The 352,923-nt window shown below is 51.4% G+C and carries 325 protein-coding genes, 4 pseudogenes and 6 riboswitches (1 of these 335 cut by a window edge); of the genes and pseudogenes, 103 read left to right on the top strand and 226 right to left on the bottom strand.

Annotation, left to right across the window (positions count from 1 at the left end; all coding sequences use genetic code 11):
- Window positions 1–108 precede the first annotated feature (108 nt).
- From rsgA to KHA84_RS06765, 9 genes are all read right to left on the bottom strand, one after another.
- Window positions 109–1,191 carry a ribosome small subunit-dependent GTPase A gene (gene rsgA / locus KHA84_RS06805; protein ID WP_213422768.1) on the bottom strand — a complete coding sequence of 361 codons (1,083 nt, stop codon included), beginning with the start codon at window positions 1,189–1,191 and terminating at the stop codon, window positions 109–111.
- A gap of 265 nt (window positions 1,192–1,456) precedes the next feature.
- Window positions 1,457–2,659, bottom strand: a complete 1,203-nt coding sequence (locus tag KHA84_RS06800) for an NRAMP family divalent metal transporter (RefSeq protein WP_213422767.1) — start codon at window positions 2,657–2,659, stop codon at window positions 1,457–1,459.
- Between the two features lie 58 nt (window positions 2,660–2,717).
- Entirely contained in the window at window positions 2,718–3,491 is a 774-nt protein-coding gene (locus KHA84_RS06795; protein ID WP_213422766.1) for a LamB/YcsF family protein, read from the bottom strand.
- A 2-nt stretch (window positions 3,492–3,493) separates the two neighbouring features.
- A complete protein-coding gene (locus tag KHA84_RS06790; protein WP_213422765.1) occupies window positions 3,494–4,501 on the bottom strand; it encodes a 5-oxoprolinase subunit C family protein in 1,008 nt (335 codons plus the stop codon).
- Complete coding sequence (gene pxpB / locus KHA84_RS06785; RefSeq protein WP_213422764.1) at window positions 4,488–5,186, bottom strand: 5-oxoprolinase subunit PxpB; 699 nt, start codon at window positions 5,184–5,186, stop codon at window positions 4,488–4,490. Before pxpB ends, KHA84_RS06790 begins: the two co-directional genes overlap by 14 nt.
- A 149-nt stretch (window positions 5,187–5,335) precedes the next feature.
- Entirely contained in the window at window positions 5,336–5,842 is a 507-nt protein-coding gene (locus tag KHA84_RS06780) for a DUF3231 family protein (protein ID WP_213422763.1), read from the bottom strand.
- A 69-nt stretch (window positions 5,843–5,911) separates the two neighbouring features.
- A complete protein-coding gene (locus tag KHA84_RS06775; RefSeq protein WP_213422787.1) occupies window positions 5,912–6,358 on the bottom strand; it encodes a DUF4385 domain-containing protein in 447 nt (148 codons plus the stop codon).
- On the bottom strand, window positions 6,348–7,100 hold the full coding sequence (locus KHA84_RS06770; RefSeq protein WP_213422762.1) for an ABC transporter ATP-binding protein: 753 nt from the start codon (window positions 7,098–7,100) through the stop codon (window positions 6,348–6,350). The genes KHA84_RS06775 and KHA84_RS06770 overlap by 11 nt, the downstream gene beginning before the upstream one ends.
- A complete protein-coding gene (locus tag KHA84_RS06765; RefSeq protein WP_213422761.1) occupies window positions 7,097–8,236 on the bottom strand; it encodes an ABC transporter permease in 1,140 nt (379 codons plus the stop codon). The genes KHA84_RS06770 and KHA84_RS06765 overlap by 4 nt, the downstream gene beginning before the upstream one ends.
- A gap of 199 nt (window positions 8,237–8,435) precedes the next feature.
- On the opposite strand from KHA84_RS06765, the gene KHA84_RS06760 reads away from it, so the two are divergent.
- The 9 genes from KHA84_RS06760 (at window position 8,436) to KHA84_RS06720 (ending at window position 17,056) form a co-directional block, all read left to right on the top strand.
- Window positions 8,436–8,801 (top strand): PH domain-containing protein, encoded by a 366-nt coding sequence (locus tag KHA84_RS06760; RefSeq protein ID WP_157293720.1) that lies wholly within the window; start codon window positions 8,436–8,438, stop codon window positions 8,799–8,801.
- 18 nt (window positions 8,802–8,819) lie between these two features.
- Window positions 8,820–9,692 (top strand): putative RNA methyltransferase, encoded by an 873-nt coding sequence (locus KHA84_RS06755; protein WP_213422760.1) that lies wholly within the window; start codon window positions 8,820–8,822, stop codon window positions 9,690–9,692.
- Between the two features lie 220 nt (window positions 9,693–9,912).
- Window positions 9,913–10,710 (top strand): ABC transporter substrate-binding protein, encoded by a 798-nt coding sequence (locus KHA84_RS06750; RefSeq protein ID WP_213422759.1) that lies wholly within the window; start codon window positions 9,913–9,915, stop codon window positions 10,708–10,710.
- A gap of 93 nt (window positions 10,711–10,803) precedes the next feature.
- Entirely contained in the window at window positions 10,804–11,469 is a 666-nt protein-coding gene (locus KHA84_RS06745; protein WP_092094760.1) for an amino acid ABC transporter permease, read from the top strand.
- Window positions 11,456–12,178, top strand: coding sequence for an amino acid ABC transporter ATP-binding protein (locus KHA84_RS06740; RefSeq protein ID WP_213422758.1), 723 nt, complete (start codon window positions 11,456–11,458; stop codon window positions 12,176–12,178). Before KHA84_RS06745 ends, KHA84_RS06740 begins: the two co-directional genes overlap by 14 nt.
- 259 nt (window positions 12,179–12,437) lie before the next feature.
- Window positions 12,438–13,031 carry a TetR/AcrR family transcriptional regulator gene (locus tag KHA84_RS06735; protein ID WP_213422757.1) on the top strand — a complete coding sequence of 198 codons (594 nt, stop codon included), beginning with the start codon at window positions 12,438–12,440 and terminating at the stop codon, window positions 13,029–13,031.
- Window positions 13,032–13,047: 16 nt separating this feature from the next.
- Window positions 13,048–14,385, top strand: coding sequence for a cytosine permease (locus tag KHA84_RS06730; protein WP_213422756.1), 1,338 nt, complete (start codon window positions 13,048–13,050; stop codon window positions 14,383–14,385).
- Window positions 14,382–15,479 (top strand): DUF917 domain-containing protein, encoded by a 1,098-nt coding sequence (locus tag KHA84_RS06725; RefSeq protein ID WP_213422755.1) that lies wholly within the window; start codon window positions 14,382–14,384, stop codon window positions 15,477–15,479. The genes KHA84_RS06730 and KHA84_RS06725 overlap by 4 nt, the downstream gene beginning before the upstream one ends.
- Window positions 15,476–17,056 (top strand): hydantoinase/oxoprolinase N-terminal domain-containing protein, encoded by a 1,581-nt coding sequence (locus KHA84_RS06720; protein WP_213422754.1) that lies wholly within the window; start codon window positions 15,476–15,478, stop codon window positions 17,054–17,056. Before KHA84_RS06725 ends, KHA84_RS06720 begins: the two co-directional genes overlap by 4 nt.
- Window positions 17,057–17,446: 390 nt before the next feature.
- On the opposite strand, the gene KHA84_RS06715 is transcribed toward KHA84_RS06720, so the two are convergent.
- Together KHA84_RS06715 and KHA84_RS06710 are read right to left on the bottom strand one after the other, a co-directional pair.
- The gene (locus tag KHA84_RS06715; protein WP_213422753.1) at window positions 17,447–18,442 is read right to left on the bottom strand and encodes an ornithine cyclodeaminase family protein; all 996 of its coding nucleotides are present in this window, start codon (window positions 18,440–18,442) and stop codon (window positions 17,447–17,449) included.
- A gap of 48 nt (window positions 18,443–18,490) precedes the next feature.
- The gene (locus tag KHA84_RS06710; protein WP_213422752.1) at window positions 18,491–19,819 is read right to left on the bottom strand and encodes an MFS transporter; all 1,329 of its coding nucleotides are present in this window, start codon (window positions 19,817–19,819) and stop codon (window positions 18,491–18,493) included.
- Window positions 19,820–19,953: 134 nt separating this feature from the next.
- Between KHA84_RS06710 and KHA84_RS06705 the strand changes: the two genes are divergently transcribed.
- A complete protein-coding gene (locus KHA84_RS06705; RefSeq protein ID WP_213422751.1) occupies window positions 19,954–20,496 on the top strand; it encodes a helix-turn-helix domain-containing protein in 543 nt (180 codons plus the stop codon).
- A gap of 89 nt (window positions 20,497–20,585) precedes the next feature.
- On the opposite strand, the pseudogene KHA84_RS06700 reads toward KHA84_RS06705, so the two are convergent.
- The 10 genes and pseudogenes from KHA84_RS06700 to hemG all read right to left on the bottom strand — a co-directional run bounded on the left by KHA84_RS06700 (window position 20,586) and on the right by hemG (window position 32,739).
- Window positions 20,586–21,892: pseudogene (locus KHA84_RS06700) on the bottom strand (acetamidase/formamidase family protein).
- Window positions 21,893–21,996: 104 nt separating this feature from the next.
- The gene (locus KHA84_RS06695; protein WP_213422750.1) at window positions 21,997–23,574 is read right to left on the bottom strand and encodes a DUF7309 domain-containing protein; all 1,578 of its coding nucleotides are present in this window, start codon (window positions 23,572–23,574) and stop codon (window positions 21,997–21,999) included.
- 222 nt (window positions 23,575–23,796) lie between these two features.
- A complete protein-coding gene (locus tag KHA84_RS06690) occupies window positions 23,797–25,425 on the bottom strand; it encodes a glycerol-3-phosphate dehydrogenase/oxidase (protein WP_213422749.1) in 1,629 nt (542 codons plus the stop codon).
- A 169-nt stretch (window positions 25,426–25,594) separates the two neighbouring features.
- Window positions 25,595–27,085, bottom strand: coding sequence for a glycerol kinase GlpK (gene glpK / locus KHA84_RS06685; protein ID WP_213422748.1), 1,491 nt, complete (start codon window positions 27,083–27,085; stop codon window positions 25,595–25,597).
- Between the two features lie 23 nt (window positions 27,086–27,108).
- Window positions 27,109–27,942 carry an MIP/aquaporin family protein gene (locus KHA84_RS06680; protein ID WP_213422747.1) on the bottom strand — a complete coding sequence of 278 codons (834 nt, stop codon included), beginning with the start codon at window positions 27,940–27,942 and terminating at the stop codon, window positions 27,109–27,111.
- A gap of 176 nt (window positions 27,943–28,118) precedes the next feature.
- The gene (locus tag KHA84_RS06675) at window positions 28,119–28,682 is read right to left on the bottom strand and encodes a glycerol-3-phosphate responsive antiterminator (RefSeq protein WP_213422746.1); all 564 of its coding nucleotides are present in this window, start codon (window positions 28,680–28,682) and stop codon (window positions 28,119–28,121) included.
- A gap of 117 nt (window positions 28,683–28,799) precedes the next feature.
- Window positions 28,800–29,990 (bottom strand): MalY/PatB family protein, encoded by a 1,191-nt coding sequence (locus KHA84_RS06670; protein ID WP_213422745.1) that lies wholly within the window; start codon window positions 29,988–29,990, stop codon window positions 28,800–28,802.
- A 221-nt stretch (window positions 29,991–30,211) separates the two neighbouring features.
- Window positions 30,212–30,334: a hypothetical protein gene (locus KHA84_RS15510; RefSeq protein ID WP_272875258.1), complete on the bottom strand. Its 123-nt coding sequence runs from the start codon at window positions 30,332–30,334 to the stop codon at window positions 30,212–30,214.
- A 37-nt stretch (window positions 30,335–30,371) separates the two neighbouring features.
- The gene (locus KHA84_RS06665) at window positions 30,372–31,340 is read right to left on the bottom strand and encodes a carbohydrate kinase family protein (protein ID WP_213422744.1); all 969 of its coding nucleotides are present in this window, start codon (window positions 31,338–31,340) and stop codon (window positions 30,372–30,374) included.
- Window positions 31,341–31,353: 13 nt separating this feature from the next.
- Window positions 31,354–32,739 (bottom strand): protoporphyrinogen oxidase, encoded by a 1,386-nt coding sequence (gene hemG / locus KHA84_RS06660; RefSeq protein WP_213422743.1) that lies wholly within the window; start codon window positions 32,737–32,739, stop codon window positions 31,354–31,356.
- Between the two features lie 162 nt (window positions 32,740–32,901).
- Between hemG and KHA84_RS06655 the strand changes: the two genes are divergently transcribed.
- Complete coding sequence (locus KHA84_RS06655; RefSeq protein ID WP_213422742.1) at window positions 32,902–33,447, top strand: phosphoribosyltransferase family protein; 546 nt, start codon at window positions 32,902–32,904, stop codon at window positions 33,445–33,447.
- A gap of 71 nt (window positions 33,448–33,518) precedes the next feature.
- Here KHA84_RS06655 and KHA84_RS06650 read toward each other — a convergent pair whose 3' ends face one another.
- The 9 genes from KHA84_RS06650 to KHA84_RS06610 all read right to left on the bottom strand — a co-directional run bounded on the left by KHA84_RS06650 (window position 33,519) and on the right by KHA84_RS06610 (window position 44,204).
- A complete protein-coding gene (locus KHA84_RS06650) occupies window positions 33,519–34,427 on the bottom strand; it encodes a DNA-3-methyladenine glycosylase family protein (protein ID WP_213422741.1) in 909 nt (302 codons plus the stop codon).
- Window positions 34,428–34,463: 36 nt separating this feature from the next.
- Window positions 34,464–35,624 (bottom strand): N-acetylglucosamine-6-phosphate deacetylase, encoded by a 1,161-nt coding sequence (gene nagA / locus KHA84_RS06645; protein ID WP_213422740.1) that lies wholly within the window; start codon window positions 35,622–35,624, stop codon window positions 34,464–34,466.
- 220 nt (window positions 35,625–35,844) lie between these two features.
- On the bottom strand, window positions 35,845–37,212 hold the full coding sequence (locus KHA84_RS06640; protein ID WP_213422739.1) for an SLC13 family permease: 1,368 nt from the start codon (window positions 37,210–37,212) through the stop codon (window positions 35,845–35,847).
- A gap of 57 nt (window positions 37,213–37,269) precedes the next feature.
- Entirely contained in the window at window positions 37,270–38,778 is a 1,509-nt protein-coding gene (tcuA, locus tag KHA84_RS06635; RefSeq protein ID WP_213422738.1) for an FAD-dependent tricarballylate dehydrogenase TcuA, read from the bottom strand.
- Window positions 38,779–38,796: 18 nt separating this feature from the next.
- Window positions 38,797–40,290, bottom strand: a complete 1,494-nt coding sequence (locus KHA84_RS06630; protein WP_008297927.1) for a tripartite tricarboxylate transporter permease — start codon at window positions 40,288–40,290, stop codon at window positions 38,797–38,799.
- A gap of 15 nt (window positions 40,291–40,305) precedes the next feature.
- Window positions 40,306–40,755 (bottom strand): tripartite tricarboxylate transporter TctB family protein, encoded by a 450-nt coding sequence (locus KHA84_RS06625; RefSeq protein WP_008297928.1) that lies wholly within the window; start codon window positions 40,753–40,755, stop codon window positions 40,306–40,308.
- A gap of 39 nt (window positions 40,756–40,794) precedes the next feature.
- Entirely contained in the window at window positions 40,795–41,769 is a 975-nt protein-coding gene (locus tag KHA84_RS06620; protein WP_008297929.1) for a tripartite tricarboxylate transporter substrate binding protein, read from the bottom strand.
- Between the two features lie 159 nt (window positions 41,770–41,928).
- Window positions 41,929–42,597: a response regulator gene (locus KHA84_RS06615; RefSeq protein ID WP_213422737.1), complete on the bottom strand. Its 669-nt coding sequence runs from the start codon at window positions 42,595–42,597 to the stop codon at window positions 41,929–41,931.
- An 11-nt stretch (window positions 42,598–42,608) separates the two neighbouring features.
- Complete coding sequence (locus KHA84_RS06610) at window positions 42,609–44,204, bottom strand: sensor histidine kinase (protein WP_213422736.1); 1,596 nt, start codon at window positions 44,202–44,204, stop codon at window positions 42,609–42,611.
- A 372-nt stretch (window positions 44,205–44,576) separates the two neighbouring features.
- On the opposite strand from KHA84_RS06610, the gene KHA84_RS06605 reads away from it, so the two are divergent.
- Together KHA84_RS06605 and KHA84_RS06600 are read left to right on the top strand one after the other, a co-directional pair.
- Window positions 44,577–49,130, top strand: a complete 4,554-nt coding sequence (locus KHA84_RS06605; protein WP_213422735.1) for an endonuclease — start codon at window positions 44,577–44,579, stop codon at window positions 49,128–49,130.
- A 42-nt stretch (window positions 49,131–49,172) separates the two neighbouring features.
- On the top strand, window positions 49,173–51,125 hold the full coding sequence (locus KHA84_RS06600) for a 5'-nucleotidase C-terminal domain-containing protein (protein ID WP_213422734.1): 1,953 nt from the start codon (window positions 49,173–49,175) through the stop codon (window positions 51,123–51,125).
- A gap of 108 nt (window positions 51,126–51,233) precedes the next feature.
- Here the strand turns inward: KHA84_RS06600 and KHA84_RS06595 are convergent, their stop codons facing one another.
- The 5 genes from KHA84_RS06595 to KHA84_RS06575 form a co-directional block, all read right to left on the bottom strand.
- Window positions 51,234–52,307: a YkvI family membrane protein gene (locus KHA84_RS06595; protein ID WP_213422733.1), complete on the bottom strand. Its 1,074-nt coding sequence runs from the start codon at window positions 52,305–52,307 to the stop codon at window positions 51,234–51,236.
- A gap of 286 nt (window positions 52,308–52,593) precedes the next feature.
- Complete coding sequence (gene menC / locus KHA84_RS06590) at window positions 52,594–53,724, bottom strand: o-succinylbenzoate synthase (protein ID WP_213422732.1); 1,131 nt, start codon at window positions 53,722–53,724, stop codon at window positions 52,594–52,596.
- 23 nt (window positions 53,725–53,747) lie between these two features.
- Complete coding sequence (locus KHA84_RS15505) at window positions 53,748–54,548, bottom strand: GNAT family N-acetyltransferase (RefSeq protein ID WP_213422731.1); 801 nt, start codon at window positions 54,546–54,548, stop codon at window positions 53,748–53,750.
- A 20-nt stretch (window positions 54,549–54,568) separates the two neighbouring features.
- Window positions 54,569–55,417: a MurR/RpiR family transcriptional regulator gene (locus KHA84_RS06580; protein ID WP_213422730.1), complete on the bottom strand. Its 849-nt coding sequence runs from the start codon at window positions 55,415–55,417 to the stop codon at window positions 54,569–54,571.
- Window positions 55,418–55,754: 337 nt separating this feature from the next.
- On the bottom strand, window positions 55,755–56,819 hold the full coding sequence (locus KHA84_RS06575) for an NAD(P)/FAD-dependent oxidoreductase (RefSeq protein ID WP_213422729.1): 1,065 nt from the start codon (window positions 56,817–56,819) through the stop codon (window positions 55,755–55,757).
- A gap of 145 nt (window positions 56,820–56,964) precedes the next feature.
- Here KHA84_RS06575 and KHA84_RS06570 point away from each other — a divergent pair, with 145 nt between their 5' ends.
- From KHA84_RS06570 to KHA84_RS06555, 4 genes are all read left to right on the top strand, one after another.
- Complete coding sequence (locus tag KHA84_RS06570) at window positions 56,965–57,747, top strand: ABC transporter ATP-binding protein (RefSeq protein ID WP_213422728.1); 783 nt, start codon at window positions 56,965–56,967, stop codon at window positions 57,745–57,747.
- Between the two features lie 24 nt (window positions 57,748–57,771).
- Window positions 57,772–58,701: an iron-hydroxamate ABC transporter substrate-binding protein gene (locus KHA84_RS06565; RefSeq protein ID WP_213422727.1), complete on the top strand. Its 930-nt coding sequence runs from the start codon at window positions 57,772–57,774 to the stop codon at window positions 58,699–58,701.
- A 64-nt stretch (window positions 58,702–58,765) separates the two neighbouring features.
- A complete protein-coding gene (locus tag KHA84_RS06560) occupies window positions 58,766–59,764 on the top strand; it encodes a FecCD family ABC transporter permease (protein WP_213422726.1) in 999 nt (332 codons plus the stop codon).
- The gene (locus KHA84_RS06555; protein WP_213422725.1) at window positions 59,757–60,761 is read left to right on the top strand and encodes a FecCD family ABC transporter permease; all 1,005 of its coding nucleotides are present in this window, start codon (window positions 59,757–59,759) and stop codon (window positions 60,759–60,761) included. Before KHA84_RS06560 ends, KHA84_RS06555 begins: the two co-directional genes overlap by 8 nt.
- Before the next feature lie 185 nt (window positions 60,762–60,946).
- On the opposite strand, the gene KHA84_RS06550 is transcribed toward KHA84_RS06555, so the two are convergent.
- Window positions 60,947–61,210, bottom strand: a complete 264-nt coding sequence (locus tag KHA84_RS06550; protein WP_213422724.1) for a YciI family protein — start codon at window positions 61,208–61,210, stop codon at window positions 60,947–60,949.
- A gap of 73 nt (window positions 61,211–61,283) precedes the next feature.
- Window positions 61,284–62,474, bottom strand: a complete 1,191-nt coding sequence (locus KHA84_RS06545) for an NAD(P)-dependent malic enzyme (protein WP_213422723.1) — start codon at window positions 62,472–62,474, stop codon at window positions 61,284–61,286.
- Between the two features lie 267 nt (window positions 62,475–62,741).
- Between KHA84_RS06545 and KHA84_RS06540 the strand changes: the two genes are divergently transcribed.
- Entirely contained in the window at window positions 62,742–63,227 is a 486-nt protein-coding gene (locus tag KHA84_RS06540; protein ID WP_213422722.1) for an immunity protein YezG family protein, read from the top strand.
- 42 nt (window positions 63,228–63,269) lie between these two features.
- On the opposite strand, the gene KHA84_RS06535 is transcribed toward KHA84_RS06540, so the two are convergent.
- The 6 genes from KHA84_RS06535 to KHA84_RS06510 all read right to left on the bottom strand — a co-directional run bounded on the left by KHA84_RS06535 (window position 63,270) and on the right by KHA84_RS06510 (window position 68,226).
- Window positions 63,270–64,184 carry a nucleoside hydrolase gene (locus tag KHA84_RS06535; protein ID WP_213422721.1) on the bottom strand — a complete coding sequence of 305 codons (915 nt, stop codon included), beginning with the start codon at window positions 64,182–64,184 and terminating at the stop codon, window positions 63,270–63,272.
- Window positions 64,185–64,287: 103 nt separating this feature from the next.
- Window positions 64,288–64,995, bottom strand: a complete 708-nt coding sequence (locus KHA84_RS06530) for an endonuclease V (protein WP_419465583.1) — start codon at window positions 64,993–64,995, stop codon at window positions 64,288–64,290.
- An 18-nt stretch (window positions 64,996–65,013) separates the two neighbouring features.
- Complete coding sequence (locus tag KHA84_RS06525; protein WP_213422719.1) at window positions 65,014–65,478, bottom strand: toxin-antitoxin system YwqK family antitoxin; 465 nt, start codon at window positions 65,476–65,478, stop codon at window positions 65,014–65,016.
- Window positions 65,479–65,488: 10 nt separating this feature from the next.
- Window positions 65,489–65,989: a toxin-antitoxin system YwqK family antitoxin gene (locus KHA84_RS06520; RefSeq protein ID WP_213422718.1), complete on the bottom strand. Its 501-nt coding sequence runs from the start codon at window positions 65,987–65,989 to the stop codon at window positions 65,489–65,491.
- Window positions 65,976–66,467 (bottom strand): toxin-antitoxin system YwqK family antitoxin, encoded by a 492-nt coding sequence (locus KHA84_RS06515; protein WP_213422717.1) that lies wholly within the window; start codon window positions 66,465–66,467, stop codon window positions 65,976–65,978. The genes KHA84_RS06520 and KHA84_RS06515 overlap by 14 nt, the downstream gene beginning before the upstream one ends.
- A gap of 148 nt (window positions 66,468–66,615) precedes the next feature.
- Window positions 66,616–68,226 carry a long-chain-fatty-acid--CoA ligase gene (locus KHA84_RS06510; protein ID WP_213422716.1) on the bottom strand — a complete coding sequence of 537 codons (1,611 nt, stop codon included), beginning with the start codon at window positions 68,224–68,226 and terminating at the stop codon, window positions 66,616–66,618.
- Window positions 68,227–68,464: 238 nt separating this feature from the next.
- Here KHA84_RS06510 and KHA84_RS06505 point away from each other — a divergent pair, with 238 nt between their 5' ends.
- The gene (locus KHA84_RS06505) at window positions 68,465–70,507 is read left to right on the top strand and encodes a prolyl oligopeptidase family serine peptidase (protein ID WP_213422715.1); all 2,043 of its coding nucleotides are present in this window, start codon (window positions 68,465–68,467) and stop codon (window positions 70,505–70,507) included.
- Between the two features lie 70 nt (window positions 70,508–70,577).
- Here KHA84_RS06505 and KHA84_RS06500 read toward each other — a convergent pair whose 3' ends face one another.
- Window positions 70,578–71,762 (bottom strand): M24 family metallopeptidase, encoded by a 1,185-nt coding sequence (locus KHA84_RS06500; RefSeq protein WP_419465582.1) that lies wholly within the window; start codon window positions 71,760–71,762, stop codon window positions 70,578–70,580.
- Window positions 71,763–71,819: 57 nt separating this feature from the next.
- Window positions 71,820–73,025: a metal-dependent hydrolase family protein gene (locus tag KHA84_RS06495; RefSeq protein WP_213422713.1), complete on the bottom strand. Its 1,206-nt coding sequence runs from the start codon at window positions 73,023–73,025 to the stop codon at window positions 71,820–71,822.
- 427 nt (window positions 73,026–73,452) lie between these two features.
- Between KHA84_RS06495 and KHA84_RS06490 the strand changes: the two genes are divergently transcribed.
- Both KHA84_RS06490 and rpoN read left to right on the top strand, forming a co-directional pair.
- Window positions 73,453–74,562 carry a M24 family metallopeptidase gene (locus tag KHA84_RS06490; protein WP_419465587.1) on the top strand — a complete coding sequence of 370 codons (1,110 nt, stop codon included), beginning with the start codon at window positions 73,453–73,455 and terminating at the stop codon, window positions 74,560–74,562.
- Window positions 74,563–74,694: 132 nt separating this feature from the next.
- Window positions 74,695–75,978 carry an RNA polymerase factor sigma-54 gene (gene rpoN, locus KHA84_RS06485; protein WP_213422712.1) on the top strand — a complete coding sequence of 428 codons (1,284 nt, stop codon included), beginning with the start codon at window positions 74,695–74,697 and terminating at the stop codon, window positions 75,976–75,978.
- Between the two features lie 41 nt (window positions 75,979–76,019).
- Here rpoN and KHA84_RS06480 read toward each other — a convergent pair whose 3' ends face one another.
- The 7 genes from KHA84_RS06480 to KHA84_RS06450 are packed head-to-tail and all read right to left on the bottom strand — an operon-like array spanning window position 76,020 to window position 83,441.
- Window positions 76,020–76,325 carry a hypothetical protein gene (locus tag KHA84_RS06480; RefSeq protein ID WP_213422711.1) on the bottom strand — a complete coding sequence of 102 codons (306 nt, stop codon included), beginning with the start codon at window positions 76,323–76,325 and terminating at the stop codon, window positions 76,020–76,022.
- Between the two features lie 46 nt (window positions 76,326–76,371).
- Window positions 76,372–77,871: an aldehyde dehydrogenase family protein gene (locus KHA84_RS06475; RefSeq protein WP_213422710.1), complete on the bottom strand. Its 1,500-nt coding sequence runs from the start codon at window positions 77,869–77,871 to the stop codon at window positions 76,372–76,374.
- Between the two features lie 13 nt (window positions 77,872–77,884).
- Complete coding sequence (dapA, locus tag KHA84_RS06470) at window positions 77,885–78,781, bottom strand: 4-hydroxy-tetrahydrodipicolinate synthase (RefSeq protein ID WP_213422709.1); 897 nt, start codon at window positions 78,779–78,781, stop codon at window positions 77,885–77,887.
- A 36-nt stretch (window positions 78,782–78,817) separates the two neighbouring features.
- A complete protein-coding gene (nhaC, locus tag KHA84_RS06465; protein ID WP_213422708.1) occupies window positions 78,818–80,254 on the bottom strand; it encodes a Na+/H+ antiporter NhaC in 1,437 nt (478 codons plus the stop codon).
- Window positions 80,255–80,286: 32 nt separating this feature from the next.
- On the bottom strand, window positions 80,287–81,198 hold the full coding sequence (locus tag KHA84_RS06460) for a proline racemase family protein (protein ID WP_213422707.1): 912 nt from the start codon (window positions 81,196–81,198) through the stop codon (window positions 80,287–80,289).
- Window positions 81,199–82,251 carry a proline racemase family protein gene (locus KHA84_RS06455; RefSeq protein ID WP_213422706.1) on the bottom strand — a complete coding sequence of 351 codons (1,053 nt, stop codon included), beginning with the start codon at window positions 82,249–82,251 and terminating at the stop codon, window positions 81,199–81,201.
- Entirely contained in the window at window positions 82,248–83,441 is a 1,194-nt protein-coding gene (locus KHA84_RS06450) for an NAD(P)/FAD-dependent oxidoreductase (RefSeq protein ID WP_213422705.1), read from the bottom strand. The genes KHA84_RS06455 and KHA84_RS06450 overlap by 4 nt, the downstream gene beginning before the upstream one ends.
- Window positions 83,442–83,610: 169 nt before the next feature.
- On the opposite strand from KHA84_RS06450, the gene KHA84_RS06445 reads away from it, so the two are divergent.
- The 4 genes from KHA84_RS06445 (at window position 83,611) to KHA84_RS06430 (ending at window position 87,104) form a co-directional block, all read left to right on the top strand.
- Complete coding sequence (locus KHA84_RS06445; RefSeq protein ID WP_213422704.1) at window positions 83,611–85,203, top strand: sigma-54 interaction domain-containing protein; 1,593 nt, start codon at window positions 83,611–83,613, stop codon at window positions 85,201–85,203.
- An 81-nt stretch (window positions 85,204–85,284) separates the two neighbouring features.
- Window positions 85,285–85,557 (top strand): (2Fe-2S)-binding protein, encoded by a 273-nt coding sequence (locus tag KHA84_RS06440; RefSeq protein ID WP_157294401.1) that lies wholly within the window; start codon window positions 85,285–85,287, stop codon window positions 85,555–85,557.
- Window positions 85,550–85,888, top strand: coding sequence for a (2Fe-2S)-binding protein (locus KHA84_RS06435; protein WP_213422703.1), 339 nt, complete (start codon window positions 85,550–85,552; stop codon window positions 85,886–85,888). Before KHA84_RS06440 ends, KHA84_RS06435 begins: the two co-directional genes overlap by 8 nt.
- On the top strand, window positions 85,881–87,104 hold the full coding sequence (locus KHA84_RS06430) for an NAD(P)/FAD-dependent oxidoreductase (RefSeq protein WP_213422702.1): 1,224 nt from the start codon (window positions 85,881–85,883) through the stop codon (window positions 87,102–87,104). Before KHA84_RS06435 ends, KHA84_RS06430 begins: the two co-directional genes overlap by 8 nt.
- A 46-nt stretch (window positions 87,105–87,150) precedes the next feature.
- Here the strand turns inward: KHA84_RS06430 and KHA84_RS06425 are convergent, their stop codons facing one another.
- From KHA84_RS06425 to KHA84_RS06365, 13 genes are all read right to left on the bottom strand, one after another.
- Window positions 87,151–88,242 (bottom strand): M24 family metallopeptidase, encoded by a 1,092-nt coding sequence (locus tag KHA84_RS06425; protein WP_213422701.1) that lies wholly within the window; start codon window positions 88,240–88,242, stop codon window positions 87,151–87,153.
- 15 nt (window positions 88,243–88,257) lie between these two features.
- Complete coding sequence (locus KHA84_RS06420) at window positions 88,258–88,647, bottom strand: DUF3899 domain-containing protein (protein WP_336511109.1); 390 nt, start codon at window positions 88,645–88,647, stop codon at window positions 88,258–88,260.
- On the bottom strand, window positions 88,610–90,598 hold the full coding sequence (locus tag KHA84_RS15500) for an ABC transporter ATP-binding protein (RefSeq protein ID WP_213422699.1): 1,989 nt from the start codon (window positions 90,596–90,598) through the stop codon (window positions 88,610–88,612). Before KHA84_RS15500 ends, KHA84_RS06420 begins: the two co-directional genes overlap by 38 nt.
- Window positions 90,599–90,611: 13 nt before the next feature.
- Complete coding sequence (gene opp3C, locus KHA84_RS06410; RefSeq protein ID WP_213422785.1) at window positions 90,612–91,595, bottom strand: oligopeptide ABC transporter permease; 984 nt, start codon at window positions 91,593–91,595, stop codon at window positions 90,612–90,614.
- Window positions 91,596–91,614: 19 nt separating this feature from the next.
- Entirely contained in the window at window positions 91,615–92,553 is a 939-nt protein-coding gene (gene opp3b / locus KHA84_RS06405) for an oligopeptide ABC transporter permease (protein WP_213422698.1), read from the bottom strand.
- 205 nt (window positions 92,554–92,758) lie between these two features.
- The gene (locus tag KHA84_RS06400) at window positions 92,759–94,420 is read right to left on the bottom strand and encodes a peptide ABC transporter substrate-binding protein (RefSeq protein WP_213422697.1); all 1,662 of its coding nucleotides are present in this window, start codon (window positions 94,418–94,420) and stop codon (window positions 92,759–92,761) included.
- Window positions 94,421–94,502: 82 nt separating this feature from the next.
- Window positions 94,503–95,546: a proline racemase family protein gene (locus tag KHA84_RS06395; protein WP_213422696.1), complete on the bottom strand. Its 1,044-nt coding sequence runs from the start codon at window positions 95,544–95,546 to the stop codon at window positions 94,503–94,505.
- A gap of 675 nt (window positions 95,547–96,221) precedes the next feature.
- The gene (locus KHA84_RS06390) at window positions 96,222–96,932 is read right to left on the bottom strand and encodes a LutC/YkgG family protein (protein WP_213422695.1); all 711 of its coding nucleotides are present in this window, start codon (window positions 96,930–96,932) and stop codon (window positions 96,222–96,224) included.
- The gene (locus KHA84_RS06385; RefSeq protein ID WP_213422694.1) at window positions 96,929–98,356 is read right to left on the bottom strand and encodes a LutB/LldF family L-lactate oxidation iron-sulfur protein; all 1,428 of its coding nucleotides are present in this window, start codon (window positions 98,354–98,356) and stop codon (window positions 96,929–96,931) included. The genes KHA84_RS06390 and KHA84_RS06385 overlap by 4 nt, the downstream gene beginning before the upstream one ends.
- Window positions 98,357–98,387: 31 nt before the next feature.
- Window positions 98,388–99,107 (bottom strand): (Fe-S)-binding protein, encoded by a 720-nt coding sequence (locus KHA84_RS06380; RefSeq protein WP_213422693.1) that lies wholly within the window; start codon window positions 99,105–99,107, stop codon window positions 98,388–98,390.
- Between the two features lie 103 nt (window positions 99,108–99,210).
- Window positions 99,211–99,912 carry a FadR/GntR family transcriptional regulator gene (locus KHA84_RS06375; protein WP_213422692.1) on the bottom strand — a complete coding sequence of 234 codons (702 nt, stop codon included), beginning with the start codon at window positions 99,910–99,912 and terminating at the stop codon, window positions 99,211–99,213.
- A 67-nt stretch (window positions 99,913–99,979) separates the two neighbouring features.
- Window positions 99,980–101,572 carry an L-lactate permease gene (locus KHA84_RS06370; protein WP_236823143.1) on the bottom strand — a complete coding sequence of 531 codons (1,593 nt, stop codon included), beginning with the start codon at window positions 101,570–101,572 and terminating at the stop codon, window positions 99,980–99,982.
- Window positions 101,573–101,929: 357 nt separating this feature from the next.
- Window positions 101,930–102,307: a DUF5362 family protein gene (locus tag KHA84_RS06365; protein WP_213422691.1), complete on the bottom strand. Its 378-nt coding sequence runs from the start codon at window positions 102,305–102,307 to the stop codon at window positions 101,930–101,932.
- A 128-nt stretch (window positions 102,308–102,435) separates the two neighbouring features.
- Between KHA84_RS06365 and KHA84_RS06360 the strand changes: the two genes are divergently transcribed.
- Window positions 102,436–103,785, top strand: a complete 1,350-nt coding sequence (locus KHA84_RS06360) for an amidase (RefSeq protein ID WP_236823164.1) — start codon at window positions 102,436–102,438, stop codon at window positions 103,783–103,785.
- 50 nt (window positions 103,786–103,835) lie between these two features.
- Here the strand turns inward: KHA84_RS06360 and KHA84_RS06355 are convergent, their stop codons facing one another.
- From KHA84_RS06355 to KHA84_RS06315, 9 genes are all read right to left on the bottom strand, one after another.
- A complete protein-coding gene (locus tag KHA84_RS06355) occupies window positions 103,836–104,360 on the bottom strand; it encodes a divergent PAP2 family protein (RefSeq protein WP_213422783.1) in 525 nt (174 codons plus the stop codon).
- A 264-nt stretch (window positions 104,361–104,624) separates the two neighbouring features.
- Window positions 104,625–105,824 carry a M20 family metallopeptidase gene (locus tag KHA84_RS06350; RefSeq protein WP_213422689.1) on the bottom strand — a complete coding sequence of 400 codons (1,200 nt, stop codon included), beginning with the start codon at window positions 105,822–105,824 and terminating at the stop codon, window positions 104,625–104,627.
- Between the two features lie 129 nt (window positions 105,825–105,953).
- Window positions 105,954–106,367 carry a PH domain-containing protein gene (locus KHA84_RS06345; protein WP_213422688.1) on the bottom strand — a complete coding sequence of 138 codons (414 nt, stop codon included), beginning with the start codon at window positions 106,365–106,367 and terminating at the stop codon, window positions 105,954–105,956.
- Complete coding sequence (locus tag KHA84_RS06340) at window positions 106,364–106,996, bottom strand: HAD family hydrolase (protein ID WP_213422687.1); 633 nt, start codon at window positions 106,994–106,996, stop codon at window positions 106,364–106,366. Before KHA84_RS06340 ends, KHA84_RS06345 begins: the two co-directional genes overlap by 4 nt.
- 5 nt (window positions 106,997–107,001) lie before the next feature.
- On the bottom strand, window positions 107,002–108,345 hold the full coding sequence (locus KHA84_RS06335; RefSeq protein ID WP_213422686.1) for an MATE family efflux transporter: 1,344 nt from the start codon (window positions 108,343–108,345) through the stop codon (window positions 107,002–107,004).
- A 109-nt stretch (window positions 108,346–108,454) separates the two neighbouring features.
- Window positions 108,455–108,973: a hypothetical protein gene (locus KHA84_RS06330; RefSeq protein WP_213422685.1), complete on the bottom strand. Its 519-nt coding sequence runs from the start codon at window positions 108,971–108,973 to the stop codon at window positions 108,455–108,457.
- 294 nt (window positions 108,974–109,267) lie between these two features.
- Complete coding sequence (locus KHA84_RS06325) at window positions 109,268–110,050, bottom strand: putative hydro-lyase (RefSeq protein WP_213422684.1); 783 nt, start codon at window positions 110,048–110,050, stop codon at window positions 109,268–109,270.
- A complete protein-coding gene (locus tag KHA84_RS06320; protein ID WP_213422683.1) occupies window positions 110,047–110,256 on the bottom strand; it encodes a hypothetical protein in 210 nt (69 codons plus the stop codon). The genes KHA84_RS06325 and KHA84_RS06320 overlap by 4 nt, the downstream gene beginning before the upstream one ends.
- 61 nt (window positions 110,257–110,317) lie before the next feature.
- Window positions 110,318–111,610, bottom strand: coding sequence for a M20 family metallo-hydrolase (locus KHA84_RS06315; RefSeq protein ID WP_213422682.1), 1,293 nt, complete (start codon window positions 111,608–111,610; stop codon window positions 110,318–110,320).
- Window positions 111,611–111,787: 177 nt separating this feature from the next.
- Between KHA84_RS06315 and KHA84_RS06310 the strand changes: the two genes are divergently transcribed.
- The gene (locus tag KHA84_RS06310; protein ID WP_213422681.1) at window positions 111,788–112,699 is read left to right on the top strand and encodes a ketopantoate reductase family protein; all 912 of its coding nucleotides are present in this window, start codon (window positions 111,788–111,790) and stop codon (window positions 112,697–112,699) included.
- Between the two features lie 105 nt (window positions 112,700–112,804).
- On the opposite strand, the gene KHA84_RS06305 is transcribed toward KHA84_RS06310, so the two are convergent.
- Entirely contained in the window at window positions 112,805–113,437 is a 633-nt protein-coding gene (locus KHA84_RS06305; protein WP_213422680.1) for a hypothetical protein, read from the bottom strand.
- A gap of 158 nt (window positions 113,438–113,595) precedes the next feature.
- On the opposite strand from KHA84_RS06305, the gene KHA84_RS06300 reads away from it, so the two are divergent.
- Window positions 113,596–114,153 (top strand): biotin transporter BioY, encoded by a 558-nt coding sequence (locus KHA84_RS06300; protein ID WP_213422679.1) that lies wholly within the window; start codon window positions 113,596–113,598, stop codon window positions 114,151–114,153.
- A gap of 160 nt (window positions 114,154–114,313) precedes the next feature.
- On the top strand, window positions 114,314–115,309 hold the full coding sequence (locus tag KHA84_RS06295; protein ID WP_213422678.1) for a thermonuclease family protein: 996 nt from the start codon (window positions 114,314–114,316) through the stop codon (window positions 115,307–115,309).
- 303 nt (window positions 115,310–115,612) lie between these two features.
- Here KHA84_RS06295 and KHA84_RS15495 read toward each other — a convergent pair whose 3' ends face one another.
- The gene (locus KHA84_RS15495; protein WP_272875255.1) at window positions 115,613–116,974 is read right to left on the bottom strand and encodes a YecA family protein; all 1,362 of its coding nucleotides are present in this window, start codon (window positions 116,972–116,974) and stop codon (window positions 115,613–115,615) included.
- Window positions 116,975–117,101: 127 nt separating this feature from the next.
- Between KHA84_RS15495 and KHA84_RS06285 the strand changes: the two genes are divergently transcribed.
- Together KHA84_RS06285 and KHA84_RS06280 are read left to right on the top strand one after the other, a co-directional pair.
- The gene (locus tag KHA84_RS06285) at window positions 117,102–117,266 is read left to right on the top strand and encodes a hypothetical protein (protein ID WP_213422677.1); all 165 of its coding nucleotides are present in this window, start codon (window positions 117,102–117,104) and stop codon (window positions 117,264–117,266) included.
- Between the two features lie 163 nt (window positions 117,267–117,429).
- Window positions 117,430–117,600 (top strand): hypothetical protein, encoded by a 171-nt coding sequence (locus KHA84_RS06280; protein WP_213422676.1) that lies wholly within the window; start codon window positions 117,430–117,432, stop codon window positions 117,598–117,600.
- A gap of 38 nt (window positions 117,601–117,638) precedes the next feature.
- Here the strand turns inward: KHA84_RS06280 and KHA84_RS06275 are convergent, their stop codons facing one another.
- From KHA84_RS06275 to KHA84_RS06260, 4 genes are all read right to left on the bottom strand, one after another.
- Entirely contained in the window at window positions 117,639–118,829 is a 1,191-nt protein-coding gene (locus KHA84_RS06275) for a M20 metallopeptidase family protein (protein WP_213422675.1), read from the bottom strand.
- Window positions 118,830–119,088: 259 nt separating this feature from the next.
- Window positions 119,089–119,634, bottom strand: coding sequence for a competence protein ComK (locus tag KHA84_RS06270; RefSeq protein ID WP_213422674.1), 546 nt, complete (start codon window positions 119,632–119,634; stop codon window positions 119,089–119,091).
- A 464-nt stretch (window positions 119,635–120,098) separates the two neighbouring features.
- On the bottom strand, window positions 120,099–120,512 hold the full coding sequence (locus KHA84_RS06265) for a hypothetical protein (protein ID WP_213422673.1): 414 nt from the start codon (window positions 120,510–120,512) through the stop codon (window positions 120,099–120,101).
- Window positions 120,509–121,504: a YopA family protein gene (locus KHA84_RS06260; protein WP_213422672.1), complete on the bottom strand. Its 996-nt coding sequence runs from the start codon at window positions 121,502–121,504 to the stop codon at window positions 120,509–120,511. The genes KHA84_RS06265 and KHA84_RS06260 overlap by 4 nt, the downstream gene beginning before the upstream one ends.
- Window positions 121,505–122,200: 696 nt before the next feature.
- On the opposite strand from KHA84_RS06260, the gene KHA84_RS06255 reads away from it, so the two are divergent.
- The 12 genes from KHA84_RS06255 to KHA84_RS15570 all read left to right on the top strand — a co-directional run bounded on the left by KHA84_RS06255 (window position 122,201) and on the right by KHA84_RS15570 (window position 132,722).
- A complete protein-coding gene (locus KHA84_RS06255; protein WP_213422671.1) occupies window positions 122,201–123,787 on the top strand; it encodes a BCCT family transporter in 1,587 nt (528 codons plus the stop codon).
- A 1-nt stretch (window position 123,788) separates the two neighbouring features.
- On the top strand, window positions 123,789–123,935 hold the full coding sequence (locus tag KHA84_RS06250) for a hypothetical protein (RefSeq protein ID WP_213422670.1): 147 nt from the start codon (window positions 123,789–123,791) through the stop codon (window positions 123,933–123,935).
- On the top strand, window positions 123,922–124,902 hold the full coding sequence (gene aes, locus KHA84_RS06245; RefSeq protein ID WP_213422669.1) for an acetyl esterase: 981 nt from the start codon (window positions 123,922–123,924) through the stop codon (window positions 124,900–124,902). The genes KHA84_RS06250 and aes overlap by 14 nt, the downstream gene beginning before the upstream one ends.
- A gap of 91 nt (window positions 124,903–124,993) precedes the next feature.
- Window positions 124,994–125,098, top strand: a riboswitch (TPP riboswitch).
- A gap of 95 nt (window positions 125,099–125,193) precedes the next feature.
- Window positions 125,194–125,784, top strand: coding sequence for a YkoF family thiamine/hydroxymethylpyrimidine-binding protein (locus KHA84_RS06240; RefSeq protein ID WP_213422668.1), 591 nt, complete (start codon window positions 125,194–125,196; stop codon window positions 125,782–125,784).
- Between the two features lies 1 nt (window position 125,785).
- Window positions 125,786–126,367, top strand: a complete 582-nt coding sequence (locus KHA84_RS06235) for an ECF transporter S component (protein WP_213422667.1) — start codon at window positions 125,786–125,788, stop codon at window positions 126,365–126,367.
- Entirely contained in the window at window positions 126,360–127,787 is a 1,428-nt protein-coding gene (locus KHA84_RS06230; protein WP_213422666.1) for an ABC transporter ATP-binding protein, read from the top strand. Before KHA84_RS06235 ends, KHA84_RS06230 begins: the two co-directional genes overlap by 8 nt.
- Window positions 127,768–128,526 carry an energy-coupling factor transporter transmembrane component T family protein gene (locus KHA84_RS06225; protein ID WP_213422665.1) on the top strand — a complete coding sequence of 253 codons (759 nt, stop codon included), beginning with the start codon at window positions 127,768–127,770 and terminating at the stop codon, window positions 128,524–128,526. Before KHA84_RS06230 ends, KHA84_RS06225 begins: the two co-directional genes overlap by 20 nt.
- Window positions 128,527–128,625: 99 nt before the next feature.
- Window positions 128,626–128,736: riboswitch (TPP riboswitch) on the top strand.
- A 113-nt stretch (window positions 128,737–128,849) separates the two neighbouring features.
- Entirely contained in the window at window positions 128,850–129,854 is a 1,005-nt protein-coding gene (locus KHA84_RS06220; protein WP_213422664.1) for an ABC transporter substrate-binding protein, read from the top strand.
- Window positions 129,854–130,147 (top strand): thiamine-binding protein, encoded by a 294-nt coding sequence (locus KHA84_RS06215; protein ID WP_213422663.1) that lies wholly within the window; start codon window positions 129,854–129,856, stop codon window positions 130,145–130,147. Before KHA84_RS06220 ends, KHA84_RS06215 begins: the two co-directional genes overlap by 1 nt.
- A complete protein-coding gene (locus tag KHA84_RS06210) occupies window positions 130,144–130,917 on the top strand; it encodes an ABC transporter permease (protein ID WP_213422662.1) in 774 nt (257 codons plus the stop codon). Before KHA84_RS06215 ends, KHA84_RS06210 begins: the two co-directional genes overlap by 4 nt.
- On the top strand, window positions 130,910–131,650 hold the full coding sequence (locus KHA84_RS06205; protein ID WP_213422661.1) for an ABC transporter ATP-binding protein: 741 nt from the start codon (window positions 130,910–130,912) through the stop codon (window positions 131,648–131,650). The genes KHA84_RS06210 and KHA84_RS06205 overlap by 8 nt, the downstream gene beginning before the upstream one ends.
- Window positions 131,651–131,663: 13 nt before the next feature.
- Window positions 131,664–132,722: an acyl-CoA dehydrogenase family protein gene (locus KHA84_RS15570; protein ID WP_213422660.1), complete on the top strand. Its 1,059-nt coding sequence runs from the start codon at window positions 131,664–131,666 to the stop codon at window positions 132,720–132,722.
- 53 nt (window positions 132,723–132,775) lie between these two features.
- On the opposite strand, the gene KHA84_RS06195 is transcribed toward KHA84_RS15570, so the two are convergent.
- From KHA84_RS06195 to KHA84_RS06155, 9 genes are all read right to left on the bottom strand, one after another.
- Window positions 132,776–133,483 (bottom strand): DUF421 domain-containing protein, encoded by a 708-nt coding sequence (locus KHA84_RS06195; protein ID WP_213422659.1) that lies wholly within the window; start codon window positions 133,481–133,483, stop codon window positions 132,776–132,778.
- Between the two features lie 184 nt (window positions 133,484–133,667).
- Window positions 133,668–134,954: a dihydrolipoamide acetyltransferase family protein gene (locus tag KHA84_RS06190; RefSeq protein WP_213422658.1), complete on the bottom strand. Its 1,287-nt coding sequence runs from the start codon at window positions 134,952–134,954 to the stop codon at window positions 133,668–133,670.
- A 13-nt stretch (window positions 134,955–134,967) separates the two neighbouring features.
- Entirely contained in the window at window positions 134,968–136,026 is a 1,059-nt protein-coding gene (locus KHA84_RS06185; protein WP_213422657.1) for an alpha-ketoacid dehydrogenase subunit beta, read from the bottom strand.
- An 18-nt stretch (window positions 136,027–136,044) separates the two neighbouring features.
- Entirely contained in the window at window positions 136,045–136,992 is a 948-nt protein-coding gene (locus tag KHA84_RS06180) for a thiamine pyrophosphate-dependent dehydrogenase E1 component subunit alpha (RefSeq protein ID WP_213422656.1), read from the bottom strand.
- Between the two features lie 260 nt (window positions 136,993–137,252).
- Window positions 137,253–138,608 carry a dihydrolipoyl dehydrogenase gene (gene lpdA, locus KHA84_RS06175; RefSeq protein WP_213422655.1) on the bottom strand — a complete coding sequence of 452 codons (1,356 nt, stop codon included), beginning with the start codon at window positions 138,606–138,608 and terminating at the stop codon, window positions 137,253–137,255.
- A 310-nt stretch (window positions 138,609–138,918) separates the two neighbouring features.
- Window positions 138,919–140,844 carry a sigma-54-dependent Fis family transcriptional regulator gene (locus KHA84_RS06170; RefSeq protein WP_213422654.1) on the bottom strand — a complete coding sequence of 642 codons (1,926 nt, stop codon included), beginning with the start codon at window positions 140,842–140,844 and terminating at the stop codon, window positions 138,919–138,921.
- Between the two features lie 264 nt (window positions 140,845–141,108).
- Window positions 141,109–141,723, bottom strand: coding sequence for a PH domain-containing protein (locus tag KHA84_RS06165; protein ID WP_213422653.1), 615 nt, complete (start codon window positions 141,721–141,723; stop codon window positions 141,109–141,111).
- A gap of 98 nt (window positions 141,724–141,821) precedes the next feature.
- Window positions 141,822–142,946, bottom strand: coding sequence for an NAD(P)/FAD-dependent oxidoreductase (locus KHA84_RS06160; RefSeq protein ID WP_213422652.1), 1,125 nt, complete (start codon window positions 142,944–142,946; stop codon window positions 141,822–141,824).
- 250 nt (window positions 142,947–143,196) lie between these two features.
- Complete coding sequence (locus KHA84_RS06155) at window positions 143,197–143,424, bottom strand: hypothetical protein (protein ID WP_213422651.1); 228 nt, start codon at window positions 143,422–143,424, stop codon at window positions 143,197–143,199.
- A 571-nt stretch (window positions 143,425–143,995) separates the two neighbouring features.
- On the opposite strand from KHA84_RS06155, the gene KHA84_RS06150 reads away from it, so the two are divergent.
- The 4 genes from KHA84_RS06150 (at window position 143,996) to KHA84_RS06135 (ending at window position 148,222) form a co-directional block, all read left to right on the top strand.
- The gene (locus KHA84_RS06150) at window positions 143,996–145,774 is read left to right on the top strand and encodes an N-acetylmuramoyl-L-alanine amidase (protein ID WP_213422650.1); all 1,779 of its coding nucleotides are present in this window, start codon (window positions 143,996–143,998) and stop codon (window positions 145,772–145,774) included.
- 22 nt (window positions 145,775–145,796) lie between these two features.
- Window positions 145,797–146,288 carry a peptidoglycan-binding domain-containing protein gene (locus tag KHA84_RS06145; protein WP_213422649.1) on the top strand — a complete coding sequence of 164 codons (492 nt, stop codon included), beginning with the start codon at window positions 145,797–145,799 and terminating at the stop codon, window positions 146,286–146,288.
- Between the two features lie 360 nt (window positions 146,289–146,648).
- Complete coding sequence (locus tag KHA84_RS06140; protein WP_236823141.1) at window positions 146,649–147,764, top strand: C40 family peptidase; 1,116 nt, start codon at window positions 146,649–146,651, stop codon at window positions 147,762–147,764.
- Between the two features lie 212 nt (window positions 147,765–147,976).
- Entirely contained in the window at window positions 147,977–148,222 is a 246-nt protein-coding gene (locus KHA84_RS06135) for a hypothetical protein (RefSeq protein ID WP_236823140.1), read from the top strand.
- A gap of 160 nt (window positions 148,223–148,382) precedes the next feature.
- On the opposite strand, the gene KHA84_RS06130 is transcribed toward KHA84_RS06135, so the two are convergent.
- Complete coding sequence (locus KHA84_RS06130; protein ID WP_213422648.1) at window positions 148,383–150,074, bottom strand: M20/M25/M40 family metallo-hydrolase; 1,692 nt, start codon at window positions 150,072–150,074, stop codon at window positions 148,383–148,385.
- On the bottom strand, window positions 150,040–151,458 hold the full coding sequence (locus KHA84_RS06125; RefSeq protein WP_213422647.1) for an alanine/glycine:cation symporter family protein: 1,419 nt from the start codon (window positions 151,456–151,458) through the stop codon (window positions 150,040–150,042). The genes KHA84_RS06130 and KHA84_RS06125 overlap by 35 nt, the downstream gene beginning before the upstream one ends.
- Before the next feature lie 229 nt (window positions 151,459–151,687).
- Here KHA84_RS06125 and KHA84_RS06120 point away from each other — a divergent pair, with 229 nt between their 5' ends.
- Complete coding sequence (locus KHA84_RS06120) at window positions 151,688–152,425, top strand: IclR family transcriptional regulator (protein ID WP_213422646.1); 738 nt, start codon at window positions 151,688–151,690, stop codon at window positions 152,423–152,425.
- Window positions 152,426–152,489: 64 nt separating this feature from the next.
- On the opposite strand, the gene KHA84_RS06115 is transcribed toward KHA84_RS06120, so the two are convergent.
- Genes KHA84_RS06115 through KHA84_RS06105 form a run of 3 tightly spaced genes read right to left on the bottom strand, consistent with a single transcriptional unit; the run spans window position 152,490 to window position 157,522 of the window.
- Complete coding sequence (locus tag KHA84_RS06115) at window positions 152,490–153,749, bottom strand: exo-beta-N-acetylmuramidase NamZ family protein (protein ID WP_213422645.1); 1,260 nt, start codon at window positions 153,747–153,749, stop codon at window positions 152,490–152,492.
- A 13-nt stretch (window positions 153,750–153,762) separates the two neighbouring features.
- Window positions 153,763–155,862: a glycoside hydrolase family 3 protein gene (locus KHA84_RS06110; RefSeq protein WP_213422644.1), complete on the bottom strand. Its 2,100-nt coding sequence runs from the start codon at window positions 155,860–155,862 to the stop codon at window positions 153,763–153,765.
- A 16-nt stretch (window positions 155,863–155,878) separates the two neighbouring features.
- The gene (locus tag KHA84_RS06105; protein ID WP_213422643.1) at window positions 155,879–157,522 is read right to left on the bottom strand and encodes a serine hydrolase domain-containing protein; all 1,644 of its coding nucleotides are present in this window, start codon (window positions 157,520–157,522) and stop codon (window positions 155,879–155,881) included.
- A gap of 709 nt (window positions 157,523–158,231) precedes the next feature.
- Between KHA84_RS06105 and KHA84_RS06100 the strand changes: the two genes are divergently transcribed.
- Window positions 158,232–159,404 carry a hypothetical protein gene (locus KHA84_RS06100; RefSeq protein ID WP_213422642.1) on the top strand — a complete coding sequence of 391 codons (1,173 nt, stop codon included), beginning with the start codon at window positions 158,232–158,234 and terminating at the stop codon, window positions 159,402–159,404.
- 15 nt (window positions 159,405–159,419) lie between these two features.
- Complete coding sequence (locus tag KHA84_RS06095; RefSeq protein WP_213422641.1) at window positions 159,420–160,655, top strand: metal-dependent hydrolase family protein; 1,236 nt, start codon at window positions 159,420–159,422, stop codon at window positions 160,653–160,655.
- Between the two features lie 90 nt (window positions 160,656–160,745).
- Here KHA84_RS06095 and KHA84_RS06090 read toward each other — a convergent pair whose 3' ends face one another.
- The 7 genes from KHA84_RS06090 to KHA84_RS06060 all read right to left on the bottom strand — a co-directional run bounded on the left by KHA84_RS06090 (window position 160,746) and on the right by KHA84_RS06060 (window position 168,864).
- On the bottom strand, window positions 160,746–161,135 hold the full coding sequence (locus tag KHA84_RS06090; RefSeq protein ID WP_213422640.1) for a hypothetical protein: 390 nt from the start codon (window positions 161,133–161,135) through the stop codon (window positions 160,746–160,748).
- Between the two features lie 6 nt (window positions 161,136–161,141).
- Window positions 161,142–161,681 carry a DUF1643 domain-containing protein gene (locus tag KHA84_RS06085; RefSeq protein WP_213422639.1) on the bottom strand — a complete coding sequence of 180 codons (540 nt, stop codon included), beginning with the start codon at window positions 161,679–161,681 and terminating at the stop codon, window positions 161,142–161,144.
- Between the two features lie 153 nt (window positions 161,682–161,834).
- Complete coding sequence (locus KHA84_RS06080) at window positions 161,835–162,266, bottom strand: hypothetical protein (RefSeq protein WP_213422638.1); 432 nt, start codon at window positions 162,264–162,266, stop codon at window positions 161,835–161,837.
- A gap of 188 nt (window positions 162,267–162,454) precedes the next feature.
- On the bottom strand, window positions 162,455–163,450 hold the full coding sequence (locus tag KHA84_RS06075; protein ID WP_213422637.1) for a DUF1672 family protein: 996 nt from the start codon (window positions 163,448–163,450) through the stop codon (window positions 162,455–162,457).
- A 715-nt stretch (window positions 163,451–164,165) separates the two neighbouring features.
- A complete protein-coding gene (locus tag KHA84_RS06070; RefSeq protein ID WP_213422636.1) occupies window positions 164,166–165,560 on the bottom strand; it encodes an amidase in 1,395 nt (464 codons plus the stop codon).
- Complete coding sequence (locus KHA84_RS06065; protein WP_213422635.1) at window positions 165,561–166,883, bottom strand: MFS transporter; 1,323 nt, start codon at window positions 166,881–166,883, stop codon at window positions 165,561–165,563.
- A 265-nt stretch (window positions 166,884–167,148) separates the two neighbouring features.
- The gene (locus tag KHA84_RS06060; protein ID WP_236823139.1) at window positions 167,149–168,864 is read right to left on the bottom strand and encodes a sigma-54 interaction domain-containing protein; all 1,716 of its coding nucleotides are present in this window, start codon (window positions 168,862–168,864) and stop codon (window positions 167,149–167,151) included.
- 128 nt (window positions 168,865–168,992) lie between these two features.
- Here KHA84_RS06060 and KHA84_RS06055 point away from each other — a divergent pair, with 128 nt between their 5' ends.
- Together KHA84_RS06055 and KHA84_RS06050 are read left to right on the top strand one after the other, a co-directional pair.
- A complete protein-coding gene (locus tag KHA84_RS06055; RefSeq protein WP_236823138.1) occupies window positions 168,993–169,952 on the top strand; it encodes an AMP-binding enzyme in 960 nt (319 codons plus the stop codon).
- Between the two features lie 35 nt (window positions 169,953–169,987).
- The gene (locus tag KHA84_RS06050; RefSeq protein WP_213422633.1) at window positions 169,988–171,325 is read left to right on the top strand and encodes an MFS transporter; all 1,338 of its coding nucleotides are present in this window, start codon (window positions 169,988–169,990) and stop codon (window positions 171,323–171,325) included.
- A gap of 52 nt (window positions 171,326–171,377) precedes the next feature.
- On the opposite strand, the gene KHA84_RS06045 is transcribed toward KHA84_RS06050, so the two are convergent.
- The 15 genes from KHA84_RS06045 to KHA84_RS05975 form a co-directional block, all read right to left on the bottom strand.
- The gene (locus tag KHA84_RS06045; protein ID WP_213422632.1) at window positions 171,378–171,668 is read right to left on the bottom strand and encodes a hypothetical protein; all 291 of its coding nucleotides are present in this window, start codon (window positions 171,666–171,668) and stop codon (window positions 171,378–171,380) included.
- 11 nt (window positions 171,669–171,679) lie between these two features.
- On the bottom strand, window positions 171,680–172,033 hold the full coding sequence (locus KHA84_RS06040; RefSeq protein ID WP_213422631.1) for a hypothetical protein: 354 nt from the start codon (window positions 172,031–172,033) through the stop codon (window positions 171,680–171,682).
- Window positions 172,034–172,059: 26 nt separating this feature from the next.
- Entirely contained in the window at window positions 172,060–172,410 is a 351-nt protein-coding gene (locus tag KHA84_RS06035) for a hypothetical protein (protein ID WP_213422630.1), read from the bottom strand.
- A 16-nt stretch (window positions 172,411–172,426) separates the two neighbouring features.
- Window positions 172,427–172,804, bottom strand: coding sequence for a hypothetical protein (locus KHA84_RS06030; protein WP_213422629.1), 378 nt, complete (start codon window positions 172,802–172,804; stop codon window positions 172,427–172,429).
- A 592-nt stretch (window positions 172,805–173,396) separates the two neighbouring features.
- Window positions 173,397–173,795: a hypothetical protein gene (locus KHA84_RS06025; RefSeq protein ID WP_213422628.1), complete on the bottom strand. Its 399-nt coding sequence runs from the start codon at window positions 173,793–173,795 to the stop codon at window positions 173,397–173,399.
- On the bottom strand, window positions 173,795–175,564 hold the full coding sequence (locus tag KHA84_RS06020; protein WP_213422627.1) for a dynamin family protein: 1,770 nt from the start codon (window positions 175,562–175,564) through the stop codon (window positions 173,795–173,797). The genes KHA84_RS06025 and KHA84_RS06020 overlap by 1 nt, the downstream gene beginning before the upstream one ends.
- A gap of 11 nt (window positions 175,565–175,575) precedes the next feature.
- Window positions 175,576–177,432 carry a dynamin family protein gene (locus KHA84_RS06015; protein WP_213422626.1) on the bottom strand — a complete coding sequence of 619 codons (1,857 nt, stop codon included), beginning with the start codon at window positions 177,430–177,432 and terminating at the stop codon, window positions 175,576–175,578.
- A gap of 15 nt (window positions 177,433–177,447) precedes the next feature.
- On the bottom strand, window positions 177,448–179,397 hold the full coding sequence (locus tag KHA84_RS06010) for a dynamin family protein (RefSeq protein WP_213422625.1): 1,950 nt from the start codon (window positions 179,395–179,397) through the stop codon (window positions 177,448–177,450).
- Window positions 179,398–179,698: 301 nt separating this feature from the next.
- A complete protein-coding gene (locus KHA84_RS06005) occupies window positions 179,699–181,141 on the bottom strand; it encodes a TcaA NTF2-like domain-containing protein (RefSeq protein ID WP_213422624.1) in 1,443 nt (480 codons plus the stop codon).
- 245 nt (window positions 181,142–181,386) lie between these two features.
- Window positions 181,387–182,586: an iron-containing alcohol dehydrogenase gene (locus tag KHA84_RS06000; protein ID WP_213422623.1), complete on the bottom strand. Its 1,200-nt coding sequence runs from the start codon at window positions 182,584–182,586 to the stop codon at window positions 181,387–181,389.
- 142 nt (window positions 182,587–182,728) lie between these two features.
- Complete coding sequence (locus tag KHA84_RS05995; RefSeq protein WP_213422622.1) at window positions 182,729–183,265, bottom strand: DUF1643 domain-containing protein; 537 nt, start codon at window positions 183,263–183,265, stop codon at window positions 182,729–182,731.
- Window positions 183,266–183,493: 228 nt separating this feature from the next.
- Window positions 183,494–184,726 (bottom strand): CynX/NimT family MFS transporter, encoded by a 1,233-nt coding sequence (locus KHA84_RS05990; protein ID WP_419465586.1) that lies wholly within the window; start codon window positions 184,724–184,726, stop codon window positions 183,494–183,496.
- On the bottom strand, window positions 184,723–185,397 hold the full coding sequence (locus KHA84_RS05985) for a FadR/GntR family transcriptional regulator (RefSeq protein ID WP_213422779.1): 675 nt from the start codon (window positions 185,395–185,397) through the stop codon (window positions 184,723–184,725). The genes KHA84_RS05990 and KHA84_RS05985 overlap by 4 nt, the downstream gene beginning before the upstream one ends.
- Before the next feature lie 365 nt (window positions 185,398–185,762).
- Window positions 185,763–186,062, bottom strand: a complete 300-nt coding sequence (locus tag KHA84_RS05980; protein ID WP_213422620.1) for an SMI1/KNR4 family protein — start codon at window positions 186,060–186,062, stop codon at window positions 185,763–185,765.
- Window positions 186,063–186,167: 105 nt separating this feature from the next.
- The gene (locus KHA84_RS05975) at window positions 186,168–186,692 is read right to left on the bottom strand and encodes a hypothetical protein (protein ID WP_213422619.1); all 525 of its coding nucleotides are present in this window, start codon (window positions 186,690–186,692) and stop codon (window positions 186,168–186,170) included.
- 306 nt (window positions 186,693–186,998) lie between these two features.
- On the opposite strand from KHA84_RS05975, the pseudogene KHA84_RS05970 reads away from it, so the two are divergent.
- Window positions 186,999–188,182 (top strand): annotated as a pseudogene (locus KHA84_RS05970) (M20 family metallopeptidase).
- 150 nt (window positions 188,183–188,332) lie between these two features.
- On the opposite strand, the gene KHA84_RS05965 reads toward KHA84_RS05970, so the two are convergent.
- On the bottom strand, window positions 188,333–188,809 hold the full coding sequence (locus KHA84_RS05965; RefSeq protein ID WP_213422618.1) for a pyridoxamine 5'-phosphate oxidase family protein: 477 nt from the start codon (window positions 188,807–188,809) through the stop codon (window positions 188,333–188,335).
- A gap of 319 nt (window positions 188,810–189,128) precedes the next feature.
- Here KHA84_RS05965 and KHA84_RS05960 point away from each other — a divergent pair, with 319 nt between their 5' ends.
- Window positions 189,129–189,902 (top strand): DUF2935 domain-containing protein, encoded by a 774-nt coding sequence (locus KHA84_RS05960; RefSeq protein WP_213422617.1) that lies wholly within the window; start codon window positions 189,129–189,131, stop codon window positions 189,900–189,902.
- 760 nt (window positions 189,903–190,662) lie between these two features.
- Here the strand turns inward: KHA84_RS05960 and KHA84_RS05955 are convergent.
- From KHA84_RS05955 to KHA84_RS05935, 5 genes are all read right to left on the bottom strand, one after another.
- Window positions 190,663–191,340, bottom strand: coding sequence for a GntR family transcriptional regulator (locus KHA84_RS05955; RefSeq protein WP_213422616.1), 678 nt, complete (start codon window positions 191,338–191,340; stop codon window positions 190,663–190,665).
- Window positions 191,341–191,368: 28 nt separating this feature from the next.
- A complete protein-coding gene (locus KHA84_RS05950) occupies window positions 191,369–191,707 on the bottom strand; it encodes a cupin domain-containing protein (protein WP_213422615.1) in 339 nt (112 codons plus the stop codon).
- Between the two features lie 12 nt (window positions 191,708–191,719).
- Window positions 191,720–193,000, bottom strand: a complete 1,281-nt coding sequence (locus tag KHA84_RS05945) for a TRAP transporter large permease (RefSeq protein WP_213422614.1) — start codon at window positions 192,998–193,000, stop codon at window positions 191,720–191,722.
- The gene (locus KHA84_RS05940) at window positions 192,997–193,479 is read right to left on the bottom strand and encodes a TRAP transporter small permease (protein WP_336511103.1); all 483 of its coding nucleotides are present in this window, start codon (window positions 193,477–193,479) and stop codon (window positions 192,997–192,999) included. Before KHA84_RS05940 ends, KHA84_RS05945 begins: the two co-directional genes overlap by 4 nt.
- A 73-nt stretch (window positions 193,480–193,552) precedes the next feature.
- Window positions 193,553–194,566, bottom strand: a complete 1,014-nt coding sequence (locus tag KHA84_RS05935; RefSeq protein ID WP_213422612.1) for a DctP family TRAP transporter solute-binding subunit — start codon at window positions 194,564–194,566, stop codon at window positions 193,553–193,555.
- A gap of 341 nt (window positions 194,567–194,907) precedes the next feature.
- Between KHA84_RS05935 and KHA84_RS05930 the strand changes: the two genes are divergently transcribed.
- Window positions 194,908–196,098: an aminotransferase class I/II-fold pyridoxal phosphate-dependent enzyme gene (locus KHA84_RS05930; RefSeq protein WP_213422611.1), complete on the top strand. Its 1,191-nt coding sequence runs from the start codon at window positions 194,908–194,910 to the stop codon at window positions 196,096–196,098.
- A gap of 36 nt (window positions 196,099–196,134) precedes the next feature.
- On the top strand, window positions 196,135–197,835 hold the full coding sequence (locus KHA84_RS05925; protein ID WP_213422610.1) for a M20/M25/M40 family metallo-hydrolase: 1,701 nt from the start codon (window positions 196,135–196,137) through the stop codon (window positions 197,833–197,835).
- A gap of 797 nt (window positions 197,836–198,632) precedes the next feature.
- On the opposite strand, the gene KHA84_RS05920 is transcribed toward KHA84_RS05925, so the two are convergent.
- The 20 genes and pseudogenes from KHA84_RS05920 to KHA84_RS05825 form a co-directional block, all read right to left on the bottom strand.
- Complete coding sequence (locus KHA84_RS05920; protein WP_213422609.1) at window positions 198,633–200,054, bottom strand: amidase; 1,422 nt, start codon at window positions 200,052–200,054, stop codon at window positions 198,633–198,635.
- On the bottom strand, window positions 200,047–200,229 hold the full coding sequence (locus KHA84_RS05915; protein ID WP_213422608.1) for a hypothetical protein: 183 nt from the start codon (window positions 200,227–200,229) through the stop codon (window positions 200,047–200,049). The genes KHA84_RS05920 and KHA84_RS05915 overlap by 8 nt, the downstream gene beginning before the upstream one ends.
- Before the next feature lie 302 nt (window positions 200,230–200,531).
- A pseudogene (locus KHA84_RS05910) lies at window positions 200,532–200,669 on the bottom strand (hypothetical protein); the annotation flags it as partial.
- Window positions 200,670–200,752: 83 nt separating this feature from the next.
- Window positions 200,753–201,289 (bottom strand): helix-turn-helix domain-containing protein, encoded by a 537-nt coding sequence (locus KHA84_RS05905; RefSeq protein ID WP_213422606.1) that lies wholly within the window; start codon window positions 201,287–201,289, stop codon window positions 200,753–200,755.
- A 115-nt stretch (window positions 201,290–201,404) separates the two neighbouring features.
- Window positions 201,405–202,304, bottom strand: a complete 900-nt coding sequence (gene dapA, locus KHA84_RS05900) for a 4-hydroxy-tetrahydrodipicolinate synthase (RefSeq protein WP_213422605.1) — start codon at window positions 202,302–202,304, stop codon at window positions 201,405–201,407.
- A gap of 20 nt (window positions 202,305–202,324) precedes the next feature.
- Complete coding sequence (locus KHA84_RS05895) at window positions 202,325–203,644, bottom strand: TRAP transporter large permease (RefSeq protein WP_213422604.1); 1,320 nt, start codon at window positions 203,642–203,644, stop codon at window positions 202,325–202,327.
- Window positions 203,641–204,138: a TRAP transporter small permease subunit gene (locus KHA84_RS05890; RefSeq protein WP_213422603.1), complete on the bottom strand. Its 498-nt coding sequence runs from the start codon at window positions 204,136–204,138 to the stop codon at window positions 203,641–203,643. Before KHA84_RS05890 ends, KHA84_RS05895 begins: the two co-directional genes overlap by 4 nt.
- Before the next feature lie 12 nt (window positions 204,139–204,150).
- On the bottom strand, window positions 204,151–205,230 hold the full coding sequence (gene dctP, locus KHA84_RS05885; RefSeq protein ID WP_213422602.1) for a TRAP transporter substrate-binding protein DctP: 1,080 nt from the start codon (window positions 205,228–205,230) through the stop codon (window positions 204,151–204,153).
- Window positions 205,231–205,751: 521 nt separating this feature from the next.
- A complete protein-coding gene (gene fabG, locus KHA84_RS05880) occupies window positions 205,752–206,489 on the bottom strand; it encodes a 3-oxoacyl-ACP reductase FabG (RefSeq protein WP_213422778.1) in 738 nt (245 codons plus the stop codon).
- Window positions 206,473–208,101: a long-chain-fatty-acid--CoA ligase gene (locus tag KHA84_RS05875; RefSeq protein ID WP_213422601.1), complete on the bottom strand. Its 1,629-nt coding sequence runs from the start codon at window positions 208,099–208,101 to the stop codon at window positions 206,473–206,475. The genes fabG and KHA84_RS05875 overlap by 17 nt, the downstream gene beginning before the upstream one ends.
- An 11-nt stretch (window positions 208,102–208,112) precedes the next feature.
- Entirely contained in the window at window positions 208,113–209,657 is a 1,545-nt protein-coding gene (locus KHA84_RS05870) for a sodium:solute symporter family protein (protein WP_213422600.1), read from the bottom strand.
- Between the two features lie 207 nt (window positions 209,658–209,864).
- A complete protein-coding gene (locus tag KHA84_RS05865) occupies window positions 209,865–210,632 on the bottom strand; it encodes an SDR family NAD(P)-dependent oxidoreductase (RefSeq protein WP_213422599.1) in 768 nt (255 codons plus the stop codon).
- Window positions 210,633–210,645: 13 nt separating this feature from the next.
- A complete protein-coding gene (locus tag KHA84_RS05860; RefSeq protein ID WP_213422598.1) occupies window positions 210,646–211,776 on the bottom strand; it encodes an acyl-CoA dehydrogenase family protein in 1,131 nt (376 codons plus the stop codon).
- A 13-nt stretch (window positions 211,777–211,789) separates the two neighbouring features.
- A complete protein-coding gene (locus KHA84_RS05855) occupies window positions 211,790–212,641 on the bottom strand; it encodes a 3-hydroxyacyl-CoA dehydrogenase family protein (protein WP_336511102.1) in 852 nt (283 codons plus the stop codon).
- Window positions 212,613–213,791 carry a thiolase family protein gene (locus KHA84_RS05850; protein WP_213422597.1) on the bottom strand — a complete coding sequence of 393 codons (1,179 nt, stop codon included), beginning with the start codon at window positions 213,789–213,791 and terminating at the stop codon, window positions 212,613–212,615. Before KHA84_RS05850 ends, KHA84_RS05855 begins: the two co-directional genes overlap by 29 nt.
- Window positions 213,781–214,569, bottom strand: a complete 789-nt coding sequence (locus tag KHA84_RS05845) for an enoyl-CoA hydratase/isomerase family protein (RefSeq protein WP_236823159.1) — start codon at window positions 214,567–214,569, stop codon at window positions 213,781–213,783. Before KHA84_RS05845 ends, KHA84_RS05850 begins: the two co-directional genes overlap by 11 nt.
- A 216-nt stretch (window positions 214,570–214,785) precedes the next feature.
- Window positions 214,786–216,138: a sigma-54 interaction domain-containing protein gene (locus KHA84_RS05840; protein ID WP_213422595.1), complete on the bottom strand. Its 1,353-nt coding sequence runs from the start codon at window positions 216,136–216,138 to the stop codon at window positions 214,786–214,788.
- Window positions 216,139–216,399: 261 nt separating this feature from the next.
- Window positions 216,400–217,767, bottom strand: coding sequence for a YjiH family protein (locus KHA84_RS05835; RefSeq protein WP_213422594.1), 1,368 nt, complete (start codon window positions 217,765–217,767; stop codon window positions 216,400–216,402).
- A gap of 22 nt (window positions 217,768–217,789) precedes the next feature.
- The gene (locus KHA84_RS05830) at window positions 217,790–219,070 is read right to left on the bottom strand and encodes an aspartate aminotransferase family protein (protein WP_236823158.1); all 1,281 of its coding nucleotides are present in this window, start codon (window positions 219,068–219,070) and stop codon (window positions 217,790–217,792) included.
- A 259-nt stretch (window positions 219,071–219,329) separates the two neighbouring features.
- Window positions 219,330–220,679, bottom strand: a complete 1,350-nt coding sequence (locus tag KHA84_RS05825) for a sigma 54-interacting transcriptional regulator (protein ID WP_213422592.1) — start codon at window positions 220,677–220,679, stop codon at window positions 219,330–219,332.
- Window positions 220,680–221,169: 490 nt separating this feature from the next.
- Here KHA84_RS05825 and KHA84_RS05820 point away from each other — a divergent pair, with 490 nt between their 5' ends.
- Entirely contained in the window at window positions 221,170–221,718 is a 549-nt protein-coding gene (locus tag KHA84_RS05820) for a DUF6241 domain-containing protein (RefSeq protein ID WP_213422591.1), read from the top strand.
- A 219-nt stretch (window positions 221,719–221,937) separates the two neighbouring features.
- On the opposite strand, the gene KHA84_RS15565 is transcribed toward KHA84_RS05820, so the two are convergent.
- From KHA84_RS15565 to KHA84_RS05770, 10 genes are all read right to left on the bottom strand, one after another.
- On the bottom strand, window positions 221,938–223,092 hold the full coding sequence (locus KHA84_RS15565; RefSeq protein WP_213422590.1) for a WxL domain-containing protein: 1,155 nt from the start codon (window positions 223,090–223,092) through the stop codon (window positions 221,938–221,940).
- Window positions 223,093–223,094: 2 nt separating this feature from the next.
- Window positions 223,095–224,126, bottom strand: a complete 1,032-nt coding sequence (locus KHA84_RS05810) for a WxLIP family cell surface protein (RefSeq protein WP_213422589.1) — start codon at window positions 224,124–224,126, stop codon at window positions 223,095–223,097.
- An 81-nt stretch (window positions 224,127–224,207) separates the two neighbouring features.
- Entirely contained in the window at window positions 224,208–224,891 is a 684-nt protein-coding gene (locus tag KHA84_RS05805; RefSeq protein ID WP_236823156.1) for a WxL domain-containing protein, read from the bottom strand.
- 42 nt (window positions 224,892–224,933) lie between these two features.
- On the bottom strand, window positions 224,934–226,316 hold the full coding sequence (locus KHA84_RS05800; protein WP_213422587.1) for a hypothetical protein: 1,383 nt from the start codon (window positions 226,314–226,316) through the stop codon (window positions 224,934–224,936).
- A 494-nt stretch (window positions 226,317–226,810) separates the two neighbouring features.
- Window positions 226,811–227,722, bottom strand: a complete 912-nt coding sequence (locus KHA84_RS05795) for a fumarylacetoacetate hydrolase family protein (RefSeq protein WP_213422776.1) — start codon at window positions 227,720–227,722, stop codon at window positions 226,811–226,813.
- A gap of 117 nt (window positions 227,723–227,839) precedes the next feature.
- A complete protein-coding gene (locus KHA84_RS05790; RefSeq protein WP_213422586.1) occupies window positions 227,840–228,229 on the bottom strand; it encodes a hypothetical protein in 390 nt (129 codons plus the stop codon).
- Window positions 228,226–228,762 (bottom strand): DUF1643 domain-containing protein, encoded by a 537-nt coding sequence (locus tag KHA84_RS05785; RefSeq protein ID WP_213422585.1) that lies wholly within the window; start codon window positions 228,760–228,762, stop codon window positions 228,226–228,228. Before KHA84_RS05785 ends, KHA84_RS05790 begins: the two co-directional genes overlap by 4 nt.
- A 374-nt stretch (window positions 228,763–229,136) precedes the next feature.
- Window positions 229,137–229,613, bottom strand: coding sequence for a pyridoxamine 5'-phosphate oxidase family protein (locus KHA84_RS05780; protein ID WP_213422584.1), 477 nt, complete (start codon window positions 229,611–229,613; stop codon window positions 229,137–229,139).
- Window positions 229,614–229,757: 144 nt separating this feature from the next.
- A complete protein-coding gene (locus tag KHA84_RS05775) occupies window positions 229,758–230,126 on the bottom strand; it encodes a VanZ family protein (RefSeq protein WP_236823155.1) in 369 nt (122 codons plus the stop codon).
- Between the two features lie 274 nt (window positions 230,127–230,400).
- On the bottom strand, window positions 230,401–230,655 hold the full coding sequence (locus tag KHA84_RS05770) for a hypothetical protein (RefSeq protein ID WP_213422583.1): 255 nt from the start codon (window positions 230,653–230,655) through the stop codon (window positions 230,401–230,403).
- A gap of 515 nt (window positions 230,656–231,170) precedes the next feature.
- On the opposite strand from KHA84_RS05770, the gene KHA84_RS15590 reads away from it, so the two are divergent.
- From KHA84_RS15590 to KHA84_RS05755, 4 genes and pseudogenes are all read left to right on the top strand, one after another.
- Window positions 231,171–231,665 carry a DUF6431 domain-containing protein gene (locus tag KHA84_RS15590; RefSeq protein ID WP_419465585.1) on the top strand — a complete coding sequence of 165 codons (495 nt, stop codon included), beginning with the start codon at window positions 231,171–231,173 and terminating at the stop codon, window positions 231,663–231,665.
- A gap of 39 nt (window positions 231,666–231,704) precedes the next feature.
- Window positions 231,705–233,058, top strand: a pseudogene (locus KHA84_RS05765) (DDE-type integrase/transposase/recombinase).
- Complete coding sequence (locus KHA84_RS05760) at window positions 233,051–233,851, top strand: ExeA family protein (RefSeq protein ID WP_213422582.1); 801 nt, start codon at window positions 233,051–233,053, stop codon at window positions 233,849–233,851. The pseudogene KHA84_RS05765 and the gene KHA84_RS05760 overlap by 8 nt, the downstream one beginning before the upstream one ends.
- A gap of 376 nt (window positions 233,852–234,227) precedes the next feature.
- Entirely contained in the window at window positions 234,228–234,767 is a 540-nt protein-coding gene (locus tag KHA84_RS05755; RefSeq protein ID WP_213422581.1) for a DUF6241 domain-containing protein, read from the top strand.
- Between the two features lie 232 nt (window positions 234,768–234,999).
- On the opposite strand, the gene galE is transcribed toward KHA84_RS05755, so the two are convergent.
- From galE to KHA84_RS05640, 23 genes are all read right to left on the bottom strand, one after another.
- Window positions 235,000–235,989 carry a UDP-glucose 4-epimerase GalE gene (gene galE, locus KHA84_RS05750; RefSeq protein ID WP_213422580.1) on the bottom strand — a complete coding sequence of 330 codons (990 nt, stop codon included), beginning with the start codon at window positions 235,987–235,989 and terminating at the stop codon, window positions 235,000–235,002.
- Between the two features lie 14 nt (window positions 235,990–236,003).
- Entirely contained in the window at window positions 236,004–237,083 is a 1,080-nt protein-coding gene (gene wecB, locus KHA84_RS05745) for a non-hydrolyzing UDP-N-acetylglucosamine 2-epimerase (protein WP_236823153.1), read from the bottom strand.
- 65 nt (window positions 237,084–237,148) lie between these two features.
- Complete coding sequence (locus KHA84_RS05740; RefSeq protein ID WP_213422578.1) at window positions 237,149–238,351, bottom strand: polysaccharide pyruvyl transferase family protein; 1,203 nt, start codon at window positions 238,349–238,351, stop codon at window positions 237,149–237,151.
- A 12-nt stretch (window positions 238,352–238,363) separates the two neighbouring features.
- Window positions 238,364–239,812 carry an oligosaccharide flippase family protein gene (locus KHA84_RS05735; RefSeq protein WP_213422577.1) on the bottom strand — a complete coding sequence of 483 codons (1,449 nt, stop codon included), beginning with the start codon at window positions 239,810–239,812 and terminating at the stop codon, window positions 238,364–238,366.
- A complete protein-coding gene (locus KHA84_RS05730) occupies window positions 239,809–240,327 on the bottom strand; it encodes an acyltransferase (protein WP_213422576.1) in 519 nt (172 codons plus the stop codon). Before KHA84_RS05730 ends, KHA84_RS05735 begins: the two co-directional genes overlap by 4 nt.
- Before the next feature lie 13 nt (window positions 240,328–240,340).
- On the bottom strand, window positions 240,341–241,492 hold the full coding sequence (locus KHA84_RS05725; protein WP_213422575.1) for a glycosyltransferase family 4 protein: 1,152 nt from the start codon (window positions 241,490–241,492) through the stop codon (window positions 240,341–240,343).
- A gap of 18 nt (window positions 241,493–241,510) precedes the next feature.
- Window positions 241,511–242,788, bottom strand: coding sequence for an O-antigen ligase family protein (locus KHA84_RS05720; protein WP_213422574.1), 1,278 nt, complete (start codon window positions 242,786–242,788; stop codon window positions 241,511–241,513).
- Window positions 242,769–243,992 (bottom strand): glycosyltransferase, encoded by a 1,224-nt coding sequence (locus KHA84_RS05715; protein WP_213422573.1) that lies wholly within the window; start codon window positions 243,990–243,992, stop codon window positions 242,769–242,771. The genes KHA84_RS05720 and KHA84_RS05715 overlap by 20 nt, the downstream gene beginning before the upstream one ends.
- Window positions 243,993–244,032: 40 nt before the next feature.
- Entirely contained in the window at window positions 244,033–245,076 is a 1,044-nt protein-coding gene (locus KHA84_RS05710; protein ID WP_213422572.1) for a glycosyltransferase family 4 protein, read from the bottom strand.
- A 13-nt stretch (window positions 245,077–245,089) separates the two neighbouring features.
- On the bottom strand, window positions 245,090–246,409 hold the full coding sequence (locus KHA84_RS05705; protein WP_419465584.1) for a nucleotide sugar dehydrogenase: 1,320 nt from the start codon (window positions 246,407–246,409) through the stop codon (window positions 245,090–245,092).
- A 37-nt stretch (window positions 246,410–246,446) separates the two neighbouring features.
- Window positions 246,447–247,613, bottom strand: a complete 1,167-nt coding sequence (locus KHA84_RS05700; RefSeq protein ID WP_213422570.1) for a nucleotide sugar dehydrogenase — start codon at window positions 247,611–247,613, stop codon at window positions 246,447–246,449.
- Between the two features lie 34 nt (window positions 247,614–247,647).
- The gene (locus KHA84_RS05695) at window positions 247,648–248,415 is read right to left on the bottom strand and encodes a glycosyltransferase family 2 protein (RefSeq protein ID WP_213422569.1); all 768 of its coding nucleotides are present in this window, start codon (window positions 248,413–248,415) and stop codon (window positions 247,648–247,650) included.
- Between the two features lie 5 nt (window positions 248,416–248,420).
- A complete protein-coding gene (locus KHA84_RS05690) occupies window positions 248,421–249,347 on the bottom strand; it encodes a transketolase family protein (RefSeq protein WP_213422568.1) in 927 nt (308 codons plus the stop codon).
- Complete coding sequence (locus KHA84_RS05685) at window positions 249,344–250,201, bottom strand: transketolase (RefSeq protein ID WP_213422567.1); 858 nt, start codon at window positions 250,199–250,201, stop codon at window positions 249,344–249,346. Before KHA84_RS05685 ends, KHA84_RS05690 begins: the two co-directional genes overlap by 4 nt.
- Window positions 250,198–251,151, bottom strand: coding sequence for an aldo/keto reductase (locus KHA84_RS05680; RefSeq protein WP_213422566.1), 954 nt, complete (start codon window positions 251,149–251,151; stop codon window positions 250,198–250,200). Before KHA84_RS05680 ends, KHA84_RS05685 begins: the two co-directional genes overlap by 4 nt.
- Window positions 251,152–251,166: 15 nt before the next feature.
- The gene (locus KHA84_RS05675) at window positions 251,167–251,865 is read right to left on the bottom strand and encodes a sugar transferase (protein WP_213422565.1); all 699 of its coding nucleotides are present in this window, start codon (window positions 251,863–251,865) and stop codon (window positions 251,167–251,169) included.
- Window positions 251,866–252,160: 295 nt separating this feature from the next.
- On the bottom strand, window positions 252,161–253,042 hold the full coding sequence (galU, locus tag KHA84_RS05670) for a UTP--glucose-1-phosphate uridylyltransferase GalU (protein WP_213422564.1): 882 nt from the start codon (window positions 253,040–253,042) through the stop codon (window positions 252,161–252,163).
- 5 nt (window positions 253,043–253,047) lie between these two features.
- Window positions 253,048–254,772 (bottom strand): phospho-sugar mutase, encoded by a 1,725-nt coding sequence (locus KHA84_RS05665; protein ID WP_213422774.1) that lies wholly within the window; start codon window positions 254,770–254,772, stop codon window positions 253,048–253,050.
- Between the two features lie 35 nt (window positions 254,773–254,807).
- On the bottom strand, window positions 254,808–256,154 hold the full coding sequence (locus KHA84_RS05660; RefSeq protein ID WP_213422563.1) for a glucose-6-phosphate isomerase: 1,347 nt from the start codon (window positions 256,152–256,154) through the stop codon (window positions 254,808–254,810).
- Window positions 256,155–256,182: 28 nt separating this feature from the next.
- A complete protein-coding gene (locus KHA84_RS05655; protein WP_213422562.1) occupies window positions 256,183–258,015 on the bottom strand; it encodes a polysaccharide biosynthesis protein in 1,833 nt (610 codons plus the stop codon).
- A 102-nt stretch (window positions 258,016–258,117) separates the two neighbouring features.
- Window positions 258,118–258,885: a tyrosine-protein phosphatase gene (locus KHA84_RS05650; RefSeq protein WP_213422561.1), complete on the bottom strand. Its 768-nt coding sequence runs from the start codon at window positions 258,883–258,885 to the stop codon at window positions 258,118–258,120.
- 49 nt (window positions 258,886–258,934) lie between these two features.
- The gene (locus KHA84_RS05645) at window positions 258,935–259,651 is read right to left on the bottom strand and encodes a CpsD/CapB family tyrosine-protein kinase (RefSeq protein WP_213422560.1); all 717 of its coding nucleotides are present in this window, start codon (window positions 259,649–259,651) and stop codon (window positions 258,935–258,937) included.
- Between the two features lie 3 nt (window positions 259,652–259,654).
- Complete coding sequence (locus tag KHA84_RS05640; RefSeq protein WP_213422559.1) at window positions 259,655–260,380, bottom strand: YveK family protein; 726 nt, start codon at window positions 260,378–260,380, stop codon at window positions 259,655–259,657.
- 174 nt (window positions 260,381–260,554) lie between these two features.
- Here KHA84_RS05640 and KHA84_RS05635 point away from each other — a divergent pair, with 174 nt between their 5' ends.
- Window positions 260,555–261,376: an SGNH/GDSL hydrolase family protein gene (locus KHA84_RS05635; protein WP_213422558.1), complete on the top strand. Its 822-nt coding sequence runs from the start codon at window positions 260,555–260,557 to the stop codon at window positions 261,374–261,376.
- A gap of 82 nt (window positions 261,377–261,458) precedes the next feature.
- Here KHA84_RS05635 and KHA84_RS05630 read toward each other — a convergent pair whose 3' ends face one another.
- The 4 genes from KHA84_RS05630 to KHA84_RS05615 all read right to left on the bottom strand — a co-directional run bounded on the left by KHA84_RS05630 (window position 261,459) and on the right by KHA84_RS05615 (window position 265,690).
- Entirely contained in the window at window positions 261,459–262,772 is a 1,314-nt protein-coding gene (locus KHA84_RS05630; protein WP_213422557.1) for an O-antigen ligase family protein, read from the bottom strand.
- A gap of 69 nt (window positions 262,773–262,841) precedes the next feature.
- Window positions 262,842–263,783: an LCP family glycopolymer transferase gene (locus KHA84_RS05625; RefSeq protein ID WP_213422556.1), complete on the bottom strand. Its 942-nt coding sequence runs from the start codon at window positions 263,781–263,783 to the stop codon at window positions 262,842–262,844.
- 182 nt (window positions 263,784–263,965) lie between these two features.
- Entirely contained in the window at window positions 263,966–264,196 is a 231-nt protein-coding gene (locus tag KHA84_RS05620) for a hypothetical protein (RefSeq protein ID WP_213422555.1), read from the bottom strand.
- A gap of 414 nt (window positions 264,197–264,610) precedes the next feature.
- The gene (locus KHA84_RS05615; protein WP_213422554.1) at window positions 264,611–265,690 is read right to left on the bottom strand and encodes a nuclease-related domain-containing protein; all 1,080 of its coding nucleotides are present in this window, start codon (window positions 265,688–265,690) and stop codon (window positions 264,611–264,613) included.
- 222 nt (window positions 265,691–265,912) lie between these two features.
- Between KHA84_RS05615 and KHA84_RS05610 the strand changes: the two genes are divergently transcribed.
- The gene (locus KHA84_RS05610) at window positions 265,913–266,146 is read left to right on the top strand and encodes a hypothetical protein (RefSeq protein ID WP_213422553.1); all 234 of its coding nucleotides are present in this window, start codon (window positions 265,913–265,915) and stop codon (window positions 266,144–266,146) included.
- Window positions 266,147–266,175: 29 nt separating this feature from the next.
- On the opposite strand, the gene KHA84_RS05605 is transcribed toward KHA84_RS05610, so the two are convergent.
- From KHA84_RS05605 to KHA84_RS05580, 6 genes are all read right to left on the bottom strand, one after another.
- Window positions 266,176–266,388: a DUF2188 domain-containing protein gene (locus KHA84_RS05605; RefSeq protein ID WP_213422552.1), complete on the bottom strand. Its 213-nt coding sequence runs from the start codon at window positions 266,386–266,388 to the stop codon at window positions 266,176–266,178.
- Between the two features lie 326 nt (window positions 266,389–266,714).
- Window positions 266,715–267,398, bottom strand: coding sequence for a class C sortase (locus tag KHA84_RS05600; protein WP_213422551.1), 684 nt, complete (start codon window positions 267,396–267,398; stop codon window positions 266,715–266,717).
- Window positions 267,385–268,212 carry a class C sortase gene (locus tag KHA84_RS05595; RefSeq protein WP_213422550.1) on the bottom strand — a complete coding sequence of 276 codons (828 nt, stop codon included), beginning with the start codon at window positions 268,210–268,212 and terminating at the stop codon, window positions 267,385–267,387. Before KHA84_RS05595 ends, KHA84_RS05600 begins: the two co-directional genes overlap by 14 nt.
- Before the next feature lie 106 nt (window positions 268,213–268,318).
- Entirely contained in the window at window positions 268,319–270,067 is a 1,749-nt protein-coding gene (locus KHA84_RS05590) for a SpaA isopeptide-forming pilin-related protein (RefSeq protein WP_213422549.1), read from the bottom strand.
- Between the two features lie 13 nt (window positions 270,068–270,080).
- Window positions 270,081–272,801 carry a Cna B-type domain-containing protein gene (locus KHA84_RS05585; protein ID WP_213422548.1) on the bottom strand — a complete coding sequence of 907 codons (2,721 nt, stop codon included), beginning with the start codon at window positions 272,799–272,801 and terminating at the stop codon, window positions 270,081–270,083.
- A gap of 281 nt (window positions 272,802–273,082) precedes the next feature.
- Window positions 273,083–273,304, bottom strand: a complete 222-nt coding sequence (locus KHA84_RS05580) for a DUF2188 domain-containing protein (protein ID WP_213422547.1) — start codon at window positions 273,302–273,304, stop codon at window positions 273,083–273,085.
- Between the two features lie 102 nt (window positions 273,305–273,406).
- Here KHA84_RS05580 and KHA84_RS05575 point away from each other — a divergent pair, with 102 nt between their 5' ends.
- The 5 genes from KHA84_RS05575 to KHA84_RS05555 all read left to right on the top strand — a co-directional run bounded on the left by KHA84_RS05575 (window position 273,407) and on the right by KHA84_RS05555 (window position 279,660).
- Window positions 273,407–274,111, top strand: a complete 705-nt coding sequence (locus KHA84_RS05575; RefSeq protein WP_236823135.1) for a GDSL-type esterase/lipase family protein — start codon at window positions 273,407–273,409, stop codon at window positions 274,109–274,111.
- Between the two features lie 1,499 nt (window positions 274,112–275,610).
- A riboswitch (SAM riboswitch) is annotated at window positions 275,611–275,717 on the top strand.
- A gap of 98 nt (window positions 275,718–275,815) precedes the next feature.
- Complete coding sequence (locus KHA84_RS05570; protein WP_213422546.1) at window positions 275,816–276,841, top strand: methionine ABC transporter ATP-binding protein; 1,026 nt, start codon at window positions 275,816–275,818, stop codon at window positions 276,839–276,841.
- Window positions 276,831–277,493, top strand: a complete 663-nt coding sequence (locus KHA84_RS05565; RefSeq protein ID WP_213422545.1) for a methionine ABC transporter permease — start codon at window positions 276,831–276,833, stop codon at window positions 277,491–277,493. Before KHA84_RS05570 ends, KHA84_RS05565 begins: the two co-directional genes overlap by 11 nt.
- 55 nt (window positions 277,494–277,548) lie before the next feature.
- Window positions 277,549–278,415, top strand: coding sequence for a MetQ/NlpA family ABC transporter substrate-binding protein (locus KHA84_RS05560; protein ID WP_213422544.1), 867 nt, complete (start codon window positions 277,549–277,551; stop codon window positions 278,413–278,415).
- Window positions 278,416–278,457: 42 nt separating this feature from the next.
- On the top strand, window positions 278,458–279,660 hold the full coding sequence (locus KHA84_RS05555; protein WP_213422543.1) for a M20 family metallopeptidase: 1,203 nt from the start codon (window positions 278,458–278,460) through the stop codon (window positions 279,658–279,660).
- A 176-nt stretch (window positions 279,661–279,836) separates the two neighbouring features.
- Here KHA84_RS05555 and KHA84_RS05550 read toward each other — a convergent pair whose 3' ends face one another.
- Window positions 279,837–280,730, bottom strand: coding sequence for a LysR family transcriptional regulator (locus KHA84_RS05550; protein WP_213422542.1), 894 nt, complete (start codon window positions 280,728–280,730; stop codon window positions 279,837–279,839).
- Window positions 280,731–280,853: 123 nt separating this feature from the next.
- Between KHA84_RS05550 and KHA84_RS05545 the strand changes: the two genes are divergently transcribed.
- The 13 genes from KHA84_RS05545 to arr all read left to right on the top strand — a co-directional run bounded on the left by KHA84_RS05545 (window position 280,854) and on the right by arr (window position 291,316).
- Window positions 280,854–281,831, top strand: a complete 978-nt coding sequence (locus tag KHA84_RS05545) for a DMT family transporter (RefSeq protein ID WP_213422541.1) — start codon at window positions 280,854–280,856, stop codon at window positions 281,829–281,831.
- A 312-nt stretch (window positions 281,832–282,143) separates the two neighbouring features.
- Complete coding sequence (locus KHA84_RS05540; protein WP_213422540.1) at window positions 282,144–282,299, top strand: hypothetical protein; 156 nt, start codon at window positions 282,144–282,146, stop codon at window positions 282,297–282,299.
- A gap of 44 nt (window positions 282,300–282,343) precedes the next feature.
- Window positions 282,344–283,039 (top strand): PoNi-like cognate immunity protein, encoded by a 696-nt coding sequence (locus KHA84_RS05535; RefSeq protein WP_213422539.1) that lies wholly within the window; start codon window positions 282,344–282,346, stop codon window positions 283,037–283,039.
- 17 nt (window positions 283,040–283,056) lie between these two features.
- Window positions 283,057–283,782, top strand: coding sequence for a PoNe immunity protein domain-containing protein (locus tag KHA84_RS05530; RefSeq protein WP_336511108.1), 726 nt, complete (start codon window positions 283,057–283,059; stop codon window positions 283,780–283,782).
- A gap of 192 nt (window positions 283,783–283,974) precedes the next feature.
- A complete protein-coding gene (locus KHA84_RS05525; RefSeq protein WP_213422537.1) occupies window positions 283,975–285,516 on the top strand; it encodes a T7SS effector LXG polymorphic toxin in 1,542 nt (513 codons plus the stop codon).
- Between the two features lie 23 nt (window positions 285,517–285,539).
- Entirely contained in the window at window positions 285,540–286,250 is a 711-nt protein-coding gene (locus tag KHA84_RS05520) for a PoNi-like cognate immunity protein (protein ID WP_213422536.1), read from the top strand.
- A gap of 150 nt (window positions 286,251–286,400) precedes the next feature.
- A complete protein-coding gene (locus tag KHA84_RS05515) occupies window positions 286,401–287,132 on the top strand; it encodes a PoNe immunity protein domain-containing protein (RefSeq protein WP_213422535.1) in 732 nt (243 codons plus the stop codon).
- Window positions 287,129–287,851 carry a PoNe immunity protein domain-containing protein gene (locus KHA84_RS05510; protein ID WP_213422534.1) on the top strand — a complete coding sequence of 241 codons (723 nt, stop codon included), beginning with the start codon at window positions 287,129–287,131 and terminating at the stop codon, window positions 287,849–287,851. Before KHA84_RS05515 ends, KHA84_RS05510 begins: the two co-directional genes overlap by 4 nt.
- Entirely contained in the window at window positions 287,848–288,564 is a 717-nt protein-coding gene (locus KHA84_RS05505) for a PoNe immunity protein domain-containing protein (RefSeq protein WP_213422533.1), read from the top strand. The genes KHA84_RS05510 and KHA84_RS05505 overlap by 4 nt, the downstream gene beginning before the upstream one ends.
- 5 nt (window positions 288,565–288,569) lie before the next feature.
- A complete protein-coding gene (locus tag KHA84_RS05500) occupies window positions 288,570–288,908 on the top strand; it encodes a PoNe immunity protein domain-containing protein (RefSeq protein ID WP_213422532.1) in 339 nt (112 codons plus the stop codon).
- Window positions 288,824–289,471 (top strand): PoNe immunity protein domain-containing protein, encoded by a 648-nt coding sequence (locus KHA84_RS05495; RefSeq protein ID WP_213422531.1) that lies wholly within the window; start codon window positions 288,824–288,826, stop codon window positions 289,469–289,471. Before KHA84_RS05500 ends, KHA84_RS05495 begins: the two co-directional genes overlap by 85 nt.
- 277 nt (window positions 289,472–289,748) lie before the next feature.
- Window positions 289,749–290,342 carry a hypothetical protein gene (locus KHA84_RS05490; RefSeq protein WP_213422530.1) on the top strand — a complete coding sequence of 198 codons (594 nt, stop codon included), beginning with the start codon at window positions 289,749–289,751 and terminating at the stop codon, window positions 290,340–290,342.
- Between the two features lie 557 nt (window positions 290,343–290,899).
- Complete coding sequence (gene arr, locus KHA84_RS05485) at window positions 290,900–291,316, top strand: NAD(+)--rifampin ADP-ribosyltransferase (protein ID WP_213422529.1); 417 nt, start codon at window positions 290,900–290,902, stop codon at window positions 291,314–291,316.
- 81 nt (window positions 291,317–291,397) lie between these two features.
- On the opposite strand, the gene KHA84_RS05480 is transcribed toward arr, so the two are convergent.
- Window positions 291,398–292,198 carry an endonuclease I family protein gene (locus tag KHA84_RS05480; RefSeq protein WP_213422528.1) on the bottom strand — a complete coding sequence of 267 codons (801 nt, stop codon included), beginning with the start codon at window positions 292,196–292,198 and terminating at the stop codon, window positions 291,398–291,400.
- A complete protein-coding gene (locus KHA84_RS05475) occupies window positions 292,195–293,160 on the bottom strand; it encodes a S8 family peptidase (protein WP_213422527.1) in 966 nt (321 codons plus the stop codon). The genes KHA84_RS05480 and KHA84_RS05475 overlap by 4 nt, the downstream gene beginning before the upstream one ends.
- Window positions 293,161–293,628: 468 nt before the next feature.
- Between KHA84_RS05475 and nhaC (KHA84_RS05470) the strand changes: the two genes are divergently transcribed.
- The 3 genes from nhaC (KHA84_RS05470) to KHA84_RS05460 all read left to right on the top strand — a co-directional run bounded on the left by nhaC (KHA84_RS05470) (window position 293,629) and on the right by KHA84_RS05460 (window position 296,374).
- On the top strand, window positions 293,629–295,008 hold the full coding sequence (gene nhaC / locus KHA84_RS05470) for a Na+/H+ antiporter NhaC (protein WP_213422526.1): 1,380 nt from the start codon (window positions 293,629–293,631) through the stop codon (window positions 295,006–295,008).
- An 18-nt stretch (window positions 295,009–295,026) separates the two neighbouring features.
- Window positions 295,027–295,236, top strand: coding sequence for a hypothetical protein (locus tag KHA84_RS05465; RefSeq protein ID WP_213422525.1), 210 nt, complete (start codon window positions 295,027–295,029; stop codon window positions 295,234–295,236).
- Between the two features lie 700 nt (window positions 295,237–295,936).
- Window positions 295,937–296,374 carry an SMI1/KNR4 family protein gene (locus KHA84_RS05460; protein WP_213422524.1) on the top strand — a complete coding sequence of 146 codons (438 nt, stop codon included), beginning with the start codon at window positions 295,937–295,939 and terminating at the stop codon, window positions 296,372–296,374.
- 202 nt (window positions 296,375–296,576) lie between these two features.
- Here KHA84_RS05460 and KHA84_RS05455 read toward each other — a convergent pair whose 3' ends face one another.
- Complete coding sequence (locus tag KHA84_RS05455; protein WP_213422523.1) at window positions 296,577–297,704, bottom strand: 2-methylaconitate cis-trans isomerase PrpF family protein; 1,128 nt, start codon at window positions 297,702–297,704, stop codon at window positions 296,577–296,579.
- Window positions 297,705–297,851: 147 nt separating this feature from the next.
- Here KHA84_RS05455 and KHA84_RS05450 point away from each other — a divergent pair, with 147 nt between their 5' ends.
- Both KHA84_RS05450 and KHA84_RS05445 read left to right on the top strand, forming a co-directional pair.
- Window positions 297,852–298,718, top strand: coding sequence for a LysR family transcriptional regulator (locus tag KHA84_RS05450; RefSeq protein WP_213422522.1), 867 nt, complete (start codon window positions 297,852–297,854; stop codon window positions 298,716–298,718).
- A 140-nt stretch (window positions 298,719–298,858) separates the two neighbouring features.
- Entirely contained in the window at window positions 298,859–300,172 is a 1,314-nt protein-coding gene (locus KHA84_RS05445; RefSeq protein ID WP_213422521.1) for a CitMHS family transporter, read from the top strand.
- Between the two features lie 60 nt (window positions 300,173–300,232).
- On the opposite strand, the gene yyaC is transcribed toward KHA84_RS05445, so the two are convergent.
- Complete coding sequence (yyaC, locus tag KHA84_RS05440; protein ID WP_336511098.1) at window positions 300,233–300,832, bottom strand: spore protease YyaC; 600 nt, start codon at window positions 300,830–300,832, stop codon at window positions 300,233–300,235.
- Window positions 300,833–300,943: 111 nt separating this feature from the next.
- Here yyaC and KHA84_RS05435 point away from each other — a divergent pair, with 111 nt between their 5' ends.
- Entirely contained in the window at window positions 300,944–301,822 is an 879-nt protein-coding gene (locus KHA84_RS05435; protein WP_213422520.1) for a LysR family transcriptional regulator, read from the top strand.
- Between the two features lie 56 nt (window positions 301,823–301,878).
- Here KHA84_RS05435 and tcuA (KHA84_RS05430) read toward each other — a convergent pair whose 3' ends face one another.
- From tcuA (KHA84_RS05430) to KHA84_RS05420, 3 genes are all read right to left on the bottom strand, one after another.
- The gene (gene tcuA, locus KHA84_RS05430) at window positions 301,879–303,369 is read right to left on the bottom strand and encodes an FAD-dependent tricarballylate dehydrogenase TcuA (RefSeq protein ID WP_213422519.1); all 1,491 of its coding nucleotides are present in this window, start codon (window positions 303,367–303,369) and stop codon (window positions 301,879–301,881) included.
- A gap of 148 nt (window positions 303,370–303,517) precedes the next feature.
- The gene (locus KHA84_RS05425) at window positions 303,518–304,663 is read right to left on the bottom strand and encodes a glycerate kinase family protein (RefSeq protein WP_213422518.1); all 1,146 of its coding nucleotides are present in this window, start codon (window positions 304,661–304,663) and stop codon (window positions 303,518–303,520) included.
- A gap of 95 nt (window positions 304,664–304,758) precedes the next feature.
- Window positions 304,759–305,853 carry a tartrate dehydrogenase gene (locus KHA84_RS05420; protein ID WP_213422517.1) on the bottom strand — a complete coding sequence of 365 codons (1,095 nt, stop codon included), beginning with the start codon at window positions 305,851–305,853 and terminating at the stop codon, window positions 304,759–304,761.
- 227 nt (window positions 305,854–306,080) lie between these two features.
- Between KHA84_RS05420 and KHA84_RS05415 the strand changes: the two genes are divergently transcribed.
- Window positions 306,081–307,718, top strand: a complete 1,638-nt coding sequence (locus KHA84_RS05415; RefSeq protein ID WP_213422516.1) for an SLC13 family permease — start codon at window positions 306,081–306,083, stop codon at window positions 307,716–307,718.
- A 36-nt stretch (window positions 307,719–307,754) separates the two neighbouring features.
- On the opposite strand, the gene KHA84_RS05410 is transcribed toward KHA84_RS05415, so the two are convergent.
- From KHA84_RS05410 to KHA84_RS05395, 4 genes are all read right to left on the bottom strand, one after another.
- Window positions 307,755–308,453, bottom strand: a complete 699-nt coding sequence (locus KHA84_RS05410) for a GntR family transcriptional regulator (RefSeq protein WP_213422515.1) — start codon at window positions 308,451–308,453, stop codon at window positions 307,755–307,757.
- 296 nt (window positions 308,454–308,749) lie between these two features.
- The gene (locus KHA84_RS05405; protein ID WP_213422514.1) at window positions 308,750–309,268 is read right to left on the bottom strand and encodes a hypothetical protein; all 519 of its coding nucleotides are present in this window, start codon (window positions 309,266–309,268) and stop codon (window positions 308,750–308,752) included.
- 244 nt (window positions 309,269–309,512) lie between these two features.
- The gene (locus tag KHA84_RS05400) at window positions 309,513–309,671 is read right to left on the bottom strand and encodes a hypothetical protein (protein ID WP_213422513.1); all 159 of its coding nucleotides are present in this window, start codon (window positions 309,669–309,671) and stop codon (window positions 309,513–309,515) included.
- Window positions 309,672–309,765: 94 nt separating this feature from the next.
- A complete protein-coding gene (locus KHA84_RS05395; protein ID WP_213422512.1) occupies window positions 309,766–310,758 on the bottom strand; it encodes a nuclease-related domain-containing protein in 993 nt (330 codons plus the stop codon).
- Between the two features lie 518 nt (window positions 310,759–311,276).
- Between KHA84_RS05395 and KHA84_RS05390 the strand changes: the two genes are divergently transcribed.
- Window positions 311,277–311,558 carry a hypothetical protein gene (locus KHA84_RS05390; protein ID WP_213422511.1) on the top strand — a complete coding sequence of 94 codons (282 nt, stop codon included), beginning with the start codon at window positions 311,277–311,279 and terminating at the stop codon, window positions 311,556–311,558.
- A 55-nt stretch (window positions 311,559–311,613) separates the two neighbouring features.
- On the opposite strand, the gene KHA84_RS05385 is transcribed toward KHA84_RS05390, so the two are convergent.
- The 4 genes from KHA84_RS05385 to KHA84_RS05370 form a co-directional block, all read right to left on the bottom strand.
- Complete coding sequence (locus tag KHA84_RS05385; RefSeq protein WP_213422510.1) at window positions 311,614–312,132, bottom strand: YfiT family bacillithiol transferase; 519 nt, start codon at window positions 312,130–312,132, stop codon at window positions 311,614–311,616.
- Window positions 312,133–312,246: 114 nt separating this feature from the next.
- A complete protein-coding gene (locus KHA84_RS05380) occupies window positions 312,247–312,453 on the bottom strand; it encodes a hypothetical protein (protein WP_213422509.1) in 207 nt (68 codons plus the stop codon).
- Window positions 312,450–313,352, bottom strand: a complete 903-nt coding sequence (locus KHA84_RS05375) for a hypothetical protein (RefSeq protein WP_213422508.1) — start codon at window positions 313,350–313,352, stop codon at window positions 312,450–312,452. Before KHA84_RS05375 ends, KHA84_RS05380 begins: the two co-directional genes overlap by 4 nt.
- Before the next feature lie 115 nt (window positions 313,353–313,467).
- Complete coding sequence (locus KHA84_RS05370) at window positions 313,468–313,680, bottom strand: hypothetical protein (protein WP_213422507.1); 213 nt, start codon at window positions 313,678–313,680, stop codon at window positions 313,468–313,470.
- Window positions 313,681–314,099: 419 nt separating this feature from the next.
- Here KHA84_RS05370 and KHA84_RS05365 point away from each other — a divergent pair, with 419 nt between their 5' ends.
- The gene (locus KHA84_RS05365; RefSeq protein WP_213422506.1) at window positions 314,100–314,963 is read left to right on the top strand and encodes a glycerophosphodiester phosphodiesterase; all 864 of its coding nucleotides are present in this window, start codon (window positions 314,100–314,102) and stop codon (window positions 314,961–314,963) included.
- Between the two features lie 711 nt (window positions 314,964–315,674).
- Here KHA84_RS05365 and KHA84_RS05360 read toward each other — a convergent pair.
- Window positions 315,675–315,989 carry a helix-turn-helix domain-containing protein gene (locus KHA84_RS05360; protein WP_213422505.1) on the bottom strand — a complete coding sequence of 105 codons (315 nt, stop codon included), beginning with the start codon at window positions 315,987–315,989 and terminating at the stop codon, window positions 315,675–315,677.
- A gap of 284 nt (window positions 315,990–316,273) precedes the next feature.
- Here KHA84_RS05360 and KHA84_RS05350 point away from each other — a divergent pair, with 284 nt between their 5' ends.
- The 8 genes from KHA84_RS05350 to KHA84_RS05315 all read left to right on the top strand — a co-directional run bounded on the left by KHA84_RS05350 (window position 316,274) and on the right by KHA84_RS05315 (window position 324,292).
- Window positions 316,274–317,329 (top strand): LytTR family transcriptional regulator DNA-binding domain-containing protein, encoded by a 1,056-nt coding sequence (locus tag KHA84_RS05350; protein ID WP_213422503.1) that lies wholly within the window; start codon window positions 316,274–316,276, stop codon window positions 317,327–317,329.
- Between the two features lie 155 nt (window positions 317,330–317,484).
- A complete protein-coding gene (locus tag KHA84_RS05345) occupies window positions 317,485–318,330 on the top strand; it encodes an ABC transporter ATP-binding protein (RefSeq protein ID WP_213422502.1) in 846 nt (281 codons plus the stop codon).
- Window positions 318,330–319,031 carry an ABC transporter permease gene (locus KHA84_RS05340; protein WP_336511096.1) on the top strand — a complete coding sequence of 234 codons (702 nt, stop codon included), beginning with the start codon at window positions 318,330–318,332 and terminating at the stop codon, window positions 319,029–319,031. Before KHA84_RS05345 ends, KHA84_RS05340 begins: the two co-directional genes overlap by 1 nt.
- Window positions 319,032–319,398: 367 nt before the next feature.
- Window positions 319,399–319,511: riboswitch (SAM riboswitch) on the top strand.
- Between the two features lie 81 nt (window positions 319,512–319,592).
- Window positions 319,593–320,618 (top strand): methionine ABC transporter ATP-binding protein, encoded by a 1,026-nt coding sequence (locus KHA84_RS05335; RefSeq protein ID WP_213422500.1) that lies wholly within the window; start codon window positions 319,593–319,595, stop codon window positions 320,616–320,618.
- Complete coding sequence (locus tag KHA84_RS05330; protein ID WP_157294536.1) at window positions 320,608–321,270, top strand: methionine ABC transporter permease; 663 nt, start codon at window positions 320,608–320,610, stop codon at window positions 321,268–321,270. Before KHA84_RS05335 ends, KHA84_RS05330 begins: the two co-directional genes overlap by 11 nt.
- Before the next feature lie 47 nt (window positions 321,271–321,317).
- A complete protein-coding gene (locus tag KHA84_RS05325) occupies window positions 321,318–322,187 on the top strand; it encodes a MetQ/NlpA family ABC transporter substrate-binding protein (protein WP_213422499.1) in 870 nt (289 codons plus the stop codon).
- A gap of 16 nt (window positions 322,188–322,203) precedes the next feature.
- Entirely contained in the window at window positions 322,204–323,070 is an 867-nt protein-coding gene (locus tag KHA84_RS05320) for a MetQ/NlpA family ABC transporter substrate-binding protein (protein ID WP_213422498.1), read from the top strand.
- Window positions 323,071–323,089: 19 nt separating this feature from the next.
- Window positions 323,090–324,292: a M20 family metallopeptidase gene (locus KHA84_RS05315; protein WP_213422497.1), complete on the top strand. Its 1,203-nt coding sequence runs from the start codon at window positions 323,090–323,092 to the stop codon at window positions 324,290–324,292.
- A 233-nt stretch (window positions 324,293–324,525) separates the two neighbouring features.
- Here the strand turns inward: KHA84_RS05315 and KHA84_RS05310 are convergent, their stop codons facing one another.
- The 12 genes from KHA84_RS05310 to KHA84_RS05255 form a co-directional block, all read right to left on the bottom strand.
- Complete coding sequence (locus KHA84_RS05310) at window positions 324,526–325,515, bottom strand: nuclease-related domain-containing protein (RefSeq protein ID WP_213422496.1); 990 nt, start codon at window positions 325,513–325,515, stop codon at window positions 324,526–324,528.
- 408 nt (window positions 325,516–325,923) lie between these two features.
- Window positions 325,924–326,340 (bottom strand): VOC family protein, encoded by a 417-nt coding sequence (locus KHA84_RS05305; RefSeq protein WP_213422495.1) that lies wholly within the window; start codon window positions 326,338–326,340, stop codon window positions 325,924–325,926.
- 143 nt (window positions 326,341–326,483) lie between these two features.
- Window positions 326,484–327,014, bottom strand: coding sequence for a hypothetical protein (locus KHA84_RS05300; RefSeq protein WP_236823134.1), 531 nt, complete (start codon window positions 327,012–327,014; stop codon window positions 326,484–326,486).
- Window positions 327,015–327,160: 146 nt separating this feature from the next.
- Window positions 327,161–327,364, bottom strand: a complete 204-nt coding sequence (locus KHA84_RS05295) for a hypothetical protein (RefSeq protein ID WP_213422494.1) — start codon at window positions 327,362–327,364, stop codon at window positions 327,161–327,163.
- Between the two features lie 104 nt (window positions 327,365–327,468).
- Complete coding sequence (locus tag KHA84_RS05290) at window positions 327,469–328,428, bottom strand: 2-hydroxyacid dehydrogenase (protein WP_213422493.1); 960 nt, start codon at window positions 328,426–328,428, stop codon at window positions 327,469–327,471.
- 69 nt (window positions 328,429–328,497) lie between these two features.
- Complete coding sequence (locus KHA84_RS05285) at window positions 328,498–329,172, bottom strand: transposase (protein WP_213422492.1); 675 nt, start codon at window positions 329,170–329,172, stop codon at window positions 328,498–328,500.
- A gap of 162 nt (window positions 329,173–329,334) precedes the next feature.
- Entirely contained in the window at window positions 329,335–330,612 is a 1,278-nt protein-coding gene (locus tag KHA84_RS05280; RefSeq protein WP_213422491.1) for a TRAP transporter large permease, read from the bottom strand.
- Window positions 330,609–331,127: a TRAP transporter small permease gene (locus tag KHA84_RS05275; protein ID WP_213422490.1), complete on the bottom strand. Its 519-nt coding sequence runs from the start codon at window positions 331,125–331,127 to the stop codon at window positions 330,609–330,611. Before KHA84_RS05275 ends, KHA84_RS05280 begins: the two co-directional genes overlap by 4 nt.
- 18 nt (window positions 331,128–331,145) lie before the next feature.
- Window positions 331,146–332,162, bottom strand: coding sequence for a TRAP transporter substrate-binding protein (locus tag KHA84_RS05270; RefSeq protein WP_213422489.1), 1,017 nt, complete (start codon window positions 332,160–332,162; stop codon window positions 331,146–331,148).
- Window positions 332,163–332,236: 74 nt separating this feature from the next.
- Window positions 332,237–332,998, bottom strand: a complete 762-nt coding sequence (locus KHA84_RS05265) for an SDR family NAD(P)-dependent oxidoreductase (protein ID WP_213422488.1) — start codon at window positions 332,996–332,998, stop codon at window positions 332,237–332,239.
- Window positions 332,999–333,076: 78 nt separating this feature from the next.
- Entirely contained in the window at window positions 333,077–334,063 is a 987-nt protein-coding gene (locus KHA84_RS05260; RefSeq protein ID WP_213422487.1) for a transketolase family protein, read from the bottom strand.
- 1 nt (window position 334,064) lies between these two features.
- On the bottom strand, window positions 334,065–334,910 hold the full coding sequence (locus KHA84_RS05255) for a transketolase (protein ID WP_213422486.1): 846 nt from the start codon (window positions 334,908–334,910) through the stop codon (window positions 334,065–334,067).
- A 219-nt stretch (window positions 334,911–335,129) separates the two neighbouring features.
- Between KHA84_RS05255 and KHA84_RS05250 the strand changes: the two genes are divergently transcribed.
- Window positions 335,130–336,119 carry a LacI family DNA-binding transcriptional regulator gene (locus KHA84_RS05250; protein WP_236823133.1) on the top strand — a complete coding sequence of 330 codons (990 nt, stop codon included), beginning with the start codon at window positions 335,130–335,132 and terminating at the stop codon, window positions 336,117–336,119.
- A gap of 49 nt (window positions 336,120–336,168) precedes the next feature.
- Here the strand turns inward: KHA84_RS05250 and KHA84_RS05245 are convergent, their stop codons facing one another.
- From KHA84_RS05245 to KHA84_RS05230, 4 genes are all read right to left on the bottom strand, one after another.
- Window positions 336,169–337,221 carry a ribonucleotide-diphosphate reductase subunit beta gene (locus tag KHA84_RS05245; RefSeq protein ID WP_213422484.1) on the bottom strand — a complete coding sequence of 351 codons (1,053 nt, stop codon included), beginning with the start codon at window positions 337,219–337,221 and terminating at the stop codon, window positions 336,169–336,171.
- A gap of 47 nt (window positions 337,222–337,268) precedes the next feature.
- Window positions 337,269–337,715: a flavodoxin gene (locus KHA84_RS05240; RefSeq protein ID WP_213422483.1), complete on the bottom strand. Its 447-nt coding sequence runs from the start codon at window positions 337,713–337,715 to the stop codon at window positions 337,269–337,271.
- A 58-nt stretch (window positions 337,716–337,773) separates the two neighbouring features.
- Window positions 337,774–339,975, bottom strand: coding sequence for a ribonucleoside-diphosphate reductase subunit alpha (locus tag KHA84_RS05235; protein WP_213422482.1), 2,202 nt, complete (start codon window positions 339,973–339,975; stop codon window positions 337,774–337,776).
- A gap of 410 nt (window positions 339,976–340,385) precedes the next feature.
- A riboswitch (cobalamin riboswitch) is annotated at window positions 340,386–340,565 on the bottom strand.
- Between the two features lie 178 nt (window positions 340,566–340,743).
- Window positions 340,744–341,367 carry a GntR family transcriptional regulator gene (locus KHA84_RS05230; RefSeq protein WP_213422481.1) on the bottom strand — a complete coding sequence of 208 codons (624 nt, stop codon included), beginning with the start codon at window positions 341,365–341,367 and terminating at the stop codon, window positions 340,744–340,746.
- A 165-nt stretch (window positions 341,368–341,532) separates the two neighbouring features.
- Here KHA84_RS05230 and garR point away from each other — a divergent pair, with 165 nt between their 5' ends.
- From garR to KHA84_RS05215, 3 genes are read left to right on the top strand one after another with little or no spacing between them, the layout of a single operon-like run.
- The gene (gene garR / locus KHA84_RS05225) at window positions 341,533–342,426 is read left to right on the top strand and encodes a 2-hydroxy-3-oxopropionate reductase (RefSeq protein WP_213422480.1); all 894 of its coding nucleotides are present in this window, start codon (window positions 341,533–341,535) and stop codon (window positions 342,424–342,426) included.
- Window position 342,427: 1 nt separating this feature from the next.
- A complete protein-coding gene (locus KHA84_RS05220; protein ID WP_236823132.1) occupies window positions 342,428–343,846 on the top strand; it encodes a four-carbon acid sugar kinase family protein in 1,419 nt (472 codons plus the stop codon).
- An 18-nt stretch (window positions 343,847–343,864) separates the two neighbouring features.
- A complete protein-coding gene (locus KHA84_RS05215; RefSeq protein ID WP_213422478.1) occupies window positions 343,865–345,211 on the top strand; it encodes a GntP family permease in 1,347 nt (448 codons plus the stop codon).
- 85 nt (window positions 345,212–345,296) lie between these two features.
- On the opposite strand, the gene KHA84_RS05210 is transcribed toward KHA84_RS05215, so the two are convergent.
- The 6 genes from KHA84_RS05210 to KHA84_RS05185 form a co-directional block, all read right to left on the bottom strand.
- Window positions 345,297–345,800, bottom strand: coding sequence for a DUF2628 domain-containing protein (locus KHA84_RS05210; protein WP_213422477.1), 504 nt, complete (start codon window positions 345,798–345,800; stop codon window positions 345,297–345,299).
- An 80-nt stretch (window positions 345,801–345,880) separates the two neighbouring features.
- The gene (locus KHA84_RS05205; RefSeq protein ID WP_213422476.1) at window positions 345,881–346,195 is read right to left on the bottom strand and encodes a DMT family transporter; all 315 of its coding nucleotides are present in this window, start codon (window positions 346,193–346,195) and stop codon (window positions 345,881–345,883) included.
- A complete protein-coding gene (locus KHA84_RS05200; protein WP_213422475.1) occupies window positions 346,177–346,521 on the bottom strand; it encodes a DMT family transporter in 345 nt (114 codons plus the stop codon). Before KHA84_RS05200 ends, KHA84_RS05205 begins: the two co-directional genes overlap by 19 nt.
- Before the next feature lie 88 nt (window positions 346,522–346,609).
- A riboswitch (guanidine-I (ykkC/yxkD leader) is annotated at window positions 346,610–346,713 on the bottom strand.
- Window positions 346,714–346,778: 65 nt separating this feature from the next.
- Window positions 346,779–348,113, bottom strand: a complete 1,335-nt coding sequence (locus KHA84_RS05195; protein WP_213422474.1) for an LLM class flavin-dependent oxidoreductase — start codon at window positions 348,111–348,113, stop codon at window positions 346,779–346,781.
- Window positions 348,114–348,256: 143 nt separating this feature from the next.
- Window positions 348,257–350,206 carry an ABC transporter permease gene (locus KHA84_RS05190; protein WP_213422473.1) on the bottom strand — a complete coding sequence of 650 codons (1,950 nt, stop codon included), beginning with the start codon at window positions 350,204–350,206 and terminating at the stop codon, window positions 348,257–348,259.
- Window positions 350,193–350,987 carry an ABC transporter ATP-binding protein gene (locus tag KHA84_RS05185; protein ID WP_213422472.1) on the bottom strand — a complete coding sequence of 265 codons (795 nt, stop codon included), beginning with the start codon at window positions 350,985–350,987 and terminating at the stop codon, window positions 350,193–350,195. Before KHA84_RS05185 ends, KHA84_RS05190 begins: the two co-directional genes overlap by 14 nt.
- A gap of 284 nt (window positions 350,988–351,271) precedes the next feature.
- On the opposite strand from KHA84_RS05185, the gene KHA84_RS05180 reads away from it, so the two are divergent.
- Window positions 351,272–351,670, top strand: a complete 399-nt coding sequence (locus KHA84_RS05180; protein ID WP_213422471.1) for a VOC family protein — start codon at window positions 351,272–351,274, stop codon at window positions 351,668–351,670.
- A 522-nt stretch (window positions 351,671–352,192) separates the two neighbouring features.
- Here the strand turns inward: KHA84_RS05180 and yedF are convergent.
- Window positions 352,193–352,420 carry a sulfurtransferase-like selenium metabolism protein YedF gene (yedF, locus tag KHA84_RS05175; protein WP_213422470.1) on the bottom strand — a complete coding sequence of 76 codons (228 nt, stop codon included), beginning with the start codon at window positions 352,418–352,420 and terminating at the stop codon, window positions 352,193–352,195.
- Window positions 352,410–352,923: the final stretch of a selenium metabolism membrane protein YedE/FdhT gene (gene yedE / locus KHA84_RS05170; protein WP_213422469.1), read on the bottom strand. 698 nt of this gene lie beyond the right edge of the window; only the last 514 of its 1,212 coding nucleotides appear in the window; the start codon falls outside the window, past its right edge; its stop codon occupies window positions 352,410–352,412. Before yedE ends, yedF begins: the two co-directional genes overlap by 11 nt.

The raw sequence follows: 352,923 nt of genomic DNA, 5'->3' as shown, positions 1-352,923 counted from the left end.
GACCAGACACGCGTTATATCCATAAAAATGACAAAACGGACCCAGAAAGACTTCTTCTGGGTCCGCTTTGTCTACAGTCTGGGATGCCCCGGCTCGGGGGCATCCGTTTCATCGTTTCTTCTGATTTTGTGCGCGGCGCACGGCCTTGGTCAGGTCCTTGCGCTGCTTTGCGCTTGCCATCCTGGCACGGGCATCGGATTTCTGTTCAATATAGGCGATTTCCCGCTGGAGCTTAAAGTAGCTGGCTAGCCGGTCCTCCGGCAGCCGGCCTTCCTCGACCGCTTCCCGGACCGCGCAGCCCGGTTCCTTACCGTGTCCGCAGTCGCGGTAACGGCAGGATTCCGCCAGCTCGTCGATGTCCCGGAATCCGGAATCCAGCCCATCGCCCTGATCCATCAGCTGAAGTTCCCTCATGCCCGGTGTATCGATCAGGCAGGCACCGCCCGGCAGCGGGATCAGTTCGCGATGGGTCGTCGTATGTCGTCCCTTCGCGTCGTCTTCCCGGATGTCCTGCACGGCCATCGTTTCCTTGCCCGACAGCGCATTCGTAAGTGTGGACTTGCCTGCACCGGAGGAGCCGAGAAGCGCGGCCGTCACCCCTTCACCGAAAAAGGCGCGGACTTCGTCGAGCCCTTCCCCGGTCACAGCACTCACGAGCACCGTATCAATACCGAATGCGACGTCTCCGAGTTCATCCAAATAATCAGCAGGGTCGTCGCAAAGATCCTTTTTCGTCAGCACGATCACCGGCCTGGCGCCCGAATCCCAGGCCGCCACCAGATACCGCTCCAGCCTGCGGGCGTTAAAGTCGGCATTCAGGCTCATGACAAGAAAGACGACGTCCACATTCGCCGCGACGATCTGTTCCTCCACCCGCTGCCCCGCTTCCTTGCGTGTAAAGACCGAAGTCCGGTCAAGCAGCGCATGGATGATTCCTTTCTCCTCGCCGGGCATCTGCTCCACGAGCACCCAGTCCCCGACTGACGGGAAATCCATCCGTCCGGCCGAATGGAACGCAAAACTGCCCGAAACAGTCGACAGCCACTCCCCCTGCTCCGTCACAACGCGGTACATCCGTTTGTGTTCAAGGACCACCCGGCCCGGAATGCACCGGGAAAACTCAGGTGTCGCCATCAGGCTCTCCGCCTGAGCCTTGAACGGATCTTTAAAACCAAATTGGGTCATATTCAAATTCATTTCCTCCTGTTTGTCCGTGACCATAAGAAAAACCTCCGACAGCTTACCGGCAATCCGGCGGCTGTGGAGGTTCTCAGGCACGCGAAACAGGAGAACGCGTCAAAACGCGCCCCGCAGGCGTGTGAGTCCAGGCCGACCGGATTGTTGCATTGCAATCTCCACTTTAGCCATCTCACATCACCTGCTTTCCGTTGTTGGTAAAAACAGAATACCAAGACAGGGGCTGTCCCGTCAATCAGGTTCAGAAAATTTTATCCGATTACTTAAACAACTGCGGTATCCCGTTGATCAGGGAATACCCGCCCATCAAAGCCATTGCGATGACCGTGATGATCCCGAGAACGGTCAGCCAAGCCGGATGCTTGTAATCCCCGACAACGCTCGTCTTGTAGGCGGCAATCAGCATGACGCCGAGCGCAAGCGGCAGGATGAGGCCGTTCAGTGAGCCGACCAGCACAAGGATCTTAACCGGCTGTCCGACAATGACAAAGACGAGGGTCGAAATCAGAATGAACCCTATGATGAATTTCTTGGCATGCCGGTCGATCCACGGGCTGAACGAACGGATAAAGGAAACGGACGTATATGCAGCCCCGACGACGGATGTCACTGCTGCGGACCACATGACGACACCGAAGATCTTATATCCGATGTTTCCTGCCGCATGCTGGAAGACGGATGCCGGCGGATTACCCGGATCCAGTTTCAGCCCTTGCGAGACGACACCCAGGACGGCAAGAAACAGAAGGATTCGCATAAGCGAGGCGACCCCGATGGCAGTGACCGCGCTTTTGGTAACGACGGGCAGGTATTCTTTCCCCTTGATGCCGGCATCAATCAGCCGGTGGCCGCCCGCGAATGTAATGTAACCGCCGACTGTTCCTCCGACAAGCGTGACGATCGCCAAAATGTCCAACTCGAGTGGTGCAACGGTCCGCAGTGCCGCTTCCCCGTATGGGGGCTGTGCGGTGAACATCACATAAAGCGTGAGGGCGATCATGACAAAGCCCAGAATTTGCGTGAACCGGTCCATGGCGCGGCCCGCTTCCTTGACGACAAAGATGCCGACAGCGAGAACGCAGCTGATGATGGCACCTGTTTTCGGATCAATGCCAAAAAGCACATTCGCACCCAGTCCCGCACCGCCGATGTTGCCGATGTTAAAGGCGAGACCGCCCATCACGACAAGCAATGCCAGCACATAGCCGAGGCCGGGCAGTACATCGTTTGCAATGTCCTGCGCCCGCTTGCCGGAGACGGCGATGATCCGCCAGATGTTCAGCTGCGCGGCAATGTCGATTACGATTGAAATCAGGATGACGAACGCAAAGCTGGCCAACAGTTGCTCGGTAAATACCGTTGTTTGTGTGAGAAAGCCCGGTCCGATGGCCGAGGTGGCCATCAGGAACGCGGCACCGAGCATGACACTACGCAATTGTTTTTTCTCTAATGTCTGATTCATTTGTTTCCCCCTGAATGAAGCATGATTCGCTCTTTCTCTTGGATCTGCCTGTTCCTAATCATGAAAATCGGCTGCCGATTTTCTCTACCCGGACCCCTTCATCGGGCAGCAGGCCTTTGAGCCGCCGGGCGAACTCGAGTGCGGTTACCCCGTCGCCATGGATGCAGACAGTATCTGCCCTCAAGGCAAAGTCCGTCTCATCGACTGTCAGCACCTTGCCCTCTTTGACCATCCGGACCACCTGTGCTCCTGCAGTTTCCGGGTCCGTGATTAGCGCATTCGGTTCCCGTCGGTTCGTGAGTGATCCGTCCGGCTGATACGTCCGGTCCGAGAAGACTTCGCTTGCGGTCCGGAGGCCAATTTTCTCTCCGGCCCTGACCAGTTCGCTGCCCGACAGGCCGAACAGAATCAGTTCAGGATTGACCGCATACACCGCCTCCGCAATCGCCTCCGCCAGTGAAATGTCCTTTGCCGCCATGTTATAGAGCGCGCCGTGCGGCTTGACGTGCTGCATCACGCCTCCCTCTGCCCGGATGAACGCATCGAGCGCGCCGATCTGGTACATCGTGAGGTCATACGCCTCTTCCGCTGAAATCGCCATGGCTCGCCGGCCGAACCCGGCCAGGTCAGGCGTTCCGGGGTGGGCACCGATGCCGACGCCTTTTTCCAGTGCCATCCGTACCGTTTTCTTCATGACCGAAGGATCGCCCGCGTGGAAGCCGCAGGCAATGTTCGCACTTGTGATGAGATCGAGGATCTCCTCATCATTCCCCATCGTATAGGCACCGAACGATTCTCCCAAATCGCAGTTCAGGTCTACTTGATAATCCATGTTTATACCCCTTTCATTTTCAGCTCAATGGCCAATTTCAGTTCTGCGAGTTCTTTCTTTTGTTGCATCAGCAGCTGCTGGGCCTCTTCGACGGACACTTCCCTGAATCGCAGCTTTGCCCCCGGCTTCATCTGGGCGACAAGCGGAAGGTCGACCGTTGCCGCCTGGCCGATCTTCGGGTAGCCCCCGGTTGTCTGCCGATCCGCCATAAGCAGGATCGGGCTTCCGCCAGACGGCACCTGGACCGCTCCGGCCACGACGCCTTCCGAAAGAAGCTCTCGCGGCTCGGATAGACGGAGCGTCTCGCCTTTCAGCCTGTAGCCCATCCGGTCTGATTCGGAAGAGACGGTGAACGTTCCGTTAAAGAACAGTGACCTGCTTTCTCCATCAAACCAGTGATGCTGCGGCCCTTTCATCATCCGGATTTCCGCCTCATTTCCGTAACGCGGAACAAGTTCATCCGAGACGGACCAGTCCGCGGCACAGAATTTTCGGTCGCCGGCTTTGGACAAGGCTTTCTCCGCCCAATGCTTTGCGAGAATAGACGGCTTCCCGGTCTGAAGCGTGTCGCCCTTCTCGAGACAACGGCCTTCCAGACCGCCGATGCGGGCTTTTGTATAAGTCGACCGGCTGCCCATCACTTCCGGCACATCGATTCCGCCGGCGACTGCAATATAAACCCGCCAGCCCGAGACCGGCTGTCCGAATGTAAGGACCGCTCCAGCCTTTACGGCAATCGGCCTCCACATCGGGACAGGTTTCCCATCAATACCCGGCGACAGGTCCCCGCCGGCCAATGCAATCAGACTGTCCGCCTCAAAGCGGATGGTTGGCCCGGCAAGTGCCGCTTCAATCGAGGCGCATGTTTCACTGTTTCCGACCAGAAGATTCGCTACCCGGTGTGCATATGTATCCATCGCGCCGCCCGCGACCACCCCGAATTGCTGGAAACCCGGGCGACCCAAATCCTGTACGGACGTTTGGAGGCCCGGCTTTTCAATCATGAGCATGACGGTCAGCCTCCATCTGTAAGTATTCATCGGTTGAGATCGGACTGAACCTGACTTGATCCCCCGGCCGGAGGAGGCTCGGAATCTCTTCGTCAGGCAGGAACAGTTCGATCGGCGTCCTGCCGATGAGCTGCCATCCACCCGGCGTTCCGATCGGATAAACACCGGTCTGTGCACCGGCAATCCCGACTGTCCTGGCCGGTATCTCCAGCCTTGGCGACGGCCGCCTCGGGGCTGCGATCCGTTCATCCATTCCGCCCAGGAAAGGGAACCCGGGGGCGAAACCGATCATCTTTACGTCATATGTAGTGCCGGAGTGGATCCGGATGACTTCTTCCTCGGTCAGTCCGTTGTGTTCCGCGACAAATGCAAGGTCAGGCCCGAACTCGCCACCGTAACAAACGGGGATTTCGACGGTACGGCCATCTCCTTTTCCGGCCGGCCTGATATCCGACAATTGTTCACGCAACTTCCTCTCCATTGCGCTGTAAGTCATTCCTCCATCAGCCTCATAGCAGACCGTGACCGTAATGTAAGCCTGGATCACGTCGGACACACCGGGAATCTCTGCCCGGGTGATGGTTTCGGCAATCGCCCGCACCATTGCTGTGGATTCTTCACTGATCGACTCACCGGCAGTTACAACGATTGCCCCGTCCCCAAGCGGGTGATAGTTCAACTCCATAGACATCCCTTCTTTCTATCCAGACTCTTTTGACAGATTCCGTCGAAAATCCTCCCTAAGAAACGAATCTTGTCACTTTCCTTCTTTTGGAAATCCGGTGGCAGCCAGGGAATGACAAAAGCGCCCCGCATCAGCGGAGCGCTTTTTGTTCAGTTGCTTTTCTGCTGGTGGAGCGGCGGCGTCATCAGCCAGCCTTTCTGCTTCGTAAGACGGAGCAGCCTGGCTCCCGCAGTGGCGCGGTCAGCATGGAACCGGGCAAAATGCGCCGCCACATCCTCGCGGCTGCACTGGCCCATCACTTCACTGCAGGATACAAGTCCCTGTCCGGCGTTGACGCCGAGAATTGCGGCAATTTCCTGGTCCGCGAATTTTGCGCCGGGCGGAATGTCCTCGGAAGAAGCTTTCCCGCGGGACGGCAGTGCCGGCGGCGGTGTGACGCCGTTTTCCTTCAGGATCTTCTCGATTGATGTATTTTCGGACTTCATCATCTTGATTGAATCCTCGATCACACCGATCAGTTCCTTGTCGCCCGCATGATTCACAAATGCCTCGTACATACTGACCAAGCCATTGTTCGCGGCAACGTAAGCCCAGATACCGACAACTTCACCATAATGCAGCGGTTCATTTTTCGGATTGTCACTCATGACACCCATTGGCGAATCCCCCATCCTTTCAGTAATCACATTCAGTATGGGGAGAATCGGTCCATTTATGCAGATTAATTATCCGTATTTTTTCTGATGATCTTTTTTGCGCCCGAGATAGTCCTCTTCTTCACGGATCCGGTCCCAGTATTCTTTGAAGATGGCTGCGGATTCGGCCTTTACCTGATCCTCGGTCCGCTCGTGTGTCGTCCCGTCCTCCTTATACTTCCGGCCGCCCTTATAGTTGGTGTAGCGCCTTGCCCTCGTATAGCCCATCTGGATGAATTTGCGCGCCATATCCATGCCGACAAAGTCATCGTCTTTCCGGTAATCCTCAAACATTTCATAAAGCGTCTCGGCGGACTTTTTGGCAATGTCCGGCGTCCGGAACCGCCAATGAGGAAGAAGCTCGCTTTTGTACGGTTCCACGAGGAGAACGCCCTGCTCGCCCCTGCCCACCCGGTACAGATCCGGTCTTTCCCTGAAATCGATCGTAGCGAAATCCAGGTCATAGTCAAATGCCATCGTCATTCCCGCCTTTCTCCAGGAAGTCCGTCCGATTTTCCTCCAGCAGTCCCGCACCGCCTTTGTCGGATTCGAGATGCAGGACCCCATCGACCATTTTATAGACTTTATCCACATAGTCAGTGAGCCGGGTATCATGCGTGACGACAATCGTCGCTGCATGTTTCTTTACCGCCGCGCTTTTCAGTAGCTTCATCACCTCGAACGCCCGGTCCGAGTCGAGCGACGCGGTCGGCTCGTCGGCAAGCAGGAGCGACGGGTTGCTGTAGAGCGACTTGGCGATGGCGACGCGCTGCCGCTCACCGCCCGACAGATCGTTCGGATACTTATTCGTCAGTTTGGTGATGCCGAGCTCCTCCAAAAGACCATCCCGCTCCTCCTTGGACATATTCCCCTTCTTGACCTTATCCAGCAGCTTCAGCTGGTCGGAAACGGTCAGGAACGGGACGAGATTGGAGGACTGGAGGATGAACCCGACATGCTCGAGGCGCACTTTGGAGCGGTCCTTTTCCCCGAGTTCGGTGATCCGCTCGCCGGCAATCCGCACTTCTCCCTCAGTCGGGCCCTGCAGGCCGCCGCCAATCGTCAGAAGTGTCGACTTCCCTGAGCCTGATGGCCCGATGATCGCAATCACTTCGCCGCGGCTCACATTCAGAGAGGTTTTCTTTAATGCCCGGACTTCCGTTCTTCCCGAGCCGAACGTTTTCGTCACATCTTCCATCTTCAATACATGTCCCGTCATCCCGAGATCGCCTCCAGCGGATCAATTTTCACAATCGTCCAGACCGACACAAGCGCCCCGAAGATTGCCACGACAATCAGGACGGCTCCGTAAATCGCCATCATGCCGTAGTCAAATGACACCGGCACGGCCGCCGGCAAAAACTGACCTGTCAGCACCGTCAGGCCGAAGCCGAACAGCACGCCAATGACCGCCAGGATGAACGTTTGCGCGATAACTGACCGGGACAGATACGCGCTCGAGATGCCCTGCGCCTTCATGACTCCAAACATGCTGATCTTCTGTACTGTGAGCACATACAGGAAGATCGCAACAACTGCCGCCGAAATGGCGAACAGGAAGTAGATCATAAATGTCAGTGTCAAATTTTGCTCGGTGTAGCCCGGAAGGTTTTCGATGAACGTTTCAGACTCCAAATATTCAAGATCATCCGGTACTTCATCGGACTGGCTGCCTTTGACGACGATTGCATTCACCATCTCCGGCTGTTCCACTGTTTCCCCGGGTAGTCCCTGGTCGTCCTCTGCGGGCTGCCCGTCAGGATTCTCAGCGCTCCCTTCCTGCTGGGCCAGTGCCGCGGCACCCGGACGCACCTTTTCAAAATCCTCCAGATTCATATATAGTACCGGGGCTGCATTAAAACGGGCCTCGTCCGTGAATCCCGTGATGGTGAGCATCACTTCGGATCCGGAAAGGTCCAGCTCATCCCCGACGGAGAACCCTTCCTCCTTCAGGCTGTCCGACGCGATCACCTCGAACTCATCCGAGAACTCGTCGCCTTCGGTCGGCTCCGGCATGATGAATTCATCCGGGCGGATGCCGAACAGGGCGACACCGCTCTTCGCAACTCCATTATCGGCAATCAGATTCGTCTGGGCGAGCACCGCCGTTTCATCCGCCACGACCTCATCGGCGAGGTCAGCCTCCATCATTGACTGCGTCAGGCTCTTATCCGACTCATCAGTCAGATAGATGCCATCCGCCTGCCACTTATCGACCGCCTCCCGGTTCAGGCCCGCCAGACCCGATGCCAGACCTGACAGGAAGAATACGAGATATGACACTAGCAGCAGAACGGCCGTTACAAGAGCAAACCGGAGTTTACTTTGCCTGATTTCTCTCCATGCCAAAAACATGTCCCCAACTCCTCTGATTTTGAAAAAACCTTCTTCTTTGTACCTATTACTTCTACCCCAGGCTCTGAAGCGGAAACCGTTACGATAGTTTAAATATGACTGATTCTCACATCACCTAATGTGCATTCGAGTCGTTGGCCTTTTTTACCGGTTATGAGATGATAGAGGAAATATTCTGTGTATATAAGGAGGAACAAAAATGGCTGATCTGAGTGGTATGCTTGCATGGACATTTTCACAGGAAGTAGCAATTCCCGATGACGTAGAGAATTTGCTGATTGATGGAGAAGAAGCTGTTGTTGCCTATAAAACGGTCAGGGATGTCGCAGTCGTGACGAATAAGAGATTCATCATCTCCGACAAACAAGGTTTAACCGGTAAAAAAGTCGAAGTCTATACGATCCCTTTCAACTCCATTAATATGTATTCAACTGAAAATGCAGGTAAGCTTGACTTCAATGCGGAAATCGAACTTTGGACTCGTGCCGGAAAGATGAAAATCAATCTCGGACGGGGTGTAGATATCCGGAAACTTGATAAAATCATTGCTCAAGCAATTTTGTAAGCAAAAGAAGGTGTTGTCGTGTCAAAACGAATTGAGGGCGCCCGGCGTGCCGCGCGGATTGTACATGCGCTGAAATGCCCGGTCTGCGGAAAACCGGTCAGCGTCGAGGATGAAGGCAGGCTGCTGTGCCCGGAAAACCATTCATTCGACTTTGCAAAGCAGGGCTATGTAAACGTGCTGACCCGGCCGGCAGGCGGCCATTACGATAAAGAACTATTTGAGGCAAGACGAAGGATCATGATGGACAGCGGGCTGTATGCCCCGTTTCACAAAACGGCGGCGGATCTGGTCCGGGAGATGTCCCTGCCCTCAGGTGTGCCGGGCGTCATTGCCGATATCGGCTGCGGCGAAGGTACGCACCTTCACCGGATCCTGGAGGAGCTGAGCGGATTGAACGTGATCGGAGCGGGGCTCGACATCGCTAAGGAAGGCGTCCAGCTCGCGGCAAGAGATTTCCAGGATGCGGTCTGGCTTGTCGGCGACCTGGCACAGTCACCGTTTGCAGATCACTCTATCCACGTCATTCTGAATATCCTTTCGCCGTCCAATTACGAAGAATTCACGAGGATGCTTGCTCCAGGAGGCAGACTCATCAAGGCCGTGCCCGGTGCCGGCTATTTGCGGGAGCTCCGGGAAGCCCTTTATTCGGATGAGCGGCAAACGTATTCCAATGAAGAAACCATCGGACTGTTCGACCGGCATTTCCGCCGTACGGAGACGGTAACGCTTCGGTACTCCGTCCATCTCGAGCGCGAGCAACTTGAGGGTCTGGTGCGCATGACCCCGCTTTCCTGGTCACCGGATCCGGAAGCGGCCAGAAAGTTTCTCGACCGCGAGTCAGCGGAAATCACCGTAGAGCTGGAGCTTCTGGTCGGAGAGCCCAGAGACTAGGCCGCGGTATGTTAGCGTCTCAATCAGGTATGTAAATCGTCTCAATGCAGTATGTTAACGTCTCATCAGAAGTCAGTACGTTCCACCTGCCCTCTATAGGTCTGCAACCGATTTCTCTAAAGAAATCGGTTTTTTTGCATGAATTTGCACTTTACAGACTGGGTCTAACAGTCTATAATCATCTAAACTAATAAATATACAACCAATGGAGGTTTTATACATGCTCAAGAAAGCACTGTTCGCATCGGTCGCATCCGCGGCACTTTTCCTGGCAGCCTGCGGCTCGGGCGGGGATTCCACATCCGGCGACACGGCGGACAAATCGGGGGACAGCGCCGAAACAAAAGTCCTGAAGATGGGTACGTCCGCTGACTTCCCTCCTTTTGAATTCCGTGACGAAGCCGGCAAGGAAATCGGGTTTGATATTGATCTTGCCAACCACATCGCAGACGAACTCGGCTATGAGCTGGAGATTCATGACATGAAGTTCGACGGCCTGATCGGCGCCCTCAACACAGGCCGCGTCGACATGGTTCTCTCCGGCATGAGCGCCACGGATGAGCGAAAACAGAACGTTGACTTCTCGACCGAGTACAATCGCTCCGGTGAATTCTTCGTCACCACCAAGGATTCCGACATTAAAACCATCGAAGACCTCGAAGGCAAAACGGTCGGCGTCCAGTTGGGCACAATCCAGGAAGACGGGGCGAAGCGCCTGAAGGAGAATGAAGGGATCAACTTTGAACTCAAAGCGCTCGACAACTCCCTCCTGCTTATCCAGGAACTGAAAACAGGACGCATTGATGCCGCCTATATGGATAAATCCGTAGCGGTCGGACACGTCGAAGAACAGGGCCTTGGCGGATTCGACGATCCGACAACAAGCTCTCCTGGCATGGCGGTCGCCTTCCCGAAAGACAGCGAACTCGTCGAAGACGTGAACAAAGTACTTGCCGACATGGAAGAAGACGGCTCGCTTCAGGAACTCAAGGACAAGTGGCTGTCCGACCAGGAATAAGCCAACTGGCAGGGGTTGCCCGCTTTTCCGGCAGCCCCTTTTCCTATCCAACTTCCCGCATGGCCGGGACAACAGAAAAGAGTTGAATCCACCATGAATCTAGATTTTACGCAGATGACCCCCTATATCCCCTATATGCTGGAAGGCATCTGGGTAACGTTGAAGTTTGTCGCGGTCGCGCTTCTGATCGGTGCACTGATCGGAACACTGCTCGCCCTGTTTAAGATCAGCGGTCCCGCTCCTCTCCGGGCATTCGCAATCGCCTATACATCCATTTTCCGCGGTACACCGCTGATCCTTCAGCTGATGCTGATCTACTTTGCCGTCCCACAGCTGACGGGCTATGACATCACTCCGTTTTTGTCGGCCATCACGGCATTCGGGCTGAACTCCGCAGCCTATATTTCCGAGATCATCCGTGCCGGCATCCAGGCGGTCGACAAAGGCCAGGTCGAGGCGGCACAGGCGCTCGGCGTCCCGTACCGAGCAATGATGAAGGACATCATCCTGCCGCAAGCATTCAAAAACATCCTGCCTGCGCTCATGAACGAAGTCATCACCCTCACGAAGGAATCCGCACTTGTTTCGACGATCGGCTACCTGGATCTCATGCGCCGCGCGCAGGTCGTCGGGGCCAGCATGTACCGCCAGTTCGAGCCGCTGCTCTTTGTGGGACTCATCTACTGGGTGCTCGTCATGATCCTCACGCTTATCGGACGCAAAATCGAAAGGAGGCTGAAGGCAAGTGATATCCGTTAAAGGACTCATCAAATCATTCGGTGACCTGGAGGTCCTGAAGGGCATTTCGACTAATGTCGATGCGGGCCAGGTCATCGCCGTCATCGGCCCGTCCGGCTCCGGCAAATCAACGTTCCTCCGCTGCCTGAACAAGCTGGAGGAACCGACCGGCGGAACCGTCGAAATCGCCGGGTTCAACATCACCGACAAAAAAGCCGACATCCGGGCCGCGCGCCAGGAAATCGGCATGGTGTTCCAGCACTTTCACCTGTTCCCCCACCTTACCGTCCTCGGCAACCTGACGTATGCCCCGATGAAAGTGAAAGGGGAAACGAAAGCGAAGGCAGAGGAAAAAGCACGCACTCTCCTCAAGCGGGTCGGCTTGTCCGAAAAGGCAGATTCCTATCCGGCAAGCTTGTCCGGCGGTCAGAAACAGCGCGTCGCCATCGCCCGTGCACTCGCCATGGAACCGAAGCTGATGCTGTTCGACGAACCGACATCCGCCCTCGACCCGGAAATGGTCAAGGAAGTGCTCGACGTCATGAAAGACCTTGCGAAAAGCGGCATGACGATGATCGTCGTCACCCACGAGATGGGCTTTGCCCGCGAAGTCGCCGATCGCGTCCTGTTCCTCGACCAGGGCAAACTGGTCGAAGAAGGCACACCGGACGAATTCTTCGGAAATCCGAAGACCGACCGTGCGAGGGACTTTCTTGAGAAAGTGCTTTGAGGAGGAGTGCCGGCGGATGGCCACCTTCGGACATCTTCACACTCACTCCTTTATACGAAAAAGCGATGCCCGCGCGGCATCGCTTTTTTTCGTATGAAAATCGCATCTGTGCCATTCTTCAAACTCAGCCACCACATTTAAATGTAAGCGCACACAATAAGAAAGAAAATTTTATTCAATTTATTTTTTCTGAAATATTATTGCTTTCTGTAATATATCATATTATAATTTCACCTAACACTCGTTAGGCGGTGAATAAATGACTCAAGAGTTATTATTGCAGGCAGCTCTTCAGCTTTATGCAAAGCACGGTTATCAGGGGGCGTCGATGAGGAAGATCGCCGAAGAAGTGGGTATCAAGCCTGCGTCGATCTATTTCTTCTTCAAGAATAAGGAAGAATTGTTCCGGGAGGTGTTCAAGCGAACCCTGGCCCGGCACAATGATGCGATGCGCAAGACCCTTCAGCGTCATACCGATGAGCCTGTCGAGAAAATCTTTGCCGCCATGCTCCGGACGACCGTCGATCACCATGCCGGAGACAGGGACGAGATGGCGACCTATATCTCACTTGTTATTTCTCCGCCGACGCCGGACTTCCAGAAGCAGCTGGACGATTATTTCAGTAGCTTCAGTATCTGGCTGGCGGATGCACTGAACGATGCGCTGCGCAGAGACTTCCCCGACATTACCGATTCCGAGGCCACTTCGGTGATCGGTCAATATGTTCTTCTTGCCAACGGCATTTTCTGGAGCATCAACATTTTCAGTCCTAATGAATTGGCCTTCCAGCTGCGGATGGCCGAACAGATGCTGCAAGCTTCATTCACGGCACTTCAGAAAAAACACAATTAAAAAGGAGGGAATTCAGATGGAAAACCGATTCAATAATCAATTGGTGGAGGACTACGAGCGGGAACCAGTTCCGCAACACAAGAGAAAGGGCTGGATCAAACTATCCATCGTCTGGATCGGCGGCATTGTTGCGCTCTCGGCCACTGCACTTGGCGGCGCTCTGGGGGCAGGCATGGCGATGGGTGATGCCCTGATTGCTACATTCATCGGCTGCTTCATCCTCGCCGTGCTGTCCGCATTGTGCTGCACGGTCGGTGCGAAAACCGGGCTCTCCACCCCATTCGTCTCAATGTTCGCGCTCGGCCGCTATGGCTCCTTTGCCGTTTCCGCGATCGTCGCCATCTCGCTTTTCGGGTGGTTTGGTGTACAGCTTGATCTTTTTGGCTCCAGCCTGCAGAGCATCCTGTTTGACGTGTTCGGCTGGAACGTCAACCAGAAACTGCTGGTCATCCTTGGCGGTGTTCTCATGACGACCACCGCGTTTATCGGCTATAAAGCCATTGAGAAACTGAGTCTGTTCGCAGTTCCGCTCCTGGCCGCGCTGCTCATCGCCTCACTCATGAAAGTTATGAACGGCAGGGACCTTTCTGAAGTTGCCGCCGCCCCGCTTGCGAGTGATCCGCTGAGTGTCGGTGTGGCCATCTCCCTGATCATCGGTTCACTTGCAGTCGGCGCAATTATCGGCCCCGATATTTCGCGTTACGCCAAATCCGTGAAGGATGCAGTAATCTCCTCGTTCGTCGGATTCTTTGTCGGATTCAGCATCGTCCTGATCATTGCCGCGCTTCTCGCCAAAGCGACGACACAGGTAGATATCGTGGAAATCATGCTCGGACTCGGCTGGGGCACTGGTGCCTTGCTCATCCTCATCCTTGCGCAGTGGACGACGAATGACAACAACCTGTACTCCTCGGCGCTTGGTTTCTCCGTCATCTTCCAGAGCGTGCCGAAGTACATCCTGACAATCGTGGCGGGCGTCATTGGCACCGGGATGGCGGTCGGCGGAATTTACGAGAACTTCATCCCGTTCCTCATATTCCTGAGTGCGCTCATCCCGCCAATCGGAGGCATCTACGTCGTCGATTATCTGATGAATAAAAAGAAATACAGTTTCGAAAACCTTGCCGACAACGTCCCGGTCAACTGGGGCAGCGCCGCAGTGTGGGTGATGGCTGCCCTCGTTGCCTTTATGACGGCGCCCGCACCGAACGGCTTCGGCCTGTTCACCTTCACAGGCGCTTCGGGATTCGACGCATTCCTTGCTGCATGCGTGTTCCAATTCATCTTCAATAAGTTTTTGCAGGGGGCACCAGCAGTTGTCGCCCTGTCCAACCAAAGGGGGAGCATCAAATGAGACTGATCGGAAAAGAAGAAATCGAGAATATTGCAATCGGTGCGGCGCTATTGGGCACCGGAGGAGGCGGCGACCCCTATATCGGCAAACTGATGGCGATCCAGGCGGTCGAGGAGAACGGGCCGATCCGACTCCTCAGCCTGGATGAAGTACCGGACGACGCACTGATCGTCCCGTCGGCGATGATGGGCGCCCCGACGGTCATGGTCGAGAAGATTCCGAGCGGCCATGAGGCACTCGCCGCTTTCAAGTCACTGAAGGACTTCCTCGGTCAAGAGATTTACGCTACTATGCCGATCGAGGCGGGCGGGGTCAACTCCCTGCTGCCGCTTGCCCTTGCCGCGCAGATCGGTCTTCCGGTCATCGACGCGGACGGGATGGGACGTGCATTCCCGGAGCTTCAGATGGTCACGTTCTACCTGGAAGGCGCATCCGCCACACCAATGGTCCTGTCTGATGAAAAAGGCAACAGCCTCCTGCTGAACACAATCGACAGCGTATGGGCAGAACGGATCGCCAGAAGCGTAACAGTCGAGATGGGCGGCTCCGTCATGAATGCAATTTATCCCATGGAAGGCCATTTTGTGAAAAAAGCGTCCATCAAAAACATCCTGACGCTTGAAGAAGAGATCGGCAGGACCGTCCGTGAAGCAATGAAGCAGAACATCAACCCGATTAAAGACGTACTTGAACTCGTTGGCGGCACCGCCCTTTTTGAAGGTAAAGTGACCGATATCAACCGGAGAACGGAAGGCGGCTTCGCCAAAGGCACCGCCACAATCGACGGGCTGAACAAAAACAAAGGATCCGATTGCCGTCTCCACTTCCAGAACGAACATCTACTATGCGAAGTTGACGGCAAAGTCCGTTGTGTGACGCCTGACCTGATCGCCGTCGTGGATTCCGAGACCGGTATGCCGATCACGACGGAAGGACTGCGCTACGGCGCACGCTGCACCGTCATCGGCATACCATGCGATGAAAAGTGGCGCACCGAGAAGGGAATCGCCACCGCAGGCCCGCGCTATTTCGGCTACGACACAGACTTCACACCGATTGAACAACTAAACGCGAAAGCAGGAATAACAAAATGACAAATTACCGTCTTGGAATTGATGTCGGCGGAACCCATACCGATGCCGTTATCTTGGATGAAGCGTATCGGGTCATCGCGTCCGTCAAAGCAACGACGACAGTGGACGTCAGCAAAGGAATCTATTCGGCCATGCGCCAAGTCGTCGAAAAATCGGGAGTGCCGGTTTCGGACATCCGCCATGCCATGCTCGGCACAACCCACTGCACGAATGCCATCGTTGAGCGAAAGCGCTTGAACCAGGTTGCAATCATCCGAATCGGTGCCCCTGCGACACTCGCTATCAAACCGCTTGTTGGCGTGCCGGACGACCTGCGGGAGATTCTGGGCAAGCATACCCACATCGTGCGCGGGGGCCACGAATTCGACGGGCGAGAAATTGCGGAACTGGACGAAGAAAAAATCCGCGCGATTGGACGGGAACTGAACGGACAGGTCGATTCCGTCGCTATCACCTCCGTCTTTTCCCCTGTCTCCGCCGTACATGAAGAGCGCGCAGCGGAAATCATTCGCGAAGAAATGGGGCCGGATGTCGCCCTGTCCCTCTCAAGTGAAATCGGAAGCGTCGGACTCCTCGAGCGCGAAAACGCAACCATCCTGAATGCTGCCATCGTCAATGTCGCGCGCTCCACCGCTGACGGATTCGTCAAGGCGCTTGAACAGGAAGGCATTCATGCAGAAATTTTCTTCGGCCAGAATGATGGCACACTGATGTCCGTCGAGTACACCGTTAAATATCCGATTCTGACGATTGCCTGCGGTCCTACAAACAGCCTCCGGGGCGCAGCCTACCTGACTGACCGACCGGATGCACTCGTCGTCGATGTCGGCGGTACGACAACGGATGTCGGCGTCCTTGTCGACTCATTCCCCCGCCAATCTTCCCTTGCAGTGGAGATTGGCGGAGTCCGCACGAACTTTCGCATGCCGGACATTGCGGCGATCGGTCTCGGAGGAGGGACGATCATCCGCCTGGAAGGCGACGGCTCCTTCCAAATCGGTCCACAGTCCGTCGGCCATCGTCTGAATGAAAAAAGTCTCATCTTCGGTGGCGATACGCTGACGGCCACCGATGTCGCAGCCGCACTCGGAGTCATCAATCTCGGGGATCGCGACAAGGTGGCACACCTGGACCGCGGTCTCCTGGAAGCCGTCTACGCCCGCATGGTCGAAATGGTCGAAGAAACCATCGACAAAATGAAGACCAGCGCGGATCCTGTACCGGTCATGCTTGTCGGCGGCGGTGGCATCCTCTTTCCAACCCGTCTGAAAGGCGCTTCGGAAGTGATCCGACCTAAAAATGCAGGGGTGGCCAACGCCATTGGATCTGCCATCTCACAAGTCAGCGGTCAAGTCGAGAAAATCTTCCTCGTCGACGAAATCGGGCGCGAAGCCGCTCTCGAGGAAGCCAAGCGGCTCGCCTTCGAAGAAGCCGCCAAAGCCGGCGCCGACACCGAATCCCTCATCATTGTTGACTTGGAAGAAGTTCCGCTATCCTACCTGCCGGGCAATGCCACAAGGATCCGCGCAAAAGCCGCCGGAGATCTTGCGATGAACAAACAACCGGCGATCCGGTGAACGGATGAAATCTTATACTGCGGACAGGCCATTGAAGTCTGCACATGAAAAAGCGATGCCCGCGTGGCATCGCTTTTTTCATGTGACCATCTGCACCGGAGGACACTGACCATCCCAATGTCAATAATCCAACCAGGCAGGGTGCAGTTTCGTCATTCATGGGCTCAGTTTCATCGTTCACGCCGCCGGTTTCGTCATTCGCAGACAACTTCTCATTGAATGACGAAACTTCAGGAGCGAATCAAGAAACGCAGCAGGCAACCACATGCCGCGTCACTGAAATCACTAAATACATCATTGTAAAAGCCGCGGCTTTTACGACGCCAGTCTGCGGTAAGCGTACACTTCCAGTGCAGCAAAAAGCCGGCATCGCTGCCGGCCCATTCCTACTTATACCTCAACCTGTACGCCTTGCCTGCCTGCTTCCGCCTTGCGGTAGACGCCCTTGGCCACCGCCAGATCGTAATAAGCGGCGCCGACGCATTTGAAGAAAGTGATCTCTTCTTCGGTTTCTCGGCCGGATACTTGTCCGGTCACAAGGTGCACAAGCTCCCCGTGGAGTTCATCAAATGACCAGGCTCCTGAGCGGTCGGCATGAATCAGTTCTCCCGCTTCCTCTTTCACGCCATGCAGGTCATCCGCGATGATTTTCGAGCAGCGGCGAATAAATGTCTCGTCCACTTCCCGCATGTGCGGCAGATAGGATCCGACCCCGTTCACATGCGTACCCGGACGGATTGTTTCACCGTCAAATACCGGCGTCTCGGAGCGTGTTGCGCAGTTGATGACATCCGCCCTTTTTACCGCCTCATCGACATCATCGACAATCTCGATCGATACGTCAGCCGAGATCCGCCCTTCCCTTCTTAGCCGCTCGCCGAATGCTTCCGCCTTCGAACGCGTCGGATTGACCAACAGGATTTCCCGAATCTCACGGACAGCCAGCACGCCGAGCACCTGCTCGTATGCCATGCCTCCGGTTCCGATCACACAAAGGACCGATGCCTCTTTTCTGGCTAGTCGGTCTGTCGCCAGACCGCTCATCGCTCCGGTCCTGAGCCGCGTCAGGAACGATGCGTTCAGCATCGCCAGGTGACGGCCGTCTGTGGCATCGGTCACGAGCACAACGCCTTGAGTGGTCGGCAGCCCATTTGTTTTCGGGTTCTCAGGGAAGATTGTCACCGTCTTGTTCGCCGCGATTCCTTCCGACAGGTCCGCGCATGGCATGTACAGCACCGATGCGCTCCGTTCCGGGAATTCGATGACCGTGCGGATCGGATTTTCGATTTTCCCGTCCGCAAGAGAATGAAGCGTCGCCTTTACATCTGGGATGGCATCTTCCATTCCGTACATTTCCAAGATCTGCTGTTCATTCATGATAATCAAAACGCATTACCCACCTTTGTTTTTCCTGCATGCTGTTCCTTCACGAACTCAGACAAACTGCTTTTCTGTAAGCTTCCCCTTGGCGTCAAGAACCTCCGTCTCTTCATCCAGCTGCTGGTTGCTGCGGTCGCGTACTGCCCAGATGGCAACGAGCGAAACGACCGCCGTGAAAATGATGTAGAGCGCAACGGGGATGTAGGAGTTGTTGAACTGCAGTAGAAGTGTCGTTGCAATCAGCGGAGCGGTTCCCCCAGCAACCGCTGCGCCGATCTGATAACCGAGCGTGATGCCGGTGTAGCGGACTTCCGCAGAGAAGATTTCCGAGAACATCGTGCCGAGTACGGCAGTGATCGGCGCCCAGATGATGCCCAGTCCGATAATGGTGGCGAGGAACATCATGATATTGGACCCTTCGTGCAACATCCAGAAGTACGGGAAGGCGAACACGATCATGCCGACTGCGCCCCAAACATACAGCGGCTTGCGGCCGACTTTGTCGGACAGCTTGCCCATGATCGGGATGAGGATCGTCGTGATGATGGTCGCAATCATGACGGCATTCAGCACTTCATTGTTCGTGTGGCCGACATTTGTCGTCGCATAAGATACGACGAATGTCCCAAAAATGTAGAACGGAGCAGTCTCAACCACTTTCGCACCGACCGCGATCAGCACTTCACGCCAGTGATGCTTGAGGGTGTGGACAAGCGGCACTTTCGGGGCGGATCCTTCCGCCTGAACCTTTTTGAACGATGGCGTCTCTTCGATGCCTTTCCGGATCCAGAGTCCGAAAACAACGAGCAGCGCACTCAGCAGAAACGGCACACGCCAGCCCCAGCTCATGAATGCTTCTTCCGGTAGGAGTGTCATGACAGACAGCGCTAGCGTACCGAGCACCATCCCGATGGTGACGCCCATCTGCGGAACGGAACCGAAAAAGCCACGTTGCTCCTTTGGCGCATACTCCACCGCGAGCAGCATCGCGCCGCCCCATTCCCCGCCGATACCAAGACCCTGAATCAGACGGAGCGTGATGAGAAGAATCGGAGCCCAGATGCCAATCGCATAGTACGTCGGAAGAAGCCCCATTGCGAACGTAGCAACCCCCATCAGGCTTAGTGTCAAAACAAGCGTCTTTTTCCGGCCGATCCGGTCCCCGATATGGCTGAAAATCACGCCGCCGAGCGGACGGATAAAGAATGACAGCGCGAACGATGCATAGGCCAGGATCAATCCGATTGACGGATCCTCCGCAACAAAGAACATCGTATTGAAGACGAGCGCTGCGACCGTTCCGTACAGGAAGTAATCAAACCACTCGATGGAGCTCCCGACCAGGCTGGCAATCAGCACGCGCCTCATGTCCTTGTCTTTCATATGAATTCCCCCTAATCCCCTTTTCCAGATTTAAGCATGACTTCAATTGAAGTGTCACTTCAATTTATGCTACTATCTTAGGCGAGAATGAAAGCGGTGTCAATATAGTTTTTTGAAAATTAGGGGAGCGGTCAATGAACAGTTCACTGGGTCAGAAAATCAAATCAATCCGCAAGGACAAACAGAAAACCTTGAAGCAGGTTGCAGAGCAATCAGGATTCTCCATCAGCTTCCTTTCTCAGCTTGAACGCGGTAAAACCTCCGCCACGCTGGAATCTCTGAAGAAGATTTCGGTGGCACTCGGGGTCAGCCCGGGACATTTTTTCGAGGAGGAAAACGGCGGCCAAGCCGGGGACGGAAACATGATCATGGCCGAACGCATCGCAGCCTATGGTGTTCATTACCGAAATCTTGCAGCTGGCTTCAGCGCGCCAGACTTCATGCCGATGCAGGTTACATTGGAGCCCGGCCAAAACGGCGGCCAGCCCATCACCCACGCCGGACAGGAATTTGTCTACGTACTGGAAGGCACGCTCACCGTGGAAGTCGGCGGAGAACTGTCGATACTCACGATGGGCCAATCACTTTTCTATGACGCCGGTGAATCCCATTACTGGTACAACCGGAGCAGCCAACGGACCGTGTTTCTCTGCATCTCGTCAGACACGGGAAAATAGACCGTCTGCATCCGCCTCTCCGGCCTACAACACTCACGCAAAAGATGAAAAGCGATGCCCCGCGGCATCGCTTTTCCCAATTAATAGATTTATCCGTACTGTTTCCTCGTCAGTTCATAAAGTCCCGCTTCTTTCAGCTTTTCAACAGGCGCAAGGAACGTGACAGTGACGACGCCAGGATGGCGTCCGATTTCGATGGCGCCGGTGATGGTCGAGCGGTTCATCACTTCTTCAACGGTGATGCCGAGTACGTCAGCAGCGCGCTTCATCCCGTTTTCGGTCGCGTCATTCAGCGTTGGCCCGGTTCCGATAAATGAAACGGGCAGGGACTCCTCCAACTTCCTGACATTCCACTTCGCAGCCACTTTCTCGGCTGCCTCCCGTTCCTCTTCGGTGATCGGTTTTGCCGTATATGGAAGATCTTCCACATTTGGAAGAAGTATCGGGCCTTTGAGATTGGCGTTTTTCAGAACGTGCACCCGCAGATGGACCATTCCTGCGACATCTGTCGTATGTCCGGCGATTTCTCCGTCGCCTTGCATGGCGTGCATATCGCCCAGGTAAACACCGCCGCCTTCCACTTTAACCGGGCAGATAAGCACAGCGCCGGCACGCACACGGTTGATGTCCATATGGCCGTCGGTCCGGTGGGTTTCCAGTTCCTCAGCCGTACAGGAATAGTCGTGCGGTGCACCGACGAGGAACAATCCAAAGTCGCCGGCATTATGGGAATCCGGCGTAGGTCTCGACGGCGTGGTACCGAGTTGGCCAAGGAATGGGCGCGTCCTGGCTATGGTTCCGACCAGGTCTGCGGCGCGAATGTCACAATTGGATTCTGGACCGAGTTTTCGGGAGTCTGCATATAACTTCGGCCATCACGGGCGACCTGTTCCGCCGCTTCTTCCGTCAGAGTCACCCCTACTGTTCCACTCTCATCAAAAGCCATCGTATAGCCGTTCGTAAATTCAAACGGTGTAACATTCTCTCCGCACTCTGCACAGCGGATTGCTTCCTGCCCGGTGCCCTCAATGACTGTTTCCGGATACATCGTCCCGCAACCCGGACATTTGACCGCGATGAATGGATCCCCGACAAAACGCCCTTCGACCGGACGGTCATTACCCGACGCGGTCGCCCGTGAGGTCACTTCGATTGATTTGATCTCTACGACAATGGCGTCACCAGGCATCGCCCCCTCCACATAAACCGGTTTGGTCACTTCATGACCTCCCCGGATGCAAGGCGTGATCATCGGTCCCCAGCAGCCCGGTGCCGTGTGTGCAATAATATGACCGCCGTCTTTCACCGGCCCCAGCATCGGCTTTCCCGGGTCCAGCACCCCATCAATATACTCATTGACCAAAATCATCTCGCTGGCTTCTCCGGTACGCTGCATTTCCTGAACCACTCTGAATCTCCCCTTTCAAAGTTTTCAGTCTTCATACTCTATCTTACCACCTTTGTTCCGGGGATGAATGAAAAGCGTTCAATAGATATCAATCACAAGCTGATATACCCCTTCACCTTGCCCACTTCCGCCTCCCGTGCTTTTTCCACACCCGGAAGCCGGTACACGATCCGTTCTTTGATTCCCAGTATGCCCAGAAGCGGCCCCAGTCTCCTTGCCGTTCCTGCAGTCAGGTGAACTTCTGCAGGCAACATTTTAAGAAAGTGGATCAGCACGTCCGCGAACATGGCCTGTGCCAGAATGTCCGGATCGGTCGTGGACAAGAATTGTGAATGGATTGTCCTGCCCGAGTTCGCTTCGGCAGAAGCGAGCAGCAATGGGTTGAAAAGCCGCTGCATCACCGGTTCTCTGCCATAGACCTCCGCCAATGACAAATCGAATTCAATCCGCTGTTCTGAACGCGGCAGGTTCTTCAGACACTTGACGGTATAGTCCGTTACCCGGATTCCCGGCACCCGCTCCGGCGGAATATCGGGAGTCTTGACAATTCCGCCTTTCATGGCGCCACTATCCTCAGCCACGAACCCGATCATTTCTCCGCCGGACCGGAACACGGGAAGCGCGGAAAAACCGCTGGAGCTTTTCAGTAATGAACGCACAGCTCCGATGGCATGCAGGAGGAACTCCGCGTCCCGCGGTCTCGGGAGTTGCGGCATCCATCCGGGTTCGATGGCTTCCAGAAGGGGCCAGCCGGATTGTTTGAATGTATGGCCCAGCTCTTTATAGATCCGCCGGGTGATCGGGTTCAGCTGCTTCTTGTTCACAAAAGTGGCATATACCCCTCTGAATCCATGAATCCGTTCCTGGTCAGTCAACTTTCCCTCCAGCTCGTTGCACATATGACGGTAGCCGTCCCAGCCGGAATACACGACCAGTCCAAACTCATCTTCCTCGCGCCCCAGCACCCGGATGAACAGCGGTTCTTCCCCGTCTCCAAACTCCAGGAAGATCACCTGGCGGCCGTTCAGGTATTCCCACGGCCTGGCACCATAAAGCAATTTCATTGCTGCAAGCACTTCCTGAAGCAACCCTTTCCACCCGCTGCGAAGTTCATTAAATTGGTTGAGTTGTTCGTCCGTCACCGTCTCTTCTTCCCTCCGGAAGTGGTCCGAACCGCTCCACATCCCGTTTATTTCATAGAGGGTCGGGATGCCATCGAATTTAAGGAATGCCATGTTGATGTCAAATGCCAGATCACTTGGCGTCCGGACCCCAGGTTCGATAAACATAGGCGGAACGGTATACTTATGGAGCAGCTCTCCCTCAGCCTCCAGGCACCTCGGATAAGCAACATTCGGTTCGCTGTTTTCAGGCGCCTTGATCAGTACGGATTTGACCGCAAGCTGATGAATCCATTCCCCATCGGCAAAGTAGCTGTACAGTAGTTTATCCCCTTCCTTCAGCGCATCAGCGACTTTCCGTTCTTCCGGAATGGGAATCTGCTCCCCGGATGAACGTTTCCGCCTGAAATTAAACTCATGTCCCCGTTCCCATTCAAATGCGGATTGGATCACCTCATGGAGCTGCCCGAATGCCATATCCCCGTCCACCTGTATCAGCCGCCTCGCCTCTGCCCCCCGGTTGATCGTGATTTCAAGCTCGTAGATCAAAGACCTTCCTCCCATCCTGATTTGACCTCATTGTAAGCGCTGCCGCCCTCTCCCACAATGGAGCGTAAGACTGAAACCGAAAAAGGAAAATTGATGTCGAAAATTGAAAAATGGACGCCCAGGTACGGGTGAAAAACATAGGCCTTTCTTCGGGCTTTCACAAAACAAATAAACCGGAACAGACGGCAATCTCTGTTTGCCCTGTTCCGGTTCACCTCTTTCTTATGCCATTTCAGGTACAGCTTCGCATAGTGCCTGTTCCAGTTCTTCGCGGTAGAGTTGTTCCTCTTCAGCGGACCAGCCATTGACTTCTGCCATCTTACGGATGACCGGATCTTTCCAGGTCCGCACCCAATCAATATCGAAGAAAAGTGCGCCCGTCCTGCGGATAAAGAAGTCGACCGGCTTGGCGGCCATCTCATGATGCATCGAATAGTTCAGGAGCGCCTCCACTTCCTTCGGCAATGCCCCTTCTCCGGATTCATTGATATAGGAGAAGACCTTCCCGGCATTTGTGCCGTAACGCTGAAGGATGGCATCCGCAAATTCTCTTGGGAGGCCGGCCGCTACTCCTTCCGCAACCTTTTCTTCTACATAGGCAGGGAATTTTGCGGAGCCGCCGACATCCCCTCCGGAAATCGGCAAGTCTCTTGTCCTGCACGTTCCGAATCCTCCGCCGAGCCTTTCCGCAATACGGTCTACGACGCTCTCCGCCATTTTCCTGTAACCGGTGAGCTTGCCGCCCGCAATCGTAATCAGGCCGCTGTCCGACTCCCAGATTTCATCTTTCCGGGAGATTTCGGATTCTTTTTTCCCTTCTTCGTAAATGAGCGGGCGCACCCCTGCCCATCCCGACTCGACATCCGCAGGGGACACGCTGACGTCCGGGAACATAAACCGGATCGCTTTCAGCAAGTAGTCCACATCTTCCGGCAGAGGGATCGGGTTGACAGGGTTTTGGTCGAAGAATGTATCCGTTGTGCCGACGTACGTTTTGCCATCCCGCGGAATCGCAAACACCATGCGCCCATCAGGCGTGTCAAAATAAACGGCCTGCCGGAGCGGGAACCGGCTCTGGTCGAACACGACGTGGACACCTTTGGTGAGGCGGAGCTTTTTCCTTCCGGGGGCGTCTTTATCGCGCATCTTGTCACTCCACGGTCCTGTTGCATTCACGACCTTTTTCGCCCGGATCACAGTCTCTCCCCCAGCGAGCCGGTCACTCACGCGAACCGAAGTGATCTTGCCGTTTTCATAAATATAGTCCTCTGCTTTGGCATAGTTTGCCGCAAGTGCTCCCTCACTGACCGCCGCCTTCAGGACCTCGATTGTGAGCCGGGCATCGTCTGTCCTGTATTCCACATAATAGCCGCCGCCTTTCAGGCCCTCTTTTTTGATGAGCGGTTCTTTTTTGAGCGTCTCATCGGCCGACAGCATCTTGCGGCGCTCGTCCTTTTTGACGCCGGCAAGGAAATCATACACCCTGAGACCGATATTCGTTGTGAATGCCCCGAACGTTCCGCCTTTGTGGAAGGGCAACAGCATCCATTCCGGTGTCGTGACATGCGGGCCGTTTTCATAGACGATCGCCCGCTCCTTTCCGACTTCCGCCACCATCTTTACTTCAAACTGCTTCAGATAGCGCAATCCGCCATGGACCAGTTTTGTGGAGCGGCTGGATGTGCCTGCAGCAAAGTCCTGCATCTCCACGAGGGCCACGCTCATGCCGCGTGTTGCTGCATCGTGGGCGATGCCTGCGCCCGTGATGCCCCCGCCAATCACCAGAAGGTCAAATTCCCGGCTGCCCATTTCTTCAAGCAGCTGTTTTCGTTTTATCGAAGAAAATTCCATTATCGTTTCCCTCCATCGGGTAAATGAACTGAAAGCAACAAAAAAGAGACCTGAAGCAGGCATGATGGTCTCCCCATCATGCGCATCAGGTCTCTCCGAGTCTCTCGACACATTCATTAACTTTGAGTTCATTATACCAAAACGCAGCCTGCAGAATCAATGAAACCGATTATTTGAAACGGATGGTCGCCTCGACGGCCTTTTTCCAGCCGCCGTAAAGCTCATCGCGCTTTGCTTCGCTGATGGCAGGTTCGAACCGCTTTTTGACCTTCCACTGGGCGGAGATGTCGGCACAGGAATCCCAGTATCCTACAGCAAGGCCCGCCAGATAGGCTGAACCCAAGGCTGTCGTTTCGCTGACTGCCGTCCGTTCGACGGGTACGCCGAGGATGTCACTCTGGAATTGCATCAGGAAGTTGTTGTTGACCGCGCCGCCGTCCACGCGAAGTGTTTTCAGCGGCAATCCCGAGTCTTTCTCCATCACGTCGAGCACATCTTTTGCCTGGTACGCCAGCGCTTCGAGGGTGGCACGGATGAAATGCTCTTTTGTCGTGCCGCGTGTAAGTCCAAATACCGCTCCGCGCGCTTCGCTGTCCCAGTAAGGTGTCCCGAGGCCGACAAAAGCAGGGACCATGTAGACCCCGCCGGTGGAGTCCACCCGCTCTGCGTATTCTTCGCTTTGGGCGCTGTCTTTAAGCATGCGCATTCCGTCTCTGAGCCACTGGATCGCGGAGCCGGCGACGAAGATGCTGCCTTCCAGGGCATACTCCACTTTGCCATCAATGCCCCATGCAAGCGTAGTCAGCAGGCCATGCTTGGAACGGACCGCCTTTTCCCCGGTTGCCATGAGCATGAAGCAACCGGTGCCATACGTGTTTTTCGCCATTCCTTCCTCATAACAGGCTTGGCCGAAAAGCGCCGCCTGCTGGTCGCCCGCAACTCCTGCAATCGGAATCTGCTCACCGAAAAAGTGGTGGCTCGCCGTCTTTCCGAAAAGGTGTGACGACGCCTTCACTTCCGGGAGCATCGTTGCGGGAATCTCCAGCATCTCAAGCAGTTCTTCATCCCACTTCAGCTCATAGATGTTATACAAAAGGGTCCTCGAAGCATTGGAATAATCGGTCGCATGCACCTTCCCGTCCGTAAGCTTCCAGATCAGCCACGAATCAATGGTGCCGAACAGCAATTCTCCGCGTTCCGCTCGTTCCCGCGCCCCTTCCGTGTGGTCAAGCATCCACTTGATCTTCGTCCCGCTGAAGTAGGGATCGATGAGGAGTCCGGTTTTCTCCCTGACCGTCTCTTCGTACCCCTTTTCCTTCAGGTCCCTGCAAATATCGGCCGTCTGGCGGGACTGCCAGACAATTGCATGGCAGATCGGCTGGCCGGTTTTCTTATCCCAAACAACGGCCGTCTCGCGCTGGTTGGTGATTCCGATAGCGGCAATCTGTTTCGGGTTGACATCCGCCTCGGTGATCAGGGTGGTCACGACTGACAGGACGGATGCCCAGATTTCATTGGCATTCTGTTCGACCCATCCAGGATTTCGGAAATATTGGTTAAACTCCTGCTGGGCAGAATGCACGGCCTCCCCTTCCTGATTAAACAAAATTGCCCTTGAACTGGATGTGCCCTGGTCGATGGATAAAATGTATGTTTCCATTTCCTTTTCCTCCGATATCACGTTTATTTTTTAACGGGAGTGGGCGAGCTGACAGCAGGCCCCTGGCTTTGGCGGCCCTGTATCACCCTGGCCGCCGCCAGTGCCGCCGAGCATACGATTAACACCGCCCAAAAAGCGGGAGTGGGGGCTCCGGTGAATACCGCTTTATAGAATACGCCGCCCAGCGATCCGCCCAGAACCGGCCCTGCCACCGGGATCCATGAGTATTTCCAGTTGGATGGTCCCTTTCCGGCAAGCGGCAAAAGGAAATGCGCAAGCCGGGGCCCGAAATCACGGGCGGGATTGATTGCATACCCTGTTGTGCCTCCGAGGGAAATGCCGATGGCCACAATGAGCAGCCCGACAATCAGAGGGTTCAAGCCCTCCGTGAATTCGTTGGCTCCGATCGAAAGGATCCCCACCACCAGGATGAAGGTTCCGATCATCTCGCTTATCAAGTTGGAGAAATAATCAGGGATGGCCGGACCGGTTGCAAACACGCCCAACTTCACGCCCGGGTCTTGCGTCTCTTTCCAATGTGGCAGGAAGTGCAGCATAACAGCGGCCGCCCCGATAAATGCGCCTGCCACTTGCGCAACGATATACCCCGGCACGTCAGCCCAAGGGAAGTCCCCCTTAAACGCAAGGCCAAGCGTCACTGCGGGGTTCAGATGGGCACCGCTGAACATCCCGACCGCATAAACCGCCATCGTGACTCCAAGCCCCCAGCCGATTGCGATGACGAGCCATCCGCTTTGAAATGCAAAGGTTTTTTTAAGATTGACATTGGCACAGACCCCCGCACCAAAAAGGATCAATATAGCGGTTCCAATCAACTCTCCCAGAAATGGATTCATTGCGGTCTCCCCCTTCGGTATGTTGGCAAAACAAAAAACAGGGAAATTCACCATGCAACGGCAAAAAAACCGCCGCTGCATTCAAAGTGAATCTCCCTGTTCTCCGTCATCCTATTAACTTAGTGGAAATGATAACGCTTTCCGCTTTTCGCGTCAACCACCAAAATCCATCGGTCTCAGTTTTCGGAACCGGCGAATTGATGCCACAGTTCAGCATCGGATGTGGTAATGGCTTCGGCCCCTGCCTGAAGCGCGATTTCAACGTCTTCGGCAGTCCGGATCAGCCCTCCGGCAAAAATGCCGATGCCAAGCTTCTGTTTGATTTCCGTCAGCATCCACGGGACGACACCGGGCATGATCTCAATAAAGTCCGGCTTTGTCCGTTCGACGAGCTGATAGCTTTTCTCCAAGGCATGCGAATCGATCAGAAACATCCGCTGAATGGAGAGAACGCCTTTCTGCTTCGCTTTCCGGATCACATTGGACTTGGTCGAAATGAGGCCGAACGGCTTGTACTCCTGGCAAATGTACTCCGTCGCATGTTCATCGCTTTTCAGCCCTTGAATCAGGTCTACATGATAAATCATTTTCTTTCCGCGGTCTTTCGCCATCTGCGCCGCATGCTTAAGTTGAGAAACATGCAGCTCCAGGAAGATCCCGACTTCATAGTCACTTTCGAGAAATCGTTCAAATTCCCTCATGGTTGAGAACGCAGGCAGAATCTTTTGGGAACGAATCATGATTCTACTCCTCACTGTTCAATACGGACAGTTTATCATCGGCAGGAAGGACCTGCAATCCGGGGCCCTCCCGGCATCCTAACAGAAAAAGAACCGGCAGCTGCCGGTTCTCTCTGGTCAGGCGGTCGTTTCCTGATGCTTTTTGACCGCCTCTTTGATTCGGTTAAGTGCTTCCTCAAGCGTCTTTCTCGTGCAGGCCAGGTTCACACGGACGAATCCTTCTCCGCCCGGACCGAAAATATGTCCCTGATTAAGTCCGACTTTCGCTTCTTTGGCCATGAACGTCTCAAGGGCTTTGTTGTCCAGACCAAGGGCACGCGCGTCCACCCATGCAAGATAGGTCGATTCAAGCGGGTACACTTTAAGCTTCGGGATATTCGCTTCCGTAAATTCCGTTAAGAAGGCGTAGTTGTCCCTGACATAGTCGAGCAGATTTTCAAGCCATTCCTGCCCGTGGCGGTATGCCGCAATGGTCGCAGCAGCCCCAATCGGTGACGAGCCGCCGACCGCAAACTTATCAAGCTGCACATTGAACGCTTTCCGACGTCCTTCATCAGGGATAATGATGTTTGACGTATGAAGGCCTGCCAGGTTGAACGTCTTGCTCGGTGCCGTGCACGTCACGCTGATTTCGGCAAACTCGTCCGAAATGCCGGCAAACGGCGTATGCGGCTGGTCGCCGAGAATAAGATCGCCGTGAATCTCATCGGAAACGACGGTTACGCCATGACGCACACAGATGTCGCCCAACTGCTTTAGCTCGTCCGGCGTCCAGACGCGTCCGGACGGGTTCTGCGGGTTGCACAGGAACAGAAGCTTCGCACCGCTATCCTCAATTTTCGCCTCCAAGTCGTCAAAATCCATTTCATAGCGGCCACCCCGGTCGATCAGCGGGTTGTTGACCACTTGACGGCCATGATTGTTGATCGCCTTCATGAACGGATAGTAAACCGGCGGCTGGACGATGACCGAATCGCCGGGCTCCGTGTAGGCAAGAACGGCCATATTCAGCGCATTGACGACGCCGGGCGTCTGGGTGATCCACTCACCGTCAATCTCCCAGCCGTGGCGGTTCTTCATCCAGTCCTTCACCGCCTGCTTGTATTCATCGGATCGGAGCGTATATCCGAAAATTCCATGGTCCGCGGTTTCCTTGATCGCCTCGACGACCTCCTCCGGCACACGGAAATCCATATCCGCCACCCAAAGCGGCAGAACATCTTCGGAACCGAAAAGTTCCTTTACAGCGTCCCATTTCGCACTCGCTGTCCCTCGGCGCTCAATTGTTTCATCAAAATTGTAAGCCATGATTGACTCCCCCTTACGTAAATAAAGGAGCCGGCCAACGATTTCCCGGTAGCCGGCTCCGCCTACTATACACTTTACCTCTTTTTGTCCTTCAATAGCCACTCCAGCTGTTTGAATTTACAGAACCGAGAACAAAAGCACAAGCGCCCGGTCAGCAGCATACATACCGGAGCACTTCGCAATAAGATCAAGAGAAACGGACTAATGTTCGATCTTTATTTTTAGATGAATGTGTCAATACTCTTGCCAAGTGTCTCGATACCCATCATGAATGTCCCGATTCGCCCCATGAATGTCTCAATACTCTCGCTGAATGTCCCGATACTCTCGCCTCCCGACCCCAAGCGCTAGCACCCGGTCAGTAACAATAAGGCCAGCCCCTTACCGGGACTGACCGTTCTCATTTATGAAGACCTCGATCTGTCTAAGAGCCGGAAGAGCGGGGATTCCGCCTCTTTTTGTACAGGCAAGCGCACCTGCCGCACCTGCAAATTGGCAGAATTCCGTTAGCGTCGGGACTGCGAGGGATTCCTCAAACCCGCCTTCCATGAGACGGTAAAGAAAAGCGCCCCAAAAGGCGTCTCCTGCTCCTGTTGCATCTATTCGCTGAACAGGGAATCCGGGAATTTCGGCGAATTGGCCTTCCGAGTAAAGCACGCTTCCCCGGCTTCCCCTCGTGACGATGATGACGGGAATCCCGAATTGCCGGTTTAATGCCCGGCAGGCATTTTTGAGCTCAGGCTCATCCGCAATCAGCTCCAGTTCCTCTTCCGACACCTTCAGATAGCGGACAAGCGGAAGAATGCTGCGGATATCACCAAGCAGGCGGCCAAGATCTCCGATCAGTTTTTCCCGGATATTCGGGTCAAACGAAATTACCTTTCCCATTCCGGCAGCCCTCCGGATCGCAGACAATGTGGCACTCCGCGCCGATTCCATCGTCAACGAGACGGAACCGGCATGGAGCAGATCTGCCGCTTCAATTGCTTCATCGGAGATATCCGAAACCTCCAGCAGCACATCGGCCCCCGGTTTCCTGTAAAAGCTGAAAGACCGCTCCCCATCGTCATCCAGATGGACAAATGCCAGCGTCGTATTTGCCTCGTCCGTCACCGCAACTCCGGATGCGTCCACCCCTGTTTCCCCAAGTGTCCGGATCAGTACTTCTCCAAAGCTGTCACGTCCCACTTTTGCGGCAATGGATGCCTTGCCGCCGAGCTTGGCGACCATTGCCTCCACATTCGCCGGCGCCCCGCCCGGGTTCTGCTCAAACAGCGGGTCTCCCTTATCAGACAGTCCGTAAGGTGTAAAGTCGATCAGCACTTCTCCGACTGCAAGAATTCCGGGCATGGTCTTCCTCCTTTTATCGGGTCTTGATCAGCCGCTCCGCCTTTTCCCTGCCGTCCGCGATGCAAAGACCGATGCCGACGCCGTGGAACGATGCTCCGGCCACATGGATATTCGGATAATTCCCATCAAGGAACTGTTCCAGCTGCTCCACTGCTGCACGGTGTCCGAGGCCATACTTCGGCATGAGTCCGAGCCACGGCGTGATTTCAACCACCGACGGCTCCGCGTCCAGGCCCAGGCTTTCCTTCAGGTCCCGGCGTGCAAGGGCGATCAGTTCCTCTTTGTCCATCGAGGAAATCTCTTCGAACTCCGGATTAGAGTTTTTGTAGAACAGCCGGACGAGAAGACGGCCATCCGGCGATGTATGCGTCCATTTCCTGCTTGTCCACGTGCACGCATCGCACACAACCTGGCCGTTCCCGGCGTTGATGAATCCGGTACCGACCGCGGGAAGCACGGAGTCCGGCACATCGTATCCAAGGTACATCGTCAGAATCGAGGCATTCGTGAAGGTTTCGAACACTTTCTTTGGAGCCGCCTGGTCGAGCAGCCCGCGCACCTGGGAATCCGGCAGGGCCAGGATGACCCCGTCAGCCCGGAATCCCCCCTGACCTTGAACCGATACAAGATAGCCGTCCCCGTCCTTTTCAAGACGCTCCGCCTTGGCCCCTTTCAGGATCCGGACGCCTGACATCTTTTCTTCCATCCGGTCGATCAGGACGGACAATCCCCCGTCGAACGAAAGGAATTTCTTGTTCGCCTGGGACTGGAACTTTTCCCGGTTTGCTCCGAGTCCGCGGATGATGCTTCCGTACTCATTTTTGTAGTCCAAAAGATAGGGCAGTGTAGAACCGAGCGTCAGTGAATCTAGGGAACCCGAGTAGACGCCCGACAGCACGGGGGCCACCTGCCGCTCCACCACCTCGTCGCCGAGGAACGCCCGCAAGAACGCGCCGATCGGGCTATCCTTGGTGAAATCATGATCGGCCTCTTCGAAATCTTTCAGCGCGGCCTGCTTACCTTCTTCGGAAACAAGTGTGGACGCCATGAGAGACTCTTTGTCCATCGGAATGCCGAACACCGTATCCGCCGGAATCGCATGCAGTTCCCCGTCCCGGTAAAGGTACGAGATGCCGGTCGCATTATGGACAACACGGTCCCGCAGACCGAGGTCGTCCACCAGTATCCCGACCGCCTCGTGACGAGCTACGATCGAATCCGCTCCCGCTTCCATAATGAATCCTTCCTCCTGCAGCGTCCACAGCTTGCCGCCTAGCCGCTCCTCCGCTTCAATCAGCGTGATTTGGATGTCTTCTTGAGACTCCCCGGCAAGCTGATGCAGCCGGTGCGCAGCGGACAGTCCGGTGATGCCTCCGCCGACCACGATATAACGTTTCATAAGTCACCCGCTCCTTTTAACAACTCTCTACCGCAAGTGTACACCGTTTTGCTTAACTGATGCGACTTGCGCCCAGACAGTTTTGTGACAGAGACCGTCCGAAAAAGGGTAAACTGAAGATGGTACTAATCTTCGGTCCGAAACAGGAAAGGAAGGGACTTCATGCGGAATACGTACAAATTAACCATCGGAACCGTCACCCGCGAACTGCCGCTTGTCTGGGTTTCCGAAGAACTGCGGATCGCCAGCTTCGTCATCCTCGGAGACAGCGAAATCGTATCGGAAGCCGCATCCCTCATGGCAGACAAACTGCCTGAAGTAGACTTCCTTGTGACCGCCGAGGCCAAAGGCATCCCCTTTGCCCATGAAGTCGCCAAGCTCAAAGGAATGCCCCGTTACATCGTGGCCAGGAAAAGCGTGAAAGCGTATATGGAAGAGCCGTTTGTTGCGACCATGACCTCGATGACGACCCATAAGCAACAGAAACTTGTCCTGGACGGTCATGATGCTGCGGCAATCAGGGGAAAACGAGTCGCCCTGATCGATGACGTCATCAGCACCGGCGACTCCCTCCGTGCCCTGGAAGCCCTTGTCACAGAAGCAGGCGCAGAAATCGTCGCACGTGCCGCCATCCTGGCCGAAGGCGACTCGGCGGATCGTGAAGACATCATCTTCCTCGAAAAGCTGCCGCTGTTCCCAGTTGAATAACGACTTGAAAACAGGCGGTTCCGATGATGCGGAACCGCCTGCTTATGTTAAAAAGTTGATGAACTCTCAGTTTAGCCCAGCTCCGCCTCGCTGCTCAGATAGCGCCAAAGATAAAACGTCGCATAGGCGCGCCAGCCTTTCCACGGCTCGGCGAATGCCTCAACCTCCGGCAAGGTCGGCTTCCGGTCAAGCCCTGCAACGAGCTTCAGGGCATTATGAAGCCCGACATCAGCCGCCGGGTAGGCATCGGGTGACCGGAGGCAGCGCATGAGGACATAGTTTGCCGTCCACGGTCCGATGCCCCGGATGGCGGTAAGCCGGTGCTCGATCGCCCGGTCGTCGCCAAGGGCCAGGAGCCCTTCCTTCGTAAGCTCTCCCTCCGCAATTAGCCTGGCGATGCCGATGATGTATTCACTCTTCCTGGCAGTAATCTTCAGTTCACGCAGTGCCTCCGGCTCTAGTTCCGCCACTTTTTCCGTGGAAGGAAACAGATAATGGGCCACGCCGTCTGCTTCGATGGCCTGGCCGAAAGTCTCAACAAATCTGCGCTTCAGAACATAAGCGAACGCAACAGTGATCTGCTGGCCAAGAATTGCCCAGACGAACGTCTCGAACAGATCGGGGATCCCTACGACACGGAGTCCGCGGTGCCGGCGGACTGCATCCCGGAGAAGTGGGTCCCTCTCGCTCAACTCGTAGAACGGCACCAAGTCCCGGCCAAGGTCGAGCCAGTCGCGGATGAACCGCTCCGCACCGGCTTTCACTCCATCCCCTTCCCCGGCTAGGGTCACCAGAATGCCTTCCGGATGCTCTTCCATCCTAAAAAGCACCGGCTTTCCTTCTACTTCAATTGCACGCGATACCCTGCCATCTTGAATATGGAACATGCACTCATCCGCCGAGCGCGACAGGTACTCCAGGTTCTCTGAAAAGCTGAAGCCGTCCGGTGTGCGGATTAGCAGTTCTTGGTGATTCGTCATGATCATCCCCCTTTGTTCACGAAAGAGCACTCGGCATCAACCCTCGAACGCCACTTCCCCCCGGCAAAGCGTCAGCCGGACATTCAGGTCATCATCCACGAGGATCAGGTCCGCGTCTTTCCCTTCCCGGATCCCGCCTTTCCGGTCATCAACACCAAGCTGACGGGCCGGATTGGCTGATGCCACCGACACGATATCTTCCATTGTGGCACCGCCGATTTCGAGCATGCGGCTGGCCCCTTCATTCATCTTCAAGATGCTGCCGGCAAGCGTTCCGTCAGCCAGTTCCGCACGGTCTTCGGTCACCCTGACAGGCTGTCCGCCGAGTTCGTAATTTCCCGGCGGAAGGCCCTTTGCCCGCATGGAATCGGTGATGAGGATGAGCCGCTCAGGCCCGATGTTCCGCCAGATCAGACGGAGCATTTCCTTCTCCACATGGATGCCGTCCGCAATCAGTTCAGCTTTCAGCGAATCCAGAAGGAAAGCCGCCCCGACCACGCCGACGTCACGGTGATGAATGCCCGGCATGGCATTGCACAGGTGGGTCACCTGGCTGACGCCGTGCGCCGCAGCTTCCTCCATCCCGGCAAATCCGGTATCGGTATGTCCGGCCGAGACGACCACACCCGATTCTGCAAGTTCCCGGATGAACGCACCGTCGGGGTCATGCTCTGGCGCCATCGTGATGACTTTAATGAGCCCGCCCGCCATCTTCTGCCACTTCCTGAACAGCTCCGCATCGGGTTCGATGATGTAAGCCTCCGGCTGTGCACCTGCCCGTTTTTTCTCCACAAACGGACCTTCCAGATGGACGCCGAGCACCTCCGCCTGCCCCGGCCGGTTCGGATACTCCACAACATTCGTCAGCGCGTTGCCGATATTTTCATGAGATTGGGTGATGGTCGTGGCAAGGAATGATGTCGTCCCTTCCGCAGGCAAAAACCGAGCCATTGAATCCAGCGCCACTTCCGTCGCGTCCATGACATCCGCCCCGTCTGCCCCGTGGATATGGGCATCGATGAATCCCGGGAGCACGTTCAGGGAAGAGCCGTCGATTTCCTTCATCTCTTTGGGGAGCCCTTCCGGACGCTCGGCTGACGCCACGGCAATCCTGCCGTCCCGGACGAGCACATAGCCCCCTTCCAGAACACCTTCCTCGGCATAGACTCTGGCTCCACTGATCAAAATCGGTTGCATTTTGCTCATCCTTCCCATGTCACTACAGTTTTCCGCATCTATTCGGCCTCACATTTCTACTTCTATTGTTAGCTTCGTTTCTTCAGTTGTCCATTAAGAAACGAGAAAAACCTATGACTGGTGTTTCTCCTCTTCTGACTAGTTATCCGTGAAAATGCATTCCATCTGCAGATACACTTTTGGGCTTGGATGACCGCAGTGATACAGTAATGCCTGTAAATCACCACCAGGCAAGTGTGCTGAAGAGGATCAGCAATGTCCAGATCAGCATGGAAGGAAGCCCGATTTTCAGCAGGTCACGCTCGGAGAAATACTGATAGGAAAACGAAATCAGGTGTACCGGCGACTGGATGATGAACAGGAACCCCGGAATACTTGCCAGGAAAACCGCCATGGCAACCGCCATCGCCGTGTCTCCCGGTAGCGATTGCCCCACTGTGATAGCAAGGGGGAGCATAATGGTGAGCAATCCGAGTATATTGACGAAAATCAGGCGGAGCAACATCGTCAGCAACACCATCAATACGATAATGAACAGCTTGGAGTGGCCGCCCAGCATGTTGACAAGCAGATCGGACACCAATTGCAGAGTCCCCGTTTCGATCAGCATTTCAGAGACCATAATCGTCGCTGCGAAAAAAAGCATCATATCCCAATCAATTCGGGTCCGGGCTTCTTCCCAATTCCAGACCCCGATTGGCGGCAACAGGGTCAGGACGGCACCCAGCAGGCCGACAAGCGGAATGGAGACTCCATGCAAGGGCTGCGTTACCCAAAGCACTAATGTCAGGCTGATGATGATCATGATCCTCCATTCCCGAGAGGATAACCTGCCCTTTTCATCAGCCTTCCGGTCAATAATCTCCATCAATTTCCGGCGGTCAACTTTTTCCGGCGGGAATAAGACCATTGCCAAGATCCAAAGAAAGAACAGAAAAAGCAGAACAGGAAAGGAAAATGCCCACAACCATGACAAGTATTCAAAGCCTGCCCCCTGCTTCTCCATTAATCCAAAGGCGTAGATCGTTGAACTGGCACCGGTAGCCACTAGCGCACCTGAAATAGGCACGATGTAGGTGAGTCCGATAAACATGGACTTCCCGGTATTCCGCATGTCTGCAATGGGACCCATGTTTTTCAGAATACTGTCATATACCGAAGCGGCCAGACTGGCTTTTCCCACGTTTGAGGGCAGAACAACAGATAGAATCGCGGTCAGAACAAATGAAATCAGAATGAGCAGGCGGCTGGAACCCCTTGACCAGCCCAATACAAAGAGAGAGACTCTCGTCGCCAACCCTGTAGAAATGAATGCCCCGGAGAGAAAAAAGGTAGAAAACATCAGCCAGACAATAGGTGACGCAAAATACGATAAAGTTTTTTCATACGAGAAAAAGTGAAGTGACAAAATCAAGATCAGAATCAGTGCCGAAAGGGCGAGCGGAAACACCCGGCCGATCCATAGAATTTGGACAACAACCAGTACGACCAGGGCTTTGAGTTCTGCCGGAAAGGGTGTATAGCCCGGTATAAAGACCAGATAAAACAGCAATACCAAAATGAACAGACCGATTTTTCCTTTTTTCATTGAATCAGCCACTCTTCCTGAAACAGAAAAGCCGCCAACATGCTTGGCGGCTTCTGGTTAGATTGTTTGCACGGCCTGAACATGGCGGCCGGCGCTTGTTCCGGCAATTTTCCCGTATACAGCTCCTGACATCAGTCCGGATCCGCCAGGGTAATTGTGATAGAAGATGCCGCCGACCATCTCGCCTGCTGCAAACAAGCCCGGAATCGGCTGTTCATTCCGGTCCAGCACATGTCCTTCCGTATCCACGTGCACCCCGCCGAACGAGAACGTGATGCCGCATGTGACCGGATAGGCATAGAACGGTCCTTCATCAATCGTATTGGCCCAGTTCGTTTTTGGCGGTTCAATGCCCTTCGTGCCTTTACCGTCTTTCACGGACGGGTTGAATTCGCCGTCCTGCACGGCTTCGTTATACTCCCTGACGGTGGCCAGGAAGGCTTCCTTGTTCACTGGAATCTTGTCAACGAGTGCTTCAAGTGTATCAGCTTCTACGACAGTCGCTTCCTCAAGGTCATATTCCGGACGGAGAAGAGGACGAACTTTGGAATCGTAGATCTGATAAGCGATGTGGTCAGGCTGCTTCAGCACTTCCTTGCCATACTTGGCATAGGTATAGTTCCGGAAATCTGCGCCTTCATCGACAAAACGCTGTCCCTCTTTGTTCAGCATGATGCTGAGCGGATATGAGTGCTTTTTAAAAATGTCCCCAGGCTTGTTGAAGTCCCCGACTTTCGGCACATTCGCATCGGTGCCAATGGAGTGGCACCCGTCCCATTGCCCGAAACGGACCGCTCCAGCCTTAAGTGCCATGTCAATCCCGTCACCGGTGTTATATTCGGTTCCGCGGACGGCGGCCGCTTCCCACTCTTCACCGATATATTCCTTGCGCATTTCCTTATTGGCTTCAAAGCTGCCGCAGGCCAGGATGACACTTATGGCGCCAAACGTCTTCACTTCTCCGGCCACATCAGCTTTCAGGCCGGACACCCGTCCCTCTTGCCGGACAATTTCAAGCGCACGGGATTCATACAGAACATCGATTCCGAGTTCTTCCGCACGGTTGAACAGGGAGCGCATCAGCCCGATTCCCTTCTCTTTCGTCTTTAGCGGAAGGCCGCCCCAGAAGATTCGCTTTCCGTCTTCGACGAATGACTGGTTTGCTTTGTTCAGTTCGAATTCCACGCCATGACTGTTCATCCAGCGGATTGTATCAAAGGATTTCGAAACCAAAGTGCGGGCGAGATCAGGATCACTCTCATTTTTGGTGACGCGCATGAGGTCATCATAGAAATCATCCTCGGTATATTCCGGCATCACCGTATTCGCAGCTTCTTCATCTGTCAGTTCCGGCATGACTTCACGGATCTGATCCAGATTTCCGTACGCCGCGCGAATCGCGCCGTCTGTAAAGAAGGAGTTTCCGCCGCGTTTTTCTTTAGGCGCACGTTCCAATACGAGCACATGGCCGCCCTGCTCTTTCGCAGCAATTGCAGCACAGAGAGCGGCATTTCCGGCTCCGACAACAATTACATCATAATCAGTTTTCACATTTTGATTTGTCATTTGAAATCCACCCTTTGTTTACGAAATAGGATCGGCTTTGCGGCGTTGGAACGCCTTGACAATCAGTGGGTAGCAAAGCGATAGAATGATCAGCACCAACAGCGCGATGGATACTCCCGAATTGAAGAAGATTCCGAGACTGCCATTCGATGCAGAGAGAGCCATCCGGAAATTCTGTTCCATGTCGCCCCCGACAATGGCCGCGAGAATCAGCGGTGCCAGCGGGAAATCAAGAATCTTCATAACCAGACCAAAGTATCCGAAAAGGATCAGCAGGAAGAAGTCGAATGCCGTGTAGCTGAGCGTGTATGTACCGATGAATGCCAGCATGACGATGAGCGGATAAAGAATTTTCGCCGGTGTATCAAGAATTTTCACCAGCAATCCGACAAGGACAATGTTAATAATGACGAGTGCAACGTTCCCGATAAACATACTGTTGACGAGTGTCCAGACCGTTTCGGGCTGGTTTTCAAAAAGCAGAGGACCCGGCCGTATCCCGAGCATAATCAGTGCTCCAAGCATGACCGCAGTCGTACCGGAACCCGGAATGCCCATCGTAAGGAGCGGAATCATCGCGCCTACCGAAGCGGCGTTATTTGCTGACTCCGGAGCAGCAAGCCCTTCCGGGGCACCCTTCCCGAACTCTTCCGGCTTTTTGGAAAGTTGCTTTTCCGACGAGTAGCTGAGCATCGATGCGATCGTTCCGCCGGCTCCCGGCAGTACGCCGATGATGAATCCTAGCGGACCGCTGCGCAGCATCGGCATACGTGACCGTTTCCACTGATCTTTCGTAAACCAGATCTTGCCGACCTTTTTCCTCTCTTTTTTACTGTCTTCATCAATAGTCAGGAAGTTGAATAGCACTTCCCCCAAAGCGTAAATCCCGATAATGACAATAAGGAAATCGAGTCCTTCACTCAGTTCGGTAATTCCAAAAGTGAAGCGGTAAACGCCTGATTGGGTATCAATTCCGATTGTGCCGATCAGAAGCCCCAGGCTCATGGAAATGAACCCTTTGACCATTTTGCCCATCGAAAGCGAGACGATCGCGGATAATGTCAGCAGCATGAGCAGGAAATACTCGGCCGGGCCGAACCTGAGCGCAAAGTTTGCCAATGGCTGGGCCAGGAGAATGAAACCGAATACTGCCATAATGCCGCCTACGAACGAAGCCACTGCGGAAAGTGCCATCGCTTCCCCGGCCTTGCCCTGCCTGGCCATCGGATATCCGTCGAAAGTGGCCGCGATGGCCGATCCGTCACCCGGCGTGTTAAGCAGAATCGAACTTCTTGAGCCGCCGTACATGGCACCATAGTAGATGGCCGCCATCAGAATGAGGGCACTGACCGGATCCATCCCGAATGTGACAGGAATGAGGACGGCAACAGCTGTTGCGGGACCCAGTCCCGGGAGCATCCCGACAACCGTACCCAGGAAGCCGCCGATCACTATCCACAAAATATTCATTGGCTGGAGGGACGTTGTGAGTCCTTCAATAAATGCATCCATGCTGTTTCCCCCTCCTTAAGGCAAGCTGACGCCCAGCAATTCGCCGAACGCATACCAGGTCATGAATGAGAATGCGAGTGTCACAATAATATTTGAGACCCATTTCCTGGGGCCGTTGACGACGAACAGCAGTGCCCCGAGGAACAGAATCGTCGAAACGAGAAAGCCCAGCGTTTCAAATATCAGTGCATACACGACACCCAGTACAATCGTGCTGAGGATCAGCACAGGGGTCCGCCCGGTGAACAATTCCCTGATATGATCATTGGCTTCACGGGCTTTTCGGAGTTCCTGGATCAGATAAATCACAGAGAGCACAATCAGCAGGATGCTGATGCCGACCGGAAAATAAAGCGGGCCGTTCGGATTCCCCAGGTTTGCTTTCGGCAGATTAATCGCAGAGATCAGGAATGCCAGACCCACAATCATCAGGAAGACCGGCATCCCGAGCTTAAACCATTTCATACCCATTCCTCCTTATTCGAAAGGAAAAGCAGGTAAGGGTCATTGACCCATGCCTGCATCCTCTACAAGGCTTTCATACATTTCTGTCTGTTCCTTGAGAAACGCTGAGGTTTCTTCGCTGTTCATGTAATAGCTATCCCAGTCATTGTTCTCAACGATCTCCTGCCACAGCTCGGTTTCCGCCATGGCGGCCAGTTGCTCATCCCAGTAAGCAATTTCTTCTTCCGTCATATTCGGAGGGCCCATGATTCCGCGCCAGTGAGGAAAGACCATGTCGACCCCTTGCTCCTGGTACGTTGGAACATCCTCCAGATCTTCTACACGCTCCTCGGAGGAAATCCCAAGAATCTTCAGCTTTCCGGCGAGGTGCTGCTCCTTGACTTCGGACATGGAAGTGGTCACAAAATCGACGTGGCCGCCCAGCAGTGCCGTGACGACATCACCGCCGCCCTCATACACAAGGAAGTTCAAGTCTTTGGCATCAATACCGTATTCGCCCGCCAATTGAACAAGTGACAGATGGTCGTTATTGCCCAGTGCCGGTCCTACACCAATCTTGATTGACTTGGGGTCTTCCTTAATTGCATTCATCAGCTCTTCAAGGTTTGAGTATGGCGAATCCGGAGCCACTGCGATGGAAAGCCATTCCGTGGAAAGGATCGCCAGTGGAGTGAAATCTTCATGGGTTAATTCACTGGTACCCAGCAGGTTATTGGTAATCAGAAGACTGGAGTTGACGGCCAATGTGTGAGCATCTTGCTTTTCAAGATACTTCCATCCCACTTCTCCGCCGCCGCCAGGCTTATTCTGAACGTTAATATTTTCGGTGACGAGTTCATTATCCTGCAATGCTTTCTGGACCGAACGCGCAGTCAAGTCCCACCCGCCTCCCGGCGATGCGGGCGCGACAATTTCAACATTCTTGTTCGGAAAATCTGCCCCATCTTCGGCATTGCTGTTTCCGCAACCGGCCAATGCAAGCGTTGCCCCTGCGATAAGCAACCATTTCTTCATATCTATCCGTCCTCCTCATTAATCTCAGTTACTTTCTGAATTGAATAACTAAATCTTAATAGCCCGACTTATCCATGTAAACGTTTGCAAACTATTGTGTTTTATTAACGTTCTGTAAATAAAGTTCATAAAGTTCAAGGAAATAAAAGAACGGCGGAATTAACCGCCGTTTGGAAAATATCGTCTTTCGGGTCTTCCTACAATGCCATACACGCTTTCTGAACGTACCTTGCCGATTCCCGTCAGGTATTCCAAATAACGTCGGGCCGTTGTCCTGGAAGCTCCAAGCAAACTGCCGGCCTGTTCGGAAGAAACACCTTCCGGATGTCTTTCGATCAATTCGGTTACCTTTTTCAAAGTGACGGAGTCGATTCCGGACGGAAGGTCTTCAGTAGAGTTGGTTCCGGTACCGAACAACCGGTTCAAAGCATCCGGGTCAACCCGCTCCCCTTTAAGGAGAGTCCGCTTTTTCTTGACCTCATTTAGCGCTTCTCTGAATTCCTCTTTATCCACAGGCTTGACCAGATACCGGTACACGCCATAATCCAACGCTTTGCCGATAATTGCCGTTTCGTCCGCCGCAGTAATCATGATGATATCAACGCCCGGATGTTCTTCCCTTATTTCAGACAGCAAATCGGTCCCGAGCCGGTCCGGCATATAGACATCGAGCAGGACGACGTCGATTCCGCCATTTTTCAGAAACTGCAGGGACTCTGCTGCATCACGTGCTTTGCCTGCCAGCCTGAATCCGGGAACCTGTTCAAGAAAACTTTCATGAATTTGCGCAACACGGAAATCATCTTCAACGATCAGAACATTAAGCATTTCCAGTCCTCCTATCTGTTTTTCGGAAGAAATACTGAAAAAGTGGTTCCTTCGGGATTGGACTGGACTTCAATCTCTCCTCCAAGCAACCCCACTTCCTTTTTCACATTCGCCAGTCCATATCCCCTTCCCGGCCCTTTCCCGGAAATCCCGCGTTCGAATATCCTGTCGATGTTTTTTTCAGGAATGCCCGGACCATTATCAGACACTTCGAAAAGGATGTCCGTTCCCATATCGCTCACGAACAGGACAACCTCTCCATTTTTCTGTTTTCTCACTGCCTCCAACGCATTGTCGATCAGGTTCCCAAGAATAGTTACCAATCCGTTTAGGTCGATATGGTCAGGCAGACTCGCCAGGGACGAACCCGGATCTATCTTGAAGGAGACATGCTGTTCGGAAGCCTTCGCCAGTTTTCCGAGAATGATTGCCTGCAGTTTTTCATCACGAATCGACGATGAGACAAGCCTGACATAGTTCTCTTGGCTTTGTGTTTCATCGAGAATAAAAGAAATCGCCTGTTCGTTTTTGTTAAGCTGGATCAGACCCAAGATGACGTACAGCTTATTTTTAAATTCATGTGTCTGGGCACGCAAGTCTTCAGTTACGCGACGGGTTTCAGACAGGGAAGCAGACATTTTCCTCAAATCAGTTTTATCCCTAAACATGAAAATCGTGCCCGTAATCCGTCCCGCTGCCCGAATGTCCTGTCTGCTGGCGATGATGGTCTGGTCTCCAATCTCAAATTCCTCATCCCCTTGAAAATCATCTTTCAGGAAGGGGTATCCCGGATCACTGACTACATGAATGAGCGGCATCCCTCTTACACTGCCTGTAACACCAAAGAGCTTTTTCGCTACCGGATTCATCATCCGTATATGTCCACTCTCATCTGCCACAATCATCCCGTCTTTTAACGAGGAGAACACTGTCTTGCGTTCTTTGTATAGAAAGGCGATTTCTTTTGGTTCGAGTCCTAAAGTATCTTTCTTAATATCCTTGGCCAACAGGAGACTTCCGATCAAACCGACAATTAGAGCGATTGTTGAAACTGTTAGTATGGGAACGGACTCCCTGATAACGCTCTTGATGATCAGTCCCCCGTCATGAATGACCATGACTGCACCATTCACCTTTTGATAATCACCGTAAGCAATCATAAGGGGTGAGACACCCACCAAAGCCATTTTATCGGCTTTCCCTATTCTCTCGGTGTAAGAACTGCCAAAAATAAGCGCCTTCTCTATCGGAGGCTGATCGAAAACCTTCAAAATCATCTCTTCGTTCCCCATCGTGACAAAAAACCGCTCTCCCTCAGTCATCACAACTGCGGAAGCATTGGTATCACGAAGCAAATTATCCATGAGATTTCTTAATTCTGGAATCGCATCTTGGTCTTGAAGAGCTTCTTGCACCGTCGGCATATAAGACAGCGTTTTCGCAGTCTGAAAAGCCATCCGTTCTGCATCTGCCATGTCTTCTTTGTATTCAAAAAATATGTAAATACCAGTAATGGCCGCAACGATAAACAATATCAGAGCAGTTACCAACCCTAATATTTTCAGCTGAATCGTTATGATCCCCTGTGTTAGTTTCTGTTTTTTCATTAAAAATTCAACCAATTCTTTTTTCTCATCATAACATATTTGTCTGCAACAGGTTACAGGATACTGAATGAGGTTCGCCTACTTTAGACCCTCCCTGAACAAGTCCAATTACCTAATTCCCCTTCCGGCCCCTCCAATTTCTGATCCAATCCGAATAGTTTAATAGAATCAAAAATCTGAACTTCAATAAATGCTATTGTCACCTAAATTTACCGGCTCCATGATTAACGGGAAGGGAGGAAAACAACCTGAATCATAAGTCCCGTGTAAAGACTTTGTAAGCTTTACTAAGTTTCCGTTGATTCTATTGAATTGCCTATGATTCTACCCCACGATGCATAATGAACACCCATAAAAAGGAGCGAAATCTAAATGGACCAAAAGCGTTGGCGAAGGCCGCTCAATGGCCTGCTGTCCGCAAGCCTCATGCTGAGCCTGATGGTTCCCGCGATCCCGGCGACCGCAAATGCGGAAACTGCCGCGGAAGACCTGCTGATCTCGGAATACATCGAGGGCAGCAGCTTTAACAAGGCACTGGAACTCTATAACGGCACCGGAACGGAAGTGGATCTCGGGGTCTACACCCTTGAACTGTATGCAAATGGGTCAACTTCACCGAGCAGCTCCCTGAAACTGACCGGAACGCTTGCACCAGGCGAAACCTATGTCCTGGCCCATAACCAGGCGGCCTCTGACATTACCGGTAAAGCTGACCTTCTGAACCAGACCGTCATCAACTTTAACGGTGACGATGCGGTCGTCCTGAAAAAGGACGGGCAGGTCATCGATTCTTTCGGACAGGTCGGCGCCAGGGCCAATTTCGGAACGGACCTGACGCTTGTACGCAAGGCTACGGTCGCATCCGGCGACAAGATCGCTGATGATTCGTTCGACCGTACCGTTGAATGGGATGCGCTCGGAAAAGATGACTTCACGAATTTGGGCACCCACCTTCAGGATGGAAGCCCGGCCGATCCGGAACAGCCGGTTGACACCCTCTCCATCGCAGATGCCCGGGCTCTCCCTCTTGGCGAGACGGTTACCATCAAAGGTGTGGTCGCAGCCAATCTAAAGAACACCATTTCCATCCAGGACGAAACAGGCGGCATCGCGGTCCGCCCGACTTCCCTCGGTCTTGAAGTCGGCGAAGAAGTGACCCTGACCGGAACTCTCGCCGACTACCGCGGCCTTCTCCAGCTGGACGGGGCGACCGTAGTCAGCCGCGCAGATGCGGAAGCACCGGCGGGCAAATCCGTCACGGGCGACCAGATCGGCGAAGCGCTTGAGTCGCAGCTGGTCACCGTCAGCGGCGTGACGCTCGGCGACATGTCCGGCGGCGGATCATGGGCGAACTTCACAGCGACAGACGGCAACGGTGAATTCATCGTCCGCGACGAAACCAACCAGCTCGGCCTGGAAGAAGGCATGGCCTACGAGTCGGTCACAGGCATCGTCCAGCAATTCGATGATGGCTACCAGATCATCCCTCGCGGCGCCGGCGACATCGTTGCTGACAGCACGATCCTGCGTCCTGCATCGGCAACTCCCGGATCCGGCACATATGTCGGCCCTCAGGAAGTGACCCTCACGACGACTACGAAGGATGCAGATATCCTCTATACCATTGACGGATCCGATCCGGCTGAAAACGGAACGGTCATTGAAGGACCGGTCACAATCAGTGAAGATACTGTCCTGAAAGCCGTTATCCGTAACGCGGAAGGTGACTTCAGCGAAGTCTCCACATTTGAGTACACCATCACCGAAGCACTCCAGATTCATGACATCCAGGGTGCGGATCATTTCTCCTCGTTCGATGGCCAGCGTGTCGAAGGCGTGGAAGGTATCGTCACGTACCATTACGAACTGAACGGCTCCCACTATTACCACATCCAGACGCCTGATGAGCTTGCGGATGATAATCCGCACACTTCAGAAGCGATCACACTTTATGCAGGACGCAATGGCTGGCCGGTCCAGGTCGGCGATCTTGTTTCCGTCTCAGGTGAAGTGAGCGAGTATGCCATCGACGGCTACTCCGACCGCCAGGAAACCGATCTCCCGATTACACAGATCAATGTGCGTGATGATCGCGGCGGACAAGTAAGCGTGGTCGAAAGCGGCCTCGACCTTCCGGAACCGGTCGTGATCGACGAGTCGAACCTCCCGGCCGAGACCGTCGACGATGATCAGCTCACCGTCTTCGATCCGGAGTCCGATGCCATCGACTTCTGGGAAAGCCTCGAAGGAATGCGTGTGACGGTCGGTGACCTCCGTGCGGTCGGGCCTCAGGAACACGGCGACCTTGTCACCGTTCTTGAAAACTGGCCTGAGGAAACGATTCACGGCGGCATCCTTTATAAGGAAGGCGACCAGAACGCGGAGCGCATCCAGTTCCGTCTGGAGCCGAATGGGCCGGCGCGTGACTTCGAAGTCGCGACAGGCGACCGGTTCGAAGGCCCGAACACCGGCGTCGTCGGCTACTCTTACCAGAACTACAAGATCTTCGCTTCCCTTGATGAGATGAAGGCGAACCATGTGGAAGGCGATACGGAGCCGGAACAGACCACTCTCGTCAAGGATGGGGACAAGCTCACAATCGCTTCATACAACCTCGAGAACTTCTCGAACAACAAAAAGACCACGTCCGATGATAAGGCACGCAAGCTCGCCCGCGCAATTGCGGTTGACATGCAGAGCCCTGATATCGTCGGCGTGACCGAAGTCCAGGACAATAACGGTCCTGACGCCGGCGACTCCGATGCATCCGAATCTTACCAGCGCTTGATCGACGCCATTGTCGAAGCGGGCGGCGTCCGATATGAGTACGCTAACATCAACCCGGTCAACGACGAAGACGGCGGCCAGCCAGGTGCGAACATCCGCGTCGGATTCCTCTACAACCCGGAACGCGTCTCCCTCACTGACGGGATTCCTCACGGTGATGCGACAACCGCAGTCGGCTACGAAGACGGCAAGCTCACGCTGAACCCGGGACGCATCGCGCCGAACGACCCGGCATTTGAAGACAGCCGCAAGCCGCTTGCCGCCCAGTTCGACTTCCAGGGCGAAAGTGTCGTTGTGATTGCGAACCACTGGAACTCAAAAGGCGGCGACACACCGATCTTCGGCAAGATCCAGCCACCGGTCCTTGGCAGCGAAGCGCAGCGTATTGAGATCGCCAAACTCGTCAACGGTTTCGTTGAAGACGTCAAGGCAGACAATCCGGATGCGAATGTCGTTGCCGTCGGTGATTTCAACGACTACCAGTTCGCGGAACCGCTCAAGATCCTCGAAGGCGACATCATGACGAACATGATCCACCATGTCGAAGCGCCGGACCGCTACACGTATATTTATCAGGGCAACTCGCAGGTGCTCGACCACATCGTCGTCTCGAACAACCTCGTAGAAGATACAGAGATTGATATCCTGCACATCAACGCCGACTTCACCGACATGGCGGGCCGCGCGAGTGACCACGACCCGCTTATGGTGCAGATAGACCTCGCACAGGGCATGGAATTCGAGCCGATCGTGCCGGAGGACCATTATGTCTTCGACAAGCCTGACAAAAAGAAAGTGACGATCGGTAAGCAGAGCGTTTCCGTCACGATCAATGAACACGGCGTCATCCCGGACGGTCTTTACCTGAATGGCCGCTACGCCGAGCTCCACGGCGAAGGCTTCAAAAATCAGACGGTCTTTGTGAAGCCGAAAAATGACGGCACGATCATCGACGCCAAGGGCACCGAAGTAAAGGAACTGATCATCGAAAGCGCGAAGCCGCTTGAAATCCGCGGCGGCGAAAACATCCAATCCATTAAATTTGAGAAGAAAGCTTCTTCGGAGTATCTGACCCTTTATGATTCCAAAGGCCGGCTGATCGGCCTTCCTGGTGAGGAGGAGCCAGCCCCGGAAACAAATAAGGCACCTGAAGTGTCCGCTCCCCTTGAAAATAAAGCTGCAACCGAAGGCGAGACAGTCTCCGTCGATCTGTCAAAACACTTCTCAGATCCTGACGGTGACGCCCTCACCTACTCGGCGACAAAAGGGAACGTCTCCGGAAGCACACTGACGCTCGACCTGGAAACCGGCACGCATCTTATAGCGGTGACAGCAACTGACGGAAAAGCCAGCGCGACCGCCCGCTTCAGCGTGACAGTCGAACAGGCGGAACAGCCTGCCGACCCGGAAGAACCGGTTGGTCCTGAAGGCTACTACAGCGGCACGGAAGGATTGGAAGGCGAAGCCCTGAAAGCCGCCCTCCACGACATCATCTCGGAACAGGAGGTCCTCTCCTATTCCGAAGTATGGGAAGCGCTGCGCCTGACGGATGAGGACCCGAATAATCCGGACAACGTCATCCTGTTCTACTCACAGCAATCCCGCTCCAAGGACCGAAACGGCGGCATGGTCGGAGATTGGAACCGTGAGCATGTCTGGGCAAAATCCCACGGTGATTTCGGGACATCCAAAGGCCCCGGCACAGACATCCATCACCTACGGCCGACAGACGTCCAGGTGAACAGCTCCCGCGGCAACCTTGACTTTGACTACGGCGGCAACCCGGTCAACAACTGCAGCGGCTGCCTGCGCGACGGAGATTCATTTGAAGCACCTGATGAAGTGAAAGGTGACGTTGCACGGATGCTCTTCTACATGGTGACCCGCTATGAGGAAGGCGACCGTGTCGATCTCGAGTTGAATGAGCAAGTGAACAACGGCAGTGCCCCTTTCCACGGCAAACTGTCCGTGCTCCTCGAATGGCATGAGATGGACCCGGTCAGCGAATTTGAACAGCACAGGAACGAGGTCATCTTCGAAATCCAGGGCAACCGCAACCCGTTCATCGACAATCCGGAATGGGTGGAATCGATTTTCGGAAACGGCGCGGCTGACACCAAAATGGAACAGGCTTCGTGAACCGGACTCCTACATTAATCACAATGAGAAAGAGGGATTTTTATGCAGAACTCCAAATGGATCAAATCATCTGCCGCCGCAGTACTCCTGGCACTTGGTTTCTCGGGTATTCCAGGGAACATTTTCGCCGCTGAAGGCGATTTCGACCTCACCGTCATGCACACAAACGACACGCATTCGCATGTTGATACAATTCCCAAACGGGCAACGATTGTTGAACAAATCAGAAGCGAGCATCCGAACCATCTTCTGCTGGATGCAGGGGATGTCTTTACCGGCACCCTTTATTTCAATGAATTTCAGGGCGAAGCGAGCCTGAAACTGATGAATATGCTCGGATACGATGCCATGACCTTCGGCAACCATGAATTCGACCTCGGATCAAGACCGGAAGGCCACCAGAAACTCAGCGAATTCGTAGCCGGTGCGCAGTTCCCGTTTGTTTCGGCGAACGTCGACTTTTCCGGCGATGCGCTTTTTGATGGGCTCCAGCACGAAGTCTACACATCCGACTTCAGCGGCGGAGGCATCTACAAGGGCATCGTCAAAGTAATCGACGGTGAGCAGGTCGGGATCTTCGGACTGACGACGGAAGAAACACCGGACATCTCAAGCGTCGGGTCGGTCGCATTCAGCAACTACATTTCGGCGGCACAAGAAGCTGTTGATGCTTTCCGGAATCAGGGCGTCGACAAAATCATCGCCCTCACCCACATCGGCTATAATGATTCACCCATGTATGACAATGACCTGCTCCTGGCGAAAAACGTGCAAGGCATCGACGTTATCGTCGGCGGACACACCCATGTGGAACTCAGCGAACCTACCGTCTACCAGGATGAACGAAACGAGCCGACGGTCATCGTCCAGGCCTTTGAATACGGCAAATTCCTCGGGCAGCTCGATGTGACATTCGACGACAGCGGCGCTATCACGTCCTACTCAGGACAGCTTCATGACACGTCCGCTGCTGAAGCAGACGCGGACTATGCGGCAATCCTCCAGCCGTATACAGACCGGGTCGAAGAGATTAATCAAGAGTCGACCGGGGCTACCGCCCTCACTACCCTTGACGGCGAGCGGGAAAATGTACGCAAACAGGAAACGAACCTGGGCAATCTCATCACAGACGGCATGCTCGCAAAAGCCAAGACGATCGACAGCGCGACTTCGATCGCCCTGACGAACGGCGGTGGCATCCGTGCTTCCATAAAAGAAGGGGACATCACGTTCGGTGAAGTCCGTACCGTCATGCCGTTCGGAAACTCCCTTGCCATCATGGAACTGAGCGGAGCCGAAATCCTGTCCGCCCTTGAGCACAGTGTTTCCGCCTATCCGACGACTTCCGGCGGCTTTCTCCACGTAGCCGGCATGAAGTTCAAGTTCGACCCTGAACAGCCGGCCGGCGAACGGGTATTTGATGCAAGCGTAGTCGGCGAAGACGGCAACACGACTGAAATCGACCCTTCAGCGATGTACAAGGTGGCAACCAACATTTTCACCGCCAAGGGCGGAGACGGCTATGACATGTTCGCACAGGCCTATGAAGAAGGACGGGTCAGCGAGCCCGGTTTTGCAGACTGGGAAATGTTCATCGACTACATCCAATCCCTCGGCACTGTGAATCCACAGGTCGAAGGCCGGATCACTGCCGACCCGGGCGGCCTTGAACCGATCGGATGGACCACACAGAAAAACGGCAAGATGTCCTACCTGGACTACAAAGGAAATGAAGTGACCGGTTGGCTAGAAGTTGAAGGGGAAACGTACTACTTCCATAAAAACGGCGATCTCCGCACAGGCTGGACGAAAGTCGATGGAGACTGGTATTACTTTGATGTTAAAACCGGGGCCATGAAAACAGGCTGGCTGAAAGACCCGAAAAACGGAAAAACCTACTATCTCCACGATGACGGCAAGCGTCAAGCCGGAGGCACACTCGAAATCGACGGAACGGTCTACACCTTTAAAAACAATGGTGAGGTAAGGAATTAATCGCGGAATCAGACAAATCGGCTTCAGCCCTTTGGTCGGGGCTGAAGCCGATTTTATTTCAGACAAGAAGGGATGCACCGAGAAAAACGGAGCATCCCTTTTTGACAATTAAGCAGTTTCACTTCTGACTCTCGCGCCAACCGCGACTTTCCGGGCCCAGTAGATCACGACTGCACCGATCAGCGCAAACCCGAGGTAGCCGGTGATTGGATAAAGCGTACCGACCAGGCTGACAAATCCGACAAAGCTGAGTGCAAAGCCGCCGATGCCGAACAGAAACACATACGCCTTGAAACGCGTCGTGCCTGCTTCCGATACGCGCGCGGTAAAGGAATAAAGCATGCCGACAGCCGTATTGTAGATCATGCAGAGCAGCACGATTGCCATGATGTTGGCGAGAATCGGCGAGATTTCTGCAGCAAGTGCCAGTGTCGGCATGGCCGCTCCGCCGACTGCATCCAACTTGATCATCATGGCAAGGTTCACGAGCAGGATCAGGATACCAAGGAGCCCCCCGCCGATTGCGCCGCCGATTGCCGCGGTTTTGCGGTCCTTTACCGTACCGCCCATAACGGCAAGCATGGATGCGCTGCAAGCAATGTTAAACGAGACATACAGGAAAGCTGCCAGAAGCCAGTGAGGAGCCGCCGCGTCCTGTTCCTGCGCCAACCGTGCAATTTCCGCACCGGAGATATCGGCCGTCATGACCGAATAACCCGCCAGGATAATGATCATGGCCACCAAAAATGGCGTGACCGCCCCGATCACCGTGATGATCTTCTGGACATTCAGCAGAACCGTCACCATGGTCGCCACTACCATGAACAGGCTGCCGACAACCGCCGGGATCCCGAACTGTTCTTCAAAAAGCGAGCCTGCGCCGGCATACATGATGACTGCCACTCCGAAGAGAAAAAACGTGATGACAGCATCGACGAACATGCCGATCGGTTTGCCGCAGATTTTATAGATAATTTCCTTATGAGACTTCGACTTGAGTGAACTCCCGATACTGGCCAGATTCATTCCGATAAAAGCAAATACGAACATGGCGGCGATTCCGCCGGCAATCCCCCACAACCCGAAACTTGTGAAGAATTGAAGAATTTCCTGGCCAGAGGCAAAGCCTGCCCCAACCACTACCCCTGCAAATGCTGCGCCCAGCCGGATACTCTCTTTCAACTTGCATTCCCCCTCCGTTTAGGGAAGGTTGCCTGTCCGTCAAAACAGGCCATTCCCCGGTGTTTTTACTGAGATGAACATCATTTCATGACCAAGAAAGCGTTTTCCAATATGTAAACACGATACTCGGAAAACTCTCAAGATTCAAGTAGTACTGAAGAAAAGAAATAGATTAGGCCGAATAACCCATAGAATTAAAATAGATTAAATATTCAGTCTCGTTGAGGAAAAGGAGACCGGTGCCCGCAAGCACCGTTTGTTTCCCCTCTGACCTCTCCGCTCTCCCTCAACGGGCGGCCTCTTTCATTTCCGGCCGGAAGACCTCTTCCCCGACCGTGTACTTGTCCATCTTTTCAAGATCCGGTTCATATCCGATTCCATAACCGCTAGGAACAGTGATTTCTCCATCCACCGCTTCAACTGCAGGCGTGATGATATCTTCTTCCCAATACCGGTCAGACCCCGCCGTATCTCCCGGCAGCGTGAAGCCAGGTAACGTCGTCAGTGCAACGTTGTGGGCGCGCCCGATCCCCGCCTCCAGCATTCCTCCGCACCAGAGGTCAATTCCTTTTTTGACACAATAATCATGGATTTTCTTCGCCTCAGTCAGCCCGCCGACACGGCCGATCTTCACGTTGATGATCCGGCAGCTTCCAAGTTCGACGGCTTTACGCGCATCCTCCAGCGAATGGATGCTTTCGTCCAGGCAAACCGGCGTCTCGAGCTCTTCCTGCAGCTTGGCATGATCGATAATGTCATCGTGGGCCAGCGGCTGTTCAACCATCATGAGATCAAAGTCATCAAGCATCTTCAAAAGCTCGAGGTCCTTAAGGGTGTACGCGGAGTTCGCATCCGCCATGAGCGGCACATCCGGGAAGGATTCGCGGACAGCACGGATGATTTCAATGTCCGCACCCGGCTTGATTTTCATCTTGATCCGCTTGTACCCCTGTTCGATAAAGCCGCGGACCGTCTCGACCATCTGCTCTTTGCTGTCCTGGATGCCGATCGAGATGCCCACATCGATTTTTTCCTTGTCTCCGCCAAGCGCCTCCGCAAGAGTCAGCTTGTTCCGTTTTGCATACAGGTCCCATATGGCGCCCTCAACAGCGGATTTCGCCATGTTGTTCCGGCGGATCGGGGAGAAAATTTCATTGACCTCGTCCGGGTGGTTGATTTCTTTGCCGAGCAGCAGCGGAACGAGGATATCGCGGATGACATGTGCGTTCGTTTCAACCGTCTCTTCCGCATACCACGGATAGGAAAACGCGACCGACTCCCCCCAGCCGGAATTCCCTTCCTCATCAATCGCTTCGATCAGCAGGAACGGCTTATCCTGCATCGTACCAAAACTCGTTGTAAATGGATGCTTCATGCGCATTTCCATACGGCGCATGCGAATTTCTTTGATGATCAATTTTCCCATCTCCCTTTTTGTCGTTATAGCGGCACATGTTCTTTACGGTAAAGGATATATTCATTCAGGAGGCTGTCTTTTCTCCGGACATCGGCCAGCATATAGCCCGTGCGGAATGCTTCTGTGAAAATCCCTCTCGTCTTTTTCCGCCAGTCGATGGCCAGTGCCATGTCTTCTTTGCGCATCGCTTGGAAATCGGCCGGGACAGGGACCACGAAGGCATCCGCATCCGGGACGCTTCCCGCCTCATCAAGCACAGGCTGCCCGGATCCGCTGAACGACACCGTGTACGGGTGCGCCGCGGTTAATTCCGGCTGGCGGATGCCATCCGTCACGCGCGTGCTGTCGATCCACCAGTCCAGCCGGAAGCGGTCCGTCGGAAGCCCTGCGTTCAGCGGATCCTTCATCTCGCCGTAGCAGTTTTCCCAGTACGTGCTGACCACTCCGCCGAGCTTGCGGATGTTGAGATAGGCATTGCGGCTTTCCAGAGGATCGAATGTCCACTGGATCCAGTCATAGCCGATCTCTCTCGCGAGTTCCGCCTGGTGCCTCTTGATCGCCGCACCGAGCCCCGAATGCCGGTATTCAGGCAGGAGGGCCAGCATGTGCGAACACAGATAAGGCCGCTTTCCGTCAAAACCGGCAAAGCTGTACTGAAAGCCCACCGCCTGACCCCCGATAAAGGCACCGATCAGAAGGCCCCCGTTTTTCATCGCGGTCATAAACTGCTGGGGCGGCGTAGCACTTCCCCAGACCGCCCGCTCCAGTTCTGAAGCCTGAGGAACTTCTTCCTTCTCAAATGACCGGATTACCGGCTGCTCCATCTCCATCCCTCCCGCGTGTTTCAGATGCCTTCCACATAATAAAATCCATTGTCGATTTCCCGCGCTTCGACTTGCCTTTTTTGCACAGCCGCAGGATTTTTCACGCATGCGGCTGCCACAAGCGCGTTCAGGAACGAAAAGAGCGGCGCCGCCTTGTCGATTGTCGAACTTCCGGACTCGATTGAAAACAGCACGTCGCAGTACTCTGAAACCGGGGCCGTCGGCGAGTCACTGACGCCGATGATGAAGGCGCCCCGCTTTTTTGCAAGGCTCGAGATCTCAAGCGTCTCTTTCAGATAGCGGTGGAAGCTGAAAACGATTACGACGGAACGGCTGTCCGTCCGGACCATTGAAAGGGCCGGGTCTTCCGCCTGAGGATGCATGACATGGACGTCATCGCGGACGAACCTGAGCATAAGCGCCAGCCATGAGGCTGCAGGGTATGATGCCCGCAGGCCGAGCACGGATAGGTTCCCGGCAGTGAGAATCTCACGGACAGCCCGGTCAAACTGTTCCGGGTCGATGTTGCGCGCCGTCTCGGCGATGGCCCGCTGGTCCCGCTCCATGACTTTCTCGAAAATCAGGCCTTCCTCGCCAATCGTCAGCTTGTCATTCTGGTAATCCGAAAAGCTGCTTTCCGGCGTATACAGTTCTTCCCTGATCGCCTTCTGCAGTGCCGGATAACCGGTGAATCCCATGTTGTAGCTGAATCGGATCACCGTCGACTCGCTAGTCCCGGTCCGCTCCCCAAGCTCGGAGCCCGAACAGACTGCCACTTCATGAGGCCGCTCCATTACATACTCCGCAACTTTCCGCTGTCCCCTCGGCAGCTTCAGAATCTCCCTATGGACCAAACCTTTCAACATCATTCCTTCACCCCCTTCGACTCTATGTAAACCTCGCAACATCAAGAAGCCCGAAACTCAACGGAAACAAGTTCCCCGGACAACTTTGAAGCAAATCCTGCAACTTTCTTCCATTAATGAAGGAAATCCTTCAATCTGTTTTTTACACTATCATGATTAGGTAGCAACCGCAATATATTTCTGAATATTATCTTTCCTTTTGGCGGGAGAGCGTTATATAAAAACGGACAGGCCCTGCATTGTGCTGCAGGTCCTGTCCGGTTGCCGTAACGGTAAGGTAATAGTGTGATTTCCCTGTAATTCCCCAGGCAGAAAGGGAACACTCACTTAACAGCAGCCATCACTCCCCGGCTTTCACTTCATCCGCCAGTTGCCTGATCAGGGAGCGGTTCCGCTCTTTAAAGCGCTCGTTGTGAGAAGAGACCATGCCGCGGTCATGAGCTTCCGGGTCAACATATGTTTTGGCACGGTTGACAGCATTGACGGCATCCTGGAATGCACCGACCAGAAGGTTCACCTTGCCTGCGTAGGAGAGACAGTCACCTGCCGCAAAAATGCCCGGGACAGAGGTGGCAGCATCCGCCGCTCCCTCAAAGAAATGCCCGTCTTTCCGAATCGGTTCGGAGCCGGCCCCAAACTCAAGTGTCGCATCCCGTTCATAGCCATGGCTGACGACGACATCATCCACTTCTACGCGGGTGAGGGCGCCCGTATCCGTGTCCTTCAGTTCCACCATCTCGATCCGGGTTTTCGCGCCATCGGCAAGCAACCGGTGAATCGCCACATTCAGCAAGATATCCGTGCCACTCCGCCTCACCTTTTCCACCTGTGCCTCATGCGCGCAGAAATTGTCCCTGCGGTGGACGAGGATCACTTTCGCCGCGATGCCGGACAGCTCGTCCGCCCAGTCAACCGCCGCATCGCCTCCGCCCGAGATCAGCACGGTTCTGCCCGTGAAGGTCGCGAGTGAAGGCATGGTGTAATGAAGATTGTCCATCTCCGCCACGGCAGCGCCCTGAAGCCGAAGCTTCTGGGGCGTCACGATTCCGCCGCCGTTCGCCATGATGATGGCTTTGGACAGGTGGACCCGTCCAAAGTGATCCTCCGTCTCGAACAGTCCCCGGCCGTTTTTCCGTATCGACGTGATTTTCGTATTTGTGAGGACTTCCGGGCCGAACGTTTTCCCCTGTTCAATCAGTTGCCTCCGGAACGTCTCTCCCTGGAGCGGAGGCTGGCCGCCCGCATCCCAGATCATCTTTTCCCGGAACAGACAAATCTTGCCGCCGAGTTCTTCCCTTGCCTCGATCAGTCTCACGTCCATGCCGCGAAGGCCGCTGTAAAATGCCGAATACAGCCCTGCCGGCCCACCGCCGATAATCGTCACATCCCGGATTGGTTCTGTCATGCCGATTCCTCCCTCTCCTGCTCCAGAAAACAGTTGACACCAATACACTTTGGCTTTATCATCTGAAATTGAAAATCATTCTCACCGATAATCATTTTCATTGAGAATAACACGTTTCATTCCAAAAAGAAAGGAGTAATCCGATATGCAACTGCTCGCCGAACAGATCCGGGTCGGCTACGGGGACACACCGATCGTACACGGGATGGACATTTCATTCCCCGAAGGGAAAATCACGACCATCATCGGGTCGAACGGATGCGGCAAATCAACGCTCCTGAAGGCGATCACGCGCATCATCCCCCACCAGGACGGTGCTGTCCTGCTTGACGGCGCCAATATCCGGTCGATGGACACGAAAGCGCTCGCGAGGAAAATGGCGATCCTTCCCCAGACACAGGACAGCGCGAACGGCCTCCTGGTCGGAGAACTCGTCGCCTATGGCCGGTTCCCCTACCAGAAAGGATTCGGGCGGCTGAGCGCGGAAGACCGGCGCATGGTCGACTGGGCACTGGAGGCGACCCGCATGGATGAATTCCGTGACCGGCCGGTAGATGCCCTGTCCGGCGGGCAGCGGCAGCGGGCCTGGATTGCGATGGCCCTCGCCCAGGACACCGGAATCATCTTCCTGGATGAGCCGACCACCTACCTGGACATGGCCCACCAGCTTGAGGTGCTCGAGCTTCTTCAGAAACTGAACCGGGAAGAGGGCCGGACAATCGTCATGGTGCTGCATGACCTCAACCTGGCCGCGCGCTTTTCCGACCATCTGATTGCCCTTTCCGCGGGAAGGCTCGTCAAGAGCGGGCCGCCTGAAGAAGTCCTCGTCCCTGACGTGCTGAAAAAAGTGTTCCGCATCGATGCGGTCATCGGAAAAGACCCGAGAACCGGGACCCCCTTCTGCATGACGTACGATCTGATCAAATAAATGACTATCCGAAGGAGAATCTCCATGAACAAGAAACTGCTTTTGATCCTCACCCTTTTCATGACCATTGCGCTTGCTGCATGTGCGTCAGGCGCTACCGATGGCAAAAAGGACGGCGCGGAAGAAAAAACAGACTCCGACACCATCGTCTACGAATCGGAAACCGGGCCCGTTGAAGTGCCGGCCGACCCTCAGCGCGTCGTTGTCCTGTCTTCCTATGCAGGCGACCTGATCAAGCTCGGCGTGCCGATCGTCGGCGTCGACTCCTGGTCGGCAGGCAACCCGAACTTTGATGAAGCCCTGAAAGACGCAGAAGTCGTTTCCAATGAAGACATTGAGAAAATCATCGAACTGGAGCCCGACCTGATCATCGGCCTGAACAATATCCAGAACGCCGATAAACTGGAGAAGATCGCACCGACCGTCCTCTTTACCTACGGCAAAAACGACTACCTCCAGCAGCACATCGAGGTCGCCAAAGTCGTCAACAAAGAAAAGGAAGCCACTGAATGGGCTGAAGATTTCAAAAAGCGTGCAGAAGACCTTGGCACGCGCATCAAAGAGAAGATCGGCGAAGACGCTACCGTCACAGTCGCGGAAAACTTTGAGAAGCAACTGTACCTGTTCGGCGACAACTGGGGACGCGGCACCGAAATCCTCTACCAGGCTATGGGCCTGAAGATGCCGAAGAAGGTTGAAGACGTTGCGCTTGAGCCCGGTTACTTCGCGATCTCCCAGGAAGTGCTCGGGGACTATACCGGCGATTATCTGATCTTGAGCCTGACGGAAGATCAGGACACCTCGTTCACGGACGCCGAGTGGTTCAAAGAAATCCCGGCTGTGAAAAACGGAAATCTGATCATTGCCGATGCCAAAAAAGCTTATTTCAATGATGCCCTGACGCTGGATGACCAGCTGGATTTCTTTGAACAGGAATTTCTCGGAAACAAATAACAGAAGAAAAGCGGCCAATTTTACGGGCCGCTTTTCCGTTGATTGAGGAAAGTGATCAAACGATATGACCACTAAACGATTTCTTCCATTTCCAATACAGCTTGCGTTCGGCGGCCTTCTTGTGGCCGCATCCTTTGTCGCGGCGCTGACGCTTGGGGCCGCGGATACCGGCATCCGTGATGTGTGGCAGGCGGTGTTCTCATCGGCCGGCGAGCATGCGGCTATTCTCCGCGAACTGCGAATTCCGCGTGTAGTGGCGGCCATCTTCACCGGAGCGGCGCTCGGTGTCGCGGGCGCGATCATGCAGGGAGTGACCCGCAACCCGCTGGCGGACCCCGGCCTCCTCGGGCTCACTTCCGGTGCGAACGCCGCGCTAGCCCTGTCGCTGGCACTGATTCCCGGCATTCCCTACCTCGGAATCCTTGCCGCCTGCTTTGTCGGTGCCGCTGCCGGCATGATCTTGGTCTTCGGGATCGGCGCGTCCAGCCGGGGCGGCATGTCTGCGATGCGTCTGGTCGTCGCGGGCGCCGCTGTCTCGGCTTTTCTTCAGGCTGTCGCGGACGGAACGGGAATCGTCTTCCAGATTTCCAAGGATGTATCGCTCTGGACGGCGGGCGGCCTCATGGGCACAACCCCGAAAGCGCTCATCGTCGTCCCGTTTATCGCGATCGGGCTGATCGGCGCCATTGCCGTCAGCAGACAGCTGACCATCCTCAGCCTCCAGGAAGACGTCGCAGCCGGGCTGGGCCAGCGGGTATTCCTGATGAAAGCCATCATGATGGGCATCACTGCCCTTCTCGCAGGCGCTGCCGTCGCCCTTGTCGGCAATCTGGCGTTTGTCGGCCTGATCATCCCGCATATCGTGCGGACCTTCAGCGGTTCGGATTATACACGGATCATCCCGATGAGCGCCCTGCTCGGCTCTGTGTTCATGGTGCTTGCCGATCTGGCGGGCCGTACCTTGAATGCGCCATTCGAGACGCCGGTCGTCGCCATCACCGCACTGATCGGCCTCCCCTTTTTCCTCGTGATCGTCCGGAAAGGAGGGCTCCGGGATGCGTAATCTGAAAAAACGCCGGCCGCTCCGCCGGACACTTTTGCTCGCCGTACTGTTCGTCGCTGTCCTCATCGCCGCCCTCTCGGCAGGCGCTGCCGGTGTGACGATCGACCGTCTTCTCCCCGTCCTGACCGGCAACGGCACGTTCAAGGAGTCCTTCATCCTGCTGGAAGTCCGTTTGCCGAGGATTGCGGTGCTCGTGCTTGCGGGGGTAGCGCTTGCGGTATCCGGGTCGATCCTGCAGACCGTCACGCGGAATGACCTGGCGGACCCGGGCATTATCGGGATCCATTCCGGAGCGGGATTCGCCATCACCGTGTTTTATCTGTTTGCCGGTGGAGACATCCCGTATTACGCCTATCTGCTTCCGGCAGTCGGCTTTGCCGGAGCCATCGTGACGGCCGCCCTCATCTACTTGTTCTCGGTTGAGAAAGGGCGGGGGCTGCGCCCGATGCGCCTTCTTCTGGTCGGAATCGGATTTGCTTCCGCCCTGTCCGGCGGCATGATGCTCCTCATCTCCGGCGCTGAGCGCCAGGAGGCCGCATTTGTCGCACAGTGGCTCGCCGGAAGCGTATGGGGCGCCGATTGGCCGTTTGTGCTTGCCCTCCTGCCGTGGATCATTGTGCTCGTCCCTTTTGTCCTGTACCGGTCGAACACGCTCAATATCCTGGCGCTCGGCGAACCTTCGGCGATCGGTCTCGGCCTGAAGCTGACCCGGAGCCGGATGAGTTTAATCGCGATCTCCGTCGCCCTTGCCGCAGCCGCCATCTCCGTCACCGGCTATATAGCCTTTATCGGGCTGATGGCCCCGCATATCGCCAAGGCCATCGCCGGGCCGCGCCACCAGCATTACCTGCCGGCGGCGTTACTGATCGGCGCGGGTCTCCTCCTCGCAGCGGACACGATCGGCCACTCTATCCCGGCCTTCACCGTCCCGGCCGGTATCATTGCCGCCCTCATCGGCGCACCGTACTTCCTTTATCTGATGAGGAAGAGCGGATGAATCCGCAGATTACATTGAGACGTTGACATACTGAGGCGAGACGTTGCTATACTGATGTGAACCGTTGACATACTGAGGTGAAACGTTGCTATACTCTATTGAGACGTTCACATACTCAAGTGGCCGCCCCCTATACAAGCTCAAAAAAAAACCAGCAGCCGTCCGCCGGCTGCTGGTTTTCTCATTCACGCGAAAGTCGCGATCCATTCTTTGATTTCCATCCCGCGTGCGCCTTTTTCGACGTACGGGTCCTGCTTGGCGACTTCCTCCGCAGCTTCCAGTGACTCGGCCTGATAAATTACCATGCCGCCGGAGCCGTCGGCAAACCGGCCCTTTGCTTTCACATTGCCCTTCTCAATCTGCTCATCCAGAAACGCCAGATGGTCCGGACGCAGTGTTTGGCTCAGTTCCTCGTTTTTCATCGGCAGATAAACCACATAATAAGACATCCTGTTTCCCCCATTCCACTCGTTGTCCGTTCCATTATATCGCTTTACGGACACTGTGGGAATGAGGGGATGGTCAGGCTTTGACCGGTGCTTTCCGGGCGACGCCCGTCCGGACCGCGGCTTCCGCGACTGATTTCGCCACCGCGTCCGCAACCCGCACGTCAAACGGATCCGGGATGATCCGGTCATCGGTGAGTGCCGTGCGGCCGATCAGGTCCGCGATCGCGTGGGCAGCGGCACGTTTCATTTCCTCGTTCACTTCGCTCGCACGCACACTGAGCGCGCCCCGGAAGATACCAGGGAATGCGAGAATGTTATTGACTTGGTTCGGGAAGTCCGAGCGGCCCGTCCCGACGATGCGGGCACCGGCAGCTTTTGCCTCATCCGGCATGATCTCCGGAACCGGATTTGCCATCGCGAAGATGATCGGCTCCTCCGCCATCGTGCGGACCATGTCCTGAGTAAGCGCGCCTGCCGCGGATACTCCGATAAATACATCCGCGCCGACGATGACTTCAGCCAGGCTGCCGCTTTTCTTCTCAGGGTTTGTCATCTGTGCGATCGATTCCTTCATCGCATTCATCCGCTCCGCCCGGCCTTCGTAGATCGCGCCTGCCGTATCGCACATGACAATCTGTTCCACGCCGAATCCGAGCAGCAGCTTTGCAATCGCCACACCTGCCGCACCCGCGCCGTTCATGACGACCTTCATGTCGCGGAGTTCGCGCCCTGTGAGCCGAGACGCATTCAGAAGACCGGCAGCGACAACAATTGCCGTCCCGTGCTGGTCGTCGTGGAATACCGGGATATCCAATTCCTCTTTCAGCCGATCCTCGATTTCGAAACATGCGGGAGCCGCAATGTCTTCGAGGTTGATTCCGCCGAATACGCCGGACATCAGCTTGACCGCGTTCACGAACTCATCCGGATCTTCCGTGTCCAGCACGACCGGAAACGCATCCACGCCTCCGAACCGCTTGAACAGTGCCGCCTTGCCTTCCATCACGGGAATCGAGGCTGCGGCACCGATATTTCCAAGGCCAAGTACTGCCGTGCCGTTGCTGATGACGCCGACTGTATGGCCCTTGATTGTATAGTCATAGATGCTTTCCGGGTCCTGCTCGATTTCCAGGCAGGGACCGGCGACGCCAGGCGAATACACCAGGCTCAGGTCACGCTTGGATTCGATCGGGGACTTCAGCGTCACTTCCAATTTTCCTTCCAGTTCCCGATGCAGATTCAGCGCCTCTTCATACTTTTTCACCGGTCTCCACTCCTTTAGCTCATTATCAGAGCAAATTTTAAAATAATACATCTCATTGTATCGGCGATATATCAGAAAATCAACCGGATCAGAATATTTCCGGACAGGAGGCACATATTCCTGGATAAACCGCATGTTTTTGTATAAAACAAACATGACCTCTAATTCCCTTTAAACTGTGCAATCCTGAAAAAACGATTCACTGAACAAAATGACGCTTTCCTTTCATTCTGATAGCATGGAAACCAGACTTGGAGGCGGAGCAAAATGGATACAAACAACCTCGAAACAATCACTCAGCAGCTGATTGAGAAGATCATCGAATCGGTACCAGTTGATTGGGACAAGATCATGTTCTATGGTGAAAACCGCGGTGAGCGGGCCGATTACTTTTATTATTTCTTTAGGAAAAACAGCCCGGAATGCCTGCCGGATGCGGAGATGCACTACATCCTCGACCTGGAACCCACGGATTATTACCATGAACAGACGATCGAGATTAAACGCCTGATCCTTAAGCTTGCCGGAGAGTTCGAGGCACTGGGACGGGAACCGTTCAAGACGATGACACTCATGATCGATGACGCCGGTTGCCTGGATCTCAATTATGGGTATGCTCGATTGCGGTATGACCGTGCGGAAGATTACGAGCTGAAGTTCACGAATAAATATGTGGTGCCCGAATGGAAGGCCCGCGGAGGACGTCCGGAAAAAAGCACAATGAGAAGGGTACTCGAGTTCTTCTTCAAATGATCAAAAGCCCGCGATGCCTGATTGGCATCACGGGCTTTTAGGTTAACGGGTCATACTTTGGATCAGATAGCGGATAAAGCGCTCTCCCTCGACCCCGAGGCAGACGTCCATATTCGGCTCACGGCCTGTCACTTTATTGAAATCACAAACGGTCTGGCCGTCGCAGAGGGAACTGTTCGCCTCCACATCGACATAAAGCCGCTCCGTCCGGACAAACGACCGGTCGAGCGCCACCCCGACCGCCAGCGGGTCATGCATGGAACACGCACGGCTTCCGGTCATCTCCTCGTAGCGGTTCATGTACCGGACGGTCGCTTCACGGATAAATTCCCCTTCTGCATTCCCCGCCATTTCCCGGACATGGGGCTCATCAAGAAGCGTCTTTTCCGTGACGTCCAGTCCGACAAGCGTGATCGGAAGGCCGGCCTGGAAGACGATCTTTGCCGCCTCAGGGTCGACGAAGACATTGAACTCCGCCTTGGGCGTGATGTTCCCCGGCGTGTCTAGGGCACCGCCCATGATGATGACTTCCTTCAGCCAGTCTTTGAGCCGTGGTTCCTTACGTACCGCGAGCGCCATGTTCGTCAGCGGGGCAAGGAGGACGAGCGTCAGCCCACCTTGGTGTTTTTTAGCCTGCTCGATGATGAAGTCCGGGGCAAACCCTTCGGATGGCAGTCCGGGCTCCCGATCCCCAAGCGCGCCGCCGATTCCGTCATCGCCATGAACCCTCGCCTCGAAATGGGGCTCGCGCAGAAGCGGACGGTCCGCACCGCGGACGACCGGGATGTCCTCCCGACCGATCAGGCTGAGGACCTTCAGTGTGTTGGCCGTCGCGTTATCCAGCGACGTGTTGCCATTTACGGTTGTCACCCCGACCAGTTCGGATTCCTTGGCCGCGAGCAAAAGCGCAATCGCGTCATCGATTCCTGTATCGACGTCCAATAATAGTTTCTTCATATAATATTCCGCCCTTCTCCATTTCCCGTTTCGTTATAGCAATCCGCAGGCAGTCTAGGCGGATTAACCCGAGACTCCAAATACGGAATCACGGGTCAAAATGTTATTTTTCTTCCCAGTTTCGGCGCATCCTGCGCGTAGAGATATCCGCTTCCCGTACCGGTATGGGGAGTCGGCTTTCGGAGCCTGTAAGCGACAGGACGAGTTCCGTGGATGAATCCAAATCGATTCCGTTGCCTGGCGACACGAACACAGGCTTCACACCGGCTGACGTCCGGACAGCCCGACCCAGGGTCTCCCCGTCCACTATGATGTCCGTGCAGCTGCCCTTTTCCTGTTCCGGTTCCTCGTACTCCGTTTCCGCTATTTTGAAATAGGTTTTTGCGACACCGACAGCCGGTTTGTCGAGAAAAAACGATGCGTGCGCGGCAATCCCCATCCTGCGGGGATGGAGGATGCCGTTTCCGTCAAACAGGAACAGATCCGGCACCGTCTTCAGCTTTCCGGCTGCCTCCACGATCAGCGGCAATTCCCGGAACGTCAGGAACCCGGGAAGGTACGGCATCTCAATTTTCCCGACTGCCTCGGCGCGCTCCACCACCTGCATCGTGGCCGCATCAAAGACGGCAATATGGCAGAAGCCGGTCTCGGATTCGCCCTCGCCGGCATAAGCCAGATCCACCCCGGCCACCGTCCGGAGATCTTCGTGCCGGAGCGGCCGGCTTACATCAATCTGCTTGGCCAGCCGCTCCTGGATATGGATGAACGCCCCCAGATCCGGCCGGAGGAGATGGATGTCATTCACCTGCACAATTGCCACTTCCTTTGCTTAACGTTTCTCATAGTACCCGCGCTGGGACTCGATCAGCCCCAGCATATCAGGGTCCGGTTCTGCTTGTTCACTGATGAGGTTGCCTGAAGCATTCCATTGCTTGTACCGGACGAGGACCCCATAGACATACTCTCCTCGGAAGACGAGTCGCCCCTCGGAATCCCATGCGTGTTCTTCCCCGTTGATCGCTCCGCGGAAGATTCGGCAGACTCGTTCTGGTTGTCCATTCCGGTGAAAGTCCACAGAAATTCCATGCGGAAGGCCTTCTTCATACTCCCCGTAATAAAGCAGTGTTCCGTCCTCTTCATCCAAATCGTAGACCAGTCCGGTGACCGGTTTTCCTTCTCCGGAGTCATCTGACGGGACAAGCAGCCGGTCACTAGGCGGCTCTTCTATCTCCAGTTCTCCGTAATCATAGCCTGTCTCAACCAGCTCATCTTTTGATAGCAATTTCTCGTCCATCAGGAACACCTCATTCCTTCGGCCAACCTCTATTTTCAAGGAAATCGTAGGTCAACCCGGCCGCTTCTTCCGGCCACCGCTCCTGATTCTCACGGCTTCTTTGATTGATGATCGCTATTTCTATTGTATCCGGCTCCGTTTTTTCATCGATCAGCTGGCCCGATCCATCCCATTCACGGAACCGGGCGGAAATGCCATGGATGTATTCCCCGAGGAAAATCAGGTTGCCCTGTTCATCCCATCTGCGCGACCACCCATGGCCTGTGCCATGAAAGACGGTATCCTTACTTTTCAAATTGCCATTCGGATAATAGAAAATAGAGATTCCATGTAGAAGGCCCCCTTGATACTCGCCGTAAAAGAGAAGGTTCTTCTCATCCTCGCTCAGCTCGTAGGCCAGGCCGGTAAACGGTACGTCCCCATCAGGCCGCAGTACCAGGTCGCTCATATATTCCTCAACCAGATTATCCCACGGAACACCTTGCTCCAACACTTCTTCAGGCGTTAACACTCTTATTCTGCTCCATATGTTTCTGATAGAATTCACGGCTTTGCTTAATCATCGTCAATTGACTCTCATCCGGTTCCGTTTTCTCTTCAATAAGTTCACCGGACTCATCCCATCTTTTATATTTCAGCTCATGCCCATACTCATATACTCTCCAGAAAACGAGGCGGCCTTCCTTGTCCCGTTGATGTTGTTCGCCGTGGATCGGCCCGTGGAAATGGGTGTGGGTCTGCTTGACTTGGCCGTTGGGATGGAAGTCCACAGAGATTCCATGTGGCAGTCCATCCGCATACTCCCCGTAGTTCAGGACCGAGCCGTCCCGCTCGCTCAGTTCATAGACCAGCCCATTGACCGGAACGAGGTCGTCCCCGTCCTCACCGGTCCGCACAAACAGCTGGTCGCTCGGCGGCTCCATCTCCAGGTCTTCATAGTCGTAGCCTTTTTCAATCAGTTCCTCTTTTGTGACCAACTTATCGTCCATCCTACATCACCCCAGGGAAGATTTTTGGCGCGCAATCGAACTTTTTCCAATAGTTTACCACAGGTGACAATGCGGCACCTGTACATAGGAAGGGGTGTTATCCGCAAAAAACAGACCTGCCAAAGCAGGTCTGCAGAATTCCATGTGTTTAATTCACAAACCGACCCGAGGCAGCCAGACCTTTGTGGGATTCCCAGTAGTCGTTCCGGAGATGGACCTTCTGGATCTTGCCCGAGGCGGTTTTCGGCAGCTCATTGACGAAGGTCACGCCCGTGACGGCCTTGAAGTGCGCCAGCTTGGAGCGGGAGAAGTCGATGACATCCTGTTCACTCAGACCGGTGCCTTCACGGAGGACGACGTATGCATGCGGGGTCTCTCCCCATTTCTCGTGCGGGACCGCGATGACGGCAGCCTCCACGATGTCCGGGTGCTCATACAGTGCCCCTTCCACTTCAATGGAAGAAATGTTTTCGCCGCCGGAGATGATAATGTCCTTTTTCCGGTCGGTGATGTCGATGTGCCCGAATTCGTCAATGGTGCCCATGTCCCCCGTGTGGAGCCAACCATTCCGAAGTGCTTCCGCTGTTGCTTCTTCGTTTTTCCAGTAGCCTTTCATGACGCCGTGGCTCCGGACGACAACCTCGCCGATCGACTTGCCGTCATGAGGAACCTCTTCCCCGAAGTCGTTGACAACCCGGACGTCGTTGCCGACCATCGGGTAGCCCGCCTTCGCTTTCAGGCGGACTTTCTCCTCATCAGACAAATGCGCTTCCGTTGAACGGCTCGAGGACGTGAGACTGAGCGGCGATGATTCGGTCATGCCGTACACCTGGATGAATTCCCAGCCCAGCTCGTCTTCGACGCGGCGGATAAAGGCCGGCGGTGGAGCGGAGCCTGCGATGACGATGCGGAGATCGGCCGTTCCGGTCTCCGGCTTCTCGGAATCATAGTATTGCAGCAGAGAGTTGAGGACGGTCGGCGCCATATGCACCGACGTGACCCCGTGGGAATTGATCGCGTCATAAATGGTCTCCGGCCGTGCCTTGCGTAGGCAGACGTGCGTCGCCCCGTTTGCCGTATAGTAGAACGGCGCGCCCCAGCCGTTGACGTGGAACATCGGCAGGACGTGGAGATACGTATCCGTATCATACACCCGGAGATGGTGCATCAGCGACATCGCGTGCAGGTAGTTGTTCCGGTGCGTCAGCATGACGCCCTTCGGATTGCCGGTCGTCCCGCTTGTATAAAGCAGGCTCGCGACGTCGTCCTCCTCGAGCTCCGCCCGGTTAAACGGCTCTTCCGGGAACTGAGCCAGCCAATCGTCGTAAGACGTCTCTTCAGTCTCTCCGTCATGATAATGCACAATGATCCGCTCGACGGTTTTGAACTGGTCCTTTACCGGCTCAATCAGATGAAGCAGATCCTGGTCGGCAAACAGCACCTTGGATTCGCTATGGTTGAGGATGAACAGGTAATCCTCCGGCTTGAGTCGAATATTGAGGGGCACCATGACGGCGCCTGTCTGATAGATTCCGTAGAATCCTTCCAGCATCTCCAGAGTGTTCGGAGCGAGGTAAGCGACACGGTCCCCCTTCTGCACGCCGAGCGAGCGGAGGCCATGGGACAGGCGGTTTACCCGCCTGCCCAGCTCGTTATAGGTCAGCCTGCGCCCCTCATCGTGGTCAATCACGGCCGGCTTCTCCCCGTACAGACGCACTGCGCGGTCCAGGAAGTCAGTCAATATCAGCGGTACATTCATGTCTGCTCACCTCTTGTTGGAATATTGAACTTTCTGATAAATAAAATTATATCATCTGTTGTATATCAACCTTCCTTTAGTTGCCAAGAGAGCGTTTTCTTGATTAAATGACCGTCTGAACTGTATGAATACAGAATTCACTGAAAACTTGTTTATTCCCGGAGAATCGAGAAATGTTCTCTCTCATGGCATGTTACTTGCATCCACATTGATGAACAACTATAAGGGAGGAAATGACATGAGCACACCTATTGCAAAAACTGATACCGTTGATTTTTATCATGGTCGTGAAATCCGAGACCCCTATCGCTGGCTAGAGGAATCAACGCATCCCGATACGGAAGCCTGGGCAGATAATCAGAATCAGAAAACACGCACCTATTTTGATTCGCTTACCGTTCGTAATACCATCCAGAAAAAGCTTGCCGGGCGCTGGAATGCCGTAAAATTCTTTACACCCGAAAAAGTGAACGGCGAATATTTCTATCAGAAAAATAACGGTCTGCAGAACCAGCCTGTGCTCTACCGTTCACACAACCTCTCAGATTCAACGCCTGACAAGGTGATTGACCCGAACGAGATAAATCCGGAAGGCACGACTGCACTGACCGCACTTTCATTCAGCGGAAAAGGATCATGGCTCGCATATGCCCTGTCGGAAAACGGAAGCGACTGGCAGACTATCCGGATCCGCAACCTTGAAACCGGCAAAGACCTCCCGGAAATCATCCGATGGGCCAAGTTTACGGACATCGCATGGACAGAGAATGAGACTGGCTTTTACTATAGCCGTTACCCCGAACCGGGCACTGTGCCGGAAGAGGATGGAAGCAACTACAACCGGCTTTATTTCCATCGGCTGAATACCCCTCAATCTGAAGACCGCCTGATTCATGAACGGCCTGATGACAAGGAACTGTCGTTCAGTGCTACCTTCACCGATGATCATCGTCACCTTATTCTCCAATCATGGAAAGGCACTGAAAACAAGAGCCGCCTCTACTACCGGGAGGCAACTTCCGATGGGGACTTCCTCCCCCTCGCCCCTGACGGTGATGGCTACTACTCTTTCCTGGGGAATTCGGAAGGCCGGTTCATCCTCTACACCACTGCCGGCGCCCCAAATGGGAGGATCATCTCGGTTGATCCGGAACATCCGGAAAAAGAGCACTGGCAGGAAATCATTCCTGAGCAGGAAAATGTTCTCTACTTCCCGAAACTCGCCGGGAACCACCTGATTGCGGCTTATATGGAACATGCCTGGCACCGTGTTGAACTGTACAGGACGGATGGAACTCATGTCAGAAGACTCGACTTGCCCGAAATGATCTCGGTATCGAACATTCAGGTATCCAAAAAAGAAGGTGAAGTGCTGATCGGCTATACGTCCTATCTCACTCCCACGACGATTGCCCGATACACGATTGAATCGGATGAATTGGTCACCGTTCTGGTGCCGGAAGGCGGATTGGATCCTGACCTGTACACCACCCGGCAGGTTTTCTATCCTTCTACGGACGGCACACAGATCCCGATGTTCATCACCAGCCGGAAAGACCTGTCGCCCGACGGATCCCACCCGGTACTCCTGTATGGTTACGGTGGCTTCAACATCAGCATGACGCCGGCATTCAACGCCTCGAACGCCATGTTCATCGAGGACGGCGGCATCTATGCCGTGGCGAATATCAGGGGCGGCGGGGAATACGGCGAGGACTGGCACCAGGGCGGTACATTCGGCAACAAGCCACAAGTGTTCGACGACTTCATTTCGGCTGCGGAATGGCTGATTGCGGAAAAGTGGACGAAACCCGAGAAGATCGCCATCATGGGCGGAAGCAATGGCGGCCTGCTTGTGGCAGCCTGCCTGAACCGAAGACCCGAGCTGTACGGCGCGGTCATCTGCCAGGTTCCGGTGACCGATATGCTCAGGTACCATAAGTTCACGGTCGGCCGATTCTTGACCTCGGAATTCGGCCATCCGGAGGAAAATGAAGAAGATTTCCGGAATATCATTGCATATTCCCCGCTGCACAACATTAAAGAACGTGAACATCCTCCCGTTCTGATCACAACCGCGGATACCGATGACCGTGTCGTCCCGCTCCACGCGATGAAGTACGCAGCTGCGATGCAGGAAGCCCAAAAGGGGGATGCCCCCATCCTGCTACGGATCGAGAAGGATGCAGGACATGGGCTCGGCAAACCGGTGTCAAAAATCATTGACGAACATGCGGACATCTATTCATTTCTCTATATACAACTAAATATGATCCAATGAAGAATGGCGGTTCTCGAAAAGAGGACCGCCTTGCCCATTTATTCCAACTTGGAAAAATACAGTAATTAGGTCAATAGCAAATTAGTGATTCCAAATCCCTAGGATAGTAGGTTAGTAATTCCACACCTTCCTCTGTAACGAGTACCGTATCCGAATGCCGGAACCCACCCAAACCTTTTACGAATACACCAGGTTCTACGGTAAATACCATTCCAGGCTCTAATATTGTATGATCACCGAGATCAAAAAAAGGTGCTTCATGCATTAATAACCCAATAGCGTGACCAGTATGATGAGGGCAATATTGTCGTATTCCATTTTCATCTATAAATCTTTGAACCTCTTTGTCAACAGCAGATGCTGGTATCCCTGGCTTAATATTTTTAAATGCGGTTTCTTGAGCTTCGCACATTAGCTTAAAATACTTTTCCTGTTCTGAGCTAACATCTTCTACAAACATTGTTCGCTCCAATTCACTTTGATATCCCCAGACATCGGCAGCTGCCCAAGTGACTAGGTTGTCTCCTTTCTTTATTGTGGCATTTTGTGTTACTACATGTGGAAATGCTGAAAGCTCTCCTATTTGACCACGAAAAGAGGCATGGGCCGGCTGGCCGTAAGGCCTATATTCACGCCCTAATGCATTTATCATAGCTAACGAAGCTTCATGGCTTGCTGAACTGGAAACCTCCAGCTCATTTAATCCAGCTTTCACATTTTTCTGTAGTAGTTTATGAGCTAAGTTACCCCAACGACATGACTCTTTTATCAACTCAATTTCATTTTGTGATTTCACGTATCTCATCTTTTCAACCCAACCTTGAATTGACTTGAAGTTAGCGTCAATAATTTCACTAAGCTTCGGCCCTACATAACCATAGGGGGAACTGTAACCATCTCCGTCTATTCCTACATTCTTATTGACGAATCCAGTTTCCGTTAAAATGCCTTTTAAATATTCCATTGGATGGAGAATACCGGGATATTCAGGATATGAATAGATTTCATCTACATAAGCAATCTCACCAGCATAGTCTATTTCCAGCGCAGGTATAAAAAGATTCGTCTTTCCAAGTGGGTCGATAAATAGGCAGATCGGTCGTTCGGTTGAAATAAAGTTAAAGTCCGAAAGGTAGAATATATCGGTTTGATTAAACAGAATTGCCCCATCTAGCCCATTATTTTGGAGTTCTTTTACGAGTCTGCTTTGTCTCTCCAATATCTCTTCTTTTGATATATTTAGTCTCAATTCCACATCTCCCTATAAGATCTTTATTACCCGTGTATTGAAATTGCCCTATTCACAAATCCTTTATATTGCTTCGACTTTGATATTTGATAGACCATGATTTACAACAATTTCTCCGTCTTTAAAAACCTGGTTCACTTTATCCAAGTGTGATAAATCATCGATAGGATTACCGGCCAATAAAATAAGATCAGCCTTATAACCCTTCTCAATCCTGCCAACGTTCATATCTAATATCTTTCCGGCATTAACCGTTGCAGTTTTCAAAACAGCTTTCGTGTCAGGCATCAGCTCATGCATCGCGTATAATTCATCCTTTAACGCATGGTGGGAGGTACCCGGCGAACCCGCATCAGAACCCGCCCCGACCAGCACGCCGCTATTAAAGTATTTTTTGAATGCCGCAGCATGAATTTCTGTGATTTCTCTCGCTTTTTCCTTTGCATATTCCGGAATTTCTTTCATGGAAGCGAGCTGTTGGTAAACATAGAGAGTAGGAATCCATGCTGCTCCCCGCTCTTTCATCAGCGCCACTAACTCATCATCCAGGTAATGCCCATGCTCGATTGTATCGATGCCGGCAAGCAGTGAATTCCGGATGCCATCCCTGCCGATTGCATGGGATGCCACCTTAAGCCCGAAGCGGTGTGCTTCATTGGCGATGGTCTGCAGCTCCTCGGGATTCAGCTCGGAATGGCCGACCTGCTCCCCTTCGTCACGTCCGTATGCGCCACCGGTCGCACTCACCTTGATCACCTGGGCGCCCTTATAGATCTGCTCACGGACACCTTTCAGCGCCTCATCTTTCCCGTCCACAAACCGGGCCCAGAACGGATCATGCCCGCCGGTCATCGTCAGTGTCTTCCCGCTTGCAATCACATCCGGCCCCGGAACCAGCCCCCTTCGGATGCTTTTGGCCACATGCAGTGCGATATCATCAACCGAACCGATGTCGCGTACTGTGGTGATGCCATGCTCCAGGTAATGCCTGCAGTTGGCTACCGCCCGGATCAGCATCTGCTCGTAACCTTCTAACTCAAGGGTCGCCACCGGGTCGGCAGAACCGTCCCACATCATATGGATGTGAAGGTCAATCAGGCCGGGTATGAGTAGATGACCGCGACCATCGTGTACTAGAGCCCCCTCGGGAATTTCAGAATCTGAGATGACCTCATGGATGATGCCATCCTTCACCCAAACAGCCTTGTTTCGTACAAGCTCTAAGTCCTCACCTGCAAGAAGCCTGATGTTTGAAATAATATAATCCACTGCCGAACTCCTTTCATGGTTTACGTTATTCGAATTTCCTTACCACTTAGGACCTCCTTATAGTTGTTACTGCAAAATTCATGCCACTTTCGACACAGTAAATCTAATGGTAATTAAGCTTCCAAAACGCTTTTAACGAAGTGTTGCTGTCAGTTTTTTATACAACCAGCAAATACTTTGTTAAATTTTCTGAACACTTTTAAATACTAATAAGCGGTTTCTTGTGCGTTTTTGAAAATATGTCGGAATATTAGCTCTCGCAATGCGTTCGTATCCTCCCTATTTATCATTGCACCCAATAATGCCGGGAAAAGTGGGCAACAGCCTATGGCGGACGTCAATAACTTGCACGTGATAAGTAAGCTTGGCATGCTTTTTGCTTTATAAAGAAAGTACAGTAAATCATATAGAAAGGAAGTCATCGCTCTTGGTTACAGTATTAGAAAATCGTGTTCAAATATTTATGGAGAAGCTTCTTTCTCAAAGGGTTGATTATGTTTTACTTACCTCCCCCTATAGCATCTTTTATTTCACAGGCTTTCTCTCCGACCCTCATGAGCGCTTTATGGGACTTCTGTTTGACCAGAAGAACGGCAACACCTCTCTCTACGTCCCACTTTTAGATGAAGAAGCTGCCAGACAAGCAGTCCCCAATATTCAGGTCACACCCATTTCGGATGAAGAGGATCCAATGACTGTTATCAGTCAAGAAATCCCCAAGCCTTGCGGTGTACTGGGTATTGAAGCCAACACACTGAGTTATGGTAGGTTCCAAGCCCTATCCAACAATTTCTCTCCTGAGGAGGTGATTGACATCACCCCGTCAATCAACGAATTGCGCCTCCATAAATCAATAGTAGAGATCACTTCTATAAAAGAAGCCATCCGCATTATTGAGAAAGTCATGGATGAGGGGATCCGGAAAGTAAAGCCGGGCATGACGGAAGCTGAACTCACCGCCGAGCTGGAATATCTTATGAGAATGCATGGTGCAGACGGCCCATCATTCTCCACGATTGTCCTTTCGGGTGAGAAAGCCGCCCTGCCGCACGGATCTCCCGGCGACCGGAAAATCACAACGGGAGACTTCCTGCTGATTGATATGGGTGTCATCAAGAACGGTTACTGCTCGGATATCACCAGAACCTTTGTTATTGGCGAACCTACAGAAGAGCAGCAGCAAATCTATGACATCGTCCGCCGGTCTAATGAAGCAGGAATCGAAGCTTCCCGGGCCGGGGTTCCACTCTGCAGCATCGACTCGGCTGCCAGGAAAGTGATCGAAGACGATGGATATGGGGACTACTTTAACAACCGGGTCGGACACGGAGTCGGTATTGAAGTGCATGAGGCCCCTTCCGTACATGCGAAAAATGAGAGCCTGGCAGAACCGGGCAATGTGTTCACGATTGAACCCGGCATCTACATTCCCGGGTACGGCGGGGTCAGGATCGAGGATATCGTCCATATCACCGAAGACGGCCAGGCCGAGGTGCTCACCTCCTTCCCTAAAGACCTACGGATCATTGGACACTGAGAAAACTGCAAACCCGGCAGCTTATGCTGCCGGGTTTCTTTCGTAGAATAATGTCGAACTACTCTGTCATCTGTGGTAAGCTATTTCAAAGAAACCGCTTTCACATGATTGCAACAGAGGGGAGAGATTGATATGCAGCTTACGATGACACAACGCCAGGAACTGAAGCTCATCATGACGATGGAGCTCAGGCAGGCCATCGAACTTCTACAATATTCCACTTTTGAATTGGAACAGTTTATCAGGGAGCAGGAAGCGGAGAATCCGCTCATCGAGCTGAAAGACCGCAACGCATCCGTTTCCTTTGATGCTCCCACTTCGAGAACTGCAGGCGGAGAAGGCTTAAGGACCGACTGGCTAAAAGCCCCGGATGCCCTTTATCGGGACGACCTGGTTTCCATGGTCCGGCTCAACTTTTCTGATGAAGAATCAGTCCTGCTCCTTTCCTACCTGATTTTGAATCTGGACGACAACGGTTATCTCATCCTGCCCGAAAACTGCGGCATCGAAGAGGAGATCCTGACAGCCGGCATTCATATGCTTCAGGAAATCGGACCGGCAGGCATCGGAGCACGTAATCTTCAAGAATGCCTTTTGCTTCAGCTGGATGAAGAAGAGGACCAGGTGGCCCGGCAGATGGTCAGCCACTGCTTTGCCCTCCTCACTTCACGTAAATGGAAAGAGATTGCCCAGCTGCTTCAGGTTACGCTCACTGATGTGAAATCGGCGTTTGACCGCATCCGGACACTTAATCCGAAACCATGCTCACTGATCAATGACCACCAGACGGATTACACCTTCCCGGATGTCATTGTCGTTGAACGGGAAGGCAACCTGGAGTTCAGCCTGAATGACGGTCACCTGCCTGAAGTGACGCTGAACACCGATTATCTCCCCTACCTGGATTCCAAGAACGAAGTCGGAAACTATCTGACGGAACGGCACAAACAGTACCGCTGGCTTCTCAGCAGTCTCGAACAGCGCCGGGAAACCCTCATCAAGATCGTCCGGGTCCTTGCGCAAAAACAGCAAGCCTTTTTCCTTAAGGGCCCTGAGGCGCTTAACCCGCTGACGATGCGGGAAGTTGCCGAGGAGATCGGGATGCATGAATCCACGATCAGCCGGGCAACTGCCAACAAGGTCATCAGGACACCGGCGGGCACTTTTGAGATGAAGCTGCTCTTCTCCTCGAAACTGGAGTCCGACGGCGGAGTGTCCGTTTCACAAAACAAAGTGAAAACACTGCTCAGGCAATACATCGACCAGGAAAACAAGCACCGGCCCCTGTCGGATCAAAAGTTGGCGGAACACTTCAAGAAGGAGCACGGCATCACAGTCTCGCGCCGGACAATCAGTAAGTACCGGGATGAATTGAACATTCCTTCATCCTCACAGCGAAAAGACATTATCATCTGAACCGAACAAGACCGGAAGGGACAGCTCCCCTCCGGTCTTGTTTATTGCTTTTCCGAAAAGTGGCCCAGCCAATAGCGGTTCAGCAGAATGGCAATCCCTCCGATCAAGGATGCCTTAAAGATCAAAAGCTGTCCCATGCCATAAGCTGATAACCCTAAGATTAGCAAGGCTCCCCCCAAGCAGGCCGTAATTCGGACACACCGATGAAGGCGCCCTCCTGACGCCCGCTGAACAGCACGCTCCATTGCCCACATCAAAACAATGAGGAGCAATACCGCCCCGGACGCAACCCCCAAAAACTCAACTAGCGTAATCATTTCCTCATCCCCTTTTTTGAGAACATCCATCCCCCTCTACTATACATTCTTAAAATGAATAACTATTTAGTTTATTTTATTTCTTCGGATCTTTAATGTTAACAAACACACTTTTCACCTCAGTGTAATTGGCGAGTCCGTAATCACCGCCCATTTCCCGGCCGACTCCGGACTGCTTGTATCCGCCGAACGGCATCGTTTCCCATTCCAGTCCGAAATCATTGATCCAGACCGTCCCTGACTGAAGTTTGCCCGCGATAGAATGGCCGGACTTGATATTGGTCGTCCAGACGCTTGCCGCCAGGCCGTAATCACTGTCATTGGCCCGCTTGATGACTTCCTCAACCGTATCAAACGGGAAAACAGCCATGACCGGCCCGAAAATCTCTTCGCGCGCAATCGTCATATTGTCTTCGACATCCGCAAAGATGGTCGGCCGGACGAAGTACCCTTTTTCTCCGGCCTTAGTGCCACCGGAAACGAGACGGGCCCCTTCTTCCTTCCCCTTCTCGATATACTCAAGTACGGTCTTCTGCTGCTTCGCGGAAACGAGCGGTCCCATTTCGGTTTCGGGATCCAGTCCCGGGCCGACTTTCAGTGCATCTGCCCGTTCAGCCAGTTCATCAACGACCTGATCGTAGAGGCTGCGGTGCACATAGACCCGTGTGCAGGCACTGCAGTTCTGGCCGTGATTGTACATGGTCCCGTTAAAGACGCCTTCGATCGTCTCGTCCAGGTCGGCGTCCTCGAGCACAATAGCAGGTGATTTACCGCCGAGCTCGAGCGTTACCCCTTTAATTTGATCAGCAGCCTTTTTCATGACTTCCTTGCCGACCGCGGTCGATCCGGTGAAGGCCACTTTGTCCACATCCGGATGGGTGAGGATGGCTTCTCCCGCCACGCGTCCGGCTCCGGGAACGACATTCACGACTCCGTCAGGGAACCCGGCTTCTTTAAAGAGCTTGGCTGCATACAAAAGAGACAGCGGTGTCTCGCTTGCCGGCTTGATGACAACCGTGCAGCCGACTGCAAGTGCGGAACCGAGCTTCCATGCCGCCATTGCAAGCGGGAAGTTCCAAGGAATAATCTGCCCAACGACACCGACAGGCTCGTGAACCGTATACGTCACATAATCCGGTGAAACTTGCGTAGTTTTACCGAATATTTTCGTCGCCCAGCCGGAGTAATAGCGGAAATGCTGGACCGTTCCGTCGACGTCATCCGCAAGAGCCGTTGCATATGGTTTCCCATTATCCAAAGACTCAAGCTGCGCGAGTTCTTCGCGATGCTCTTCGAGAAGGTCTGCGAACTTGTAGATCAGATGCGACCGTTCCGCCGCTTCCATCTTCGTCCATTCGCCTTCGTCAAATGCCTTCCGTGCAGCGGCTACCGCTTTGTCGATATCTTCTTTCTGGGCTTCGCTGACTTCAGCGATGACGTCTTCCGTCGCGGGATCAAGCACCGGAAACGTTTTTCCGCTCTCGGACGGAACATATTCCCCATTAATATAGAGCCCCTTGACCCCATCCAGAAACTCCTGGACCCTCGGTTTCAGTTCATAATTGACTGCTTGCATGTCCTCTCCCCCTTTATGATTGTTTCACTGTTTCCAGGCTGGCCATCAGTTCCTTCAGCCGGGCATCTTCCTCGGCGGTCAGCGGCATTCTCGGCTTTCGGCAAGGCCCGCCTGCCCATCCCTTCAGCTCCATCGAACGTTTTGCAATCTGCACATACTTGCCGGAGCCCTCCAGGAATTCGCAGAGCGGCAGCAGACGATCATAAAGTTTCCATGCCTGATCCAAGTCACCTGCCTGGTACGATTCGTAAATGTCCGTCACAAGACGGGGAGCGATGTTGCCCGCGACCGAGATCCAGCCGGTCGCCCCGACAAAGAACGATTCAAGCACCAGTTCTTCGGAGCCGCAGAACACCTGAATGTCGCCTTCGCCCCGGCGCGCAATATCACGCGCTTTCCGGATGTCTCCGCTGGATTCCTTGATGTGCGTGATATTCGGGACATCCCGGCCGACTTTCAGCAAGGTTTCCGTACTGATGTCGACTCCGGAAGTAAACGGGTTGTTATAGATCATCACCGGGATCTTCACAGATTCCGCGACTGCCTTGAAATGGGCATAGATTTCTTCTTCCGTAGGATGTGCGTAATAGGAGTTGATCAGAAGCGCGGCATCAGCCCCTGTTTTTTCTGCCTGACGGGTGTATTCGATGGCATCTGCAGTCGTTTCGGCAGCCGTCCCGACGATCAGCGGCACACGTCCCTTCACCTGGGCCACTGCCGTTTCAACAGCCTGGAACCGCTCTTCTTTTGTAAGGCTGACAAACTCGCCTGTGCTGCCGTTGATGCAGAGACCAGCCACGCCTTCCTGGATGAACTTTTCGATATTTTCGGCCAATCCATTGAAATTGACTGTCTCGTCTTCGTGCATAGGGGTTACCAAAACCGGGAATGCGCCTTTGATTTCTTTCATGATTGATTCCTCCAATAATGTTTTTTTAAAGCAGTGTCAGGAAAGGTTCAGTCTCTTGCCGGATACCGTCCGCTTTTCAGCAGGGACCGCTTCGGGCGTGGTATACCAGATGAACTTGTTTCGGTAGCCATAAATCAGGCAGATGATGATGGCGATAAAGTTAAACCAGAGAAACGGTAGATAGCTTAGTGTTGAGACGCCCAGTGCGGCTGCCATGAAGACGCCTCCGTCAGACCACGGCACCATAGGGGTCGTTAGGGTCCCGCCAGCCTCGGTATTCCTGGAAAGCACACGCCGGTCAATATGCAGCCGGTCGTAGTTGTCTTCGGTGATCTTGCTTGCCGTGATCAACGATACATACGCGGCTCCGCCGAAGAAATTACCGAAGAACCCGGAGATGACGGTCGCAAGTGTTGCATTTCCTGCATTCGTCGCCCATTTGGCAAGGTAATAGCCAATCGCGCGCAAGATGCCGATCCGTTCCATCAACCCGCCCACGCCCAGGGCGAAAATGATGAGTACGATGACATCCAGCATGAATACGATACCTCCGCGATTCAGCAGGTTGTCGATAAACGGAACGCCCGACTCGATTGCATTGCCCGTGTACATGATATTCACCGAATCGAGGACAGACTTGCCCTGGAAGAGAAAGGCCCACAGCGCACCGAGAACGGCCCCGAACAAAATGACCGGAATGGATGGCTTCTTCATGGCCAGAAGTACTATGACGAGAACCGCGGGAATCAGCATGTACCAGCTGACATTAAAATACTGTTCAAGTGATGCCATGGTCTGCGTGGCGCTGCTCATGTCGCCGTCTCCCCTGTAGAAGAACCCGACTCCCAGGAATAGAAGCGCCGAGATCAGCCAGGCAGGCGCGCTCGCGGTCAGCATGGACTTGATGTGCTCAATCAGGTCTACCTTGGAAAGGGACGCCGTCATGACAGTCGTGTCGGAAAGCGGTGAAAGCTTGTCACCGACATAGCAGCCGGAAATGACGGCACCAGCGACGAGCGGAAGCGGAAATCCGAAACTTGCCCCGATTCCCATCATTGCAATGCCGGCTGTTCCGGCCGACCCGAATGACGTACCGGTCGCGATGGAGGTCACTGAACAGATGATGAACGCGGCCAGAAGGAAGATGCTCGGATTAATGACGGACAGGCCGTAGTAGATGATCGACGGCACGATTCCGCCCGCAATCCACGTCCCGATCAGCGCGCCGACGGAGATCAGGATCAGCACCGCTTCCAGTCCGTCATTGATTCCTTTTAGCAGGCCATCCTGCATCTGCTTGTAGTTGTAGCCGATCTTCAGGCCGACGACCATGATCAATCCCCAGGTGGTCAGCAGCGCAAGCTGGATGGAGATCCCGAATTGGACGATGAACAGGTACATGACGAGCGTAAACCCGATCAGGACAAACAGAATTTCCGGTAGTGTGGGAAGCCGTTTCATATCCTCTCTCATAAAACCCCTCCTTGTAGTAGGCGTCAGGGACATCAGACAATCAGGAAGCCTTGATCAAGCGGATCTTCACGGTCGAGGACAAACTGGTGGGCACCCGTCACAAACGGCTCTGCCCTGACCTTGGCCGGTCCCCCTTCACCGTCTGTTGCTTCCGCTTTGAGCGTACTGCCGAAAATGCTCGTGTTGGAAACGGATGCTGCATTCCCATTCTGTTTTTCTTTAAGGGCCAACAATGCGAAGGTCGTGTCGATTCCGGGCGAACGCAGAATATAGCCGTCTTTTTCAAACGTCACACTTCTGAATCCTCCTCCCGGAAGCTCTTCGGCCAGCACGATTCCGGTGACGCCATGGTCTTCACCTGAATATTCGGCCGCCTTTCCTGCCCCCCACTCACTGATCACGGATAAATGAGCAAGGTCAATTTTCGGGATTGCCGGCGGCAATGGGTAAGTGAGATACTTCCGCTTTCCATCAAGAACGACTGCGGATGACTGGGAAGTACGGGTCACGGACGCGGACTTGTTATGCACACGGATTTGAGTGACTTCATCACCCTCGAAATCAGCACTGAGTTCAATCACGCCTTCTGTGGTTTCCGCCGTATACCGGCCATTTTCCCGGCGATCCAGCCCCCCGGTTTCAAGCAGGGCACCGACAGCAGCCAGGACACCTTCATACTTGAATACGCTTACTTGGTGATGGGAGAAAAAGAGCAGTCCGATATCGGCGAACTCGGAGCCGGTCGGGATGACACCGTGCATCCCCCGGTGGCCCCGGGGCTCATTTAAAAGAAGTTTCTTCTCATTCGAGAAGCTCTTTGTCAGTTGTTCGGATCGGGCTTTCAGGTCCGCTCCACTAAGACGGATCGGCGATTGGGTGACGATGCGGTATGCCTCTCCGGCCACATGGGCATCCAATGAACTGAACATTTTTCCGAATTCCATTTAAACACTCTCCTTTGCCGTCTCGCATGCCGGCTCATGATCCATCGGAGGGATCAGCAAATAGCCTTCTCGTAGAGGGTCGCGTTCGTTATAGAAGAACTTGTGCATCCCCATCACCCAGGCGGAACCCGTCACTTCTGTTATGACGGCATCCAATGGCCCCGCGGTTCCCGTGTCGATCACCCGGGCTTTGAAAAGCGTACCGACGATGCTTTCGTGTACGAAGCGTTCCTTCTTACGGATCTGGCCGTGTGAGTAAAGGGTTGCAAGTTTTGCAGAGGTCCCGGTTCCGCAGGGGGAGCGGTCAATGCCGCCCGGCGGGACGACAACGGTATTTTTCACGTCAGCATCGGGATGGACCGGCTTCGTAAAAAACTCGATGTGCGTGAGACCCCGGATAAACGGAAACTCGGGATGAACAATCTCTTCGCGTTCATTGATCGTATTCCGGATCAGGATCGCTTTGCTGATAATCTCCGCAGCATGTTCCTCGGTCAGTTCAATTCCGAGCGTGTCCGCGTCGATGATCGCGTAAAAGTTCCCGCCATAGGCGATATCGGCCTGAACGTTCCCGATGCCATCCACATCAATCTCGATCGACCTCAGCAGGAACGCAGGAACATTCTCGAACGTCACTTCCTTCGCTTTCCCGTCCTCCACAAGAACCTGAACATCGATCAGCCCGGCTGGTGTATCGATCTTGAGGTTGGTAAACGGCTCCTGCACTTCGACCAGCCCGGCCTCGATCAGGGCCGTGCAAAAACCGATCGTGTCATGGCCGCACATCGGCAGATAGCCTCCGGTTTCGATATAGATCACGCCAACATCCGCTTCCGGATGGCACGGGTCCGTCAGGAGTGCACCGGACATGACGCTGTGGCCGCGCGGCTCGTTCATCAGGTGTTTGCGGATCCAGTCGTAATGCTCCTGCATATAGAGCATTTTCTCTCCCATCGTTCCTCCTTCCAATGGCGGAAGACCGCTGATCAGTGTCCTTGTCGGGTTTCCCCCCGTATGTGTATCGATCGTCGTAAACAGCCGCTCGTACCTCACTTGATTCCCACCTCCACTTTCTTTTCTTTGAACCGGCCGATCCTCAGTGGCTCAGTCGGAATGCATGTTGCCTTGCCGCTCAGCATTTCTTCCATCACTTTACCGGTGACGGCGGCAAGGCTGATTCCGTCCCCTTCATGTCCGGCAGCGACATAGAAGCCCGGCACTTCCTTCACTTCGGAAACGATCGGCAGGTGATCCTCCGTCCACGGCCTGAGCCCCGCGTACGTGCGGATCACGGTCATGTCCGCCATCTTCGGATAAAATCGGACGGCCCGCTTTGCAATATAGCGGGTCACTTCGTGGTTCACCCGTGTATCGTACCCGGCAAATTGCCGGCTGCTGCCGATCAGGAAATTCTGGCTTTCCGTCGGTTCGAACACAAGTGCCACCCCATACTTTTCCGTCATTTCATCCACCACACGCTCTCCTCCGAACTTGGAGATCAGATAACCGAACTCCATCACTTTCCTGAGACCGACCGGCTGCTGGCGCGATGCAACAATCAGCTGGCCCTTTCTCGGATAAATCGGCACGTCCACATCTAGCATCTTGCCGATATGCGGTGCCCAGACTCCGGCTGCATTGACCACTTTGTTCGCAGTGAATGTTGTTCCGCCGGTTTCAATGATGAATCGGCCGTCCGGATCCCTCCTGAGATTTTTCACTTCCGTATTCGTATGAATTTTGGCACCCTGCTTCTCCGCCGAGTGGAACATCGAGAACGTCAGCATATACGGGTTGACGGTCGAGTCCGTCTTGCACTCCAGCCCGCCGTACAGGTCATCTGCGAAATACTTCGATTCATTTCTCAGATCTTCGCGATCGAGCATCCGGAAGTCGAGGCCGGCATCGCATTGTTGCCGAACCCATTTTTCCGCGGCTTCCATCTCGGCATCGTTTTCACAAACCAGGATGCTTCCCGGGTTGCGGTATTCAAATTTCACTTCCAGTTCCTGATCCAGCTCATGGACCAGTTTCTGGCTGACCAGTGACATCTGGCTGTCGAAGCCCGGATCCTTGTCAATGGCCAAGATATTGCCGTCGCAGCGTGATGAAGTCCCGCTGGCAAGCGTACTTTTTTCAAGGACGGTAATGTCGAGCCCGGCCTTGGATCCGTAGTAGGCGATGGCCGCTCCGATGATGCCACCGCCGATGACGACGATGTCACGGTGTTCTTGGGATAACAATAAAAATCCCCCTTTCTAAAAACGTTCTCACAAATGTTGTTGCAAAAGGCATGCCAACTTTCCAAGGGGCTGATCAAACCTCTTTTTTTCTTTTTCTGTATTGAATTTTCGTATTATTGGCGTAAAATTATTTTTACACTGACTAATTATTTGGACAGGAGAGAAACCAATGCCCCGAAAACTGCAGCTCAAAGACATCATGGTGTCCGGATTGCCTGAAAGAGCAACCGATGTTCCCGCCCTCCCGAAGGACACCATATTGGACGAGGTCCTCCCGCTGCTAAAGAGATCCGAAACGGTCATTGCCCTGGACGAGAGCGGCACTCCTATCGGACATATCGACTTAAAGACAGCCTTGGATGAAATCTTGTTGGCCTATAAAAAAGAAAAGGCTTATCTGGATACCATCCTGCAGACCATCAACGATTCCTGCACAGTGATTGATTGTGAGAAAAAAGTGGTCCACTGGACAGAAGGGGCCGAAAGGATTTTCTCTGTCAGGGAAGAGGAGATTCTCGGAAAGCCGATCACTGACTTTTTTGAAGCAGAGCATCTTGAGATTCTGAACACCCTCGAGACCGGTTCTTCCGTCAGGAACCAGCAGCACCATGCCCGGGAAGACCTCGTCGTCCTCATCAACTCCAATCCGGTCCGGCTGGAAGACCGGGTGATCGGCGCGGTCGTTTCCGAGACCGACATCACGAGCCAGATCCGCCTGAACAACGAACTGCACAGCACCTCGGAAAAACTGTTCCGTCTCGAGGAGCAACTGCGGAAAGCCTCTCCGACAGACAATCCGTTCTCCTATATAAAAGGCAACAGCCGTGCTCTCAAGCGCACATTGGAACTGACCCGCAAAGCGGCACGGACAGACGCAAACATCCTGATCAACGGGGAGAGCGGCGTCGGCAAAGAGCTGTTCGCGAAAGCCGTCCATCACTTGCGTGAAACAGACACCGCCCCGTTTATCGCAATTAACTGCGGCGCCATCTCGGAAAGCCTGTTCGAGAGCGAGATTTTCGGATATGAAAAAGGCGCCTTCTCGGGCGCTGACTCAAAAGGCAAAAAAGGAAAAGTTGAGCTTGCCAAGGGCGGTACCCTCTTCCTCGACGAAATTGGAGAAATGCCCCTGGAGATGCAAGTGAAATTCCTGCGCGTGCTTCAGGAAAAACGGTTTTTCCGGGTCGGAGGCACAAAAGAACTGGATGTCGACTTCCGGATTATCGCTGCAACGAATCGTGATCTCAAAGAACTTGTCGACGAAGGAAAGTTCCGTGAAGATCTTTATTACCGGCTGAATGTCGTCAACATCAAGGTTCCTCCCCTCCGCGAACGAATCGAAGACATCATCGAACTGACCCATTACTTTCTTTATGAAATTTCGATGAAGTATAACCGGCCGATCCACGGCATCTCCCAGGAAGTGATGCAGTCGCTCATGAATCACAGCTGGCCGGGAAATGTCCGGGAACTGCACAATGTCATCGAACGGCTCGTCATCTTTTCCGACCACGGGGAAATCCGGATAGATGATCTTCCTCCTGAAATCGAGCAGATCCATATTTCCGCCCAATCCCCTCCCGGCTCGCTGAAGGAAAAGGCGAGCCGAACACTGAATGAACAACTGGGCGAGTATGAGAAAAACATTATCCTCAAAGAACTAAAAGCGGCCGGCGGCAATAAACAACAGTGCGCCGCCAACCTCGGCATCACAAGGGCCACGCTCTATAACCGGATGAATAAACTCGGTATCGAACTCTGACCCGGCCGGGCCCGAATTCACCTTGGCAAGGAACTTGCATGTAGTTTGTTAGCAGCAAAACTTCAGCAAGAGGTGATTCGGATGACTGATCGAGACATGATTGTATGCAGATGCGAAGAAGTGACATATGGGGAACTGGTGGACACCGCCGGACAGTTTGCCTGTAACTCCCGTGAGCTAAAGCTCCGCACAAGAGCCGGCATGGGGTATTGCGGCGGCAGGACCTGCCGCTCTTTAGTGGACGCCATCGCGCTGGCTGCCACCGAACGTGACGTGACGCAGATTACGCTGAAATACCAGCCGCCTGTCCGGCCGGTTCACTTCGGGGATTTGGGGGCGATTCCAAATGACTGAGCGAATCCTTGACCACCCTGTGCTTGGCGCACTGGAGCCGGATCAAACGGTCACGTTTACTTTCAACGGCATAAAGTACGAAGGCCGTGACGGCGAGCCGATCGCGGCCGCCCTCCTCGCTGCGGGTGTCCGGACTCTCCGGTATCATGAAGAAAGCGGAACGCCCAGGGGCATCTACTGCAACATCGGACACTGTTTTGAATGCCGTGTGGACGTTGACGGCCATCAGGGAGTCCGTGCCTGCCTTACCCCTGTCCGGGAAGGCATGGTGATTAACGGGGGCGGCGCACTGCCCGCCCCGGTGCGTGATTGGAGGAAGAACAATGCGTGACCTGATCATTATCGGAAGCGGCCCTGCGGGACTGGCAGCCGCCATCACCGCAGCAGAGCACGGACTGGACGTTCTCGTCATCGACGAATACCTGAAGCCGGGAGGACGGCTCCTCGGACAGCTTTATGAAGAACCCGGCGGCAACTGGTGGAACGGCATCGAGGAAAGCAGGAAACTTGCCGGAAGGGCCGGTGAACTTGGACTCGAGATCCGCCTTGGACAACCCGTCCATAACATAGAACAGGAAAACGGGATCTGGCTGGTCCATACAGACAGTGAATCATTGGAGACGAATTCCCTTCTCCTGGCAACCGGGGCCGCAGAAGCACCTGTCGCCATACCGGGCTGGACCCTCCCCGGCGTCATGTCGGTCGGTGCCGCACAGGTGATGACCAACGTCCATCGTGTAAAACCTGGCAAGAGAGGCGTCATCATCGGAGTGAATGTCCTCTCGTCTGCCATCGCAATGGAGCTGAACATCGCCGGAATCGAGGTTGCCGCCATCGCCTTGCCGAAGAACAACCGGGTCAATGGTACCGCTGCCAACCCTTCCGAAGTGATGAACGCACTCCTGCACGTGTCGCATATGGCGCCATCGGCATTCGTGAAAATGGGCAGCAAGCTGATGAAGAATGAATTCATGAAAAAGATGGGCATCACCTTCTATCCGAAAAACGGCGTCCGCATGTGGGACATCCCCGTCATGCTGCGCAAGGCGGTCATCCGGATTGAGGGAACTGACCAGGTGGAAGGGGTGACCTTGGCGACAGTGACTGCAGAAGGGAAAGTTATACCGGGAACGGAAGAAGTCATCGGCTGTGACTTTGTTTGCATTGCAGGAGGCCTTTATCCGCTTGCGGAGCTTGCCGCACTGACGGGTTGCCCGTTTTATCATATTGATGAACTCGGCGGCTCCGTCCCGCTCCACTCTGAGGACATGCGTACCCCGCTCGACGGCCTTTACGTGGCAGGCAACATCACGGGCATCGAAGGCGCCAAAGTTGCCATGAGCCAGGGGAAAACCGCTGCTTTATCAATTGCGAAAGACCTTGGGAAAGACATTGCAGAAGCTTCCCTCTCGGAAGCCGTCCAACAGATTTCTTCAATACGGTCGGAGGCACATATTCAATTCCACCCGGAAGTTGAGGCCGGGCGGAGAAAACTACAGGAATACTGGGAGCAGCATGCTGAAGGAAAGCGAAAAGTCATGGTTTAACGACAAGAGACCGGGAAGGCCAAGGCCCCCGGTCTCTTTTTATGGTTCAGGCTTCCACCACTTCAATGACTGCAAGTTCTTTCGTCGATGGAGTGAGCGTTTCGCAACCGTCCTCCGTGACCAGCAACACGTCCTCCACCCTCGCGCCCCCGACGCCGGGCAGATAGATGCCCGGCTCGATTGTAATCACCATGCCCGATTCAAGTATTTTCTCTGTATCTACGGAGAAAAGCGGCTTTTCATGAACTTCGAGGCCAATTCCGTGTCCGGTGCCCGTGCCGGAGCGATCATTATAGCCGCTCTCGATCAGGGCCTTTCTCATCAGGGCATCCACGTCGCTGTCCTTTATTCCCGGCCGGATGCCATGGAAGCAATCCATGAATGACCGGTAGACGACTTCCTGGATTTCACGCATCTGTCCATCCGGCTCTCCAATCGCGACCGTCCGGGAGATATCCGCCCAGTAGCCGTCATAATTGGCACCGAAGTCGATGGTGATCATCTCCCCCTTTTCGATGGCTTTTTCGCTTGCCCGGCCATGAGGAAGTGACGAGCGGGCACCCGAAGCAACAATTGGATAAAACCCGACGGCTTGGCCGCCGCGGCTCTCGATGAACCGCACCAGTTCATCTGCGACTTCCCGCTCTTTTTGTCCTGGCCGGATATAGCCCAGGATATGGGTGTACGCGTCATCCGTGATTTTTGAGGCTATCCGCATTTTCTCAAGTTCATCCGGGCGCTTGATCATCCGGATATTTTCGACGAAATCAAAGGTCGGAACAAGCTCCGCCGTTACTCCGCCCTTCAGCCTTTCGTAATTTCCATAGCTGAGATGCTGCTGTTCGAAGCCGACTCTCTTTAGTCCTAGTCTGGTGATCTCACGGGCAGCTTCATCAAAAATCTTCTGCTTGTGTCCGGTATGTTCAGCGTGAAGAACAACCGGCAGGCCGGTCTGCTGGGCAGCCTGCTCATGATACCTGTAATCGACAATCATTTCCGCCATTTCCTGTGTAATCAGGACAAGACCATGGCTTCCCGTGAACCCCGTCACATACCGCCGGTTCCATTCCCCGTTGATGACCAAGCCGTCCAGTCCCTGCTTCTTCAGTTCTTCTCGGATCGTTTCGATGGTTTTCATTGTTCTTCTCCCCCTTTAGTAGATGTACGCACCGATCAGCCCGGTGCCGCCGATGAGAAGCGCACCTGTCCATGCGATATACGCAAACGCAGGAAAAGGCCGCATGGCCATTTGCATTTGTTCACCGGTTTCGTTTGACACATAGTTCTCCAGCTTGTCAGTTTTCCTTTTGAAGACCGTAAATGACCGAACAAAACCGTCAAACACTCCGGCATGGATCACTTGTAGTGTCCCGCCGACCAACAGCAACAGGAGTCCCATAAAAAACAGAGGGTCGGAAAAGATCCCGCCGCTTACCAAGTCCACAGCAAGCAATCCGGTAACGGGCGCAAGACAACACAGAAAAAACCGCTTAACGCGACTCATTTTAAACGAGCACTCCTTCCCCAGCCAGGCCAGCTTCACGGTCAAGTTCCGCGGCCTCAGCCTCTGTACAAAGAAGCCAGTGACCCTCCGACACTTCCCTGAGTTTGCAATCTTCCGAAAGCCCTGCGTGGCCTGTAAACCTTTCATTCTTGCTCCTTAACCGTGTTGCGTACGGATCTGGAACCGGAATGGCCGACAACAAAGAACGAGTATAAGGATGCAGAGGATTTTCATAGAGTTCGTCTGATTCGGCAATCTCTACTAGCCTTCCTTTATACATCACACCAATCCGATCACTGATGTAGCGGACCATCGATAAATCATGCGCGATAAAGATATAAGTCAATCCCTGTTCCCTCTGCAGTTTTTTCAGCAGGTTGACAATTTGGGCTTGGATGGACACATCCAAAGCGGATATGGGCTCATCAGCAATGATCAAGTCAGGTTCGACCGCAAGCGCTCGCGCTATGCCAATCCTCTGTCTCTGACCCCCGCTGAACTCGTGGGGATAACGATTAGCATGTTCCTTCGCCAATCCGACTGTCTCTAGCAGACTATATACTTTCTCCATCCGCTCCGTCCTGCTTCTGTAGAGTTTATGGATGTCCATCCCTTCAGCTATGATATCCGCTACTGTCCACCTTGGATTTAGAGAAGAATACGGATCCTGAAAAACCATTTGAATATCTTTATTTAACTCGCCATTCTTGAAGGTTTGTATTTCTCTTCCCTTGAAATAAATCTCTCCAGAGGATACAGCATTTAAACCGACAATAGTTCTTCCGGTTGTTGATTTTCCACAGCCAGATTCACCGACCAGCCCAAAAGTTTCTCCCTTATTAACATCTAAAGTGATTCCGTCGACTGCTTTTATTATTTTCTTTCTTCCAAGCGGAAAGTACTGTTTTAGATCTTTGATTTCTAGTATCTTTTCGTTTGATACTTTTTTCACTTTTGATGAAACCATTGAATCTCTTTGATTAGATTCACTTGCTTTGATTTCGGTCGCCACTTTCTTGGCTTTCTCGTGAAGGAGCCATGTCGCTGCATAATGCGTCTCACTTACTTTAAACATTGGCGGTTCATGAATGTAATCGATTTTCAAAGCAGCAGTATTTCGTTCTGCAAACGCGTCACCCTTTGGAGGATAAAGAAGATTCGGGGGGGCTCCGGGAATTGTTTTCAGTTCCTCGTCACCTTGCTTGAGATCAGGCATAGCTTCAAGAAGCCCCTTTGTGTAAGGATGCTGAGGATTATAAAAAATCTCATCTACCTTACCGATTTCAACAATCTTTCCCGCATACATAACAGCAACTCTATCCGCTACCTCTGCTACAACGCCTAAGTCATGTGTAATAAACATAAACGTAGTACCTAAATTGCTCCTTAATTTCTTGATCAAGTCTAAAATCTGCGCTTGAACGGATACATCAAGTGCTGTTGTTGGCTCATCTGCAATAACAATTTCTGGATTACAGGCTAATGCCATTGCTATTACAACACGCTGTTGCATTCCCCCTGAAAACTGATGTGGATAAAGATTTATCCTAGCTTCAGCATCTTGAATACCTACCTCTGTAAGCAGTTCGATAACCTTCCTTTCAGCCACCCTCCTTGGTAATTTCTGATGGGTCATTAGCCCTTCCATGATTTGCTTTTTTATGGTCATTGTCGGATTCAATGAGGTCATTGGATCTTGGAAAATGATTGAGATTTCGGCTCCCCGCAAAGCCCTCAATTGTTTACTATCGAATTTCGTGACATCTCTTTCCTTATAAAGAATCTGCCCTTCCTTAATTTTACCAGCCGGCTTCGGTACAAGGCCGGCAAGACTTTTTGACATCACAGATTTCCCGGATCCAGATTCTCCTACTACAGCTAAAATCTCACCTTTGTATAAATCAAAGTTAACCCCTCGTACTGCCCGGACTTCACCGGAGTCAGTATAGAACGATACATTCAAGTTGTTTACAGAAAGGATTTTTTCCATTAGTCCTCCCTCCTTATTTCCTCATTTTAGGATCCAAGGAATCTCGTAATCCATCTCCTAATAGATTAAAGCTAATCATTATGAGACTGATTATGACCGACGAGTACATTAATAGGTGTGGATAAATTTTCATCATCTTGAAACCATCATTTACGAGTGTTCCTAGTGAAGCAATAGGTGGCTGTAGCCCTAAGCCAATAAAGCTTAGAAAAGCTTCTGTAAAAATAGCATTGGGAATGGTAAACATGGTTGTAATGATTATCGGACCTAATGTATTAGGGATTAGATGTCCTCCCATTAATCTTCCATCGCTCGCTCCAAGTGTTCTAGAGGCAAGTACAAACTCTTGACTTTTCAGCTTCAACACTTGCCCTCTTACAATCCGAGCCATGTTGACCCAACCCGTTATTACCATCGCAAGAGTAATGGAAATAATACCGGGTTGGAGAACCAAAATGAGCAGAATGATTACAATTAAGCTCGGAATCCCCATCAGCACCTCAATAATTCGTTGCATCACATTGTCAACTCTACCACCGTAATAAGCTGAAATACTCCCATATGCTACGCCGATGACTAAGTCGAGAGCAGCAGCTAGAAATGCAATATAGAGTGAAATCCGGGTTCCTTCCCAAATTCTCGTCCAGATGTCTCTGCCGAGTTCGTCTGTCCCAAACCAATAGTAATCTCCCACACCTTTAGTTTCGTATTGGTCTACGCCGCGTACATCTACCCCATCCATTCCCAACCATGAAATATTCTCCAACACTGGTACTTTTGGTGGAAGATTTGCGTGTTCCAAGTTTTGTCGATCAAATCCATGGTTGTTCATCATTGGTCCAAAAATAGCCAGGAACATAAGAATTAAAATTAAAATCAAACCTGCAAGAGCACCTTTATTCTTCTTAAATCGTATCCAAGAGTCTTTCCAGAACGAAGAATACTCAACCTTCTTTTTTAACGGCTTAACTGTGTGGTCCTTTGCAATTTCAAACATATCATCACTGACTTCTAAATCATCTACTCGCACGCTGCTCACCTCCTGTCAAACGGATTCTTGGATCGATTAACACATAAAGAATGTCTACCAAGAACACGATGAGAATGAAGAAGAAACTATAGAAAAGTGTGACTCCCATAATCACGGGGTAATCATTGGTTAAAATTGAATTGACAAACTGTTCTCCAAGTCCAGGAATACTAAATATTTGTTCAACCACAAGTGTCCCAGTCATTAAAGAAACTGCTAACGGCCCCAAGATGGTAACAATAGGTATCAGGGCATTTCTTAAGGCGTGCCGTACAATCAGGACCGACTCCCTGATTCCCTTTGCACGGGCTGTCATGATGTAGTCATTTCCCAAAACATCCAACATTTCATTTCTCATAAATCTTGCAATCGTCGCTATCACAAAAGCAGCAAGCGCAACGGTAGGTAAAATTGAATACTCAAAGCCTTCCCAAAAAGCAACAGGCAACCACTGCAACCGGACACCAATCCAGTATTGAAGTAGGCCAGCAAATACAAAGTTCGGAATTGACAAGCCAAGAACCGCAATAATCATAGAGCCGTAATCGAGAAATGTATTGTGTCTTAGCGCTGCGATAATCCCAAGAAGCAATCCAAGTAGTGTTCCAATAATTAGAGATTGTGCTCCTAAAATGGCCGAAACACCAATTCGCTCACCAATAATGCTCGTCACAGGCCTACCGTCGAACTGGAACGAAACCCCCAAATCACCGCCAACTAGATTTCCAAGATATTTGAAGTACTGAACTGCCACAGGCTGGTCAAGCCCATACCGTTGGTACATCATTGCTTTCTGAGCTTCTGATAACCTTTCGTCATTAAAAGGAGATCCAGGAAGCGTTTGCATTAGAAAGAAGGTAAAAGTCGCAATGAGTAAAAAGGTGAACAGCATATATCCCAATCTAGTGAAGATGTATCTTTTCATCTTTCCCCTCCTCCTGTCTATAAAGGGAAGTACTTTAAAAGCACAGACAAGGGAATGCTTGTGAGGGGAGTAAACTAAGTTATCCGCCCGCTTGAAGTATAGTCCCTTGTCCGAAAGGTAATTAACAAATCTAAACTATCCTTGCTTTCTTAGAATAGGGATACATTTTGCTGCTATCTCTAGCTAAGGATATTTGACTTTAATTTCATTTCTCTATTGTTGCCCACTTATAGGTGAAAGTTGAGTTTCCATGGGCTACAAACCCCTGAACGTATGGCTTTATCAACCGTGCAGATCCAGCTTGGTACAATGGTGATATGACCGCTTCCTCACCAATTAGAATTTGCTCTGCTCGCTGCAAATCTTTTGAACGTCGCTCTATATCTGAAAAGTCCGTCTTCGCTTTTTTAACTAGCGTATCATATTCGTCATTCTTAAAGTCTTGCCAATTGTAGGCCCCATCCGACTCAAAGACAGTTAGAAATTCTACTGCATCTCCTACATCATTCCGCCAACCGGAATACGACAAGTCGTAATTTTGTTTTGCTTCAAGGTCTAATTTTTGTTTGTTTGGTTGCTGGTTAATTGTGATTTTTAGGCCAGGTAGATTTTTCTCCAGTTGGTTCTTTACAAATTCAGCAACAGACTTACGTTGCTCATCGTCGTAACTAAGAAGTTCAAAGCTTAATTCATTCTTACCTATTTCCTTTAATCCTGTTTCCCATAGTTCTTGTGCCTCTTCAATAGTGCCTTTATTGAGATCTCCATATGAATCACGGAAGTCAGATCCGTCTTCCAGTTCAACAAAACCTGGGAACACTAGGAAATACGCTGGTATGGAACCGTTTTTCAAGATGTGCTCTGCAGCTTGCTCTTTATCCCAAGCCATATCAATTGCCTTTCGGATGTTTACATTGGATAAGTCTTCATTTCGCTGGTTCATTCTAATGAAGTACATTTCTGATTTCGTGGATGTGTGATATTCCTCACTTTCTTGGTAAACATCAATGAAGTCAGAAGTAAGATTTGCTACATCTATATCTCCGGTTTCATATAGATTTACTTCAGTAGCCGTGTCCTTTGTCACTCTGACCTCGACCTTATCAAGCTCCACATTCTCAGCATCCCAATAGTTTTCATTTTTCTTAAATGTCCATTTCGAATCATGATCCCACTCACTTAAAGTAAAAGGCCCGTTATAAAGCATATTTTCCACTTCAAGGGCATAACTATCTCCTTGTTCTTCCACAAACTTTTCCTGTTGAGGATAGAACACCGGGTGTGCAAGTAGTTCAGTAAAATAAGGCACAGCATGTTCAAGCTGGACTTCTAATGTAAAATCATCCACAGCTTTTATGCCAAGTTCATCTACCTTACCGTAGGAAGGAGAGTCCGGATCCATAATGGCATCAGCCCCTTTGATAGGTCCCGATAAGTATGCATGGGGAGAAATTGTGTCTGGGTGAAGCATCTTCTTCCAGGCAAATACAAAGTCATGAGCAGTTGTAGGCTCACCATTGCTCCACAGTGCATCTTCATTCAAAGTAAATGTATACAACTTACCATCTTCGCTAACTTCGTAATCTTTGACGACCCCATTTACGACATTATCATTTTGATCGAGACGGAAAAGTCCTTCCACTACATTTTGCAATACAGTTTGAGACAAGCCGTCAATTTGTCCATTTGTCTTTAAAGTTGGAATTTCACCTGCCGCGGCAAGATGAAGCACATTCTCAGTGGATGTCTTGGCAGAAGATGCATCACTCGTATTTTCCACAGCCGATTCTCCACCGCCATAGCAACCTGCAAGTAACAAAATACTCGTAATAACTGAAGCACCAAGAGATCGTTGTTTTATTCTCATTTTAACCCTCCTCGGTTTTGTCAGAATTTTTTACACCCAATACGGAATGTTCAAAATATTTTACACGTTTTCGCGCGCTAAGTTACACTGTTTCGGTTCTCATGGTCCCCACCAGTTCCTCCAGCAAGAATCCCTCCGGCATCGGGTCTTCCGGATCGAGAATAAACTCATGAATCCCGGTCAGGTGGCCTGTTCCGCTTACTTCCGGGATGATCGCTTCCCTTCCCCCGACACAATCCACCCGCAGGATAGTCCCCTTGAATTGGCCATCCGTAATGCTTTCATGGACAAAGCTTTCTCCTTCCCCCAGCTCTCCGTGGGCATAAAGGCTGGCAAGCCGGGCACAGGTTCCAGTGCCGCACGGGGAACGATCGACTTGCTCGTCCGCAAAGACAGTTACGTTGCGGAGGTCAGATGTTGCCAGATTTGGCTTGTCCGAATAAATGACGCCATAGATGCCGTTGAGGCCTGGTTCCAGCGGATGCACGACATCCACTGCTTGTTCGGCTGCCTGTTTGATTTTCGTTGCCCATTTTCTCAATTCCGCCAAGTCCTTCTTTTGTACACTGAGGTTTAATTGGGAAGCGGGGAGAATGACATAGAACGCTCCGCCAAATGAAACGTCAGCTTTGAGCTTCTTGCCGTCAACGGTTAGGGCCAGGTCTTTTTCAAGGACAAAAGACGGGACGTTTTCAAAAGAAACCTGCTTAACCTTGCCGTCTTCAACCTCTGCTTGCGCAACAACCTTTCCTGCCGGGCTGTCAATGATGAACGTCCGGCTTTCTTCTTCCACCTCAAAACGGCCGGTCTCAATGCCCATCGTCAGCACACCGACGATGCCGTGACCGCACATCGTGCTCCACCCTTCGTTGTGCATAAAGAGGACTCCAAAATCAGAATCTTTCTCTGCCGGTGGAGTAAGGATACAGCCATACATCCCATGGTGACCTCTCGGCTCCAGCATCAAGGTTTTTCGGATATGATCCAGGTTTTCCATGCAGTAAGCTCTTCGCTCCAGTTGACTGTCCCCTATAATCTCCGGTAGACCTCCAGTAATGATCCGAAGCGGTTCCCCCGCTACATGCACATCAACCGATGTAAATGTTTTGCTTTCCACTTCACCCATCCCCCTTTCGGATTTATCACTATTGCTTGCATGTTTTATGCCAATGTCGAGGTTGCTTCCGATATTCATTTCGTCAAATTTAGTTAGAAATCGATGCTGCCTGCACTATTTCCCAGGAAATATGTCGAAATAAAAAAGCGCAAGCGTCCGCTCAGTAACACACAAACAAACTGGATCACTTCGCAATGAGATTAAGGAAACCCGGCGAGGAACGATCTGATGTTGACTTATCGTAGTGGAGAAGTGTTAGGCTTGCTAGTTGCTGGGCGCTAAAGCTGGACATGACCAACAGAGGAATAATCATTATTCTTAGCGTGTAGGTTTATAGTTTCTTAAGAGAGTAAAAAAACCGTCAATCGGGTTGAGGCCACTGAAAAACTATTTAAATTTCCTATGGACTAAAAAGAGCCACCACTATCATCCGGTTTTTGGACATAGTAACGGCTCATTTTGTGTGGAAACATCAGAAGGTGGACGTTATTGTCCCTTCTTTGCGTCCCATCCCTGCAAGCACCCGCAGCGGAAATCAACCGGATGCCGTAGAAAAGAGCCACCACTCAAAAAATGAGTGATGGCCCTTTCCATAGACTTTTTCGGTGGCCTCATCGGGTTTTTTAGTCATTTTTACACGGACGAAAGAGGCATTTTCAATCTCAATCGCTCTTATGTGTGTTTTCAGCAATCCTCAACAAGAATATAAGTGGCGCGGATCGGGCCGTGGACACCCACTATCAGTTTCATCTCGATATCCGCACTGTTGCTTGGTCCGGAAATGAAACTGACGCAGGAAGGCGTAACTTCACCTCGCTCCACTGCCTCGTGGATTCGCCGGGTGGCTTGGGTCAGCCGCGGAACCAATGTGCTTTTGGGGATGATTGCGATGAATGATTCCGGCAGCAGGCTGATGGCGCGGCCATTGGCCTGATCTATAAACAAAGTCACCGTTGCCGACTCCGCCAATGTCACATCGCTGAAACAGATACCGATATCCGCACGCTCAGCAAAGGTTTTGTTTTTCTCACCCAGTTCCTGGTCCCACAGATGGATTTCCGCACCTTCCTTCTCAAGACGCGAAAATAGGGTATCCAGACCAAAGGAGTATAGCCGTTGATCACTTCCCGCAACAATCGACTTTCCATTATATTCCTTGACCGTGTCCGTCAAAGCCGATCCAAGATCAGAAAGGGTCGCCCTTTTAAAGGACGTATGGATGGCGCTGCACTGAAGCTCCAATACTTTCACGAGGTCGTCAGCAGAAAGATTGTTCAGCACTTCATCTTGGGGACGCAAGCTCCATTCCGGCCTTTTGACCCCTGATGTCCGTCGGTCCCTGCCAAGATTCGCTGCGATATTATCCAAAAAGGCTTCACGATTTTGTATCGTCATTTCTTTTCCGCCTCCTTTTCACGCTCTTTGAACCATGATCTGAATGTCTGCTTTGCAGGGGCAGGAAAATCTCTAGTAGCCGTCCAGGCCTTCAGTGGACCCGGTCCCTTCGGAATCTTGCTGTCCTTCGTCCATGGCTTTAAGGCCGTATTCGCCAGACCCGCACTGAATTTATAGGCTGCAGGATGTGATGCCCACTGCGCAAATCCTTTCATTGCCCATGTCTCTCCCAGCGGTGCAAGGTTTTCCTCTTCCACTATTTTTTGCCGATGCAAAATCAATTGTTCGTGTAATGGAATTTTCACAGGACAAACCTCCGTACAGGCGCCGCAAAGAGATGATGCATATGGCAATTCCTGATGGTCTTCATAGCCGTCAAGGAGCGGTGTCAGCACTGCTCCGATCGGTCCCGGATAAATCGAACCATATGCGTGACCGCCAATATGGCGGTACACCGGACATACGTTGATGCAGGCTGCACAGCGTATACAATGCAAGGCCGACTGGAATTCAGTACCCAATATCTTGGAGCGTCCGTTGTCGACGATGACCAGATGGAATTCTTCCGGACCGTCAGTTTCACCTTCCAAGCGCGGACCGGTCAACCCGGTTACATAGCTTGTCAGCTTTTGGCCGACTGCGGCACGTGTAAGGAGGCTGACGAGGACATCCAACTCTTCCCAAGTCGGAACGATACGTTCCATCCCCATAACGGTGATCTGAGTGTCCGGCACTGTTGTCACCATCCTGGCATTTCCCTCGTTCGTCACAAATGATATGGTTCCCGACTCAGCTACCGCAAAGTTGCAGCCCGTTATGCCGATATCGCAGGCTAAGAAGTCTTTTCTTAATTGCTCTCTTGCGAATAGGCCCAGCTCCTCCGGATTGTCCGATCCTGCGTAGCCTCTTTTTCTTGAAAACGTTTCACGGATCTGTGTTTTGTTTTTATGCAGCGCCGGGGTAACAATATGGGACGGCGGGTCTTCATCAAGCTGTAAGATCCATTCTCCAAGATCCGATTCAATCACTTCGGCTCCTGCTTCCTCGATCGCAGCATTCAATCCGATTTCTTCTGTCACCATTGACTTGGATTTTACAATTTTTTTAGCTTTTTTGCTCTTGATGATTCCTTGGACATATTCATTTGCTTCCTCGGCCGTTGAAGCAAAATACACATGTCCTCCCCTCTTCTGGACATTTTCGCTCAGCTGGTACAAGTAATAGTCCAGATTTTCCAAGGTGTGCTTCCTGATCTCTGCCCCTAGTGTCCGCCATTCTTCCCAGTTCCCCAGTTCTGCCGCTTCACGCTGCCTGCCGCCACGAAACCTTCCCTGTGCCGAGGCAACAGCTTTCCGCATAAAGTCGTTTTCCACACCGTCCTGAACCCGCTCCTCATACGGCCGGTTGTCGATTTTCACACTCATCAGATACTCTCTCCCTTTCTCCGTCGCATGGTCACTTTCGGCAGTTCAGAATTTCAGTGATATGGACAATCTTGACATCCTTCCCTTCTCGCTGCATCCTTCCCCCGATATTCAGCAGGCACGCCATATCTCCGCCCACCAGATATTCAGCACCGCTTTCCGAAACATGACTTGATTTTTCGGATGCCATCTCGGTTGATATCACCGGATTCTTCACTGAGAAGGTCCCTCCGAATCCGCAACAGTCTTCTTTTATGGACAAATTCACCAAATCCACCCCTGGGACATGTTGCAAAAGCATCAAAGGCTCTTCCTTTACACCGAGAATTCTGGTCATATGACAGGATGGATGATAGGTCACCGTCCCTCGGAATGTCGAGCCCACATCTACGATGCCCAGGACATTCACGATAAACTGAGTCACTTCAAATGTTTTATCCGCCAGCTTCTTAGCTTCTGCCTCCCAAACCGGGTCACCTTGAAACACTTTTGGGTATTCCCGGATCATTCCTACACAAGATCCGGAAGGGCCCACTACATATTCTGAGTTGCTGAAGGCCCTTATCATCTGCTTCATTGCCTCTTTCGATGAATGAAGATGACCGCTATTGTACGCCGGCTGCCCGCAGCAGGTCTGCGCGTCCGGAAAATCTACTTCGCATCCCAGATTCTCTAACAATTCAACCGTATGTATGCCTACATCCGGCGATAGCATATCGCACATACAAGTGATGAACAATGAAACTTTCATGTTGGATCCACCTCTCCATATTCAACTCTCTAAATACATCAGGTCATCCTATGAGTGGTGCGTAAAAGAAAGATGACCCTGATGAGGACACCTTCACTTTAGCTCAGCGTAGATAAGGAGACAGTACATGGTCCACTGCGGCCAGGTGATCTGCCATTGCCTTCTCCGCAGCGACTGAATCTTGCTTTTCAATGGCTTCATAAATCTTCCGGTGTTCTTCAAGCAACCAAACCAGGCGCTCTTCGGAATACAAGATCAGCCGGCGTGTCTCCCGCATGGACTCCAGCGTAATATCCGTCACACTTGATAACAGGTCAATCAGCATTCGGTTTCGGGTGCCTTTGAACAGTGCCATATGAAATGCCAGATCTGCTTTCTCCCCGACTTCCCCTGTACCTAGTGCCGTCTCCATTTCTCGCAGTGCCACTTCCATGGAACGCAAATCTTCTTCTGACCTATTCAGGGCAGATACCCCTGCTGCTCCCACTTCCAGGATTCTCCTCAGTTCCGATAGTTCCCTAATATCCTCACGCTTCTGAATTAGTGTACCCGCAGCCGAAAGTGTGAATGAAGCTGCTCGGGCGTCCCCGACAAAGGTTCCTTCTCCCTGTCTGACATCAACGATTCCCATTGCCCTCAACCCGCTAATCGCTTCCCGGACCGCTGAGCGGCTCACACCAAAGCTTTTCGCAAGCTGTTCAACGGAATCCAGGCGATCCCCAGGCTTGAGCCCGCCCGTTTTGATCATCTCTACAATCCGGTCAGCCACTTGCTCGTATATCTTCTGCACTCGAATAGATTTCATTGTTCATCCTTCTTTCAATCGGACTCTTTCCCCTAATAGTACGTGATTCACTGCTCGGGAGAAAGCATCACAGCAAGCGAAGAAGCAGAAACCCTCCAAAGCCGGCAAGCAGGCCATATAATATTGCAGGCACCAACGTCTTGCGGATGATTTCTCCCTCTTTGCCGGAGAGACCGACAACAGTGGCCGCCGCCACAACATTATGTACGCAGACCATATTGCCCGCAGCAGCTCCAATAATCTGAAGCGCCAAAATAACTTCCTGATTGACACCGATCTCATTTGCAATACTGTACTGGATTGGAGAGAAGGTCAGCGTGGAAACAGTGGCACTCCCAGTTATAAATGCACCGAGTTCTCCGAGGAATGGTGCTGCAAAAGTCCAATTTGCACCTATTGCTGAGGCAAGCGCATCGGCGATGTACTGGGGCATGCTCAAATAATCGTGTACATTCATATCGGAATGCGTGAAGACTTGGACCAAGGCAAGTGTAGGCAACAAGGTCAACCCGGCATCCTTAATTGACATTAACGAGGATTTGGAAGCCGAAGCAAAAGCGGCAATCGGTTTTCCCTGGATAAGAACCGCAAAAAAAGCGGCAATTACCAAGATGGTCCCGGGAGAGTAAAGAAGTTCCCATTTTGAAGTGATCCCCTCAACCCCCAATATATTTCTCCAAGTGAAATCGACTGCTTGCAGCGCAAACTGCTTGACCGGTACGATCACCCTCGTCGCCAAAAGAAGGATAACAACGATGAGGTAAGGAGACCATGCTGTCAAAAGCCCCATTCCGCTTTTTTCCCCATTCCTTTGAAACCCTTTCTGGAGAGCATCCGTCCATTCCTTTTTCGGTATAAGAAAACCGGATTTGGCAGTGATGGTGGCTACAAGCAATCCTGCCAGCGACGCCAAGATAGAAATGAACTCCGGGCCAAACAGTACGGCAATAAGCAATGCCGAGACGGTATAAGTCATGCCGATCAGCAGACTCCATGGCAAAAGCGGCAAGGCGTTCCTGACGCCATTTCCCTGCTTACCGAAAAATACCGTCATCAGCAGAACCAGAAGAAACGGAACAAAGGTACCTGCCATAAGATCAATCGACGCAATCCGGATTGCAATAGTCTTATAAAAATCCAGGTCCGCAACGGAAAGGTTGCTTAGCCCGATCATCACAGGCGTTCCGACTGCTCCAAACGGCACAGCCGCACTATCAGCGACCAATGCGAGCACTGCGGCCGCCAGCGGATTAAAGCCCAGTGCCACGAGCAAGGGCCCAGTCACCGCTGCCGGCGTGCCGAAGCCGGCCGCTCCCTCAATCAGCCCCCCGAACAGAAAAGCTACGATAATTGCCTGAACACGCATATCGCCGGAAATGTTGTGGAATCCCTGATTGATCCGACTCACTGCACCGGTGTTCTCCAATGTCCTCAATAAAATGATAGCGCCGAATAAAATCAGCAGGATCGTCAACGCCTTGTGAAATCCTTCAAGAACGGACGCAGCAATCGCCGTTTTATCCATCTCCCATATAAAAAGCGCACATAAAATAACAATTACTGCACTTAGGAGCATCCCTTTTTTGGCCGGCATCCGTAAAATCACCAAAAACAAAAACGGAGCCAGAATTGCGCTTAAGGCGGCAAGTAACATTTTCATCCCCCATTCAACCCCATCTATTAAAGCGGTTACATATTCCATATCAGTGAGGTAGTCAGGTCATCAGATGACCTGAAGTAAACATATACTAAATATTTTGACGGGTCAATATTAAATTACTTGTTTACGCTCATGAGGAAGTCGTAAATTTCTTCAGGAAAACTTCATTCTAAACAAACGGAATACTCCAATTCCATAAAGGGACCCATGCACATCACCTCTTGCAAGTTCGAGTGCTTTACGCAAAATTCACCCGGCACTTTCAGCAAATCCTGCTAAAAATGAAGCTTCCTGTTCTATTTATCTGGAAATATGTCGAAGTAAAAAAAGCCTCCGCGCAGAGAGGCTTTCAGGGAATCAAAATCCGTTATACATCATACCGCCGAAAAAGGCGAAGCCGAAAATGACCAGAATCAGCACGAACATCCCCACACTGATGGCCACGAGAATAAACGTGGTGAGCAAGTACAGGCCGTAATTATGGAACAGGTCACTAAGTGCGCGTGTGTCCCCGCCCTCTTGGATCACTGCTGCTGATTTGCCGGTTTTGTAAATCAGATACCCCATAAAGAGCGTGATCCCGCCCGGTATGGCACCGACGATAAAGTAAAATAGGCCAAAAAATGCATAGATCCCGCCGGTGATCATCATGGCGATGCCCGTCACCTTACCCCATAGTGCGATGCGCTGAAGCCCCTTCTGCGCCACCGCTTCTTCAAACGATTGTGCTTGCATGTTTCCATTCTCTCCTTTTCTTATACTCTTCTTCCATTCTGACCGAATGCACTCCGCGTGTCACCAGATATTTGCAAAACTCCCGAAGATTCGACTACCCTTTAGGTAAAGGGGGGATTGCCTTGAACATGATGGACGCCATTCGCTCAATCCGGGAGCGGGAGCGCTCTCCGATAGAAGTGGTCAATGCGACGCTCGACACCATCCGGAAAAAGGATCCTGAACTCAATGCCTTTATCACAGTATGCGAGGAAGAGGCTGTCCGAGAAGCGGAGCAGCTAACCCGCGAATGGAAGTCGGAAACATTGCGCGGACCGCTCCACGGAATACCGGTTGCGGTCAAAGACCTGATTTATACCGAAGGAATCCGTACGACAATGGGTTCCGTGATCCATACGGATTTCATCCCTTCTGAAGATTCGACGGTCATCAAGAAGCTGAAGGATGCAGGAGCGGTCATCATCGGGAAGACCAACACGCACGAGTTTGCCTACGGGCCGACCGGAGACGTTTCCCATTTCGGGCCCGTCCGCAATCCGTATGACCTGTCGAGGATTTCAGGCGGATCCAGCAGCGGATCGGCCGCTGCGGTGGCAAGCGGCATGGCACTTGCGGGCATCGGGACAGACACCGGCGGATCGGTGCGCATCCCGGCAAGCGCATGCAATCTGGTCGGCATGAAGCCCACATTCGGCCGCATCAGCAAACAGAATATTTTCCCTCTCTCCTATACACTGGACCATCCGGGTCCTATGACGGCAGGCGTGGAAGAAAATGCGATCCTGCTCAACATTCTGTCCGGCCCGGATCCGGCCGACCGCTATTCCCTCCTGGAGTCTCCACCCGACTTTACCGCGGAACTGAGGGACGGTGTAGAAGGAAAGGTGATCGGCCTGCCATCGCCATACTTCCGCCTGCTGGACCCGGAAGTCCGTGCCGCCGCAGAACGCGCCATCCGCAAATTCAAATCGCTCGGCGCGAAGGTGATCGACATCGACATTCCGGTCATCCCTGAAATCAATGACGCACAGATTGTAACGATCCAGTGCGAAGCGGCCGCCATCCACCGGGAGACCATGGAGAAGCGGCCGGGTGACTATGCGCCGGAAGTGCTGGCACGATTGGAAGCAAGCGTGAAGCGGGCCGGATGGGAATACGTCCAGGCGCAGCAGGCGCGGCCCCTCCTGATTGAAGCATTTAATGAGGCGTTCTCTAAGGCTGATGTCCTGCTGACTCCGACGCTTCCGATCCTGCCGACTTTGATTGGCGAGCGGAAAACGATTGTAGAAGGAACGGAGATCGACGTCATACCGGCTCTCCTTAGCCTCACATCGCCGACCAACTTCACCGGCAATCCGAGTTTGAGTGTTCCGGCCGGATTCTCCCGGGAAGGCCTTCCGATCGGTATTCAACTGATCGGAAACCACGGGGATGAAGCGAAGCTGTACCGGTTTGGCTATGCGTTCGAGCAGAATTGAAAAGCATTAAAAGGGCATTCCGGCATGCAGCCGGAATGCCCTTTCCTTGTTTAGGCCCGTTCGTCCAAATGTTGCGGATAAACTCCCCGCGCGTGTTCAATCTCCCGCTCATGATTCTCGATTTTGGCCGACACGAGGCCGAGTGCACCGCCAAAAAGGGCACCTGCAAGAACTTCGAGCGGCTGGTGACCAAGCAGCTCTTTGAGTTCTTTTTCCTGTTCTTCATACTTGAGGCTCGGGAATTCTCCCGACAGCTTGACGAAGTTGTCTTCCAGGTCGTTGACAAGCTTGGCAATCTCACCGGTGTGGCGGCGGATTCCCTGTGCGTCATACATGACGATCGTGGCGAGTACGACGGCAACCGCCGTTTCGGTATGCCGAGCGCCCCGGTTCGAAGCGACATAAGTCGCAAGCGCGGAGACACCCGCTGAGTGAGAACTCGGCATGCCGCCTGTAGTGAAAAGCGGACGCCAGTCCCACTTGCCGGTCACGGCTTTGTGAGTAAACACTTTAAGCGCCTGCGCAATTCCGATTGCGCCGAATGCCGTCACGATCCCTCTGTTCATTTTCCTCATCTGCTTCACGGCTGCCGTATCTGCTATCGGCGGCATCCGCTTTCCTGCCATTGGCCGCGTGGCCCGGACCGGCATGGCCGGGTTCATCGGATGTACAGATTGTCTGTCCATGGTCACCCTCCTATGTAACATCGTCTTTATCCATACCCAAAGAGTTGTTGAATCATGTATCCGGGCGGGCGAATGTTAAGCAAACCGTCTCGAGTGTTAAGCAAATCCCATTCCGGTCAAAAGAAGGCCCGTACTCCATTCCACTGCACAGCCTTATTCATTTCCACTGCCGCCGCAATAGGACAACACAGCCGCCGCCATCGACTTTGCGCTGATGATCAGGCTCTTTTCATCGATATTGAACTTCGGATGATGATGCGGGTACGCCTCGCCTGTCTCCGGTGACGCTCCGACATAGAAGAAGCACCCCGGTACTTGTTTCAGATAATACGCGAAGTCTTCCGAAGGGGGCTGCGGAGGGGTTTCAAGAACCGCTTCCACTTCCGTGATCTGGGCATGCTCAAGCGACTGCCGGACCCTTTCGGTGACTTCCGGGTCGTTATATAAAACCGGATAATCGTTTTTGTAATCGAGGTCGCACGTCACGTGGAATGACCTCTCCAGGCCTTCCGTAAACGCCCGCACCTCACGTTCGACAATCTCCCTCGTTTCATCGGACATCGCCCGGACGTCCCCTTCAATCGTGACGGAATCCTTGATGACATTGAACGTCCCTTTGCCGTCCAGGTTTCCGATCGTGACCGATGCCACATCAAACGGGTTAATCCGGCGGCTCACGATGGTCTGCAGGTTCATGACAAAGGAACTTGCGGCGACGATTGCATCGTTAGCCAGATGGGGCGAAGAGCCGTGTCCGCCTTTGCCCTGCAATACGAGTTTGAAATAGGATCTGCCGGTTTGGGTGTTTCCGCTCCGGTAATACACTTTCCCTGTTTCCATTTGGGCCATGACATGGATGCCGAGGATGGCGTCCACCCCTTCCAGAACCCCCGCTTTGATCATGGCGATGGCACCGCCGGGCGGCATTTCCTCGGCGGGCTGGTGAATGACACGGATGGTTCCCTTCAGCTGGTCCTTGAACTCGGCCAGCGTTTCGGCAAGCACCAGCATGTAGGCTGTATGGCCATCATGACCGCAGGCATGCATGACGCCGTCGTTCTTCGAAGCGAACGGCTGCCCCGTCTCCTCCTTGATCGGCAACGCATCAAAGTCCGCCCGGATCGCAATGGTTTTCCCCGGCTTCGCGCCGTTGATGGTGACCACGATGCCCCGTTGCCCGCCAACGTTCGTTTCAATATGGTCCACGGGCACATCCGTGTAGAAGTTGCGGATGTACTCGGCCGTTTTTTCCTCCTGGAAGGACAGCTCCGGATGCTCATGCAGATAGCGCCGGATTTCGATGATCCGTTCCTTTTTCTTATCCAGTCTTTCCAGGACTTGATCCAAAAGCATCTCATCGCCTCCGAACTATGGATGTTGGGACTCTGCCATTTATCATTCCCCTAGGCTTGTTGCGAAAAACTCCCGGGTATCTGCAGCAATTAAAAAAAGACGCCGCCTGTCCGCGTCACGTCTGTTGGTTTATTGATTCCCTAACTCTTTAATATCCGGATTCACTTTCCGGAGTGCCTTGATCAGTTCGTCCCGGTCTTCCGGGCCGACCGAGACGACACCGTGTGTGCCGAACTGGATCTCCAGCTTCCGGATGGTCAGCGACGGTGAGGAGAACGGGTTGGCCGTCTTCCGGACCGATGTGATACGGTCGATCGGGATCGACTTGTAATACGGGCCGGAAGTGATGAATAAACGCCCGTCTTTGATTTCATAGGATGTCCGGAACCAGATCGACAACAGGAGTAAAATCACTCCCCCGACAATCACTGCGCCGACCAGGTCTCCGTCAGACACCGTGTCGGCGAGACCCCAGAGGAGAAAGGCGATGCTTCCCCAGATTACACTGCCGATCCACACATCCCGTCCGGCCCTGAATCTCAAAGCCGCTCCACCAGCCCCGGCAGTTCCGAGAGTGAATCAATCCGGCAGTCCGGATTTTCCGGCTGCCCGAATCCATAGGCCGCCCAGATAAACGGCACGCCGGCAAGCATTGCCGCGTCCTCGTCGCCTTTTGTGTCCCCGACATAGACCGCATGTTCCAGTTGGTTTCGGCCGACCACCAGCTGGATGTTGCCGCTTTTCGGGAGGCCCGTCCGCCCCGGATTTTCATAGTCTTTGAAATACTTGCCGAGCCCGTGCGCTTCAAAAAACGCCTCGATGTAGCCGTCCTGGCAGTTGCTGACGATGTAAAGCGGATAGGTTTGGGACAGCTGCTCCAACACTTCTTCCAGCTTGGGATACAGCACACCGCCTTTTTCCGCGACATAATCGTTCTCATATACGCAGCATTCATCCATCAGTTTTTTCCGTTCATCCGTATCCAGGTCCGGGAACAGCCGGTCGCCGATTTCCGGCAGCTGCAGGCCCATCAGTCCCGTCAGATCCTCTGCCGTGATCTCGCGCTTTGCGTCAAGGCGATCCTGCACCACCTTCGTCCACGACTCCGCGACCGCCTTTCGGGAATCCCACAACGTCCCGTCCAAGTCGAAAATGATTCCATCCACTGCCATTACGCTCACTCCTCAGAAATTGCCTTGATTTCTCTCCATTTCCCGTAACGGTAATAAAGAAATGCGATCACACTGCTGATAATGAAGCTCGTTCCCATGCCAAAAGCGATTCCCCCCCGGCCGAACCATTCGGAAAACAGCCAGACGAGCGGATACCTGAGCACCCAGAACGATATGATGTTCAGGACCAGCACCTGGAACATCGCCCCAGCCGCCCGGACGGCCCCATTCAGAATGAAATTGATGCCAAGAAACGGATAAAAGAACGCGATCGTCCTCAGATAAGCCGTGCCGAATTCAACCGCCTCCGGCTCCCGGATAAACAGTTTGACCGCCGGCTCGGCAAGCAGGAACAGCAGCGTCGCCATAAAAAGCATGGCACCGAGGTTAAAGATAAACCCGTACTTTGTGATGCGCGAGACACGGTCCCATTTGCCAGCGCCGATATTCTGGCCGGCCATCGAGTTCACAGCCGTCCCGAGCGCCTGCGCAGGCAGCATGATCAGGCTGTCGAGCCGCCAGGCCGCCCCGTACCCGGCGACAACCCCCGGGCCGAATGATGCGACGACACTCATGATCGCCATGACACCAGCCGAGATGACGCTCATCTGAAGCCCTGCCGGAATGCCGAGCTTTAAGATATCTTTGACCTCCCGCGACTTCGGAACGGTCGGCATCGTAAACGGCACGAGACGTTTACGGAGTATGTAAATGAGCCCAGCCACAAACGACAGAACCTGCGACAGCACGGTCGCATAAGCCGCGCCTTCGATGCCCCAGTTGAACCCGGAGATGAACAGCGGATCCAACACCGCATTCAGCACGACCGCCGTCGCGACAAAATAAAGCGGCGTCTTGGAATCCCCGACCGACCTGAGAACAGTCGTGTTGAAGTTATAGCCAAATAAAAATAGGAGCCCCGTGAAGTTGATCTGCAGATACGCCGTCGCCATCGGCAGCATCACATCCGGCGTGCCAAGCAGCCGGAGCACCGGTTCGGCGATGAAAATCCCGACGATGCCGAGGGTGAGCGACATGATCGACATCAGCACGACAAACGCATTCAGATACCGCTTCAGCCCTTCTTCACTTTTGCGTCCTTTCTGCTGAGAGAGAATCGTAAGCGCCGCATTGTTCAGGCCAAGCACAAATGACAGCACCGTGAACAGCACCGTCGCAGAAATCGACACCGCCCCGAGCGCATCCGCCCCGATCAGGTTCCCCACCCACAGCGTATCGATCAGCTGATACGACACCTGGAGCAGGTTCGCCAGCAGGATCGGCCAGGCAAAGGAAAACATCTGCCGGGCAAGCGGCCCCTGTGTAAAATCCTGTTGAGTCGTCGCCATCCCGCCGCCCCCCTTTTTCTAACTTGATGATGCTATCCATTATAGCCGAGTTAGCGGGGCAGAGGCAGTTGTGCCGGCCTGGAATGCGCAACGGCCGGGCGAAATCTCCTTAGCGCCGGTCCTTCCTGACAGAACCCTCTCCGCTCTTCTTCAACAGACGGAACAAGACTTCCATCACGAGCAGCATCACCGCCAGCCCGGCCGCGACCGGCAAGGCGGTCTGCCCCTCCGCGCCGACAAGCAGGCCGATTCCGTAAAAAGCGAGCACCCGTGTAAAGAGCAGCACCCATTTCCCCGCCACCGACTTGCCCATCACAGACTTCAGAAACAGCTCGATCAGGCTATCGGCGGAAAACAGATAAACGAGCAACGCAATAGCGAAAATCCCCACTCTTCCGGGGCTCATCTCCAGATCAAACAGCCAACCGACCACCTGCACCGAACCGGCCAGCGCAAACAAAATCCCGCCCATCACCGCCGCGACCGGAAGCGCAAGCAGCACCGAAGTGATCGCGATAATTCCTGGCCCCTTCCCCTCCGGATCCTGCCGCTCGCTTCGCCGGATAAACGAGAAGATGGAAAGGGATGCGATGATCCAGATGCCGAGCGTCGCGAAGATGATGTTCATAAAAACACGTCCAATCCTGATGGGTCTTTAGTGAATGGTACGGATGGGGGCGGGAGGAGGTTTCAGGGGGATCAGGGAGGCGCGGGTCGGGCAGGTATGAAATGGAAAAGCCAATGCATTCAGCGTACTTGGATGCATTGGCTTTTTTACGGTTTTTTCGTAATGGCACGCACACTTCGGAAGCCTTCAACTTTTCGCAAGCGAACTTCTGAAATTCGCACGAACCCCCGGATGCTTCCACTTTTCCGCAAGCAATCATTCCCTTTTCGCCATCAAACTCGGGAGACCTCTCACTCAAATCACCCCGAGCTGTTCACTTTTCAGGTCTGTTACGAACATATGGCCCGGCGCATGGGTGATCATGAGCGAGGGCTTGGTATGCATCGCGACGGACTGAGGGGTGACGCCGCACGCCCAGAACACCGGCGTTTCTCCTTCGCGGACCGTGACCGCGTCGCCAAAGTCCGGTTTCGCGATGTCCCGGATTCCGATTTCCTCCGGCGTTCCAATATGTACCGGGGCGCCATGGACCGACGGGAACCGGCTTGTCACCTGGACAGCGCGGACCACGTCGCCCGCGCCCATCGGCCGCATCGAGACGACCATGGGGCCCGAGAACTTCCCGGCCGGAACGGTCTCAACCGATGTCCGATACATCGGGACATTCACACCCTCTTCATGGTGCCGCATCGGAATCCCGTTGCGGATCAGCGCTTCCTCGAATGTGAAGCTGCAGCCGATCAGGAAGGCGACCATGTCGTCCGTCCAATATTCATTCAGATCGGCCGGCTCATCGGTCAATTCCCCGTTCCGGTACACCCGGTATTTCGGAATATCCGTCCGGAGATCGGCACCCGGCGCAGATGCGGCAGGAACCGGCGAACCGATGTCGGTCACGTCGATCAGCGGGCACGACTTCGGATTGCGCTGGCAGAACAGGAGAAACTCGAATGCATCCTCCTTAGGTAAAATGGCCAGATTCGCCTGCACGAACCCGTCGCACACCCCGGCAGTCGGACCGGTATAAGCCCCGCTCCGCACCTGTTCCCTGAAGGACTCCGGTGTCAAATTCCTCATGCCCTCACTCCCTTTCGTTTCAATCCGTCAACCAGGAGATAAACGCCCGTCACGCACAGCGCCGAGATGCCGAGCCGGACCCACATGACCATTTCGATACTGCCGCCCTCCGGTTGATAGACGGCCGTCAGCATCAAGCCCTGGATCCATTCAGCCACAACCAGCGCAACCGCGGCGGCGGTCAACCACATCAGAAACCGCTTCATCCTCATCTACCTTTCCATATCGGTCATTTCAGCCAGGATATCAGCCACTTTCACCCGGATATCAACCACTTACCATTTGCTCCATCCGCTTTTCCGCAAACCGCTTCAGCAGGTGAACGCCGGTCACGCAATCGCCCAAATCCGTCCATTCCGCCGGATTGTGGCTGATGCCGCCTTGGCTGCGGACGAAAATCATCGCCATCGGGGCGAAGTTCATGGCGTCGTGCCCGGCCCCGCTCATCAGTTCCATCGGTTCGATTCCTGCTTCCGTGAACACGTCTCGGAGTTCATTGCGGATCTCGTCACTTACCGGAGCCGGATCAACCGACGATAATTGGCTGACGGTGATTTCGACATCCTGTTCCTGCGCACAGCGCTCCGCGATCTCGCGGACCTTCAGGACGAGCGCGTCCCGCTTTTCTTTAACGAGGTCCCGGATGTCGACGGTCAATTCCACCTGCCCCGGGATGACATTCGAGCCGTTCGGGGAGACAGTCAGCTTGCCGACGGTTGCGACCGCCGTGTCACTGATTTCGGACGGAAGCGCGCTCACTTCATAGACAAACCGGCCCGCAGCCACAAGCGGATCGCGGCGCCCGATCATCGGCGTGTTGCCGGCATGTCCCGCTTCTCCACGGAAAATGATATGAAGGCCGGCAAGCCCTGCAATGCCCTTGACGATCCCTGCCGGAAGGCCCGCCTGCTCCAGCAGTTTCCCCTGCTCGATATGGAGCTCCGTATAAAACCCGATCTCTTCCGGACGACGTGCGGCTGCCAGAAATTCTTCCGGGGTGCTGCCGTACGACCCGATCACCTCGCGGAACGTCCGTCCGGCAAAATCCATGAGACTATCCAGTTCGCCGTCTCCGATTTTGCCCATCATCGCCCGGCTGCCCATGACGCCGGTCCCGAACCGGGAACCCTCCTCCTCGGAAAAGACCACCACTTCCACGGGCACCGGCGGCACATATCCCGTCTCTTTCCAGGCTTCAACCACCTCAAGCGAAGACAGCACCCCGAGCGGCCCGTCAAAATTGCCGCCGCTCGGCACTGAGTCGAGATGCGACCCCGTGACAAATGCGGGGCCACCCGCCTCACCGTTCAGCCGGCCGATCACATTGCCGGCACCGTCATTCCGGACAGCCATCCCGGCACCTCGCATCCATTCCATCACCTGTTGCTTCGCCCGCTTTTCTTCCTCCGAAAAACCGGGACGGTCGACTCCGCCATCCGCCGTCTTTCCGATCGACGCAAGTGTTGCCAACCGTTCCGCCAGCCGTTCACCGCTTACCCCGTTCCGATCATACCCCCGGTCGTAACCGTCAAGCAGCCGCTCTTTTACTGATTGTTCCATCCTGAGATCCCCTTTCTATTTCCGAAGCCTACGCCCAATTCTCAAATTCGAGGCGTGCTTTTTAACACTCGCCGTATCCGGTGTCTGTCCGAAGTGACGGATAAAAACGAATTTACAGTCTATTGACTCCGTTTCTATGATAAACTTTTCACTAATAGAAAGAAAGGGGACGACACCATGACGAACATCCGGACAGCCGCCCTGATTGGGCTTGGCGCCATCGGGGCTGCCTATGCCGAACGACTGCAGAAGCATCTTAAAAATGATTTCTTCGTCTTGGCCGATGAAGGCCGGATCACCCGGTACAAGGAACTCGGCATCCGCATCAACGGCCGTGATACCCGATTCCGCTACAAGCCGCTGACCGGAACGGCGGTGCCATCCGACCTGATTTTATTCGGCGTGAAAAACGATCAGCTGGATGAAGCGATTGACTGTGTCCGCCCGTTTGTCGGACCGGAAACGATCCTTCTTCCGCTCCTGAACGGCATCTCCAGCGAAGAAGAGTTGAAGGCGGCGTTCCCGGACAATCCGGTTCTCTACGCCATGTGCGTCGGCATTGATGCGCAGCGGGACGGCCGCGACATCCGCTACTCCAAACTCGGCCGGATCACATTCGGCACTCGCGCCGGAGAATACCCGGAAGCGGAAGCCGCTGTCGAGCAACTCTTCCGCGAGTCAGACGTCCCTTACGAGATTCCGGACGACATCTGGCGCGAAATGTGGTGGAAGTTCATGATCAACGTCGGGGTCAACCAGACCTCCTCGGTGCTCCGTGCTCCATACGGCATTTTCCAGACGATTCACAGCGCAAGAAGCTGGATGGAGGAAGTCATGAATGAAGTCGTCCAAGTATCCCAGGCGGCAGGCGTCGGCCTGAATGACCGTGACATCGCCCGCTTCCGCCCTGTCCTGGACAGCCTCTCGCCGGAAGGCAAGACGAGCATGCTGCAAGATATCGAGCATGGGAGAAAGACCGAAGTCGAATACATGGCCGGCAAGATGGTCGAACTCGGGGAGAAATACGGCGTGCCCGTACCGGAAAACGAACACCTGCTCAAACTCATTCGGATCCTGGAGAAAATGTGACATGGCCAAACCGGCTGTTCTAATTATCCAGGAAGCCGTGGGTTCCTCCCTTTCCCACAACTGAAAACCACAAAGACGCGCCCCCTCCGGAGCGCGTCTTTTTTATCAGCTATCGTAATTCCATTTCACCGTGACATTGTCAATTTTGTCTGTCCCCGCTTGATATTCAAAGAACAGCTCGTAATCCTCGTCGGCATACCAGAGATATTTGAAGTCCATTCCATCTTCGACTTTTTCCGCAGATTCGATGTGGCGCAGGACTTCCTCGACTGTCGGCTTTTCTTTAAAATGATAGGTCACTGTTGTCACAGGTTCCCCGTGCGGCTCAGGTGCCATATAAGGAACCCCGTACGCGTAATTCCCGTAGACATGCCGGAGGCCGCCTTCAAAGTCGTATTCAGCTTCAGCTTCGCCGGCTTTCGCTTTTAGGTCGGACAGGTCGGAACCAATTTGCACCACAGCACCCGCAACCTTGCCCTGTTGCAAGTCCGAGTAAAACGACGCCGGCATGACCGATTCTTCTTCACTCATTACTTTTTTATCAGCCGTCATGAGCGCTAGTGCTTGGTGAGAATTGGTCACCTCTCCCTCTATAAAGGCTGGAACCTCATTTACCTTGGAAAGATGATTCGTGCCCGCATGCACGTCGGCTGCGGATGCAGCAAGGCCTGTCCCCATTCCCAGCATGGTGCCTGTGGCTGCGATGGATAGAACGAGTTTTTTGTATGGATGTTTCATCATACAGACCTCCTTTTAATTGCGATCTGCTGATTCGAATTCGCCAGATCTACTCTTCTTAAAACAGTCTTTACGGGATTCGTGTCAACCGTTAGACTATATTTAGTTAACTATATTCATCAAATAGGTTAACCCTATAGGGGAAGGGGAAATGTTTCATGCTTCAATCACGTTCAAATCTATCGATGATGATCGTCTCCGCACTGTTCGCGGCGATCATTGGCATCCTGGCACAGGTCGTTGTGCAGTTGCCGCTTGTACCGATCACGGGCCAGACGCTTGCCATCGGCCTTGCCGCCACAATTCTCGGGTCCAAGTACGGCACGCTTTCTGTTATCATCTATCTTTGCCTCGGCGCCATCGGGGTGCCGGTCTATGCCGAAATGGGGAGCGGCCTCGGCAGCCTGTTCGGCCCGACCGGAGGCTTCCTGTTCGGATTTATCCCGGCTGCGTTCATCATGGGCTATTACCTTGAAAAGACGAGTTTCACCTTCAAACAGGCACTCATTGCGAACGTCATCGGCATGTTCGTGACGCTCTTCATCGGTACGGCTTGGCTGAAAGTCGCTGCGGGACTGACTTGGCCAGCCGCATTCGCGGGAGGATTTATCCCGTTCATCCCAGTCGGCTTCATCAAAGCCGGCCTCGCTGCCTGGATTGGCATCGCCGTCCGCAACCGCCTTGCCTCAGCAAGAATTGCAGTGCCTGGAGTTTAATTAAAGGGAGTCGCAGAGAATCTGCGGCTCCCTTATTACGTGCATTCCACTTGACCAATGATATAAACGTATCCGGCAACTATTTATCCACTTTACTTTCTTCCAGGTTTAGTCTATAAATAAGTTTGGAATATTTACCAAGAAAGAAGGAACCCATCCCATGGATTTACGCATCATGAAGCTTCCGGCCCTCATCCTCACCGCCCTCATCCTCTTCCTCACCGGCTGTGGAACGGCGGTGGACGAGGCAGTTGTGGAAGAAGATACGGAAAAGGTTCAAACAGAAGAATCGTCTGAGCCTGAAAAGAAAGCTGAAGAAACCACTGCAGAAGAGCCTGCTGAGGAAAAAAACAAACCGGAAGAGCAACCAGAAGAAAAACCGGCAGAACAGCCTGCCGCCGAAGAAACCAAGCCGGCCAAAAAACCGACCGAAACCGGCGGCACGACCGCCCATATTCCTGTCGAACTCGTCAAGACGATTGACGGCGACACGATCAAGGTCCGCTACAACGGGCAGGAGGAAAATGTCCGCTACCTCCTGATCGACACACCGGAAACGAACCACCCCCGCCTCGGAAAGCAGCCGTTCGGCGACCAGGCAAAAGAGCGTAACCGCGAACTCGTCAACAGCGGCGAACTCTCGATTGAATTTGACATCGGCGACCGGACCGACAAATACGGCCGGTTGCTCGCTTACGTATATGTAAACGGCAAGAGTGTCCAGGAAACCCTGCTACGGGAAGGTCTCGCCCGCGTCGGATACGTCTACCCGCCGAATACCCGCCACCTCACGCCGTTTGAAGAAGCCGAAGCGGAAGCCAAAAAGAAGAAAATCGGCATCTGGTCAATCGAAGACTACGCGACCGACTCCGGATTCGAAGCAGCTGCCGCCGAACAGCAAAGTACTGCCGCAAGTGCACCCGCTTCAACAGGCGGTTCCTCTTCCGGCGGAGGCGCAGCGACATCCAGCGGAGGCGCAGCGTCCGGCAATTCAAACTACGACGGCGACCCGAACGCCAAAAGTGGCACGACCACGGAATGGTTCCAAAACTGTACCGAGCTGAGAAAGAAATACCCGGACGGCGTCCCTGCCGGCCATCCTGCCTACCAATCGAAGATGGACCGTGACAAAGATAATTACGCGTGTGAAAGATAAAATGAGCAATCCCCCTGCAGGCCGCAAGCCTGCAGGGGGATTTTCTGCGAATGAGGAAAGCCGAGTGACGAGATGGACAGCGCGAATAACCTGATCTGGCTTTCGCTGAGTGTTACGATTCGGTGCTTGAATGTTACGTAACGGGCTCTGAAAGTTACGATAGCCAACGCGAATGTTACGCAACCGCCCACGAATGTTACGATAGCCTCCCTGAATGTTACGAAACCGCTCCTGAGTGTTACGCAACCGCTTTCGAGTGTTATCGAACCGCCGGCCCACATACTCTCACTCTCCCACCTCCACTCACTTCCCGCAGCACTTCTTATACTTCTTCCCGCTCCCGCACGGACAGGGATCGTTCCGTCCGGCCTTCTCGGAAATAATGGGCTGTCCGCCTCCCGTTGCCGCTCCAACCGACAGCACATTCAGCGTTCCGCTTCCCCTCAGCTCATTCGGCGTGTGTCCGCGGTTTTCCCACATCCGGGTCGCATTCACCATGTCGAAGAACAGGCCGATCAGTTCGTTCGCCTGCTTGTCGTCGTCAAACACGATGCCTTCGTCGTCCAGCAAGAGGCCCATCGCCTGTGCCGGCGGCGTGTTGGATGCGGCGAGGTACTGGGCGTAGTCGACCCAGTTGATGGCGCGCGTCTCCTCCCCGCGGAACAGCTTGCGCTCGGCAAACTGCCGGAATGCGGCGAGCTCGGCTGTTTTCTCGTAATGGTCGGCATCTACATACAGCATGAGCGCTTCCTTGCCCGGCACATGATACGGCTTGCCGTTTGCCTGCTTGGAGTAGTACTCATATTGTTCCGGGTCCAGCAAGTCTTCGTGGATAAACCGGTCCCCTTTCACATGGACGAATCCGCGGTCGAGCCACTCGGCGGCCGACGGATCTTTCAGCACCGCTGCAAAATCAGAGTCCGCAAGCGCCGTTCCGTTTTGCTGGTTAAACACTTCCCGAACTTTCGTGACCGGGGCGATTCCCCACAGGTGGGTCAGCGCCAGGATGTAGTCGACTTTCTCCTGTACATCACCCTCCAGCTCAGGCCGGGGCATCCCGAGGAGAATCTCCTCCCCCATCTCATACGGCGTATGGCCGCGGTGCGACCAGCTACGGACGTGGTTGAACATATGGGCGGCGTAGCGCATCAGGTCTTCAAAGTCGTCCGGGTCCAGTTTCGCGGGATAACCCCCGGCTTGCAGATAATGAATCAGATTCTGAAACGCATCGCCTTCTGCTTGATTTGCGGCAGACCGGATCCTTCCCATCAGCTCAGAGATTTTCTCGTCATTGAATCCCAGCCGCTTCCTCGCGAACGTCTCCAACGCCTTTGCCTGCGCCGTCATTTCGATGTAATTGTCGTCCAAATACCGAAGCAGTTCCTCTGCCTGCGGCACATAAAACGCCTTTCCTTTTGTCGCCTCAAGATACAGCTCCGCTTCGCCTTCCTGCATAATCACATCGTGCGCCAGGAATTCGGCCTCCGCCCAGACGAACATCCGGTCAAGCAGTTCTTCAGACTCCCGGGCCAGCTTCCGCACCTCTTTACCGCTTACCCGGTCACCGGTCTGCTCCGTATAAATCTCGGCCACTTTTTCGTAAGGCACAACACCATATAAATTGGTTGCCGCTCCTACATAATCCACCAGTCTCTGCTTGTCCATCCGCCGCACCCCTTTCATCCATTCATTTCTCCCATTATAACGCGGATCGGCCGGACGACTTCAATCATTCCCTCTTCCCTGCTTCTATGAGAAAATGGAAGAAACCCCGTACGGAAGGAGAAGCCCCATGGACAAATTCAGGAAAACCAACGCCCCCGGAATATTTCTCGGTGCCCTGCTCGGCCTGGGAATTGGCATCGCCATGGATAGCCTCGCCGTCGGTGCAGGGATTGCCATCATCTTTTCCATGGTGTTCGGAAGCAATGGAGATGAGCAGAACGGGGATGATTAAATCGCCGCAGGTAATGACCCGGCAACACTTGGCTGGCGGGTTTAGCTGTGCCCAGCAGTAATCGGTTTACTGGTCTAAGGCCAGGTCATAGGGGCTCACCGCTTAATCACATGTGAACCCTTTTCATCTCCTATGCCGTAAAACATCAAAGGAGTGATCGGTGATGGAAGTAAAACCACATTTCCCTATCAACTGGGCCGGAATCATCATCGGCCTTGCACTCGGAATTTTAATGGGGACCGCATTTGACAGCCTGGCATTCGGAATCTTATTCGCAATCGCCTTCTCCATAATCTTCAGCGCTGCTTTCAACGCTCAAAGCAAGAATAATTGATCACCAGAAAAGCCGGCCCCCGTGGCCGGCTTTCTCATTTAATGAACCCCATTCAAATAATCCATCGCAAATCCGCTCATGGCGATCATCCCCGTCGGAATGGCCCTCTCGTCAAAGACGATGCCCGGATTGTGGAGCGACAGGTGCGTGCGGCTGTCTTTGTCGTTCCTCGTGCCGAGGCGGAACAGCATGCCCGGTATCTGTTCCAGGTAATAGGCGAAGTCCTCGCTGCCCGTCGACGGTTCTTTCAGGTAGTCGATGTTGCCCTGGCCGATTCGCTCTTTCAGCGACTGTTCGAGCAGGCCGGTCAGATGCGGATCGTTGATGACCGGCGGGCAGCCAGCACCCTTGAATTCAACTTCCGCCTCCGCATTGGAAGCCGCGGCAACGTGGTGGGCGATTTCCCTCATGCGCTTTTTGATGTAGTCGCGGGTTGTGTGGCTGAGTGTGCGCACAGTTCCCGACACTTTCACATCGGTTGCAATGACATTGTCCGCCGAACCGCCGTCAATCTGGCCCGCAGTGATGACAGCCGGGTCGAAAGGCGACAGGTTCCTGGAGATGATGCGCTGGAACAGGTCTACGACGTCACCCGCGACCGGTACAGGGTCAACGGCTTTTTCCGGGTGGGCCCCGTGTCCGCCGGTGCCCTTGACCGCCACGTGGAACGTATCATTCGCTGCCGTCATCGGGCCGGGGCGGATGCCGATTTTCCCGGCTTCGGTCGACGGCCATGTGTGGAGGCACACCGCGTGGTCGGGCTTCGGATTTTCGAGCACGCCCGCCTTGATCAGTTCGGAAGCACCGCCTGCTTTTTCTTCGGATGGCTGGAAAACGAACTTGATCGTGCCTTTCCAGTCGTCCCTCAGTCGCTCCAGCACCTTTGCCGCTCCGATCAGCACAGTCGTATGAATGTCATGGCCGCATGCGTGCATGACATTCGGCTTTTCAGACGCGAACTCGACACCGGATTCTTCCATGAGCGGCAGCGCGTCCAGGTCTGCCCGCAGCATCAGGACGGGCCCGTCTCCGGCCTTTCCGTGCATCAGCCCGACAGCGCCCGTCTCAAGCTCGAGCTCCTGCCACTCGATCGACGTGTCTTTCAATTGTTCCTTCACGAACCGGGTCGTCTCGTATTCCTCATGGCTCAGCTCCGGATGGGCATGGATATGCCTCCGGATCCGGATCATCTCGTCTTGTATCTCCAGCACCAATTGTTTCAGTTCCATCGAATCCTCCGTTCCGTAGTGGGTTGGGTCGACTTTCCCGATAGTCTTCCATTACCCGAATCAGGAAAGAGGTATGTATTTGAATACCGACTACTCTTGTATCCGCCATAAGGGGCTTCGAAGAAGAGCGACTTTGATAAGTCGGTTCGCTATAGAGTGGCGGGTTGAAGTACGTTTCAACCGCACTTTACCCCACAAGAGAAAGCATGCCCCCTTTCCCGGGTGCATGCTTCTCTTTTCTTCCTAAAACCGCCGGCAGTCAGGAGTCTTCAAAGTTTCTGCCACCGTCCCGCTTCATGAGATGATATCGTTTCTTCGGTTCCCGGACGAGGAACATCCGGACAGTCCGGCGCTCGACAAGCTGGTATTTGAACCGGAGGGCTTTCTGGAACTGGTTGTGGAAGCTGAATTTGCTGACGGGCAACGTGACGGTATGGCCGTTCGTGAGCGTCACGCAAGTTTTCCCCTTCCCAACCGCCTCGTAGCAGTCAATGTGATGCAGGGCGAACCAAGTGCAGTCTTCGCGCGACGGCGAAGTGGTCGGGAAAAGGATAATCGTTTCTTCCCCCTCGATGCGGACAGGCGTGTTATGCGTTCTCGACAGGATGTAATTGGCGCCGTCACGCGCGCCACGGAAGCTGGTCCCTTGCATCCGCAGCGTGCGGTCAATCAGTTGTGTCGGGCTTTCCCCGACCGTGATGTACTCCTCCGGCAGCAGCACTTTGGCGTGCAGGTCGCCAAAAGCGTCATACTCCGGAACAATTCCCATCGTTTCCTGTCCTATCAAGAACATTGTCGTTCTCATGCCCCCATCCCCTTTGATCTCATTTTTCCCCGCTTTCTTCTCTTGAAATGCCCAATGCCCTTTACTTGCCGCCACTCACCCGTCCCATCCCTCACCTCACACCCTTCAAATAAAAGGGAAACCAGACTGACAAGGAAGTAAATGACCCACAAAAATCCAAATGATTGGAATAAATGAGCGATAATTCCCTTTGTAACTCCATTATAAGTATAAGACGGTATAAAAGTCTATCTATTTTGACAATTTAAGTTGATTATTGCTAAATATTGTCGCCGAGGCCCAGCAAAACGTAGAATGGGAATCAGAAAATAGGTCCTAAGCCAGGTGTTCGCGTATGAGAGTTAAGAAAACCTGCGCGAGTGTTAATCAGGCCTGATCACGGCAAAAGCGAGGACGTCGGTCGCTTGTCGCGCACCGCCGTCCCCGCCGCTGTTTGCATCTCATCTCTCATTTCTCCAGAAATCTCAGCTTTGCTTTACCGTACTGTTCTCCGGCCTCTTTATCCATGGAACCGTCTCCAGTCTGCCGGAGCGTTCACCGCCGACCAACAAGTTGTTGTATTGGCCGGTGTACCCCATCAAATGAAGGAGCGCAAGTTCAAGGTACTGGATGCCGAGCTGGAGGATGGCCTCCTTGTCCCGGTCGCTCAGGGCCTGGAGATTGCGTCGGTTCGCATGGAGCGTTTCCTTATAATACGCGGCAATCAGCTGCGGACCGTCCGCGTAGCCGCCGACACGGATTGTGTGCCGCGGGAAGGCTGTCGGGATGGCGCAGAACTGGAGAAGCCGACGGATCTGCATATCAACCGGAAATCGTTCGAACTCCTGCGCGGATAGGATCTTTTTTTCCTCGACAAGCACTTTCCATGCAAGCTTCACAATGCGGCATGAACAGACACAAGCCGGTTTTCCATGAAGCCCGCCGTTTTTGCACTGAGATACCACTGCAGAAGCCGCGGCAACGTCTGTTGCCAATGTGGAATCGTGAATTTTTCCATCACGCTTTCCACCAGGCGCCCCAGTTTGTCCTCCGGGTCATTCTCAACTCCGGGACACCAGTTGGCCTCGTTTCTCCAACTGTCGACTGCCGGCATCCGGTACTGTTTGAACACGCCCCCATGTGTGTCATTGCCATGGATGCTGCAAATGCCGACGGACCGGCCCGCGTTAAAGGACAGGACCCAATTCAGCGCCTCGATCAGTTCATTGATCGTCTTCGGGTCGGCCGGCTGCCTGTCCGTCCGTTCAATCAGGCCCGCGTGTGTCACCCCGTAACCGCCCAGTTCATCCAGACTGCGATACATTTCATCGTAGTTATGGACCTGATCGAATGTGAGCCTATACGCCCCGTAACGGGCCCGAAGCCTTCCCCTGTAAATGGAATTCAGATATCGGATCGGTTCACCGGCTGTCCCGTAAAAGTTCACGACAGAGAAATGTACGCGCTCGGCCGGCCGGAATGGCTGGCTGAATGATTCCTTGACGGACCCTGCCAACTCGGCCCGTTCCATGTTAAAGCGGTTAATGAACGCTTCTCCCTGAAAACCGGTCGGTGTCTTGATCCGGAACGTGCGGAAAACAGATTCCACCAACAGATTGCCCGCTTTCTCAGCAGGAATCCCGATATCGGCCAGGTTCCCGACCCACTCAATCTTCATTTCCGGATACCATTTAAGCGTAACTTGTCCATGAAGCTGAAACACGTCCGGACCATCTTCCAGCGAAAACTCGCCCGAATACAGATTCACCGCCTGGTTGACAAAGTTCATTCTGAGCGGGGAGACCAATGCATCCTCCACACCCGCCGGATTCCATTCCTCTATTCCGGATAGCCGTATTGCTTGCCTCCGACGAGCCGATTCCACATTCATTTCCGGTAGTCCCCTCTCCATTCTTTAACTGTGATCCGTGATCTTCCGGCTGTTGCAGCACCCCTGAGCATAATCAGGCAGGCCCTGTCGAACAAACTCCAGTTCAAGCAGCTTCCTGTATTCCTTTAAACCCAAGTTGCGACCCTGTCCGACCACTTGGGACAGCCCCTCGGCCGCCGCCATTTACCCATGATAAATTTCCCATTTATTTTTTTAATCATAGCATTCGCTTTCCTATGAAAATATAGAACTAAAGACCGAATAATTCGAATAATTTCCACATGAAACGCGCCGAATCGACAGCATGCTTCCTGTCTCGCATCAGAGGACCTGGTTCTTGGAAAAATGCCGTCAGCAAAGCGGGCCCAAGGGCAACAAATATTGCCAAAATCCAGTGCTTTGACCCCACATTCCATAAACCACCACAAAGTCATCTGAGTCAAAACCGATTACTTTCACACTTATTTTGAGTCAAACGCAACTCATTCACCACCGGTAAAGCATCTAATTAGTCTGATAATTAATGAAAGATAATCAACTTGTTGTGTGGCACAATTCTTGCATTTCATAGAAGCAGGAATGCTGATTGGGGAGGTTAGCCCGCCACATACATAAACTTCAGTTGATTAATCGTGTTGAGCATTTGCCAGAACCGTGCACTTCTACTAAACCGCTACCTATTAAGGAGATGAGAGCATGTCCGGAGAGATCATTGTAAAGCAGAAAGTCATAGAGAAAGTGAAAGGCAAGCCAAAAATATTCACTGCCATGTTCATCGTTTCAGCTTCAATCACAGCGCTTTTTTCCATCTTTTCTTTGGTTAGCCCAAGTGCACTTGCCAAGATCATGACGTTTCTTCAGTCATTATTCGCAGCACAGTACGGTTGGGTTGCAATGATGATTCCTGTTTTATGTATGGGGCTGTTATTGGCACTTGGGATTTCCAAGTACGGGACCATTGTCATTGGCGGGAAGGATACAAAGCCGGAATATAGTCTTTTTTCCTGGCTGGCGATGTTGTTTACCTCTTCGATCGGCATCGGGATTATTTACTTTGGTGTCAACGAACCTCTTTATGCTTATTATCTGTCCCCGGGCAGCACTGAGGCTCCCAATACGATGGTGGCCGCCAGGGAAGCGATGGGGACGGCGCTTTACCATTGGGGCATCTCAGTATGGGCAATCTTCAGTGTTGCCGGACTGATCATGGCCTATTTTGTTTCAAAGCACAATATCCGTTACTTGCCTGGAGATGTCATTGAAACGAGTTTCGGGAAGCGCAAATGGGTGCCTGCCACCAAATATTCGATGAATGTGTTGGCTATTGTCTGCTCGGGCATGACGATTGCGGCCACGATGGGACTGGGCAGTGTCCAGATCGCCACGGGGATGAACCAGGTTGCCGATATCGGCGGGGCCTTTCAAGCGATGTTGCCTTATGCAGTCTTGGCGATTTTGCTGATTGTCTGTCTGTTCGCCGCAACAACGAAGAAAGTCGGCAAGGGCATGCAAGTATTGGGCGATTGGAACGTCTATCTGGCCATTGCCATTTTGCTGTTTGCGATCCTTTTCGGCCCGACCCGCTATATCTTAAGTCAGGTTGTCCAGCTTCTCGGGACCTATATTGACCAGCTTCTCCCGAGGAACTTTGAAATGTTCCTCTTCAGCGCTGATCCGACCTATTCGACCACATGGGATGTCTCCAATAATATGTGGTGGATTTCATGGACGCCTTTCATGGGCGTATTCATCGCCTCCATTTCAAAAGGACGAACAATCCGGCAATTCGCTTTCGCAACCATGACCATACCGGTCTTGTTCATGCTGATCTGGCACGCCGCGTTTGGCGGGATTGCCCTGCTAGACGCTATATTAGGCACTGAACAAATCGCAAAGCACGCAATGGAAAGTCCCGATATGACGTTCTTCGCGATCCTTCAGACGATGCCCTGGCCGACGCTCACCTCAATTGCAACGATTATTTTGTTGATCATGTTCATTTCCACTACGATCACAAGTGCGGCTTTGTCGTTGGCCAGGATGACAGATGCTGATGGCAAAGAGGCAGCCCCCGTCAGAAGTGCGGTGTGGGTGATCCTTATCACGGTCATCGCCCTGACTGGTATTTTTGCAACTACTTTGGGTGGAAACGATGCCCTGAATGCCGTAAAGTCACTGGCTACCACTTTGTCCTATCCATATCTGTTCTTCTTTATCCTGATGGCTACCGGGTTTATCAGGCAGATCAGAAAAGATAAACACCAAATGCAGGGAGGAATCTAACATGGATCTTTATTATTTGAGCGGATGGGAACTGATCGCAGAAAAGGTATTACAGGTCGGCATGCTTCTGTTTATCGTCTGGAACCTCAAGTTGCTGCTTGAAAAAGGCACTGCCCCAGAAGGAGACAACCATGATGGCGTTCAATAAAATCAATGTCTTTGATAAAATGACGCCCGAAATGCACCAGGCCTTGCTTAAACAAAATGAACTTGTGGAAGATGCCTTTTCGACCGGATCCTCCATCGAGGAAATGAGACGGAATTACGAGAAGGAAAGAGAGTTTTGGAACGAGGGCGGACCCGAGCCGGCCAAAACGATTGATCTGGAGGTCGAAGGCCCGCACGGTCCCCTCCCGATCCGCTTTCATTATCCGGAAAACCGGATCGGTAATGGAGCTATCGTCTTTATTCACGGCGGCGGATTTGTGGTCGGCAACCTGGACACACACAGTAAAATCATGCGGCTGCTCATGGAGGAAACGGGATCCGTCGTCATCGGGATCGACTACCGATTGGCTCCTGAGTATCCCTATCCGACGCAAATAGAAGAGTGTGCGTTCATGGTGGAATGGCTGAGGCAGCATGCGGAAGAGTATGGAATTGACGGAGAGGACATTTCCCTTGCCGGAGATTCGGGCGGAGCCAACTTATCGTTGGGTACCGCGCTTTATTTAAGGGATCAAACGAACGATGTTTCCTATTTGCGGTGCCTGCTTCTATACTACGGCGCTTTTGGGCTGACAGATTCAAAGTCGATGCGCTTACTCGGCGGAGACTATGACGGGTTAAGCCGGGATGACCTGCTGGAGTATACAAGGATGTATCTGGGTGAAAACAAAGACGCCCCGTATTTTGACTGTTTCTCGAACGATTTAACCAAGGCTGTGCCTCCTTGCTATATTGCTTACGGGGACCTGGACCCTTTGCAGGATGACAGCAAGCTGCTCTACGAAATTCTTTCCGCCAACGGTTGCAACGCGGAGCTGGAGGAATTCCGGGGCGTGATCCACGCCTTTCTGCATCACTCCCGTCTTGTCCCTGAAGCTTTAAAAGCCATTCAGGGAGGCGCCAAGTTTTACGGGTCTGCGGTTCCGTGCAAAGTTCCGGAAAACTGAGCCCGTATTTTCCGGGTGTCTTTACAATCGCATGTCCATCCCCTACACTGGATATATCGGGGCCATCCCGAAGCACGAAAAACTGCATACGTCATTGCACTGGGGGTGCCCGTTTGGGCTGAGATGAGAGCGCTGCTCCGATCCCTTTGAACTCGATCAGGTTAGGACCTGCGTGAGGAAGTGCGGCGAGTTTCATGGCGCCCTTTTTGTTTATGGGCATTTCTGAAATCACGGCTGCATCTTCACGGGTGCAGCTTTTTTGTGTTCATTTTCAGAAAGGGGATGTTAGAAATGAAGGATCTGCAATGTGGGAACAGTCCGATTGTGGGGTTCCGGTTTACGCTGAGCCCGATGACCGATGATTTCATCGATGTCATCAAAGGAGCGCTTGAGGAGGTCGATACATCTGCGTTATGGATGCATACGGATGATGTGTCGACGGTTATCCGCGGCAAGCAGGTGCATGTGTTCAACGTGGCGAAGGCGCTGGCGCTCCACGCTGCGAAAACCGGCGTGCATGTGGCGCTGAACGGGACGTTTTCCGCGGGCTGCCCGGGAGACACCGCGGGAGATGCGTACTTGGACAAGCCAGATGAGCCGCTGAACAACGACACGACCAAGCAGTATGTATCGTCGCAGTTTGCGCTGTATCCGATGAACAACCCGGATTACATGTCGGTCATCTACCGTGAAGTGGAGCGCGCAAAGGAGCGCGGCGTATTCAATGAGTCGATGCATTACGCAAGCGGAATCCACGGAGATATCCATGACGTGTTCGACTTCTATGAGGAAACGTTCACACATGCCCGCACCGAGGAACACCGCCACCTCGTCATGACGGTCTCGATGAGCATCAACAGCCCGTCCCACGAGGTGAATTGACATGAGGCAGCCTTGGAAACTCAAAGAAGTCGTGCTTGCCTCCCTGTTCGGCGTCGTCTTCGGCCTCGTTTACCTTGTCGCCGTCCACTTCGGCAACATTTGGGCGGGGCTGATCGGGCCGATCGCCTATGAGTGGATGTTCGGCATCTGGTTTATCGTCTCCATCCTTGCGATGGCGATCATTCGTAAACCCGGAGCTGCGCTGCTTCCCGAAACGCTTGCCGCAATCATCGAAGTCATGCTCGGCAATGCGGTCGGCCCGCGCCTGATTTTGTCCGGGGTCATTCAGGGCCTCGGCGCGGAAGCGGCATTTGCCGCAACCCGCTACCGCCACTTTAACCTGGCAGTCATGATGCTTGCAGGTGCCGGTGCTGCGGTGTTCAGCTTTGTGTACGGCTACTTTGTCTCGGGCTATGCCGCGCTCGATCCGTCGTTCGTGCTTCTCATGTTCACACTTCGCGTGCTGAGCGGTGCCATCATTGCCGGGATCGGCGGCAAATATCTCGCTGATGGACTGTTGGCCACAGGTGCGCTCCGCGGTTATGCCATCTCGCGGACGAAACAGGGTGGGGCCGGTGCATAAACCGGTAGTCTCACTTGCTGACGTTTCATTCCGCTTTCCGGATGACCAGGAAAACACGCTGAACGGTCTGACGTTCACTATCCGACGAGGCGAGCGGGTCGTCATCAGCGGGCCGAGCGGCTGCGGCAAAAGCACCCTGCTTTACCTGCTGAACCGGCTTTATCCGCTTAACTGCGACGGCATCGTCGAAGGAGACATCCTGCTGTTCGGGAAACGGGCGGATGACTACCGGCCGGGTGAGATCAACCGGCTGATCGCGACCGTCTTCCAGGATCCGGACTCACAGTTCTGCATGACGACCGTCGAGGAGGAACTTGCCTTCACGCTGGAAAATCTTCGGGTTCCCCGCTCCGATATGGACCGAAAAATCGGAGACGTTCTGGCAATGACCGGCCTCACAGAATTCCGCCATTCGGTCATCCAGTCGCTGTCCGGCGGCCAGAAGCAACGGGTCGCGACCGCCTGCGCATTGATCGCGGAGCCGGAAGTCCTTCTTCTGGACGAGCCGCTCGCCCACCTTGACCCGCTGACCGCCAGGAATTTTGTCCGTTGGCTGGACGGGCTCCAGAAGCGGACCGGCCTGACGGTTGTCGCGGTTGAGCACCGGCTGGATCTGTGGGAGGGATTCTTCGAACGAGAGATTGCGCTTGGGCCAGACGGACAGATGATCGGGGATCATCCCGCCGATTCAAAAACTCCGGTTGCATTCCCAAAACGCGCCTCCGGCATGACCGGCAGACCTGCCCTCTCTGTTTCGGACCTGTCGGTTGATATCGGCGGAAAACAGCTACTAGCCCCTCTTTCATTCGAAGTTAGTGAAGGAGAGATCGCTGTTATCGCGGGGCCGAACGGGAGCGGGAAATCAACGCTCGCCAAGGCGCTTTGCGGCATTTACAAACACGGAGGAACCGTCCGGTCGCCCGGCAACGGCTACGTCCCCCAGTCGCCGGAATTCCTGTTTCTCACGAATTCCGTCCGGGACGAACTGACCTTCTCGGGCCTCGCCACGACAGAAACGCTGGACGACCTCGCCAAACGGCTGAAGCTGAAGCCTATCTGGGATGCCCATCCGTTCTCGGTCAGCCACGGCCAAAAACGCCGCGTCGCAATCGGTGCCATGCTCGCCGACAACCGTCCGGTCATTATCATGGACGAGCCGACTTCCGGACAGGACGCGTCCGGCCTGCAGGAACTGTTTTCTTTGATTGACGAGCGTTCGCGGGAAGGCATCACATTCCTGATCATCACCCATGACATGGAGTTTGCAGAGGGCGTTGCCGACTCGATTCTTCTAATAAAAGAAGGCCGGCTGACCGGGCATTTCAGTGCGGAGAATGTGTGGGAGGATCCGGCACTGCTGGACGCACACCACCTTCTCCCGCCGAAAGGAGCGGACCGCCGTGAGCCGGCTTTTGCATGACATGAACCCATCGGTCAAGTTCATCATCGTGACCGTCTCGATGCTCACGATGGCCTTCTTTTTCAATCCGTGGACACCGCTCCTATTCTGGCTCGGAATCCTCGTCCTGCAGGTGACGATGAGCCGGATCAACTGGAAGCTTTGGGCGCTCATGATGCTGCCCTTTACGCTCGGCGCGGTCGGCTACCTTTGGACGACACTCGTCTTCGGGGCGGACAGCGGCGGTGAAGTGATCGGATCATTTGCCGGCATCGATGTCACCGACAAGCAGTGGGCACATGCCTGGTCACTGACTTTCCGGGTCATGGCCTTCTCGACACTTTCGCTGCTGTTCGCTTTCACGACAAACCCGGTCACCTTCGTCATGAGCCTCATGCAGCAGCTGAAAATCCCGCCGAAGATCGCCTACGGCACGATGGTCGGCTACCAGTTCCTGCCCGTCCTTAAAGACGAACTCACCCAGATCCGTCAGGCCCAGCGCCTGCGCGGCATCGGCCAGGACCGGCACTGGTGGCAGCGGCTTGCCGGCACAAGAAGGTTGCTGATCCCGATGCTCGCCGGAGCCGTCCGGAAAGCCGAACGCGCAGCCTTCGCAATGGAAGCGAGGGGCTTCACCGGGGAGCGGCGAAAGGAATTTTATCAGCCGGTCCAAGTTTGCGGACGGGACTATGTGCTGGCCGGTGTTTTCTTGACGGTGCTCGTTGCAAGCTGCGCAGGAGGCGTCCTGCTTGGGAATTAACAGCAGAAACGGCGCCTGAAGCGCAGCCTTCGTCACCTGCACGTTCAAAGCCATCTTGAACGTCCTTCGCTTTTATGACATGATAGACCAGAACTTCATACCGACATGTGGGGGGACCGGTGTGGCCGGTTGAGAGTGCGCTCATTAGGCGCTGACCCTTTGAACCTGATCTGGTTAAGACCGGCGTAGGGAAACAATCTGCGAGACACCACCACTCGTCTTTTCCAGCGTGCCCGGCTTCTGCCCGGGCATGCTTTTTTGCCTGGCGCGGCAGCACCGCTCCCCCTGTCGGCAGAAAAACAACACAAGGGGGTACCATCATCATGAGAAAATGGCTCGGCATCGCCGCTATGGCGGCCCTTGTTCTGGGCGGCTGTTCTTCCGGGACAGCGGACCAGGACAAGGACACCGGCAAGAACGAACTGAAGAAAGTCACCATGGTCCTCGACTGGACGCCGAACACGAACCATACCGGCCTCTACGTCGCGCAGGAAAAAGGTTATTTCGAGGAGCAAGGACTCGATGTGGAAATTGTCATGCCCGGAGAAGCAGGCGCCAACCAACTGGTCGCTTCAAATGAAGCCGAATTCGGCATCAGCGCGCAGGAATCGCTTACGGAAGCCCGGGTCCAAGGCATTCCGATCGTTTCGGTGGCCGCGGTCATCCAGCACAATACATCCGGCTTCGCCTCTCCTGCAGAAAAGAACATCCGCTCCCCGAAAGACTATGAAGGGAAAACCTACGGCGGATGGGGAGCTCCCGTGGAAGAGGCGGTTTTGTCCACCCTGATGGAGGGCGACGGAGCCGATATCTCGAAACTTGAGTTCCTGAACATGGGCAACACCGACTTTTTCACCGCCGTGGAACGTGACGTGGATTTCGCCTGGATTTACTACGGCTGGGACGGAATCGAAGCGGAGCTCCGCGAGATCGACTTGAACATCCAATATCTGGCCGACTTTTCGGATGAACTCGACTACTATACGCCCGTCATGATCACAAGCGAGAAGCTGATCAATCAGGATCCGGATCTTGTGTCCGCTTTTGTCGCCGCGGCATCCAAAGGCTATGAATATTCGATTGATCATCCGGAGGAAGCGGCCGACATTCTGATCGGCGAAGTTCCGGAGCTTGACGAGGAACTTGTCCGTGCCAGCCAGAAATGGCTGTCCCCGAAATACCGGGACGATGCGGACCGTTGGGGAGAACAAAAGGAGTCGGTCTGGGCCGGCTATGCAAAGTGGATGCATGAACATGGCCTGATCGAAGAAGAACTCGATGTAGAGGCAGCGTTCACGAACGAATTCCTTCCGAAGGAGGAAAAATGATGGCAAATGCATTGCTGGGCATCCAGATCATCCCGAAAGTACCCGGGGGCAGAGATGTGATTCCTTATGTAGATGAAGCCATTTCCGTGATTGGCGCATCCGGCGTCCGCTATGAAGTCGGGCCGCTTGAGACCGTCATGGAAGGCGAGCTCGGCACGCTGCTCGACATCGTCAAACAGATGAACGAGAAGATGATCGAAGCCGGCTGTCCCGGTGTCCTTTCCCAATTGAAAATCTCCTACCGGCCGGAGGGGACGTCAATGGACGCGCTGACGGAGAAATACCGAGGATGAACCAGGCACTCCGCCAAAGCTGGAAGCCTGCGGCACTGATCGTTTTGCTGATGGCAGCTTGGGAAGCGGCCGTCCGTCTGTTCGACATGCCGGTCTGGCTCCTTCCTGCCCCGTCGGCGGTCTGGATGGAGCTGCTGAACGACTGGCCGGCCTACAGCGGCCATATCGGTTCGACGATCACCCTCGCCCTCGGCGGATTCCTGATCGGGAGCGCGGTCGGGCTGCTTGCGGCGACCGTGCTCCATCTCGTGCCCGGCTTCCGGGAAGCCCTTTACCCGCTGATGATTTTGACGCAGAACATTCCCGTGATTGTGCTCGCGCCGCTCCTGGTCATCTGGTTCGGTTTCGGGGCAGCACCCAAACTGCTGATCATCGCCCTCGTGTGCTTTTTCCCGATTGCCGTGTCCGTCCTTGACGGGTTCCGTCAGACAAGCGATGACCTCATGCATTATATGAAAATGGCAGGCGCCAGCCGGGGGCAGATTTTCCGCAAGCTGGAATGGCCCCACGCCCTCCCTTCCTTTTTTTCCGGGTTGAAAATCGCCGCGACCTACAGTGTGATGGGAGCCGTCATCACAGAATGGCTTGGCGCCAAAAAAGGAATCGGCGTATACATGACGCTCGCCTCTTCCTCGTTCAGGACGACGAATGTGTTTGTGGCGATTTTCCTCGTTATGGCGCTGAGCCTGCTGTTTTTCGGGATGATCCGTCTGATCGAAGACCGCACTGTCAGCTGGAAAACAAAAGGAAGGAGGGAGCGGAATGGCTGAACTGATCGTACACGATCTCCATAAGCAACTTGGGCAGACAAACGTGCTCGGAGGATTGTCTTTCCATGTGGAAGACGGGGAATTCGTCTCGATTCTCGGTCCTTCGGGAAGCGGGAAAAGCACCCTGTTTCAGCTGATTGGAGGCTTGATCGAGCCGGATGAAGGCGAGATCCGGCTGGGTGAACAACCGATCCGGGGCCGGCGCGGCATGATCAGCTATATGCCCCAGCGTCCGTCCCTTCTTCCGTGGCGGACCGTTCTGGACAATGTGCGGCTCGGCGCCGAAATCGCCGGTGTCCCGGATCCTTCAGCTGCACGAACTATGCTGGATAAGGCAGGCCTCGGCGGCTATGCGGACGCGTATCCCCATCAATTGTCCGGCGGCATGCAGCAGCGGGCAGCGTTTATCCGGAGTCTGCTCAGTCCCCAGGACTTTATCTGCCTGGATGAACCGTTCTCCGCCCTTGATGAGTTCACCCGGGCGGAGATGCAGCAATGGCTGCTTTCCCTGTGGGAAGAAAATCCGCGGTCGATTCTGTTTGTCACCCACAATATCGAAGAAGCGATCTACCTTTCCGACAGGATCCTGATCTTGACCGACAAACCGGCGCGGCTGCTTGCGGAATACACGGTCTCCTTCAATCGCCCGAGGACACCGGACCTGATCCTGTCCGAAGAATTCCTGGACATCCGAAGGCAGATCGCCCTGCAGCTGACGGCCCCGCACCGATAAGGAGTGACTTTCCGTGACCAAAGTAAAGCAAGAAAACATCGATGTCGCCCGGATCCGCGTCCATTCAGAAGAAATGGACCGCACCCGGGAAGTCCCGCAAAGCCTGCTGGACTATCTAATAGAAGAAAAGCTGTTTAAGCTCTTTGTACCGGAACAACTGGGCGGCCGCATGCTCGGTCTCCCCGAAGCGCTGAGCGTATTTCGCCAAGTTTCCCATGCGGACGGCAACGCCGGCTGGCTCACGACGATCGGCTCCGGCGGCGGCATGTTCGTCCCGAATATGACCGAAGAAACCGGACAGGAGCTGTTCAGCCCGGCATCTGCCGTCATTGCCGGGAGCGGCTTCCCCGCCGGCACAGCGGTGCCTGTCGAAGGCGGATACCGGGTCTCCGGTAAATGGAAATACTGCAGCGGCGCGCCGTATGCTTCCATGTTCACCGCCAACTGCATCATCGAAGGCACCGAAACCATCCGAAGCATGACCCTCATGCCGAACCAAGTGGAGGTGCTCGGTGACTGGAACGCATTTGGCCTCCGCGCCACCGGCAGCCACTCTATCCGGGTCACGGATGCATTCGTCCCGGAAACTCGCACCTTCAGTATTTTCGAACAGCAAAACGCATTTGCCGGTCCGGTCCACTCGTTTCCGTTCGTCGCCTTTTCGGTCGCTTCATTCACGGCAGTCTGCCTCGGCATCGCCGACCACTTCTACGAGGAAGCGCGATCACTCGCCGAGGAAAAATGGCCCGGAGCGGATCGGCAAGCCTTTGTCTTGGATGAACTTGAAGGGCATGAAAGCGAGCACGGCAAACAGGCCGCCCGCTTCGAATCAGCCGTTCGTGATGCATGGACACGTCACCTGGCAGGCGAAGCAATGACCGCCGAAGAAGAGCAGCGCCTGATCCGGACCGCCAAAACGGCGTCCGACACGGCGCGCTCCGGCGTCCATCACGCCATCCGTCACTTCGGCATGGATGCCGTCATGGAACAGTCACCGCTCAACCGCATCTTGCGGGACCTGTCGACCGCCGCTCAGCATACGTTTTTATTGCCTGAACCGGCCGACAATTAAATACGTTAGAAAAAGCATCCGGCAATGGGCTGCCGGATGCTTTTTTGTCCTTCTCATCTTCCCCCGACAAACACCTTCACCCGCCCGCTCCGGTCCATCGTCGCAAGCAGGACGTCCTGCAACTGCACATAGTGTTCTTCTTTCAGCACAGACAGCAGCCACGCTTCATCCTTTTCCGCCTGACGGAGTGCTTGTCGATCGATCTTTCCTTCCCTGACGACGACCTCCGGCAAGTCGAATGGCTCGGGCGCCATATTGAAATCACTCCGCGTCGGCCCCTGGTACTGCGGACTTTCGAAAAATGAAATAGTGCCATCAGGTTCCCATAGCGCCAGCGAGAGCTTCTGTAGATCCTCAATCTTCGCCTTCCGCGCTTCGGAAAGCAGATAATCGATGGAAATGCGGGCTTTTTTCAAGTTCGGATAAACAAGTTGTCCCCGATCGACCAGCGGTACCGGGCGGGGCAGGACAAAATTCCTGACGCGCCCGGATTTCAGCACGGCGAACACGCTTGCGGAATAGAGGATGGTGAGCGCGACCATCGTGATCATCGACCCCTTTAGGCCGAGCCCTTCATCGGACAGCGGATGCGCGATAATGTTTCCAATGGTAATGGCGACCGCAAAATCCAGAAGACTCAGCTGCGAGATCGACCGCTGCCCCATCGCCTTGACCACAATCAGCAGGAAAATATATGAGACGACCGCCCGCAAAATCCATTGCATGGCGGTCAGCGTTTCCTGGGCATGAAAAAACTCCACCGGCTCCGCTCCTCTCGGCTGTTTGATGCCAGTGTGCCCAATGGCAACGGCGGATTACACCTCATTTGCCGAGCACGCATAGGATTCTATGCGCGGTTCCAAGGATTCTATGCGCGTTCGCGGCGATTCTATGCGCGCTCCCAACGAGAAAAAGGGAAGGCGCGAGCCACGCCTTCCTCCTCAATCATAAAACCAGCAGATACGGTGTCTCGATATATTTTACCAGTGCAGTCAGGAAGGCCGCCGCTAAGGCACCGTCGACAATCTGATGGTCGAAAGTGAGGCTCAGCGGGATCTTTTTGACCTGCTTCACGGAGCCATCTTCCGAAAGTGCAAGCTCGTCCTGGAGCGCTCCGACACCAAGGATGCCGGTTTCCGGCGGATTGAGGATTGGCGTGAAATACTCAACACCGCTCGCCCCAAGATTTGTGATGGTGAATGTGGAGCCGGCTAGCAAGGATGGGGACGCCGCGCCGCTTCTGGCCTGTTCGGTTGCTTCCCGAATGTCTTCTGCCAGCGCGCCGATTGTTCTCTGGTGCGCATCCCGTATGACCGGAACAACCAGTCCGTGATCAAGAGACGTGGCGATGCCCAGATGAACTTCGTCATGCTCCGTCAGCTTGCCATCCCGGTAGGTGGCGTTTAAGGATTTAACCTCCTGCAGGGCAAGGACGGCTGCCCTTGCCAGCAATACGGTGAGGGTGAGCTTGGTATCATATCCTGCATTGACAAGCTCCCGCTTTAGCGTCTGCTGGAACTCAATGAGCGCGTTGCCATCGGCTTTTCGGTGCAACGTAAGCTGGGCGGTTTCGGCAAGGCTTCTCCGCATGTTTTTTGCAATCGCCTTGCGCATTGGGGATAGTCCTTCGCCCACTCCAGCCTCTGCCGCCGGCTGTGGGGCTATAGCCTGCCCGGAGGCAAGCGATGCCCTTTCTTGGATTGCGGACTCCGCCTCTGCAAGGATGCCGGTCGCCTCTCTTTGCACAAGCGCCCGCTCGACATCCCTTTTAGTGATCCGTCCGTTGCCTCCGCTTCCTTCTATTGAATGCAAATCGACTCCCTCGGCCTCTGCAATTCGCCTTGCAAGCGGCGTGACGAAGATCCGGTCACTTTCCGGGCGCGTGCTCGTCTCCTTCGGTGCCTGTTCAGCAGATACAACTGAATGTTCAGGTTCGGCTGGCATGACAGCTGCCGGCTCCTTTGCAGACCGAACCTCAGGAATAGGGGCCGCTCCTTCTTCCCCAATAACGGCCAGCACTTCCCCGACCGGCAACAAGCTGTCTGTGTCACCGCGCTTTTCCAGCAGGATGCCGGATTCCGGTGCTTCGATGTCCTGTGTCAGCTTGTCGGAGCTGATCATGAGGATCGGCTCCCCCTTTTCCACAGGATCGCCCACGTCTTTATACCATTCCGTTATGGTTCCTTCGGTCATGGTCATCCCTAGTTTTGGCATAACAATCTGTCCGCTCATTCCACCCGCCTCCTCATGCCAGCGATAGTGCTTTCTTCAGATCTGCGATGATTTCGTCCGCTACACGGAGCACTTTTTCAGCGTCCGGAATATAGGCCCGTTCGAGGTTTGCCGCAAACGGAACCGGCGTATTTGGTGCACAGACGGTCTTGATCGGGCCATCCAGATAATCAAAGGCCTTGTCGGCAACGACTGCCGCGATGTCCGTTGCGGTATTATTGTGAGGGTTCGACTCGTCAATGACGATCAGGCGGCCCGTTTTCTTCACCGACTCGATTACCGTCTTCTGATCCCAAGGCGCGATTGTGCGCAGGTCGATGACTTCTACTTCCACGCCGTCCGGCTGCAGGCGATCTGCTACTTCCTGTGCGACCTGTACCATCTTGCCGATAGCGACGATCGTCAGGTCCGATCCCTCGCGAACGACATTCGCCTTGCCGATTTCGACCGTGTAATATTCTTCCGGCACATGACCCTTCAGGCCGTACAGCATTTTATCTTCAGAGAAGACGACTGTGTTGTTTTCTTCGATCGCTGCCAGCATCAGGCCTTTCGCGTCATACGGGTTGGACGGCACGACGACTTTGACACCTGGGATCGCCCCGAACATTCCGTATAATGTCTGGGAGTGCTGTGCCGCTGCCCCGGCACCCGCTCCGTGCACCGTCCGAACAGTAAGTGGGATTTTCGCCTTGCCGCCGAACATATACCGCATCTTGGCGGCCTGGTTCAGGATCGGATCAAGGGCGAAGCCGACAAAGTCGTTGAACATCAGCTCAGCAATTGGACGCAGCCCCGTTGCCGCGGCACCGACTGCCGCGCTGAAGTAACCGTGTTCCGCAATAGGGGTGTCGATGACTCGCCCCCGGCCGAACTCCGTGACAAGCCCTTTCGACAGCCCGAATACACCGCCAAAAGCATCATCATGCCTTCCGTCATCCTGGACGAGGTGGTCGACTTCCGCTCCGCCGGCCACATCCGTGCCGATCAGGATCACTGTGTCGTCCTTTTTCATCGCCTGGAACATCGCTTCGTTGATTGCCGTCATAAATGTAACTTTACGTTCTGCCATCGGTTTCTCCCCCTTTTCTTATGCGAAAATATCCGTGTACAGTTCGGACTCATCAGGAAGCGGGCTTGCTTCCCCGAAAGCGGTAGCTTCTTCGATCGTCTTCTTGGCCTGCGCCTCAATTTCATCCGCTTGATCGGCGGTCATCCAGTTGTTCTCGATCGCTTTCTGGCGGAATTCCACAATCGGGTCGCGATCCTTGTTCGGGTCCTGGTCGGTTTTGTATTTTTGCTCATCTCCTTCGAAGTGGCCGTACTGTCGGTACGTATCGCACTCGATCAGCGTCGGGCCTTCGCCGGCCTTCGCGCGCTTGATCGCTTCCTTTGTCGCCTCATATACAGCCACTGCGTCCATGCCGTCGATCCGGACGCCCGGCATATTATAAGCGGATGCCCGCTCGGCAACCGTTTCGGACGCGGACGCATAACGGAACGGCGTGCCCTCTCCGAACTGGTTGTTTTCACAGACGAAGATCACCGGAAGATCCAAGATAGACGCAAGGTTCAGGCCTTCGTGGAAGACCCCTTCGTTCGACGCCCCGTCACCGAAGAAGCAGACCGCCACCTGGTCGCGGCCGAGCGTCTTGATGGTCAGTGCGGCCCCCGCCGCAAGGCCGAATCCTCCGCCGACAATCCCGTTCGCGCCAAGCATGCCCTTGTCGACATCGGCGACGTGCATGGAGCCTCCCTTGCCGCCGCCAAGGCCGTCTTTTTTGCCCATGATTTCCGCCATCATCCGGTTGATGTCGCAGCCTTTTGCAATCGCGTGGCCGTGGCCGCGGTGAGTGCTCGTAATGTAATCCTCGTCATCAAGCTGCGCCATGACTCCCGTTGCGACGGCTTCTTCGCCTGCATAGAGGTGGACAAATCCGGGGATGAGGCCTTTGCCGAATTGTACGCGGACCTCTTCTTCGAATTGGCGGATTTCGTTCATCTTCTGGTAAATCCATAATGCAGTCTTCTGATCCATGGGTGTTTCCTCCTTTGTGGTACTTTAAAGTGTATTGATTTCCGTTACCGACGGACGCTTTCCGCGAGCTTGGGCTTGGCCTTAGCCGGCGCCAGTACGCAGACTGGCGTCTGTGTGCAAAAGCGAAGCGGAAGGTTTCCTGCGAGCAAAAGCGTTAGCGTTGCAGAGCATTGCGCGGCATCCATGGGGTCTTCGGCTCTAGCTATTCCCGCAGGAGCCGCCGCCCTCCACTCCAATCAAAAGCTTTTCCTCAAGGTGATTTATTGATGGATGGCCAGTTCAAAAAATGCTTCGGCGCTTTCTCCGATTGCTTCCGATACCGAAGGGTGGGCCCGGACAAAGCCGGCCAGTTCATGCATGGTACCTTCCAAGCCTTTGACCGCCAGCACTTCCTGGATCATTTCTGTGGCATTCGGTGCGACGATGACAGCTCCCAATATTTCTCCGTAGGCCGTGTCGGAGATCAGCTTGATGAAGCCCTCCGTCTCTCCCATGGCAAGGGCCTTCCCGTTCCCCGACAGCGGGGATACCTTCACCCTCACCTGATAACCTTTGGCTTGCGCCACCTCCTCACTCAGGCCGAACGAAGCTATCTCGGGCTGGGTGTAGACACAGCGCGGAATGGAAGCTGGATCAAGCGGCCTTGGATCTTCGCCTGCGATGGCACTGGCGGCGACCAGTCCTTCCGCACTTGCCGCGTGGGCCAATTGATAGCCGCCGATCATGTCGCCGATCGCATAGATATGTGGCCTGCTCGTCTCATAGAACTCATTGACCTTTACATAGCGCCCCGAGCGATCCATGTTCAGGTCAAGTTCCCCGGCTGCATCCAGATTGGGGACTCTTCCGGTCGCAACTAAAAGCCGGTCGAATAGATAGGTCTCATCCCCTGCAGTGACGCTCTCGTTTGTGACGTTGGAGATGATTGCCTTCGTGACCACTTGCACGCCCAGATCATCCAGCCGCTTTTTGATGATCTCCCTGGCGTCCGGATCCTCTGTAGACAGGATGTCGTCCGCCACTTCAAGGATCGTCACATCCGACCCGAGCGGAGCGACGGCGAAGGCGAGCTCGATGGCGATCACGCCGCCACCGATGATGACAAGTTTCCCGGGGAGCTTCTGCAGTTCGAAGAATGTATCAGTCGTCAGATAGTCGGCCTGGTCCAGCCCCGGAATGGGCGGAACAAACGGCCTGCTGCCGGTCGCCAGAATGATGTCCTTCGCGCGGAGTTGCTTGGCGCCGGCCGTGACGACGAGGTCGTTGCTGACCGTAGCGGTTCCCTCGAAGAGCGTGATCCGGTTCTTCTTGATGAGGTAACCGATGCCGTTCTTTAACGTGTCGACCACCCGATCCTTCCGCTTCATCAGCTTTGTAAAATCGATGGTCATTTCTCCGGTCTGGATGCCCCATTCATTCGCCTTCCGGATCTCCTGGACAAGCTCGCTGTGCCGGAGCAGGGATTTGGACGGGATACAACCGACATTCAGGCAAGTGCCCCCCAACTTCCCCTTTTCTACCAGGGCCACCTTTTTCCCAAGCTGTGCTGCGCGGATTGCCGCGACGTAACCGCCGGGCCCCGCTCCGATTACTGCTAAATCATACGTTTCCAACAAACCTGCATCACCTTGCTTTCGACGTGTGGTGATTCCGCCTGGCTGATCGATTCTGCCTGAGCGGCTCATTTTAAGAGATTTGCAAGAAGTGTGCCAAGGTGATGTTTAAAGCGGAAAAAGTTTGGGAAGGTTGGTTTGACTGTGTTTGTGAGCGAGGTAAGATTGATAGGAATAACCTTACAAGTGTCTCACTGAGACGAAAATGTGTCTCAGCGTCTCAACTATATAAACTAAAGAAGTTAACATCGGAAGTGTAAATATGGCAGTGGAGCCCGGCACGCATCAAGCGTTCCGGCACCACTGCCATTGATCATGTGAGTTGATATTTCTTCATTCTGCGGTACATCGTCGCACGCGAGATGCCTAAGCGGATCGCCGCATGCGAAACCACTCCATCTTCCGCCTGCAACGCATCCAGCAGGCGAGCTTTCTCCGACTGCGGAGCGGAAGCCGATATCTCGGCAGGCAGATGAGACGGGCAAAGCGTCTCCCCATCCATGGTGAACAGTGCCTGCTGGATGACGTTTTTCAGTTCACGGACATTGCCTGGCCAGTGATAGTCCATGAGACATTTTATCGTTTCGGGCAAGACACGGACTTGACGCTTGCCGAACTGCCCGGCATTTTCCTCGATGAACCTGCGGCTCAATTCAGGTATATCTTCTATTCGTTCACGAAGAGGGGGTAGCGTCAGTTGGATAATCTTAAGGCGATACAGAAGGTCCTCCCTGAAGGTCCCCTCTTCGACGGCCCGCTTCAGATCACGGTGTGTACCGGCGATGACCCGGACATCAACCGGAATCGCCCGCTCACCGCCGATCCGTCTCACTTCCCGTTCCTCTAAGATTCGGAGCAGATGCACCTGGGATTCCAGCGGCATGTCCCCGATTTCATCGAGGAAGATCGTACCGCCCTCCGCCATTTCAAACTTTCCCGGACTGCCTTTTGATTTTGCGCCCGTGAACGAGCCAGCTTCGTAACCCGACAGTTCACTCTCTAGCAGGCCCGGCGGAATGGCGCCGCAGTTGATGGCGACAAACGGCTTGTTCCGCCTGCTGCCTGCACGGTGAATGGCCTGTGCGAATACTTCTTTCCCCGTGCCGGTCTCGCCCGACAGGAAGAGCGTCGCGTCAATGGCCGCCGCCTTTTTCGCCTGGTTGATCACCTGCACCATCGGGGTCGATGAACCGATGACATGCGCGAAGGCAGCATCATCGGATGATGCAGTGGACCGCCGCTTCTTTTGTCCGGGCAGATCCGGCGATTGCCTAAGGAAAACAACGGCACCCAGGCCGATTTCCTGGAAAGTGAGGGGATAGATTGAACAGCGATAGATATGCGATTTATGCCGGATACTTTCATTCTGTATTTTTTGTCCTGTCAGCATGGATTGTTCAAGCAGGGAATCCAGCCCTTTGATCAAACCGGCACCGGAAATTCCCGAAAGTGAGGGATGAACAGCGGCAGCCTTATTCCGGTTGATGATCTCCTTTTGGCTGTCCACGACGAACACTGCATCTTCTGTGCCATCCAGTGCCGCAGTCAGAAAGAGGTTTTCACGGATGGCATCTTCGTAAAGCCGGGCATGGATGGAGCCCGACAGATTTTTCGCTTCCGAGACAAGCAGTTTTAATGTATGCGGATGCAGATTCAGATTGCAGCCGGCGACATTAACAATCCCGACCAATTCTTTCGTGAAAGGCGCAAGGATCGGGCTCGCCATGCAGTACCACTCATGGTTCTTCTCGCAGAAATGCTCCGAGAAAAACACCTGTGCAGGCGCCTTCGTCTTCAAGGCCACCCCAACCGCATTCGTCCCTGCCGAGCTCTCGCTCCACGTCCCGCCCTCGAAAATATTCAGCACCTCAGCCCGCTTTAACGTGGAGCGGTCGCCGAAAGAATCCAATATAGTCCCATGCCTGTCGGTGACGCATAGCATTGTCCCCGATTCATTCAATAAATCGTTTAAATCCGTAATCTGCGGAGATGCGTAAGAAAGAAGCTGTTCATTCTGCCGGATGCGATGATCCAGTTCATGCGGGGAGATGATCTCCTCGATCTTCTGCTGAAACGGATCGACACCCAGGCTCTTCGAATGCTCCCACGATTCAAGAATCTCATGGCGGATCGGCTCATCCGGAAATCGGCCCAAATCGGTATAGCGCTTCCAGACCTCTTTGATCGATAGGTTAAATTCCATAGGTTCGGCAATTGCCTTTTGCAGTAGCTGATTCATCCGACTCCTCCTGATTCCCTATGTAAGTCCCATTAGCGAATGCAGATCTCCCCGACACGAAACAACAGAATATTAAAACAAATACATTCGATTAATCAGTTTCTACATGGTCATCGTGAACACCTGCCTGTCGACCGGAGAAGGGTGCTTTGGACCCCTTCCTTTTTCGTCGATAAGTCCCCGTGTAGAGTCACTTAACCTTCTTTCTACTTTTTTCAAGACAAAAAGAAAAGAAGGCTCAATTCAGCCCTCTCCTCAGTAAGATCAGTTATTAATATACTTCTCAAACACCGCGCCGAAGTCTTTCTCATGGTACTTGGCACGGGCCTGCTGCATCCAGTTAAAGCCAAACTCGGTCAGCTTCTCGTACTGCTCGGAAAGCTGAACCTCCGCGGGACGGGTGTTGTGGAGCACCTGGACAGCCCGGTCAAGACTCTGTGTGGCCATATCCATCTGAATGCTGTTCTCGTGTGTCACTTCGGCGATGTAGACAAGCGCCTTATAAAGGTCTTTCAGCTGATCCAGCTGCTTTTTATCGACGTCGATGCTGTAGGCCTGGTTACCCAGCGTGAACTTGATCTCGACATCAAGGTCCACTTTCCCCGCGGTCTCAAGCGTGACATCCCCAAACTTGTATTGCGAGTACGGATAGCGCTTCAGCGTCCGCTTGGAAGACACGGCGGTGTCCCCGTCCACATGGATGAACGCGATATTGGTGAAGCAGTACTCGTCCGCCTTCGTCTTAATCAGGAAATAGATTTTCTCGTTGTCTTCATGGCGGATGTAATCATCAGCGTCGGTCTTGTCATAGTCCGCCGGCCCGATGATTTTCCCGATATCCGACAGCCCGAGCGCGTCGGAAGCGATTTTTTTGAGCATGGCGCAGCCCCTCTTCCTCTATTTGGATTTTCCTTAATTATAGCATTTCATGAGAGGGAAACCAGACAGTAAATGGAATTTTTCCACCGGCATGCCCATCACCCATTCACTGCCGCTCCCCGCAACGGATGGTAAGCACTCAGATCCATCCCGGCCTCCTCACCCGTCGCAAGGCAGGCGGCAAGATACCCGACATATGGCCCCATCATCAGACCAGACGGCCCGAGCCCGGTCGCGACAGTGACTTGTCCAACTTCATCAAGCTTCCCTAACAGCGGAAGAGAATCCTCACCCATCGGACGGAAGCCGATCCGGACTTCCTTGAGCGTGCCCTGCGAGAGTCCGGGGGCGATCCGGAGCGCTTCACCTGTGACTTCATGCACCCCGCCGACTGTCTGGCGGTAATCAAATCCGGAACCGGTCTCCCTTGTTGCGCCCGCCACCACGCGAGAGTCGTCAAACGCCAGCATGTAGTGGCTGCTCTGCGGCAGGACGACCGGCCAGTCCGACGTGTCTTCACCCTGCACATCAATATGAAGGATCTGGCCCCGTTGCGGCTGTACGTTCACCTGCACACCGATCGGCTCCAAGAGCTCCGGCACCCAGGCGCCTGCGGTGACAATCACTTGGTCAGCATTGATGACTTCGTCACCTACTGAAACGCCCGTCATCTTGTCACCATCTGAAATCAGACTTGCTTCTCCTTCTATAATGCGCGCCCCATTTTTCTTTGCGGCCCGCACCATCGCCTTTCGCAGCAGCCGGCCGTCTATCCTGGCCGCGCCCGATACGTAGACGGATTCGAGTTCCTCATTTAATGGAGGGAACCTGCGCCGGGTCTCCTTGGCATCCAGTCTCAGTACTTCTCCCAATTCAGGAGCATCTGGCTGCTTGGCCCGGACTGCCTCTTCAATCCGGTCCAGTTCCTCCGGCCGGTCGCTCACACAAAGCGCACCGACCTGCTTGTAACTGGTCTGGCTTTCTCCGTCCTCTTCAAGATGCCGGACCAGTTCCGGATAAAACTTCGCCCCCTCTTTCGCCAGCCGGTACCAATCCGGGTTCCCGACATGGGACACCCATGGACAGATGATTCCCGCTCCCGCAAGTGTCGCCTTCCCGTCCTGCTCCTTGTCGATCAGAATCACTTCAGTATCCGCCCGCCTGCTCAAGTGATAGGCCGCGCTTGCCCCGACGATTCCCGCTCCGATAACTGCCACTCTCATTCGCTCACTCGCCCTTCTAAACTCCTTTGTGCTCAGTATATAGATAACTGAATATTGGTTAAAGTGTTTAATTGCTTCCAAGCATTGCGAGAATGCCCGCCTCCCGGCACGAGTAATCCTTTTCGAAGCACTCGGGGAAGATTTGGACGCACTCGCCCCCAACTTGGAAGCACTCCATGAAATTTAGAAGCACTCAGCCGAGGCACAAAAATACCAGGTGAGAAAACAGTCTGTTTTCTCACCTGGTTTGCTACTCCACTTCCTCCTCATAATCCTTAGGTTCCAGGTCATCTGGGTTTGGGTCGTACGGATCGGGCGGCTTGGTGTCGTGCGGGTCCTCGACATAAGTGCTCGGGCCGCCGGTCGGGTTGGCTTCTTCGTCCGGCGTGATGCAGTCGGCACAGCGGTCAGGTTCGGAAGACATGCCGGGGTCAAATTCTTTTCCGCATTCGATGCAGACCGGGTTTGCATTCGTCATGGGCTGTTCGCCTCCACTTTAGTCATTTTGGCGTTATTATGCGAAGTTCAAGTTCATTCCATCCACATTCACAACATTATTAAAAACAAAAAAAAGATCGTCCTAAAAACGATCATTGTAAGGCACTGATGGCGCGTTCAAGCAGGTCGATGTCCTCTGCAATTTTCATTTGCAATTCTTCGTCCCGGCATTGTTCCAAATCTATATACAATCGCAAAAGCTCGTACGAAAACATCTGAAATTCGACGGAATTCTCCAATCCTCACGGTACCTCCATTGCGGTATTCATCTATTTATTCCCATTCTTATTGAAGGCGAAACAATTTTCGAGTTTTGTCAGCCTGCAATTCATAGAATGCCTCAGTATTACCTATTTATTCATAAAAACCGGCTTTCCCCATTCTGGATAACTATTACTATCAGCCTAATTTTTATCAATCCAATTTATGCTATAATATCTCGGAATCCTCCTCGCCGCAGATAATCCCCGTTTATTCGGCAAAATCAGCGGTGAAGGGAACAGGACCGTCCGTATGCAGTGGCTTCAAAATCTATACATAAGGTGGATGAAATGAAAAAAAACAAACTGACCAAGAAGATTCTCGCCGTTACCGTCGCCCTTTCCCTATCTGCCCCGTTTGCCGTATTAGCTGAATCACCTGCCAAGGTGGTTGTCGATCCGGGTCACGGAGGACATGATTCCGGAGCGCTCGGAAACGGGCTTGCGGAAAAAGATCTTAACTTGAAGCTATCCCTGATGATCAACCAGAAACTGAACGCCTCCTATGTGGTCAATACTAAAATGACCCGCGATTCGGACATTTTCCTTTCCCTGACTGAAAGAACGGATTTGGCCAATGCATGGGGTGCGGACTTGCTTGTTTCTGTCCACCACAACTCTGGAGGGGGTTCAGGATATGAAGATTATATCCACTCCAGAAATGCTACGGCAAAAGATCGTGAAGTCCAGAATGAGATCAATAAAGAAGTCCAGAAAGTACTGAACCGTTATGGGCTGAAAAACCGCGGAAAGAAAAGCGCCAACTTCCACGTGCTCCGGGAATCAGGCATGACTTCCATCCTTCTGGAAATCCTGTTTGTCGATAATCCGACTGATGCAGCCTATCTGCGCAACAACAACTTCATGAACGACATGGCTTCCGCAATCACACTTGGCATCGCCCAGGCATTGGACCTGCCGCTCAAAGCAAACGCATCTGCCCCCTCGATCGGAAGCGGAGGCGCTGAGCATGCTTCCGGAATCAGCGTCCGGGAGTTGAACGGCACGTTTGAATCTACGGTAAACAACTTGAATGTCAGAACCGGCAACACGACGCAGTACCGTTCCCTCGGCAAACTCAGCAAAGGGGACAAGGTCCAGGTTACCGGCGTGACATCCAACGGCTGGTACCGTTTCAGCTTTAATGGAACAACAGGTTATGCCAGCGGGGATTACCTGGAGCAAATTGCGTCAGCCCCTTCCGTTCCGTCAAACGGCATGATTTACGGAAAGGTTCTGTCGCTCGGGGCGACCGGCGCCGCCGTCCGGGACTGGCAGCGCGACATGAACAAGGTCGGATTCAAGCTGGATGTCGACGGCAGCTTCGGGCCGGGATCCCGCACGGCGGCGATCGCCTTCCAGAAAAAATACGGCCTTACGCCGGACGGCTACTTCGGGCCGTCTTCACAAGCGAAGATGGCGAGCCTGCTTAACGGCACATCGAAACCCGCTGAGCCTGATAAAACCGAAAAGCCGAATCAATCTGAAAAACCGGCACCGTCCAACGGCATGATCTACGGCAAGACGCTTTCACTCGGCTCGACTGGCACCGCTGTCCGAAACTGGCAGCGCGACATGAACAAAGTCGGGTTCAAGCTGGGCGTCGACGGCAGTTTTGGCCCGGGCTCCCGCTCCGCGGCAATCGCCTTCCAGAAAAAGTACGGCCTTACGCCGGACGGCTACTTCGGGCCGTCTTCACAGGCGAAGATGGCGAGTCTGCTTAACGGTTCATCAAAACCCGCTGAGCCTGATAAAACCGAAAAGCCGTCTCAACCTGAAAAGCCTGCCCCGTCCAACGGCATGATTTACGGCGAGGTCCTGTCACTTGGGGCGACCGGCACCGCTGTTCGAAACTGGCAGCGCGACATGAACAAGGTCGGGTTCAAGCTGGGCATCGACGGCAGCTTCGGACCGGGCTCCCGCTCCGCGGCAATCGCCTTCCAGAAAAAGCACGGACTCACGCCGGATGGCTACTTCGGACCGTCTTCACAAGCCAAAATGGCAAGCCTGCTTAACGGCACATCGAAACCCGCTGAGCCTGATAAAACCGAAAAGCCGAAATCAATCTGAAAAACCGGCACCGTCCAACGGCATGATCTACGGTAAAGTCCTGTCACTTGGGGCGACCGGCACCGCCGTCCGAAACTGGCAGCGCGACATGAACAAGGTCGGGTTCAAGCTGGGCATCGACGGTAGCTTCGGGCCGGGCTCCCGCTCCGCGGCGATCGCCTTCCAGAAAAAGTACGGCCTTACGCCGGACGGCTACTTCGGACCGTCTTCCCAGGCGAAGATGGCGAGCCTGCTGAACGGCTCCCCCAAGCCTGCCGAACCGGATAAAACCGAAAAGCCGGCCCCGTCAAACGGCATGATTTACGGAAAGGTTCTGTCGCTCGGGGCGACCGGCACCGCCGTCCGAAACTGGCAGCGCGACATGAACAAAGTAGGGTTCAAGCTGGATGTCGACGGAAGCTTCGGGCCGGGATCCCGCTCCGCGGCCATCGCTTTCCAGAAAAAGTACGGTCTCACGCCGGACGGCTACTTTGGACCGTCTTCACAGGCGAAAATGGCGAGCCTGCTTAAATAAAATCGCCTATTAACCTCCCTTCGTTTGAAACGGAGAATCCTGATTCTCCCTTCTTAACGAAGGGAGCTTTTTTATGTCCGGGTCTTTTGGATTTTGAGTAGTTTCTCAGAGTTGGCGGGTATTCGCGTATCGAGCTTTTTCATGTGAATGCGCCTATATATGAATTTAGTTGTAAAAACCCGTAGCAATTATTACAAACGTGAAGCAATTTGTAATCTAACTGTAATCTATTAAAGCCTATGACTCTGCTAAAATGAGCAATAGATTAATAAACTAGATAGATTTTCCTAATTCACACTGAATTTAGAGCCTATATCCGTGACATATACAAAAACCATTCCAACTCAGGGGGAAATAACGTTGAAAAAAATCGTATTCTCGGCTTTGACAACTGCAGCGCTTGCCACGTTTATCGCCACTGGAGATGCTGAAGCCTCTTCCGATACTTATCAAGTGAAATCCGGGGACACCCTCTGGAGAATTGCTGTTCAAAACAACGTAAGTGTCGCTTCCCTTAAAAGCTACAATAACCTTAGCAGCGATCTGATCTTCCCTGGCCAGGTGCTTGAGCTTGCAGGCTCGGGCAAAGCACAAACGTCCTCAAGCCAGGCGGCTTCAAAGCCGGCCAGCACATCTTCGGCCTCGAGCTACACCGTCAAGAGCGGTGATACGCTGAGCAAGATTGCGGCTGTTCACGGGACAAGCGTGCCCAACCTGAAGTCGCTCAACGGACTTCGCAGCGACCTGATCCTTGTCGGTCAAGTCCTTAAAGTCAGCGGAACAGCAAGCGCGTCTTCTTCCGCGCCTTCGAAGAACACGACGACAAACAAAAACACGTCAACCGCACAACCATCGTCCAATTCGTCTACTTACGTGGTACAAAGAGGAGACACCCTGTCGAAGATCGCCAATAGGTACGGAATGTCTTACCGCAAGCTGATGGACCTGAACGGCATGAGCTCGACAATCATTTATCCGGGACAGACATTGAAAGTAAGCGGAACGCCTGTGAAAAATAAAACGACAGCATCCAGCTCTTCATCTTCTTCCAATGTTGTACACGCATCCGCTTCGAAAAATGAAGTTGCATCTTCGTCTTCACTTTCCAGCTTTGTCTCTATTGCCCAAGGACTGAAGGGCATCCCTTACAAGTGGGGCGGCACGACAACGTCCGGATTTGACTGCAGCGGTTTCATTTATTATGTTCTGAAACAAGCAGGCGTCAGCCAATCCCGCACATCGGCTGCCGGCTACTATGACCGTTCCTTCTCGATCAGCAGCCCGCAACCGGGTGACTTCGTCTTCTTCCGCGGCACTTACGGCGGACCGAACCACGTTTCCCACATGGGCTTCTACCTCGGCAACGGCAAGTTCATCCATGCCAGCTCTTCACGGGGCATTACAGTCAGCAGCGTGAACGACAGCTACTGGGGCAAATTCAAGCGTGAGTACAAGCGTCACTACTCTGCGCTTTAATCAACCGCTCCACACCTGAACCCTTGAACGCTTCCTCCGGAAGGTTCAAGGGTTTTTATATTCTCTGCCACTCCCAACAGGACTTCCCCTGCTCTATACCGAAATGGTTCCGTAACCGGTATAGCGTGTCCGGTCTGTATCCTTACTTCATGGTCTGCCTACGCAACCCGCCGCCCCTGACGGTCACCTTGCATGAAGTAGGAGGCATCAACTTGTCAGCATATCCGATTGATGAGATCCGAAAGCAGTTTCCGGCCCTCGGGCGGACATACGACGGGAAACCCGTGGTGTTCCTGGACGGTCCAGGCGGTTCCCAAGTCGTAAAGGGCGCAATCGACGCAATGGTCGCGTATATGGCGAACGGCAATGCCAATTTGGACGGGCAGTTCCCGACGAGCCGGGAGGAGGCCATGATCCGGGAAAGCCGGGAGGCCGTGGCGTGGACAGCGAAACACTGACACTGGATCTGTCCGGTCTGGACAGCTTCCTTGAGGCGACGTGCGCCATTGTCCGCACTCCCGCCCTTCAGGCAGGTGGACGTGCGTAATAGTTGAAGACATCAATAAAAGGGATTGGAGCCGGCGCTCCAATCCCTTTTTCGTTTATATGTGTGATTCCTTAAGCCATCTCCAGCATCCGCTTTTCCGCTCCCTGCTTCAGCAGGCTGACCGTCGTTTTCCGGATCAGTTCCGGCAGGATGCCGAAGGAGTATGGCTTGTAGACGCGCTCGGTCCATTTGTGGCCGTCCTTGCCGTAAACGCCCATGTTGATGGACGGGATGTCGAGCTTTTGGATGGCGCCGAATGGGATGGAGTAGAGATTGCCCCATTCCGGCAAGTTTTCGATCAGCGGCGCCAGCTCCTCTTCGGTTTCATGAAGCGACAGGAAACTGCCGTCCGCGAGATACGGGAAGAACTTTTTCAGTGCGAACTGTTCGCCGGTGGCTTCGCCCATTTCCCGGAGCACGCCTTCGACCGAGGCCTGGATCTGCATATCGCGTTCCTGATCGGCTTTCAGATAATTGTGCGGCAGGAACGGCGGCGCGAAGAACAAGATGACACGGGCTTTCTTTTCCGGGTCAGCCGCCTGCAGCGCGCTGACGATGGAAAAGCTGAGATCCCGCAGGTCTCCCGCTTCGCCTTCCGCATCTTCAAGCGCTTTGGCGATCACGGAACGGACATCCACATCGCGTTTCTGGAGGTAGCTCACATAGTCCTCGTATGTGGTGACATCGACCGACCAGGAAAGGTTGCGCGCCGGCAGGCCGGTCACGCCCAGGTACTCGTCGAACTGTTCCTTCATATACTGTTCCGCTTCCCGGCATGCCACCCTGGCCTCGTCCATCAGCTTCTCCAAAATCCCGGCAGGTGTTTCTTCATAGATAAAGTAGTTGAAGTACAGATGGCTGCTGATGGCCGTCTGGACGGTGTACAGTTCTTTGGTATCCCGCTGCTGCAGGCACGTCGGCGGCAAAACGAGTTCATTCGGAATGTTTTCCGCAAGCCGGTACCGGTTGTGGATCCGCTCCGTCAGCTTCGCCGCAATGAAGTTCGGGTCGATGCCGGAGAGCGTGTCCCCGACATGGACCTCCCGCCCGTATATGTGGAAGCAAGGCAGAATCTTCCCGGCCGCCCCCGTATAGATGTACCGGTGCGGATCTCCGTCATAAAGCGGGGTGATAAAGTCGGTGTTGATCGCCGAGACAAAGTCAAGGTGCCGTTCATGCTTCAGCCTGTTCAATTCCGAAAGCGCACCGACAATGCCGCGGTGTTCGCTTTCCTCGTCTCCGTTGCACAGAAGAAGGACGTTTCCGTCAAGCTCTTCCCGGTGCTCGGAAAAGTAGAGGATATTGGCGATGTGCACGGCAGCCCCGCTTTTCATGTCAACCGAGCCGCGGCCGAACATCCAGTCACCGGACTGAGCTTCTTCCCGGACTTCCGGATCGGCTTCATATTCCGTGAAAAACGCCTCGAGCGCGTCAGGTGAAAACGCATGCTCTTTTAATGGGCCAAAATCTTCGACAGCGACCGTATCGATATGGGCATGATAGAGAACTGTTGAATTTGAATGTCCTGCCCCTTCCACGAAGGCGAACACATTTTGGCGCCCGAGCGGATCCCCCTCAATTTTCTGGAGATACAGGTGATCCGGGTGCTCTTGGAAATAAGGGAATGAACTGAGGATCTGATAGATCTCCCGGACAATCCTGACCTCACCGACCGTGCCATTGATGCTGTTCAGGCCGACCAGATGGCGTGTGATCCACTCTGCCTGCTCAGCGATTTCCATCTTCCGAAGCTGTTCGTACATGAACGTTTCCTCCTTTTCTCTTGGCCTGTTTCTCGATCGGATAGTGATTGGCAAAATAATCAGCTGTAAGCTCTTTGACCTTTCCGCTCAGGAACAGGACGGCAATCACGTTCGGAATGACAACCATTGCCAACAGCAGGTCCAGGAACTGCCAGATAAACTGCAGCCCGCCGACCGCGCCGACCATGATGGCCACAATATAAACGAATCGCATCCACTTGGAGAAGGAAGTGCCGAATAGGAATTCCGCCTGCTTCTCCCCGTAAAAGATGATGACAACGACTGTTGTGATGACAAACAGGAACAATGTGGCCGACACGATCATCCCCGCAATGGACGACCCGTAGAGCGGGGTGAACGCTTCTGTCACCATGGTCGACGCCGCATCCGGGCTGATCGTTTTCCACACACCGGATGTCAGGATGACCAACGCGGTAATCGTACAGACGACCAGCGTATCGACAATCACCTCAAACACACCCCAGAACCCCTGTTTGACAGGATGACTCGTGATGGCGGCGGCGTGCGCAATCGGCGCCGTTCCCATCCCCGCTTCGTTCGAGTACAGCCCCCGGGCCATCCCCCAGCGGATTGCAGCGGCCACGCCGGCTCCGGCAAACCCGCCTGCAGCCGACAGCGGACGGAACGCATATTCAAAGATCATCGCGAACGCCTGCGGCACTTCTTTGAAGTTTACGAACAGGACGGCCAGCGCCGAGAGAAGGTAAACCACGACCATGAACGGAATCAGCTTTTCCGTCACTTTTCCGATCGTTTTGATCCCGCCGTACGTGACCAAAATGACGATGAATGCGACAATCAGTCCCGTCGCAAACGGAGGCAGGCCGAACGACCCGCTCATTGTCTGGGCAATCGAATTGGACTGGACCATCGTGCTCGCGATGATTTCAATCATGAGCGCGAGCGCGAGGAACGAAGCTACCTTTTTCCAGCCAAGGCCCTTTTTGATGTAGTACATCGGACCGCCGACATACTCGCCTTTTTTGTTTTTCTCCCGGTAATGCATTCCGAGCACGACTTCCGCGAACTTCGTCCCCATCCCGATCAGCGCCACCAGCCACATCCAGAAAATTGCTCCCGGTCCTCCGAGCGCGATTGCGACCGGCACACCGACGATATTGGCTGCCCCCATCGTGGAAGCGAGCGCACTTGTCGTCGCCTGGAAAGGCGTCAGTGTCCCCTGCCCCTCACTTTTCGAAAACATCTTGCCGAACGTCTGCCCGATAATATGCGGCAAGTATCTGAACTGGAAAAACCCGAGACGCACCGTCAGAAACAGGCCTCCCCCGATCAGGATGATCATGAGCGGAATCCCCCAAATGAAATTCGAAATCTCCGCAATCCAAGCCGTAAATCGATCCATTTCCCCTCAACCCTTTCTATGTCCGTTCGCAATACGAAATCGCTTTCAATAAATCCCCTTTTCGTTATTCCGCATTGTGGAATACATTCTACATTATGAAACCGCTTGCTTACATTCTATTTCTGCATTTTTGTATTGTCAATCTCTTTTTCTTCTGAACGGTCCGACGATTCGACTCGATTCGTCATGAATTTTTGATACAATGGGAACAGACAGGGGGAGAAGTGCAATGATTCAGTCGATTGACCGCGCGATGCAGCTGATCGGGACCATGTCCGAAACGGAAAAAGACCAGTGGCTTGTTGCTGAGCTGGCTGACAAAACCGGCCTGCCCATCAGCACCGTGTATCGTCTCCTCCAGTCACTTGAGACACACGGTCTCGTCACCCAGCATCCGCAGACGAAACTCTACGAACTGGGCGACAAATGGATGGAACTCGGCTTGAAAAAATACGAAAAGCTGGATATCCGGGCCGTATCCAGGCCGATTCTTGAAGCCCTCGCGCAGGAAGTGCGGGAAACCGTTTACCTGAACGCCCCGAGAAACGGCTCATCGATCATCGTCGACCGGATCGACAGCCCCCGGAACGTCCGGATCATCGACAGCATCGGAGAACGCATCCCGATGCCGATCGGCGCTGCCAATAAAATCTTCCTCGCCTTCAGCCCGCCGGCCGACACCGGCCCGTTGCTCGATCGCCTCATTACGGACCCAGCCGAACGCAACATGCTGAAGCAGCAGCTCCAGGCCATCCGCCGCTCCGGCGCCGCCATCAGCAGAGGCGAAAAAACCGAAGGCACCATCGCCGTCTGCGCCCCCATCTTCGACTTCGAAGGCCATCTCATCGCCGCCGTCAGCATCGAAGCCCTGGAGTCCCAGACCACCGACGAACAGGTGGACCAGTTCACCGAAAGTGTCATTGCGGCAGCCGACCGGATTTCTTCGGCGATGGGGATGAGTTCATAGGAATAGGGATTAAAAAAAGGGATTGGCGCCGGCGCGCCAATCCCTTTTTCTATGTCATTTAATTTCAGTACAGCAAGTAGTTCTTCCTCACCTTCTTGAACGCCTCCAGCTCCTCTTCCCATTCCGCTTTCATTTCTTCAACGGTCATGCCGTTCTCGATGCCTTCGCGGATCCAGCCGTTTCCGATCAGGTTGTCGAAGAAGTTGGTGAGCGTGACGTCTTCCGGATATAGGTCGTGGATCGTCTTGACGATGTGGAGTCCGGTTTCGACCGGCTGGTAGTCGTTACGGTCCGTGATGTGGACCTGGATGCCGTGGGACAGTTTGCCGGAGTGCTTGGAGAACATCGGCGTGAAGGACGCCGCGCGGAAGCTGACGCCCGGGAGTTCCAGTGCGTTCAGTTCGGCAGCGAGTTCGGTGCTGTTGATAAACGGTGCGCCGATCAGTTCAAACGGTTTGGTCGTGCCCCTGCCTTCGGAGACATTCGTTCCTTCAATCAGTGCGGTGCCCGGATAGGCGATCGCCGTGTCCAGTGTCGGCATATTCGGGGACGGCAGGACGAATGGAAGTCCGGTTTCATCGAAGTACATTTTGCGTTTCCATTTCTTCATTTCCACGACGGTCAGGTCTGCATCGATGCCGAATTCCGCATTAAACAGTTTGGCGAGCTCGCCGACAGTCATGCCGTGGCGGAGCGGGATGGTATACTGTCCGACGAATGAAGCGAATTTCGGATCCAGCACCGGCCCTTCGACTTTCTCCCCGCCGAGCGGGTTCGGACGATCGAGGACGATAAACGGAATGCCCTTTTCTTCAGCCGCTTCCATCGCGAGTGCCATTGTGTAGATGTACGTGTAGAAGCGGGTGCCGACGTCCTGGATGTCGAAGACGAGGACATCGACATTCTCGAGCATCTCCGGTGTCGGCTTGCGCGTCTTGCCGTACAGGCTGTAGACCGGAAGGCCGGTCACTTCGTCGATGTAGTAATCCACATACTGGCCCGCCTGCGCGTCGCCGCGGACACCGTGCTCAGGGCCATACAGCGCAGTCAGCTCGACTTCCGGGTCATTGTGGAGCAGGTCGACAATGCTGTTCAGGTCCTTGTCAACGCCAGTCGGATTCGTAATGAGTCCGACACGCTTTCCTTCTATTAAATGCTTTTGCTCATCCAGCAACACATCTACCCCGAGGGCGATTTCATTCCCTTTCCGGTGCTTGTTGTGATCCTGGGACTTGCCGTTGCCCTTGTCATGGTCGGCGAATGCGACCGTCAGTGTAGACAAAACGAGCAGAGCCGTCAGCAGGACGATCAGTCGTTTTTTCAATGGATTTCCCTCCTCAGTAAGTCAGGCCATGGCCGAATCCGTACAAGACGCCGCCTTCAGCGCCCGGAATCGTGATCGGCAACGTCCCGCTAGGTGCCACTTCGCCGAACAGGATGGCAGCCGTTGCCTTGAAGCTCGCGGTCCGGAAGCTGTACTGTGCAAGGTAAGCATCCGTATTCGGGTAAGCCATGATGTCGTACGGATTCCGGATGCCGACACCGATCACCGGCGTTTCGGTTTCCGCGATCAGCTGGTTGACCATCCGCATCTGAGCGCTTGTCGCGGAGCGCTGGGAGACGGTGGATGTGACCGTTCCTGCGATGACTGCCTTCGCTTCCCTCACCTGATCCAGCTGTGCCTCAGTCAAAGGTGCGCTCGCCTTAATCAGCACCGTATTGGCATGCTTGGCCTTCACTGCGTTGTACAGATCATCAATATACGTATTGCCAACAACGATAATCTGGTCATCCGCGTTTGGAGCAAGCGGCAGGATGTCTTGGTTTTTCACGAGCGTTACGGACCGCTCCGCCACTTCCCGTTCAACAGCCTTATGCTCGTCGGAACCGACCACTTCAAGGGCATTCGCGATCTTTTCGTCAATCGGCTTCGGACTTTCTTCCTTGAGGATGCCGCGCTCAAGCTTCAGCGTCAGGATGCGTTTGACGGACGCTTCGATGCGTTCTTCGGAAATGTCTCCCGAACGGACCGCGCCGTACACGCCTTCCGCGACGGTTTCCAGACCGACCGGCATGAGGACGATGTCAGTTCCCGCCTGGATCGCCTTGATGACCGCATCGACCGGACCGAAATGGTCGGCGATCGCCTGCATGTTCAGGGCGTCCGTGATGATGAGCCCGTCATACCCCATTTCTTCTCTCATGAGCCCGGTCAATACTTTGTGCGAAAGGGTGGCCGGGACATGGATTTCTGAGCCGTCTTTCTTGGAGATCACTTTTGTATCATCGATTTTCGGGAAGGTGACATGCGCCGTCATGATGGCGTCGATGCCTTCATCCATCGCCCGCTGGAACGGGTACAGCTCGACTTCCATCAGCCGCTCTTTGTCATGCGGCACTTCCGGCAGGCCGAGGTGGGAGTCGACCGCTGTGTCCCCGTGTCCCGGGAAGTGCTTGGCCGTTGCCGCCGTTCCGGTATCCTGGAGCCCCTTTACATAGGCCGTGCCAAGGCTTGCGACCAGCTCCGGGTCTTCCCCGAACGAGCGGACGCCGATCACCGGGTTGTCCGGGTTATTGTTGACGTCGAGTACAGGTGCCAAGTCGAAGTTGATGCCGAGTGAAGCCAGCTCTTCACCGATTACACGGCCGGTGTCATAAGCCAGTTTCTCGGAACGGGTTGCCCCGAGCGCCATATTGCCCGGCATGTCGGTCCCCGACTGAAGGCGCGTCACGATGCCGCCCTCCTGGTCAATCGTCAGGAACATCCCATACTTTTCGGAGGCTGCCTGGTAGGCGTCCGCAAGACGGGTCGTCTGTTCGGTCGTCACGACGTTTTCACGGAACAAAATGACGCCGCCGATATGGTAGTCCTTCACGAGACGCTCGATCTCAGGAAGCATTTCCGTCACGTTTTTCCCTTTCCAATTGCGGAAGTCCGGCATGAGCATCTGCCCGACCTTTTCTTCCATCGTCATCTGGCTGATGGCGTTGTCCACGATATTGTAGCGGTCGCCTTCTTCCTTCACGACCGTCACGTTTACAGGCGGCTTGCCTTTAGACTCTCTTGCATCCGGATCGGGCTTTGCCTGGATGGCAATCCGGTCGGAATACGTTCCGTCCGTCACGCTGATCCATGTTTTCCCCGGCTTTCCGGTAACCGTCACCTTTCCTGCCGCATCTACTGCCGCAACGGTGTCATTGGAAGACGACCATGTCTGGTCAGCAGACTTCTTGAAATGTCCGTCCTGATACACATGGAGCGCCGTCAGCTGCAGCTCCCCGTTTTCGGCTTCATGGTCGATCTCCGGCACATTCTGGAGAATCACCAGATCTTTGACCTCCGGCCCTTCCGCAGCACTTGCCCCCGAAATGATCGGCGTCACAATCAGCACCGCGATCAGAAACGGCAACAGCAACACCTTCCGCATACTCGGCATTCCTCATTCCTCCCTTTTAATAGTCTCTCAAAGCCCAGCCGCCGGTATCTCCTGCAGGCTCGACAGACTCCCCATCTGCCATTACGTTTCCGACATACCAGCCCCGGCCGTTCACGGATGCGTCGGTGTCATAGCGGAAGCGGACAAACTCGGTCCCTTCCGGCAGGTCCGCCGTCACCCGTTCCAGATCCCCGCCGTTTCCGGTCAGAGCCGCGAGTTCCGTCCAGTTCACCCCGTCTGCCGAAACCTCCACCCGGCCATAGTCTGATCTGTTCTCCAGTCGGTGCCAGGAATCAAACGAAAGCGCTGTTGCCTCTCCGTTCAGCTCAAACGTCATTGTCCGGTCAAGCCGGTCCCCGTAACCCGAGAACCACATCTCTTCATGTTTCGGGACCGGCGCCGGAATGGCGTCCGCCACATGACGCGCGACCGTCCGCCGGATCGTGTTCAGGGAAATCGTGTTCCTGGAAGGATGGACCCGGTTCGTCAGCAGGATGGCGACCGTCTGGTTTTTCTTGCTGACGGCGATGCTCGTACCGGTGTAGCCGGTATGTCCTGCAGTCCCCGAATCAGCCAGTGCGTCCATGTACCAGCCTTGGTTCAGCTCCCATCCGAGCCCGTGGTCATTGCCCGGGAACCCCGGAATCTGGTTTTCCTCAAGCAGGCGGACCGTTTCTGGCTTCAGGATCCGCTTGCCGCCGTACCGGCCATCGTTCAGGAACATATGCGCGAACTTGGCGAGATCCGGCGCCGTCGAGAACACGCCCGCATGCCCTGCCACACCGTCCAGCGACCAGGCATTTTCATCATGGACACTGCCCCACACGATGCCCCGGCCGAGTGCCGGCTGGTATTCGGTCGCGGCAATCCGGTTCTTTAGGGAAGCCGGCGGATTGTACATCGTATCCTTCATGCCGAGCGGCCCTGTGATTTCATCCTGGATAAACTGGTCAAGCCGCTTGCCGGAAAGCCGCTCCACCAGGGAACCGAGGGTGATCATATTCAGGTCGCTATACGTGTACTTGGTCCCAGGAGGATTGGCGAGCGGATAACGGTGTGCGATATCTAAGCGGTCCTCCCGGCTTTTGCCTTGGCTATACAGAGGCACCCAAGCCGTGAATCCGGACGTATGCGTCATCAACTGGCGGATCGTCACATTCTCCTTGCCGTTGTCAGCAAACTCCGGGATGTAATCGGCAACCGGATCATCCAGCGAGAAAAGACCCTGCTCATACAGTTTCATTGCAGCGGTCGTCGTGAAGATCTTGCTGATGGAAGCCAGGTCAAAAATCGTCTCCTCCGTCATCGCGACAGGCTCGTCCATCTCCGTGAACTGATCATCGGTGTAAAGCGCCGAATGCCCATATGCCTCATGCTTCACGACATGGCCGTTCCTTGCCACGAAAACCACCGCTCCCGGGAAAGTCCGGTCCGCCATGCTTTGCCCGATTGCCCCATCAATCGAATCCAGCGGCGTCTGGACCATACCCGCCCCCTTCACGGAACCCGGATGCAGAACCGGCGACATCGGCCCCGGCCGGTCCCACTGCTTGTTCTCCGCTCCCCCGCCTGCCTCAACTGGCACTGCAAAGACGGTACCGAGCGCCATCGTTCCCGCCAGCACTGCCGCCACCCCGGCTTTCTTCGTTACATTCAGCATGCTCTCTCCCCTTCTCTCCTTCTAAATTATCAGTACTTTCTAACAAGTTTATCGGAGTTGCCAAAACGTGCCTATCATACGGAAGTACTTGAATGGGAAAGCGATTTCCTAAAGTCGGGGCGATGGCACCGGTTCTTTTTATTCATTTTGAGGGAATGGATTTTCAAACCACTGACCTTTACGGATCACGCAACAAGCCATGGAGCGTAGGAACATTCGTTGTCCCGGTTTCATCATTCAGGATCGTAATTTCGTCATTCATGACCGCAGTTTTGTCGTTCGGCCTCCCGGTTTCGTCATTCACCCATTGCCGGGAATTGAATGGCGTAACTTTTCCGCGGAATGACAAAATTGAATGGTCGAGTGACGAAATCAATCTCTCTTCATTTAAATCAGATAGGCGTCACCAAATACATATACAGCGCCATTCTCAAGTCTCCAAAATCGGCAGCCATTGTCACAACAAATCATTGAAAGCGCCTCCATCAAAAACGCATAAAAAATCTTTATTTCCCCACTGAAATCTTTGCCACCCTTTCAACTCCTTGGTCTGCAAAGCTTTTCACTATAAATATTTTTAATCAAAATACAAAATCCGATATATTTCTAAAAATTCCATTGACTATTCTTCCTTATTTTCTGTAGAATCAGTTCATTGCTTTAGCTAACTTGGCTGGCGCAATGAATCAGCTTGGAAGGAAGGCTTTTTATGTCAGAAATCATACATTCTCCTCTTGTTGCCACTGTGCTCGTTTTTGCACTGATCGCGTTCGGCGAATGGCTCTCAATCGTGTCACGCGCCCGTGTGCCGATGCTGCTGACCGCCATGGTTGGCTTTATGATCCTCAGCTGGACGGGCATCTTCCCTGAAAATATTCTGGAAAGCTCTCAGTTCGCAGCGCTCGGGGCCATCCTGATCGGTCCGGCCATTGTCCATATGGGGACGCTCATCCCGATGAAGGTGCTCCGGGAGCAGTACCGCGCGGTCGTCATCGCGCTGTCCGGCGTGGTTGTTGCGGGTATCCTGATTTTCGCCATCATTCCGTTTGTCTTTAATTTCGAGACGGCTGTCGCGGGCATGGGCCCGATCAGCGGAGGCATCGTGGCGATGATCATCACGACCGAAAAACTGAAGGAACTGGATCTCGGAACGGTTGCCCTGATCCCTGCACTGATCGTTGCATTCCAGGGTCTGCTCGGCATGCCACTCGCCCTTAACTTTATGCGCGCCTATGCCAAGAGGCTGCTCGGCAAGATTGACGATGGCACCTTTAAGCCGATGAACGCCGAACTTGCCGAAGAACTGACGGAAACGAGGAAACTCGGGCCGGTGCGCTCCAGCATGACGATTCGGCTGTTTCTCGTATTTGTTGTCGGTGCCCTCGGCGTCGTCCTCGGCTCCGTTACACCGATCAATTACAGCATCTGGTGCCTCGTATTCGGTATCATCGGCGCAAAGATCGGCTTCCTCGAGCAAGAGTCCCTCGTGAAGGCGAACTCGTTCACACTGACATTGGTCGGCATCATGTTCGTCGTCATCGGTTCCATGGCGGGTGTCTCCCCTCAGGAAGTCATGACGCAGCTTCCGGCAGTTGCCGCAATCATCATCCTCGGAACGGCCGGCATCGCGATCGGCGGATATGTAGGGGCGAAACTCGTCAAATGGGATCCGCTAAAAGGGATGCCGGTTGCCCTTACAGCACTGTTCGGCTTCCCGGGCGATTACCTGCTGTGTGAGGAAGTCGCACGAAGCACAGCCCGGACAAAAGATGAAGAAAAACTCATCTTCAACGAATTGCTGACCCCGATGCTGATCGGCGGATTTACGACGGTCACCGTCGCCTCGGTCTTTATCGCGGGCGTGCTCGTTTCATTCATATAATTGGAGGAATTCTTAATGACTACAACCATCATCGAAAACGGACGACTCATCGACGGTACAGGCAGCGAGCCGCGTCAGGGCATCGTCGTCGTGAAAAACAACAAAATCGACTACATCGGGGACGCTTCGGGCTTTACGAAAACCGGTGACGAAACCGTGATCGATGCGGGCGGCAACACCGTCCTGCCCGGATTCATCGACACGCATGTCCATATGATGTTTGAATACGCGCCGCTCCAACAACGGCTGACGACGCCGTTCAGCTACATGTTCTATCAGGCAATGGCGTACATGAAGAAAACACTCGATGCAGGCGTAACCTCAGTGCGCGATGCACTCGGAACCGACCTCGGCGTCAAGCGCGCCATCGAAGACGGGCTGATCCAGGGACCGCGCATCCAGGTCAGCATCAACGCCCTCACCATCACCGGCGGCCACGGCGACGGCATGCAGCTGAACGGGGACGTGTTCGACATCTCCCCTTCCGGCTACCGCGGCATGCCGAACGGAATTGCGGACGGCGTGGATGAAGTCAGGAAGAAAACCCGTGAAATGCTGCGCGCCGGTGCCGAAGTCATCAAGGTACACGCCACGGGCGGCGTCCTCAGCCCGACCGACCATCCCGAGTTCACCCAATACTCGTTCGGGGAACTCTCTGCAATCGTAGAAGAAGCCCAGTTCCGCAAAGGCATTAAAGTAATGGCCCATGCACAGGGTGCGGAAGGCATCAAGAACGCGGTCCGCGCGGGCGTCCATTCCATTGAACACGGCATTTTCCTGGATGACGAAGCCATCGAACTGATGAAAGAAAACGGCACGTATCTGGTGCCGACCCTCCTTGCGCCTGTTTCCGTCCTGGAAACCGCAGAAGAAGTCGGCATGCCGCAATCGGCTGTCGAGCAAGCGGCTGAAGTCATCGAACACCATAAAGCAAGCTTCACGAAAGCCTACGAGGCCGGCGTGAACATCGCGATGGGCACCGACGCCGGCGTATTCCGCCACGGCACCAACCTTCGCGAACTCAGCCTCATGGTCGAAAGCGGCATGACCCCGATGGATGCCATCGTCGCTTCCACAAAGACTGCTGCGGAATGCATGGGCTGGGAAGACAAAGTGGGCACGCTGGAAGAAGGAAAGCTCGCAGATGTGGTCATCGTGAAGGGCAATCCGCTCGAGGATATCCATTCTCTTTCCGACCCGGACAACATTCTGGCTGTCCTTAAAGATGGAGAATTGGTGAAAGAACAATAAAAAATCACGCACACCTCTTGGGAGATGCGCGTCCGGCTGCAGACAAGGCGAAGGAATTCGCTCTGTCTGCTTTTTATTGGGATGCCCCACTCACAACCACGCCTCCCCTTCCCACTCCTCATCTTCCACTTCCCGGATCACAGTGACTTTACCTTTGGACCTGTAATACTTCGACCAGACGGAGATGGCATGATCGACGTGCTGGTAGGTCGTTTCCTGGACATGATCGGCGGCGGCGTCCTGCTTCCAAGAGACGATCAAGTCATAGCCATCTTTTCGCCTATAGATGTTTAGATAGCAGATTCGATAGAGCCACTTCGCCTTGTCACTGTCGACCCAGACCCAGTCTTCTTCCCAGTCGTCCCCTTGGTTCACCCACTCGCCCATTTCACTGCGGGGGTGCCGGCGGTTCCTGCGGGAAAGCTGCTCCGTCACCCGTCCGATCTGCATCAGAAGCCGGAAAATCGGATTGCGCCTCATGGCCGGTCAGCGTGTGTATTCAACAGGCGGCGTATCGGATCGCAAGAAGAGCGGGTGACGGGGCATTCCGCTGATTGTCGTCCCCAGGCAGTACAGTGTTTTTCCGGCTTCACGGATCATCTTGAGGACCACCTCATCCCGGCCTTCTTTTCCGCCATGCCGCCCCCATGCCACGATCACTTGCCGGGCGTTTCCAATCGCATCAGCCAGATGGCGGTCATTTGGGGGATGATGATGGCGTTCATCCGAATCAAAGAGAACTTCAGGACTTTTCGTCCTGAACGAATAAAGGTTGACGACCTCAAGTGACCCACAACCTTGGTGCTTGGCGATATTCATACACTGATGCAGCGTCTGATCGGGCTTTCCCGCATCCCCCGTGCTCGGATTCAGCATCACAAACAGACACTCCGGCTTACCTGTCTCCCAAGTTACGCTTAACCGGTAGCGGTGCCTGTCCGTGTGATCGAACATCACCAACACATGTTCCTCATTCAACCAAAGCCCGGACTCGATCCGGACATTCTCTTCTCTCCAGATGACCATCCCCGTGCCCCCTCAGGTTTATTGATTCTCACCATTTGGTTTCTACTATTTAAAAAGAAGCAGCGTGTATAGCTGCTTCTCTAAGGTATATGATGGAGTTTCTGATCTGATGAGAACGGATATCTTTCATCCATGAACTATTGGTTAGCTTTCTTAACAGCACCCGCAATGCCCGGTGCTGCTGATTGGCATACCGCAGGCGTCACACGTACTGGCTTTCTTATAGCCGGCGGGCTGGGGAATCGGGACCTTGGGCTTTTCGGCCTTTCGCTGCATAGCAGCAATCGCTTGCTTTCTCCTTTTCCGCTCAGCCCAGCGCAGGCGGTTTACCTCATCCTCCAACTTGCTGATTTCACGCTCCAACAAAATCACTTTCATCCCCTGCATCCGCTTCTCTTTCAGATACCTGACCGCCGTTTCACGGTCTAGAAAGAACGTTTCCCCATACGTCCATGCACGGAATTCAGAAGCGTCCCTAGTCAGAATCTGCCGGCTATTCAATACCCGATACACCTTTTTCTCATGAATCTGGCCGGCTTCAAGGATATGAACAGGATCCCCGCTGTTTAATGTCACCTGCCTCACTTTAGCTCCCCCCGTCCGCAGTAAATTCAGAAAGTTCCTTCTCCCTTTATTTTACCATATGCATTTCTGGAAGGTTAAGTGTGCTACATGCTTATGCTGGGAGTGAATTCACGTCACCAATATAAAGACGTCACCGATGCCTGCATCTGGTGTCGTCTTGTCCCCTTTTCTTATAACTACTGCCCATGTCATTCTTTAATAATTTCATTCGGCCAAGTGAGATCTATACTATTTTCTTTGTTGCCGCTGGCCCTACGCTTGTCGATATAATTATCGTTAAGATTCAGCGAGTATGCACCAATAGGAATTCCGGTTAATTCATTGATCCCTGATGAAAGCGAATCGATTATATCCGGATCCGGTGCCGCTTCTTCTTCCATATACAAGGTAATACCAAATGATACGTGCTTGTCATCATAACCTGTTTCTTCTAATTCTTGCCGAATTTGCTCTCCAGACACTTGCGGATTTTTCAAATAGAGTTGCAATGCATCTTCAAAAGCCGGTCCGAAGGGGCTGACGAGATAATAAACATTTGAAAAGCCGCTCCCCTTTACCTTTGCAACGGCTTCAGCAGTCAAACCGGTCACAGGATTAGAGTTAACAAACCCTTCAAGAGATTGATTCAGTTTTGTGAATTGCTCCGGGTATGCTTTTGCATAAAGCCAACCATAGAGTGCAACTTCCACTTGACCTTCCTGGGTCCAAACGTCATCCGTTCTCATTGTCCCAGTTGAAGAGTCATAAGGAACGATGGCATATGTATAGAAATGCGGGTCCGCCACCGATTCTACATAAACAGTTGCAGCATCCCCTGCACCGACAATGTTCGTAACGGTTATTTCCGTTTTGTATTTTTTCATAAAGAGAGCGGAAACTGCGTTTTCAATTTGTTCGGATGCAGCCCTTGCCGCCTTTTCAATCTCTTGATTGGCATTCCGTAATTCGTAGCCCTCGCCCGTATAATCCTGTACCCTCACGAAGTTTTCTTTTTCATAGGCATTCTGTTTATCGTTGTTTGTATTTGAAGATGTCACGTCTTGTTCTCCTCCGCCTGCTTCCTGGCCGGACCTTAAATCCGCATCTTCAACAACTTCGTCTTTTCCAGATGCAAAGTGGCTGCACCCGCCAATAACCAAGGAGGCACCAACCAGCCCGGCCAGAAACCTTTTATTGATCCCCAAAGTTGAACCTCCTGTCGGACTAACGCGGATACTTACCTATCGAACAAGTGAAGTAGTCCTTCAACTATATCATTCCCAAAGAATGTAATCAGTCAATCTATTAACCACTCATCCAAGGTAACTACTCCTATCCCAAACGCAAAGACCGTCCGGAGAGTCTCCCCCTCCAGATGGTCTTCGATTTAGAGACAGCTTTTCCTTATCCAAACAGCGTCTCTGCACTCTTCTCCTCCAACTCCCCCGCCAACTCCATAAAGAACGGATACGAATCCGGGTTACTCATAGAGTCTGGATTGATCACCTTTTCGGGGTCAAATCCAAGCAGAAGCTTCCGGATCGGGACTTCGAGCTTCTTGCCGTTCAGCGTTTACTGAGCGCTCCTCATACTTCCTCGACCCGGACCGGCCGCTCTACGATATTTTGTTCACCCTGTGCCAGGAAGGCATTGAAAAGGGAAAATTCAAGGCCAGCTATACAGCGCATGACATCGTGACGGTATTGATACATGGAATGCGCGGGGTGCTGTACAACTGGAGCCTGAATCGCGGGAGGATTCCGCTGGTGGATGAGCAGCGGATGGTGTTCGGGGCGTTATTGGAGGGATTGAAGGCCAGATGAATGACGAAATTCCGGTGCCGAATGACGAGAATGCAGACGGCACGGACCCTGCTCGCAGTTAGCGATTGGAGGCCGTGCCGTAACTGTTTTCACTCTCTTAGGTCAATTGGTTAGATTGGCTGACCAAGTTCCTGAAATCAACTTTCTGCTCAAGTGCATAGGCGAATTGGTACAACTCCGCTTCAGTTCCGTGTTTGCCGATTAGCTGGAGGCCGATAGGAAGGCCACTCTCCGACAGGGCACATGGCAAAGATAGGGATGGGTTCCCGGTATAGTTGGTCGGTGAAGTGAGACGCAATAGCGCACTTCTCACCGTCTCTTTGAATTCTCCAATCCGCACCTCACGCTGTCCAATATCTGTCGGAAGGACAGGGAGTGTCGGAGTGACCAGCACGTCAACTTTCTCAAATACTTTGTTGTACTCACGGATGATACCCTCACGCTTGATTTGAGATTCCACATACTCAAACCCTTTTACTGTTCCGCTTGCCACGATGCGCTCATACACTTCTTCATCCACGCTTCCCTTATGCTTTAAGGTCTGCTGATGAACGGCCGCAGCTTCTGCCTGGATGGTGATCACCTGAAATTTTGAAATCTCTTGCAGAATCGGCATCTGAACGGGCTGCACGCTGGCCCCCATCTCTTCAAATAGATCCAACGACTGTTCGACGGCTTTCCGGACTTCGGCGTCCACATTTACGAAATACCAGTCCGGTACACCGATCGTTTTACCGGCGAGGCCGTCTCCGATTTTCTCCGTGTAGTCCCTGTTCTCTTGGTTTAATGAATAAGGATCAGCAGAATCGTGACCTGCAATCACGGAAAGGATCAGGGCATTGTCACTCACGCTTCCAGTCATCGGTCCTACATGGTCGAGGGTATAGGCAAGCGGGAACGAACCGGATTTACTGACCAGCCCAAATGTCGGTTTCATGCCGACCACGCCGCATGCCGATGCCGGAATCCGGATTGAGCCGCCGGTATCTGTACCTATTGCAGCGGGTACCATTCCTGCCCCCACCGCCGAACCTGATCCGCTGCTGGAGCCGCCTGCAATTTTCTCCGGATTATACGGATTTCTGCATGCACCGAAGTAAGAGCGGTCACCGATTGGCCCGTAGGCAAATTCATGGGTGTTCGTTTTCCCCAGGATGACGGCACCGGCTTCTTTCAACCGGGTTACGACAGTGGCATCAGCGTCAGGGAGATGATTTTCGTAAAGCTTGGACCCCATCGTTGTCCGGATATCTTTTGTGTTGATCAAATCTTTGACCGCGATTGGAATTCCATGAAGGGGGCCCCGAATATGTCCTAAACTCAGTTCCTTGTCCAGTTGCGCTGCAGCCTTTTTGGCGCCTTCGGCATCCACCGTAATAAAGGCATTGTAAATCGGCTGCATCTCATGGATTGTCTCTAAAGATGTACTCACAAGTTCGGCGGAAGTCACACTTCCGCTTTTCATTTTGACTGTCAATGCGGTTACTGTCATTTACACCATCGCCTTCTCTAGTTGACCTTTGCGGGGACGCTGGCCCGGCTTGACGAAGAGCATGCAGAGCATCCCGATACCCGCCGCAATGGCTGCCGCAGTGAACATCGCTGAATAGCCGTAACTTACTACGAGGAATCCGGTCAAGATAGGTGCGATTATGGTGGCCGTATTGGTGATGAAGTGTGTGATTCCGCCAAATGTCCCTGCACGGCTCGGTTCCGTGTCGATGATGACAGACCAATAAACCGAGTTAGGCAGCGAGTTGAAAGCATTACCGATACACATCAGCACCATGACGCCCACAATGGTGTCCGCCGTCGGAATCATCACGAAACAGATCGCTGTTAGCATTAGGGAGACAACCGCAAGGCCGGAGCGTGCAATCCGAAGACTGCCGGTCTTCATGCGCAGATAGTCCGAAATCTTGCCGCCCAGCAGAACCGTGAAGCAGGCACCGATCCATGGAATCATCCCAAGGTACCAAAGCGAAGACAATTGGAATCCAAATTGATCCTGCAGATACTTCGGTGTCCATGTCAGAAGCAAGAAGTTGATGTACTGGAATGCAAAGTATCCAAACGCATTAAAGATCAACGTCGGGTTTTGGAAGAAATGATACCAGCGGACCGAGTCATCTTTCGGGTTGACCACTTTCTCATTCGGCAACAAATCTTGGGTTGATCTGATTTTCTCAAGCTCTTCCTTCGAGACGTTCGGGTTCTGCTCAGGCAGGTCGGTAAACATCTTCGACCAAACGATGACCCAGATAATCCCGAGACCCCCAAGGATAATAAACATCGTCTTCCAACTTGTCACGGACAACAGGGCGACTGCCACCGGCGCCGTCAGCAAGGCCCCGAGTGGTGTTCCGAGAAGGCCCATGGAAACTGCAAAACCGCGTTCTTTTGGTGTTGCCCAGTTGGCGTTTGTTTTATTGATGGTCGAGAAGGTCGGCCCCTCGGCAAAACCAAATAGAATTCGGATCAGGGCAAATCCGGTCAGTGCCGAGCCCCCGAATAGCGCGAGACCGAGATCTCCCGCAAAGGCGGTAGCGATGACAAAAAAGGACCAACCGATCCCAATCATGATCCATACAAATTTGGGTCCCTTCCTATCGGCCAGTATTCCCCCGATCAGAGAACCGAACAAGTAACCAAATCCGAAATACCCTAATACCGCACCCCAAGAAATCGGATCAAATCCGTATTCACTGATGATATCAGCCTGGGCGTAAGAAATGGCCCCCCGGTCGATATAGTTGATAATGACCATGATCACCATCATCAGCATGATCTGATAGCGATAATTCTTTTTCAACATGAAATTCCCCCACTTTCTCCTTCTTTTTCACCCCTATACAGCAAACGCTTACAGGTTTTAGTGCCCCCCTTCATCAATTCTCATTAGTTATAACATTCATGTAAATCGCCTACAATCGGGGCCGTTTCATTCTCTTATGCAAAAATGCATCACGTGTCTGAGCGCTTTGAAGATCCAATAAAAAAGCAACCGTGGGATATGAGGTTTCCGCTCGGTTGCTTTTTGGTTATGCATAAACGCATAACCATTTTGCACTTTAGCATACTTATGAATTTCCATATCGTTTCAGCTTCCTGCTAACTGTGGATTGATCAATTTGGAGGGCGTTGGCGATTTGCGTAGTGGAGGCATACTTCTCCTTTGCCATGGTGAGCAATTCCCTCTCCACTGCCTGAACAGCCTCTTTGAGCGGCATTATTCCGTTGACTTGCACCGGCATCGCATCTTTATCCCTCTGAGACAAGTAATCGGGCAAGGCGTCATTTCCGATCCATTCCCCTTCGGAGGTGACATACATCCGCTCGATAATATTCCTCAATTCCTGGACATTCCCTGGCCATTCATAGCCCTCCAGACGCTTTAAGGCGCTTGGATGAATTTTGCGTTCCTCATGGTAGATCAAGTTCAGTTCTTTCATTGAATGAAGGACAAGCGGGATAATATCTTCTTTTCGTTCACGCAAAGGTGGGACTCTGATCGGAACGACATTGAGATAGTAGTAAAAATCCTCCCTAAAAAGACGCTGCTCCAATTTTTCCGATAACTCCTCGGTCGCTGTTGCAATGATCCGGACCTTCGCTCTGCCTTCCGCTTTATTCTCTCTCTGGAGAACTCGGACCAACTTTGCCTGGACCGAGAGCGGCATCTGATCGACCCGCTCAAGAAAAAGGGTCCCTGAGTTCGCCAGATCAATCAGACCGTGCTGATCAGCAGTGCCGAACAGTTCCTTCTCAAGAAGATCAGAGGAGACCGTTTCACAGCTGACGACCAGAAACGGCCCCTCACTCCGGTTGCTCCAATGATGGATCAACGTTGCAATCTCTTCTTTCCCGACACCCGACTCGCCCAGAAGAAGAATAGGCGAGTCAACTTTGGCTACCCGCTTGGCGAAGTTCACGACGCGATTCATTCCTGCGCTTCTCGCGACCAGGCGGCGTTCCAACCCCTCATTCTCACGGAGCTGCTCAATTTCCTGCCGGAAACCTTCCATCATCTGCTTGAGCAGATCAATCTCGTTCTCCAGTTCTTTCAGCTCCGTCACATCCCGCGAAGCATTGACCACGCGCAGAATGTTGCCGTTGTCGTCCTTAATTGGGGTTCCCACTACCAGCAGACGCCGACCGGTTTTCGTCGTCTGGACAAGCGAGACCTTTTCTTCGCGCTCTAGCACTTCGCGGGTAACCGATGGTCTGTAAACCCCTTCTGCCTCCAATTGATACACAGTCTTTCCGACCAGCTCACTCTCTTTATAGCCCCAAAGGCGTTCACAGGCCGCACTTACCCGGAGGGTCTTCCCTCGGCCATCAGCGACATAGATGACGTCATACGAATGATCAAAGATGGCCTTGAAATCCAGCATCATATTCCGGTACGCATCTACACCGTAAAGCAATTGTTCCAATTCGGATTCCGAATGGAAAAGAAAACAATGGCCGCCCCCCTGGTTGAACAACCACCCAATAACAGGCTCTTGTTCCATGCTGAATTTATACACATTTAAGGCACTTGTCGATTCCACCCTTTCCAGACGGCTCAGAAGATGATGGCCTTCCGCTAGTCCTTCTTCCGACAGCCTGGTTCGGGCATAATCATTCAAGACTTGGATCTTGCCCTGATTATCCATGATGACTACACCAATCGGTGCCGACTGATAAAGTTCGTCTACTACAGCCTCCGTTGTGTGCCGTTCCCCAACCACGTTCTCCACCCCTTTGACAATGCATGGTTCACCCCAACAACTTTGTTGTGATGAAACAGCCAATGATTCTCCTGATATATGATAGCAGATTCTGTTACAGGGCAGAGGGTAAACTGAAAGCCGGAAACCCTATCATGGAGGGACTCCGGCTTTTTTGGTTTGGTTGGGTGATTTGCCAGGTGAGGCGCTGGATGTCGATGCCCTCCACCGACGAAAACTTCTTCGCCAACTCCGAACGGAGCCTGTACAGGATTGTCAGGGGGATGATCACGGAAGCAATCGAGCGGGGAGAACTGATGGCGGGCGGAAGCATCGCGCTCACCGAGCGGTTCAGCGCTTCCCGCTACTTTAAGCAGGCCAAGGCGCTCGGCGGGACGGTCGGCTCCCTGTTCGCGGCTCCGATCCGCATGATCTTGTCCAAGGAGTATGACCCGGCAGACCGGGACAACCCGCTCCGCCTCATCTTGTTTGCCCAGTCGGTCGGACAGCAGGAGCTCGACCAGTTCGAGGATCAGTTCAACACCCTCCTGTATCAGCTGTACGGCATGACCGAAACCGTCGGGATCCCGCTGATGAATCAGCCGCACGGAACGCCCAACAACCTGAGCATCGGGCGTCCGACTCTAGGATATGAAGTGAAACTGATCGACGAGGAAGGCAACGAGGTTCCTGCTGGACAAACCGGACAGATTGCAGTGAAAGGTATCCCTGGACGGACCATCATGAAAGGCTATTTCAAGAATCCCGAAGCCACTGCCGCCACCGTCCAGAACGGCTGGTTGTTGACCGGCGACAACGCCCGGCTCGGGGAAGACGGCCGCTTCTACTTTGTCGACCGCCTGAAGGATATGATCAAGCGCTCCGGCGAGAACGTCGCGGCGGGCGAGGTGGAAAGCGTACTGACCGATCACGAAGCCGTCTATGAAGCCGTGGTCGTCGGCGTTCCGGACCCGATTAAGGATGAAGCCATCAAGGCGTTTGTCATCTTGCACGACGGTGCGACCGCCACTTCCGAAGAACTGCTGGACTACTGCCGGGAACGTCTCGCCAACTTCAAAGTGCCGGACACCATCGATGTGGTAGAAGACTTCCCGAGAACCGCCGTCGGGAAAATCCAGAAGCACCTGATCCGCCAATCCGTCCTCACTTGAGGATACACACTATTTAAAAGGAAGAAGGCGAGTATATGAAAAAAGGAAAAGTCCTGCTGGCCAGCCTCTCGGGTTCTGTCATTGAATGGTACGACTTCTATCTGTACGGGACGGCGACCGCCCTCGTGTTCTCGACCCTGTTCTTCCCCAACCATGACCCGGCCATCTCCATCCTGATCGCCTTCGCGACATTCGGTGCCGGATACGCGGCGCGACCGATCGGGAGCATCATCTTTGGACACATCGGAGACAGGATCGGGCGGAAAGCTTCCCTCATGCTGACCCTGATCGGGATGGGCGGAAGTTCCTTCTTGATCGGACTCCTCCCGACTTATGCCCAGGTCGGCGTGCTCGCCCCCGCCCTCCTAGTCATCCTGCGCCTCATCCAGGGTGTGTCCCTCGGCGGAGAATGGGGCGGCGCCGTTCTACTCGCAACAGAATCGGCGCGCAAAGGGCTCCGTGGCCTGTTCGGTTCCATCCCTCAATTAGGTGTACCGATCGGACTCGTTCTCGGAACGTTCAGCTTCACGGCCATTAGTGCGTTTACCACAGAAGCGCAATTCATGGCCTGGGGATGGCGGATTCCGTTCCTCTTTAGTGCCGTCCTGATCGTTCTCGCCATCTGGATCCGGAGCACCATCGAAGAAACACCGGAATTCCAGAAGAAAAAAGAATCCGGCCAGATCGCGAAAATTCCGGTGGCCGACCTGTTCCGCAACAACAAAAAGGACCTGTTCCGTGTGATCGGCCTAAAACTCGGCGACGGATTCTTCAATGTCTTCCTGATGTCATTCATCCTCGTCTACGCGACCACCTATGTCGGGTATTCCCGTGACCAAGCTCTAATGGCCCTGACACTCAGCTGCGCCACGATGGTCATCACGATTCCGATCGTCGGCTATGTCTCCGACTTTATCGGTCGTAAAACGATCTACATCGCAGGACTCGTCGCCATGATTGTACTGGCGTTCCCGTACTTCCTGGCAGTCCCTGCGGGCACCGGCTGGTTCTTCACGATGCAGATCCTTCTGCTCGGCGTCGTATGGGCATCGATTTTCGCTACACAGGGAACGTTCTTCTCCGAACTGTTCCCGGCCAACGTCCGCTACACCGGACTCTCGCTCGGCTACCAGGTGGCCGCCGCCATCGTCGGCTTCGGACCGATGCTCTGGGCCACCATGGGCGACCGGTTTGGCGCCGCTCCGTACCTGTTCGGCGGCTTCATGATCGGCGGACTCCTGATTTCCCTGGTCCTGTCCATCTTCTCGCCGGATACACGCACATTCACACAGTATGAGGAGCATGCGGAACTTGGGGATCTTGAGGAACCTGAATTGAAGGTCACGCCTTCCGGGAAACAGTTGAATTATTGAGGAATGAGGAAAAGCAGCCGGGGCGGCTGCTTTTCTTTTTGAGCTATTTACTTTAAACCCGCTCAATAATCACTTCACCGTCCGCCCGTTCAAGAAACTTGATTATATCCTCAACCAATTCAACCGCCACTTGTTTTAAACTTTCCATCCGATCAGATTTCTCTACGTCGAATGCCTTTAACTGCTGAATGGTTAATGGGATGTCCTCAATCGGATGGGGTTCATCATACCAGCCCTCCAGATAAAAGTAATCCTTAACAATGCCTTCCTTTTCGATTCCGATGCTAAAGAGGACGTCCATGATGGTATCAAAATAACCGTCCCAAATGTCAGTCCCCCTCAACCTTCAACAAGTCAATCGTACTCGATGAATACTTGTCCTTCTGCACTCTTGAGAAACAGGATGATGTCCTGAAGCAGCTCAGGAGCTACTTTTTTCATGTTTTCGGTTCCTTCAGCATGGTTGATATCGAATGCCTCCAACTGTTTTATGGTTAGCGGAATATCTTCAATTCTCCAAGGATCGTCATACCAGCCCTCACGATAAAAATACTCTCGTATAATCCCCTTCTTTTCAGGATTTCCTTTTAGGAGAGCATCCATGATCGTATCAAAGTAGCCATCCCAGATACTCACCCTATTTTCTCCGTCTCTTAAAACGATTTTATGCTCACCTTCGAATCCATCGTAATACTTCGTATTGATCATTCAAGTCCCCCCTGGCCCACGGCAAGTCAGTCGTACTCTATGAATACCTGTCCTTCTGCATTCTCAAGAAATTTGATTATGTCCTCGATGAGTTCAGGTAAGACTTCCATTAAAGTTTCCGTCCCTTCAGCTTTATCCAAATCAAATGCCCTAAGTTGATTAATGGTTAGCGGGATATCCTCAATAGGCCATGGTTCGTCGTACCAGCCTTCCTGTCTGGAATACACTTCGGGCATTCCTCCCTTTTCAACTTCTGTTTTTAGGATGGAATTAAGGATGGTGACGAAATAGCCATTCCAAAAAACCATTGCTCTGTGATTGTCTCTTAATACGAGTTCGGGTTCGCCCTCAAATCCGTCGTAGTAAGTTGTGCTCAATTCGCGGTCAGTCCTTTCACTCCTTCATTCCCCGATAAAGATCTGAAATGTCGTCTCCAGCCTCTATGATTGCCTGCTCAATTTCCAGTCTAATTTCTGAAGACATTTGGTCCTCATCCAACGATTTCTTGATTTTATTAAAACTGCTTTCAAGTCCTAACGTGAGGACAATAGACAAGATTGCATCAACTTGATCATAGGATTCTGTATTCCACAGTCTGGAAAGTTCGCTATCAATTTCAGTTTTAATCTCGGGTGCCAATATTTCGTAAGTCATCGCTTGTCTGTTTGCCAATTCGTATAGGATTTCCAAGAGTTCAATTTGCCCAAATGCTTCCCGGTGATATATGTCAAGAACATTCCGAAATAACTTGGTTAACTCAGCGGTAGGCATTATATCTGGTAACTTCTCATAGTCTATTCACTTTAAACGCGCGGGTGACATCAACCTTCCCCTTCTACATAAATGATTTGTACCTTCTCCTCATTTTCTCAAACTTGCAGAATTAACTCCCTTCAGGGGAAGTTGCAGGTTATCGATGGACCGGACTGGACCTGGACGTTTGATGGTTTTGATGAGCTATGGGTTGAGCGTGCTTCCTGCAATCCAATTCCACTTTTCACTAAAGTGCAGAATAAAATCTCGCTCTTCACCCGCCTCTTCATTTACAAAATTCGATCTTTTACTTACACTTTAAGGAAAGAAAACAATTGAATTAGTAACAAGCGAAAAAGCAACCTAGTTTGGCTGCTTTTTAACGCTTCTACTTAATATTGAGCGAGTTTCTCAAAAAAAACAAATAAATTCAACAACACAAGTTCTAGTATAATAAGAGTCATAACCAGAGAAGAGAAAGAGAATGTCTGGGAAAAGTTTGGTACCTCCCACCTTTTCCGGAAACAACGCTGACATAGTTCTTCTTCCGATTGGATTGGTTCTTTACAAAAGTTGCATTTAGTAGGCTTTGTGAGATCGAACACAATTATTAGAACTCCCTATTTAAGTTGTTAAATGGATTTCCGTCAGGATTACTCCGTGTATAGCCTCCGCCTTCATGTACAGACAAATTCGTTAGCGAATTTCCATCTCCATCTCGGAAATAACCATTTACGACAGTGCCATCAGCTTTTACATAACCATTTACATAGTGTGGCTTAACAAAGTGGGTTTCACTTCCAGGCGAGAAACTTTCAAACTGCACAGATGAGGCATATACTAGCGGATCTTTATACTGTAGGTGTTCGATAATATTGCCGATCGAGTCTCCATTTCCTGTGTATTCTGGTGTTAATTCAGGAAGTTTCGGCTCATACTTAGTATTGTTGGTCAGACTTTCCTGCAGTTCTTCAACATTCTCAAGCAGTTCCTGAAAGAAGTTATCCATCACAATACCTCCACTACTGGTTTTATTTTTTCCCTGACAATATGCAACTCTTCTTTTCGCTTGTCTATGTCTGCAGAATCCTCTGTTTGTTTCCATAGAGTCCTCTCAAGAATATACTCTCGCTCAGTCAGAATATCATTGAATTTATTATTCATTTCGCTAGAAATTTGAACAAGCTCTCGGTTGATGTATGCTTCTAAAGCTTCTTTTAATTGTTGATGTCCTTCATGTATCCTCGTCTCGGAGGCTTCAAAAAGATGAGGTTTTAGTTGATTCAACTGATTCTCATTCATTTTTTTTGTTAAAAACGGCATGGCAACCAACCCAAGGACTGGCATGAATAAAGGAGCCCCAACCAATAAAGCAATTGTAGATGCTCCTCCCACTAAAGCCCCTGCTCTAATTGTAGTATTAGAAGCTTTTATTTCAGTCCCACCAACTTGGGCAGCCACATTGAATTTTTCATGAACCAATGGAAGATTAACCTGTTGTTCAAAAACTAAAAGAAGACCCTTGGCGACCTCTCTTTCCACTTTTGCCAATAATTGAATAATAGAATCTTGATAGTTTCGAATCCACTCTGCAAATCGTCTTTCAATTGTTTTTGGTATTTGTTTATTTGCAAAGTTATCCAAATCGTTTCCATTATACATTTCAATCGTATGATAAATATCCGTTCGCAAGTCCTCTACAAATGTAGAAAGAGACTTATTGATTAACAGATATATTTCATTTTCCCTGTCTAAAATATATTGTTCCAAATCCTTAAGCACGATTGAGTAATTTTGTTTCCATGCCACCAATTGACTACGATTTACTTTAATGGTTTCAATGGACTCTTCCAAGGTTGCTAATTGAGCATCAATGTAATCATTTAACATAAACAGAGTCTGTTCAAAGCGTCTCCTATATACAAGCTCTCGCCTCTTACCCATTTCATTTTCCTTAATGTTTGTTTTAATCCATTCTTTTAATTCGCTGAGGCCAGAATAATCCACCAGGTCAGCCTCTCCATGCAATTGTCCATACAGAGCATCCTTGGCTGATAGAGGAATTAAGTCAAATGCATTTTCATTTCCAAACGCATTTTGTAAACGTACTCTTGTTGTTTCAAATGCCTCCTCAAATTCTTCTTCACTCTCCAACAAATCTTGGAAGTTGGCGACGACCAAAACTTTTTTATGACCTAGAGGAGCAATATTATGCTGAATAAATTCAAACTCCGTTTTTTTAATGCTATAGTTTAGCGCGACTACAAGGATTAAGATATCAGCCCGTGGAATAAAACCATGGCTGACTTCTGCTCTGTGACTGCTTAAATCATTTAAACCAGGTGTGTCTACCAATAATATATTTGATTCTAGATATGGTGTTTCTTTCTCTAAATGAATAGCTGTTATTAATTCTGTGCTTTCCTGACCCCCTACAGTAAATTCCAAAAGGCGTTTATCATTGAACACCTCACTGTCTCTCATTCCGTCTTGCCGGTGGATTATCATCTTATTTCGGGTAGAATTTTTAATAGTGGTTAACACGGCTGTTGTTGGGGTGACATCACTAGGCATAACTTCCTCACCAATAAGAGAATTGATTAAAGTCGATTTGCCGTTTTTGAACTCTCCTACAACCACAACTGAAACTTGATCTTTTTGAATATCTTCTTTTAGATCCTCAAGTTTAGATTGAACCTTTCCGGGAATTTCGAACCCATCAAGTAGCTTATAGAGATTTTCTATCCGACTCTCGACTTTTTCATCTAGTATACTCATACCTTCACCCCTTATAATTCTTCTAATGTTTCATAACAACTAAGGATTTCATTTTTTTTATTTTCTATAAATTCTTTCCGTATTTTTACTTGGTGGTGACTTAAGTTTTTAATTGATATTTGCTTTTCAACCCTAAAATTGCTTTGCTCAATTTCGTTTTCTAAAAATACTTTAACCGTATCTTCAAACTGTTTAATACTTTCTTTCAATTGCTTCTCATATTGCTTTTTCCTCGATCTATATTTCTTTTCAATTGAGTTATTGAATTCATCTATCCATGTGTATTCTTTGTATCCCACAAATGCTTTAACAATTCCCTCCCCTATCTCAGCAAAGACTCCTGCGGCAAAAGCCACTGCGCCTATCACTTTATTACTGAATTCATTCGATTTAGTCAGAGTGCTTGAGATTTCATAGAATTCATCAGCAATTGTTTTTCTCACATTGAAATCAACAGTTAGATGTTCCTTTGTATTTTGCTCAGCGCCTAAATTTAATATTGAATAGTTAATTTTAGATTTCTTGCTTAAAAAGGCAGACAATTCTTCTTCGATAATTACATTAATCTGTTGTTGAAATTTTTTTTCGTACTCTAAATGCCTATTCTTGTCCTGTTTTGCTATAATGTCTTCTGCTTGACGAATAATTTGATCTTTGGACTGTTGATAATAAAGAGACTTAAGCAAAATGTCTTGATCAGATTTAATGCCTGTTTCAAACTCATTGACCAGTTCTGAAATAAGAATTTCAATTTTTGATTTTATGTTTATAATGACTTTTTTCTTCGTAGCTTCTAATTTATTGAGTTCTTTTTTAATTTCTTTTATTTCATTTTGTATATTCACTTGGGTGTTTTCTAAAGAGTATTGCTCCATATTGATGTCGGAAAATATTTCATTTTCTATTAGTTTACTCAATCTAGATTTAAATTTATCAATTCTAGTATGTCCTGCATTCTCTTCAATAAACGCTTCAATATCTTGCTCCAAATCGTGAAAACCACTTTCTTCGAGCGTCCAGGGAGTAAGTGGTCGTCCTCTTCGGTCTTTAATGTCTACACCAGATGCCCTTCTTTTAGCCCTCAATGCCTCTAGTGCAGACACTAAATAAATCTTTGGCTCTCCGAATATATCTTTTACATTTTCATTTGTGTATTCAATAACCTTTCTTTGTTCCTCTTCTGTTTTAAGCTGGTCTTTAAAATTAATTACAAGGAATACCTTTTGAATATCATTTTCCAACAAGCGATTTTTCAAGAGGCTCATTTCGGATTCAGACAATATTTTAACGCTTGAAAGAAGCAAAATCGCAATGTCGGAAGTTGGGATTATAGAATTGGTCAGAGCTTCGCGAGCGGGATCTAAGTCGTTGGTGCCAGGAGTATCAATGATGCAAACTCCATTTTTTAGGTAATCAACTGGATAAGAGATTTGAGCGTAATCAATGCTGCTAATTTCCTTCATTTTCTCTTCGTATTGCCGCAAAGAAATCTCGTCGCCTGGAAGGGGTTCTTTTGGAGCATTGTATTTTTTGAAGTCCTCAACATCAATTATTTCTTTGGTACCGTCCTTAAAGTGGACAGTTACATTTTTATCCTCACCGAATGAAAGTAAATTTAATGTAGCAGTAGTTGGCATTGCTTTTGATGGCAATACCTTCTCCCCCATAATTGCATTTATAAAAGTTGATTTCCCCCTGCTAAATTCTCCTACAACGACTATATTGAATTTACTATGTTGTACTTCCTCTTCCATGACATTTATCTTTTTCATGGTTTGAATAAGACCCAACTCTTTTGTTGAGTGTTTGATAGATCTCAATACTTCTAATAAAGAGGATTTTCTTTTGGTGTATTCCTTCAATTCCATTGGAAGTGCACTTCCTTAAGTAGATAATTGAATAATCAAAAGGATTAGTAGTGCTACTGAAAGAGCACCGGTAGCGAAGGTGCTTTTCAATATTCTTGCTGTCTTAGGGTGGTAATCTAAAATATCATGTTTATTTTCAGTAACAGGGTATGTTAATAAGATGTCTTGATGCTTGATTTCTAATCGATTACTTAATGCCCCTTCATCAATTACATCAAATTCTGTATTGTTTAAAGCCTGCATTACCATCTTCACTCGATTAATGTAACCTTGATCCCTTAAATCTTTCCCGAAAGAAGGAACTAAGAAAGGCAATTCTAACGTGTTAATCTCATTCTTTACACAGTTGGCATACGTACTGAACTTTTCATTGTATTTCACTATCAATTCCATTGATGAAATAGTATTAACTAAATTCGATAGAGGTTCGACCCTGACTGTTTTATTAATAAACGTCATAGCTTCTTTGTTTACACTATTTTTTCTTTCCGAAATATTTTTCGCTTTTTTCATTTGGCCTTCTTTGTAAACATTGAATACAGTTATAAAATGATCCTTAATCTCTAAGTCCAACGTGTTTTGGAACTCTACTACTTCTTTTTTTCTTTTATTGAATTCAAATAGCATGTTATTAAGTCTCTTCTTCTCTAATGCCAATGGGATAGAACTTATTTGGAAGTAACCATTTAACATATTTATGGTTAATTCCCTTCCCCTCCACCTACTAATGGCTTCGCTTATACTTAAATAATCTTGATTTATTATTTCCTCGTTTTTCTTTAACATATCGACTTTCCTATTTAACCGCTTTGTATAATTTAAGTTATCACCTAGTTCTCTTATTTCAATCCAATATTTATGGTAATAAATCTCTTCCAGTAATAATGACTCTATTTTTTTAATTTTTCTTTGGTTGTATTCTTTTAATTCAATAAATTGTTGCTGCACTTCTTTATGTCTTTTCCTAAATTGATCTATTTTGTATATATAATGTTCTATTGAATTAAAAGTATAGATTCCTTTTAACTCAGTGAAATTTGAGGATAATTTTTTTTGAACTCTCTCGGAAATAGCAAAAAGCCTTTGAATCAAAATTGAATTTTTCACCTTTTGATTTTCTGTTAACTTCTTTATAATTAAATCAATTTTGTTCCATTCACTAAAATGAATTAATTCATGATCATTTATTAATTTTCCTTCGAGTGCTTCAAGAGATGAAACCCCTACCATCTCTTTGAGGTAGGAGCTGAAGCGTAAAAAATTATCATTAACAATTTGCTCTAAAGTTTCATCTTCATCGTCTAAGACGAGTCGGTCAATTGCATTTACTATACCGATAACTGGTATTTGTGTTTCTCGTAGTAAACTCAACTGATCGATTTCAGTACTTGTTCCTATATTGTTTGCATGAAAAATCCAAAAAACAATATCTGCAGAAATCAAATCTCTTTTTACCGTCTTTGTATGTTCCTCATACTGAGAATTAAAACCTGGACTATCGATTAATGTAACTTCCTTTAACCACTCAATAGGAAGCTCCACTTCAACATGACTTAGGTTTGAACGTAAAGATTTATACCGGCTATCTCCTTCAGCAGTTAAATTGTGCAGAGACTCGATTTGAAGTTCTGTAAAATCACCTAGATTACTAAACGCACATACTTTAACATTCGGACCATATTTAATCTTTGTAATGACTGCAGTTGCCGGAAGCACATCACTTTTCAACACTTTTTTTCCTAATAAAGCGTTAATAAATGTCGACTTTCCCGCTTTAAATTCTCCCGCAATCAGTATTTCCAAAGGGCAATTGAGTTGCTCCTCAATTTTCCTTAGTTCTAGAATGTCGGAATCCATTCCTGGGAGTCCTTTTAATGATTTCGAAAGTTCAGAAATAAAATCAGAAATGAAAGTATTATCTAATCGATTGTCTGTTGTGTCTCCAAGGACAGAGTTAACTAACATTGAAACTCACTCCATTCTTACTCAAACCGAAAAAGCAAAAAATAAATAAACATCGTAATGGCTGATGCAGATACCAATAGAATTAACATCTGAAGGGATACAAATGCTCCAAATACTTGATTAGTTGTTTTTTTTATTAGCAGGATGGTTTTACATGGTCTACACAGAACATTCGTTAAAGATATTGACTTTAAACATCTTGGACATATGTTGCTTGACACAGAGCGATAATCCTCCCTTCGAATCAATAAAAAGTACAATAAATCCCTATTTCCCCTAGAAATCAAGAAGGCGATATAGATTATGATTTGCTTTTACCGGTATCTAAAATATCAACTTCCCACAATTTATAAACCTTAGGTTCTACTTCTTTCATGACATACTCCTTTAAACGGTCATAAGTGATTACTTCACCGCTTTCATTTATAAAGTTGAATATTTCTCTGACAGAAAGGCGGATAGCATCGCCCTCTACAACCCCTTCACTCACAGTATTAGACACGAATTCATATTCATAGAGGTAATGAGTTTCCTCTCTTATAACCTTTTCTAATTCACTGAAGGCTGGGCTTCCCTCTGCTAGCGTGTGGTAGATTCGATTGAAATCTTGATAATTGAGTGCATCTTCATAGGAATTACGAAATTTAAAGTAACTCTCGGATGCAAGATTTATTTTCTCAGCGTCTTTCTTTTGTTGGATCTCTTTCTCGGTCTCAATTCGTTCTTTTTTTTCTTTCTTTTTTTGTTCTTCCCTCTCTCTTTTTTCTCTTTCTTTCTGATTCTCTAAGAAAGGGTATGTGAAAGAAATTTTTTTCCCAGGGTAAGCTTCAACTTGATAAGATTCTTCTATTGATCCGTCCTTCATTTTACGCAATGCTGTTAATTTAAGGCTTTCTTCAAACACCGGATTCAACTTTCCTATTTCCTGAATCGTTTTTCCTGTGGACTTGCCCGCTACACTTAGTACATCTTCTTCAAAGCCTTTAACAAAGTCAACCTCATACGATGACGAATCTATGGGTAATGTAATTTCATCATCTTCGAAGTCTTGCCAATGGATTGTAATATCTCCCTCAGATGTATGATAGGGACTAGATCCTTTGAGTCTTATCTGATATTCACCTGGAAGTGCACTGCCAATTACAAAGGGCTTTCCTAGCAATTGGAATTGTTCACCTGCAAACTCTATGGATGCGTTAGTTAAGTCAGTGTCAACTATGACTTTCTTACCAATAGGCTCCATGGAAAGTTTCGAGTATATATAATATATGCTATCACAGCTTATACGAAAGACTTCAACTCCCGTATTGTCATAGACACTTTCAGTAAGCCCGGTTTTTCTCACCCTTTTTGCTACCTCTTCTAGCGTATTATAGAATTCAATATCGGCTGATGATTGTAAACCTTCTACAAATCCTGTTTTGTTATAAATCTGATCATTGATGACTAGCTCTTCAAAAAGTGCCTCCACATCCTCCGCTACGATAGCGTTATAAATCCTATTTATCTGCCACGACTCATTAGTCAACCAATTTAGTACTAAATGAAAGCCTATAGCAGATAACACAAAAACTGATGTAAGGGAAATCAATACTTTTATTTTCAGTGATAGGGGCTGCCTATCTGCGCCTAATGTTCTCGTGTTAAGTTTCTTACCAAACTCGGGAATCGGCGTTCCACATTCTGGACATAATGCTTGAAATTCTTTTAAATTATGATGGCATTCCTCACAAACTCGCTCCATTCACCAGTTTCTTCCTTTCCAAATACAATCCATAAGTAAATAGTATATTTAGACTGATTAAATAGTCACAAATCACTCATAAGTAAAGTTTATATAACTATATTGTTCCAAGTCAATGTCATATTTCCATTATTGTTTAATTCAAAGAGAATTTTAACTGTAATTTGGTAGTAATTCCGCAAAACTTGCTGAAATGAGTAATTCCTTTTGAAAATAAAGAAAAGCAGCCGATTCGGCTGCTTTTCTTACACTCCCTGATTAACTTTTCTCTGTGCTTGGTAGTCATAGCAGACATGATAAAGCTCAATAATCTTCTCACTTGTAGGCACCTTCGGATTGTTCGCAGGGCTGCCGCTGTCCAGGGCTTCTTTGGCCATTTTTTCTCTGGCGTTCATGAATTCCTGCTCATCGATGCCCCATTCTTTCAGGTTCGGGATGTTTAGTGAGTGGCAGAGTTTCTTCACCGATTGAACCGTTCGTTCTGCTGCTTCTTCATCGGTCATTTCTTCGTCCGGCGAGAAGATCCGGCCGATGTCCGCCAGCCGCTCCACGCAGGTATCTTTGCTGTATTCCAGGACTGCCGGCAGCAACATCGCATTGGAGAAGCCGTGCGGGACGTGGAACAGTGCGCCGATCGGGCGGGACATGCCGTGGACCAGGCAGACGGAGGCGTTCGAAAAGGCCATGCCCGCCTGAAGCGCCCCGAGTGACATGGCTTCTTTTGCTTCAAGGTCTTCCGAATTGTCATAAGCCCGCTGGAGATTGGCCGCGATCAGCCGGATGGCGGAAAGGGCCAGCATGTCCGTCATCGGATGGGCTTTCCTGGAGATGTATGCCTCGACGGCGTGGCTGAGCGCATCGACGCCAGTTGCGGCAGTCACATTCGCCGGCGTGGAGAGCGTTAGCAACGGATCGACAATCGCGGCCTCCGGCATGAGCGCCGGCTGCTTGATCATCATCTTCACCTGGGTCGTGGTGTTGGTAATGACAGTCGCGTCCGTCGCTTCGGCTCCTGTTCCGGCAGTGGTCGGAATGGCGATATGCGGCACCGGCAGCTGGATGGCCATTTTCCGGCCGCCCATGTAATCCCCGATATAGCCCCCGTTCGTCGCCAGAATCGACACCGCCTTCGCCGTATCGATGCAGCTCCCGCCCCCCAGCGAGATGATCAGGTCGCAACGCTCCTCCCCCGAAATGCGCAACGCCTCGGCCACAAACTCATCAGTCGGTTCCGATGCAACCCCCAGATAGACAGCGCTTTCAATTCCGTCATCTTTAAGCAGCTTCCGGCATTCATTGACATACCCGAGCTTGTCCATGATGGCATCACTGATAATCATCGCCTTCTTCCCCTTCAAGTTCAGCGCTTGCTTGCCGACCTGCTGAAACGCCCCCTGCAAATAGACGATGGACGGCGGTGTAAGGAATTCCTTGCTTGCCTTCATCTCAATTCCCCCTTTTGTGTTAACGGTGTTCTAGTAAAAGCGTAGCCCGCGAAATCCCGATTAGTCGATTGATTGTTTATTTTCTATACTTTATTAACACAAAAAAGCAGCCGGCAACTGCTTTTAAGAGAATTAAAACCTATTAGTAGATGTATTCAATAAGCTGTGTCGCATAAGCGAGCATCAGCGGATGCCTTGGCATTCCACATTTGGTTTTCCCTAAGCAATAGGGTACTTTACCGGCTTCTTGGATGTATTCAAGGATGTCTTGGTACCTGCGGTTTCGTCTGCCATGAATTCCCCACGAGACGATAATTTTGTCTGCACCGGAGATTGCTTCTTTCAGATGGATGTCGTTATCGGGATGCCTCAATTCACCTGACTTCCAAAGGTCGGCGGGCTTGGTTGCCCTGTATGAATAGAGGTTCAGGACTTCCAGTGACCCAAATCCATTCCGCTCAGCAAATCCCACGCACTTTCTAAGCGTCGGATCAGGTTTTATTGCATCTGCCGTACTCGGATTTAGCATGATATACAGGCACGACGGCAGGTTCTCTTCCCAACTGACACTCAGGCGGTAGCGGTGTTTTTCGGATGGGTCAAAGATCGCCTGGGTGGTTCTTTTTCCGTTATCCCACTGGCCATGTACGACCATCAGATTTTGTTCCTGAACGGCCATTTCACATCTCCCCTTTTTCGTTTCTTTCTATAGTAAGTCAATCGTACATCATTATTACCTTGGACCCCAAATTGATTATCCGGTGGTAATCACTCGCATCCATTTGGTAACCACTCACCCCTGCACAATAAAACCGCACCGAAGGAGAGATCCCGCAATGGCAGTGCACCACCCTGCAACTTCCCTCTACCAAAAAGATCCGCACTCTCCCTCGAGAGTACGGATCATTTATTTCACCTGAGTGTCCCTTCCTGAAACGATGCCTGTCAATAGAATAATCACCGAGACCGCCAGAAGCATCCAGAGCGGCAGTGTCCAGCTGTGGGTGGCGTCGTGCAGGATGCCGAACAGGGCGGGTCCGGTGGCTGCAAGCAGGTAGCCGAAGGACTGGGCCATGCCGGAGAGTTCCGCTGCTTCTTGCGGGTTTTTCGTGCGGAGGCTGAAGAACATCATGGCGAGGCTGAAGGCGGTTCCGCCGCCGATGCCGATCATGATGACCCAAAGCAGCGTCAGTGACGATGTGCCCATGAGGATGCCGAGTATCCCGCCGATAAACAGCGCGCCGGTGGCGATCACGAGCGGGATCTGGTTTTTCATTCTGCCGGCGATGATCGGAATGATGAAGGTGAACGGAATGAGGGCAAATTGCATGAGCGACAGCAGCCACCCGGCAGCTCCGGCCTCCACGCCACGCTCTGCCAGGATTTCAGGAAGCCACGCGACGATTGTATAGAAAATCAGGGATTGCAGCCCCATGAAGACGGTGATGTTCCAGGCAAGGCCGGATTTCCACAGGTTCACCGCTTTCTGGCCGCTTTCCTTTCCGGCCGGCTTGTTTCCGCTCCGCCTCACTTGGGGAAGCAGTACGAAAATCGCGACAAGCGAGATGAATCCCCAGTAGCCGAGCGACCCGCTCCAGCCGAGTTTCTCGGACACGGGGACACTGAGGCCGGACGCGATCGCGGCACACAGGTTCATGGATACCGCGTAGATGCCGGTCATGACGCCGAGGTGCATCGGGAATCTTGATTTGATCAGCCCCGGGATGAGGACGTTGCCGAATGCAATGCCGAAACCGATCAACAGCGTGCCGGCAAACAGCAGCCGGACGCTGCCCGTCATCCGGAGGAAAATCCCAGCCGTGATCAGGACGGACGCAAAGAAAAGAACCGATTCCATGCCGAACCGGCGGGACAGCTTTGGTACAAATGGAGACAGCAGCGCGAACGCCAGGAGCGGCAGCGTCGTCAGGAAACCGGCGGCAAAGCCGGATATTCCGAGGCTCGACCGGATTTCCCCGACGAGCGGACCGACCGACGTCAGCGGCGCCCGCAGGTTTGCCCCGACACTAATGATGGCCAGGAAGACCAATAGAAGCTCCAGGCTCCCGATCATTTTCACTTTCGATTCATCTTGTTGTAAAAGCTCTTGTTGTTGGAATCGCATGTTTTTCACCTTTATTCATTCAATAATGTGTCTTTAAATTCGGCAATGTACGTATGGACAGCTTCCATTGCCCGCTCCGGATCCTGACCGGCGATCGCCTCCACCAGCGCCTCGTGGCTATGGATCGCGTCGCTTCCTCCGGCGGACGCATCAAGGATCTTCCGCATCGACGACTCGAGCGGATCGGTCAGATGGCCATACAGGTCAATCAGCACCGCATTATGCGATGCCCGGACGACCGCGCGGTGAAGTGCGAGGTCCGCGGTCAGGTACGCCTGCCCGTCCCCCGCTTTTATCGCCGCCCGGCAATCGTCCAGCGCCGACCGCAGCTCTTCCAGATTGTCCGCATTCCGCCGCACCGCAGCGAGCAGTGCGGCCTCCCGCTCCAGCGCATGCCGCACCTCCAGCGTATCCAGCACATCTGCGCGGCCCACCCGCTTGCGGATCGCCGCTTCCAGCACGCTTGAAGAACTCACATATGTCCCGCTCCCCTGCCGTGTCTGCAGCAGCCCCGCATGGACAAGCGCCCGGATCGCCTCCCTCAGTGTATTGCGGCTCACCTCAAACTGATCCGCCAACTCCATCTCCGTCGGAATCCGCTCTCCGACCGGCCACTCCCCCGCATCAATCAGCGCCTCCATCCGGCCAGCCACCTGATCCACCAACGACGACCTGCCCACTTTCATCGACTCCGCCAATAGATTCACCTCATATAATTTGTAGGATGATTGGATGACTTAATCGTAGCATAGGGTGGGGGAGAGTGTAAAAGAATGGATTCGGACGTTGCTTGGGAGCATGATCATCTGTCTCCAAGCTGAGTGTTTACCTTTTGGAGATGAGTGGTTACCGTCGGCAGATTCTAAAAAGAAAAAACAGCCAATCAGGCTGTTTTCTCGACCATAGCAAACTTAGTGCGCTCCCCTCTAACCTTTTCTTCCACTCCTCGTTAGCTTCCCTAAAGCTCTCCTCCAGAAATTCATCAAGCTCTGTGCCCGTTTGCCGTTAAATCCGACCGTCCGGTCCCTAGAAACCACGGGACATTCGCCATTCACAAAATCCATGGTGTCCAAGCAGTAATAGAACTCCTCATCTTCAGGTTCACCATTTTCCTTAACCTTTCTGTTTTTCTGACCACATTCGGAACCGCCTGTTTCCCCGCTCCCAGGATATCTACACCGAAAATCCCACCGAAACCATAGTTCCTCAGAAACCACCTATAACTATCCGGAAGCTTTACATGCAAAGCTGCTTCGATTTCGGTAATTCGGGAATCGGGAATGCCCCCTGTGATGTCGGTATGGACCGCATGGCATTTTATGAAGTTACTCAGTTCTTCTTCTAAATACATTACATACCCCTGTCTCGTGTTAATGCTTAGCATGACCCTTTCACTTCGACCTGAGATACTCTTAATGATCGTTAATACTCATGAAGAATTTGCTACAGTTGTACCTTACTTCTTCAAGGTTCCTATGTATTGCTGCAGCTCAAGTTGTTCCTTTTTTAAATTTTCTATTTGAGTTTGGACTTCAACTAACTGATCATCTTCAATAGTGCTATTTAGGCTCTCAGTTAGCCTTTTTATTGTTCGACCTTTTGTATCTATCAGCACCTCTGCCTGGTACTTTGTAAGTCCTCGTTTGGAAAGAGGTAGAGATCCTTCTTTTTCACCCAAGGGTTGTTCAATCGTATTGTCAAGCTCCATATCTTTCACGACTGACCTTTCCTCCCTCATATTTCTTAATAAATATACAACTTCCAAAAGGACTGTTGTGATGAGGAAAGCCCCGGCTAACGTGAAATAAGCTGTAGCATGAGTCCCATTAATAATGTAGTTGTATGCATCACCACCTACATATGCGTTAACAGCTTTGTCGCTATATTCTCCGTTATCATAAGCCAATAACTTGTAAAATCCCCGGAACGCGAAATGCGCAGCGAAAATCGCTGAGATAATTTGTAAAACACGTTTTTTCATTCTTCTACACTCCTAGATTTCATCTATTTTCTTCCTCATACTAGTATAGAAGATTGAAACCAGATTGAACAAAAACATCTTTCATTGATACTTTCACTTTTGTGCCTTGCCTTTTGGGTTGAGTTATATGGGCATGAGCGGAATCGCCTTCGGCCTCTTCGCTAACCTTGTCCCGGTTCCCCACTCCCCTCAAACACACCTCTTTATATTCAGAATACTCGAAACATGTATACTATTAAAGAAGGCAAAATCGGAAAGGGCGGGAGAAAATTGACGACTTCGAATACATCCAACGAAAGTCAGACGCTGAAGCGACGGTTGCTGTCCATGCTGGAAGACCGGAAAGAGGAAATGATTCAGATCCGGAGGCATCTCCATGAAAACCCTGAGTTGTCCTTTAAGGAAGAGAAGACCGCAGCCTACATCGAGGCATTTTACAAAGGCAAGGATGTCGAGGTCCAGACGAAAGTCGGAAATGGCTATGGCATCATCGTGACGATCAAGGGCGGAAAAGAAGGCAAGACGATTGGGTTGCGTGCCGACTTTGATGCGCTCCCGATCAACGAAGAGACCGATGTTCCGTTCAAATCCAAAAATCCGGGCGTCATGCACGCATGCGGGCATGACGGGCACACGGCTTACATGCTCGTATTGGCCGACTGCCTCATCCAGATGAAAGACTCAATCAGCGGAACCATCAAGATCATCCATCAGCACGCGGAAGAAACACCGCCGGGCGGCGCAAAAAGCATTGTCGAATCCGGCGTTCTGGATGACTTGGATGTCGTGTTCGGGACCCACCTGATGCCCGCCCCCCCGACCGGCGCAATCGGCTACCGAGCCGGCTTTTCGATGGCCGGCAGGACGTACTTTAAGCTTGTGATCAAAGGCAAGGGGGGCCACGGATCCTATCCCACCAATCCAACGACTCGATCGTTGCGGGCGCCTATTTCATCACGGCCATCCAGACGATCGTCAGCCGCCGGTTGAATCCGTTCGAAATGGGCGTTGTCACCATCGGCTCGTTTGATGGGAAAGGTTCGTTTAACGTCATCAAAGACAGCGTCGAACTCGAAGGCGACGTCCGCTATATGAATGAAGACACACAAAAAGTCATCTCGGAGGAAATCCACCGGATCACAAGAGGAATCGAGGAAGAGTTCGGGGTTGAATGCGAGCTCAACTACGTCCCGGATTATCCGCCGCTCTACAATGACCCTGCCGTCACCGCCAAAGTCGTGTCCATTTTGGAACAGGCCGACGACCCGGTAATTGAGGCTGTCAAGGAAATTCCGATTAACTCCGGTTCCGAGGATTTCGCTTACTACACCCAAAAGATCCCGGGCACGTTTTACATCATCGGATGCAAACCAAAAGGCGTGGACAAGCCCTACCTGAACCATCACCCGAAGTTCGACATTGATGAAGACGCCCTGCTCGTATCCGCCAAATCCGTGGCACATGTGGTTTGCGAGTATAGCTTTGATTGAATGAAGATACTGGACAAAAGCAGCCCGACCGGCTGCTTTTTCCTATTCCTTAGGCGCCCGTAACCACTCGCTCTTCTGAGGTAATCACTCGCCGCTCATTCGTCTTAATCAAAAAATGGACCGCCCATAAAGGACAGTCCATTTCAACGATTACTTATCCAGCTCCAACGTCTCATTAATCTCCGCAGACTCCGCATCTTTACCTGTCATTCGTTTATACATAAACGCAATGTTCTTGATCAGGCTCCCACTCTCCCAGTATTCGGCGGCTTCGGCTTTTACTTTGATCAGGATGACGTCGGGGTTGTCGTAGGTGGTTTGCATGATTTTCTCGTAGGCTTTGCTCCAGAGCTCCTTTTTCTTGGCCATGTCTTCGACGATTTCGGCGCGCCCCCGGACGGAGACGTAGGATTTGCCGGCGTAGGCGACGTTGACGTCTTTGTTGTGGAGGATTTCTTTGTATTTGTCGGTTTCTTTTTTGGTGAAGAACCAGAGGTCGCCGTCGAATTCGACTTCCTGTGTTTTCATCGGACGGGAGACGAGCCCCTCATCGGATACGGTCGTCAGCATCGCGGTGTCGACGTTCTTGATCAGATCTCTGAGCGTTTCCATTTCTTCTTGTTTCATTGGATCACCTCATTTGTGTTATAGAGGTAGATTACCCTTTCTAGTAATTGGTTATTCAAGATTGGTAGGAATTCAGCTACCCCCCCCCTGGTGGGAATTCGCTCCTCCGCCCCGATGTTTTTTCAACCTTCATTCCATATTCATCGCTCCGCCCACGGAAATGCAGTCCCGGGTAACCATTCAGTCTCGGTTCGTAACCACCCGCCATCCGTAGGTAACCATTCACACCATAAAGCGATTTTTAAACCGACATAGTCCATCCATCAAATGAATACAATCCATAAGGCGTGCCATAACCGGAAAGGAAGGAGCCAGGTACTTGGGGTATACGGATCGTTATGAACGGGATGCGTACGGGATCATCGCGTTTTGGATTCAGAATGATTATGATCACGGGCGGTTTTTTGACCGCGAGATCAGTCATTATGAGACGGAGTTGGCCCGTGCGAACCTGAACAATATCCAGCGTTTGGGGAAAGTCTATGAAAAGGCGGTCAAGAAGCAGGGCGATGTGGGCAAGTTGATTGACGAGGCCCGCCATGCGACGAAGGAGTTCCATAGTCTGCTTGCGTACACGATGGATAAGTCGCTGCATTGCGAGGTCATCATTTCCACGCCCGTTTCCCTCTTGGATCACATGGTCAGGGAATCTGAGGAGTCCCAGAGGGTTTATAAATTAATAGAAAGCGGTGCCCAGATTTCCCCGTCGGATGCCATCATCCATGAATGCGTGTTCTGGATCCGGCAAATGGCCGATCACCTGGGCTATATCCGCCATTACTTGGATGTGTCGAATTACGAGCTGAATTTCAGGGTGACGGAGATGATGCAGAAGTTTGAGCGTCTGCAAATGCAGGCAACGGCCCTGCAGACCATGATCCGGACCCCGAGAAATGAAACCTTGCCTGTCCTGACGCAATTCAAGAACATGATCATTAAAGAGGCGAAGAGCCTCGAGGAGTTCAAACTGGAGCTGGACGATCTCGTCAAAACATGCGCCGCCGTCACCACGTCGCCGCCTGATCTGCTGGAACACATCGCCCGGGAAGCGCATCATCTGTGGAGGAATCTCGAGGAAGAGCGAATCACATGACTTTGGTGAAATCGGCTTCCGAGAAACCAACAAGTGCCCTGCCTTCCTCTCAACTCGCCAAGCCAGTACACGATAAAGACAGGCATCAAACACTTCGGAATTGCGATCAATGCCCCATGGCAGATCAATGCTCCGCAACTAAAATCGATCAGAATGATTAAAACAAAACCACCTGGCAGCAGGTGGTTTTCATTTTCACGGTTCGATCAGTATCAGTAGCCCTGCCCCATCCATGGGGAATACCCGCAGCGCATGCATCCCGGCATCGGCATCGGTATCGGCATTGGCATTTGAGGATAGTGCCCAAAGGGTGGCCACTGCCCGCCTCCTGCCCCGTGACCGCCCCCATGCTGCCACGGAAACGACGGAACAGCGTAGACAGGACCCATATTGTCCCTGAATTGATCTTGGCCAAACAGTGCCGGATGTTCGTCATACATCGAGCTTTGACCCCGTTCTGCGGATCCATATGGAATTGAAAAATCCGGACCCACATGCCACGGCACCTCAGAATGATTCCTCGACCTTTGACCATAATTGCCAGTCATCTTCATTCCCCCTTCCTGAACCTCCCCTCATCTTATTCATCGGTTGGGGGTTCGGTTATCAGACCCCTGAAGGTCGCACTCCCCCTTGCAAGAATTCATCCGGGAATGATCGTAACCACCCACGTCTTGGAATCGCCACTCCCATACAACACAAATAAGCAGGCAGGGAAAACATTCCGTTTCCCCTGCCTGCCTCTTCAATTCTCCACTCATCAGCTTCCATTCGAAGCACTGCTATTTAAGTAGTAGTTCAAGAACCGCTTTTCCACGTTATTCATATGGACGATCATTTTGTTTTCCGCCAGGCGGATGTCTTTTTGTTCGATGGCGTCCACGATTTCCACGTGTTCTTCGTAGGCGCCTCTTGCGCTTTTTGGGATGGTGCTGGACAGGATCAGGAAAGCCCGGTTGACGCCGGTGTTCATTCGTTCGATCATGTCTTTCAGTTCTTGATTGCAGTTAGGGGAAGCGAGCAGGATATGGAAGTCCCGGTCGAGTTCGATGAATTCCTGGTAGTTGTCCTTTTCAATCGCCGCCAGCTGGCCGGAGAGGTTATTCCGCAGATCTCTGATAAACCCCGGGTCGGCTTGGGCCACCACTTTGGTCAGGCTGTGGATTTCCAGGACACTTCGGATTTCCATGTATTCCAATGATTTTTCTCTTGTGAATCCGGCAACGATGGCGGGCCGGCCTTTTTTCTGGATGATCAGGCCTTCTGCGGCCAGGCGATTCAGCGCATCCCGAAGAGGGGTCCGGCTGATGCCGAGGTCTTTTGAAATGGTCTCTTCTGGTAGAGGCTGCTCGTCCTTGAGCTCGCCGTTTACGATGGACCGCTTGAGCAGCGTGTAGGCCTGGTCTGCCAATGTTGCGCTTTGCTTGATGGTTTCCAAATATCTTCGCCTCGATTCTAAAGCAACTTCAAAAGACAAGCGCGATCATTTCAATCTCCTCATCATAAGGATTCTCCATGCCATGCCCTTGTCCCTTCCGGATCATACAGAAATCACCAGCTTCAACAGGGACCCTTTGCTCACCATGGTCGAGAAAGATCCCCTTTCCGCTGAGAATGTAATACACCTCAGATTCATCTTTGTGAAGATGATAGGCGATCGTTGATTTCGGCTGCACGGTGACCCGTGCAAACAGATCGATTCCTTCTATCTTATCATTCTGGGATACAATGCGGGAGATATGGATGCTCCCTTCCCCGCCATGTGGTTTTTCAATGATTTCCGATTTTCCTGCCTGTTTAATCAATCCGATCCCTCCTTAACCAAACATGTTCGGCAATACCGTGCTGATCTGCGGGATAAAGATGATCAGCAAGACGACGACCGCCACAATTGCGATGACATGAAGCACATATGGGAAGGTGTGCTCAATTCCCATCTTCTTGTCTGTGACGTTACAGCCGGCGATTAAGGACAGCCCGACCGGAGGGGTAATATTGGCCAAAGCAAAGTTCATGATGAGGACCATTCCGAAATGAATCGGATCGATGCCGTATTGCATGGCGATCGGCATAAAGATCGGGCTGAGCAAAATGATCAGTGAAGTGACTTCTGTCAGCGTTCCCAGGATCAGCAAGATCAGGGAGACCATCAGCAGGAACTGCAGCGGAGTTGAAGCAAACTGCAGGAAGAAATCAGAGATGGCAGCCGGCACCCGGTTCGCGGTCAGCACATATGTAAATACGTTTGCGAACGAAATAATGATCAGGATGATGGCTGAGGTCATTGCAGAGTTCGCCATGATGTTCTTGAAGTTCCTAAACGACAGCTCCCCGTAAAACATGGAAAGGATGAATCCGTAAACGACCGCGATAATCGCCGCTTCTGTGGCCGTGACGAGACCGCTGAAAATCCCGCCCAGGATGAAGACAGGTGACAAAAGCGGAAGCAGCGCCGATTTGAAGATCGACCAAAACTCTTTGCCGCTCACCCGTGCATTTTCGACGACGCCGAAGCCCTGTTTCCTGGACATGAACGATACATACGCACAAAGGGCGACAGTCAGCAGAATGCCCGGGATAAAACCTGCAATAAAGAGCTTCCCGATCGAAATGTTGGCTGTGATCCCGAGGATGACCATCGTGATGCTTGGAGGGATGATGAGCCCCAGCACCCCGGCCGGTCCGATGATGCTGGCGATGAATGAGTTGCTGTAGCGCTGTTCTTTCATTCGCGGCACGATGACAGATCCGACAGCGTAAGTTGTGGCAACGGTAGAACCGGAAACTGTTCCGAAAAAGGCGCTGGTCACGACCGCGGTCATGCCCAACCCTCCCGAAAATCGGCCGACAATCGCATCTGCCAATGCCATGAGCCTTTTGGTCAGCCCGCCCTCGCCCATGATATTTCCTGCAAGGATGAACAGCGGAAGGGCCAGATAGGAGAAGTTGTTGACCCCTGCGAACATTCTCTGAATCACGACTTCCAGAGATACACCACTGACCAGCAGAACCCCGATTGAAACGAGACCGATCGTAAAGGCGATCGGCATGCCCAGAAACAGAAGGACGAAAAAGGCGATCAATATCCCGATAATCATAGGTTGACTTCCCCCTGTTCCTCAGGCTTTGGATTCAATATATGGACAACCACAAAGTAAATGGAGAATAACGCACTAAGCGGGATTGCCAAATAAAAAATCCCCATCGGCACTTTCAGTGTTGCCGATGCCGTCGACATGGCGGATAGCGACAGCTTGAATCCGTAAAATGCGAGAACGGCAAGCAGCGCGACAGTGAGAATATAGATGAACGTATCGATGATTTTCTGATACTTCTCACTAGCAAGGCTGACAAAATACCTGACGCCCAGGTGCATTTTTTCATGGATGGCCAGGCTTGCCCCCAAGAACGTCAGCCAAACGATAAGGAGCCTGGCCAGTTCTTCGGTAGCGGGAAGGGAGATTTTAAAGAACCTGGAAAATACCTGCACAAATACGATGGCTGCAAGCACGCTAATGGCAATGATACACAGATAGGTCAATATCTTTACGATGGTGTTTGTGAGCTTTTCCAACACGACTCCTCCTACCATTCTTATATAGAAAAAAGTTTTCTCTCCCTGTTGATCAACAGGGAGAGAAAGAAGTGGTTTACCATCCGGAAGCTTCGTTATAAATCTCCATCAGCTCTTTACCGAAATGTTCTTTTTCCCATTTCTCATAAATAGGCAGCATGGCTTCCCGGAACGCAGCGGTGTCCACGTTGTCGTTGATCTCCATGCCTCTTTCCTCGAGTGTCGCCAAGTACTCTTCTTGCATGGCATCATTTTGGGTGCGGACCTCCGCGGAGATGCGTTCTGCTTCTTTCAGGATGACTTCCTGATCTTCAGGAGAAATCGTTTCCCATGTGTCGTTATTCACCATCAGCATGACCGTATTGTAGAAGTGGCCCGTCAGCGACAGGTAATCCTGAACTTCATCAAACTTCGGCGCAACAATGTTCGCCAGCGGGTTTTCCTGAGCGTCCAGTACGCCCTGCTGAAGAGCGCCGTATACTTCACTGAACGCCATCGCGGTCGGAAGCGCACCGACTTCTTCGAACGCATCGATCCTCAGGCTGGACTCAGCCACCCGGATCTTCAGCCCCTCCATATCCTCCGGCTTCACAATCGGCTTTTTGTTGTTGGTGATATGGCGATACCCCCATTCCAAGTATCCGATCTGTTTCAGATCTTGCTCCGCCACCACATCTGCCAGGTAATCCCCGAATTCCCCGTCATATGCTGCACGCGCATGGTCGATGTCTTTCCACATATACGGCAAGTCCTCAATGGCCATTTTCATGTCAAGGGATTGCAGCGTGCCCACCATGATGGCTGCAGACCCCATCGTCCCCATCTGGACCTGTTCAATCATCTCTGTTTCCGAACCGAGCTGGCTGTTCGGGTAAACATCGAACTCAACCCGTCCGTCTGTCTGTTCTTTGACATTGTCCGCCATTTCCGCAATCAGATCCGCCGCAGGTGTTCCCTCCGACATGGCATGGCCAAGCTGCAGCTTGACCGTTTCCCCATCGGCTTCCGCCTGATCCGACTCACTGCATCCCGCCATTAGCATGGCGACAGAAAGACCAGCCGCAACCAATCCAACCTTCCACTTTTTCATATCCTGTTCCCTCCCCTTGGGTCCTCAAGTAACCGCTTACCATCTTGAACGTACTGCCTTCTTGGCAGCCTGCCGAGAATGGTTTGTATACGGTATACAAGTCTTGTTACAAGATTACTCAAGGACAGATTGCTTGTCAATTAGTTTTTTGAAAACAAACATTTTTCTATCTATCATTTGGAACACTCCTCCTCATGCCCCGTTATTTCAACCGTATCATCTAATAGTTCATCTCAAGTTTATAATTTTTAGAATTTTGTTTACGGACACAGGCATTTGATTTATGATTGTTGTATACAGTATACAGAGGATTATCCACCGACAGATAAGGACGTGACAAAATGATCGAACTCCACAAAGGATTGAATGAGCGGGCGTTGGAGATTGCGGTTCCGGGCATCCGTGTGTTTGCCAACAAGGTCGCTCAGCTTCCGGACGGCATTAACCTGACCATTGGCGAGCCTGATTTCCCGACTCCCGACCGGGTGAAGGCGGCAGCAGTTGCCGCAATCCAGCATAACCGGACCGGCTATTCACACAACGCCGGATTACTGGAATTGCGCGAAAGCGTCTCCCGGTTTTTCCTGCAGAAGTACGGCTTCCTTTATGATCCGAAGACAGAAGTGCTGATTACGAGCGGAGCCAGTGAAGGCATCGACTCCACTTTAAGAACGATTCTTGAAGAAGGCGATGAAGTTATCCTGCCTGCCCCCATCTATTCCGGCTATGAACCCGTGATTCGTTTGGCCGGTGCAAAACCGGTGTACCTCGATACATCCCAGACAGGATTCGTCCCTGATGCCGCGGCACTGGAACGCCTGATCACCGAGCGTACGAAAGCGGTCATCCTGAATTACCCGTCCAACCCGACCGGTGCCACACTTTCCAGAGAGACGATGGATGATCTAGTTGCGGTTCTCAGCAAGCACAATGTGTTTATCGTGTCCGATGAAATCTACAGCGAGAACACCTATGAAAGCCGGCATATTTCATTTGCCGAGTATCCCGAGATCCGTGATCAGCTGATCCTGATCCACGGCTTGTCCAAGTCCCATTCCATGACCGGGTGGAGAATCGGTTTCGTCATGGGACCTGCCCCATTGATCGGGCATATCCTGAAAGTCCATCTGTCCAACTCGATCTGTGCCTCGCTGCCCGGCCAATATGCGGCCATCGAAGCCCTCGATCACTGCCGGGACGTGCCGGCTGAGATGAACAAGGACTATATCCGCCGAAGGGATTATGTCATCGGCCGTTTGAGGCAGATGGGGCTCCGGATGACCGTGCCGACCGGCGCCTTCTATGTGTTCCCGTCAATCCAATCAACAGGCCTTTCCTCTTTCAAGTTTGCCACGAAGCTATTGGATGAAAAACATGTGGCGGTCGTCCCCGGTGATTCGTTCACCGAGAACGGCGAGGGATATGTCCGGATTTCTTACGCCAATTCCATGGACAATCTGGTCAATGCCATGGACAGATTGGAAGCGTTTATCCGTGAACTGCCGGCCGGAGATGCTCCGGCCATTTTATAAACAAGAAGCCCACTTGATATGTCAGGAGTGATTACAATGTATGAACAGTTGAGCAAACGGACGATCTACGAGCAGGCGGAATTCCTCACCCGCCATCTCGTCAGCTTAAACAGCATCAACGGGACACTGGGGGAAATCCGGATCGTCCAGGAAATCCACCGGATCCTGTCCACCTTCCCTTATTTCCGGGAACACCCGGAAAATCTGTATCTGCAAAAAGTCCCCGGCGACCCGATCGGACGCTGCAACATCTTCGCGCTCGTCGAAGGAGAACGGGCATTCGGCCAGACGGTGCTTTATCACGCCCACATCGATACAGTCGCGGTGGAGGACTTCGGGCCGCTTAAAGACCGGGCGTTCTCTACAGAAGACATGGAAGCCTACTTCCGAGAGTATGGCGAGGATCCGGTCCTTCAGGCGGAAGCCCGGTCCGGGGAATGGATGTTCGGGCGCGGAGCGGTCGATATGAAGAGCGGAGCGGCCGTCCATATCGCGAATGTCCTGTTCTACACGGAACACCGCGATCAGCTGAATGGCAACATTCTCCTTCTCTGCAACGGGGACGAAGAAAGCGAGCATCACGGAATGATCGGGGCGCTTGCGGAATTGAACCGGCTGCAGAACGAACGGGGACTGGAATTCATCTCAGCGATCAATACAGACTTCATCACACCGCTGTATGACGGCGACACCAACCGCTATATCTATACAGGAGCTGCGGGCAAGATGCTTCCGTGCTTCCATATTTATGGCCGGGAAGTGCATGTCGGTGATACCCTCTCCGGCATCGATCCGAACTTTATCGCCGCTAAAATCACGGAGCGGATCCACAACCGCTACGACCTCGCCGAGCAGATCCCGGGAGAAATGATCCTTCCGCCTACCTGCCTTCAGCAGCGGGATACGAAAGAGCTTTACACCGTGCAGACCGCCATCAGCAGCCACGTTTACTTCAACTACTTTGTCTACGAAGAAACCCCGGAGACCATCCTGGAAAAACTTCTGAACGAGGCAAAAGCCGCCTGCCTGGAAGCCGAACAGTACTTAAAGAAACAATACGAGGAATATCTGAAAGTCACCGGCCTCCCGTCGCGCAGCCTGTCATGGAACATCGAAGTCGTCACATATGAAGAATATGTTGATGCCTTGGCCGCCCAAGGCATCAACGTTCAAAGCATCATTGAACGCGTGCTCGAAGAAGAGAAAAACAGCGACCTGCGCGACCGGAGCTTCGAGATTGTCAGTGCCCTGCAGGATGCCGACCCGCACAAAAAAGCGCGCGTCATCCTGTTCGTTGCGCCCCCATTCCTGCCGCACAACTTCCTGAAGCCGGATGACACGCACGCGGCCAGCGTCCAGCAGACTGTCGAATCCGTCCTTCACGAAGTGGGCCTGAGGACCGGAGAGCAATTTGAACTCAAGAAGTTCTTCCCTTATCTGGCCGACGGCAGCTTCCTTTCGCTGCACGAAACAGAAAGCGAACTCGTTCCGCTGACAAAGAACCTGCCTGCATGGGGCAGAATGTATTCGATTCCGTTTCACGAGATCCAGAAGCTCAACATCCCCTCCGTCAACATGGGCGTCTACGGCAAAGACGGCCACAAATGGACGGAGCGGGTTTACAAACCGTACTCCTTCGGTGTCCTGCCGGAGCTGATCCGGAAGGCGACCACTGCCCTTCTGCAGCTAGAGGAAAACGAACAAACGAGCGGGAACGTAAAGATGATCACCTCATAGAAAAATGAAGACGATCCTCTTCCGGTATTCGGAGGGGATCGTCTTTTGATATATTGCATCGACCTCTTAGGTAACCGTCTTAGTTGGTGAAAGTGGCTTCAGACAAACCAACAATGCTCCGCCGTCCTCTCAACTCGCCAGGCCGCTACACGATAAAGGCAGTCACGAATCTCTGCGGGATTGCAGTCAATGCCCCGCCGCAGACCTGTGTTCTGCGGCTAAAGTCAATCAGAATAAATAAAACTGAACCCGCCTGGCAGCAGGTGGATTCAATAGTTGCGGTCCGATCAGTACGGGAAACCCTGCCCCATCCATGGGGAGTATCCGCAGCGCATGCAGCCCGGCATCGGCATTGGCATCGGCATTTGAGGATAGTGCCCATATGGCGGCCAGTGCCCGCCTCCTGCCCCGTGACCGCCCCCATGCTGCCACGGAAACGACGGAACGGCGTAGACCGGACCCATATTGTCCCTGAATTGATCCTGGCCAAACAGAGCCGGGTGTTCTTCAAACATGGAACTTTGACTTCGTTCTGCGGATCCATATGGAATCGAAAAATCCGGACCTACATGCCACGGCACCTCAGAATGATCCCCCGACATTTGACCATAATTGCCAGTCATCTTCAATCCCCCTCCCTGAACCTCCCCTCATCTTATTCAGGGAGGGGGGGTTTGGTTATTGGAGGTAAGGCGAATTTGGTAACCACTCGCAATGCAGGGGTAACCACTCACCAATCCCACTAGCTTAATCCTCCGCATCCCCTTACAGTCCACTCGCCCTTCTTTTTGATCCACTTAAGTAACCGAACTCGTCAGCCCCGCTCTCTTCCCTTGCAGCGGGTTGGTCTGTTCAAATGCATAACCTGTATTCAGGATGACGCTCTCGCTAAAGGCTGGACCGATAATCTGCAGTCCGACCGGCATTCCATCTTTTAGTCCGCATGGGACGGTCATGGCTGGCAGTCCTGCCAGGTTGCAAGGTCCCATGAATCGGATGAAGTTATCGATAAGATCGACTTGGTTTCCGTTCAAATCTGCGAAATCACTCCCGATGTCAGGAGACATCACTGGGAGCGTCGGGGCCAGGAGGACATCCACCTTTTCAAAGGCTCTCTGGAAGTCTTGCTTCAGCTGGCGGCGCAGTTGCTGTGCCTGCAGGTAGTCGACGGCCGAGAAGAGTTCTCCCAATTCAAAGAGGAGACGGATGTCACTTCCAAAGTCATCCGGACGCTTGATCAGGTTGCGGTGATGGATCGTTGTCGCTTCGGAGAGGGAAGTCACGAGTTCCGCATATTCCGCGTACTGCAACGCCGGTATGCTGACTGGCTCCACTTCTGCACCCATATCCTCCAGCGTCTTGATCGCTTTTCTCACCTGCTCCTCAATTCCTGAGTCTACATTCTTGAAGTAGTACTCCTCACAGATACCAATTCGGAGGCCCTTTACCTCTCCGGTGAGTTTTGATGTGTAATGATCTGTCGGGACATTGACCGAAGTAGGATCGTTGGCGTCATAGCCGGCGATGACCTCAAGAAGCCCGGCTGCATCCTTGACCGTTTTGGTCATCGGTCCGACGTGGTCCAGTGACCATGCAAGCGGGAAGACACCGTACTTGCTGACGCGGCCATACGTCGGCTTGAGGCCCACGATTCCGCAGGAAGAGGACGGAATCCGGATAGATCCCGCCGTGTCCGTGCCGAGCGTCGCCGTTGTCATGTCGGCCGCGACTCCGGCTCCCGAACCGCCGCTGGACCCTCCCGGAATTTTATCGAGATTCCAAGGATTCCGGACTGCACCGAAGTGAGGACTGTTGTTTGTGATGCCCCATGCGTATTCATGCATGTTCAGCTTGCCCGTGAAGACAATCCCTGCGTCTCTCATTTTCGTGATGACAGTCGCATCGTAGTCAGAGACGAACTCTCCATGGATTTTTGAGGACATGGTCGTGACTTCGTCTTTGAGATAGATGTTATCCTTCACAGCCATCGGGATGCCATGGTACATTCCTTTGTACTCGCCGGACGCAATCTCCCGGTCAGCTTGCTCTGCCTCTTTTTCTGCTTCATCACGGCGGAAGCTTACATAAGCATTTACTTTCTCGTTTAAGGATTCTGCATGGTCGATCACTGCTTTTGTCAGTTCAAGAGAAGAGACTTCTCTGTTTTGGATAAGAGGTGCAAGTTCCTCGACCGGCTTTTTAATGAGTTCTTCATTCAATGTGGTCACCCCCCGGAATGTTCACAAGACTGATGTCCGCATCATCCAGATTGGCACTGTCAATCTGTGCTTTCAGATTCTGAATGGCATCCCAACGGACCTGCAGAACCGGTAAATGCTCATCGACCACAGCTAATCCCTTTTCCTCTAACTTCTCACGAATTGAAACCGTCAACCTGAATCCTCTCCTTTTGGTCAAGAATTGATGGCAACGTTTAGTTAATACGAGAAAGCCGCGAGCCTCCCTTCGCCGGTAATACAAGAAGTTAAATAGAGCAGATAGATAAATTAGAATATTTAAAAACCTATTCAACCGTACACCAAGCGTATTCTAAAGTCAAAAAACTCTCACAACAGGGATCAAGATTCAGAGATTGAGATCCCGGGTAATCACTCACCCCCGAGAGGTAACCACTCATAAACAATTCTCCAAACACAAAAAAGCAGCCGCTCCGACTGCTTGTTCTCCACTCCCCACTATTCAAAACACAAACAGAGCGCAATGACCACAATAATCGGCAGCATGATCACCGTACGCTGGATAAAGATGACGACCAGGTCCAAGAAACTGACCGGGATATTGGAACGCAAGATCAGGATTCCGACTTCCGACATTTAATATGACCCAGCCTCCCGTTCATATTTCAAAAAAAGGCCAATCTCCGCCGGGACTTACTTCTTTAACAGTTAAACCAGCCTCAATCATTCACATTCGTACTCACTACCAACAACACAACCGGCTTGTCCGTCTCGTTATACCACGTGTGCGCTTTCGTCGAGTCGATGTGAAGGGATTCATGCGGATAAAGGGTTTCTTCGTACCCTTCTAGCGTCACTTTCAGCTCCCCCTCCAGCACATATACAAACTCCTCACCTTGGTGGGAGTAGGGTGCGGTATGGGATTCACCTGCTTTAAGCTCGATTCTGGCGGGTGTGAATTTTGGTTGGTCAAGGTCTCCCATTAGGCTGGTGTAAGTAAAGTTTGGTTGGTCAGCGCTTTTTTTCAAAGACCTCTTTTTTATCGGAGATTCTTCTTCATGTTCGAAGAAGAAATTAACACTCACACCAAGGGCTTCGGCGATTTTACGGAGCGAGGTAAATGTGACGGTGCTGATTCCACGTTCGACTTGCGAAAGGAAGCTCACAGACAGTCCGCTTTGGTCACTTAGTTCCCGCAAAGTCATTTTTCTTTCTTTGCGAATCCGCTTGAATTCTTCCCCGATTTGGTTATCCATGACTCCTCACTCCTGATTCATTATCCGCTGCTTTTAAAACTATTCTATCATCACGTTTCTAAATTTTGTCCTCATGCAAATCCCGGAGTGTATTTACACTCCGGGATCCTGTCACTTATTGAGGAACCGTTAGTTCACCAAGTTCCTGCATGTGCTTCATCAGTGTTTCTTCTTCCTCGCTGGTGAGACCTTGCCGCGGTTTTCGTGGTGGCCCTCCAGCAAGTCCCTTAAGTTCCATGGCACGCTTTGCGACTTGTACATATTTGCCCGAACCCTCAAGGAAGTTACAGAGCGGCAACAATCGGTCATAGACTTCCCACGCCCTGTCCAGATTCCCCGCTTCGAAGGCGTCGAATAACTCTTTTGCTGTTCGGGGGGCGATGTTGCCGGCCACTGAAATCCAGCCGACTGATCCAACTAAGAATGATTCCAGCACCATATCGTCCGCTCCGCAGAACGTCTTGATGAACCCTTTGCCTTCCCGTGAAATATCGCGGACTTTCCGGATTTCCCCGCTTGATTCTTTAATATGAGTAATGTTGCTCACATCTCTTCCGACCTGAAGAATGGTTTCAACAGAGATGTCCACTCCACTCGTAAACGGATTGTTGTAGATCATGACCGGGAAGGAGACTGCTTCGGCAACTGCCTTGAAGTGTTCGTAGATTTCTTCTTCTTTCGGATGAGCATAGTAAGAGTTGATCAGCAATGCGCCATCTGCACCCGCTTCTTCAGCCTGGCGGGTGTATTCAATCGCATCAGCCGTTGTTTCAGCCGCTGCACCGACAATAAGCGGCAGGCGGCCATTCACTTGCTCGACAGCAACTTCCACTGCTTTAAACCGTTCTTCCTTCGTCAAACTGACAAACTCTCCTGTACTGCCGTTGATGGCAAGACCATCAACCCCTTCTCCGATGTAATACTCGATGTTCTTTGCAAAGCCTTCCCAGTTAATGCTTTCATCCTCGTTCATTGGTGTAACGAGCACTGGATAAACTCCCTTGAATTCTTTCATTTTTAAAACCCCCATTGAAATTATTTACTTAGCAATTCAGGAAGCCATGTTGCCAACTGCGGGAAAGCGATCAGCAGAATGGCTGCAATCAGCTGAATAATAATGAACGGCACAGTTGCCCGGTAGATCTTGCCGATGCTGACTTTCTCGCCAACCGCGCTCTTCAAGTAGAAGATCGCAAAGCCGAACGGTGGCGTCAGGAATGCCATTTGCAGAACGACCATGAAAATAATTGCCCACCAGAGCGGATCGAATCCGGCATTGACGACGACCGGTGTAATGATCGGTGTGGCGAGCATGATAAGCGCCATTGTTTCCAGGAACATCCCCAGCATGATGATGAAGGCAAGAGCGAAGAAGAGAATCCCCCATTTGCCCCCGGGTGCATTGGCTGCCATCTCGGAAACAAATTGATTGCCCCCTACTCCGGAGAAGACCGCACTAAACACTGCTGCACCAATTAAAATCCAGCCGACCATCCCCGTCATCTTCATGGATTCATAGATGGATTCTTTCATCTTCGTCCAGTTCAGTCGCCTGGAGATGACACCGATGATGACCGTTCCCAGTACTCCTACTGCCGCTCCTTCGGTCGGAGTTGCTGCTCCCGTGAAAATGGAGCCGAGCACGAGGATGATAAGAAGCATCGGCAAGATGATGGATTTTAGCGAAGCAAACTTTTCCTCGGTTGTAGCGCGGTCCTTTTTTGCAAGAGCCGGTGCCACATCGTCTTTCCGGTAGGCCTGAAAGAGAATATACGCAATGAACAGCAGGATCAGCAAAATTCCGGAACTGAGGCCGCCTGCAAACAAACTGGAAACCGAAACACCTGTGATGGCACCGTAAACGACCATGTTCAGGCTCGGAGGGATCAGCTGGCCGAGTGTCCCGCCGGCCATGATCGATCCGAGGCTCAGCGTCTCGTTGTACTTGTATCGCATCATCTGAGGAAGCGCAATCAGACCGAGCCCGATTACACCTGCCGCAACAACGCCGGAGATTGCTCCGATAATGGCGCCGACTACAATGGCTGTGATGGCAAGGCCACCGCGCAAACCTCCAGACCATTTATACACGGCGTCAAAAAGCTCAGAGATAATATTCGTCTTTTCAAGCAGCACTGACATGAGGATGAACAATGGAATGGCGATGAGCGTGAAGTTGTTCATAATTCCCCAAGTGGCACTTGTGAGCAGTGCCGTACTGTCGATCCCCCACATCATCAGTGCAAACAAAATTCCGGTTGATGCTAAGGCAAAAGCGATGGGTACACCCAGGAACAAAAGAAGCAGCAGCAGAACGAACATGGCAATCGGCGCGTATTCGAAGATGATTGTCATCTTGCATCACCTCCGCGCCAAACTTTATAGATCTCCACCCATGCCTGAAGCCAGAGCAGCAGGCCCCCGATGGGGATAAACCATTTAAACCACCAGATCTGAGGATTAAATGAACTCTGATGAGAAGACCGTTCCATGATTTTCGTCGATTCAATTGCTGAATCTATTCCCTTAAACACCAAGAATGCGCTTACAAACAAGACAATCAAAAGCCCGAAAGTGATCAAGATCCGCCCCCATTGGTCAGATACATACTTCTGGATGATATCGACTGCAATATGCCCCTTAATCCGCAACGTATCGGCTCCTGAAAGCAAGATCATCATCCCAAACAGGAAAATCGGAACTTCGAATCCCCAATCAGGGGCATTTGAGAAGAATCTCCGCAGAATGACGGTGTAGACGATGACCAGTGTCAAGGGAATCATCAAGAACCCGGCCAGTTTTCCCATAATCGCTGACAAAGTCTCGATTCCTTTTAATATCACGTTCATCCCATCACCGCCTTATTCCCCATAGCCCAAGATCTTCGCTTCTTCCGTGTATCCCAATTCCGCGAGAACCTTCGCATACTCTTCAACATACTCCCTGCTCAAATCACTTTTTTCCTTATAATCATTAAGCAGTTCAAAACCGAGCCGGCGCATCTCCTCGACATCTTCCTCGGGAAGTTGGATGAACTCGATATCCGTGTTTTCCTCCCACTCTTTCATGGCCTTCCGACTTTCCACGCCGTATGCAATCGCCGATTCGTACCGTACTTTATCACGAGCGACATACAGCGCCGCCTTCAGGTCATCTGGGAGTTCGTCCCATGCCTTCGGATTTACAATCAATTCTTTGTCTGTGCTTGGGCCAACATGTAGTGCCGGATCCACCACATATTTTGTGACCTCGTCCAGTCCCATCTCGCCGTTGACGAGATAGTCATTGAACTCTGCCGCGTCAACCGTGCCGAGTTGCAGACCTGTATAGATCTCTGGCGCTGACAACGAAATTGCAGAGGCACCAAGTTTTCCATAATATAAGCTCGCAACGCCTGCAGCCCGGATGTTTTTCCCTTTGAAATCCTCGAGAGAACGAATAGGCACTTTTGACATGAGGATTTCTTCAGGGGCATAGTCGAAAGCCCCCAAATTTTTGATGCCATGCTTCTCATAAGCCTTATCAATGATCGGCTGAAGCTGATCAGAGCGATAGAAGTGTTCATCGAAGCTCGCAATCGGATCTCCGGGGATGGTGCCTCCCCCAAGCGCGAATACCGGATCCTTTCCTGTCCAGAAACCTGTGTAAATGGCCGCCAGTTCAACCACGCCGTTTTTCACCATATCGAACGTCTCGTCATTCGGAAAAAGGACATTGGCACCGAACGGCTCGATAACCAGGCGTCCCCCTGTAATATCCTTCACCGCTTCGACGAACGGGACGACCGTTCCTTCATACCTTGCTGTGCCTGGAATCTGGTGAGTGACCATCCTCCACTTGTAAACTCTGGCTTCCCCCTCCGGAATCGTCTGATAGGATTGGCATGCCCCCAAAAGCAAAATAACAACCAAAAAAAGAAGTCCCCCTACCTTCTTTCTCATCCAACAGCCCCCTTTTGATTTTTAGTCGGAATTTTCATTCCCCTATTAGACTGAATATTATTTCACACAGAAAGTAAAGTCAATGATAAATTTCACTGGTAGTGAAATTATTTTCAATTGAAATCTTCCCGTTCAAGTTTGAATGGGCAGAAGGTACTGATTACGCCTTCGGGGGATAAGCTTTCGGTGAATTAATGGGATTTGAATGAGAATGAGAATCGCCCCTATGCGGCTTTGGCTGCATAGGGGCGATTGAGTTTTGGTTAGCTAAGTGCTTACCCTCTACGGTTCAGCGGATACCAATTGCTGCCAATCACGTATGGGCTAGTAACTGGTTGTTACACACCAATTGGTCTCACTTGCTCTTCGGGATAATTTTCAATTACACCAATACAGAATAGACCCTCGAAATCTATAATTAACCTGCCTGCTTCTTAATTTTTAGTCACACGGTGTTCTTGGATTAAAAGCAGTTCTGTGTAAGGTCTTGGGCTGTTTTTATTCCGCAACTCCCTAATCACCTACATCAAAATCGCCCCGTCCACATGAAGAACATGACCATTAATATAATTTGCGTCGTCCGACGCTAGAAATAAGTAAGCTTTGGCGATGTCTTCCGGCTGGCCGAGACGTCCGAGAGGGATGGTACTTTCCATTCTTGTAATGATATGGTCCGGCATCTTTTTGACCATTGGGGTTTCGATGAAGCCGGGGGCCACAGCATTGACATTGATGTTTTTTCGACCAAGTTCCTTGGCCCATGTTTTTGTCATACCAATCACACCTGCTTTAGCTGCGGCGTAGTTGGTTTGCCCAACGTTTCCATACACTCCGCTGACAGAAGTTGTATTGATGATTTTCCCATGCCCCTGCCCGACCATGTGAGTCGCTGCCTCCTGCGTACTATTAAAGACACCTGTTAGATTCACTTGAATGACAGATTCGAATTGTTCAGTTGTCATGTTTTTCAGCATAGCGTCGTTCGTGATGCCGGCATTGTTAATCAGAACATCCACTTTGCCGAATGCCTCACAGGTTTGTCGGATCAGTTGCTGAACACTCTCTCTTTTACTTACATCCACAGTCATACAAATAAGATTGGCCTGATGTTGAAGATTGTTGGCCAACTGCTCCAACACTACTTCATTCCAGTCAGCAGCGACCACTTTGGCCCCTTCCGCAAGGAAAAGTTTGACTGTTGCACTTCCGATTCCGCCGCCTGCACCAGTAACAATGACAACATTACCTTTTAACCGCATATTCACCATCCTGACTCTCCGACTCATGTCTATTTTGCTCCAATTTGACCAATTCCCGCCTCAATATCTTTCCAACCGTGGTTTTTGGCAACTCTTCAATGATTTCGACGGCCGTCGGTATTTTGTATTTGGCAAGCTTCCCCTTGCAATGCTCGATGAGTTCCTCTTCCGTTGCCCCTCCTTCTTCTTTCAATACGACAAATGCCTTCACCGTTTCTCCCCGGTATTCATCCGGGATTCCAATCACCGCAACTTCACGGACCATCGGGTGGGTAAAGATCACCTCTTCGATTTCACGCGGGTAGATGTTGTAGCCGGATGCAATGATCATTTCTTTTTTGCGGCTGACAATAAAGCAGTAGCCGTCCTCATCCATATAGGCGACATCTCCGGTATAAAGCCATCCGTCGCGAAGGGCAACCTCTGTTTCATCAGGCTTGTTCCAGTAGCCCTTCATCACCTGTGGCCCCCGAATGATCAGCTCACCCGGTTTGCCGATAGGCATCTTGGTTTTCCCGTCTCCTATGTCAACAATCCTGCAGTCGGTGTTCGTGACCGGCATGCCCATGCTCCCAGCTTTCCGAATGCCGTTCACCGGATTGCTGTGGGTGACCGGAGAGGCCTCGCTAAGTCCATACGCATCCGCTACTTTTGCACCTGTCAGTTGTTCAAACTGCTGCTTCACTTCAGCAGGAAGAGGAGCCGATCCGCTGATGCACGTATGGATCGACCGGATGTTGCGCTCGTGGATGGCGGGGTCATGGTTCACTGCCACATAAATCGTCGGTGTGCCTGGGAACATCGTGATTTTGTTTTTTTCTAGGATCTCCAATGTTTTTGTGCTGTCAAACCGCCGCATAATATACATCGTGGATTGCAGATAGATCATGTAATTCATCGAAACGGTCATTCCGTAAACGTGGAAAAGCGGAAGCACATTCAGGAGCCGCTCTTTCCCCGGGTTGGCGTGAACGCCGAGAAAGGCGTGGGTCTGCACGACGTTGGCGTAAATGTTGCGATGGGTAAGCATGACGCCTTTTGAGACTCCGGTCGTCCCGCCGGTGTATTGGAGAAGTGCTACCTCTTCCGTCCGGTCACCAGGGTTCCATTGAAACTCAGCCGGTTGCTCCTTCATCATTTTTGAGAAGACGGACTGTCCGTCTCCGACTGTGATCACTTCCCGGACGCCCGTCTTTCCCTGGACGGATTTAAAGACAGGTGCCAATTCCTGATCGATGATTAAATAGGAAGCTCCCGAGTCATTCAACTGGTAATGGAGTTCACGCTCCGTATACATCGGATTGTGCGGCACAGCGATGGCATCACTGGCCAAGATCGCATAGTAGCTGATGACATAGTCGATGGAGTTGTTCATCATAAGGGCGACACGGTCTCCTTGTTGGAGGCCGAGCGACTTGAGGCCGTTCGCAATGCGGTGAACCGCATCTTTCAGCTCCGCATAAGTCAGTGTCCGATCACCCTGGATAAGTGCGGGATGTGATGAGGCCTGCCGGGCAGCACGGTAAAATGCGTCGACCATGGTCTCATCCGGAATCTCAACGGTACTCTTGATTCCTTCAGGGTAATTTTTCAACCAAACTTTTTCGTTCATCGGGGCACCTCCTATACTCTGCGCATGGCCAGATCCACCACACGCTTGGTTTCATCCGAGATATCTTCTTCGAAATACGGTTCCCAGGCGACTTGCGGGGCCGGAGGGAAAATGGCCATACAAATTAACATAGCAGCCACCGACAAGCCCATCGCGATTGCAATTGCCGGAATCGGCAGGACGAGCAGTCCGGTAATAGTCAAATAAGTGAATAGTACATACGACACGGCTCCGATCATGCTGCCTGCATAAGCGGATTGGCGGTTCGCCCGCTTAGAATACAGACCAAGGAAAATCGGGCCGATGAATGCCGAGCCGAAGAACCCGAACACATACGCCGCCACCATCGCAATAAACGCCGGCGGTTTTATGGAGAAAAAGAAGGCGATGATTGAAATGACAATCAGCAACACTTGAGTGATCCGGATGAGGGTTCCGTCAGCAACCGGCTTCGTGCGCAGATTCCGATACATGTCATAGGACACTGCAATGGCTGCCTGAAGCACCATTCCGTTTGAAGTGGAGAGCGCAGCTGCGAAGATGGCAGCGATAAGAATTCCGGCCACCACCGGATTCATGAACTCTGTGATAAGCAGTGGCATGATCTGATCGGACGCCATACCCTCAGGCATGGTCGGCACGAGAATCCGCCCGCCGAGCCCCATGATCAAAAGGCAGAGGAAGACAAACGTTAAAATCAACGTTGAAATGAGCGGCGTTGAAATGGCTGTCTTGACATTTTTGGCGGATAGGAGCCTGGTCGGCCAGTGCGGAGCCACAGCCGCCCCCAGCGAATTGGAAATGAAAATCCCGATCATCGCGGCAAGCGAGAATGTTCCGAGCGGGCTGAACATGCTTCCCGGTTCAACCGGTGTTCCTCCATGCAATACCGGGGTATTCACTTGTTGCAGCTGGGTGAAGAGAGCTGTCGGTCCGCCTACCTGATACAAGATCAGACCTGCTGCCAACACAAGCCCGAAGATAATGACAATGGTGTTAAGGACATCTGTCATCGCAACAGACCAAACGCCGCCGAGCACCGTGAGCAAAATAAACACAAGGAAAATCAAGATCGATACGAAGTAGCTCAACCCTGTAACTTGAGAAAGCAAGTAGCCGATTCCGGTAATCTGGATGGTCACATAGCTAATGTAGCCGATGATGATCATGACGGATGACCATGCCTGGATAAAGCTCTTCTTTACATAAGGTTCAAAACGCAGTCTCATGTATTCCGGTATGGTCCGCACCGGAAACATAGGGCGACGAAGTTTATAGGCAATCAGCGGAAGGATGGCTGTCGCGAAAAACCACCCGGCAAACCAGCCCGTGATGCCGGCAAAGCCATTGGCGTAGAGAATGCCCGGGACACCGAGGACCGAAGCAGCGCTCACCCATGTTGCCGTAAAGTAAAAGATACTGACCGACAAAGACATGCTCCAGCCGCCGATTGTGAAATCATCCAGATCATCCGACTTCTTATTTCCTTTGATAATGAAATAGAAGAGAACGGCTATATAGGCAATGGCAATCAATCCGATGATCAACCCGTTCATGAAACACCGCCTCCCTCTCTCTGTTCGTATGGTCTGGCTTTTGAAGGCTTTGCACCCCATCGCTCCACGCCGGACTGATTGATTTTACGGATCAAGTAAGCCGAATAAGCCCAAGGTATGATGATCACCAGACCCCAAATGCCGAGAGAAATCCAACCTTGCGACGGAATTCCAAACATTATTTTCCCTCCCGCTTTCTTTAGTTGGTTAAAGTCCGTATGCCTTCCAGCCACCATCCAGAAACAACGTTTCTCCGGTCATATATGAAGAGGCTTCCCCCGCAAGGAAAATTGCCGCACCGGCCATTTCATCAGGTCTTCCCATCCGCCCCATCGGTGTACGCTTTGCCACTGCTTCGGCAAAACCGGTCCGTGTTTTCTTCACTTCTTCTACGAGCGGTGTCTCGATATAAGCAGGAGCAATTGCATTGACCCGAATATTGTATTTTGCCCATTCGACCGCAAGCGTCCGGGTAATCATCGCCACCGCCCCTTTGCTTGCGGTATAGGGAATGGATCCTGTAACCGCTTGCACGGAAGCGATGGACGAGATATTAATGATTGAGCCACTCTGTTGCTTCGCCATCACTCGACCGACCTTCTGGGCAAACACAAAGACAGAAGTCAGATTCACATCAATAATCCGTTTAAAATCATCCAGGTCATAGTCCAGAGCCGGAGCCTTCTTCGTGATTCCTGCGTTGTTCACGAGGATATCGATCGAACCGAATTCCTTCACAGTGTCGTCGACGACTTGCTGGATATTTTCTTCATCCGTGACATCGCATGTCATGACGGTACTCGATCCGCCCGCATCGTCTATTTCACTTTTCAGCTCCAGCAATTCTTTTTCTGTACGGCTGCAAATGACGATATGTGCCCCGGCTTCGGCGAGCCCTTTGGCAATGCTTCGCCCGATTCCCCTGCCGGCCCCGGTTACGATTGCCACTTTCCCATCAAGCTTAAAGAGATCCATCCTTCTTTCCCCCTTATCTCAGCAACTCATTGGCGATGATCATCCGTTGGATCTGGTTGGTCCCTTCGTAGATTTGGGTGATTTTCGCATCCCGCATATACCGCTCAACCGGATAGTCTTTGATGTAACCGTTGCCTCCAAGCAACTGGACCGCTTCCGTCGTGACACTCATGGCGATATCCGATGCATAGCATTTGGCCATGGACGAGTATAGCGGCACATCCGGTGAGCCGTGTTCGACTTTTTCTCCCGCTTCGTAAACAAGCAGGCGGGCGGTTTCCAACTGGATAAACAGGTCAGCCAGTTTGGCGCGGGTAAGCTGGAACTGGTCGAGCTTCCGGCCGAACTGCTCCCGTTCCCGGACATAACTTTTCGCATAGTCAAAGGCAGCGCGTGCAATGCCAAGCGCCTGTGCTCCCACTACAGGCCGGGTTTCGTTAAACACGTTCATGAGGATTTTGAACCCTTCGCCTTCGCCGCCCAACCGGTTCTTTTTTGGAACACGAACATTCTCCATGAACACTTCCCGAGTCACCGATCCGCGGATCCCCATCTTTTCTTCCTTTTTTCCGAACGTCAGTCCTTCCGTCCCTTTCTCCACAATAAACAAGGTGATTCCGTTTGTCCGGTGTTCGGATGTCCGGGTGACGAACACATAGATTTCGGCATCCCCTGCGTTCGTGATGAACACCTTATGCCCGTTCAGGACATACACATCGCCATCCTGCCTGGCGGACGTTTTGATGCCGGACACATCTGATCCTGCCTGTGGTTCCGTAATCCCGAATGCGCCAAGCACCTCCCCCGAAGCAAGCCGGGATAGATAGTTCGCCTTTTGCTCATGTGTACCGGCAAGCAGGAACGGTGCCATCGCCAATGCCTGCGTGGACAAGGCGACACTTGTCGACGCACATCCTTTGGCGACCTCTTCGATCACAGCCAGATGGCTGTAATAGTCGGCTCCCGCTCCCCCATACTCAATCGGAACATGAGGGCCGAAAAGCCCGTTATCCGCGAGGACACGCAGGTTGTCCCATGGCATTTCCCCTGCCTCATCTACATGCGACGCATTCGGCACCAGCTTCTCTTCTGCAATTTTCCGAGCTAGCCCCCGGATCATCGATCGTTCTTCTGTCAGTACCATCCCTAACTCCCCCTCACGCGTAATCGTAGAATCCTTTGCCCGTCTTTTTTCCGAGATGGCCGGCCTCGACCATCCGTTTCAGCAACGGACATGGCCGGTATTTCGAATCGTTGAATCCGTCATACAAGCTCTCGATTGTAAAAAGCAGCACATCAATGCCAAGCGCGTCAGCCAGTCTCAGCGGACCGATCGGATGATTGGCGCCGAGCATCAGACCCCGGTCGATGCTTTCCGGGTCATTGCCTTCCATCACCAAAAATGCGGCCTCATTCAGCAAGGGAACAAGTGCACGGTTTACGGTAAATCCCGGGAAGTCCTTTGCCACTATGATTTCTTTGCCGATGTACTCGCCGAACTCTTTAATCTTCTCGACCGTTTCGGTAGCACTGTTGATGCCTTGGACAACTTCCACCAGCTTCATCATCGGGACCGGGCTGAAAAAGTGCATCCCCACCACTTTCTCCGGCCGGCTGGTGACCGAGCTGATTTCCGCTATGGACAACGAAGAGGTGTTGCTCGCCAATAAGGCCTCTTTGTCCAGAAATCGATCCAACTGGCGGAAGACATCTTGTTTGATCGCCATCTTTTCCGGCACGGCTTCAATGGCGAGCTGGGCTGTTTTCCCGTCTTCCATCCGGGTCGTAAAACGGATCGTAGATAGAATCGGATCCACCTGGTCCTCCCCGTGCAGGCGACCAACACTTTTTACAATCTGCTTTTTGGCTCTTGCGAGGTCTTCCTCAGCCCGGTCCACCACAATCACCTTCGGGCCGGCCTGTGCGATCACCTGAGCAATCCCGGCACCCATCAGCCCGGCTCCGACGATGACCACTTCCTCAAACGACTTCGACGACTGTTGCGGCACCTTGACCACCTCCTACACAAAGTGAAGCCACCCCATACCGCTGTCCCCTGCGCTTCAGCTCATGGACGAGCGTCACCAAAATCCGCGCTCCCGAAGCGCCCACCGGATGGCCGAGAGCAATGGCGCCACCATTGACATTCAGCTTTTCTTCCGGGATATTCAGTTCTGTATTCACAGCCAGTACTTGACTTGCAAAGGCTTCATTGATCTCAAAAAGGTCAATATCCGGGACGGCGAGACCCGCCTGATCAAGCGCATGCAATATGGCCGGGACAGGGCCGATCCCCATGATGGCAGGCGGGACGCCGCGAGTCGAAGCCGAAACAATTTTGGCAAGGGGCTTCAGGCCGTGTGCCTCCACCGCTTCTTTGGAAGCCAGCAGCAGGGCGGCGGCCCCGTCATTGAGGCCCGAAGCATTTCCTGCTGTCACCGACCCGCCTTCCTTGAATGCGGCACCGAGCTGGCCCAATTTTTCAAGGCTTGTCGCTCTCGGGTGTTCATCTTGATTGAAGATTGTATCCTTCCCCTTCACCCTGACGGTCACCGGCACAATCTCTTCCTCGAACCGGCCGGAGGCAATAGCCTCTGCCGCTTTTTCCTGAGAACGAAGCGCGAACGCATCCTGCTCTTTTCTCGAGAGATTATATTTGTCCACAAGATTTTCAGCGGTCACACCCATGTGGTAGTTTTCCATCGCGCAGACCAGCCCGTCATGTAAAAGGGCGTCTTCCACCTTCGCTTCACCTAGCCGGACCCCGTTTCGCATCTCCATCAGCAGGTGGGGGACATTCGACATGCTTTCCGTCCCTCCAGCCACGGCGACTTGGCTCAGGCCGAGCGAGAGTTTCTGCATGGCCTGGATCATCGCCATCATGCCGGATGCGCACTGATGATCCACGGTCATGGCGGTGGCGGAGACCGGCAACCCCGCTCTTAATCCGATCTGCCGCGCCGGGTTCCCCTTGAGCCCGCTTTTGAAGACGTTTCCGAAGTAGACATCGTCAACACTTTCCCTCAGAGAGTCATTCGGGCGGAACAACTCGTTAGTCACCGCCTCCCCCAGGTCAATGGCCGACAAGGGCTTCAGAGATTTGCCGAACGATCCGATTGCCGTTCTCTTCGCTTCAATCACATACACTTCACTCACCATATCCAGCACCCCTTGAGTAGGTTGGTTGTCGTTTTTCCATGAAAGCGGCCAGCCCTTCCCTGGCCTCCCCGTCTTTGAACAAAGCCAAAAAATGTTCTCGCTCGCTCTTCAGTCCCTTCCTCAACACCGAGAGCTGTTGCCCTGAGATCAATTGCTTGATTGCCCATAATGCCGGCCTGCTCTGCGCAGCGATTTTCCCGGCCAGCCTCAAGCTTTCCTCATAGGGCTCATCGGTACAAAGGGAGACCAAGCCCATCCCGTGAGCCCGTTCACTGCTGAAAAACTCCCCGGACAACAGGTAATGCCCTGCGTTGGAGCTGCCGGCAAGAGCAGTAAACAGCTGCGTACCCCAACCTCCAGGCAAAATGCCGAGATTGACTTCCGGAAGGCCGAATGTGGCATCGGCATGAGCAATCCGGATGTCCGTCACCAGACTAAGTTCAAATCCACCGCCGAGACAGTACCCTTCAATGCACGAAATAAAGATCATCGGACTTGAAGCAATCTGTTCATGCAAATCTCCGACACGGCCCGCAATTTCAGCGATTTTCTCTTCTGGGGCAGTGGCCATCTCTTTTATGTCGGCACCGGCCGCAAAGTTCCCTTCTGCTCCCTTGATAATGACGGCCATGGCCCGGTCTTCTTGCTCGAGCCTGTTGATCGTCTGCTTAAGCCCCTCCACCAATTCTCCATTTAATGCATTCTTTGCATGTGGGCGATTAATTGTCAGCACGACTATCTCCGATCCCGAACCGACTGTCTGTTCCAGCAAAACCATCACAAACCTCCTCCTCCTACTTTTCTTTATGCACAAACCATGCCAACACCAAGAATGCCGTCAGATCAACCTTTCTTGTCATCACCGGAACAAACTGGTACGATCTCGGACCGTTTCCATTCTTAAAGCGGTACATTTATTGACCAATGATCTGGATAACGCTTTTCCGGTACGAAATTGTACCAAAAGAAAAAACCCGGATAGCCGGGTTTTTCATTAAGCCTCGCGGAGGCCGTAAGTTTTGATTTTCCTCAGTAAAGTCGGATGACTGACACCCAATGCCTTGGCTGCCTGCCGGACCGACGGGTACTTCGACAAGGCCTTTTGGATCTCCATCTTCTCAGCGTTTGAGACAACGAGATGAAGCGGGCTTACTGGGTCATCCGATACAGGATGCAGCTTATCCGCAATTTCCGGCGGAAGTTGCGAACTCCGGATTTGGCTTCCCTCCGACAAAATGACCAGCTGCTCCACCATGTTCTCCAATTGACGGACGTTACCGGGCCACCGGTATCTCATAAAGATTTCTTTGGTTTCCTTGGCTAAAACCAATTGTTTATGATATTTCTTGTTAAACTTATCAAGAAAGTGTTGGGTCAAATGGACGATATCACGTTGTCTCTCGCGCAGTGGCGGAAGTCGGAGCGGCAGGACATTCAGCCGGTAATAGAGATCTTCCCGAAAAGCCCCCTCCTCCACCGCTTGTTTCAAGTCCTTGTTTGTTGCAGCGATATAACGCACATTCAGATGCTTCTTGGCCGTGCCACCGACACGGGTTATTTCATTCGTTTGAATCGTTCTCAGTAATTTTGCCTGCATGGCTAGCGGCATATCACCAATTTCATCTAGCAGGATTGTTCCGTTGTTTGCGACCTCCAGCAAACCTGGTTTGCTGGTAGAGGCACCGGTAAATGCTCCTTTTTCGTAGCCAAAAAGCTCGGCTTCCATAAGATGCTCGGGGATTGCACTGCAGTTAATTTGAATATACGGGGCGTTGTTTCTCTTACTCTGATTATGTATATTCTTCGCGACCACTTCTTTACCTGTTCCGGATTCCCCAAGAATCAGAATAGTCGCATCTGTTGCTGCGACCTTTTGGATCAGTATTTTTACTTCTTCCATTTCCGAAGATACACTGATCAGATCGTCCGCTTTGTTTACTACTTCCCGCAGTTTTTCAAGCTCAACGTAATTCAAGGAAGCTTGGCTTAAATGTTCTTTATATAACCTATTCAAGTTGGAGAGGCTGATGTAATTTGCTGCGTAGCAAATTGTCTTTCCTTCTTCATCAACAATCGGCTTGCTCACAATAAACACTTCACGGCCTGTTCTCAATTTCTGATAGATAGTGAGCGGATTCTTCTGTAAAACTCTTCTGGATTGGCGGATAATCGCTCCGTCTTCTTGCATTTCTTCCGGCGTTTTATTGATAATTTGACTAAGGGGGGTTCCAGATATTGTTTCCACGGCTTGGTTCGCATAAAAAACCCGTCCCTCTCCGTCGGATAAGATAAACCCCTCATAGCTTTGCTCAATAGAACGAATCAGAAGATCTTTTGTAATGCTCATATACAATCGCCCTTTTCTACCTTTGTACTCTCACTTTATCACAAGATAGGCTTAACAATAATACTAATTAGACTTTTCTGTAATCAATCAGAAAAATAGCACATGAATGCTCCTAACAGGTAACCACTCACCTCCGAAAGGTAACCACTCAGAGGACATCGTTAAATTCCGGCACCAAGGCTACCTGTCCTCAGCCCCCAACTCCCCCTCCAAACACGAAAAAAGCAGCCGCTCCGGCTGCTTTTTCTCCATCCCCACTATTCAAAATACAAACAAATGCGCAATGACCACAATAATCGGCAACGTAATCACCGTACGCTGGATAAAGATCACGAACAGATCCAGTAAGCTGACCGGAATATTGGAGCGCAAAATCAGGATTCCAATCTCCGACATGTAGATCAGCTGTGTCAGCGACAGCGTACCAACCACGAATCGGGTGATCTCGCTTTCGATGCCGCTGCCGATGACGGATGGGAGGAACATGTCGGCGAAGCCGACGAGCATGGTCGGTGCGGCTTCGGCGGCTTCAGGCAGTCCCATCCATGTCAGAATCGGAACGAGCGGGAACGAGATCCATTTGAAGATTGGGGTGTATTCGGCGACGATCAGTGCGAGTGCGCCGAGGCTCATGACGAGCGGGATCAGCCCAAGCCAAATGTCCAGGACGGTCCCGACACCGTCTTTGACGAGGCCTTTTGCGCTTTTCGTCTTTTCCGCTTTCGCCAGTGCCAGCTTCCAGCCCCAGCTCACAGCGGTCTCACCGTCCGGGATCATCTCGTCGTTTTCCTGCCGCGCGCTGCCGTCAAAATACGTATCGGCTTTCCGCGAAAGCGGCGGGATGCGCGGCATGATGATGGCAGCGGCGATGCTGGCGACGCTGATGGTCAGGTAAAACGGGATAAACAGATGACCAAGCCCGATCACTTTGGCCACGACCAAAGAAAACGCGACGGATGCGATCGAGAACGTCGTCGCGATCACTGCCGCTTCCCGGCCCGTGTAGTTCCCTTCGTCATACTGCTTCATCGTGATGACGACACCGACCGGAGCTGCGCCCATCCACGAGGCGAGCGTATCAATCGAGGAGCGTCCCGGCAGCGTGAAGATCGGCCGCATGAACCGCGTCAATAGCGCACCGAAAAACTCCATCAACCCGAACTCGACCAACAGCGGCAGCATGACACCCGCGAACAGGAACCAAGTCAGCAGCACCGGCGCGAGGTCGAACAGCACGACCCCTCCCGTCGCCCGGGAAGAAATAAATGTCGGGCCGACTTCAAAGTACGCCATGACCCCGACGGCGAACCCGAACAATCGCGTGATCACTCCGAACGGCCCGACGACGAACAGGTTCCGCAGAAACGGACGGTCCATCACGAACGCCGGCTTGGCCAGCACGGCAACAAGCGTCACTACCGCGGTGAACCCGAGCATCCCGAGAAGAAACGCGGGGATCCACTCGCTCCCCCATCCAAGCAGGCCGGACGCCATGACCCCGATGCCGATTGTGATTTCCCCGTTCCACTTGATCGGCACGAGGAACAACAGCACCCCGATCAGTGACGGGATCAGAAACTTCCAGGCGGCCCCTTTTGAAACCACCTGCTCCCCCTTAATGACAGTCATCGCTTTTCCCCCTTTTTCCGTATCAGTTTCCGCGTTCCCGGAGCACTTCTTCAAGCACGCCGAGCCCGTCGTCGATTTGTTTTTTCGTCACCGTGAGCGGCGGGATCATCCGGATGACTTCGCCGGAGTTGCCGCACAGATAAAACAGGACGCCTTTCTCCAGGCAACGGTCCAGTACGTCCATGACCGCCGCTCCGTCTGGCTCCCCCGTCTCCGGATCGCACAGCTCGATGCCGATCATGAGCCCGAGCCCCCGCACATCACGGATCACCGGATAACGCTCCTGCATCTCCCGAAGACGCTCCATCGCATACGCCCCGACCTCCCGGGTATTCTCAAGCAACCGCTCTTCTTTCATCACTTCGAGCGATGCAAGCGCCGCCGAGCAGGCGATCGGGTTTCCGCCAAACGTCGTGCCGTGCGAGCCGAGCGGCCACTGGTCCATCAGTTCCTTTGATGCGACCGTCGCGCTCAGCGGCATGCCCGCCGCAATCCCCTTCGCGATCGCCATGATGTCTGGCGTCACGCCGAATGTCTGCGCCGCGAACCACTCGCCCGTCCGGCCGAACCCGGTCTGGACCTCGTCAAAGATCAGCAAAATCCCGTGCCGGTCACAAATCTCGCGGATCTTCCGCAGCCACGCCTTCGGAGGAATGATATAGCCGCCCTCGCCCATCACCGGCTCGATGATCATGCACGCCACCTCCGACGGGTCCACCTGATGGCTGAACAGCCGGCGGGCATCCTTCTCAAGCTTTTCAGGGAAGAACACCTCCGGGTCCGCCCCTTCCGGCAGATCTTCCGGCAGGGCATATGGCAGCTGATACGTCAGCCACGACGGCTGCTGGTATTTGCGGTATTTGCTTTTCGACGTCGTGACACTCAGCGCGCCGATCGACCGCCCGTGGAAACAGCCGGTGAACGACACGGCATACGGCCGCTTCGTCACATGCTTCGCAAGTTTTAGCGCCCCCTCAATCGCCTCCGTCCCGCTGTTCGCGAAAAAGAAGTTATCGAGCTTCGGAGGAAGCACCTGCTGGAGTTCATGCGCCAGCTTCAGGATCGACTCATAGATGATCACACCGGACGGCCCATGGACAAGATGGTCCGCGCTGTCCTTGATTGCCTGCACGACCTTCGGATGACGGTGCCCCACGTTCTCCACCGCGATCCCCGACGTAAAGTCCAAATACTTCTTGCCGTCCGTGCCATAGTAGTAGCACCCTTCCGCCTTCACCACCGGCAGGTTCGGATGGTCCTTCGCCATGCTCGGGGCAAGGAAATTGCCGATGTTCGCGACCATTTCGGTCCACTCCGGCTGTGTCTGTTCAAGTTGTTTCGTCATGATGTCGTCCTCCTCATTCTTTATTGGAAGAAAAGCGGAGCGGACTCTGCTCCGGGCGGGTTTGTACCCCGTCTGCTCTCCCCCGTACTTCTTCAGCTTCCAAAATAGCGATGCACTCGGGATGAGTTTGGATGCACTCGCCCCGAACTTCGAAGCACTCGCCCACGATTTCGAAGCACTCACTTCATCCGCCGTCTCGCCCCTTCTCTTCTCCCTCTCAATCCTCTTCATACTTCTTCAGCTTCCGGACAACCGACGGCTGGCTGATGCCGAGCCGCTTCGCCATCTCGGTCGTCGTGCCGTAGCGCTGCTTGGCTGCCATCAGCACCCGCTTTTCCACACTTTCCAGGATGCTCGGCAGTGTCCGGCCGTCCACTTCGATCTCTGTCAGGGAATCGCCCGCCGCCACCCGGTACTCCATCGGCAAGTCATCCGGCGTCAGAACGTTACTTCGGCCGCCGATGACCAGCCGCTCCATCACATTCGCCAGTTCATCGATGTTGCCCGGCCAAGGGCACTCAAGCAGATGCTCAAACAACTCCTGGGACAGTTCCTTCCGCACTCCATGTTTTTCACAGAATCGGTCCTGGAAAAGCGGGATGAGCGCCGCCAGATCCTCTTTCCGCTCCATGAGCGGCCGAAGCTCAATCGGCACAAGATGAATCAGATAATACAGCTCCCGGCTAAACGCCCCGTCCCGTACTGCCTCAGACAACTCGCCCTCCGCGGAAGCGATGATCCGCACGTCGAACGGAACATCCGCCCCTTCGGCCTGATACTTTTTATCTTTCATCCACCCGGCCAGCCGGTTCTGGAGATACGGCGACAGCCGATCGATGCCTTCGAGATACAAGGTGCCGCCTTCTGCAACCTGCAGCATCCCGATCTTTCCGTCCGCGTCACCCGCAAGCTCCCGCTCAAACAGCGCTTCCGGAATCGTCCGGCAGTCCAGCGTCAAAAACGCCCCTTCACTCCGGCCGCTATTCCCATGGATCTCGCGCGCAAGCGTCGCCTTGCCGGTCCCGTGCTCGCCGTACAGGAGGATCGGCACTTCAAGCTCCGCCGCTTCCAGCCCTCTCGCGAACGCTTCCGCAGTCGGCCTCGATGCGAGCACCAGCCCTTCCGGAACCGCCGCCTCCCGCCGAAGCAGGTCCAGCTCCTCCTTCATCAGGGCCATCTCCGCCTCCAGCTCGCTCAGGTAGCCCTGGATGACGACAAGCTCCGACCACTCGCACGAATAACTGATCACATACTCGACCTCACCCGCCTCATCAAACAGCGGAAACCCGAGGATCAGCTCACGGGTCCCGTTCGGCGTATCCTGCACGAGCACGACTTTCTTCTTTTCTTTCAAGACGAGCGGCGTGATGGCCGGCACAAACACCTTCTCCCGCTCCAGGTCATACACCGAACGCCCCAGCAGCGACTCCGGCGTCACCCCATAATGCCGCCCGCTGATTCGCGACGCCTGGACAATCACCCCGTCCCGGTTCGTCACGATCAGATCCTCTTCAGTCGAATCGATGATCTCATATTGCTTATCCGGATTAATGGAAAAGATGGACATGCGGCACCTCCTGAGAGATAAGTATTCGTAATTGAATAAGACTATACAGAGTGATAAGGATTAATGCAATTAATATTTTGATAATTTAAAATAAATATATCTTGTTGCAAAATGGTTAGGCCTGAACTGGTTACAGACTCGATTATTTATAATTGATTCATTATTCAATAATGAATATAACTATACAATGCAATGCATAATATTACAATATGAAATTGCAGATTCAATTTTGGTTTCTGCACAACAAAAAAACGACACCTCAACAGGTGTCGCCAGCACATCCGCCGGTCTGCCGCATTTAGCATCCAGTGGTTCCTGATCCAAGCAAGACGGACTCCATGAATCCGATTCCGATAGTCCTATTGGATGCTCATTGACTCGCTAGGACCAATAACCAAAATTGAATTTTTTCATGTCTATCCAAATGCTATAATGGAAAAAGACGTTAATTCGACTTCGAGACAACATACGAAATTATTGGAGTGATTGAATGAAAAACAAGAAGCCGATCATCTTTTCCGCACTGGCACTTTTGGCCATCGCCGGCTTCATCATCTACAAAACCCAGTTCGCCTATACCGAGCCCCATGAAGTGCTGACACAGGACGAATTCACGGAAACCTATGAGGAAACCGGTGCATTGGATCATGTCGACGGACTTCATCACGTTGGACTCACCAGCAAATCCTCCGAAGCCAAAATCCTCGAAGTCATGCACCAGATGACCCACCAGAAAATCGCTGCCAACCAGAAATGGGGAGCCGTGCCGATGACTACGAAGAACATCGAGCAACTGGAATCCATCGTTTCCTCCTCCGAAAAAATCCAAAGTGACAAAGTTCAAAAAGAGCTGCTTGGATTCATTGAGAATTGGAAACAGGGGGACTTCAGTGAAGCGGATGCAGAACACAACTACATCTGGACCCTACAGGGTGGGACGCTTGGGAAGGCAAGAGGGCTTCTGAGCAAAGAAGAAGAGTTGGAGTTTATTAGAGAGTGGTTCTTGGACGACGAAGCAACAGAAGAAACGAAAGAATAGTGGGTTGGAACTCAAGAGACATTCGTTGTAACTCACCCCTGGTTGGTGGGAATTCAATAGGTGGTGCATGGGAATTCGAGTACTACTTGGTGGGGATTCGTCAATCGTTGAGGACTTTGATTTTATTAAACTCTGGAACAACCGCCCACAATAAACGTAAGACCGGATGGAAATAAAATTCCATCCGGTCTTCGTTATATCCTTTGCTTAATGTCATTTTCATGGCCCATCCACCAAGGTCCAGGTAATTATCGCAGTATGCGTCCCCGGTGACGCCTCTCCACCTGGCACTTCAAGAGTCACATTATCATTCAAATCACTATCGCCAGATGGAAGCCAACTTGCCGTCCAGGTGCCTATCCCCTGCCCCTGAGATGCTTGAACCACATTAGCAGCCTCAGCGCCAGCCCTAAGTTCAATTGGAGTAGATGACATATTAATTGATGGTAAACCACTTTGAGTAGGGGATGCCTTTCCGTTATAAAGTTTTAATACCGCTCCAGGCAACGTATCTTTCCCATTTGATTTAAAGGCTTCTAGATTGGCGGTAACACTCCACCCCTGAGCAGTTCCACGCCGATCGGTCACTTGAATGAACGGTCGAAGCGATTCTGCATAGTACGTAGCGGATGTATCAGAAACATACTGAGTACCAAAGTGGAGAAAGGGGACCTGGTCGAGTGTCAATGCCCCAACATCACCAGTTGTCGGATTACTTGGATCCTCAACTGTTGGAGGGGGGGAGTCTAGAGGCAGGATTGTAACCATTACATCTGTCACTGCATATCCACCATCGACAACCAGAGTAGTTTTCAAATCATCAGGTTCTTTTGCAAACACACCCAAATTAATCACAGCATTACTAACCACAAACTGAATTGGGTAAATTCCCGGTGGGATCTCTACACCTAGTCCATTCAAGTTAATGACAATTGTAAATTCAGCACTATTGTTTATCCCAACACGTATAGCAGAGACAATGCTCCCCTCTACTATATTCTGATCTGATTTAATATCTAATTTCCTTGGATAGGTTATACCCGGAACCTTATAGTCAAGCCACATATGGTTCTCGATATTATCTTGTTCTAGCAGGAAGCTTAGACTCTCAGGCAATTTCATATATATATGGTATGTTCCTAATATACCTACTTCTAAGAAGGTTTTCTCCTTCAAAGAAACCATTAGAAGGCCATCTTGAATTCGAACAGATGGTTCAACATTTCCGAATAAACTAAATCCAACTAACTCTGACGCTTCTACTCGATCTACCCCACGCTCCGACAAATCCACCAATTGCCCAATCGGCGACACCGCAACAACCAAAGCCATCACCCAAACCGCAATCCACTTCTTCCACTTTTTCCGCTTCACCCTCAAGACCCCTTTTTATCATCAGAATCAACCTGAGCCTTCAGTCTGCGGATATAAAGAAGCAACACAACCACGATGACTGCAAGCGTGCCGATGCCGACGGACATCCAGACCGGTTTTTCCGCTTCTACGAGTTCCACCGCTTCTTTGTTGATGTCCCGAGCCTGATCACGTTCGATTTCGAACTTCTCGGTCCATTCCCATTTCTCATCCTCCAGTTCGGCCGTCATGGCAACTTCATAAGTTCCGGGGTCGAGCGGGCGGTTGTTCCAGTCGATGATGAAGTCCATGCTGGAGTTAGGTGCCATCCGGATGTCCGCCTGCTCCTTTTCCTGTACAAGCTCTCCGTCCCCGTCCAGCACTTTAGCATGCAATGAAAGCCCTGAGATCAGGACAGGCGCAGTGTTGCGTAACTTTGCGGTGACCGCGGTCCGGTGGTTGACGAGGTCCGGTTTGACTTCACCAAATACCAGCTCGGGCTTGACCGGTTTGCCGGACTCAGAAAGCTGTACACCGATGACGTAGGCATACCGGTTTTCGATCTGGACACCTTCCGCCGGGCCTTCCTCATCCAACACTTTTTCAAAATGCATGCCGCCGAGCCGGATCCCTTCGAACGGCTTTTCCGGCACCTTGAGCGTCGCAGCCACCGTCTTTGTGCCGGCAGCCGGGATGGTCACTTCCTCTTCTTTGAAGCTAAGAAGATCGGTAATGGGTTCAGTCAAACTAGGGTCGATTTCCCCTTCTTCGTAAACAATAATGCCATTGCTGTTCGTCGAAGCATTATAAACGCCCAGACGGACAGTCAGTTCTTCCTGTTCATGATTATAAATCTCGACACGCAGCTCCTGTTCCGCTCCGGGTTCGACGCGGAGATCAAAGTAGGACGCACTCGGATTCACCTGGTTGTCAGGAAGGACGGCGCTTACCGAAAAGCCCACCGGGTGATCATCTGCAGCCGCTATCCCGGATAGCAGGAAAATATTTGAAACGAGCAGCAGCAAGGCGATCATGAAGCGCACCTTAACCTGCATATGTATCAACTCCTTTTTGCTGAACTAAAGCAAAACCTCCACCGGAAGCTGGAGGTTTTGCATTGATCTTCACTCTTTTAATCATTGTGGCGCGTCCGTCAATGTCCAGATGATTTCTGCTTTGTGTGTTCCTTCTGTAGCCGTACCTGCAGGCACTGTCAATGTGACGCTGTTATTGGTGCTTCCCACAGGCTCCTTGGGAAACCATCGATTAATCCAGGTCCCTTGTCCTGTCCCCTTATCTGCTATCAGGACCGGTTGTGCGGCTCCGCCCGCAATGACCTTGACAGGATCTTTCGCAACAGGCTTGGTTGTCCCTCCAGGAGAAACCGCCTCTCCATTTGCAAATGTAATAGAGGATCCTATCAGGGAGGCCTCTTCGGATACGCCATTTTTAAATTCCTCGAGCTCGGCGGTGATTTGCCATCCATCGCCGGTGCCGCGGCGGTCGGAAACTTGAATGAACGGGCGGTTATTTAGGGATTCATATGTCTCTTCCGTATCAGAGATGGTGTGAATGCCAAAGTTCAGCGAAGATACATAGTCCAAAGTCAGCAATCCCGAATCTTCAGTAATGCCGTCTTCCGGATCCTTGTTGGGATCAAGGGGTTCGGTTGGAGTTTCCGGGTCCTTTACTTCAGGAACCAGTGTTTCAAAATGGATTGTAGCTTCAGATGAATAGGTTGATGCCACTACACTGCTCGTCCCAAACCCAAACAGCAGAATTCCTCCAGACAAAGCAGCAACTTTCCATGTGTGCTTCATGTTCACCTATAATTCCTCCTATTTCATTATCACTAATATGCATCACGGTGCATCCACCAGTGTCCAGGTAATTGATGCACTATAACTTCCCGCTTCCACAGTGGATGGGTTAAAACGGAGAAGCGGGCCTCTATTCCAATTCCATGACAAGTGCGTAACCGGGTTCTCCTCCGTTTTGCCCTTATGAACTTCGATGTCCTGGTCTCGGATGACTTTGACATTCTTTGAATGGTCAATGAATACCAGGGCATCCGGTATGGTTTTCGTAGAATCAACAGTAGACTTGAGCGGGGTGGCACGCATCATCAGACTCCATGTACTGCCTGCTCCCCTGGTGTCATTAATCCCGATCGACCAATCCGGATTCTTTCTCACTACAGTAACTTCCTCATCTACAATATAGACATCTTCAAACTCCAGAATCTCCGGTACTGATGCGAACGTCAGCCTGCTGGTTTGAGTGGCTGTAGCTGTTGCACTAAACGTCGACATGGAATGTGTGGTCAGTTCACTGTTCGTGTGGACCTGTTCCGTTTCTTTGTCGGTGGCTCCGGCGGGTTCTGCAGGTTCGTCTTCTAACTGCCATACAGCATATCCAACCATATCGGCTCCCAATTGAGCCAGGTCTGTCGGTTCGGAGGCGGACTGTGCGTAAAAAATCCAGTCAACAGTCTGAAGATTATCTCTCAATGGAATCCTTAAAGTAAAGGTAAAGTCCGAAACAGACACAGAAGAATCTTGTGCATTCAATTGAATCCGCACCTGGTTAGAATCAAGCCAGATCTTCTTAGCGTTAATTGTTCCTGATGACTCGCTTATCAAGGACCCATCACTATGTATAGTTGCTTGATGATAGTGGGCTGAAAGACCCTTTTCTTCTATAGACCCGATTATCTCGTCCGGAAGCTGAAAAACAACCACTGCTTTTTCCGGAATCTTATTTCCTACCGGACTGTGTCCGGTCAATGTCAGCACAAGGCCACTCGTTCCATCCTGGACCGTCAACGCGGGAGACTCCAAAAATGGGTGTCGGGAAACTGTTTCTACCTCCGGCTCATCAGATTCGCTTTCTGGAGAAACTGGAATTGGCGGAATCACAACCTCTTCCTGTTCCCCGCTCTCTTGTTCGGTAGAATCTACAGGCTCTTTAACCGGTGTATTTTCCTCGTTCTGAGATTCTTCTTGAGCAGGCAGACTTTCTGGTTCTGTTTCTTTTTCTTTCATCGGATGCTCAGTCGACAGTTCAATATCTGTACCCTCTTCATCAGGAGACACTTCAGGCGGTTCTGCACTTCCCTCCACTTCTTCAGCCGGATTGATTGTGAAAATCTCCGGCTCTTCAGGAGGGGCATCAGCGTCCGTGATTTCAACGACAGGGAAGACTAAGAACAAAATGAAAAGTACTATAAATATTCTTTTTAGCATTATTCTTTAACCTCTCCCCCTCTCAACCTTTACACCAGGATTCCAACATCCGTACTTCTAGCTATTATCTTGATTTTAGTGATAATCTCATAGATTTTCAACGACTAAACAAGTACCATTTGCTTATGTACCAAAATTATTAACCAAAACAAATAAACCAAGTAAGTCTTTAGAATCATTCAAGAAAACGAGAAAAATAAGCCGCTCAAACTGGCTTACTTTTTTACCTACCCTTAATCTCTAGATCTCAACCCTGTTTTTGTATTGACTTAAGTATATTTTACTAGAATTGTGGGAGTGACTCGCCGCGCCCGCTTCCACGACGACAATAAAAAAGCAGCCGCAAGGCCGCTCTTAGTCATATCAGTTACATATCCAATTTCACCGTCTCACCAATATATCGATCCCACATCTTTTCTTCTCCTAAAATATAGTTTCCCTGGTATTCATCAGCTTCGGTTTGTATATGACCAGAGTGTTCAGTTAGCTTGAGGTCAGACTCCTGTTTCCGCTGCCAGCTCTTGTTTTGATACGACCTTCAAATCCCGCACATGATTCACCAACGGCTCAAATCCCTTAATCCGGCATTCCACCACATCCCCTTCATTGATCACGACCGCCCCCGGTGTCCCGGTTGAGATAATGTCTCCCGGCAGGAGCGTCATGACCTTCGAGTGGAACGACACCAGGTTCAGGGGGTTAAACGTCATATGGTTGACGGTGTTCTTCCGGTGAAGCTTCCCGTTGATCATTGTGGAGACTTCCAGTTTCATAAGATCTTGCGCTTCGTCCGGGGTAACAAATTGCGGGCCGAAGCTGAAGAATGTGTCAAAGCTTTTTGATCGGGTCAGGTAACGCGGATTTCGCTGCAGGATATCCTCTGCCGTCATGTCGATAATCGTCGTGTAGCCGGCGATATAATCCAAAGCATCTGCTTCTTCAACATCCTTGCAGACCTTGCCGATGATGACTCCCAGCTCGGCTTCAGCGGTCGTTCGCTCGGATTGGTGAGGAATATTGATTGTTTCACCCGCTCCGATGATGGACGTCTTCGGTTTCATAAAGCTTGCCGGTTCCGTGTTCGGAGCTACTTCACCCAGGTCCGAAGCGTGATCCACATAATTCAGTCCAATCCCCCAGATCTTGGACGGATTGCGGTAAAGCGGCTGGTAATCAAGAGAAGCTGCGTCTAATTCAGCAATCTCCCCGTTCAAAATTTTCTCTTTCCCTTCCCGGTTGTACCACTCGGTCATCTCACGCAGTTGACCGCAATCAATGATCTCAAACAATTTGGTCGCCCACTTCTTCCCCTCCGCCTTGTTCACCCGTTTAACCATCACTGCTTTCTCCCCTGCAATGATGACCGCTGTTTCTTCCCCTACAAGCTTCACTGTCGCCAGTCGTATGTTCATCCCCCCCTTTTTATACTCCTTTAACTAGTTCGCTTAATATAGGGCTTATCCTTTCTACCTAGTCACAAAACAAAATGGATTACCACATAACTCGGGCAATCCATTTCATCTTCACAGTAAAGCAAGGTAACCTCTATACAACTTCTTCAGCAGTTCGACGAAGTGTTCCTGATCAAACTCTATTGGCTGACCTGGAAAGATACTTAGGCTCAAGTTGTCGTTGTTGGGCCCGATTTTCCATGCGGTCCGGTCCCCGCTTAATCCGATGGGAATCCCTACTTTTTGCAGATCAACTTCATTGATTGTCCCAGTTTTGTAGTTAATCACGATTGAAAGGGAATTGGAGTTTACATCCACCTGCATCCATCTACGCTCACCTGGCATTTTGGGTGAGGTTCTATCCTTCCCGCCTTTCATTAGCGGCTTGACCATAACGACTTTTGGAAATTCGCTTTCCAAGAAAACTAAAAACTCATTTCTCATTCTTTCCACTGTCTTCATTCGCCGTATACCTCAATCTCAGTCTCTTTCGACAGGTACAGCGGGTGCTTGGGCATTCCCCTTGCAGTCTTACCGAGACAGTAAGGGGTCTTTCCCGCTTCGTCAATCCATTTCAACACCGACAAATACTTCCCATTCTTTGCACCGTCATTACCCCATGCAATAATGATGTTGTCAGCCGTCCTGACTGCTTCTTTTACTCGGATATCGTTTTCAGGATGATTCAACTGCCCCGATTCCCATAGCTCTTCTATATCTTTAGTCCTATAAGAATAGAGGTTCACTACTTCCAGAGATCCATATCCATTCCTCTCCGCAAAACCGATACATCGATTCAATGTTTTGTCTGGCTGCAGGGCATCTGCAGTGCTTGGATTGATCATAATGAACAGACACGAAGGCTTTGTGGCGTCCCAAATGACACTTAGACGATAGCGATGCTTCTCAGTCGAGTCAAACATTACCGTGACGTTCTTTCCCCCGCTCCAGGTCCCTGTTTGAATCTTAATCTCCGGCTCCTCCCATACCACCATCAACAATTCCCCCTTTTATTTAGTTACTTCCTCCCACTAATATTACTACTATTCAGTAAATTAATCACTTTTCCATTGAATCAATATCTACTAGTTCAAAAGAAAATACCATGGGCTTCCACGCTACTTGAGGATGAAAGACCGGACGAAAAAAATCCGCCTCACCTTAGTCGATCTACTACTCGCTTTACTGAACAACATGAAAACAAACCGCGTAGAGGATCTTTATAATAGCCGGAACTCGGGAGGCTATCGCAGCAACTTCCCTCATATTGGTTGGAACTCAGGTACCCCTTGGTAGGGATTCGGGTACCTGTAGGTGGGAACTCACCAATATAAAAAGCAGCCGCGCTGGCTGCTTCAATCCAAAGTTATCACTTATCCAACTCCAACGTCTCATTAATCTCCGTCGACTCCGCATCCTTCCCGGTCATCCGCTTGTACATAAACGCAATGTTCTTAACCAAGCTTCCGCTTTCCCAGTATTCAGCAGCCTCGGCTTTGACTTTAATCAGGATGACGTCGGGGTCGTCGTATGTGGTTTGCATGATCTTTTCATAGCCTTTGCTCCAGAGTTCTTTTTTCTTGGCCATGTCTTCGACGATTTCGGCACGGCCGCGGACGGAGACGTAGGATTTGCCGGCGTAGGCGACGTTGACGTCTTTGTTGTGGAGGATTTCTTTGTATTTGTCGGTTTCTTTCTTGGTGAAGAACCAGAGGTCGCCGTCGAATTCGACTTCCTGTGTTTTCATTGGGCGTGAGACGAGTCCTTCATCGGATACGGTCGTCAGCATCGCGGTGTCGACGTCCTTGATCAGGTCTCGGAGTGTTTCCATTTCTTCTTGTTTCATCGGATCACCTCATTTGTGTTGTTATAGAGGTAGATTACCCTGTCTATTAATCCTTTATTCAGTGCTAGGGTAATCACTCACGAGATCAAGGTAACCACTCACTCCTGCTAAGCTCTTCTCCCCGGGAGGCCACCACCGGTAACACTATCGCTCATCCGCACTTCTTTGGCTATTGATATAAGTGCATATCAGATAAGCTAATGAGATACCCAGCAGATCAATGCCGACATCAAATAGCCGGCCGCTGCGTCCGAAGAACAGTTGTAGGATCTCTGTAAACAACGCAAATAATCCACAAAGAACAAAGGCCTTATATGGCCGTCTGATCCATGTTACAAGAAAAAAATACAGAAATCCGAACGATAAAAAGTGTCCCGTCTTTTGAATTAAGTAAAAGGTACTGTCTAGATTAATATCATCCACTAGGAGAAGGTCATGAAAGTTTGGCGTAAATTCAATATGATAACTCACCTTACCTGCATATAAAAACGCTCGCGGGTCGCCGGTGCACATAGCGGTTAGTATTATAGCAGCCCACATAAAAGCAAATATAGATTGAATAGGTAATACGTGATTAATATGTGTTCTTTGAATGTTAAACACCTGCCATTTTAAACGGACTGTCTCAGGGCGATCTCCCTGGCCCTATGTTTTACGACTGCCAACCAGCACCTGTGGGTTGCAGAGAGGTAATCACTCATCTCCGCCTGCCCACAAGCACAATGAAAGCCTGTCACAGGTACGGCCGTGACAGGCTTGATCAATTCAAGAGTAATTTTTTCTATCATCATTTAAAGCAGAACATCCGCTGGTACGGGAGTTTCCCGGTTGCGGGTTCCACCGGCTCGGTAGTTACCGGAGTGCTGTGTCGCCTGCGTCTGGCCACCATGCGGGCGTACGCGCTTGCTTCGCTGTTTTCCAGCAGAGCGGGTTCTTCAGCACCCAGAATCACCACATACAAGTCGTCCTCACGCCAGCCAGTGTCCACGATTTCATAATGCCCCAATGGCTTTACATTCTCAGGTACATGCATGGGATTCATCACCGTCATTCCCCTTCTCCACGTTCTTTCTCTTTATCCAAAGTTATAATCGGTCCATTCCACGATTCCGATGAGTAAAAACACAAGACCAGACTAGTATTAAAATCCTATATATAGATGTTACGTAAGGACATTCTACCATCCTTAAAGACAGCAAACAAGGGGCCCTATATGGCGATCACTGACTAATTTCCGTTTTTTGGATCGATTTTTGTCGAATGTATCCAGTTTAAAGGGCATAAAGACTGACTACTCTATCGTTTTTATCATTTAATTCCGAGTGTTATTGCTAGGTCCTATTGACCGAATGCTGACGGCATTGCCTGTCCGGAAGTTGACGGATATACTGTCCATAAGAGTCTATAGAAAGGAAAAGGACGCTTCCCTTTAGCGCATGATCCGGCAAGATCATGCGGGAAGCGTCCCCACCAAAAAATATATGTATATCATAACAGAATACGCATTGATTTTAAACCCCGAACGCGGGGTTTTCGGTTAAGCCGACGGGAAATGCAATTCCCTGTCCTGCCTGCGATTCCGTAGCCTACAAGGTGATTGGAAGCAGGAATCGGAAAGGAAGAACTGAAGATGGTGGTGTGAGAGTGTATTCCATCCGCCGCCTCCGTTGCCAGAAATGCGAATTGATTCATCACGAGTTGCCGGATTGCCTGGTGCCTTACAAGAGATATCAGGCGGATGTCATTGAAACCGCAATCGATGACCCGGGGGGTCCGTCTGATCTCCCGGCGGACGACTCCACGCTCCTCCGTTGGAGGGATTGGTTTTATACACTCGCGGAACACTGGCTTTCCTTTTTAATTTCGCTTATCAGGCAACAAAAATGGGAACTACCAGTGAACGGCCTGTCCGATCGTTCACTGTCCGTGCGGCAAAGAATTGGACAAATGGTGGGTGGTGAATGCGGATGGCTGTCACGGATTGTCCAACCGCTCGCCAACCATCATTATTGGATACATACCCGTTCTGCCTGTCTGTCCGGGAACGGCTGATCTACACTCAAAGGGAATCAGAAATAGGAGGGATTCTCTTTGAGGGATCAGAGGAAGGCGGAAGAGATTGCCGCAAATAGGTATCAGTTGATCGCTCCCCTGCTTGAACCGGGCATGGGGACATCTGAGGCCGCCGAGATGAGGCGGAGAATCGCATCGGAGAACGGCTTATCAGAACGGACACTTCGGAGATACATATCGGATTACCGGAAAGAAGGATTCTCAGGGTTGAAGCCGGCTGGCCGAAAAGGCGAGACCAGTCAGCCGGAATGGATGGAAAAGGCGGTGGACCATGCGGTCCTCCTTCGACGCCAAGTTCCTTCAAGGAGCATTGCGAGCATCATTCAGACGCTTGAGTGGGAGGAGATTGTAGAGCCGGGGGCATTGAAGCGTTCGACGCTTCAGGAGAAGCTGGCCGAACGGGGCTATAGCGCACGTCAGATGCGCCTTTATCATCAAGAACCGGGCGCGGTGCGCCGATATCAGAAACGTTCACGGAACGAACTTTGGCACTCCGACATCAAATACGGTCCATATTTGCCAGTAGGTCCCGACGGCAAGAAGAAGCAGGTTTATCTAGTCGCCATTATCGATGATGCGACCCGATTCATTGTCCATGCGGCCTTCTACCCGACCCTCGAAGCCGGTTCTGTCGAGAAATCGCTCCGTCAGGCAATCCAGGAGTATGGAGTACCAGATTCTTTTTACTTCGATAACGGGAAGCAGTATCGAACGAAATGGATGGGAAGGATGTGCGCGAAACTCGGAATCCGCCTGCTTTACGCCAAGCCCTATTCACCGGAGTCAACAGGGAAAGTGGAACGCTTCAACCGGACGGTCGACGGCTTCCTTGCGGAAGCGGCACTCGAGAAGCCGAAAGGCCTTGATGAGCTGAACCGGCTCTTTGCGGTTTGGCTCGAAGAGTGTTACCAGAAGAAGTCCCATTCAGGACTTCCCGAAAAACGGAGTCCCTTTGAGGCATTCCAGCGCGATCGAAGGTCTCTCTCCTTTGCGTCGGAGGGGTCAATCACCGATGCATTCCTCCACGCTGAAAACCGGAAGGTTGATAAGTCAGGATGCATCAGCTTCCAAGGAGATAAATACGAAGTGGGACTCTCCTTCATCGGCCGGACGGTGGATGTCATTTATGACCCGGCAGATACGGAAGAGATCCAGATTGAGTATGAAGGACATGAGCCATGGACCGCAAAGAAACTCGAGATCGGGGAGTTTTCCGGCAAGCGGCCGGAACTGCCGGAAACACTTCAGAAAGTCGAAACGGAGAGTTCCAGGGTTCTTCGCGCCGCGAAAAAAACAGAATGAAAAGCGGGAAGCCTACCGGCCTCCTGCCATCTCGTTCCGGAAAATGAAGGAGGTGCCGGACCGTGTATGAATCGTTCTATGGAATGTCGGCTACTCCCTTCACACGTGCCACACCGGTCAGTGAACTCCTTGGCACACATGCGTCAGAAGAGATCTTAAGCCGGCTGGGCTATGCGGCCGAACAACAACTGTTCGCCGTAGTGACCGGCGAGTGCGGAACCGGGAAGACCACCCTGATTCGAAAGTTCACGGAGAATCTGGATCACTCCCGCTTCAAGCCCCTGTATCTCGCGGACTCGAAGCTAACACCCCGCCATTTTTATAAAGGGCTGCTTGAGCAAATGGGATGTGAGTCGAAGTTCTACAGGGGAGACGCGAAGCGTCTGCTTCACCAGCAGGTCGAACTGATGAAGGGAATGCATCAGTTGTCACCAGTCGTCATCGTAGATGAGGCGCATCTTCTCGACCGGGAGATGTTGGAGGAATTGCGGTTCCTTTTGAACTTCCGGATGGACGCCGAGAGCCCGATGGCGCTCGTTCTGGTCGGACAGAGCGAACTGCAGGACCGGCTTCGCCTCCAGACGTTCGCCGCCATCCGGCAGAGGATTGATCTTCAGTGCCGGATGCCCCATTTCGACCGTTCGGAGACCGGCGGATATATGGAGCGTCAGATCGAATACTCAGGTGCCGGGCGTGATCTTTTCACAGCGGCGGCAGTCGATGAGATTCATAATTGGTCCGGAGGGGCCGCAAGGCTCATCAATAAGGCGGCCACCCACTGCCTAATCTTCGGATCCGGGCAAGGTCATCGTGTTATTGATGACCATATGGTCAGACAGGTCATCGACGGGGAACTGAATTAGTTCTTTGCATACTTGAAGGGGCCAGGGGGAAAACGGAACGTTTTCCCCCTGGCCCCTTCAAAGTTATAGGGTTTTTGTGATTCTCAGTTTTTGTGATTTTAATGGACAAGCTTTCCGTCAACTGTTGGACAACCAACACTGTCAAATGGCGGTCTTTAAACCCCGTCAGTAACATCCGAGAATTCCTTCCCACCCCCTCACCTGCCCCCCTTATTTCCAAACAGAATTTATAACTCTATCTGAGATGTCCATATCAGAATGAATAGCTGGCCGAAAACAACTCCCTAAATGCAATATTTTCTTCTTGAGGGAAATGTTATAATCGGTAAATAGTGATAACTCGGCTTCAAGACACCAAGTCGTTTGGAGGGATTGAATGAAAAGGAAGGGAATCCTGATTGGCGCGTTGGCTCTCTTGGCCGTCGCCGGCTTGATCATCTACCAGTATCGGTTTGCCTACTCCGAACCGGAGGAAGTTCTCACACAGGACGAATTTGTAGAAACCTTCGAGGAAACCGAAGCACTGGAGGATGTTGATGGGCTGGACCGGGTGGGCGTCAACGGCAATTCACCTGAAGGGAAGATCCTGGACGTCATGCACCAGATGACCCACCAGAAAGTCGTGGCTAACCAGAAATGGGGAGCGGTGCCGATGACGACAAGGAATATCGAACAGATGGAATCGATCGTCTCCACCTCTGAACACATCCAAAGCCCTGAAGTCAAAAAACAGCTGCTCCAGATCATCGCAAAATGGGAACGCGGCGACTTCAGCGAAGCCGACATGGACCACAACTACATCTGGGACCTCCAGAACGGAACACTCGGCAAAGCAAGGGGCCTTCTGAGCAAGGAGGAAGAACTGCAGTTTATCGAGGAATGGTTCATTGAGGGAAAAGCAGAAGAAGAAAAATAAAGAAACTGGTTGGGGGCGGAACATGCCCCCTCCAGCTAGTTTTATTGGCTATTCTTATAATTATTTGCTACCCACTAGTAACCCAGTTTTGAAAGAGCACCGCAACAAAATAGCAAATACTTGTGCATAAATATAAGGGTTATTAATTCCCCTCTGGGTAATAACTAACATACTGAACTAAGTGACAACAACTTTTGCTGACCGCAGGACCAATGAGTAAGTTTTATCCTATTCAATCATCTAAATAACCCATGGGATGACTCTTATGCCAATTCCATGCATCAGAGATTATTTTATCTAATGCGTTAAATTGTGGTTCCCATCCTAATACCTTTCTTGCTTTATCCGATGAAGCAATTAGAACAGCTGGATCACCAGCTCTTCTCTCCTTTACTTCTGCAGGGATCAGATGATTAGTAACCCTTCTTGCTACTTCAATTACTTCTCTAACGGAGTAGCCACAACCATTACCTAAATTAAAAATTTCACTAGGATTATCTTTTCTTAAATATTCTAGTGCTAAATAATGCGCTGTCGCCAAGTCCATTACATGAATGTAATCCCTTATGCATGTACCATCCTCTGTAGGGTAATCATCACCGAACATATAGATCTTATCTCTTTGACCTAATGGGACTTGCAATATTAAAGGAATTAAATGTGTTTCTAAATCATGATCTTCACCTATTCTCCCACTTTCATGGGCACCTGCAGCATTGAAATACCTTAAAGAAACATATTTGATCCCATAAGCTTTATCAAACCATTTCATCATTTTTTCCATGGTTAGTTTTGTTTCACCATAAGTATTCGTTGGTTTTGTTTCATCTTCTTCAATTATAGGGATGCTCTTAGGCTCACCATAAGTAGCCGCAGTTGATGAGAATACTATTTTTTCAACATTATTATTTTTCATTATATCCAAAAGACACATCATACCGTAAACATTATTATTATAGTACTCATCTGGCTTTACCATACTCTCACTAACTAAGGAGTTTGCAGCAAAGTGAATTACAGCCTCAATATTATGACTCTTAAAAACGCTATCTAAAGCTTCTTTATCTCTTAAATCCACCTCATAAAAGTACTCAACATCAATTGATTTTTTATGACCACTCTGTAAATTATCAACCACTATAACTTCTTCATTCTGTTCTAAAAAATATGTAACTGTATGAGATCCAATAAAGCCTGCTCCTCCGGTTACTAAAATAGACATCAACTGATCCCCCCTTAAACTTCCAATACATCAGCAATTCTCTTACTCGCATTACCATCACCATAAGGATTACTTGCTTTGCTCATTTTTTCATACTCGACTTTATCTTCAAGTAGTAGTTTAAAGGTATTATAGATATTCTCTTCTTCTGTTCCAACTAATTTTAATGTTCCAGCAGCTACACCTTCTGGCCGCTCAGTTGTATTACGCATAACTAAAACTGGCTTACCCAAACTTGGCGCTTCCTCTTGAATACCGCCACTATCAGTCAATATGAGATATGACCTTGAGAGGAAATTGTGAAAATCTAAGACTTCTAATGGTTCAATAATTCTAACCCTATCGTTACTTCCAAGTATTTCAATAGCTGTTTCTCTCACAATCGGGTTCATATGAATTGGATAGATTACCTTGATGTCGGGATGTTCATTAACAATTCTCTTAATTGCTTTAAACATATTTCTCATTGGCATACCAAGATTTTCTCTCCGGTGAGCAGTTATCAAGATTAGTTTACTACCTTCTGCCCAATTCAAATGTTTATGAGTGTAATCGTCTCTAACTGTAGTTTTTAGTGCATCAATTGCTGTATTGCCTGTTACATATATGGTGGAAGGATCTTTACCCTCTTTCAACAGATTTCCTTTGGTTAGATCTGTGGGAGCAAAATGATACTTTGCTATAATTCCTACAGCCTGCCTATTGAATTCTTCAGGATATGGAGAATTAATATTATAAGTTCTAAGCCCCGCTTCCACATGGCCAACTGGAATCTGTAAATAAAAACAAGCTAAAGACGTGACAAAAGTTGTAGAAGTATCACCGTGAACTAAAACCACATCCGGTTTAACTTCCTCCAATATAGCTTTCATTTTATCTAAAATACTTATAGTTACATCATACAACGTCTGTTTTGTCTTCATTATTGATAGATCATGATCTGGAATAACATTAAACGCCTCCAAAACTTGGTCTAACATTTCCCTATGTTGGCCGGTAACACATACAACGGTATCCATATTATCTCGTTTTTTTAATTCCTTGACCAAGGGACACATTTTAATAGCTTCAGGTCGGGTTCCAAATACTAGCATCACTTTTTTCTTTTTTTTCAAAACTATCATCCAGCCTTATTATATATTTTATATTACTCAATCTCTCATTTAGCTAATTTATTTAGTTTATTAAATACTTGCGGAATAAAAAGTCTTACAAAATAAGATAAACACAATATCCTACCTACTTGTTTTTTGTTTTTATCAACATATTCAACAGAATTTCTTACACTAGAACTAATCTCACTTTTTTCTATATCGACATGATTAGTGAATTTAATATACTCTTTTTCGTTTGATACTTCTAAAGCATTTAGTTTCTCTAAACAGACCTTGGAGCTAAAACTATTAATATCTATTAAAAAATCTTCCATTCCAATTTTACTTTGTATATTTGTAACTTTCGGATCATAACTAACCGCTATACTTGGGATACCATAGCTAGCACAAGTAATAATACCGTGCAATCTCATGCTAATCATTATGTCTAGCTTATTCATTTGGGATACCAAATCTTCTATAGTTTTATAATTATCTACAATAGTAATATTATTAAATTTACTCTTCAATCTATTACATAGATACTTATCCTCTTCATAATCTAAAGGAAATAAATATATCTGTTTATTCCGCTTTTCTAGTTCACTAATTAATTTTTCAATTTGATTTTCTGTCTCCTTAGTTGTTTTAAATTGCCTAAAACAAATTCCTATCTTCGTGCTTTCAGCCCTGTGGCAATGGTCTCTATTTGATGGTACATATTCAGATATTGAAAAGACTGGATCCGAAGTGACATCAATTTTAGTTGTGACTCCAATATTCTTGAGATAGTTTTGAGAAGCTTCATCTCTTACAGAAATATAATCTACAAACTTATTACTAATATCTCTAACTAGACTTATTAAAACTTTGTTTTTAATTGGCCCTACACCCATTGAATAATAAATAACTTTTTTATTATAAATCTTAGCAAAAACAGCAGAAATTAAATATCTAGGTATCGTTGCTACTGAGTGTACATCTTGTAGCAATCCCCCCCCGCCTATAACAACATAATCAGTATTTTTTATAGCCGCTTTTAATAAGTTCATATTCTTTAAAGCTGCTTTTGTTAATCCAATTCCACGCCATTCTGTTGCCTCGATATTGTCTCCAATTGCAGAGACGGTATACTCCGGATCTAATGACGTCACGGTTATTGCCGCATTCTTATCATAATCTTTAATTTTCCTTACTAAACACTTTAAGATAAACTCATCACCCATGTTTTTTGCACCTGAAAAACATGAAATAAAATACTTAGCCATTGCTTTAACCCCTTAATACTTAAACATTAATTTAAGTTCTTTTTTTGAAACCAATTTTAAACTTAGTAATAAAACTATAAAGCTTAGTAGCCCAAAAATTGCTGTTAATATAATTTTCATCAAGACGTTTTCTATCAATTCCTGAAATATGCTAAGTAGGAAAATAAATATTATTATCAAGAGTAAATACTTTAAAATTGTGCCAAACCTAATTTTAAAATAAAGACCCATTTTTTGAACCAAAATATATTTAAATATAAAAATGAAAATATAAGAAATTGAGGTGCCTATTGCAGCTCCCTCAATTCCGAATTTTGGGATAAATAGGAGATTTAATACTAAATTAATTAAAACAGCAGCTCCGCTGCAATATAAGATTTGATTTAACTTACCTGAAACCTGAATAAGAGGATCAAATGCTCGTGTTAAACCGTAACATACTGTACCAATTAATAATATTTTGAGTGGATTTATAGCTTCAATATAATCCTTTCCGAAATATAAAAGAACAAAATCATCTATTAGTACATACAATCCAATCGAACATAATAACATAAATAAAAATATGAATTTTACTGATCTTAAAGTTATATCAAAAATATCTTGGTGTTTATTCTCTTCCCATAGCTCAGCAATATTTGGTATCAATGCAGACTGAAAGGCTTTGGGCACCATCCACAATAGCTGAGATACAATAATTGCTGCTTTATAAATAGCAACCGCCTCGTAGTTTGAAAAATATTTAATAAGTAATATATCTGCATTGTATAATAATTGAGCAAATAAAGTCCCTATTACAATGAACCTTCCAAAAAATAATAATTCTTTTAAAATATCTTTGTGAAACCCCTTAGCACTTTGATTAAGCCCTATGCTTTCCTTAACATTTTTAATATTTATCCATAAAACTATAAACGGAATAATTAACCCAAAAACGAATCCGATTAGTAAACCACTAGCATTTGAAAAAATTAATGCAAAAAAAACAGCAAATGAATATTGTAAAAACAACATTAATACCCGTACTGTTTCTGATTTCTTTTGCATATGCATTCCAAATAAAAAAGAAGAATTATTTGAAATTGAAATATATAATAATAAATAAATAAAGATAATTAATGTTAACAATAAATCCTTTGTATATAAAAAATAAATGGTACATGTGATAAATAATAAAACAATTGATAAGTTTGAAATATATGATGAAGTTGCAATATACTTTTCTTTATCATTGCTATTTATATATTTTGGAGTAAACCTTCTTATTGCATCTGCTTGACCAAAGTTTATAATAATGAATAAAGTATTTATTACAACAAGCGTAGTGGAATATAGACCAAATTCACTCGGGGTAACTAACCTTACAATAATGGGAGTGGCAAGTAAGGATATTAATACTTGGCCCATGTTTCCTAAAAACACATACTTAAGAGCAGAAATTAAAGATTTGCTTCCTTTCATTTTAAATTACCTAAATATTTGTGTTTTAGGTAATACTTCCCCTCATTTTTGAGCCTTTCATACTTCTCAAGGTCTCTATATTTAAGGATTCGTGCAGGATTTCCCCCTACAATAGCCCCTTTGGGTACATTTTTAGTTATTACCGAGCCCATTGCCACAATTGCACCTTCTTCTATTTTTATACCAGGTAAGATCTTGGCATGAGCACCTATCCATACATTGTCTTCAATTTCTATTATTTTTTTTATTACTTTTTCATCATATGGAATATAAGTATCTGAATCATAATGATGATCTGCGGACCACACAAAAACTTCGGGACCAAAAACCACATTACTTCCAATTTTAATTCCACCATGCCCATTTAATCTACTTCCCCTATTGATATAAACGTGATTCCCAATTTTAATATTTTCATCATAATCTATATGAAAAGGTGGTTTAATAATAATATTTGTTCCTTGGTTGGTAATACGTTTCAAGGCCAAATATTTACGTATTCTTGAAAAAACCATAAAACAACACTCCTTAAATTCTAAAATCATGATGTGACTTATACATTTCTTTATGGCTTTGAGTATTTATCTCAACTGTAAATTTTTTATTAAATCGCTGAAAAAACCACTCTTTATCATCTTTTAATTTATCTCTATCCATGTTATAGAAAATAATCCTATCACAAAATGCTTCTACATCATTTTCCATTATGTTCTCTTCTTTTCCTATAACTTCCGGCAATCCCCCAGTATTACGTCCAATGACTACACACTTCCTACTCATTGCCTCAATTGCTGTTCTACCAAAAGATTCCTTATCTGAGGTTAAAACAAAAATATCAGCTAAATAGTAATATTTACTCATATTTTCCTGAGAAACATTATGAAACATTAAATGGTTAACACGGGAGTCTATTAGAGAGTTTTTTAAATCTTCGAATGCTCTCTCTTGTGTAATACCATTGGTCGATATTGCAAATATAAATAAGATATTTTTATTTTCCTTACTTAAATTTAAAACTATCTTTTTTGCAAGATCCCAATTTTTGTAGATACTCATTCTTCCTGAAAACATTACAGTTAATGTATTTCTTGGAATTTTAAATTGATCCCGAGTTTTAATTTCTATATCATCCTTATAAATTTCATAAGCTTCGCCAGCAGAATTTGGGATAACTCTTATATTGTTCTTACCTATTGTTTTAGCCCAAAAATTTGAGCTTAATTCTGTTAATGTAACTATCTGATTATATTGTAATTTTATTAACAAAACTGAAAGTAGTCTAAGCGGCCATCTATATGACTGCATATGTTCACGATCAGTATAGATTAATTTTGTATTACTAGGTAGGAACTTTAGGAAACTTAATAAACCTATTGCCCATGCTGCTTTTGGCATATGAACATGTAAAATATCTGGTTTTAATATTGAGATTTCTTTTTTCAATGAGTAGGCTAGTTTCAATGTTTTCATAGGGTTAAATATTAACGAAGGAAAAGTACCATTAAACTCGTTTAATTCTACTGTATTAATATTTTTTTCTAATTTATACTCTTTGTTTTGTGATGGCATTATAATTGTTATTAAATTATTATTCTTCGCAAACTCCTTCGCTATTAAACAGGTTGATATTGGAGCACCCCCATTTTCAGGATGTGAATCTATAATGTATACTATTTTCATATGTAATCCTTTCATAGTTCAATCTATATATCGTGAGAGTAATGGTAATACAAAAAAAGCTGAAAATAAAATTCCGTATGATTGAATTGGATTTAAAAAACCTAAAATAATAAATAATAAGGCAGAAAACACAAAGGCATTTTGAACATTAATGTTTTTCACTTTTATTTTTGTTTTTTTCAAATAAATTAGTATGAAAATAATAATTGGAGTTGCGCCCAATATCCCATAACGGCCAAAGTCATCAATAAACTGAGAATGGTTACCTATAAAGTTTGTACTTCCATCATGATAGTATGCACCAACCCCTAAGAGAGGGGATTCGAAGAAACTACTAATACTTTGTCTTAATAATGTTGCTCTAATCGTTGTGGATTGATAATTTGTTTCTCCATAAAGAAAGCTAATTATGCTTTCCAATTTGTATTGTGTCATTATTGATGGTGTTGTTTCCTTTATTGTCGTTAATATGAAAATTATAAATTCTAGCAATAAAGGAGATAAAAGTATTACCATAAGACCAAAAACAAAAAACATGAAATATACATTTGTTTTCTTTGGTAATAAAGATAGTAGAATAGCTAAAATGAGTAATAAATATGCAGTAGTAAAGTTTGATAATGCTATTACAATTAATGATAGTAGAACAATTGAGAACATAGTAGTTATAAATAGTAAGCTTTTCTTTTTAAGAGAGAACTTTAATCCTACAAATAATAAGGGAATTAATATAACTAAACCATATATAAAATCAAAGGCTGCTACATTTCGTTTTTCCAAATAGGAAATAACCTGAGGTGATGTAGAGGAACTAGTCATCAATCTTGCTACATTTAAATTATCTAGTAAATTATATATAGTTGTTATCGCTGTTGTTAAAAAACATAAAGTTATTACAGAAAGTATAATTTTTAATACTTTTTTGTCCCCATAATATGAATAGTAATAACCCATAAATGCAAAAAAGAAAAGAAATAGTGGATTTACAATCATTGAAAGCTTCATATTTCCATGATCAAAGACATAATACAAGAATATAATTATTAAATATATACTTCCTATTATACTTATTCCTAATAAATCCATGAACCATTTCCTGCTTATTAATAAACTACTTAATAGCCACACGCCGGCTATAAAAAAGAAAATTATTTTAAATCCACCTGTATTAGTGATACTCCTAAATATAGGAAGTACAGTCCAAACACATATATACAAACAACAAAACAAATTTATGTTATTAAGTAATTTTGTACTTGTATTTTTACTATTAAAATTAGGTCTTACTTCTTCCACTTCGCTTATCCTCCAGCGTTGCTCTTATATAATGTTTTACTTTATTGGGTAGAAGTGATTCAGTTAAAACTCTAAGTTCTAAATCTTTCTTTTTGCGTATTGCATTCTTAATTTGTTTATCGAGTTTATTTATATCTATATTACTGGAAACCGCATTTTCAAATATATCACAAATTTGTTCTTTACGATCCTTGATGTTTATATTCTTTTCTGCAAAATCTCTTGCACTAACTCTAAGTTCCTTTAATTTTGATACATTTTCACAGTAAAAAGTCATCGCTTCAATCAAAGACTTCTCGTTTACAAACGATTGTGGCCAATAATAACCGTCTTTACGGGACCTTAATAATGCAACATCAACTAGTTTACCATTCTCATTATTAATTATTTCGTTCATTGGGGCACAATCTGTTGTAATAACTGGTAAACCACAAGATAAAGCTTCATAGATAGTCAAACCTAAACCATCAAGTGTAGTAGGGTATACATAGACATCTCCCAAATGATATAAACCAGGAGGGGAAACCTCTTTTACAATAATTTCAATATTGTATTTTTTTGCTTCCTCTTCACTAATAATATGATCGATATTTATTTGCGAGTGAATGATCAGCTTTGAATTCATCTCATAAACTTTACCATTGATAAATGCATTAACAAGGGTATCTGTTCCTTTTCGTGCGGACATACCTACTGAGTGGAAAAAAGTTACTTGTTCTATTTCTTTTTTTTCCTGATATTTAAAAATGTCAATATTTGTTCCCCAAGGAACATAGTGTGCTCCTGGATGCCATTTAAAGACAGAAAAATGTCTTTTGGTATTACATATTAAAAAGTCATAAATGGTGTAATCTTTTACGGTTTCCTCAGTATAGTAATCAACATATGCACCCAATTTTATGTGTGGGAAATACTTCTTAGTTTGAAATACATTTATCATCTCACTCTGTTCATTAAATAGTATCGCATCTATGTTATTTTTTCTTATCCATTTAGAAAAATGTCTCCAATCAATTTCTGTTGTCCCTAATCTCAAGCCCCAAGTAACATAGTTTAGATCAAATTTGGGGTTTCCCTTTTCAAATTTCTCCCCACCCCTTGCATAAACAAAGATATTATGCTCACCTTCTAAAAGATCTATATAAGTCTTGGTGACATATGTTGCCCCTCGTTCTAACCATGTCGAAACAAATCCTATGTTCATACTGCCTCCACCTAATAATTTATTTTCTCGTTCATAAATTTTATGAGTTCATTTTATTCACTAATATTTTTATCGCATTACTCGGTGTATATTTAAAAGCTGTGTCAATACAATTCCTACGCATCACTTCAACCTCATCAGGATTTTTTTCGTAATAATTAAGAACATCAATTATAGAATCCACATCTTTAACCGGAAGGATGCGACCTGTATATTGGTCTTCAATCACCTCTGAATTATAGCGCCAATCTGTAGCGATAATTGGCAATCCCGATGCAAAGGCGTCAAGGGCAGTACCTGCAAAGCCCTCTCCTTTATAATATGTTGGAAATAATAACAGGAAATAGTCTTTTAAAGTATCAACCGTTTTACTATATGGGACCATTCCCTTATATTTTATATAACTTGGGGCTGAAGCAATGATATCTTGGAACTCTCTTTTATATTCTTCATCTATTTGTCCGTATATATCCAATGTATAAACTTCTTTACCGTATATTGAATTAGTTTTAATTACAGCGTTTATTGCATCTTCAATCCCCTTCTCTTTTAAAACTCTAGAAAATGTACATAGTTTAAAAGGTTTAGCATCATGGGAGGGTAGTTCATTAATGCTTAATATTTTTAGCCTTTTAAAGTTTGGCATAACAGATACGTTATCCAATCCTAACTCTTTTAATTTCTCTGCCATTGACTCGGTTTCTACAAAAATACAGTCAAAATGCTTTAGACCCCTTAATAAACTTTTATTATGCTTTAGAAATTCGGGAAGCCAGCCTCCTATAACTACGTAAAACATTTTTCTTTTGAAAACTTTATTTAGAAAAACGAATAATGGTACAAATATTTTCAGGCCATTTCTACCGGGAAGCATTACTACAGTCGTAGTCTTCCGAAAGATAGACAGACAATATCTTAATAGCCTAAAAGGACTAGCTTTCCAATTATATGTATCAACCGACATTACATTAGCTATGCCGAAATGATCTTGTAGTGCTTCTGTTAAGGTTTTAGTTTTTATTGTTTGACCATCTAACAATTCTCTTCCAATCGCAAAATGACCACATATTCCCACACGATGCATTTAAAAATCCTCCTTACAGCCTCCAATGAATATATCCTCTTTGTTCAGTATCCTCTCTATCTAATGTGCTTTTTATATCAATAATAACTTTCTCACTTTTATCGGAATCCCCAAACATCGTGTCTATCTGTTCCCAATTTAGATTTTTAATTTCATCATGAGCCACTGCAAATACAAGGCAATCAGCATCATTAACTTTTTCAATTTGGGTTAATTCAATATTATATTCCCTTTTCGCCTCTGTTTTATCAGCTTGTGGATCTACTACTATCGGCTTTATACCATACTCATTAAGTATCTTGATAATATCTATCACTTTAGAATTTCTTATATCAGGACAGTTTTCTTTAAATGTAATACCTAATATTACCACTTTAGCCTGTCTAACTACCTTATTTGCCAAAATTAATTTTTTTATAATTCCATCTGCTACAAATTCAGCCATTCCGTCATTAATTTTTCTGCCTGATAAGATAATTTGGCTATGATAACCTAACTTTTCAGCCTCATAAACGAAATAATATGGATCCACACCTATACAATGCCCCCCTACAAGCCCTGGGTAAAACTTAAGTGCATTCCATTTGGTATTCATTGCCTCAATAACATCCTTTGTATCTATGTTCATTCGGTCGAATACCATCGCAAGCTCATTCATAAAAGCAATATTAATATCTCTTTGGCTATTCTCTACAACTTTGGCAGCCTCAGCTACTTTTATAGAGCTAGCTCTATGAACTCCTGCCTCGATAACTAGTTCATATATGCCTGCAATTTCATCTAAGCTTTCAGTATCTATTCCTGAAACAATTTTAATGATTTTTTCCAGTGTGTGTACTTTATCTCCGGGATTAATACGCTCTGGGGAATAGCCAACTTTAAAATCTACTCCACACTTTAGCCCTGATTCCTTTTCCAGTATTGGGATACATATATCTTCTGTTACCCCTGGATAAACAGTAGATTCATAGATAACGATTGAACCTTCTGTTAAGTTACGACCTATAATAGCACTTGCACCTTCTACGGGAGTAAGGTCTGGTGTTTTGTCCAAATTTATTGGAGTGGGAACCGCAACAATGTGGACCTTTGCTTTTCTTAGGTCCTTTTCATTTGCGGTAAATTCTACAGTAGTTTGTTCAATTGCTTTATTTCCTACCTCATTAGTTGGATCAATACCTGATCTATATAATTCTATTTTCTTTTTATTTAAGTCAAAACCTATAACTTCAATTTTCTTTGCAAAGGCAACAGCAAGTGGCATACCAACGTACCCTAAACCAATTACGGCAAGCTTTTCCTTTTTTCTCATCAAATTTTCTAAAAGCATAATATGCCTCCAGTTTCTATTTACTTAAGTTTTTTAGTCTCTAGTCTCTACTATACAAGTCCCTAGTATATACTTTTTGTTTTACGATTTTTAAATCGTCAGACATCCGATTTGCAACAATTACATCACTAATATCCTTGAATTCTTCAATATCATTAATTACTCTTGAATTTAAAAATGACTTTTCTAGAAGTGCTGGCTCATATACAACAACTTCAATACCTTTAGCTTTAATCCGCTTCATAACACCTTGAATAGCTGATTGTCTAAAATTATCCGAATCCATTTTCATTGTCAGCCGATAAATACCAACAACCTTAGGATTCTTACTAATAATCATTTCAGCAATATGATCTTTTCTGGTCCTATTAGCATCAACAATGGCTGACATAATATTATTAGGTATATCTTCATAATTAGCTAATAGCTGTTTAGTATCTTTAGGAAGACAGTAACCACCATAGCCGAAGGAGGGATTATTATAATGACTCCCTATGCGTGGGTCCAATCCAACTCCGTCAATTATTTGCTTAGCATCTAATCCTCTTATTTCTGCATAAGAGTCAAGCTCATTAAAAAACGCCACTCTCATGGCAAGATATGTATTTGCAAATAGTTTAATGGCTTCAGCTTCAGTTGAATTAGTAAATAAAACAGGAATTTCTTCCTTTATGGCTCCTTGAAGTAACAAATCAGCAAATATCTTTGCTCTATTAGATTGTTCACCGACGATTATACGCGAAGGGTATAAATTATCGTACAAAGCTTTTCCTTCACGTAAAAATTCTGGAGAAAAAATAATATTCTCCGTTTCAAATTTCTCTTTTATTTTTTTGGTATATCCCACTGGGACTGTGGATTTAATAACCATTAATGCGTTTGGGTTAATTGATAAGACATTCGCAATAACTGCTTCAACAGTTCTGGTATTAAAGTGATTCTTCTCCGGATCATAATTTGTAGGTGTTGAGATAATTACATATTCCGCATCTTTATAAGCTTTATAATTATCGGTAGTTGCAATTAAATCAAGTTCTTTTGTAGCTAAATAATGTTCTATTTCGTTATCAACAATCGGAGACCTTTTATTATTAATAGCATCTACTTTTTGTTGATTAATATCTACTGCTATTATCTTGTTATGTTGGGCTAATAATATCGCATTAGATAATCCAACATAGCCTATTCCTGCAATGGTTATGTTCATATATCTTCCTCACATTACTAATTATTGAATAGTATTATAAATAATGTTTCTTAAATGCGTTCAATGCATAACAAACTGAATAATAACTTGCCTTTACTGAATTAATACCTTCGAATTCCGTCTGTATCTTCCAAACTTTTTTTATGTTCTTAATCTTATTTGAAGATAGCGAATTACTAACTTTTCTATATTTGACAAATACTTCATTAAGGCCATGTGCAATTAAACCATCACGCATCAACAATAACCAAGTGGCATAATCTTGTCCTGACCTTATTAATGGCATTTTAAAATCCCCTGTTATAGTGCGATCAATTACTACAGTCGAAGTAGCAATCATAGTATTCTTTAGTAAGAATTTATAATTAATCTTTTCTAGAACTTTTCTTTGACTTTTAAGCAAATTTTCATTCTCGTCAATCATCTCTATGGCTGTATAAGAGATCGCTGATTTTTTTTGTTTCATTAATTTTAATTGCTTATCTATTTTTTCTGGATACCATAAATCATCACTATCTAAAAAAGCTATATACCTACCCTTAGCCAGTTCTATAGCTTTATTTCTAGCAACGGCAGCTCCTGAATTTTTTTGTAGTCTATAATAGAAAACAATCTTATGGATTTCCGCATAATTCCTTAATAGTTGTTCAGAAGAATCATTTGAACAATCATCTACTACAATAATTTCAATTTGTTTGTATGTTTGTTCTAACGCTGAATCTATGGCTTTTAGAATGAACTTTTCGGAGTTGTACACCGGAATAACAATTGACACCAAATCATTAATATAATTATTCTTCATTATAATTACGCGTCCTTCTGATTCTCTAATACTTTTTCTGCAATTTGACTTGCACTCATTCCATATACACCTCTAAGATATTTCTGTGAGCCAACAATACTAGAGTACATATCATTTAATCCAACCTTTAGCACTCTTGCCTTTGTTCCTACTAACTCAGCCGTAACTTCCGATACAGCACTCCCAAACCCACCTACAACGTTATGCTCTTCAACTGTCACAATCAAATCAAAATTTTTAGCACATTCTTCAATTGTTAGTCTATCAATAGGCTTTACCGTCGGAAATGTATATAAAGCGGGGTTTATTCCCTCTTTAGATAGAATTTCACTTGCCTCCAATGCTTCGTCAAAAATAGCTCCTGTTGAAAAAATAGCAACCTTCTCTCCACCTTTAATTTTAATTGCTTTACCAATTTGAAAATCATCTATCTTATCATGAATACGTTTTTCTCCGCCTCTGCCAAGTCTCAGATAACAAGTACCTTTGTGGTTATAGATAGCTCTAGTAGCATGTTCAGCTTCAATCAAATCTCCTGGGGCAAGAACTGTAACATTAGGTAAGGCCCTAATTATTGATAAGTCTTCTGTAGCATGGTGACTCATCCCTAATGACCCATAAACAAATCCTCCACCTATACAAACAATTTTCACATTTGCATCATGATAAGCGCAGTCATTTCTTATTTGCTCAACAGCTCTTAAAGTTGGGAAGTTTCCAATAGAGTAGGTAAAAACAGTCTTCCCTTCTAAAGCCAGACCAGCTGCAAAACTTGTCATATTCTGTTCCGCTATACCGGCATTTGTAAATTGATCTGGCAACTGTTCCCAAAAGGGTTTTAATACACCAAAACCTAGATCTCCCGTTATAAGGTGTACATTTTTGTCTTCTTTTGCTATCTCAATTAAAGTCTTTACAAAGGTATCTCTCATGTTCTTTGGGCCTCCGATTCATAGATATCTGAAATACCTTTCGGCATTTGCTCTTTTAATTCAGCAATAGCCGAATCATACTCTTCACCTTCATGAGGGAATCGATAGTGCCAAAGTATATCGTTTTCCATAAATGAAATTCCTTTTCCTTTTATGGTATTAGCGATAATTACAGTTGGCTTTTCTTGTGAAGTAGTTGCTTGATAATATGCGTCCCTTAATTCATTATGGTTATGACCGTCAATATCAATAACATTCCAACCAAACGCTTTCCATTTATCTGAGAACGGTGATAATTCTATTGTATTTTCACAAAAATCTAAGCTTTGCATTTTATTATGATCAATAACTGCAATTAGATTGTTTAATCTATAATGGTTAGCCATTAATGCTGCTTCCCAAACCGATCCTTCATCACATTCACCGTCACCCAGGATAACGAACACGTTATGATTCTTTTTGTCTTTTTTTGCTCCATATGCCATACCTGCTGCAACTGATAATCCATGACCAAGAGATCCTGTAGAAAATTCAACGCCTGGAATTCCTTTGTGTGAAACATGACCAGATAATCTACTGCCGTCAGCATAGTGTGTCTTTAATTCCTGAACATCAAAAAATCCTTTTTCTGCTAGTGCGGCATATATTGCAGCACCTGCATGGCCCTTACTAAGAATTACCCTATCTCTTTCTGGCATTTTGGGATTATCCGGATCTATGTTAGCGATATCGTTATAAAGAACTGCAATAATATCTGTTACAGATAATATTGCACCTATATGTGATCCTCTTGAAATATGTGTCATTTCTATTCCATGTCTTCTGATTTTCCAAGCTAATTGCAAACTATTCATTGTACACCCTCCTTTTCCTCTGAAATTAATTTTAGTTTTTCAATTTGGTCTTTTGTTAAATTCCATTTTAATGCTTCGAGGTTTGATAAAAGTTGATTAGGGTTCTTTATTCCCGCCAACACAACTGAATTAGAGATATAATCTAGAATAAATCGTAAAGCAATTGAAGGAATTGTTTTTCCGGTCTGTTGTGAAATTTCTCTCAATACGCTCACAATTTCTAGATTTTTCTTAAGTTTTTCTCCATGGAAATTTACATAAATATCTCTTGAGCGTCGATCGTCAGAACCAAACTTCACATTACTATCATACTTTCCAGTTAATATTCCTTGTCCTAGACTCCCCCACGTTAATGGAGTTAGTTCTAGTTCTTTTGATAAATTAATTAGGTCTTTTTCATTTTTCCTACAGGCTAAACTATACTCATCTTGGAAACTCACAAACTTTCCAATATGTGATTTTAGCTCTGTTTTATCTTCTTCATGTATATTTGACAAACCATAGTAACGAATGTATCCCTTATTCTTTAAATCCTCCAACTTATAGAGGACTTCATTAATATTTGTTCTGTTGTCCCTATAGTGGATTTGATATAAGTCAATATAATCTGTTCCCAATCTTGTCATGCTCTCTTTTACAGCTTTTTCAATCCATTCTGGACTATTATCATAAAACGTTTTACCACCCTCAACACGTACACCAAATTTTGTAGCAATAACTACTTTATCTCTGTTACCTTTGATTGCTTTACCTAATACCTCTTCCGATTTGCCAAGACCATACGTATCAGCAGTATCAAAGAAATTCACACCATGTTCTATTGCAGTATGCACTGCGTTTTCGAGATTAATTTCTGATACATCTCCCCAACCATGCCCTCCCATAGGACATCCACCCATACACAGTCTTGAAACTTTTAAATCTGAATTTTTCAGAGTTAAATATTCCACAGAACACTCTCCCATTTATTTATTTGCAATATGATTAATTGCTTTTTTTATGACTTTATATGCAGTATAAAAGAATAAATAAACATCCGTTTTTATTGATACTGTTGCAGCATATTTAATTCGTAGTCTATTCTTCTTTTTTAGGACAAATTTCTCATAAATCTCATCAGCATTTTCTCCGCCAACTATTTCATCTAAATTAATAAATTCTATTGAACTATAGTCTGTTATTCCTGGCCTAACCTTTAATATAAGTTCTTCATCCCCATAATATTGAGAAGTATATTTGACTAATTCAGGTCTTGGGCCAATAAAACTCATTTCACCTTTAACAATATTAAAAAGTTGAGTGATTTCATCTAATTTTGTTTTCCGAAGGAAGTTCCCAATTTTCGTTATTCTAGGATCATTTAACGCTGTCGTTCCCCCACCTATTTTATCTGCTTCTTTGATCATCGTGCGAAACTTATAGATATGGAAACTTTTACCGTTTAATCCCCCTCGTTCAGCTTTATAAATAATAGGAAAACCAGTTTCAATGACTATTAATAATGCCACAATTAAATAAACAGGAAGTAAAATTATCAAAAAAAATATTGCTAAAATAAAATCAAGTATTCTCTTTATATATTTATTATAGATACCGCTATAAGCCTTTATTCCTTCAAGTTTAAAAGTGTCAACCTCGCCATTTTTTATAGGTGCAGATTTCATTCTAAAACTCCTTACTACTAGTTGTCTTTAGTAGAGTAGGACTTAACTGGAATATTCGTTCCAATCAACTACTAAGCCACTAATAATTCGGAGAGGCGATTGAAAGCATAGCTATTAAAATTGAGAGCACGACTAAGATTTCCTGTAGCTTCAACCTCACATCAATCGCCTCCTTCATTATTGTTATGGGACAGCTAACCCTCTTCACACATCCTTGAAAAATTGCGCATCTAAGGTGTTCCACGCACAGTATGCCCAATGATAAATGGTGAGAAGCGTCACTACTCGTTCAACTTTACTTCGGTCCTAGTTGCTCTGTTACTTTATCAGCCATAAAATCAAGCAATTGCTTTCGAATTTCTTCGTTCTGCAAGGCGAATTCGATCGTCGTTGTGATAAAGCCCAGTTTCTCCCCGACATCGTATCGCTTGCCTTCAAAGTCATAGGCGAAGACTCTCTGAATCTGGTTGAGCTGTTGAATGGCGTCTGTCAGTTGGATCTCGCCGCCTGCGCCGGTTTCCTGTTTGTCTAGGAAACGGAAGATTTCAGGCGTCAGCACATAACGTCCCATGATCGCCAGGTTGGATGGCGCGGTTCCTTTTGCTGGTTTTTCAACAAATGTATCTACCGCGTATCGCCTTCCCGTCTTTGTGGCCGGCTTAATAATGCCGTAACGATGGGTCTCGTCATCAGGAACCGTCTGGACTCCGATGACTGAGGCATGGGTTTCCTCGTATTGGTCCATCAGCTGTTTGAGACCTGGAGTGTCACTTTGGACTATATCGTCTCCCAAGAGCACTGCAAATGGTTCATTACCGACAAACTTACGCGCACACCAGACGGCATGACCCAAGCCCTTTGGCTCTTTCTGGCGGATATAGTGGATGTCCACATTCGAAGAATGACGTACTTTTTCCAAAAGATCTAGTTTCCCTTTTTCTTCGAGATTGGTTTCAAGCTCAAGGTTGTTATCGAAATGGTCTTCGATCGACCTTTTGCCTTTACCTGTGACAATAATGATGTCTTCAATGCCAGAGGCTATCGCTTCATCCACGATATACTGAATGGTTGGCTTATCCACAATCGGCAACATTTCCTTCGGCATCGCTTTGGTTGCCGGGAGAAAACGGGTACCGAGCCCTGCTGCGGGGATGATGGCCTTTTTAACTTTTTGCATGTCCATTACGCTCCTTTGACTGCTGCTCTTTCCAGAATAGTTTCTACCAGAGCGCTTATTCTCTCTGCTGCTATTGCACTGTCTTCTGCCTTCACACCATAATAGAACTTGATTTTCGGCTCCGTTCCGGATGGACGGATACAGATCCAGGAGCCGTCTTCCAATATGTATTTGATTACATTTGAATTTGGAAGTACGAGCATGGTTTGTTGACTTGTTCTGACATCAATTTTCTTTCCGGTCTGGTAATCTTCTATGGTTAATACATTTACGCCATTAATGGTTTTTGGTGGTTCGGCCCTGAAGCTCCCAAGAATCGAACGGATTTGTTCAGCTCCGTCTTTGCCCTCTAATTTAAGCGAGCGAGTGGTTTCTTTGTGATAACCAACCGTGTTGAAGATTTCGATCAATACCTCATATAATGACAATCCTTCATTCGTGTAGTGACTCGCTGCTTCCGCAAGGAGAACCGCCGCTTGGATGGCGTCTTTATCGCGAACAAAGTCACCGGCCAGGAACCCATAGCTCTCTTCATAGCCGAAGAGGAAAGTCTTATTGTTCGTTTTTTCAAACTCCTGGATCTTCTCAGCAATGAACTTGAATCCTGTCAAAGTATCGATCGTGTCTATCCCGTATCGGGAAGCGATGGCACGGGCCATTTCGGTCGTGACAATAGTTTTCATGATGACTCCGTTTTCTGGGAGCATGTTTTTCTGTTGCTTCTGGTCTAAGATGTATTCGATCAGGATGGCGCCTATCTGATTGCCGGTCAGGAGAATGTATTCTCCTTCCTGGTTTCGCACGGCAATTCCGAGCCGATCTGCATCGGGATCAGTTGCAAGAAGAATGTCGGCGTTCACTTTTTTGCCAGTTTCAATTGCAAGACGGAAAGCCTCCGGTTCTTCCGGGTTTGGTGAAGGGGCTGTGGTGAACTCAGGATCCGGTATACTTTGTTCTTCGACATAAGTGACATTCCGGTAACCCAATGTATCGAATGCCTTTTTCGCCATCAGGGTGCCGGTGCCATGAAGCCCCGTGAACACAATGGAAAGTTCCGACTGAGCTGCTTCAGGATTCAGTTGAATCATCTTTAATTTTTCCAGGTAAGCCTGGTCTACGTCATTGCCAATCCAGGTAAGAAGTTTATTCAGCCCCTCTTCTGAAATAGTTTCAATCGTGATTTCAGATTCGGCTTGATCCATGTAACCTACAATGAGATCCGCCGCTTCAGGAGGCAGCTGTGCGCCGTCATCACCGTACATTTTCAGTCCGTTGTATTCCGGCGGGTTGTGGCTGGCCGTAATCATGACGCCCGCGACCGCACTTAGATGGCGAACGGCAAAGGACAAGAGAGGCGTTGGTCGAAGGGACTCATACACAAATGACCGGATGCCAAACGCGCCTAGCGTTTTCGCTACTTCTAGTGCGAACTCTTGTGATTGGTGACGGGAGTCATACGCAATGGCTACCCCGCACTGTTTTGCTCCTTCACCTTGGCTCTCGATGAATGCACCTAAGCCGTAAGCCGCTTTCCGTACGGTATAGATATTCATCCGATTAGTGCCGGGTCCGAGGATGCCTCTCATACCACCTGTGCCGAATTCCAGGTTTTTATAGAAGCTGTCTTCAAGCTTCCGCTCATCTTGTTGGATGTCGGACAGCTGTTCTCTCAGAGGGTCGTTCGCAGGTAGTTGTTGCAGCCATTGTTCGTATTTTTCTCTCCATAACATCGCCATCTGATCCTTTCAAGTCCATCGTTTATCTATTACTTACGAATTGCAGCTCTCGCTTCTTCTTTCACTCCATAGCCAGGCTTGCCCAGCAAATTGAACATATTTGTCTTATATTGTTCAACACCAGGCTGGTCGAATGGGTTCACACCAAACAAGTAGGCACTCATCGCACAGGCTTTCTCAAAGAAATAGACAAGATAGCCGAAAGAGTAGGCATCGAGTCTCGGAATCCTGAACACAAGTCCCGGAACGTCCCCTTCTGTATGGGCCTGTAGAGCGCCTTCGAACGCTTTGTCGTTTACATGGTCGACTGTCTTGCCCGCGAGATAGTTCAAGCCGTCCAGATTGTCTTCTTCGTAATCGATTCGGATGTCCATTTCGGGCTCTTCTACTTTCAAGATTGTCTCGAAAAGGTTCCGCTGGCCTTCCTGGATATACTGACCAAAAGAATGGAGGTCAGTTGAAAAATTGGCAGATGCCGGGAAGATTCCGCGGCGAGCCTTTCCTTCACTTTCTCCAAAGAGCTGCTTCCACCATTCTGCGAATGAGTGGAGGTTCGGTTCGTAGGTAACGAACATCTCAATCGCCATTCCCTTTTGAAAGAGGATGTTGCGAGTTACTGCATATTGGTAGGCTGCATTCTCTTCAACATTGGGGTTATCCAGTTCCTTCATAGCTTGGTGAGCACCCTGTAGGATTGCTTTAATGTCAATTCCACTTGCTGCAATCGGTAGAAGACCAACGGCTGTGAGCACTGAGTAGCGCCCTCCAATGTCGTCTGGAACTGTGAACGTCTCATAGCCTTCCTTGTCTGCCAGTTGCTTGAGTGCACCTTTTTCTTTATCGGTTGTCGCATAGATTCGCTTCCGCGCCTCTTCTTTACCGTATTTCTCCTCGAGAAGCTTCCGGAAAATGCGGAAAGCAATTGCCGGTTCGGTAGTTGTTCCTGACTTGGAAATGACATTGATCGAGAAGTCCTTGTCTTCCAGCAATTCCATCAGATGAGCCATGTATGTAGAGCTCAGGTTATGTCCTACAAATAGCACTTGTGGAGCATTTCGTTTTTCTTTCGGAAGCAGGTTGTGGAAGTGGTGATTCAACATCTCAATTGCTGCACGGGCACCGAGATATGAACCGCCGACACCGATAACAAGCAGGACATCACTTGTCTCACTGATCGTCTTGGCGGCTTGTTGGATTCGAGTAAACTCTTCTCGGTCGTAGTTCTCCGGCAGGTCTAGCCATCCAAGATATTCGGCGTGTGTGCTTTTGGCATGCATCTCCTCATGGATGGATGCCACCGTCTGGTGCAGGAATGAGATTTTATAGTTTCCGAAGAATGGACTGAGATGAGAATAATCAAATTGAAGATGTGCCAACTCTTCGCCTCCGGTTTCATTTCATAGTTTAAGCTGTGGTGAGCGATTTTTCCGGCGATTCCGGAACTTTCCTGTTCGCGAGGGAAACCAATGTGTTTCTCAGTTCGTCCTCTTTCATATCAAGGAGCTTGTCCAAGATATATTGTTGTTCAGAACTGCCGATCGGCGTAGCACGTCCGATATGAATTTTTGGAAAGACCTGCTCTTGTTGGATTTCGGATGGGTCGAGCAGTTCTTCATAGAGTTTCTCGCCCGGCCGCATGCCAGAGTAGGTGATCCCAATCTCTTCTACCTCGTAGCCAGAAAGCTTTATGAGATTTTTAGCTAGATCAACGATTTTCACTGGATCACCCATGTCGAGAACGAATACTTCTCCGCCGTTCGCAAGAGTACCAGCTTGGATGACGAGCCGGGAAGCTTCTGGAATCGTCATGAAGTAACGGGTCATGCGTTCGTCAGTGACGGTGATAGGACCACCTGCTGCAATCTGCTTTTTAAAAAGCGGAACGACAGATCCTCTTGATCCAAGGACGTTACCAAACCGCACAGCCGCGAATTTCGTTTTGCTTGATTTAGCAAGATTCTGAACCACCATCTCGGCGAAGCGTTTGGTTGCGCCCATGACATTCGGCGGGTTGACTGCTTTGTCGGTAGATACGAGGACGAAATGACCAACGCCGAACGTGTGGGCAGCTTCAGCCACGTTCTTTGTGCCAAATATATTATTCTTTACTGCTTCGAACGGGTTCGCCTCCATGAGTGGAACGTGCTTATGGGCAGCGGCATGATAAATGACATCAGGGGCGTGTTCGGAAACTGTGTCGAAAATTCGTGTGCGGTCCTGTACGTCGGCAATTACCGGAATAATTTCCGTTTCTGATTGGTTGAGCCCTCTAAGTTCTCTGTCAATCAGGTAAATTGAGTTCTCTCCGTGGCCTAGAAGGACCAGTTTATCCGGCTTAAACTTCATAACCTGGCGGCAGATTTCTGATCCAATTGATCCACCTGCCCCTGTGACAAGAATGGTTTTATGTTGAAGCTTTTCAGCGATCGCTTTCATATCTAGTTCAACTTCCTCACGGCCGAGGAGGTCTTCGATCTTTACGTCACGGATGTCATTCACAGACACCTTGCCTGTCATGACGTCTTCAATCCGTGGGATCGTTTGGGTTCTTGCGCCGGTCTCGACACAGACTTTAGTAAGGTCCGCCATCTCCGCCTTGGACATGGATGGAATCGCGATGATAATGTTTTCGATGTTGTGGGCTTTGACGAGGCGGGGAATGTCTTTTGCACCACCGGCCACATTCACTCCGTAGATATCGAGGTGCTGCTTCGTCTTGTCGTCATCGACGAACAGGACAGGCATCAGGCCGTTCTGAGGGTTTTGCTTCATCTGCCGGACGACCATCGTGCCGGCTTGCCCTGCACCGACCACCATCGTTCGCCTTCCGCCGAGCTTCAGACGTTTCGTAATGGAATCGCGGTACACTCTCCACATAAACCGGGAACCTCCGATAAGGAGCATATGTAGCATCCAGGTAATTGCAAGAGCACGTACATAGACCTGGCCTAGTCCGACAAACTGGACGACCGCAATGGCTGCGATTGAGATGGTTACCGCCTTAAAAATCGCTTTCAGTTCACCGACTGAAGCATACGCCCATGCCTTCTTGTATAGACCATAGAAAGCGGCAGTTAAATGATGAGCGATAAAGATCGTCAGTGCGCTGATCAGCAGTGTTTTGGATTGAATCACATTCATATTCGGATTCAGAATAAGGAAGCTGACATAGATTGAGAAAAAGACAATGCAGGAGTCGATGAAACTTAAAAGCACCAGACGTTTGGGATGAGTCACACACCTAACTCCTTTCTGACATTTGCGAGACTATTCTACCGGTGACTATTATACTATCTCCTACATATAATTGGAACCTTTAGTCCGGCAAATTTTGACACCTTATCCGAAGATAAACCATTTTTTCTTCACTTTTGGGTCTTCGGGCTCCAGTAATACCGGATCGCGCTTCTCCAAAATCCGTGCGTTGTTCTCCAGCATGATGTCGACCATGTCGGCACGGCCCTTTTTCTCCAAGAAGGAAAGACCCTCATCAAAATGGAAGCCGCGCTTATCGGTGTTATGAGCGTCCGATCCGTAGAAATGGACGAGATGGGCATCAATCAGTGTGAGTGCGGCATCCTTAATTCGTGAGCCGAATGTGCCGCACACTGCGCCTGCAGTTACTTGTGCCAAGGCACCGTGGTTAACGAGTCTGTACAACCGTTGTGGCTTTTCAACAATCGCTTTATTGCGTTCCGGGTGGGCGATGACAGGAATCAGTCCGCGGTTCATCAGATCTTGGATAATGCCGACCGTATAGTCCGGGACACCTTGGCTCGGGAGCTCCAGCATCACAAATTTGGACCCGGCAAGCGTCAGAACATCACCGGCATCCAGGCGCTCAGGAAGAGTGGCGTTAAGCCGGACTTCGTGGCCTGTATGGAGTTTTATGTTTATGCCTTCCATACGGGCCGCTTCTCGCAGCTGAGCAACACCGTCATAGACACTGTTGGCGCCAACATGAAATTGTGGATGACAAACATGGGAAGTTGCAATGATTTCGGTAATGCCTTCTTCGGTAGCCTGGCGCAGCATATTAAGAGAGCCAGATAGTTCTTCAGGTCCATCGTCAACACCGAACAGAATATGTGTATGCATATCGATCATAGGGCTTACTTCCTTTCCTGAACGCTCAAAAGAGTAAGAGGCAGGCCTCTTACTCTTCTGTTCCGTAATACTGATAATAGTAGTGGTCGTTATCCAATTTAAAGTTATTCATGACTGCTCCGAGGATGCGGGCCTGTGCTTTCCCAAGCAGCTCTTTTGCTTTGTCTACGTTGTCTTTCTCCGTAACGCCGGTATTGACGACAAGAAGCGTCCCGTCGACTTTGTTCGCCAGGATCTGGGCGTCCGTCACCGAAAGAACGGGCGGTGCGTCAAAGACGATCAGGTCGTATTGCTGGGCCATTTCGTTCATGAGGACGGTCATCGACCTCGAGCCGAGCAGTTCTGCCGGGTTCGGCGGGATCGGACCGCTTGTCAGGATATGGAGGTTCGGGGAAATTTCCGATTCCCGGATGACCTCCCCTGCCAGCCTCTGCTGGGTAAGGACACTCGACAGGCCGGCCGCATTGGTCAGGCTGAATGTGTATTGGACGGTCGGCTTTCGCATGTCCGCATCGATGAACAGCACCCGCTTGCCGTCCTGCGCAAACAGGGTGGCGAGGTTCGCCGACACCGTCGATTTCCCATCACCCGGAAGTGCAGACGTCACCAAAATAGTTTTAAGTTCCTTGTCTACTGCAGAAAACGTGATGTTTGAACGGAGCGTGCGGAACTGTTCGGAGACGACCGATCGGGGGTTCGCCGAGACAACGAGTTTACGCGCGCGCTGCTCCAGTTGCTTTTTGGATGATTGTTTTTTTCTCGCCATCGATTAACCCCTCCTTCTCCTCGTTCGGACGACATTCGCCACATTGACATCGGAATCAGGAATTGGACTGATCATTCCAATGACCGGCAAGCCTGTCAATTCCTCGATGTCATCTTCTGTCTTCACTGTCGTATCCAGATATTCCAGAAGGAACGCAATGCCTATGCCTAGCATCAGCCCGATGACCGCTCCGATTGCCATATTCAGCATCGGATCAGGCTTGACCGGTGATGGGTTCGCCGGCATGACGGCAGGTGACAGGATGTTGACGTTATCCACGTTCATCAGCTGAGGGATCTCCTGTTCGAAGACCGTTGCGATTGTGTTCGCAATCTCAACCGCCTGCTTCTGGTTCGGATCCTGGACGCTCACAGTCACTACTTGAGAGTTCTGTTCACTGTTTACAGTAACTTTCTCGTTCAGAGAGCCTGCCGTCTCATCAAGCCCGAGTTCCTCGATCACTTTGTTCAGGATCGCCGGGCTTTTGATGACGACGTTGTATGTATTAATTAATTGGAGGTTTGTCTGGATATCCTGCGACGTGAACGCTTCAGATTGCCGCTCCGTCTGATTGACCAAAATCTGCGTGGATGCCTGATAGATCGGCGTCATCACGAGGAAACTGATGACTCCGGCAATGGTAGCTGCAATGACCGTGCTCATGACAATCAGCCAGAGCCGCTTGCGCAGCGTCTTAAACAAGTCCTGAAGACTGATGGTTTCTTCCATTCTCACTTGTGCCCCTTTATCATTCTTTCGTCTATAAATTGCCTATAACTTCCTCAGTATATCATGCTTATCTCACAAATTGTGACAATAATTTCACCTATCTGCTAAAATGTTATAGAACTCATGCTTTTTTACATTCTGTTAACAAATTGGCGAAAGGAGGATCCAGCTTTTATGAAGAAAGGACTTGCCACCGTGCTGGTTCTGATTGCCTGTGTCTTAGTTCTCGCAATCAGCTACCTGTCCTGGAATGCAAAAGTTGAAGAAGCAGCCGCCGAACCGGCAAACCGGCCGATCAAGCAAGAGCAAGCGGCAAAGAAAACTGCTGGCCAGGCTGCGGATCCTGAAAAAGAAAAACCCGCAGAGAAAGTGGCGGCTCCGTCAGGGGAGGAACTCTCAAGTCTGACAGCCAACCTGCCGGAAAGCACGGTTGAGATGCTCATGAGCCGTTTAGATGCCGGCGAGCCGGTCCAGTTGCTCGCTGTCGGAAGCAGCTCATTCGAAGCACCGGCCAATCAGCTGGCTGACGCGCTGGGTGAGGCATATGGAGGTTGGATCGAAACTGATGTCCTGACGTTCGCCGGGACATCGGATACCTTCCTGAGCAAAGGAGTCGGCGAGATTGACTGGGACAAAGGGTATGACCTGGTTGTCTACGAGCCGTTTACGCTCTCCAACAATGGCCTTGTCACCATTGATGACGAACGGGAAGATGCCCTTGAATTGCGAGGCCGTGTTGTTGAGGAAGTCAAAGATGCCACCTTCTTTATCACACCGCCACAGCCAATCCATCAGCCCAATTACTACATGACCCAAATCAATGCTCTTCGGGAGTTTGTAGAGGCAAGGGACATCCCGTTTATCGATCACTGGGATCAGTGGCCGGACGTGGACTCGGAAGATATTCTTGACTATGTGGATGATGAGTATGAGCCGACCGACAAAGGCGTCGAGGCTTGGGCTAACAGTTTGAAGGAGTACTTTATCGCATCTTGATATGAAAAAGAAGCTGCCACCCGTTTGTCTCGGGCGGCAGCTTCTTTTAGGTAATCACTCGTGTTACATAGGTAACCACTCGTCATCCAGCTGATCTGGTATCGAATCCCCTAAGGAGGAGCGCAGTCAAGAAGATGAACAAGTAATGGATTGGATGGACTCTGAACAACTGGTCCTCGACAATTTGGTGCGTCAACAGGGCGACAAGGAATGCAGCAATGAACAGCACAGCAGAAGGCTCTTCACCGCTCCGCAGTCGCCATACAACCAAAACGGCTAGCATGCCAAGGAACAGAAAAAACAGATGCAGACCAACAAAGCCGGTTTCCGCAAGCAGCTTTAGATAGAAACTGTGCGGCCCGATTCCGATGCCCGCCTCTTTCAGGACTGTGCCCGACATACCAAATCCAGTGCCAATCACAGGATGCTCCTGTGCAACCTGAAGGATATATGACCATGCAGTCTCCCGCCCGTTAAGTCCGCTGCCGACCCTGGTCGACACCCGCTCCGCAGCCGACCATCCGACAAGCAGCACAGCTCCAAGCGGGATGATAGAAATCAGCAATCGGTTTTTCCAAAGCTTCGGCCTTTGCGGAGCCCCTTTCGTCAACGCCAGATAAAACACGACGGACGCGGCAAGCGCAACCATCGATCCTCTTGACTCCGTAAGGAGTAACACTCCAGCATTTAGAATTACCGCAGTAACGAACAGCCAGGTTCTGACAACACGCTCCCGCTTAAGATAAAGCAGAGCCAGCAGTGCGAAGAACACCCAGATGCCGAGTGTATTCGGATTGTGCGTCAAGCCCGTGAGCCGTGGTCCCATATGGCGCTGATCCATCACAATTGACCCGACTTCCACAGCCAACCAGCGCCCCGCCTCTACCGTCCGGTCACCAAATGCCCAACCAACGAGCGTGTACAGCGCATGTGCAGTGCCCGCTGCGGCGAGGATCGCCATGACGGCGGTCAGCAACAGCTTCGGACGGCGGGCGTAGAGCACTGCCAACAGAAGCGCCAATGTCGGGAAGAGGATCTTGAGGTAATATTGCAGTGAAAACTCCGGATCAGCCGCGATCAGTGTGCTGATATACCCCCAGGCAAACAGCAGGATCAGCGGCACTTCCGCCCGGGCAACAAATGGCCGGTCCGGCGCAGCCTCCGCCATCGGCTTCAGCAAAAACAACAGCCCGCCGACCATTACTGTACCGATCAGGAAAGACGAACTGAACATGCCGAACGTCTGGAGCATAATCAAAGCGAACAGCAAGATAATGAATGGATCGATGGCCAGTTTCCTTTTGCACCGCTCGGACGAAGGATCGGTTATCGGAGTTTCATTTGGGTTTGTACTGTTTAGTTCGGGGCTTTCACTCATTTTCGGGTTATTGGACATACTCATTCCCTTCCTGATGACGTCCCAAAAACCGGACCGGCCTCCTATAGCGGTGGCCGGTCCATTGGTTTATTCGATTTCCAAATGCTGTTTGAGTTCAGACGAGATGGTATTAAGTTCTTCATCATTCATCATGTAGTACCAGACGCCATTGATCGTCTGGCCTTGGCCTTTTTCCACATACAGCTGGTCCACCTGACCGATGGCACCGCGATAGTCCTGCAGGCCGAGCATCTCATCAAGTGTCATGTTCGTTCGGATGTTCTTGCCGACCGCTCCGAAGATGCTTTGGTAGTTCAGGAGGCTGTTGGCGGAAGCCCCTTTCTTGATGACGCCCATGATGACATCTTTCTGGCGGTCCTGACGGCCAAAGTCGCCGTTCGGATCCTGTTTCCGCATCCGTACGTACGCCAGCGCCTCTTCCCCGTTCAGTTCAACCGGCCCTTCCGGGAAGGTGTACTGTCCCGACGAGAATGCGAGGTTATTTTGTACGGTGACGCCGCCGACCGCGTCAACAATGTCCTTGAAGCTTTCCATATTCACTTGGACCACATAGTCAATCGGGATATCAAGCAGGTTTTCCATGCTGTCCATCGCCATTTCGATGCCGCCAAACGCATAGGCGTGGTTCAGCTTGTCCTTCGTGCCCCTGCCGACGATCTCCGTGTATGTATCACGCGGGATGCTGACCATCTTTGTCGTCTTATCCTGAGGATTCACAGTCAGAACAATCATCGTGTCAGAGCGGCCGCGGTCCCCTTCCCTCTCATCGACACCGAGAACGAGTACAGAAAACGGCTCCTGATCGGTCAGGCTTACCGGTTTCTCACGCTTGTCCGATGCCTCGCGCTCGATCGGCTCGTGCACCGTATCAAGCGTATCCTTGAAATCTTTATATACCATCGCCGCATACACACCGACCACAGCCAGAATCAGAACAATCGGCCCGACAATCCAAGGCCAGATCCGGCGCTTCTGCTTTTTCCGGCGCCGTCTTTTCTTTTCTTCCATTTCTCATTCCCCTGTCTTTCTGATAGTAAAGTGTAAACATTGTTAACATTATAATCGATGTTAAGGAAAAAGGCTCTATAAAATGTGAAAAAATTGGTAGCATGGCGGTTTCACTAATTGGACGGAATGGAGTAGCGCCAGGTTCCCGGGCATAGAAAAAGACCTCCGGGCCGGCCGGAAGCCTACTCTGAAAGATGAATGTTTCGTTGACCAAGCTCTTCCCGGACCGCGTTCTTCACCAAATCAGGCCCCGCACTCCCATACAACTTGATCAATTCAGAAGTCGTCATACTCTGAAACCGCTCACGGAGAGCCCCTTCCCTGTCAACCGGCTTGGAACGATACGTCTCCATCCACTCCACCGCCAAAAAATAAAACTGCGCCTCCGTAATCTCCAACAAATTCTGCCCCATCATGACCCCTCCCCTATACTTGTATATAGAGAGCTTGGCCAATAGAGTGACATCTTATACCCGCAGACACATAGTCAGTTGCGAGTGATGACGGCGGCAGTGTGAGTGGTTCCCCGCGCTGCGCTGCGTCAATACCATCATAACCTCAATAGCCATGCGCAAGACGAGTGGTCGCCTCCGCAACGCGAGGGCGCGGCTATCTGTAATGCCCCGTCGTTTGAGCCGGATTTTATCCAGTGCTTTCAATACCGAGGTGAGTGCTTCGAACGGGGACATGGGTGCTTCCAAATCTTTGACGAGTGGCTTGAAATTCCGTCTCAGCGACTTCACGGTCCCCTAGTCATCCCCGCGCGGGTACCTTCCCATTAGATAGGCAAGCTGGTGAGTGATGACGGCGGCAGCGTGAGTGGTTACCTACCGTAGGTGAGTGATTACCTCCTCAACCCTCTCTCTACCCGGCTTCCCCTTCCTGATCTCCAGTCCATCCAGGTCGGTATAGAGATTCAACGTGTAAGCAGTCCCAGTAGAAGCCCCGATAATGAGCAGTTCATACCGATTAAGGATCCGGCTTGCAGCTTGTTTCGTCTTGAGCTTGGCGAATGCCCGTAGTTGGGCATTATTGAGCGTCGGGTGGATCAGCAAAAACCAGTCGAGAATCAGCAGGCCATAATCCGTCTTAACGTTTTGGTCACAGTTTTTGCAGTGGCCGGTGCGCTCGGTTGCGCGAGTCAACTGGCTGTGGCATTCCGGACAGAGAAATCCACGCTTCAGGCGGTTCGCGTTGATGCCAAGACGCTTGCATACGGGTTCCCAGACAATCATATTTCGCTGGAGACCAAGCTTTTCGGCAAGTTGGACGAATGTCTCCGGCGTCAGACGGTCATCTAATTCCCGGTATGCTCGCTCCAGATAAGCCGGAATCTCCCTGACCGGAATGATTGGAGCTTCTTCCGGCAGCCCTTCCCACCGGTTCGTTGAAGCGAACGCGACCGTGCCGAAGACCGGCAGGTCGATTCCCTGTGCATCAAGCCACCCCTTCAGCGCATGCATCTGGCTCTCAAGCTGCACGATCGGGCACGTAAAGACCATGACGGACCCGTCCCGCTCCTTCCGCTCGATCCGTTTAGGCGCATGGAGGTACCGAAGTGCGCCCTTATATTTCTTCGCCTCGATTACCCAGATCGCTCGCTGCGTCAGGATGAGCGTGTCAATCTGAATGAATTCACCGGGTGCAGCTTCAATCTGAATATCCGTGAACACGATTCCCGGAATCCGCGTGCGCCGCACATACTTGTCCGACGCAATCTCCCCTAGATAGCCCGCCTGCTGGCGGTACAACTCCTCTCTCACCTCATTCAGCTCCGGCATTTTGACCCGCTCAACAGCCCGCTCCAGCGCATACAAGTAAATCGGATAACGTCGGATGACTTTTATGATGATTCCCCCTCTCGGAATCACCATAGCAGGCAAAGCGTCAGGTTGACGAATCTTCATTTTTCAATTTTGGGGCCGTATTTTGGCCCGAATTCCAATCTTCAAGGGGCTGAAAGCTGGCGAACCCTAGCCGATGTAGGAACATACCCTTCCCAAAATTAAAATTTAGCAGTTGGCGCATGAGTGGTTACCCCCAGCACTCCAGTGATTACCAAACCATCTTCCATCTCCCAGAAAAATGGTGTTTAATAGTTCTATACATTCGAAAGCAGGTGCAAGCAGATGATCAAAGATACATTCAGGGAAGCGCTGATCGCAGCAGCAGCCATCCTCGTCTTGAAAAGCATCACCAAAGTGCTGAACAACCCCTCTTATTTCTCAGAAATGTTCGCAGACGGCGCCGTGAGTGCAACCATTACGCTGATCGCCTCCTACATCATCATTTTCGTCTTCCTCTTCCTTCTGATGCTCGCAGTGAAGAAGTTCTCCAAGCCGCGGAGAACCGCAAGAAAATAAAACAGGGCTGTCGCCTGACAGCCCTGTTCCTACTCTCGTGTAACCTTCTCATATATATTCCGCTCCAGAATCCGGCCGTCCTCATCGTGAATCAGCATCTCCGATTCCTCACGCATGGCAATATCCTCCGCGATCTTGACGGCCTCTTCCTGTGTCTGGACAAAACAAAACGGCTCCGGCTCGCCTTCCCCCCGAATCGCCCATTTCCCGTCCACCGGAATCACATGCTGACTCTGAGCCATCACAACCACTCCTTCAGTTGATCTTCCTGATGATATTCCCATAAGAGCGCCATCCGAATCCCACTTTGGAGTGTGGGCTGGCGGTCTTAACCGTTACTTCGTTAGCTATGTCATGATAAAGAGGTTCCGGTCCGATGTCAAACCGGCATTAATCTAGGATTCTTGTATTTTCCAGCGAGTGGTTACCTACGACAGGTGAGTGATTACCTCCGTAAAGCCTCCCACTCCGCCCTTGATCACACTCGCCCAGACAGCCTCTCCCTCTACATAGGATCTGTCACTCACCGGCGAGTGATTACCCCGCCACTATGAGTGGTTACCTCCCCCTACTCCTCCCGCTCCGCATGCACCAGCAACCTCTGATAGTTCTGCGGATACGGATGACAAGTAAGGAGGGTGGCGAGGTCTTTTCCTTCCTGGATTTCGAGGGAGTCGGTCTCGTCCGGATAGATCACTTGCTGGGAAGTCACCCGGTAGGTGAGTTTGCCGTCGATCGTATGGACGTAGAAGACGTCGCCGGGCCGGAGCTGGTCGAGGTGGCGGAACATCGTTTTCGTCCACATGCCGCGGTGGCCGGCGAGTACCGTGTGGGTGCTCGTGCCTCCGAGCGGGAGCGAGGAGCCTTCGACTTGGCCGACCCCTTTGCTGAGGACCGTTTCCGATGAGCCCAGGTAGATCGGGGCATGGAGATTGAGCTTTGGGATTTCAAGTGCACCGAATGCGTCCCCGTCCCCAAACCCCATCGTTTCATTGTAGGAAACCATCAGTGCCTGCTGGTCCCCCCACGGATCCCGCAGGCCGTCGAGGTCTTCATGGATTTCTTCATTATATCGCCTGGCGCGTTCCATCAGTTCGGTGATGTCCGAATCCGACATGCCGTCCAGGACCGTCCTGAAATCCTCCGCCTGCTGGTGCTGCAGTTCTCGATTGACCAGTTGGGCGATGTGCGGGTAGGCCATGATCAGAAGCCCGGCGGCGAACAGCAAGATGATTCCTTTATACTTCCTCACGTTTCGCCACCTTCTTTCGGATCAGATAGAGGATGAAGCCGAGAATGAGCGCGGCCAGCACGTAGGGAATCCACTGCCGCTTTTCTTCCACCGCCGCGCTCTCCGCCTCGTCTTCCGGCTCAAACGGAACGCGCTTGCCGGTGACGAGCAGCCGGTGGGTGTTGATCATGTACGGGTCGCACGTCAGGAGCGTGACGAGCTCTTCCCCTTCCTTCATCTGCAGCCAGCCGGTTTCATTGGGAAGAACTGCGTCGATGTGCTGCACTTCGTACGCCATCGTTTCATCGAGCACCTTCACGTAAAATGGATCGCCGATTTCCAGCCGGTCCAGATGGCGGAACATCTTCGCCGTCGGCAACCCCCGGTGCGCCGTGAGCACGCTGTGGGTGCCGGGCTTGCCGGTCGGAAGCGACGACTGCTCGAGGTGGCCGACTCCCTGCGACAGCACTTCCTCGCTCGTGCCGTGGTAGATGGGCAGATCGGCGTCGATCTTTGGTATCTCAACGGAGCCGATCGCCGGCCCGATGTTCAGCGCATCGTAGTAGCTCCGGCTTTCTTCCTCCTCCCCGGACCCCGCCCCTTCGGCAAACGGGTCGATGAACTCGTGATCCATTCCGGCCAGTTCCTCGTTATGCCGGTCCGCCTTTTCCTTTTCCAGCCGGATCTCCTCAGCAGTCATGCCCTTGACCGTCTTGTCATACTCGCGGACGACAGACTGGTGGACCTGAGTGGAAAACAGGTTGGAGACGATCGGATAGGCAAACACCCCCAGCCCGATCAGAAATATCACGATCAGCACCATCTTTCTCTTCATGCGGCTCCCCCATCCCATACGCTCATTTCCATTGAACACCCGTCCACCCGTGGACCGGCCTTCAATAAAAACAAACAGGGGAGAAACGAATTCTCCCCCTCTTTCATTAGTCTTCTTTCGTCTCTGTTTGGCGCCGGCGCATAAAGAGCACGGATGCGCTCATCATGAGCATGAGGCCGACTCCCGTGAAGAGCGTCGTTCCGAGACCGCCGGTTGTCGGGAGGACCCAGGCGGACTTGGAGTTTTTGACCTCAGCTTTTGCTGTCTCATCGTCCACGATTTTAATTTCAATCGCTTTTGTCAGGAGGCGGTAGGACTTAAGCTTTCCTTCGCCATCCGTGTACGTCGGCGCCTTTGTCTCATGCAGATAGTAGGTGCCCGGCGTGAGGCCCGTGATATCGAACGTTCCGTCTGCACGTGTCGTTAGTTTCTCAAGTAGGCCATTGTAAGTTTTATCGTTCCATTGGACAACATCGCCCATTGCGGAAGTATCGATGATGTTTTTGCCGTCTTTATCCGAAGTGAGCTTGAATTCCGCTCCGGACAATTTCTTACCGTCTGCCGCGTCAATCTTGAGCACGTTCAGGTTCCCCTGTGTCGGTGTGACGACCGGCGGAGTTTCCGGTTCTTCAGGCTTTGCCGGCCCGTCAATGGTGGACCAGCCGAAGTTGTTGTCGAAGTCGAGCTTCGCTGTGTTCTCAATGCCGGTTTCAGCAATGGCATCCGGCTTGATTTTTGCGTTGAAGGTGATTTTAATCTTACCTCCGGTCAGTTTGGAAGGAACCGCAGTCCACTTGAGCGTCTGGCCTTCCTGGGAGAATGTGAAGGCATCTTTGGATGCACCCTCCACCGACCACTTACCCATAAACTCCAAGCGGCTGTCGAGTTCGTCGGTTACGATGAGCGCTTTATACTGGTCGATGTTCTCAGGTGCAATGATCGTGATGTTATAGTTGAACTCCTTGTCACGGTCGAAGTCGAGCTCTTTCTCGTCATTGGCGTCCTTGTCGACCGTCGGGATCGCATAGTTGGTGACGGTTCCATTTTCCGCAAACCGGGCGACGTTATTCCAGACGACTTCAATATCCTGGCTATGTTTATTTGGTTTTTGAACGGTGAATCCGATTTTAGTCTCGTTCAACGCGTATCCGTAAGGCACTCCCGTTTCCTTGAAATAGTAACTACCGGCTGCAAGGCCCGTAACATGAATCAGGCCATCATCTTCTGTCGTGCGTGCCGGAATTGGGTTACCTTTGTTGTCCAAGGCTTCCGTGTCATCTGCGTTATAGAGCTTGAACGTGACGCCTGCCAGCGGCTCACCCTTCTCATTAACTTTCTTCAGCTTTACATCCGAGCGGATCGTTTCGTTTTTCGGGTAGATGTGGACGTTGTAGTTGAGCGCATTCCCTTCCTTGTTCGTCATCGGGATGTCGACGTAGAACGTATCCGGGTTCAGGATAATGTGATCGGGACCGTTCGTCTCTTTCACTTTATATCGGCCGAGCTCAAGGCTGTTCGCCTTCGTAAAAGTGACAGTTCCGTCAGCGCCTGTCGTTCCTTTGATTTCAGCGCCACTCTTCTCTGTCCATGTGTCGTTTTCAGGGTTATAGCTGTGGGTTTGTTTCAGAGTGAACTCCACACCCTCAACAGGTTCGCCCTCAGCTTCCTGCCCAGCGTCGCCATTTGCTTCTCCGCCACTCCTTTCATCCGGCTCCTGCTCGAATTTATGGATGGTCAGGCTCGGGTTGTCCGCAGACCCCGTCGTCGTGTAGGCAAACGCCATCTGAGGAATCAGCAGCGCCAAGAACAGCAGCAGCGCCGACCAGATTCGGAGCGATTTTTTTCGTTGTTTCATTTCCATTCTCCTCTCACTCGTACATTCTCTTTTTCTTCCGCAGCGTGAACACCGCCGCTGCCATCATCATGACGCCCACCATGTAGAACGGAATCGTGCCGAATCCGCCGGTGGCCGGGAGTCCCCAGTCCGTCGGGGTGTTTTTGACCGTCTCTTTGATATCCAATCGGTCTGCGCCGATTTTGATCTCGATCGGTTTTGTCAGGAGCCGGTAGCCTTCCGGCGCCTTTGTTTCAACGAGCAGGTAACTGCCCCAGTCCAGATTCCCGAAGAAAATCTTTCCGTCTGCCCCGCTCGTTCCGGTGCCGATGAGGTTTCCGTCCGTATCCCGGAGCTCGAACTCGGCTCCGGCGAGCGGGTCTCCACGTTCATCGACTTTCGTGACGGTGAGCGAGCCCGTTCGCGCGGTGTTCGTGACGATGAACTCCCCGTTTGCGCCGATGCTGTAGGAAACCTCGTACTGCTCCGGCACTTCCGGTTCGGTCACGGTGTAGCTGATTGCCTTTCCGGTTTTGGCATCGTATTTGCGGAGGTCGGCGAAGGTTCCCGACCAGTTGTTTTCTCCGCTCAGGATGACGGTTATTCCGGTCTCCTCACCGTCTGCAAGAAGCTCGATTGTCACCGGTCCCGCTTCAGGCCCGACCCATTCTTTGCGGACATCGACGCTCGTCACCGCATCGTTTGTGTTCACGATCGTGAAGCCGGTATCGGCAGTTCCACTGATGTCCGAGGAATACCCAGGTACCGGGACTTCTTTCACCGTGTAGACGATCTCCGCTCCGGTTTTTGCGTCATACTTCCGAAGTCCTTCGAAAGTGCTTCCCCAGCCATTCTCTTCATTAAGAACGAGACTCTTCCCCGTCGGAGTGCCGTCTGCCAGGAGGTTGACCGTCACCGACTCCGCTGCCGGTCCAATCCATTTTTTGTCTACCTTGATGTCGATCGTGCCGCTATGCGTATTCGTGAATGTGAACCCTTTATCTACTGATCCGCTCAGTTGGGTGGTGTATCCCGGCACCGGCACTTCTTTGACCGTGTAGGTGATGGGTTCTCCGGTTTTGTCGTGCAACTTGTTCACGGAGAACGATCCGGTCCAGTTGTTCTGTGGATCAAGCGTGAGTGTCTTGCCGGTATCCGCTCCGTTGGCAATGAGTTTGATTGTGACTGGCCCGCCTTCAGGCCCGATCCAGGCCTTATTGACCTTGATCGTCAGCTGGGCGGGATTGTACGTGTTTGTGACGGTCAAGCCATCTAGTGTTTTTTCATAATTGGGCGGGACGGATGCTTCGTCGATGGTATAGGTGTATAACTTTCCGATAGGGCTGTATGCAGGCACCTGGTTCCATTTAAATGTCCAAGCATCCTTCTCAGCTCCATTGACGACCCCAGTATCCATCACATGAAGCTCATCGCCTTCTGCCTGAGCCATCAGCTGAAGCTTGATGGCGGGGCGTTCGGTTCCGCCGACCCAGACTTTATTGCCAATGACATTGATTTTAGGGATGTCGACGACCAGCTGTCCACCTACGTCATGCCCATTGCCGATTCCATCGACGAAGAATTTATGGGTGGCATTGTCCAGCAGGTTAAGAACATCCTCATTAAACTTGTATACAGTCCACCGCGCATCCTTGGTATTTCCTTGAATACCTACATCAGGTTTTTTCTCTTCTCCATCGATAAAGATTGATTGCATGGCCACATGCTTATCGGGGTTGGTCGCCTTGACCCCAGCCAATTCCATATAGTCAAGTGCATGTGTGGATCTGACTGCCACATAAACCGTGTTGGCATTTACCCACATCAGGAGCGGCATCGTATGTGAGTTGGTCGAAACCCCTTCCAGAGTGGTCGGGACGACTACGGCGTTCGGATCGAGATCATAATACTGAGCACCCACATTCATCGGCGCGAGTACTTCCGCCTCCACAGCAACCGGCGCCACGGTGCCCAAGACGGCTTCTTTTTCTATAACGACTGGCTCTTTCTTGCTCTCCGGTGCTTTTTCAGGGGCTGGATCCTCTTTTTTCGGTTCTGCCTCTTTAACCGGTGTCTCTGATTGGTTTGCCTCTTCGAGATCTGCAGATGGCTCAGGAGCGGTTTCGTTTCCGGACGGTTCCTGGGCCGGTTGTTTAGCTGGAGCGACTTCTTCTGCAGGGGACTCCTTTTCTTCAGCTGGTTGTTCAGTCTCTTTTTCAGGCTGCGCAGCCGGTTCGGCGTTTTCCTTTTTCACTGGTTCCTCGGCTTTGGCGGCCTGCTTTTCGGCGGGCTGTTCAGCCGGCTTTTCCTCTTCCTTGATCTCCGGTTTGATCGCTGCGGCGCGGTCGGCTGCCTGGAATGTTCCGTCCGGGTAGTCGGCGACGGCTTTGATTTCATGGAAGTCAGGATTGGAGTCGGTGACGCTCGCGGTTACATTCATAACTAAAGCGCCACTTCCAGCGGGCAGCTGGACCGTGTAGCCGTCGCCCGTGTTGGACACTTGATCGTCCGGAACTCCGGCGATTCCCGCCGGCGACAGTCCAGCGCCGAAGATGATCTTCGCCTGGATGCCGTCATGTTCGGTGCCGGACGCGTTCACGGTCACGCGCCATTGGACCGACTCCGCGGTTTGTGAGGTTTTTTCGATTTTTATCCGCCCCGCGTCATCCGACTGGGCGTTTCCGAAAACCGGAACCATCAGCTGCAGGACTAAAAGCACAGCCAGCACAACCGATAGTCCCTTGAGTCTCGACATGACCCCTCCTCCTTTCGCTATCTGTTGGGTTTAATCTCGTAAACTACTGTTTAATAGAGCAAAACAAGCCCTACATACCTATATTTATGAAAGTGATAGAGGAATTATGACCTAATTAAGAAATATTTTTTGATTAATTTCATTTTCTAAAGAAGGACTTACGTAATGGTTTTTCCAAATCAAAAAAGCCGCCGCTTTTCTCCCAATGGAGCAAGCGGCGGCTGGTTTCGGTTATGAGTGAGGACCGTTCGGCAGTGAGTGGTTACCTGCCGGTTCGTCCCTTATCCTTTCGGCGGATGCGGGTCTTTTCCGTAGGTGTTCCGCTCCCGGATTTTCCCGTCTTCCCCGTGGATCAGCAGTTCGGAGCGTTCTTTCTTCGCGATGTCCCGTCCGATTTCAAACGCTTCCTGCTGGGTGCCGACGGTGTGGGACGGCTCCGATTCGCCTTCCGCTTTCACGGCCCATCCGCCGTCCACCGGGATAACATGCTGGTTCTTGCCCATGTGCCTCATTCCTTCCGCTCTAAGTTTATTACTCTCTACCCTGATTCCCGGCCGGCCAAATCGGGTAAAAAGCCATTATTGACTCACCAGGGAGATGACATCATGAAGATTATAAAGACCGCACTTATTGTTTCGATTGCGCTGAATGTGCTGCTGGTCGGGGCGGCAGCGTTTTACATTCAAATGAACGGCGGTGAGCGATTCCTCAAGGAGCAGTGGCGCACGCTCACATCCGACCAGCCGTTCAACGACTATTACCTGAACCAGAAATCCGTGTTCGAGGCGGCGCCGGCCAATGCCCCGGTCGATAAGGCATTCATTGGCGACAGCCTGACCGACCACGGACAGTTCGGCGAGTATTTCCCCGGCGAAACCGTGATTAACCGGGGAATCCGCGACGACACGTCCTATAATGTGCTGCACCGCATCAAGGAAGTCGTGGATCGCGAACCGAAGGAAGCGTACATCCTGGTCGGCATCAACGACATCATGGAAGGCGTCGGGCCGGAGGAGTACGAAAAGAATGTAAGGAAAATCATCGAGGCGTTCGATCATGGGAAGACTGAAGTGACGCTGCTTTCCATCCTTCCGGTGAACCATGACCTGATCGGGAACTCCATCCGTGACGAAGAGATTGCGAAATACAACGGGATCCTCAAAAAGATCGCGGAAGAAAGAGGCGTCCGTTTCGCCGATCTGCATCCGGCGTTTCTGGATGATAAAGGCCAGCTTGATCAGCGGTATACAATCGACGGCGTTCACCTGAACGGCGCCGGGTACGACGTATGGATGGAAAAGATGAAATGAAGGGAAAAGCCACCGGCGGCGCCGGTGGCTTTATTTGTCTTAGAAGGTGATCTGGCATCCTGGCAGCGGCAAGCTCACGCATCCGACGAAAGCAACATGAGGCAACCGGTTTCGTCATTCGCCGCTCCGGTTTCGCCATTCGCACACTTAGTTTCGTCATTCCGCTCCCCAGTTTCGTCATTCGCGCTACTCGCCGGTGCGAATGACGAAACTTTCCGGCCCAATGACGAAACTGAGCAAACGAATGACGAAACTTTCCGTACGAACAAGGCATGAACTCCCGCCTCGCCCCCTACTGAGATTCCGCCAATCGGGGGAAGTAATGACATCGGGTGGCTCATTGCCTATGGGGGCCTTGCAGCCTTTTGAATAGTTACTTCGCCAGATCAGTCGCCGGCCGTGGCCGGCGTTCCCTTCAGAAAGGTTTTGCCTTGGTATGGGCGAGTGCTTCCAAAACGGTGGCGAGTGCTTCGAACGGGAGCCCCAGTGCCTCCAAATTTCCCGCGAGTGCTTCGAAACCTTGCCCCAGTGAATCGAATGATGAATTCCACACTTAACGGAGGAAGGCCACAACTGGAACTCCTACCTCGCCCCCTACTGAGATTCTGCCAATCGAGGATGAGTGGTTACCTCTCGGGGATGAGTGATTACCTCGGGTTGCTGGGGGCCATGCAGCCTTGTGAATAGCTACTTGCCAGATCAATCGCCGGCCGTGGCCGGCGTTCCCTTCAGAAGGGTTTTGCCTTGGTATGGGCGAGTGCTTCCAAAACGGTGGCGAGTGCTTCGATCGGAAGCGCCAGTGCTTCCAAATCTTCCGCGAGTGCTTCGAAACCTCACCCCAGTGACTCGAATGATGAATTCCCCACTTAACGGAGGAAGACCGCAATTGGAACTCCCGCCTCACCCCCTACTGAGATTCTGCCAATCGGGGATGAGTGGTTACCTCTCGGGGATGAGTGATTACCTGGTTGCTCATTTGCCGGCCATGTCCTGTTGTCTCGTGAGTGGTTATTTTTCGGGGATGTGGAATTACCACGGCTGGCCCTTTGCCGATCGGCCACGCTGCCCGGCGAGCGGCTTCCCCGGCAGATCAATCGCCGGCCGCGGCCGGCGTTCCTTATCAAAACGGTTTTCCCCCATGAGAAAGGGGCGAGTGCTTCCAAAGAGGAGCCGAGTGCTTCGAAGGAGATCACCAGTGTGCTTCATACCTGGTGCGCTCGTATGACGTCATGATCGACTCTCCGGGGGATTTTATCGAAGTGTACTATTTGAATCTGCAGTCGGGCGAACAGCCGGAGCTGCCGGATCGACTGTACGTGCTCCTGTAGAATGGCACCATGTTCTACACCCCGGTCGAGCGGGATGTGAGTGAGCTGGATACCTCGGCGCCGGGTGCCAAGAGGGAAATTTCTTTATTTTTCAAAAAGACGTTGACTTTTTGCTTCCTTGACTTTAGTATTAGTTTAAATTGTTGCAACAATTCGAATATGAGAATCACTTTCTTATCAAGAGAGACTGAGGGACAGGCCCTGAGACGTCTCGGCAGCGGACTCGTTTGAGCACCGTGCCAATTCCTGCAGATGCTGCAGCATCTGGAAGATGAGAAGGAGATGGCCCCATAGGCCCTCTTTTTCTTGTTGATGAGAAAAAGAGGGCTTTTTCATATGTTGTACACCTAGCATTGGCTATCAGGAGGGTTGCCGGATGATTGAATTCAAGCAAGTGTCCAAGACATTCCGGCTTGGAAACCGAGACGTGCATGCAGTGAAGAATGTGTCGCTCACCGTTGAGCAAGGCGATATCTACGGAATTATCGGGTTCAGCGGCGCCGGCAAGAGCACGTTGCTGCGGCTCGTCAATCTGCTGGAGCGCCCGACGGAAGGAACGATCGAGATCCAGGGGGTGAACGTCGCCTCACTGCCGGCGAAGGAGTTGCGGAAACAGCGCCGGAATATCGGGATGATCTTCCAGAACTTCAATCTCTTCAACTCGCGGACGGTGGCGGGCAACGTCGCCTATCCGCTAAAGCTCGCCGGCACTCCGAAGAGCGAAATCGCGGTGCGTGTCGAAGAGCTGCTCCGGTTCGTCGGCTTGGGTGACAAAGCGAACGATTATCCGGATCAGCTTTCCGGCGGGCAGAAGCAGCGGGTCGGAATCGCCCGTGCGCTCGCGACCAATCCGGATATCCTTATCTGTGACGAGGCGACCTCAGCACTTGACCCGGATACGACAGCCGACGTGCTCCGGTTGCTGAAAAAGGTGAACCGGGAACTCGGAATCACGATTCTCCTGATCACCCACGAGATGGAAGTCATCCAGTCGATCTGCTCGAAGGTTGCAGTCATGGAGAACGGCGAAGTGATCGAATCCGGCGGCGTGTTCGATGTATTCACAAACCCGGGCCACGAGACAACCAGACGGTTTATCCGATCCGTCCAGCAGGACCTCCCTTCCCCCGGAGTATTGGCTGAGTGGCGCGCAACCGGCGGCGGCAAGCTGTACCGGCTCCTGTTCAAGGGAGCGATTGCCAACGAGCCAGTGCTGTCGAAGGTGACCGCAAAGCACGGCGTGACGTTCAACATCGTTTATGGTTCGGTGAGGGAGCTGCAGGAGCGGCTGTTCGGCAACCTGATTGTTTCGTTCTTGGGCGAACCGGCGAAGGTTGCGGCCGCCATCGAAGAAATCGCGACACTGACCGACATCGGGGAGGTGAATGAAATTGGGCGTTGATTGGCTTACCTTCTGGCCGCGAATCGTTGAATCCACCGGCCAGACGATCATCATGGTCATCGCAACCTTGGTGTTCGGTTCGATCTTGGGCATCATCATGGGGCTCCTGCTCTTCGTGACGAGGCAGGGCAACATTCTGAAAAACAAAGTGGTTTTCAATTTGCTGAACCTCGTCATCAACATCATCCGCCCGGTGCCGTTCATCATCTTCCTTGTCGCCATTTCACAGCTGACGCGCCTCGTCGTCGGCACGACAATCGGAACGGCAGCTGCGATTTTCCCGATGACGATTGTTGCAAGCTTCACCATTGCACGCGTTGTGGAAAACAACCTCGTCAGCATCGACCCGGGTGTGATCGAAGCCGCCCAGGCGATGGGGGCGAGCCCGCTCCGGATCATCTTCACGGTCCTGATTCCCGAGGCATTGGGCCCGCTCGTATTGGGCCTGACGTTCGTCACCGTCACCCTGATCGACTTCTCGGCCGTCGCCGGGACAGTCGGCGGCGGAGGCCTCGGCCACATCGCCATGACGTACGGCTACCAGCGGTTTGACGGCAGTGTCATGATTGTCACCGTGCTGATCCTGATTGTCCTTGTGCAGCTGGCGCAGTGGCTCGGGAACACGCTGTCACGGAAAATCATGCGCCGCTAATCAAAGTAGAACAGTTCGAAAAATAAACCTATCTCAACTAAAAGGAGACTTCATCATGAAAAGAATCTGGATTCTGGCTATTGCCCTGGTTGCTTCCCTTGCCCTCGCTGCATGCGGCGGAGCGGGCGCATCAAATGGTGACGGTGAAACCGTCACAGTGAAAATCGGCGTAAACGGCTCGGACGGCGCCCAGTGGCCGATTCTCAAAGAAAAAGCCGCGAAGGAGGGCATCGAGATAAAACTTGTTGAATTCGCCGACTACACGCTTCCGAACTCTGCCCTGGCAGAGGGGGACATCGACCTGAACGCCTTCCAAAACATCGCCTTTTTGGCCCAGTACGTGAAAGAAAGCGGTAATGACCTTGAGCCGATCGGTTCCACTGTCTTCGCCCCTATGGGCCTGTACTCCGAGAAAATCAAAGACGTGTCCGAACTGAAGAAAGGAGACAAAATTGCGATTCCTGATGACCCAACTAACCAGGCGCGTGCCCTTCTGCTTCTCGAAAGTGCCGGCCTTATCACACTCGCGGATGACTTCGGCCTGTTTGACGACCCATCCAAGATCACAGAAAACAAACTCGACCTCGAGCTTCTCCCGATGACTGCCCAGCAGACGCCTCGCGTGCTTCCGGATGTCGCAGCTTCCGTCATCAACAACGGCATTGCCGGCCAGGCCGGATTCTCCCCAGCTGAGGACGCGATCTTCAAAGAAGACGAAACGAATGAGGACGTCCACCCTTACGTCAACCTCATCGCGGCAAACTCGGAAGACAAGGACAACGAGACATACAAGCGAATCGTTGAACTATATCAGGAATATGATGTTGCCAAGGCAATCAAGGACGACACAAAAGGAGGCTCAGTACTCATTAAGCTCAACCTTGACCAGCTGATTGGTACGTTCGAAGACTTGAAGAAATAAGTCACGGAAAGATTTTCATTCTATTAAATGGAGGGATTATCAATGACAGTTGCACAGGATACGAAAAAGAGGATTTATGATTCCATCGAGGAAAACCGGGCGCGATACATCGAAGTGAGCCATGACATCCACGCACGGCCAGAGATCGGCAACGAGGAAGTGTACGCAAGCGGACGGCTCGTGGAACTTCTTCAGGAAGCCGGATTCACCGTAGAGACGGCTGTCGCTGGGCACGAAACCTCATTCCATGCCGTGAAGGACAGCGGGATCGACGGCCCGGCGGTCGCTTTTCTCGCCGAGTATGACGCGTTGCCGGGCCTCGGCCATGCGTGCGGGCACAACATCATCGGCACGACTAGTGTTGCAGCTGCCATTGCACTGGCAGAAACATTGGACGAGACCGGAGGACGGGTGGTCGTGCTCGGCACACCGGCGGAAGAAGGCGGGCCGAACGGCAGTGCAAAGGGGAGCTTCGTCCGCCATGGATTCCTGGAAGATATCGATGTGGCGCTGATGATCCATCCGGGGGCCAAGACTGGACCGACAGTTGAAACGCTGGCCGTTGACCCGCTCGATTTCCACTTCCACGGCCGCTCCGCCCATGCATCGGGTTCCCCTGAAAAAGGGATCAATGCACTCGACGCCGTGATCGGCCTGTTCAACGGCATCAACGCACTTCGCCAGCAGCTGCCGTCCGATGTCCGCATCCACGGCATCATCACCCACGGGGGCGACGCACCGAACATCATCCCGGACTATGCTTCAGCCCGCTTCTTTATCCGCGCCGAAACATGGGCCCGCACGGAAGAGACCGCTGCGAAAGTACGCGCCGTCGCGGAAGGAGCGGCACTCGCGACAGGCGCGACGGTCAAGATCGAACGCTTCCAGAATGAAGTCCGTGACTTCGTCTTGAACAGCGTACTCGACGAGGCACTTGCCGAAGAGCTGGAAGCGGTCGGCGAAACCGTAGTCTACGAAAAGCGCAAAGGCAAAGGTTCGACCGACGCCGGCAACATCAGCTACGTCGTCCCGACCGCCCACCCGCACATCAAAATCGGCCCGGATGACCTGATCGGCCATACCAACGAATTCCGCGAAGCCGCCGCCTCCCCTGCCGGCGACGAAGCACTGATCCGAGGCGCGAAAGCCCTGGCCTCGGCCGGACACCGGCTGCTGACGGATGCCGTCCTGCTCAAACAAGTGCGGGATGAATTTGAAAAGGCATTGGCTGCGAAAGTTGATTGATGTGAACTGGTTATCCCCCGGAATCTTTGCGGATCCGGGGGATTTTTTGTGTGAATTGTGGTGAGTTCCCACCAAGGGGGCATGAGTTCCCACCTCCCCTCTGCTGAGCTCCTACCAATCGGGTGCGAGTTACTACGTCACCCCAGTAATAACCCAAAAAACCCTCAGCTACTTTTTCAAGTACTGAGGACTTTTTTATTCGCAAGCGGGTATGACATTTCGCCGACCCGTTCAAATGTTTCGATGAACTTTTCGAGTGTGGACGTTAAATAGGCATCTTTCCGCCTGATGAATATTGTGTTGATTTTACTATATTTTTCAGGCAAGTAATGGCAGTGCACCATTCCTCTTTCTTCCAGATGGGCAACGGCTGATTTGGGAACGAACGTAATGCCCAGCCCCATCGTGACGCTCCCCAAAATCGTTTCCAGCGTCCCGAACTCCATTAATTTTTGCGGTGTGATGTTTTGATCGTTATACCACTTTGCCAGTCGTGCCCGGTAGCCGCATCCTTCGCTAAAGCAAAGAATCGGTTCTTCTTTTAGTTGATCCAAAGACGTCTTTGTACTGTCTGATATCAGGACAAGCTCTTCTTGAAAAACATCATGGGACACCAGTTCAGGATGGTGATCGATTTCCGTCACGAACGCACCGTCCAAACGGTGGTGCAGCACATCATCCTGGAGTTGATGCGTAACCCCACTGAAGAGTGACAAGTCTACGTTTTTATACTTTTTGTTATATGAAGCTAGTATCACCGGCAGTTTCATAACGGTTTCGACAGTCCCGATTTCCAGTTTGCCTGCCGGTTCAGTTTTGCTTTGAACGACTTTCTTCATTTCATTTGTCAGCGCAAGAATCTTTTCGCAGTAAACCAGAAGTTTTTTTCCTTCCGGCGTTAATGTCATTCCGCGACTATGACGGTTAAAAAGAGCGGTATTCATTTCAGTCTCAAGTTTTTTAATTCTTGAGGTGATATTGGATTGGACATAACTTAATTCTTTAGCCGCATCGGTCACTGTCCCTTTTTGTGCAACCATTTGAAAAATCTCTAAATCTTTAAATTCCATATGATCACCCCTCCCCCTTATGATATCACTAATTGAGATGGAAGGTATCAATATCGTTCATTTTTAAAGATATCTCGTCTATGATTTAATTAGAGGTAACAGAGTTGAAGGAGACAGAACATCATGAAGAACACCGTAGTATGGGCCGCTATGTTATGCCTGATTTCTGCAGTTTCCTGGGGAGCCATGTTTCCGGTTGCGAATCATGCATTTCAGCATATCGACCCATTTTACTTCACACTTTTCCGGTATGGTTTTGTAACGATTATTTTAGTTGTATGGCTGTTTTGGAAGGAAGGGAAGGAAGCTTTCCGTTTTGAAGGGAAGGGCCGGCTTCTCTGGTTTTTTGGAACAATGGCCTTTGCGGTTTATAATTTGCTGATTTTCTGGGGACAGGATTTATTGGGTGATCCGGGTACGATGATTGCTTCGATCATGGAATCGTTAATGCCGATGATTTCTATTGTGATTGCTTGGGTGTTCATCAGGCAACGGCCTCATGCCTTTACGATGTTTTGTGTCGTTCTTGGGTTTGTCGGCGCATCGTTGGTCGTAACAAAAGGTGATTTCGGTGCCTTTTTCTCCGCTTCAAATGCGGTCATTCCATCTTTATTGATCTTTATCGCAGTCGTTGGGTGGGTTGTGTACACGATGGGCGGAACCCGATTCAGTAACGATGGCTGGTCTGCATTGCGGTATTCAACTTTGAGCTGTTTGCTCGGAACGGCTACTGCGGCTGTTGTCGTGATTGGTGCAACGCTTGCAGGATATGTCGCGTTTCCAACCGTTGAAACATTGACCATTACAAGCCCGCATATCGCATTTATGGTCATCTTCCCGGGAGTGTTCGCCCTGGTGGGGTGGAACTATGGCGTAAGTGTCATCACACCGCTGAACGGATTGTTATTTCTTAACTTTGTGCCCGTTACAACGCTAGTCATTCAAACTCTCCAAGGTGTAAGCGTCACGGCTTATGATTATATCGGCACCGTTTTCATTATCCTATCCTTACTTTTAAACAATCTGTTTCTTCGGTTACAGCAGAAGGACAGGGAAACAAAAGAGGATTTCAGAGGAAGATTGCAGGAAACGGAAGCATAACAGTAGGGCTGACTTGGAAGACATTTCAAGAGCTCATTTAAGGAGGAAGGCCGCGGCCTTCCTTTTCCTTTTGGGGTGGTTACCACCTTGCGCCCTCCGAAACACCACCTCCAGGGGGGGCTGAATCCCTACCTCCCCCCTGAATTACGACGTATTGCAGCGTGGAAATGAAGAAGATTAAGGAGCGAATCGGGAAAGGCATGAAAATCATCGGATTTTTCTTAGCCTTCGTCCTCCCAGCCATTGCTATCGAAGAGGATTATTACTTAATCCGCACTCCCCTATTTTCTGATCGGCGGTGGCGCCCTCATCATGATTGGCGATTGGCTGGGCGGAGAAAAAGCCCGCTGGATGTTGCTTATGATCGCGGCTCTCTTAGGCGTATTCTTTCTTCTTGTTAACGAACAAATCCCCCTCGCCATTTTCTTTATCACGGTCGTCTTATATCTGATCGAGCGGAAAGAATAGCGGGAATCTCCCGTTCAGGACTTGGATGAAAAGAGGGATGAGAAATGGTAGTGAGGGATTCATCGCGCAACGAAGAGTACTACAATACCCATATCGAAAAGAAAAACACCAGAATCCAACAGATTGAAAAGGTCTTGCATACCGTCATCGAACAGCGCGGGGCACACGACGAAGGCGCGAGGAATGGTTACCTTTTCCTCGCCAATCATTACCTCGACCGGATCATCGCCATGTATTCAGCCGGACGCCCATTGGACGAAATCAGCCGCCTCTTCCCCGGCGTCATCGAGATGATGGAGAAATCCTGGAACGGAGAGAACTATGAACAGATGCTGCAGGCGCTCTCCATCGGGGTCATGCTGGACGTCGAGGAGGAGCAGTTCAGCCGTCTGGCGGATTTGGTCAGGAAGTACGAACTCCGTGATGGTCTGATCGAGTTTATGATCGATGGGCATCCAGAAGGGCCCCTTCTATTTGCTGAGCCTTATGCGAAACTGATGAAAGTCCTCCAAAGTGACGGAAATGGACAGGTGGAACGATTGCGAAGCTACCTCGAAAACCATTGGTACGACGGCCATAAGGACTCCGGCTGGCACGACACGCACAAGCACGAGGATCCGATCTACAGCGGATATTGGAGCTTTGAAAGCGGAGCGGTGGCGAAAATTCTCGGGCTTGATGATGAAAAACTGATGAATGTGCGCTACTATCCATACGACCTCGTTCACTATCGGCAGTAAAGGAGCTGTTTCCCTTGGTGAGAGACCCCTTAAAAGACGAGAACTATTTCAAAGAATTCATAGAAAACCACGACGCCCGGATTGCAAAGTTCGAACAGGCCTCCCATGCCCGAATACAAGAGAAGGGGCCTGAAGACGACGGCGCCCACACAATAGCCACCTACTTGAACATGCTGTACTTCAACAAATTCATCGCCATGTACTCAGCGGGCCACCCCCTGGATGAAATTAAAGAATTTCTCCCCAAACTGATTGAAATCATGGAAAGGTCCTATGCCCCCGGTGTGGACCATGATTACGACTACTACATACAATCCTTATGGCTGTTGTCCATCGCGGTCATGCTGGATCAGGATGGTGAGGACTTCGAGAGGATTAAAAGGATAGCCGGTATTTATCAAGCCAAGGATGCATTGACCGATTTTCTTTTGAATCCAGAGGGCAACGGGGAGTCAGAGAACCCCCGATTTTTTGTCGCCCGTCCATATTCCAAACTGTCCTGCGTCATGAATGCCCCAGATCAGGAGACCGCATTGGCACATCTCACCGACTACATAAAACATGAGTGGTACCCTGCCCACGAGCCCGCCGCCTGGCATGATACCCATCAGTTCAACGACTATATTTACCGTGGATATTGGAGCTTTGAAAGTGGGGCCGTTGTGAAAGTTTTAGGACTCGATGACAGCAGCCTGAAAGATGTCCCCTACTACCCGTATGACATGGTTCATTATAAGAATTAACAAGAAGGCATCCACATCGGGTGCCTTCTGTTCGTCTGCTCTTCTATGAGTTCTTACCTATAAGACAGCATCCATCTTCCTCCACATCTCAAATCAAAACGGGCTAAACGATGCAGTCCCTCACCCACCCCTCAATGGTAAACTATTGGTAATTGATCTTGCTGTGCAATCCGCGGAAGAAGGTGATGGAGCATGAAGGTGTTGGATGTCGCCCAATTTAAGGAGGGGCTGGCGCGCAATAAGGAGACATTGAACCGGCTGGAGAGCGAAATGACGCTCATTATGGATTCCGTCAGAGAACTGATCCAACTTAACGAAGCACTGAAAGGCCAGGGCGGAGACGCCATCAGGAGATTTTATCAGGAGTGCCACCTGCCGTTTCTCGAGTATTTCCTCATGTTCAAAGAGAACTTCTACAGCACATTATCCAGCATCGAATCTGCAACAGATGCACTGGAGCCCGCACCTGACGGTTACATAGACGAAGGTTTCATTGAAAGTGAAGTAGAGAATGGGCTGCATCTGATTACCAGAATCTCCAGTAACCTGACGGATGAGACCAATGCCATCATGGACCAGGTTGCCGATATCGTCAGCCTCCCCCACCTGGATGACAGCCAGGTACAGGATGGCGTACTCGATGCACGCCGCGAGAAGATTCAGACCGTCAGTGACCTGAATGAATTCGACGCCGCACAGACAAACCGGCTGATGCCCGCATCAGACCAACTGCAGGCAATGGAAAAGTGGATCGCTCAAATCGAATCCTTGTTCCAGAGCGGACTGACTGACGTTGATTTCCCTGCACAGCAATGGGCCGCAGTGACAGCCAGGTCCCCGCTCCAACTGGGACTGGCACATCAATCCGCAACGATGGATAGCGTCAGCGGCCTGAACGGCATGGAGAACCCTCAGAATGTTTTGTACAATAGAAGGAACCTCGGCTCCTCCACTCTCGAAGGTCTCACTCCTGAATCACTGATGACTGCTCCTAATGCTGCAATCGGAAACAGCACCGAAAAACCAGAAGCAGAAAGCGAGAACGGATTCCTCAAGGCTGCAAAAGACTTTGCCGACGTTATGCTGTTCGACGATTTAAAAACCATCACGGACAAGGACTCCACCCTCCTGCAAAAAGGATTTGCCATCTTCGGAATGACGCCGATGGGCAAAGGTGTGAAGGCCGGGAAGCTTGGATTTAAACTGGTTAAGAAATCTTCAATCGGAAAGTGGTTCAAAACCGACGCCAGCTATGCAGCCATCAAAGGAAAACGCCACTACACCGCTGCACAAATTCAGCAGCGGAATGCAATAAAATCTGTAGAATCCGGAAAAACCAAACTGAAAAACAATCAACAAAAAGGCAACTACGGCGAGATGAAGATGGACGTGCATTATGAGAGTCAGGGGTATTCTAGAATTAGCAGAGATCGAGTAACGAAGTTGGAGCAAAAGATTGTTCAGGGGATTGATGGAGTGTACGAGAATTCCTCTCCACCGCCGAAGTATATAATTGCGGAAGCAAAATATAATAGTTCTAGACTAGGTCATACAAAAAACGGGAGACAGATGAGTGATAAGTGGGTAAGTAGCAAAGACCGCTTAAGAAATGCGGTTGGAAAAAATACGGCACGAGAAATTGAATTTGAAAAGCTTATTAACCCGAGCAATGTTCAGAAGAGACTAGTCCGAATTAAAAAAGATGGAGAAATAGTCGAAAAAGGAATCGATTAATTTGGTTAACAAGGAGAGTTCAAATGGTAAGAGATTTTCTTAGGGACAAAAATTACTTTGAAGAGTTTATTAAAGACGAAGAAGCGAACATCGAAAGGTACGAGCAAGCAATGGCGATGGTTATTGAACAGCGCGGTGAGGATGACGAGGGGGTACAAGCAGGATACACTATATTAACTGGATATTATTTTATAAAATTAAACGCTTTATATTCAGCAGGACGACCAATTGAAGAAATTCGAAATTTATTACCTAAAGTTATTGAGCTGATGAAAAAATCCTGGGATGGCAATGACTATGAACAAATGCTATCAACCTTATCGATTAGCGTCATGCTTGATATTGAAAATAATCAATTCGAACAGTTAATAGAAATGGTAAGGAAACACAACCTGCATGACTCGCTAATTGAGTTTTTAATTCAAGGAAAACAACACGAAAAAAGCACCCTTAAAGGCCAACTTCTATTTGAGGTACCCTATCTAAAATTGGTCCAAGTTATACAAAGCAACCAGACTGAGGCTGTAATAAAACTAAAGGATTATCTTGAGAAGTATTGGTATGAAGGGCATAACGATTCTGGGTGGTATGATACCCATAAAAATAGCGATGATATCTATAATGGTTACTGGAGCTTTGAGAGCGGAGCCGTTGCAAAAATCCTTAGACTGGATGACAGCATCCTGAAAGACGTCCCCTACTACCCGTATGATCTGGTCCACTATAATAACTAATTGAAAAGCGTCCGCAATGGACGCTTTTCTTTTTCAGATCCTCCCCCTTTAAAGCCCTGCCACCGCTGCCATCCTGACAGAACACTGATGCCCTCATCTCCAAATGATAAACTGTTCGTATCGCAATCATAGTGAAGGGTAACGATGCCGATGAGAGACCATCTGAAAGACGAGAATTATTTCGGAGAATATATCGAACAACATCATTCCGCAATCGTTGAGTTTGAGGACTTGGCGGAGCAACTGATCAATGAGCGCGGAGTGGGCGATGAAGGTGTCGATAACACCTATGACTCTCTGAGTGTTTACTCTTACAGCAAGTTGATTGCCATGTATTCTGCCGGACGCCCGCTTCATGAAATCAAGGACGCTCTTCCAAAGCTGATCGATCTGATGGAAAGAAGCCGGCCTACAAATGCAATTGGAAACTATGACGATTACCTTGAAGTGGTCTGGCTGCTCTCTATAGGGATCATGCTGGAGGTCGACGAGACATCGCTCTCCCGTGTGAAACAGTTGGCAAAGATCTATGAGGAGGATACTTTGGTTAATTTTTTTCTGGACCCTCGGGATTCACGCCCCAAGTCCACCTTCTTGTTTGGCCGCCCCTACAAAAACCTTCTGCCGGTCATCAGCGGTACCGACCCTGCTCAGCAGGTCCTCAGTCTAAAATCATACTTGGAAGATGATTGGTATAAAGGCCATGGCAAGGCATGGTGGTTTGATTCCCACTTAATTGATGACATAATCTATCCCGGCTACTGGAGTTTCGAGAGCGGAGCGATTGTGAAGATCTTGGACCTGGATGATAGCAGCCTGAAGGACGTCCCCTATTACCCGTACGACATGGTGCACTTCAAGGAACGAGAGGGTCATAGATGAGAGATACCCGCAAGGACAAAGCATATTTTGATGGTTACTTGAGATTTTATGAGATGCAGATCAATAGATTCAAGGATGCAATGGGAACGATCATTTCCGAAAGAGGTACTGATGATAAAGGTGTTCAGAGTGGGTTTGTTTCACTCAATGTGTTTTATTTCAACAAGCTGATTGCCATGTACTCAGCGGGCTGCACGATTGATGAGATCAAGAAGTTTATCCCGGAGGTCATCGATAACATGGAGAAAGCCTGGAGGCCATCGATAATCAAGAGCTATGATTATTACATTAAGTGCGTCTGGATGCTGTCCATCGGCTACCTGCTCGAGCTTGATGAGAAGCAGATGGACCGGCTCGGGCGCCTGGGAGAGACCTACCGGAATCGGGATGCGTTGATTGATTTCCTCGTGGATGGCAGGGTTGAAAATCAGGCATTTTTCCTGGACGAGCCTTATCCTAAACTTTGGGATGTACTGACAGGCAGTGATGCATCGGATCAGGTTATTCAGTTAAAGGCATACCTGGAAAACGATTGGTATAAGGGACACGAGGAAGTTGGCTGGCACAACACCCACCACAAAGAAGATTATGTTTACCGGGGGTACTGGAGCTTCGAGAGCGGAGCGATTGTGAAGATCTTGGGGCTGGACGACAGCAGCCTGAAGGACGTCCCCTATTACCCGTATGACATGGTTCACTATAAAGGATGTATGGAATGAAAGACCAATACAAGGACACGGCCTATTTTGAGGGTTTTTTGGATAATCATGATGCCAGAATCACAAAGTTCGAACGTGCCGCAGAGGCGTTGATTGCAGAAAGAGGGCCTGACGGTGAAGGCGTCTACACGCTCGTCAGCTATTTGGAAGTCCTTTATTTCAACAAGCTGATTTCTCTGTATTCGGCGGGACGCCCTTTGGATGAAATCAGCGGATTCCTCCCTGAAGTGGTCGGGATCATGGAGAGAGCCTATACCCCTTCGGTGATCCGGAACATGGATTACTACAATGAATGCCTTTGGCTGATGTCCATCGGGATCATGCTGGAGATCGAGGATAGGCTTATGACTAGGGTCAAACGGATTGCCCAAATTTACCGTGATCATGACAAGCTGATGGATTTCCTGATGAACGGTTCGGTGAGCGGAAACCGCCATTTTCTTATGGACCGGCCTTACGCAAAATTAGCCAATGTCCTCATGGCGTCCGACAAAGATACTTCCGTCATGCACCTCGCTCAATACCTGCAAAACGACTGGTACCCGGACCACGAAGGCACCGGCTGGCATGACACGCATGAAATTGATGATTTTGTTTACCGGGGATATTGGAGCTTTGAGAGCGGAGCGATCGTGAAGCTCCTCGGTCTGGATGACAGCAGTCTGAAGGACGTCCCCTACTACCCGTATGACATGGTTCACTACAAAGGATGAATGAGATGAGAGACCACTTGAAAGACGAAGCCTTTTTCAAGGAAAAGCTGGCGTTCGAAGACGACTCTATCCGGGAATTCGAGGAGCTGGTAGAGACAGTCGTTCGCGAGCGTGGTGAGGATGATCCCGGGGTCCAGAGCGGTTATATATCCCTCAGCGGCTTTTATTTCAATAAACTGCTTTCAAAGTACTCGGCAGGTGATCCGCTGGAGGAGATTCAGGATATCCTTCCGCACCTTGTCCACCTCATGGAGAAAACTTGGAAACCTCAAGCGATCGAAAGCTACGACTATTACCTGGAAACCGTCTCGCTGTTGTCCATCGGCATGGCTACTCCATCTTAAACAACCTATACCTCAAAAAGCTGAGGGCGCTGTATTCCGCAGGGCGGCCAATAGAAGAAATCGAAGCACTGATGCCCCCGCTGATCGAATCGATGGAGAAAACATGGATCGGCAGAGATATTGAACAGATGCTTTGGGTGCTCTCCGTTGGTGTCATGCTGGAGTTGGAGAATGAGTTATTCAGCCGACTCGTAGACCTCGTGAGGAAGCATGACCTTCAAAATCCTATCATTGAGTTGCTGATCCAAGGCAGTCCAACACCGGAAGGTTCGGCAAGGGTTGAAGCTCCCGATGACAGACTTCTTGATGTCATTAAAAGCGGTAACAAACAAGCGCAGCCAGAGAAATTAAAAGAATACCTAGAGAAATACTGGTATGACAGCAACAAGCATGCCGGCTGGCATGATACCCATAACCACCAGGATGCTATTTACTGTGGGTATTGGAGCTTTGAAAGCGGGGCTCTAGTGAAGATTTTGGGAATCGATGATAGCAGCATGAAGGGTGTTCCATATTATCCGTATGACCTGGTCCACTACAAGAAGGCGTCATGCAACGGGTAACCCGTTTAGTTGAGAGTACAAACAAATTAGCACAATAAACAGTAGTTGTTTTAGCATGCATAGGTATTAGCAAGATATTAACATCATGATCAGCATCTAGATGGATGCTTTTTTTATGACTACGTAATGCACATAAAACCGTGCTTGGAAGGACAACAAGGTATTGACAGGCCAGCAAACCTGCAAGATAATGGAAAAATAAAAAGATATAATCCAAAAATCCCCTCAAAGTCACCCAAAACGGGACAGTTCAAAAACAACATTCAGGAGTGTAGATGTGCCTAATATTGAAGAGGTCATTAAAGTCCAGGAAGAAGTATCAGCTCTTTCTAATGCACCACTTGCTATAGTCGCAGGAGCAATCTGGATTTTCATAACTATCGCATTTATTGCTTTTTTATTTAAAGAAAAAAAAGAGCTTTCTATGAAAGGTTGGATTTATAGTTTTCTCTTCTTGGTTATATTATTTGCTGTAACAGGTTATTTATCTTTCACGATTAAAGAATATAACTTTTCTATGAATGAAAAGAAATGGGAAGAAAATTATTTAAATCCTTACCTTGAGTCGTTGCCGGAAGAAAAAGAAAACATAGAGGACTTTTCTCAGGTTTTGAATGATGATGGAACTTCAATTAAATCTACATATATTAACAAGGATATACAGCCAATAGTAGTAGAAATATCTGAGAGTAAGAAAACAGACAAAAAGAAGCGCATCCAAGTAATCGTACAAAAAGAACAGATAGACCAGGCTTATATCACTTATAAAAAAATAGAAAAAAATATTTCAGAGAAATATACTAAAGATCAATCTTACGAAACAGTTTTACATATACCAAATGATTATAAAGTCATAGTTCCAACAAGGTAATGTAACAGTACAGACGAAAGTAAAAGGGCTATTTGCAGCTTTAGCAGCTTCTCTAATTATCCCTACTTCAGTTTTTCACCCGTATGACCTGGTTCACTACAGATGATGAGTGGCATGAGAGACCGGGTAAAAGACGAATCTTACTTCATCAGGAAATCGGCGTTCGCAACACTCACCTCCGTTTAGAGGGCACTCGGAACGCATTTAGAAGAGGAAGGCCGGGCCTTCCTCTTCCTTTTGGATGAATTCCACCTTACCCCCTCCGAGTTGCCACCTGCAGGGGTCCGAATCCCCACATCCACCCCCTTTCTACTTACAGTAAAAAGTCATGAAAAATAAAGTGTGATGCATATTGTACATGGACGATATGCATCACACTTTTACTGTTGGTATAAAAATTCCACCTGTGTTGCTCAACCATCTGCTAATACTTCTTTTCAACACAAAACCTCTCTACTAACACTATACGGTTATTTTCAACTTATTTACAGACTGTTTTTTTATTTTTGGGGGCACTATACTTACATATCAATCTGAAAATATAGGGGTGGATCAGAATGGAAGAAATAAAAGATCTCTTGGATAAAGGTCCTTTTTTTCACGGTACTAAAGCGGAATTAACTATTGGGGATTTGTTAGAACCGCAACATTTATCAAATTACCAGGATAAAAAATCTAACTATATCTACTTTACCGCAACATTAGAGGCTGCCAAATGGGGTGCTGAATTAGCAAAAGGTAAGGCGAAGGAAAAAATTTATATTGTAGAACCACTAGGTGATTTTGAAAATGATCCAAATTTAACTGACCAAAGATTTCCTGGGAATCCGACACGCTCGTACAGGTCAAAGTCTCCTTTAAAAGTAATCGCTGAATTGGGTTTATGGGAAAGACATTCCGACGAAGAGATCAATCATATGCTGGCATCTTTGAAAAAGCTTGCTGAAGAAGGAAAAAATATAATATACGATTAATAGACCCATATAAATGGGAGTCTACGGAGTCCCCACCACCGCACACAATCCGAAAGCCGCCCGATTTTCAGGCGGCTTTCTTCATATCCCGATTATTTCTTTCGCCAGCTCCGGATAGTCGATAAACGGATTGCGGTTCCCCTGCAGCTCCTGGATAGCGGCGTTTCTGTGTTTCTCATAGACATTCACTGGATGCTCCTGGTGCCACCTCAGCAGCAGCTTCAAATCCATTTTGTCTTTCATCCTGATCGCATCACTATATCTGACCGCAAAATAGAAGACAGCCCGCGCAGCAATCCCCTTCCCATATTCAGGCTCGAACTTCCCGTCTTCCGCCATTCCGCAGCCGCTCCGGATTTTGTCAGCCCGGAATTCGGGAACGTACGATTCGAAATCATGGTACGGGTAGTTGCTTCTCATGCTGTTGCAGGCGGGTTCGCAGGCGAACAGGTGATGGAGGTCCCCTCTCATCGGCTCTTTTTCACCGAACCAGGATTGGGGCACGACATGCTCCGTGTTAAAGACGGTTTTCTTGCTGTCCGCGCCCTCCGTTTGCAGGAGCATCAGGTCTTCTTCGATGGTCTTGAGCGGATCGAGGCTTGCGCCCGAGTACAGGCTTTTCAGCTTGCAGTTTTCCTGGAGATCGACCCACGGATAGACGTATTGATGCGGTGCATACTTTAGCGGGCGGGTGTGCGTGCCGGCGAGCAGCAGGTGGATCTTTTCCGGAAGGTGTCCGTCCCCGAAATCCACTTGGCTGTAGTAGACGGACCGCACTTCTTGATCCTTCTCCGAGTCATAATACGGTTCATTTAGCACGCGGTTGATATAGGTGGTCTGGGCGGCAATCCGTGCTTCCGAAATGCTGGTTTCTTTGATCATGTCGCACTCATGACAGCGGCTTTTACTTTTTCGGTGAAGATTTGTGCCAGGTGCTCCGGAACGGTCAGATAGACGAGGCCGTTTCCTTCCAGTTTCGGCGAGTTGCCGAGCGGAACGGTCCGTTTGATCAGTTGGGCATACAGCTCCGGTTCCGACAGCTTTCTTCCGAATTGCTGGGTGGCGTACACTTTGATCAGCGCCAGTGCTCCGGAGACGTGAGGGGCGGCCATCGATGTGCCGCTGAGCGTGGCGTATTTTCCATTCAGATGGGTGGAGAGGATCTCCTCGCCGGGCGCCACGCAATCCACTTCGTTGTGGGAATTCGTGAATTCGGACGGGTCGCGCTCGAGGTTAATCGCCCCGACACTGATGACTTCGTTGTAGCAGCCGGGATAAGCGAATTCGTCCGTGGAGTCATCGCCGTCGCCTTCATTGCCCGCCGCACAAACGACGAGAATGTTTTTCTCGACCGCCGCTTTGACGGCTTTGTAAAGATCGGGGACATCAACGGGGCCGCCGAGGGACATGGAAATAATATCGGCGCCCTGGTCGATCGCATAGTGGATGCCCTTGATAATCCACTCGTACTGGCCGGATCCGTTCCGGTTCAGCACCTTCACGATGAGGAGGTCCGCTTCCGGTGCGACCCCGACAACCCCCGCATCGTTTGCCTGCGCGGCGATCGTTCCCGCGACATGCGTACCGTGCCCGTTGTAATCCGCATAAATCCCGGGGTTGCTTTTGTCGTCATCCGTGAAATTGCGGCCGCCGATAATCCGTTCCTTCAGATCAGGGTGATTGACGTCACAGCCCGTATCCAGGACAGCGACTTTGATGCCTTTGCCTTTGGTCTCATCCCAGATTTCTGGTGCCTGAATCAATTCCACACCTTTCGGCACTTCCTTGACGGACTCTTCCTGCTGAATCAACGTATGAGGAATCACGCGAACGTAGTGCTTCATCTTTTCCCCTCCCCTTTAGAGATTCAAATCGAAGCCGGTTCATGATGTAGACTTTATTTTAACAATTTTGAATAGTTTCCGACAGTGCCATTTGTAGGGGATTGGGCACCGCCCTTATTCCCAAGACGACGGTCTTACCGGGGCTATTTCCCCGCCCGGCTCCGTTCCCTTTTGAGGCCGCTTATTGACAAATGGCCGGATCATCCGTAAATTAGACTTACACTTCAGCACGGCAAATAACGACAATCTGTCAGCAGACGCATTAGCTTCGGCTTCCCGCAGCAAAAAGAGATCGGATGGTTGGTGCGAATCCGAGCGGAACCGAAGTGAATTACATCTGCATGCTTGAGGCAGATTCATTTAGAGTGGGCAAGCTTTTCTTGTCAATTAGGGTGGTACCGCGAAGCCTCTTCGTCCCTATTTGGAGAAGGGCTTTTTTTGTGCGTTTTTTTAAAGGGGGAGAGAGCAATGTTGCAGTCGGCAAAGTTAAGGTTACCGGTTTGGGAAGCGGTTTTGGTGTTGCTCGTGATTTTCGCATCCATCAGCGTCGGGATTATCGCGCTTGGCATGGTTCCGCATCTTCCCATCATTTTTGCGATCATTTTTCTGATGCTGTACGGAAAGATCAAGGGGGTTCGCATTCATGAACTCGAAAAGGGATTGATTCAGGGGGCGTCGTCGGGCCTGGGTGCCGTCTACATCTTTTTCTTTATCGGCATGCTGATCAGCAGCTGGATGGCGAGCGGGACGATCCCGACCCTCATGTATTATGGTTTTCATTTGTTCTCCGATTTGCCGCTGTATTTCTCTGTATTCGTCGTGACGTCGATCGTGGGAATCGGGATCGGCAGTGCGTTCACGACCGCAGCGACGATCGGCGTGGCATTTATCGGCATGGCCACGGCACTGGATGCCTCTTTGGCTGTGACGGCGGGCGCCATTGTTTCCGGAGCCTTTCTGGGAGATAAAATGTCCCCCCTTTCGGAAACGACCAACCTCGCTTCCGAAACCGTGGGCGTCCCCCTGTTTGAACACATCAAGAACATGATGTGGACCACCGTTCCGGCGTTCATCATCAGCGCCATCGTGTTTGTGGTGCTTTCGCCGGAAAGAGGGCAAAACACGAAAGACATCGGGACATTCCTGCAGGCACTGAGAGAGTACAGCCATATCGGCTGGATCGCGTTTATTCCGTTTGTCATTGTCGCTGTTCTTGCGATGATGAAAGTGTCGGCGATTCCGACTTTGTCTGCGGGCATTGTGAGCAGTGTGGTGATCGCGTTTATCCAGGACCGTTCCATCACGTTTCCGGGAATGGCCGACATTCTGTTTTCCGGGTTCGTCATGGAAAGCGATGTGGAGGCATTGAACGCCGTGCTTTCCGGTGGCGGAATCGAGAGCATGATGTTTTCCATCTCATTGGTGTTACTAGCGCTCGGTATGGGCGGGCTGCTGTTTTTGCTGGGAATCATCCCGACGATTTTGCAGGCAGTCGAAGCGCTGCTGACAAGCGCGCTGCGACTTGTTTCCGCCACAGCCCTTACGGCAATCGGCCTGAATTTCTTTGTCGGCGAGCAGTACTTGTCCATCCTCATCACAGGAAAAGCATTTGAAGGGCAATACACCAAGCTCGGTTACAATAAAAAGACGTTATCCAGGGCGTTGGAGGACACCGGCACGGTGATCAACCCGCTTGTCCCGTGGGGAGTCGCCGGCGTGTTTATCGCGGGCGTACTCGGCGTCCCAACCTTGGACTACGTGCCATTCGCCCTGTTCTGCCTGCTCAGCCCGGTCCTGACAATTCTGAGCGGCGTGACCCAGATCGGGTTGTCCAAACAACCGAGTTGATCAAAAGGGGAGCGGAATTTGGAGCAGCTGGAGAGACCTTATCTCGGTCATGCATGCGACAGCATTCGACAAGGTTTTTTTTGTGACTGCCCTTCCCCCGACGCGATCTTTTGGTTCGACTGTGAGGAGATCGCCATGACCGACTATAACCGCGAGGAAGTTTTGGCGTTGGGGGAAATGAATAAGATTGGCAACGGAATGACTTCCATTATTACTCTTATGACATGACCGCAATAATAATTGAAAAGAAGGCGCCCCTATCGGGCACCTTCTTTTTGTAATCTGTCCATAACTGACCATCAAGGCGGCTTGCGCTCCCATATAGGGCAATCAGCATCTTCATCAGCAAAACAAGAAACAACGTTTATACAAAAATGCTACTTTATTCCTTTATGTAGAATAGTATTCACTACTCTTAGCCTAGTAAGTTTTTGATCGGCAAATGGTATAATTATAGGACAGCGGTGCGGCATGCAAGGGTGACCTGCCCACTCCCAGCCGAAAGGGGGTGAGGCTTGTGTCTATTCATGAGGCACTTATGTTTGCTGTCGCATTTGCGGCGCTTGTCGCTACCATTATGGAATCAGCACAGAAAAAATGACCCCCCGTTTGAGAATAGCCGCTCGATGGTGAGGTCATTTTTTGCTTGATCCATATTTTTCGGGCAGGATTCCCCTGCACCGTATCCGCTGGGCCATCCGGTTGCCCCCGGGTGGCTTTTTGGCGGATTCGACTCTTATCGACATTAGTATACCACCGATGGAGTGGTTCTCAAACGGATACGCGGCGGGTTGGGTGTTAAAAAAGCCCCCTTCACCCCGGCCCCCGGCAGCGAACTGTCTGAGCAATCCCCCTTTAGGTTATATGATGATCGTTTCCCTATGATTCATGGCATTTTATGCATAACCGGATGACGAGGTGCATTCAGATGGATCAGCTTAAGCGGCGGTACACCACACACTACCCTGGCGAGGGCACAACCGAAAAGCAATTGGATGAAATCGAAAAGGCGCTGGGCATCCGGCTTCCAAAATCGTTCCGGGAAATTTCCGCGTTCTACAGCGGCGGCCTTCTCGGCGGCATCAGCCACTTCGCCATTCCGGATGACTGGGAACCCAACATCAAGCAGGAAACGCTGCGGCTGAGGGAAAGCATCGGACTCCCCTCCCGCTTCATCGTGTTGGGCGAGCCGCCTGAAAGCCTGATTGTCATGGACACTTCCGGCAATCCGGAAGTGATCTGGACGGATGCGGCGGACGCGGCGAATTGGGCCGACCGAGCGCTCGCTTCCCCGGTGGATGCATGGGAGACGTATGGGGCGTTTTTTGAAGTGCTCTTGGCGGAGGAGGAAGAGGAGCGGAAGTAAGCGGAATTATGACGAGTGCTTCTAAATGGTGGGCGAGTGCGTTCAAATTTATCATGAGTGCTTCCAAACCGGGGGCGAGTGCTTTCAAAATGGCGCTGAGTGCTTCAAAAATTTCAAAAGGAAGGCTTCCGCTGAGAGCGGAAGCCAATTATAGCTTTTATCGGCGTCCCAACCTGGGGCGCCGTTTTTGGCGGCTGACCAGTTAGGCCAGGCTATACGTATACTCATAGTTTTTCTTCGTGTAGACGGTCCCTTCTAGGATTGTGCGTGCCGTGCGTACGACTTTGATCGAGCTGATGTTGCCGGCGATCAGGTCGACTTTGGTTTCCATGATGCCTGCCGGGTGGCCCAGCCGGATGACTTCCTGCTTGGGCTCGACCAGGTCATACAGGAGCGTGTCTTTCAGGAAGATGGCTGTTGTCGAGCAGATGGCCCCTGTGATGGCCAGTGCCTGATGAGGTTTTTGCATCGACATCATCCGGATCGTGCAGTCCATGTTTTCGGCTTTCCTGAGGATGCCGGTGACATCCATGTAATCCTGAGGCCGTGCGATAAGGGTCAGTTTTGGAACTGCCGGTGACTTCACTGTCGCCTCTTCTCTGGATGCAAAACCGCACAGTTCGGCTGCAATGGAGCGGATTTCCTCCAGTTCGTCGAGTTTTTCCTGAGACAGCTCGTGAGGCAGTTCGGCGCCTGTCAGTCCGACTTCTTCAGCCCTGACGAAGACCAGCGGATTGGCAGAATCAACGATCGAGATGGACACCGTACCCTTGGATGTTGTGATCTGCTCGACCGGTTTTCCTGTCGGCAGCACCTTTCCCGTGACGGCCCCTTCGGCATCTTTGAACGCCAGGTAGATCGGCGAGCCGGTTCCCGGGACGCCCGGGATCGAGCACAGTCCCTCCGTTTTCACCTGCCCGTCCTCGACTTCCACTTCTGCACCGATCATTTTTTTCGTGTTCGTATTGAAGATCCTCACTTTGGTCACCGGCTCAACAGCTGCCACCAGCCCCTGCTGGATGGCATACGGCCCGACCGCGGATGAAATGTTTCCGCAATTCCCCTTGAAATCGACCATCTGGTGCTCGATGCTGACCTGGGCAAATGTATACTCTACGTCCACTCCGGCAAGTTTCGACTGCTTGATGATCGCCACTTTGCTGGTCAGTGAGTTGGCTCCGCCAAGCCCGTCAATCTGCCTGCGGTCCGGGCTTCCCATAATATCCAGAAGGAACTCCTCCCAGAGGGACCGGTCTGCCGGCATATCGTCGAAATTGATGAATACGCCCTTGCTGGTTCCGCCTCGCATCACCACTACAGGAACTTTCATGTCACCAACCATCCTTTACTTAATTTTTCAATCATTCAAACCCTACTTGTAGAAAATATAGTATGATAGCTACAGTCATAAGTAAAATAGATATTTTGTTAACTAAAAGCAATAAAAAACTTATAACCGACAGAGGAGGGGACATGAATGGATGAAAAAGATTGGACTGCGATCAGAGTCCTTTATGAAGAAAAAAATATCAGCAGAGCTGCAGAACGCTTGTACATCTCCCAGCCGGCACTCAGTTACAGGCTCAAAAACCTGGAAGCTGAGTTTGGGACCAAGATTTTTTTCAAAATTAAGGGAGGAATTGAGTTCACGCCGGAGGGCACCCATCTGGCTGAATATGCCGATGAAATGATCAAAAAACTGCAACACACGAAAGACTATATGATGAATATGCAGGGTGAAGTCAAAGGAACCTTGCGGCTGGGCGTTTCCAGTAACTTTGCCCAATATAAACTCCCGAAAATTCTAAAGGAGTTCTCCACCGAATACCCACAAGTCCAGTTCAGCGTCAATACAGGGTGGAGTACCGAGGTGATGGACCTGCTTAACTCCTCTACGGTTCAGTTGGGGATATTCCGCGGGGATTATGAATGGTACGGAGAAAGAAAACTGTTGCATACCGAAAACTTATGCCTGATTTCCGCACAAGAGATTTCCATCGAAAACTCGGCTGACCTCCCCTTTATCAATTACAAAACCGATAATTCACTGAAAGCCCTGATCATGGGGTGGTGGCAGGATCAGTTTTCGGAACCTCCGGAGGTTGTGATGGAGACTGATCGTCTGGAAACCTGTAAAGAGATGGTGAAGAATGATTTGGGAATCGCCGTTGTTCCGCAGATCTGCCTCCAGCCGTCGGATCATCTATATGTCTACGAACTCTCTTATAAAGATGGAAATCCGGTCAGCAGGCATACTTGGCTGATGTATGACCAGGACTTACTCAAACTGCCCACGGTACGAAGCTTTGTGGAGTTTCTTGAAGACCGACCTTCCGGATTATAAATATTTTTTTGCAAAACATCTAAAATAAAACTATTTCACTTATCCTTCTCCTTATAATATTCTAAAAACAATACTTTTTTCGATGCTTTTTTTGTTATCATCGATGAAAGCGATTACTTATTTTGGGGGAGGGATTCACCATGCTTACGTTCTTGGGCATAGCAATGGTCATTACATTTACTTATCTGATCATGGCGAAAAAGTTATCACCGGTCACTGCGCTTGTCGCAATCCCTATTATATTTGCAGTGATTGCCGGCTTTAGGTTAGAGCTTGGGGACATGATGATGGACGGTCTCAAAGAAGTCGCCCCTTCAGCTGCCCTGCTGCTGTTTGCCATTCTGTTCTTCGGAATCCTGATTGATGCGGGATTATTTGATCCCATGATTAATAAGATTACAAAATTGGTTAAGGGGGACCCTGCCAAGATCGCATTGGGCACAGCAGTCATTGCCATGACTGCTGCCCTGGACGGTGACGGAACCACGACCCATATGATCACCATTTCCGCGATGTTTGCCCTGTATCTCCGGATCGGCATGAATCCTCTTATACTCGGAACGATCTCCTTGCTTTCAGTCAGTGTCGTGAGCGGACTGACACCGTGGGGAGGACCAGCTACAAGAGCCATCGCTTCATTGGGACTGGACGCCGATGAATTCTTCCTCCCGATTATCCCTACGATGCTTGGAGGAATGGCCTCTATCCTGTTCATTGCTTATATCCTCGGCCTGAAAGAGCGGGCCAGGCTCGGAGTCGTTGAAGTAAAGAACAATTCCAGCGTCTCCTTGGGCATGACTGAAATGGCGGTATCTGCTACAGCCGCTGCAGAAAATAGCCTGAAGCGCCCGAAACTCAGAATCGTCAACCTGATTCTCGTTGTCACTGTTATGTCGCTGTTGGTCATGGGCGTCATGCCAGTAGCAGTGCTGTTCCTGATCGGATTCGTTCTTGCCTGTGTCATCAACTACCCGAACATCGATCTGCAAAAGGAACGGATTCAGGCACACGCAGGAAATGCGCTGACAGTCGTTGTGCTCGTATTCGCAGCAGGGATTTTCTCGGGGATCTTCTCCGGAACAGGAATGGTCGACGCCATCTCGAATGCGCTGATCGCCATCATTCCGGAATCCGCCGGCGGCTTCTTCCCTCTGATTGTCGCGATCACGAGCATGCCATTCACGTTTGTCCTGTCCAATGACGCTTACTACTTTGGTGTCCTGCCGATCTTGGCAGAAGCGGGCACGGCATATGGTGCGAGTGCTATGGAAATCGCCAGGGCTTCCGTACTGGGACAGCCGGTACACTTCCTCAGCCCGTTGGTGGCTTCCACGCTCCTTCTGACCGGTATGATCAAGCGTGATCTCGGGGAAATCCAGAAGTTCGCCTTTAAATGGGCCTTCCTCTGCTCCGTGTTCATGATCATCGTCGCTGTTCTGACCGGCGTCATCTGATCAAAACAAAAAACCATCCGGACCGGGAATGACCTGGTTCGGATGGTTTTTTGATGTGTTTTAGAGTTGTTCTTCGTGCGGCAGAGCTCCTGTGATGACTTTCACAATCGCCTGCGCAAGCATCATGACGGTGTACAGCCTCGTGTCGTTCAGGAACTGCGAGGTCGGGAGCGGATCGATGTAATTCACGACACCCGCAAAATGATAATCGCCGACGGACGGAAGGACTTTTTCAATTCCCTTGCCCGGCTTCAGGGGTCCCTCTTTAAAGATGACGGAGCCCGCTTCTTCCTTCGTACCGAGGGAGGCATCAATGCTGAAAATAAGCGGCTCGGTGAACTGCCGATTGATTTCCTTGATGGTTCCTTTCAGATTGAATGCGTGGACCGGGTCTTTTAATGTCCCGTATACCTTGTATGGGGCTTGGCTGTCTTCAAGCATCGTTCCCACAAGGGGGCCGAGGGAATCCCCGACGTACCTGTCCGACCCGATGCAGAGGAAGACGACTTCCCTACCAGCGGCTGAAGCCTGCCTGATGATTTCTCCGATGGTCAGGGACAGGACCGCAATCTCGTTTTCTGCTGTTTCCCCGCTGGGTTTCAGATAAAATGGGGTGGAGTCTTGCAGACGATTTTCAGGATCCCGGAATAACGAACACACAATCATCACCCTCACGTTTTGGCATGAACTAACTTTGTCTCTATCATATCCTAACCGGGAGATGAACAGGAAATACAATGTTCGAAAGTCTATGGAAAGGAGGGGAAAAGATTGGATGAACGGGATTGGATCCTGATCCAGACGCTGTATCAGGAAAAGAACATCACAAAGGCGGCCCAGATGCTCTACATCTCACAGCCAGCCCTGACGAACCGGCTCCACCAGCTGGAACGAAAACTGAATGTGAAAATCGTCAACAGAGGACGTCGCGGCGTCCAGTTCACGCCTCAGGGGGAATACCTGGCGAAAGAAGCATCGGAAATGCTGAAGTCGATTCAGCGGATCAAGGAAAACGTGCTGAATTTCGAGGACCGGCTCACCGGGACCCTGAGGCTCGCCGTCTCCAACTTCTCGACCGACTACCTCATGCCCAGCCTGCTGAAGGCGTTCAAGGATGAGTATCCGGGCATTGAATTCAAGGTCACCACCGGCTTTAGCAGCGATATCACGGATCTGATCTACAACCATGAGGTCCACATCGCGATTGTACGGGGGGACTATGCCTGGAACGGACAAAAGCATCTATTGTTTGAAGATACCCTGAGTATTGCTGCCGACCGGGAAATCGATATCCGAAAACTGCCCGAACTGCCGCGAATCGACTATCATACCGATCCGGTCCTGAAGCATTCCATCGATCATTGGTGGCACGAAAACTTCTCCGAGCCGCCCCTCGTCAGCATCGAGGTGGACAAGGCCGGCACGTGCAAGAAACTCGTGGCAAACGGGCTGGGCTACGGGATTCTGCCGTCGATGGTCCTGAGGGGCAACGATGACATTCACTCGAACGTGATCCATACCGCCGACGGCAATCCGATTGTCCGCAAAACCTGGATGCTCTACCACGAGGAGTCGCTGGAGCTCAATATCGTGAAGGCGTTCGTCAACTTCGTGAAGGAATCAGATGCCATGGAATGGCTGACGGATTGAAATTGAGGCAATCAAAAAGAGCATCCGCCTGTTGGGCAGATGCTCTTTAATATTGATCAAACTGTAACTTTTGCCTGCGAGTAGCGCGCAGCGGAGGTGCCGGCCTGTTTTCCGAATACTGCTCCGGACATGAGTCCCGAGCCGCCCGGGTAGTTGTGGTAGAAGATGCCGCCGACCATTTCGCCTGCCGCGTAGAGTCCGGCAATCGGGTTTTCCTGCTCGTCCAAGACCTCGCCCTCAGGGCTGACATGCACGCCGCCGAATGCGAACGTGATGCCGCATGTGAGCGGGTAGGCGTAAAACGGTGCCTGGTCAAGGGTCAGCGCCCAGTTGGACTTTGGCGGGGTGATGCCCACCGTGCCCTTGCCGTCCTTCACGGTCGGGTTGTACTCCCCTTCCTGGACAGCCGCGTTGTACGCATTGATTGTTTCGAGGAATTGCTCTTTGTCGACCTTCATCAGGTCAGCCAGTTCTTCGAGAGTATCTGCCTGGAGGACTGTGGCTTCTTCAAGATTGTATTCCTTGCGCAGCATCGGACGGACCTGTGCGTCAAACAGCTGAAAAGCCGTCTGGTCCGGCTGTTTCAGCACTTCTCGGCCGTATTTGGCATACGTATAGTTCCGGAAGTCGGCCCCTTCGTCCACGAACCTCTTTCCTTCCTTGTTGACCAGTAGACCGAGAGGGAAGGAGGATTTTTTGTAGATGTCGCCCGGTTTGTTGAAGTCCCCGACCTTTGGCGCGTTGTAGTCCGTCCCGATCGAGTGGCAGCCGTCCCACTGGCCGTATTTCTGCGCACCCGCGGAAAGTGCCATCCGGATGCCGTCGCCTGTGTTGAACTCGGTTCCGCGCACGATCGCCGCTTCCCACTCCTTGCCCATTTCCTTGCTTCTCATTTCCTTATTGGCCTCGAAGCTGCCGGATGCCAGGACCACACTCGGCGCATGGACAGTCATTTCTTTTCCATCCTGTTCGAGCACCAGGCCGGAGACGCGACCCTCGTCCATGATAAGATCCGTTGCACGCGAGTTGTACCAGATGTCGATGCCGAGTTCCTCGGAACGTTTGATCAGGTCGTTGATAAGGCCGATTCCTTTGTTTTTGGTGCGGATCGGAAGGCCACCCCAGAAATGGCGCTTGCCGTCTTTTTCGAACGACTGGTTCTCGAAATTCAGCTCGAACTGGACGCCCTGCTCCGCCATCCAGGCGATGGTCTCATAGGACTTGGAGATCAACTGGTTGGCCAGCTTCGGATCGCTCTTGCCTTCCGTGACGCGCATCAGGTCTGCATGGAAGTACTCCTGCGTGTACTCGGGCATTTCGATTTTCTCCGCCTCTGCGTCCGTGAGCGGAATCACTTTTCGAATGGCATCCAGGTTCCCGTAGGCAACCCGGATTGCCCCGTCCGTGAAGAAGGAGTTCCCGCCCCGCTTTTCTTTCGGTCCGCGCTCAAGGACAAGAACTTCCGCTCCGTTTTCCCTTGCCGCAATGGCCGAACACAGTGCAGCGTTCCCCGCTCCTGCAACGATTACGTCGTAATTCTTTGTCATCTATATTCCTCCTGCGATTTCTTTGATGAATCTATCGTAAGATGAATGGTAGGATAAATAAAATATCGTTATTGTATGTATAACCATACAAATAGGTTATGGCTGATTACGAAAAAGGAAGGTCCCGGAATTGTTCGGGACCTTCCTTTTATGGTTTTGCCGAAAACCCGATCAGCCGGAAAATCTGTTCGGCGGCGATGCGGAGGTTGCGCCTGGCGGTTTCGGGGGCCATCGCCTCTTCCAGCGTGACCACTTCCTTCAGGACGGAGAAATAGGCGGTGACGCCGAGCTGGTTCAGTTCAGCAGCTTCTTCGGAGACACTGCCGGCAAGTGCGATAACAGGCTTACCGTGCTTTTGGGCGAGTCCGGCGACTCCCATCGCCGCCTTGCCCATGGAAGACTGGGCGTCCATGCGGCCTTCTCCTGTGATGACATAATCGGCTTGCTGCACTTTTTCCTCCAGCCCGATTGTGTCCAGGATCAGTTCAATCCCGCTCCGGAGTTCGGCATCCAGGAGTCCGGCGAAGGCGGCACCAAGTCCGCCGGCCGCTCCGGCGCCGGGAATCTCCTGGATGTCCTTTCCGAGTTCCGCCTTCACCACTTCAGCGAAGTTGCGGAGACCGTCGTCCAGTTCTTCCACCATTTTAGGCGTCGCTCCTTTTTGCGGACCATAGATATGGGCAGCCCCCTGCTCTCCGTGCAAAGGATTGTTCACGTCGCAGGCGACCTGGATGTCGAGATTTTTGATGTCGGGGTGTAGAGCTGAGATATCGGCCGACCGGATGGCGCCGAGCGCCGCCCCGCCCCTCGGCACTTCTTCCCCCATCTCGTCCAGAAAGTGGCAGCCGAGCGCCTGCAGCATGCCAACCCCCGCGTCATTCGTCGCGCTGCCGCCGAGGCCGACAATGAGTGAACGGGCTCCTCTGGAGGCAGCATCCAAGATCAGCTCGCCGACACCGTAGCTGGTCGCCTTTAGCGGATTGCGTTTGGTCTCTGAAATAAGCGGCAGCCCGCACGCCTCGGCGATTTCGATGACGGCGGTTATGCCGTCGCCGAGGATCCCGTAGGCAGCGTCGACCGGCTCGCCAAGCGGGCCGGTCACCCGGGTTCGGATGAGTTCTCCGCCCGTTGCCTGGACAAGCGCGTCGACGGTGCCTTCCCCGCCGTCAGCGAGGGGGACGACTTCGGTTTCCGCGTCCGGAATTGCCCTACGGATGCCGGCCGCGGTGGCTTCCCCAGCTTCAGCCGAGGTGAGGCTCCCTTTAAATGAATCGATGGCAATGAGGATGTTCACCGGAATCACCTTCCTTATTCAATGAGGGGCTGCCGGATGGCAACCCCTCGTCTATTCCTTCATTCTTCTTTGTACCCAGAAAGTCCTTTTACGCCTTACGCTTCCACATTCACCTTTGACAGGTTCTTGATGATTGCGTCGGTAATTTCCACTGTATCTGCAGTGCCACCGATGTCACGGGTGAGGACGCCCTGGCCCGTCGTATCGGCAATCGCTTGGTTGACGCGGTCTGCCTCTTCCTTCAGTCCGAGATGGTCGAGCATGAGCGCCGCGCTGCCGATCGTACCGATCGGGTTGGCGATGCCTTTGCCCGCGATATCCGGCGCTGAGCCATGGACGGATTCGAACATGCTCGGTGCGCTATGATCCGGGCTAAGGTTGGCGCTTGCTGCAATGCCGAGGCTTCCGGCAAGCGCGCTGCCAAGGTCGGACAGAATGTCGGCGAACAGGTTGGATGCGACGACGACTTCGAGGTCTTCCGGATGGAGGACAAAGTGCGCCGCCATTGCGTCAACGAGCCATTGGTCGGTTTCGACATCCGGATAATCCTTTGCTACTCGGGCGAACACTTCATCCCAGAGCACCATGCCGTATTGCTGGGCGTTGCTCTTTGTCACGCTCGTGACTTTTTTGCGCTTGCGGGTGCGGGCAAGGTCGAATGCGAAGCGGATGATCCGCTCGGTGCCCTTTTCGGTGAACAGCGCCGACTGGACGGCGACTTCCCCGCCCGGGCCGCGCCCTTGGAAGTTGCGGCCGCCGATGCCGGAGTACTCGCCTTCCGAGTTTTCGCGGACGAGGATCCAGTTGAGGCTTTCCGGGTCCGGATGGTTGATGCGGTGCGGGACGCCCGGCAGGAATTCGACCGGGCGGATGTTCGCCCACTGGTCGAGGCCCTGACAGATTGCGAGACGCAGGCCCCACAGGCTTACATGGTCAGGTACGCCCGGGAAGCCGACTGCACCAAAGTAGATTGCGTCATAGTTGCGCATTTTCTCCACGCCGTCCTCATCCATCATCTTGCCGTGCTCAAGATAATACTCACAGCCCCACGGGAAATGATCGTATTCAAATGCGAACTTCCCGTTTGATTCCTCGGCGAGGTGATCCAGGACGCGCAGCCCCTCCTTGATGACTTCCTTACCGATTCCGTCTCCCGGAATGACTGCAATCTTGAATGTCTGTTCTGCCATCGTCATGCTCCTCCTTCGTGATTCGTGTTATCTGAATCTTAGATTAACGTATACATTAAAGTCAAGCGGAAAATGAAAACGGTATCAAATTCCGCCTTTATTACGTTGTTTTTAGAAATTTCTCTATTTACTATTGACTATAACGTATTCATTGTCTACAATCTGTTTCAAGATTGGTTGTTGAAAGCGATTTCATTGGTAGGCAGGAAAAAGGAGGAGAACAGTAGATGTCATTTGCTAAAAACCTGTGGGTGCAGCTTTGGGTCTGGAACGACCAGGCCAAGGCGATGCTGAAAGCGATTCTGACGCTGAACGTCATGGCCATCGTCACCACCGCCGGATCCGGCTCTTCCGGTTCGGAACAAGAAGAGGGCCGGCTGAAAAGCCCGCCCCGCGCCCCGACGTATACCGTCCCGCAGAAGATCGGGCTCGTCCTCGGACCGTCTTTCTTCTTATTGATCAAGTTGTTCGTCCAGCCGGCCGGCATGTCGGATGAGGCCGTGTCCGTGCTCGCCTCCCTTGTCTGGGTTGCCACTTGGTGGGTGACCGAAGCGATGCCGATCCCGGTCACTTCCCTCCTGCCGATCATGCTGCTTCCTCTCCTCGGTGTCATGGAGACGGGATCGGTGACCGCAAACTACGGAGATACGCTGATCTTCCTGTTTGCCGGAAGCTTCATGATCGCCTTGTCGATGGAAAAGTGGAACCTGCACAAGCGGATCGCGCTATCGATCATCCATGCTGTCGGAACGAACCCGTCGACGATCATTTTTGGTTTCATGATTGCGACGGCCTTTCTGTCGATGTTCATCTCGAACACGGCGACGACACTGATGATGGTGCCGATCAGTTTGGCTGTTGCGAAGCATGTGGCAGATTCATTGAAAAATGATCCGTCCGTCGATACGACGCCGGGCAATTTCGCCTTTGGGACCGCGCTCATGCTCGGGACCGCCTACTCCGCGACCATCGGCGGGTTCGGCTCCATCGTCGGTGCGCCGGCAAACATCATTCTTGCCGGAACGGTGAAGACGATGTATGGCGTCGACATCTCCTTTGCCCGCTGGCTGATGTTCGGTGTGCCGCTCGTTGCCATCCTGATCCCGCTCGTCTGGCTGTATCTCGTCAAGATTGCCTTTCCGATGAAGGTGAAGAACATCCCGGGCGGACGTGATATCGTCAAGAAGGACCTCGACTCGCTCGGCAAGATGAGCTACGAGGAAAAAGTCGTCCTGGCGGTTTTCGCCCTCACCGGTGCCGCCTGGATCACACGCGGATTCATCCTCAACAAGTTCATCCCGGGCCTCGACGATACGCTGATCGCAGTGTTCGCCGGCATCCTGCTGTTCCTGCTTCCGGCCAGAAACCATGAAGGCAACATCATGGACTGGGAGACAGCCAAGAAGCTGCCATGGGGCATCCTCTGGCTGTTCGGCGGCGGCCTGGCGCTTGCTGCGGGCATCATGGAATCCGGGCTCGACAAGTGGATCGGCGAGCAGCTGACTGCTTTCAGCACCTTCCCGCTGATTGTCTCAATCGCCCTGATGGTCACCGTCATCCTCATTCTGACGGAATTTACTTCCAACACGGCGACCGCCACAATGGTTTATCCGATTGTCGCCGTGGCTGCAGTGTCCCTGGGAACGGACCCGATTATCCTCATGGTCGCGGCGAACATGGGCGCCACATTCGCCTATATGTTCCCGGTCGCTGCCCCGCCGAACGCCATCGTTTTCGGGACAGGATATGTCAAGATGGGCAAAATGGCCGCCACGGGCTTCTGGCTAAACTTGTTCTCGCTGGTGTTCACCTTGATTGTCGTCACCTACTTTGTTCCCTTAGTGTTCGGCGAACTGATGAAATGATAAAAAGGATTGGAAGCTTCCCGGCTTCCAATCCTTTTATTTGTTAGTCCGGCTCAGCACTTCCAGAATCTCTTTCTGTGCCCGGCTCCTGTGGGACTCCATCAGCATCCTCGCGGCCTTTCCGTCATTCGCCCTCATCGCCGCAAGAATCGCACGGTGTTCGATGATTGACCGCTTCGGCACCGGCCGCTCCGCGATCGTATACAGCCGGGCGCGGTACGACTGGTCGGCGTAGCTGTCGATGATGCCGGTAAGCCGTTGGTTGCCGGCGCACCGGACGATCCGGTCGTGAAACTCATCGTCCAGGGACGACCATTTTTTCAGGTCACCGGACCGGAGCGCCTCTTCCTGACTGTCGATGATGCTGTCCAGCTGCACGAGCAATTCCTCTTCCGACCGCTCCGCGGCCAGCTCGATCGCCAGCCCGTCCAGCGTACCGATGATCGCATAGATTTCCCGGAGGTCATCCGCTTCAATCGGCGCCACGATAAATCCCCGCCGCGGCACGAGCGTCAGCATCCCTTCCGTCTCAAGCCGGACGAGCGCCTCCCGCACCGGCGTCCGGCTCATCTCAAGCGCTTCGCTGATTTCCCGTTCGAGAATGGCCTGGCCCGGCGGGAGTACCAAATCCCTGATTGCCAGCCTCACCGTATGATATGCCCGCAGCGGCAGGCGGTATTGGTCCAGTCCCTCGAGTTGCTGTGCAAATGGTGTTAATGTCGCTGTGATCTCCATGTCATCCGCTCCATTTCCTGTTGGGTTTATTATAAAGGAACAGGAACGCCCGACATAGGATTTGCTGAGCATGATTGTGTGCGGTTGTTGATGGAGGTTAGAATGCTTATGTACTTTTTCCATTTGAAGTCGAGTGTGATTACCTACGGTATGGTTACAGACTATTTTTTCTTCCGCGGGCGTTATACCTGCCGTACGTCATTAAGAATGCAACTATATAATGTCTATTGAAAAAGGACTGCCCTACAGCAGCCCCTCCCTCATCCTCTGTTATATTCAGTTTAAAGGGAAGCCTTTCATGGCTGAAGATTCTTTTCGCTCCCCATGAACCGCCGGGTCACGTCCAAAATTTTATCTTTGTATTTAATAATATCCGTGACTTTTTCGATTGAGACTGTCGTTCGGTCTTCATCGTTAAACTGGATGTATTTGTTTTGTCCATTCAGTCCCAGTCTCATGATCCATTTTCGTATATTGTCATCCAGCAGAATGTTGAAATAACTGAGATTGTCCCGATAGAAAATTCGTCCGACATCCATGTCATCGTGCAACAGGACCTTTACAATAGAATATCCTTCAATTTCTTCTTCGGTGGTCACAATGAGGTTTTCGGGTTCCTCTACGATTTCCGCCTTCTGCTCAGCTTCCTTCTCGACCTCCGTCTCTTCTCCACTCGTAGACTTCAGCGCAGCATTAAGCTTTTCATTCACCATTTCGTTAATAAATTGCTTCATCGACTTCTTAATAATCGGGTCGAATCGATCCACTGCTTTTGTTTTCTTTCCCTCGTAGATATGTCCTATCACGAATGTCATGAAGGCTTCATCCGGGTTGTTCCACATCTGATCCAGAAAAGATTTGGTCTTGTTTAAATACTTTAGATCAGACGATGACCTGGCGAGGTACTCGGTCAAGAGAATATCGGCCATACAATGGAATCAAACCCAAGTCGCGGCGGATAGCAGAGCGAAGTTATCTTATTTACCTTAGGGCTGATACAGGAATTCAAAAAGGCATGCGCCGGCTCAGCGCATGCCCTTTTTCCGTGTATGCAACATTTTAAGCCACCGATTCCTTTAATGCCTGTTTAAGTAGGGTAATATCATCCGTTATTTTTGACTGCATTACTTTGTCGCGGCAGCGGATTCTGTCGCTGTAAAGCCGCAAGAGTTCATAGGAAAACATCATCACTTCCGATGTCCGTTCCTTCCTCTCCATGGTCCCTCCCTCCTTCAGGAAAAAGTTTTATAGATTAATTACCCGAATTTGTAAAATAAAATCCTTCATTTAACAATAATTAATTCCGAAAACACTAAAGTGAATCGTGTTTCACTTTCCTTAGCTCCGTTCCCTCCAAATGCTTTCTTGCATCGAAGTGATGCACCGATCTCAGTCCGCGGTCCAGTTCATGTTGCATCAAGTACCGATTGCCTGTGGAAAGACATCGGAGGCCGGCAAACCTGCAGAATTCCCGGTTTGTGATCCATGGCTTGAAGACCAGGAAGTAATCGCGGAGCGCACGCGTGACGGGGTTCCCCTCAACCGGCGCTTTGCATTGTGAGCACTGGTACGTTCTCTCCCCCTTCCGCTCCAGGGAAGCAAAGCAGTTCTCACAAATGGTTCCCTCTTTCAACGGGCCGTGCTTGATCCCCATTTCTTCGAATGATCTCATGTCCAGCCCCAACTCTTCCGCGAAGAGACAGTTCACGACTTCATTCAGGGAACTAAAGCTCGGGTCCGGCGGCGGGGACTGGTTGACTGATTTTATCAGCATGGACTTGAGTTCTTTCACCGAGACGATCGGAGCGTTATCTGGAAGGCCGGTCCATGTGTTGCGGGCGGCGAATGCGACCACACCGCGGATTGGAAGGAACAATCCTCTCTCCTCCAGCCACTCCTCCAGCCCGGTCTTCTGATTTTCCAACTGGAGAATCGGGCAGTCCATCGTCAGAACAGCACCGGATTCATCGGTGCGCTCCATTCTCCTTGGATTTTGAAACAGCCGGAGCGACCCACGGATCATTTTCGCTTCGATGATCCATATCCCCCGCTCCGTGACCAGCAGCGTATCAAATTGCGCGACATACTCCTCCCTGATCTGTAGCCGAATATTCCTTAGAAGAATCGATTTGCCCGGCAGCCGGAGCCCTCGCAGGTAATTGTCCACAGTCGTCTCTCCCTTGTAGCCCGCCTCTGCCCGGCTGATCAGTTCCGCTATATATCCCCGCTCCGGGTCATGGGCATACATCCGCCTGTGCAGCCGCTTGAGCCGGAGAAGTTCCACCGGATACTTCCGTGACCCCATGGTCAACACCCCTATCCAAGAAAATACCACTCTTGGAATGCGCCTGCTACACAACCGGGCGAGATTAGAAAAAGAGGAAAAAAGTGATGCCAAATTTGAAATTTGCAGGGGGATGTAGGGGTGAATTTTGATTTTGCGGATTTGTGGTGGACACAATTGGACGGACTTGTCGATAAATTGGATGTAGTCGTGGGAATTGAAGAGGCACTGGAGGAGTGATTCGAAGGACTCGCGGTAAAAAGAGTGGAGCTTTCCGGAAGCTTCCTGTCCGTTTAGAAGCACTGGCGAGGGATTTGGACGCACTGGTGGTGAGTTTGGACGCACTCGCCACAAATTTCGAAGCACTCACCTCCAAGGGCACCCTTGGCCACTCGCCCGATTTTCGAAGCACTCGTTCAGGGTTTGGACGCACTCACGATGAGTTTGGACGCACTCGCCATCGATTTCCTAGGTTTCGGAAGAATGAACTTTCGGGAATAGAACCAAACAAGCACGATTCGACAGGACGGGGGGCAGAAATGGAATGGGTGACGTTTAGTCAGCTGGCTCACGGAAAGTGGGAAAAACGGGCTTTGGGCAAGATCCGGTATTCTCCAAGATGCGTGGAAATCCAGACAGAGGACCAGCCTTTGGTTGACCATTTTAAGTTGATGAGGGAAGAAAGGGAGATTGTTTCTAACCTTGTCGTGATGAACCATCCCAACCTGCTGATAGGCGGGAAATTCCTTGTTGATACGGTGGACGGTCAGCAGGTCCTGCTTATACACGCCGGACGGGATGCTTATCAGGACCTTTTTTAATGAACCACGATAAAACGCCTGATTTCTCCTCATGAGAAACCAGGCGTTTCTTCTATTATTGACCCGAATCAGACAAAGCGATTTTAATGTGCTCCAGGTGATGTTCTTCGTGCCAGGAAAGCTTTGCGAGTTTCGTGGCGACCTTGACTTCACCGTTTTCCTGATGGATAAACGACCGGTCCAGCTGGTCTTCGGTGATGCTCTGGCCAAGTGCTATAATCCGCTCATTGATCCCTTCCAGCATTTTAATCGACGGTTCTACCGGAAGCTTCGTATCCGGCAGGACCGCCCACTTGTCCTGGTCGAATCCGGGGACAGTCGGGCTGTTGTCTGTCAGCGCGAGCCGCAGCCGCTGGTACATGTTCAGCTGGGAGTCGGCGATGTGGTGGACGAGCTGGCGGACGTTCCAGCTGCCTTCCCGGTATGTCCGGCCCAGCTCTTCTTCACTCAAGGCATCAACCGTCTCTCTTAGCCGGAACGTGTACGTTTTAATCTGGTTTAGCCAACCCTGCACGTCGTTAAATGTAACCTTTTCGGGTACCTGCAATTGGCCGATCGGGAACCTGACATCCATGAGAAAACCCCTTTTCTGAATTTATTTCAAACTATTTCGTGATTAATCCTCAATATATCGGACAGGGATGGCGGTTGCAAACTAAAAAGCATGCACCTTATGAGCGCATGCTTTTCAGTCAGCTTTCCTGATTCTCTTTTTAATGTCCAACACCGCTCCGTCATTGTCCGGCAGCCGGGTTTTCTCGGCGATCCTCGGGTCAATCCGGCAGGTCCTGGCAGGCCCCTCTTCCTTCAGGCGGTCCAGATGCGACTTCATCTGCTGCTGCGCCCGGAGGGAGGCTGCTTCCATGAAGGCTTTGTTGATCCGGCGATTTTTCATTGTGTTTCTCCTTCCCCTAATAATAAGTTCGATTGCGACAGGGTGATGACATGGAGGGCGCGGTCAATGTTGCTGATGAGGATGTTGTGCAGCACGGAAAACAGGAAGTCGTCGCTCATCCGGAACGCATAGGAGTAGCTCGTGAGGATCGTGAAGTATTCCTGCTCTTCGAACACATGCCGGTGGACGAACGTGTTCTTTTTCGGCCAGATGTCCGCCTCGCGGTTGACGAAAACAGATTCCGCCGAGTGGCGCGCCTTGTTCACGAGGAGCTTGATCGGCTTGGAAAGCGATTCGGTTTCCTCACCCGTGATGATTTCATAATCAAAACTGTGTCCGTAATGCTTCCGGTACTGATCGGCCGTCTGCTCCAGGTAGCCGGAAAGAAGAGATTCATAGACTTCGCCAATCGGGCGCATCCGGTCCGCGGGCTGGAAGCTTTCCTCGAGCAGCACTTCGAACACAAAGTCGTACACCTCATGCCCCGAAAAGAACTTCATCAGCTTCGCGGGGTGGATCGAATCTTCCACTTCCCCCTTCAGCACCTCGATTTTCTTCTCCGGGCTTTCCGCTTCCAGTTCAAAATTCATGACTTTGAGCCTTTGCAGGTTTTTCATGCCAAGGCGGACGACGACAAAAAACAGGATCCACAGCAAAATTAGGCACACGCTCACTGAAATCTTCTGGAGCTCAGGCGAGTCCCCGATCGCGACCAGGGCAAGCTTGAACAAACTGAGCTTCTCCAGCTCCGCCTCGGTAAACTCCCTAACGCCCCCGAACGCCAGCACATTGCGGAAGATGACCCCCAGCAAAAACAGCAGCCCGGCAAAGTACACCACCAGCGGCAAATACCGCGTCAAAAAGGGCCTGAGCCGGGCCGACCAGAAGGCAGTCCACATCGGTTCCCCTCCCTTTACCCCAGTATATGCAGCACCGCTCCCGTACTTCTCCGCTGACGTCAGTTAATCAACAGTTGGCGGAAACGGCAAAAGGAGCCGGAGCGGCTCCTTTTGGTTACCCGTGATAGTGATCTTCCCAGGCATGCGTCTCCGGCTGGCCATGGCCGTGGCCATGCAGTGCCCAATACATCTGAACGAGCTGCATCTCATACTGGAAATGTTTCTTGTAGAAATAAATATGTTTTTCCGGGTCGCTATGTTCATAAAACTTCGCCAACGTTCCGTACAAACTCGTCATTTGAAGCAATTGCGCCAATCTCGGATCCACATGACCTCTCCTTTAATAGGGAATCACGTGCATCCTATGCTCAGTTGAGTGAAGTGGGCTGGGCGGTTGGATAAAAGCGGCGCCGGCAACCGCTGATGATTATAAACTTCCATGTATAGAACGGTTTTCTCCCGCATATCCTATACCCATCACAGGGCCGCGGCACCGCCCTGTCCTGCGCGCATGGGCACTCTTGACGGAGGGTGGAAAACAAACACGCGCCGCTCCGGCCGGGGTGTGAGCCCGGTAGTGCCGCAATTACATAGGAAATCAGCCCCCGGCCGGATGGTTCCGGGGGCTGATTGTTGATCGTCTATTAAGATATTTAATTGAATCTCAATACTTATTAACAGTCTATTCATCTCTGCTTCACATTCAATTCTTATACTGGAGTCGACAAACGGACAAGGAGTGGTTGGATGAAGCGGATGGTAACGATTTTGGCAGGGGTCGGCATTGCTATGAGTTCATTTGCGGGAACTGCAGGGGCGGCTGAGCCTGTCGAGCTGAACAGCGTTATTTCCAAGCAGGAACAGCAAAAAATGATCAATGTGGCGCACCGGGGGGCGTCCGGCCATGCGCCTGAGAACACGATGGCCGCGTTCCACAAAGGCTTCGAAATGAAGGCGGACTATATCGAGATCGACGTCCAGATGACGAAGGACGGCGAACTGATTGCCATCCATGACACGACCGTCGACCGCACGACGAATGGGACAGGCTCAGTCGGCAGCCTGACGTTTGAGGAAATCCGCCAGCTGGATGCGGGAAGCTGGTTCGGCCCGGAGTTCGCCGGTGAGAAGGTCCCGACCTTTGAAGAAATCCTCGACGCGTTCCGCGGCAAGATCGGCATCCTGATCGAGCTGAAGGCGCCGGAACTGTATCCGGGAATCGAAGAGAAAGTTGCGGAAGCGCTGATTGAGCGCAACCTGCACAATCCGAACAACGAAAAGATCATCATTCAGTCGTTCAACCATGAATCGATGCAGACTTCGAAGGAGCTTCTCCCGAACGTCCCTCATGGCGTACTGGCCGGTGCAAGCTGGGCAAATGTGACGGATGAGCAGCTGGCGGAGTTCGCTACATACGCCGACTACTTTAACCCGAACATGAACATCGTCACACATGACATGGTGACTGACGTGCACGACGCGGACATGAAGATCTACCCGTATACGTCCCGCTCGCAGGAGCAGGCCCTCCGCCTGTTCGACCTTGGCGTGGACGGCATCATCACCGACTACACAGAGCATGTATACAAGCACCCGGTGAAAAACAACTGAATGGGATCGGAACAGGGCTGCCTCTGGGGGCGGCCCTGTTTGTGTTTCACTCAGGGATTGCCGGCGGCCGGTTTCGTCATTCGCTGCACCAGTTTCGTCATTCCACGTCCCAGTTTCGTCATTCGCCTTCTTACTGTGAACGAATGACGAAACTTTCCGCCCCAATGACGAGACTGATCGGACGAATGACGAAACCATTATGAGACAGCGTCTATTTTACAGCTCACCTCACGGCTTTCACGGTTTCCGCATTCGACCCTCCGGTTTCCGCATTCACGGGCTCAGTTTCGTCATTCCGCGTCCCAGTTTCGTCATTCGCCCTCTTACCGTGAACGAATGACGAAACTTTCCGCCCCAATGACGAGACTAAACAGACGAATGACGAAACCATTATGAGAAAGCGTCTATTTTTACAGCTCACCCCACGGCTTTCACGGTTTCCGCATTCACCCCTCCGGTTTCGCCATTCACGGGCTAAGTTTCGTCATTCCGCGTCCCAGTTTCGTCATTCGCCCTCTTTCCGGGAACGAATGACGAAACTTTCCTCCCCAATGACGAGACTGATCGGACGAATGATGAAACCAACGCAAAGTTTTCCCAAAACGAAGCGGGACTGCCCACCCAGGCAGTCCCGCTTTCACTTAACATTAACCTTCACAAAGCCTAATCTTAGCGCGAATCAAAGCTCCCGGTGACTCAGAGCTCCCCTTATTACAGTGCCGTAGACGATTCTTCCTGCGCGGAGTCCCGTTTCGCTCCCATCAGACGGTAGACATCTGTTTCCAATGCCTCTGCGACCTTTTCCAGTGTACCGATTGTCACATTCGAATACCCATTCTCAATCCGAGAAATGGCACTTTGCTTTGTCTGAATCAGTTTGGCCAGCTGAGCTTGGGTCAGACCTCGTTCTTTGCGCTTGCGGATTACGTTGCGTGCAATTTGATATTCAAGCTCATTTTCTTTCCATGCTTTTTTAAATTCCGGATCATTCTGGCGCTCGGTCAGGCGCTTATCAAGATAGCTCATTAAAACCACTCCTCTATCTGCGAAAGGAAATCGTTCCTATACGCTTTTGCCTTCCGAATCTCACGTGGTGGCGTCTTCTGGGTTTTCTTTTTAAATCCATAGATAAGCCATGCGCGACGTAGCGGCAAATGCTTGCGCGCATCCTTGTTACGATTTGGACTTGTTGTCCGTTGGCTCAGCCTTTCCCCGCTAACTCCCTCTTATCAGAAGTTCTATTGCCCGCACCCCCTCTTTTCTCTAAACTGGTAGTAATAAGAAGACTCAGACATCGGGAGGCTGGCATCTTGGGGATTTTGGAGTTTCATCAGGTAGAGAAGATGGCGGGGAATCAAGTGGTGTTTCCCCGTTTTGATTTGTGTGTGGGGCCGGGTGCGGTGACGGCCGTGCAGTGCGGACATGAGGCGGGGATGCAATTGATCGGTATGGTGACGGGGATGGCTCCCGCTTCTCATGGGGAAGTGCGGTTTGCCGGAGAGCCGGTCGGCCGGCATTTCCGGGATCTGGCCTCGCGTGTGGGTGTCATGCTGCTGGATGATGCCTTATATGATCGGCTGACGCCAGCCGAGCAGCTCCGGCTGTTCCGTAATCTCCATGATGCCGGATCCCCAATTGAGGACCTGCTCCGGAGACTCGGGTTGGCGGAGCGCGGACGGACACGGATTTCGAAGCTGACGTATTCCGAAAAGCGCCGCGTGCAGCTGGCCCGGGCACTGGTACATCATCCGGAGCTGCTGATTTTGCAGGAGCCGGAGCAGAATCTGGATGTGGAGAGCCGGATTATCCTTCAGCGTGTGCTGTCTGAATTCACGGCGGGTGGCGGCGCGGTGCTGCTGACGACAAGCAATTTGGAGAATGCGGTGACGCTGGGTGACACCGTTTACCGGCTCAATGCAGGCGGACTGAAACTGTTCGAGCTTGCAGAGGAGGCCGAAGTTCGGGAAGAACCTGTTTCTGAAGAAAAAATGGAGCGTGCTGATGAAGATGACACTTCCGTTCCCCAGCTCCAGTTCAACAAGATCCCGGCAAAGGTGAACGACAAGCTGATCTTGTTCGACCCGACGGAGATCATATTCGTCGAGAGTGTGGACGGCGTCTCGCAGCTGCATGTCCAGGGCGAGACGTTCCCGTGTGCCATCAAGATGGCGGACCTCGAAACGCGCCTGCAGCCATTCGGGTTTTTCCGCTGCCACCGGTCTTATATCGTGAATCTCCAGCGAGTGCGCGAAGTGATCACGTGGACGCGCAACAGCTACAGCTTAATCTTGGAAGACCCCAATAAAAGCACCGTTCCCCTCTCCAAGGGCAAGTATGCGGAACTGAAAACGTTCCTCGGCATCTGACCGTTCTGTCAGCGCTAATATTAGCGCGCCATTCATCGGCAATAGGCTCCATTCATCACGCCGCAGGATCCTTTCACCTTGATTTTACTGCGTTCTTTTAAACGGCGCGGTAAGGTGGAGTCAAGAAAACGAACGGCAGAAAAGGAGCGATCATGATGGAGCACATCATTGAGGTCAACAGCCTCGTCAAATCATTCGGAGACAAACTCGCGCTGAAAGATGTGGATTTCAATGTCCGCAAGGGAGAGACAATCGGATTCCTCGGACCGAGCGGATCGGGCAAGACGACCACCATCAAGATCCTGACCGCGCAGCTCGCGGCGACCGCAGGCGATGTCCGGGTGTTCGGAGAGCCCGTCCATCTATTAAAAGATCCGGCTCGAATGAAGAAGATCGGCATCCTCACCGACAACAGCGGCCTGTACGACCGGCTGACCGTGCAGGACAATCTAGCGCTTTATGCGGAGCTGTACGGAGTCGGAAAAGAGCGCATCCGTGAAGTGCTGGAAATGGTGGATCTCCTTGGCGAGGAGCGGACCCCCGTCAAGAAGCTTTCCAAGGGAATGAAGCAGCGTGTCACGCTGGCACGGGCCATCCTTCATAAGCCGGCCCTCCTGTTCCTGGATGAGCCAACCTCGGCACTCGACCCGACAACGACCAAGCAGATCCATGAGGGCTTGCGGAAGCTGAACCGGGAAGGCACGACCATCTTCCTCACCACTCATGACATGACTGAAGCGGAAGCGCTGTGCGACCGGGTCGCCTTCCTCCATGACGGAGAAATCAAGCTGTTCGATACGCCGCAAAACCTGAGGACGATGTCCGGCAGCCCGACGATTTCGCTTTTATTAAAAGACAAGACGACTGTCACCGTCGAGCCGGATGAAACCGGCGCTGCCGCGATCGCCGGCTATATGGCCAGCGGCAATCTGCTGACGATCCACTCGAATGAGCCGACACTCGGCGACCTGTTTGTACAACTGACCGGGAGGAACCTATGATGACCCCATTTTCCATAAAGCGTGTCAACGCGATTTTCGTTAAGGACTGGAAAGACCTGCAGCGCAACTCGTATGTCCTGCTTACACTGGCACTGCCGCTTTTCTTTGCCGCCTGGCTCGGGCGGATCGGAGCGGACAGCGCTGAAATGATCGCCTTCCCCATTGTCTTTGCCCTGGTCATCGCCGGTGCCTTTGTCCAGGCCGCGATGGTCGCGGAGGAAAAGGAAAAGAACACGTTGCGCGGACTGCTGCTGTCTCCGGCCAGTGTGACGGAAGTGTTTGTTGGAAAGAGCCTGCTGAGCGCGGTCACGACGGTGGTTGTCGTAATCGGCTGCATCTGGCTGGCAGAGTTTAGCGTCCCTTCCCTTCCGCTGTTTGCGTTGAGCATTGTCATCGCGCTCGTCTTCTTCCTGGCGATCGGCACACTGCTCGGCCTGCTGTCCCGCACGGTCATGGAAACGAGCATCATCGGCATGCCTGTCATGTTGATTTTCGGAATGTCGTCGATGTTCAAGTCGATGATCACGAATGAAATGATTTTGACGGTGTTGGATTATCTCCCGAATGAGTTGCTCATGAACATCTGGGTCAGTTTGGAAAGCGGAGCTGCCGTCGGGGAATCTTTTCTCGTCCTCGCGGCATGGGCAGTGGTGTCTGTCGGGGCGACTGTGGCGGTGTACCGGAAACGGCGGATGGACTGATTGATTTTGAGCCCCGGCATCTGAGTGCCGGGGCTCAGTTTCGTCATTCGTTGAGGAAGTCTCGTCATTCGGGCCTCCGGTTTCGTCATTCGGCCGCCATAGCGAGGTGAATGACGAAACATTCAAGCTGAATGATGAAACTAAACGGGCGAATGACGAAACCGGCTATTCAAAAGTTTCCAACAGCCTTGAATCCTCCAATTTTTTTGGGCATCTTTACTTTCTATACGCACCAACAGTTAGCAAACGCTTCCATAAAAATCACAATTAATCAGAATTGAAATACTTTTTTTAAAGTCATTGACTTCCCTTCCACGTCCAAGTAGAGTTAGTTTAAATTCTTGCACTAATCTAATATGAACATCTTTTCTTATCAAGAGAGACCGAGGGACAGGCCCTAGGACGTCTCGGCAGCGGACCCCATTCTTTGGAGGCACCGTGCTAATTCCTGCAGATGCCTTTGCATCTGGAAGATGAGAAAAAGATGACCTTTACCGGTCCTCTTTTTCTCTATATGAGATCAAGAGGATTTTTCATATCTGACAACAGGAGGTTCGCCGGATGATTGAATTTAAACAAGTGTCCAAGACGTTCCGGCTTGGCAAGCGTGAGGTTCACGCGGTGAAGGATGTGTCGCTGAAAGTCGAGCAGGGCGACATCTACGGAATTATCGGCTTTAGCGGTGCCGGAAAAAGCACATTGCTGCGGCTGGTGAATCTGCTGGAGCGGCCGAGTGAGGGCTCGATCGAAATTCAGGGCGTCAATGTGACGTCCCTCTCCGCCAAGGAGCTCAGGAAGCAGCGGCGGAACATCGGGATGATCTTCCAGAACTTCAACCTGTTCAACTCGCGGACGGTGGCCGGGAATGTTGCGTATCCGCTGAAGCTTGCCGGCACTCCGAAGCACGAGATCAATAAGCGTGTCGAGGAGCTTCTCCGATTTGTCGGCCTCGCCGACAAGGCGAAGGATTATCCGGATCAGCTGTCGGGCGGGCAAAAGCAGCGTGTCGGGATTGCCCGGGCGCTTGCGACCAACCCGGATATTCTGATCTGCGACGAAGCGACTTCCGCGCTTGACCCGGATACGACGGCTGATGTGCTGCGGCTCCTGAAACAGGTTAACCGGGAGTTCGGGATTACGATCCTCCTGATCACTCACGAGATGGAAGTGATCCAGTCGGTCTGTACAAAGGTCGCGGTCATGGAGAACGGTGAAGTGATCGAGTCCGGAGGCGTGTTCGAAGTGTTCACGGACCCTCAGCACGCAACGACCAGGCGGTTCATCCACTCCGTTCAGCAAGACCTCCCTTCCCCAAAGGTACTCGCCGAGTGGCGGGAATCAGGAGGCGGCAGTTTGTACCGTCTTCAATTCAAGGGGCCGGTCGCGAACGAACCGGTGCTCTCAACGGTTACGGCAAAGCACGGAGTTACCTTCAACATCGTGTACGGTTCCGTCCGGGAGCTGGAGGAGCGGCTGTTCGGGAATCTGATCGTCTCGTTCCTGGGCGATCCGGCTGCTGTCGAAGCTGCCATCCGAGAAATTGAAACGCTGACTGACATCGAGGAGGTGCAGGAAATTGAACGTTGATTGGACATCCTTCTGGCCGCGCATTGTTGAGGCGACGGGCCAGACGATCACGATGGTCATCGCCACACTCATTTTCGGATCGATTCTCGGCATCATCATGGGACTTCTCCTGTTTGTAACCCGCCAGAACAATATTCTGGAAAATAAATTTCTCTTTAACCTATTGAATATCGTCATCAACATCATCCGGCCGGTGCCGTTTATCATCTTCCTTGTCGCCATCTCGCAGCTGACAAGGCTCGTGGTCGGCACGACGATCGGGACGGCGGCCGCCATCTTCCCGATGACGATTGTTGCAAGCTTCACGATCGCACGGGTCGTCGAGAACAACCTTGTCAGCATCGACCCCGGCGTGATCGAAGCCGCCCAGGCGATGGGCGCGAGCCCGCTCCGGATCATCTTTACGGTCCTGATTCCGGAAGCGCTCGGTCCGCTCGTCCTCGGCCTGACATTCGTCACGGTCACCCTGATCGACTTCTCGGCCGTTGCCGGAACGGTCGGCGGCGGAGGCCTCGGCCATATCGCGATGACTTACGGTTACCAGCGATTTGACGCCAGCGTCATGATTGTCACCGTGCTGATCCTGATCGTCCTTGTTCAGCTGGCGCAGTGGCTCGGGAACACGCTCTCAAGGAAAATCATGCGGCGGTGATAAAAGCCGCCCCGCACTTATCCCCCCAAAAAAGGAGACTTACTGCGATGAAAAAGTTCTGGATTGTGGCAATCGCCCTGATTGCTTCCCTCGCCCTCGCGGCATGCGGCGGTGCAAGCGGAGAAAAAGCGGACGGCGAGACCGTCGAAGTGAGGATCGGCGTCAACGGCGCAGACGGCGCACAATGGCCGATCCTGAAAGAAAAAGCGGCTAAAGAAGGCATTGAAATCAAACTGGTCGAGTTCGCAGATTACACGCTGCCGAACAACGCCCTTGCCCAGAAAGACATTGAACTGAACGCCTTCCAGACGATCGCCTTCCTCGCCCAGTATTCCAAGGAAAGCGGCAATGAGCTTGTCCCGATCGGCTCCACGATGTTCGCGCCGATGGGCCTGTTCTCCGATAAGATCAAGGATGTCTCCGAACTGAAAAAAGGCGACAAAATCGCCATTCCAGATGACGCGGTCAGCCAGGCACGCGCGCTTCGCCTCCTAGAAAGCGCGGGGCTTCTGACCCTCTCGGATGACTTCGGGCTGTTCGATGACCCGACGAAGATCGAAGAAAACAAGCTCGACCTTGAAATCATTCCGATGACGCCACAGCAGACTCCGCGGGCTCTTCCGGACGTCACAGCCTCCGTCATCAATAACGGCATTGCCGGGCAGGCGGGTCTCTCCCCTGTCGAAGACTCGATCTTCCTTGAAGATGAAAACGATGAAAACGTCATCCCTTACATCAATACCATCGCGGCCCGCGCCGAGGACAAAGACAACGAAGCCTACCGGCGCATCGCGGAACTTTACCAGGAAGAAGACATTGAACAGGCAGTTAAAGAAGACACGAACGGCGGCTCGATTCTGATTGACCTCAGCCAGGAGCAGCTTGACAAGTCGTACGAGGAATTAAAGAACTATTGATAAAAGGAGCATGACGATGAAGAAAATTTGGATTCTGGCTATTGCCATCATCGCCTCCCTCGCCCTTGCGGCATGCGGCGGCGCAAGCGGAGAAGAAAAAGACGGCGAAACGGTCCAAGTGAAGATTGGCGTCAACGGCGCGGACGGCGCACAATGGCCGATCCTGCAGGAAAAGGCAGCAAAAGAAGGCATCGAGATCAAACTGGTCGAGTTCGCCGACTACACGCTTCCGAACAATGCCCTTGCCCAAGGGGACATCCACCTGAATGCCTACCAGCACATCGCATTCCTTGGCCAGTACGTTAATGAAAGCGGCAACGACATCGTCCCGATCGGTTCCACGATGTTCGCGCCGATGGGTATCTATTCCGAGAAGATCTCCGACGTCTCCGAACTGAAGGAAGGCGACAAGGTCGCCATCCCGGACGACCCGTCGAACCAGGCACGCGCGCTTCTTCTTCTTCAGAGTGCCGGACTGATCACCCTGGCAGACGACTTCGGCATGTTCGGCGACCCGTCCAAGGTTGCGGAAAACAAGCTGAACCTTGAAATCCTTCCGATGACCGCCCAGCAGACACCGCGTGTCCTTCCTGACGTCGCCGCTTCGGTCATCAACAACGGCGTGGCCGGACAGGCCGGCTTCTCCCCTAAGGAAGATGCAATCTTCGTAGAAGACGAAACCGACGAAAACGTCCACCCGTACGTCAACATCATCGCGGCACGCGGCGAGGACAAGGACAATGAAACGTACAAGCGCATCGCGGAGCTTTACCAGGAAGAAGACATCGCCGAGGCCGTCAAGGAAGACACGAACGACGGATCCATCCTCGTCGAGCTTAGCCAGGAAGAACTCGACAAGGCATTCGAGGATCTGAAAAAGTGATTTAAGGGAGGAAACCGGAATGACCGTTGCACAGGATGCGAGAGGGAAGATTTGGGAAACGATTGATGCAAACCGCGAGCGCTATATCGGTGTGAGCCATGACATCCACGCCCGCCCCGAGATCGGGAATGAGGAAGTGTATGCGAGCGGTCGGCTGTCCGAGCTGCTTGAGGAAGCGGGATTTACGGTTGAGCGGAGTGTCGCCGGCCACGAAACGGCGTTCCATGCCGTGAAAGACAGCGGCAAAGAAGGCCCGACCGTCGCTTATCTGGCGGAGTACGATGCACTCCCGGGACTTGGGCATGCGTGCGGTCACAACATCATCGGAACGACCAGTGTCGCCGCGGCGATTGCCCTCGGGGAACGCTTGGATGAAACCGGCGGACGGGTGGTCGTCCTGGGCACACCGGCCGAAGAAGGCGGCCCTAACGGCAGCGCGAAAGGAAGCTTTGTCCGTCATGGCTTCCTCGAGGATGTCGACGTCGCCATGATGATCCATCCGGGCGCCAAGACCGCTCCGACCGGCGAAACGCTCGCCGTCGACCCGCTTGACTTCCACTTCTATGGCCGCTCCGCGCATGCCTCCGGCTCCCCGGAAAAAGGCATCAACGCGCTGGACGCCGTCATCGGCCTGTTCAACGGCATCAACGCACTTCGCCAGCAACTGCCGAAAGATGTCCGGATTCACGGCATCATCACGCACGGCGGCGACGCACCGAACATCATTCCGGACTATGCTTCTGCCCGCTTCTTTATCCGCGCGGAAACTTGGGCCCGGACCGAGGAAGTCGCCGCGAAAGTCCGTGCCGTCGCCGAAGGCGCAGCCCTCGCAACTGGTGCCACGGTCAAGATTGAACGGTTCCAGAATGAAGTCCGCGACTTTGTCCTGAACCGCGTCCTCGACGAGGCGATCGGCCAGGAACTGTCAGCGGTCGGCGAACACGTCGTCGATGAAAAACGCTCCGGCAAAGGCTCCACCGATGCCGGCAACATCAGCTACGCCGTCCCGACCGCCCATCCGCACATCAAAATCGGGCCGGACGACCTGATCGGCCACACGATCGAATTCCGCGAAGCCTCCGCTTCTCCTGTAGGCGACGAAGCCCTCATCCGCGGCGCCAAAGCCCTTGCCGCTGCAGGCTACCGGCTGCTTACGGAAGAATCGCTGCTCCGGGAGATCCGGGAGGAGTTTCAGCGGGCGATTGCGGCGAAGGGTGAATGAGTTGTGATGCGATCCCCTGCTATGGCTTTTGCCGTGGCGGGGGATTTTTGATATTGGGGCTAATGTGGCGGCGGTGGCGGCGGTGGTTTCGTCATTCATGGCTTCGGTTTCGTCATTCGGGGCTGCGGTTTCGTCATTCATCCACCTCCAGGACATGAACGACGAAACTTTTCGGCCGAATGATGAAACTGGCTTAACGAATGATGAAACCGGACGGACAAATGACGAAACTGTCAGCGGCAACGTTTCTGAATCAGTGATTTTCCTGCCAAATGCCTCATCGGATCAAACCGGAAAGCCCGTTTGCTGGTGCTTCCGAGTACGTCCAGCTCAAAACTGCTCAGGTGCCGATGTCCGGTTGATACCGAGGGAATTCCGGTAAAATCACAGTAGACCCGGGTAGTGATGATGGGGTTGATCAGCAAGAAGCAGTCCAGCAGGGCATCCTGGTACGGATTGCCCGTTGGTTGACCACATTTCGCACATTCTAGCGTCCTAATCGTCTTCCAACCCAAGATAGTATGACAGGTTTCGCATAGGAGACCTCTTTTATAGTCATCAGGATGGATATCATATCGCAGATCGGTCCGGACCCACTCCGGTCCCAACTGCTCCTGGAGGATACGGTCTACGATTGCACTAGCTGGGGTGTTGCCGATGGCGGCTGTTGCCCCGAAATCCCGCCGCATGATGTATGGCAATTCCTTTACCGAGACAAACGGGGCATGTTCAGGCAAGCCGAGCCACGTGTTGCGGGCGGCAAAGGCCACCACGCCTTTAACGCTCATCATCAGTTCCCTTTGCCGAAGCCATTCGGTTAGACCTTCCTTTTGATTTTCAAGCTGGATGATCGGGCAGTCGAACGTAAGAATCGAACCGTCTTCCTCGATGCGTTCCAGCCTGCGGGGGTTCTCCTGGTAGCGAAGTGTCCCTCTGAGCAGTTTTGACTCAATGATTCCGATTCCGCGATCCGTCACCATCAACGTGTCAAACTGTGCGACATGTGACTTATTAATCCTGAGACGGATATCCCGCAGGATCCACCATTCCCTCGGCAATCGCAATCCTTCCAAGTATTGATCAACCTTTTGTTCCCCGCTGAATCCCGCTTCCAGCCTCTTGATCTGATCGGCAATCCGCACCAACTCCCGATGACCCGGATATAACCTCCGCTGCATGCATTCCAACGTCAGCAATTCTAATGGATATGGCCGTACCCCCAACTCGATCCCCCCTTTGTAAAACCATATCACGCCATTAAGCAGCGAAATACTCAGTTCGGAAAGATTGCAAATTGAGGCACTTATTGATGCCGAATTTAAATAATGATCAAGGAAGTATACCAAAATTTAATTTTGCCGAGTTAATAAAGTCACAATTGACACTGGTTCAAATGATGGTTTCGGCATTCACGGCTTTGGTTTCATCATTCACACTCTTGGTTTCGCCATTCACTGCGCCAGTCTCGTCATTCCGCGCCTCAGTCTCGCCATTCGCACTCACACAAAAACCCCGCCACCTCCCATCCGGGAAGTGAGCGGGGGTCATTCCAAATTGGCCGCAATCGCCGCGGCAACATTGCCAGCCGGTAGTCGGGAGCCGGTTTGTCATCTCCCCGGACACTGCGACCTTTACTTCTGGTCTTTTGAATAATTCAAATCCCAAGTAAATCCGAACCGGTCCTCCACCTTTGCATACAGCGCGCCCCAGAATGTTTCCTGGATTTCCATGATGCGGCGGCCTTCGTCGAGGAGGGTGTTGTAGAGGCGGCGGATTTCTTCTTCGGATTCGCAGTCGATCAGGAGGGAGATGCTGCGAACGGGCACTTCCGGCTGCGGCTCGGTGGAGTCGGCGAGCATGAGCTGGAAGTTGCCGCGCTTCAAGTGGCAGTGGATAACAAATTCTTCGGCGCCTTCGGGTGTCGGGAAGTCGGCTTCGCCGTAGGTTTGGATGCCGAGGTTCTCCATTCCGAACAAGTCCGAATAAAACACGGCCGCTTCCTTTGCCCGGCCGTAGAACGTTAGGTAAGGTGTGATGCATTCTTTCATCTGGTAACCGCCCCACTTTCTGATTGTCTTCCTTTATCATACCCGATTTCTGAGGGGATGAGCCTTGAGTGATTGCTGCTCAATCACAAATAAGGCGCACCGGATATCTTTCATTCAAACCAGTGCGCGCTCTATTAAATAGATTATTTCAGATCAATATTAACTGGGTGATTTTCAGTGTAGTCCATGTCATCCCAAGAGAAGATGTGGAGGATCATCTCGATATTGTCTTCCATTTTCGGAAGGTCGCCTTCATAGTTCTGAATTTCTAGAACTGCATCTGCGAGCTTGCCTCCAGAGACTTCCTGGCTCATCGACAGCATTGCGTCATCGACCATTTTACCATCCGCGGATACTTCACGGGCTTGTACTTCAATTGTATCTTCCCGCTTGTTTTCCACTTCGAAAGTCACTTCCACTTTTTCTTCGTCCCACATCTCATCTACCACTTTTTCGACTTTCGTCAGCGTGGCTTTGATGTTTTCATTATCTACAATCACTTGTTCAAATTCTTTGCTGAAACCATCTGCAGCGGACTCCGTTTGTTTTTCCTCAGCCTGTTGGGTCTCTTTCTCTTCCGCAGGTTCTGACGAGTCCGATCCTGTTGTTTCTCCACCGCAGGCTGCTAGCACCATCGCACTTCCGAAAATCGCGGCTAATAGTCTTTTGTTCATCTTGCAATACCCCCTATTACCTTAAATCAAGGATATTGTACCAGACGATTTACTTTTTTACCATGACGTTCCTGCAGTTCTCAACACTTGGAGTACATCAGCACTCCAATAAAACCCGCTTCACCTTGCTGGGAAGCGGTTGGTTTTCACTTGCTTTTGCAATCAAATTCATACGAGCTGGTGAACGTGTTATAAATCGCGAGGTCCACTGTCCCCCCGTTGTCCAGGCAGCCTTCGGTCAGGGCGCTGATTTCCTGCTTGGTGAAGTAATGTTGCACGGCCAGAAGAATGGCCGCCACGAGCAGGAGGGTGACTGCGAGAATGCCGATCATGTGTCTCGTTTGGATCATGATGTCTCTCCTCTTTTATCTGATGCGGTCTGACTGTACCTTCTTCGGCTTCAAAAGGACGCCGGCGAGTGTGACCAGCCCGGCCACCAGTAGTTTCTTCATCTTTACACCACCCGGTTTTCAGGGGTGCGGCCAGACAAGACCGCCTCTATGTCTTCCGCGTTCATGCGCATCATCGCGAGGCGCGTTTTGACGCTGGCACTGCCGATATGCGGGAGTGCGGTCACGTTCGGCAGAGTGAGGAGTTTGTGGTCGGCGCCGATCGGTTCGCCTTCGAAGACGTCGAGCCCGGCGGCCCAGATGTCCCCGTTTTTCAGGGCTTCGTAGAGCGCTTCTTCGTCGACGATGCCGCCGCGCGCGGCGTTGACGAGGACGGCGGTCTCCTTCATGAGGCCGAGTTCGCGTTCGCCGATCATGCCGCGGGTTTCGTCGGTGAGCGGTGTGAGGATGACGACGAAGTCGGATTGCCCAAGCAGGTCATCCAGCTCGGCGTACCGGAAGCCGAACATCGACTCGGCCTCCGGCTTGCGCGTGCGGTTGTGGTAGAGGACGTCCATGTCAAAGCCCGCTGCGCGGCGTGCGACACCTTCGCCGATGCGGCCCATGCCGACGATGCCGAGCGTGGCGCCAAAGATGTCCATGCCGGTGAAGCCCATCGGCGACCAGGACGTCCACTTGCCCTCGCGCAGGAAGCGCTCCGCCTGGCCGGTCTGCCTTGCCGCCGCGAGCATGAGCGTGAACGCCAGGTCGGCAGTCGTCTCCGTCAGGACGCCCGGCGTGTTGGTGACGATGATTCCCCGCTTCTTGGCCGTATCGACGTCGATATTGTTGTAGCCGACGGCGAGGTTTGCGATCACTTGGAGCGTTTCCCCTGCTTCTATCACATCCCTGTCGACGGTGTCCGCCACATTCGTCCAGAGCGCGTGGGCCGTCTTCGCCTTTTCAATCAGCACCTCTTTAGGCGGAACCTCGTCCTCGCTCGGCCACATGTCCACCTCAAACTCTTCCCGAAGTCTTGAGACAGCCTCTTCCGGCAGCTTTCTAGTAATAAAGATGTTCTTCATTCCCCGCATCCCCTTTCAATCATTGTGAAAAACCGCCGGAACCTGCATTCCGGCGGTTTGGATCAAGCATTATTTGGCCGCGACGGCTTCCTTTACCTCGGAATGGTCGTCTTCTTCGACTTCAACCACCTCGACCTCGTCGATCTGATCAAGAAGGCGGAGAAGGCGGCGGCGGTTGATCGTGCGCCCGGCTTTTCTCAGCTCAAGCAAAATCCAGTCCGGATCCAGCACATCTTCCTGTTCCATCAGGTGACGCATCAGGGCGATGTCTTCGCGGTCGCGGTCGGACAGCTTGTTTTCGGGCCGGTTCACGTAGTTGTAATAACCGCTTTCCGACACGTCGAGCGTCATGCAGAGCCGGCGGACCTTATGCTCATCCTTCATTTCATGAATGGCATCAAACCGCTCGGTCTTTTTAATGTCGACCATCGACGTGAATTTCTTCAGGATGTCGTTTTCCTCACGCAGCCGGCGCACTTCTCGCTCCAGCTCGCGGAGGCGGCGGTTCGGATCGATGCCCGGGGATTTCGGCTGGCGGCCGCGCTTTTTCGGGATGAGGCCCTCCTCGCCGGATTCCCCGTAGGCATCAAGCCAGTTTTTCAGCGTGTTCGGGTGGACGCCGAATTCGCGGGCGACCGCTCCCTTTTTCCGCTTCTTTTCAAGGACTTCACTCACCGCCCGGAGCCTTTCCTCAAATGTTTTTTGTGGTTTGGCTTCTTTGTCTTCCATCACGTTAGCCGCCATGCAGTTCTCCCCCTTGAACAAATTATCATTGACGCAATTATAACAAATCCCTCACGTCAATTGTCCAAGTTTATGAAAGGGAATACATTTTTTTATGGTTATTGCCACGATTTTTATCATAGAAATATTTCAACTTTTATCAGATATGCTTCAAGCACTCATTCATTGCGTAAGTAGCAACGATAGAGATGGGATAAATGTGATAAACATCAGCGCAATCAACAGCACAATGAAAAACGGTACAACCGCTCTTACAATCGTGGAAACAGACAGCCCTGATATGCCGGAACCTACAAACAAGTTGACCCCAAGCGGCGGAGTAAGGAATCCAAGTGCCAGTGCCGAAATCATGAGAACGCCGAAATGGATCGGGTCTACCCCAATTCCAATTGCAACCGGGAGCAAAATTGGCGTGAAAATGATGACCGCCGCAGACGTATCCAAGAAGCAGCCCACAATTAAGAGTAACAAGAGAAGAAGCAATACAATCGTAAATTTATTATCTGAGAGTGACAGCAATGCATCGGCAAACGCCTTTGGCATCTGTTCCATAGAGAGAATTGTGCCAAATGTATTGGCAGTTCCGATAATCAAGAGGATAACAACGGAATTCAGCGCAGCATCTGCAAGTATTGGTTTAAAACCAGCGATTGTTAGCTCGCGATGAAGAACGAATCCGACCACAGCTGAATACACCACGGCAACGACAGCCGCTTCTGTCGGCGTGAATATTCCTCCATAAATTCCTCCGAGTATCAGTATGGGGACGAGGAGAGACCATTTTGCCCGATAAAGCGCACTCCACATCTCCTTAATGGAGAAGGGCTCATTGTTTCCTTTGTAGTTCTTCTTCTTTGAATAGAAATAAATCCAGGCTATTATTGTAAAGCCCATCAAAATTCCCGGAAAAATCCCCCCCATAAATAGGTCCCCGATTGACTGATTCCCGGACACCCCGAAGAGCACCATGGGAATACTTGGAGGGATAATAATACCAAGTGAACCCGCTGATACGACGACTGCAGTTGCGAATTTCTTGTCGTAACCTTGTGAGACCATCGCGGGGATCATGATCCCCCCCACTGCTGCAACGGTAGCCGGCCCGGAACCTGAAATCGCCGCAAAAAACATTGCGGTAATTACGGCAGCCATGGCAAATCCTCCCGTGAATCTGCCGACAAACACATTCGCAAGGGCAAACAAGCGGCCTGAGATGCCTCCTTTTCCCATAATCTCACCGGCAAGAATAAAAAACGGGACAGCCATCAGTGCAAAATTATCAGTTGAAGTCACCAAACCTTGCGTTAGGAATGTTATGGAAATGTTTGTGGAATAGAGCGCGGTCACGACTCCGGACAGTCCTAGTGAAATCCCGATTGGAACAGACAAAAGCATGAACAAGAAAAAACTCCCGAAAAGAATGAATGCCGTTGCTGTCATGCAGCCTCACCCTTCCAGCCGAGGGTGTGCTTCTGCTTTATCGCTTTGCCTTGCCTCAGCACTTTATAATGGAGCACGAACCGCTGGAGCAGGCGGATAATTGTGAGGCCCATCCCCGCAACAGGTGCCGTATATACATAGCTCATCGGAATTTCAAGTGCAGCCGACTCCCTCGTAATCTTGGCAATGATATCCAATCCATAAATGGTGACAATGATCGTGAATATGAGGAAGAAGAAATCTGCAATGATCGCAAACACCAATTTCCCCTTTTCCTTAAACATGATCGGAAGGATATCGACTGCAAGATGGGCGTTTCGCTTTACCCCATAGCTGACACCTATATAGATCATCCAAATGAACGCATAGCGAGCAATCTCTTCAGACCATGTTAGGGAATTGTTGAACAAATACCGCATCACAACCTGTGAGAAGATGACGACAACAGTGAAAACACTAAGGAACATTAACAGATATTCTTCCAAGTTTTTATCAAGCCATTTGAGTACGTTCATTTTTCTCACCCCCCTTATTCACCGAATCCTTTCTACTGCAACAGCATCAAGTACGCGATTGACCAAGTCCTCTCCAAACCGTTTCCTGAATGAATCGTAAACTGGTTCTGCTTTTTTTCTAAATGGCTCTGTATCAGGTGTAAGGATAATGGTTCCGGCCTCTTCCAGCTCTTGAATCATCGCTTGTTCATTCTCTAAAACAAGGTCCCGGTGGTATTGCGCCACTTCCTTTGCTGTAGTTTGCAAAAGGTTCTGTGTTTCAGGAGATAGGGATTGCCAGAATTCCTCATTCACCGCAACCGGCACTGAGCTGTACTGATGTCCGGACATAATTAGGTAATCTTGAACCTCGTAGAGCTTATTGGCATAGATATTAGGCACCGGGTTCTCTTGGGCGTCTACGGTTTTCTGTTGCAAGGCCATGTACAATTCTCCGAACGCCATTGGTGTAGGGCTTGCCCCGAGCGCCTGGAAGGTGGTCAGGGATATTGGGAATTCTGGCGTCCTGATTTTTAATCCAGCCAAATCATCAGGACGTTCAATAGGTTTATTGGCGGTGATGTGGCGGAATCCATTTTCGAAATAACCGAGGACTCTTAAATGGTGATCCAGTAGATAGCTGCCGACTTCATCCCCCAGCTCTCCGTCAAGCGTGTTCCACGCCTCTTCGTGTGAGTCAAAAAGGTACGGAAGCTCGAATACGCTGATCCGCTGGTCATACTGACTGAAAGCACTGGCAGCAACCATCTGAAGGTCATTCAGCGTAACGCTTTCAATCATTTCCCCCTCCGAACCAAGCAACTCGTTCGGGTACACGAGAACCTCAATGTTGCCGTCCGACCGTTCCTCCACCAATTCCTTAAATTTCATGACTGCCAGATGCCGCTCATTCGTCTCGGCAGCTCCATGCCCAAACCGGATTGTGATTTTGTCATCATTCGAATTGGCCACTTTACCGGAAGCGAATATGATATACAGAAGGCTTCCTGCAAGTAAAAACACACCTGTTAGTGCGATAAACCGGATAAGCTTCATTCAATCCCTCCTCTTTTCATGGCTCACCTTGAATGGTAGCGCTTACAAACTAGAGCAAAGGGCAAATAGCCCTTTTAGTCGATATGTGATCCGCCATTGATGTCCAGTTCTTCCCCGGTAATGTATCCTGCTCCTTCAGATGCGAGGAATGAGATGGCATACGATACGTCTTCCACTTGTCCAAGACGGCCCACTGGAATGTCAAGCTTAATCGCCTGTTCCATTTCTTCGGTCATCAGCCCTCCCGTAATATCCGTTCCGCCAATTAAGCCCGGCGCAACCGTGTTGCATGTAATCCCATAACTTGCGACTTCCCTAGCAACTGCTTTCGTGAAACCGGTGAGGCCAGCCTTAGCAGCGGAATAATGAGATCCCCCGAATACACCGCCTCCGCGCTTACCGGACACCGAACTTAAGTTAACGATTCTTCCATATCGGTTTTCCTTCATATATGGAAGGACAGCCTGTGTCAGTAAGAATGGGCCTTTCAAGTTTACGTTGAGTACAAGATCCCATTCATTTTGTGTAATCTCTTGGACTCGCGAAGGCCGTGAAACCCCTGCATTGTTAACAACAATATCAATTTTGCCTACTTTCTCGACCATCTCTTCGACAACACTTTGCACCTGCTTTTGATCAGTCACATCCAATTGGACTGCGTAAGCTTTCCCTCCTTTACCTTCAATCTCATTGGCACCTGCTTCAACACCGTTCTTATTGATATCCGCAAGTACCACAGTTGCCCCCCGTTTGCTGAGCTGGCGTGCTATGCTCATGCCGATTCCTTCCAAGGAAGCCGCCCCTGTAATTAGTGCTACTCTATTCTCGAAATTCATGTACTCCACTCCTCATCTACAAATGCACAAATCAGAGAAGTTTCCAGACTGCCGGTCCCTTCTCTGATTGCCGGGTTATTAGTTGTTCAGCAGTTCCTCAGCGACCGAGGCAATTCCCTTACCGTCCAGCTTGTAATGCTGGTACAGGTAATAAGGCTTGCCGATCAGTGAGTATTCATCGTAGAAGCCGTGACGCTTGAACTTGCAGTTCACTCCGGATTCCATCAGCACTTCCGCCACCGCGCTGCCAAGACCGCCCATGACATTATGCTCCTCGACGGTCAGGATCGCTCCCGTCTCCCGTGCTGCATTCAGTACCGCTTCCCTGTCCATTGGTTTAATAGTATGCATATCAATCACCCTGACTGAAATACCCTTGTCCTGAAGCTGTTCAGCCGCCTGAAGTGCTTCATGAACTTCGATGCCGCAGGCGATGATGGTCAGATCGGAACCCTTGCGCAGAATGTTTGCCTTACCAATCCTGTTTTGGACTTTGGCAGGGTCTTTCGTGTATACCTGTTCTTCCCGTCCGCGGCTGACACGAAAGTAGATAGGCCCTTCATAAGTCTTTACTGATTCCTCCACCATTTCCGCCATAGCAACACCATCTGCTGGGGAGATGACCGTCATATTTGCCATTGACCGGGTAATGGCAATGTCTTCCGTTGCGTGGTGGGAAGACCCGTAAAAGCCCATGGCAATTCCGGTATGTGTCCCGATTAGACGGACATTCAAATTTGGATATGCAACCGCTGTCCGGATATTTTCGGCCGCCAGAATGCCCAGGAACGATGCATACGTCGCGACAAACGGGATCTTCCCTGTGCTTGCCAACCCGGCGGCCGCTGTGACCATGTTTTTCTCTGCAATTCCGAAATTGAAGAAGCGGTCCGGGTACTTTGCCCCAAAATCCCAGAGCCGTGTCGGTTTTCCGAGGTCCGCACAGAGTGCAACGATTTCCGGATGGTCATCGCCAAGCTTGGCCAAGGTCTCTCCCGCGGTCAACTGTTTTGCCATTTCAGTACTTTTATATAGCTCCCATGTGTCTTTATGGAAAGTCGTCATCTCAGTTCATCTCCTTTATTTCATTGATGGCTCTGATCTTATCGTCTTCTCCCAGATTGGCAACGTGCCACTCATAACCGTTTTCCATGAACGAGACGCCTTTGCCGGCAACGGTATCTGCGATGATCACTGTCGGTACATCCGTATCGGGTGAAGGCAAGTTCTCGAATGTCCTGATCAACGCCTCGATATCATGGCCGTCCACATCGATAACATTCCAGCCGAAGCTTTCCCATTTGTCGCGGATTGGTTCGATGCTCATATTCTCAGCTGTTACCCCATCCACGGTGACTTTGTTGTTATCGACGATAGCCACCAAGTTCCCCAGCTTAAAGTTAGGCGCGCTCATTGCCGCTTCCCATACTTGCCCCTCTTGAAGCTCTCCGTCTCCCATTAGGATATATGTCCGGTAATCGAGGCTGTCAAGACGAGCGGCAAGTGCCATTCCCACACCGACTGACAAACCGTGCCCTATAGAACCGGAGCTAAAGTCGATTCCCTTGATTTTGTTCATGTCTGGGTGGTCGCCGAACGCACTGCCAACTTCAGTGTACGTGTCCAGCTCTTCCTTGGGGAAGAAACCGACATCTGCCAGAAGCGGGTATACCCCGACAGCTGAATGCCCTTTCCCCATGACAAACCGATCCCTATTCTCCCACTTCGGATTGTTTGGATCATAGCGGAGCACGTAATAGTAAAGCGTTGCAAAAATTTCTGAGCACGAGAACGACGATCCGTAGTGCCCGCTCTTTGCAAGTGAAATTAGACGGATTGTTTCCAGTCGAGACAGTTTTGCTTTTTCTTTGATTAAGTTGACCTTTTCTTGGCTAGCAGTAAGATTGACCATTTGAATCCTCCTTTTGAGGTTTTCCGGTTAAACGTTTAACCTCTTTTGTTAGTTTTAATACTATCTTGTAAGCGTTTTACCGTCAACAGTTTTTTGAAAATTGATTCTTTATTCCCGGTTTTCACAGATGTACATGCTGAATTGAATATCCATGGTGGAAGGGATAGAATGTTATCACGTTAACGGTTTAACCAAGGGGGATCAGTCGTGAAGATGACCATGAAGGAAATCGCGAAAGAAGCCAATGTATCAGTGGCGACCGTTTCCCATGTGATCAATGGCACTAAACAAATATCGAAAGAAACCCATTCCAGAGTGATGGGTGTGGTAAGGAAATATAATTACATGCCGAATCAGGCTGCAAAAACATTGAAACAGCAAAAAACAATGACCGCAGCGCTTGTCGTCTCAAGTTTGCCGGATACATTCGTTTCCGAAATGACCTACGGCGTGGAAGAGAGAGCCAGGGAGATGGGTTATCATCTGATGCTCGTGAACACAAATGAGAATATTCTCTACGAAAAGAAGACCATCAATGTACTCCATTCGAATATGGTGGATGGAATCATCCTATCCCCAACTTCAAGTGACCTGGAGTACTTAAATGAATATACGGAGGCGGGCTTTCCGATTGTTTTAGTCAACCGCCACCATCCTGTCGTCAAAAATACTCCGAGAGTGACTGGAGATAACTATCAGACAGGATATGATGCGACGCTTCACCTGCTGGAACATGGCCACCGGGAAATCGGAATCATATATGGTGTTCCTGATGTTTCCACAACCAACGACCGGATTCGGGGTTACCGGGACGCATTGGAAGCTTACGGGGTACCGTTCAACGAGAATTACCTGGAGTTGGGTGCCGCCACGAAAAAAGGTGCTGCGCTTGCAGTCGAAAAACTATTGAAGAGATGCCGGCAAATTTCCGCATTGTTTATCTTGAATGACTTGATGACCATCGGGACGATTTCCAAATTGAAAGAGATGAAACTCCGTATACCGGATAACGTGGCCATTATCGGCTTTGGGGACTTCCCCTCGGCAGAAATCATCGATCCACCAGTCACAAATATCGTTCAGCCACCGGAACAGATTGGCCGCATCGCATTTGACATTCTGCTCGATAGAATTGAAAACCCCGGAAACGTCAAACATATAGAGTTGCCTGCAAATTTGGTTATACGGAAATCGTGCGGATGCAAATGAATTTAAGAAAGCTGCTGGGAAGCATGATGCTTCCCAGCAGCTTTATGATTTAAAGGTCGTCAAACCCGTTCAGGTCACTTGTTTTCGTGTACTGCCTGGAAGTCTGCTCGAAAAAGTCCGTTTTTGTATCGTCAAAACTGTCGACATAGGCGCGGATCCATTTCATCGGATTGTCCGTGTGTTCAGGATAAATCTCGGATAATCCAAGCATCCGCAGCATCTTATTGGCCCTGTATTTAATGTAGCCTTCCATCTCCTCCAAATCGATGCCGTCCACGCCATCCAGCACATAGCGGCTCCACAGAGTTTCCTGCACGACCGAATGGCGGTAGGCGTCATAAATCCACTCCGTGAATTCAGGTGTGTTCAGCTCCGGATTTTCCCCCATCGCTGCGCGGAACACATCGCTCATCGCCTTCCCGTGCTCGAGCTCGTCGCGGTTGATGTAGCTGATCATCGTCGACGTGCCGACCATCTTCCCGTTGCGGGCGAGGTTATAGAAGAACGCAAAGCCGGAATAAAAGAACAGACCTTCCAGAAGCGTCGTGTACACCATCGCCTTGAGCGCGTTTTGGGTGGTCGGATCGGTCGCGAAATCATTGTACACTTCGGCGATCCGCTCGTTCCGTTTCAGGAGGACCGGATCGTGCCGCCCGGTCTCAAAGGAACGGACCTGATTGTCGAACGTCGTGACCGAGCTCAGCACATATGCGTAGCTGTGGTTGTGCTCGCTTTCCTGGTCCGCGATCGTCGCGAAAAGGGATTTGACGGAAGGATCCGTCACGTAATGGGCAAGCTTTGCCGCGACGTCCGTCTGGGGCCCGTCGAGCGTTGCGAGCAGGCCGATGATTTTCAGGAACGCATCCTGTTCGTTTTGGGAGAGGTTCGGAAACTGCTTCACGTCTTGTGTCATGTCGACCTCATTGGCCGTCCAGAACAGGGACCGGATCCGCTGGCGGAGCTTATAAAAGTGCGGATACTTCAGGTCATTCCAGTTCAGGATGCCGCTTGCCTCCCCGCCGAAGATCGCCGTCGCCCGGTTCGGATTGACCGGGTCCAGCACCTTCACGCGAGTCAGCAGATCGGTGGATTGTGTGGTCATGGGTGTGGCTCCTTTCTGGTGTGCAACAAATTGGGTCGAGCGAGCGCTCAATTGGACATCCGGATTCCGGCGCCTGCACGCTCTTCTACACGGGACGTCCATGCCCGGACTGCTTCCTCCTGCCCGCCGCGCGGGCTCTGCTCGATCTTGAGCGGCGGCAGCGGGGACTCGTAAAATCGTGCGAGCTTGACGGCGGCCCTGCAGAACAGCGCGTCGCCGCCAAATTGGGTATCGCCGGTCCCGAAAATGAAAGTGTTTGGCGGCTTGTAGCCGACATCCAGGATAAAATCCTTTACTTCCTCGGGAACGCTGCCTTCCGCCCAGGTAAATGAGCCTAATATTAGCGCGTCAAAATGTGCGATGTCAGGTGTACGCTCCGCGCCAATCCAATGAAAACCGACGGCATGTCCCGCTTTTTCAAGGAAGTCGGCGATCAGTTCCGCCGCTTCTTTCGTGTTGCCGCTATAGGTGGCATAGGCGATCAAAAATCTCATCGTCTTCCCTCCTCTGACAGGGCCCGGAGTTGCTTAACACTCACCCGCTGTCCCACCTTTACGACTCGCACCACTCGCACTCTTCAATGTCGCTTGCGGTGGAGCGGGTGTAGTAGGTCGTCTTCAGGCCCGATTTCCATGCCTGGAGGTGGAGGTCCAGCAGCACACTGGCACGGATCGTGTTCGGGACGTACAGGTTAAATGAGATTGATTGGTCGATGTGGCGCTGGCGGGCGGCGTTTTGCCGGACGCTCCAGCGCTGGTCGACGATGTAGGCGGAGCGGCGGTAGATGTCGTAGGTCCGGTGATCGAGATCCGGTGCCACGACCGGAAGTTTATAGTCTTTCTTTTCCTCGTGATAAAACGGCTTGAAGACCGGGTCAATCGATGCGGTCGAGCCCGCGATGACGGAGGTCGAGGAGTTCGGTGCGACAGCCATCATGTAGCCGTTGCGGACGCCGCTTTGTCCGACTTTCTCACGGAGCGCCTCCCACCGTTCGCCTTTATATCCGCGGCGTTCGAAAAACGCTCCGGTCTGCCAGTCCGACCCGGAGAAAAGCGGATACCCGCCCTTCTCCCCAGCCAGCTTCGCTGAGGCTCGGATTGTATAGTAGGCGATGTCCTCATACAGCTTGTCAGCGAATTCGACGGCCTCTTCCGACTCCCATTGGATGCTTTTCTGCGCCAGCAGGTGGTGCCAGCCGAATGTGCCGAGGCCGATGCCCCGGTAGCGCCGGTTCGTCACTTGCGCCTGCAGAACAGGGATTTGGTTCAGGTCGATGACGTTATCGAGCATGCGCACCTGGATATCGATCAGCCTGCCGAGGACGCCCGCCGGAACGGCTTTCCCGAGGTTGATGGAGGACAGGTTGCAGACGACAAAGTCGCCCGGGGTGCGGCGGCTGACGATGACGCCGTCTTCCAGCACTTCCTGCGATGCGCTTGTCGCACTCATGTTCTGGGCGATTTCCGAGCACAGATTGGACGAATAGATGATGCCTTCATGCTTGTTCGGGTTCATCCGGTTGACTTCGTCGCGGTAAAACATGAACGGCACGCCCGTCTCGAGCTGGCTGCGCATGATTCGCTTCATGATATCGATCGCCGGCACTTTTTCAGAATGGATATCCGGGTGCGCGACGCAGTCGGCATAGCGCTCGCGGAACGAGCCGGCACCGAAGGATTCATCGTAGAAATCCTCAAGCGACCAGCCCATGACGGCGCGAACTTCGTGAGGGTCGAACAGATGCCACTCGCCGCGCGCCTCGACCTGTTCCATGAAAAGGTCCGGCAGGCAGACGCCGGTGAAGATGTCATGGGCGCGAAGGCGCTCGTCTCCGTTGTTCAGCTTGAGGTCGAGGAACGTGAGGATATCCTTATGCCAGACATCGAGGTAGACGGCGACCGCGCCCTGGCGCTGGCCAAGCTGGTCGACGGATACCGCGGTGTTGTTTAGCTGCTTGATCCACGGAAGCACGCCGGATGACGCGCCCTTGAATCCGCGGATCGCGGCGCCGCGGGAGCGGACTTTCCCCATATAGACGCCGATTCCGCCGCCGTATTTGGACAGGTTCGCGATGTCGGTGTTCGAGTCGTAGATGCCCTGAAGCGAATCGTCGACAGTGTCGATAAAGCAGGATGACAGCTGGCCGTGCGGCTTCCCTGCATTCGCAAGAGTCGGTGTTGCGACAGTCATGTAGAGATTGGAGAGCGCCCAGTAGGCTTCGTTGATTTTCCCGAGGCGGTCTTCGGTTTCATTTCTCATCAGGGTCATGGCGATCACGAGCCATCGCTCCTGCGGCAGCTCGACCCGCTGTTTATTGAAATCTGTCGCCACGTAGCGGTCGGTGAGCGTTTTCAGACCGGTGTACGTGAACAGCCGGTCACGTGACGGGTCGAGGAACGTGCCGATTTCATCCAATTCGCGATCGGTGTATTGTTCGGTGAGCGCGGGCGCGTAGAAGCCGGCTTCGACCTGCGTGCGGACATGGCGCGCGAAATCGCTGTAGACGTCTTCGTTGCCGCGGCGCTCCTGCTGGTCGCGGTACAGTTGGGCAAGCAACACGCGCGCCGCAACATCCGTCCAGTATGTTTCCGATTCGTCCACGCGGCCGAGCGCCGAGCGGATCAGGTGCTGCGTGAGGGACGGGCCGCTATAGCCTTCAGCTGCGCGGCGGAGCGGGGCGATTTTCTCTGACGTGAATTCCTGTTCTAGCGCGGTGAGGATGTCGAGCTGATCTGTCGGTTTGGTGGTGACCATGGGAATTCCTCCTTTTGATGGGTGCGTGGGATCCGAGTGCGTTCAAGTGGTGCGCGAGTGCTTCGAAAAGGAACGTGAGTGCGTTTAAAATGGCCTCGAGTGTTTCGAAGTGGCGCCCGGGTGAGTCCGCGTCACTTAAAGTGAAGGAACGGACCTCCTCCGGCTTTCAAAGCACTCGACCGGATGTTGGAAGCACTCGCGAGTGATTTCGAAGCACTCGCCCAAAACTTCGAAGCACTCCCTTCAGAAAACGCGCAAAAGCCCCGTCCGAAGAAGATTCTTCGGCGGGGCTTCCGCTTTTTGGCGTGTGGGTAATGGAGGATCGGGGCCGGGGGATGAATAAAAGGATAAATGAAAGATATGAATGGCCGGCGCCCGTTCGCTTCCACCTCTCAACCCCCGAAGAAAGTGTCGCTTGCGATGGGCGGCAGGTCTACTGGCTCGCGCTTCTCTCTTCCGCCGGCCTTCCCGCAGCATCGCTGCAGTGGCTTGTTCGGCGGTCGTCGGCGCTCACAGTTGCGGGGACAGCTCCGGCTTTTATCCGGATTCCCTATTAAACCGCGATCGGTACCAACCCATCGTGACTACAATATATAGTGTTGTTAACGCTCATATAGCCTAACATATTGTGTTTCAAACCTAAATAGGACGAAAGGCCATGAAAATCATCGAAACGTGTCAGCCACACACGGCTTCTACTATACCAGACATATAGCGCTCCGCAAGGGAGATCGGTTATTCCACCAGTTTCATTTCCCGTTACCGCCTTCATTCTTCCCAACCTACAATAGACAACGTAAATTCCAAGTCCGCTTCCAGATGTTCCTCCATCAGCCGGCCCGCTTTTTCCGCGTCTCGTGCGGAAATAGCATCACAGATTGCGGCGTGTTCATCTAGAAGGCCGGGTCGCTTGTTGATGACGACCGCACGGCTAAACAGGTAGATGATGGACTGCATGCGGTTGACGGTATCAATCATCACCGGGTTCCGTGTTTCTCTGACGATGAGGTCGTGGAACCGTTTGTTCTCCTTGACGACAGCGGCGGAGTCACCGGTGTTTTCCCGGGCCTCCACGACCGTTTTTTTCAGATCTTCCAAATGTTCGTCCATCATGTAAACGGCTGCCATTTTGGCTGCATGCGCTTCGATGAGGATGCGCATCCTAAAGTGATCACGCAGTTCTTTTGCGCTAGGTTTAAAGACTTTTTTGCGGCGGACAAGGCCTTCCTGTTCAAGTCTGCGGATGGCTTCCCTGACTGGAGTACGGCTCACGCCGATTTCTTCGGCCAGGCGCTCTTCAATCAGTTTCGTCCCGCCCGGATAAACTCCGGTGACAATCTGTTCACGAATTTTTTCGTAGGCAAGCGTTTGTGCTGCACCTCCGGATTTCATCAGCCTTTCCCGCCCCTTTCCTCATTTCGCTCTCTTCCTATCATACAATATTTTCTTGTATACGCTTTCTAATAAAATGTATACAAGACTGAAAACTTATAGTACACTACAATGGAAATTATGACTCATACTTCAGTTGTTTTCTCTTCAGGAGGTTATACTCATATGAAAATCGGATTTATCGGGCTCGGTATTATGGGCCGTCCCATGGCATTGAATCTTGTAAAAGCGGGCTTTCAGGTAAAGGCCTTTGATCTAAATGAAGAAGCGCGGAAACTCCTGGCGGAAGCCGGTGCCGAGGAAGCAGTTTCTCCGCGTGAGGCGGCAACCGGCACAGACATCATCTTCACGATGCTGCCGAACGCGGCGATCGTGAAAAGTGTCCTGTTCGGCGGGAACGGTGCAGCGGAATCGGCAAAGGAAGGCGCGATTGTCGTCGACATGAGCTCCGTCTCCCCCGTGGATTCCGTGGAATGTGCCGAGCGTCTAAAGGAGTACGGCATCCGCTTTATCGACGCCCCAGTTTCCGGCGGCGAGCCGAAGGCAATTGATGGCACTCTGGCCATCATGGCAGGCGGAGATGAGACTGCTTTTGAGGCTGTCCGTCCCGTATTTGAAGCGATGGGTTCCGAAGTGACACATGTCGGCGGCACCGGCAGCGGTTCCACTACGAAGCTCGCGAACCAGATCCTTGTAAACGTGACGATTGCCGCCATGTCCGAGGCGGTCATCCTCGCCTCCAAGGCCGGTGTCGATATCGGCAAGATGTATGAAGCGATCAAAGGCGGACTTGCCGGCAGCGCAGTGCTCGATGCCAAGATCCCGATGGTGCTGGAACGAAACTTCGAGCCGGGTGGCCGGATCGACATCAACCTGAAGGATCTGACGAACGTGTACAATGCAGCCCGCGAGCTCGGCACGCCTATGCCGCTCACCTCACAGGTTCTGGAAATGTTCCATTCCCTCAAGGCGAACGGGCATGCGACGGATGACCATTCAGGACTGATCCAGTATTATGAAAACCTTGCGAACTACGAAGTGCCGAAAGGCGGGAAATAAATTGGCAACACCGAAAGAAATCGCAGAACAACTGCCCTCATACGGGCCGGAGCTTGAACAGCTCTGGAAAGAAGAGCGGTCATCGTTTGACCATAAACTTATCGTCTTGGATGACGATCCGACCGGCGTCCAGACCGTACACAACATTCCGGTCTTCACCGACTGGTCGGAAGAGACGATCCGCGCCGTGTTCGCGGAAAAGCGCCAGATGGCGTTTATCCTGACGAATTCCCGGGCGTTTTCGGAAGAACAAACCAAACAGGTGCACCAGGACATCGCAGAACGGATTGCCCGCGTCGCGAAGGAGACCGGCAACCCCTTCCTGATCATCAGCCGCGGCGACTCCACGCTCCGGGGACATTATCCTCTGGAAACCGAAACGTTGCGGAACACGCTGGAACAAAACCTGCCGGAAGCCATTGACGGGGAGATCCTGCTTCCCTTCTTCAAGGAGGGAGGCCGCGAGACGATCGGTGATGTACACTATGTGAAGTCCGGCGACAACTATGTACCGGCAGGTGAAACCGAATTTGCGAAGGACCGCATGTTCGGATACAAAAGCAGCGATCTGAAGGATTATGTAGAAGAAAAGACGGGCGGTGCATTCAAATCCGAAGACGTCCTGTCCGTCACGCTTGATGAACTCCGGGCGCTTGACCTGGATTCCATTACAGATCAGCTTATGTCCATGACCGGCTTTGGCAAGATGGTCGTCAATGCAGTGGACGAAGAAGATGTTCGCGCATTTTCAATCGCCCTGCTGCGGTCGATCAAACGCGGCAAGCGGTTCATTTTCAGGACGGCTGCCGCATTCACGAAAGTGATCGGCGATGTGCCGTCCAAACCGATCCTCACGAAAGAAGAGCTCCTAACAGGGTCCGAAGGCAACGGCGGCCTCATCATCGTCGGCTCCCATGTAAAAAAGACGACCGAGCAGCTCGAACAATTAAAAACGCTCGACTCGATCCGTTTTATCGAATTCCGGGTGAAGCTCGTTGCGGATGAGGAACAGTTTGCCGAAGAGATTGAGCGAATCCAGAACACGGTCAATGAAAGCATTGCTGAAGGCACCTCTGTCTGCGTGTATACCTCCCGTGAACGGCTTGACCTCGGTGAAGGCCGCCGTGAAGAGGAACTGGCCCAGTCTGTTAAAATCTCGGAAGCAGTGACGACGTTCGTCCGGAACTGCGCCCCTCAGCCGGCCTATGTCATTGCAAAAGGCGGAATCACTTCGAGCGATATCGGCACGAAGGGGCTCGGCGTCAAAAAGGCCGAGGTGATCGGCCAGGCAGCACCGGGCGTCCCTGTCTGGAAAACCGGACAGGAAAGCGTCTTTCCCGAAATCCCTTATATCATCTTCCCAGGCAACGTCGGGGATGCCGATACACTAAAAACAGTCGTCGCACGGCTGGAGTCCTAATAGAAAGAAGGTACCCATATGGTCACCGGCAATCTGCTAATTGTCATCTTCCTCCTGTCGCTTGCGGCCCTGTTTTTCATGATCCTCAAACTGAAAGTGGACCCGTTCATCTCGCTGATCGCAGTCGCGTTTGCCGCCGCGCTTGCCCTCGGATTCCCGCTCGCGGACATTCCGGGCGTCGTTGCCGGAGGCTTCGGGAACACGCTAGTCGGTGTCGGCATCCTGATCGGCCTGGGCGTCATCTTCGGCAATTTTCTCGGTGCGTCCGGGGCAATCGAGAAAATTGCCGGTGCCGTCCTGAAGCTGTTCGGGGTGAAGCGGTCGGCTGCAGGCCTGTCCCTGACAGGCGTCGCCGTCTCGATTCCGGTATTCTTTGATGCGGCGTTCGTCATCCTGAGCGGGCTCGTGCGGAGCCTGTCCCGCAGGACCGGTATTTCAATCGTTACATTCGTTACCGCATTGGGCATCGGACTGATCGTTTCCCACAGCATGATCGCCCCAACTCCAGGCCCGATGGTTGTCGCGGAAAACACCGGTTCGGACCTCGGTCTGTTCATCGTGTACGGGCTGATCTGTGCCATTCCGGCGGCCCTGGTCGGCGGTTTCCTGTACGGGTCGTTCATCGGGAAACGGATTCCTGGTACGGTCGTTGAAGAAGAATTGGTCCAGGAGGAAGCGGTAGCCTACAAAAAGGAAATTTCCACTAGGCTCTCTTTCTTCATGCTTGCCCTGCCGATCGTCCTGATCCTCCTGAACACGATCACACAGATATGGCTCGAAGAAGGCTCCACACTATCAAGCATTCTTGGATTTATCGGGGACAAGAACGTCGCGCTCTTTATCAGTGTGCTTGTTGCAATCATCGTTCTGAAGCCATACATAAATGTCTCTTACAAGAACCTTTATGATGAAGCGATCGAATCGGCCGGGATGATCATTCTCGTTACAGGTGCCGGTGGTGCGTTTGGCGCGGTCATCAACCAAAGCGGCATTGGCGACCATCTGATTGAGACGATGCAAGGCTGGAGCATCCCTGTTCTCGTCCTGGCGTTTATCTTTGCCCAGATTCTCCGGGCCTCTCTCGGTTCGGCGACGGTCGCTCTGGTCACGACTTCATCAATCATGGGTCCGATGGCTGCAGAACTCGGTGCTTCGCCGATCCTTCTCGGGCTCGCCATTTGCGCAGGCGCAATCGGGCTCTCCCTGCCGAACGACTCCGGCTTCTGGGTCGTCAATAAATTCGGAGGGCTCACCATCCCTCAAACAATCCAGGCCTGGTCGCTCGGCGGCTTCATTGCCGGGCTCACCGCACTTACCATGGTCTATATCCTGAGCCTGTTCAGCGGCATCCTGCCGGGGCTCTGACTACAAGCGTCCGCATTTCGCGGGCGCTTTTGTTGTGGGCTCATGACCGGATAAGGACGAAAAAAAGAGGGCGGACGCCCTCTTTTCAGAGATACATGAATTCCATGAAAACCGAAATCGCCCCTGAGATCAATCCGTACGCCGCGAAAAGCAGGAAACCGAGCAAGAAGCTGACGAAGCCCGCTCCGCCCTTCTTCATCACAGCCGTTTCCACATGCTCCGGCCGGTGACTGGTCCGGATTTTCCAGATTTTGCGCTCGGCGTCCTGGCGGTAGAGCTGGTTGCCGCCCATTCCCAGGACCACGGAAACCACGAATCCGATGCCGAAATCCCAACTCGCCTCGAAGTCCCCCATCAAATAGGCCGCCACATCAAACAGCAGGAAAACGCCAAGGATGACGAGGAGCGGGACGTACATCTTCCTATACCCGAGCCAGAAGAGCCCGAAGATAAATGCTGCCCAGTTCCATGAAAGGCGGCCTTTTTTCCATTTCCGCTCGTACACGTCCGCCTTTTCCCCGACATAAAGGTACAGCAACTCCTCCTCGCCGGTTATGGCTTTCTCGTTTATCGGACTTGCTGCTTCCATGACTCCGCCCCCTTTTTTTAATTCCATTATACTTGAAAGAGGAAATAAAATGGAAGAACCTTTACTAAGCAACTGCCACATCATTCCACCAGTTTCAGCCCGACCGCGGCCCCAAGGATCATCAAGATGAACAGCACCCGGCGCCAGTCCTTGGACTCCCCATAAAGCCACATGCCCGCCAGCGCCCCACCGGATGCGCCGATGCCGGTCCAGATGGCGTAGGCGGTCGACATCGGGATGGATGCCATGGAGTAGGCGAGCAAAATGAAGCTGGCACCGAATGCGCCGAGCAACAGCAGGAGCGATTGGGCATTGCGTTGCTCGTTGAGGCGGTTGATGGTCATGACGCCGGCTGTTTCAAACAGGCCGGCGGCGATCAGTGAGAGCCATGCCATTCTTTTTCCCCTCCTTGATCCGTTACGAACTTCAGGCCGACGACACCCGCAAGCAGGACGGCGATCAGGATCAGTTTGGCCGGATTGACCGGCACGCCGAACAGGATGATCTCAGCGATGACGGTGCCTGCCGCGCCGAGTCCGACAAAGACGGCATAGGCGGTGCCGACCGGGAGTGTGCGCCCGGCGACGATGAGCAGATAAAAGCTTACATAGATTGCCACCGCGGTGCCGGCCCAATCCAGTGCGCTGTCCGCGTGCTTGAGTCCGATCACCCAGCCGACTTCGAAGATGGCCGCGACGATGATTTTCCACCAGTCTTTCATGTGATTGTCCTCCTCTGTGGTTTTCCTCATCCTGTCGGTTCAGCATGCGTCCAAACAAAAAAGCCCGGGAGCATGCTGATCCGACAGCATCTCCCAGGCTTTTGTCCTTCCGTGGCACGGCAACGGGGCCGTGAGCCCCCTCTCGGACCAGGCCGGCGCGCTTGGCGCCGCGGAACCCTAGGGGACATATTCGTATGAGGTTGAGTCCATTATAGCAAATAGGCGACGGTCGGCAACTCTCGGGCTTGGGCCAGCCTTCAGACGAGGCTTGCCTCCTTCACCCGTGCATAGCGGTTTTCCTTGAACGGCAACCCGAGGTGATCGCGCAAGGTCACGCCCTCGTACTCGCCCCGGAACAGTCCGCGCTCCTTAAGGATCGGGACGACGCCGTCCACGAAGCTCTCGAGAAGTCCGGGAAGATTGGCGATCAGCATAAAGCCGTCTGCCGCACCGCACCGATACCATTCTTCGATCCGGCCGGCCACTTGTTCCGGGGTGCCGATGAATGGGGTTTTCGGAGCGGCTTCGCGCATCGCCGCTTCCCTCAGGGTGAGACCGTCACGGCGGGCGCCCCGGATGATGCGCTCGGTATCACTCTGGAACCCGTTCGCGCCCAGGCCGTTCAAATCCGGAAACGGCGCGTCCGGGTCGTATTGGGTGAAGTCATGATGGTCAAAGTGGCGGCCGAGGTCAGCCAGCGCCTCCTCAAGTGAGACGGTGGCAGTCAGTTCTTCACGGATGCGGAACGCTTCTTCCTCGGTTTCCGCGACTATCGGGCTGATGCCCTGGATGACGAGCAGCTCGTCCGGATTCCGGCCGGCGCTTGCAGCCGGCTTTTTCATATCGGCATAGTATTCGCAGGCCGCGCCGATCTCCCCGTCGATGGCGAATACGACGTCCGCGGTTTCCGCCGCGAACCGGCGTCCGTCCTCCGACTTGCCGGCCTGGAAGATGACAGGCTGGCCCTGCGGCGACCGGGCGATATTGAGCGCGCCTTTAACCGAGAAGAATTCGCCGTCATGTTCCGGCTCATGCAACTTCTCCGGGTCGAAGAAGACGCCGCTTTTCTTGTCCCGGACAAACGCGTCGTCCTCCCACGAATCCCACAGTTTCCGGACCACTTCCGTAAATTCGGCGGCCATGCGGTAGCGGATGTGATGCTCCGGGTGCATGTCCCTCCGGTGTCCGAAGTTCAACGCGGTTCCGCCGAGTCCGGATGTGACGGCGTTCCATCCTGCGCGCCCGCCGCTCAGCATGTCGAGCGAGGCGAGCTGCCGGGCAAAGGCGTAAGGTTCGCTGTACGTGGAAGAAACGGTTGCGACAAGCCCAATGTTTGAAGTGACCGGCGCAAGCGCGGATAAAATGGTAAGCGGCTCAAACCGGTTCAAGTAGTGCGGAGTGGACTGCGGCGTGATATACATCGCATCCGCGACAAAGACAAAGTCGAATTTCCCGCGCTCCGACACGAGTGCCTGGTCCTTATAGAAATTAAAATTGACACTCGCATCAGACGGAATCGCCGGATGCCGCCAGTCCGTCCGCCGCTCCCCCGCTCCATGAATCATCGTCCCCAGAACCATTCCTTTGCCCATGATGCATGCCTCCCGGATTATATTAGCTTCATCTTACCCTCTTTGTTTACAGGTGTAAAGACACCAAAATCCGGACAATTTCCGACTTTATTTCCCGGGAAATGTCGAAAACGCCCTTTCCTCGTCGGGAAAGGGCGTTTCATTTAAAGTGCCGCGTTCACTGTCTTCCTGTAGTAACCGACGGTGAGGACGGCAAACACCAGGTAGATCAGGACATACGCGATCATGGCGAAGGTCACCGGCAGGGTAATGTCAGTTGACGTAAACATAAACGACACGGATTTGATGGCGAACACCGAGTGGACCAGGCCCATCAGGAGGGGGAGTCCGAAGACGAACGCCTGCTTGCGCCGGATGCCCTTCATGATTTCGCCCGTCTTGAATCCGAGCTGGCGGAGCGTCGTGTAGCTCCTCTTTTCCTGTTCGGCTTCACTCATCTGCTTAAAGTAAAGGATACTGCCGGTCGAGACAAGGAATGCGAGACCGAGGAAGCCGGTGATGAAGATCATGATGCCGTTGTACGCCAATGATTCCTTATAGGAAGAATAAAAATCGAGAGTCATCTCTTCTCTGTATGACTTAAAGATGGAAGAGGCTTCGGCCAGGTCTTCCTTGTCGTCCAGGTTAAAGGCGACAAGCGGGCGTTGTGACTCAGCCGGAGTAGCCGCCTTGATTCGGTCAAAAGTCTCCCCGCTGACAGTCAGCTGAGTATAGACCCCCGCATAACCGCTTGCCACTTCCTGTTCGCCGAGGGAAATTACTTTCAGCTTTTCGGTCGTCTGTCCTGTAGCGACAGAAGCCTCAAACGGAAAGACTTCGTCGGTCAGCAGCCAGGAAATCCCGGAGTCATGCATCATTGCCTCTCCTGTTGCAGGCTCCTCGATGTCGAGCCCCGCTGCTTTCAGCTCCCGGGTGTTAAAGATGAGCGTGGTGACCGTGTTTTCTTCCCAATTGAGGAGATCCGGGAGATGATCCCCGCTCATAGAAGCGGTCAGATCCAGGTAAGTGATAGGCTGCCGGGTGTACCCGATCCCCGCTTCATCCAGGTCTTCCGCAAACTGTTCGGCCGTTTCCGCAGAAGTCCCTTCGTTGCCCTCTCCTACTTCGTCAATCAGAAAGTCATGCGGAACCCTTACGCGCGTTTCCTGCTCGGTCGAGTAATACATCGAGTAGGCAAATCCTGCCATGGCAAGTGTCATGGCGGACAACGTCGTAATGACGGTGAGCGACTTTGCATTGGCCTTCATCCGGTGCATGAGCGGTGCGGTGGACAATGCACCGGCAAGGCCGATGTGTCCGTTCTTCTGCTTTCTGACCAGCGTCATCAGCCAGCCGATCGTCACACGGAACACGAGATACGTGCCGGCAATGACGAGCGCGAGGACGAGCAGCATGTTGAGGAACAAAAACATGTTCATCATATAATGTGAGTTCGCGAACCAGTATCCGGTGGCGATCATCGCAACGCCCAGGATTCCGAGAAGAGACGACAGGATCGGCTTCGGCTGCTTTGGATGTTCATCCTTTTTATCATCATTGAACAGATCGATCAGCTGCGAGCGGCGGACTTTCCAGAACATGCGGGATGACGTGATGACGATCAGGACAGCGAACACGGCAGCCGTCTGGAGAAACGCCGCTCCGCTGAACGACAGATTGACGAACCCTTCATAACCGACGAGCTTCATGAGCAGAAGCAGGAACAGCCGCGAGACAAGAAGCCCCGCTCCGATCCCGATGATGAATGCCCCGGCCCCGAGAAGAATATTTTCTATGATCAGAAGGCGTGACACCGCACCTTTTGTCAGGCCGACCAGCTGATAAAGCCCGATCTCCCGGCTCCGCCGCTTCAGGAACAGGTCATTCGCGTAGGTCACAAAGATGATGAGGATAGCGAACAGCAGAACGGTCGCCGCCTGAAAACCGGACGCCATCTTCGCCGACAGGTCGGTCTGTTCCACGACGGCCGAATCATGCTGGAGTGTTGAGAAGATGAAAAACAGCGTGACGCCGAAAATCAGCGCAAAAAAGTACAAATAATAATGCTTCAGGTTTTTCCGCATGCTGCGGAGAACGAGGTCAACGAGCGTCAACGCGGTCACCCCCGAGCACGGCCTGCATGTTCAGGATGTCCTGGAAAAACGCCTGGCGCGTCTTATCGCCCCGGTATAGTTCGGAGTACATCGCCCCGTCCTTCAGGAAAATGACGCGGCTGCAATAGCTGGATGCCACCGCATCATGCGTGACCATCATAATGGTCACGCCGCGGGATTTGTTGACGTCTTCCAGCGTGCCGAGAAGCGCTGACGCCGACTTGGAGTCGAGCGCCCCCGTCGGTTCGTCGGCGAATACCATCGACGGATGGTTGACGAGCGCACGAGCGGCAGACGTCCTCTGCTTTTGCCCTCCGGAAATTTCATGCGGGTATTTGTGGCCGTGCTCTATGATGCCAAGGATGCCAGCGATGTCGTTGAACTGCTCCTCCGCCGCTTTTTTCGAAAGCCCGCCGAGGGACGCCGGAAGCAGAATGTTTTCCTTGACCGTGAGCGTATCCAGCAGGTTGTAGTCCTGGAAGATGAAGCCGAGCTTGTCACGGCGGAACGTCGACAGCTGCGCATCCTTCATCTTGGACGTCTCGTTTCCGTCAATTGTGATTGTGCCCGATGTCGGCCGGTCAATCGTCGCAAGCACATTCAGAAGCGTCGTCTTCCCAGCTCCGGACGGCCCCATGATCCCGACAAACTCCCCTTCGCGCACTTGCAGGTTGATCCCCTTCAGCACCTCGGTTGAATTTAGCTTCGAGCCGAACGATTTGCGGATCTGATGTGCCTGCAGCACCGCGCGGCCCGGCTTCGTGTTGGTTGTTGTCACCATGATGATTCCTCCCGGCGGCGGGATTCACGGCCCCGCCCGATTTGTTATGTTCATCATAACGCGCGGAGGAGACTGCGGTCGTTCGATATTGGTTACAATAGCGGAGCCGTAAGTGACGATTTTGTAAGGTCGTGGGCGGCGTGCGCGAGAATCGGGACATTCACGTGGAGAATCGCGACATTCATCGGAGGAATTGAGACTTTCACGCAGGGTATCGGGACATTCATGGTATCCTTTCAAGAGAAACCCCGGAAAAATCATTACGTGAAAAGGAGAGATGTGCCATGACCACCATCACCCCGTTCCTCATGTTCCAGAACAAAGACGCGGAAGAAGCGATGAACTTCTACACATCGCTTTTCAAGAACTCCGAGATCACAAACATCGTCCGCTACGGCCCCGACATGCCGGGTGGCAAGGAAGGCACGGTCATGCTCGCCACATTCACGCTGAACGGGCGTGAATTCAAGTGCATCGACAGCAGCATCCGCCACCAGTTCGACTTCACCCCGTCGTTCTCAATCTACGTGGATGTCGACACTGAGGAGGAAATTGACCATCTGTACAGCCGGCTTGCCGAAGGCGGCATGGAACTCATGGCGCTCGGCAACCACGGTTTCAGCCGGAAATTCGGCTGGGTCAATGATCGGTTTGGGGTGTCTTGGCAGATTAATTTGCCGTGATGGGTAACACTCAGGGTGCGTTGCGTAACATTCAGGACCCGTTCGGTAACACTCAGAGGGCGTTGTGTAACGCTCGGGACGCGTTCGGTAACACTCGCGGTCCGTTGCGTAACACTCGGGACGCGTTCGGTAACACTCAGAGCTTGTTACGTAACACTCAGATCTACGGCATCCGCCTCGGATAACAAAAAAGGATAGCAAGCGCTAATCCTTTCCGGCCTATCTCAGGCCGGCTTAACTAAAGTGGTGTTCGACCCCAAAAAAGACGACTAATGTAGCCAGAATGATTGTCACGCTTGAACTGTGTGGAAACAGGCCAAAGTACGGAAGCACCAACGCCATAAGGATACCCAGGGAGGCGATGACTCTGACCGCAATAAGCTTGTCTTTTACATGCAAATCTCTCACCCCTCCTGCTTTTCCTGATTCTGACTACTCGTACAATAAGCTTACCAGATGATTGAATTGGTTTAAACAGGAAGGAAACATGATCCAAAAAGGGACGCCATCGCGTCCCTTTTGTCATGCTTCAATATAAAACAGGTATTCCTGTCCCGCTTTCTCGGGTTCTTTTGCCAGTTTGTAGCCGGCGCTGACGACATCTTCCGGGACGTTGCGGAACGAGCCGGGGCAGTCGGTGACGACATGGAGGATCTGGCCTTTCTGCATGTCCTTTAACGCATCGAGGGTGTAGATGACCGGATACGGGCAGGATTCGCCGCGGAGGTCGAGTGTGAAGTCAGCTGACAATTCGTTTCTCCCCTTTCGGCAGGATGAGTGTGCCGCGTTTGTGTTTTGAGTAGAGGTCTATGAACAGGTAGCACCCGGCGAGCATGGTGAGCGTGGCGATGATCGCCCAGCCCGGGCCCGTTGCCGGGATGAGGTTCAGTTTCTCGCCACCGGCTACAAGCAGGTTGTAGACGCCGAGGTGGTCCCAGGCATAGGCGAGCGCCGTGACGCCGATGAGATTGCCGGCAAAGACGAACAGGTAAAGCACCTGGCCTTCCATGAGCCGGTACATCATGCCGGTCTCACAACTGCTGGCAAGCACGATGCCGAGCCCGAACAGGAAACCGCCGACGAATGTACCGATGGAGGCAATCTGGGTGATTGGCGTCATGCCGGTGTTTGCGATGATGAGGATTGTCAGCACGGAGCTGACGGCCATGGCGATGACGATCGCTTTCGCCATGAGGGTGCGCCCGGTTAGCCACAGGTCACGGAATGCCGACGTAAAGCAGATCTGGCCGCGC

It is taken from the genome of Bhargavaea massiliensis (genome assembly GCF_018390575.1).
In the GTDB taxonomy this organism is placed as follows: domain Bacteria; phylum Bacillota; class Bacilli; order Bacillales_A; family Planococcaceae; genus Bhargavaea; species Bhargavaea massiliensis.
The sequence above is the reverse complement of the archived record's forward strand: the minus strand, read 5'-3'. Positions and strand labels throughout refer to the sequence as shown.

Excerpts from the sequence above, each read along its gene's own strand:
- KHA84_RS06095 (WP_213422641.1), top strand. The coding sequence starts at position 159,420 with ATGACTACAACCATCATCGAAAACGGACGACTCATCGACGGTACAGGC.
- KHA84_RS06205 (WP_213422661.1), top strand. The coding sequence starts at position 130,910 with ATGGCTGAACTGATCGTACACGATCTCCATAAGCAACTTGGGCAGACA.
- KHA84_RS06210 (WP_213422662.1), top strand. The coding sequence starts at position 130,144 with ATGAACCAGGCACTCCGCCAAAGCTGGAAGCCTGCGGCACTGATCGTT.
- KHA84_RS05730 (WP_213422576.1), bottom strand. The coding sequence starts at position 240,327 with ATGGTTTTTTCAAGAATACGTAAATATTTGGCCTTGAAACGTATTACC.
- KHA84_RS05300 (WP_236823134.1), bottom strand. The coding sequence starts at position 327,014 with ATGAACAAAAGACTATTAGCCGCGATTTTCGGAAGTGCGATGGTGCTA.
- KHA84_RS06435 (WP_213422703.1), top strand. The coding sequence starts at position 85,550 with ATGACTGAGCGAATCCTTGACCACCCTGTGCTTGGCGCACTGGAGCCG.
- KHA84_RS06390 (WP_213422695.1), bottom strand. The coding sequence starts at position 96,932 with ATGACGATACAAAATCGTGAAGCCTTTTTGGATAATATCGCAGCGAAT.
- KHA84_RS06570 (WP_213422728.1), top strand. The coding sequence starts at position 56,965 with ATGCAACTGCTCGCCGAACAGATCCGGGTCGGCTACGGGGACACACCG.
- KHA84_RS06445 (WP_213422704.1), top strand. The coding sequence starts at position 83,611 with ATGCCCCGAAAACTGCAGCTCAAAGACATCATGGTGTCCGGATTGCCT.
- KHA84_RS06190 (WP_213422658.1), bottom strand. The coding sequence starts at position 134,954 with ATGAGCGGACAGATTGTTATGCCAAAACTAGGGATGACCATGACCGAA.
- KHA84_RS06165 (WP_213422653.1), bottom strand. The coding sequence starts at position 141,723 with ATGCTCAAAAAAATCGCTTCCGACGCGCTCGGGCTGTCGGATATCGGG.
- KHA84_RS06025 (WP_213422628.1), bottom strand. The coding sequence starts at position 173,795 with ATGGATAACTTCTTTCAGGAACTGCTTGAGAATGTTGAAGAACTGCAG.
- KHA84_RS05500 (WP_213422532.1), top strand. The coding sequence starts at position 288,570 with ATGAGAGACCACTTGAAAGACGAAGCCTTTTTCAAGGAAAAGCTGGCG.
- KHA84_RS06565 (WP_213422727.1), top strand. The coding sequence starts at position 57,772 with ATGAACAAGAAACTGCTTTTGATCCTCACCCTTTTCATGACCATTGCG.
- KHA84_RS06185 (WP_213422657.1), bottom strand. The coding sequence starts at position 136,026 with ATGGCAGAACGTAAAGTTACATTTATGACGGCAATCAACGAAGCGATG.
- KHA84_RS06710 (WP_213422752.1), bottom strand. The coding sequence starts at position 19,819 with ATGAAAGACAAGGACATGAGGCGCGTGCTGATTGCCAGCCTGGTCGGG.
- KHA84_RS06040 (WP_213422631.1), bottom strand. The coding sequence starts at position 172,033 with ATGATCAATACGAAGTATTACGATGGATTCGAAGGTGAGCATAAAATC.
- KHA84_RS06615 (WP_213422737.1), bottom strand. The coding sequence starts at position 42,597 with ATGCTTAATGTTCTGATCGTTGAAGATGATTTCCGTGTTGCGCAAATT.
- KHA84_RS05285 (WP_213422492.1), bottom strand. The coding sequence starts at position 329,172 with ATGGCGGCTAACGTGATGGAAGACAAAGAAGCCAAACCACAAAAAACA.
- KHA84_RS06030 (WP_213422629.1), bottom strand. The coding sequence starts at position 172,804 with ATGCCTACCGCTGAGTTAACCAAGTTATTTCGGAATGTTCTTGACATA.
- KHA84_RS05290 (WP_213422493.1), bottom strand. The coding sequence starts at position 328,428 with ATGAAGAACATCTTTATTACTAGAAAGCTGCCGGAAGAGGCTGTCTCA.
- KHA84_RS06150 (WP_213422650.1), top strand. The coding sequence starts at position 143,996 with ATGAAAAAAAACAAACTGACCAAGAAGATTCTCGCCGTTACCGTCGCC.
- KHA84_RS05630 (WP_213422557.1), bottom strand. The coding sequence starts at position 262,772 with ATGTCCAATAACCCGAAAATGAGTGAAAGCCCCGAACTAAACAGTACA.
- KHA84_RS05925 (WP_213422610.1), top strand. The coding sequence starts at position 196,135 with ATGTATGAACAGTTGAGCAAACGGACGATCTACGAGCAGGCGGAATTC.
- KHA84_RS06735 (WP_213422757.1), top strand. The coding sequence starts at position 12,438 with ATGACTCAAGAGTTATTATTGCAGGCAGCTCTTCAGCTTTATGCAAAG.
- KHA84_RS06770 (WP_213422762.1), bottom strand. The coding sequence starts at position 7,100 with ATGACGGGACATGTATTGAAGATGGAAGATGTGACGAAAACGTTCGGC.
- KHA84_RS05995 (WP_213422622.1), bottom strand. The coding sequence starts at position 183,265 with ATGGCCGTTCAGGAACAAAATCTGATGGTCGTACATGGCCAGTGGGAT.
- KHA84_RS05255 (WP_213422486.1), bottom strand. The coding sequence starts at position 334,910 with ATGGTCAATCTTACTGCTAGCCAAGAAAAGGTCAACTTAATCAAAGAA.
- KHA84_RS06780 (WP_213422763.1), bottom strand. The coding sequence starts at position 5,842 with ATGGGTGTCATGAGTGACAATCCGAAAAATGAACCGCTGCATTATGGT.
- KHA84_RS05525 (WP_213422537.1), top strand. The coding sequence starts at position 283,975 with ATGAAGGTGTTGGATGTCGCCCAATTTAAGGAGGGGCTGGCGCGCAAT.
- KHA84_RS06625 (WP_008297928.1), bottom strand. The coding sequence starts at position 40,755 with ATGAAATGGTTTAAGCTCGGGATGCCGGTCTTCCTGATGATTGTGGGT.
- nhaC (WP_213422708.1), bottom strand. The coding sequence starts at position 80,254 with ATGAGAGAGGATATGAAACGGCTTCCCACACTACCGGAAATTCTGTTT.
- KHA84_RS05700 (WP_213422570.1), bottom strand. The coding sequence starts at position 247,613 with ATGAACATAACCATTGCAGGAATAGGCTATGTTGGATTATCTAATGCG.
- KHA84_RS06610 (WP_213422736.1), bottom strand. The coding sequence starts at position 44,204 with ATGAAAAAACAGAAACTAACACAGGGGATCATAACGATTCAGCTGAAA.
- KHA84_RS06340 (WP_213422687.1), bottom strand. The coding sequence starts at position 106,996 with ATGGCAGTGGATGGAATCATTTTCGACTTGGACGGGACGTTGTGGGAT.
- KHA84_RS15495 (WP_272875255.1), bottom strand. The coding sequence starts at position 116,974 with ATGGACAAGCAGAGACTGGTGGATTATGTAGGAGCGGCAACCAATTTA.
- KHA84_RS06690 (WP_213422749.1), bottom strand. The coding sequence starts at position 25,425 with ATGGAATTTTCTTCGATAAAACGAAAACAGCTGCTTGAAGAAATGGGC.
- glpK (WP_213422748.1), bottom strand. The coding sequence starts at position 27,085 with ATGGAAACATACATTTTATCCATCGACCAGGGCACATCCAGTTCAAGG.
- KHA84_RS05845 (WP_236823159.1), bottom strand. The coding sequence starts at position 214,569 with ATGGTTTTGCTGGAACAGACAGTCGGTTCGGGATCGGAGATAGTCGTG.
- KHA84_RS05890 (WP_213422603.1), bottom strand. The coding sequence starts at position 204,138 with ATGAACGTGATATTAAAAGGAATCGAGACTTTGTCAGCGATTATGGGA.
- KHA84_RS05685 (WP_213422567.1), bottom strand. The coding sequence starts at position 250,201 with ATGAATAGTTTGCAATTAGCTTGGAAAATCAGAAGACATGGAATAGAA.
- KHA84_RS05860 (WP_213422598.1), bottom strand. The coding sequence starts at position 211,776 with ATGGTACTGACAGAAGAACGATCGATGATCCGGGGGCTAGCTCGGAAA.
- KHA84_RS06730 (WP_213422756.1), top strand. The coding sequence starts at position 13,048 with ATGGAAAACCGATTCAATAATCAATTGGTGGAGGACTACGAGCGGGAA.
- KHA84_RS05755 (WP_213422581.1), top strand. The coding sequence starts at position 234,228 with ATGAAAAGGAAGGGAATCCTGATTGGCGCGTTGGCTCTCTTGGCCGTC.
- KHA84_RS06775 (WP_213422787.1), bottom strand. The coding sequence starts at position 6,358 with ATGGCATTTGACTATGACCTGGATTTCGCTACGATCGATTTCAGGGAA.
- KHA84_RS05520 (WP_213422536.1), top strand. The coding sequence starts at position 285,540 with ATGGTAAGAGATTTTCTTAGGGACAAAAATTACTTTGAAGAGTTTATT.
- KHA84_RS05205 (WP_213422476.1), bottom strand. The coding sequence starts at position 346,195 with ATGGCATGGCTCTCACTGATCGCCGCCGGCCTGTTTGAAACAGCCGGC.
- KHA84_RS05545 (WP_213422541.1), top strand. The coding sequence starts at position 280,854 with ATGAAGAACACCGTAGTATGGGCCGCTATGTTATGCCTGATTTCTGCA.
- KHA84_RS06325 (WP_213422684.1), bottom strand. The coding sequence starts at position 110,050 with ATGAGGAATTTGACACCGGAGTCCTTCAGGGAACAGGTGCGGAGCGGG.
- KHA84_RS05985 (WP_213422779.1), bottom strand. The coding sequence starts at position 185,397 with ATGAAAGTGGGCAGGTCGTCGTTGGTGGATCAGGTGGCTGGCCGGATG.
- KHA84_RS05945 (WP_213422614.1), bottom strand. The coding sequence starts at position 193,000 with ATGATTATCGGGATATTGATCGCCTTTTTCGTCCTTCTGTTTCTGGGC.
- KHA84_RS05315 (WP_213422497.1), top strand. The coding sequence starts at position 323,090 with ATGACCGTTGCACAGGATGCGAGAGGGAAGATTTGGGAAACGATTGAT.
- KHA84_RS05650 (WP_213422561.1), bottom strand. The coding sequence starts at position 258,885 with ATGATCGATATGCATACACATATTCTGTTCGGTGTTGACGATGGACCT.
- KHA84_RS06310 (WP_213422681.1), top strand. The coding sequence starts at position 111,788 with ATGACGAACATCCGGACAGCCGCCCTGATTGGGCTTGGCGCCATCGGG.
- nhaC (WP_213422526.1), top strand. The coding sequence starts at position 293,629 with ATGTTGCAGTCGGCAAAGTTAAGGTTACCGGTTTGGGAAGCGGTTTTG.
- KHA84_RS05820 (WP_213422591.1), top strand. The coding sequence starts at position 221,170 with ATGAAAAACAAGAAGCCGATCATCTTTTCCGCACTGGCACTTTTGGCC.
- KHA84_RS05200 (WP_213422475.1), bottom strand. The coding sequence starts at position 346,521 with ATGAAAGACTGGTGGAAAATCATCGTCGCGGCCATCTTCGAAGTCGGC.
- KHA84_RS05615 (WP_213422554.1), bottom strand. The coding sequence starts at position 265,690 with ATGAAGATTCGTCAACCTGACGCTTTGCCTGCTATGGTGATTCCGAGA.
- KHA84_RS05715 (WP_213422573.1), bottom strand. The coding sequence starts at position 243,992 with ATGAACATAGGATTTGTTTCGACATGGTTAGAACGAGGGGCAACATAT.
- KHA84_RS05605 (WP_213422552.1), bottom strand. The coding sequence starts at position 266,388 with ATGGCTCAGAGTCAGCATGTGATTCCGGTGGACGGGAAATGGGCGATT.
- KHA84_RS06315 (WP_213422682.1), bottom strand. The coding sequence starts at position 111,610 with ATGGAACAATCAGTAAAAGAGCGGCTGCTTGACGGTTACGACCGGGGG.
- KHA84_RS06180 (WP_213422656.1), bottom strand. The coding sequence starts at position 136,992 with ATGGATCAGAAGACTGCATTATGGATTTACCAGAAGATGAACGAAATC.
- KHA84_RS06050 (WP_213422633.1), top strand. The coding sequence starts at position 169,988 with ATGAAAAAAGGAAAAGTCCTGCTGGCCAGCCTCTCGGGTTCTGTCATT.
- KHA84_RS05710 (WP_213422572.1), bottom strand. The coding sequence starts at position 245,076 with ATGCATCGTGTGGGAATATGTGGTCATTTTGCGATTGGAAGAGAATTG.
- KHA84_RS06120 (WP_213422646.1), top strand. The coding sequence starts at position 151,688 with ATGATTCAGTCGATTGACCGCGCGATGCAGCTGATCGGGACCATGTCC.
- KHA84_RS06110 (WP_213422644.1), bottom strand. The coding sequence starts at position 155,862 with ATGCCGAGTATGCGGAAGGTGTTGCTGTTGCCGTTTCTGATCGCGGTG.
- KHA84_RS06750 (WP_213422759.1), top strand. The coding sequence starts at position 9,913 with ATGCTCAAGAAAGCACTGTTCGCATCGGTCGCATCCGCGGCACTTTTC.
- KHA84_RS05775 (WP_236823155.1), bottom strand. The coding sequence starts at position 230,126 with ATGTGCACCGGCGACCCGCGAGCGTTTTTATATGCAGGTAAGGTGAGT.
- KHA84_RS05235 (WP_213422482.1), bottom strand. The coding sequence starts at position 339,975 with ATGGTCACCACCAAACCGACAGATCAGCTCGACATCCTCACCGCGCTA.
- KHA84_RS05560 (WP_213422544.1), top strand. The coding sequence starts at position 277,549 with ATGAAAAGAATCTGGATTCTGGCTATTGCCCTGGTTGCTTCCCTTGCC.
- KHA84_RS06010 (WP_213422625.1), bottom strand. The coding sequence starts at position 179,397 with ATGTTAGTTAACTCTGTCCTTGGAGACACAACAGACAATCGATTAGAT.
- KHA84_RS06540 (WP_213422722.1), top strand. The coding sequence starts at position 62,742 with ATGGATACAAACAACCTCGAAACAATCACTCAGCAGCTGATTGAGAAG.
- KHA84_RS06480 (WP_213422711.1), bottom strand. The coding sequence starts at position 76,325 with ATGGATGTTCTCAAAAAAGGGGATGAGGAAATGATTACGCTAGTTGAG.
- KHA84_RS05260 (WP_213422487.1), bottom strand. The coding sequence starts at position 334,063 with ATGACGACTTTCCATAAAGACACATGGGAGCTATATAAAAGTACTGAA.
- KHA84_RS06425 (WP_213422701.1), bottom strand. The coding sequence starts at position 88,242 with ATGAAAACCATCGAAACGATCCGAGAAGAACTGAAGAAGCAGGGACTG.
- KHA84_RS05695 (WP_213422569.1), bottom strand. The coding sequence starts at position 248,415 with ATGAAGAATAATTATATTAATGATTTGGTGTCAATTGTTATTCCGGTG.
- KHA84_RS05180 (WP_213422471.1), top strand. The coding sequence starts at position 351,272 with ATGACCACCATCACCCCGTTCCTCATGTTCCAGAACAAAGACGCGGAA.
- KHA84_RS06765 (WP_213422761.1), bottom strand. The coding sequence starts at position 8,236 with ATGTTTTTGGCATGGAGAGAAATCAGGCAAAGTAAACTCCGGTTTGCT.
- KHA84_RS06505 (WP_213422715.1), top strand. The coding sequence starts at position 68,465 with ATGAGCACACCTATTGCAAAAACTGATACCGTTGATTTTTATCATGGT.
- KHA84_RS05415 (WP_213422516.1), top strand. The coding sequence starts at position 306,081 with ATGTCATTTGCTAAAAACCTGTGGGTGCAGCTTTGGGTCTGGAACGAC.
- KHA84_RS06580 (WP_213422730.1), bottom strand. The coding sequence starts at position 55,417 with ATGATGTTGAAAGGTTTGGTCCATAGGGAGATTCTGAAGCTGCCGAGG.
- hemG (WP_213422743.1), bottom strand. The coding sequence starts at position 32,739 with ATGAAACGTTATATCGTGGTCGGCGGAGGCATCACCGGACTGTCCGCT.
- KHA84_RS05865 (WP_213422599.1), bottom strand. The coding sequence starts at position 210,632 with ATGGATCTCTTTAAGCTTGATGGGAAAGTGGCAATCGTAACCGGGGCC.
- KHA84_RS05725 (WP_213422575.1), bottom strand. The coding sequence starts at position 241,492 with ATGAAAATAGTATACATTATAGATTCACATCCTGAAAATGGGGGTGCT.
- KHA84_RS05895 (WP_213422604.1), bottom strand. The coding sequence starts at position 203,644 with ATGACAATCATCTTCGAATACGCGCCGATTGCCATGTTCGTTCTGCTG.
- KHA84_RS05275 (WP_213422490.1), bottom strand. The coding sequence starts at position 331,127 with ATGAACGTACTCAAATGGCTTGATAAAAACTTGGAAGAATATCTGTTA.
- KHA84_RS06005 (WP_213422624.1), bottom strand. The coding sequence starts at position 181,141 with ATGGAGCGAGTTTGTGAGGAATGCCATCATAATTTAAAAGAATTTCAA.
- KHA84_RS05585 (WP_213422548.1), bottom strand. The coding sequence starts at position 272,801 with ATGTCGAGACTCAAGGGACTATCGGTTGTGCTGGCTGTGCTTTTAGTC.
- KHA84_RS05185 (WP_213422472.1), bottom strand. The coding sequence starts at position 350,987 with ATGGTGACAACAACCAACACGAAGCCGGGCCGCGCGGTGCTGCAGGCA.
- KHA84_RS06795 (WP_213422766.1), bottom strand. The coding sequence starts at position 3,491 with ATGGATTATCAAGTAGACCTGAACTGCGATTTGGGAGAATCGTTCGGT.
- KHA84_RS06270 (WP_213422674.1), bottom strand. The coding sequence starts at position 119,634 with ATGAGAACGACAATGTTCTTGATAGGACAGGAAACGATGGGAATTGTT.
- KHA84_RS06280 (WP_213422676.1), top strand. The coding sequence starts at position 117,430 with ATGGAAGTAAAACCACATTTCCCTATCAACTGGGCCGGAATCATCATC.
- KHA84_RS05590 (WP_213422549.1), bottom strand. The coding sequence starts at position 270,067 with ATGAAACAACGAAAAAAATCGCTCCGAATCTGGTCGGCGCTGCTGCTG.
- KHA84_RS05840 (WP_213422595.1), bottom strand. The coding sequence starts at position 216,138 with ATGAGCATTACAAAAGATCTTCTGATTCGTTCTATTGAGCAAAGCTAT.
- KHA84_RS06020 (WP_213422627.1), bottom strand. The coding sequence starts at position 175,564 with ATGAGTATACTAGATGAAAAAGTCGAGAGTCGGATAGAAAATCTCTAT.
- arr (WP_213422529.1), top strand. The coding sequence starts at position 290,900 with ATGGAAGAAATAAAAGATCTCTTGGATAAAGGTCCTTTTTTTCACGGT.
- KHA84_RS06015 (WP_213422626.1), bottom strand. The coding sequence starts at position 177,432 with ATGGAATTGAAGGAATACACCAAAAGAAAATCCTCTTTATTAGAAGTA.
- KHA84_RS06065 (WP_213422635.1), bottom strand. The coding sequence starts at position 166,883 with ATGTTGAAAAAGAATTATCGCTATCAGATCATGCTGATGATGGTGATC.
- KHA84_RS05230 (WP_213422481.1), bottom strand. The coding sequence starts at position 341,367 with ATGAAATCCGGAGGTGCAGCACAAACGCTTGCCTACGAAAAAATTCGT.
- KHA84_RS05480 (WP_213422528.1), bottom strand. The coding sequence starts at position 292,198 with ATGATCAAAGAAACCAGCATTTCGGAAGCACGGATTGCCGCCCAGACC.
- KHA84_RS06760 (WP_157293720.1), top strand. The coding sequence starts at position 8,436 with ATGGCTGATCTGAGTGGTATGCTTGCATGGACATTTTCACAGGAAGTA.
- opp3b (WP_213422698.1), bottom strand. The coding sequence starts at position 92,553 with ATGAAAAGATACATCTTCACTAGATTGGGATATATGCTGTTCACCTTT.
- KHA84_RS05475 (WP_213422527.1), bottom strand. The coding sequence starts at position 293,160 with ATGAAGCACTACGTTCGCGTGATTCCTCATACGTTGATTCAGCAGGAA.
- KHA84_RS05665 (WP_213422774.1), bottom strand. The coding sequence starts at position 254,772 with ATGTTATGGAGAGAAAAATACGAACAATGGCTGCAACAACTACCTGCG.
- pxpB (WP_213422764.1), bottom strand. The coding sequence starts at position 5,186 with ATGGAGTTGAACTATCACCCGCTTGGGGACGGGGCAATCGTTGTAACT.
- KHA84_RS06665 (WP_213422744.1), bottom strand. The coding sequence starts at position 31,340 with ATGCCCGGAATTCTTGCAGTCGGAGAAGTGCTGATCGACTTTACACCT.
- KHA84_RS06105 (WP_213422643.1), bottom strand. The coding sequence starts at position 157,522 with ATGCTGAATGTAACGAAGAAAGCCGGGGTGGCGGCAGTGCTGGCGGGA.
- KHA84_RS05555 (WP_213422543.1), top strand. The coding sequence starts at position 278,458 with ATGACAGTTGCACAGGATACGAAAAAGAGGATTTATGATTCCATCGAG.
- KHA84_RS06240 (WP_213422668.1), top strand. The coding sequence starts at position 125,194 with ATGAAGGATCTGCAATGTGGGAACAGTCCGATTGTGGGGTTCCGGTTT.
- KHA84_RS05395 (WP_213422512.1), bottom strand. The coding sequence starts at position 310,758 with ATGGGGTCACGGAAGTATCCGGTGGAACTTCTCCGGCTCAAGCGGCTG.
- KHA84_RS05325 (WP_213422499.1), top strand. The coding sequence starts at position 321,318 with ATGAAAAAGTTCTGGATTGTGGCAATCGCCCTGATTGCTTCCCTCGCC.
- KHA84_RS05240 (WP_213422483.1), bottom strand. The coding sequence starts at position 337,715 with ATGAGATTTTTGATCGCCTATGCCACCTATAGCGGCAACACGAAAGAA.
- tcuA (WP_213422519.1), bottom strand. The coding sequence starts at position 303,369 with ATGACAAAGAATTACGACGTAATCGTTGCAGGAGCGGGGAACGCTGCA.
- KHA84_RS05830 (WP_236823158.1), bottom strand. The coding sequence starts at position 219,070 with ATGGTCGCGAACATCGGCAATTTCCTTGCCCCGAGCATGGCGAAGGAC.
- KHA84_RS05810 (WP_213422589.1), bottom strand. The coding sequence starts at position 224,126 with ATGCAGGTTAAGGTGCGCTTCATGATCGCCTTGCTGCTGCTCGTTTCA.
- KHA84_RS05735 (WP_213422577.1), bottom strand. The coding sequence starts at position 239,812 with ATGAAAGGAAGCAAATCTTTAATTTCTGCTCTTAAGTATGTGTTTTTA.
- aes (WP_213422669.1), top strand. The coding sequence starts at position 123,922 with ATGGCGTTCAATAAAATCAATGTCTTTGATAAAATGACGCCCGAAATG.
- KHA84_RS06515 (WP_213422717.1), bottom strand. The coding sequence starts at position 66,467 with ATGGACGATAAGTTGGTCACAAAAGAGGAACTGATTGAAAAAGGCTAC.
- KHA84_RS06605 (WP_213422735.1), top strand. The coding sequence starts at position 44,577 with ATGGACCAAAAGCGTTGGCGAAGGCCGCTCAATGGCCTGCTGTCCGCA.
- KHA84_RS06055 (WP_236823138.1), top strand. The coding sequence starts at position 168,993 with ATGTCGATGCCCTCCACCGACGAAAACTTCTTCGCCAACTCCGAACGG.
- KHA84_RS06380 (WP_213422693.1), bottom strand. The coding sequence starts at position 99,107 with ATGAAAGTTTCATTGTTCATCACTTGTATGTGCGATATGCTATCGCCG.
- KHA84_RS06300 (WP_213422679.1), top strand. The coding sequence starts at position 113,596 with ATGCTTCAATCACGTTCAAATCTATCGATGATGATCGTCTCCGCACTG.
- KHA84_RS05645 (WP_213422560.1), bottom strand. The coding sequence starts at position 259,651 with ATGGCGAGAAAAAAACAATCATCCAAAAAGCAACTGGAGCAGCGCGCG.
- KHA84_RS06475 (WP_213422710.1), bottom strand. The coding sequence starts at position 77,871 with ATGCAAGCAGTCAATTATGAACTGAAACCGAGGGTCCAGGAGTTTCTG.
- KHA84_RS06255 (WP_213422671.1), top strand. The coding sequence starts at position 122,201 with ATGTCCGGAGAGATCATTGTAAAGCAGAAAGTCATAGAGAAAGTGAAA.
- KHA84_RS06215 (WP_213422663.1), top strand. The coding sequence starts at position 129,854 with ATGGCAAATGCATTGCTGGGCATCCAGATCATCCCGAAAGTACCCGGG.
- opp3C (WP_213422785.1), bottom strand. The coding sequence starts at position 91,595 with ATGTTTGAAATTGCAAAGGACCACACAGTTAAGCCGTTAAAAAAGAAG.
- KHA84_RS05375 (WP_213422508.1), bottom strand. The coding sequence starts at position 313,352 with ATGTGGACTGCCTTCTGGTCGGCCCGGCTCAGGCCCTTTTTGACGCGG.
- KHA84_RS06655 (WP_213422742.1), top strand. The coding sequence starts at position 32,902 with ATGCGGAATACGTACAAATTAACCATCGGAACCGTCACCCGCGAACTG.
- KHA84_RS06260 (WP_213422672.1), bottom strand. The coding sequence starts at position 121,504 with ATGAATGTGGAATCGGCTCGTCGGAGGCAAGCAATACGGCTATCCGGA.
- KHA84_RS05800 (WP_213422587.1), bottom strand. The coding sequence starts at position 226,316 with ATGCTAAAAAGAATATTTATAGTACTTTTCATTTTGTTCTTAGTCTTC.
- KHA84_RS06350 (WP_213422689.1), bottom strand. The coding sequence starts at position 105,824 with ATGCTTTTGGATCAAGTCCTGGAAAGACTGGATAAGAAAAAGGAACGG.
- KHA84_RS05635 (WP_213422558.1), top strand. The coding sequence starts at position 260,555 with ATGAAGAAAGGACTTGCCACCGTGCTGGTTCTGATTGCCTGTGTCTTA.
- KHA84_RS05975 (WP_213422619.1), bottom strand. The coding sequence starts at position 186,692 with ATGAAAAAACGTGTTTTACAAATTATCTCAGCGATTTTCGCTGCGCAT.
- KHA84_RS05510 (WP_213422534.1), top strand. The coding sequence starts at position 287,129 with ATGAGAGATACCCGCAAGGACAAAGCATATTTTGATGGTTACTTGAGA.
- KHA84_RS06370 (WP_236823143.1), bottom strand. The coding sequence starts at position 101,572 with ATGAAAATGTTACTTGCCGCCTTAAGCGCAATTCTGGCTCCGTTTTTG.
- KHA84_RS06680 (WP_213422747.1), bottom strand. The coding sequence starts at position 27,942 with ATGAATCCATTTCTGGGAGAGTTGATTGGAACCGCTATATTGATCCTT.
- KHA84_RS05875 (WP_213422601.1), bottom strand. The coding sequence starts at position 208,101 with ATGAACGAAAAAGTTTGGTTGAAAAATTACCCTGAAGGAATCAAGAGT.
- KHA84_RS06640 (WP_213422739.1), bottom strand. The coding sequence starts at position 37,212 with ATGAAAAAAGGAAAAATCGGTCTGTTCATTTTGGTATTGCTGTTTTAT.
- KHA84_RS05625 (WP_213422556.1), bottom strand. The coding sequence starts at position 263,783 with ATGGAAGAAAAGAAAAGACGGCGCCGGAAAAAGCAGAAGCGCCGGATC.
- KHA84_RS05780 (WP_213422584.1), bottom strand. The coding sequence starts at position 229,613 with ATGAAACAAGAAGAAATGGAAACACTCCGAGACCTGATCAAGGACGTC.
- KHA84_RS05265 (WP_213422488.1), bottom strand. The coding sequence starts at position 332,998 with ATGAATTTCGAGAATAGAGTAGCACTAATTACAGGGGCGGCTTCCTTG.
- KHA84_RS06670 (WP_213422745.1), bottom strand. The coding sequence starts at position 29,990 with ATGGCTTACAATTTTGATGAAACAATTGAGCGCCGAGGGACAGCGAGT.
- KHA84_RS05805 (WP_236823156.1), bottom strand. The coding sequence starts at position 224,891 with ATGAAGCACACATGGAAAGTTGCTGCTTTGTCTGGAGGAATTCTGCTG.
- KHA84_RS06385 (WP_213422694.1), bottom strand. The coding sequence starts at position 98,356 with ATGAGTGTGAAAATCGACAACCGGCCGTATGAGGAGCGGGTTCAGGAC.
- KHA84_RS05610 (WP_213422553.1), top strand. The coding sequence starts at position 265,913 with ATGATCAAAGATACATTCAGGGAAGCGCTGATCGCAGCAGCAGCCATC.
- KHA84_RS06400 (WP_213422697.1), bottom strand. The coding sequence starts at position 94,420 with ATGAGAATAAAACAACGATCTCTTGGTGCTTCAGTTATTACGAGTATT.
- KHA84_RS06125 (WP_213422647.1), bottom strand. The coding sequence starts at position 151,458 with ATGGATCGATTTACGGCTTGGATTGCGGAGATTTCGAATTTCATTTGG.
- KHA84_RS05535 (WP_213422539.1), top strand. The coding sequence starts at position 282,344 with ATGGTAGTGAGGGATTCATCGCGCAACGAAGAGTACTACAATACCCAT.
- KHA84_RS06320 (WP_213422683.1), bottom strand. The coding sequence starts at position 110,256 with ATGAAGCGGTTTCTGATGTGGTTGACCGCCGCCGCGGTTGCGCTGGTT.
- KHA84_RS05540 (WP_213422540.1), top strand. The coding sequence starts at position 282,144 with ATGATTGGCGATTGGCTGGGCGGAGAAAAAGCCCGCTGGATGTTGCTT.
- KHA84_RS05360 (WP_213422505.1), bottom strand. The coding sequence starts at position 315,989 with ATGAGCTATCTTGATAAGCGCCTGACCGAGCGCCAGAATGATCCGGAA.
- KHA84_RS06330 (WP_213422685.1), bottom strand. The coding sequence starts at position 108,973 with ATGAACATCATCTTCGCGACGCTCGGCATCTGGATCATCGCATCCCTT.
- KHA84_RS06555 (WP_213422725.1), top strand. The coding sequence starts at position 59,757 with ATGCGTAATCTGAAAAAACGCCGGCCGCTCCGCCGGACACTTTTGCTC.
- dapA (WP_213422709.1), bottom strand. The coding sequence starts at position 78,781 with ATGAAAGAAATCAAAGGCGCATTCCCGGTTTTGGTAACCCCTATGCAC.
- nagA (WP_213422740.1), bottom strand. The coding sequence starts at position 35,624 with ATGCAACCGATTTTGATCAGTGGAGCCAGAGTCTATGCCGAGGAAGGT.
- KHA84_RS05935 (WP_213422612.1), bottom strand. The coding sequence starts at position 194,566 with ATGAAAAAGTGGAAGGTTGGATTGGTTGCGGCTGGTCTTTCTGTCGCC.
- KHA84_RS05870 (WP_213422600.1), bottom strand. The coding sequence starts at position 209,657 with ATGAACGGGTTGATCATCGGATTGATTGCCATTGCCTATATAGCCGTT.
- KHA84_RS06155 (WP_213422651.1), bottom strand. The coding sequence starts at position 143,424 with ATGACGAATGCAAACCCGGTCTGCATCGAATGCGGAAAAGAATTTGAC.
- KHA84_RS05740 (WP_213422578.1), bottom strand. The coding sequence starts at position 238,351 with ATGGCTAAGTATTTTATTTCATGTTTTTCAGGTGCAAAAAACATGGGT.
- KHA84_RS05505 (WP_213422533.1), top strand. The coding sequence starts at position 287,848 with ATGAAAGACCAATACAAGGACACGGCCTATTTTGAGGGTTTTTTGGAT.
- KHA84_RS06725 (WP_213422755.1), top strand. The coding sequence starts at position 14,382 with ATGAGACTGATCGGAAAAGAAGAAATCGAGAATATTGCAATCGGTGCG.
- KHA84_RS06535 (WP_213422721.1), bottom strand. The coding sequence starts at position 64,184 with ATGAAGAAACTATTATTGGACGTCGATACAGGAATCGATGACGCGATT.
- KHA84_RS06070 (WP_213422636.1), bottom strand. The coding sequence starts at position 165,560 with ATGACAGTAACCGCATTGACAGTCAAAATGAAAAGCGGAAGTGTGACT.
- KHA84_RS06705 (WP_213422751.1), top strand. The coding sequence starts at position 19,954 with ATGAACAGTTCACTGGGTCAGAAAATCAAATCAATCCGCAAGGACAAA.
- KHA84_RS06130 (WP_213422648.1), bottom strand. The coding sequence starts at position 150,074 with ATGTACGAACAGCTTCGGAAGATGGAAATCGCTGAGCAGGCAGAGTGG.
- KHA84_RS06145 (WP_213422649.1), top strand. The coding sequence starts at position 145,797 with ATGATCTACGGTAAAGTCCTGTCACTTGGGGCGACCGGCACCGCCGTC.
- KHA84_RS06235 (WP_213422667.1), top strand. The coding sequence starts at position 125,786 with ATGAGGCAGCCTTGGAAACTCAAAGAAGTCGTGCTTGCCTCCCTGTTC.
- KHA84_RS05385 (WP_213422510.1), bottom strand. The coding sequence starts at position 312,132 with ATGGATGTCAGGTTCCCGATCGGCCAATTGCAGGTACCCGAAAAGGTT.
- KHA84_RS06375 (WP_213422692.1), bottom strand. The coding sequence starts at position 99,912 with ATGAAATCTATTCGAGTGCAGAAGATATACGAGCAAGTGGCTGACCGG.
- KHA84_RS06720 (WP_213422754.1), top strand. The coding sequence starts at position 15,476 with ATGACAAATTACCGTCTTGGAATTGATGTCGGCGGAACCCATACCGAT.
- galE (WP_213422580.1), bottom strand. The coding sequence starts at position 235,989 with ATGTCTATTTTAGTAACCGGAGGAGCAGGCTTTATTGGATCTCATACA.
- KHA84_RS05850 (WP_213422597.1), bottom strand. The coding sequence starts at position 213,791 with ATGGTGAGTGAAGTGTATGTGATTGAAGCGAAGAGAACGGCAATCGGA.
- KHA84_RS05340 (WP_336511096.1), top strand. The coding sequence starts at position 318,330 with ATGACCCCATTTTCCATAAAGCGTGTCAACGCGATTTTCGTTAAGGAC.
- KHA84_RS06365 (WP_213422691.1), bottom strand. The coding sequence starts at position 102,307 with ATGCAAGCACAATCGTTTGAAGAAGCGGTGGCGCAGAAGGGGCTTCAG.
- KHA84_RS15505 (WP_213422731.1), bottom strand. The coding sequence starts at position 54,548 with ATGGAGCAGCCGGTAATCCGGTCATTTGAGAAGGAAGAAGTTCCTCAG.
- KHA84_RS05550 (WP_213422542.1), bottom strand. The coding sequence starts at position 280,730 with ATGGAATTTAAAGATTTAGAGATTTTTCAAATGGTTGCACAAAAAGGG.
- KHA84_RS06630 (WP_008297927.1), bottom strand. The coding sequence starts at position 40,290 with ATGGATGCATTTATTGAAGGACTCACAACGTCCCTCCAGCCAATGAAT.
- KHA84_RS05825 (WP_213422592.1), bottom strand. The coding sequence starts at position 220,679 with ATGTCCATCTTTTCCATTAATCCGGATAAGCAATATGAGATCATCGAT.
- KHA84_RS06395 (WP_213422696.1), bottom strand. The coding sequence starts at position 95,546 with ATGGGTGAAGTGGAAAGCAAAACATTTACATCGGTTGATGTGCATGTA.
- KHA84_RS05195 (WP_213422474.1), bottom strand. The coding sequence starts at position 348,113 with ATGGGCAAAGGAATGGTTCTGGGGACGATGATTCATGGAGCGGGGGAG.
- KHA84_RS06460 (WP_213422707.1), bottom strand. The coding sequence starts at position 81,198 with ATGGAATTCGGAAAAATGTTCAGTTCATTGGATGCCCATGTGGCCGGA.
- KHA84_RS05835 (WP_213422594.1), bottom strand. The coding sequence starts at position 217,767 with ATGACTGTCATTAAGGGGGAGCAGGTGGTTTCAAAAGGGGCCGCCTGG.
- KHA84_RS05620 (WP_213422555.1), bottom strand. The coding sequence starts at position 264,196 with ATGGGGCAGAATTTGTTGGAGATTACGGAGGCGCAGTTTTATTTTTTG.
- KHA84_RS06790 (WP_213422765.1), bottom strand. The coding sequence starts at position 4,501 with ATGCTCATGATTGAAAAGCCGGGCCTCCAAACGTCCGTACAGGATTTG.
- KHA84_RS06295 (WP_213422678.1), top strand. The coding sequence starts at position 114,314 with ATGGATTTACGCATCATGAAGCTTCCGGCCCTCATCCTCACCGCCCTC.
- KHA84_RS06510 (WP_213422716.1), bottom strand. The coding sequence starts at position 68,226 with ATGAATGTACCGCTGATATTGACTGACTTCCTGGACCGCGCAGTGCGT.
- KHA84_RS05785 (WP_213422585.1), bottom strand. The coding sequence starts at position 228,762 with ATGGTGGTATGGGAGGAGCCGGAGATTAAGATTCAAACAGGGACCTGG.
- KHA84_RS05675 (WP_213422565.1), bottom strand. The coding sequence starts at position 251,865 with ATGAAATCTGCACCTATAAAAAATGGCGAGGTTGACACTTTTAAACTT.
- KHA84_RS06285 (WP_213422677.1), top strand. The coding sequence starts at position 117,102 with ATGGACAAATTCAGGAAAACCAACGCCCCCGGAATATTTCTCGGTGCC.
- KHA84_RS05595 (WP_213422550.1), bottom strand. The coding sequence starts at position 268,212 with ATGAAGAGAAAGATGGTGCTGATCGTGATATTTCTGATCGGGCTGGGG.
- KHA84_RS06250 (WP_213422670.1), top strand. The coding sequence starts at position 123,789 with ATGGATCTTTATTATTTGAGCGGATGGGAACTGATCGCAGAAAAGGTA.
- KHA84_RS06085 (WP_213422639.1), bottom strand. The coding sequence starts at position 161,681 with ATGGTCATCTGGAGAGAAGAGAATGTCCGGATCGAGTCCGGGCTTTGG.
- KHA84_RS05455 (WP_213422523.1), bottom strand. The coding sequence starts at position 297,704 with ATGAAAGTTCCTGTAGTGGTGATGCGAGGCGGAACCAGCAAGGGCGTA.
- KHA84_RS05400 (WP_213422513.1), bottom strand. The coding sequence starts at position 309,671 with ATGGAGAGGAAGGAACGGACATCGGAAGTGATGATGTTTTCCTATGAA.
- KHA84_RS05305 (WP_213422495.1), bottom strand. The coding sequence starts at position 326,340 with ATGAAAGAATGCATCACACCTTACCTAACGTTCTACGGCCGGGCAAAG.
- KHA84_RS05965 (WP_213422618.1), bottom strand. The coding sequence starts at position 188,809 with ATGAAACAAGAAGAAATGGAAACGCTCAGAGATCTGATCAAGAACGTC.
- KHA84_RS05390 (WP_213422511.1), top strand. The coding sequence starts at position 311,277 with ATGGAATGGGTGACGTTTAGTCAGCTGGCTCACGGAAAGTGGGAAAAA.
- KHA84_RS06430 (WP_213422702.1), top strand. The coding sequence starts at position 85,881 with ATGCGTGACCTGATCATTATCGGAAGCGGCCCTGCGGGACTGGCAGCC.
- KHA84_RS06360 (WP_236823164.1), top strand. The coding sequence starts at position 102,436 with ATGATGGACGCCATTCGCTCAATCCGGGAGCGGGAGCGCTCTCCGATA.
- KHA84_RS05270 (WP_213422489.1), bottom strand. The coding sequence starts at position 332,162 with ATGAAGCTTATCCGGTTTATCGCACTAACAGGTGTGTTTTTACTTGCA.
- KHA84_RS05690 (WP_213422568.1), bottom strand. The coding sequence starts at position 249,347 with ATGAGAGATACCTTTGTAAAGACTTTAATTGAGATAGCAAAAGAAGAC.
- KHA84_RS06620 (WP_008297929.1), bottom strand. The coding sequence starts at position 41,769 with ATGAAGAAATGGTTGCTTATCGCAGGGGCAACGCTTGCATTGGCCGGT.
- KHA84_RS06090 (WP_213422640.1), bottom strand. The coding sequence starts at position 161,135 with ATGAGGCGCAATCCGATTTTCCGGCTTCTGATGCAGATCGGACGGGTG.
- KHA84_RS06650 (WP_213422741.1), bottom strand. The coding sequence starts at position 34,427 with ATGACGAATCACCAAGAACTGCTAATCCGCACACCGGACGGCTTCAGC.
- KHA84_RS05215 (WP_213422478.1), top strand. The coding sequence starts at position 343,865 with ATGGTCACCGGCAATCTGCTAATTGTCATCTTCCTCCTGTCGCTTGCG.
- KHA84_RS05345 (WP_213422502.1), top strand. The coding sequence starts at position 317,485 with ATGGAGCACATCATTGAGGTCAACAGCCTCGTCAAATCATTCGGAGAC.
- tcuA (WP_213422738.1), bottom strand. The coding sequence starts at position 38,778 with ATGACAAATCAAAATGTGAAAACTGATTATGATGTAATTGTTGTCGGA.
- KHA84_RS06745 (WP_092094760.1), top strand. The coding sequence starts at position 10,804 with ATGAATCTAGATTTTACGCAGATGACCCCCTATATCCCCTATATGCTG.
- KHA84_RS05335 (WP_213422500.1), top strand. The coding sequence starts at position 319,593 with ATGATTGAATTTAAACAAGTGTCCAAGACGTTCCGGCTTGGCAAGCGT.
- KHA84_RS06675 (WP_213422746.1), bottom strand. The coding sequence starts at position 28,682 with ATGATTCGTTCCCAAAAGATTCTGCCTGCGTTCTCAACCATGAGGGAA.
- KHA84_RS06800 (WP_213422767.1), bottom strand. The coding sequence starts at position 2,659 with ATGAATCAGACATTAGAGAAAAAACAATTGCGTAGTGTCATGCTCGGT.
- KHA84_RS05640 (WP_213422559.1), bottom strand. The coding sequence starts at position 260,380 with ATGGAAGAAACCATCAGTCTTCAGGACTTGTTTAAGACGCTGCGCAAG.
- KHA84_RS05250 (WP_236823133.1), top strand. The coding sequence starts at position 335,130 with ATGAAGGAAATCGCGAAAGAAGCCAATGTATCAGTGGCGACCGTTTCC.
- dapA (WP_213422605.1), bottom strand. The coding sequence starts at position 202,304 with ATGAAAGAATTCAAGGGAGTTTATCCAGTGCTCGTTACACCAATGAAC.
- wecB (WP_236823153.1), bottom strand. The coding sequence starts at position 237,083 with ATGCTAGTATTTGGAACCCGACCTGAAGCTATTAAAATGTGTCCCTTG.
- KHA84_RS05320 (WP_213422498.1), top strand. The coding sequence starts at position 322,204 with ATGAAGAAAATTTGGATTCTGGCTATTGCCATCATCGCCTCCCTCGCC.
- KHA84_RS05410 (WP_213422515.1), bottom strand. The coding sequence starts at position 308,453 with ATGGAGATCACAGCGACATTAACACCATTTGCACAGCAACTCGAGGGA.
- KHA84_RS05570 (WP_213422546.1), top strand. The coding sequence starts at position 275,816 with ATGATTGAATTCAAGCAAGTGTCCAAGACATTCCGGCTTGGAAACCGA.
- KHA84_RS06305 (WP_213422680.1), bottom strand. The coding sequence starts at position 113,437 with ATGAAACATCCATACAAAAAACTCGTTCTATCCATCGCAGCCACAGGC.
- KHA84_RS06525 (WP_213422719.1), bottom strand. The coding sequence starts at position 65,478 with ATGGACGAGAAATTGCTATCAAAAGATGAGCTGGTTGAGACAGGCTAT.
- rpoN (WP_213422712.1), top strand. The coding sequence starts at position 74,695 with ATGCAGCTTACGATGACACAACGCCAGGAACTGAAGCTCATCATGACG.
- KHA84_RS05790 (WP_213422586.1), bottom strand. The coding sequence starts at position 228,229 with ATGAAGACAGTGGAAAGAATGAGAAATGAGTTTTTAGTTTTCTTGGAA.
- KHA84_RS06335 (WP_213422686.1), bottom strand. The coding sequence starts at position 108,345 with ATGGCGACGACTCAACAGGATTTTACACAGGGGCCGCTTGCCCGGCAG.
- KHA84_RS15500 (WP_213422699.1), bottom strand. The coding sequence starts at position 90,598 with ATGGAAAAAATCCTTTCTGTAAACAACTTGAATGTATCGTTCTATACT.
- KHA84_RS05580 (WP_213422547.1), bottom strand. The coding sequence starts at position 273,304 with ATGGGCAAGAACCAGCATGTTATCCCGGTGGACGGCGGATGGGCCGTG.
- KHA84_RS05905 (WP_213422606.1), bottom strand. The coding sequence starts at position 201,289 with ATGGATAACCAAATCGGGGAAGAATTCAAGCGGATTCGCAAAGAAAGA.
- KHA84_RS06000 (WP_213422623.1), bottom strand. The coding sequence starts at position 182,586 with ATGAAGGCAAGCAAGGAATTCCTTACACCGCCGTCCATCGTCTATTTG.
- fabG (WP_213422778.1), bottom strand. The coding sequence starts at position 206,489 with ATGCGGTTAAAAGGTAATGTTGTCATTGTTACTGGTGCAGGCGGCGGA.
- KHA84_RS05515 (WP_213422535.1), top strand. The coding sequence starts at position 286,401 with ATGAGAGACCATCTGAAAGACGAGAATTATTTCGGAGAATATATCGAA.
- KHA84_RS05405 (WP_213422514.1), bottom strand. The coding sequence starts at position 309,268 with ATGACATTCGTGATAGGACATATCTACGAGGGAAAGAAAACAAAAGCA.
- KHA84_RS06220 (WP_213422664.1), top strand. The coding sequence starts at position 128,850 with ATGAGAAAATGGCTCGGCATCGCCGCTATGGCGGCCCTTGTTCTGGGC.
- galU (WP_213422564.1), bottom strand. The coding sequence starts at position 253,042 with ATGCAAAAAGTTAAAAAGGCCATCATCCCCGCAGCAGGGCTCGGTACC.
- KHA84_RS05365 (WP_213422506.1), top strand. The coding sequence starts at position 314,100 with ATGAAGCGGATGGTAACGATTTTGGCAGGGGTCGGCATTGCTATGAGT.
- KHA84_RS05280 (WP_213422491.1), bottom strand. The coding sequence starts at position 330,612 with ATGACAGCAACGGCATTCATTCTTTTCGGGAGTTTTTTCTTGTTCATG.
- KHA84_RS06440 (WP_157294401.1), top strand. The coding sequence starts at position 85,285 with ATGACTGATCGAGACATGATTGTATGCAGATGCGAAGAAGTGACATAT.
- dctP (WP_213422602.1), bottom strand. The coding sequence starts at position 205,230 with ATGAGAAAGAAGGTAGGGGGACTTCTTTTTTTGGTTGTTATTTTGCTT.
- KHA84_RS06550 (WP_213422724.1), bottom strand. The coding sequence starts at position 61,210 with ATGTCTTATTATGTGGTTTATCTGCCGATGAAAAACGAGGAACTGAGC.
- garR (WP_213422480.1), top strand. The coding sequence starts at position 341,533 with ATGAAAATCGGATTTATCGGGCTCGGTATTATGGGCCGTCCCATGGCA.
- KHA84_RS05420 (WP_213422517.1), bottom strand. The coding sequence starts at position 305,853 with ATGGCAGAACAGACATTCAAGATTGCAGTCATTCCGGGAGACGGAATC.
- KHA84_RS05575 (WP_236823135.1), top strand. The coding sequence starts at position 273,407 with ATGAAGATTATAAAGACCGCACTTATTGTTTCGATTGCGCTGAATGTG.
- KHA84_RS06575 (WP_213422729.1), bottom strand. The coding sequence starts at position 56,819 with ATGACAGAACCAATCCGGGATGTGACGATTATCGGCGGTGGGCCGGCA.
- KHA84_RS05245 (WP_213422484.1), bottom strand. The coding sequence starts at position 337,221 with ATGACCACACAATCCACCGATCTGCTGACTCGCGTGAAGGTGCTGGAC.
- KHA84_RS05980 (WP_213422620.1), bottom strand. The coding sequence starts at position 186,062 with ATGTATTTAGAAGAAGAACTGAGTAACTTCATAAAATGCCATGCGGTC.
- KHA84_RS06560 (WP_213422726.1), top strand. The coding sequence starts at position 58,766 with ATGACCACTAAACGATTTCTTCCATTTCCAATACAGCTTGCGTTCGGC.
- KHA84_RS05210 (WP_213422477.1), bottom strand. The coding sequence starts at position 345,800 with ATGGAAGCAGCAAGTCCGATAAACGAGAAAGCCATAACCGGCGAGGAG.
- KHA84_RS05380 (WP_213422509.1), bottom strand. The coding sequence starts at position 312,453 with ATGAAAAATCGCCGGATCAACAAAGCCTTCATGGAAGCAGCCTCCCTC.
- KHA84_RS05450 (WP_213422522.1), top strand. The coding sequence starts at position 297,852 with ATGGATGAAAAAGATTGGACTGCGATCAGAGTCCTTTATGAAGAAAAA.
- KHA84_RS06600 (WP_213422734.1), top strand. The coding sequence starts at position 49,173 with ATGCAGAACTCCAAATGGATCAAATCATCTGCCGCCGCAGTACTCCTG.
- KHA84_RS06355 (WP_213422783.1), bottom strand. The coding sequence starts at position 104,360 with ATGAGGAAAATGAACAGAGGGATCGTGACGGCATTCGGCGCAATCGGA.
- KHA84_RS05930 (WP_213422611.1), top strand. The coding sequence starts at position 194,908 with ATGATCGAACTCCACAAAGGATTGAATGAGCGGGCGTTGGAGATTGCG.
- KHA84_RS06170 (WP_213422654.1), bottom strand. The coding sequence starts at position 140,844 with ATGAATCAGCTACTGCAAAAGGCAATTGCCGAACCTATGGAATTTAAC.
- KHA84_RS05460 (WP_213422524.1), top strand. The coding sequence starts at position 295,937 with ATGGATCAGCTTAAGCGGCGGTACACCACACACTACCCTGGCGAGGGC.
- KHA84_RS05445 (WP_213422521.1), top strand. The coding sequence starts at position 298,859 with ATGCTTACGTTCTTGGGCATAGCAATGGTCATTACATTTACTTATCTG.
- KHA84_RS05770 (WP_213422583.1), bottom strand. The coding sequence starts at position 230,655 with ATGAATCCCATGCATGTACCTGAGAATGTAAAGCCATTGGGGCATTAT.
- KHA84_RS05295 (WP_213422494.1), bottom strand. The coding sequence starts at position 327,364 with ATGATCCAAACGAGACACATGATCGGCATTCTCGCAGTCACCCTCCTG.
- KHA84_RS06100 (WP_213422642.1), top strand. The coding sequence starts at position 158,232 with ATGTCAGAAATCATACATTCTCCTCTTGTTGCCACTGTGCTCGTTTTT.
- KHA84_RS06160 (WP_213422652.1), bottom strand. The coding sequence starts at position 142,946 with ATGAGAGTGGCAGTTATCGGAGCGGGAATCGTCGGGGCAAGCGCGGCC.
- KHA84_RS06275 (WP_213422675.1), bottom strand. The coding sequence starts at position 118,829 with ATGGAACTGAAACAATTGGTGCTGGAGATACAAGACGAGATGATCCGG.